This is a genomic window from Nonomuraea solani (assembly GCF_900108335.1).
In the GTDB taxonomy this organism is placed as follows: Bacteria; Actinomycetota; Actinomycetes; order Streptosporangiales; family Streptosporangiaceae; genus Nonomuraea; species Nonomuraea solani.
On record NZ_FNVT01000004.1, the window covers coordinates 277,930 to 722,344 of the forward strand.

General features: G+C 69.4%; 451 protein-coding genes, 9 tRNA genes, 1 other RNA gene, 3 pseudogenes and 1 riboswitch (2 of these 465 running past the window's edge). Of the genes and pseudogenes, 236 read left to right on the forward strand and 228 right to left on the reverse strand.

Annotated features, from left to right (window positions below; translation table 11 throughout):
- From C4V41_RS16860 to C4V41_RS16875, 4 genes are all read right to left on the reverse strand, one after another.
- A protein-coding gene (locus C4V41_RS16860) for a bifunctional glycosyltransferase family 2/GtrA family protein (protein ID WP_103956827.1) crosses the window boundary here: on the reverse strand, positions 1 to 1,171 show its 5' portion. Its footprint begins 92 nt before the window's first position; 1,171 of the gene's 1,263 nt are visible here — the first part of the coding sequence; the start codon lies at positions 1,169 to 1,171; its stop codon lies off the left edge, out of view.
- A complete protein-coding gene (locus C4V41_RS16865) occupies positions 1,168 to 4,374 on the reverse strand; it encodes an efflux RND transporter permease subunit (RefSeq protein ID WP_103956828.1) in 3,207 nt (1,068 codons plus the stop codon). Before C4V41_RS16865 ends, C4V41_RS16860 begins: the two co-directional genes overlap by 4 nt.
- 644 nt (positions 4,375 to 5,018) lie before the next feature.
- Entirely contained in the window at positions 5,019 to 6,215 is a 1,197-nt protein-coding gene (locus C4V41_RS16870; RefSeq protein ID WP_200824035.1) for a sensor histidine kinase, read from the reverse strand.
- Positions 6,216 to 6,452: 237 nt separating this feature from the next.
- On the reverse strand, positions 6,453 to 8,015 hold the full coding sequence (locus tag C4V41_RS16875) for an MDR family MFS transporter (RefSeq protein ID WP_103956830.1): 1,563 nt from the start codon (positions 8,013 to 8,015) through the stop codon (positions 6,453 to 6,455).
- Between the two features lie 107 nt (positions 8,016 to 8,122).
- Between C4V41_RS16875 and C4V41_RS16880 the strand changes: the two genes are divergently transcribed.
- The 4 genes from C4V41_RS16880 to C4V41_RS16895 are packed head-to-tail and all read left to right on the forward strand — an operon-like array spanning position 8,123 to position 12,022.
- Entirely contained in the window at positions 8,123 to 9,334 is a 1,212-nt protein-coding gene (locus C4V41_RS16880) for an acyl-CoA dehydrogenase family protein (protein WP_103956831.1), read from the forward strand.
- 56 nt (positions 9,335 to 9,390) lie between these two features.
- Positions 9,391 to 10,614: an FAD-dependent monooxygenase gene (locus C4V41_RS16885; RefSeq protein ID WP_103956832.1), complete on the forward strand. Its 1,224-nt coding sequence runs from the start codon at positions 9,391 to 9,393 to the stop codon at positions 10,612 to 10,614.
- Entirely contained in the window at positions 10,614 to 11,360 is a 747-nt protein-coding gene (locus C4V41_RS60725; protein ID WP_235030244.1) for a histidine kinase, read from the forward strand. The genes C4V41_RS16885 and C4V41_RS60725 overlap by 1 nt, the downstream gene beginning before the upstream one ends.
- A complete protein-coding gene (locus tag C4V41_RS16895; protein ID WP_103956833.1) occupies positions 11,357 to 12,022 on the forward strand; it encodes a response regulator transcription factor in 666 nt (221 codons plus the stop codon). The genes C4V41_RS60725 and C4V41_RS16895 overlap by 4 nt, the downstream gene beginning before the upstream one ends.
- 332 nt (positions 12,023 to 12,354) lie before the next feature.
- Here the strand turns inward: C4V41_RS16895 and C4V41_RS16905 are convergent, their stop codons facing one another.
- The 4 genes from C4V41_RS16905 to C4V41_RS16920 are packed head-to-tail and all read right to left on the reverse strand — an operon-like array spanning position 12,355 to position 17,385.
- Entirely contained in the window at positions 12,355 to 12,597 is a 243-nt protein-coding gene (locus tag C4V41_RS16905; protein WP_103956834.1) for a formate dehydrogenase subunit delta, read from the reverse strand.
- Complete coding sequence (gene fdhF / locus C4V41_RS16910; protein WP_103956835.1) at positions 12,594 to 15,398, reverse strand: formate dehydrogenase subunit alpha; 2,805 nt, start codon at positions 15,396 to 15,398, stop codon at positions 12,594 to 12,596. The genes C4V41_RS16905 and fdhF overlap by 4 nt, the downstream gene beginning before the upstream one ends.
- Positions 15,395 to 16,918: a formate dehydrogenase beta subunit gene (locus C4V41_RS16915; protein WP_103956836.1), complete on the reverse strand. Its 1,524-nt coding sequence runs from the start codon at positions 16,916 to 16,918 to the stop codon at positions 15,395 to 15,397. Before C4V41_RS16915 ends, fdhF begins: the two co-directional genes overlap by 4 nt.
- Positions 16,915 to 17,385: a formate dehydrogenase subunit gamma gene (locus C4V41_RS16920; protein ID WP_103956837.1), complete on the reverse strand. Its 471-nt coding sequence runs from the start codon at positions 17,383 to 17,385 to the stop codon at positions 16,915 to 16,917. Before C4V41_RS16920 ends, C4V41_RS16915 begins: the two co-directional genes overlap by 4 nt.
- A 286-nt stretch (positions 17,386 to 17,671) precedes the next feature.
- Here C4V41_RS16920 and C4V41_RS16925 point away from each other — a divergent pair, with 286 nt between their 5' ends.
- The 3 genes from C4V41_RS16925 to C4V41_RS64220 all read left to right on the forward strand — a co-directional run bounded on the left by C4V41_RS16925 (position 17,672) and on the right by C4V41_RS64220 (position 20,165).
- On the forward strand, positions 17,672 to 19,657 hold the full coding sequence (locus C4V41_RS16925) for a right-handed parallel beta-helix repeat-containing protein (protein WP_103956838.1): 1,986 nt from the start codon (positions 17,672 to 17,674) through the stop codon (positions 19,655 to 19,657).
- Between the two features lie 110 nt (positions 19,658 to 19,767).
- Positions 19,768 to 20,058 carry an ATP-binding cassette domain-containing protein gene (locus tag C4V41_RS16930; protein WP_103956839.1) on the forward strand — a complete coding sequence of 97 codons (291 nt, stop codon included), beginning with the start codon at positions 19,768 to 19,770 and terminating at the stop codon, positions 20,056 to 20,058.
- Positions 20,055 to 20,165, forward strand: a complete 111-nt coding sequence (locus tag C4V41_RS64220) for a hypothetical protein (protein WP_407669999.1) — start codon at positions 20,055 to 20,057, stop codon at positions 20,163 to 20,165. The genes C4V41_RS16930 and C4V41_RS64220 overlap by 4 nt, the downstream gene beginning before the upstream one ends.
- Here the strand turns inward: C4V41_RS64220 and C4V41_RS16940 are convergent.
- A complete protein-coding gene (locus tag C4V41_RS16940) occupies positions 20,126 to 21,961 on the reverse strand; it encodes an ABC transporter ATP-binding protein (RefSeq protein WP_103956841.1) in 1,836 nt (611 codons plus the stop codon). The genes C4V41_RS64220 and C4V41_RS16940 overlap by 40 nt on opposite strands.
- Before the next feature lie 62 nt (positions 21,962 to 22,023).
- Positions 22,024 to 22,167: a hypothetical protein gene (locus tag C4V41_RS61840; RefSeq protein ID WP_160150303.1), complete on the reverse strand. Its 144-nt coding sequence runs from the start codon at positions 22,165 to 22,167 to the stop codon at positions 22,024 to 22,026.
- Positions 22,168 to 22,288: 121 nt separating this feature from the next.
- On the opposite strand from C4V41_RS61840, the gene C4V41_RS16945 reads away from it, so the two are divergent.
- A complete protein-coding gene (locus tag C4V41_RS16945; RefSeq protein WP_103956842.1) occupies positions 22,289 to 22,480 on the forward strand; it encodes a hypothetical protein in 192 nt (63 codons plus the stop codon).
- A gap of 3 nt (positions 22,481 to 22,483) precedes the next feature.
- Here the strand turns inward: C4V41_RS16945 and C4V41_RS16950 are convergent, their stop codons facing one another.
- Entirely contained in the window at positions 22,484 to 23,680 is a 1,197-nt protein-coding gene (locus C4V41_RS16950; RefSeq protein ID WP_160150304.1) for a lanthionine synthetase C family protein, read from the reverse strand.
- 52 nt (positions 23,681 to 23,732) lie between these two features.
- On the opposite strand from C4V41_RS16950, the gene C4V41_RS16955 reads away from it, so the two are divergent.
- Positions 23,733 to 24,602: an MsnO8 family LLM class oxidoreductase gene (locus tag C4V41_RS16955; protein ID WP_103956844.1), complete on the forward strand. Its 870-nt coding sequence runs from the start codon at positions 23,733 to 23,735 to the stop codon at positions 24,600 to 24,602.
- Here C4V41_RS16955 and C4V41_RS16960 read toward each other — a convergent pair.
- Together C4V41_RS16960 and C4V41_RS16965 are read right to left on the reverse strand one after the other, a co-directional pair.
- On the reverse strand, positions 24,595 to 25,803 hold the full coding sequence (locus tag C4V41_RS16960) for a lanthionine synthetase C family protein (RefSeq protein ID WP_103956845.1): 1,209 nt from the start codon (positions 25,801 to 25,803) through the stop codon (positions 24,595 to 24,597). The genes C4V41_RS16955 and C4V41_RS16960 overlap by 8 nt on opposite strands.
- Positions 25,800 to 28,841 carry a lantibiotic dehydratase gene (locus C4V41_RS16965; RefSeq protein WP_103956846.1) on the reverse strand — a complete coding sequence of 1,014 codons (3,042 nt, stop codon included), beginning with the start codon at positions 28,839 to 28,841 and terminating at the stop codon, positions 25,800 to 25,802. Before C4V41_RS16965 ends, C4V41_RS16960 begins: the two co-directional genes overlap by 4 nt.
- Before the next feature lie 117 nt (positions 28,842 to 28,958).
- Here C4V41_RS16965 and C4V41_RS61845 point away from each other — a divergent pair, with 117 nt between their 5' ends.
- The 7 genes from C4V41_RS61845 (at position 28,959) to C4V41_RS61850 (ending at position 31,720) form a co-directional block, all read left to right on the forward strand.
- Positions 28,959 to 29,156 carry a hypothetical protein gene (locus tag C4V41_RS61845; RefSeq protein WP_160150305.1) on the forward strand — a complete coding sequence of 66 codons (198 nt, stop codon included), beginning with the start codon at positions 28,959 to 28,961 and terminating at the stop codon, positions 29,154 to 29,156.
- A 98-nt stretch (positions 29,157 to 29,254) separates the two neighbouring features.
- Positions 29,255 to 30,010 (forward strand): AfsR/SARP family transcriptional regulator, encoded by a 756-nt coding sequence (locus C4V41_RS16970; protein WP_160150306.1) that lies wholly within the window; start codon positions 29,255 to 29,257, stop codon positions 30,008 to 30,010.
- Positions 30,011 to 30,040: 30 nt separating this feature from the next.
- Positions 30,041 to 30,238, forward strand: a complete 198-nt coding sequence (locus tag C4V41_RS16975; protein ID WP_103956848.1) for a hypothetical protein — start codon at positions 30,041 to 30,043, stop codon at positions 30,236 to 30,238.
- 73 nt (positions 30,239 to 30,311) lie between these two features.
- The gene (locus tag C4V41_RS16980) at positions 30,312 to 30,800 is read left to right on the forward strand and encodes a hypothetical protein (protein ID WP_103956849.1); all 489 of its coding nucleotides are present in this window, start codon (positions 30,312 to 30,314) and stop codon (positions 30,798 to 30,800) included.
- Positions 30,797 to 31,147: a hypothetical protein gene (locus tag C4V41_RS16985; protein WP_103956850.1), complete on the forward strand. Its 351-nt coding sequence runs from the start codon at positions 30,797 to 30,799 to the stop codon at positions 31,145 to 31,147. Before C4V41_RS16980 ends, C4V41_RS16985 begins: the two co-directional genes overlap by 4 nt.
- Before the next feature lie 35 nt (positions 31,148 to 31,182).
- Entirely contained in the window at positions 31,183 to 31,563 is a 381-nt protein-coding gene (locus C4V41_RS16990; RefSeq protein WP_146103683.1) for a hypothetical protein, read from the forward strand.
- Positions 31,564 to 31,567: 4 nt separating this feature from the next.
- Positions 31,568 to 31,720, forward strand: a complete 153-nt coding sequence (locus tag C4V41_RS61850) for a hypothetical protein (protein ID WP_160150307.1) — start codon at positions 31,568 to 31,570, stop codon at positions 31,718 to 31,720.
- Positions 31,721 to 31,764: 44 nt separating this feature from the next.
- On the opposite strand, the gene C4V41_RS16995 is transcribed toward C4V41_RS61850, so the two are convergent.
- Positions 31,765 to 32,217: a DUF4352 domain-containing protein gene (locus C4V41_RS16995; RefSeq protein WP_160150308.1), complete on the reverse strand. Its 453-nt coding sequence runs from the start codon at positions 32,215 to 32,217 to the stop codon at positions 31,765 to 31,767.
- A 293-nt stretch (positions 32,218 to 32,510) separates the two neighbouring features.
- Here C4V41_RS16995 and C4V41_RS17000 point away from each other — a divergent pair, with 293 nt between their 5' ends.
- Complete coding sequence (locus tag C4V41_RS17000; protein ID WP_200824038.1) at positions 32,511 to 35,525, forward strand: GH92 family glycosyl hydrolase; 3,015 nt, start codon at positions 32,511 to 32,513, stop codon at positions 35,523 to 35,525.
- A gap of 62 nt (positions 35,526 to 35,587) precedes the next feature.
- Entirely contained in the window at positions 35,588 to 36,103 is a 516-nt protein-coding gene (locus C4V41_RS17005; RefSeq protein ID WP_103956853.1) for a DinB family protein, read from the forward strand.
- Here C4V41_RS17005 and C4V41_RS17010 read toward each other — a convergent pair.
- Positions 36,100 to 37,212: an ROK family transcriptional regulator gene (locus C4V41_RS17010; protein WP_103956854.1), complete on the reverse strand. Its 1,113-nt coding sequence runs from the start codon at positions 37,210 to 37,212 to the stop codon at positions 36,100 to 36,102. The genes C4V41_RS17005 and C4V41_RS17010 overlap by 4 nt on opposite strands.
- An 88-nt stretch (positions 37,213 to 37,300) precedes the next feature.
- On the opposite strand from C4V41_RS17010, the gene xylA (C4V41_RS17015) reads away from it, so the two are divergent.
- The 7 genes from xylA (C4V41_RS17015) to C4V41_RS17045 all read left to right on the forward strand — a co-directional run bounded on the left by xylA (C4V41_RS17015) (position 37,301) and on the right by C4V41_RS17045 (position 44,294).
- Positions 37,301 to 38,452 (forward strand): xylose isomerase, encoded by a 1,152-nt coding sequence (gene xylA / locus C4V41_RS17015; protein ID WP_103956855.1) that lies wholly within the window; start codon positions 37,301 to 37,303, stop codon positions 38,450 to 38,452.
- A complete protein-coding gene (locus C4V41_RS17020) occupies positions 38,449 to 39,192 on the forward strand; it encodes a sugar phosphate isomerase/epimerase family protein (RefSeq protein WP_103956856.1) in 744 nt (247 codons plus the stop codon). The genes xylA (C4V41_RS17015) and C4V41_RS17020 overlap by 4 nt, the downstream gene beginning before the upstream one ends.
- A complete protein-coding gene (locus C4V41_RS17025) occupies positions 39,189 to 40,289 on the forward strand; it encodes a Gfo/Idh/MocA family protein (RefSeq protein WP_103956857.1) in 1,101 nt (366 codons plus the stop codon). The genes C4V41_RS17020 and C4V41_RS17025 overlap by 4 nt, the downstream gene beginning before the upstream one ends.
- A 93-nt stretch (positions 40,290 to 40,382) precedes the next feature.
- Positions 40,383 to 41,984 carry a lysine--tRNA ligase gene (lysS, locus tag C4V41_RS17030; protein ID WP_103956858.1) on the forward strand — a complete coding sequence of 534 codons (1,602 nt, stop codon included), beginning with the start codon at positions 40,383 to 40,385 and terminating at the stop codon, positions 41,982 to 41,984.
- Complete coding sequence (locus C4V41_RS17035) at positions 41,981 to 42,523, forward strand: AAA family ATPase (protein ID WP_103956859.1); 543 nt, start codon at positions 41,981 to 41,983, stop codon at positions 42,521 to 42,523. The genes lysS and C4V41_RS17035 overlap by 4 nt, the downstream gene beginning before the upstream one ends.
- A gap of 60 nt (positions 42,524 to 42,583) precedes the next feature.
- Complete coding sequence (locus C4V41_RS17040) at positions 42,584 to 43,312, forward strand: glycosyltransferase family 2 protein (protein ID WP_103956860.1); 729 nt, start codon at positions 42,584 to 42,586, stop codon at positions 43,310 to 43,312.
- Between the two features lie 19 nt (positions 43,313 to 43,331).
- The gene (locus tag C4V41_RS17045; RefSeq protein ID WP_103956861.1) at positions 43,332 to 44,294 is read left to right on the forward strand and encodes a ketopantoate reductase family protein; all 963 of its coding nucleotides are present in this window, start codon (positions 43,332 to 43,334) and stop codon (positions 44,292 to 44,294) included.
- Here C4V41_RS17045 and C4V41_RS17050 read toward each other — a convergent pair.
- Positions 44,269 to 44,796 (reverse strand): DUF6886 family protein, encoded by a 528-nt coding sequence (locus C4V41_RS17050; protein WP_103956862.1) that lies wholly within the window; start codon positions 44,794 to 44,796, stop codon positions 44,269 to 44,271. The genes C4V41_RS17045 and C4V41_RS17050 overlap by 26 nt on opposite strands.
- Positions 44,797 to 44,936: 140 nt before the next feature.
- Here C4V41_RS17050 and C4V41_RS17055 point away from each other — a divergent pair, with 140 nt between their 5' ends.
- The gene (locus C4V41_RS17055) at positions 44,937 to 45,293 is read left to right on the forward strand and encodes a hypothetical protein (protein ID WP_146103684.1); all 357 of its coding nucleotides are present in this window, start codon (positions 44,937 to 44,939) and stop codon (positions 45,291 to 45,293) included.
- 4 nt (positions 45,294 to 45,297) lie between these two features.
- Here C4V41_RS17055 and C4V41_RS17060 read toward each other — a convergent pair whose 3' ends face one another.
- A complete protein-coding gene (locus tag C4V41_RS17060) occupies positions 45,298 to 45,726 on the reverse strand; it encodes a hypothetical protein (protein WP_235030173.1) in 429 nt (142 codons plus the stop codon).
- Between the two features lie 62 nt (positions 45,727 to 45,788).
- Here C4V41_RS17060 and C4V41_RS17065 point away from each other — a divergent pair, with 62 nt between their 5' ends.
- Positions 45,789 to 47,690 carry a sensor histidine kinase gene (locus C4V41_RS17065; RefSeq protein ID WP_103956864.1) on the forward strand — a complete coding sequence of 634 codons (1,902 nt, stop codon included), beginning with the start codon at positions 45,789 to 45,791 and terminating at the stop codon, positions 47,688 to 47,690.
- Here C4V41_RS17065 and C4V41_RS17070 read toward each other — a convergent pair.
- Genes C4V41_RS17070 through C4V41_RS62990 form a run of 4 tightly spaced genes read right to left on the reverse strand, consistent with a single transcriptional unit; the run spans position 47,649 to position 49,932 of the window.
- Positions 47,649 to 48,134, reverse strand: a complete 486-nt coding sequence (locus C4V41_RS17070; RefSeq protein WP_160150309.1) for an NUDIX domain-containing protein — start codon at positions 48,132 to 48,134, stop codon at positions 47,649 to 47,651. The two genes, C4V41_RS17065 and C4V41_RS17070, sit on opposite strands and share 42 nt — an antisense overlap.
- A gap of 7 nt (positions 48,135 to 48,141) precedes the next feature.
- Positions 48,142 to 49,020, reverse strand: coding sequence for a TolB family protein (locus tag C4V41_RS17075; protein ID WP_146103685.1), 879 nt, complete (start codon positions 49,018 to 49,020; stop codon positions 48,142 to 48,144).
- A gap of 24 nt (positions 49,021 to 49,044) precedes the next feature.
- The gene (locus C4V41_RS17080; protein ID WP_235030174.1) at positions 49,045 to 49,782 is read right to left on the reverse strand and encodes an MBL fold metallo-hydrolase; all 738 of its coding nucleotides are present in this window, start codon (positions 49,780 to 49,782) and stop codon (positions 49,045 to 49,047) included.
- Positions 49,783 to 49,791: 9 nt separating this feature from the next.
- The gene (locus C4V41_RS62990; protein ID WP_170246695.1) at positions 49,792 to 49,932 is read right to left on the reverse strand and encodes a hypothetical protein; all 141 of its coding nucleotides are present in this window, start codon (positions 49,930 to 49,932) and stop codon (positions 49,792 to 49,794) included.
- Between the two features lie 396 nt (positions 49,933 to 50,328).
- Between C4V41_RS62990 and rho the strand changes: the two genes are divergently transcribed.
- From rho to C4V41_RS17095, 3 genes are all read left to right on the forward strand, one after another.
- Positions 50,329 to 51,432: a transcription termination factor Rho gene (gene rho / locus C4V41_RS17085; RefSeq protein WP_103956867.1), complete on the forward strand. Its 1,104-nt coding sequence runs from the start codon at positions 50,329 to 50,331 to the stop codon at positions 51,430 to 51,432.
- Between the two features lie 84 nt (positions 51,433 to 51,516).
- A complete protein-coding gene (locus C4V41_RS17090) occupies positions 51,517 to 52,524 on the forward strand; it encodes a putative RNA methyltransferase (protein ID WP_200824039.1) in 1,008 nt (335 codons plus the stop codon).
- 162 nt (positions 52,525 to 52,686) lie between these two features.
- Positions 52,687 to 54,456, forward strand: a complete 1,770-nt coding sequence (locus C4V41_RS17095) for a S9 family peptidase (protein ID WP_103956868.1) — start codon at positions 52,687 to 52,689, stop codon at positions 54,454 to 54,456.
- Positions 54,457 to 54,599: 143 nt separating this feature from the next.
- Here C4V41_RS17095 and C4V41_RS17100 read toward each other — a convergent pair whose 3' ends face one another.
- Positions 54,600 to 55,691 (reverse strand): PP2C family protein-serine/threonine phosphatase, encoded by a 1,092-nt coding sequence (locus tag C4V41_RS17100; RefSeq protein ID WP_235030175.1) that lies wholly within the window; start codon positions 55,689 to 55,691, stop codon positions 54,600 to 54,602.
- 135 nt (positions 55,692 to 55,826) lie between these two features.
- On the opposite strand from C4V41_RS17100, the gene C4V41_RS62995 reads away from it, so the two are divergent.
- The 3 genes from C4V41_RS62995 (at position 55,827) to C4V41_RS17110 (ending at position 61,079) form a co-directional block, all read left to right on the forward strand.
- The gene (locus tag C4V41_RS62995; protein ID WP_200824099.1) at positions 55,827 to 56,180 is read left to right on the forward strand and encodes a hypothetical protein; all 354 of its coding nucleotides are present in this window, start codon (positions 55,827 to 55,829) and stop codon (positions 56,178 to 56,180) included.
- An 81-nt stretch (positions 56,181 to 56,261) separates the two neighbouring features.
- Positions 56,262 to 60,446, forward strand: a complete 4,185-nt coding sequence (locus tag C4V41_RS17105; RefSeq protein WP_103956869.1) for a HAMP domain-containing protein — start codon at positions 56,262 to 56,264, stop codon at positions 60,444 to 60,446.
- Positions 60,447 to 60,449: 3 nt separating this feature from the next.
- Positions 60,450 to 61,079 carry a response regulator gene (locus C4V41_RS17110; RefSeq protein ID WP_103956870.1) on the forward strand — a complete coding sequence of 210 codons (630 nt, stop codon included), beginning with the start codon at positions 60,450 to 60,452 and terminating at the stop codon, positions 61,077 to 61,079.
- Positions 61,080 to 61,436: 357 nt separating this feature from the next.
- Here the strand turns inward: C4V41_RS17110 and C4V41_RS17115 are convergent, their stop codons facing one another.
- Together C4V41_RS17115 and C4V41_RS17120 are read right to left on the reverse strand one after the other, a co-directional pair.
- Entirely contained in the window at positions 61,437 to 62,696 is a 1,260-nt protein-coding gene (locus C4V41_RS17115; RefSeq protein WP_103956871.1) for an NYN domain-containing protein, read from the reverse strand.
- A gap of 186 nt (positions 62,697 to 62,882) precedes the next feature.
- Positions 62,883 to 65,225, reverse strand: coding sequence for a sigma-70 family RNA polymerase sigma factor (locus C4V41_RS17120; RefSeq protein WP_103956872.1), 2,343 nt, complete (start codon positions 65,223 to 65,225; stop codon positions 62,883 to 62,885).
- A 99-nt stretch (positions 65,226 to 65,324) separates the two neighbouring features.
- Between C4V41_RS17120 and C4V41_RS17125 the strand changes: the two genes are divergently transcribed.
- The gene (locus tag C4V41_RS17125; protein WP_103956873.1) at positions 65,325 to 66,161 is read left to right on the forward strand and encodes a hypothetical protein; all 837 of its coding nucleotides are present in this window, start codon (positions 65,325 to 65,327) and stop codon (positions 66,159 to 66,161) included.
- Positions 66,158 to 66,691 (forward strand): orotate phosphoribosyltransferase, encoded by a 534-nt coding sequence (gene pyrE / locus C4V41_RS17130; RefSeq protein WP_103956874.1) that lies wholly within the window; start codon positions 66,158 to 66,160, stop codon positions 66,689 to 66,691. The genes C4V41_RS17125 and pyrE overlap by 4 nt, the downstream gene beginning before the upstream one ends.
- Positions 66,692 to 67,111: 420 nt before the next feature.
- Here the strand turns inward: pyrE and C4V41_RS17135 are convergent, their stop codons facing one another.
- Together C4V41_RS17135 and C4V41_RS17140 are read right to left on the reverse strand one after the other, a co-directional pair.
- Complete coding sequence (locus tag C4V41_RS17135) at positions 67,112 to 67,552, reverse strand: hypothetical protein (RefSeq protein WP_146103686.1); 441 nt, start codon at positions 67,550 to 67,552, stop codon at positions 67,112 to 67,114.
- Between the two features lie 86 nt (positions 67,553 to 67,638).
- Positions 67,639 to 68,352, reverse strand: a complete 714-nt coding sequence (locus tag C4V41_RS17140) for a DedA family protein (protein ID WP_103956876.1) — start codon at positions 68,350 to 68,352, stop codon at positions 67,639 to 67,641.
- Positions 68,353 to 68,480: 128 nt separating this feature from the next.
- Between C4V41_RS17140 and fbaA the strand changes: the two genes are divergently transcribed.
- From fbaA to C4V41_RS17155, 3 genes are all read left to right on the forward strand, one after another.
- Entirely contained in the window at positions 68,481 to 69,503 is a 1,023-nt protein-coding gene (fbaA, locus tag C4V41_RS17145; RefSeq protein ID WP_103956877.1) for a class II fructose-bisphosphate aldolase, read from the forward strand.
- Positions 69,504 to 69,537: 34 nt separating this feature from the next.
- Positions 69,538 to 69,948: a DUF3151 domain-containing protein gene (locus C4V41_RS17150; RefSeq protein ID WP_103956878.1), complete on the forward strand. Its 411-nt coding sequence runs from the start codon at positions 69,538 to 69,540 to the stop codon at positions 69,946 to 69,948.
- Positions 69,949 to 70,055: 107 nt separating this feature from the next.
- Entirely contained in the window at positions 70,056 to 71,339 is a 1,284-nt protein-coding gene (locus tag C4V41_RS17155) for an adenylosuccinate synthase (protein WP_103956879.1), read from the forward strand.
- Between the two features lie 2 nt (positions 71,340 to 71,341).
- Here the strand turns inward: C4V41_RS17155 and C4V41_RS17160 are convergent, their stop codons facing one another.
- Positions 71,342 to 71,998, reverse strand: coding sequence for a GNAT family N-acetyltransferase (locus C4V41_RS17160; RefSeq protein ID WP_235030176.1), 657 nt, complete (start codon positions 71,996 to 71,998; stop codon positions 71,342 to 71,344).
- A gap of 109 nt (positions 71,999 to 72,107) precedes the next feature.
- Here C4V41_RS17160 and C4V41_RS17165 point away from each other — a divergent pair, with 109 nt between their 5' ends.
- The gene (locus C4V41_RS17165; RefSeq protein ID WP_103956881.1) at positions 72,108 to 73,013 is read left to right on the forward strand and encodes a glycerophosphodiester phosphodiesterase family protein; all 906 of its coding nucleotides are present in this window, start codon (positions 72,108 to 72,110) and stop codon (positions 73,011 to 73,013) included.
- Here C4V41_RS17165 and corA read toward each other — a convergent pair.
- Positions 73,010 to 74,122: a magnesium/cobalt transporter CorA gene (corA, locus tag C4V41_RS17170; protein WP_103956882.1), complete on the reverse strand. Its 1,113-nt coding sequence runs from the start codon at positions 74,120 to 74,122 to the stop codon at positions 73,010 to 73,012. The two genes, C4V41_RS17165 and corA, sit on opposite strands and share 4 nt — an antisense overlap.
- Before the next feature lie 358 nt (positions 74,123 to 74,480).
- Here corA and purD point away from each other — a divergent pair, with 358 nt between their 5' ends.
- The 4 genes from purD to C4V41_RS17190 all read left to right on the forward strand — a co-directional run bounded on the left by purD (position 74,481) and on the right by C4V41_RS17190 (position 79,363).
- Entirely contained in the window at positions 74,481 to 75,695 is a 1,215-nt protein-coding gene (gene purD, locus C4V41_RS17175; protein WP_103956883.1) for a phosphoribosylamine--glycine ligase, read from the forward strand.
- Positions 75,692 to 76,528, forward strand: coding sequence for a phosphoribosylaminoimidazolesuccinocarboxamide synthase (locus C4V41_RS17180; protein WP_103956884.1), 837 nt, complete (start codon positions 75,692 to 75,694; stop codon positions 76,526 to 76,528). Before purD ends, C4V41_RS17180 begins: the two co-directional genes overlap by 4 nt.
- A gap of 78 nt (positions 76,529 to 76,606) precedes the next feature.
- On the forward strand, positions 76,607 to 77,872 hold the full coding sequence (gene murA / locus C4V41_RS17185; protein ID WP_103956885.1) for a UDP-N-acetylglucosamine 1-carboxyvinyltransferase: 1,266 nt from the start codon (positions 76,607 to 76,609) through the stop codon (positions 77,870 to 77,872).
- A gap of 201 nt (positions 77,873 to 78,073) precedes the next feature.
- On the forward strand, positions 78,074 to 79,363 hold the full coding sequence (locus tag C4V41_RS17190; protein ID WP_103956886.1) for a GTP cyclohydrolase IIa: 1,290 nt from the start codon (positions 78,074 to 78,076) through the stop codon (positions 79,361 to 79,363).
- A 634-nt stretch (positions 79,364 to 79,997) separates the two neighbouring features.
- On the opposite strand, the gene C4V41_RS17195 is transcribed toward C4V41_RS17190, so the two are convergent.
- A complete protein-coding gene (locus C4V41_RS17195; RefSeq protein WP_103956887.1) occupies positions 79,998 to 80,468 on the reverse strand; it encodes a rhodanese-like domain-containing protein in 471 nt (156 codons plus the stop codon).
- 162 nt (positions 80,469 to 80,630) lie between these two features.
- On the opposite strand from C4V41_RS17195, the gene C4V41_RS17200 reads away from it, so the two are divergent.
- Entirely contained in the window at positions 80,631 to 81,572 is a 942-nt protein-coding gene (locus C4V41_RS17200) for an EamA family transporter (RefSeq protein ID WP_103956888.1), read from the forward strand.
- Here C4V41_RS17200 and hisC read toward each other — a convergent pair.
- The 6 genes from hisC to C4V41_RS17230 form a co-directional block, all read right to left on the reverse strand.
- Positions 81,562 to 82,626, reverse strand: a complete 1,065-nt coding sequence (hisC, locus tag C4V41_RS17205) for a histidinol-phosphate transaminase (protein ID WP_103956889.1) — start codon at positions 82,624 to 82,626, stop codon at positions 81,562 to 81,564. The two genes, C4V41_RS17200 and hisC, sit on opposite strands and share 11 nt — an antisense overlap.
- Positions 82,627 to 82,688: 62 nt before the next feature.
- Positions 82,689 to 83,354, reverse strand: a complete 666-nt coding sequence (locus C4V41_RS17210; protein WP_103956890.1) for an NUDIX hydrolase — start codon at positions 83,352 to 83,354, stop codon at positions 82,689 to 82,691.
- A 124-nt stretch (positions 83,355 to 83,478) separates the two neighbouring features.
- Complete coding sequence (locus tag C4V41_RS17215) at positions 83,479 to 85,272, reverse strand: DUF4434 domain-containing protein (RefSeq protein ID WP_103956891.1); 1,794 nt, start codon at positions 85,270 to 85,272, stop codon at positions 83,479 to 83,481.
- Positions 85,273 to 85,299: 27 nt separating this feature from the next.
- The gene (locus C4V41_RS17220; protein WP_103956892.1) at positions 85,300 to 86,388 is read right to left on the reverse strand and encodes a glycosyltransferase; all 1,089 of its coding nucleotides are present in this window, start codon (positions 86,386 to 86,388) and stop codon (positions 85,300 to 85,302) included.
- Positions 86,389 to 86,407: 19 nt separating this feature from the next.
- Positions 86,408 to 87,670 (reverse strand): nucleotide sugar dehydrogenase, encoded by a 1,263-nt coding sequence (locus tag C4V41_RS17225; RefSeq protein ID WP_103956893.1) that lies wholly within the window; start codon positions 87,668 to 87,670, stop codon positions 86,408 to 86,410.
- Between the two features lie 118 nt (positions 87,671 to 87,788).
- Positions 87,789 to 89,471, reverse strand: coding sequence for a glycosyltransferase family 4 protein (locus tag C4V41_RS17230; RefSeq protein ID WP_103956894.1), 1,683 nt, complete (start codon positions 89,469 to 89,471; stop codon positions 87,789 to 87,791).
- Positions 89,472 to 89,527: 56 nt separating this feature from the next.
- Here C4V41_RS17230 and wecB point away from each other — a divergent pair, with 56 nt between their 5' ends.
- From wecB to C4V41_RS17245, 3 genes are all read left to right on the forward strand, one after another.
- The gene (wecB, locus tag C4V41_RS17235) at positions 89,528 to 90,658 is read left to right on the forward strand and encodes a non-hydrolyzing UDP-N-acetylglucosamine 2-epimerase (RefSeq protein WP_103956895.1); all 1,131 of its coding nucleotides are present in this window, start codon (positions 89,528 to 89,530) and stop codon (positions 90,656 to 90,658) included.
- Between the two features lie 134 nt (positions 90,659 to 90,792).
- Positions 90,793 to 92,829 (forward strand): glycosyltransferase family protein, encoded by a 2,037-nt coding sequence (locus C4V41_RS17240; RefSeq protein ID WP_103956896.1) that lies wholly within the window; start codon positions 90,793 to 90,795, stop codon positions 92,827 to 92,829.
- 76 nt (positions 92,830 to 92,905) lie between these two features.
- Positions 92,906 to 93,883: a winged helix-turn-helix domain-containing protein gene (locus C4V41_RS17245; RefSeq protein ID WP_103956897.1), complete on the forward strand. Its 978-nt coding sequence runs from the start codon at positions 92,906 to 92,908 to the stop codon at positions 93,881 to 93,883.
- On the opposite strand, the gene C4V41_RS17250 is transcribed toward C4V41_RS17245, so the two are convergent.
- From C4V41_RS17250 to C4V41_RS17270, 6 genes are all read right to left on the reverse strand, one after another.
- Positions 93,880 to 94,359: a hypothetical protein gene (locus C4V41_RS17250; RefSeq protein ID WP_103956898.1), complete on the reverse strand. Its 480-nt coding sequence runs from the start codon at positions 94,357 to 94,359 to the stop codon at positions 93,880 to 93,882. The two genes, C4V41_RS17245 and C4V41_RS17250, sit on opposite strands and share 4 nt — an antisense overlap.
- Before the next feature lie 97 nt (positions 94,360 to 94,456).
- A complete protein-coding gene (locus tag C4V41_RS17255) occupies positions 94,457 to 95,131 on the reverse strand; it encodes a hypothetical protein (protein WP_146103687.1) in 675 nt (224 codons plus the stop codon).
- Between the two features lie 74 nt (positions 95,132 to 95,205).
- Positions 95,206 to 95,709 carry an SPFH domain-containing protein gene (locus C4V41_RS17260; protein ID WP_327537461.1) on the reverse strand — a complete coding sequence of 168 codons (504 nt, stop codon included), beginning with the start codon at positions 95,707 to 95,709 and terminating at the stop codon, positions 95,206 to 95,208.
- Positions 95,670 to 95,915, reverse strand: a complete 246-nt coding sequence (locus C4V41_RS64225) for a hypothetical protein (protein WP_235030179.1) — start codon at positions 95,913 to 95,915, stop codon at positions 95,670 to 95,672. Before C4V41_RS64225 ends, C4V41_RS17260 begins: the two co-directional genes overlap by 40 nt.
- A 4-nt stretch (positions 95,916 to 95,919) precedes the next feature.
- Complete coding sequence (locus tag C4V41_RS17265) at positions 95,920 to 97,437, reverse strand: flotillin family protein (RefSeq protein ID WP_103956900.1); 1,518 nt, start codon at positions 97,435 to 97,437, stop codon at positions 95,920 to 95,922.
- 10 nt (positions 97,438 to 97,447) lie between these two features.
- On the reverse strand, positions 97,448 to 97,648 hold the full coding sequence (locus C4V41_RS17270) for a hypothetical protein (protein WP_103956901.1): 201 nt from the start codon (positions 97,646 to 97,648) through the stop codon (positions 97,448 to 97,450).
- Between the two features lie 132 nt (positions 97,649 to 97,780).
- Here C4V41_RS17270 and C4V41_RS17275 point away from each other — a divergent pair, with 132 nt between their 5' ends.
- The 6 genes from C4V41_RS17275 (at position 97,781) to C4V41_RS17300 (ending at position 103,815) form a co-directional block, all read left to right on the forward strand.
- On the forward strand, positions 97,781 to 99,358 hold the full coding sequence (locus C4V41_RS17275) for an FAD-dependent oxidoreductase (protein WP_235030180.1): 1,578 nt from the start codon (positions 97,781 to 97,783) through the stop codon (positions 99,356 to 99,358).
- A complete protein-coding gene (locus C4V41_RS17280) occupies positions 99,358 to 100,218 on the forward strand; it encodes a PrsW family intramembrane metalloprotease (protein ID WP_103956902.1) in 861 nt (286 codons plus the stop codon). Before C4V41_RS17275 ends, C4V41_RS17280 begins: the two co-directional genes overlap by 1 nt.
- 167 nt (positions 100,219 to 100,385) lie before the next feature.
- The gene (locus C4V41_RS17285) at positions 100,386 to 102,482 is read left to right on the forward strand and encodes a sensor histidine kinase (protein WP_160150310.1); all 2,097 of its coding nucleotides are present in this window, start codon (positions 100,386 to 100,388) and stop codon (positions 102,480 to 102,482) included.
- A 13-nt stretch (positions 102,483 to 102,495) separates the two neighbouring features.
- Complete coding sequence (locus C4V41_RS17290; RefSeq protein ID WP_103956904.1) at positions 102,496 to 102,903, forward strand: roadblock/LC7 domain-containing protein; 408 nt, start codon at positions 102,496 to 102,498, stop codon at positions 102,901 to 102,903.
- Positions 102,900 to 103,262, forward strand: coding sequence for a DUF742 domain-containing protein (locus tag C4V41_RS17295; protein ID WP_103956905.1), 363 nt, complete (start codon positions 102,900 to 102,902; stop codon positions 103,260 to 103,262). Before C4V41_RS17290 ends, C4V41_RS17295 begins: the two co-directional genes overlap by 4 nt.
- Positions 103,243 to 103,815 carry a GTP-binding protein gene (locus C4V41_RS17300; protein WP_103956906.1) on the forward strand — a complete coding sequence of 191 codons (573 nt, stop codon included), beginning with the start codon at positions 103,243 to 103,245 and terminating at the stop codon, positions 103,813 to 103,815. Before C4V41_RS17295 ends, C4V41_RS17300 begins: the two co-directional genes overlap by 20 nt.
- Before the next feature lie 7 nt (positions 103,816 to 103,822).
- Here C4V41_RS17300 and C4V41_RS17305 read toward each other — a convergent pair whose 3' ends face one another.
- From C4V41_RS17305 to C4V41_RS17335, 7 genes are all read right to left on the reverse strand, one after another.
- A complete protein-coding gene (locus tag C4V41_RS17305) occupies positions 103,823 to 104,197 on the reverse strand; it encodes a DUF742 domain-containing protein (protein ID WP_103956907.1) in 375 nt (124 codons plus the stop codon).
- On the reverse strand, positions 104,194 to 106,608 hold the full coding sequence (locus C4V41_RS17310; protein ID WP_103956908.1) for a sensor histidine kinase: 2,415 nt from the start codon (positions 106,606 to 106,608) through the stop codon (positions 104,194 to 104,196). Before C4V41_RS17310 ends, C4V41_RS17305 begins: the two co-directional genes overlap by 4 nt.
- Positions 106,609 to 106,664: 56 nt before the next feature.
- Entirely contained in the window at positions 106,665 to 107,333 is a 669-nt protein-coding gene (locus C4V41_RS17315) for a DUF998 domain-containing protein (protein WP_103956909.1), read from the reverse strand.
- Positions 107,334 to 107,639: 306 nt separating this feature from the next.
- A complete protein-coding gene (locus tag C4V41_RS17320) occupies positions 107,640 to 109,076 on the reverse strand; it encodes a xylulokinase (protein WP_103956910.1) in 1,437 nt (478 codons plus the stop codon).
- On the reverse strand, positions 109,073 to 110,218 hold the full coding sequence (xylA, locus tag C4V41_RS17325; RefSeq protein WP_103956911.1) for a xylose isomerase: 1,146 nt from the start codon (positions 110,216 to 110,218) through the stop codon (positions 109,073 to 109,075). Before xylA (C4V41_RS17325) ends, C4V41_RS17320 begins: the two co-directional genes overlap by 4 nt.
- 30 nt (positions 110,219 to 110,248) lie before the next feature.
- Complete coding sequence (locus C4V41_RS17330; RefSeq protein ID WP_103956912.1) at positions 110,249 to 110,437, reverse strand: hypothetical protein; 189 nt, start codon at positions 110,435 to 110,437, stop codon at positions 110,249 to 110,251.
- A 65-nt stretch (positions 110,438 to 110,502) separates the two neighbouring features.
- Complete coding sequence (locus C4V41_RS17335) at positions 110,503 to 110,952, reverse strand: MarR family winged helix-turn-helix transcriptional regulator (RefSeq protein WP_200824040.1); 450 nt, start codon at positions 110,950 to 110,952, stop codon at positions 110,503 to 110,505.
- 62 nt (positions 110,953 to 111,014) lie between these two features.
- Here C4V41_RS17335 and C4V41_RS17340 point away from each other — a divergent pair, with 62 nt between their 5' ends.
- Together C4V41_RS17340 and C4V41_RS17345 are read left to right on the forward strand one after the other, a co-directional pair.
- Entirely contained in the window at positions 111,015 to 111,524 is a 510-nt protein-coding gene (locus tag C4V41_RS17340; protein ID WP_103957336.1) for a VOC family protein, read from the forward strand.
- 46 nt (positions 111,525 to 111,570) lie between these two features.
- Positions 111,571 to 111,864 carry a hypothetical protein gene (locus C4V41_RS17345; RefSeq protein ID WP_146103688.1) on the forward strand — a complete coding sequence of 98 codons (294 nt, stop codon included), beginning with the start codon at positions 111,571 to 111,573 and terminating at the stop codon, positions 111,862 to 111,864.
- A 226-nt stretch (positions 111,865 to 112,090) separates the two neighbouring features.
- Here the strand turns inward: C4V41_RS17345 and C4V41_RS17350 are convergent, their stop codons facing one another.
- Positions 112,091 to 113,371, reverse strand: coding sequence for a TIGR04013 family B12-binding domain/radical SAM domain-containing protein (locus C4V41_RS17350; protein WP_235030181.1), 1,281 nt, complete (start codon positions 113,369 to 113,371; stop codon positions 112,091 to 112,093).
- A 49-nt stretch (positions 113,372 to 113,420) separates the two neighbouring features.
- On the opposite strand from C4V41_RS17350, the gene C4V41_RS17355 reads away from it, so the two are divergent.
- Both C4V41_RS17355 and C4V41_RS17360 read left to right on the forward strand, forming a co-directional pair.
- Positions 113,421 to 113,873: a MarR family winged helix-turn-helix transcriptional regulator gene (locus C4V41_RS17355; RefSeq protein WP_200824041.1), complete on the forward strand. Its 453-nt coding sequence runs from the start codon at positions 113,421 to 113,423 to the stop codon at positions 113,871 to 113,873.
- 112 nt (positions 113,874 to 113,985) lie between these two features.
- The gene (locus C4V41_RS17360) at positions 113,986 to 115,119 is read left to right on the forward strand and encodes an MFS transporter (RefSeq protein WP_103956916.1); all 1,134 of its coding nucleotides are present in this window, start codon (positions 113,986 to 113,988) and stop codon (positions 115,117 to 115,119) included.
- A gap of 7 nt (positions 115,120 to 115,126) precedes the next feature.
- Here the strand turns inward: C4V41_RS17360 and C4V41_RS17365 are convergent, their stop codons facing one another.
- Positions 115,127 to 115,588 carry a hypothetical protein gene (locus C4V41_RS17365; RefSeq protein ID WP_146103689.1) on the reverse strand — a complete coding sequence of 154 codons (462 nt, stop codon included), beginning with the start codon at positions 115,586 to 115,588 and terminating at the stop codon, positions 115,127 to 115,129.
- 303 nt (positions 115,589 to 115,891) lie between these two features.
- Here C4V41_RS17365 and C4V41_RS17370 point away from each other — a divergent pair, with 303 nt between their 5' ends.
- The 4 genes from C4V41_RS17370 (at position 115,892) to C4V41_RS17385 (ending at position 119,009) form a co-directional block, all read left to right on the forward strand.
- Complete coding sequence (locus C4V41_RS17370; protein WP_235030182.1) at positions 115,892 to 116,896, forward strand: S1 family peptidase; 1,005 nt, start codon at positions 115,892 to 115,894, stop codon at positions 116,894 to 116,896.
- Between the two features lie 111 nt (positions 116,897 to 117,007).
- Positions 117,008 to 117,385 (forward strand): VOC family protein, encoded by a 378-nt coding sequence (locus C4V41_RS17375; RefSeq protein ID WP_103956919.1) that lies wholly within the window; start codon positions 117,008 to 117,010, stop codon positions 117,383 to 117,385.
- 110 nt (positions 117,386 to 117,495) lie between these two features.
- A complete protein-coding gene (locus tag C4V41_RS17380; protein ID WP_103956920.1) occupies positions 117,496 to 118,362 on the forward strand; it encodes a CPBP family intramembrane glutamic endopeptidase in 867 nt (288 codons plus the stop codon).
- An 11-nt stretch (positions 118,363 to 118,373) separates the two neighbouring features.
- Positions 118,374 to 119,009, forward strand: a complete 636-nt coding sequence (locus C4V41_RS17385; protein WP_200824090.1) for a response regulator — start codon at positions 118,374 to 118,376, stop codon at positions 119,007 to 119,009.
- Here the strand turns inward: C4V41_RS17385 and C4V41_RS17390 are convergent.
- From C4V41_RS17390 to C4V41_RS17415, 7 genes are all read right to left on the reverse strand, one after another.
- Positions 118,947 to 120,335, reverse strand: a complete 1,389-nt coding sequence (locus C4V41_RS17390; RefSeq protein WP_103956922.1) for a sensor histidine kinase — start codon at positions 120,333 to 120,335, stop codon at positions 118,947 to 118,949. The two genes, C4V41_RS17385 and C4V41_RS17390, sit on opposite strands and share 63 nt — an antisense overlap.
- A 53-nt stretch (positions 120,336 to 120,388) precedes the next feature.
- The gene (locus C4V41_RS17395; protein ID WP_103956923.1) at positions 120,389 to 121,441 is read right to left on the reverse strand and encodes an ABC transporter substrate-binding protein; all 1,053 of its coding nucleotides are present in this window, start codon (positions 121,439 to 121,441) and stop codon (positions 120,389 to 120,391) included.
- Positions 121,425 to 121,973, reverse strand: a complete 549-nt coding sequence (locus tag C4V41_RS17400) for a SigE family RNA polymerase sigma factor (protein ID WP_103956924.1) — start codon at positions 121,971 to 121,973, stop codon at positions 121,425 to 121,427. Before C4V41_RS17400 ends, C4V41_RS17395 begins: the two co-directional genes overlap by 17 nt.
- A 137-nt stretch (positions 121,974 to 122,110) precedes the next feature.
- Complete coding sequence (locus C4V41_RS17405; RefSeq protein ID WP_103956925.1) at positions 122,111 to 122,605, reverse strand: hypothetical protein; 495 nt, start codon at positions 122,603 to 122,605, stop codon at positions 122,111 to 122,113.
- A gap of 53 nt (positions 122,606 to 122,658) precedes the next feature.
- On the reverse strand, positions 122,659 to 122,796 hold the full coding sequence (locus C4V41_RS61855; RefSeq protein ID WP_160150311.1) for a hypothetical protein: 138 nt from the start codon (positions 122,794 to 122,796) through the stop codon (positions 122,659 to 122,661).
- Between the two features lie 137 nt (positions 122,797 to 122,933).
- Positions 122,934 to 123,022, reverse strand: a tRNA-Ser gene (locus C4V41_RS17410).
- Positions 123,023 to 123,180: 158 nt separating this feature from the next.
- Positions 123,181 to 123,744, reverse strand: a complete 564-nt coding sequence (locus C4V41_RS17415; RefSeq protein WP_103956926.1) for a YceI family protein — start codon at positions 123,742 to 123,744, stop codon at positions 123,181 to 123,183.
- A 103-nt stretch (positions 123,745 to 123,847) separates the two neighbouring features.
- Between C4V41_RS17415 and C4V41_RS17420 the strand changes: the two genes are divergently transcribed.
- Positions 123,848 to 124,336, forward strand: coding sequence for a MarR family winged helix-turn-helix transcriptional regulator (locus tag C4V41_RS17420; RefSeq protein WP_235030247.1), 489 nt, complete (start codon positions 123,848 to 123,850; stop codon positions 124,334 to 124,336).
- Here the strand turns inward: C4V41_RS17420 and C4V41_RS17425 are convergent.
- The gene (locus C4V41_RS17425; RefSeq protein ID WP_103956928.1) at positions 124,311 to 124,799 is read right to left on the reverse strand and encodes a SigE family RNA polymerase sigma factor; all 489 of its coding nucleotides are present in this window, start codon (positions 124,797 to 124,799) and stop codon (positions 124,311 to 124,313) included. The two genes, C4V41_RS17420 and C4V41_RS17425, sit on opposite strands and share 26 nt — an antisense overlap.
- 217 nt (positions 124,800 to 125,016) lie before the next feature.
- Here C4V41_RS17425 and C4V41_RS17430 point away from each other — a divergent pair, with 217 nt between their 5' ends.
- Positions 125,017 to 125,964 carry a hypothetical protein gene (locus tag C4V41_RS17430; RefSeq protein WP_103956929.1) on the forward strand — a complete coding sequence of 316 codons (948 nt, stop codon included), beginning with the start codon at positions 125,017 to 125,019 and terminating at the stop codon, positions 125,962 to 125,964.
- A gap of 5 nt (positions 125,965 to 125,969) precedes the next feature.
- Positions 125,970 to 126,761: a MauE/DoxX family redox-associated membrane protein gene (locus tag C4V41_RS17435; protein WP_235030183.1), complete on the forward strand. Its 792-nt coding sequence runs from the start codon at positions 125,970 to 125,972 to the stop codon at positions 126,759 to 126,761.
- 103 nt (positions 126,762 to 126,864) lie between these two features.
- Here the strand turns inward: C4V41_RS17435 and C4V41_RS17440 are convergent, their stop codons facing one another.
- Positions 126,865 to 128,037 (reverse strand): AAA family ATPase, encoded by a 1,173-nt coding sequence (locus C4V41_RS17440; RefSeq protein ID WP_456093853.1) that lies wholly within the window; start codon positions 128,035 to 128,037, stop codon positions 126,865 to 126,867.
- Between the two features lie 273 nt (positions 128,038 to 128,310).
- On the opposite strand from C4V41_RS17440, the gene C4V41_RS17445 reads away from it, so the two are divergent.
- From C4V41_RS17445 to C4V41_RS17455, 3 genes are read left to right on the forward strand one after another with little or no spacing between them, the layout of a single operon-like run.
- The gene (locus C4V41_RS17445) at positions 128,311 to 128,769 is read left to right on the forward strand and encodes a MaoC family dehydratase (protein ID WP_103956932.1); all 459 of its coding nucleotides are present in this window, start codon (positions 128,311 to 128,313) and stop codon (positions 128,767 to 128,769) included.
- Positions 128,770 to 128,803: 34 nt separating this feature from the next.
- Positions 128,804 to 129,295 carry a SigE family RNA polymerase sigma factor gene (locus tag C4V41_RS17450; RefSeq protein ID WP_200824042.1) on the forward strand — a complete coding sequence of 164 codons (492 nt, stop codon included), beginning with the start codon at positions 128,804 to 128,806 and terminating at the stop codon, positions 129,293 to 129,295.
- A complete protein-coding gene (locus tag C4V41_RS17455) occupies positions 129,292 to 130,386 on the forward strand; it encodes a hypothetical protein (protein WP_103956933.1) in 1,095 nt (364 codons plus the stop codon). The genes C4V41_RS17450 and C4V41_RS17455 overlap by 4 nt, the downstream gene beginning before the upstream one ends.
- Here the strand turns inward: C4V41_RS17455 and C4V41_RS17460 are convergent.
- The 7 genes from C4V41_RS17460 to C4V41_RS17495 form a co-directional block, all read right to left on the reverse strand.
- The gene (locus C4V41_RS17460) at positions 130,373 to 130,609 is read right to left on the reverse strand and encodes a hypothetical protein (RefSeq protein ID WP_235030184.1); all 237 of its coding nucleotides are present in this window, start codon (positions 130,607 to 130,609) and stop codon (positions 130,373 to 130,375) included. The genes C4V41_RS17455 and C4V41_RS17460 overlap by 14 nt on opposite strands.
- Positions 130,610 to 130,623: 14 nt before the next feature.
- Positions 130,624 to 132,141, reverse strand: coding sequence for a radical SAM protein (locus tag C4V41_RS17465; RefSeq protein ID WP_103956935.1), 1,518 nt, complete (start codon positions 132,139 to 132,141; stop codon positions 130,624 to 130,626).
- Positions 132,138 to 132,869, reverse strand: coding sequence for a prolipoprotein diacylglyceryl transferase (locus C4V41_RS17470; protein WP_103956936.1), 732 nt, complete (start codon positions 132,867 to 132,869; stop codon positions 132,138 to 132,140). Before C4V41_RS17470 ends, C4V41_RS17465 begins: the two co-directional genes overlap by 4 nt.
- A 1-nt stretch (position 132,870) precedes the next feature.
- A complete protein-coding gene (locus C4V41_RS17475; RefSeq protein WP_200824043.1) occupies positions 132,871 to 133,155 on the reverse strand; it encodes a hypothetical protein in 285 nt (94 codons plus the stop codon).
- Between the two features lie 451 nt (positions 133,156 to 133,606).
- Positions 133,607 to 133,921, reverse strand: a complete 315-nt coding sequence (locus C4V41_RS17485) for a hypothetical protein (protein ID WP_146103690.1) — start codon at positions 133,919 to 133,921, stop codon at positions 133,607 to 133,609.
- An 18-nt stretch (positions 133,922 to 133,939) separates the two neighbouring features.
- Positions 133,940 to 134,584: a response regulator gene (locus C4V41_RS17490; RefSeq protein ID WP_103956938.1), complete on the reverse strand. Its 645-nt coding sequence runs from the start codon at positions 134,582 to 134,584 to the stop codon at positions 133,940 to 133,942.
- A gap of 84 nt (positions 134,585 to 134,668) precedes the next feature.
- Complete coding sequence (locus tag C4V41_RS17495) at positions 134,669 to 135,880, reverse strand: sensor histidine kinase (protein ID WP_235030185.1); 1,212 nt, start codon at positions 135,878 to 135,880, stop codon at positions 134,669 to 134,671.
- Positions 135,881 to 136,057: 177 nt separating this feature from the next.
- On the opposite strand from C4V41_RS17495, the gene C4V41_RS17500 reads away from it, so the two are divergent.
- A tRNA-Arg gene (locus tag C4V41_RS17500) sits at positions 136,058 to 136,130 on the forward strand.
- 138 nt (positions 136,131 to 136,268) lie between these two features.
- On the opposite strand, the gene C4V41_RS60735 is transcribed toward C4V41_RS17500, so the two are convergent.
- Together C4V41_RS60735 and C4V41_RS63000 are read right to left on the reverse strand one after the other, a co-directional pair.
- Positions 136,269 to 136,958, reverse strand: coding sequence for a hypothetical protein (locus C4V41_RS60735; RefSeq protein WP_146103691.1), 690 nt, complete (start codon positions 136,956 to 136,958; stop codon positions 136,269 to 136,271).
- A 294-nt stretch (positions 136,959 to 137,252) separates the two neighbouring features.
- The gene (locus C4V41_RS63000; protein ID WP_200824044.1) at positions 137,253 to 137,573 is read right to left on the reverse strand and encodes a tyrosine-type recombinase/integrase; all 321 of its coding nucleotides are present in this window, start codon (positions 137,571 to 137,573) and stop codon (positions 137,253 to 137,255) included.
- 302 nt (positions 137,574 to 137,875) lie between these two features.
- Here C4V41_RS63000 and C4V41_RS17515 point away from each other — a divergent pair, with 302 nt between their 5' ends.
- The 3 genes from C4V41_RS17515 to C4V41_RS17525 all read left to right on the forward strand — a co-directional run bounded on the left by C4V41_RS17515 (position 137,876) and on the right by C4V41_RS17525 (position 141,021).
- Complete coding sequence (locus C4V41_RS17515; RefSeq protein ID WP_235030186.1) at positions 137,876 to 138,478, forward strand: hypothetical protein; 603 nt, start codon at positions 137,876 to 137,878, stop codon at positions 138,476 to 138,478.
- A 374-nt stretch (positions 138,479 to 138,852) separates the two neighbouring features.
- Complete coding sequence (locus tag C4V41_RS17520) at positions 138,853 to 139,812, forward strand: DUF418 domain-containing protein (protein WP_103956941.1); 960 nt, start codon at positions 138,853 to 138,855, stop codon at positions 139,810 to 139,812.
- A 180-nt stretch (positions 139,813 to 139,992) separates the two neighbouring features.
- On the forward strand, positions 139,993 to 141,021 hold the full coding sequence (locus C4V41_RS17525; protein WP_200824045.1) for a cellulose-binding domain-containing protein: 1,029 nt from the start codon (positions 139,993 to 139,995) through the stop codon (positions 141,019 to 141,021).
- Between the two features lie 50 nt (positions 141,022 to 141,071).
- On the opposite strand, the gene C4V41_RS17530 is transcribed toward C4V41_RS17525, so the two are convergent.
- Entirely contained in the window at positions 141,072 to 142,262 is a 1,191-nt protein-coding gene (locus tag C4V41_RS17530) for a right-handed parallel beta-helix repeat-containing protein (RefSeq protein ID WP_103956943.1), read from the reverse strand.
- A 288-nt stretch (positions 142,263 to 142,550) separates the two neighbouring features.
- On the opposite strand from C4V41_RS17530, the gene C4V41_RS17535 reads away from it, so the two are divergent.
- Complete coding sequence (locus C4V41_RS17535) at positions 142,551 to 143,222, forward strand: hypothetical protein (RefSeq protein ID WP_103956944.1); 672 nt, start codon at positions 142,551 to 142,553, stop codon at positions 143,220 to 143,222.
- Here C4V41_RS17535 and C4V41_RS17540 read toward each other — a convergent pair.
- The 3 genes from C4V41_RS17540 to C4V41_RS17550 form a co-directional block, all read right to left on the reverse strand.
- Entirely contained in the window at positions 143,219 to 143,641 is a 423-nt protein-coding gene (locus C4V41_RS17540; protein WP_146103692.1) for a hypothetical protein, read from the reverse strand. The genes C4V41_RS17535 and C4V41_RS17540 overlap by 4 nt on opposite strands.
- A gap of 63 nt (positions 143,642 to 143,704) precedes the next feature.
- The gene (locus tag C4V41_RS17545; RefSeq protein ID WP_103956946.1) at positions 143,705 to 144,955 is read right to left on the reverse strand and encodes a vanadium-dependent haloperoxidase; all 1,251 of its coding nucleotides are present in this window, start codon (positions 144,953 to 144,955) and stop codon (positions 143,705 to 143,707) included.
- 79 nt (positions 144,956 to 145,034) lie between these two features.
- Complete coding sequence (locus tag C4V41_RS17550) at positions 145,035 to 145,253, reverse strand: hypothetical protein (RefSeq protein ID WP_103956947.1); 219 nt, start codon at positions 145,251 to 145,253, stop codon at positions 145,035 to 145,037.
- A 195-nt stretch (positions 145,254 to 145,448) separates the two neighbouring features.
- Here C4V41_RS17550 and C4V41_RS17555 point away from each other — a divergent pair, with 195 nt between their 5' ends.
- Positions 145,449 to 146,171: a LiaF transmembrane domain-containing protein gene (locus C4V41_RS17555; RefSeq protein ID WP_103956948.1), complete on the forward strand. Its 723-nt coding sequence runs from the start codon at positions 145,449 to 145,451 to the stop codon at positions 146,169 to 146,171.
- Here the strand turns inward: C4V41_RS17555 and C4V41_RS17560 are convergent.
- Positions 146,122 to 147,117, reverse strand: coding sequence for a hypothetical protein (locus C4V41_RS17560; protein WP_103956949.1), 996 nt, complete (start codon positions 147,115 to 147,117; stop codon positions 146,122 to 146,124). The two genes, C4V41_RS17555 and C4V41_RS17560, sit on opposite strands and share 50 nt — an antisense overlap.
- A 472-nt stretch (positions 147,118 to 147,589) precedes the next feature.
- Between C4V41_RS17560 and C4V41_RS17565 the strand changes: the two genes are divergently transcribed.
- The 4 genes from C4V41_RS17565 (at position 147,590) to C4V41_RS17580 (ending at position 150,414) form a co-directional block, all read left to right on the forward strand.
- The gene (locus C4V41_RS17565; RefSeq protein WP_103956950.1) at positions 147,590 to 148,366 is read left to right on the forward strand and encodes a PAS domain S-box protein; all 777 of its coding nucleotides are present in this window, start codon (positions 147,590 to 147,592) and stop codon (positions 148,364 to 148,366) included.
- Entirely contained in the window at positions 148,350 to 148,805 is a 456-nt protein-coding gene (locus tag C4V41_RS17570; RefSeq protein WP_146103693.1) for a hypothetical protein, read from the forward strand. The genes C4V41_RS17565 and C4V41_RS17570 overlap by 17 nt, the downstream gene beginning before the upstream one ends.
- 72 nt (positions 148,806 to 148,877) lie before the next feature.
- Positions 148,878 to 149,948 (forward strand): DUF6745 domain-containing protein, encoded by a 1,071-nt coding sequence (locus C4V41_RS17575; RefSeq protein WP_103956952.1) that lies wholly within the window; start codon positions 148,878 to 148,880, stop codon positions 149,946 to 149,948.
- 10 nt (positions 149,949 to 149,958) lie between these two features.
- Positions 149,959 to 150,414 carry a hypothetical protein gene (locus tag C4V41_RS17580; RefSeq protein WP_103956953.1) on the forward strand — a complete coding sequence of 152 codons (456 nt, stop codon included), beginning with the start codon at positions 149,959 to 149,961 and terminating at the stop codon, positions 150,412 to 150,414.
- Here the strand turns inward: C4V41_RS17580 and C4V41_RS17585 are convergent.
- From C4V41_RS17585 to C4V41_RS17595, 3 genes are all read right to left on the reverse strand, one after another.
- Complete coding sequence (locus C4V41_RS17585) at positions 150,411 to 151,394, reverse strand: LLM class flavin-dependent oxidoreductase (RefSeq protein ID WP_103956954.1); 984 nt, start codon at positions 151,392 to 151,394, stop codon at positions 150,411 to 150,413. The genes C4V41_RS17580 and C4V41_RS17585 overlap by 4 nt on opposite strands.
- Positions 151,395 to 151,507: 113 nt before the next feature.
- Positions 151,508 to 152,827 (reverse strand): glycoside hydrolase family 6 protein, encoded by a 1,320-nt coding sequence (locus C4V41_RS17590; RefSeq protein ID WP_235030187.1) that lies wholly within the window; start codon positions 152,825 to 152,827, stop codon positions 151,508 to 151,510.
- Positions 152,828 to 152,966: 139 nt separating this feature from the next.
- Positions 152,967 to 153,527, reverse strand: coding sequence for a TetR/AcrR family transcriptional regulator (locus C4V41_RS17595; protein WP_103956956.1), 561 nt, complete (start codon positions 153,525 to 153,527; stop codon positions 152,967 to 152,969).
- Positions 153,528 to 153,624: 97 nt separating this feature from the next.
- Here C4V41_RS17595 and C4V41_RS17600 point away from each other — a divergent pair, with 97 nt between their 5' ends.
- The 6 genes from C4V41_RS17600 to C4V41_RS17625 are packed head-to-tail and all read left to right on the forward strand — an operon-like array spanning position 153,625 to position 158,218.
- On the forward strand, positions 153,625 to 155,433 hold the full coding sequence (locus C4V41_RS17600) for an MDR family MFS transporter (RefSeq protein ID WP_103956957.1): 1,809 nt from the start codon (positions 153,625 to 153,627) through the stop codon (positions 155,431 to 155,433).
- The gene (locus tag C4V41_RS17605; RefSeq protein WP_103956958.1) at positions 155,430 to 155,864 is read left to right on the forward strand and encodes a hypothetical protein; all 435 of its coding nucleotides are present in this window, start codon (positions 155,430 to 155,432) and stop codon (positions 155,862 to 155,864) included. The genes C4V41_RS17600 and C4V41_RS17605 overlap by 4 nt, the downstream gene beginning before the upstream one ends.
- Positions 155,861 to 156,097, forward strand: a complete 237-nt coding sequence (locus C4V41_RS17610) for a hypothetical protein (protein WP_103956959.1) — start codon at positions 155,861 to 155,863, stop codon at positions 156,095 to 156,097. Before C4V41_RS17605 ends, C4V41_RS17610 begins: the two co-directional genes overlap by 4 nt.
- A 49-nt stretch (positions 156,098 to 156,146) precedes the next feature.
- Entirely contained in the window at positions 156,147 to 156,587 is a 441-nt protein-coding gene (locus C4V41_RS17615; RefSeq protein ID WP_160150312.1) for a universal stress protein, read from the forward strand.
- Between the two features lie 29 nt (positions 156,588 to 156,616).
- Positions 156,617 to 157,363, forward strand: a complete 747-nt coding sequence (locus tag C4V41_RS17620) for a M15 family metallopeptidase (RefSeq protein ID WP_235030189.1) — start codon at positions 156,617 to 156,619, stop codon at positions 157,361 to 157,363.
- Between the two features lie 12 nt (positions 157,364 to 157,375).
- Positions 157,376 to 158,218, forward strand: a complete 843-nt coding sequence (locus C4V41_RS17625) for an NUDIX hydrolase (protein WP_103956962.1) — start codon at positions 157,376 to 157,378, stop codon at positions 158,216 to 158,218.
- 9 nt (positions 158,219 to 158,227) lie between these two features.
- Here C4V41_RS17625 and C4V41_RS17630 read toward each other — a convergent pair whose 3' ends face one another.
- Entirely contained in the window at positions 158,228 to 158,554 is a 327-nt protein-coding gene (locus C4V41_RS17630) for an STAS domain-containing protein (protein ID WP_160150313.1), read from the reverse strand.
- A 51-nt stretch (positions 158,555 to 158,605) separates the two neighbouring features.
- On the opposite strand from C4V41_RS17630, the gene C4V41_RS17635 reads away from it, so the two are divergent.
- A tRNA-Ser gene (locus C4V41_RS17635) sits at positions 158,606 to 158,692 on the forward strand.
- A gap of 1 nt (position 158,693) precedes the next feature.
- Here the strand turns inward: C4V41_RS17635 and C4V41_RS17640 are convergent.
- Entirely contained in the window at positions 158,694 to 160,865 is a 2,172-nt protein-coding gene (locus tag C4V41_RS17640) for a MinD/ParA family ATP-binding protein (protein WP_235030190.1), read from the reverse strand.
- A 114-nt stretch (positions 160,866 to 160,979) separates the two neighbouring features.
- On the opposite strand from C4V41_RS17640, the gene C4V41_RS17645 reads away from it, so the two are divergent.
- Together C4V41_RS17645 and C4V41_RS17650 are read left to right on the forward strand one after the other, a co-directional pair.
- The gene (locus C4V41_RS17645) at positions 160,980 to 161,936 is read left to right on the forward strand and encodes an NAD(P)H-quinone oxidoreductase (protein WP_103956964.1); all 957 of its coding nucleotides are present in this window, start codon (positions 160,980 to 160,982) and stop codon (positions 161,934 to 161,936) included.
- Between the two features lie 5 nt (positions 161,937 to 161,941).
- Positions 161,942 to 162,457 carry a bacterial proteasome activator family protein gene (locus tag C4V41_RS17650; protein WP_103956965.1) on the forward strand — a complete coding sequence of 172 codons (516 nt, stop codon included), beginning with the start codon at positions 161,942 to 161,944 and terminating at the stop codon, positions 162,455 to 162,457.
- Between the two features lie 24 nt (positions 162,458 to 162,481).
- Here the strand turns inward: C4V41_RS17650 and C4V41_RS17655 are convergent, their stop codons facing one another.
- Positions 162,482 to 163,279 carry a Cof-type HAD-IIB family hydrolase gene (locus C4V41_RS17655; protein WP_103956966.1) on the reverse strand — a complete coding sequence of 266 codons (798 nt, stop codon included), beginning with the start codon at positions 163,277 to 163,279 and terminating at the stop codon, positions 162,482 to 162,484.
- A gap of 223 nt (positions 163,280 to 163,502) precedes the next feature.
- On the opposite strand from C4V41_RS17655, the gene C4V41_RS17660 reads away from it, so the two are divergent.
- Together C4V41_RS17660 and C4V41_RS63005 are read left to right on the forward strand one after the other, a co-directional pair.
- Entirely contained in the window at positions 163,503 to 163,706 is a 204-nt protein-coding gene (locus C4V41_RS17660; RefSeq protein WP_043619750.1) for a cold-shock protein, read from the forward strand.
- A gap of 224 nt (positions 163,707 to 163,930) precedes the next feature.
- Positions 163,931 to 165,328 carry a hypothetical protein gene (locus C4V41_RS63005; protein ID WP_200824046.1) on the forward strand — a complete coding sequence of 466 codons (1,398 nt, stop codon included), beginning with the start codon at positions 163,931 to 163,933 and terminating at the stop codon, positions 165,326 to 165,328.
- Here the strand turns inward: C4V41_RS63005 and serS are convergent.
- The 4 genes from serS to C4V41_RS17685 are packed head-to-tail and all read right to left on the reverse strand — an operon-like array spanning position 165,292 to position 169,210.
- The gene (serS, locus tag C4V41_RS17670; RefSeq protein ID WP_103956967.1) at positions 165,292 to 166,554 is read right to left on the reverse strand and encodes a serine--tRNA ligase; all 1,263 of its coding nucleotides are present in this window, start codon (positions 166,552 to 166,554) and stop codon (positions 165,292 to 165,294) included. The two genes, C4V41_RS63005 and serS, sit on opposite strands and share 37 nt — an antisense overlap.
- A 53-nt stretch (positions 166,555 to 166,607) precedes the next feature.
- Entirely contained in the window at positions 166,608 to 167,528 is a 921-nt protein-coding gene (pheA, locus tag C4V41_RS17675) for a prephenate dehydratase (RefSeq protein ID WP_103956968.1), read from the reverse strand.
- Between the two features lie 34 nt (positions 167,529 to 167,562).
- Positions 167,563 to 167,982 (reverse strand): DUF4446 family protein, encoded by a 420-nt coding sequence (locus C4V41_RS17680; protein ID WP_103956969.1) that lies wholly within the window; start codon positions 167,980 to 167,982, stop codon positions 167,563 to 167,565.
- A gap of 22 nt (positions 167,983 to 168,004) precedes the next feature.
- Entirely contained in the window at positions 168,005 to 169,210 is a 1,206-nt protein-coding gene (locus C4V41_RS17685; RefSeq protein ID WP_235030191.1) for a glycosyltransferase 87 family protein, read from the reverse strand.
- Positions 169,211 to 169,268: 58 nt separating this feature from the next.
- Here C4V41_RS17685 and C4V41_RS64230 point away from each other — a divergent pair, with 58 nt between their 5' ends.
- Complete coding sequence (locus C4V41_RS64230; protein ID WP_235030192.1) at positions 169,269 to 171,479, forward strand: hypothetical protein; 2,211 nt, start codon at positions 169,269 to 169,271, stop codon at positions 171,477 to 171,479.
- A 190-nt stretch (positions 171,480 to 171,669) separates the two neighbouring features.
- Here C4V41_RS64230 and mptB read toward each other — a convergent pair.
- The 3 genes and pseudogenes from mptB to C4V41_RS17705 all read right to left on the reverse strand — a co-directional run.
- A pseudogene (gene mptB, locus C4V41_RS64235) lies at positions 171,670 to 172,842 on the reverse strand (polyprenol phosphomannose-dependent alpha 1,6 mannosyltransferase MptB); the annotation flags it as partial.
- A gap of 23 nt (positions 172,843 to 172,865) precedes the next feature.
- Entirely contained in the window at positions 172,866 to 173,609 is a 744-nt protein-coding gene (locus C4V41_RS17700) for a glycosyltransferase family 2 protein (protein ID WP_103956972.1), read from the reverse strand.
- 31 nt (positions 173,610 to 173,640) lie between these two features.
- Entirely contained in the window at positions 173,641 to 173,988 is a 348-nt protein-coding gene (locus tag C4V41_RS17705) for an STAS domain-containing protein (RefSeq protein ID WP_103956973.1), read from the reverse strand.
- Positions 173,989 to 174,295: 307 nt separating this feature from the next.
- Here C4V41_RS17705 and C4V41_RS17710 point away from each other — a divergent pair, with 307 nt between their 5' ends.
- A complete protein-coding gene (locus C4V41_RS17710; protein ID WP_235030193.1) occupies positions 174,296 to 174,583 on the forward strand; it encodes a hypothetical protein in 288 nt (95 codons plus the stop codon).
- An 8-nt stretch (positions 174,584 to 174,591) separates the two neighbouring features.
- On the opposite strand, the gene C4V41_RS17715 is transcribed toward C4V41_RS17710, so the two are convergent.
- The gene (locus C4V41_RS17715) at positions 174,592 to 175,695 is read right to left on the reverse strand and encodes a sensor histidine kinase (RefSeq protein ID WP_103956975.1); all 1,104 of its coding nucleotides are present in this window, start codon (positions 175,693 to 175,695) and stop codon (positions 174,592 to 174,594) included.
- Positions 175,695 to 176,393 carry a response regulator transcription factor gene (locus C4V41_RS17720; protein WP_103956976.1) on the reverse strand — a complete coding sequence of 233 codons (699 nt, stop codon included), beginning with the start codon at positions 176,391 to 176,393 and terminating at the stop codon, positions 175,695 to 175,697. Before C4V41_RS17720 ends, C4V41_RS17715 begins: the two co-directional genes overlap by 1 nt.
- A gap of 95 nt (positions 176,394 to 176,488) precedes the next feature.
- Between C4V41_RS17720 and C4V41_RS61860 the strand changes: the two genes are divergently transcribed.
- The 3 genes from C4V41_RS61860 (at position 176,489) to C4V41_RS17730 (ending at position 177,579) form a co-directional block, all read left to right on the forward strand.
- Positions 176,489 to 176,662, forward strand: coding sequence for a hypothetical protein (locus C4V41_RS61860; RefSeq protein WP_160150314.1), 174 nt, complete (start codon positions 176,489 to 176,491; stop codon positions 176,660 to 176,662).
- Positions 176,659 to 176,859, forward strand: a complete 201-nt coding sequence (locus C4V41_RS17725; protein ID WP_103956977.1) for a DUF6412 domain-containing protein — start codon at positions 176,659 to 176,661, stop codon at positions 176,857 to 176,859. The genes C4V41_RS61860 and C4V41_RS17725 overlap by 4 nt, the downstream gene beginning before the upstream one ends.
- 78 nt (positions 176,860 to 176,937) lie before the next feature.
- Positions 176,938 to 177,579: a YidC/Oxa1 family membrane protein insertase gene (locus tag C4V41_RS17730; protein ID WP_103956978.1), complete on the forward strand. Its 642-nt coding sequence runs from the start codon at positions 176,938 to 176,940 to the stop codon at positions 177,577 to 177,579.
- Here C4V41_RS17730 and C4V41_RS17735 read toward each other — a convergent pair.
- Together C4V41_RS17735 and C4V41_RS17740 are read right to left on the reverse strand one after the other, a co-directional pair.
- Positions 177,563 to 177,994, reverse strand: a complete 432-nt coding sequence (locus C4V41_RS17735; RefSeq protein WP_235030194.1) for an ATP-binding protein — start codon at positions 177,992 to 177,994, stop codon at positions 177,563 to 177,565. The two genes, C4V41_RS17730 and C4V41_RS17735, sit on opposite strands and share 17 nt — an antisense overlap.
- Before the next feature lie 142 nt (positions 177,995 to 178,136).
- On the reverse strand, positions 178,137 to 180,005 hold the full coding sequence (locus C4V41_RS17740) for an ATP-binding protein (RefSeq protein WP_103956980.1): 1,869 nt from the start codon (positions 180,003 to 180,005) through the stop codon (positions 178,137 to 178,139).
- Positions 180,006 to 180,100: 95 nt separating this feature from the next.
- Here C4V41_RS17740 and C4V41_RS17745 point away from each other — a divergent pair, with 95 nt between their 5' ends.
- Entirely contained in the window at positions 180,101 to 180,673 is a 573-nt protein-coding gene (locus C4V41_RS17745; protein WP_103956981.1) for a methylated-DNA--[protein]-cysteine S-methyltransferase, read from the forward strand.
- A 64-nt stretch (positions 180,674 to 180,737) separates the two neighbouring features.
- Here the strand turns inward: C4V41_RS17745 and C4V41_RS17750 are convergent, their stop codons facing one another.
- The 3 genes from C4V41_RS17750 to C4V41_RS17760 all read right to left on the reverse strand — a co-directional run bounded on the left by C4V41_RS17750 (position 180,738) and on the right by C4V41_RS17760 (position 183,020).
- On the reverse strand, positions 180,738 to 182,093 hold the full coding sequence (locus tag C4V41_RS17750) for a purine-cytosine permease family protein (RefSeq protein WP_103956982.1): 1,356 nt from the start codon (positions 182,091 to 182,093) through the stop codon (positions 180,738 to 180,740).
- Positions 182,084 to 182,197, reverse strand: a riboswitch (TPP riboswitch). It overlaps the preceding gene by 10 nt.
- Before the next feature lie 68 nt (positions 182,198 to 182,265).
- Complete coding sequence (locus C4V41_RS17755) at positions 182,266 to 182,589, reverse strand: rhodanese-like domain-containing protein (RefSeq protein ID WP_103956983.1); 324 nt, start codon at positions 182,587 to 182,589, stop codon at positions 182,266 to 182,268.
- Positions 182,586 to 183,020: a winged helix-turn-helix transcriptional regulator gene (locus C4V41_RS17760; RefSeq protein ID WP_103956984.1), complete on the reverse strand. Its 435-nt coding sequence runs from the start codon at positions 183,018 to 183,020 to the stop codon at positions 182,586 to 182,588. Before C4V41_RS17760 ends, C4V41_RS17755 begins: the two co-directional genes overlap by 4 nt.
- Positions 183,021 to 183,069: 49 nt before the next feature.
- On the opposite strand from C4V41_RS17760, the gene C4V41_RS17765 reads away from it, so the two are divergent.
- The gene (locus tag C4V41_RS17765) at positions 183,070 to 184,515 is read left to right on the forward strand and encodes an MFS transporter (RefSeq protein ID WP_103956985.1); all 1,446 of its coding nucleotides are present in this window, start codon (positions 183,070 to 183,072) and stop codon (positions 184,513 to 184,515) included.
- A gap of 288 nt (positions 184,516 to 184,803) precedes the next feature.
- Here the strand turns inward: C4V41_RS17765 and C4V41_RS17770 are convergent, their stop codons facing one another.
- Positions 184,804 to 185,682, reverse strand: a complete 879-nt coding sequence (locus C4V41_RS17770; protein WP_103956986.1) for an Fpg/Nei family DNA glycosylase — start codon at positions 185,680 to 185,682, stop codon at positions 184,804 to 184,806.
- A 51-nt stretch (positions 185,683 to 185,733) separates the two neighbouring features.
- Positions 185,734 to 186,339: a TenA family protein gene (locus C4V41_RS17775; protein ID WP_103956987.1), complete on the reverse strand. Its 606-nt coding sequence runs from the start codon at positions 186,337 to 186,339 to the stop codon at positions 185,734 to 185,736.
- A 23-nt stretch (positions 186,340 to 186,362) separates the two neighbouring features.
- Between C4V41_RS17775 and C4V41_RS17780 the strand changes: the two genes are divergently transcribed.
- A complete protein-coding gene (locus C4V41_RS17780) occupies positions 186,363 to 187,004 on the forward strand; it encodes a GOLPH3/VPS74 family protein (protein WP_103956988.1) in 642 nt (213 codons plus the stop codon).
- A gap of 51 nt (positions 187,005 to 187,055) precedes the next feature.
- Here C4V41_RS17780 and C4V41_RS17785 read toward each other — a convergent pair whose 3' ends face one another.
- A complete protein-coding gene (locus tag C4V41_RS17785; RefSeq protein WP_235030196.1) occupies positions 187,056 to 188,066 on the reverse strand; it encodes an LCP family protein in 1,011 nt (336 codons plus the stop codon).
- Positions 188,067 to 188,573: 507 nt separating this feature from the next.
- Here C4V41_RS17785 and C4V41_RS17790 point away from each other — a divergent pair.
- Both C4V41_RS17790 and C4V41_RS17795 read left to right on the forward strand, forming a co-directional pair.
- Complete coding sequence (locus C4V41_RS17790) at positions 188,574 to 189,920, forward strand: hemolysin family protein (RefSeq protein ID WP_103956989.1); 1,347 nt, start codon at positions 188,574 to 188,576, stop codon at positions 189,918 to 189,920.
- Positions 189,917 to 190,927, forward strand: a complete 1,011-nt coding sequence (locus C4V41_RS17795; protein WP_103956990.1) for a hemolysin family protein — start codon at positions 189,917 to 189,919, stop codon at positions 190,925 to 190,927. The genes C4V41_RS17790 and C4V41_RS17795 overlap by 4 nt, the downstream gene beginning before the upstream one ends.
- A 358-nt stretch (positions 190,928 to 191,285) precedes the next feature.
- Here C4V41_RS17795 and C4V41_RS17800 read toward each other — a convergent pair.
- Positions 191,286 to 191,368, reverse strand: a tRNA-Leu gene (locus tag C4V41_RS17800).
- Positions 191,369 to 191,567: 199 nt separating this feature from the next.
- Here C4V41_RS17800 and C4V41_RS17805 point away from each other — a divergent pair.
- The 7 genes from C4V41_RS17805 to pknB all read left to right on the forward strand — a co-directional run bounded on the left by C4V41_RS17805 (position 191,568) and on the right by pknB (position 200,314).
- The gene (locus C4V41_RS17805; protein ID WP_103956991.1) at positions 191,568 to 192,308 is read left to right on the forward strand and encodes an FhaA domain-containing protein; all 741 of its coding nucleotides are present in this window, start codon (positions 191,568 to 191,570) and stop codon (positions 192,306 to 192,308) included.
- Between the two features lie 17 nt (positions 192,309 to 192,325).
- Positions 192,326 to 192,796: an FHA domain-containing protein FhaB/FipA gene (locus tag C4V41_RS17810; RefSeq protein ID WP_103956992.1), complete on the forward strand. Its 471-nt coding sequence runs from the start codon at positions 192,326 to 192,328 to the stop codon at positions 192,794 to 192,796.
- Positions 192,793 to 194,094: a Stp1/IreP family PP2C-type Ser/Thr phosphatase gene (locus C4V41_RS17815; protein WP_103956993.1), complete on the forward strand. Its 1,302-nt coding sequence runs from the start codon at positions 192,793 to 192,795 to the stop codon at positions 194,092 to 194,094. Before C4V41_RS17810 ends, C4V41_RS17815 begins: the two co-directional genes overlap by 4 nt.
- Positions 194,095 to 195,513 (forward strand): FtsW/RodA/SpoVE family cell cycle protein, encoded by a 1,419-nt coding sequence (locus C4V41_RS17820; protein WP_200824047.1) that lies wholly within the window; start codon positions 194,095 to 194,097, stop codon positions 195,511 to 195,513. It begins immediately after the preceding gene.
- Positions 195,510 to 196,973, forward strand: a complete 1,464-nt coding sequence (locus tag C4V41_RS17825; RefSeq protein WP_103956995.1) for a peptidoglycan D,D-transpeptidase FtsI family protein — start codon at positions 195,510 to 195,512, stop codon at positions 196,971 to 196,973. The genes C4V41_RS17820 and C4V41_RS17825 overlap by 4 nt, the downstream gene beginning before the upstream one ends.
- 36 nt (positions 196,974 to 197,009) lie before the next feature.
- Positions 197,010 to 198,389 carry a serine/threonine-protein kinase gene (locus tag C4V41_RS17830; RefSeq protein WP_103956996.1) on the forward strand — a complete coding sequence of 460 codons (1,380 nt, stop codon included), beginning with the start codon at positions 197,010 to 197,012 and terminating at the stop codon, positions 198,387 to 198,389.
- A gap of 83 nt (positions 198,390 to 198,472) precedes the next feature.
- Positions 198,473 to 200,314, forward strand: coding sequence for a Stk1 family PASTA domain-containing Ser/Thr kinase (gene pknB, locus C4V41_RS17835; protein ID WP_103956997.1), 1,842 nt, complete (start codon positions 198,473 to 198,475; stop codon positions 200,312 to 200,314).
- Between the two features lie 136 nt (positions 200,315 to 200,450).
- Here pknB and C4V41_RS17840 read toward each other — a convergent pair whose 3' ends face one another.
- The 3 genes from C4V41_RS17840 to C4V41_RS17845 are packed head-to-tail and all read right to left on the reverse strand — an operon-like array spanning position 200,451 to position 201,791.
- Positions 200,451 to 201,023, reverse strand: a complete 573-nt coding sequence (locus C4V41_RS17840) for an anthranilate synthase component II (protein WP_103956998.1) — start codon at positions 201,021 to 201,023, stop codon at positions 200,451 to 200,453.
- A complete protein-coding gene (locus C4V41_RS63010) occupies positions 201,020 to 201,178 on the reverse strand; it encodes a hypothetical protein (RefSeq protein WP_200824048.1) in 159 nt (52 codons plus the stop codon). The genes C4V41_RS17840 and C4V41_RS63010 overlap by 4 nt, the downstream gene beginning before the upstream one ends.
- 1 nt (position 201,179) lies before the next feature.
- Positions 201,180 to 201,791, reverse strand: coding sequence for a class E sortase (locus C4V41_RS17845; protein ID WP_103956999.1), 612 nt, complete (start codon positions 201,789 to 201,791; stop codon positions 201,180 to 201,182).
- Positions 201,792 to 201,935: 144 nt separating this feature from the next.
- On the opposite strand from C4V41_RS17845, the gene C4V41_RS17850 reads away from it, so the two are divergent.
- Entirely contained in the window at positions 201,936 to 202,181 is a 246-nt protein-coding gene (locus C4V41_RS17850) for a cell division protein CrgA (protein ID WP_103957000.1), read from the forward strand.
- Positions 202,182 to 202,216: 35 nt separating this feature from the next.
- Here C4V41_RS17850 and C4V41_RS17855 read toward each other — a convergent pair whose 3' ends face one another.
- Together C4V41_RS17855 and C4V41_RS17860 are read right to left on the reverse strand one after the other, a co-directional pair.
- Entirely contained in the window at positions 202,217 to 203,083 is an 867-nt protein-coding gene (locus C4V41_RS17855) for a rhomboid family intramembrane serine protease (protein ID WP_235030197.1), read from the reverse strand.
- Positions 203,084 to 203,144: 61 nt separating this feature from the next.
- Positions 203,145 to 203,681, reverse strand: a complete 537-nt coding sequence (locus C4V41_RS17860) for a peptidylprolyl isomerase (RefSeq protein ID WP_103957002.1) — start codon at positions 203,679 to 203,681, stop codon at positions 203,145 to 203,147.
- Between the two features lie 157 nt (positions 203,682 to 203,838).
- Between C4V41_RS17860 and C4V41_RS17865 the strand changes: the two genes are divergently transcribed.
- Together C4V41_RS17865 and C4V41_RS17870 are read left to right on the forward strand one after the other, a co-directional pair.
- On the forward strand, positions 203,839 to 204,336 hold the full coding sequence (locus C4V41_RS17865; RefSeq protein WP_146103694.1) for a hypothetical protein: 498 nt from the start codon (positions 203,839 to 203,841) through the stop codon (positions 204,334 to 204,336).
- Positions 204,337 to 204,420: 84 nt separating this feature from the next.
- Entirely contained in the window at positions 204,421 to 205,497 is a 1,077-nt protein-coding gene (locus C4V41_RS17870; protein ID WP_103957004.1) for a hypothetical protein, read from the forward strand.
- 2 nt (positions 205,498 to 205,499) lie between these two features.
- Here C4V41_RS17870 and C4V41_RS17875 read toward each other — a convergent pair whose 3' ends face one another.
- Positions 205,500 to 205,928 (reverse strand): hypothetical protein, encoded by a 429-nt coding sequence (locus tag C4V41_RS17875; RefSeq protein WP_103957005.1) that lies wholly within the window; start codon positions 205,926 to 205,928, stop codon positions 205,500 to 205,502.
- Between the two features lie 124 nt (positions 205,929 to 206,052).
- Between C4V41_RS17875 and C4V41_RS17880 the strand changes: the two genes are divergently transcribed.
- Positions 206,053 to 206,724 carry a response regulator transcription factor gene (locus C4V41_RS17880; RefSeq protein ID WP_103957006.1) on the forward strand — a complete coding sequence of 224 codons (672 nt, stop codon included), beginning with the start codon at positions 206,053 to 206,055 and terminating at the stop codon, positions 206,722 to 206,724.
- Positions 206,721 to 208,052, forward strand: a complete 1,332-nt coding sequence (locus C4V41_RS17885; protein WP_103957007.1) for a sensor histidine kinase — start codon at positions 206,721 to 206,723, stop codon at positions 208,050 to 208,052. Before C4V41_RS17880 ends, C4V41_RS17885 begins: the two co-directional genes overlap by 4 nt.
- On the opposite strand, the gene C4V41_RS17890 is transcribed toward C4V41_RS17885, so the two are convergent.
- From C4V41_RS17890 to C4V41_RS17945, 12 genes are all read right to left on the reverse strand, one after another.
- Positions 207,996 to 208,979 (reverse strand): GNAT family N-acetyltransferase, encoded by a 984-nt coding sequence (locus C4V41_RS17890; protein ID WP_146103695.1) that lies wholly within the window; start codon positions 208,977 to 208,979, stop codon positions 207,996 to 207,998. The genes C4V41_RS17885 and C4V41_RS17890 overlap by 57 nt on opposite strands.
- 9 nt (positions 208,980 to 208,988) lie before the next feature.
- Positions 208,989 to 209,327 (reverse strand): hypothetical protein, encoded by a 339-nt coding sequence (locus C4V41_RS17895; protein ID WP_103957009.1) that lies wholly within the window; start codon positions 209,325 to 209,327, stop codon positions 208,989 to 208,991.
- A gap of 7 nt (positions 209,328 to 209,334) precedes the next feature.
- On the reverse strand, positions 209,335 to 209,907 hold the full coding sequence (locus tag C4V41_RS17900) for a PadR family transcriptional regulator (protein WP_103957010.1): 573 nt from the start codon (positions 209,905 to 209,907) through the stop codon (positions 209,335 to 209,337).
- 43 nt (positions 209,908 to 209,950) lie between these two features.
- Positions 209,951 to 210,745 carry an MBL fold metallo-hydrolase gene (locus C4V41_RS17905; protein WP_103957011.1) on the reverse strand — a complete coding sequence of 265 codons (795 nt, stop codon included), beginning with the start codon at positions 210,743 to 210,745 and terminating at the stop codon, positions 209,951 to 209,953.
- A 46-nt stretch (positions 210,746 to 210,791) separates the two neighbouring features.
- A complete protein-coding gene (locus C4V41_RS17910; protein ID WP_103957012.1) occupies positions 210,792 to 211,433 on the reverse strand; it encodes a response regulator in 642 nt (213 codons plus the stop codon).
- Complete coding sequence (locus tag C4V41_RS17915; RefSeq protein ID WP_103957013.1) at positions 211,424 to 212,596, reverse strand: sensor histidine kinase; 1,173 nt, start codon at positions 212,594 to 212,596, stop codon at positions 211,424 to 211,426. Before C4V41_RS17915 ends, C4V41_RS17910 begins: the two co-directional genes overlap by 10 nt.
- Before the next feature lie 56 nt (positions 212,597 to 212,652).
- Positions 212,653 to 213,102 carry a hypothetical protein gene (locus C4V41_RS17920; RefSeq protein ID WP_146103696.1) on the reverse strand — a complete coding sequence of 150 codons (450 nt, stop codon included), beginning with the start codon at positions 213,100 to 213,102 and terminating at the stop codon, positions 212,653 to 212,655.
- Between the two features lie 84 nt (positions 213,103 to 213,186).
- On the reverse strand, positions 213,187 to 213,615 hold the full coding sequence (locus C4V41_RS17925) for an acyl-CoA thioesterase (protein ID WP_235030198.1): 429 nt from the start codon (positions 213,613 to 213,615) through the stop codon (positions 213,187 to 213,189).
- Between the two features lie 3 nt (positions 213,616 to 213,618).
- Complete coding sequence (locus C4V41_RS17930; RefSeq protein ID WP_235030199.1) at positions 213,619 to 214,257, reverse strand: TetR/AcrR family transcriptional regulator; 639 nt, start codon at positions 214,255 to 214,257, stop codon at positions 213,619 to 213,621.
- Positions 214,258 to 214,286: 29 nt separating this feature from the next.
- Positions 214,287 to 214,739 (reverse strand): hypothetical protein, encoded by a 453-nt coding sequence (locus tag C4V41_RS17935; RefSeq protein WP_103957015.1) that lies wholly within the window; start codon positions 214,737 to 214,739, stop codon positions 214,287 to 214,289.
- Positions 214,740 to 214,759: 20 nt separating this feature from the next.
- On the reverse strand, positions 214,760 to 215,302 hold the full coding sequence (locus C4V41_RS17940; RefSeq protein WP_103957016.1) for a hypothetical protein: 543 nt from the start codon (positions 215,300 to 215,302) through the stop codon (positions 214,760 to 214,762).
- Positions 215,299 to 217,101 (reverse strand): flavin-containing monooxygenase, encoded by a 1,803-nt coding sequence (locus C4V41_RS17945; RefSeq protein WP_103957017.1) that lies wholly within the window; start codon positions 217,099 to 217,101, stop codon positions 215,299 to 215,301. The genes C4V41_RS17940 and C4V41_RS17945 overlap by 4 nt, the downstream gene beginning before the upstream one ends.
- A 195-nt stretch (positions 217,102 to 217,296) precedes the next feature.
- Between C4V41_RS17945 and C4V41_RS17950 the strand changes: the two genes are divergently transcribed.
- The 5 genes from C4V41_RS17950 (at position 217,297) to C4V41_RS17970 (ending at position 221,280) form a co-directional block, all read left to right on the forward strand.
- Positions 217,297 to 217,872 carry a DUF6939 family protein gene (locus C4V41_RS17950; protein WP_103957018.1) on the forward strand — a complete coding sequence of 192 codons (576 nt, stop codon included), beginning with the start codon at positions 217,297 to 217,299 and terminating at the stop codon, positions 217,870 to 217,872.
- A gap of 112 nt (positions 217,873 to 217,984) precedes the next feature.
- Positions 217,985 to 219,319 (forward strand): hypothetical protein, encoded by a 1,335-nt coding sequence (locus tag C4V41_RS17955; RefSeq protein WP_103957019.1) that lies wholly within the window; start codon positions 217,985 to 217,987, stop codon positions 219,317 to 219,319.
- A gap of 71 nt (positions 219,320 to 219,390) precedes the next feature.
- Complete coding sequence (locus tag C4V41_RS17960) at positions 219,391 to 219,741, forward strand: ArsR/SmtB family transcription factor (protein ID WP_103957020.1); 351 nt, start codon at positions 219,391 to 219,393, stop codon at positions 219,739 to 219,741.
- A gap of 20 nt (positions 219,742 to 219,761) precedes the next feature.
- Positions 219,762 to 220,007: a hypothetical protein gene (locus tag C4V41_RS17965; protein WP_200824049.1), complete on the forward strand. Its 246-nt coding sequence runs from the start codon at positions 219,762 to 219,764 to the stop codon at positions 220,005 to 220,007.
- Positions 220,008 to 220,116: 109 nt separating this feature from the next.
- Complete coding sequence (locus tag C4V41_RS17970; protein WP_103957021.1) at positions 220,117 to 221,280, forward strand: amidase family protein; 1,164 nt, start codon at positions 220,117 to 220,119, stop codon at positions 221,278 to 221,280.
- On the opposite strand, the gene C4V41_RS17975 is transcribed toward C4V41_RS17970, so the two are convergent.
- The 4 genes from C4V41_RS17975 to C4V41_RS17990 form a co-directional block, all read right to left on the reverse strand.
- Complete coding sequence (locus tag C4V41_RS17975) at positions 221,262 to 221,750, reverse strand: DUF6653 family protein (protein WP_103957022.1); 489 nt, start codon at positions 221,748 to 221,750, stop codon at positions 221,262 to 221,264. The genes C4V41_RS17970 and C4V41_RS17975 overlap by 19 nt on opposite strands.
- Positions 221,747 to 222,343 carry a TetR/AcrR family transcriptional regulator gene (locus tag C4V41_RS17980; protein WP_103957023.1) on the reverse strand — a complete coding sequence of 199 codons (597 nt, stop codon included), beginning with the start codon at positions 222,341 to 222,343 and terminating at the stop codon, positions 221,747 to 221,749. The genes C4V41_RS17975 and C4V41_RS17980 overlap by 4 nt, the downstream gene beginning before the upstream one ends.
- 76 nt (positions 222,344 to 222,419) lie before the next feature.
- Positions 222,420 to 223,184, reverse strand: coding sequence for an SGNH/GDSL hydrolase family protein (locus tag C4V41_RS17985; protein WP_103957024.1), 765 nt, complete (start codon positions 223,182 to 223,184; stop codon positions 222,420 to 222,422).
- A 2-nt stretch (positions 223,185 to 223,186) separates the two neighbouring features.
- Positions 223,187 to 223,807 (reverse strand): NAD(P)-dependent oxidoreductase, encoded by a 621-nt coding sequence (locus tag C4V41_RS17990; protein ID WP_103957025.1) that lies wholly within the window; start codon positions 223,805 to 223,807, stop codon positions 223,187 to 223,189.
- Between the two features lie 87 nt (positions 223,808 to 223,894).
- Here C4V41_RS17990 and C4V41_RS17995 point away from each other — a divergent pair, with 87 nt between their 5' ends.
- Complete coding sequence (locus C4V41_RS17995) at positions 223,895 to 224,467, forward strand: TetR/AcrR family transcriptional regulator (RefSeq protein WP_160150315.1); 573 nt, start codon at positions 223,895 to 223,897, stop codon at positions 224,465 to 224,467.
- A 66-nt stretch (positions 224,468 to 224,533) separates the two neighbouring features.
- Positions 224,534 to 225,115: a DUF6461 domain-containing protein gene (locus C4V41_RS18000; protein ID WP_235030200.1), complete on the forward strand. Its 582-nt coding sequence runs from the start codon at positions 224,534 to 224,536 to the stop codon at positions 225,113 to 225,115.
- On the opposite strand, the gene C4V41_RS18005 is transcribed toward C4V41_RS18000, so the two are convergent.
- Positions 225,112 to 226,131: a LacI family DNA-binding transcriptional regulator gene (locus C4V41_RS18005; protein ID WP_407670000.1), complete on the reverse strand. Its 1,020-nt coding sequence runs from the start codon at positions 226,129 to 226,131 to the stop codon at positions 225,112 to 225,114. The two genes, C4V41_RS18000 and C4V41_RS18005, sit on opposite strands and share 4 nt — an antisense overlap.
- 145 nt (positions 226,132 to 226,276) lie before the next feature.
- On the opposite strand from C4V41_RS18005, the gene C4V41_RS18010 reads away from it, so the two are divergent.
- Together C4V41_RS18010 and C4V41_RS61865 are read left to right on the forward strand one after the other, a co-directional pair.
- Positions 226,277 to 226,924 (forward strand): polysaccharide lyase family 7 protein, encoded by a 648-nt coding sequence (locus tag C4V41_RS18010; RefSeq protein WP_103957027.1) that lies wholly within the window; start codon positions 226,277 to 226,279, stop codon positions 226,922 to 226,924.
- Positions 226,925 to 226,927: 3 nt separating this feature from the next.
- A complete protein-coding gene (locus tag C4V41_RS61865) occupies positions 226,928 to 227,080 on the forward strand; it encodes a hypothetical protein (RefSeq protein ID WP_160150316.1) in 153 nt (50 codons plus the stop codon).
- Here C4V41_RS61865 and C4V41_RS18015 read toward each other — a convergent pair.
- On the reverse strand, positions 227,077 to 227,874 hold the full coding sequence (locus tag C4V41_RS18015; protein WP_103957028.1) for a class I SAM-dependent methyltransferase: 798 nt from the start codon (positions 227,872 to 227,874) through the stop codon (positions 227,077 to 227,079). The genes C4V41_RS61865 and C4V41_RS18015 overlap by 4 nt on opposite strands.
- A gap of 71 nt (positions 227,875 to 227,945) precedes the next feature.
- On the opposite strand from C4V41_RS18015, the gene C4V41_RS18020 reads away from it, so the two are divergent.
- Positions 227,946 to 228,533 carry a TetR/AcrR family transcriptional regulator gene (locus tag C4V41_RS18020; RefSeq protein WP_103957029.1) on the forward strand — a complete coding sequence of 196 codons (588 nt, stop codon included), beginning with the start codon at positions 227,946 to 227,948 and terminating at the stop codon, positions 228,531 to 228,533.
- A gap of 16 nt (positions 228,534 to 228,549) precedes the next feature.
- Here C4V41_RS18020 and C4V41_RS18025 read toward each other — a convergent pair whose 3' ends face one another.
- The 9 genes and pseudogenes from C4V41_RS18025 to C4V41_RS18060 all read right to left on the reverse strand — a co-directional run bounded on the left by C4V41_RS18025 (position 228,550) and on the right by C4V41_RS18060 (position 234,686).
- The gene (locus C4V41_RS18025; protein WP_103957030.1) at positions 228,550 to 229,137 is read right to left on the reverse strand and encodes a GTP-binding protein; all 588 of its coding nucleotides are present in this window, start codon (positions 229,135 to 229,137) and stop codon (positions 228,550 to 228,552) included.
- Positions 229,118 to 229,510 carry a DUF742 domain-containing protein gene (locus tag C4V41_RS18030; protein ID WP_103957031.1) on the reverse strand — a complete coding sequence of 131 codons (393 nt, stop codon included), beginning with the start codon at positions 229,508 to 229,510 and terminating at the stop codon, positions 229,118 to 229,120. The genes C4V41_RS18025 and C4V41_RS18030 overlap by 20 nt, the downstream gene beginning before the upstream one ends.
- Complete coding sequence (locus tag C4V41_RS18035; protein ID WP_407670001.1) at positions 229,507 to 229,941, reverse strand: roadblock/LC7 domain-containing protein; 435 nt, start codon at positions 229,939 to 229,941, stop codon at positions 229,507 to 229,509. The genes C4V41_RS18030 and C4V41_RS18035 overlap by 4 nt, the downstream gene beginning before the upstream one ends.
- A complete protein-coding gene (locus tag C4V41_RS18040; protein ID WP_235030201.1) occupies positions 229,938 to 232,274 on the reverse strand; it encodes a sensor histidine kinase in 2,337 nt (778 codons plus the stop codon). Before C4V41_RS18040 ends, C4V41_RS18035 begins: the two co-directional genes overlap by 4 nt.
- 198 nt (positions 232,275 to 232,472) lie before the next feature.
- Positions 232,473 to 232,595: a hypothetical protein gene (locus tag C4V41_RS65340; protein ID WP_268808615.1), complete on the reverse strand. Its 123-nt coding sequence runs from the start codon at positions 232,593 to 232,595 to the stop codon at positions 232,473 to 232,475.
- A gap of 28 nt (positions 232,596 to 232,623) precedes the next feature.
- Positions 232,624 to 232,722: pseudogene (locus tag C4V41_RS66120) on the reverse strand (phosphotransferase-like protein); the annotation flags it as partial.
- An 8-nt stretch (positions 232,723 to 232,730) separates the two neighbouring features.
- Positions 232,731 to 233,291 (reverse strand): hypothetical protein, encoded by a 561-nt coding sequence (locus C4V41_RS18050; RefSeq protein WP_103957033.1) that lies wholly within the window; start codon positions 233,289 to 233,291, stop codon positions 232,731 to 232,733.
- A gap of 5 nt (positions 233,292 to 233,296) precedes the next feature.
- Positions 233,297 to 234,193, reverse strand: coding sequence for a phosphotransferase family protein (locus tag C4V41_RS18055; RefSeq protein ID WP_103957034.1), 897 nt, complete (start codon positions 234,191 to 234,193; stop codon positions 233,297 to 233,299).
- 43 nt (positions 234,194 to 234,236) lie between these two features.
- Positions 234,237 to 234,686, reverse strand: coding sequence for a carboxymuconolactone decarboxylase family protein (locus C4V41_RS18060; protein WP_103957035.1), 450 nt, complete (start codon positions 234,684 to 234,686; stop codon positions 234,237 to 234,239).
- Between the two features lie 83 nt (positions 234,687 to 234,769).
- Here C4V41_RS18060 and C4V41_RS18065 point away from each other — a divergent pair, with 83 nt between their 5' ends.
- Positions 234,770 to 235,630 carry a sigma-70 family RNA polymerase sigma factor gene (locus C4V41_RS18065; RefSeq protein ID WP_103957036.1) on the forward strand — a complete coding sequence of 287 codons (861 nt, stop codon included), beginning with the start codon at positions 234,770 to 234,772 and terminating at the stop codon, positions 235,628 to 235,630.
- Between the two features lie 6 nt (positions 235,631 to 235,636).
- Here the strand turns inward: C4V41_RS18065 and C4V41_RS18070 are convergent, their stop codons facing one another.
- Positions 235,637 to 236,557, reverse strand: a complete 921-nt coding sequence (locus tag C4V41_RS18070; protein WP_103957037.1) for a TetR/AcrR family transcriptional regulator C-terminal domain-containing protein — start codon at positions 236,555 to 236,557, stop codon at positions 235,637 to 235,639.
- A gap of 97 nt (positions 236,558 to 236,654) precedes the next feature.
- Between C4V41_RS18070 and C4V41_RS18075 the strand changes: the two genes are divergently transcribed.
- Positions 236,655 to 237,677, forward strand: coding sequence for a hypothetical protein (locus C4V41_RS18075; RefSeq protein ID WP_200824051.1), 1,023 nt, complete (start codon positions 236,655 to 236,657; stop codon positions 237,675 to 237,677).
- A gap of 150 nt (positions 237,678 to 237,827) precedes the next feature.
- Positions 237,828 to 238,304: an SRPBCC family protein gene (locus C4V41_RS18080; protein WP_200824052.1), complete on the forward strand. Its 477-nt coding sequence runs from the start codon at positions 237,828 to 237,830 to the stop codon at positions 238,302 to 238,304.
- Positions 238,305 to 238,313: 9 nt separating this feature from the next.
- Here the strand turns inward: C4V41_RS18080 and C4V41_RS18085 are convergent, their stop codons facing one another.
- Positions 238,314 to 238,541 carry a Rossmann-fold NAD(P)-binding domain-containing protein gene (locus C4V41_RS18085; protein ID WP_235030202.1) on the reverse strand — a complete coding sequence of 76 codons (228 nt, stop codon included), beginning with the start codon at positions 238,539 to 238,541 and terminating at the stop codon, positions 238,314 to 238,316.
- A 473-nt stretch (positions 238,542 to 239,014) separates the two neighbouring features.
- On the reverse strand, positions 239,015 to 239,404 hold the full coding sequence (locus C4V41_RS60740) for a hypothetical protein (protein WP_146103698.1): 390 nt from the start codon (positions 239,402 to 239,404) through the stop codon (positions 239,015 to 239,017).
- 172 nt (positions 239,405 to 239,576) lie between these two features.
- On the opposite strand from C4V41_RS60740, the gene C4V41_RS18095 reads away from it, so the two are divergent.
- Positions 239,577 to 240,290: a hypothetical protein gene (locus C4V41_RS18095; protein WP_103957040.1), complete on the forward strand. Its 714-nt coding sequence runs from the start codon at positions 239,577 to 239,579 to the stop codon at positions 240,288 to 240,290.
- Here C4V41_RS18095 and C4V41_RS18100 read toward each other — a convergent pair whose 3' ends face one another.
- Complete coding sequence (locus tag C4V41_RS18100) at positions 240,291 to 240,875, reverse strand: TIGR03086 family metal-binding protein (RefSeq protein ID WP_103957041.1); 585 nt, start codon at positions 240,873 to 240,875, stop codon at positions 240,291 to 240,293.
- Between the two features lie 137 nt (positions 240,876 to 241,012).
- Between C4V41_RS18100 and C4V41_RS18105 the strand changes: the two genes are divergently transcribed.
- Together C4V41_RS18105 and C4V41_RS64240 are read left to right on the forward strand one after the other, a co-directional pair.
- Positions 241,013 to 242,035, forward strand: coding sequence for an ATP-binding cassette domain-containing protein (locus C4V41_RS18105; protein WP_103957042.1), 1,023 nt, complete (start codon positions 241,013 to 241,015; stop codon positions 242,033 to 242,035).
- Positions 242,032 to 242,844 (forward strand): ABC transporter permease, encoded by an 813-nt coding sequence (locus tag C4V41_RS64240; protein ID WP_103957043.1) that lies wholly within the window; start codon positions 242,032 to 242,034, stop codon positions 242,842 to 242,844. Before C4V41_RS18105 ends, C4V41_RS64240 begins: the two co-directional genes overlap by 4 nt.
- Before the next feature lie 1,689 nt (positions 242,845 to 244,533).
- Here the strand turns inward: C4V41_RS64240 and C4V41_RS64245 are convergent.
- The 3 genes and pseudogenes from C4V41_RS64245 to C4V41_RS18125 form a co-directional block, all read right to left on the reverse strand.
- Positions 244,534 to 245,820: pseudogene (locus C4V41_RS64245) on the reverse strand (ATP-binding protein); the annotation flags it as partial.
- 424 nt (positions 245,821 to 246,244) lie between these two features.
- Entirely contained in the window at positions 246,245 to 248,332 is a 2,088-nt protein-coding gene (locus C4V41_RS18120; protein ID WP_160150317.1) for a transglycosylase domain-containing protein, read from the reverse strand.
- 1,019 nt (positions 248,333 to 249,351) lie between these two features.
- Positions 249,352 to 250,587, reverse strand: coding sequence for a helix-turn-helix domain-containing protein (locus C4V41_RS18125; RefSeq protein ID WP_160150318.1), 1,236 nt, complete (start codon positions 250,585 to 250,587; stop codon positions 249,352 to 249,354).
- 209 nt (positions 250,588 to 250,796) lie between these two features.
- Here C4V41_RS18125 and C4V41_RS18130 point away from each other — a divergent pair, with 209 nt between their 5' ends.
- The 7 genes from C4V41_RS18130 (at position 250,797) to C4V41_RS18160 (ending at position 257,476) form a co-directional block, all read left to right on the forward strand.
- Positions 250,797 to 251,126: a hypothetical protein gene (locus tag C4V41_RS18130; protein WP_146103699.1), complete on the forward strand. Its 330-nt coding sequence runs from the start codon at positions 250,797 to 250,799 to the stop codon at positions 251,124 to 251,126.
- 98 nt (positions 251,127 to 251,224) lie between these two features.
- On the forward strand, positions 251,225 to 251,518 hold the full coding sequence (locus C4V41_RS18135; protein ID WP_146103700.1) for a hypothetical protein: 294 nt from the start codon (positions 251,225 to 251,227) through the stop codon (positions 251,516 to 251,518).
- A 197-nt stretch (positions 251,519 to 251,715) separates the two neighbouring features.
- Positions 251,716 to 252,213, forward strand: a complete 498-nt coding sequence (locus C4V41_RS18140; RefSeq protein WP_146103701.1) for a hypothetical protein — start codon at positions 251,716 to 251,718, stop codon at positions 252,211 to 252,213.
- Between the two features lie 441 nt (positions 252,214 to 252,654).
- Entirely contained in the window at positions 252,655 to 254,628 is a 1,974-nt protein-coding gene (locus tag C4V41_RS18145; RefSeq protein WP_160150319.1) for a WD40 repeat domain-containing protein, read from the forward strand.
- Positions 254,629 to 255,766: 1,138 nt separating this feature from the next.
- A complete protein-coding gene (locus C4V41_RS18150) occupies positions 255,767 to 256,180 on the forward strand; it encodes a DUF4279 domain-containing protein (RefSeq protein WP_103957050.1) in 414 nt (137 codons plus the stop codon).
- 258 nt (positions 256,181 to 256,438) lie between these two features.
- Positions 256,439 to 256,753 (forward strand): divalent cation tolerance protein CutA, encoded by a 315-nt coding sequence (gene cutA / locus C4V41_RS66125; protein WP_103957051.1) that lies wholly within the window; start codon positions 256,439 to 256,441, stop codon positions 256,751 to 256,753.
- Between the two features lie 249 nt (positions 256,754 to 257,002).
- On the forward strand, positions 257,003 to 257,476 hold the full coding sequence (locus tag C4V41_RS18160) for a hypothetical protein (protein ID WP_103957052.1): 474 nt from the start codon (positions 257,003 to 257,005) through the stop codon (positions 257,474 to 257,476).
- Positions 257,477 to 258,434: 958 nt separating this feature from the next.
- Here the strand turns inward: C4V41_RS18160 and C4V41_RS61870 are convergent.
- Positions 258,435 to 258,506 (reverse strand) — tRNA-Ala (locus tag C4V41_RS61870).
- Between the two features lie 219 nt (positions 258,507 to 258,725).
- On the opposite strand from C4V41_RS61870, the gene C4V41_RS18165 reads away from it, so the two are divergent.
- Both C4V41_RS18165 and C4V41_RS18170 read left to right on the forward strand, forming a co-directional pair.
- Positions 258,726 to 259,046, forward strand: coding sequence for a type II toxin-antitoxin system Phd/YefM family antitoxin (locus C4V41_RS18165; RefSeq protein WP_103957053.1), 321 nt, complete (start codon positions 258,726 to 258,728; stop codon positions 259,044 to 259,046).
- Positions 259,043 to 259,453, forward strand: a complete 411-nt coding sequence (locus C4V41_RS18170) for a type II toxin-antitoxin system VapC family toxin (RefSeq protein WP_103957054.1) — start codon at positions 259,043 to 259,045, stop codon at positions 259,451 to 259,453. Before C4V41_RS18165 ends, C4V41_RS18170 begins: the two co-directional genes overlap by 4 nt.
- 376 nt (positions 259,454 to 259,829) lie before the next feature.
- Here the strand turns inward: C4V41_RS18170 and C4V41_RS18175 are convergent, their stop codons facing one another.
- The 5 genes from C4V41_RS18175 to C4V41_RS64250 form a co-directional block, all read right to left on the reverse strand.
- Positions 259,830 to 260,147 (reverse strand): helix-turn-helix domain-containing protein, encoded by a 318-nt coding sequence (locus C4V41_RS18175; protein ID WP_103957055.1) that lies wholly within the window; start codon positions 260,145 to 260,147, stop codon positions 259,830 to 259,832.
- The gene (locus C4V41_RS18180) at positions 260,144 to 260,503 is read right to left on the reverse strand and encodes a type II toxin-antitoxin system RelE/ParE family toxin (protein ID WP_103957056.1); all 360 of its coding nucleotides are present in this window, start codon (positions 260,501 to 260,503) and stop codon (positions 260,144 to 260,146) included. The genes C4V41_RS18175 and C4V41_RS18180 overlap by 4 nt, the downstream gene beginning before the upstream one ends.
- 865 nt (positions 260,504 to 261,368) lie before the next feature.
- Positions 261,369 to 261,441, reverse strand: a tRNA-Ala gene (locus tag C4V41_RS18185).
- A 15-nt stretch (positions 261,442 to 261,456) separates the two neighbouring features.
- Complete coding sequence (locus C4V41_RS18190; protein WP_103957057.1) at positions 261,457 to 262,185, reverse strand: HAD-IA family hydrolase; 729 nt, start codon at positions 262,183 to 262,185, stop codon at positions 261,457 to 261,459.
- Between the two features lie 15 nt (positions 262,186 to 262,200).
- Positions 262,201 to 262,320 (reverse strand): DLW-39 family protein, encoded by a 120-nt coding sequence (locus tag C4V41_RS64250; RefSeq protein ID WP_020542320.1) that lies wholly within the window; start codon positions 262,318 to 262,320, stop codon positions 262,201 to 262,203.
- Between the two features lie 206 nt (positions 262,321 to 262,526).
- Here C4V41_RS64250 and C4V41_RS60745 point away from each other — a divergent pair, with 206 nt between their 5' ends.
- Together C4V41_RS60745 and C4V41_RS18195 are read left to right on the forward strand one after the other, a co-directional pair.
- Positions 262,527 to 262,772 (forward strand): hypothetical protein, encoded by a 246-nt coding sequence (locus C4V41_RS60745; protein ID WP_146103702.1) that lies wholly within the window; start codon positions 262,527 to 262,529, stop codon positions 262,770 to 262,772.
- A complete protein-coding gene (locus C4V41_RS18195) occupies positions 262,769 to 263,671 on the forward strand; it encodes a hypothetical protein (RefSeq protein ID WP_103957058.1) in 903 nt (300 codons plus the stop codon). The genes C4V41_RS60745 and C4V41_RS18195 overlap by 4 nt, the downstream gene beginning before the upstream one ends.
- Positions 263,672 to 263,678: 7 nt before the next feature.
- On the opposite strand, the gene C4V41_RS18200 is transcribed toward C4V41_RS18195, so the two are convergent.
- Positions 263,679 to 264,197, reverse strand: a complete 519-nt coding sequence (locus C4V41_RS18200) for a universal stress protein (RefSeq protein WP_103957059.1) — start codon at positions 264,195 to 264,197, stop codon at positions 263,679 to 263,681.
- A 123-nt stretch (positions 264,198 to 264,320) separates the two neighbouring features.
- On the opposite strand from C4V41_RS18200, the gene C4V41_RS18205 reads away from it, so the two are divergent.
- The 3 genes from C4V41_RS18205 (at position 264,321) to C4V41_RS18210 (ending at position 270,328) form a co-directional block, all read left to right on the forward strand.
- A complete protein-coding gene (locus C4V41_RS18205) occupies positions 264,321 to 267,503 on the forward strand; it encodes a BTAD domain-containing putative transcriptional regulator (RefSeq protein WP_103957060.1) in 3,183 nt (1,060 codons plus the stop codon).
- A gap of 35 nt (positions 267,504 to 267,538) precedes the next feature.
- The gene (locus C4V41_RS61875) at positions 267,539 to 267,700 is read left to right on the forward strand and encodes a hypothetical protein (RefSeq protein ID WP_160150320.1); all 162 of its coding nucleotides are present in this window, start codon (positions 267,539 to 267,541) and stop codon (positions 267,698 to 267,700) included.
- A gap of 135 nt (positions 267,701 to 267,835) precedes the next feature.
- A complete protein-coding gene (locus C4V41_RS18210) occupies positions 267,836 to 270,328 on the forward strand; it encodes a LuxR C-terminal-related transcriptional regulator (protein WP_103957061.1) in 2,493 nt (830 codons plus the stop codon).
- On the opposite strand, the gene C4V41_RS18215 is transcribed toward C4V41_RS18210, so the two are convergent.
- Entirely contained in the window at positions 270,325 to 271,011 is a 687-nt protein-coding gene (locus tag C4V41_RS18215; RefSeq protein WP_103957062.1) for a hypothetical protein, read from the reverse strand. The genes C4V41_RS18210 and C4V41_RS18215 overlap by 4 nt on opposite strands.
- Before the next feature lie 132 nt (positions 271,012 to 271,143).
- Here C4V41_RS18215 and C4V41_RS18220 point away from each other — a divergent pair, with 132 nt between their 5' ends.
- The 4 genes from C4V41_RS18220 to C4V41_RS18235 all read left to right on the forward strand — a co-directional run bounded on the left by C4V41_RS18220 (position 271,144) and on the right by C4V41_RS18235 (position 274,752).
- Positions 271,144 to 272,550, forward strand: coding sequence for an MFS transporter (locus tag C4V41_RS18220; protein ID WP_103957063.1), 1,407 nt, complete (start codon positions 271,144 to 271,146; stop codon positions 272,548 to 272,550).
- A 4-nt stretch (positions 272,551 to 272,554) separates the two neighbouring features.
- A complete protein-coding gene (locus C4V41_RS18225; protein WP_103957064.1) occupies positions 272,555 to 273,091 on the forward strand; it encodes an MFS transporter in 537 nt (178 codons plus the stop codon).
- A gap of 75 nt (positions 273,092 to 273,166) precedes the next feature.
- Positions 273,167 to 273,667, forward strand: a complete 501-nt coding sequence (locus tag C4V41_RS18230) for a copper chaperone PCu(A)C (protein WP_103957065.1) — start codon at positions 273,167 to 273,169, stop codon at positions 273,665 to 273,667.
- Positions 273,664 to 274,752, forward strand: a complete 1,089-nt coding sequence (locus tag C4V41_RS18235; RefSeq protein WP_200824055.1) for a Dyp-type peroxidase — start codon at positions 273,664 to 273,666, stop codon at positions 274,750 to 274,752. Before C4V41_RS18230 ends, C4V41_RS18235 begins: the two co-directional genes overlap by 4 nt.
- 343 nt (positions 274,753 to 275,095) lie before the next feature.
- Here the strand turns inward: C4V41_RS18235 and C4V41_RS18240 are convergent, their stop codons facing one another.
- Positions 275,096 to 276,424 (reverse strand): aminotransferase class I/II-fold pyridoxal phosphate-dependent enzyme, encoded by a 1,329-nt coding sequence (locus C4V41_RS18240; RefSeq protein ID WP_200824056.1) that lies wholly within the window; start codon positions 276,422 to 276,424, stop codon positions 275,096 to 275,098.
- 34 nt (positions 276,425 to 276,458) lie between these two features.
- Here C4V41_RS18240 and C4V41_RS18245 point away from each other — a divergent pair, with 34 nt between their 5' ends.
- From C4V41_RS18245 to C4V41_RS18265, 5 genes are all read left to right on the forward strand, one after another.
- Positions 276,459 to 277,088, forward strand: a complete 630-nt coding sequence (locus C4V41_RS18245) for an FMN-binding negative transcriptional regulator (protein WP_103957067.1) — start codon at positions 276,459 to 276,461, stop codon at positions 277,086 to 277,088.
- 18 nt (positions 277,089 to 277,106) lie between these two features.
- On the forward strand, positions 277,107 to 277,550 hold the full coding sequence (locus tag C4V41_RS18250) for a GbsR/MarR family transcriptional regulator (RefSeq protein WP_103957068.1): 444 nt from the start codon (positions 277,107 to 277,109) through the stop codon (positions 277,548 to 277,550).
- Between the two features lie 628 nt (positions 277,551 to 278,178).
- A complete protein-coding gene (locus C4V41_RS18255) occupies positions 278,179 to 279,576 on the forward strand; it encodes a DNA-3-methyladenine glycosylase 2 family protein (protein ID WP_103957069.1) in 1,398 nt (465 codons plus the stop codon).
- Between the two features lie 125 nt (positions 279,577 to 279,701).
- Entirely contained in the window at positions 279,702 to 280,934 is a 1,233-nt protein-coding gene (locus C4V41_RS18260; RefSeq protein WP_103957070.1) for an MFS transporter, read from the forward strand.
- Entirely contained in the window at positions 280,924 to 281,250 is a 327-nt protein-coding gene (locus C4V41_RS18265) for an antibiotic biosynthesis monooxygenase (RefSeq protein WP_103957071.1), read from the forward strand. The genes C4V41_RS18260 and C4V41_RS18265 overlap by 11 nt, the downstream gene beginning before the upstream one ends.
- A 271-nt stretch (positions 281,251 to 281,521) precedes the next feature.
- Here C4V41_RS18265 and C4V41_RS18270 read toward each other — a convergent pair whose 3' ends face one another.
- From C4V41_RS18270 to C4V41_RS18280, 3 genes are all read right to left on the reverse strand, one after another.
- Positions 281,522 to 282,055: a DEAD/DEAH box helicase family protein gene (locus tag C4V41_RS18270; RefSeq protein ID WP_103957072.1), complete on the reverse strand. Its 534-nt coding sequence runs from the start codon at positions 282,053 to 282,055 to the stop codon at positions 281,522 to 281,524.
- 33 nt (positions 282,056 to 282,088) lie between these two features.
- Positions 282,089 to 282,814: a hypothetical protein gene (locus C4V41_RS18275; RefSeq protein WP_200824057.1), complete on the reverse strand. Its 726-nt coding sequence runs from the start codon at positions 282,812 to 282,814 to the stop codon at positions 282,089 to 282,091.
- A 104-nt stretch (positions 282,815 to 282,918) separates the two neighbouring features.
- Entirely contained in the window at positions 282,919 to 283,665 is a 747-nt protein-coding gene (locus C4V41_RS18280; protein ID WP_103957073.1) for an SAM-dependent methyltransferase, read from the reverse strand.
- A gap of 180 nt (positions 283,666 to 283,845) precedes the next feature.
- Here C4V41_RS18280 and C4V41_RS18285 point away from each other — a divergent pair, with 180 nt between their 5' ends.
- Positions 283,846 to 284,670, forward strand: a complete 825-nt coding sequence (locus C4V41_RS18285) for an SPFH domain-containing protein (protein ID WP_235030203.1) — start codon at positions 283,846 to 283,848, stop codon at positions 284,668 to 284,670.
- Positions 284,671 to 284,676: 6 nt separating this feature from the next.
- Here C4V41_RS18285 and C4V41_RS18290 read toward each other — a convergent pair whose 3' ends face one another.
- Positions 284,677 to 285,540, reverse strand: a complete 864-nt coding sequence (locus C4V41_RS18290) for an NAD(P)-dependent oxidoreductase (RefSeq protein ID WP_235030204.1) — start codon at positions 285,538 to 285,540, stop codon at positions 284,677 to 284,679.
- A gap of 79 nt (positions 285,541 to 285,619) precedes the next feature.
- On the opposite strand from C4V41_RS18290, the gene C4V41_RS18295 reads away from it, so the two are divergent.
- Both C4V41_RS18295 and C4V41_RS18300 read left to right on the forward strand, forming a co-directional pair.
- A complete protein-coding gene (locus C4V41_RS18295; protein WP_103957074.1) occupies positions 285,620 to 286,009 on the forward strand; it encodes a MerR family transcriptional regulator in 390 nt (129 codons plus the stop codon).
- Positions 286,010 to 286,113: 104 nt separating this feature from the next.
- Entirely contained in the window at positions 286,114 to 286,650 is a 537-nt protein-coding gene (locus C4V41_RS18300; RefSeq protein WP_103957075.1) for a hypothetical protein, read from the forward strand.
- Between the two features lie 6 nt (positions 286,651 to 286,656).
- Here the strand turns inward: C4V41_RS18300 and C4V41_RS18305 are convergent, their stop codons facing one another.
- Positions 286,657 to 287,244, reverse strand: a complete 588-nt coding sequence (locus C4V41_RS18305; protein ID WP_103957076.1) for a dihydrofolate reductase family protein — start codon at positions 287,242 to 287,244, stop codon at positions 286,657 to 286,659.
- A 145-nt stretch (positions 287,245 to 287,389) separates the two neighbouring features.
- Here C4V41_RS18305 and C4V41_RS18310 point away from each other — a divergent pair, with 145 nt between their 5' ends.
- The 3 genes from C4V41_RS18310 to C4V41_RS66130 all read left to right on the forward strand — a co-directional run bounded on the left by C4V41_RS18310 (position 287,390) and on the right by C4V41_RS66130 (position 290,516).
- Positions 287,390 to 288,847 carry a beta-propeller fold lactonase family protein gene (locus C4V41_RS18310; protein WP_103957077.1) on the forward strand — a complete coding sequence of 486 codons (1,458 nt, stop codon included), beginning with the start codon at positions 287,390 to 287,392 and terminating at the stop codon, positions 288,845 to 288,847.
- A 76-nt stretch (positions 288,848 to 288,923) separates the two neighbouring features.
- Positions 288,924 to 290,018, forward strand: a complete 1,095-nt coding sequence (locus C4V41_RS18315) for a calcium-binding protein (protein ID WP_103957078.1) — start codon at positions 288,924 to 288,926, stop codon at positions 290,016 to 290,018.
- 30 nt (positions 290,019 to 290,048) lie between these two features.
- Positions 290,049 to 290,516, forward strand: a complete 468-nt coding sequence (locus C4V41_RS66130; protein WP_200824058.1) for a transglutaminase domain-containing protein — start codon at positions 290,049 to 290,051, stop codon at positions 290,514 to 290,516.
- Here the strand turns inward: C4V41_RS66130 and C4V41_RS18325 are convergent.
- From C4V41_RS18325 to dnaA, 9 genes are all read right to left on the reverse strand, one after another.
- Positions 290,498 to 290,571: transfer RNA gene (locus tag C4V41_RS18325), tRNA-Ile, on the reverse strand. The genes C4V41_RS66130 and C4V41_RS18325 overlap by 19 nt on opposite strands.
- Positions 290,572 to 290,708: 137 nt before the next feature.
- Positions 290,709 to 291,419 (reverse strand): DUF3566 domain-containing protein, encoded by a 711-nt coding sequence (locus C4V41_RS18330; protein WP_103957079.1) that lies wholly within the window; start codon positions 291,417 to 291,419, stop codon positions 290,709 to 290,711.
- Positions 291,420 to 291,422: 3 nt separating this feature from the next.
- Entirely contained in the window at positions 291,423 to 293,924 is a 2,502-nt protein-coding gene (gene gyrA / locus C4V41_RS18335; protein WP_103957080.1) for a DNA gyrase subunit A, read from the reverse strand.
- Between the two features lie 15 nt (positions 293,925 to 293,939).
- A complete protein-coding gene (gene gyrB / locus C4V41_RS18340; protein WP_103957081.1) occupies positions 293,940 to 295,883 on the reverse strand; it encodes a DNA topoisomerase (ATP-hydrolyzing) subunit B in 1,944 nt (647 codons plus the stop codon).
- A 347-nt stretch (positions 295,884 to 296,230) separates the two neighbouring features.
- On the reverse strand, positions 296,231 to 296,815 hold the full coding sequence (locus C4V41_RS18345) for a DUF721 domain-containing protein (RefSeq protein WP_235030205.1): 585 nt from the start codon (positions 296,813 to 296,815) through the stop codon (positions 296,231 to 296,233).
- A complete protein-coding gene (gene recF, locus C4V41_RS18350) occupies positions 296,805 to 298,049 on the reverse strand; it encodes a DNA replication/repair protein RecF (protein WP_103957082.1) in 1,245 nt (414 codons plus the stop codon). Before recF ends, C4V41_RS18345 begins: the two co-directional genes overlap by 11 nt.
- Positions 298,050 to 298,142: 93 nt before the next feature.
- Positions 298,143 to 299,087 (reverse strand): phosphogluconate dehydrogenase (NAD(+)-dependent, decarboxylating), encoded by a 945-nt coding sequence (gnd, locus tag C4V41_RS18355; protein ID WP_103957083.1) that lies wholly within the window; start codon positions 299,085 to 299,087, stop codon positions 298,143 to 298,145.
- 49 nt (positions 299,088 to 299,136) lie between these two features.
- The gene (dnaN, locus tag C4V41_RS18360) at positions 299,137 to 300,276 is read right to left on the reverse strand and encodes a DNA polymerase III subunit beta (RefSeq protein ID WP_103957084.1); all 1,140 of its coding nucleotides are present in this window, start codon (positions 300,274 to 300,276) and stop codon (positions 299,137 to 299,139) included.
- Positions 300,277 to 300,811: 535 nt separating this feature from the next.
- Entirely contained in the window at positions 300,812 to 302,392 is a 1,581-nt protein-coding gene (gene dnaA / locus C4V41_RS18365; RefSeq protein WP_103957085.1) for a chromosomal replication initiator protein DnaA, read from the reverse strand.
- Positions 302,393 to 302,859: 467 nt separating this feature from the next.
- On the opposite strand from dnaA, the gene rpmH reads away from it, so the two are divergent.
- From rpmH to C4V41_RS18410, 9 genes are all read left to right on the forward strand, one after another.
- Positions 302,860 to 302,997 (forward strand): 50S ribosomal protein L34, encoded by a 138-nt coding sequence (rpmH, locus tag C4V41_RS18370; protein ID WP_043614899.1) that lies wholly within the window; start codon positions 302,860 to 302,862, stop codon positions 302,995 to 302,997.
- A 173-nt stretch (positions 302,998 to 303,170) separates the two neighbouring features.
- Positions 303,171 to 303,512 carry a ribonuclease P protein component gene (gene rnpA, locus C4V41_RS18375; protein WP_235030206.1) on the forward strand — a complete coding sequence of 114 codons (342 nt, stop codon included), beginning with the start codon at positions 303,171 to 303,173 and terminating at the stop codon, positions 303,510 to 303,512.
- Positions 303,509 to 303,790, forward strand: a complete 282-nt coding sequence (gene yidD / locus C4V41_RS18380) for a membrane protein insertion efficiency factor YidD (RefSeq protein WP_103957087.1) — start codon at positions 303,509 to 303,511, stop codon at positions 303,788 to 303,790. The genes rnpA and yidD overlap by 4 nt, the downstream gene beginning before the upstream one ends.
- A gap of 4 nt (positions 303,791 to 303,794) precedes the next feature.
- Positions 303,795 to 304,745 carry a membrane protein insertase YidC gene (yidC, locus tag C4V41_RS18385; protein WP_103957088.1) on the forward strand — a complete coding sequence of 317 codons (951 nt, stop codon included), beginning with the start codon at positions 303,795 to 303,797 and terminating at the stop codon, positions 304,743 to 304,745.
- A 20-nt stretch (positions 304,746 to 304,765) separates the two neighbouring features.
- On the forward strand, positions 304,766 to 304,912 hold the full coding sequence (locus tag C4V41_RS18390) for a hypothetical protein (RefSeq protein ID WP_407670003.1): 147 nt from the start codon (positions 304,766 to 304,768) through the stop codon (positions 304,910 to 304,912).
- Between the two features lie 20 nt (positions 304,913 to 304,932).
- Positions 304,933 to 305,421 carry a Jag family protein gene (locus C4V41_RS18395; RefSeq protein ID WP_103957089.1) on the forward strand — a complete coding sequence of 163 codons (489 nt, stop codon included), beginning with the start codon at positions 304,933 to 304,935 and terminating at the stop codon, positions 305,419 to 305,421.
- 282 nt (positions 305,422 to 305,703) lie between these two features.
- Positions 305,704 to 306,375 (forward strand): 16S rRNA (guanine(527)-N(7))-methyltransferase RsmG, encoded by a 672-nt coding sequence (rsmG, locus tag C4V41_RS18400; RefSeq protein ID WP_103957090.1) that lies wholly within the window; start codon positions 305,704 to 305,706, stop codon positions 306,373 to 306,375.
- A gap of 137 nt (positions 306,376 to 306,512) precedes the next feature.
- Complete coding sequence (locus C4V41_RS18405) at positions 306,513 to 307,448, forward strand: ParA family protein (protein ID WP_200824059.1); 936 nt, start codon at positions 306,513 to 306,515, stop codon at positions 307,446 to 307,448.
- A 1,005-nt stretch (positions 307,449 to 308,453) separates the two neighbouring features.
- Positions 308,454 to 309,413 (forward strand): ParB/RepB/Spo0J family partition protein, encoded by a 960-nt coding sequence (locus C4V41_RS18410; protein WP_103957092.1) that lies wholly within the window; start codon positions 308,454 to 308,456, stop codon positions 309,411 to 309,413.
- A gap of 1,655 nt (positions 309,414 to 311,068) precedes the next feature.
- Here C4V41_RS18410 and C4V41_RS18415 read toward each other — a convergent pair.
- From C4V41_RS18415 to C4V41_RS18425, 3 genes are all read right to left on the reverse strand, one after another.
- Positions 311,069 to 312,124 (reverse strand): threonine aldolase family protein, encoded by a 1,056-nt coding sequence (locus C4V41_RS18415; protein WP_103957093.1) that lies wholly within the window; start codon positions 312,122 to 312,124, stop codon positions 311,069 to 311,071.
- Positions 312,125 to 313,140: 1,016 nt separating this feature from the next.
- Complete coding sequence (locus tag C4V41_RS18420) at positions 313,141 to 314,094, reverse strand: D-alanine--D-alanine ligase family protein (RefSeq protein WP_103957094.1); 954 nt, start codon at positions 314,092 to 314,094, stop codon at positions 313,141 to 313,143.
- Positions 314,095 to 314,367: 273 nt separating this feature from the next.
- Positions 314,368 to 315,693, reverse strand: coding sequence for an aminotransferase-like domain-containing protein (locus C4V41_RS18425; protein WP_407670004.1), 1,326 nt, complete (start codon positions 315,691 to 315,693; stop codon positions 314,368 to 314,370).
- Positions 315,694 to 315,939: 246 nt separating this feature from the next.
- On the opposite strand from C4V41_RS18425, the gene C4V41_RS18430 reads away from it, so the two are divergent.
- Positions 315,940 to 316,488 (forward strand): GNAT family N-acetyltransferase, encoded by a 549-nt coding sequence (locus C4V41_RS18430; protein ID WP_235030207.1) that lies wholly within the window; start codon positions 315,940 to 315,942, stop codon positions 316,486 to 316,488.
- A 171-nt stretch (positions 316,489 to 316,659) separates the two neighbouring features.
- On the opposite strand, the gene trxA is transcribed toward C4V41_RS18430, so the two are convergent.
- From trxA to C4V41_RS18470, 8 genes are all read right to left on the reverse strand, one after another.
- Positions 316,660 to 316,974 (reverse strand): thioredoxin, encoded by a 315-nt coding sequence (trxA, locus tag C4V41_RS18435; protein WP_103957097.1) that lies wholly within the window; start codon positions 316,972 to 316,974, stop codon positions 316,660 to 316,662.
- A 10-nt stretch (positions 316,975 to 316,984) separates the two neighbouring features.
- On the reverse strand, positions 316,985 to 317,917 hold the full coding sequence (trxB, locus tag C4V41_RS18440) for a thioredoxin-disulfide reductase (protein WP_103957098.1): 933 nt from the start codon (positions 317,915 to 317,917) through the stop codon (positions 316,985 to 316,987).
- A 143-nt stretch (positions 317,918 to 318,060) separates the two neighbouring features.
- Positions 318,061 to 318,972, reverse strand: coding sequence for an anti-sigma factor family protein (locus C4V41_RS18445; RefSeq protein WP_103957099.1), 912 nt, complete (start codon positions 318,970 to 318,972; stop codon positions 318,061 to 318,063).
- Complete coding sequence (gene sigM, locus C4V41_RS18450) at positions 318,962 to 319,597, reverse strand: RNA polymerase sigma factor SigM (RefSeq protein ID WP_103957100.1); 636 nt, start codon at positions 319,595 to 319,597, stop codon at positions 318,962 to 318,964. The genes C4V41_RS18445 and sigM overlap by 11 nt, the downstream gene beginning before the upstream one ends.
- 15 nt (positions 319,598 to 319,612) lie before the next feature.
- Complete coding sequence (locus C4V41_RS18455) at positions 319,613 to 321,130, reverse strand: protein kinase family protein (RefSeq protein ID WP_103957101.1); 1,518 nt, start codon at positions 321,128 to 321,130, stop codon at positions 319,613 to 319,615.
- Between the two features lie 166 nt (positions 321,131 to 321,296).
- Positions 321,297 to 322,901, reverse strand: coding sequence for a murein biosynthesis integral membrane protein MurJ (murJ, locus tag C4V41_RS18460; RefSeq protein WP_235030208.1), 1,605 nt, complete (start codon positions 322,899 to 322,901; stop codon positions 321,297 to 321,299).
- Entirely contained in the window at positions 322,898 to 325,018 is a 2,121-nt protein-coding gene (locus C4V41_RS18465) for a DUF6049 family protein (RefSeq protein WP_103957103.1), read from the reverse strand. Before C4V41_RS18465 ends, murJ begins: the two co-directional genes overlap by 4 nt.
- A gap of 50 nt (positions 325,019 to 325,068) precedes the next feature.
- Positions 325,069 to 325,593, reverse strand: coding sequence for an aminoacyl-tRNA deacylase (locus C4V41_RS18470; protein ID WP_103957104.1), 525 nt, complete (start codon positions 325,591 to 325,593; stop codon positions 325,069 to 325,071).
- A 219-nt stretch (positions 325,594 to 325,812) separates the two neighbouring features.
- Here C4V41_RS18470 and C4V41_RS18475 point away from each other — a divergent pair, with 219 nt between their 5' ends.
- Entirely contained in the window at positions 325,813 to 327,213 is a 1,401-nt protein-coding gene (locus tag C4V41_RS18475) for a CCA tRNA nucleotidyltransferase (protein ID WP_103957105.1), read from the forward strand.
- Here C4V41_RS18475 and C4V41_RS18480 read toward each other — a convergent pair.
- Positions 327,193 to 328,479 (reverse strand): MFS transporter, encoded by a 1,287-nt coding sequence (locus C4V41_RS18480; protein WP_103957106.1) that lies wholly within the window; start codon positions 328,477 to 328,479, stop codon positions 327,193 to 327,195. The two genes, C4V41_RS18475 and C4V41_RS18480, sit on opposite strands and share 21 nt — an antisense overlap.
- 107 nt (positions 328,480 to 328,586) lie before the next feature.
- On the opposite strand from C4V41_RS18480, the gene idi reads away from it, so the two are divergent.
- On the forward strand, positions 328,587 to 329,171 hold the full coding sequence (idi, locus tag C4V41_RS18485; protein ID WP_103957107.1) for an isopentenyl-diphosphate Delta-isomerase: 585 nt from the start codon (positions 328,587 to 328,589) through the stop codon (positions 329,169 to 329,171).
- Positions 329,172 to 329,222: 51 nt separating this feature from the next.
- On the opposite strand, the gene C4V41_RS18490 is transcribed toward idi, so the two are convergent.
- Both C4V41_RS18490 and C4V41_RS18495 read right to left on the reverse strand, forming a co-directional pair.
- The gene (locus tag C4V41_RS18490) at positions 329,223 to 330,302 is read right to left on the reverse strand and encodes an inositol-3-phosphate synthase (RefSeq protein WP_103957108.1); all 1,080 of its coding nucleotides are present in this window, start codon (positions 330,300 to 330,302) and stop codon (positions 329,223 to 329,225) included.
- 13 nt (positions 330,303 to 330,315) lie between these two features.
- Positions 330,316 to 330,906 carry a PadR family transcriptional regulator gene (locus C4V41_RS18495; RefSeq protein ID WP_103957109.1) on the reverse strand — a complete coding sequence of 197 codons (591 nt, stop codon included), beginning with the start codon at positions 330,904 to 330,906 and terminating at the stop codon, positions 330,316 to 330,318.
- A 133-nt stretch (positions 330,907 to 331,039) separates the two neighbouring features.
- Between C4V41_RS18495 and C4V41_RS18500 the strand changes: the two genes are divergently transcribed.
- From C4V41_RS18500 to C4V41_RS18515, 4 genes are all read left to right on the forward strand, one after another.
- On the forward strand, positions 331,040 to 331,426 hold the full coding sequence (locus C4V41_RS18500; RefSeq protein WP_103957110.1) for a DUF5318 family protein: 387 nt from the start codon (positions 331,040 to 331,042) through the stop codon (positions 331,424 to 331,426).
- A gap of 359 nt (positions 331,427 to 331,785) precedes the next feature.
- Positions 331,786 to 334,170, forward strand: a complete 2,385-nt coding sequence (locus C4V41_RS18505; RefSeq protein WP_160150321.1) for a transglycosylase domain-containing protein — start codon at positions 331,786 to 331,788, stop codon at positions 334,168 to 334,170.
- Entirely contained in the window at positions 334,167 to 335,492 is a 1,326-nt protein-coding gene (locus C4V41_RS18510) for a glycosyltransferase family 87 protein (RefSeq protein WP_103957112.1), read from the forward strand. Before C4V41_RS18505 ends, C4V41_RS18510 begins: the two co-directional genes overlap by 4 nt.
- Positions 335,489 to 336,553: a mannosyltransferase family protein gene (locus C4V41_RS18515; RefSeq protein ID WP_103957113.1), complete on the forward strand. Its 1,065-nt coding sequence runs from the start codon at positions 335,489 to 335,491 to the stop codon at positions 336,551 to 336,553. Before C4V41_RS18510 ends, C4V41_RS18515 begins: the two co-directional genes overlap by 4 nt.
- A gap of 63 nt (positions 336,554 to 336,616) precedes the next feature.
- Here C4V41_RS18515 and C4V41_RS18520 read toward each other — a convergent pair whose 3' ends face one another.
- Positions 336,617 to 337,360 carry a deoxyribonuclease IV gene (locus C4V41_RS18520; protein WP_103957354.1) on the reverse strand — a complete coding sequence of 248 codons (744 nt, stop codon included), beginning with the start codon at positions 337,358 to 337,360 and terminating at the stop codon, positions 336,617 to 336,619.
- A 75-nt stretch (positions 337,361 to 337,435) separates the two neighbouring features.
- Between C4V41_RS18520 and C4V41_RS63015 the strand changes: the two genes are divergently transcribed.
- Positions 337,436 to 337,612: a hypothetical protein gene (locus C4V41_RS63015; RefSeq protein WP_200824060.1), complete on the forward strand. Its 177-nt coding sequence runs from the start codon at positions 337,436 to 337,438 to the stop codon at positions 337,610 to 337,612.
- A gap of 45 nt (positions 337,613 to 337,657) precedes the next feature.
- Here the strand turns inward: C4V41_RS63015 and C4V41_RS18525 are convergent, their stop codons facing one another.
- Positions 337,658 to 337,972 carry a hypothetical protein gene (locus C4V41_RS18525; RefSeq protein ID WP_235030210.1) on the reverse strand — a complete coding sequence of 105 codons (315 nt, stop codon included), beginning with the start codon at positions 337,970 to 337,972 and terminating at the stop codon, positions 337,658 to 337,660.
- A 191-nt stretch (positions 337,973 to 338,163) separates the two neighbouring features.
- On the opposite strand from C4V41_RS18525, the gene rpsF reads away from it, so the two are divergent.
- The 7 genes from rpsF to C4V41_RS18560 all read left to right on the forward strand — a co-directional run bounded on the left by rpsF (position 338,164) and on the right by C4V41_RS18560 (position 342,518).
- Positions 338,164 to 338,454: a 30S ribosomal protein S6 gene (gene rpsF, locus C4V41_RS18530; protein ID WP_103957115.1), complete on the forward strand. Its 291-nt coding sequence runs from the start codon at positions 338,164 to 338,166 to the stop codon at positions 338,452 to 338,454.
- Between the two features lie 70 nt (positions 338,455 to 338,524).
- Positions 338,525 to 339,103 (forward strand): single-stranded DNA-binding protein, encoded by a 579-nt coding sequence (locus tag C4V41_RS18535; RefSeq protein ID WP_103957116.1) that lies wholly within the window; start codon positions 338,525 to 338,527, stop codon positions 339,101 to 339,103.
- Between the two features lie 63 nt (positions 339,104 to 339,166).
- Positions 339,167 to 339,403: a 30S ribosomal protein S18 gene (gene rpsR / locus C4V41_RS18540; protein ID WP_020543048.1), complete on the forward strand. Its 237-nt coding sequence runs from the start codon at positions 339,167 to 339,169 to the stop codon at positions 339,401 to 339,403.
- Between the two features lie 14 nt (positions 339,404 to 339,417).
- The gene (gene rplI, locus C4V41_RS18545) at positions 339,418 to 339,864 is read left to right on the forward strand and encodes a 50S ribosomal protein L9 (RefSeq protein WP_103957117.1); all 447 of its coding nucleotides are present in this window, start codon (positions 339,418 to 339,420) and stop codon (positions 339,862 to 339,864) included.
- Positions 339,865 to 340,087: 223 nt separating this feature from the next.
- Entirely contained in the window at positions 340,088 to 340,942 is an 855-nt protein-coding gene (locus C4V41_RS18550; RefSeq protein ID WP_103957118.1) for an ABC transporter substrate-binding protein, read from the forward strand.
- The gene (locus tag C4V41_RS18555; RefSeq protein ID WP_103957119.1) at positions 340,939 to 341,778 is read left to right on the forward strand and encodes an amino acid ABC transporter permease; all 840 of its coding nucleotides are present in this window, start codon (positions 340,939 to 340,941) and stop codon (positions 341,776 to 341,778) included. The genes C4V41_RS18550 and C4V41_RS18555 overlap by 4 nt, the downstream gene beginning before the upstream one ends.
- Positions 341,775 to 342,518, forward strand: coding sequence for an amino acid ABC transporter ATP-binding protein (locus tag C4V41_RS18560; RefSeq protein WP_103957120.1), 744 nt, complete (start codon positions 341,775 to 341,777; stop codon positions 342,516 to 342,518). Before C4V41_RS18555 ends, C4V41_RS18560 begins: the two co-directional genes overlap by 4 nt.
- On the opposite strand, the gene C4V41_RS18565 is transcribed toward C4V41_RS18560, so the two are convergent.
- Both C4V41_RS18565 and C4V41_RS18570 read right to left on the reverse strand, forming a co-directional pair.
- A complete protein-coding gene (locus tag C4V41_RS18565; RefSeq protein ID WP_235030211.1) occupies positions 342,515 to 343,987 on the reverse strand; it encodes an APC family permease in 1,473 nt (490 codons plus the stop codon). The two genes, C4V41_RS18560 and C4V41_RS18565, sit on opposite strands and share 4 nt — an antisense overlap.
- A gap of 67 nt (positions 343,988 to 344,054) precedes the next feature.
- A complete protein-coding gene (locus C4V41_RS18570; RefSeq protein ID WP_103957121.1) occupies positions 344,055 to 345,356 on the reverse strand; it encodes an MATE family efflux transporter in 1,302 nt (433 codons plus the stop codon).
- A 280-nt stretch (positions 345,357 to 345,636) separates the two neighbouring features.
- Between C4V41_RS18570 and dnaB the strand changes: the two genes are divergently transcribed.
- Positions 345,637 to 348,411 carry a replicative DNA helicase gene (gene dnaB / locus C4V41_RS18575; RefSeq protein WP_200824061.1) on the forward strand — a complete coding sequence of 925 codons (2,775 nt, stop codon included), beginning with the start codon at positions 345,637 to 345,639 and terminating at the stop codon, positions 348,409 to 348,411.
- An 8-nt stretch (positions 348,412 to 348,419) separates the two neighbouring features.
- Here the strand turns inward: dnaB and C4V41_RS18580 are convergent, their stop codons facing one another.
- A complete protein-coding gene (locus C4V41_RS18580) occupies positions 348,420 to 348,959 on the reverse strand; it encodes a GtrA family protein (RefSeq protein WP_235030212.1) in 540 nt (179 codons plus the stop codon).
- A 29-nt stretch (positions 348,960 to 348,988) separates the two neighbouring features.
- Entirely contained in the window at positions 348,989 to 349,336 is a 348-nt protein-coding gene (locus tag C4V41_RS18585; RefSeq protein ID WP_103957124.1) for a DUF6223 family protein, read from the reverse strand.
- A gap of 333 nt (positions 349,337 to 349,669) precedes the next feature.
- On the opposite strand from C4V41_RS18585, the gene C4V41_RS18590 reads away from it, so the two are divergent.
- From C4V41_RS18590 to C4V41_RS18600, 3 genes are all read left to right on the forward strand, one after another.
- Positions 349,670 to 350,746 carry a sensor histidine kinase gene (locus C4V41_RS18590; RefSeq protein WP_235030213.1) on the forward strand — a complete coding sequence of 359 codons (1,077 nt, stop codon included), beginning with the start codon at positions 349,670 to 349,672 and terminating at the stop codon, positions 350,744 to 350,746.
- Positions 350,743 to 351,396, forward strand: coding sequence for a response regulator (locus tag C4V41_RS18595; protein WP_103957126.1), 654 nt, complete (start codon positions 350,743 to 350,745; stop codon positions 351,394 to 351,396). Before C4V41_RS18590 ends, C4V41_RS18595 begins: the two co-directional genes overlap by 4 nt.
- A gap of 88 nt (positions 351,397 to 351,484) precedes the next feature.
- Positions 351,485 to 351,940 (forward strand): universal stress protein, encoded by a 456-nt coding sequence (locus tag C4V41_RS18600; RefSeq protein WP_103957127.1) that lies wholly within the window; start codon positions 351,485 to 351,487, stop codon positions 351,938 to 351,940.
- On the opposite strand, the gene soxR is transcribed toward C4V41_RS18600, so the two are convergent.
- Together soxR and C4V41_RS18610 are read right to left on the reverse strand one after the other, a co-directional pair.
- Positions 351,927 to 352,415, reverse strand: a complete 489-nt coding sequence (soxR, locus tag C4V41_RS18605) for a redox-sensitive transcriptional activator SoxR (protein WP_103957128.1) — start codon at positions 352,413 to 352,415, stop codon at positions 351,927 to 351,929. The genes C4V41_RS18600 and soxR overlap by 14 nt on opposite strands.
- A 9-nt stretch (positions 352,416 to 352,424) precedes the next feature.
- Positions 352,425 to 352,856 carry an Lrp/AsnC family transcriptional regulator gene (locus C4V41_RS18610; RefSeq protein ID WP_103957129.1) on the reverse strand — a complete coding sequence of 144 codons (432 nt, stop codon included), beginning with the start codon at positions 352,854 to 352,856 and terminating at the stop codon, positions 352,425 to 352,427.
- A 56-nt stretch (positions 352,857 to 352,912) separates the two neighbouring features.
- Between C4V41_RS18610 and C4V41_RS18615 the strand changes: the two genes are divergently transcribed.
- A complete protein-coding gene (locus C4V41_RS18615) occupies positions 352,913 to 353,827 on the forward strand; it encodes an SMP-30/gluconolactonase/LRE family protein (protein WP_103957130.1) in 915 nt (304 codons plus the stop codon).
- A gap of 2 nt (positions 353,828 to 353,829) precedes the next feature.
- Here the strand turns inward: C4V41_RS18615 and C4V41_RS18620 are convergent, their stop codons facing one another.
- Both C4V41_RS18620 and C4V41_RS18625 read right to left on the reverse strand, forming a co-directional pair.
- Positions 353,830 to 354,558: an ABC transporter permease gene (locus tag C4V41_RS18620; RefSeq protein WP_103957131.1), complete on the reverse strand. Its 729-nt coding sequence runs from the start codon at positions 354,556 to 354,558 to the stop codon at positions 353,830 to 353,832.
- Positions 354,555 to 355,460 (reverse strand): ABC transporter ATP-binding protein, encoded by a 906-nt coding sequence (locus C4V41_RS18625; RefSeq protein ID WP_103957132.1) that lies wholly within the window; start codon positions 355,458 to 355,460, stop codon positions 354,555 to 354,557. The genes C4V41_RS18620 and C4V41_RS18625 overlap by 4 nt, the downstream gene beginning before the upstream one ends.
- Before the next feature lie 109 nt (positions 355,461 to 355,569).
- On the opposite strand from C4V41_RS18625, the gene C4V41_RS18630 reads away from it, so the two are divergent.
- The 3 genes from C4V41_RS18630 to dnaN (C4V41_RS18640) all read left to right on the forward strand — a co-directional run bounded on the left by C4V41_RS18630 (position 355,570) and on the right by dnaN (C4V41_RS18640) (position 358,813).
- Positions 355,570 to 357,000, forward strand: coding sequence for a sensor histidine kinase (locus tag C4V41_RS18630; protein WP_103957356.1), 1,431 nt, complete (start codon positions 355,570 to 355,572; stop codon positions 356,998 to 357,000).
- Positions 356,997 to 357,647: a response regulator transcription factor gene (locus C4V41_RS18635; protein WP_200824062.1), complete on the forward strand. Its 651-nt coding sequence runs from the start codon at positions 356,997 to 356,999 to the stop codon at positions 357,645 to 357,647. Before C4V41_RS18630 ends, C4V41_RS18635 begins: the two co-directional genes overlap by 4 nt.
- A 68-nt stretch (positions 357,648 to 357,715) precedes the next feature.
- Positions 357,716 to 358,813 (forward strand): DNA polymerase III subunit beta, encoded by a 1,098-nt coding sequence (dnaN, locus tag C4V41_RS18640; RefSeq protein ID WP_103957134.1) that lies wholly within the window; start codon positions 357,716 to 357,718, stop codon positions 358,811 to 358,813.
- A gap of 236 nt (positions 358,814 to 359,049) precedes the next feature.
- On the opposite strand, the gene C4V41_RS18645 is transcribed toward dnaN (C4V41_RS18640), so the two are convergent.
- Positions 359,050 to 359,499 (reverse strand): MarR family winged helix-turn-helix transcriptional regulator, encoded by a 450-nt coding sequence (locus tag C4V41_RS18645; protein WP_103957135.1) that lies wholly within the window; start codon positions 359,497 to 359,499, stop codon positions 359,050 to 359,052.
- Positions 359,500 to 359,561: 62 nt separating this feature from the next.
- On the opposite strand from C4V41_RS18645, the gene C4V41_RS18650 reads away from it, so the two are divergent.
- The 3 genes from C4V41_RS18650 to C4V41_RS64255 are packed head-to-tail and all read left to right on the forward strand — an operon-like array spanning position 359,562 to position 360,701.
- Entirely contained in the window at positions 359,562 to 359,849 is a 288-nt protein-coding gene (locus C4V41_RS18650) for an antibiotic biosynthesis monooxygenase (RefSeq protein ID WP_103957136.1), read from the forward strand.
- The gene (locus tag C4V41_RS18655) at positions 359,846 to 360,460 is read left to right on the forward strand and encodes an NAD(P)H-binding protein (protein ID WP_235030214.1); all 615 of its coding nucleotides are present in this window, start codon (positions 359,846 to 359,848) and stop codon (positions 360,458 to 360,460) included. The genes C4V41_RS18650 and C4V41_RS18655 overlap by 4 nt, the downstream gene beginning before the upstream one ends.
- Before the next feature lie 10 nt (positions 360,461 to 360,470).
- Positions 360,471 to 360,701 carry a Rossmann-fold NAD(P)-binding domain-containing protein gene (locus C4V41_RS64255; RefSeq protein WP_235030215.1) on the forward strand — a complete coding sequence of 77 codons (231 nt, stop codon included), beginning with the start codon at positions 360,471 to 360,473 and terminating at the stop codon, positions 360,699 to 360,701.
- Positions 360,702 to 360,706: 5 nt separating this feature from the next.
- Here C4V41_RS64255 and C4V41_RS18660 read toward each other — a convergent pair whose 3' ends face one another.
- The 5 genes from C4V41_RS18660 to upp form a co-directional block, all read right to left on the reverse strand.
- On the reverse strand, positions 360,707 to 361,381 hold the full coding sequence (locus C4V41_RS18660; protein ID WP_103957137.1) for a FadR/GntR family transcriptional regulator: 675 nt from the start codon (positions 361,379 to 361,381) through the stop codon (positions 360,707 to 360,709).
- A 100-nt stretch (positions 361,382 to 361,481) separates the two neighbouring features.
- Complete coding sequence (locus C4V41_RS18665; protein ID WP_103957138.1) at positions 361,482 to 362,825, reverse strand: helix-turn-helix domain-containing protein; 1,344 nt, start codon at positions 362,823 to 362,825, stop codon at positions 361,482 to 361,484.
- Positions 362,826 to 362,921: 96 nt separating this feature from the next.
- Complete coding sequence (locus tag C4V41_RS18670) at positions 362,922 to 363,455, reverse strand: PH domain-containing protein (RefSeq protein ID WP_103957139.1); 534 nt, start codon at positions 363,453 to 363,455, stop codon at positions 362,922 to 362,924.
- A gap of 252 nt (positions 363,456 to 363,707) precedes the next feature.
- Positions 363,708 to 363,932, reverse strand: coding sequence for a hypothetical protein (locus tag C4V41_RS18680; protein WP_103957141.1), 225 nt, complete (start codon positions 363,930 to 363,932; stop codon positions 363,708 to 363,710).
- A 131-nt stretch (positions 363,933 to 364,063) separates the two neighbouring features.
- Entirely contained in the window at positions 364,064 to 364,702 is a 639-nt protein-coding gene (upp, locus tag C4V41_RS18685; RefSeq protein WP_103957142.1) for a uracil phosphoribosyltransferase, read from the reverse strand.
- A 142-nt stretch (positions 364,703 to 364,844) separates the two neighbouring features.
- Between upp and C4V41_RS18690 the strand changes: the two genes are divergently transcribed.
- From C4V41_RS18690 to C4V41_RS18705, 4 genes are all read left to right on the forward strand, one after another.
- A complete protein-coding gene (locus C4V41_RS18690; RefSeq protein ID WP_407670005.1) occupies positions 364,845 to 365,360 on the forward strand; it encodes a tRNA adenosine deaminase-associated protein in 516 nt (171 codons plus the stop codon).
- Positions 365,361 to 365,378: 18 nt separating this feature from the next.
- Positions 365,379 to 365,855, forward strand: coding sequence for a tRNA adenosine deaminase-associated protein (locus C4V41_RS18695; RefSeq protein ID WP_103957143.1), 477 nt, complete (start codon positions 365,379 to 365,381; stop codon positions 365,853 to 365,855).
- Between the two features lie 24 nt (positions 365,856 to 365,879).
- The gene (gene tadA, locus C4V41_RS18700; protein WP_268808618.1) at positions 365,880 to 366,335 is read left to right on the forward strand and encodes a tRNA adenosine(34) deaminase TadA; all 456 of its coding nucleotides are present in this window, start codon (positions 365,880 to 365,882) and stop codon (positions 366,333 to 366,335) included.
- Positions 366,336 to 366,345: 10 nt separating this feature from the next.
- A tRNA-Ser gene (locus C4V41_RS18705) sits at positions 366,346 to 366,435 on the forward strand.
- Positions 366,436 to 366,512: 77 nt separating this feature from the next.
- Here C4V41_RS18705 and C4V41_RS18710 read toward each other — a convergent pair.
- From C4V41_RS18710 to ypfJ (C4V41_RS18720), 3 genes are all read right to left on the reverse strand, one after another.
- Entirely contained in the window at positions 366,513 to 366,809 is a 297-nt protein-coding gene (locus tag C4V41_RS18710; protein ID WP_103957144.1) for a type II toxin-antitoxin system VapB family antitoxin, read from the reverse strand.
- A 48-nt stretch (positions 366,810 to 366,857) separates the two neighbouring features.
- On the reverse strand, positions 366,858 to 367,685 hold the full coding sequence (ypfJ, locus tag C4V41_RS18715; protein WP_103957145.1) for a KPN_02809 family neutral zinc metallopeptidase: 828 nt from the start codon (positions 367,683 to 367,685) through the stop codon (positions 366,858 to 366,860).
- 75 nt (positions 367,686 to 367,760) lie between these two features.
- Entirely contained in the window at positions 367,761 to 368,702 is a 942-nt protein-coding gene (ypfJ, locus tag C4V41_RS18720; protein ID WP_103957146.1) for a KPN_02809 family neutral zinc metallopeptidase, read from the reverse strand.
- Positions 368,703 to 368,799: 97 nt separating this feature from the next.
- On the opposite strand from ypfJ (C4V41_RS18720), the gene C4V41_RS18725 reads away from it, so the two are divergent.
- Positions 368,800 to 369,441, forward strand: coding sequence for a LysE family translocator (locus C4V41_RS18725; protein ID WP_103957147.1), 642 nt, complete (start codon positions 368,800 to 368,802; stop codon positions 369,439 to 369,441).
- A 6-nt stretch (positions 369,442 to 369,447) separates the two neighbouring features.
- Here C4V41_RS18725 and C4V41_RS18730 read toward each other — a convergent pair whose 3' ends face one another.
- Entirely contained in the window at positions 369,448 to 369,843 is a 396-nt protein-coding gene (locus C4V41_RS18730; RefSeq protein WP_103957148.1) for a hypothetical protein, read from the reverse strand.
- A gap of 97 nt (positions 369,844 to 369,940) precedes the next feature.
- Here C4V41_RS18730 and C4V41_RS18735 point away from each other — a divergent pair, with 97 nt between their 5' ends.
- Both C4V41_RS18735 and C4V41_RS18740 read left to right on the forward strand, forming a co-directional pair.
- Positions 369,941 to 370,408 (forward strand): NUDIX hydrolase, encoded by a 468-nt coding sequence (locus C4V41_RS18735; RefSeq protein WP_103957149.1) that lies wholly within the window; start codon positions 369,941 to 369,943, stop codon positions 370,406 to 370,408.
- A gap of 46 nt (positions 370,409 to 370,454) precedes the next feature.
- Positions 370,455 to 371,411 (forward strand): hypothetical protein, encoded by a 957-nt coding sequence (locus C4V41_RS18740; protein WP_103957150.1) that lies wholly within the window; start codon positions 370,455 to 370,457, stop codon positions 371,409 to 371,411.
- A 48-nt stretch (positions 371,412 to 371,459) separates the two neighbouring features.
- On the opposite strand, the gene C4V41_RS18745 is transcribed toward C4V41_RS18740, so the two are convergent.
- Positions 371,460 to 371,547, reverse strand: a tRNA-Ser gene (locus C4V41_RS18745).
- Positions 371,548 to 371,644: 97 nt separating this feature from the next.
- On the opposite strand from C4V41_RS18745, the gene ffs reads away from it, so the two are divergent.
- The 3 genes from ffs (at position 371,645) to C4V41_RS18760 (ending at position 375,040) form a co-directional block, all read left to right on the forward strand.
- An RNA gene (gene ffs, locus C4V41_RS18750) (signal recognition particle sRNA small type) lies at positions 371,645 to 371,740 on the forward strand.
- Positions 371,741 to 371,771: 31 nt separating this feature from the next.
- Positions 371,772 to 374,282: a DNA polymerase III subunit gamma and tau gene (locus C4V41_RS18755; RefSeq protein ID WP_103957151.1), complete on the forward strand. Its 2,511-nt coding sequence runs from the start codon at positions 371,772 to 371,774 to the stop codon at positions 374,280 to 374,282.
- A gap of 227 nt (positions 374,283 to 374,509) precedes the next feature.
- Positions 374,510 to 375,040 (forward strand): DinB family protein, encoded by a 531-nt coding sequence (locus tag C4V41_RS18760; protein WP_103957152.1) that lies wholly within the window; start codon positions 374,510 to 374,512, stop codon positions 375,038 to 375,040.
- A gap of 81 nt (positions 375,041 to 375,121) precedes the next feature.
- Here C4V41_RS18760 and C4V41_RS18765 read toward each other — a convergent pair whose 3' ends face one another.
- On the reverse strand, positions 375,122 to 376,555 hold the full coding sequence (locus tag C4V41_RS18765; protein WP_103957153.1) for a helix-turn-helix domain-containing protein: 1,434 nt from the start codon (positions 376,553 to 376,555) through the stop codon (positions 375,122 to 375,124).
- Between the two features lie 434 nt (positions 376,556 to 376,989).
- Here C4V41_RS18765 and C4V41_RS18770 point away from each other — a divergent pair, with 434 nt between their 5' ends.
- From C4V41_RS18770 to C4V41_RS18790, 5 genes are all read left to right on the forward strand, one after another.
- Positions 376,990 to 377,340, forward strand: coding sequence for a YbaB/EbfC family nucleoid-associated protein (locus C4V41_RS18770; RefSeq protein ID WP_103957154.1), 351 nt, complete (start codon positions 376,990 to 376,992; stop codon positions 377,338 to 377,340).
- A 2-nt stretch (positions 377,341 to 377,342) separates the two neighbouring features.
- Positions 377,343 to 377,942 carry a recombination mediator RecR gene (recR, locus tag C4V41_RS18775; RefSeq protein WP_103957155.1) on the forward strand — a complete coding sequence of 200 codons (600 nt, stop codon included), beginning with the start codon at positions 377,343 to 377,345 and terminating at the stop codon, positions 377,940 to 377,942.
- A complete protein-coding gene (locus C4V41_RS18780) occupies positions 377,935 to 378,465 on the forward strand; it encodes a DUF5063 domain-containing protein (protein ID WP_103957156.1) in 531 nt (176 codons plus the stop codon). The genes recR and C4V41_RS18780 overlap by 8 nt, the downstream gene beginning before the upstream one ends.
- Positions 378,466 to 378,553: 88 nt before the next feature.
- Positions 378,554 to 379,828 (forward strand): aspartate kinase, encoded by a 1,275-nt coding sequence (locus C4V41_RS18785; RefSeq protein WP_103957157.1) that lies wholly within the window; start codon positions 378,554 to 378,556, stop codon positions 379,826 to 379,828.
- A complete protein-coding gene (locus C4V41_RS18790) occupies positions 379,825 to 380,883 on the forward strand; it encodes an aspartate-semialdehyde dehydrogenase (protein WP_103957158.1) in 1,059 nt (352 codons plus the stop codon). Before C4V41_RS18785 ends, C4V41_RS18790 begins: the two co-directional genes overlap by 4 nt.
- 75 nt (positions 380,884 to 380,958) lie before the next feature.
- On the opposite strand, the gene C4V41_RS18795 is transcribed toward C4V41_RS18790, so the two are convergent.
- The gene (locus tag C4V41_RS18795) at positions 380,959 to 381,855 is read right to left on the reverse strand and encodes a hypothetical protein (RefSeq protein WP_103957159.1); all 897 of its coding nucleotides are present in this window, start codon (positions 381,853 to 381,855) and stop codon (positions 380,959 to 380,961) included.
- Positions 381,856 to 382,035: 180 nt separating this feature from the next.
- On the opposite strand from C4V41_RS18795, the gene C4V41_RS18800 reads away from it, so the two are divergent.
- From C4V41_RS18800 to C4V41_RS18815, 4 genes are all read left to right on the forward strand, one after another.
- The gene (locus C4V41_RS18800; RefSeq protein ID WP_200824063.1) at positions 382,036 to 382,704 is read left to right on the forward strand and encodes a TetR/AcrR family transcriptional regulator; all 669 of its coding nucleotides are present in this window, start codon (positions 382,036 to 382,038) and stop codon (positions 382,702 to 382,704) included.
- A gap of 76 nt (positions 382,705 to 382,780) precedes the next feature.
- Entirely contained in the window at positions 382,781 to 383,740 is a 960-nt protein-coding gene (locus C4V41_RS18805) for an LLM class F420-dependent oxidoreductase (protein ID WP_103957160.1), read from the forward strand.
- Positions 383,741 to 383,743: 3 nt separating this feature from the next.
- Positions 383,744 to 385,159: an amidase gene (locus C4V41_RS18810; protein WP_103957161.1), complete on the forward strand. Its 1,416-nt coding sequence runs from the start codon at positions 383,744 to 383,746 to the stop codon at positions 385,157 to 385,159.
- Between the two features lie 58 nt (positions 385,160 to 385,217).
- On the forward strand, positions 385,218 to 385,577 hold the full coding sequence (locus C4V41_RS18815; RefSeq protein ID WP_235030217.1) for a YkvA family protein: 360 nt from the start codon (positions 385,218 to 385,220) through the stop codon (positions 385,575 to 385,577).
- A 31-nt stretch (positions 385,578 to 385,608) separates the two neighbouring features.
- Here C4V41_RS18815 and C4V41_RS18820 read toward each other — a convergent pair whose 3' ends face one another.
- From C4V41_RS18820 to C4V41_RS18835, 4 genes are all read right to left on the reverse strand, one after another.
- Positions 385,609 to 386,805 (reverse strand): amidohydrolase family protein, encoded by a 1,197-nt coding sequence (locus C4V41_RS18820; protein WP_103957162.1) that lies wholly within the window; start codon positions 386,803 to 386,805, stop codon positions 385,609 to 385,611.
- A 153-nt stretch (positions 386,806 to 386,958) separates the two neighbouring features.
- The gene (locus C4V41_RS18825; protein ID WP_103957361.1) at positions 386,959 to 387,702 is read right to left on the reverse strand and encodes a tyrosine-protein phosphatase; all 744 of its coding nucleotides are present in this window, start codon (positions 387,700 to 387,702) and stop codon (positions 386,959 to 386,961) included.
- A 10-nt stretch (positions 387,703 to 387,712) separates the two neighbouring features.
- A complete protein-coding gene (locus C4V41_RS18830; RefSeq protein WP_103957163.1) occupies positions 387,713 to 388,513 on the reverse strand; it encodes an SURF1 family cytochrome oxidase biogenesis protein in 801 nt (266 codons plus the stop codon).
- Positions 388,514 to 388,564: 51 nt separating this feature from the next.
- Positions 388,565 to 389,032: a winged helix-turn-helix transcriptional regulator gene (locus tag C4V41_RS18835; RefSeq protein WP_103957164.1), complete on the reverse strand. Its 468-nt coding sequence runs from the start codon at positions 389,030 to 389,032 to the stop codon at positions 388,565 to 388,567.
- Positions 389,033 to 389,090: 58 nt separating this feature from the next.
- Here C4V41_RS18835 and C4V41_RS18840 point away from each other — a divergent pair, with 58 nt between their 5' ends.
- The 3 genes from C4V41_RS18840 (at position 389,091) to C4V41_RS18850 (ending at position 391,212) form a co-directional block, all read left to right on the forward strand.
- Entirely contained in the window at positions 389,091 to 389,606 is a 516-nt protein-coding gene (locus C4V41_RS18840) for a GNAT family N-acetyltransferase (protein WP_103957165.1), read from the forward strand.
- On the forward strand, positions 389,603 to 390,199 hold the full coding sequence (locus C4V41_RS18845) for a TetR/AcrR family transcriptional regulator (protein WP_103957166.1): 597 nt from the start codon (positions 389,603 to 389,605) through the stop codon (positions 390,197 to 390,199). Before C4V41_RS18840 ends, C4V41_RS18845 begins: the two co-directional genes overlap by 4 nt.
- Positions 390,200 to 390,261: 62 nt before the next feature.
- On the forward strand, positions 390,262 to 391,212 hold the full coding sequence (locus tag C4V41_RS18850) for an NAD(P)-dependent oxidoreductase (RefSeq protein ID WP_146103704.1): 951 nt from the start codon (positions 390,262 to 390,264) through the stop codon (positions 391,210 to 391,212).
- Between the two features lie 84 nt (positions 391,213 to 391,296).
- On the opposite strand, the gene C4V41_RS18855 is transcribed toward C4V41_RS18850, so the two are convergent.
- On the reverse strand, positions 391,297 to 391,608 hold the full coding sequence (locus tag C4V41_RS18855; RefSeq protein ID WP_103957168.1) for a hypothetical protein: 312 nt from the start codon (positions 391,606 to 391,608) through the stop codon (positions 391,297 to 391,299).
- A gap of 154 nt (positions 391,609 to 391,762) precedes the next feature.
- On the opposite strand from C4V41_RS18855, the gene C4V41_RS18860 reads away from it, so the two are divergent.
- Positions 391,763 to 393,166: a DUF7059 domain-containing protein gene (locus C4V41_RS18860; protein ID WP_103957169.1), complete on the forward strand. Its 1,404-nt coding sequence runs from the start codon at positions 391,763 to 391,765 to the stop codon at positions 393,164 to 393,166.
- 274 nt (positions 393,167 to 393,440) lie between these two features.
- Here C4V41_RS18860 and C4V41_RS18865 read toward each other — a convergent pair whose 3' ends face one another.
- From C4V41_RS18865 to C4V41_RS18875, 3 genes are all read right to left on the reverse strand, one after another.
- The gene (locus tag C4V41_RS18865) at positions 393,441 to 396,443 is read right to left on the reverse strand and encodes an AfsR/SARP family transcriptional regulator (RefSeq protein WP_103957170.1); all 3,003 of its coding nucleotides are present in this window, start codon (positions 396,441 to 396,443) and stop codon (positions 393,441 to 393,443) included.
- A 256-nt stretch (positions 396,444 to 396,699) separates the two neighbouring features.
- Positions 396,700 to 397,344 carry a GNAT family N-acetyltransferase gene (locus C4V41_RS18870; RefSeq protein WP_103957171.1) on the reverse strand — a complete coding sequence of 215 codons (645 nt, stop codon included), beginning with the start codon at positions 397,342 to 397,344 and terminating at the stop codon, positions 396,700 to 396,702.
- A gap of 141 nt (positions 397,345 to 397,485) precedes the next feature.
- On the reverse strand, positions 397,486 to 398,772 hold the full coding sequence (locus C4V41_RS18875) for a pyridoxal phosphate-dependent aminotransferase (RefSeq protein WP_103957172.1): 1,287 nt from the start codon (positions 398,770 to 398,772) through the stop codon (positions 397,486 to 397,488).
- A gap of 79 nt (positions 398,773 to 398,851) precedes the next feature.
- Between C4V41_RS18875 and C4V41_RS18880 the strand changes: the two genes are divergently transcribed.
- The 3 genes from C4V41_RS18880 to C4V41_RS18890 all read left to right on the forward strand — a co-directional run bounded on the left by C4V41_RS18880 (position 398,852) and on the right by C4V41_RS18890 (position 401,646).
- Entirely contained in the window at positions 398,852 to 399,886 is a 1,035-nt protein-coding gene (locus C4V41_RS18880; RefSeq protein ID WP_235030218.1) for a LysR family transcriptional regulator, read from the forward strand.
- A 97-nt stretch (positions 399,887 to 399,983) separates the two neighbouring features.
- Positions 399,984 to 400,655 (forward strand): ribonuclease HII, encoded by a 672-nt coding sequence (locus C4V41_RS18885; protein WP_103957173.1) that lies wholly within the window; start codon positions 399,984 to 399,986, stop codon positions 400,653 to 400,655.
- A gap of 19 nt (positions 400,656 to 400,674) precedes the next feature.
- Positions 400,675 to 401,646 (forward strand): LLM class flavin-dependent oxidoreductase, encoded by a 972-nt coding sequence (locus C4V41_RS18890; RefSeq protein WP_103957362.1) that lies wholly within the window; start codon positions 400,675 to 400,677, stop codon positions 401,644 to 401,646.
- Between the two features lie 34 nt (positions 401,647 to 401,680).
- Here C4V41_RS18890 and C4V41_RS18895 read toward each other — a convergent pair whose 3' ends face one another.
- Together C4V41_RS18895 and C4V41_RS18900 are read right to left on the reverse strand one after the other, a co-directional pair.
- A complete protein-coding gene (locus C4V41_RS18895; protein WP_103957174.1) occupies positions 401,681 to 402,067 on the reverse strand; it encodes an SCO5389 family protein in 387 nt (128 codons plus the stop codon).
- Between the two features lie 79 nt (positions 402,068 to 402,146).
- Positions 402,147 to 403,076, reverse strand: a complete 930-nt coding sequence (locus C4V41_RS18900) for an ATP-binding protein (RefSeq protein WP_103957175.1) — start codon at positions 403,074 to 403,076, stop codon at positions 402,147 to 402,149.
- Between the two features lie 69 nt (positions 403,077 to 403,145).
- Between C4V41_RS18900 and C4V41_RS18905 the strand changes: the two genes are divergently transcribed.
- Complete coding sequence (locus tag C4V41_RS18905) at positions 403,146 to 403,619, forward strand: tetratricopeptide repeat protein (RefSeq protein ID WP_103957176.1); 474 nt, start codon at positions 403,146 to 403,148, stop codon at positions 403,617 to 403,619.
- Here the strand turns inward: C4V41_RS18905 and C4V41_RS18910 are convergent.
- Positions 403,616 to 404,983, reverse strand: coding sequence for an LCP family glycopolymer transferase (locus C4V41_RS18910; RefSeq protein ID WP_235030219.1), 1,368 nt, complete (start codon positions 404,981 to 404,983; stop codon positions 403,616 to 403,618). The genes C4V41_RS18905 and C4V41_RS18910 overlap by 4 nt on opposite strands.
- Before the next feature lie 127 nt (positions 404,984 to 405,110).
- Between C4V41_RS18910 and C4V41_RS18915 the strand changes: the two genes are divergently transcribed.
- Complete coding sequence (locus tag C4V41_RS18915; protein WP_103957177.1) at positions 405,111 to 405,839, forward strand: class I SAM-dependent methyltransferase; 729 nt, start codon at positions 405,111 to 405,113, stop codon at positions 405,837 to 405,839.
- Positions 405,840 to 405,879: 40 nt separating this feature from the next.
- On the forward strand, positions 405,880 to 407,313 hold the full coding sequence (locus C4V41_RS18920) for an MFS transporter (RefSeq protein WP_103957178.1): 1,434 nt from the start codon (positions 405,880 to 405,882) through the stop codon (positions 407,311 to 407,313).
- A gap of 68 nt (positions 407,314 to 407,381) precedes the next feature.
- Here C4V41_RS18920 and C4V41_RS18925 read toward each other — a convergent pair whose 3' ends face one another.
- Positions 407,382 to 408,335, reverse strand: a complete 954-nt coding sequence (locus tag C4V41_RS18925) for a polyprenyl synthetase family protein (RefSeq protein ID WP_103957179.1) — start codon at positions 408,333 to 408,335, stop codon at positions 407,382 to 407,384.
- Positions 408,336 to 408,441: 106 nt separating this feature from the next.
- Between C4V41_RS18925 and C4V41_RS18930 the strand changes: the two genes are divergently transcribed.
- Both C4V41_RS18930 and C4V41_RS18935 read left to right on the forward strand, forming a co-directional pair.
- The gene (locus tag C4V41_RS18930) at positions 408,442 to 408,960 is read left to right on the forward strand and encodes a flavoprotein (RefSeq protein ID WP_103957180.1); all 519 of its coding nucleotides are present in this window, start codon (positions 408,442 to 408,444) and stop codon (positions 408,958 to 408,960) included.
- 139 nt (positions 408,961 to 409,099) lie between these two features.
- A complete protein-coding gene (locus C4V41_RS18935) occupies positions 409,100 to 410,050 on the forward strand; it encodes a serine hydrolase domain-containing protein (RefSeq protein WP_103957181.1) in 951 nt (316 codons plus the stop codon).
- Here the strand turns inward: C4V41_RS18935 and C4V41_RS18940 are convergent.
- Positions 410,040 to 410,993 (reverse strand): quinone oxidoreductase family protein, encoded by a 954-nt coding sequence (locus tag C4V41_RS18940; RefSeq protein WP_200824064.1) that lies wholly within the window; start codon positions 410,991 to 410,993, stop codon positions 410,040 to 410,042. The two genes, C4V41_RS18935 and C4V41_RS18940, sit on opposite strands and share 11 nt — an antisense overlap.
- An 81-nt stretch (positions 410,994 to 411,074) precedes the next feature.
- Here C4V41_RS18940 and C4V41_RS18945 point away from each other — a divergent pair, with 81 nt between their 5' ends.
- Entirely contained in the window at positions 411,075 to 411,671 is a 597-nt protein-coding gene (locus tag C4V41_RS18945; protein ID WP_235030220.1) for a TetR/AcrR family transcriptional regulator, read from the forward strand.
- On the opposite strand, the gene C4V41_RS18950 is transcribed toward C4V41_RS18945, so the two are convergent.
- Positions 411,652 to 412,521, reverse strand: coding sequence for a LysR family transcriptional regulator (locus C4V41_RS18950; protein WP_103957183.1), 870 nt, complete (start codon positions 412,519 to 412,521; stop codon positions 411,652 to 411,654). The genes C4V41_RS18945 and C4V41_RS18950 overlap by 20 nt on opposite strands.
- A gap of 72 nt (positions 412,522 to 412,593) precedes the next feature.
- On the opposite strand from C4V41_RS18950, the gene C4V41_RS18955 reads away from it, so the two are divergent.
- Complete coding sequence (locus tag C4V41_RS18955) at positions 412,594 to 413,469, forward strand: 4-hydroxy-tetrahydrodipicolinate synthase family protein (protein ID WP_103957184.1); 876 nt, start codon at positions 412,594 to 412,596, stop codon at positions 413,467 to 413,469.
- On the opposite strand, the gene C4V41_RS18960 is transcribed toward C4V41_RS18955, so the two are convergent.
- On the reverse strand, positions 413,431 to 414,576 hold the full coding sequence (locus C4V41_RS18960; protein ID WP_103957185.1) for an FAD-dependent oxidoreductase: 1,146 nt from the start codon (positions 414,574 to 414,576) through the stop codon (positions 413,431 to 413,433). The two genes, C4V41_RS18955 and C4V41_RS18960, sit on opposite strands and share 39 nt — an antisense overlap.
- A gap of 90 nt (positions 414,577 to 414,666) precedes the next feature.
- Here C4V41_RS18960 and C4V41_RS18965 point away from each other — a divergent pair, with 90 nt between their 5' ends.
- The gene (locus tag C4V41_RS18965) at positions 414,667 to 415,098 is read left to right on the forward strand and encodes a MarR family winged helix-turn-helix transcriptional regulator (RefSeq protein WP_235030221.1); all 432 of its coding nucleotides are present in this window, start codon (positions 414,667 to 414,669) and stop codon (positions 415,096 to 415,098) included.
- Between the two features lie 162 nt (positions 415,099 to 415,260).
- On the forward strand, positions 415,261 to 416,844 hold the full coding sequence (locus C4V41_RS18970) for a TlrC/CarA/OleB/SrmB family ABC-F type ribosomal protection protein (protein WP_103957187.1): 1,584 nt from the start codon (positions 415,261 to 415,263) through the stop codon (positions 416,842 to 416,844).
- 27 nt (positions 416,845 to 416,871) lie between these two features.
- Here the strand turns inward: C4V41_RS18970 and C4V41_RS18975 are convergent, their stop codons facing one another.
- The 3 genes from C4V41_RS18975 to C4V41_RS18985 are packed head-to-tail and all read right to left on the reverse strand — an operon-like array spanning position 416,872 to position 424,312.
- A complete protein-coding gene (locus C4V41_RS18975; protein WP_103957188.1) occupies positions 416,872 to 421,671 on the reverse strand; it encodes a DNA repair ATPase in 4,800 nt (1,599 codons plus the stop codon).
- Positions 421,668 to 423,761, reverse strand: coding sequence for a hypothetical protein (locus C4V41_RS18980; protein ID WP_103957189.1), 2,094 nt, complete (start codon positions 423,759 to 423,761; stop codon positions 421,668 to 421,670). The genes C4V41_RS18975 and C4V41_RS18980 overlap by 4 nt, the downstream gene beginning before the upstream one ends.
- Positions 423,761 to 424,312 (reverse strand): OB-fold-containig protein, encoded by a 552-nt coding sequence (locus tag C4V41_RS18985; protein ID WP_103957190.1) that lies wholly within the window; start codon positions 424,310 to 424,312, stop codon positions 423,761 to 423,763. The genes C4V41_RS18980 and C4V41_RS18985 overlap by 1 nt, the downstream gene beginning before the upstream one ends.
- A 135-nt stretch (positions 424,313 to 424,447) precedes the next feature.
- Between C4V41_RS18985 and C4V41_RS18990 the strand changes: the two genes are divergently transcribed.
- Positions 424,448 to 425,371, forward strand: a complete 924-nt coding sequence (locus C4V41_RS18990) for an NADP-dependent oxidoreductase (protein WP_235030222.1) — start codon at positions 424,448 to 424,450, stop codon at positions 425,369 to 425,371.
- Here the strand turns inward: C4V41_RS18990 and C4V41_RS18995 are convergent.
- Entirely contained in the window at positions 425,361 to 426,260 is a 900-nt protein-coding gene (locus C4V41_RS18995; RefSeq protein WP_103957192.1) for an aminoglycoside phosphotransferase family protein, read from the reverse strand. The genes C4V41_RS18990 and C4V41_RS18995 overlap by 11 nt on opposite strands.
- Before the next feature lie 90 nt (positions 426,261 to 426,350).
- Here C4V41_RS18995 and C4V41_RS19000 point away from each other — a divergent pair, with 90 nt between their 5' ends.
- Positions 426,351 to 426,641 (forward strand): hypothetical protein, encoded by a 291-nt coding sequence (locus C4V41_RS19000; protein ID WP_103957193.1) that lies wholly within the window; start codon positions 426,351 to 426,353, stop codon positions 426,639 to 426,641.
- A gap of 120 nt (positions 426,642 to 426,761) precedes the next feature.
- Here C4V41_RS19000 and C4V41_RS19005 read toward each other — a convergent pair whose 3' ends face one another.
- Both C4V41_RS19005 and C4V41_RS19010 read right to left on the reverse strand, forming a co-directional pair.
- A complete protein-coding gene (locus C4V41_RS19005; RefSeq protein ID WP_103957194.1) occupies positions 426,762 to 427,640 on the reverse strand; it encodes a 1,4-dihydroxy-2-naphthoyl-CoA synthase in 879 nt (292 codons plus the stop codon).
- A gap of 28 nt (positions 427,641 to 427,668) precedes the next feature.
- A complete protein-coding gene (locus tag C4V41_RS19010) occupies positions 427,669 to 428,001 on the reverse strand; it encodes an ArsR/SmtB family transcription factor (RefSeq protein WP_103957195.1) in 333 nt (110 codons plus the stop codon).
- Between the two features lie 87 nt (positions 428,002 to 428,088).
- Between C4V41_RS19010 and C4V41_RS65860 the strand changes: the two genes are divergently transcribed.
- Positions 428,089 to 428,259, forward strand: a complete 171-nt coding sequence (locus C4V41_RS65860) for a DUF3073 domain-containing protein (RefSeq protein ID WP_103957196.1) — start codon at positions 428,089 to 428,091, stop codon at positions 428,257 to 428,259.
- On the opposite strand, the gene C4V41_RS19020 is transcribed toward C4V41_RS65860, so the two are convergent.
- Positions 428,222 to 429,535 (reverse strand): cytochrome P450, encoded by a 1,314-nt coding sequence (locus tag C4V41_RS19020; protein ID WP_103957197.1) that lies wholly within the window; start codon positions 429,533 to 429,535, stop codon positions 428,222 to 428,224. The two genes, C4V41_RS65860 and C4V41_RS19020, sit on opposite strands and share 38 nt — an antisense overlap.
- Before the next feature lie 32 nt (positions 429,536 to 429,567).
- Here C4V41_RS19020 and C4V41_RS60750 point away from each other — a divergent pair, with 32 nt between their 5' ends.
- Positions 429,568 to 430,164 (forward strand): TetR/AcrR family transcriptional regulator, encoded by a 597-nt coding sequence (locus C4V41_RS60750; protein ID WP_160150324.1) that lies wholly within the window; start codon positions 429,568 to 429,570, stop codon positions 430,162 to 430,164.
- 141 nt (positions 430,165 to 430,305) lie between these two features.
- Positions 430,306 to 430,872 (forward strand): NADPH-dependent F420 reductase, encoded by a 567-nt coding sequence (locus C4V41_RS19035; protein ID WP_103957198.1) that lies wholly within the window; start codon positions 430,306 to 430,308, stop codon positions 430,870 to 430,872.
- On the opposite strand, the gene C4V41_RS19040 is transcribed toward C4V41_RS19035, so the two are convergent.
- The 6 genes from C4V41_RS19040 to C4V41_RS19065 form a co-directional block, all read right to left on the reverse strand.
- Entirely contained in the window at positions 430,869 to 432,272 is a 1,404-nt protein-coding gene (locus tag C4V41_RS19040; protein WP_103957199.1) for an LCP family protein, read from the reverse strand. The genes C4V41_RS19035 and C4V41_RS19040 overlap by 4 nt on opposite strands.
- Positions 432,273 to 432,363: 91 nt before the next feature.
- Positions 432,364 to 432,630, reverse strand: a complete 267-nt coding sequence (locus C4V41_RS19045; RefSeq protein WP_103957200.1) for a DUF6510 family protein — start codon at positions 432,628 to 432,630, stop codon at positions 432,364 to 432,366.
- 1 nt (position 432,631) lies between these two features.
- On the reverse strand, positions 432,632 to 433,357 hold the full coding sequence (locus C4V41_RS19050) for an FAD-binding oxidoreductase (protein ID WP_103957201.1): 726 nt from the start codon (positions 433,355 to 433,357) through the stop codon (positions 432,632 to 432,634).
- Between the two features lies 1 nt (position 433,358).
- Positions 433,359 to 433,958 carry a sulfite oxidase-like oxidoreductase gene (locus tag C4V41_RS19055; RefSeq protein WP_103957366.1) on the reverse strand — a complete coding sequence of 200 codons (600 nt, stop codon included), beginning with the start codon at positions 433,956 to 433,958 and terminating at the stop codon, positions 433,359 to 433,361.
- Positions 433,959 to 434,001: 43 nt separating this feature from the next.
- Entirely contained in the window at positions 434,002 to 434,664 is a 663-nt protein-coding gene (locus C4V41_RS19060) for a response regulator (protein WP_103957202.1), read from the reverse strand.
- Positions 434,661 to 435,803 (reverse strand): sensor histidine kinase, encoded by a 1,143-nt coding sequence (locus C4V41_RS19065; protein WP_103957203.1) that lies wholly within the window; start codon positions 435,801 to 435,803, stop codon positions 434,661 to 434,663. Before C4V41_RS19065 ends, C4V41_RS19060 begins: the two co-directional genes overlap by 4 nt.
- 186 nt (positions 435,804 to 435,989) lie before the next feature.
- Between C4V41_RS19065 and C4V41_RS19070 the strand changes: the two genes are divergently transcribed.
- Positions 435,990 to 436,385: a hypothetical protein gene (locus C4V41_RS19070; RefSeq protein ID WP_200824066.1), complete on the forward strand. Its 396-nt coding sequence runs from the start codon at positions 435,990 to 435,992 to the stop codon at positions 436,383 to 436,385.
- Positions 436,382 to 437,842: a multicopper oxidase family protein gene (locus tag C4V41_RS19075; protein ID WP_103957204.1), complete on the forward strand. Its 1,461-nt coding sequence runs from the start codon at positions 436,382 to 436,384 to the stop codon at positions 437,840 to 437,842. The genes C4V41_RS19070 and C4V41_RS19075 overlap by 4 nt, the downstream gene beginning before the upstream one ends.
- Here C4V41_RS19075 and C4V41_RS19080 read toward each other — a convergent pair.
- Entirely contained in the window at positions 437,761 to 438,096 is a 336-nt protein-coding gene (locus C4V41_RS19080; RefSeq protein ID WP_235030224.1) for a pyrimidine dimer DNA glycosylase/endonuclease V, read from the reverse strand. The two genes, C4V41_RS19075 and C4V41_RS19080, sit on opposite strands and share 82 nt — an antisense overlap.
- Positions 438,097 to 438,170: 74 nt before the next feature.
- On the opposite strand from C4V41_RS19080, the gene C4V41_RS19085 reads away from it, so the two are divergent.
- Positions 438,171 to 440,477, forward strand: a complete 2,307-nt coding sequence (locus C4V41_RS19085) for a xanthine dehydrogenase family protein molybdopterin-binding subunit (RefSeq protein ID WP_103957205.1) — start codon at positions 438,171 to 438,173, stop codon at positions 440,475 to 440,477.
- A 6-nt stretch (positions 440,478 to 440,483) separates the two neighbouring features.
- On the opposite strand, the gene C4V41_RS61880 is transcribed toward C4V41_RS19085, so the two are convergent.
- A complete protein-coding gene (locus C4V41_RS61880; protein ID WP_160150325.1) occupies positions 440,484 to 440,624 on the reverse strand; it encodes a hypothetical protein in 141 nt (46 codons plus the stop codon).
- A 197-nt stretch (positions 440,625 to 440,821) separates the two neighbouring features.
- Between C4V41_RS61880 and C4V41_RS19090 the strand changes: the two genes are divergently transcribed.
- From C4V41_RS19090 to C4V41_RS19100, 3 genes are all read left to right on the forward strand, one after another.
- Entirely contained in the window at positions 440,822 to 441,289 is a 468-nt protein-coding gene (locus tag C4V41_RS19090) for an ATP-binding protein (RefSeq protein WP_103957206.1), read from the forward strand.
- 118 nt (positions 441,290 to 441,407) lie between these two features.
- Positions 441,408 to 442,748, forward strand: coding sequence for a right-handed parallel beta-helix repeat-containing protein (locus C4V41_RS19095; protein ID WP_103957207.1), 1,341 nt, complete (start codon positions 441,408 to 441,410; stop codon positions 442,746 to 442,748).
- Between the two features lie 73 nt (positions 442,749 to 442,821).
- Positions 442,822 to 444,297, forward strand: a complete 1,476-nt coding sequence (locus C4V41_RS19100; protein WP_103957208.1) for a WGR domain-containing protein — start codon at positions 442,822 to 442,824, stop codon at positions 444,295 to 444,297.
- Here the strand turns inward: C4V41_RS19100 and C4V41_RS19105 are convergent.
- Positions 444,281 to 444,415: the 3' portion of an MFS transporter gene (locus C4V41_RS19105; protein WP_103957209.1), read on the reverse strand. It continues 1,233 nt past the right edge of the window; 135 of the gene's 1,368 nt are visible here — the last part of the coding sequence; its start codon lies off the right edge, out of view — the gene reads right to left on this strand; the stop codon is at positions 444,281 to 444,283. The two genes, C4V41_RS19100 and C4V41_RS19105, sit on opposite strands and share 17 nt — an antisense overlap.

Below are 444,415 nucleotides of genomic sequence, written 5' to 3' on the forward strand. Positions count from 1 at the left end.
CGGCCGCGGCCGACGCCTCGGGCTGACTCTGGCGGAACAGCAGCACGGCGGCGGAGGTGACGACGTACCCGATCAGGAAGAGCGCTCCGGCTCCCAGGTGTGCCCGTCCGGCTCTCGTGCCGGACCAGCGGAAGGTGAGACGGCGGTTGGCCTCGGTGTTGAGCACGGTGAGGACCAGCAGTGACACCAAATTCGCCAGCACGGGCGGCCACCACGCGCGCAGCAACCAGTAGAGCAGCGCCTGACCGGCCGTCGAGAACACACCGATGGCCGCGAAGCAGCCGACCTCCCAGGTGATGCGCGAACGTGCCCTGCTCGGGGCCAGCACGGCGTCGGGATGCTCGGCTGCCGGAGCGGGACGCCCCGGCAACGAGGCCCGCGCGACGCCGGATGCCTTCATGCGGGCCACCCGCCACAATCCGCGCAGATCGTCGGCGGCGGTGCTGACGACGTCGACGCGGGTGTCCACGTCCTCGACCCAGTCGACCGGTACCTCGTGGATGCGCAGCCCGTTGTGCTCGGCGAGCAGCAGCAGCTCGGTGTCGAAGAACCAGGCGTCGTCCTGCGTCCGCTCCAGCAACGGGCCGAGCACGTCCGTGCGAGCGGCCTTGAAGCCGCACTGCGCGTCGCTGAACCGGGCCCCGTGCGTGAGCCGGATGATCGCGTTGTAGCAGCGGGAGATCAGCTCGCGACGCGGTCCGCGTACGGTACGCGCGCCCGGCGCCAGCCGGCTGCCGATGGCGAGATCCGAGTGGCCGCTGGCCAGCGGCGCGATCAGCGGCAACAGCCCGTCCAGGCGCGTGGACAGGTCGACGTCCATGTAGACGACGATGTCGGCCTCGCTCGCGCCCCACACCGTCCGCAGCGCGAGCCCACGCCCCTTCCTGTCCAGGTGGACCACGTCCGTTCCGGGCAGTTCGGCGGCCAGCTCCCGAGCCACCTCCAGCGTCCGGTCGACGCTCGCGTTGTCCGCCACCGTGATCCGCCACGGGAAGGGCATCCGCTCACGCAGGTGCGCGTGCAGGGTGCGCAGGCATCCCGGGAGCGCCCGCTCCTCGTTGTAGACGGGGATGACGATCTCGACCGTGGGACCCGGTGAGCTGAGCAGATCCGGCCTTTGTGAGAGCTGGAAATCGCGGAGGCCGCCCCGGCCGCGGATGTCGTTGGTCATTGATGTCCTTGGGTAACAGATGCCGACTCCAAGGGGATCTCGGCCCTGGGCGGTACGGCGTGACGGTTGACGTGTCCGGGCCGGCTCTTTTCGTTGCGGCTTTCGACCATGGTGTAGAGGGTCGGGACCAGCAGGAGGGTGAGCAGCGTGGAGCTGATCAGACCGCCGATGACCACGATGGCGAGGGGTTTGGAGATGAATCCGCCGCCGCCGGTGATGCCCAAGGCCATCGGCAGCAGAGCGAAGATGGTGGCCAGCGCGGTCATCAGGATGGGCCGCAGCCGGTTGCGCCCGCCTTCCACGACGGCCTCGTGCAGGGGCATGCCCTGACGCCGGTACTGGTTGATCAGGTCGAGCAGCACGATGGCGTTGGTGACGACGATGCCGACGAGCATCAGCAGGCCGATCATCGCGGCGAGTCCGAGTGAGGTGTCGGTGATGCGCAGCAGGCCGATCGCGCCGGTGGCGGCGAACGGGATCGACACCAGGAGCACCAGCGGCTGGATGAGGCTGCGGAAGGTGGCGACCATGACGAAGAACACCAGGGCGATCGCCGCGACCAGGGCGATGCCGAGGCTGCCGAAGGCTTCGCTCTGGTCGGCGCTGGCGCCGCCGACGGAGTAGGTCGCTCCCTCGGGCAGGTTCAGTTTGGCGAGGCGGCTGTCCAGGTCGGCGCTGACCGTGCCGAGGTCGGCTCCGGTGTTCGTGCCGGAGATGCTGACCGTGGCCTGCCCATCGATGCGGGTGACCGATACCGGCCCATCCACCTGCCTGACATCGGCGACGTCGGCGAGCTCCGCGCCTCCAGGCAGGTCCAGCCTGCGCAGCTCGTTGAGCGAGACCGGCGCGTCGCCGGTGCTGACGATGACGTCGGCGGTGGTGTCGTCGAAGGCGAGCTGGGTCACGGTGCTGCCGCGGAACACCTGGGCCACCGCTTGACCGATGGCGACCTCCGACAGGCCGCGCTCGGCGGCCTCCTTGCGGTCGACGCTGACGTCGATGCGCGGGGCGGTGTCGGCCAGCGTGCTGGTCACCTCGGTGACGCCGGAGATCTTCGCCATCTCGTCCTGGACGATGCGCGCCGCGTCACGCAGGGTGTCCTGCTCGGTGGCGTGGACCTGGACTTCGAGCCCGTCGCCGCCGAACCCGCCGCTCTCACCGATGCTGATCTCTCCGACATCGGACAGGCGGCCCAGTTCGTCGCGCAGGGCGCTCTGCACGGCGGCGGTGTCGCTGTCCTCGTGCAGGGTGAGTGAGTAGCTGGCGCGGGCCGTACCGCCGCCGCCACCGCCGCCGAAGGGACCTCCGCCGGACAGGCCGGCGCTGCTCCCGCCTCCCACGGTCACCTGGTAGGAGTCGATCTCGCTGCGCTCGGCCAGGACGTTCTCGACCTGCTTGGCCTTCTTGTCGGCCGAGGTCAGAGAGGTGCCGGCGGGCAAGGTCTGGGTGATGTTGATCGTGTTCTGTCCCGCGTTGTCGATGAAGCTGGTCTTCAGGCCCGGGATCAGGGCGACAGTGCCGATGAGGATCGCGACAGCGCCCGCAAGCGTGACGAGGCGGTACCGTACGGCGAAACGGATGATCGGGACGTAGATGCGCTGGAGGCGGCTACTGCGCTCCAGAGTCTCCGCCTCGTGCCGGTCAGCGTCCTCGGATGGCTTGAGGAACCAGTAGCTCAGTACGGGGACGACGGTCAGCGACACCACCAGGGAGGCGAGCAGCGCCACGGTGACGGTGACGGAGAAGGGGCCGAACAGCTGGCCGACCAGCCCGCCGACGAACGCCATCGGCAGGAACACCGCCACGGTGGTCAGCGTGGATGCGGTGACGGCGCCCGCGACCTCGCGTACGCCGGTCTCGATCGCCTGCCGCTTGCTCTCGCCGTAGGACAGGTGCCGTTTGATGTTCTCCAGCACCACGATCGAGTCGTCGACCACGCGACCGATCGCGATCGTGAGCGCGCCGAGGGTGAGCATGTTGAGGGAGTAGTCCCACACCCAGATCGCGATCAGCGCGATGAGGACGGACAACGGGATGGAGATCGCGGTCACCAGCGTGGAGCGGACCGAAACCAGGAAGACCAGGATGATCAGTACGGCCATGGCCAGGCCCAACAGGCCCTCGGTGGTCAGGCTCTCGATGGACTTCTCCACCTCCGGGGCCTGGTCGTAGACGATGGTGAGCGTGGCCTGCGAGCCGACAGCGGCAACGAGGGCCGGCAGCTCGGCGCGGACCTCCTCGGAGATCGACACGGCGTTGCCGTCGGGCTTCATGGTGACCGAGACACCCAGGCTGGGCTTGCCATCGGTGCGGGTGAGCGTGGTGGAGTCGGCCAGGCCGAGCTTGACGGTGGCCACGTCGCCCAGCCGTACCGGCTTCGGTTTGGCGGCGGAGCGTGCGGCCTGTGGCGCGCCGGGTCGCTGGTTCTGGGCAGGAGTCCCCTGGGCTGTGGACTCTTGCGTGGCGGGTGCGAGGTAGAGGTCCTGGAGATCTTTGATCGAGTCGAACCGGCCGCCGACCTGGACGTTCAGCGTCTCGTCCGAGCGGGTGAGGGTTCCGGCGGGAATCGGCTGGCCCGCGTTCTGGATGGCGGTGCTGATCGCGCTCGCCTCCAGCCCGCGTTCTTTCAGCTCGTCATCGTCGGGAGTGATGGTGATGACCTGGTCCCGGGTACCGGTGACGGAGGCCTCCTTGACCCCCTCGATGCCGGAGAGCACCGGGACCACCTCGTCTTTCAGCTGGTCGGCCAGGCGCTGCTGGGAGTCTTCCGAGGCGGCGGCGAGCTGAATGACCGGGAGGTCGTCGGTGCTGCCCACGACCACCTGCGGCTCCACGCCGTCGGGCAGCTGACCGGACAGCCGGCTGACGGCCTGCTGGATCTTGCTCTGCGCGTCGTCGATGTCGACGCCGTAGTCGAAGGCCACCTGGATCGACGCGCTGGCTTCACGGGAGGTCGAGGTCACCGAGGTGATGTCGGCCACTCCGCGAATCACCTCTTCCAGCGGAACCGTGACCTGGTCCTCGACGATCTGCGGCGCGGCACCGGCGTAGGAGGCCACGACCGATACCTGGGGAAGCGACATCGAGGGCAGGAGCTGCTGCTGCAGTCCCGGGGTGATGTAGACACCGAACGCGACCACCACAACGGTGATGATCGCGACGAGCCCTCGATTGGCGAGGCTCAATCTAGCCAGAAACGACATCTTTCCACTTCTCTTCGAATGGGTGTCAGATCGCACGGTGCGCTGGAAAGCGCCGGATCATCGGCACCGGCACCACGGCCGAAGTGCCGAGCTCGCGACGGCGCCCGCGCCCGCCACCGGTAGCGGTGGCTCGCGGGCGTGCGAGGAGGGCGTGGTCAAAGCACTCAGCGGTTGGACCATGGTGACCGGGCCGCCTCTCAGGGCAGCGCCATGCGCCGGGGACCGGCATTGTTGTGGTCACCACTCAAGCCTCGCGGCGTCGTCCCGGCCGAACGTCCGCCTGGAGGAGGGTTTCTGAGCTGCGACGATCGCAGCAGCGGTGGCTGCCGGCTACCGCGCCCGTGGTCCCGCCGCCGGGGGTATATCGCCACCATCGTGCCCACGCCGTAGCGCAGGGGACGACGCCGCACACAGCAACGGGGCCGGCATCGTCATGGTCACCACTCAAGCCTCGCGGCGTCGCCCCCGGAAAAGGTCCGCCTGGAGGAGGGGCTTTGAGCTGCGGCGATCGCAGTAGGGGCGGGGCGGGTACCACGCTCGTGGTCGCGGCGAATCAGCGGGCCTGGAGACGGACCAGGCCGGTTTCGTAGGCGATGATCACCAGTTGGGCCACCACCCTGATGGCCTCCTGCGCACTTTGACAGTCATCGCCCGCCCTTCCTGGAGATGGGCAGCACGGCGTGCACCCGGAACCCGCCGCTGTCCACGGGCCCGGCGAAGAAGGTGCCGTCGACCGACAGGGCGCGTTCCCGCATGCCGATCAGCCCGTGGCCGATTCCGGAGGAGATCCCGCCCGCACCACTGCGGCCGTCGTCGGCCACGTCGACGATCACCTCGTCGGCGGCGTAGCCGATCCGTACGGTCGCGGCCGCCCGCGGCGCGTGCTTGCTCACGTTGGTCAGCGCCTCCTGGGCGATCCGGAACGCGGCGAGGTCCACCGGAGCGGGCAGCGGCCGCGGGTCGCCGTCGATCTGCCAATCCAGCTTCAGCCCGGCCGCGGTGAAGGAGTCGACCAATTCAGGCAGCCGATCCAGCCCTGGAGCAGGTTCGGTGAGAAACTCGTCGCGGCTGCCCGGACGGCGGAGCAATCCCACCGTGGTCCGCAGCTCCTCCAGCGCCTCCTTACCCGCCTCGCGGACATGGCTCAGCGCCGCGCGGGCCTGCTCGGGTTGGGTCGCCAGCACGTACGCGGCCACCTGCGCCTGCACGTTGATCAGGGCGATGTGGTGAGCGAGCACGTCGTGCAGTTCCCGCGCGATGTGCAGCCGTTCCTCCATCACCCGGCGTTCGGCCTCCTCCTCGCGCGTCTCCTCGGCCCGGCGCGCTCGCTCCTCGACGGCGGCCACATAGGCGCGGCGGCTGCGCAGCGAGTCGCCAACGGCGGTGGCCATGCCGATGAAGGCGATCGGGGCCAGCACATCGGGCGTCAGCCACGCGCCCCCGTCGAACACGCCCCTGGCCACGACGACCACGAGCGCGGCGAGCCCTCCGTAGGCCCACGCGTGCCGGCGCGGGCATCGCGAAGCCACCGTGTACACCGCGATCGCCGGCCCCAGCGTCAGCAGGCTCCGCCCGCCATCGATCACGGCGTAGGCGGCGAACCCGGTGACCGTGACGGCCAGGACGGCGCGGGGCCAGCGCTGCCGGAAGACCAGAGCGCCGCAGACGACCGCGGCCAGCGCGATGTCGTAACCGGTGAGAGGCCGCATTCCGCCGTGCCACTGCGCCCCCGGCTGCGGGGGCGCGCCCGGCGCCAGCAGCGTCATCGCATACACGCACACGGCCAGGATCGTGTCGGCCGCGTAGGGCCGGGAAAGGACTTCCCGCCTCAGCCAGGTCACCGTACGCACCCTTGAAACGTTAGGTCTGACCTGGGCGAGTTCCCTCATCCTGAGGTACCCATCCGCTCTGCTGCAACCGTGGTACAGCCGGGGCGGGGTTGACGAAGGCAGACCATTCGAGTCTGTGAGCACGGTCCCCGGACGGCTGATCAAGGCGCTGAGCGCCCTTCTCGGCCGGGCCGACGAGTACCGCGTACGCGTCAGGGTCGTCGCCCACGACCGTTCGCCTCCAGCGGATCAACCGGCGTCACTGGAGGAGGCCTTGCCGTCGTCGGAGCGCCATTCGTCATTGCCGGCCAGGGGCTTCTCCTTGAGCGTGAAGGCCAGGAGGAGACCGGCTGCGAATACCGGAACGAGGTACAGGAAGATCGGCACGAGCGCGTCGATGTAGGAGGTGACGACGATCTGGCGGAGGTTCTCGGGCAGGGCGCGGACCAGGGCGGGGGTGAGGGAGTGGCTGCTGCCCACGATCTGGAGGGCCTGTTCGGGGAGGCCGGCGGTCAGCCGGTCGGTGAGGCGGCCGGCGAAGACGGCGCCCACGGCGGCGGTGCCCAGGGTGGCGCCGATCTCGCGGAAGAAGTTGTTCGCCGAGGTGACGGTGCCGACCTCGCGGGCGGGGAAGGCGTTCTGGACGGCCAGCACGAGGGTCTGCACCATCAGGCCGACCCCGGCGCCGGCCAGGCCGATGTACACGCACACTTGCCACAGCGGCGTCTCGACGGACAACTGGGACATCAGCGCGGCGGCCACGATGAGCAGGGCGGTGCCGGCGATCGGGAAGAGCTTGTAGCGGCCCGTCCTGCTCATCAACGCGCCCGAGGACATGGCGCTGACGGTGATGCCGGCGACCATGGGGATGAGCAGCAGCCCGGACTCGGTGGCGGTGACGCCGTAGACCATCTGCAGGTAGGTCGGCATGTAGCCGATGATGGCGAACATCCCGACACCGATCACGATCATGCCGAGCAGGGTGGCCACGTTGAAGATCGGGTTGCGGAACAGGTGCAGCGGCACGATCGGCTCGGCGGCGCGCCGCTCGACCAGGATGAACGCGATCCAGGCCGCGACGGCTCCGACGGCCAGGCCGATGATGACCGGGTCGGACCACTCGTACTGGGTGCCGCCCCATGAGGCGAACAGCACGGTGCAGGTGACGGCGGCGGCCATCAGCGCGGTGCCGAGATAGTCGATGCGCACCTGTACGGCGCGGCGGGGCAGGCGTAGTGCCAACAGGGCGACGGCGATGGCCAGCAGGCCGAGCGGCACGTTGATCCAGAACGCCCACCGCCAGGAATGGGAGTCGGTGAACCAGCCTCCGAGGAGCGGCCCGACCACGGAGGACAGGCCGAAGATCGCCCCCATCGGGGCCATGTACTTGGCGCGTTCCCGCGGCGGCACCAGGTCGGCGATGATCGACTGAGAGATGATCATCAGGCCGCCGCCGCCGAGGCCCTGGATGGCTCGACCGACGATCAGGGTGGCCATGTTGCCCGCCAGGCCGGAGACCACCGAACCCGCCAGGAACAGGCCGATGGCCGCGATGAAGATGGGTTTGCGGCCCAGCAGGTCGCCGAGCTTGCCGTAGACGGGCATGCCGATGGTGGCGGCCAGGATGTAGGCGGTGGTGACCCAGGCCATGTGCTCCAGGCCGTGCAACTCGCCGACGATGGTCGGCAGCGCGGTGGAGAAGATGGTCTGATCCAGGGCGCCGAGCAGCATCGCCACCATGAGCGAGGCGAAGATCAGGCCGAAGTGGCGGGGTTTGGCCGTGACGCTTTCGCCGACGGACACGTGAGACATGACAGCTCCAGGGGTTCACCTCGGTAGCGAAACGTTTGCATTTCGCTCAGGTCGAGCCTAGTGTATTCGAAACAAACTTGTTTCGTTTCGCTTGTGAGGTGAGGTCCATGACCGCCGAGACCCTGATCAAGAACGCGGAGGGACTGCGCGAGCTCGTCCGTGACAGCGCGCACGAGGCCGAGAGGCTCGGCCACTACACGACCGAGGTGCACCAGGCGTTCCTGGACGCGGGCCTCTACCACATGCTGACCCCGCGCAAGTACGGCGGGCACGAGGTGGACCTGAAGACCTTCGCCAAGGTGCTCATCGAGATCGGCCGTGGCGACCCGGGCACGGCGTGGTGCCTGAGCCTCGGGCACGGCAACACGCAGAGCACGGTGGCCACCTGGTCAGCCCAGACACAGGACGAGATCTTCAACAACGAGCGCGGCTACTTCCGGGCCTCGCACAGCCTCAACCCCGCCGGATCCGCGCAACGGGTGGAGGGTGGCTGGCTGATCAACGCCAGGTCCCGCTACAACTCGGGAGTCCCCTATGCCACGCACGCCACGGTGGCGGTCCAGGTCGTCGAGGAGGGGCAGGCACCCGACCCGGACGCCCCCGTCTCGCCCCTGACCCAGCTGCAGGTCCTCATCCCGGAGGGACAGTTCACCATCCAGGACGACTGGGGCGGCGACGCCGTCCTGGGCATGCGCGCCAGCGGCTCCAACACCGTCGTGGTCGACAACGTCGTCGTGCCCGAACACTACGGAGTCTTCCTGGGGGCGGACTTCGCCACCTCGCCGGGCGTGCAACTGCACGGCAACCCGATGTATCTGGGCAGCCCCGGGGTCTTCCCGCTCCTGGAGGTGGTCCTGCCCGTGATCGGCGCCGCCCGCGCCGCCCTGGACGAGTACGAGCACCTCGCCCGCACCAAGAAGGCCGCCACGCTCGGCGGCGGCTCGCGCCTGGAAGACCCGTTCTACCAGCGCGATTACGGCCTGGCGACGATGAAGGCCGACAGCGCCGAGGCCATCGTCATGCATATTCTCGGCACCTACGCGGACTTCTGCCGCGACGTGGTCGACGGCGTCCGGCCGTTCAGCTTCGAAACGGAGACGGCGCTCGCCTCCACCCTGCTGCAGGCCGCCGAACTGGCCGGCGAGACGGTCGACATCCTGTGGCGTTCGGCAGGCTCCTCGGCCGCGGCCCGCGGCCAGCGCATGCAGCGCTACCTGCGGGATGTGTCCATGTTCCGCACACACTACGCGGCCCAGCTCAACAGCAACGCACGGATGTTCGGCGCCATGCTCCTCGGCGCCTCGGCGATGCCGTTCTAGCAGCCCCGCACTCACATGATCCGGCGCGAGCCGTATCCCGAAGAAAGGACTCTGTCATGACGAGCACACCCACACGTGGCCGGGCGCTGGTGGTCGGGCTCGGGATCGCGGGGATCGCCACCGCGGTGCGGCTGCGCCAGATCGGATGGGAGCCGGTGCTGGTGGAGCGGGCCCCCACCCGCCGCTCGGGCGGGTACTTCATCATGCTGTTCGGTACCGGCGTCGCCTCCGCCCGGCGGCTGGGCGTGCTGGACTCCATCGGCGACCGCAGCGGCCCGCAAGCCGTCACCTACACGATCAACCGGGCGGGACGGCGGCGTCCCGGCATCAGCCCGGCCGGCATCGGCGGCCCCGCGGCACCCCGCGCGCTGCTGCGGCCCGATGTGGAGCGGGGGTTGTTCGAGGCGTTGCCGGACGATGTGGAGATCCGCTACTCCACCGTCCCCACCCGGATCGTCGAAGACCCCGAGGGTGTGGAGGTGACCCTGAACGACACGGTCACCGAGCGCTTCGACCTGGTCGTCGGTGCCGACGGCATGCGTTCCACCGTGCGTGAGCTGGCCTTCGGGCCGGGGCCATACCTGCACCCGCTGAACTACATGATCGGCGCGACCATCCTGGAGCGGCCGGTCGATGGCTTCGGCCTCTCCGAAGGGCTGACACTGGCCGAACCGGGCCGCTCGGCGTGGGCCTTCCCGTTCACCGATCACGCTCCCAGCCTGCTGTTCTCCTACCGCACCTCCGATATCGACGCCGAGTTCGCCCGTGCGCCGATCGACTCCATTCGCGCCGCCTTCGGCCCTGAGCCCGCGGGTCCCATCCTGGAGAGCCTGTTCACCCGCTACGAACAGGCCTCCGACGCGCTGTTCGACTCGGTGCAGCAGGTCAAGATGCCGTCCTGGCACACGAGGCGGGTGGTGCTGATCGGCGATGCCGCCTGGTGCCTGACGTTGTATTCGGGCATGGGCGCCTCCACCGGCATCGCCGGCGCCGAACTGCTGGGCACCGTACTGCAGCGGCACGACATTCCCGAAGCCCTGGGCGCCTGGGAGGCGCAGATGCGGCCCTTCATCGACACCCACCAGGCCGCCGCGCTGAGCGAACGGTTCATCTTCACGCCGCACAACTTCAAGGAGTATCTGATGCGGGCCGGGATGATGCGCCTGATGAGCTCCCCGATCGTCCGTAAGGCGATGGGCAAGGTCATGGGCGGGTCCGTGGGCGGCGTACCCGGCGGCAAGGGCATGCGGGCCAAGAACATCGACATCGCCGCCGCTTGATGACCTTCAAAGACCTGCTCCTCGCCACAGGTGTGTTCGTGGTGACGCTGCTGGCATCCGAAGGGCCCGGACCGATCGGCGATCACCTCACCACCTACGGCATCACGCTCGCCGCGCTGTACACCATGACCCTGCGATTCCCCCGCCGCACCGCGTGGGTCTACGCGACCCTGGTCGCGCTCATCGTCACCGTCGCCAGCCTCGCCTTCACCGCGAGTGCCTGGCCGGCACCGGCGGTGCCGGCCCTGATCGCCTTCATCGGCATGGCCGTCGCCGTTGGTGACGCGCTGCGCAGCCGCCGCGCCTACGTCGCCGCCGTCGAGGAACGCGCCCGCCGGGCCGAGCGGACGCGCGAGGAGGAGGCCGAGCGCCGGGTGATGGAGGAACGACCGCACATCGCGCGGGAACCGCACGACGTGCTCGCCCACCACATCGCGCCGATCAACGTGCAGGCAGGAGGTGCCGCACACCTGCCGGCGAGCAGGCCCGTGCCGCCCTGGTCCACGTACGACAGGCGGACACGGATGCGCTGGACGAGCTGCGAACCACGGTGGATCAACTACACCGCCGGCGAGGTGATCCTCGACGTGACCGGCACCGGCACGTGCGGCCCACACTCAGGCAACGGGCTGATCGGCATGTGTGAACGTGCCCTGTCACTGGGTGGCGTCTTCCACGCCGGCCCCATGAACGACGGCGGCTTCCGCATGCACGCCGTACTCCCCGCACCAAGGAGGGAACCATGACGATCAAGGTGGTCCTGGCCGACGACCAAGCATTGGTCCGCGCCGGGTTCCGGGTCCTGGTCGACGCCGCGCCCGACCTGGAGGTGGTCGGCGAGGCCGCCGACGGTCGTGAGGCCGTACGACTGGCACGGGAAACCGGAGCCGACGTGGTGCTGATGGACATCCGCATGCCCGGCATGGACGGGCTCGCCGCGACCAGCGAGATCACCTCCACCGTGAGCGGAACGCGGGTGCTGGTCCTGACCACCTTCGAGATCGACGAGTACGTCTTCGCCGCACTGCGCGCAGGCGCCAGCGGCTTCCTCGGCAAAAGCGTGGAAGCGGATGAGCTGCAGGAGGGCATCAGGTTGGTGGCCAGGGGCGACTCCTTGTTGTCCCCTTCGGCGACCAAGAGCGTGATCGCCCGCTTCCTGGCCAGCCGCGGCGCCACGGCCGCACACGTGCCCGAAGACCTGGTCGTGCTCACCGAGCGCGAACGCGAAGTGATGCTCCTGGCTGCCCACGGACGCACCAACGACGAGATCGCCGACCTGCTGGGAATCAGCCGCGTGACCGCCAAAACACACATCAACCGGGCCATGACCAAGCTGAAGGCACACGATCGCGCCCAACTGGTGATCATCGCCTACGAAACCGGCCTGATCCGCCCTCAGACGCAGTGACTCCTACTCGCTTCCGGCGTAGTCGGCGGCCGTCGCGATCGGGGCTCGAACGCCGCCTCCCCTCGGTCCGGTAGCGGGCCACGAGCTGGACACCCAGCCCTTGGACACCCCGTAGGAGCGGGCGACCTCTGCTTGAGAGCGCCCCTCGACGACAACAGCGGTGATGACAACTCTGGCCTTGGACACACCGCCACCCCGACCCGGTTAGACCAGCGGCCTCTTTCACCTCCTGTGAGACCAGCCGTCAGGCGACGCCTCGCTCCATGTCGCCTTGGGAGGCCGGCCGAGGAGGCGCACTTCAAAGGCGCCCCTGGCCGACGTGACCCTCGGCGTCACGCCCGCCTGTGTCCGTCCTCGCGTGCCGGGGGCAGGAGGGCGGCGGCGGCCACGATGAGCGGGTCCAGGCGGCCGTCGGCGGCGGCCGCGTCGGTGAGCAGCATGGCCCGCATCCGGGGGTCCCAGAAGGTGTGGATGTGGGCGGCGATCTGTTCGGCCGCCCAGGCCGGTTCGCGGGTGCGGAACTGCGCCGCGATCTCGTTCGACAGGCGGATGTGCGGAGGCGTTGGCGTCATCATGTCACCGAAGCCGAAGCCGAAGCCGAAGCCGGGGTCGGGGTCGGGTGCGGCAGTGACACCTGGACCGCGGTCACCTTGTACTCGGGGCAGTTGGTCGCCCAGTCGGAATTCTCCGTGGTCACGACGTTCACGCCGGTCACCGGGTGGTGGAAGGTCGTGTAGACCACCCCGACCGGCATCCGCTCCGCGATCTTGACCCGGAGGCTGGTCTCGCCGACCCGGCTGGCCAGCGCCACCGTGTCGCCGTCACGGATGCCGCGCACCTCGGCGTCGTGCGGGTGCATCTCCAGCAGGTCTTCCGGATGCCAGGCGGTGTTTCCGGTACGCCGGGTCTGGGCGCCCACGTTGTACTGCGACAGGATGCGTCCCGTCGTCAGGATCAGCGGGAACTTGCGGGTGCCGCGCTCCTGGGTCGGGACGTAGTCGGTCAGCATGAACCGGCCCCTGCCGCGGACGAACCCGTCGATGTGCATGATGGGCGTGCCCTCGGGCGCCGCGTCGTTGCACGGCCACTGGACGCTGCCGACCTGGTCGAGCTTGGTGAACGACACTCCCGCGAAGGTGGGCGTGGTCATCGCGATCTCGTCCATGATCTGCGCGGAGTCGTCGTACTTCATCGGGTAGCCCATCGCCTGCGCGATCTCGCAGACGATCTCCCACTCGTGCTTGCCGGTCCGCGGCGCCATCACCGGGCGGACCCGGTTGATGCGGCGCTCGGCGTTGGTGAACGTGCCGTTCTTCTCCAGGAACGAGGTGCCGGGCAGGAAGACGTGCGCGTACTTGGAGGTCTCGTTGAGGAACAGGTCCTGCACGACCACCAGGTCCATCGCCGACAGGGCGGCGGTGACGTGCTTGGTGTTCGGGTCCGACTGGACGATGTCCTCACCCTGTACGAACAGGCCCATGAACGTGCCGTCGATCGCGGCGTCGAACATGTTGGGGATGCGCAGGCCCGGTTCTGGGTGCAGCACCCGGCCCCACAGCGTCTCGAAGGTGCCGCGCACCACGTCATCGGAGATGTGCCGGTAGCCGGGCAGTTCGTGCGGGAAGGAGCCCATGTCGCACGATCCCTGTACGTTGTTCTGCCCGCGCAGCGGGTTCACCCCGACACCGTTACGGCCGATGTTGCCGGTGGCCATGGCCAGGTTGGCCATGCCCATCACCATGGTCGAACCCTGGCTGTGCTCGGTGACGCCCAGGCCGTACATGATGGTGGCGTTGCGCGCGCCCGCGTACAGGCGGGTCGCGGCCCGCAGCTCGGCCGCGGGAATGCCGGTGATCGACTCGACCGCCTCGGGGCTGTGCTCGGGGGCGGAGATGAACCGCTCCCACTCGGCGAAGTCCTCGCAGCGCTCGGCGACGAACTCCCGGTCCACCAGGCCCTCGGTCACCACGACGTGGCTCATGGCGTTGATCAGCGCCACGTTGGTGCCGGGCCGCACCGGCAGGTGGTGCTCGGCCTGGACGTGCGGGGAGCGCACCAGGTCGATCTTGCGCGGGTCGGCGACGATGAGCTTGGCGCCCTGGCGCAGGCGGCGCTTGATCCGCGAGCCGAACACCGGGTGGGCGTCGGTCGGGTTCGCCCCGATGATCAGGATGACGTCGGCCTCGTCCACGGACTTGAAGTCCTGGGTGCCGGCCGAAGTGCCGTACGTCTGCTTGAGCCCGTAGCCGGTCGGCGAGTGGCAGACGCGGGCGCAGGTGTCCACGTTGTTGTTGCCGAAGGCGGCGCGCACCATCTTCTGGACGACGTACACCTCCTCGTTGGTGCACCGGGAGGAGCTGATGCCGCCGATCGCGCCGGCGCCGTGCCTGGCCTGGATGTCCAGCATGCGGCTGCCGACGTGGCCGATGGCCTCCTCCCACTCCACCTCGCGCCAGGGGTCGGTGATCCGCTCGCGCACCATCGGCTTGAGCTGACGGTCGGGGTGCGAGGCGTAGCCGAAGGCGAAGCGGCCTTTGACGCAGGAGTGTCCCTCGTTGGCCTTGCCGTCCTTGTACGGCACCATGCGAACGACCTCGTCGCCGCGCAGCTCGGCCTTGAACGAGCAGCCCACGCCACAGTAGGCGCAGGTGGTGAGCACGCTGCGGGCCGGCATGCCGAGCTCGACCACGGACCGCTCCTGCAGCGTGGACGTCGGGCAGGCCTGCACACAGGCGCCGCAGGAGACGCAGTCGGACTCCATGAACGTGCCACCGGCACCGGCGGCGACCTTCGACTCGAACCCGCGGCCCTCGATCGTCAGGGCGAACGTGCCCTGCACCTCACCACAGGCGCGCACGCAGCGCGAGCAGGCGATGCACTTGCTCGCGTCGAAGTCGAAATAGGGGTTGGTGCTGTCGGTCGGCAGGTCGAGATGGTTCTCGCCGTCGAAGCCGTAGCGGACCTGCCGCAGGCCGACCACGCCGGCCATGTCCTGCAGCTCGCAGTCGCCGTTGGCGGGACAGGTCAGGCAGTCCAGCGGGTGGTCGGAGATGTACAGCTCCATGACGCCGCGGCGCAGCTCCGCCAGCTCGGGCGTCTGGGTGCGCACCTTCATTCCCTCGGCCACCGGGGTGGTGCACGACGCCGGGGAGCCCCTGCGGCCGTCGATGTCGACCAGGCACAGGCGGCACGAGCCGAACGGCTCCAGGTTGTCGGTGGCGCACAGTTTCGGGATGTCGATGCCGCACTCGGCCGCGGCCCGCATCACCGAGGTCCCCTCCGGGACCAGCACCGTCGTGCCGTCGATCTCCACGGACACGGTCGCCTCGCCCGGGCGCGCCGGAGTGCCGTAGTCCTGCTCCTTGATCAGGCTCATGGCCGTTCCTCCGTGGTCGCTCCGAAGTCACCGGGGAAGTGGGTGAGAGCGCTGCGCACCGGCATCGGTGTCAGGCCGCCCATCGCGCAGAGGGAACCCTCGGTCATCAGGTGGCACAGGTCGTTCAGCAGCTTGAGGTTGGCGCCCCTGTTCTCGCCCGCGACGATGCGGTCGATGACCTCGACCCCGCGCACCGCGCCGATCCGGCACGGCGTGCACTTGCCGCACGACTCGGCGGCGCAGAACTCCATGGCGAACCTGGCCTGCCCCGCCATGTCCACGGTGTCGTCGAACACCACCACGCCGCCGTGGCCCACCATCGCGCCCGCCGCGGCGAACTCCTCGTAGTCCATGGGCAGGTCGAACCGGGACGTCGGCAGGTAGGCGCCGAGCGGCCCGCCGACCTGCACGGCCCGCACCGGCCGGCCCGACCGGGTGCCGCCGCCGTACCCCTCCACCAGTTCGCCGAGGGTGATGCCGAAGGCGGTCTCGACGATGCCGCCGCGGGCGATGTTGCCGCCGAGCTGGAAGACCTGGGTGCCGCGCGAGTGGCCCACCCCGAGCTCCGCGAACGCCTCCGCTCCGTCGGCCAGGATCATCGGCACCGAGCCCAGGGTCAGCACGTTGTTGACCACGGTGGGCTTGCCGAACAGACCCTCCAGGGCCGGGATCGGCGGTTTGGCGCGCACCATGCCGCGCTTGCCCTCCAGGCTCTCCAGCATGGAGGTCTCCTCGCCGCAGATGTACGCCCCGCCGCCGACGCGTACGAACAGGTCGAAGGCGAAGTCGTGGTCGAGGACCCGCTTGCCGAGCCAGCCCCGCGCATAGGCGGCGTCTATCGCCGCACGTAGCGTGGCCACGGCGTCGGGATACTCGGAGCGGACGTAGATGTAGCCCTCGCTCGCCCCGACCGCCCAGGCGGCTATCGTCATCCCCTCGATGAGGGTGAACGGGTCGCCCTCCATCAGCATCCGGTCGGCGAAGGTGCCGCTGTCGCCCTCGTCGGCGTTGCAGCAGACGAACTTCGGCTCCGACGCGGCGCCGAGCACGGTCTTCCACTTGATGCCCGCGGGGAAGCCCGCGCCGCCCCGGCCGCGCAGCCCGGAGTCGGTGACCTCGGCCACGACCTGCTCGGGGGTGAGGGACAGGGCGCGTCTCAGCCCGGCGAGCCCGCCGTGGGCGGTGTAGTCGGGGGGAGAGACCGGGTCGATGACGCCGACCCGGGCGAAGGTCACCCGCGTCTGGTCGCGCAGCCAGGCGATCTCCTCGGTCGGGCCGAGGCACAGGCGGTGCGGCGCTCCGTCGAGCAGTCCCGAGGCGAGCAGGTCCTCGACGTCGTCCGGGGTCACCGGGCCGTACGCCACCCGTCCGGCCGGCGTCTCCACTTCGACCAGCGGTTCGAGCCACAACATGCCGCGGGAGCCGTTGCGCACGACACGGGTCTCCCTGGCGATTCGCTCAGCGACCTGGTCGGCCCCCACGGACCGGGCGGCGGAGTCGCGCGGGACGTAGACGGTCACGTGGCGCTCTCCAGAAGGCGGTCGAGCTCCTGCGGCCCGACCCGGCCGTGCAGCCGGTCGCCGACCTGTACGGATGGGCCGGTCGCGCAGTTGCCGAGGCAGAAGACCTGTTCCAGGGTGATCGCCCCGTCCGGCGTGGTCTCCCCGAGGCCGATGCCGAGCCGGGTCCTCGCCCGGTCGACCAGTCCGGCCGCGCCCACCGCCTGGCACGCCTCCGCCCGGCAGATCCGGACCGTCGTCCGGCCAGGAGCGGTCTGGCGGAAGTCGTGGTAGAAGGTGACGACGCCGTGCACGTCGGCCCTTGAGAGGTTCAGCTCGTCCGCCAGGATCGGGATCGCCGCCGGGTCGATATGGCCCAGATCCTCCATGAGGCTGTGCAGGATCGGCAGCAGAGGGCCTCGGTCGTCGCGGTGCCGCGCGGCGACCGAACGTACTCGATCTTCAAGAGACTGCGTCGGCGACGTCATGACCAGCCTTTCGATCAGGAGCCTTGCACTTGCAAGGTCACGCATGGCCGGCGGGCATGTCCAATCACTTTCTTCTATTGCCTGAAAGTCGGCGCCTATCAACGCAGGCCGGACGGGGTGCGCCCCTATAGGGGGATATCGCCATCCCTGATCAGCCGGACGGCGGCATGGGCCCCGCAGTACTCTCTCAGCGTTTGATCTTGAAGTAAGGGCGAGCTCTGGCCACAGCAGCGACGGCCGGCGTCAAGCGCGGCCAGGGCCCGTCACAATCGGGAGGAAAACAGGAATGCGAAGAACCTGGCCATTGGCGTTGGCGGCTCTCGCCGCGGCCGTCATGGGCGGCGCGACGCCGGCGAGTGGCGACGCGGTCGAATCGGCAACCCGTTCGACGACGGCAACGGCGGCGGTCTGCGGCAGCTCGTCGCTGAACGGCCCGGCCACACCGCCCACCGGCGCGGTCGTGGTCCCCGCGGGCGACAACAGCGGCGTGGACTTACGCAAGGCGAACACCACCTACTACTTCGAGACCGGCACGCACACGCTGGGCACCGGCGAGTACGCCCAGATCATGCCCGGCGACGGCGCGACGTTCATCGGCGCGCCCGGCGCGGTGCTGAACGGGCAGGGGCTGAACAAGTACGCGTTCACTCAGAAGGCGACCGGCGTCACGATCCGGTACCTGACCATCACCGGGTTCATCGCGCCACACGATGAGGGTGTGGTCAACCACGACTCCGGCGACGGCTGGGTCGTGGAGCACAACACGATCCGCGACAACCGCGGCGCGGGGCTGATGGCCGGGGCCACGAACAAGATCCGTGGCAACTGCCTCAAGGACAACGGGCAGTACGGCCTGAACGCCTACAAGGCCGGCAACACCATCACCGGCCTGGTCGTGGCGGACAACGAGTTCACCGGCAACAACACCGATGACTGGGAGCAGCAGGTCCCCGGGTGCGGGTGCACCGGTGGCATGAAGTTCTGGGCCGTGAACGGCGCCGACGTGACCGGCAACTGGGTCCACGGCAACCACGGGCCTGGGGTCTGGGCCGACACCAACAACAACGACTTCCTCATTGAGAACAACCTCATCGAGGACAACGAGTCGCTCGCGATCTTCTACGAGATCAGCTACAACGTGGTGATCCGGAACAACACCATCCGCGGCAACGCCTGGAAATCAGGCGCCGAGCGGGCGACGAAGGGCGACCCGTTCCCCGAGGCGGCGATCTACCTGTCCGAGGCGGATGGTGAGCCCCGTGTGCGAGCACGGACCAGCAAGATCGAGATCACCGGCAACCGGCTGGAGAACAACTGGGGCGGGATCACCGCCTGGGCGAACGCCGACCGGTTCTGCAACAGCCCGGCCTCGACGACCGGCGACTGCACGCTGATCGTCGGGCCGACCAACACCTCACAGTGCTCGGCTCCCGCCATCGCCGGCGAGCCGCTCTACACCGACTGCCGCTGGTGGACGAAGAACGTCGACATCCACCACAACACGTTCGCCTTCGACCCCAGTGCGGTCAACGGTGGCTGCCCGACGCAGTACTGCGGGCACATGGCCCTGCTGTCCAACTGGGGCACATATCCGGACTGGTCCCCGTACAAGGGTGCCGTGATCCAGCAGAAGATCGTCCACGGGTCGAACAACTCCTGGCACGACAACACCTACACGGGACCGTGGCAGTTCAGGGTCGCCGACATGGGCAGTCGCATCTCGCCCGGACAGTGGGCGGGCCCGCAGTACGGCCAGGACGCCCGCAGCACGTTCGACGGCGGCGCGCCCGTCCCGCCGGCGATCGCCGAGCACGACTTCGAGTCCGGTACGACGACCTCGCCCTACACCCCCTGGTACGGGGCCGGCGTGGCGCGCCAGACAGGCAACGCGCACGGCGGCACGGGCTCGCTGCAGATGACCGGCACCCAGTCCGGTGGCAGCGCGGTGGCGCTCGACAACTTCCCCGGATACAGCGGCGTGGTCGCCGGTACGAGCTACCAGGTATCGCTGTGGTACCGGGAGGCCGTGGCGACCATGCCCGCCGTCACGTGGAATGTGCGGTGGCGCGACGAGTCCGGGACGGTGCTGCGTACCGACGCCATCTCCCTGGCCCAGAAGACCGCCTGGACCGAGGCGGCCGGCACGTTCACCGCGCCCGCGGGCGCGACCCGCGTCGACTGGACCTTCGTCTGGAACGCGAGCACCGCCGGGCCGGCTTTCCAGATCGATGATCTGGCGATCCGTCCAGGACAGGTCACGAAAAAGGCCTGATCGCAGGTGGCAGGGCCGCTTCCGAGCTTCGGAGGCGGCCTTGTCCGTTCCGACGGGCATCCACCGTTCGGTGGATATCGGCGACGGCGTCCGCCGGTGATTCTCAGAGCATGACAGTGATCGAGATCAACGACCTGCGCAAGAGCTACAGAGGCGGCCAGGCGGTCGACGGCGTCTCCCTGACCGTGGAGCAAGGGGAGATCTTCGGAATCGCCGGGCCCAACGGCGCGGGAAAGACCACCACCGTGGAGTGCGCGTCAGGGCTGCGGCGGCGGGACGGCGGCACGCTGCGGGTGCTGGGGCTGGACCCGCAGCGCGATCGGCGCGAGCTGCTGCAGCGCATCGGCGTGCGACCAACCGTGAGGTCGCCGCGAAGTTGTTCGTCACGGAGGCGACCGTGAAGACGCATCTCCTGCACATCTTCGGCAAGCTCGGGGTCAACGACCGGGCCGCCGCGGTCGCGGCAGGCTACGAGACGGGCCTGCTCAAGCCGGCCACCGACGCCTGATCCGGAACGGTCTCGGCCAGGTAGCCGGACGCCTGGAGGTCGAACAGGCGGCTGTAGGTGCCGCCGACCGCCATGAGGTCCGCGTGCCGCCCGCTCTCGGTGATCAGGCCGTCCGCGAGCACGACGATGAGGTCGGCGTCGCGTACGGCGCCGAGCCGGTGGGAGATGAGCAGGCTCGTCCGGCCGGACCGGATCTCCCGCAGCCGGGAGTGCACGTCGTGCTCGGCCTCGGCGTCGAGCCCGGCGCTCGGCTCGTCCAGGATCATCAGGTCGCGGTCGGCCCGCAGGAACGCCCGCGCGATGGCGATCCGCTGCCACTGCCCGCCCGACAGCACCACGCCTGTGCTTTCGTCGTCGCGGTCGGCCAGGCCGAAGAACATCCTGGTCAGCAGGGTGTCGTAGCCCTGCGGGAGATCGCGCAGCGTCTCGTGTACGCCGGCCCGCCGCGCCGCGTCCTCGATCCTGGGCGGGGCCGCGGACAGGTCCCCGACGGCGATGTTGTCGGCGGCACTGAAGTCGTAGTTCATGAAGTCCTGGAACACCGCCCCGATCCGGGTACGCAGCTCCGTCACCGGCACGTCGCGCAGATCGACCCCGTCCCACAGGATCGACCCGCGTACGGGGTCGTAGAGCCGGCAGAGCAGCTTGACCAGCGTGCTCTTGCCGGATCCGTTGAGCCCCACCAGGGCGACGGAGCAGCCGTGCGGGATGAACAGGTCCACGCCGCGCAAAATCCACGGATGCTCGTCGCTGTAGCGGAACCACACGTCGCGCAACTCGATGCCGCGGCGCAGCTCGGGCAGGCGGCGCGGCGCGGCCGGCTGGGCGAGGTCCGGTTCGGCGCGCAGGACGGCCATGTAGTGCCCGAACGTCAGAAGCTGGAAATGCGTGCCCGCCGTGGCGGACACCGCGCCCGCCAGCGCCCCGTGCACACCCGCCAGGGCGCCGATGAGCAGGGCCACGTCCCCGACCGTGCCCTGCCCGCCGGCCACCATGACGATCACCCAGATCAGGCCGAACCCAGACACGACTGCCGACATCACCACCAGGACGCTCTGCATGACGAACTCGCGCCAGTCCATGGCCCGCTGGCCGGCGTTGGCGAGCCGCAGTTCGGCCCGGATCCGCCCGCGAAGGAACCCGCCGAGGCCGAGCAGCCGCACCTCCTTGGCCGCGCTCCCCCCGCCCAGCAGCTCCTGGTAGAAGATCTCCCGCCGCTGGGCGGGACTGATGTCCTGCATCGTCCGCGCCCGCCGCCGCGACAGCCGCAGCTCCACGAGCAGCATCGGCAGGCCCGAGGCGAGGACGACGACGGTGACGAGCGGGCTGATCACGGTCAGCGTGCCGAGCAGGCCGAGCCCCGTCAGGACGTTGCGTCCCACGCCCAGGACGGACTCCAGGATGCCGCCGGGCGCGGCGGCGCTCTGCTGGGCGAGCCGTAACCGGTCCAGAAAGGGCGGATCCTCGAACCGGGCCAGCCCGATCTGGCGTTCCAGGGCGGCGAACAGCTCGTCCTTGGCCGTCAGCGCCATCCTGCGGTTCGACTCGGCCACGAGATAGCGGCTGGCCTGGGGACCGGCCGCGCTGAGCAGGCCGGCCACGGCCAGGCCGACCGCCAGCAGCCACACGTTGTGCCAGGAGCTGGGCGTCGCCAGCTCGTCCACGGTCAGTTTGGTCAGCCATACCGTCACGATCGGCGCGGCGACACTGACCGCCGTCAGCCCGAGATGACCGAGCAGATGGGCGGGGGCCGAACGCCGTGCCAGCGACACCGCCTGTACCAGGCCGGACATCATCGAGGCCGATCCCTTTCCTCAGAGCCGGTGAGGCCCCGCCGGGCGGGGCCTCGGTGGACGGGTTATTCCATCTTGTGGGTCTGGGTGCTGACCGGCGTCTCGCCGCCGTCACCCGCGGCCTGCGCCACGGACGCCGCCGCCACCACGGTGACCGCCGCGATCAGTACGGCTCCGAGGGCCGCGGCCACACCGGTACGTTTGCGCATCACAGTTCTCCTTCTGGATAGCGAACTCCGTCAGCATCACCGACGGCCCTGTCGGCTCCCTGTCGCGCGGACGCTTCCGGCGAAAGAGTGAAGAAAGGGAGGCCGGATAGCGTGCCCGATCATGGAAAACGTCAGGGAAAACGTCTTCGATCTCCAGTTGCGCACCGTTCCGGCGCCCGCCGTCGACGCCGGCACGAGGGCGGACACCGTCCATCTGACCCTGTGCCTGGCCGACGACGGCGTCGGCTGCCCGCAGACCGTCTGGCCGACCTGCTTCGACACCTGCTGCTACCAGGGGTCGAAGGTCTGCTGAGGCTCACACGAGCAGCAGCCGGGCCCAGCCCGGCACGCCCTTCCCCTCCGTCGCCAGCAGCGTCAGGGCCACCCCGGCGGCGCCCTTGAGCAGGCCGGGGTTGTCCACCTGGCGCCCGTCGGCCTCGACGTCGGCGTAGCCGAGCGGCGACCGCGGCCGGAAGCGGCCGAGCAGCTCTGCGGCGTGGCCGTCGGCGGCCGTGCGGAACACCGGGTCGCCGGTGTCTTCCGCGAAGGCCGCCGTGAGCAGCCATCGCCCGGCCAGGCCGTGGCACAGGTTCGGGGACGGCACCGGCACCGGCGTGGCGCACCGCAGGCGCGCCGCGTCCACCGCGAAGTCGCGGATCCATGACAGGTCCAGCGCCTGGCCGGCCAGGTAGAGGGCGCGGGCGACACCGGCGTCCCCGTGGCACCACGAGCCGCCGCCCGAGCGTTTCCCGTCGTCGGGACGGGGATCGAGATCGACGCGGGCCGGCCACATGCCGTCCAGGACGTGCCGCATGAGGAACTCGGCGCCCCACCGGATCGCCGCGGCGGCGTCGGGGTCCGGGGTGCGGCGGTGCAGCAGGGAGAGCGCGGCGAGCACGCCCCCCACGCCGTGCGCCAGGCCGAGATCCACCACGGGCCGGCCCGGCTCCAGGAGGTAACCGAGGTCCGCGATCCCGCGCGGGCTCAGCAGCCGGATCAGCGCGGCGGCGACGGCTGAGCAGACCGCGTCCACGGCGGGCGTACGCTCCCGTACCGTCAGATATCCCACCCAGCCGGAGATCCCGTAGACCACGTCGTAGTAGTGCGGCCCGGGCGGGAGTCGCTCGGCCACGGTCCGCATGAGCGGCAGCATGGCCGCGTCGAGCTCGTCGGTCAGCGCCTGATAGCGGGTGCCGCCCCGGCCGCAGGCCCACACGGCGGCGGCGTACCCGACCCGGCCCGAGAACAACGACAGCGGCCCGTCCGGCGCTCCGGCCACGGCGAGGCCGCCCGCGAGGAACTCGTGGGCCCGCGCGTCCCATCCCTCGCCGGGGCGCGCCTCGTCCAGCGCGGCGCACAGCAGCGCCAGGCCCGCGCCGCCCCGGGACAGGCTCTCAGGGCTCCAGCCAGCGATCTCCGGCTTGAGCGTGGTCCGCACCAGGCGGTCAAGAGCTTCCTCCCGCCGTACGGGGTCCACCACGAGCCGGGCGACCCGGCTGGCCGTGTCCTGCATCGTTCCTCCAGCTGACATCGGATTATTAGCGGCCGTTCCTACGATTCCGCCCATGGTGCGAAGCCCCTTGTCGATTCTTGATCTTGTTCCTCTGGCACCGCCCGGCGGCGCGGCGGCGGCCCTGCGCGCCAGCACGGACCTGGCACGTCTGGCCGAGTCGCGCGGCTTTCGCCGCTACTGGGTGGGAGAGCACCACGGCGTGCCCAATGTCGGCGCCGCCGCGCCCGCCGTGCTGATCGCCCACCTCGCCGCCGCCACGACGTCGATCCGGCTGGGTTCCGGCGGGGTGATGCTGGCCAACCACGCCCCGATGGTCGTCGCCGAGCAGTTCGCGACCCTCGAAGGGCTGCATCCCGGGCGGATCGACCTCGGCGTCGGCAGCGCCGCCGGGGCCACCGCCGAGATCGCGCGGGTGCTGCGCCAGGGTGCCCCGGCGGGATTCGCCGGCAAGCTCGCCGACCTGGCGGCCTTTCTGGACGGCCGTCATCACAGCGGGATCCGGGTGAGCCCGGCGGCCGTGCCGGGGCCGCCGCTCTGGTTGCTCGGCGCCAGTGAGTCGAGCGCGCGGCTCGCCGGGGAGCTCGGGCTGCCGTACGCCTTCGCCCACCATCTGAACGCGGCCGGCGCCGAAGGCGCGCTGGGGACGTACCGCGGCTCGTTCCGGGCCTCGGCGCGGCTGGGTGAGCCGTACTGCCTGGTGAGCGTGGCCGCCATCGCCGCGGACACCGAAGAGGCGGCTTTCCGGCTCTGGCGGGCGGCGGGCGGGCCGGACGGCGTGGCCGTGGGCGACGGGCCCACCGTGCGCGGGGCCCTGGCGGTGCTGTCCGGCAAGCTCGCCGCCGACGAGCTCATGATCGTCACCAACGTGTTCGACGCGGCGGCCCGCAGGCACTCGTACACCTTGCTCGCGCCTCTCAGCTGATCAGCAGGGCGGCGTCCCACCGGCTCGCGGGAACGCCGCCTCTGGCGTAGGCGTACAGGGCCAGCGCCGTGCCACCGGCGCCGTCGAGCAGCCCGGCCCCGTCGGCGGGCGGCTCGGTCGCGGACATCGGGTAGCGGAAGCCGTACGGCAGCGCGGGGTCGAAGTGCGCGACCGTTCGCTCGGCGGCGAGGGCGGCCACCAGGGACGGGGCCTCGTCGGCGCTGTCGGCGGCGATCCGCAGGGCGACCTGCAGCAGCCCGGCCCAGCCGTGGCACAGGCCGGCCGCCGTCAGGTGGAGCTGCTCGACCGGCCGGTCGAGCAGGGAGCGCATGGCGTCGTCGGCGACGCGCAGCCAGTCCGCCCGCCCGAGGGCGAGCCCGGCGAGCTGGATCGCGCGGGCGATGCCCGGGACGCCGTAACACCAGGTGGCGTTGCACACGACCGGCGGCTCCTCGCGGCCGAGCAGTTGGTCGAGGGTGAGCGTGCCGGGCCAGCGCGGGCCGAACGCGTCCGGACGCCGCCAGCGCAGCAGAAACTCCGTGATCCCTTCGATCGCCTGCCGCTGTCCTGGCACCCGGTGGCCGTCCCGCCAGGCGAGGGCGAGCAGCGCGAGCGGGCCGGCGATGCCGTGCGCCAGCCCGAGGTTCGCGTGGCCGTGCGCGTAGCGGGGGTCGTTCAGGCCCTCGATCCACGGCGGTCCCGTGGCCCACCAGCCCGGCACCTCGTGCCCGGCGACCTCGGCGGGCTTCCCGGCGACGGTGACCAGGAAGGACAGCACCTCGGGCAGGTCGCCGGGCGCGGCCATGAGGAGGTAGCGGCCGAGCCCGGTCAGCCCCTGGATGACGTCGTAGCCCGACACGGTGAGGGGCTGCCGGCTCCAGTGCCTCACCTGGACGCGGGCGAGGTCGGCCACGTACGGGTCCAGTTGCGACAGCAGGTGGCGGTAGTCGGCCGGGGTGGCGGCGGTGTTGCGGGCGGCGAACGCCAGGGCGGTCAGGCCGTCGTACAGCGATCCGCCGCCGGGCGGAGGCTCCTGTGCGATGGCCCGCGCCAGCATGGCGTGCGCCCGGTCGCGGGCTCCCAGCTCCGCGTGGAGCAGGGCGGCGGCGGGGAAGCCGGCGGCGAGGGAAAGACCGGGTTCCTGGACGATGTCCGCCAGGCGCTCGCCGACGAGCTTCGCGATCTCCTGCGCGTCGCTCATCCGGCGAACCTCCTGCGCTGGGCGTCGGCGTCGAGAACGCCTCTGAACAGGGCGAACGCGCGTTCCTCGGCCGCCCGGTCGATGCCGAGCAGCCGGTTGGCGTGCATGTGCAGCACGCTCCTGACGATGTCCAGGCGCGTCCGCGGGTCGGTGGACTCCAGCTCGGCGGCGTAGTCGGCGAGCGGCCCCCAGCTTTCGATGAGTCGCGCGCCGCCGGGCTCGGCGGCCAGGGCCGTCCAGCCGCCCGCCGGGTCGATGAGCCGGACGGCGGCCCTGCGGTGCTGCCGGAACGCCACGTGATGGTCCCCCTTGGGAATGTGCTCCAGGTAGTGGGCGGCCCAGTCGTCGCCGCCGAGGCCGCGGGCGATCCGCATGAAGTTCGCCGCCGCCACCAGCTCCGGCTCCAGGGTCAGTACGCCGTCGCGGAGCAGGCCCAGTTGCCGCACCACGGCCTCGCTGTCGGCGTGGAAGAACCGTTCGGCCGCCGGCATCGCCTTCTCGCCGCCGTAACGGACGTACTCGGGCTGGTAGGTGTCCAGGACCATCCGCCGCAGGGATCCCGCGGCGCAGTTGGCCGCCACCCAGTCGTGGAGGGCGGGCAGGACGTGGCCGGACAGCGTCTCCGGGGTGCCGGCGACGCGCAGCCGCAGGTGGGGTTCGGGGTCGCGGTAGCGCAGGAAGTGCCAGTGGTCGATCGCGGGCCGGAGCCGGTCCAGCAGGGCGGGCAGCCGGTCGATGAGCAGCTCGTCCTGGTGCTCACCGATGAGAAAGAGTTTGGCGTAGAGCCATTCCCCGCCGGGGTGGTGGCGGCGCCGGGGCCAGTCGAGGGTGGCTGACGGCGGCGTGGCCGGTGCGGTGCCGGATCGGCCGGTCAGCGGGACGACGATCTCGTTGCCTGAGCCCTCGCACCAGCCCGTTCCCGGGGAACCGCCGCCCGGCGGCTCGGCCAGCACGGCGGTGCGGTCTCTTTCCAGTTCGCGTCTGAGCAGCCGCTGGTGCGGGGGCGCGGTCAGGTCGAGGGGGAGGCGCAGGTCGTGTGAGACGACCTCCACGTGGCCGGGCACCGACCAGCGTTCGCGCCACCCGTGCAGGGCCTCCAGCCACTTCTCCCAGGACAGGTTCGGGTCGCGCAGTTCGGGGGCGGGTAGCCACCGGGCGGTGAACAGCACCGTGCGGCCGTATCGGACTCGGGGCAGGTACGGCAGGTCGGTGAGGCCGTCCCAGGACCAGGCCGAGACGCCGCCGGCGCGGTGGAAGGCGATCTCGCCGAGCAGCCGTGCCACGTTCGGCTGGTTCCGGTACGGATTGAGCATGTTGAAGGGCATCGGGACTATTTCCCGGCCCAGCGACCTGGAATGGACGTAGAGCCGATGGGTGTCGGCCGAGACGACCAGGTCGTCGAGGCCCAGCACGCCGTCCTGGCCGCGGTCGGCGTACATGCCGACGGCCACCCGGTGCGGCAGGATCGGCGGCACCTGGATGACGTTGCCGGAGCGTGACTCGTTCGGCTGGTAGAAGAGCTGGGCGGGCACCGCCTCCTGCTCCTGTGGCGACACGATCTGCCTGATCTGGTCCGCCAGGCCGTCGAACATCGCGGTGAACCGGCCGAAGAACGACCCGGGGCCGATCGAGCCCAGGCCCGCCGCCAGGACCAGGCGGAACTCGCCGCGCTCGATCTCCGCCATGGAGTCCGCCAGCAGGGTCACGCACACGTCCAGGTCGGGGGCCGGTCTGGAGGTGCCGTCGTGGCGTACGAGGGCGGCGATCGACGCCTCGTCGAGGACGACCTCCTCGCCGGTCATGGCCAGCTCCGCCAGCCGCCGTCGCCTTGCGGTGTCCGGTCGCGGCGGCCGGTGGATGAGCTGCCGGGAACTGGCCGGCAGCACGTACGTGGCCGGCGCGTCCAGGCCGCGGGCGGGGTCCAGCAGCTCGCCGAGCGGAACGGCGCAGCCGAGGCCGTAGCGTTCGACGAACGCCTGGTGGTATTCGGCGTAGTGGTCGGGAAGCTCGTCGGAGGTCATGCGCCACAGCAGGTCGACCGCGGTTTCGAGCTCGCGCAGCACCACGTCGGGCAGGTTCGCCTCGACTCCGGCGCGCAGGTCGACCTGCAGCGGCCGTTCGCCCGCGTGCAGCCGGGACATCGACGACACCAGTTCCCGCAGGTCGGCGGTGCCCTCGCCCGGCGGGGTGGCCGCGTACGCGCCGATCGCCGTCCTGATCTCGCGCAGCGCCCCGGTACGCGGGTGGTCCGCCTCCAGGCGGTCGATCACGTGCCCCAGCGGGTCGGCGCAGTCCGGTGGCGGCGGCAGCTCGCTGACCAGGAACTCCTGCTCGACGAGCGAGTCGATCAGGCCCGCCGCGGTCTCCTCGGTCACGCCGGGGAACGACTCGCACAGCTCGGCCAGCAGCTCCGCGTGGGACACGGGCCGGTCGGCGGCGTCCATGCAGACGCGGACCGCCTCGGTGTCGCGTACCGACACCTCGAAGTCGGTCACCTTGCCGCCCGCGGCCCGGACGTACGGCAGGACGAGCCGGTCGCCACGCGACGTCGCCAGGTCGTTGCGGACCAGCAGGAGCCGCCGCCGCACGTCGGGCAGGCGCTCCCACTCGTGTACGGCGGCCAGCAGCCAGTCCATGGCCGGCCGCACGGCTTTCACGGGCGGCAACCCGGCCAGAAAACCCACCGGCGCACCGAACCGCGCGACCGCCACACCGGCCGCGAGCCCGAACGGAGTCGGCCGGTGCGACATGCGCAGCACATATTTGGTGACGGCATAAGCGACGCGCCGCAGTTTGGAAAAGGCGATTTCCCGGCCGTCGTCGATTTTGGCGAGGTCGCGGGCCAGGGAACCGCTCGACACCTCGATGGCTTCACGGACGAAAGGGTCGGCGACGATCTGCCTGATGTACGCCCGGATCCGGCCGGACTCGGCTGGGTCGTCGAAGTCGGGGCCGGTCAGGGTGCTCGCGGCGGCCCCGGGCCGCAGGGCGGGAACCCGTAACAGCCCGAACGAGGCGCCGCCGAAATTCATGGGCATGAACCGACGCTAACGCCGGCCACTAACATTCCCCTGATATTCCGGTGAATTGCTCAACGCCATTGACGGCGGCCGCGCGAAAATGTCAGGCTCCGGCAGGAAGGAAAGGAGGAAAAAATGGCTTGGAACAATGGCGCATTCGATTTGCAGTTGCGTTCTGTGCCCGCGCGGAAATGGGTGGAGAACACCCACCAGATGACCGTGCCGACGGCGATCACCTGCAATGAATGTGTGTCCATCGTGGGCTCCAACACCTGTTGGAACACCTGCAAGGACACCTGCTGCCCGGTTCAGACGCAGACCAAGGTCTGCTGAGGGCGCTCCCGGCGGCCAGTGCGGTATCGGCCGGCGCGCCGGCCGCCGGGACAGGTGGCCGACAGGCAGGCGAAAGCACGTCCGGTTTTCCTGGGGTGGTGGTCGTTACCTCAGAAAAGCCCCGAACCCGCCGATTCAGCCTGCTCGGCACCCTGCGTCTGGACATCGGCAGCCGTCAGGTCGCCGTCACCGCCGGAAAGATGAAGGTGGTGCTCGCGGCGCTGCTGCTCAACGAGAACGAGCCGGTGACCAGTGACCGGCTGATCGAGTACATGTGGGAGAGACCTCCCGCCTCCGCGCGCACGCTGCTGCATTCGGTCATTCTGCGGCTGCGCCGGATCACCGCCGACCGCGAATTCATCCGTACCAGGGGGTCCAATTACGTCCTGGGGGTACAGCCGGGCGAGCTCGACCTGCACGATCTTTCCGCGCTGCTGAACAGGGCGGACAACGCCCGTGCCCATTCGGACGTCGCCACCGAGCACGATTGCCTCAGCCGGGCCATCGAACTGTGGCGTGGGCCGACGCTGGCCGACGTGCCCTCGCCGGCCCTGCGGATGGGGGTCGCGGCGCGGTTCGACGAGATGAGACTGCAGGCTCTCGACCGGCAGAACGACCTGGATCTCGCGCTGGGGCGGTGCGCGGAGGTCGTCAGCCGGTTGCGTGAGGTGACGCGCGAACATCCGTACAAGGAGCGTTTCTGGAAGCAGTTGATGACCGCGCTGTACCGATGCGGCCGCCAGGGCGAAGCACTGGGCGCCTATCACGAGCTGCGCCGCATGCTCGGCCGGGAGCTCGGCATCGAGCCGGGCCCGGACGTCAAGGCCGTCTACCAGTCCATTCTGCGGCCGTGATCGGCACGACACGACATGAAGGAGAGTTCCATGACCATCGGAAACCTGGCTGACCGCGTGCTCAGCCTCTTCGTCCCCAATGTCAGCGCCCGGGCGGGCGACTGCGGGTATGAATACTGGTGCGATCGCGACCAGTTCGGCTCGGTCCTGTACCGCCGCACCTGCTGCCAGACCAGCGCGGGCTATCTCTGCGGCAACTGGGTGGCGGAGTGCATCCAGTGCTGCTGACCCACGCGTGACGGGGCAGCCGCGCTGCCGCCTGAAGGGGAACCTCCGAGCCGGCGGCGGCATCCAACAACCCATGAACGTACGCCGGCTCCTCCCCTGCACCGCTCTGGCGGCCACGGCCCTGTACGCCGCGGTCAACCTGATCGCCCTCCAGGTGATCGCCCAACCGACGGGACGGCTCGACCCCTGGTTCGAAGAGCCCTGGAGCGACTGGACGCTGGGGCGGCTGAACGAGGGGGTCACGAATGCGCGAAATGTGACGCTCTGCCTCACCCTGATCCTGACCGCCGCGGCGACCCTGCCCATCGCGCTCGACCGCGGCTCACTCATCAGGTCCGCCGTGCCGACCGGCGTCTCGTTCATCATGTACGAGCTGGCTCTGGTCGTGAGTGTGCTGGCCGCTCCCACGTCCCGGTTCTGGCTGCTCAACGACGACAACGGTCTGGAGACGATAACCCCCGAGTGGTATTTCCCCGCGCTGATCACCGTCTGCGTCCTGGCCTTCATCGGCATGCTCGCCTGGATGACCGTCCCGGGTCCGCGCGGGCCATCACCCATGTGATCCCCTGGGAACGGGTCTTCCGGCAGACCTGGTTCGACACCCATCGGACGGCCTTCGCCGACTTCGCGCGCACGGCCGACGACCTTCCCGAAGATTATTCGGCGCTGCCGGACCGATACCGCGACCTCGCACTCGGCCAGGGCGCGGTGGAGAGATCGGAAAACGTGCTGTTCCTCGCGGTCGCGGAGATGAAGCCCGAGCGCATCGGTTTCACGCGAACGCTGGGCAAGAAAGCCGGCACCGATCCGTGCACCCATCTCAACGAAGACGACTATGAGCAGTTCACCTGCGCGCCTCTCGGCGACGGCTGGTGGTGGACGGGCGACAATTGGCCGATCGAGAAATAGTTGACGGCCCTTTTCCGGCGGTGTTCTCTGAACGCGTGGCCGATCGCGAAGACGCCGCACCCCGAGGCGCCGCCGGCCGGAGCCTGCGGTGGCTCCCGCGCGTCATCCTCCCCCCTGTCGCCGTGCTGATCACGATCGGGATGTACGACAGGCGGGGCGTCGTCATGGCCATCGTCGCCGCGATCACGTACGGAACCCTCGCCGCCCTGAGCTGGCTACCGGCAGAACGGCTGACGCGCTGGTCGCGGGAGCACCCCATGATCGACGGGCTCTTCTTCGCGCCATTGCTCTTCGCCGGCCTGGCCTACCTCACGTCGCTCTCGCTGCTGATCTGCCTGGTGATCGCCGCGATCGGCACCGTGCTCCTGCTGGGCGTCATCTGGTGGCGGCGGAGACCCGTCACGCGTTCGGAGTGACGGCTTGAACAGCGCCAGCGCCGCGGGCAGCCCGATCGCGCCCGTTCTCGGCCACAGGCCCTGGATGCCCGCCGCGGCGGCCACGGCCGCGGCCACCATGCCGAGCAGTTCGATCAACAGGACGTCGTACGGGTGGGTGGTGCCCGTCACGGTATGACGGCAGGAGAGGGGACGGACACCGAGTGTCACTAAGGGAAATCCCTAGCGGAGGGCCACCCTGACGCCGGTCGAGTCCGGGTCGGTGTGCAGTTCGATGGTGTCGGGCGTCACGTTCCGCGCCAGGTCGAAGGGCACCATCACGACGAGGCTGTCGCCGGGGTCGATCACCTTCTCGTTGGAGTCGTACAGCAACGCCGCCGCCTTGGCCGCCACCGGATACTCGCGGCCGCCCGCGAACAACTTCTGGGCCGAGGCGCGATACGTCTCCGGCTCCTCCCCCGTGTTCAGCACCATCACGTGCACGAGGAGGAACCGCCCCTCCGCGACGGCGACGCCCTGCTTGGTGTTGCCCGCCTGCCGGCTCCACTGGAGTTTCACCACGGAGAACTGCAGCCCGCCGTCCTCCGACGCGATGCCGATGCCCACCTCCCTGGGAGCCGCCTGCGGGGCCGCACCGCCCCACGGGTACAGCAGGGCCGCGGCGGCGATGAGCATGGCGCCGGCCACGACGGTGGAAACAAGAATGATCGTCTTTTTTCGACCGCTGGACGCGACCGGTAAGAGCGAATTGGGCGGGGAGCCGGGGTGCGCCATCGGGTCTCCGATCGACGGGGGAAGACCAGAGCGTAGCCCCTGGATACGCCTGATATCAGGGGGGTTGGCGGGATTGATGCATTCCCGCGCGATTACAAACGGTTGCCGCGCAAAACGGGGCCAAAACGAAAGATTTTTTCCGCACTTACTGGGGCGTTCATGGTCCGGTTAATGTGGAGCAGTGTGATCACGAGGTGCACTCTCCCCGTTCCTGGCTCGCCGTCGCGACGTTAGGCGCCCTTCTCGGCACCTTCGTCGCGGTCCCGCCAGCCGCCGCCTCTCCCGTGACCCCGGACCGCCCGCCGGTCAAGGACGTCAATCCCGTACGCCACGTCGATCCGCTGATCGGCTCGGCCAACGGGGGCAACACCTATCCGGGCGCCGTCATGCCGTTCGGAATGATCTCCTGGAGCCCGACCAACACCGCCGGCGACCAGACCAACGCCGCCGGGTCGAACGGCTACTCCTACAACACCCCGCGCGTACGCGGCTTCGCGCTGACGCACGTCAACGGCGCTGGCTGCCACCCGGGAGCGGCCGGAGACGTGCCGATCATGCCGTTCGCCGGTGAGGTCACCTCGTCCCCGACGGCCGACACCACCGACAGGATCTACGCCGGCGACTTCACCCACGACGAGGAGAAGGCCGAGCCCGGCCGCTACACGGTCACGCTCGGCTCCGGCGTCAAGACCGACCTGGCGGTCACCACCCGCGCGGGCACGGGTGAGTTCACCTTCCCCAAGGGCTCCAAGGCCAACCTGCTGTTCCGGGTGTCCAACTCGCTCAACGGCAGCGAGGACGCCGAGATCACCATCGACCCCGCCACCCGTACCGTCACCGGATCGGTGCTGACGGGCGCGTTCTGCGGCCGCCGCGCCAACGGCGGCGTGAACAACCGCAAGACCTACTACCGCCTGCACTTCGCCGCCACGTTCGACCGCGCCTTCTCCGGCACCGGCACGTGGGTCGATGACGAGCTGCGCCCCGGCGGCACGACGGCGCGCGGCGGCGAGGGGTACGCCACCGGCGCCGACCGCGCGGGCCGCGGCTCCGGCGGGTACGTCAGCTTCGACACCTCCGCGGACGCCGACGTGAGCATGCGGGTCGGCATCTCCTACACCAGCCTGGCGGCGGCCAAGGAGAACCTGGCCCGCGAGCTGACTCCCCGCGACACCGTCGCCTCCGTCGCGGCCAGGGCGCGCACCGCCTGGAACGACCGGCTGCGCTCGGTCGAGGTGGCCGGCGGCTCGGCCGACCTGCTGACGACGTTCTACAGCGCGATGTACCACGCCTACCTCCAGCCCAACGTCACCAGCGACGTGGCGGGCACCTACCTCGGCAGCGACCAGAAGGTGCACCGGCTGGCGAGCGGCCAGCGGGAGCAGTACGGCAACTTCTCCGGCTGGGACCAGTACCGCGCGCACACCCAGCTCCTCGCCCTGCTGGAGCCCGAGGTCGCGGGCGACTACGCCCAGTCGCTGTACAACCTGGCCGGGCAGAACGGCGGCGTCTGGGACCGCTGGGTGCACGTCAACGGCCCCACCCACGTGATGACCGGCGACCCGTCCGCCCCGGCCCTGGCCGGCTTCTACTCCCTCGGGGTGCGGAACTTCGACGTGCGCGGCGCGTTCGAGTCGCTGGTGAGGCAGGCCACGGTGCCGCACCCGTCGGGTCTGTCCGACAAGGGCTGCCCGGGCCAGTGCGAGGGCCAGCGCCCGAACCTGGCCGAGTACATGCGGCTCGGATACGCGCCCCAGGACACCTGCCACTGCTGGGGCGGCGCGGCGGAGACGCTGGAGGACGCGGCGGCCGACTACGCGCTCGCCGACTGGGCCGACCGGCTCGGCCGCGACGCGGAGCGCGACACGCTGCTGCCGCGGGCGAGCTGGTGGCGCAACACGTTCAACCCGTCGGCCGGCAAGGAGGGCGGCTACCAGCAGGCCCGTAAGGCGGACGGCACCTGGCTGTGGCCGTTCTCGGCGACCTCGGACGCCGGTTTCGCCCAGGGCACGAGCGCGACCTACACCTGGATGGTCCAGCACGACGTGTCCGGCCTCGCCGCCGCGATGGGCGGCGAGCAGCAGGCCGCCGAGCGGCTCGACGCCTTCTTCCACCGCACCGACGGCTCCTGGGCGACCGGCGGCGACGGCTTCCGCTACGACCCGACGAACGAGCCGGGCATCCACGTCCCGTGGCTGTACAACGCGCTCGGGCAGCCGTGGAAGACCCAGGAGACGGTACGCGCGATGGCCTCCCTGGTCTACAAGACCGGCCCCGGCGGCCTGCCCGGCAACGACGACCTCGGCACCATGTCCGCCTGGTACGTCTTCGCCGCCCTCGGCCTCTACCCCCAGACGCCGAGCCGCGCCGAGACACTCCTGTCCAGCCCGATGTTCCCGAAGGCGTGGATCAACCGCGGCAACGGCAAGACGATCACCGTGACGGCTCCGCAGGCCGCCCAGAACGCGGTCTATGTCCAGGACGTCCGGGTGAACGGCAAGCCGCACACCCGCTCCTGGCTGCCGGAGTCCGTGCTCAACGAGGGCGGCGACGTCGTCGTCAACGTGGGCACGACGGCGAACAAGTCGTGGGCCACGGAACCGGCCGACCTGCCGGTCGACCATGTGCCCACCGCCGCCACACCGATCCCGAACCTGCCCGGCGCGTGCACGCCGGCCGGCACCTCCTGCGCCCAGAGCCTGCAGTACGACGTGGACGGCGTGGCCACCGCCGACGCGAAGGCGCAGGGCAACCTGGACGGCAAGGGCTGGAGCTTCCCCGCCGAGCAACTCCCCGCCCCCGGCCCGCGTGACGGCCACCTGATCCCCGACACCAAGGGCACGGCGGGCAACTTCCACAGCCTCAGGGGCCAGCGCACCTACCTCACGCCGGGCCGCTACCAGGCCCTCGACCTGCTGGCCACGGCAGTGAACGGGGACCAGCAGACCGAGCTCACGATCACCTACGCGGACGGCACCACCTCGTCCGCCCCGCTGAAGGTGACCGACTGGGCGAGCACGTCACCCCACTTCGGTGAGCGATCCGCGTTCACCACCGACACCCGCTACAACGTCAACGGCACCGCGGACGGCCGCAAGGTCACCATCTGGCAGGTCTCCATCCCGGCCGACCCGGCCCGCGAGGCGGTCTCGTTCACCACGGGCGCCGTGCCCAACCTCAAGGTGTTCGCTCTGAGTTCCCGCCGATAGAAGATCGTGGGCGCCGAAAACGCCGTGCGCTGTGGCGGGCGGCTGAAGTACCGTCGGCGCCCATGACTTTCCCCCGTGTACGCCCTCCTTTCGTGGCCGACGAACCCACCCAGCTCATCGGCTGGCTCGACATGCAGCGCGCGATCATCCAGTGGAAATGCGAAGGGCTGTCGGACGAGGACGCCTACCGGCCGGTCCTGCCCACCTCACCCCTCATGACCGTGGCGGGCCTGGTCTCGCACCTGCGCTGGACCGAGCACTGCTGGTTCGAGATCATCTTCAAGGGCCGCGACTTCTCCGAGAACCCGCAGTTCGACGAGTCGGTCGAGGACGCCGAGATGCGCATCCAGGGCATTCCGCTCGCGAAGCTCCTCGACGACTACGAGCGCCAGTGCCGGATCTCCAACGAGATCGTCGCCGCCCACTCGCTGGACGACGTGGGCAAGCACCCCGACATCGGCTCCGCCGAGGCGAGCCTGCGCTGGATGGTGATCCACATGGTCGAGGAGACCGCCAGGCACGCCGGCCAACTGGACACGATCAGGGAGTTGCTCGACGGGCAGAAGGGCTATTACTAGAGACCGAGCATCTGGACGGGCTCGGCCAGGATCTGCTGGATGATCAGCCCGGCCGCGCCGAGCACGGCCGCGTCGGCGCCGGTCCCCGAGACCACGAGGGCGGGCGGCGCGCCGCGCATCTGCCCCAGCCGGGCTCCTAACCCGTCCGACACCGGCCCCTCCAGCCACGGGAAGAGCGGCGCGAAGATCCCGCCGAGCACGATCCTGCCGGGATCCAGCAGGTGCACGGCAGAGGTGAGTGCCACGCCGAGCGCGTGCCCGGCCCGCTCGCAGGCCTCCGCCGCCCGCCGGTCGCCGGACTCCAGCCGGGCCACCAGGCCGGGCACCGAGGGCAGGTCGCCGAGCAGGGCGTCCTGGCCGGCGTACACCTCCAGGCAGCCCCGGCCGCCGCACCGGCAGAGCGGTCCGTCGGGCACGACGACCACGTGGCCCAGCTCGCCGGCCAGCCCGAACGTGCCCTTGAACACGGTCCCGCCGACCACGAGCCCGGCACCGATGCCGATCTCGCCGGACACGTACAGGAAGTCCATCTCCCGCGAGCCGAACCACAGCTCGCCGAGCGCCGCCAGGTTCGCCTCGTTGTCGATCGCGAAGGGCAGGTCGACCAGGCCGGACACGCGTACGTCCCGCCAGCCGAGATGTGGCGCGCTGCGCAGCACCTCGCCCTCGACGGTGCCCGGCACGGCGAGCGCGGCGCCGATGATCCGCAGCCCGGCGTCCTCGCTCGCGGCGGTGATCTCCTTCACCAGGTCGCGCAGCGCCGCGAGGATGCGGGCGGGGTCGGAATTGCGGTTGTCGGCCGGGATCGTCCGCCGCAGCCGCACCGTACGGGTGAGGTCCACCACGCACGCCGCCAGGTAGTCGATGTTGATCTCCAGCCCCAGCGTGGCCACCCGGTCACCGCTCAGGCTCACCGCCACCCCCGGCCGCCCCCGCTCGCCGCCACGGACGGCGCCGCCCTCGGTCACCACGCCCGCGTCGAGCAGGTCGGCGACCAGGCTGGACACGGTGGTCTTGGTCAGCCCGGTCAGCTCGGCGAGCGCGGCGCGCGTGTGCGGTCCTGAGCGGTGGATGGTCGCCAGCACCACGGCCAGATTACGGGCGCGCATGGAATCATGCCGGACCCCTCTTGACGACACCCCACCCACCTCCTCAGGATTATGTACAGATTATGGACTAAAGGGCAGGAACTCCGAAATGACCGCATTCACTCCCACTCCCGACGACCGCTTCACCTTCGGCCTCTGGACCATCGGCTGGCAGGCCCGCGACCCGTTCGGCGACGCCTCCCGCCCGGCGCTCGACCCGGTGGAGAGCGTGCACCGCCTGGCCGAGCTGGGCGCCCACGGCGTCACCTTCCACGACGACGACCTGCTCGCCGTCGAGCCCGACCGGGAGAAGGCCATCGCGGCGTTCAGGAAGGCGCTCGACGAGACCGGCATGAAGGTCCCGATGGCCACCACGAACCTGTTCACCCACCCGGTGTTCAAGGACGGCGCCTTCACCAGCAACGACCGCGACGTCCGCCGCTACGCGCTGCGCAAGGTCATCCGCAACATCGACCTGGCCGCCTCGCTGGGCGCCAAGACCTACGTGTGCTGGGGCGGCCGCGAGGGCTCGGAGTCGGACGCGGCCAAGGACGTCCAGGCCGCGATGGCCCGCTACAAGGAGGGCCTGGACCTCCTGTGCCAGTACGTCATCGACCGCGGCTACGACATGCGCTTCGCCCTGGAGCCCAAGCCCAACGAGCCGCGCGGCGACATCCTGCTGCCCACGATCGGCCACGCCCTGGCGCTGATCGGCGAGCTGGAGCACCCCGAGATGGTGGGCCTCAACCCCGAGGTCGGCCACGAGCAGATGGCCGGGCTCAACTTCGTGCACGGCATCGCCCAGGCCCTGTGGCACGGCAAGCTGTTCCACATCGACCTCAACGGCCAGCACGGGCCCAAATACGACCAGGACCTGATCTTCGGCCACGGCGACCTCAAGAGCGCCTTCTTCCTGGTCGACCTGCTGGAGAACGGCGGCTACGACGGCCCCCGCCACTTCGACTACAAGCCGCTGCGCACCGAGGACCCCGAGGACGTGTGGGTCTCCGCCGCGGCGAACATGCGCACGTACCTCATCCTGAAGGAGAAGTCGCGCGCCTTCCGCGCCGACCCCGAGGTGCAGGAGGCCCTGCGCGCCTCCCGCGTGGACGAGCTGGCCCAGCCCACGCTGGCGGCCGGCGAGAGCTGGGCCGACCTGGCCAAGGACGAGTTCGACGTCGAGCGGGCGGCCGCCCGCGGCTTCCACTTCACCCACCTCAACCAGCTCGCCCTTGAGCACCTCATGGGGGTACGCGGATGACCGAACCCATCAGCGTCCAGCTCTACACCGTCAGGGACGCGCTGGCCGCCGACCGCGACACCACGCTGCGGCGGCTGGCGGAGGTCGGCTACCGGTCCGTCGAGCCCTTCGACCCCACGACCGACCCCGAGGGGTTTCGCCAGGTCGCCGACGATCTGGGGCTGAGCGTTTCTGGTACGCACGCGTACGCGCTGCTCAGCAAGGAGCCCGCGGAGGTCTTCGACGCGATCGCGACGGTCGGGACCGACCTGGTGATCATCCCCGGCGGCATCGCGCACGAGGAGTTCACCACCCCCGACGGCCTCGCGCGCACGGCCGACCTGCTGAACGGCCTGGCCGAGCAGGCGGCGGGGCACGGGATGCGGATCGGCTACCACAACCACTGGTGGGAGATCGAGCCCGAGATCGACGGCCGGCACGCCATCGAGGCGCTGGCCGATCTGCTCGCCCCCGGCGTCTTCCTGGAGATCGACACCTACTGGGCGGCCGTGGGCGGCGCCGACGTGCCCGCCCTGCTCGGCCGGCTGGGCGAGCGGGTGCTCGCGCTGCACGTCAAGGACGGCCCGGTGGTCAAGGGCGAGCCGCACACGGCGGTGGGAGCGGGCGTCATGCCCGTGTCCGAGATCCTCGCCGCCGCCCCCGCGGCCCGGCGCGTCGTCGAGCTCGACGAGTGCGCCACCGACGTCTTCGCCGCGCTCGCGGAGAGTCACGCCTACCTCACCTCCCTGGAGGGCTCTTGAGCAACGGCCCCGTCGGCGTCGCCCTGGTCGGCGCCGGCGTGATCAGTGGCCAGTACCTCACCAACCTCAACGCCTTCCCCGACGTGCGCGTGGTCGCCGTCGCGGACATCGACACCGGCCGGGCCGCGGCCGTGGCCCGCGAATACGACGTCAAGAGGTCCGGCACCCTCGGCGCGGTGCTCGCGCTGCCCGAGGTCGAGATCGTGGTCAACCTCACGATCCCGTCCGCGCACGCGGCCGTCGCGCTGGAGTCCCTGCGCGCCGGTAAGCACGTGTACGGCGAGAAGCCGTTCGCGATGGACCTGGACGAGGCGGCCAAGGTCACGGCCGAGGCCGCCGACCGGGGGCTGCGGCTGGGCGGCGCCCCCGACACGTTCCTGGGCGCCGGGCTGCAGTCCGCGCTGCACGCCCTGCGCTCCGGTCTCATCGGGGAGCCGGTCGCGGTCACGGCGGCCACGCAGAGCCTGGGCCCCGAGTCCTGGCACCCCAACCCCGAGTTCTTCTACCAGCCGGGCGGGGGCCCGCTGTTCGACCTGGGCCCCTACTACCTGACCGCCCTGGTGTCCCTGCTCGGCCCGGTCGCCCGGGTGGCGGCCGGCACGCGCAGGGCCCGTGACGAGCGGGTCGTCGGCTCGGGGCCGAAGGCGGGCACCGTCTTCCCCGTGGACGTGCCGACCCACGTCAACGCCCTGCTGGACTTCCCCGGCGCGGCCACGGCGTCGGCCACGTTCAGCTTCGACTCGGCGATCAACCGCCGCATGATCGAGATCATCGGCACGGAAGGCGCCCTGTCGCTGCCCGACCCCAACACGTTCGACGGCCCGCTGCTGGCCCGCGGCCTGCACGACGTCGACTGGCGGGAACTGCCGCTGTCCGGCACCACGGCCGGGCGCGGCATCGGCGTCCTGGACCTGGCCAGATCGATCAGGGCCGGCACGCCGCACCGGGCGTCGGGCGAGCTGGCCTATCACGTGCTGGAGCTCATGTCCGCCATCGCGGAGTCGGGCGAGCGGGCGTCGTTCCAGCCCGTCGCCTCCACCCTGACCGCGCCGGAGCCGCTGCCGGCCGGCTGGGACCCGTACGCCGCCACCCTGTGAGAACGCTCGGGCGGCGGGGCGGCCCGCCGTCCGAAGTTCACGTGATCGGGGAACGCGTTGGCTTGAACCCGGCGGACCCGCGACAATGGCGCGATGGCTGACAACGCCGAGACCGACTGGGTCTCAAGGTTCGCGGACGAGGTGATCTCCGAGGCGGAGAGACGCGCCCCGGGCAAAGCGATCGTCTGCGCGTCCGGGCTGAGCCCGTCGGGCCCGATTCACCTGGGCAACCTGCGTGAGGTCATGACCCCTCATCTGGTCGCCGACGAGATCAGGCGGCGCGGCCTGGAGTGCGTCCACCTGCTCTCCTGGGACGACTACGACCGCTTCCGTCGCGTGCCGGCGGGCATCGACCCGTCGTGGGCCGAGCACATCGGCAAGCCGCTGACCTCCGTGCCCGCCCCGCCCGGCAGCCCTTACTCCAACTGGGCCGAGCACTTCAAGGCGCCCATGGTCGCGGCGATGGCCGAGCTCGGCATCGAGGTCCGGGGCATCAGCCAGACGCAGCAGTACACGGCGGGGGCCTACCGGGAGCAGATCCTGGTGGCGGTGCGCGAGCGGGCCAGGATCGACGCCGTGCTGTCGCGCTACCGGTCCAAGCAGGTCGAGGACTACTTCCCGTACAAGCCTTATTGCGACCTGTGCGAGCGCGACCTGACGACGGTCACCGCCTATGACGACGAGACCACCGAGCTGGCCTACACCTGCGAGTGCGGGTTCGGCGAGACCGTCCGGCTGGCCGAGCACGACCGCGGCAAGCTGGTGTGGAAGGTCGACTGGCCGATGCGCTGGGCCCACGAGGGCGTGATCTTCGAGCCGTCCGGCGTCGACCACCACTCGCCCGGCTCGGCGTGGATCGTCGGCGGCCAGATCGTCGGCGACGTCTTCGGCGGCGCGCAGCCGATCGGCCCCATGTACGCGTTCGTCGGCATCACCGGCATGGCCAAGATGAGCAGCTCCAAGGGCGACGTGCCGACCGCGGCCGACGCGCTGGAGATCATGGAGGCGCCGGTCCTGCGCTGGCTGTACGCCCGCCGCAAGCCGGCCCAGTCCTTCAAGATCGCCTTCGACCAGGAGATCCAGCGCCTCTACGACGAATGGGACGCCCTGGGCCGCAAGGTCGCGGGCGAGCAGGCGCAGCCCGCCGAGCTGGCCGCCTACCGGCGGGCGGTGGGCACGGCGACCGGCTGGCTGCCCGGCACCCCGCACGCCGTCCCCTACCGGACCCTGGCCTCCGTCGTGGACATCACGACCGGGCACGCCGACCAGACCCTGCGCATCCTGCGCGACCTCGACGGGGTCGAGGACCTCGGCGAGGTCCGCCCGCGCCTGGACCGGGCGCAGCGCTGGGTCGACGACCACCTGCCCGCCGACCAGCGCACGCGCGTGCGCGAGTCGCCCGACCAGGAGCTGCTCGACTCGCTCGGGCGCGAGGAGCTGGAGTCGCTGCGGCTGCTGGCCGACGGGCTGGACGACTGGTCGCTGGAGGGCCTGACCACGCTGGTCTACGGCGTGCCCAAGCTCCAGGCCGGGCTGGCCGCCGACGCCAAGGCGACGCCGGAGCTGAAGGCGGCGCAGCGGGCCTTCTTCGCCCTGCTCTACAAGCTGCTCGTCGGCCGCGACACCGGCCCGAGGCTGCCCACGCTGCTGATGGCCGTCGGCGCCGACCGGGTCCGCAAACTGGTCGGCGCGTGAACGGAATCGTTTTGATCACCGGCGTCTCGGCCGCCGGCAAGTCCACCGTCGCGCAGGCGCTCGCCGAGCGCCTGCCGCGCGCGGCGCACGTCCGGGGCGACACGTTCCGGCGCATGGTGGTCAGCGGCCGGGCGGAGATGACGCCGGAGATGAGCGACGAGGCGGTCCGCCAGCTTCATCTGCGCTACCGAATCGCCGCGAATGCGGCGGACTCGTATTTCGAAGCGGGCTTCACGGCAATTGTCCAGGACGTCATTCTCGGCCAGGACTTGGAACGGTTTACGAAGTTGATCCGTAACCGTCCCTTGCACGTGATCGTTCTCGCACCCGACCCGGCCGAAGTCGATCATCGTGAACGATCTCGCGACAAGATCGGCTATGGCGGCGGATGGACGATCGCCCAGCTAGACGGCTCGCTGCGGGAAGAAACTCCGCGCATTGGGCTATGGCTGGACACCTCCCGGCAAACAGTCGATGAGACCGTTAAAGAGATCATTTCGCGGGCCGCCGAAGCCAGAATTCACGAAGGTCCTGAATAAGCCCGATCTATGCAAGGCACTGTCAAGTGGGCTGCATGCATGCCGGTGCACCTTAACGCCATGAACAAGCAGCCTTTCGCCGCCAGCGTCAGCGTCATCGTCCCCGCGATGAACGAGGCCGAGAACCTTCCTCACGTCTTCGCCACGCTGCCCGAATGGGTCGACGAGGTGATCCTGGTCGATGGGAACTCCATCGACGACACCGTCGCCGTCGCGCGCAGGCTGCGCCCTGACCTCCGGGTCGTCGTGCAGAGCCGGCGCGGCAAGGGCAACGCCCTCATCGAGGGCTTCCAGGCCGCCCGGGGCGACATCATCGTCATGATCGACGCCGACGGGTCCACCGACGGCAGGGAGATCCGCTCGTTCGTCGCGACGCTCGTCAACGGCGCCGACTTCGCCAAGGGCTCCAGGTACGCCCCTGGTGGCGGCTCGGACGACCTCAGTCCGATCCGCTCGCTCGGCAACAAGGTCCTCACCGGGCTCACCAACCTTCTCTACGGCACCCGCTACACCGACCTCTGCTACGGCTACAACGCCTTCTGGGCCCGCCACCTCGACATCCTCGACCTCGACTGCGACGGCTTCGAGATCGAGACCCTGATGAACGTCCGCGCCGCCCAGGCCGGCCTCATCATCCGCGAGGTCCCCAGCCACGAGCGCTCCCGCATCCACGGCGTGAGCAACCTGCACGCGGTGCGCGACGGCTGGCGCGTGCTCAAGACGATCATGCGGGAGCGCACCCGCGGCACCGCCGTGGCGGCACAGGCCCAGGTGGCGCTCGCGAAGTAAGGAGTGGGATTATCCGACAATGCGCTACATAGTGGTCGGAGCAGGAGCAGTCGGAGGAACCATCGGAGCCCGCCTCCACCAGGGCGGGCACGATGTCCTCCTCATCGCGAGAGGCGCCCATTACGAGGCGCTCAAGCGAGACGGCCTCCGCCTGATCACCCCGGAATCCTCAGAAACCCTGCGAATCCCCGCCGCCGACGGCCCCGTGCCCACGCGCGATGACGACGTGCTCATCCTGGCGACCAAGTCCCAGGACACGATCGCCGCGCTCGCACCCTGGCCGTCCCATCTGCCCGTGGTCTGCGCCCAGAACGGCGTCGCCAACGAGCGCATGGTCCTGCGGCGGTTCGAGCACGTCTACGGCATGTGCGTCTGGCTGCCCGCCCAGCACCTGGAGCCCGGCGTCGTCGCGGCCCACGGTTACCCCTACTCGGGCATGCTGCACGTCGGCCGCTATCCCCAGGGTGTGGACGACCTCTCCGCGCAGATCGTCACCGACCTCGGCAAACGCGGTCTCGTGGGCCGCGCGGCCGCCGACGTCATGCGCTGGAAGTACGGCAAGCTGCTCGGCAACCTGGCCAACGCCGTGGAGGCGCTGGCCGGCCGCACAAGCGACAACGGCGCCGTGGCCGAGCGGGCCAGGGCCGAGGCCAGGACCGTGCTGGAGCGCGCCGGGATCGCCTACTCCACCCCCTCCGAGGAAGCCGAGATACGCGGCCACCAGGTGGACGTCCGCCCCATCGAGGGCGTCGAGCGCGGCGGCGGCTCGTCGTGGCAGAGCCTGGCCAGGAGCAGCGGCTCGATCGAGGCCGACTACCTCAACGGCGAGATCGTCCTGCTCGGCCGCCTGCACGGTGTGCCCACGCCGGTCAACGAGGTGCTGCGGCGCGAAGCCGACCGGTTCGCCCGCGAGAAGCAGCCGCCCGGCTCGATGCCGCTGGAGACGCTGGTGGCGCTCATCGACGAGCGTTGCGCAGCCTGATCCCACTGAACTCCAGACTGCTGGCCGTCACCTCGTTCCAGAACGGCCACAGGTTGCTCAGCACCCTGAGCTGGATGCCCGCCTCCTCGTGCAGCTCGAACAGGTCGCCCACCGGCTCGGGCGGGCCCAGCGGGAACACCGGGGCCTTGGAGACGACGGCGTGCGGCGGGTTCCCGATGGGCGCGAAGTCGGCGGCGGGCAGGCGGTAGGCGTACAGCCGGACGTCCATCAGCGCCTGCAGCCAGGCGTACTCGATGGCGTGCACCCGCCGGCCGCAGCCCGAGCCGATGATCCGGGCCGCGTCCTCCTCGGAGGTGTCCGGCCCGACCCACGCCATCGCGCGCGGGCAGGCACGGGGAAACCAGTAGTCGGGGCACCGGTCGTGGCCGACCGCCCACACGTACGGTTCGCTGAGTCTGCTGGTCACCGCCACGTGCGGCACGAACCGCTCGATGCTCGGGTCCTCGGAGAAGTGCAGGACCTGCCCTGGCTCGGGTCTCATGCCGCAATCATCGCGCATACCCCGCGGATCTCTGGGAAGTGGAAACGCGCTCTCGGATGGATCCGCAGCGAAGCGAGGACCTCCATCAGAGCACGCCGAGCGAAAGCTCGGCCAAATAGACGTGACAAGGGGTGAGTTGGATGATTCTGCTTGGACTCCTCATGGTCCTGCTGGCCGGCGGCGCGGTCGCACTGGTGCTCACTGAGGAGAGCGCCAGGTACATCCTGTTCGGGTACACCTTCGAGCTCAATCATGTCGAGATGTTCCTCGCGGGCGCGGCCACGGCCGCGGTCCTCCTGCTCGGCCTCTGGCTGCTGGGCTCGGGCTCGCGCAGGACGGCAAGGGAACGCCGCCGGATGCGCGCCGCCAAGGCCGAGACCTCCGACCGGGTGGCCCGGCTGGAGAACGAGAAGCGCGACCTCGAACGGAAGCTGGAGCGTGAGCACGCGACCGACGGCGACCAGCTCGTCGCCCGCGGCACCCACGAGCGTCACTGATCGATCAGGTCGTCGGCGCATCCTGGCGCGAGGGCAGCAGCTTGCCCTCGCGCCAGAGCGCGAATCCGGTGATCACCGCCCCCAGCCCTTCCCAGAGCCCGACGCCGAAGAACTCGCCGGGCGCCGCCCCGGTCAGCACCAGCGTGGAGAAGACGACGAACGTCACGAGCCGGAACGGCACGGTCCAGCGGAAGAACGGCGTGTAGTCGGCCGACGCGGCGAACATGTAATAGACGCCCATGTTCACGGCGGCCATCGACGAGGCCGCCATATAGACCAGCGTGTAGTCCCCGGCGGGCCGTACATCGAGGACCTCGAAACCCAGCATGGCCAGCAGGGTCGCCGGGGAGATGAGCCCGAGCAGACCGAGCGCGAAGGCCAGGATGCCGAAGACCGCGATGGTCCAGCCGGAGAAAGAACGCGGAAGACGCACAGAAATCCTTCCAATGGGGGGTGTACTCTGCGAGGCGATCTCATCATGCACCCGGAGGTCGCATGCCCCCCACGCGTGGCCGCCCCATCGCGCTGAAACTGCTCATCCTCCTGCTGGTCCCCCTGCTGTCCCTCGTGGGCCTGTGGGCGTTCGCCGCGGGCCTGACCGGTGGCGACGGCGTGCGCCTGCTCGCCATCAACGACCTGGCCACCAACTTCGCCACCCCGTCCGAGCGGGTCAACATCGCGCTCCAGAACGAGCGGCTGGCCTCGGTGGAGTTCCTGGTCACCGGCCAGGACGCCGCCGCGATGGCGAAGCTGCGGGGCACGACCGACCGGACCGTGGCGGAGTTCCGCAAGCTGGCGAAGGACCAGCGCGACCTTTCGCCCGAGATGACCGCCCAGCTCACCGTGCTGTACGGCAAGCTCGACGGCCTCACCGACGTCCGCCGCGAGGTCGACGGCCGCTCGGTCGCGCCACTCGACGTCATCGACGGCTACAGCCAGATCGTCGACGCCTCCTTCCGCATGTACGACGCCATGGTCCTGGTCCCCGACATGTCCCTCTACCGCCAGGCCAAGTCGGTGACCATGCTGGGCGAGGCCAAGGACGTGCTGTCCAGAGAGCGGGCACTGATCGCGATCGTGCTGGCCAAGGGCAGGGTGGACCCCCGTGAGCGGGAGGCGTTCACGGGCATGGTGGCCACCAGGCGGCTGCTGTACACGCAGGCGCTGTCCCACCTGGACGGGAGCCTGCGCGGGCCGTACGCGCGCCTGGCGGCCTCGCCGGTCTACCGGGAGTTCCTGGAGGCGGAAGACGCCATCAAGGGTCAGGCGGCCACCACCGGCCTGCCCGCCACCGCCGCCACCTGGCCCATCGACGGCGAGAACCTGTGGGCGGCCGTCGAGCGCAACCAGGCCGCGGCCGTGACGGGCATCACGCAGCGGGTGATGCCGACGGCCATCGGCATGCTCATCAAGATCGGCGTGGCGGGCGGCGTCGGCCTGATCGCCGTCATCGCCTCGATCCTGCTCTCGCTGCGCTTCCGCAGGCGCCTCGTGCGCGAGCTCGACGGGCTGCGCGACGCCGCCACCGAGCTGGCCGAGGTGCGGCTGGCCGGGCTGATCAAGCGGCTGCGCAAGAGCGCGGTCCCGCCCACGGCCACCGAAGTGGCGCCGATCGAGGTCAAGGCACACACGTCCGAGGTGAGCGACATCGTGCGGGCGTTCAACGACGTGCAGTCCACCGCCGTCGCGGCCGCCGTCAGCCAGGCCAGGCTGCGCCACGGCGTCAGCCAGGTCTTCGTGAACCTGGCCCGGCGCAACCAGTCGCTGCTGCACCGGCAACTGCTCCAGCTCGACAGCATGGAGCGGGCCACCGAGGAACCCGAGGTCCTGGCCGACCTGTTCAAGCTCGACCACCTCACCACCCGCATGCGGCGGCACGCCGAGAGCCTCATCATCCTGTCCGACCAGGCTCCGGGGCGCGGCTGGCGCAACCCGGTGCCGATGCTCGACGTGCTGCGCGCGGCGGTCGCGGAGGTGGAGGAGTACGAGCGAGTCGAGGTGCTCCAGCCGCCACAGGTCGCGCTGACCGGCTCGGCGGTCACCGACGTGGCCCACCTGATGGCCGAGCTGATCGAGAACGCCACCCTCTTCTCGCCGCCCCAGACCAAGGTCGACGTGCGCAGCGCCCTCACCCAGCACGGCCTCATGGTCGAGGTGGAGGACCGCGGGCTGGGCCTGCCCCGCGTCGAGCTCGACGAGCTCAACGAGCGCCTGGTGACGGCGCCCGAGTTCGACCTGGCGCAGAGCGACCGGCTCGGCCTGTTCGTGGTCTCCCGGCTGGCGGCCAGGCACGACATCAAGGTGACCCTGACGGCCTCGCCGTATGGCGGGCTGACCGCGATGGTCGCCCTGCCCTCAGCCCTGCTGGCCGACCAGCCCGTGGCCGCCGGGCGGTAGATACCGCAGCGCACCCGTGTCACGGGCGGCCGCGCAGGCCAGCAGCCGCTCGTGCACGAAGTCCGCCAGCAGTTCCTTGGCCTCCTCCACGGTGAAGAAGCCGTAGTCGTCGAGCTCCGACGCCTGCAGCGTGATCGGCGTGTCCGACGGCACCTCGCCGCAGTCGAACACGAAGTTGACCAGCGGATAGGGGATGTTCGGCAGCCCGTCCAGCCAGCTCACGGTCAGCAGCGGGCCGACCTCGACCGTGAGCCCGACCTCCTCCATGACCTCCCTGGCGCACGCCTGCGCGGGGTGCTCACCGGCGTCGATGATGCCGCCGGGCATCGACCAGTGGTCGCGGTAGTTCGGATCGACCAGGAGCACCCGGCCCCGCTCGTCGGTGATGTACGCGGCCGCCCCCGTGACCACCCGGTTGACCGTGCTCCAGAAGTCATCGCTCACACAGGCACTATGGCAGAACCTGCAGCAGCGCCTGCTTCTTCGCCTTGACCGGTTCGGCGATCCGCTGCAGCTCCCGGCCGGCGCCGTCGAGCACCACCAGCGTGTTGTGCCGGGCACCGCTCACCCGTACGACGAGACGCCCGTCGACCAGGTAGAGCGCCCCGAGCAGCCTGCCCTTGACCGCGATCGGCACCTTCTTGCCCGTCACCATGTCCAGGACGACCGGCTTGTAGAAGGTCGGCCAGCTCCCGTCACCGAGGGTGCCGGCGTCGCGCGGGAACTCCACGACGGCGGTGCGGCCGTTCGGCGACAGGCTCTGCAGGTGGGTGACGAACTTGACGCCCTTGGCCTTGACCGCCTTGCCGGTCGTGACGTCGAGCCGGTAGAGGGCGTCGGCCTCGCCGGTGTAGCCCGCGACATAGCGGTTGTTCGCCGACCAGGCCAGGTGGCAGACGCCCGGCGAGCGGCCCAGCCGGCGCGGGGCGCCGGTGGCGTCGGCCTTGACGGCCATGATCGCGCCCTGGTGCGTGTAGGCCACCTGCGCCGAGTCGGCGGACCAGACGGGGGTGAGGCACGGGGTGCCGCCCTGCAGGCCGCTGACCATGGTGATGGTCTTGCCGCCCTGCCGGATCCGCAGCCTGCCGTCCTGCGTCACCCAGGCCGCCTTCCTGCCGTCGGGCGAGGCGGCGAACTGCGGCATGTCGCCGGGCTTGGCGAGCGTGCTCCACGCGCCGTCGTCGTACCGGCTGAGCTGGTTGCCGGTGCCGGCGTAGACGGCGGCACCGGACAGCTCAGGCGCGGCGGGCGACTCCAGCGCCGCGGACGCGGCGGTGGGCGCCGTCAGCACAGCGCAGAGCGCGACACTTGCCGCGATGTGGGTCTTCATGAGAGAACATGCTGCCCGACCAGGTCACAGACGTACGAAAGGCTCGCTGAAGTGGGCGGTGGCCAAAATCGCCCGCTCGGCCTTGAGCGCGGCCAGCACCTCGGCCCGGGTGCGCGCGGCCGTCTCCTGGTCGTCGTCGTAGAGGTAGCGCACGCTCGGATCGGCCAGTTGCACGGGGTGCAGGACCAGGTCGCCGGTGATCGCCACGTCGCCGACCCTGGCGATCTGGTGGCCGGGCGTGTGCCCGGGCGCGAAACGGACGTGCACGCCGGGCGCCACCTCGGCGTCGCCCTCGACGGCGTGGAGCTGTGACTTGAGGCAGGAGACGATCTCCCGCATCGGGCCCTCGGCGGCATCTGCCTCGGCCTGCTGCAGCACGTAGCGGGCGTTCTCGAACACCGGCCTGCCGTCCGCGACCGCGCCCGAGGCGTGGTCACTGTGCAGGTGGGTGAGGATGACGGTGCCGATCTCCGCGGGAGTGACGCCCGCGGCGGCCAGCTCACCGGCCAATGTGCCGGGAACCGGCGCCCAGCTCGCGGCCGGGGAGTCCGCGCCGCCGATGCCGGTGTCGACGAGCGTCAGCCGGCCGGCGGCGTCACGGAGCAGATAGCAGTGGAAGTGCAGGACCCACGGCTCCTCCTGGAGCACGGAACCGGCGAACATCTCCGCCAGCGGGCGGCGGATCGCCGCTCCCATGGGGCCCACGGCGTCGCAGAGGGGCGTCACCTCGACGCCGGACACGATTATCGATGGATGCGGCACCCGACCAGGTTAGGCGGCGACGGGCTGCGCCGGAACATACTCGTTCTCCAGATCGGCGGCGTAGACGGCGCGGCAGCAGTGCGCGCACCGGTACATGATCGGGCCCTCGTCGAGCTCGTGGTGACACCGTGGGCAGTTGACGGTCTTCATGGTGCTCCCCCAAGGAGTGTTGGTCGGTTGTTCCTATGGAACCCTCATCGAGTTGCAGGGACCCTGCATGACACTTGACACGATGACGCCGTGCCGCTAAGGGTTCTGTGCTGTTCGATACACCGGGGTGCGGTAATTTTCCTCGCAGCACGGTGCTGAGAAGAACATTGTCACGCGCCATGTCCCGCGTTCGCGGGCGAAGACACGAGAACCGCCCGGGAATAGCCCAAGAGGGCTAGGCGTTACATGGGTCGGATCGTGTGGTACTTTGCCACCAAGCGTTGAGCGTCAAGCTCCGCGGATCTTCACGGCCCAGCCCCCTTCTTCGAGGGCCCGGCCTCCTTTCATCACCCGCGCGGCCTCCTGGTCCGGCGCATTTCCCCAAGGGGCTTCACCATGTCTTCACCCACCATTCCAGAGCAGCGTGCCTCGACTCCGGTCCGGCAGGTCAGTGGCTTTGTGGATGTACGCGACAAGTCCGCGTTCATCCGGATGGTCCACCTGCCCAGCCCGGACGACGTAAAACTGCCGCCCGACAGAGTGCGGCAGTACGACCTGCGTCCCGGCGACCACGTGATCGCGTCCGTCGCCGGGAACAGGCTGGTCGGCGTCGAGTCGGTCAACGGCTCCGCCCACTGGCGCGGCCGTCCCGCGTTCGCCGACCTGACCCCCATCCATCCGACCGAGCGCCTCACCATCGAGACCGAGTCGCTCAGCACCCGCGTCATCGACCTGTTCGCGCCCATCGGCAAGGGCCAGCGCGGCCTCATCGTGGCGCCGCCCAAAGCCGGCAAGACCATGGTCCTGCAGGCGCTGGCCGCCGGGATCGCCCGTAACCACCCCGAGGTGCACCTCATGGTCGTCCTGGTGGGCGAGCGGCCCGAAGAGGTCACCGACATTCGTGCCACTGTCGACGGCGAGATCTTCTCCTCGACCTTCGACCACCCCGACCGCGACCACGCCGCGATCGCCGAGCTGGCCATCGAGCGGGCCAAGCGGCTCGTCGAGGCCGGGCGCGACGTGGTGATCCTGCTCGACTCGCTGACGCGTCTGGGGCGGGCCTACAACAACCTCGCGCCCGGCGGCGGGAAGGTGCTCACGGGCGGCATCGACGCCCGCGCCCTCTACCCGCCGAAGCGCTTCTTCGGCGCCGCCCGCAATGTGGAGGACGGCGGCTCGCTGACCATCCTCGCCACCGCGCTGGTCGACACCGGCTCGCGGATGGACAACAGCCTGTACGAGGAGTTCAAGGGCACGGGCAACATGGAGGTGCACCTGACCCGCGAACTGGCGGAGCGGCGGCTCTTCCCGGCCGTCGACCTCGACGCCTCGGGCACGCGGCGGGAGGAGATCCTGCTGCACGCCGACGAGCGGCAGATCGTCTGGCGGCTGCGGCGCATGCTCACGGGGCTGGAGAAGCAGCAGGGCCTTGAGCTCCTCGTCGACAAACTCCGCTCCACCCCCTCCAACGCCGCCTTCCTTCTTGAGGCCGCCGCCTGAGCGTTCGCCCTTGAGGCCGCCGCCCGAGCGGTCGCCTGGGCCCGGCCGCCTGAGCGGTCGCCTGAGCCCGCGAGAATGGGCCTCATGCTGGCCGACATCGTCGAATTCCTGATCTGCCCCGTGTGCCGAGCCGATCTGCGGCTGGACGAGGGCGCGCTCCGATGCGCCGACGGGCACGCGTTCGACGTCGCCAAGCAGGGATACGTCAGCCTGCTCACCGGTTCCAGGCCGCCCGGCACCGCCGACAGTGCCGCCATGGTGGCCGCCAGGGCCGAGTTCCTGGACAAAGGGCACTACGCCCCGCTGGCCGACGCGCTGGCCGAGACGGTGGCGGAGAACGTTCCAGGAAAACATGAGTCCGCTACTGAAACGAATGACGGCGCGGAGTTGAGGGCGTACCGTGGGGCGGGAGTGGAGGCCGGTTACGGCGCGAGACCCACAGGTCCCGCGCGGGAGCCGGAAAACGTCGAGGATCGTCACGCGGCGGGCAGGGCCGCACCGGTGATCGTCGACGCCGGCGCGGGCACCGGGCACTACCTGGCGGCCGCGCTCAACGCGGTCAACGATGGCATCGGGATGGCGTTCGATGTGTCGAAGCACGCTGTACGCCGGGCGGCGCGGGTGCATCCCAGGGCAGGGGCGTTCGTGGCCGACGTGTGGCGCCCGCTTCCGATCAGGAGCGGGGTGGCCGATGTGGTGATCGACGTCTTCGCGCCCAGAAACGGGCCCGAGTTCGGCAGGATCCTGCGACCCGGCGGGGTCGCGGTGGTCGTCACCCCGGCGCCCGACCATCTGAGCCCGCTCGTCGAGGAGCTGGGCCTGCTCTCCGTCGACGCGGAGAAGGAGCGCAGGGTGGCCCGCAGCCTCGACGGATTCGTGGAGTCGGATCGGCGCTCGATCGAGTTCGAGATGGAGCTGGGGCATGCTGACATCGCCCAGGTGGTCGGGATGGGCCCGAGTGCGTGGCATAGCGATGCGAACACGCTTGATGCGCGAATCGCGGCATTTGTCATGCAGAATGTCGCGAATAGACAACAAAAAGTAGGAGCGCGTGCGGCCTTTCACCTGTCTATCTTCGAGCCCTCACCCTGATCAAGGCGTGTTCCTTGACGGACATGTGTGACAGGTGTTACTGATGGGGCATTTAGTCCGAAATTCCCCCACATTCTCCGAGAATTTCCCCGGCACAGGCGCAATACTGGACGGCATCCCGCGCCGGGAGGCGTGGGACATCACAGGGAGGGGGCGCGCCGGATGAAGGCGGAGGAACGCTGGCAGGCCAGGTTCCGGGCGTCGCGCATGACGCTGCCGTCCTGGGCGCGCCAGGCCCCGAACCGCTCCATCTACCGCTCCAACGCCACCGGAACGTGGGAGGTCTACGCCTGGGACCGCGTGACCGGCGCCACCCGCCAGGTCACCGAGCGGCCCAAGGGCACCGCGTACGCCGCGATCGACCCCACCGGCCAGTGGATCTACTGGTTCGCCGACGCCGACGGCGACGAATACGGCGAGTGGTGGCGCCAGCCGTTCGTCGGCGGCCCCGACGAACCGATCGCCCCAGACCTGCCGCCGGGCCAGCCCGGCGGCATCGCCATGTCCACGACCGGCGACGTGGCGATCAGCATGGCGAGCGAGGGCGCGTTCCGCATCCACCTCGTACGCCCCGGCCAGCCTGCCAGACTCCTGTACGAGCACGGCGACGCCGCCTGGGTGGCCGACATGTCGCTCGACGGCTCCCTCATCGCCATCAACCACGGCGAATACGGCGACTTCCGCCACCCCGCCCTCCGCGTCGTCCGCCAGAACGGCGACACGGTGGGCGAGCTCTACGACGGCACCGGCAAGGGCGTGACCGGCCTGCGCTTCGCCCCGGTCATCGGCGACCGCCGCCTGCTCGCCCTGCACGAGCGCCGCCAGCGCCACGAGCCCCTGGTCTGGGACCCGGCGACCGGCGAGCAGCGCGAGATCTGGCTGCGCGACTCGGGCGACCTGACGGCCGAGTGGTACGACGACGGCCGCGGCCTGCTCATCCTGCGCGACAACCGGGCCCGCAGCTACCTGCACCGCTACGACCTCGGCGGCGGTGGCCTGACCCTCATCGAGACGCCGCACGGCGTGATCGACGCGGCGGCTCCCCGGCCGGGCGGCCACGTCGAATACTCGTGGTCGAGCGCCTCGCGCCCGCCGATCATCCGCTCCAGCACCGGCCAGGTCGTCGTGGTCAACGCCGGCGGCCCGTCAGCCCCGCCGAGCGTCCCCGTCGAGGACGTGGACGTCGAGGGCGAGGGCGGCCGCATCCACGCGCTGGTCTCCAAGCCGGAGGTGGGCAACGCGCCCTTCCCGGCGGTCTTCCTGCTGCACGGCGGCCCGACCTCGCACGACCGCGACGCGTTCTCGCCGGAGGCCGCGGCCTGGGTGGACGCGGGGTTCGCCGTGGTCCGGGTCAACTACCGGGGCTCGACCGGCTACGGCTCGGCCTGGCGCGACGCGCTGCGCGGCGACGTCGGGCACATCGAGCTGGCCGACGTGGCGGCCGTCCGCCAGTGGGTGGCCGACCAGGGCATCGCCGACCCGAACCGGATGATCCTGGCGGGCTCGGCGTGGGGCGGCTACCTCACGCTGCTCGGCCTCGGCACCCAGCCCGACCTGTGGGCGGCCGGCATCGCGGCGGTGCCGATCGCCTGCCACCAGACCTCGTACGAGGACGAGGCGGAGAGCCTGCGCGCCTACCACCGCGCGCTGCTCGGCGGCTCACCCGACGAGCGGCCCGAGCAATATGCGGCCAGCTCCCCCATCACCTACGTCGACCAGGTGAAGAGCCCGCTGCTGATCCTCGCGGGCGAGAACGACACCCGCTGCCCGCTGCGCCAGATCGAGAAATACGTGGCCCAGCTCGCCGAGCACGGCCGCGAGCACGAGGTCTACACCTACGACGCCATCCGCGGCTCCCTCGTGGTCTCCGAGCGCATCGCCCAGATCGCGCTCCAACTGGAGTTCGCCCGCAAGCATGTCACCACACACTGACAGAGTGTAAGAATTCTCCTGACAGACGACCTTGATCGTCAGCCAGGAGACCTGTCACCATCGCGCCCAGCCGCACCCCGTCGGCCCGTGGAACGGAAGGCGCCCCCTTGAGCACCTACGCCTTGAGGACCCGCGCCGCTGGACTAGCGGGCGCGCAGGACCACGATCGCCAGGTCGTCGGCGCTCGGCTCGGAGGCGAACTCCGCCGCGCCCCTGCGAATGCGCTCGGCCACGGCCCTGGCCGACAGCCCCGCACACTCGGCCAGCAGCTTGGCCAGGCCGCCGTCGTCGTCGAGCAGCCGCCCGCCGGAGCGCCGCTCGGTCACCCCGTCGGTCACGGCCAGGAGCACGTCGCCGTGGTCGAGATGGATGGTGTCGGCCTCGAACAGCACCTCGTGGAAGACCCCCAGCAGCGACTGCGGGGTGGTCACCGCCTCCACCTTGCCGCTGGGCTTGAGCCGCAGCGCCTCGGGATGGCCGGCGGACACCAGGCGCACCTCCAGGCCGCTCTCCACGGGCGTGATGTCGCCGTGCAGCAGCGTCAGAAACCTGGCCCGCTCGCCCTCCTCCAGGATCGCCTGGTTGAGCCGGCCGAGCACGGCCGCCACGCCGTAGCCCTCGCGGGCGAGCAGCCGCAGCGTGTGGCGCGCCAGGCCGGTCACGGCGGCGGCCTCGGGCCCGGTGCCGCAGACGTCGCCGATCGCGAACCGCCACGAGTCGTCGCCCGCCTTGAACAGGTCGTAGAAGTCGCCGCCGACCTCGTTGACCTCGCCCGCGGGCTCGTAGATCACGCCGTAGTCGAGGCCGGGCACCTCGGGCTCGTTGGGCGGCAGCAGGCTGCGCTGGAGCGCCCGGTTGGCGGCGGCCTGCTGGGCGTAGAGCCGGGCGTTGTCCATGGCCAGCGCGGCGCGCCTGCTGATGTCCTCGGCGAACTGGATGACATCGTCGGGGAAGCGGTCGGAGCGGCCCAGGCACATCATGCCGAGGCTGCGGCCGCGCGCGGTGAGCGGCACGGCCAGCACCTGCGACTCGGCCAGGTGGACCGTGGAGGTGACCCGGGTGTCGGCGGCGGCGACGTCCATGTCGTCGAGCTGCACGCGCAGGCCGTCGATCCGGGCCTCGTCGGCGTGCCAGAGATAGACCAGCCGCAGCGGGCCGGAGTTGTCGGAAGTGTAGACGGCACACCAGCTCGCCAGCCGCGGCACCACGACCTGGGCGATGATCGCGGGTACCATGTCCGGGTCTAGCGTGCCCGCGAGCAGGTCGCTCGCGTCGGCGAGAAATCCCAGCCAGTGGGGGCCCCTGGCGCTCTCCTCCAGCCATTCGGCGGCAACTCTGTCGACGGAGCCAGGTAGCGTGAGCCTTGCCCAATGGACACGGGAATCGCCCGCAAAGGTGACTCCCCACTCTTCGACGTTCACGGAAGGAGCCTTTGGATCACTCTGGGAAAGGTTGCGCTGGCGCAGTTCCACCTGCACGGCGTCCCCGAAATGCTTCCAAATCACCTCAAAAGGCTCGTCAGCGACCTGTTCCGCGAGGTCTCCCGCAGCCTGCTCGGCGGTGTGGAGCACGCCGCCGGTGGCCCACGCGGTCATCACCTCACGCGTGAACCTCATCGCAGCCGTCACAGCGGTCTCGCCTGGCGCGAACGTCGCCGCGAGCACCGCATGGGGAGAAGCAGTCATCCCAACGTGCCTACCACACTTCCCGCTGACTTGGGGTAAATCCAAGGACAGGACTACGAGCTACTCATCGTGACAGACTTGAATCACTCGCCGGAGCCGGCAGCGAGTGAAGGAGGCCCAATGACCACGGCCAAGGCCGCGCCAAGCCCAGAGGAGAGGACTTACACCGAATCGGATCTCGTGCCCATCCTGGAGACTCTCTTCTCTTGGCGTGACGGCGACTTCCGGCGTCGGGTCCCTCATGCGCCTCCTGGAATCCTCAGTGAGGTGCGGCTGCTGCTGAACGAAGTGGCCGATCGTCGCGAACATCTGGCCAACGAGCTGGTACGCGTACGTAAAGAAGTAGTCAAGGAAGGGCGGTTCGGTGAGCGCCTGACCCCGGGGCCCGGTGTGGGCGCCTGGGCGGAGAGCGTCGAGTCGGTCAACATGCTGATCGACGCCCTGGTTAGCCCGGTGAGCGGCGCCGCCGACGTGATCGACGCGGTCGCGAAGGGCGACCTGTCCCGGCGCATCGACCTCGACAGGTCGGCCCGCGGCGAGGTGCGCCGGCTCGGCAAGGCCATCAACGGCATGGTCGACCAGCTCGCGCTGTTCAACTCCGAGGTCACGAGGGTGGCCCGCGAGGCGGGCACCGAGGGCCGGCTGGGCGGCAGCGCCAACCTGCGGGGCATGTCGGGAAGCTGGCGCGACCTCACCGAGGCCGTCAACACGATGTCCTCCCGCGTGGCGGCGCAGGTGCGCGACATCGCCGTGGTGACCACCGCGGTGGCCAAGGGCGACCTGAGCCGCAAGGTGACGGTCGACGCCGTGGGCGAGATGTTCGAGCTGAAGAACACCGTCAACACGATGGTCGACCAGCTCTCGGGCTTCGCCGAAGAGGTCACCCGAGTGGCCCGCGAGGTGGGCACCGAGGGCCAGCTCGGCGGCCAGGCACAGGTGACCGGCGTGTCCGGCGTCTGGAAGGACCTCACCGACAACGTCAACTTCATGGCCAACAACCTGACGTCGCAGGTGCGCAGCATCGCGACCGTGGCGACGGCCGTGGCCCAGGGCAACCTGTCCAAGAAGATCACCGTCGACGCGCAGGGCGAGATCCTGCAGCTCAAAGACACCCTCAACACGATGGTGGACCAGCTGTCCTCCTTCGCCGACGAGGTCACCCGAGTCGCCCGTGAGGTGGGCACCGAGGGCAAGCTCGGCGGGCGCGCCGAGGTCAAGGGCGTGTCGGGCGTCTGGAAGGACCTCACCGACAACGTCAACTCCATGGCCAACAACCTGACCTACCAGGTCCGCAACATCGCCGAGGTCACCACCGCCGTGGCCAACGGCGACCTCACCCGCAAGATCGACGTCAACGCCCAGGGCGAGATCCTCGCCCTCAAGTCGACCATGAACACGATGGTCGACCAGCTCTCGTCGTTCGCCTCCGAAGTCACCCGAGTCGCCCGCGAGGTGGGCACCGAAGGCCAGCTCGGCGGCCAGGCGCAGGTGCGCGGCGTGTCCGGGGTCTGGAAGGACCTGACCGACAACGTCAACTCGATGGCCAACAACCTCACCTCGCAGGTACGCCAGATCGCGGCGGTGTCGTCCGCGGTGGCGCAGGGCAACCTGTCCAAGAAGATCACCGTCGACGCACAGGGCGAGATCCTGCAGCTCAAGGACACCCTCAACACGATGGTGGACCAGTTGTCCTCCTTCGCCGACGAGGTGACCCGAGTGGCCCGTGAGGTGGGCACCGAAGGTCAGCTCGGCGGGCAGGCGCGGGTGAAGGGCGTGTCGGGCGTCTGGAAGGACCTCACCGACAACGTCAACTCCATGGCCAACAACCTGACCTACCAGGTCCGCAACATCGCCGAGGTCACCACCGCGGTCGCCAACGGCGACCTCACCCGCAAGATCGACGTCAACGCCCAGGGCGAGATCCTGGCTCTGAAGACCACCGTCAACCGCATGGTCGACCAGCTCTCGTCGTTCGCCTCCGAGGTCACCCGAGTCGCCCGCGAGGTGGGCACCGAGGGCCAGCTCGGCGGCCAGGCGCGGGTGGAGGGCGTCGAGGGCACCTGGAAGCGGCTCACCGAGAGCGTCAACGAGCTGGCGGGCAGCCTCACCACGCAGATCCGCGCCATCGCCACCGTGACCAGCGCCGTCGCGCGCGGCGACCTGACCCGCTCGATCGCCATCGAGGCGCAGGGCGAGCTGGCGGAGCTGAAGGACAACATCAACTCGATGGTGGGCAGCCTCCGTGAGACCACGCAGGCCAACCAGGAGCAAGACTGGCTCAAGTCCAACCTGGCCCGCATCTCCCGGCTCATGCAGGGCCACCGCGACCTGCTCGAAGTGGCCAAGCTGACGATGAGCGAGCTGACTCCGCTGGTGTCGGCCCGCTACGGCGCCTTCTACAGCATCGAGCCCGAGCACGAGCGCAACCTGATCCTCATCGGCGGCTACGGCGTACGCCCCGACCGGGGGCCGCGCCAGCGCTTCGAGTTCGGCCAGGGCATCGTCGGGCAGGCCGCGAGCGAGGGCCGGCACATCGTGCTGGACGACGTGCCGCCGCAGTTCATCACCATCGACAGCGGGCTCAGCCGCTCCACGCCGGCACAGATCGTGGTGCTGCCGATCCTGTTCGAGAACCGCGTGCTCGGCGTGCTGGAGCTGGCCTCCTTCACGCCGTTCGGGGAGGTGCACCTCGACTTCCTGACGCAGCTCGTCGAGACCATCGGCGTCACGATGAACACGATCATCGCCAACTCGCGTACCGAAGACCTGCTGACCGAGTCGCAGCGGCTCACCCGTGAGCTGCAGGAGCGCTCCGACGAGCTGCAGCGCCAGCAGGAGGAGCTGCGCAGGTCCAACGCCGAACTGGAGGACAAGGCGGCGCTGCTGGCCAAGCAGAACCGCGCGATCGAGATCCAGAACTTCCAGATCGAGCAGGCCCGACGCACGCTGGAGGAGCGCGCGGAGCAACTCGCGGTGTCCTCGCGCTACAAGTCCGAGTTCCTCGCGAACATGTCGCACGAGCTCCGCACCCCGCTCAACAGCCTGCTGGTGCTGGCCAAGCTGCTCACCGAGAACGCCGAGGGCAACCTGACCTCGCAGCAGGTCGAGTTCGCCAAGACGATCCACAGCGCGGGCTCGGCGCTGCTCCAGCTCATCAACGACATGCTCGACCTGTCCAAGGTCGAGGCGGGCCGGATGGACATCCATCCGATCCAGGTGTCGCTGCCGAAGATGGTCGATCTGCTGGAGGCCGCGTTCGCGCCGCTGGCGCAGGACAAGGGCCTGTCGCTGACCGTCGACATCGAGGCCGACGTGCCCCACGAGCTGCGCGCCGACGAGCAGCGCCTGCAGCAGGTGCTGCGCAACCTGCTGTCCAACGCGGTCAAGTTCACCCCGAGGGGCGAGGTCAAGCTGCGCATCTCGCAGGCGCCGGTCGGGGTCGACTACGACGACGACACCCTGCACGACGCCGACGACCTGCTGGCCTTCCAGGTGATCGACACCGGCATCGGCATCGCGCCCGACAAGCGGCACGTCATCTTCGAGGCGTTCAGGCAGGCCGACGGCACCACGAGCCGCAAATACGGCGGCACGGGCCTGGGCCTGGCGATCTGCCGCGACATCGCCCGGCTGTTGGGCGGCGAGATCCACGTGGACAGCGAGCTGGGCAAGGGCAGCACGTTCACGCTCTACCTGCCCGCCTCCTACGTCGGCCCGCTGGCCGCGACGGACGGTGGGGCGGCCAACCGCCGCCAGCTCATGTCGCCGCCGTCGGAGGAGCCGGCCGGCGCTCCCGAGCCGCCGCTGCCGCTCGACCTGCCGATGCCCGAACTCGTCGAGGCGCCGGTCGAGACGCCCAGCCAGTGGCAGGGCGACGATCCGCTCAACGGCGCCAAGATCCTCATCGTCGACGACGACATCCGTAACGTGTTCGCGCTGACCAGCGTGCTGGAGCGACATGGTTCCACGGTCGTCTACGCTGAAAACGGCCGGGAGGGGATCGAGCAGCTCGAACGGAACGAGGACGTCGCGCTCGTGCTGATGGACATCATGATGCCGGAGATGGACGGCTGGGCCACGACCTCGGCCATCCGCCGCATGCCCCAGTTCGCTGACCTGCCGATCATCGCGCTGACCGCCAAGGTCATGCGGGGCGACCGGGAGAAGAGCATCGCGTCGGGCGCTTCCGACTACGTCCCCAAGCCGGTCGACGTCGATCGACTGCTCGAACGCCTGCGCGGCTGGCTCAGCCGCGGGCGCGGTGCCGCGTCCGACTCATCAGACTCATCAGCCGAAGGGTCGTGATCGATGCCGGATCGTGCCAAGATCCTCCTCGTCGATGATCGCGAGGAGAACCTGATCGCGCTCGAAGCCATCCTCAGCTCACTCGACCTGGTGCCCATCCGGGCCAGGTCGGGCGAGGAGGCGCTCAAAGCGCTGCTCAACACGGAGTTCGCACTGATCCTGCTGGATGTGCGGATGCCCGGGATGGATGGGTTCGAGACGGCCGCGCACATCAAGCGGCGGGAGCGGACCAGGAACATCCCGATCATCTTCCTGACCGTGGTGGACAGCGCACCCGACTACGCCTTCCGCGGCTACGCGGCGGGCGCGGTGGACTATCTGACCAAGCCGTTCGACCCGTGGGTGCTGCGGGCCAAGGTGTCGGTGTTCACCGAGCTGTACAACATGAACAAGCGCCTGGCCGAGCAGGCGTCACTGCTCCGCGACCGTGTGAGCGGCGAGCTGCCGCCGGGGGCCGGTGATCAGGCGTCGGTGCTGCCCGAGCTGTCGCGGCGGCTGACGGCTGTGGAGGACGAGCTGGCCAGGGTGAGGGAGCAGGCCCGCAAGTCGCAGGATCCGGCGCTGGCCGGGCCGCTGTCCGACCTGACGGATCGGGTGACGCACCTGCGCGCCGGCTTCGACGCCCTCTCCTGACCCGCCACCCTTTCGCCCCCGGGACCCGCTGCTGCGCCCGGGGGCGTGATTGTGCCTGGGGGGCAGTGGTCGGGGGTGTGATCGTGCGCGGCATCGTCGGCCGGGAGTGTGATCGCGGGCACCGGCGGTCGGCGACGTGATCGCGCGGCCTCGGTGGCCGGAGACGTGATCGCTTCGGCCTCAGTGACCGGGAGCGTGATCGCTTCGGCCTCGATGGTCGGGAGCGTGATCGCTTCGGCCTCGGTGACCGAGCGGGGGGATAGGCGAGCCCGATCGGGCCGGCCCGTGGAGCGGCCGCTGGAGGGGCCTGGGGAGGGCTGTGGTGGCGGTGGAGGGGCCGGTGGTGCGGATGGGTCGTCAGTGACGGGCGCGTTCCAACGCGTCCCAGAAGCCGCGTCTGAGGGCGTGCCGTACTTCGTCGTGCAGTAGGAAGTCGATCGGTAGCGACGATCCCTGCAGCAGCCTGGCCTCCAGGTCGGAGGGCATGCGGGGCTTGCGGGCCAGCACTGCCTCCAGCCACAGCGCCGGCGCGTCGCGCGCCACCGACTCGCCGAAGTCGTGGCCCTCCCGATGGGCGGCCTTGACGGCGTCGGACAGCGTGGTGGCGCCCGCCGTGGCGGCCGAGGAGGTGACAGGGGCGGGCTGCGGACCGGTGTAGGGCCCGAGCGCCGACGGCTGGTAGGTGCCGCTGGACGGGCTGGCGAACTGACCGGTGCTGGGCGAGGCGGACTGCGCCTGGATGGGGCCCGTGACCGGGGCCGCGGGCGGCGGCTGGGCGGGCGGCTGCTCCTGCTGGTAGCTCGCGTACGTCGGCAGCGCCGGCGGCGTGGCCTGCCCGCGCCCGGACGACGGCCCGTTCTGCGAGGGCCCGTTGGCGGAGGGCTGACTCGGCGAGACGGCCGCGTGGCTGCCCGTCGTCGTGTGGCTGCCATGACCGGAATGGCCCGCGGAGTGGCTGCCGGTGGACGACGGCGCGGGCGGCAGCGAGCTCTGTGGCAGGGCGGGTGGCGCGGGCGGCAGCGCGTGGCCCGCGTGCCCGTTGCCGAGCGGCTGGTGGTGCCCGTTTGACGACTCGGACATGCCCGTCACGACACTGACGTACGGCCGCAGATGGACCGCCCCCAGCTCCACCAGGTCGTCGCACTCCTGCCGCAGCGACCGGGAGACGGCCCAGCCGCCGTCGGCCGCGATGTGGATGACGCTGACCCTGATGCCGAGGTCCTGCGCGTCGCACACGACCTGCGCCAGGTCCTCGTCGCCGCTGACCACGACCGCGTCGCAGATGGCGTTGTTGCGGGCGAGTGTCATCAGGTCACGATGAACCTGGGCATCGACGCCTTCGCGCCGGCCCGGCCGGATGCGTGACAGTCTGAGCTTGAGGCCCGGTATGTCGGCCAATGCGTCGTGCTCCGGTGTGCGCCGGCCTTCGACCGTCGCCTCGTACCAGTAGCACCGCAGCAGCGGCAGGCCGGTGCGCTCGCGCGACAGGCCGGTCATCAGCTGGAGCAGCCCTGGGTAGTCCCAGGCGACCGCTTCGCGATGGCGCGTGCCGTGTACGGCCATCGCGCCATCGGCCAGCAGATAGCCAGCGTCCACGAACAGCGCACAGCGATCCACTGACACCGCCCCTTTCCTGGAGGTCCGACCTTGCTGGCTCTGCACCGTCAGAGACCGGACTTGGCGGCCCTCTCTCAGGGTAATGAAAGCAGGTGATCGCGCGAGGGTTAATCCTGACGATTCGACCCCCGCCCACCGTCCCGCCAGACCAATTAGGCAGACCGTACCAGTTTGTCCCGTTCACGGTCACGATCGCGCACGCACGCTCAGGGCGGCCACTCCGAACAGGACCACGTCCTTGTCCGTGACGATCGTCAGCCCGGGATCCACCCCGAGCTCAGCGCTGACCGTATCGACGTCGGCACCGAACGTCATCTCCGCCACGCCGCTCGACGACCCGTCGAAGACGTTCGCGGCCTCGCGCCCGCCGCCCGCGGGGGTGAGCGCGCCGGACCCGAGCGAGACCTTGTCGCCCTTCAGATCGGCGTCTCCCTCCCAGGTCACGAGCTCGACGCGGGCGGGAGAGGCGGCCGGGCTCAGGCCCCCCAAAGGGATACGAATCCGACGCGAGTCGCCGCCGACCACCGTGGCCGTGTCGAGAACCACGGCCTGACTGTACGGTTCCGCCGGATCCGTGACGATCAGCACCAGACTCCACCCCGCATGACGTGACACCCCCTCCTCCATCGGCGCGTCCGCCGCCCACCACGTGCCGTTTCTGCGCACATCGCCCGCCAAATCGCTCACATCCGCGAACGCCTGATAGACGGGCCCGAGAGGCAGCTCCCTGGTCGTCACATGAGTGGGACGTATCGTCAGGTATTTGTTCCGTCCCGGTGGCCTGATCTTGATCGGCCCGGCCTCCTCGCCCGTGGCCGACCAGTAGAGCCCGGCCCACACGACCTCGCTGCCCTTCGGCAGTGACAGCGCCGCCGCGCTGGACGCGGCGGTGTCGGAGCGTCCGTCCTGGTCGAGCACGGACATCGGCCACAGGTCGTTGTCGCGCTGGGCGCCACCGCGCCGCCTGGCCTCCAGGCAGCCGGCCCGCTCCGCCGGGCAGCTCAGCAGCGCGTTGCCGATCGCCCTGACGACCACCTTCCCGTCGGTGGCGAACCTGGCGGGCGCTCCCGTCGTGCGTACGCCCTCCTCGGCCCGCGCACTGACCCGCAGCGAGCCCGCCGCGACACTGACTGCGGGCCCCGGGCCCTGCGGCGCCTTCTCCGCCACCAGCACCCGCAGGAACACCGCCGTGCCCTGCCCGGCCTCCAGCGGCTCCCTGGCGCACCGTGCGCCGCCGCCCGCCGGGCGGCAGGCCCAGCCGTCCACCGTGCCCACGGGGTCGAGCAGCGCGACGCCGTGGCCGCGCCGCGCGGGCGGGACGAGCGTCACGCCGGACGGCAGGCGCACCTGCGCCGACAGCTCCTCGCTGGGCCCCTCACCGTAGTTGCGCAGGCGGAGGCCGACGATGCCGGGCCGGGCCCGGACGAGGGCGCCGAGCGCGTCGATCGTGGCGCGCAGCCGCGCCTTGCCCGGCTTGTCCCTGATGACCGGCGCCGGCACCCGGGTCGGCTCCTCACTCGGCAACGGCAGCGGCACGGGCACTGGCCGCACCGACACGGGCGGCTGGGCGACGGGCGCCGGCTCAGGTGGCCTGGCCGCCGTGCGCCTGTCGGCGACCAGCGTCAGCGTGACCGCCACGGCCACCGCGACCACGGTGACGCCGGCCAGCGCCGCCTGCTGCTGCTTGGGCGCCCGGCGCACCCATCCGAACAGCCGCAGCAGCCCGCCCGCCCCACCGCCCATCGCCGCGGTCTTGGCCAGCGCCGCCGCGTAGCCGCCGAACAGCGGCCCGGCGATCAGCGGCCCGACCATGACGCGCAGCCCGCGGTTGACGTCGGTCAGCTCCAGCAGGACCCCGTGGCACTCCTCGCAGCCGCTCACGTGCTCGTCGATCACCTTGGAGTCGCGCCTGGCCAGCCCGCCCCTGACATAGGCGCCCATCTTGCCCAGCACGGGACGGCAGTCGTGCGGCGGCGGCGAGCCCAGATGCATCTGCAGGTACGCCTGCCGCAGCCCCTCTCTGGCCCGGTACGCCAGCGCGGCCACGCCGTTGGCCGACAGCCCCAGCAGCGGCGCCACCTCCGCCGGCTTGGCCCGCTCGACCTCGGTGTGCCACAGCACAGCCCTCCACCGCTCGGGCAGCGAGAGATAGGCCCTGGCGATCAGCGACTTCTCCAGCCCGACCAGCGCGGGATCGACGAACGGCACCCCCGGGTCGTAGAGCTCGATCTCTCCCGTGGTCACCTGACGGCTCTCGATCCGCGAACGGTCGTAGACCGTGCGCCGCACCGCCGTCAGCAGGTAGGTGCGGAACCCCGACTCGGGCCCGCCGCCCCTGCCCACCATTTCGAGGATCTTCGTGAACGACTCGGCGACCACGTCCTCGACCTCGGCCCGCCTGGCGAGCTGCCTGGCCAGCGCGCGGGCAGCACCGACGTGGCGCTCGTAGAGCTCGCCGTAAGCAGCGGCATTGCCCTCTCTGACCGCCTGCAGTAGATCTGCATCGCTTTGTGGCGATTCGACACCCATAGTGACCTCACGATTACGCGGGGTTGCCCCGCGCAATCATTCCGCATTCCCCGTCATGACCAAACCCGTCCTGCGTCTTTACTCCGTGGGAGGAACCTGATGGAGGAGAACGTGCTGTCGCGCTGGCGCGGCAGGAGCATCGCGGCGGGCTGGTCGCTCGCCGACGACTGGTGGACGCCGGAGGTGGAACTCGCGCTCAAGGCCGTACGCAGAGGCTGCGACCTTTCCGGCGCGTGCTGGGCGCTGGGGGCGGCGCGGGCGAGCGCCGGGGTGGGCATCGCCGAGGGCCTGGACGACCTGGCGGCGCTCTTCGAGGTGTCCGCGGTGGGCGAAACACCGTTCGCGGCGCTGCGCTCGTTCGCGTCGGGGTGGGCGGAGAAGAGCTTCGCGCCGATCGGGGAACTGCAGTGCGAGGACCCGCTGACGGGGCTGGCCACGGTGGCGTACGTACGGACCCGGCTGGCGCAGCTGTACCGGGGGTCGGTGGCGGGAACGTGCCTGGTGGTAGCCGAGCCGCCGACGGAGGCCCTGTCGGCGGGAGCGGGAGCGGGATCGGCGAAGGCCAGGCCGGCGGGAACCGCGTCTACGGAAACCCCATCCACGGGGTCGCCATCGACGGGGTCCCTATCGACGGGGTCCGCATCGGCAGGGGCCACTTCCGCAGGGGCCGGGGAGTTGGCCGAGCGATTGGCCGCGGCGCTCAACCTGGCCACCGCGTTGCGGACCGCCTTTCCCGGGGACGAGACGCTGGCGCTGTTCGCGTCCGCCCGCGTGGGGGCGATCACCAGGCAGGACGAGCGGCTGGCCGGCCGGGTGGCGCGGCTGCGGGCCGCCGACATCCTGTACGGCCACGGCCCTCTGGTCAGGGTGCGGCCGTTGCCGAGGGCGTACGGGCAGGCTCTGGCACTGATCAGGACCCTAAGCTTGGAGCCATGACAGATCGCGACAACCTGCTGGCCGAGATCAAGAGCAAGGCCGTCGTCCACGGCAAGGTCACCCTCTCCTCCGGTCTGGAGGCCGACTTCTACCTCGACCTGCGGCGGATCACGCTCGATGGCGTGGCCGCGCCCCTCGTCGGCAAGGTGATGCTCGACCTGACCGCCGACCTCGACTACGACGCGGTGGGCGGGCTCACGATGGGCGCCGACCCGGTGGCGGGCGCGATGCTGCACGCGGCGGCGGCCCGGGGACGGGCGCTGGACGCCTTCGTGGTGCGCAAGGCACAGAAGGCGCACGGCATGCAGCGGCGCATCGAGGGCCCGGAGGTCAAGGGACGCCGGGTGCTGGCCGTCGAGGACACCTCCACGACCGGCGGCTCCCCGCTGACGGCAGTCGAGGCACTGCGCGAGGCGGGGGCCGAGGTCGTGGCCGTGGCGACGATCGTGGACCGGGGGGCGCGGGAGCGGGTGGAGGCCGAGGGCCTGGAGTACCGCACGGCGTACACGCTGAAGGACCTGGGCCTCTAACGACGAGTGCCCATGACGGCGGGACCTTACGGGCGCCGACCCCGCCCCCATGCCGGCCTTCCCCATCACACTCCGGCGGGGGTCCTTTAGAAGAAGGGGAAGGCGGACCCTGCAGAAGGACGAAGTCGGGGCCCTTCAGGACGGGCGGGGGTCCTTTGGAAGAAGCGGCTCACCTGCGACGGGACGTAATTGCGACGCGGCGCGGTCGGGCGGCGCAGCACGTCGCGCGGTTCGGCTACAGCAGGCGAAGCGGTTCGCCTTCGGGGACGTAGCGCGCTCGAGCGGTCCGCGCGGCGGCGTGGCGCAGGCGGCGGGGTTCACCTCCGGCGGCGCATAGCCGGGGGTCACGTCCACGGACGCGACCCGACGGCGGGCGGGCGCGTGGTTTGGCCGTGGTGATGCGGTGTGCCGGGGGCGGGGTTAGTTCGGGGTGCGGATGGTGAAGGAGTCGCGGGTGCCTTGTTTGCCTTGGTCGCGGGGCTTGCCGTTCTCCGTGACGCGGACCGTGCCCGCGTCGCTCAGCACCACGGCCAGTTCCGGTTCGAAGTAGCTGACCTCCTCGCCCCGGCTCATCTCGCGGTACTGCAGCACGTCACCACCGGGCACCCGGACCGTGACAAGGGGGCAGGTTTCGGCCAGGCACTCGATGCGGACCGTCGGCACCTGGCCGGTGGCCTGCAAAGTCGTGGCGGCTGGGCCGGTCGCGAGGGCGGAGGCGCGCTCGCGCTCGGGCAGCGGCGCGCCCGAGGAGGCGAGCAGCGCGCGGCCGCCGATGACCAGGAGCGTCACCACGGCCCCCGCCGCCACGACGGCGAGCGCTAATCGGGCGAGGCCCATCGGATCTGACCTGTGGCGTCCCACAGTGGGCAGCGTACCCCGGTGATGATCCGCTGTGGATCTCCGTCAGAACCGAACCGTCAGAGAACCGAACCGCCGGAACCGATCCGTCAGAACTGAGTGTCGGTGCTCGACGGCACGCGGTGGTGCTTGCCGTTGGGCGAGGGCAGGCTCTTGGCCTCCCTGCGGTGCTTGATCGCCTCGACGATGATCGGGATCAGCGAGATGAAGACGATCAGGAAGACGCCGGGCAGGATGTAGCGGTCGATCTTCTTCGGGTCGACCGCGCCGCCGAGGAAGTGGCCGACCAGGAGCAGGCTCTCGACCCAGATGAAGCCGCCGACGACGTTCCAGATGAAGAACCGCTTCGAGGACATCTCCAGGACGCCCGCGACGGGATTCATGAACGTGCGGACGATCGGGACAAACCTGGCCAAAATCACTGCCTTGGCGGGACCGAACTTCTCGAAGAACACCTCGGCCCTGAGCACGTGCTCCTTCTTGAACAACCGGGATTCCGGTTTGTCGAAGAGTTTCCGCCCGAATCGTGCCCCGAGGAAATGACCGAGCTGGGCGCCCGCGATGGCGCACAGCGGTGTGCCGATCAGCAGCACGGGGAAGGAGAGCGGTTCGATGCCCATTCCCTTGGCGACCGACGCCGAGCTGAAAAGTCCCGCCGCCACCAGCAGTGAGTCGCCGGGCAGGAAGAACCCGAGCAGCAGACCCGTTTCGGCGAAGATGATCGCGAGAACGCCGATGGTGGCGAAAGCACCAAGAATGGTGAGCCACCAAGTCGGGTCGAGGAGATTCCAAAGCCAGTCCACCCGGAGAGCCTACCCGTAGCGGGGATGCGCGACATGACCACCAAGGACGCGTTGTCTCTACCACAAGGGGTAGTGAGGCTGGATACTGGGCCCTGGCGCGAAGCCGTAACTTCTCAGGGAGATGAATCATGCCTATTGCGACTCCAGAGACCTACGCTGAGATGCTCGACCGGGCCAAGGCCGGCGGATTCGCCTACCCGGCGATCAACGTGACCTCCTCGCAGACGCTGAACGCCGCCCTGCGCGGCTTCGCCGAGGCCGAGAGCGACGGCATCGTGCAGATCTCGACGGGAGGCGCCGAGTTCCTCTCGGGGAGCACGGTCAAGGACATGGTGACGGGCGCCACGGCGCTGGCGGAGTTCGCGAGGGTGGTGGCCGACAAGTATCCCGTCACGGTGGCGCTGCACACCGACCACTGCCCGAAGGACAAGCTCGACGGCTTCATGCGGCCGTTGATCGACATCTCCCTGGAGCGGGTCGCCAAGGGCCTCGACCCGCTCTTCCAGTCGCACATGTGGGACGGCTCCGCCGTACTGCTGGAGGAGAATCTGGAGATCGCCAAGGAGCTCCTCGACAAGTGCGCCCGCGCGCGGATCATCATGGAGATGGAGATCGGCGTGGTCGGCGGCGAGGAGGACGGCGTCGTCGGCGAGATCAACGAGAAGCTCTACACGACGTCCGAGGACGCCCTGGCCACCGCTGAGGCCGTGGGCCTCGGCGAGAAGGGCCGCTACATGCTGGCCGCCACGTTCGGCAACGTGCACGGCGTCTACAAGCCGGGCCACGTCAAGCTGCGGCCGGGCGTGCTGAAGGAGATCCAGGAGGCGGTCGGCGCCAAATACGGCAAGGAGAAGCCGTTCGACCTGGTCTTCCACGGCGGCTCCGGCTCGGCGATGGAGGAGATTCACGAGGCCATCTCGTACGGCGTCGTCAAGATGAACGTCGACACCGACACGCAGTACGCCTTCACCCGCCCGGTCGCCGACCACATGTTCCGCAACTACGACGGCGTGCTCAAGGTCGACGGCGACGTCGGCAACAAGAAGGCCTACGACCCCCGCTCCTACGGAAAGGCCGCAGAGGCCGGGATGGCCGCCCGCATCGTCGAGGCATGTCAGCACCTCAAGAGCGCTGGGACGAAGATCTCCTAGCCACTGGTGCGGCTCGGCGGGTATGACTTGTCCTATGGATAACCTTCTCGCCGGGCCGCCCCCGACTCACCTGCCGGACCTGCCCGAGGCCAGGGAGGCGCTCGAGTCCGGGGTCAAGCCCTCTGACGTGGCCGCCCGGTTCCCCGCCTACCCGGCGGCGTGGGCCGCGCTCGCGGAGGAATACTTCGCCCAGGGGCACGCCGTCACCTCCTACGCCTTCGCCCGTACGGGCTACCACCGCGGCCTCGACCAGTTGCGCCGCAGTGGCTGGAAGGGCCATGGGCCCATCCCGTGGGAGCACGAGCCGAACCGGGGTTTCCTGCGCTGCCTCTACGCGCTGTCCAGGGCGGCCCAGTCGATCGGCGAGAAGGACGAGGCCGAGCGGTGCGCGCAGTTCCTGAGGGACAGCTCGGAGGAAGGTTACGAGGCGCTGACCAAGGGATAGGCCCAGGTCCCTTGGGACGAATGGGCACGTTCGGGTAGTCTCTCTACGCAAGAGCCCCTGTCGCGCTTGCGCCAGGGGTTTTCGTTTTTTGCTCGGGAGACTGAACCATGCCGGCTGCCGTTCTCGTTGGTGCCCAGTGGGGCGATGAGGGCAAGGGCAAGGCCACCGACCTGCTCGGTGGCGACGTCGATTACGTCGTCCGCTATCAGGGTGGCAACAACGCGGGACACACCGTGGTCATCGGTGATCAGAAATACGCGCTCCACCTGCTCCCCACGGGGATCCTGTCGCCGGAGGTCGTTCCGGTGATCGGCAACGGCGTGGTGATCGACCCAGGGGTGCTGCTGAGCGAGATCGACGGGCTGGCCGAGCGGGGCATCTCCGCCGAGCGCCTGCTGATCTCCGCCAACGCGCACCTGATCATGCCGCACCACAAGGCCCTGGACAAAGTGACCGAGCGCTATCTCGGCAAGGCCAAGATCGGCACCACCGGGCGCGGCATCGGCCCCGCCTATGGTGACAAGATCTACCGCATGGGCGTACGGGTCCAGGACCTGCTCGACCCGGGCATCCTGGCCAAGAAGATCGAGGTCGCGCTGACCGAGAAGAACCAGGTCCTGACCAAGGTCTACAACCGGCGCGGGATCGAGCCGGAGGCGGTGCTGGAGGAGTACCTCGCCTACGCGGAGCGCCTCAAGCCGCACATCGCGGACACCTCGCTGGTGCTGTCCAAGGCGCTGGACGAGGGCAAGTTCGTGCTGCTGGAGGGCGGGCAGGGGACGCTGCTCGACATCGACCACGGCACGTACCCGTTCGTCACGTCGTCGTCGCCCACGGCGGGCGGCGCGTGCGCCGGGGCCGGCATCCCGCCGAACCGGCTCACCAAGATCATCGGCATCCTCAAGGCGTACACCACCCGCGTCGGCTCCGGCCCCTTCCCCACCGAGCTCACGGACGAGATGGGCGAGTGGCTGCGCCAGACCGGCGGCGAGTACGGCGTCACGACCGGCCGCAACCGCCGCTGCGGCTGGTTCGACGCGGTCATCGCCCGCTACGCCACCCGCATCAACGGCGTCACCGACTACTTCCTCACCAAGCTCGACGTGCTGTCCGGGCTTGAGCGGATTCCGGTGTGCGTGGCCTACGAGGTCGACGGGGTGCGGCACGACGAGATCCCGATGACGCAGACCGACTTCCACCACGCCAAGCCGATCTACGAGGAGTTCCCCGGCTGGCAGGAGGACATCACCAGCGCCAAGGCGTTCGAGGACCTGCCCCCGAACGCGCAGTCGTACGTGCGCACGCTGGAGGAGATGAGCGGGGCGCCGATCTCGGCCATCGGGGTCGGTCCCGGGCGCGACCAGACCATCGTGGTCCGCTCGCTCGTCTGAACCTAACTCTCAGGAAAGGTCAGAACCGCCGCCGTCATGGGAGTGCGGAGGGTCCAGCCGAGCGTCTCGTAGAGCGCCTGGCCCTCCGCGGTGGCCACCAGGACGCCCGTGCGCGCCCCCATCGAGGCGGCCACCGAGCCGATCGTCCGCATGACGACCGTGCCCAGGCCGCGACGGCGATGGTTGCCCGCCGTCTCCACCTGGTCCACCACGGCCGTCGTGCCCGCGATGGCGAACTGCCCCCGCGCCGCGACCTCGCCCGCCGCCGTCAGGAGGCGGGCGACCGTGACGCCCGCCCTGGTGGTGACGGCCAGCGTGTAACCGGTGGGCGCCGCCACGGCGTCGTGGGCCAGCGGGGCGGTCATCATGAACTCCGGGTCCTGGGCGGACCAGCGCTCGGGCAGCAGCGGGGCGATCGTCTCACGAGCCGCGCAAAGCTTCAGCCAGGTGCCCGGGGTGGTGAGCGTCGCGGTCAGGTGGCGGACGATCTCGGGGCTCGGCTTGACCACGATGTGGCGGGCGACGTGACCGGGCAGGCCCACGTCCACCCGGAGGCCCCATCGCTCCTGTACGGGCCGGGGTGCGTTGCGGGACACGACCCAGCCGTCGACCCACGCCTGGACTGTCGTGGAATGGGCCGTTTTGAGAACCTCCGTCATAGAGAACAGCCTATTGTCTGCCCAGAATCACACGACCGGGCGTAGCAGGATAAAAAGGACACGGCGTGGCACTGCCCTGACCTGCCCCGCGCCAGGTAGGGTCCCGCTTGTGCACGTTGAGATACATGGTCATCGGGGGGCTCGTGGCCTCTGGCCGGAGAACACCCTGCCCGGTATGAGCCGCACGATGGAGCTCGGCGTGCACGCGCTCGAGTTCGACGTCGCGCTCACCGCCGACCGGCGCCTCGTGCTCACGCACGATCTCACGGTCTCCGCCGTGACCAGCGCCGACCGGCGGCCGGTCCGGCCCGCTGACCCGCTCTTCCCGTACGTCGGCAAGCCCATCAACGCGCTCACCCTGGCGCAGCTCCACACGCTCGACGTGGGCGTACGGCTGCCCCGCCACCCCGACGACCCCTTCGCGCTGACGCAGGTCGCCATGCCCGAGACCAGGATGCCGACGTTCGGCGCGGTGCTGGGGCTGGTGAGCGCCTACGAGGCGGAGGGCGTACGGCTGCATGTGGAGCTGAAGTCCGACCCGACGCGGCCGCACCTGACGCCCGACCCCGAGCTCTTCACCGAGCTCGTCATCGAGGAGCTCGACCGGCACGGCCGGCTCGGCAACGTGGCCATCCTCAGCTTCGACTGGCGCATCATCACGCACGCGGCCGAGATCGCCCCGGACACGCGGCGCTTCGCGCTCATCGAGCGGGACACCCTGCACTGGAACGAGGGCGTCGGCGACGACGTGCCGGCCGCGGCCCGCGCGGCCGGGGCCACCACGCTCTCGCCCGAGCACATCATGGTGGACGAGAAGCTGATGGCGCAGGCGGCGGCCGCCGGGCTGGACGTGGCGGTGTGGACCGTCAACGAGCCCGGGCTGGCGGCCAGGATGCTGGACCTGGGGGCGGCCGGGATCGTCACCGACTACCCCGACCGGATGCGGGAGCTGTGGCGGGAGCGGGGGCACGCGCTGCCCGAGCCCGTGGGCCCGCTCAAGCCGGTGGGCGTCTAGAGCCAGCCGTTGCGGCGGAAACCGCGGTGCAGCAGCACGCAGGCCGTGATCATCAGGGCCAGCACCGCCGGATAGCCCCAGACCTGCTTGGTCTCCGGCATGAAGTCGAAGTTCATGCCGTAGATGCCGGCGATCATCGTGGGCACGGCCAGGATGGCCACCCACGAGGAGATCTTGCGCATGTCCTCGTTGGCGAGGGCGTTCGAGCGGGCGAGCGCGGCCTGCAGGATCGAGCTGCACAGCTCGTTCGAGGACTCCACCTGCTCGCACACCCGGGACAGGTGGTCGCCGACGTCGCGGAAGTATTCGCGCATCTCCGAGGGGATGACGCGGCGCTGCGGCAGCGCGGCCAGCGGGGCCATGAGCGGGGTGACGGCCCGCTTCATCTCCAGCATCTCGCGCTTGAGCTGGTAGATCCGGTTGATGTCGCGGGAGCTGACGTCGGCGAACACGGTCGCCTCGACCTCTTCGAGTTCTAGCTGCATGAGGTCGGCCACCTGCAGGTACTGGTCGACCACATGGTCCGCGATGGCGTGCAGGACGCCGGCCGGGCCCCGGTTCATCAGCTTGGGCTTGTCTTCGAGGCGCTCGCGGACCCCGGTAAGGGGACAGTGCCGGCCGTGCCGCACCGTCACCACGAAGTCGGGGCCGAGGAACACCATGATCTCGCCGGTGGCGATGATCTCGCTGGTGGCGGTCAGCTCGTCGTGGTCGAGGTAGGCGACGGTCTTGAGCACCATGAACAGCGACTCGGCGTAGCGCTCGACCTTGGGGCGCTGGTGGGCCTTGACGGCGTCCTCGACGGCCAGCGGGTGCAGGCCGAACACCTCGGACAGCCACTCCACCTCGGGCGCCTCGGGCTCGTGCAGCCCGACCCAGACGAACGCCTTGGCGCCGTCGTTGGCCTTGTTGTGCTCGCGTACGAGGTCGAGCGCCTCGACGATGCCGGACGCGGCGACCTTCTTGCCCTGGAGGTAGGCCCCGAACTCCACTATCGACTCGACGGGAGGTACGCAGATGTCACGCGCGACCGGCTTGTGGAGCTGGTGCGCGGCGCGCGGCTGAACGGGATGACGGTTGATGCGACGGAAAAGCGTGGACGAGCGCATGGCAGTCCCTTTCCGCCCGACGCGGCACGCTCCACGCGCGATGAATTGTCACCTCAATCAACGAAGGTGCGTGGAGGCACGATCAGGCTGCCGGATTGGAGTGGTCGGGGGTATTCAGACCGAACGTGTGAAAGCTCGTATCGCTGGGATCACCAGGATTCATCCCGGACCACCTCCAATCACAAGAGACGCCGCAAAGCCGCCTCAACCTACCACAGGCGGGTGAACCCAACTGACGATACTCGCCCTGAGGGCCGCGGCTCAGGTAGAACTCCACAAAGATTGACGGCTATTCCGGCATTTGGTGTGCAGGACACCAGAGCGTGCGCCAGGCGGCGGGCCTGCGACAATAGAGCGCGTGCGCGTTCTAGTCATTGGTTCCGGAGGGCGTGAGCACGCCCTGTGTCGTTCACTCAAGCTCGATCCCCAGGTCACCGAGCTCCACTGTGCCCCGGGCAATCCCGGCATCGAGGAGGTCGCCGCCGTCCATCCCGTCGATCCACTCGACCCCGGCCAGGTGGCCGCGCTGGCCGGGCGGCTGCGAGTCGATCTCGTGGTGGTGGGGCCCGAGGCGCCGCTCGTGGCGGGCGTCAGCGACGCGGTGCGCGAGGCGGGCTTCGCCTGCTTCGGGCCTTCCAGCGAAGCCGCCATGATCGAGGGCTCCAAGGCGTTCGCCAAGGAGATCATGAGTGCCGCCGACGTGCCCACCGCCCGGGCCAGGGTGTGCGTCACCGAGGCCGAGGCGGCCGCGGCGCTCGACGAGTTCGGGGCGCCCTACGTGGTCAAGGACGACGGGCTGGCCGCCGGCAAGGGCGTCGTCGTCACCGACGACCGAGAGCTGGCGCTGGCCCACGCGCGGGCGTGCGACCGGGTGGTGATCGAGGAGTTCCTCGACGGGCCGGAGATCTCGCTGTTCGCATTGTGCGACGGGAGCACGGCCGTGCCGTTGCAGCTCGCGCAGGACTTCAAGCGGGCCTACGACGGCGGCCAGGGCCCCAACACCGGCGGCATGGGGGCCTACACGCCGCTGCCGTGGGCGCCCGACGGGCTCACCGAGCAGGTGATGCGGGAGGTCGTGCATCCGACGATCGGCGAGCTGGCGCGGCGCGGGCTGCCGTACCAGGGGGTGCTCTACGTGGGGCTGGCCCTGACCTCCAAAGGGCCGAAGGTGATCGAGTTCAACGCGCGCTTCGGCGACCCCGAGGCGCAGGTGCTGCTCGACCGGCTGGAGACGCCGCTCGGCGGGCTGCTGATGGCGTCCGCGACCGGCGAGCTGGGGCTCGACCCGGTGTTCAAGGGCGGCTCCGCCGTGATCGTGGTGGTCGCCTCGGAGAACTATCCGGAGGCGCCGGTCAAGGGAGACGTGATCAAGGGGCTGCGGGAGACCGAGCACGCCTACGTGATCCACGCCGGCACCAAACGGTCGGGCGACGAGGTGGTCTCCGACGGCGGGCGGGTGCTCGGCGTGGTGGGCAGCGGGCCCGACCAGGAGAGCGCCCGCCAGGCCGCCTACGACCTGGTCGGCCGGATCGAGCTGCGCGGTTCGCACCACAGAACGGACATCGCCCGATGAAGCTTGTGCACTCCGGCAAAGTACGCGACCTCTACGAGACCGACGACGGCCTGCTGCTGATGGTCGCCTCCGACCGCCTGTCGGCCTTCGACTACGTGCTGGAGCCCGCGATCCCCGACAAGGGGGCCGTTCTCACGCAGATGTCGTTGTGGTGGTTCGACCAGCTCAAGGAGGTCGTGCCCGACCACGTCGTGGGGCCGGGCGACGACGCGCGCAGCGTGCTGTGCAGGCCACTGCGGATGGTCCAGGTCGAGTGCGTGGCCAGGGGTTATCTGACGGGCGGCGGGCTGGCCGAATACCGCGCCGGCGGCACGGTGTCCGGGGTGCGGCTGCCGGCGGGGCTGGAGGACGGGTCGCGGCTGCCCGAGCCGATCTTCACGCCGTCCACCAAGGCGCCGATGGGGCAGCACGACGAGCCGATCTCGTACGAGCGGGTCGTGGCGGAGGTGGGCGCGGAGACCGCCGAGGAGCTCAGGCGGATCACGCTGGCCGTCTACGAGCGCGGGGCGGAGATCGCCGCCGAGCGCGGCATCATCGTGGCCGACACCAAGATCGAACTGGGCTGGGACGAAGACGGCGTGCTCACGCTGGGTGACGAGGTATTGACACCCGACTCTTCGCGATTCTGGCCGGCCGAGGAATGGAAACCAGGCCGTTCTCAGCCTTCTTTTGACAAGCAATATGTACGCGATTGGCTACTCTCGCCCGAATCAGGATGGGACAAAGCCTCCGGAAACCCCCCACCTCGACTTCCCGACCATGTGGTCGAGAGCACTCGGCAGCGATACCTAGAAGCGTATGAGCGCGTCACGGGGGTTCCCTTTAGCGGATGATTCGGCAGGGTCATGTGGTGTGAGCGACTACTGTTGGCCCGATCGAGCCTCACCGCCGAAATTCAAGGAGCCGCACGAATGGTCCGTTACCGCGTGCGCGGTGGCAACGCACTGCGTGGAACCGCGTTCATCCAGGGCGCGAAGAACGCCGTGCTCCCCATGATCGGTGCGGCTCTGCTCGCCCCCAAGGGTCGCACCGTTCTGCGCAACGTGCCGATCATCGAGGACGTCCGCCGCGCGGTCGAGCTGGCCGAGGCGATCGGCGCGTACGTCGAGCTGCACGAGTCCGAGCGCACGCTGGTCATCGACGCCTCCAGGGTGCAGAGCCCCGTGCTGCCCGCCGAGATCGCGAGGCGTTTCCGCGGCTCGGTGCTGTTCACGCCCGCGCTGCTGCACCGGCTCGGCGAGGCGATCGTGGAAGGGGTCGGCGGCTGCAATCTCGGCAGCCGCAACCTCGACTTCCACTACCTGGGCTACAAACGGCTGGGCGCGATCGTCGACGAGGGCGAGACCGTCATCCACGTCAAGGCGTCCGGCCTGACCGGTGCGACCCTCTACCTCGACACCCCGTCCCACACCGGCACCGAAAACCTCATCATGGCCGCGGCCCTGGCCAGGGGCACGACGGTGATCGAGAACGCGGCGCTGGAGCCCGAGGTGCTCGACGTCATCGACATGCTCACCAAGATGGGCGCGCGGATCAGCGGCGGCGGCACGGGGTTCATCACCGTGGAGGGCGTCGACGAGCTGCACGCCGTCGAGCACACGGTGATGCCCGACCGGCTCGACGCGGGCGTGTTCGCGATGGCGGCGGCGATCACCGGCGGCGAGGTCAGCCTCGTGGGCACAGGGCTCGACCTGGGCGTCGTCCGCTACAAGCTGGAGCAGATGGGCGTCGAGTTCCACCGGCAGGGCGCGGTGCTGCACGTGGGCTGCGAGGGCCCGCTGCGGCCGATCAACATCATCACCGACACCTATCCCGGGTTCGCGACCGACCTGCAGTCGCCGATGATGACCGTCGCGGCGCTCGCCGACGGCACCAGCTACATTCACGAGCGCATCTTCGACGGCCGGTTCGCGCTGGCCGGCGAGCTCAACAAAATGGGCGCGAACGTGGAGGTCGACGGCAGCCGAGCCGTCGTACGCGGCCGCACGCCGCTCACCGGCACCCAGGTGACGGCCCACGACCTGCGTTCTGGAATCGCCCTCGTGCTCGCCGGGCTGGCCGCGGAAGGCGAGACCCTGATCGACTCGGGATACCTGATCGATCGCGGTCACGCACATCTCGCCGCTCGAATGCGCGCGCTCGGCGCGGACATTACACGAGAGATTTCCGAGCGTTGAAAATGCCGAGAAAAACCTCGTTGAGCTGCTAGGACATCTTGTCGGGCGGTCAACCAGAACGGCTTTCCGGAAAAGTCGGGCGTGACATTACGGCCCCCGCGAGCGATCGTTCCAAAAGAGAGCACTGCAACGGACGGCAGGATGGGACGAACATTGGTCGAGAGGGCCGAAGAAACTCCCCGAGTGTCACGCCCGGGCGCTATGACACCGGACCTCACCATCGGCGTGGTCGGACCCCACGACTTGGTCGAGCGAGTCATGCTGATGGGTCACGCCGCGGCACCTTTGCCGTGTCGCCTGGTCGCGGCCGCGTACCGCGACGAACAGGAGGCGCCCGACAAGGTGACGCGACTCGGTCCCGGTGTCGACGCATGTCTGTTCGCCAGCCCGGTCCCTTATGACCTGGCCAGGCGTTCCGGCGTGCTGACGATGCCCGCGACGTACGTGCAACTCGGCGGAGCCGCATTGGTGGCGGCGTTGGCCAAGGCCGCGCTGGACACCCGGATGGACCCCCAGAGGGTCAGCATCGACGTGGTGAGCAGGGCCGATGTCGAGGAGGCTTACACCGACCTCGGCATCCCCGCCACGGACGTGCACAGCCGCGACGAACCCGGAGCCACCGGGACGATCGCGGCCTACCACGAACGTCTCGCCCGTCAAGGGGCCACCACGGGGGCGCTGACGTGCCTGCCCGCGGTGGCCGAACGCCTGCACGCGGCGGGCGTACCGGTCATCAGGATCAGGCCGACCTCGGCGGCGGTCCGTACGGCGCTGCACACCGCGGCGCTGCTCGGGGCGCACCACCGGCTGGAGGAGTCACAGCTCACCGTCGTGCTGGTGGAGGTGCCGACGCTGCGCGAGCCCGTGCGGCGCGCGGCGCCCCGCTACTGGCGCGACGAGCTGCGGCTGTCTCTGCACCGGCTGCTGGTCCAGGAGGCGAACCGGATCAACGCCACCGTCTGGCCCATCGACGATCACAGCTATCTGGTCACCGCGACCAGGGGCTCGATCGCGGCGGCGACAGACGGGTTCAGGGTGTTGCCGTTCGCGGCCAGGATCAGGGACGAGCTGGGGCTGGCGGTCGAGGTCGGCGTGGGAATGGGACGCACGACGCACGACGCGGAGTCGCACGCCAGGGCCGCGCTGGCTCGCACGCAGGCGGGCAAGCAGGCACAGGGGTTCGCGGTGGACCGCGAGGGCCGGGCACTCATCCCGGCGCCGCGGATGCCGCCTACCGGATCCACCGCCCTCAAACCGAAGGGGGTGGAGGTGCTGGCCAGGCTGGCGGCCAAGCTCGAAGGCGGCGACACGGTGGTCGACGCGGAGGGGGCGGGCAAGATGCTCGGGGTGACCCCTCGTACTGCTCGGCGATTGTTGCGCACGTTGGTTGACGAGGGACTCGCGTGGCCGCTTCCGCCGAACCGTACGCCGCAACCCGGGCGACCGCGGCAGCTTTACCGGCTGATCGTGGAGAAACTGGGTCCGCGCTGATCGCAGATCCGCGCTGAACGTTCCGGGCTCGCCGCGCTCCTTGCGGCGGGCCTGGGGCGATCTCTGTGTGTGCCGGTCATGCTGCCATGCCCGCGGTTCTTCGCCGTTCGGGGTTCTCTTCCGACCCATCCAGTACGGCTGCGCCAAGCCGGCGCCAACCGCCGTACGGCCCTCAGGGCCTCCAGGGAGACGCTCTCTGACCCGCACGGGGCTGGGCGCCGTTACGGCGTTCTGTGGGCCTTCTGAGGGGTTCTGCGTGACCTGGGGAGGGCGTTGGGGTTGACCAAAGATGTCAGCTTTGCGAACGGGTGTGTTGACTCTTGTGAACTTATTGGTTGGCCCGTGTAGATACGGGTATGTTCTCCCACGCCCCCGATCGACGGGATTCGGACGGGGGCACCAAATTTTTCTGGTGAAGACCCCCCGCCTACCGTCTGTCCTGAGTTGAGCGCTCATCGTGCTCGTTTCCGGCCAAGACCGTGCGGCTTTGGGCACCAAGATCGCCCCCTGGTAGGAATCCGACGGGTTTAGGGCCGGCCCCCGGCACCGTTGCGGCTCCATGAGGTTTGAAAGGGCTCTGCGCGGGGCTGTGGGGGCGCTGGGAGCGCTTCCAGGGCAGCGGTGGGAGTCCGAGTCAGCAGGCGCACGCGATTCCTGACACCGGTGCCGTCAGCGCGTCCACCGGCCGGCGGTCGACGCCCGACGCGGTCTCCACGGGGAAACCCTCTCTCGCCCAGTACTCGAAGCCGCCGATCATCTCCTTGACGCGGTAGCCGAGCTTGGCGAACTCCAGGGCGGCCCGGGTGGCGCCGTTGCAGCCGGGGCCCCAGCAGTACGTCACCACCATCGCGTCCGCCGGAATCAGGCCGGCGGCCTTGGTCGCGATCTCGGCCGTCGGCAGGTGCGTCGCGCCCTCGACGTGGCCCTGGTCCCAGCTCTCCTGGCTGCGCGAGTCGACGACGACCAGGCCGGGGACCGAGGCGGCCAGGTCGGCGGCCACGTCCGACACGTCGGTCTCGACGGACAGCCGGGCGGCGAAGTGCGCGATCGCGGCGGCGTTGGCGGCGGCGGGGACAGCCGCCACGGCGGAGAACTGAGCGGGCATGAGACAGGTTCCCTTCGAGGTAGGTGGATGTCTTGGATCCTGTCAGGGCGTGGCCGGAGGGTGACAGTGGCGTGATAGCCGCCTACCGCTAATATCCCGCCATAGTCCGAAGTCTGATACCCGCGAGCATTTTGTCGGCACTCACCTGTACAGTCATGAGCCATGAGTTCAAACGCTACTGACAATCGTTCTCCACTCCTTGTCTGGAGTGCTCTGGCGATCGTCTATGTGGTGTGGGGCTCGACATACCTCGGCATCAAGGTCGCCATCGAGACCCTGCCGCCGCTGTCGCAGGGCGCGATCCGCTTCGTCACGGCCGCCCTGCTGCTGGCCGCCTTCCTGGTGATCAGGAAGGGGCGGGAGCCGTTCCGGATGTCGCGGCGTCAGTTCGGCGGCGCCGCGCTGGTCGGCCTGCTGCTGCTGACCGGCGGCAACGGCATGGTCGCCGTGGCCGAGCAGCATATCTCCAGCGGCCTGGCCGCGCTGCTCGTGGCCGCCGTGCCGCTGTGGCTGGTGGTGCTCAGGATCGCGTTCAGAGACCGGCCGGCGATGCTGACGCTGGCGGGCGTGCTGGTCGGGTTCGGCGGGGTCGCGGCCCTGTCGCTGAACGGCGGCGGCGGGACGGCCGACACGACGGGCATCGTGGTGATCCTGCTGGCGTCGCTGTCGTGGTCGATCGGCTCGTTCCTGTCGGGGCGGATCCCGATGCCGTCCAACGTGTGGGCGGCCAGCACGGTGGAGATGCTGGTCGGCGGCGCGGGGCTGGCCGTGGTCGGCGTGTCTTTCGGGGAGCGGCTCGACCTGGCCACCGTTTCCGGGCGGTCGTGGGCGGCGCTGGCATACCTGATTCTGGTGGGGTCGCTGGTCGGGTTCACCGCGTACACGTGGCTGCTGGGCAACGCGCCGATCTCGCTGGTGTCCACGTACGCGTACGTCAACCCGGTCGTCGCCGTGCTGCTCGGCGTGCTGGTCGTGAACGAGCACGTGACCGTGCAGATGGTGCTCGGCGGCCTGGTGATCCTGGTCGGCGTCGCCCTGGTGGTGTCGACCGAGCGACGCGCGAAGGCCAGACCACTCGTCGTCGAAGAAGAGGTCAGGGTCTAGCGAGGAACTCCTGGGCGGCGGCCAGGAACACGTCGTTGGACTCGGGCGAGCCGATGGACACGCGCGCGCCCTCCCCCGGGAACGGCCGTACCGCCACGCCCTCCAGACCGCAGGACGAGGCGAAGTCCATCGTGCGCTCGCCAAGCCGGAGCCAGACGAAGTTCGCCTCGGTGGGCGGCACCGTCCAGCCCTGCGCGATGAGCGCCTCGCGGACCCGGGTGCGCTCCTTGACCACCCGCTCGACCCGCTCCAGCAACTCGTCCTCGGCCTGGAGCGAGGCGAGGGCGGCGACCTGGGCGAGGTGGTTGACCGCGAACGGGATGATCGTCTTGCGCACGGCCGACGCCACGGGCTCCTGCCCGATCAGGTAGCCGACGCGCAGGCCGGCCAGCCCGTAGGCCTTGGAGAAGGTGCGCAGCACGCAGACGTTCGGCCGGTCGCGGTAGAGGGTGAGGCCGTCGGGGACGTCCTCGTCGCGCACGTACTCGCGGTAGGCCTCGTCCAGCACCACCAGCACCCGCTCGGGCACCCGGTCGAGGAACGCCTCCAGCGCCCCGCGCCGGATGGAGGTGCCCGTCGGGTTGTTCGGGTTGCACACGAACACCATGCGCGTCCTGTCGTTGATCGCCTCCGCCATGGCGTCCAGGTCGTGGTCCTCGCCCGCCAGCGGAACCCGCACCGAGGTCACACCGGCCAGGTCGGCGAGCAGCGGGTACGCCTCGAACGACCGCCACGCGTACACGACCTCGGCACCCGGCTCCCCCACCGTCTCGAACAACTGCTGCGCCACGGTGACCGACCCGGCGCCGAGCGCGATGTGGTCGGCCGGCACACCGAACCGCCCCGCGATGGCCTCGGTCAGCTCGACACAGCCCGGGTCGGGGTAGCGGTTGATCTGCCGCGCCCCCTCGGCGATCGCCTCGACCACGGACGGCAGCGGGTCGTAGGGGGATTCGTTGGAGGAGAGCTTGTACGACCGGCCGTCGGGGGCCACTACGGCCTTGCCCGGCTTGTAGCCGGCCATGGTGTCCAGAATCTGGCGGAAACGAGGCATGACCTAACTTTAAGGCAGCTTCCAAAGGCGCTCCTGGTCCCACCCATTCCTGGGAGCCGGCGCTACTCCTTGAGGCTGCGGAGCATGGGAGGGTGGAGGAGCTCGGCGGGGCCTCGGCGGTAGAGCTTGGCGGGGCGGCCTCCGTCTCTCGTCGTGGTGGCGCCCGCCTCCAGCAGGAAGCCCTCCGCTTTGGTGACCTTGCGGTGGAAGTTGCGGGGGTCGAGGGAGCGGTCCCAGACGATTTCGTAGACGCGGCGCAGATCAGCGACCGTGAACTCCGGTGGGCAGAAGGCGGCGCTCAGCGAGGTGTACTCCAGTTTGGCCCGCGCACGTTCCACGCCGTCCAGCATGATGCGGCGGTGGTCGAAGGCCATGACGGTCAGGGAGCTCACCGGTTGCCAGCTCATGTGGGCCTTCTCCGACGCCGGGAGGTCGGGGGCCAGGCCCAGGTAGGCGACGCTCAGGACGCGCTGGCGGGGGTCGCGGTCGGGGTAGCCGTAGGTCTGGAGTTGCTCCAGGTGCACCGGGGCGCCGGGGAGGCCGGCTCGTTCGGCGAGGATGCGGTGGGCGGCCGCCGGTAGGTCCTCGTCGAGCTGGATGAAGCCGCCGGGCAGCGACCAGCGGCGCAGGAACGGGGGGTTGTCGCGGCGCCAGACCAGGGCGCTCAGCGCTTGATTACGCACCGTGAGCACGACCAGGTCGACGCTGACCGGGACGCTCGGGACCATGCAGGGCACGTTACACGCAGTCGTAGGCGAGCAGCGAACCGTGCGGTGATAGGCCGGTTGACGCCCTCACGCGGCCGAACGGAGGGGATTCACGCAGAGTGAAGGCCGCACCATGATGCGGGGGCTACGTGACGATCCGTACGTGTAGCGGTTCCGACGTCGTCTGGCCCGACGGTAGTTTCACGCCGATCCTGACCCACTGCCCGGCCGGCACCTGGCTCCAGTCGAACGGCACCCACGCCGTGGCCATCCCGTCCGGCAGTTCCTCCTCGATCGGGTCCTCGTCCAGCGAGCCCACGGACGCCACGACCATCTCGCTCGTCCCGCCCGGCCACTGCACGGTGACGGTGCCGTCCTTGAGGTTGTAGCCGCGTACCTCAAGCCCGTCCCGGCCGTCGCGCGGCCGCCTGATCGCGTCCACCGCGATCGGCCGCTGCCAGTCCTTGGTGATCTCCTCCTCGAGCGAGGGGTTCCCGCAGGTCATGAAGTCGCTCCACATGTAGGAGACGATCTTCTGGACGTAACGCCCGGCCATCGTCACGGCCTTGTCGAGGCGCTCCTTGTCGGTCTTGCCGCGGGTGCCCTGGGGCGCGCACGGCTCCTTGCCCGACGGTTCGAACGCCTCCACGTTCGCCCAGAGCTGCACCTGGTGGCCGGAGTCCAGCATCTCCTGGCGGGCCGCCGCCATCTCGCGGTAGTAGTCGCGCGTGGACCCGTGGTACGCCGTCGCGTACGTCGACTCCCCCACCATCGACCGCAGCCGCTCGTCCACCTCGCTGTCGCGCTCGTCCGGCCAGTACAGCCCCACCTTGCCTGTCCCCCGGCTGTCCTGCGGCGCGATGATCCCGACCCCGGTCTTCACCAGGGCCTTGAAGCCCTCGGCCACCTGCTTGGGCGTCTGCCCGAACGGCACCCGCTGGCGTGCGTCCATGTAGGGGCTGATCAGGATGGGTTTACCGGGTAGCTCCTGTTCCACGATCGTGTGCTGGTCGGCGTACACCTCCAGCGTCGGGTTCGTCGCCAGCGTGGACGCCATCTGGACCTCGAACGGCTGGTAGACGCCGCCCAGCGACTCCCGGTCGGCGAAGCGCACGCCGTAGTCCTGCAGGATGCGCCGGGTCAGCGTGGTCAGCGTGCCCAGATGCCGCTTCTCGGCCCTGATCCGCATCTTCGAGTCGCGCGGCGCGAGCGGCAGCGCCGGGAAGACCCGCATGCCGAACTGGTCGGCCAGGTCGAGCAACTGGGTCAGGCTGTCGGTCGGCGACCCGGTCACCAGGATCAGGTCGTACGATCTGGCCTTGCTGCTGAAGTCGCAGGTGGCGTCGTCGGAGCCGTCGGCCTGGGTGATGAGCCGGAAGTAGGTGCGCTTGCCGGCCTCGATGGTCTGCTCAAGCTGCGGGCAGCGGAACAGGTCCTTGCCGAACGACTCGTCGGTCCGGTAGACGTACGTGCGGCCGATGCGGTTGTCGGGGTTGGCCTCCTTGAGGTCCCGCTCGGCCGCGTCGTGGCAGCTCAGGCCGTCCTGTTCGCACGCCTTGTAGAGCGAGTCGGGCGTGCCGTCCCTGTCGAGGATCTCGCCGGAGCCCGAGACGTTGCGGAACTGCAGGCCGTACCCGATCCTGATGATCGTGTCGCCGCCGACGCGGTGGATCTCCTGCAACTGCTTGCGCCAGGTGCAGGGGTTCGACTTGGGGGTGATCCAGTAGCCGGTGACGGCGTAGGGGGCCTTCTCACCGGTGTCGAACGTTCCACACGGGTCGGTGAACTCGCTCACCGCGGGGGTGGGCTCGGTCTTCGTCGGCGTGGCGACCGCCGCGGGCGACGGCGCGGCCGCCTTGTCGGACGGCGGCAGGACGATGATCACGGTCGCGACCACGGCCAGGATGGCTGCGCCCACGACCAGGAAGAGCCAGCGCACGTTCAGGAACCTACCCGCCCTCGAGAATTACGGCTTGACGCCGGCCCAGGACTCCAGCTGGGAGACGAACCGCTTGGCCGAGTTGGGCCAGTGGTGGTTCGCACGCGCCGCCGCGTAACCGCGCGCGCCCTGCGCCCGCCGCTCCCGTACGTCGTCCCGCAGCGTCAGTACGGCCTGCGCGACCGCCTTGGGGTCCTCCCAGGGCACCACGACACCACTGTCGTAGCGCTCGACCAGTTCGACCGCGCGCGGCGACGGGGTCGTGATGACCGGAATGCCGTGCGCCATGTATTCGACGATCTTGGTCGGCATCGAGTGCCGGTAGTTCGGCTCGTCGTGCAGCAGCGACAGCCCGGCCAGCGCCCCGTCGAGCCGCTTGAGCGCCTCGTCGTTGGGCATGAAGTCGCGCCATTCGAGCACGCCGTCGGTGACCGCCTGGTTGAGCATGGGGCGGCTCTGCGGGTCGGCGTAACCGATCAGCTCCACCGCCACCCGGTACGGCTGCAGCAGCCGGGCCACCTCGACCGCCTCCGTCACGCCCCGGGCCCTGGACAGCCACCCGAGGTAGACCACCCGGTCGTCGCCGGGCGGCGTCACGGAGTCGGGCACCCAGGTCTCGTTGGGCACGATCAGGTGGGCGTGCTTGAACCGGCCCGCGTAGGCCGTCTCGGCCAGCAGCAGGTGCATGCGCCGCTCGGCCGTGCCCTCCAGCATGCGGGCCAGGAAGCGCGCCGGCGGCCGCAGCAGCGACGGCAGCCACGGTTTGAGCGAGAGCGTGGCGGGGGTGTCCTCGTGCACGTCCCACACCACCGGCGGGGCGTTGCGGACGCCCCACACCGCGAAGAGCAGTTCGGGGTCGTGGATGAGGACGAGGTCGACCTTGTCGCGCATCCGCTTGAACAGCCGGCGCGCGGCCCACACGGCGGAGATCCGCTTGCGCTGGGCGGCCCTGGGGAGATCGACTCCGGTGACCCACGGCCTGGGGACGACGCCGTGCGCGGTGTACGAGGCGGCATACGTGACCTCATGACCGGCATCCACAAGGGCACGAATCTGCCGATGCAGAATTCTCGCGTCCTCGGGGTTATGCACCACCGTCATGACGAGCACGTGCACTGCGCGCAGCCCTCCGTCGCTACAGCCGCTCGACGCGTTCACCCTCGGCGAGAACGCCTCGGGTGTCGAGCACGAGCTTGGCCTTGGCCTCGACCATGTCGAGGTCGAACGCGGCGTGCTGCTGCAGGAGCAGCGTCACGTCCGCGTGGATCACGGCCTCGGCCAGATCCTCCTCACGCGGCACCGGGGTGCCGTCCACCGACCACTCCTTGACGTACGGGTCCGCGAACGTGAGCTCTGCCCCCAGCTCCAGCAGCGCACGCGCCACCGGTAGGGCCGGAGTCTCCCGCTCGTCGGCGATATCCGGTTTGTAGGTGACGCCGAGCATAACGACTTTGGCGCCGTTCACGGGCTTCTTATACCGGTTGAGCAAACGCTGGACGCGGGCCACCACGTAGGACGGCATCCGCTCGTTGATCTCCTGCGCCAGCTCGACGAACCGGAAGGGGTAGCCCAGCTTGCGCACGGTGTACGAGAGGTATGAGGGATCGACGGGGATGCAGTGCCCGCCGACGCCCGGCCCCGGGAGGAACTTGTGGAAGCCGAACGGCTTGGTGGCCGCGGCCTCGATGGACTCCCAGAGGTCGATCCCGAGCTCGTCGCAGAAGATCGCCATCTCGTTGACGAGGGCGATGTTGACGTGCCGGTAGGTGTTCTCCAGCAGCTTGGCCATCTCGGCCTCGCGGGTGCCGCTGACCGGCACCACCTGCTCGATGAACTGCCCGTAGAACGCCGTCGCCCGGTCGCGGCAGGTCGGCGTGTAGCCGCCCACGACCTTCGGGGTGTTCCGCAGGCCGAACTTGGGGTTGCCCGGGTCGATGCGCTCGGGCGAGAAGGCCAGGTGGAAGTCGTCCCCTGCGGTGAGCCCGGAGCTCTCTAGCAGCGGCCTGGCCACCTCGTCGGTGGTGCCGGGCCAGGTGGTGGACTCGAGAACGACGAGCGTGCCCTTGCTCAGGTTGCGCGCCACGGTCTTGGTGGCGCCCTCCACGGCGGACAGGTCCGGCCGGTGGTCCTCATCGAGCGGGGTGGGCACGCATATGACGATGGTGTTGCTTCGGGCGAGCACGGCCTCGTCGAGCGTCGCGCTGAACCCACTGGCCAGCATGTGCTCGAGGTCGGCATCGGTCAGGTCATCGATGTAGGACTGCCCGGCGTTGAGCGCGTCGACCTTGCGAGGGTCGACGTCCAGGCCGACGACCCGCAGGCCCGCGGCCACCGCCTCCTTCGCGAGAGGCATGCCGACGTAGCCCAGGCCGATGACAGCCAAGTCGATTTCTGTCACAGCTGTGCCTTTGGGAGCCGGAAACAACACTTCATGGTCGCAAAGGTTATCTCAAGTCCACCTAGCTCACGCCTAATGCGACGGAACCCGTCACAAGAGACAGGCAACTCGAAGGTCATCATTCTGCAATCGACCGGTATAGAGCTTGATAAGTCTCGGCAACGCGGCTCCAGGTCCGCTTCGCCGCGACCTCGGCCCGGCCGGCCTCACCCATCTCCGCGCGCCTGGCCGGGTCTTCGCGCAGCCCGGCGATCGCCTTGGCCAGCTCGCCCGGATCGCCCGCGGGCACCAGGAGTCCGGCGCCGTCGGAGCCGACCAGCTCCGACAGGGCGGGCAGATCGCTGAGCACGACGGGCTTGCCGAGCGCCATGGCCTCGACGGGTTTCAATGGGGTAACAAGTCGGCATACGCGCAGGTCTTCGCGCGGGCAGGCGAAGATGTCGATGGCGTCCTGCGCCTGCAGCGCCTCGTCGGGACCCACTCGTCCCGGCAGGATGGCGTCGCCGAGACCCAGCTCCTCGACGAGTTCGAGGAGGTTCTCGCGCTCGGTGCCGTCGCCCACGATGAGCACGCGTACGGGCGTCTTCTCGTCACGCAGCAGCGCGGCGGCCCGCAGCAGGGTGGCGAAGCCCTCGTAGGCCACGATGCTGGACACCGACCCGACGACGATCTCGCCGTCGGCGATGCCGTATTCGCGCCGGAACGAGGCCCCGTCGTAGTGGGCGCTCAGCAGCGTGTCGTCGACGGCGTTGGGCGCCAGGTGGATCTTCTCCCTGGGCACGCCGCGCTCGACGATCTCGGTGGCCATGGTCTCGGCCAGCGTGACGACCGCGTCCGCCTCGCGCATCAGGAACGCCTCGCGCTCGCGCTGGAGCAGGTGGCGCTGGCTGCCGACCCGGATCGGGTCGCGCGAGGCCCACGTCTCCTCCAGGAAGCCGCGTACCTCGTAGACGAAGGGCGTGCCGGTCCTGTCGCGCACGGCGTGGGCGATCGAGCCGTTGCGGTGGTCGGTGGCGGCGTGCAGAAGCTGGGGCTTCAGCTCGGCGACGAGCCGGGTGACCCGGTCGGCGCCCTTGATGATGCGCCCCCGCGTCTCGAACGGCATCTCGCCGTGCCCGTCCGGCAGCAGCCGGTGGTAGGGGATGCCGTCGAGCTCTTCGAACGGCGTCGCGTCCGCGTGCCCCTGCAGCATCGGCCAGCCCCAGCTCGTCACCACGTGCGGGTCGATGCCCGCGACCTTCTGCGCGGTGACGATGCGGTGGGTGCGGACGGTGTAGCCGGCCTGCGTGTACGGCAGCGCGTTCGTGACCACGTGCAGGACCCGGTTCTGTACCCGGTCCAGGATGGCCACCTTGGGCCCCGGCGGGATGGGGTCGGGACTGATCGCGGCCAGCTCGCCCCGGTAGTAGGCGGCCCTGCGCTTCACGAACGGGTATTTGGTGTGGGCCTCGAGCACGGCGGCGGCGTCGCTGACCCGGCCGGCGTCCCAGTGCTCCTTGGCTTCGTTCCACGGGCCCTTGACCACGCGCATGCCGAACTTGCGCACCGCACGCCTGGCACGCCTGGCGGCCGGCCAGGCGACGCTTCCCACGAGGGGACGCAGCCGGGGTGGGAGCGTGTCGGCGGCCGCCTGGGCCACACGGACGGGGTCGGATTTGACCTTCGTCATGACCACGCGGGAAACGATGATCGGATGCTGGACGAAGCCCTTGAGAAGTCCACCGACGCCGGCACGGGCGGACTTCGCGGAGACCCCGTCGGATTTACGGGAGGAGTCTTGACGACTGGCGTCGGATGCCACGCAGGGACCGTACCATAGGCAGCGTTTTTTCCCTTCCGCTATGAAAGGCGAGGTCAATGAGGGAGAACCCCCTGGTCCTGCACGTTCTGGGCGCCCGTCCCAATTTCGTGAAAGCGGCCCCGGTGGTGCGAGCACTCGGTGAACTCGGCGTGCGGCAGGGCATCATCCACACTGGTCAACACTATGACGCGCTGATGTCGGACGTGTTCTTCGCCGACCTGGGGCTGCCCGAGCCGGTGGCGAACCTGGCGGTCGGTTCCGGGACCCACGCCAAGCAGACCGCGGCGCTGCTCGTCGGCCTGGAGGAGGTCGTCCAGGAGCAGGAGCCCGACCTGGTGGTGGTCTACGGCGACGTGAACTCCACGCTGGCCGCGATCCTGGTGTGCGCCAAGCTGGGTGTGAAGACGGCGCACGTCGAGGCGGGGCTGCGCTCGTACGACCGGGGCATGCCCGAAGAGGTCAACCGGGTGGTCACCGACGCGCTGGCCGACCTGCTCTTCGCCACCTCGCCCGAGGCGCTGTCCTACCTGGCGACCGAGGGCGTGCCCGCGTCCAAGGTGCACCTGGTGGGCAACCCGATGATCGACAGTCTCTACTCGGCGCTGCCGGCGCTGGACCCGGCGCCCGTGGTGGCGCGGCTGGGCCTGTCGGCCCGTTACGCCGTGGCCACGCTGCACCGGCCGGCGAACGTGGACACCGCCGAGGCCGCGAAGGAGCTGGTCGACGCGGTGCTGGAGGTCTCGCGGCAGATCCCGCTCGTGGTGCCGATCCACCCGCGCGGCAAGGCGCGGCTGGCGGCGGCGGGGCTGGTCGACGGTGAGTCGATCAAGGTCGTGGAGCCGCTGGGTTATGTGGACTTCCTCTCACTCGTACGAGGTGCCTCGCTGGTCGTCACCGACTCGGGCGGGGTCCAGGAGGAGACGACCATGCTGGGCGTCCCCTGCCTGACCGTCCGGCCCAACACCGAGCGGCCGATCACGATCACGCACGGCACGAACCGCCTGGTCACGCCCGCGCTGCTGCCCGCCGCCGCGGAGAAGGCGCTGGCCGACGGGGCCGCCACGCCGGCCGGTGAGCTGCCGGTGCTGTGGGACGGCAAGGCCGGGCCGCGGATCGCCACGGTGATCGCCGCCTGGCTCAAGGGCGACAACCTCGCCCCTGCCTCTCAGGGCAAACGCCCCGAATAACGACAAAATCCGCCGTAGCATGACGCCGATGAGAAATCCGCCGATCGGATCGCCGCCACGTGCCTCAACCAATGGGGCGGCGATCCCATTGAGCAGGTCTCTCATCGGTCTCCCCGAGCGATAGGCACCCCACCATGGCCGAAACCCCAGAAGAGCCCACGTTCCAGCGACTCGGCCCCGTCAACTGGCTGCCCGAAGAGCGCAAGCTCGTCGAGCGGTACGAGTCGGAGCTGCGGGAGCTGCGCAGGCGGCTGGAGATCGCCGAGGCGAAGGCCGCGTACGCGGGCTGGAAGCTGGAGGCCACGCAGGCCAAGCGGACGTTCAAGCTGGGCGAGGCCCTGGGCTCGAAGAGCCCGGGGAAGATCGTCGAGGCGGTCCGCTCGAAGGAGCGGGCGCCGAAGCCGCCGATCCCGGTCGCGGAGGCCATCGAGGCGGCCGCCCACCGGCCGCCGCTGGTCGAGGTGCCGGCCGTGAAGTGGCCCAAGGGCCCGGTCAACCGGCCGGACCTGAAGGTCGCGGTGATCCTCGACGACTTCTCCAGGGCCGCCTTCCGCTACGAGTGGGACCAGATCGAGTTCGGGCTCAAGGACTGGCCGGAGATCTTCGCGGAGAAGCGGCCCGACCTGCTGTTCTGCGAGTCGGCCTGGCACGGCAACCAGGGCCGCTGGCGCTACCAGATGACCGGCACCAACGCCCCCAAGGAGCCGTTGCGCGAGCTGGTGGCCTGGTGCAGGCAGGAGGGCATCCCGACGGTCTTCTGGAACAAGGAGGACCCGCCGAACTTCGACTTCTTCATCGACACGGCCAAGCTGTTCGACTACGTGTTCACCTGCGACGGTGACATGCTCCCGAAATATCGGGAAATTTTGGGACACGACCGGGTGGACGTGCTGCAGTTCGCCGCCCAGCCCCGCGTGCACAACCCGATCCAGCAGAACAAGGGCCGCCTGCACGACGTCGTCTTCGCCGGCATGTACTTCCGCAACAAGCATCCCGAGCGCGCCGAGCAGATGGAGACCGTGCTCGACCCGGTCAGGGAGCTGGGCCTGCACATCTTCGCGCGCAACGGCGAGGTGGACGAGAAGTACGCGTGGCCGGACAAGTACCGGCCGCACATCGTGGGCGAGCTGCCCTATGACCAGATGCTGGCCGCGTACCGGATGTACAAGGTCTTCCTCAACGTCAACTCCGTGCTCGACTCGCCGACCATGTGCGCCAGGCGCGTCTTCGAGCTGTCGGCCTGCTCGACCCCCGTCGTGACGGGGTGGTCGCGGGCGATCGAGGAGACGTTCGGGGAGCTCATTCCCATCGCGCGTGAGCCGATCGAGTCGTACAACCAGGTCCTGCACCTGATCAACAGCCCCGAGCTGCGGGCCAGGATGGGCCACCTGGCGATGCGCGAGGTGTTCGACAAGCACCTGTTCTCGCACCGCGTGGACCAGATCCTGCAGGACCTCGGGCACCACGTGACGCCCAGGACGCGCTCGATCTCGGTCGTGCTGCCCACCAACCGCGCCTCCCAGATCGAGCACGCGATCTCGTCGGTCGCCAAGCAGCTGCACCGGCCGCTGCAGCTCGTCATGGTGCTGCACGGCCTGGACATCGACCCGGTCGTGGTGGCCGACAAGGCGCGCATGGCGGGCATCTCGGACGTCGTGGTGCTGCCCGCCGACGCCTCGTTGTCGCTCGGGGCGTGCATGAACCTGGGCATCGCCGCCGCCGAGGGCGAGCTGATCGCCAAGATGGACGACGACAACCTGTACGGCGAGCACTACCTGTCGGACCTGGTCCGCGCGTTCGACTACTCGGACGCGGAGATGGTCGGCAAGGGCGCCCACTACGCCTACTTCGAGGGCGGCAACACCACGATGCTCCGCCTGCCGGGCCTGGAGCACCGCTACTCGTGGCTGGTCCAGGGGGGCACGTTCCTCGGCAAGGCCGGCCTGTTCCGCTCGTACGGCTTCCCCGACCTCACCCGGGGCGAGGACACCCACCTCGTACGCCGCCTGCGGGAAGACTCCGTCAAGATCTACTCGGCCGACCGCTTCAACTTCGTCTACTGGCGCAGCGCCGACACCTCGATGCACACCTGGCAGGCCGACCACATCAAGCTGACGAGGAACGCCCAGTTCTCCTTCGTCGGCCGCCCGGACGACCACGTGCTCATCTGATCACACACCGCCACCCCTGCCATGGATATGGTGTCCTGGTACCAAAGTGGCGCAAATGGTGTAGGGGCCGGCGAGAATGCACACGAGCCTGGTCATCGAGCGGCTTGATCGCGTTCCGGTGTCGGTGACGCTGACGCCGGGCCTGTCGATGCTCGCGCTGATCACGGACGCGCTGTCGGGGCGGACCCGGGGTGCTCCCGAGGCGTGGCGGCGACTGGTGCGCTCGGCCGCCGGCGTGCCCGACGAGATGGTGCTGCGCTCGCTGGCGACGCCCGGGTTCAGCGTGCTGCCCGACCTGGTGCTGCCCGGCGAGTTCACACAGGACCTGGACGTGCCGACGCAGTTGGAGATGCTGCGCGACCTGCCCCCCGACGCGCTACTCTCCGAGGTCGAGACGATCACCGACGGGCGGCCGCCGCCCCACTGGCATCCCGCCATGAAGCACCCGAACCGCTGGCTGCACGGCTACGCCGACCTCGTCGACGAGGCGTGGAAGGCGATGCGCCCGGTGTGGGAGCGGGCCCGCCCGCTGCTCGACCGCGAGGTGGAGCGGGTGGCGGTGGCCGCCGCCCGCAGGTCGCTCGACGTGGTGCTCAACGGCCTGCACAACGGCTGCGTCTTCGAGGACGGCACGCTCAGCTTCCCCGACTTCGAGCCCGACCGGTTCAGCATCGGCTCGCGCGGGCTGGTCCTGATGCCGATGTTGTCGGGTCCGAACGCGCTCATCACCCGGCTCGACGGCCCGGACGCCGTCTGGATCGGCTACCCGCTGCCCGGCCTGATCGACGGCGCGCCGCCCGCCCCCGTGACGGACGGCGACGATCGTCTCGGCTTCCTCGTCGGGGACGTGCGCTCGGCCATCCTGACGAGCCTGGAGCGGCCCCTGACGATGGGCGCGCTGGCCAGGCGCGTCAAGTACGCCCCCAACGTGGTGACCTACCACTGCAACCGCCTGGAGTCGGCGGGGCTCATCTCACGGCGGCGCGAAGGCCGGGAGATCTACGTCCACCGCACCGATCGCGCCGCCGTCTTGGTGAGCCTGTTCGCCTTCTAGCCCAGGACGTAACCCATCCGGCCCTCGGCCGTCACCTTGGTGGTGGCGGTGTTCTCGCAGTCGGCCCTGATCGAGTAGAAGTGGCTCTGCGCCTTCGCCCAGTAGCAGCGGTAGATCGGCCGGGTGAAGCGGCCCGTGGGGTTGGCGTACAGGTAGCCCTCCAGCTTGATGAAGGTGTTCTGCGCGCCCTCACAGTTGCGGTGCAGGCTGATGTACTGGTCGTTCTTGGCCCCACCGGCCATGCAGCCGTAAATGGGGATGGTGCCGGGCCCGGGCTGGGCGGAGATCGTCACCGCGCCCTCCCTCTTGTAGCCCCCGGGCACCTGGCCGGTGGTGCTGTAGTGCTTGGAGGCGGGCGAGTTGTAGTAGCGCACCAGGTCGACCGTGGCCTGGGCCGTGGTGGCCTGGGCGGGGACGGCCAGCGCGAGGCTCGCGGCGCAGCCCGCAAGGAGGGCGGCGGCTCGGCGAATGATCATGGTTCCCCCTGTTAGTAGGTGATCAACGGATCAGGACGCTAACAAGGGATGCGGAGGCCGCCCCCACACTTCAAAAGAAACCGAACCGATCTCCCCGTTACGCCTTCACCCGTGCCAGGTTCTGGTCGGCGAGGCGGGCCAGCTCGTACAGGCCCTGGGGCTTGACCTGCTGCCCGACCACGAGCATCGACATGATCAGGGTGCCCCGCCTGATCATGACCGAGCCGATCTCCGCGTTTCGCTTGTTGCCCGACGCCGAGGTCAGGTAGGCCCGCGACTGGTCGCCCTTGGTCGGCATCTTCAGCATGCGCGTCTTGTAGGTGACCTTCGTGCCGGCGACATCGGCCGTGTACGCGGTGCACTGCTGGGGCAGCGGCGCCGGGAAGGCCTGCGACGGCATCTCGACCACCGCCTGGGTGATCGAGCCGCGCTCCGCCGAGAAGGCGATCACCGCGGCGGGCGACTGGGCGACCTCGGGCTTGGCGGCGTCGAGCTGGGCGGCCCCGGCGCACTCGGGACGCTGCAGCTTCGCCTGGCGGACGGCCTCCAGGCCCTGCTGGGTGGACTTGAGCGTGCCGAACGCCCCCATTTCCGGCCCGTACGCGACGGTCATGCCCTGCGGCACCGGCAGCAGGGCCTCCCGCAGTTTGGCCGACTCGGCGGCCGACGCCGACGCGGGCGAGGACGCGACGGGCTTCGGAGCCTCTGCGCCCGACGAGCAGCCCGCGACGGCCACCATGCTGAGGAATACCCCCGAAATTGCCTTTAGCATGGATTCTCCAATTCACTCTGGCGACATTGTTCAAACGCTAGAGGAAAAGGAGACCGAGGAGCCGGGTAACGTCGCTATTCACGCAATTCAGGGGCTTCAGGAATGATTTCCGATTCGGTGGTCTTCGATGGTGTTTCGCCGTTGAGCAGTGCCTTGGCCAGGCCCGGTCCGGCGCCGCCGAGCGTGAGTGCCTTGGCCAGCATTTCCTCCACGCCCTGGGCGCCGTTCAGCACCACCATGTGATCCACATTGCCGAACGCCTTCGCGCCGGCCTCGACGATTTCCGGCCAGCGCTCGGCGAGCTGCTGGGCAACGACCGCTTCCTGCTCGGCGGCGTTGGCCTCCTGGTCGCGCTGGGCCTCGGCGATCCTGGCCAGCGCGGCGACGGCGGCGGCGTGCGGGCGGCCCAGGTTGGTGATGTAGCCGGTGGCGTCCTCGATCTCCTGGATCTGCAGGGAGTCGACGTTCAGGCCGAGCTTGCTCATCTCGTCGGCCGACGACGTGCGGATCTCGTTGGTGAGGGCGTCGCGGTTGATGATCAGGTCCTCGACCGTGAGGTTGCCGATGATCGAGCGCAGGGCATGCGGCGGGCGGTCTGGAAGAAGGGCACGACGAGCGCGCCCTTGCCGGTCACGATCTTGAAGCCGAGCGTCTCCCTGCCCCGTGCGCCGAGACCGGAGATGAGGATCGCCTCGTTGGGCTCGGCGACCCGCCAGACGAGCTTGAACAGGACGATGGAGACGAGCGCCATCGCGGCGATGATCCCGGCGAGCAGCAGGTCCATGCGATCACTTGCCCGGCATGTCGCGATCGGTCCCAGCGGTGCCCCCGTCTGGGGCGGCCGCCCCGTTGGAGGTCACGCTTCCGTTGGGCGTCGCGCCGTTCAGCAGGGCCCGGGCCAGGCCCATGCCGGCGCCGCCGAGTGTGAGCGCCTTGGCCAGCAGTTCCTCGACGCCCTGGGCGCCGTTGAGCACGACCATGTGGTCCACGTTGCCGAACGCCTTCGCGCCCGCTTCGACGACCTCGGGCCAGCGCTCGGCGAGCTGCTGGGCGATGACCGCCTCCTGGTTCTCCTTGAGCGCCTCGGCCCTGGCCCTGATCGCCTGCGCCTCCGCCAGGCCCTTGGCCTGCGACGCCGCCGCCTCGGCCAGGCCCAGTGCCTTGGCCGCCTCGGCGTGGGCCAGCCCACGGGCCTGGGCGGCCTGGGCGTCGGCCTCGCCGGCGATCTTCGTGGCGGTGCCGGCGGCCTCGCCGCGCAGGCGTACGGACTCGGCGTCCGCGGCGGCGGCCAGCTTGACCTGGGACGCCTGCGCGGCCGCGCGCAGCTCGGTCTCCCTGGCCTCGGCCTCCGCCTGGGCGATGCGGGCGTCGCGCTCGGCCTGGGAGAGCGTGACGGTCTCGTACGCCTTGGCGTCGGCGGGCTTGCGTACCTGCGACTGGAGCCGCTGCTCGGAGAGCTGGGCCTCCAGCTCGGCGGCCCTGGTCTCCTGGACCACCACCTCCTGGCGGGCGGTCGCGTCCGACAGCGGCCCCGCCTGGCGGGCGGTGGCCTGGGCCCGGTCGATCTCGGCCTGGTAGGAGGCCTCTTTGATGCGGGAGTCGCGGCGGGCGGCGGCCATGTTCGCCACGGCGATCTGCTCGGCCTCGGTGGCCTCCTGGTCGCGCTGGGCCTGGGCGATGCGGGCGGTGGCGGCGACCCGGGCGGCGTGCGGCTTGCCCAGGTTGACGATGTAGCCGGTCTCGTCGTCGATCTCCTGGATCTGCAGCGAGTCCACGATGAGGCCCAGCTTGCTCATCTCGTCGGCGGCCGAGGCCCTGGTCTCGCTGGTGAGGCGCTCGCGGTTGAGTATGAGGTCCTCGATGGTGAGGTTGCCGATGATCGAGCGCAGGTGGCCGGTGAACAGCTCGTGGATCGCGCTCGTCATGAAGTCCTGCTGGTCGAGGAAGCGGCGGGCGGCGTTGGCGATCGAGGCGAGGTCGTCGCCCACCTTGTAGATCACCACGCCGCGGATGTGCACCGGGATGCCCTGCTGGGTGACGCAGGAGACCTTGAGGTTGGCCGCCCTGGTGTCCAGCCGCAGCCGCCTGGCCGTCTGGAAGCCCGGCAGCACCGCCGCGCCCTTGCCTGTGATGATCTTGAAGCCGAGACTGTCGGAGCCGCCCTCGCCGCGCCGGCGGGCGCCGAGACCGGAGATGATGAGGGCCTCGTTGGGCTCCGCGACCCGCCAGACGGCCTTGAACAGCAGGATGAGCACGACGACCGCGACGACCACGCCGCCGGCCAGGATGTAGAACTGGGGCGACATCGGGGCCTCCCTAGACGAGTGCTGCTGCCACGTAGACGGTGCGAGGGGGGAAATACTCGACGACGACCACGATGGAGCCGAGGGGGAACTCCTCGCCGGTCACGCTGGGATGGGCGTAGAACGCCTCCACACCGCCCCTGACAGGGATCATGACCTCGCCGACGAGCCCTGGGCCGATCTTCCCCGTGACCCTGCCCTGCTTGCCGACCACCGGACTCCCCCCGTCGTGATATTCCGGACGCTACTCCAAAGGGGCATTCGCGGTAATAGGCCGCGCAAAATGTTTCTCGAAGCGCTGCGCGTCACTGCGCGGCCTTTCCGCGGGCCTGCTGATGATCGCGCCATGAGCCTGACTCCGCACGATCTGGGGATGCACCGGCCGATTTCCCGCAGGGACCTTTTCGACGGCGTCGCGGTGAGCGCTTTGAGCGGCTTCGTGGCGGGCGGGGCGGCTGAGACGCTCCAGGACACCGCCGCGCCGCCCCGGCCCTTCACACTGCGCGGAGATACGAGTGAGGCGCTCAGCGTGCCGCACGCGCTGCGGGACGGCCGCTTCTGGGAGTACGCGGGCCCGCCCGAGCCCACCGGGGAGTCCTACGACCTCGTGGTGGTCGGGGCCGGGCGCGGCGGGATGAGCGCGGCGCGGGAGTGGCTGCGGCGCGATCCGCATGCGCGCGTGCTGGTGCTCGACAGCCACGACGAGGTCGGGGGTCCGAAGAGCTTCGGGAGACAGGGCGGGGCCGAGGGTGTCGTGGTGGGGGACACGCTCGTCCGGCTCTCCGCGCCCGGCTGGATCGACCGGCTGCCGATCGCCAGGTCCGCCCGGCGGGACCTGCGCATGCTGCACCACGATCCGCCCGACTGGTTCCCGGCGCTCTCGCCGGCGGGCAAGCAGGAGCGGCTGGCGGAGCTGACCTACTCGCAGTTCCTGCGGGAGGTGTGCGGGGTCCATCCCGACGCCGAACGGTTCTGCCGGACGATGTCGTGCCGGGAGTGGGCCTACGACACCCGGGCGTTCGGCGCGATCGACGCCTGGGGCACCGGGTATCCGGGGTTCGGCGGGCTCGGGCTCGATCGGGCGGAGCCGTCCCGGTTCAACTCGCCCACCGTGCGACGCCGGTGGCACGGCGGCGATCCGCCCCAGCCCGCCCCCTCCCTGGACGGGCGGGCGCGGTTGCGGTTGTCGAGTCCGGTGGTGTCCGTACGGGACGGGGCGGGGGCGGCCACCGTGGGGTACTTCGACGGGCATCGGGTGCTCACCGTCGAGGCGGGGGCGGTGATCCTGGCGTGCTGGAGCGCGATGGTGCCGTACCTGGTGCCCGACCTGCCGGCCGAGCGGCGGCGGGCGCTGCGCCGGGCCGTACGGGTGCCGCTGCTGCACGCCACCGTGCGCGTACGCGACCCGCGCGCCTGGCACCGGCTCGGCGTGGACCGGGTGCGCTGGACCGACGCCTACTGGTCCGCTGCCGAGCTGGCGCCCCCGGCCGAGGTGCACCTGCTGGCCACGCCGTGCCGTTCCGAGCTGGGACCCGACGCGGGCTCGGCGGCGGGCCGGCGTGAACTGCTCAGGACGCCGTACGGCGTGCTCGAAAGGACCGTGCGCGACCAGCTCGCCCGGCTGCTCGGCCCGATGGGCTTCGACCCGGCCGGCGACATCGAGGCGATCACCGTCAACCGGTGGGGCCACGCCGTCGCGCCCGAGTACTGTCGGCCCTGGCACGCGTTCTACCCCGACGGGCCGTTCCCCGCCGACGCGGCGCGCGGCCGGTTCGGCAGGATCGCGATCGCCGGCTCCGACTCCATGCCCGCCGCGCGCGCCGACGCCGCGGGCCCGGCCGCCGTCCGGGCCGTTGCGGAGCTGACGTCCGTCCGAGCCGTGGAGGAGCCGACGTCCGTTCGAGCCGTGGAGGAGCCGACGTGATGAAGAGACTGTGGCTGCGGGTCTTCCTGACCGGGCTCGTGCTGTGGCTGGCCACCGTCGTGGTCACGGCGGTGACCGGGAACTCCAACCTGGTGCCGACCGTGGTGCTGTTCGGCAGCTTCCTGGTGCCGGTGACGTTCGTGATCTGGGCCTACGGGCGCGGCCGCTCGCCGGAGGTGACGGTCGAGCTGCTGTTCGCCGCGTTCCTCGTGGGCGGCGTGCTGGGCGTGCTCGGCGCCTCGCTGCTGGAGAGCTGGCTGCTGCGGCCGTCGATCACCATGTACGTCCTGGTCGGCCTGATCGAGGAGGGCGTCAAGCTCGCCGCCCTGATGTTCGTCACCCGCCGCATGACCAGGCGCTCGACCAGGGACGGCCTGGTGCTGGGCGCGACCGTCGGCTTCGGCTTCGCCGCCTTCGAGAGCGCCGGCTACGCCTTCAACGCCCTGTTCACCTCCGACGGCCTGTCGCTGACCCAGCTCGTCGAGACCGAGGTGCTGCGCGGCATCCTGACCCCGGTCGGGCACGGCCTGTGGACCGCGATCGCGGGTGGCGCGCTGTTCGCCGCGGGCGGGCGGCTCACGGGCCGCGTCGTGCTGAGCTACCTGGGCGTCTCGCTGCTGCACGCGCTGTGGGACTCGATGAGCGGCATCGCCATCGCCATCACCCTCGTGCTGACCGGACGTCCGTGGCAGTTCGAGCAGCTTCGGATCGGCCTGGTGCCCGATGTGACCGAGCGGCAGGTGCACCTTTACACGGCGCTGAACTGGGCGGGACTCGTGGTGATCTCGCTGGTCGCGCTGGCTTGGCTGCGGAGGATGGACGATGCGGCCCGCCGGGATCGGGAGATCTTGTCCCAATAATCACGGTAATGAACGTGTTCCTCCCACTGCGCCGGAAGCATAAACGGTGCTAGTCTCCTGTGCGATCTTCCGGAGGTGTATTTACACAAGGTGTGGAAATGCCCCCGACTCGAGGTTGGGACATGGGCTCGCGAAACCGGTCAATTCGGTTCAAGATCTTCTTATTGTTGCTGCTACCCCTCCTGTCTCTGAGCGCGCTCTGGGGTTTCGTCCTCAACCTGACCATGGGCGACGCGCAGTCACTACTCCGGGCCAACACGCTCTATCAGACCATCGGCGTCACCTCCACCGACCTGGGCTTACAGTTGCAGGCCGAAAGAGTGCGCTCCGCGGAGGCGCTCACTACGCGTGAGCTCACCGAGGTGCTCGGTGGCCAGCGGGCCCGCACCGACAGGGCGGTCGCCGACTTCAAGCGGGCCGTGACCGAGGCCGGCGACTCCGTCGGCGACGACCTCCGCCTGTCGGTGCAGACCCTGAACGCCGCGCTCGACCGGCTCGGCTCGATCAGGTCGGACATCGACGGCGGGATCAGCTCCCGGCTGGCCGGGCTCAACGAGTACAACCGCATCCTCGACGGGATCTTCGCGCTCTACGACCACATGGTCTCGGTCTCCGACCTGGCGATCTTCCAGCAGGCTTCGTCGCTGCAGGGCATGGGCATGGCCAGGGAGTACATCGCCAGGGAGCACGCCCTCGTCATCGGCGCGCTGGCCGACAAGCGGCTCACCGAGCCGGAGACGGCGGCCTTCACCGAGTACGCGGCCTCCAGGAAGTTCCTGCACGCGCGCGGCCTCGCGGGGCTCGACGTGTCGTTGCGCAGGCCGTACGAGCAGGTCTTCGCCACCGAGCCGTTCCTGACCTTCGCCACCATGGAAGCGCGGATCATCAAGACCGGCACGCCGCCCCCCGCCGCCGCGGCCTGGCACGACGCCGTGGAGAAGCTCACCGCCCGCCTCGACAAGATCGGCCTCACCGCCTCCGACACCCTCGCCTCCCGCACCTCCGAGGCCGCCACGGCCACCGTCATCAAGATCGTCCTCGCGGGCGGTCTCGGCTTGATCGCGGTGCTCGCGTCGATCATCATCTCTGTACGCTTCGGTCGTCGTCTGGCCGGAGAGCTGGCCGGGCTGCGTGCCGCCGCCGTCGAGCTGTCTCAGCGAAGGCTGCCCGACATCGTGGCGCGGCTGCGCAACGGCGAGGACGTCGACGTACGGAAGGAGGCCAAGCCCATCAAGGTGAGCGGTTCCGCGGAGATCACCGACGTGGCCAGGGCCTTCGGTTCCGTGCAGCGCACCGCCGTGCGCGCGGCGGTCGGCCAGGCCGCGCTGCGGCAGGGCGTCGGCCAGGTCTTCCTCAACCTCGCCCGGCGCAAGCAGGGCCTGCTGCACCGCCAGCTCGCGCTGCTGGACGGCATGCAGCGGCGTACGCATGACCCGGACCGGCTGGAGGAGCTCTTCCGCCTCGACCACCTGACCACGCGCATGCGGCGGCACGCCGAGAGCCTCATGGTCCTGTCCGGCGCCGCGCCGGGACGGGCCTGGCGCAAGCCGGTGCCGGTGATCGACATCGTCCGGGCCGCCGTCGCCGAGGTCGAGGACTACACCAGGGTCTCGGTCGGGGCGATGCCGGTCAGCGCGTTCGACGGGACCGCCGCGGCCGACCTCACCCACCTCGTCGCCGAGCTGGTCGAGAACGCCACCATCTACTCGCCGCCGGACACCGGCGTCCAGGTGCGCGGCGACCTGGTGAGCAACGGCTACGCCATCGAGGTGGAGGACAGGGGCCTCGGGCTGACGCCCGAGGAGTACGCGCGGCTCAACGCGCTGCTGACCAACCCTCCCGAGTTCGACCTGGCCGACAGCGACCAGCTCGGCCTGTTCGTGGTCGCCAGGCTCGCCGAGCGGTACGGGATCAAGGTCCTGCTGCGCCGCTCGCCGTTCGGCGGCACGACGGCCATCGTGCTGGTGCCGCGCTCGATGGTGACCGAGCAGACGGCGCTGGAGGCGGGTGGCGGCGACGGCAAGGCCGACCTGCCGAGCCGTACGAGAAAGAAGGCGCTCGCGGTCGTGACCTCGGGCACCCACGCCGGGTTGCCGAGAAGGGTACGCCAGAGCAATCTGGCGCCTCAGCTCCAGGAATCACCGCCTGATCCTGAGCCGGAGCCGCCGGCCGAACGCTCTCCCGACGAGGTACGCGACCTGTTCTCCGCGTTCCAGAGGGGAACCCAACGCGCCCGAGAAGAAGCCTCTGAGGAGGGGCCATGAGTAAGGGGGATGCATGAGTGTGCCGACCACCAACACCGGTGAACTGAACTGGCTGCTGGACGACCTGGCGACCAGGGTCGCGGCAGTGCGCCAGGCGGTCATCCTGTCGACCGACGGCCTGGCCGTCGGATACTCGAAGGAGCTGACCCGCGAGGACGCCGAGCATCTGTCGGCGGTGGCGGCCGGGTTCCAGAGCCTGGCTCGCGGCACCGGACGTCATTTCGGCGGCGGCGACGTGCGCCAGACCATCGTGGAGATGGAGTCGGCGTTCCTGTTCGTGACCGCGGCGGGCCAGGGAACGTGCCTGGCCGTGATCGCCGACGCGAACGTGGACGTGGGCCATATCGCTTACGAAATGGCGATGCTGGTCAAGCGGGTGGGCCAGCACATCACCACGAACCCGCGCGCTGGAGCGTCATGAGCGATAGCCCGCAGTGGTTCGATGAGGAGGCGGGACCCATTGTCCGGCCTTATGCTCTCATCCGCGGACGGACGCGCTCCTCTGGAGACGCGTTCGATCTCGTGGCGACCGTGCGTGCCATCGGCGACCCGCCTGGTGAGCTCGGTCCTGAACAGCAACTCATCCTGCGGGCGGCTCGCGCTCCGATCTCGCTGGCCGACCTGGCCGTCGAGCTCGATCTGCCCGTAGGCGTCATGCGGGTATTACTCGGTGACATGCGTGACAACGGCCTCATTTCGGTGACGTCGCCCTCGGCTGGAGGGTCGCGCTCGAATGAGCGCATTCTCAAGGAAGTGATCAATGGACTCCGTGCTCTCTGAGGACCCCGTCGCGCTCAAGATCTTGATCGCAGGGGGGTTCGGCGTCGGCAAGACCACCTTGGTCGGGTCGATCAGTGAGATCAAGCCACTGCGCACGGAAGAGGTGCTCTCCGACCGCGGCATCGGCATCGACGACCTCGACGGTGTCGAGACCAAGAACACCACGACCGTGGCGATGGACTTCGGTCGTATCACGATCCGCGAAGGGCTGGTCGTGTACCTGTTCGGGACTCCCGGGCAGGAGCGCTTCTGGTTCATGTGGGATGAACTGTCCTACGGCGCGCTGGGCGCGGTCGTGATCGCCGACACCCGGCGGCTCACCGACTGCTTCCCGTCCATCGACTACTTCGAGCAGCGCGGCACGCCGTTCGTGGTGGCCGTCAACTGCTTCGACGGTGCCGACCAGCACAGCATCGACGACGTGCGCATCGCGCTCGACCTCGACGAGGACGTCCCGATCATGCTCTGCGACGTACGCCGGCGGACCTCGGCCAAGGAGGTCATGGTCGCGCTGGTCGAGCACTCTCTGAGGACGCTCGCCTCAGCCAACTAGAGCGGGGCTAAAGCGCCCGGAGACCGTTGATCACCTCGCGGAGCAGGCTCTCCGACGGGGTGGCGGCCTTGTCGCGGGGCGGGCGCACCGTGACCAGGCCGTACTGGAGCAGGTCTCCCAGCAGCACGCGCACGACGCCGACAGGCAGGCCCAGATCCGAGGCGATCTCGACGACGGGCCTGTTCTGTCCCGCCACGCAGGTCATCAGCCGGCGGTGCTGAGCGCTGAGCTCGGCGTTGGCCGGGGCGGGCGAGCCCGTCGCGACGACGGACGCCAGCAGGTCGACCTCCGAGGAGGCCGACCTGGTGCGACCACGCGCGACCGCGTACGGCCGCACGACGGGCCCAGCCTCCTCGTCAACCCACTCGTGCTCGCGACTCACGATTCAGATCCCCCATCCTGGTCGCATTCCTGCCGTCCGCGCTGCCAGCCGGACTGGAGCGAGGAGAGCAGGGCCCTGGCCTCCTCAGGCGAACGCTCCTCGGGCTCCGGCATGGGCGCGGGCGCCTCCCTGAGCCGCTGCGGCAGGCTGGTCTGCCGCTCCCGCCGCGGCAGCCCCGCGCCGCCGCCGGACCGGTCGCGCTGCGGAAGTCCGGTGACCGGCTGCTCCCCCGTGGGCTGCCGCTCGCGTTGCGGCAGCCCTGTGGTCCGGTCGCGCTGCGGCAGCTCCGTGGGCGGCCTCTCACGCTGCGGCAGGCCCGCCGAGCGGTCGCGCTGCGGCAGGCCGGTGGGGCGCTCGCGGCGGAGCGGCTCGACCTCGTCCTGCGCCTGCAGCGGCGGCACCTGCTGCGGCAGCTCGGCGCCGTTGGTGGCCCGCCTGCTGGTACGGACCCGGCGCGGCAGCTCACCCGGCCCCGTGGTCTCCGGCCGGACGACCGACACGGAGACGGACTCGAACTCGATCGGCTGCACCGTCGTGGGCGCCATGGGCTCGACCAGCGCGGCCGGCACGAGCACGATGGCGGTGGTGCCCCCGTACGGGGAGGGCTTGAGCGTCACCTTGACGCCGTGCCTGGCCGCGAGCATGCCGACCACCGCGAACCCGAGCCGCTCCGTCTGCGACGGGTCGAACTCCGGCGGGCTGGCCAGGCGCTCGTTGATGGTCCTGCGGGTCGCCTCGTCCATGCCGAGCCCGCGGTCCTCGATCTCGACGGCGAAGCCCCTGCCGACGCCCTCGCCGCGCACGGAGACCTCGTTGCTGGGCGAGGAGAAGGCGGTGGCGTTCTCGATCAGCTCGGCGAACAGGTGCATGAGGTCGGCCACGGACGAGCCGGACAGGCCGGCCTCGGGCATCGGGTAGACCCGGACCCGCGTGTACTCCTCGACCTGGGCGGCCGCGCCGCTCAGCACGTCCTCCATCGGGATGACGCCGCGCCACCTGCGGCCCGCCGCGCCGCCCGAGAGCAGCACCAGGCCCTCAGCGTGGCGTCGCATGCGGGTGGTCAGGTGGTCGAGCTTGAACAGGCGCTCCAGCGCCTCCGGCTCCTCCGTCTGACGCTGCATCTCGTCGAGCAGCCTGAGCTGGCGCTGCAGCAGCGACTGGCTCCTCCTGGCCAGGTTGCGCAGCGCCTCGGAGACGCCCTCGCGCAGTCTGGCCTGCTCGACGGCGGCGTCCACGGCCGTGCTCTGCACGCTGTCGAACGCGGTGGCCAGGTCGGCGACCTCGCTGGTCGGGTGGCGCCCCACGTCGATCGGTGGCGCCTCCGTCGCGATGTCGACGATCTCGCCCTTGCGCAGCTTGGACACGACGTCGGGCAGCCTGATCTCGGCCAGGTGCAGCGCGGTGCGGCGCAGCGAGCCCAGCTCGCGGGTGAGCCGGCGGCCGACCTTGATCGAGATGAAGATGGAGAACACGACCGCGATCAGGCCCAGCAGGCCGGCCACGGCGGCCCGCACCACGATGGTGATGCCCGCGGGCTCCATCCTGGCCAGCAGCTTGTCGCCGGTGCGCCAGACGGCCTCGCGAAGCTCCTTCTGCACCTGGTCGGCGATGCTGCGCCAGAGGTCCAGGTCGAGCGGCTGGCCGTTGACGTAGTTTTCGAGCAGGTTCTCCATGGTGACGTACCGGGGCGAGAAGTACAGCTTCTCGAACGGCGTCCGCAGCTCGGTGTCGAGGTTGGCCAGGGCCTTGGGGAAGAGGTAGGACCTGGTGTTGTCGATGCCGGCGAGCAGGTTGATGTCCTGCGTGCTCGCCCGGCCGTTCGAGGCGATGATCAGGGCGTGCTCGCGGGCCAGCAGCTCGCGTACCTCACTGGCGGCGATGACGCCCTGAGCCTGGAGCGCCAGCTCCAGGTCGGTACTCACCGTCAGGCGGGAGTACAGGAGGTGGATCTCGTCGGAGATCTTGGCGTACTCGGTGACGAGGCCGCCCGGGGTGAGCCGCCGCTCGTTCACCTTCTGCCTGATGTCCGGCAGCCGGTCGATGATCGCGAAGACGGTCTGGAGCTGGGTCTTCATGTCCTGCGTGAGCACGGACTGGACGTCTTCCGAGGCCGCCCGCGCACGCAGGGTCTTGTTGTTGTTGTCGACCTTGGCCCGAGCCTTGGCGAGCGCGTCGGTGTCCCGCGTCGTGCCCGCGATCAGCTCGGCCGAGGCCAGCCGCTCGGTCTGCAGGTTCCCCACCAGGCCGTCGGCGTTGTTGATGACGCCCGTCCAGATGGTCTCGACCTTGAGCAGGTTGAGGGCCTCTCCCGACGTGGTACTCGCGGCGAAGCCCCAGAGCGCGATCAGGGAGACCAAGGGGATGACCAGCAGCGTCGAGATCTTGAATCTGATGGATCTGCCCGATGCCATGACACCTGCTCCCGGATAGAAGATCGCGGGAGAGAATAGCACCCTTACGGGTTGTTTTAAGATCGACTTGCGATAAATCTGTGATATGTCGGGAAATCTAGGGCCTTCGCGCCCTCCCGACGCCAGGTCAGGCGCACCAGCCACGCCGCCAGTACGGCCAGCAAGGCCACCTCGGCGCCGAGCAGCAACCGCTCCACGAGCCCGATGAGCACCCCGTCGCCCGGCATGGCCACGTAGGTGATCGCCAGCAGCCCGAACCCCCCGGCCAGGGCCACCCACTCCACCACCCGCGCGACAGGCTTCCAGGCGGCGTCTGAGGCCAGTCTGGGGACCATCAGAGCGCCGGCGGCCGGGAGGCTCACGAAGGCGGCGACGGAGACGTACCGGTGAATCTGGGCCGCGAGGTCGAGGTCGTGGCCCATGGGGGTGGTCGGGATGATCGCCGCCACCAGGAGTGCGCCTGACCAGACCAGCAGCAACCGCTCGGGCATGCCCTTGATCGGTGCCCCCGCCGATCGCAGGCCCGCCAGCAGCGCCAGCGAACCGAGCCCGAGGACGGCCATCGCGATCTCCGTGACGCCCCCGTGGTCGGACACGGCGTACTCGCTGATGGTCACGTTCAGGGGGTCGAGGCCGGGGTCGAACTGCCCGGCGAGTACGGCGACCACCGAGAACAGGATCGAGGCACAGGCGGCGAGGGGGATGAGCCTCTTGGCTGCGGTCATGGGACAACTGTCCCGCCGCGGCCCTCTCCCTCACATCCGGCGCCTACCCCGAGGCACCCCTGACCCGTCCCTGACCCGGCTTCCCCGCGAACCCCTCGCCCGGCTTCTCCCAGAATCCTGTACGGCTGCGCCCGCCCATCCTGTACGGCTCCGCCCACTTGCCCCCGCCCATCCTGTACGGCTCCGCCCACCTGCCCCCACCCACCGACGCGGGTGACCGGCCCTCCAGGGGCACGCTCACCCGCCTCACCGGCGCACCGCCGCTACGACCCACGGGCACCGGCGTCTTCGGTCGGGGGACCCCCGTCAGTCCAGGATGTGCCGGGTCGCCCGCGCGTAGCGGGTGCGGATCTCGGGGACCGCTTCGCCGTCGTAGGACCGGGTGTCCTCCGCGTGCCAGTCCGGGGTCGTCACCAGGGTGGCGGCCTGGTAGGCGGCGCCGTTGGCGACGTATTCGGCCGGCGGCGGCACCGTGATCGGCACCCCGAAGATCGTCGGGGCGATCCTGCGTACCGCCTCCGAGCGGGCCGCGCCGCCGATCAGCAGCACCCGCTCCGGCCGCAGCGCCAGCGCGTCGAGCGCGTCCGCGAGGCCGCACAGCATGCCCTCGATGGCCGCCCGCGCCAGGTGGGCCGGGGTCGCGGTGGCCAGGGTGAGGCCGTGGATCGAGCCCGTCGCCGTCGGGCGGTTGGGGGTGCGCTCGCCCTCCAAATAGGGGACCAGCGTGAGCCCGCCCGAGCCCGCGGGGGCCTGGAGGGCCAGGTCGCTCAGCTCGTCGAGGCCGACCCCGGCGATGCGGGCGGCGGCGTCCATGACCCGGGCGGCGTTGAGGGTGCACACCAGGGGCAGGAAGCGGCCCGTCGCGTCGGCGAACCCCGCGACGGCGCCCGTGGGGTCGGCGCTGGGCGACTCGGCGACCGCGAACACGGTGCCTGACGTCCCGAGGGAGACCACGACGTCGCCGGAGCGGGCGCCCACGCCGAGCGCGGCGGCCATGTTGTCACCCGTGCCCGGCGCGATCAGCACCTGGCCGGAGGCGCCCGCGTGCCCTCCAATGGGTCCCGTGTGCTCGGCCGGACCCAGGACTCTGGGCAGCAGCGGGACCGCGCCGAAGGCGGCCTTGAGCAGGTCGGTACGGTAGGCGCCGGTCGCCGGCGACCAGTAGCCCGTGCCCGAGGCGTCGCCCCGGTCGGTGGCGAGCCGGTCGAGGGGCGGCGGGGGCGCATCCTGCCAGGCCGCCGCGTCGAACGGCCCCGTGGCCAGCGCGCCCGCCAGCCGCCACGACAGCCAGTCGTGCGGCAGGCACACCGCCGCCGTGCGCCGCGCGTTGTCCGGCTCGTGCTCGGCCAGCCAGCGCAGCTTGGTCACCGTGAACGAGGCGACCGGCACCGAGCCGACGGCGTCGGCCCACGCCTGGGGCCCGCCCAGTTCGGTGGTCAGGTCGAGGGCGGCCTGGGCGGAACGGGTGTCGTTCCAGAGCAGCGCCTCACGTACGACATTTCCGGACTCGTCCAGGCAGACCATGCCGTGCTGCTGCCCGCCCACACTGATGGCGGCCACGTCGTCCAGCCCGCCGGCCTCCTCGATGGCGCGCAGCAACGCGCTCCACCAGTGCGACGGATGCACCTCAGTGCCATCGGGGTGCGGTGCGCGGCCCTGCCGCACCAGCGCGCCCGTCTCCGCGTCTCGAATGACGACCTTGCAACTCTGCGTGGAGGAATCGACCCCAGCGACCAGCGTCACCCACGAACTCCTAACAAGTGTTCCAGCGCAAGCTGGTTCAGATGGGTGAAATGGTATCCGCGCGCGGCCGCCGCCTCCGGGTCGAAGTCGTCGCCCGCGAGATCGGCCAGCGTCTCGCCCCGGTTGAGCGTCGGCAGCCCCAGCTCGTCGACGCGGGACGAACGCAGCGCCTCGCGTACGTCAGGGTCGTCGCGGAAGTTCCGGGCGCGCTCCCGGAGGATCAGGTATGTCCGCATGTTGGCGGCGGCCGAAACCCAGACGTCCGACGGGTCCTCGGTGCGCGACGGCTTGTAGTCGAAGTGGCGGGGGCCGTCGTAGCCGCCGCGCTCCAGCAGGTCGACCAGGAAGAACGCGCTCATCACGTCGCCGTGCCCGAAGACCAGGTCCTGGTCGAAGCGGGGCCCGTGCTGGCCGTTGAGATCGATGTGGAACAACTTGCCGTGCCAGAGCGCCTGCGCGATGCCGTGCACGAAGTTGAGCCCGGCCATCTGCTCGTGACCGACCTCGGGGTTGAGCCCCACCATCTCGGGGTGCTCCAGCTCGCCGATGAACGCCAGCGCGTGGCCGATCGTGGGCAGCAGGATGTCGCCGCGCGGCTCGTTGGGCTTGGGCTCCAGGGCGAAGCGGATCCCGTAGTCGCGCTCGCGAACGTAGCCACAGAGCAGGTCGATGGCCTCTTTGTAGCGGCCGAGCGCCGAGCGTACGTCCTTGGCCGCGTCGGACTCGGCCCCCTCGCGGCCGCCCCAGCACACATAGGTGGTGGCGCCCAGCGAGGCGGCCAGGTCGAGGTTGCGCATGACCTTGCGCAGCGCGTAGCGGCGGACGTCGCGGTCGTTGCTGGTGAAGGCGCCGTCGCGGAAAACGGGGTGGGTGAACAGGTTGGTGGTGGCCATGGGCACTTTCAGCCCGGTCTCGGCGAGCGCCTTCCGAAAGGCCGCGATCGCCCGGTCACGATCGGGTTCGACGGCGAGCAGGTCGTCGTCGTGGAAAGTGACGCCGTAGGCCCCCAGCTCGGCCAGTCGATGCACGCTCTCAACGGGGTCGAGGGGCGCCCGAGCGGCGTCCCCGAACGGATCGCGCGCCTGCCAGCCGACCGTCCACAGACCGAATGTGAATCGATCATCAGGGGTTGGCTCGTACATGCCCTCGATGCTCCCCTGGTGATCAGTTGTTCACAAGCCCGAGGGATCACGCCCCACGCTGATCTCCTCGGCGATCTTCCTGATCTCCGTCACCTCGAGGCCGGGAGCCTTGGGCAGGTGGCGCAGCAGCGCCTCCATCACCACGGGCACGGGCTGACCGGCGAACCGCCTCGCTATGCCGTGGACCGTCCGGAACAGCGCCTCTTCGGTGTCGCGCATCGGCAATCTCTCCTTGGTTCGGGTACCCGGAGAACGCTACGGCCTCCGCACGACACTTCGCTCGCTTAGCCCTCCAGCGTGTTCCTGACGGCCGAGCAAATCTCGTCGAGACTGCGTACCTGTTCTGGAGTGAGCACGTCGAACAGACTGCGGCGAACCTCCTCGACGTGGCCGGGCGCGGCGGCGGCGATGGCGGCGTACCCCTCGTCGGTGAGCACCGCGAAGTAGCTGCGGCGGTCGGCGGGGCAGCGTTCGCGGCGCACCCACCCGCGCTCCTCCAGGCGCGCCACGGCGTGCGACAGGCGGCTCTGGGAGCTCTGGGCCCTGGCGGCCAGCTCGCTCATCCGCATCGAGCGTCCTGGCGCCTCGGAGAGCGCCACGAGGATCATGTAGTACGTGTGCGGCATGCTCGCGTCCCGCTGCAGTTGCCGGTCGAGCGCCTCGTTGATGAGTTGGGTCGCGGACAGGAAGTTCCGCCAGGCGCGCTGTTCGTCCTCATCCAGCCATCGGGTCACCCTCCCAATTTACTTGAACTCTCATATACTTGGCTCAGAACTCTGTCGAAAGGGGCGAGATCATGCCGGTCCAGCGGCTCAACCACGCGGTCCTTTACGTCCGTGACGTGGAACGCAGCGTCGCCTTCTACCGGGAGGCCCTCGGCTTCGAGGTCGTCATGGGCATGCGGGGGGCCGCCTTCCTGCAGGCCGCCGGCTCGTCCAACGACCACGACCTGGGCCTGTTCGAGATCGGCGACCAGGCGGCCCCCTCACCGGCCGGCCGCACCTCCGTCGGCCTCTACCACCTGGCGTGGGAGGTGGACACTCTGGAGGAGCTCGAACGGGTCGAGGCCAAGCTGATCGAGCTGGGGGCGCTGGTGGGCGCCTCCGACCACAGCACGACCAAGGCTCTTTACGCGAAGGACCCCGACGGGCTGGAGTTCGAGGTGTCCTGGCTGGTGCCGGCCGCGCTGCTGACCGAGGAGATCCTCGCCGGGCGCAGCAACATCCGGCGGCTCGACCTGCCTGCGGAAAAGGAGCGATTCGGGGCACAGACCAGGGGCGGTGTGGGCGTGTCCGTCCCGGTCTGAAGTACCGTGGGCATATCGACCCCTCCTACTTCCCCGGAGAACGGTCATGCCTAGTGACCCCGATCACGTGCTCGACGCCATCGACGGCGTCGTCGACGAGTGGGAGACGCTGAGCGCCGACGCCATGCGCTGGGCGCCTCCCGAGACCAAGAGTCCCGACCTCATGACCGAGGCTACCGAGATCTTCGGTCCGCTGGTCAACGCGGTCTCGCAGCTTTTCCGGCCGGTGGGGGACGCGTTCGAGCGGGTCATGAACTCCCTCGACCAGACCTTCGACCACTCCTCGGACTTCGACGTCGATTCCGACATCGACTCCGACGAAGACGACCGCCGCCCCTGACCCACCTCTTGGAAGAGAAGGTGGGTCGGAGGTACAGGTCCCTTTGGAACAAAAGCGCGCTCGGGCGGTCCCCTCGCGAACGGAACGAGGGCGCCGTACGGCGACACGGGCCCGCAGGGCAGCAACGCGCCGCCCTTCCAAGGGACCTCAGCCGGAGGACAGCCGGTCAGCCAACGCGGCGGCGACGCGCCGCCCTTCCAAGGGACCTCAGCCGGAGTACGGCTGGTCAGCCGGTGCGGCGGCGGGGGGTTCGGCGGGGGTAGGCCTTGGCCGTTTCCGCCAGCCGTACGGCGTGCTCCGCCTGCTTGCGCCAGTGCCCATAGGCGTCCCCGCGCTGCGCCAGCCGATCGAGCTCGCTCATGGTCGCCAGCGGAATGAACGCCGGCTCGGCATCGCGCCACGGCGTGCCAGGCAGGGGCATGAACGTGTGCGTGTGAATACGGGCCCCCAGGTCGGCCAGGTCGGCGGCGAGCCGGAGCGACTGTGACTGGTCCTCCGCGCTCTCCCCCGGCATCCCGAAGATGAAGTCGACATTAGGCCGGAAACCATGCTCGACCGCGATCCTGACCGCGTCGCGCACCGGTGAGGTGTCGTGGCCGCGCCCCGAGGCGGCCAGCACCCGGTCGGACCCCGACTGGGCGCCGATGATCAGGTTGTCGTTGGCCACGTACCGCTTGAGCAGCCGCATCGCCTCAGGCGAGACGTGCTCGGGACGCACCTCGGAAGGAAAACTGCCGAAGAACACCCGCCCGTGCGGCGGCAGCTCCTCCTTGACCCCGGCCAGCAGCTCCTCCACGGCGCCCAGGTCGGGATCGGGCCCGGGGGAGCCGTACGAGAGCGAGGTCGGCGTGATGAACCGCACGTCGCGCAGCCCCCTGGCGACCATGCCGCGCACGTGCTCGCGCACGCTGGCGACCGACCGGTGCCGGAACTGGCCGCCGAACATGAACGGCGTCTGACAGAAGCGGCACGTGTAACGGCACCCACGGGTGATCTCGATCGGCCCGTTCCTGCCGACGAACGAGGGAAAGGCGTCGAGCGGCAGTTGCGGCGCCGCCGGGGTGCGCAGCGCGACGCCGTCGGCGTCCTTGATCGCCAGCCCAGGCACCGAGGTGAGCGGCTGGTCCTCCCGCAGCGCCCGGACCAGCGAGATGATCGTGGTCTCGCCCTCGCCGATCCCGGCCAGGTCCCAGCCCGCGTCGAGGACCTGCTGGGGCTCGGCCGTGGCGTGTACGCCGCCCGCGATGTGCAGCCCGCGCCCGCCGCTCAGCGACCTGACCGTGGCCAGCTCGGCGGCCATGGCCTCGGCGTCGGGGGAGTAGAACGACCACAGCACGAGCACGCGGTCGGCCGGGCTGGCCACGATGTGCTCGGCGGTCTCCTCAGGGGTGGTGCCGAGCCGCAGGTCGTGCTCGACACCGGCGGTCTCCAGGGCGGCGAGCAGCGCGTGCACGCCGTACGTCACCGCCTTGCGATAGCGGACCACCACACTCACTGCCAGCGCCACGTCCCGCAGCGTAGCCCAGAGGAACCAACAGCACTGTTATTTTGATGCCATGACCGCGCTGGGAACGTTGATGCGGCACGTTCACGAACTCATGGACGGCGCCATCGCCGGCATTTACGCGGACTTCGGGCTGCCCGAATACCGCCCCCGCTACTCCCCCGTGGTGCGCACCCTCCGGGAGCAGGGCCCGATGGCCATCCGCGACCTGGCCAAGGCGATCGGCGTGACCCATTCGGCGGCCAGCCAGACCGTGGTCCAGATGCAGCGTGGCGAGTTCGTCACCCTGGAGAAGGGCACCGACGCCCGCCACCGCATCGTGCACCTGTCCGCCAAGGCCCGCGCCGCGCTCCCGCTCATCGAGGCCGAATGGGAGGCGACCCGCCGGGCGATGCGCGAGCTGGACGAAGAGCTGCCCGTACCGCTGGAGGAGTTGCTGCTGGCCATCCTGGCGGCCCTGGAACGGCGCGATTTTCGCGAGCGCATCGGGGACATCTCGCTCTAGACTGTCCGCATGACCTGGCGACATTAATTCCTAGACAGGGGCCGGCGCGGGGCGCGCGGGCCTCCGAGGCGACGAGCACTCGGAGTCCCTACTCGTCCCCCTGGAAGGCCCCATGCTCGTCATATCGCTCTACATCTATGCCTTTCTCAGCGAATTCCTGCTGATCTACCCGGTCTACACGCTGCTGTTCACCGACACCGGGATCACGGTCGCCGAGACCTCCTCGCTGTTCGTCATCTGGTCGCTGACCGGCATGCTGCTGGAGATCCCGTCCGGCGCCTGGGCCGACACGGTGTCCCGGCGGCTGCTCCTGGTCCTGGGCCCGCTGCTGGCCGGGCTGGGCTTCGCGGCGTGGATCGTGTTCCCCTCCTACTGGGCGTTCGCGCTGGGGTTCGTCCTCTGGGGCGCGTACGAGGCGCTGGTCTCCGGCGCGTACGAGGCCCTCGCCTATGAGGAGCTGGAGCGGCGCGGTCAGGCGCACCGCTACGCGACCGTCATGGGCCGGGCCACCTCGGTAAGCCTCGTCGCCACCGCGTCCGCCATCGGCCTGGCCGTGCCCGTCTTCGCGGCGGGCGGCTACCCGGCCATCGGCGTGGCCACGGTGCTGGCCTGCGTGCTGTGCGCGGTCACGGCCATGACGCTCCCCGAGCACCGCGCACGCGGCGCGGCCGGTGAAGGACGTTACCTGGCGATCCTGCGGGAGGGGATCGCCCAGACGCGCGCGGATCGTGGCGTGCTGCGCGCGGTGCTGGTGGTCGCGTTCGTGACGGCGATCTGGGGTGCTCTGGAGGAGTACGTGCCGTTCCTGGCGGCGGAGGCGGGCGTGGCCCAGACCACGATTCCGCTGCTGATCCTGCTGGTCTGGGTCGGCGCCACGGCGGGCGGCCTGCTGGCGGGGCCCGCCGAGCGCCTGCCCGCCCGCGCGTACGCCGTGCTGATCGCCCTGGCGGCGGTGGCCATGGGGGCGGGGGCGGTCAGTGGGCACGTGGCCGGGTTCGTACCGATCGCGGTGGCCTTCGGAGCGTTCCAGCTCGCGGGGGTGCTGGCCGACGTACGGCTGCAGGGGCGGATCACCGGCCCGGCGCGGGCCACCGTGACCTCGGTCGCCGGGCTCGGCACGAACGTGGTCACGCTGGCCGTCTACACCGCCTATGGGGCGGCTTCGCCGTACGCGTCGCATGGGGTGACGTTCGCGCTCCTGCTGCTGCCGTACGTGCTGGTCACCCTGCTGATCGCGACGACCTAGCCCACGGTCAGTAGCGGGACGGGATCCGCTTCGGCAGCGGCGGCGGCGCGGGCGCCTCCTCCTCTTCCTCCCGCACCGGCGACGGCGGTTCAGCACGGACCGCCGCACGCCAGCGCGAGGGGAAGAGCGAGGCGGCGAGCAGCAGGCACCCCATGGGCAGCGCCCAGGTCCCGAGCAGCGTGAGATACGACTCCACGTACGCGCGCGGCAGCAGGACCGGCACCAGCGAGGGCATGCCCGCCTGCGCGGCCGCGCCGAGCCCGGTGAAGACCAGGCCGGGCAGCGCGGACGCGAGCGGCGAGATCCGCGAGCCCGCCAGCACACCGGCGAAGGCCATGGTCGCGGCGAGTGTGCCGAGCGCGAGCCATTCCGGGGCGAGATGCGCGTGTCCCAGGAAACCCGCCGCGATCAATGGCGTGGCCGCCAGTCCCGCGCCGGCGCCGAGTAAATGACGAACACCATTACGCACAGAGAACACCTCCAGCAACGGGACCTTACCGACCCGCCAGGGCGTCCACCTTAAAGGCGGGAAATTCTCCATTCGGACCCACGACCAAAACCCACCCATAACACCGAAATAGTTCCCGTTTGGTATCTAAGCAGGAAACGTAGCAACCGTTAGCTTGACAGCACCCCCACCCGAGGAGTGCACATGTTGAGTAAGCGCTGTGCGGTGGTAGGCGGCGTCATCCTCGCCGTCTGCCTGGCCACCCCTCTCAGCCCGGCAGCAGCTGACCAAGCATCTCAATCCGCCTCCCCCGCACCCCCCACCATGATCGACGCGCTCGAGCGCGACCTCGGCCTGTCCGAGGCCCAGGTCGTCACCCGGCTGGCCAACGAAGAGCGGGCCATGTCCGTCGAGGCGAACCTGACCACCGCACTGGGCGCCTCCTTCGGCGGCGCCTGGCTGAACGCCGACGCCTCCAAGCTCATGGTCGCCACCACGGACGCGGCGGCGTCCGCGACCATCCAGGCGCAGGGCGCGCAGCCCGTCGTCGTCCCGCGTTCGATGGCCCAGCTCAACGGCGTCATGGCGCAACTGGACCAGGCGCCGCGGCGCGCCCAGGCCAGGGCCGCCCTGTGGTTCGTGGACGTGACCACCAACACCGTCTCCATCCAGGCGTCGACGGTCGAGGCCGCCGAGGCTCTCGCCAGCGCGGCGGGCGTGGACCGGAGCGCGGTGACCGTGGCGGCGACCGCCGAGCAGCCGACGACGTTCATCAACATCATCGGCGGCGCGGCCTACTACATCGGCGGCAGCCGCTGCAGCGTCGGCTTCCCCGTCACCAGGGGCAGCACCCCCGGCTTCACCACCGCGGGGCACTGCGGCCGGGCCGGCGCCAGCACCACCCAGCCGACGGGCACCTTCCAGGGCTCGTCGTTCCCGGGCAACGACTACGCGTGGGTCGCCGCTCCCGGCAACACCGCCACGCCGTACGTGCGCGGCTCCGGTGGCGCCAACGTGACCGTCCGCGGTTCGACGCAGGCCTCCGTCGGCTCGTCCATCTGCCGTTCCGGCTCGACCACCGGCTGGCGCTGCGGCACCATCCAGCAGCACAACGCCACCGTCCGGTACGCCCAGGGCACCGTCACCGGCCTGACCCGCACCAGCGCGTGCGCCCAGCCCGGCGACTCCGGCGGCTCGTTCATCTCGGGCAGCCAGGCCCAGGGCATGACCTCCGGCGGCTCGGGCAACTGCAGCATCGGCGGGACGACGTACCACCAGCCCGTCAACGAAGCCTTGAGCGTGTACGGACTCACGCTCAGAGTCGGCTGACCTCTCCCTGAGAACGCGCGGCGTGCTCCATCCCCCGGGCACGCCGCGCGTTCTGCCGCGATGAGTTTCGGGCGGCCGTCAGGTCGGCACATCGAGAGAAAGGATTTCGCGATGAGACGACCTGTCCTGGGCAGCCTGCTGCTCTCCAGCACCGACCCCGACCGACTGCGCTCCTGGTACGCCGCCGCCCTCGACCCCGAGGACAACACGGACGTCAACGGGTACCGGCTGCTCAAGTTCGGCGAGTTCTTCTTGTTCATCGACACCCGCGCGGACGTGGCCGACAAGAACCCGGAGCCCGGCAGGGTGATCCTGAACTTCGACGTGGCGGACGCCCGGGCCATCGTGGCGAACATGGAGCGGGCCGGCGTGCAGTGGCTGGCCGAACTGGAGGACCGCGACGGCAGCCTGTTCGCCACCGCGATCGACCCGGACGGCAACTACGTACAGATCATCCAGATCAGCGAGGAGCATCGAAAGGGAATGTGACCCCGCACTCCGGAGGCTCAGGGTTATCCCGCAAGGAAAATCCGGATCTTGTACGGCGGAACGCGCGCGCCGGATCATGAGCCGAGCCCCCCAACCTCCGGAGTTCGGTCATGCGCAAAGTCCTGAGCCATCCGCTGACGCAGGCGTTCGCCCTGCTCATCGGCGTGCTGGCCATCTTCTTCACTCTCCAGGCGGCCGTGGCCGCCGCCCTCGGCATCGGCCCCGCCAACCTCACCCCGCTGAACGCGCTGCTGCTCGCCCTGACGGGAGCGGCGGCTGCGCTGATCTCCGTTCCGCTGGCCCGCCGCTGGGAGGGCGGCTCCGCGGCGAGTCTCGGCCTGCCCGCCAAGCCCGCGGCACGCCACCTCCTGGCCGGGATCGCGGCGGGCGGGGCGGTTCAGGCGGTGACGTTCGGCATCATGACCGCGGTGGGCTGGTACACGGTCTCGGCGGTCACGGTCGATCTCGGCTCGCTCACCCTCATGGCGCTGACCGCCCTGTGCGTGGGCTTCTGGGAGGAATGGGCCTTCCGCGGCGTCGCACTGCGGCTGCCGGAGAAGGCCGTGGGCACCTGGTGGGCGCTGGCGATCAGCTCCGTGCTCTTCGGCCTCCTCCACGCCCCCAACGCCAACGCCACCCCCATGACCCTGGTCGGGATCACCGTGGCGGGCGGGCTCGTGCTCGGCGGGAGCTTCCTGGTGACCCGTACGCTGTGGATGCCCATCGGCCTGCACCTCGGCTGGAACTTCTTCCAGAACTCGGTGTTCGGAACCAGTTCGTCGGGCGCCGGCGCCATCCAGGAGATCCCGCTGCTGCGGGGCCACATCAGCGGCCCCGAACTGTGGGTGGGCCGGCCGGGCGACCTGGAGTCCGGGCTCATCCTCATCCTGGTCGGCACGGTGACCGGTTTGATCATGCTCGCCCTGGCCGTGCGGGCCGGGCACATCCGGCGGTCCCGGCAGAAGGCTACCGTTTGACCGTGCGCGTGATGATCGCCGACGACTCCGGGCTCTTCCGTGAGGGCCTGGCGGTCCTGCTGGAGCGCTCGGGCTTCGACGTCACGGGGCTGGCGGGCGACGGTCAGACCCTGGCGCGGCTGGTCGCGGCCGACCCGCCGGAAGCGGTCATCGTGGACATCCGCATGCCGCCGACCCACACCGTGGAGGGCCTCGACCTCGCCGTACGGCTCCGCCGCGAGCATCCCTCCGTGGCGGTGCTCCTGCTGTCCAACCATGTCGAGACCCACCACGCCCTCGATCTGTTCGGCCAGACGTCCGGCGGGATCGGCTACCTGCTCAAAGACCGGGTCGGGGCCGCCGAGGAGCTGGCCGACGCGCTGCGCCGCATCGTTTCCGGCCAGATCGTGCTCGACCCCGCCGTGGTCTCCCTGCTGGTCTCCCGGCCCCGTTCGCCGGGCCCGCTGACCCGGCTCAGCCCGCGCGAACGCGAGGTGCTCGCGCTCGTCGCGGAGGGCCGCTCCAACCAGGGCGTCGCCGGCCGGCTCGGGCTCACGCCCAAGACCGTGGAGACGCATGTACGCGGGATCTTCGGCAAACTCGGCCTACCCGACGACGTCGCCGACAACCGGCGGGTCCTGGCCGTGCTGCGGTATCTCCGCGGGTAACAGGGCCCGCACCGTCGTACCGCCGCCGGGCGGGCTGTCCAGCATGAGATCGCCCCCGCAGGCCGCCACCCGGTCGGCCAGCCCCCGCAGGCCGCCCGCCGGAACGGCGCCGCCGCACCCGTCGTCGGCGACCTCCACGATCAGCCGGCCTCTGTCCAGCCGGGCGTCGATCCGTACGAGCGAGGCGGAGGCGTGCCGCCCGGCATTGGCCAGCGCCTCCGCGGCCACGAAGTACGCCGTCCGCTCGACCTGCGGCATCGGCCGTACCGGCAGCTCGATCCGCAACCGGACGGGCAGGGCGGCCCGCTCGGCCAGGGAGCGCAGCGCGGCTCCCAGCCCTGCCTCGGTCAGCACCGCCGGGAAGGCGCCCCGCGCCAGGCCGCGCAACTCCTCCAGGGCCACGCCGAGTTCGGTGATGGCCTGGTCGAGGCGGACCGGTTCGTCGCGGGCCAGCCCCAGCAGCAGCCGTACGTTGACGAGCCGCTGCTGGGCGCCGTCGTGGAGGTCGCGTTCGATGCGGCGTCTGGCCTCGTCGCCGGCGTCGATGAACGCGGCCATCCGGCGCGCGGTCTCCCTGCGGCCGAGCGCGACGCGATAGCCGAGCGGCCAGGCGATGAAGCCGAGCACGACCAGGCTGTCCAGCAGCCCGCCCTGGAAGTAGGCCGCGATGCCGCCGGACTGGAGCAGGTTGCTCACTTCGTGCCCGATGATCAGCAGCATGAGCAGCAGCCCGGAGAACGTGACGGCCGAGTCCCGCTCCTGTCGCGGCAGCCTGGCCCATCGCGAGCACACCGCCACCACGAGCGCGACGGCATAGCCGGCGACGAGCGCCAGTGCGAGCAGCGACACCGGCACCCGGCCCCCGCCCCATCCGAGCGCCTGACCCAGGCAGGGGCAGCCATCGCCCGGCACCCCGCCGTACACGATCCAGGCCACACCCGACGACAGCGGCACCGCGTACGCGAGCGCCACCACCCGGCGAACGGCGGGCGTGTCCGCACGTTCGTGCGGGAGCACGAGCATCACATGCCCGAGCAGCCCGATCTGGACGGCTGACGCCATGGCGGCCACCACGAACGACGCCGCCGTCGTGTAGTAGGCGATGCCGGTCGCCAGGAACATCACGCCGCTCCAGGCCAGCAACGTCCCGACCGCGCTGTCCGGCCACCGCGCCCTGGCCCAGAGGCCGGTCGCGACCGCCGACGCTCCGACCGCGTAGCCCATGAGCAGCAACGGCACCTTCGTCACCACGAACTCCGCGTCCAGCATCGCCACCGTGCCCACGAGGGCGAGGGTGGCCGCCAGGATCGTGATCGGCGCGCGCACGAGTACATTGTGCTGGCCCGAGCGAACGAGGCGTGCCGTCTCACAGGTCTCGGCTATCTGATGACGCTTCGCACATCGAGGCGCTTCTTCAGCACCGAGTACCGCAGCGCCAGATCGGCCAGCCGCTGCAGCCCCCGCAGGTCGAGCTCGGCGGGAAACGCCCCGAGCGCGAGCCTGTTGAGGTCGCGCCAGGCGACCTTCATGTCGGGCGGAATCACCTGCACGGCCCGCACGGCCTGCGCGAGGTCGCCCGCGATCAGGCGCTGCGCCTTGGCGAGCGCGCGCCGGAAGGCCGCCAGCGTTCGGGGATTGGCCTTGATCCAGTCGTCGGCGGCCATCCAACCGGCGGTGGGCAGCCTGTCGAACTCCCGGGCCAGCGCCTCTCGCAGCACCCGCGTACGCCCCTGCCGCACACTCACGACGACGTACGGCTCGGCCAGGAGAGCCGCCGCGAAGCGCCCACCGCTCAGCCCGTCGACCATCGCGGTGTAGGGGGTCTCGACGAACTCGACGTCGTCGTTCCGCAGCCCCATCGCCCTGATGGACAGCGTCCCCAGCCCCCGCAGGTACGGGACCGCGATCTTCTTACCCTTCAGGTCGGCCACGGTTCGGATCCCCGATCCGGCCTTGACCACGAGAGCCAGGGTCCCGGTGTGGGCTCGGTGCAGGCCGCCGACGATTTTGACGCCCCTGTTCTGCTGGTTCGCGACGAACGACACGACATAGTCGGTCTGGGCGATATCCAGCTCGCCCCTTTCCATCGCGCTCACGGCCGCGGCGGCATGGACGACGGCAGGCCGCACGGTCAGCCCCTCGGCGGCGAAGTATCCCTTGCTCAGGGCCACGTACAGGGGAGCGGCCTCGGCGGTGCCCGCCACACCGACGTCGATAACGGTCCGCTCGGGCGGTGCCACCGGGCGGGCGGCCTTCGGCGTGAGCTTGATCGCGGCCGTGCCGCCCAGCACGACGACCACCACCAGGGCGGCCGCGGCCAGCGCGATGAGGTTGCGCCGCCGGCGGTGGTAGACCTCGATCGCCCGTACGGCCAGGTCCCGCTGAGGCATGTCGTCCGCGATGCGGCCGAGCTCGTCACCTAGCCACGTCATCAGGATCCTCCACGGCCTCGTCCAGGGTGGGGAGGTTGGGCGCCAGCTCGGGTGCCAGGGCGCGCAGGCGGGCCAGGGCGTGGTGGGTCTGGCTCTTCACGGTGCCGACCGAGCAGCCCAGCAGGTCGGCGACGTCCCGTTCGGTGCGGTCCTCGTAGAAGCGCAGGACGAGCACCGCGCGCTGCTTGGGCGTCAGCCGCATGAGCGCCTGATGCAGAACGAGCCGCAGGACGGTGGAGTCCTCGGGGGAGTCTTCGGGGGAACAGGCCCGCTCGGGTGGATCCGCGATGGACACTTCATTTGCGCCGCGCCGGCGCCGCCACGAGATGTACTGGTTCACCATGGTCCTGCGGGCGTACGCCTCCGGCCTGTCGACGTGACGCAATTTCGGCCACCGACCGTACATCCGGACCAGCACGCTCTGTAACAGGTCCTCACCGAGGTGGACGTCGCCGGTCAGCAGGTACGCCAGGCGCAGCAGCCGGTGCTGATGCGCATCGGCGAATGCCTGGAAGCTGACATTGCGATCCAACGTCTCTCCTCGTGTCAGTAACCTCCAGACGCTGTGAGCGCGCCGGAAGGTTGGCACTCGGAGACGGCCCGTTCCGGGCCGGGTGAGCCCTTCTCAGTGCGCTGCCGCTGAGGGCTCGAATCGAGCACGGGAGATCCTTAGACAGCCATCCAGCAATAGATCAGCTGATCTTCCCTCTGCGCCCGCTGAGCAAGACCACGCAGCTCTGTGACGACCTCCAGAAGACGTCCCGCGGCGGACGGAATGTCGGGGTCATCGTCGATCTGTGCCCACAGCTCAGCGAACTCGCCCCGCCTGTCGTCCGGGATCCCAGCGAGCGTGTCGCGCACGTCCGCGGGGAGCTCTTCGATTACCGCCCCTTCCTTCTCATATAGCGAGTCATCCGGAAGAGCCTCCCACTCCTCGGGCGGCGGATGGACGGTGACCGTCCGCACCAAGTCCGGGCTGTACGGAATCCCCCTGACGAGCGCTATGAGCTGCCCGAGAGTCACGTCAGGATCGATCCCCTTGGCGTCCACCGCATCAAAAGCCGGCATGCCCCGCATGGGCTTCTCGACGGCACGGGGATCTTCGGGCTTCTCCGCGGCGGCCTGCCTGCTCGCCGCGTGGTAGTAGTCGTAGAAGACCCCCATCTGGACCCTCCGGTATCGCTCGCCCGGTTTCTATGTTCGCGACAGACTAGGCGCTATCTGCGGCGGCGCGGCATCGTCATGGCAAGCCAGATGACGGTGGGCAGGAGAAGCAGCGCCCAGATGCCGACCACGACGGCGAGCTCGGCATCGCTCCACAGCCAGATCAAGGAATCGTCGTCGTTATCCGCCATGTCCCGGCAGCCGCTTGATCTTGAGACGCCGAAGTCCACATACCCCTGTTGATAAGTCAGCGACCGGTATGGATCCGGCGGCCCCCCGAAATCAAAAAAGGCCCCCTATCGAAGATCGATAGAGGGCCTTTCACCTGCGGAGGATCGGGGATTTGAACCCCGGATGGTGTTGCCACCAAACCGCATTAGCAGTGCGGCGCCATAGACCTGACTAGGCGAATCCTCCTGGAAGCCACCGCGGCTCAGCACAGCGTACCGGCCTTCTGGCGAGGCGGCAAAGTGATTGGCCGCCCGGCTTCACCAAGAGTTATCAACAGCCTGTGGGTAACCACCTGTGGATGAAGCCCGCCCAGAGCTAGGACGGGCTTCAGGGCTGTGGATAACCTACGCGGCGGGGTTGGCTTCGCCCTCGATTTCGATCTTGACCTTCTTGCCCACGAGCACGCCACCGGTCTCCAGCGCCTGGTTCCAGGTCAGGCCGAAGTCCTCGCGGTCGAACTCCGTGGTGATCGAGTAGCCCCAGAGCGAGCCGCCCCACGGGGTCGTGCCGGCGCCACCGTACTCGACCGTGAGCTCGACCTCCTTGGTGACGTCGCGGATGGTCAGGTCGCCCACGACGGTGAACTCGTCGCCTGAATGGCCGGTGACGCGGGTGCTCTTGAAGGTGAGCTCGGGGAACTTCTCGACGGCCAGGAAGTCGTCGCTGCGCAGGTGGCCGTCGCGGTCGCCGGCGCCCGTGTTGATGCTGGCCGCCTGGATCGTGAGCTCGGCCGAGGACTCCAGCGGGTTCTCGGCGATCGTGACCGAGCCGCTGAAGGTCTCGAAGTGGCCGCGGACCTTGCTGACCATCATGTGCTTGACGACGAAGCCGATGCGCGTGTGGGCGGCGTCGAGGGTGTAGCTGCCGGCGGCCGGGATGGTCAGGGACTCCCAGGTGCGGGTACTCATTGGGGTTCTCCTCAGAAGGTTGCGGTGCGGATGTCTGCGGCAACAAATGTCTACAGCAGGAATATTCCGCGCGTCAACTATCGTCGTCTAAGCTATGAGCGTGATGAACTTTGACGACCCTCGGCTGACGGCCATCGGACTGCTGGCCGAGGTGCACGCCGGGCTCATGAGCAGGTTCCAGCCGGTGCTGGGTGCGGCGGGACTGTCGGAGATCGACTTCGAGACCCTCATCCGGCTGGCCCGTTCGCCCCACCAGAGCCTGCGGATGAGTGACCTCGCCGCTCAGACCGGACTGTCCACCAGCGGGATGACCAGGGTGGTCGACCGGCTCGAACGCGAGGGGCTGGTGAAGCGGGAGGCGTGTGCCAGCGACCGGCGGGCCTCGTACGCCGCGCTCACCGACACCGGCCGCGAACGGCTCTCATGCGTGCTCCCGCAGCACCTGCGGGACATCGAGGACTCCTTCACCGGACTGCTGGACGAAGAGGAGCTGGAGACGTTCCTGGACACCCTGCGCAAGATCAGAGACGTCGTACGCCCCTGCGCCACCGCCGGCGCCCACGGCTTCAGGGAAGCCCCAGCGCGTTCCTGAGCTTGGCCATCCCCCGCGACACCGTGCTCTTGACCGTGCCGACGCTGATCCCCAGCGTCCTGGCGATCTCCGGTTCGGTCATGTCCTCGTAGTAGCGCAGGACGATCGCGGCCCGCATGCGTTCGGGCAGCTCCTGCAGGGCCTGTTCGAGAGCCGCGTGCACGTCGGAGCACAGCTCGTGCGGTTCGTGCGCCTCGGGCAGCTCATCTGACGGGTACTCCTCCAGCTTGCGCCGCCGCCACTGCGAGATGTTGATGTTGACCATCGCCCGCCGTACGTACCCGTCCAGCGCTTTGCGATCTTCGATGCGGTCCCAGGCGAAGTACGTCTTGGTCAGCGCGTTCTGCAGCAGATCCTCCGCGTCCAGCGGATGCCCCGTGAGCTGGTGGGCCGCGCGCAGCAGTGCGGGACCGCGCGCCATCACGTACTCGCGGAACTCGTCTTCCCACCCGGTGGTGTGCATCGTGGCCAGAATCGCAGCCTGACGCCCCTTTAAGCCCGCTCCGTAATTCAGGTTTCGGCCCGCCGACGATAAAGGTCGGTCAAGGTCGGTGGCGGTTTGTACGCCGCCGGAGGTGAACACCCTTCCCCAGGGATGCGTATTTTGCTCCCTTCTAGCCCGCTAAGGTGTGGCTCACCCTCAAGTCGTGTGAATCTAGTACCCGACGAGGGAGGGGCGGATGGGACATCCGAGCGTCGAGCGCCGCCGAGTGCTCGCGGCGGCCGCGCTCGGCCGCGAATCCGGCGTTCCCGGCCCCGATCCGGGCGACGGCGAACCCTTCCGTGCGATCGCCGGCGAGATCCGTGACGTGAGCCCGCACCTGATCATCATCGACACCCCCGAGGGCACCGAGGAACGCCTCGTGATCGCCCCGTGGGCCACCGCCTGGCACGGCGCGGAGACCACCCCCGCCGATCTGCCCATCGGCGCCATGGTGATCATGCGGGCGCTGCGCGACGGGCGCGTGATCGAACGCATCTGGGCCGACACCACCCGCATCACCGGGACGATCCTGTCGATCGAGGGCCGCAGGGACCTGACGGTCGAGCTCGACTGCGGCCCCCACCGGGGCCACCGCACGATCGTCATCCCGTATCGGGCGACGGGCCGCTTACAGGTGCGCCATCCCAAGTTCGAACCCGGCTACCTCTTCGACGCGATCGGCATCAGGCGCGACGGCGCCGGCCAGGCGCTGCTGCCCGCGACCTCGCAACCTCCCCACCCGGCCCGCGCCGTGCCGGCCCCGCCCGCGGCGTACGCGGCCGTGCAGTCGCGCATCTCGGGCACCGCCACCTGGTCGGACACCTTCGACGAGGAAGAGCGGGGCGCCGCCTATCCGATGCTGGAACGGGCCGACACCGGCTGCACCCAGACGGGGGTCTCGTGCGCGGGCCTGCCGTACCTCGCCGTCGGATCCCTCCTCCAGATCAAGAATCTGTGCACCGACCGCTCCGCCAACGTCCCGGTGGTGGCCTGCGGCTGCGTGGCCGGGCGATTCTGCGACCGCTGCGTCGAGTGCGACACCTCGCCGCGCGGGCGGATCGCCGAGTTATCGCCGTTCTCGTACGTGGAACTCGGCGGCGACCTGGTCAAAGGGTGTTTCAACGCTCAGATCGGATTGGGGTGACGCTCGTGCTGGAATCGCAGCTCCCGAACCTGATCGTGCTGCTCCTCCTCGGTACGGCGGCCAAGGTGACCACCGTCAGATCCGGCGGCGAGCCCAGGTCGTTGTCCAGGCTGGGACCCGCGGTACTGGTACCGAAACGCGTCCAGGCTCCGGCGCTCCTGGTCTGCGCCGTCTGTGAGCTGATGCTGGCGGCGGGGCTGCTGGTCAGCACGCATCCCTTCTTCCGATGGGGCACGGTGGCCTTCTTCGCGCTGTCCACGTACGTGCTGCTGGAGCTGCGCAGGCGGCGGCCCGACGCGGGCTGTGGCTGCTTCGGTGAGGTGAGCTCGGCCCCGGTCGGGCTGCGTTCGGTCGGCAGGACGGTGGCGCTGACCGCGATGGCCGGAATGTCGCTGTGGGCGCCGGTGCCGGGCTGGCTCGCCGTGCTCCACCCCACCTGGCACACCGCCGCCGGAGTGGCGGTGCTGGCCCTGCTGTCGCCGGAGATCGAGGAGCTGATCGACCGCCTGCGCTTCCGTGCGCCCTGCGAGCAGCGGCGCGGCCCCGCCGAGTCGGCCACGCTGTCCAGGCTCAGGTCGAGCGGCACCTGGCGGGCCCATCACGGCGAACTGGCCTCGGCGGAGCCGTACGACACCTGGCGCGAGCTGTGCTGGCGCTTCTTCGCCTTCCGCAACCAGAGCGGAGACGACGTCGTCTTCGCCGTCTACCTGACCGGGCGGCGCCCGGCGGTGCGGATGGCGGTGGTCAGCGCGGAGGACAGCGAGTCTCTGCCGGAATATACGCCAGTATCGGCCTGACACTAGAGAGCGCTAGATTCCGCTCGATAGGCACGACGATATGGCTCTATTGGGCTGTCTAGCTTCCCCACTAGACAGCCCAATAGAGGTCTAGGGGCGCCGCTCAGATCGGTTGTGCGCGCAGGAATCTGCCGAAATGCGGCACCGTGAACGCGATCAGGCCACGTTCGGCGCTGTAGATGAGCCCTTTCTTGATGAGACTGTCGCGGGCGGGAGAGAGGCTGGACGGCTTTCGCCCGAGGGCGTCGGCCACCTCGGCGGTCGCGACCGGCTCGTCGCCGATCTGCGCCATGGCGTGCATGTAGTCGCGCTCGGCCGGGGTGGCCCGCTCGTAGCGGCTGCCGAAGAACCCGACCGCGAGCTCTTCCTCGGCCTCCGGCGCGGAGACCTTGACGTCTTCGATGGTGATCGGGCTGCGCGGCGCGAGATCCCAGGCGACCTTGCCGTAGGCCTGCACGAAGTAGGGGTAGCCGTCGGCCGCCTCGTAGAGGGCGTCGAGCGCCTCCTGGGTGAACTCCACCTCTTCCTCGCGCGCCGGCAGGATCAGCGCGAGATCGGCCGCGTCGCGGTCGAGCTTGTCGATGCGCGCGTAGCGGAAGAGCCGTTCGGAATAGCTCTTGCTGGCCGACAGCACGCTGGGCAGGTGGGGCAGCCCGGCGCCCACCACGATCAGCGGCCCGCCCGACTGCGACAGCTCGTGGCAGGCGGCGCACAGCGCGGAGACGTCGGCGGCCTGCACGTCCTGCATCTCGTCGATGAACAGCGCGATGCCCACGCCCAGGTCGGTGGCCACGCTCGCGGCGTCGACGAACAGCTCGGTGAGGTCGATCTCCAGGTCGCCCGAGTCGGCGCGCCCGCGGCTGGCCGGCACCTCGATCCCGGGCGACCAGTGCGAGGTGCCCTTGGCCGCGGCCGGATCGCGCATGGCGAACGCCTTGAGCACCCCGAGGAACTCCTCGATGCGCTCGGGCGCGCGGTGGCGCGGGGCCAGCTCGCGGATGGCCATGTGCAGCGCGGCCGCCACGGGCCGCCTGATCGACTGGTCGGGCCGGGCCTCGATCTTGCCCGTGCCCCACAGCCGCTGCATGGCCATGGATTTGAACGTGTTGAGCAGGACGGTCTTGCCGACGCCGCGCAGCCCGGTGACGACCATGCTGCGCTCGGGACGGCCACGGGCCACCCGCTCCAGCACGACCTCGAACTGCCGCAGCTCACGATCGCGCCCGGCCAGCTCCGGCGGACGCTGCCCGGCGCCGGGGGCATAGGGATTGCGCACAGGGTCCACGCTCTCGGACTCTATTGCCGGATATAGCGGCCGTCGTAGATTTGGGAAGAAAGTGCTACGGCGTGTCCGAGCAGGGGCGGTCGCCAGCATCGTCACCGGACACACCCCCTCTCACCAGGCCGAACCCTTGTTCGATTCCGACACCCACGACTGTAGCGCGGACTCGAACACCCATGCGATGGTTTCGAGTAAAGATCTTCGCAACAGCTGGAGCCCCACCGCGAACTTGGCAGCCGTCCCGCGCGCGCAATAGCGTTCGGGACCATGCGGACCTTCGCGAATGTTCAGGAGCTCAAGGCGGCCGTCGGCGAGACGTTCGGCCCGACCGAGTGGCGCACGGTCACTCAGGACCAGGTCAATCTCTTCGCCGACGCCACCGACGACCATCAGTGGATCCACGTCGACGTGGAGCGGGCCAAGGACGGGCCGTTCGGCGGCACGATCGCGCACGGCTACCTGACGCTGTCGCTACTGCCGTCGTTCATGTTCTCGCTGATCTCGGTGGAGGGCATCGCGATGGGCGTCAACTTCGGGCTCAACAAGGTCCGCTTCCCGAGGCCGGTGCCGGTCGGCGCGCGGATCAGGGCCGTGGGCGAGCTCACCGACGTCAAGGGCACCCCCGCCGGCCACCTGTCCAACCTCAAGGTGACGATCGAGATCGAGGGCGAGCGGCGGCCGGCCTGCGTCGCCGAGACGCTCAGCCTCTACGTCCCCGCCGAATAAATCCCGCTTCGCGTGCAACAGTAGCCATCGCTCAGTGATCCCTGGGTTCGTGGAGGATTTCGACGAGCTCGTCCGAACCCGGGGCGACGCGCTTCTCCGGTACGGCTACGTCCTGGCGGGCAACGCGGAAGACGCGGCCGACCTCGTACAGGAGGCGCTGGCCCGCCTGGGTGACGCCTGGCCGCGCGTGCGCAAGAAACACGACCCCGAGGGTTACGTGCGCACGACCATGGCCAGGCTGCACATCAGGTCGTGGCGCCGGCGACGCAGGGAAGACCTGGTCGCCGAGGTTCCCGAGCGCGGCGAATCCGACCGGTACGGCGACGCCGACCTGTGGGCCGAACTCCAGCAGCTCCCCCGCAAGCAGCGGGCCGTCCTCGTGCTGCGCTACTACGAAGACCTGCCCGACCAGGACATCGCCGACATTCTCGGCATCTCCCGGGGGACCGTGCGCAGTCAGGCGGCCCGTGCCTTGGACAAGCTCCGGATCAAGCGAGCGGCACCTGTGCTGCGGGAGGCACGATGAGAAGCGAAGAAGACCTGCTCAGGACCATGCGGGCGGCCTCGGAGCAGGCCGGGCACCCGGATCTCGCGCGGGGGGTGGCGGGGCGGCGGCGCGCCCGGCGTATCAGGCGGCGGGCGGGGATGGCGCTCGCGGCCGCGGCGGTGGTGGTCGCGGGCGGCATGACGGTGACCCTGCCGGACGAAGAGCCGGTCGTCGCGGCCTCCCCGCAGATCAGACCCGTCGCCGACGTGTGGCCGCGGGCCGTCGTCAAGGTCTGGGGCCGGGACCTGCACCCGGTGACCGCCCTGAGCGCGACCGAGGTGCTGCTGATCACGGGCAAGCGGCGCCTTGAGGTGTACGACTCCGCGACGGGCCGAACGCGCGCACTCGGCGACCTTCCGTACCCGAAGAAGGACTACCACCCGCAGCGCCTCGACGTGGGCGCCAAGTACATCGCCTGGTTCGGCCAGACGTCCCGCGAGGATTGGGCCGATTTCTGGATCATGCCCCGCGAAGGCGGCAAGGCCGAGCGCGTGGGCGAGGTCGCCGCCGACGTCGAGCAGATCGGCCTCACGGACGACGCGATCGTCTGGTCGGTCATGGGCGGCGGCGTCTACCGGATGCCGCTGACCGGCGGCACACCCGAGCGGCTGCCCGGCACCGACGGCCTCCACCTCACCACCTGGCCCTGGGCGCAGCGGCACGACGGCCCGGGCACGAACGCGACCAGGATCGTCAACCTCGAAACCGGCCGCGCCACGGACGTGGCGGTGCCCGCCGGAGCCGAGATGCTGCAGTGTCACGTGCAGTGGTGCACCGGCCTGCTGGGCAGCCACGTGTTCGCCCAGCGGGCGGACGGCTCAGAACGCAGGCAACTGCCCGGCCCGCTGCTGCAGGACGGCTTCTGGTGGCTCCTCGGCGACCGGTACGCGCGGTTCCGCGTCAACGCTCCCGGTCAGAACGTCGTTCTGTACGACCTGTCCACCGGAACGATGGCCGAACTCGGCGACGCGGTGTCGAGCATGGTCACCACCGCTCCGCCCTCGACGGTCTACTGGAAGGAGGGCGACGAGTACACGATCGTCAACCTGATGGCCGTCACCACCAGATGATCGCCGCGAGCGCCGCCAGGCCGATGAGCCCGAGGTAGGCCAGCACGAGCCGGGTGTCCCTGAGCAGGCACTTGCTCCGGGTCAGCCCGGCTCGCCGCGCCTTCCAGTAACCGGCGAACCCCAGCGCCGCGAATCCCAGCACCGCCCACGGGCCGAGCAGCCAGGCGAGCAGCGCGACGGTCGCGTACACGCACAACTTCAGCGGATCGTACGGCTCCTTCACCTGACCACCACCTTTCATCTGGCCACCACCGACAGTCGTTGTCTCGACAACTGCGGCCACGCCTGCACGGCACAGAACGGCGCGCACTGGTCCTGCTCGGCGCGCGTCCCGACGTGCACGCAGCACTGCGTGAGCCGCTCCTCGATCATGGTCGAGATGTCCATGAACGGCTTGATCGTGAGGCGCTTCACCCGCTCCCCCAGCATCCGGCGCAGCTTCCTGCGCCGGCCAGGCAGCGCCGACGAGGCGAGGGTGAGCAGGGTGGAGATGCCGAGATCGCAGTTCTCGCAGATGTCGCGCCAGAGGTCGCCGATCTGCGGATGCGACAGCGACGACTGCTCGGACAGCAGCCCGAGCAGGGACTCCTGTACGGCCTGACGCAGCTCGCGCGGGATCTCCGAGTCGGCGATGCGGTTGGCGACCAGGCCCAGGTTCTCCTTCAGCCGGTCGTGGCCGATCAGCCGCGTGAGCGAGCGCCACTGCCCCGCGTCGTCGCGGATGAGGTAGCCGACCGAGCAGCAGTGGGGGTGCGAGCAGGGCAGGGCGGTCAGGTCGCGCCAGGTCACCAGGTCGCCGGTCTGCGGGCCGAGGCGCTTGAGCACGCCGGTGTGGGTGAGCCGGTCGGCCGGGTCGATGGTGCCCGACCTGCCCGAGCCGAACTGGGGCTGCAGGGACACGCCGCCGATGTACGGGGTGTCGAGGGCGAGGCGTACGACGTCGCCGATCTCCCCGTCGTTCACGCCCAGGGCGGCCGTCATGACGAGGGTGGTGAAGATCTCGCGTTCGGACAGCCGCCGTACGGCCTGCGCCTTCGTCCGGGTGAGGTCGCCGCCCCGGTGGTGGCGGGAGGCGGCGGCCGAGCTGCCGTCGTACTGGAGGTAGACCTCGACGCGCTCCCTGTGCTCGGTGAGGAGGTCGAGGAGGGCGTCGTCCCTGGCGATGAGGACGCCGTTGGTGTTGATCAGGATGCGGGTGATCGGGCGGTCGGAGAGTTCGGCGAGGAGGGTTTTGAGCTCGGGGTGGAGGGTGGGCTCGCCGCCGCTCAGCATGAGGACGTCGAGTTTGCCGTTCTCGCGTTGGAGGCGCTGGTCGACGTTGGCCAGGATGTCGGGGATGGGGACGATGCCCGTGAGGTCGGGGGAGCTGTCGGCGAAGCAGGTGGGGCATCGCAGGTTGCAGGCTTCGGCGATGTCTTCGAGGAGAATGCAGGTGTGCTGGGTCTGCGTCTCGGGGAGACCGCGGAGGTAGGCGGCCGGGATGGGATCGAAGTTGCCCGAAATATCCGGCATATGGACTTTTGTTGGGGCGGTCCATTCTTCGAGATATTTGAGGATTTCTGGGTCTTCGTCGTACAACGTGGTGATTCGACCGTGTTCGCGGCAGCCGCGCTCCAGCCAGACCTTGCCGTCGCGTTCGGCCAGATAGCCGCTCAGGCGCTCGACCTCGTGGAGGTCGCGGCCGTGGCACCTGGGGCAGAACGCGTTGACGTATCTGAGGATGCGGTCGCCCCGCAGACCCATCCCTGCACTCATGTCATGACCTTCCGCTCGAAAAGGGCATCGTAGTAGCCGCGTCGCCAGCCGTACCCGAGCCTGATGGCCAGCAGGAGCACGCCCGGGATCAGGAACCACTGGGGTCTGGTCAGCTCGAGCCAGACCGTTTCGTTGGCCCTGGTGAACTCGACGAGGAAGCGGAAGGCGGCGTACGCGGCGAGGTAGAGCGTGAAGAGCTCGCCCGGCCTGGTCAGCCGCTTGCGGGCCCAGAGGAGTGCGGCGAAGGCGGCGAGCTGGAAGATGATCTCGTAGATGAACGACGGATGCATGGCCTGGCCCGTGAGGCAGCCGGGGCATTCGGGGATCGTCGGCGGGGCGTGCACGCCCCACGGCAGGTCGGTGGGCCGGCCCGGGGCCTCTGTCAGGTGGCAGCCGATCCTTCCCACCGCCATGCCGAGTGCCACGGCCGGGGCGAACAGGTCGCCGGTGCGTTCCTTGTAGCCGATGATCCGCTTGGCCAGGAGCACGCCGACGTACGCGCCGGTGAGGCCGCCGAGGATGCTGCGGGAGCCGTACAGCCAGAGGTCGCGCATGTCGAGCGTCTCCAGCCAGCCTGCCAGCCGCATCCCGATCGCGCCTCCGACCAGGGCGCCGGCGACCGCGATCAGGGACTGCTCGTTGAGGGCTCCCCGGCTTCTGGCCTCCCGTACGAAGACGACGGCGGCCACCAGGACGCCCAGGCCGACGAATATCTCGTGGTAGGGCATGTCAGCCGTACAGGGCCGGGTTGAGACCGGTGCAGAGTCCGGCGGACAGAATCGACCACAGCGCCCAGCCCATCATGAGGCCCAGCCCGAGCCCTCTGGCCCACGGCTGTTTGACGAAGAGCAGGCCGATGCCGGCGCCCAGGCCGATGAGGGCGAGGAGCGCGGTGCCGACGATGACGAACGGGGTGGTGTTGCCGGTCTGGCCCGTGGCGGCGACGAAGGTGAAGAAGCCGATCACGGTGTTGAGCACGCTGTAGAGGGCGATGCCGGCGAAGAGCAGGCCCACGAAGACGCCTGTGGAGTTGCCCGATGAGGGCCGCGGCGGCGGCGCGAACGCCGGCGGCCCGTACCCAGGTGGCGGCGGCCCGTACGACGGAGGCCCATACGTCGGGGGCCCGTGCGGCGGGGATCCGTACGACGGCGGCATCCCCGATGGGGACGGCCCTGATGACTGACCCGGCCCTGGTTGCGAGGACGGCCCTGGTTGCGAGGACGGCCCTGGGTGCTGGCCCGGCCCTGATTGCGGCGGCGGCAGAAACTCCGGCCTCCCGGCCTGTCCGGGCTCCTCAGACCCCCCGGCCGGCGGCGGCGGTGGCGTGCTCATCGACTCGATCTACTCCCTGATCACCTTGATAGCCCCTGATAGCCCTGATCGCCATCGTCGCCAAACTAGGCCCAAGCAGTTGATATCCAATCAATACCGCCACCCGCATTCGGCGTCGCCGCCCACACTCCGCCTACGTGTACATCGCCGGATTGAGCCCGGTGCAGTAGCCCGCCGAGACGATCGACGCGAGCCCCCACCCGATCATCAGCCCCAGCCCCACCCCCATGGACCATGGCTTCCGCAGCCCCGCGAGCACCAGCCCGGCCCCGATGCCCGCGACCGCCAGCACCCCGGCCGCCACCCCGATCGCCGCCGAGGACTCCATGCTCAGCGCGATGAACCCGACGATCACGTTGAAGGTGAAATATCCAAAGATGCCGACGAACGCCATCGCGACGACCACCCCGGTCTGACGAGGCGGTTCAGGAGAGGATGGACTGCTCACGGCGCAAACACTACGGCCCTATGCCCCCTCCGAGTAGTGATCGGCGTAGTAAATCGCCGCCTGCACCCGGCTCTTCAACCCCAGTTTGTTCAGCACCCGGCTCACGTGCGTCTTCGTCGTGGCCTCCGCCATGTCGAGCTCCCTGGCGATGTCGGCATTGGACAGCCCGCGCCCGATACAGGCGAGCACTTCCCGTTCCCGAGGCGTCAGCCCGCCCGAGTCGCCGGCCCCGTCCTTCCTGACCGGCGCCTGCTCGGCGAAAGCCGCGATCAACCGCCGCGTGACCCCCGGTGAGATGAGCCCATCCCCCCGGGCCACCAGCCGAACGGCCTCGACCAACGCCTCCGCGTCCGTGTTCTTCAGCAAGAATCCGGCCGCCCCAGCCCGCAACGCCCCGAACACGTACTCGTCAACGTCGAACGTCGTCAGAATCAGCACGTCGCAGACCCCCGCCAGCTCCCTGGTCGCCGAAATGCCGTCGAGCCTGGGCATCCGCACGTCCATCAGCACCACGTCGGGCCGCAGTTCCCGAGCCATGGCCACGGCCTGCTCGCCATCCCCGGCCTCACCCACGACCTCGATGTCATCGGCCCCGCCAAGGATCAGCACGATCCCGGCCCGGACCGCCGCGTGATCGTCGGCCACCAGCACTTTGACACTCACCAGCCCACGCCCTCTCCACGACGCAGCATCACCGTCGATCACCCCTCACCACCGGATTCGATCACCCCTCGCCACCGAAGCCGATCACCCCTCGCCACCGGAGAAGAACCCGGGCCGCTTCACATCCACGAAAGGCACCAGCCCCGACCGCCCCTCCTCCGCATCCGTCGGAAGCACGGCCGCGACCCGCCACCCGCCCCCATCCGCACGGGGCCCGGCCTCAAAGGACCCGCCGACCAGCAGGGCCCGCTCCCGCATACCGATCAGCCCGGCCCCCGCCCCCGGCAACCGGGCCCCGCGTCCGCCAAGAGCGTTCTCAACGGTCACCAGGACCCGCTCGTCCTCATAGGCGATGACCACCGACACCGGCGACTCCCCATGCTTGAGCGCGTTGGTGAGCGCCTCCTGCAAGATCCGGTATCCCGCGAGATCCACGGACGCCGGCACCTCCCGGGCCTCGCCCTCGACCCGCGTCTCAACCCGCAACCCAGCCCGCACCACCCGCTCGACCAGGGTCTCCCCATCGGCCAACCGAGGCCGGGTGGCACCGCCCTCGCCCTCTCCCTCATCCCCTTCCTGCCGCAACAGCCCGATCATGGCCCGCATCTCGGCCATCCCCTTGACGCTGTTCTCCCGTACGGACTCCATGATCTTCCGGACCGCCTCCCGATCAAGATCCTTACGGGACAGCGCGGCGGTGGACTGAATGGCGATGGCGCTGAAGTGATTGGCGATCATGTCATGCAGCTCACGGGCCATCCGCGTACGCTCACCGGTGACGGCCGCCTGCCGATCGAGCTCCGCGAGCCGCGCCACCTGCTCGGCCCGCCCCCGCTCGGCCGCGGCCCGATCCCGATGCTCCCGCAACACCAGCGCGGTGGTGACCGGCGTGACGAGCACCAGGGCCGCCTGCACCCCCATGACCGCCAGCACCCTCCAGTCCGCGGCCACGAACCCGGCGATCGCCCCACCGACGACCGCCAGCACGGCCGTGATCCCCAGCAGCAACCGGGCGAACCGAGCAGGCCCGTAGAGCGCGGCGGCGTACAGGTTGTCCGTGAACACCAGCACCGTCCCCAAGGACGGCCCCACGAACCCGTCCAGCACGATCCCCACCATCCCCAGCCCCAGGGAGGCCAGCGGAGCCCGCTGCCGCACCAGAACCCCCGCGCAGGTCAGGACCAGCGGCACCCCCACCACCCACACGGGCACACCACGATCGGCATAGGCCCTGCCCGCGATCAGCACCACCCCCATCGCGAAGGCCAGCACCGCCCCCAGCACCACCCGCGTCATGCCCCCATCCCACCACCTCCCGCCCCCGTTTCCCTCCTGCGCAAGTCCGCCTGTGGATACACCCTTCGATGTATCCACAGGCCCCCGATCCCCGCCCCAGCCGAGCCGCCGCAACCAAGATTGCGTTAACTGGTTCGAGGTACTCCCGAGAACCCGCTATGCTTGTTCTCGCAGCGAGCGGCCGTAGCTCAATGGATAGAGCATCTGACTACGGATCAGAAGGTTGGGGTTTCGAGTACCTCCGGCCGCGCAGCAGGTGAAGGGCCCTCCGAGATCATCCCGGAGGGCCCTTTTCCGTGGCCGTACAGCAGCGTTGTACAGCAACGCCCCCTACACAGCCGTTCCCTCACGCATGCAGCTCACGTCTACGGGACGCCGGCTGCTCTACTCAGGCACCGCCGAGACCTTCTCGCAGGCGGTGGACCCAGCCCGCGGGGAAGACTTGCTCAAGCCGCTCCCTGCTGGTCTCCAGCATCCCCTCCTTCGCCAAGGGGAGAAGGGCACCGTCCTGGACGGCCTTATGATCCTCGGGGGCCGGGCAGATCAGGATGGCGAGGATCCGGCACGTTCGTTGAAGCTCCTCGATCCCGATCGTGTGGATCATGCTCTTGATGGGCTCCCAGGCTGTCCGTACCGCAAGGCCCACCAGAGCATCGAGGAGAACGCTGCGACCCTCGGCCTTCCGGGACTGCACGATGAACGTCGTCACGTACTCCGGGATCCGGTCCATGGCTTTCGAGAATTTTTCGATGGCCTCGGCCATGGCGACGAGGAGATCGCACCAGAAATGATTGGTAAATTGCCTTCTGGCCTCTCGCGGCTTGCTCCCGCCGAACCTCTTATCGAGCTCCTGGATTACGGGGCCAGCAAGGATGTCCCCGATTTCCTGGATGCGGTCGATGGTGTCCGGGTTTTCGGATAGCCAGTCGACGAGGTCGGCTGTGGCGCTATCGGTGGCTGCTGCCTTTCTCTCCTTGGATGGCTTTCGCCGCCCTACGGGAGGTCGAGTTGCGGCCCAGGCGACGTCGCTGCGATCTCTAGCCTCTTGACGAGCTACGGGAGAAGGATCTCGGGCCAACAAGAGACCGTTGGTCCAGCCATGCTGCGCCCCACCGCACGCGGAGCATCCGCAGTAATGCCCCTTGGCCCGCTCGCAGATCACAGGGTGTGTCATTCGCCCTCCGCTACATCTGGCAGGAAGTGAACTGGCGCCTCACCACAAGCCCCATTCCTTTGAACCACAAGCAGCGAGAAGTGAAATGGCCACCGAAGCCAGTCCGGCGTATCTCTTCGGCCAGGACAAGATCCTGTGCACACAAATAGGTCCTCTGGGATATCCCCAGAGGACCTATTTATGGCACCGAACGATTAGTTATGCCTCGCTTGAACGGTCGAGGCTCTGGTTAAGCCGATCAAGCGCCTTACGGGTTTCAGGACTGGGGATCTGGGTGTAGACGTCCACGGTCATCGAAATCTGCGAGTGGCGCAGAATGCGCATCGCCACACGCGGATGTACGTCGAGGGCAGCCAGGAGCGAGGCACAGGTGTGCCGCGTGTCGTGCACACGAATACGCGGAACACCCGCTCGACGACAGTGGCTCTCGAAGGCCCGGTTGAAGTTGCGCGGCTCAATCGGCGTACCGGTGCGGGTCGTGAACGCCAGGTCCGAGGCCTTCCATCCGTCCCCGGCCATCTTGCGTGCCTCATCCTGGGCGCGCTGACGGTGCCTGAGAGCCGAAGCACACAGGCCGAAGAGCGGCAGCGAGGCAGACGGTGGCGTCGGAGGAATTGCACGACTGACCCAACCTGCGCAGGAAAGTTGGCCGACGTCATCGGCTGTCCGCCACCGGACGGGCAATGAGGCCTTTTGGTGCTGGCGGCACGGAGGCATGTAGGGAGATGTCGCTGGTATCCGATTGGATGAGGCTCATGACTGCTCACGATGTGGCCCGTCTGCTGCCCGATATCTCGCAGCTCCGTGGTCTGTGTCGGTCTATGGCGGTGCTGGAGGCCATCCTGAGCCCGGAATGGTCCAGCCGCTACCACTCTTTCGCGGCGGGCTGGGGCCCTGGGGAGGAGATGGCCTCGATGAGCAACGGCTCGGGAGACGAATACTCCATCGTCTTCTCTGTCGCGGGTGCGTACATCCGTGGCTTCGCTCACGAGGCGGTGATGAGCCCGTACGGCAACGACGGGCCGTGGCCGGGGGTGCTCGACTCCGTCCCGCAGGTCTTCCGCCACTGTGTGGAGGAGCCCGCATTCTGCGACGAGGATGGTATGCCGATCGTGACCGCGTGCCTGTGGCGTGCTGCCAATGATCAGCGGTGGTGGGTGGGTGAGATTGACTACCCGGACGGCGTGAGCGATCCCGATGGAGCGGCGTACCTGTTCGCACGGCTCGTCGATCCGGCTCCGGAGGCGTTCCAGCGGTTCGCGGAGGACTACTACGAGGTACCCGTGGATCTCGATGCGGTGCGGCACGTCTACGCCCTCCGGCCGCTGACGCAGGCGGTGGTCGCCACGCTGAACGCTGATCCTTCCTTGGAGGACCTCGCCGACGACCTTGCGGCAGCCCGATATCCGTCCGTTGTCAGGTGAGAGCTGGAGGGCCAGCGTGACTCTTCTCCAGCGCGAGCTGGGTGGCAGCAGCGCTGAGGCGCGTTGGTGGAGTGCTGTACAGCAGCGCGTACAGCAACATCGCCTGACGCGATCTCATGGCATCGACCCATGTCCACCGCCTCAGCAGGTGAGCAGCGCGCGGACGCAGCACCTGCCGTTCCCTACGGATCAGAAGGTTGGGGTTTCGAGTACCTCCGGCCGCACACAGCTCGACCAGGGAGTCCCTTGACACAAGGGGCTCCCTGAGTCGTTTCCGGGGGTGCGCCGAACCAGCCGAAAGTACCGTCACGGACCGGGCGAGCCGAAACTTGTGGTCGATGTCCGCACCGGGCCGTGTCCGCAGGATGAAGCCCATGCCCTACGAAGACCGCACTTTGACACCGGACACCGCCCGACCACGGATCGACGCGCTCGACGTCCTGCGCGGGTTCACGCTGTGCGAGATCCTGCTCGCCAACATCCAGCTGATCGCCAACGACAGCAGTGCGCTCGTGGCGCAGCCCATGGGCGCCTGGGATCCCTGGCTCGGGCTGCCGATCTTCTCCCTGCTGTTCGGCATCGGGTTCTCACTGCTGCTCGACTCCGCCGGAAAGCGCGCCCCGCGCCCATGGCTGGTGCTGCTGCGGCGGCTTCTGGCGCTGCTCGTGGTCGGTCTCGTGCACAAGCTGCTGTGGCCGGGCGAGATCCTGACCACTTACGCCATCGTCGGCATCCTGGTGCTGCTGCCTTCGAGCTGGCTGCCGAGGTGGGCCGTGGCCGGTCTGTCCGCCGCGCTCCTGACGGTGGCGGTGATCAGCGGGGGCGGGCCGCTGCTGATCGCCGGGCTGTTCCTGCTGGGCTCGGCGCTGGTCAGGTTCGGGGTGGTGGAGAAGATCGAGACGTCCACCCGAGGACCGGTCCTGCTGGGTCTGGTCTTCGCGGCTGGGCTGGCCGGCCTGCGGGTCGTGGGGCCGTCTTCCGTGTCTACCCTGGCCGATCTGCTGCTCGCCGGCGTGTACGTATGCGCCCTGCTGATCCTGCTCAGAACGCCGCTGCGACCGGTGCTGCGGTATGTCTTCGCGCCCCTGGGCCGAATGGCACTGACGAATTATCTGACCGCCACACTCCTCGTTCTGGCGGCCACGCACATTCTCGGCCTGCCGATCGGCCGATATTTGACGACGGCGTACGTCACCGCGGGAGTCATCCTCGCGGCCCAGTGGCTTTTCGCCGCCCTCTGGCTGCGCCGCTACCGCCAAGGCCCCCTTGAGTGGCTCTGGCGCTGGGCCACCTGGGCCCGCCGCTCAACCCTGCGCGTCTCTACGACAGCATGAAACTTTCGCATTCTTCAGAGCGTTTTCCCACGCCCGCGAAGGCTTCCATTCGCGCTTGTTGACATGGGTGCGCCGGTTGGGAACTCTCCTCTCTGTTAGCGCTACCATTTTCGAGTTCCCCTGCCATCGGAGGAACAGATGCACCAACGAGGATTACGCGGGGGCCTTGTCGCCTGGGCCTTGGCCGTCTGTCTGGCCGCCGCCGCGGTGACGACCACGGTCACGGCGCATGCCGCCGCGGTCGGCTGCCAGGTCACCTATACCGTCAGCAGTCAGTGGACCAGCGGCTTCGGCGCCAATGTCGCGATCAAGAACCTTGGTGACCCGATCACTGGCTGGACCCTGCGCTGGACCTTCGGCGCCGGGCAGACGATCAGCCAGGCCTGGAACGCCGGCGTGACGCAGAGCGGCGGCGCGGTGACCGCCACCAACGCCGGCTACAACGGTTCCCTGGCCACGAACGGCAGCACCTCGTTCGGATTCAACGGCACCTGGAACAACTCCACCAATCCCGTACCGACCGCCTTCACCCTCAACGGCGTCACCTGCACGGGCAGCGTGACCCCGACTCCGACACCCACCGTGACTCCGACCGTGACCCCGACCCCGACGTCGGGCCCCCCGCCGTCGCGTACGGTGCGGGTCTACTGGCTCAAACCGTCGGACGTGGCGTACGACCAGCGCTACCCGGACGGCATAGCCAAGGTCATGCAGGAGGCGCAGCGCTTCTTCAAGCAGCAGTTCGGCAAGACGTTCACGCTGAACAACCCGATCGTCGAGGTCGTCAACGGCGACAGGCCGCGAACCTGGTACGAGAACACGCCGAACTGCGGTGAGAAGTACTGGTGGTCGGTGTGCAACATGCAGGCCGAACTACGTCGCAAGCTGGGCCTCGGCGCACCGGACAGCCGTTGGATCAACGTCGGCGAGATCAGCGCCGAAGGCGAGGGCGCCGGTGGTGGCGGCGGCAACGGATGGGTGATCCTCAGCGGCCACGACGCTGACGGCGCCGCGGGCATCAACGGCCCGATGAATCGCTGGTACGGCGGCATGGTGCACGAACTGGGGCACGCGTTCGGGCTGCCCGACTCCACGTCCACCGATGGCACGTGCATGTCGGCCTCCTTCTACAGCTACCCGAACTGCACCTTCAGCCAGGCGCAGAAAGACGGCATCCTGCGCGGCGCGTACGGCAGTTTCCTCTCCTGAAACACGGGCGGCGTGACGGACCGTCACGCCGCCCCCCGAATGGAGATCTCTCAGCTCGTCTGCGGCGGCCGGCGGAAGCTCATCCACTGCCGGTTGTTGTAGACGAACGAGGGAGCCGTGTTGTCGCTGACCAGGATGTCGCCGATGGGGGCGGCCCGGGTGTACGCGGCGAGCCCGACCCCCCATCTGACCTTGCCTTGGTCGTTCGGGCGGAGCGGGCCCACGGAGTTGCCGGTGATCTCCACGGTGGTCAGCGGGTTGACCTCGGAGTTGGCGGCCCGGACGTACACGCCGCCGTGGCAGTTGGTGATCTGGTTGCCCCGGATGTACACGGCCTCTGTGTTGAACGGCGTGATCGCGTCCCAGATGGCGTTGGTGACCACATTGTTCTCGATCCAGACCTGGGAGTGCCGGACATCGGGAACAGCCGTGTGCGATCCGGCCAGAGTGCCCCAGGAGCCCTGCGATCCCGACTTGTCGCACGTGTTCTCAACGATGCGGATGTCGGTGCAGGGCGTGTTGTCCTTCGCGCCGGCCCAGGTGTTGGTGCTGCCGGCTAGGTCGAGCTGGATGGCCTCGCCGTGCCAGAGCTTCTCCTCGAATCCCGGAGGCACGATCCAGCCGTAGAGGTTGCAGCCTCGTACGGTGGCATCGCGTACGGCGTTGAGCTCGATGGCGTGCCACCACTTGACGTTATAGATCGTGAGGCCGGTCAGCTCGACGTCGGACGTGTGCTGCATCGTGATGACGTTCATCGCGGGCGCCGTGGTGCCGTCCTGGACGGACTGCCAGATCGGATCCCAGGAGCCACCGGTGATCTTGATGGTACACGGCGCGTCGTATCCGCCGGTCGTCGCGCTGGGGACGTGGTTGAGCACCATCGTCTTGTGGGTGCCCGACGAGACGAAGTCGGCGACGAACCGGGCATTCGTCGCGTCGAGATGGGTGTTGCCCGGGACGATCAGGTTGGCCCTTAAGACGTGACGATGGCCCGCCACGGCGCGGACGATGATCCGCCCCTGGTCGTCGCGCCCGGCCGGCCCGGCGATGCCGTTGGCGGCGTCGTCCAGCGCACGGCGCAGGGCGACGATGGTGCCGTCCTCGCCCGCGGGATAGGGATTCACCGGCCCCACCGCCCGCCGGGCCGCGTACGCGGGAACCGCCTGGGTGACGCCGGCGCCCAGCAATGCGGCACCTCCGGCGATTCCGAGCCTGAAGGCATCTCGGCGACCGAACTCCATGCCGTATCTCCGTTCCTCGAGTCAATGTCATCTAGCATCGCGGATCACACCGCTTTCGGTTTCTCCCTTCATGACCATTCCAATCAACGCGCGGCCAAGGTGACACAGCAAAGCAGCCCGATCGAATTCCGGGGATGATAGACGAGCGCGTCGTATTGCTCCGAGTACGCATCCGCGGCCGCGCCGAACTCCTCAATGGAATCGAAATCGGCCTCTTCGATCTTCGCCGCAGTGGGCGGGCAAGAACAAGACTTTTTCTCGGCCCGCAATCTTGTGAAACTGCCAGGCATGACCAATCTGGACCGGCCCGGCCCCGTCGATCTCGCACACGTCCGCTGGATAGCCGGAGGCACCGGTGCCGGCAAGAGCACCCTCACCCGCGCCCTGGCCGACCGGTACGACGTGCTCGTGTACGACGGTGACCTGGCCGAACGCGGCTACGTCGAGCGGTGCACCCCCGAGGGGCAGCCCTATTTCTGGGCCTTGCTGCAGACCTCCCGGGAACACCGGGCAACGGAGCGCACCCCGGAAGAGATCTTCCAGGCCATGCCCAGCCTGCACGGCGAGACCTTCGGGTTCGTCATCGAGGACCTGCTCGCCCTCCCCACCGACCGCCCCGTGCTCGTGGACGACTTCCGCACCCTGCCCGCGGAAGTCGCACCCTTGCTGACCCGCCCCGAACAGGCCGCCTTTCTACTGCCCACGCCCGAATTCCGCCACCAGGCATTGAGCACCCGATTCGCCGACCCCGCCCGAGCGCGGGCCAACTGGGGAGACAGCGACCACGCCAAGGCGCTGTCCAGGCGACTGGCCCGTGACGAACTGTGGGACGAAGAGGTACGCCGCCAAGCCCTCGAACTCGACCTGCCGATCCTGGAAGTCGACGGTTCCCAAGACATCACCCGACTGGCCGACGACCTGGCCGCGAGGTTTCTGCTGGACGTGAAACGGCCCGGTTAAGGAAAGAGTCGTTCTTGGATCAGGCGCCGGTGTTCCGTGGACGGAGGACGGGCGTTCATCGCTCTGTTCAGCAGATCGGCGTCGAAACCATGTGTCCCCATGTGGGTGAGCAGAGGTTCGTATCGATCAGGCCGATCCCGCCGAACTTCGTTGTAATTGGTGAAGTACTGCGACGCTTCCGGCAGCCACGAGGCGGCGTATAGGCAGGGAAAGGGCGAGAGGGCGGCGGCGAAGGTGTCCACGTCCTCTCGTCGGGTCACCAGAAGGTCGATGTCCCCGACGGGGAGGTGGACACCCTGCAGGAGAGCGGCGCTCGTGCCGACCACGCGATATTCGAAATCGGCGGCCATCGCAGTCAGCGTGGTGTTCAATGCCGCAACGACGTCCGCCAGACGCAGAACCGGTTCACGACCGCCCATGAATTCAGCGTACCGATCAAGCCACCACAGGTCGGTAAGCGTCAGCCCTGTCTCGCGGCTGAGTTACCGCTTCGGCTTGAAGTAGTGCGCGATCATGTAGGCGGTCACCTGCCTGCCGATCTTCGCGCCCTGCTCGTCGGCCGTACGCGTGTGGATTCCGCCCCAGACCCGGGCCTCGATCACCTCGGCCACCGCCTGCGAGAAACTCCGGAAATGCCGGGTGGTGCCCGAATCGACGCTGGACCCGCTGAAGGAGATGTCGTCGCGGCCGAAGAAGTGCCGCAGCGCCGACATGCTCGCGCCGGTGAAGCAGGCGTGCCCGGAGGTGTAGTCGGGGTGCGGCGGCGTGACGAGGAGGGGCATCCAGGCGGGATCGGCCGTCGTCTTCGGGTTGCCGTCGGTGTCGGCCAGTTGGATCGCGGTGACCGGGCGCCAGAAGTTCCACGCCGCCTTCTCGTTGAAGCAGGCGGTCGTGGCATCGGCCTCGGCCAGGTCCACCATCGCGAACATCCGTGCCGTCTGAAGCGGGTTCAGCCGCTGCGTCGTCGCCAACCGGCGCTTGATCTCCCATTCGGCCAGGTGCCGGTCGTGCCACCAGATCGCGGCCTGCGTCTGGTCGGCCGTCCTGACCGTGCTGGTCGCCGAGCCGATGGCCTTCACCTCGTTGATGTCCCGGGCGTACCGGTCGCTGGTCAGAGCGGGCGGGCCCGAGGTGCGGAACATGGACGCGCTGGGGAGGAGGAACGGTTTGAGGCGGCCGACCCACGCCGTGTCGTTGGCGAACGTGGGCGGCGCCGGCCGCCACTGGCCGGGCTGGGTGCCCACGGGCCAGGCCGGATCTCCGAAGGCCCCGTCGTCGCGCCGCGCGGCGATCATCGCGGCGGCCGTCCGAGCGCCCACGGAGATCCCGCGCCGCTTCGCGTCACCGTCGGGGATCGCGGCCAGCGCCTCGTCGTACTGCGTCCGCAGCCTCGCCTGCTGATCCGGGAACAGCGCGCTCAGCACCCGGAAACCGGCGGTCGCGACGGCCGCGCCGGTCGACTCGGTCCCCTTGGCGGCCGGCGCGACGAGGTACGGCTGATAGGGGGTGCCGGCGATGGCGTTCACCGCGTCGTAGATGGCACCGTGCACCATGGCGAAACTGCGCGCCTGCACCTGTGGCTGCTGACGGGCTACGTCCCAGATCGCCGTCTGGGCGTTCTGGTCCCAGACGATGACGACATTGGGCGGCGAATCGGACGCGTACGCGACCGGCGACCCGCCGACGACTCCCACGGCGGCCAGCCACACGACCATGCGTCGTAAGCCCATCATGGAAGCAAATTACTATCCCAGCCACATCCGCTACAGCCGTCGACCAGCCGAGGCACCGATAACGACCTGGCCGAAAACGCTATGACATGGCCGCCACCCGCTCCTGGTCCTGGAGGAGGTCCACGACGGTGGCGGCGTCGTTCGCGCTCACCGTCTGGTGCAGGCCCTTGTGGATCTCGGCGTCCTGCAGGCGGACGCCACGCCGGGTGGCGTAGAGGACTCCCTCATCGCTGTAGAAGAACGACCATTCGGGGTACGCGGTACGCAGCTCGTCGACATCGTAACTCGCTGTAGTCATACGGTTACTCTAACGAGCCGCTCTGTGACCGGTCCAGACCGGGCCGCCACCATTAACGAAACCCGCCGACAAATAACTGGAATCACAACAAAGGCCCTGTCGCCGAAAATATTGCGCATCGTACGCATATAAACGGCGATAGCCCCATAATCGTGGACGGTGCGCTTCGGCAGGACGAGCGGGGAGTATGGTGCCGTGAAGGGTCAGCTCGGCGTGTTGTTGGCGGTCGTGGCGGTCATCGCGGGGGTCGTGGTGCTCGTCGATCGGCTCGCGCCGTCGGCGGCCCTCTACGACAAGCTGGCGACCTGGTGGCCGGTCGGCATCATCACGATCGGTGTCGGCGGCCTGCTCCGGCTACTCGCCGAACGCGCCATCTTCCGCGGCCCACTGATCATCATCGCCATCGGGGTGATAGCCCTGCTGTTCACCCTCGACCCACTGCCCGGCCCGTGGCGACCTTACGTGCTGCCGGTCCTGCTGCTATCGGTGGGCACGGCTTTTCTGGCGGGCCGGGCCATGGCCGGCCGCTCGGCGCGGAAGGCGCGGGCCGTCGAGCGAATGTTCCTCATCGGCAGGTCAGGCACGCTGAACTGGCCGGAAGGCCCTTTCACCATCGGCATGGTGACCGCCGTGACTTCGGGCTGCGTGATCGATCTGACGAAGGCCACACCCATGCCGTTGATCAAGGGAAAAGCCAACCTGGAGGCCCGGCTCGACATCACCGCGATCGCCAGCGGCATCGACCTGCGGGTGCCGGACGGGTGGCGGGTGGAGCTGGACGAGCACACCATGCTCGCACGCCGGCCGAAGAAGCCCACGATGTCCGACGACGAAACCAAGCCACTGCTCCGCGTCTACGGCCTCTTTCTCATGTCCGCGTTCGACGTTCATTTCGTCGATCCCGCACTAGGTGGATGAACAAGCCGTAGTCCTTGTCGGTAGTCGTGTAGCGGAGGTCGGGCACCTCGTCCACGTCGATGTCGCGGTGCCACATCCTCGACAGGGTCTCGTTGAGCTCGCACTCCTTCCGCAGAGTCCGTGGCAGTTCCAGGCGCATTTCCTGCATGAGTTTGAGCCGATGGACGTCGACCGCCGCCGTATAAGCCGTGGCGTAGACGGCGGCGGCGGCCAGGGCGGCACGATAGGACATCCATGAGAGCAGGAAAAGCGCCAAGGGAAGGGGAAGCCACAGTACGTACCGGAACAGCAGAGCGGCCGAGACGACCCCCGAGAGGGCGAAGGCGATACAGAGCCTTGCGGCCGTGTCGAGCTGGTTGCGATATTCGTTGACCGTCTCCAGCACGCTTTTCGGCAGAACCAGATGCAGCCGCGGCCAGAGCAGAACGAAGTCCATCCCGTATGGCTCCCCGGCCTGTTCCTCACCGCAGCGCAGCCGGTTTCCCAGTGACGTCGGCAGCAGGTCCCCGGACGGTGGAAAGGCGAGCAACCGCCCCTTCTCCTCTGCCGCCAACGTTGATTGAGGACCGAGGTTGTCCTTGTTCTTGACGACCCATCCCGCTCGAGTCGCCCTCCGCGCCTGCAGCCAGATGCCCAACGCACGGATACGGCCGATGGGCCCGCGGGCAGGCCCATATCCTTCGAGGAAACGGATGGTCGCCAGTTCCAGCGGCTGCAGCATGAGCGCGAGGATGAGAATGGCCGACGCCAGCACCAGCGAGCCCGGTAGCCCATAATCATCCCATTTGCTCTCCAAGACCTTCGGCTTGGGCGCCTGGGCCGGCGCGCCGCTCAGCAGCAGCAACGCGACAATACCGATCAGCACGCCCGAGGGGATGAGATTGACCAGCTTGAGGCGCGGCGAGAACTCGGCGTCGCCGAATCCCAGCGATGCGAGTTTGCTCATGGCCAACCTTTGTGATCATTGCACAGCAATGGCCTTGGAGGCATCCGGCGATAGTAGGCGACTTTGATCACGTGGCGGCATCCGGGATACTTGCACCAGAGCTCGATTTCCGTATCAAATTCCACTGGATGACAGAATTCGATCGGGTGATCATCACACTTCTCATCGTTGCTCGGCCGAGTGATATAGTCCCCCCAGAAACATCCTTCACGGAGACACCGATACAATTTTCTGCCCTGAGATCCGGGCTGTACGACCGTTCCGATGAGCAAACGTACAAAAGTCGCGACCGCGACCAGTCGGAGCCCAAGTATCATCATGGCGACGCCCCACGCGGAAGGGTCATTTGAGGGTAAACCCGTACACCCGGCCTGTCTCCATCCATGGCCACATGCGGACAAACCCCAGTTCACCCCACCCTCGCTTTTAAATAACACCCCCCAAAGTGACTATATGCATTAATCTTGCGACCGTGAGTAACGGCCGTATCATCACACACCTCCTTCACCGCATCGGCCGCCGAGGCGCCTCCCTGGCATTCATCGGGCTCTTGTGCCTGGTCATCGCCGCCTCCCTGGAGTTCGCTCCGGCCGCCCAGCGAGCCACCCCCGGTTACGCCACGCTCGCCGCCATCGCCCCGTTATCCGTCTGGGCGGTGGCCTGGTGCGCCACGGGCGCCCTGTGCCTGGTGCAGATGTTCGTGCGCTCCGACCGGATCGCCTTCGCCGTCGCCACGGCACTGCTCCTGCTGTACGGCCTGGTCTACCTGCTGTCCACCTTCAGCGGCGAGAACCCGCGCGGATGGGTCGGCGGGGCGGTCTGGCTGGCGTTCGGCGGCTGGATCGCCCTGATCGCCACCTGGCCGGAGGCCGTCTCGGTCGATCGCCTGCCGAGCGCCCCGCCCACGGACACGACGGCCGTGGTGGTCGCCGACGCCGCCGGCGTCATCCAGTCCTGGAACCCCCAGGCCGCCACGCTGTTCGGCTGGAGCACCGAGGAGGCGGTCGGGCGTCCCCTGACCATGCTGATGCCGCAGCGCTTCCGCGATCCGCACTCCGACGGGCTGGACAGGGTGCGCTCCACCGGCCACTCGACCCTGGCCGGGCGGATCATCCCGCTGGTCGGCCTGCACCGCGACGGCAGCGAGTTCCCCATGGCGCTGACCGTCAACGCCTGGCACAGCGACGACGGGATCGCCTATACCGGGGTGATCCGGGCCGTGGGAGGCAGCGATGTCGACCCTGAATGAGATCCTCGTCCAGATCGGGACCGGTATCGTCCCCCTCGGCGTGGCCTATCTCGCGTTCCGATCCGCCACCGACGCCAACAAGAAGACGCAGCAGACCGCGCTGCGCCAGGCCGAGCGGCAGGCGGAAGTGGAGCGCTCCAAAGTCGACGCGGAGGCGTTCCTCCGGGCAAAGACGATCTACGAGGACGCGCTGAGCCAGATGGAGAAACAGCTCACCCGGATGCAGGGCCAGGCCGCGCAGGTGGGCGCCGACCTGGCCAGCGAGCAGAGCGCGTCCACCGAGATGCGTGACCAGATCCGCCGCCTCCAGGCCCAGATCCGCGCCCTGGAGCGAACGGTGATCAGCTTGCGCACCCAGCTCGTCACGGCGGGCCTGGCCCCGATCCCCGCCTCCGAGACCACCGGCCCCTACCAGCTCAGGCACCCGCCACGCGAGTAGTGGACATCGGCGGCTTCCCTCTGTCACTATTTCTCACATGATCGTGAGAAAGGACCACGCCACCCTCGTCCGGTGAGCGTTCTCGTGCAGCGGGAAGCTGCCGCAATCCGCGAACAATGGCTGGGCCGGGCGTTGTCGACGCAGCCCACCGACCGACCGGCCGCAGAGGCCGCGATCTCCGCGCTCTACCGCCTGATCGGGCTGCCCCCACCCCGTTTCCACTGGGTGTCGTCACCGCTCATGGCCCTGGCGACCGTGCCACCAGGGGCGCGGCAGAGCGCCGAGAACATCGACGACTGGCCGCTGCCGGCCGAGTTCACCTCGCTCAAGCACCGGCTGTCCAGAGAGCTGGACTGCCAGGTCGGGTGGGTGCACCGGCCCAACGAGCAACTCCTCCGCCAACAGGTGCTGTCCTCGCTCAACAGCTCGTTCAACAGCGCGTTCCTCCCGCCGCTGCTCCAGGCGCACAGCGGCGTCTCCTGGCGTTACCGCACCTGGTACGACACCCCTTACGTCGCCTGGCTCGCCCACTACGACGCCCTGCACCGGGCCGCCGGCGTACCCTTCAGCGCCGGCCAGCATCGGCGGCTCGCCCTGTGGACGGCCGTGGCCTCGGCGTGCCACTGGTGGTGGCCGGGCGAGCAGGTGTGCGTCGTCTCCGAGCGGCCCGTCGCCGTGCACACCGAGGTGTGGGGCGACGACGGCGAGGTACGCCTGCACCACGCCGACGGCCCGGCCCTGCGGTACGGCGATGGCTGGGACCTGTACGCCTGGCACGGCACCCAGGTGCCCCCCTGGGTGCTCGAGGACCCGGCGATAGACCGCATCGCGAACGAGCCCAACGTCGAGGTCAGACGGTGCGCGATCGAGCGCCTCGGCTGGGGCCCCTACATCGAACAGGCCGGGCTGCGACTCGTCGCCACCGCCCCCGACCCCGGTAATCCAGGCTTCGAGCTGCGGCTCTACGACATGCGCAGGGACACCAAGGTGCTCCTCGCGATCAACGGCTCCGTCGAGCGCGACGGGCACCGTCGCCGCTACGGCCTGACCGTGCCGGGCTTCCTCAAAGACCCGGTCGACGCCGCCGGCTGGACCTACGGGCTGTCCGCCGAGCAGTACTCCCTACTCCAGCGCAGAACCTGAGGTGATCCCCATGACTGTGACCCCCGTAACCCCCGTGACCCTCGCCGGCCTTTCCCGTCAGACCGGGCTCGCCGTGCTCGACCACCTTGAGCAGTCGATGCAAATCCCGGTCATCGACGGCCTCCAGGCCCAGGGCGACCTCATCGTCGTCCCGCACTCCTTCGTCGCCGACTCCGTCATGACCTGGCACGAGGCCCGCTGGCAGTGGGTGCCCCCCGAGGGCGTCGAGCTGCTGCGCGGCGCGGCCGGGGGCAACCCGCACGCGCTGGTCGCCGAGCCGCGTACCTGCCGCTGGACCACGCAGGTGTCGGACGCGAGCGGCCTGACCATCGGCATGTTCACCGCCACGGAGCCCGTCTACCTGCTGCATCCCGAACACGGAGGCTCGGGATGCGCACCGGGCACGTACGTGGTCCGCCGGCAGCGCGAACAGGACGGGCGCCGCGCGCGACTCGTCGCCGACTAACCCAGACCGTGCGCCTCGGCCAGGAGTTCGGCCGAGCGCAGCCACGCCTTCCTGTCGGTCGCCGAGAACGCCACGATCAGCTCATCGGCCTGGGCGTGCTCGGCGAACCGATCGACATAGGCCTTGACCTCGGCCGGGTCGCCGACGGCCGAGTATTTGGCCATCTGGACGATCTGCTGCCCGGCCGGGGATTCGAGGATCATGTCGGCCTCTTCCTGCGTGAACGTACGTCCCCGCCCGAGGAACCTGCTCACCCTGAGCCGCTTCGAGGCCAGGAACTGCTCCTCCGCCTCCTCCGTCGTCTCCGCCGCGATCACGTTGAGCGCGGCGATGACGTGCGGCCGGTCGAGCTGCTCAGACGGCTTGAACTCGCGCCGGTAGACCGCCACGGCCTCCTCCAGCGCGGTGGGCGCGAAGTGCGAGGCGAACGCGTACGGCAGCCCGAGCATGGCGGCGAGCTGGGCCCCGAACAGGGAGGACCCGAGGATGTACAGCGGCACGTGCGTGCCCTTGCCCGGCGTGGCGTCCACGCCGGGGATCCGGGACTCGCCCGCCAGGTAGCCCTGCAGCTCCAGCACGTCCTGCGGGAACGCGTCCGCGGACGACGGCGTACGGCGCAGCGCCCGCATCGTCTGCTGGTCGCTGCCGGGCGCCCGGCCAAGGCCGAGGTCGATGCGTCCCGGGTGCAGGGTCTCCAGCGTGCCGAACTGCTCGGCGATGGTCAGTGGAGCGTGGTTCGGCAGCATGACGCCGCCCGCCCCGAGGCGAATCGTCCGGGTATGGGCGGCCACGTGGGCGATGAGCACGCTGGTGGCCGACGAGGCGATGCTCGGCATGTTGTGGTGCTCGGCGTACCAGACCCGCTGGTATCCCAGCTCCTCGGCCCGCTGGGCCAGGGCGACGCTGGCGGCGAAACTGTCGGCCGCCGTCTCGCCCTCGCCGATGTGCGCCAGATCCAGGATGGACAGCGGCAGAGCCATGGGTACGCGCCTTTCGCAGAGCGGTTGGACCTGACTGTCGGTAACAGCCGCGAATGCGCCGTTATTTCATGACCGAGCCCCCGCGGGCCGGGACGCGGGGGCTCGTGGAGGGGTCAGGAAGCCGTACAGGTGAACGTGGCCGGGGTGCCGTTCTGGCCGGTGTGATTGGCGAGGAAGCCGAACGTCGCCGTCGCGCCCGCCGCCAGATCGCCGTTCCAGTTGAGGTTCGTGACGGTGATCGCGCCGCCGCCGGCGGACAGGGTGCCGTTCCAGAGCTGGGAGATCGTCTGCCCGCTCGGGAACGTCCAGCCGACCTTCCAGCCGCGGATCGGGGCCGAGCCGGTGTTCTTGACGGTGACCTCACTCTGGAAACCGTTCTGCCACTGACTGGTCACCTTGTACGTCGCGCCGCACCCGGAAGGACCGGCCGTAGGGGTTACGGTCGGCGTCACCGTGGGGGTTACGGTCGGCTGCGGGGCGGCGACGGCCAGGTCGTACGCCCGCTGCGGCACGAACTGTCCCGCTCCCGCGATGCAGCCGTCCGCCTCGCCCGGCGGCTTGACCCAGAGGTAGGCGTCGATGGCCGAATCGCCCGTGTTCGTGGTGCTCCAGATGCCGGTGGCCCGGCCCGCCGGGTCGCACCACTCGCTGCCGGCCGGCCCGTTGCCGTTGCGACTGGTGTCGATGACCGCCTTCAGCCGGGACACGCCGGTCGCCGCGATGATGCTCTTCGCGTACGACACCAGCCCCGGCGTCGCCCGGTAGTTGGAGGTGTTGACCGCGATCCCGTCGGCGCTGTTGGCCACGTCCGCCCCGGTCAGCCGGGAGGCCGCCTCGGAGGCCGACAGCCAGCCGTCGTGCCCGATGTCGAAGTACACCTTGACCTGCGACGACGTACCCCTGAACCTCTTGCCCGCGTACGCCATCGACGCCTTGACCTCGGCCTGCTCCGCGGCGTTCATGCAGTTCGTCATGATCGCCAGCGCGTCCGGTTCGAGGACGATGGAGGCCGGCCGCCCACCGAGCCCGGCGGCGATCTGGTCGATCCAGGCGCGGTAGGAGGCGTGGTCGGGCGCCCCGCCCGCGCTCGCGCCGCCGCAGTCGCGGTTCGGCATCGCGTACACGGCCATGATCGGGATCTTGCCCGCCGCCGCGGCGGCGCCGACGTACGCGTCGACCTGGCTCCGCACCAGCGCAGGGTTGTACGTCGCGAACCACCGCCCCTGCGGCACGGCGGCGACCCGGTCCCTGATCACCGCGGTACGGCTGTCGTTCGGGTTGGCCGCCACCCACTTGGCGGCGTTGGTCTGGGGATCCACGTAGAAAGCGGAGTCGGCGGCCTGGGCGGTGGACGAGGACAGGACGACCGCCCCCGCCGCGGCCGTGGCGGCCGCCGCGAGGAGCACCGCCAACATGGGCCTTCTGCGAGACATGAAAGTAGCTCCATCCGTTGTGTGGGAGCGCTCCCACCGGCACCCCGGATGGTAGGGAGGCGTTACCGCCACCTCAAAGACATCGGATCGATCTGCAGGACGTCACCGCAGGCCAGAGCCCACGTGACAGGTGAAAGTTTCACTCGGCCAGGCACGCCTCGAAGATCGCGGTCAGCCGGTCGACGTCGGCGGGAGTGGGCCGCTCGGGGCCGACGCGGCGGCGCATGGCGCCGACGCCGAGGAACATCGCCGTGGCCATCCGGGCCCTCGCGTGCGCGTCCGGCCCGGTGAGATGGGCCTCCAGCGGCTGGAGCACCGCGGTCAGCAGGCGCTCGCGGGCCACGGCCTCCACCTCGGGATGGCGGGCCGAGCGTTCGAGCGCGCGCAGGATCGGGCTCTCCGGCGGGTGCTCCATGCGCTCGGCCGCGTATTCGGCCAGCCGCCGCGGCAGGCCCGCGGGGTCGCCGTCGAACAGGGCGCTGAAGGTCGGCTCACCCTGCAGGACCGCCCCGAACAGGCCGGCCTTGGATCCGAAATAGCGCCCCACCAGGGCGATGTTGGCCTCCGCCGCCGACGCGATCATGCGTACGGTCACCTGCTCGTAGCCGTGCTCGCCGAACAGCCGGCGCGCGGCCTGCAGGATCCGCTCCCGCGTGGCCTCGCGGGAGCGTGGCCGGGCCTCAGTCACCTGGAGACTCATGCCCGCACTCTACTGAAAGTACCCCCACTTACCGCGCGGCTAGTAAACATGCGTATACTCAAATCGGTTCAAAGCTGTATGAAGGGGATGTGGTGTCTTGGTAGCCCAAGCGCAGGCCGCTCCTCCCGCGAATCGGCACTACACCCACCGCGAAATCCTCGAGGTCATGTCCGGGCTCATGCTCGCGATGCTCACGTCGATGATCTCGACCTCTGTGGTGGGCACCGCGCTGCCGACGATCGTGGGAGAGCTCGGCGGGCAGGATCAGTACTCGTGGGTCGCGAGCGCGACCATGCTGACGATGACGGTGTCGACCCCGCTCTGGGGCAAGCTGTCCGACCTATTCGGGCGCAAGCTGCTCTTCCAGACCGCTCTGGGGTTGTTCGTCGCGGCGTCGCTGGTGGCCGGGCTCTCCCAGGACATGGGGCAGCTCATCGCGGCTCGTGCCGTACAGGGCCTGGGTGTGGGTGGTCTGTCCGCTCTCGCGCAGGTGATCCTGGGCGACATCGTGTCGCCCCGCGAGCGCGGCCGCTACTCCGGCTACATGGGCGCCGTCTTCGGCATCTCGACGGTCGCGGGGCCGCTGCTGGGCGGGTTCATCGTGGACGCCGACTGGCTCGGCTGGCGCTGGTGCTTCTACGTGGTCGTGCCCTTCGCGCTGGTGTCCTTCATCGTGATCCAGAAGGTGCTCAAGCTGCCGAAGGTCAAGCGGAGCACCTCCATCGACATCTGGGGCGCGACGACGATCACGGCCAGCGCGAGCGCGCTCATGCTGCTGCTGACGTTCGGCGGCAACCAGTTCGAGTGGAACTCGGTCTGGACTTACTTCCTGGCCGCGATCAGCCTGCTCATGCTGGCCCTCGCGGTGCTGTCCGAGCGGACCGCGCGCAACCCGATCCTGCCGCCGCGGTTGTTCCGCAACCGGACGTTCGTGCTCACCAGCCTCGCCTCGCTGTTCGTCGGCATGGCGATGTTCGGCGCGATGATCTACCTGCCGCAGTATCTGCAGATCGTCAAAGGGCTCAGCCCGACCAACTCCGGGCTCATGACGCTGCCCATGGTGGTGGCGCTGTTCCTGGGCGGTGTGATCTCCGGGAAGATCGTCACCAACACCGGCAAGTGGAAGATCTTCCCCGTCGCGGGCCTGCTGATCGTGGCGGTCGGGCTGTTCCTGCTGTCCCAGTTGCACGTCGACTCCAGCAACTGGCTCATCGGCTTCGACGTGGCGGTGCTGGGCACCGGGCTCGGCCTGTGCATGCAGATGCTCATCCTGGCCGCCCAGAACGGCTCCGAGCAGCGCGACATGGCGTCCACGACCTCGGGGGTCTCGTTCTTCCGCTCGCTGGGCGGCGCCGTCGGCGTGGCCGCGTTCGGCGCGATCCTGACCAACCGGCTCATGAGCGAGCTGACCGAGCAGGCCACGGCCGCGGGCATCAAGCTGCCCGGCGGCGGGGGCTTCAAGCTCGGCAGCCCCGACGCCATCCAGCACCTCCCCGGACCGATCAAGGCCATCGTGCTGGAGTCGTTCACGCGGGGCCTGGAGACCGTGTTCATGGTGGGCGTGCCCATCGCGCTGCTGGGCTTCGTGGCCACGCTCTTCCTCAAGGAGCTGCCGCTGCGCGGTTCGAGCGCGCCCGCCGTACCCGCGGCCAAGCCGCTCGGCAAGGACGACCTGGTCCTGGCCGGGCTGCTGCTCGAACTGGTCGCCCAGCGCGTCGAGCGGGTGAACGGCGAAGGCTCGGCCCTGCTCACTGCGGTGGCCAAGATGGCGCCGCCGGACGGCCGCTCCGAGCGCGAACGGGCCAGGTCGGTCGCGCACGACGTGCTGCGGCCCACCTCACGGGCCCTGATCGCGCAGGCCACGCCACCCCGGAAGGACCTCGTCACAGGAGGAATCGCACAATGATTCGCAAGTTCGTGGGCACCGTCGCGGCGTCCCTGGCGGCGCTGGCCGGATTGTGGCTGATGATCGCGCCCTTCGCCCTCGGCACCCAGCCCGAGGGCTCCGACTGGACGAACGCCACCCAGTCCGAGTTCTTCACGGGCCTCGGCGTGGCCGTCGTGGGGCTCGCGGGCGCGGTCTCCTTCGCGCTGGCCATCCACGAGGAGCTGGTGGTACGCGGTCTGGTCGTCCCCAAGCCGCGCAGGACCGAGCCGGAGCCCGAGCCCGTACCGGCCGCCGCAGCGCCCCAGGCGTCCTCCGCCGAGCTGGCCACCCTGCTGGCCCCGCTGGTCGAGGCACTGCGCGAGGACCTGAACGACCGCGACCTGAACAACACCGGGGAGCACCGCCGCAACGGCAAGGCCACCCTGGTCGGAATGGAGGAGACCCGATGAAGGCCAAGCTGGGCGTGTCCGCCCTCGTGCTGCTGTTCCTCGGCGGCCTGTGGCTGGTCGCCGCGCCTTTCGCGGTCGGCTACCAGCCGCGCGGCGCGGCCTACGTGGACGCGACGGTCAACGACCTGTGGCTCGGCGGCTCGATCGCCGTGCTCTCGTTCGTGTCCCTCGTGATCTACGCGGCCGACGCCCTGCGCGACCTGGCCCGCCGCGGCAAGCACGCCGACCTCTGACGCGAGACATGCCGTGTTCGGCAGTGGTACGGATCCGCGCTGGGAGCCCGTGGCGGGCCGGCTCCCCGCGGGGGAATTCGAGATCGGCAAAGACGGCGCCGGCCTGCTCGTCGTCGGCTTCGACGGCACCGACCCGAGCCGCAACGCCCTGGCGTACGCGGCCGGGCTCGCCCGCCGGGACAACGCCGGCCTGCTCATCGCCTTCGTGGAGTCGCTCAACTCCGCCGCGCTGTGGTTCTTCGCCGGGTCGCCGATCATCCCCGACTCGGCTGCCGACCTGACCGAGGACCTCTGGGACGAGCTGCGGGGCGCCGGGGTGCCGTGGCGGTTCGTCAGCGTGCGCGGTGACACGGCGCGTGAGCTGGAGACGCTGGCCAGCGCGTACATGGCGGATACCATCGTGGTGGGCCGCGCGCGGTCCCGGTGGCGGGGGTCGGTGGCGGCCGGGCTGGCGAAACGCGCTCGCCGTACCGTGTTGATAGTCCCGTGACCTCGCGGGACGTCGCATATGGTGGCCAGATGAAACGTGCTGCCGCCATGGCGTTCGTGGTGCTCGCGTCCGTTTCGTGCGGCTCGGGTGAGCCGGTGGCCTCGCCCGCGCCCGCGACGTCCGAGCCCGTCCTGAACACCTCTGATTCGCCCGCCCCAGTGCCCGCCACCGGCACCGCCACCGCCGCGCCGGGCAAGACGGCCCCGCCCGCGTTCGCCGCCAAGGTGACGAAGGTGTCGCGCGACCGGCTGCCGTACTCGTGGCGCTCCGGTTGTCCCGTCCACTTCCGGGATCTGCGGCTGATCACGATGACGTACTGGGGCTTCGACGGCAAACCGCACACCGGCGGCGAGCTGGTCGTGCGCAAGACGGTGACCGACGACATCGTGACGGTCATGAAGAAGCTGTACGACTGGCGCTGGCCCATCAAGCAGATGAAGCTGGTGGACGCTTACAAGGGCGATGACTTCGACTCCATCGACGCGGACAACACCTCGGCCTTCAACTGCCGCCCTGCGACCGGGTCGAGTAATTGGTCAAACCACGCGTATGGGGAAGCAATAGACATCAACCCCCGCGAAAACCCATATGTCACCGCAAGTGGCAGCACCGCCCACCAAAACGCCAAAAAGTTCACCAAGCGCCCACTTAAGGGTAAAGGCGTGGTTAATCCCCGTGACCGGGTCGTCAAGGCCTTCGCGCAGGTCGGCTGGGAGTGGGGCGGCTACTGGTCGGGCACCAAGGACTACCAGCATTTCTCCAAAGGCGGAGGCTGACACAATCGGCTCATGGCGGCTAAGGACGGCGACGGCTGGGCCGAGTGCTCGCAAGGTCATCGGCACTGGGGCATCCACGGCGCTTCGGGGCTCCTCGTCGTACACCATGACGAGCTGGGCATCCCCTACGTGCTCATGCAGAAACGCTCCTGGTGGAGCCACCACGGCAACACGTGGGGGCTGCCCGGCGGGGCGCGCGACAGCCACGAGGACGCCGTCGCCAGCGCGCTGCGCGAGGCCCGCGAGGAGGCGGCCCTCGCCGGCGAGGAGCTGCGCGTGCAGGGCGTCTACCTCGACGACCACGGCGGCTGGGCGTTCGAGACGGTGATCGCCGAGTCGCCGCTGCTGCTGCCCGCCGTGCCGGCCAACCGGGAGAGCGTCGAGCTGCGCTGGCTGGCGCTGCCCGACGTGCCGGCCCGCAAGCTGCATCCCGGCTTCGCCGCCACCTGGGACCAGGTGCAGGGCGAGATCAGGCCGGAGAGCGTCGTGCTCGACATGGCCAACATCGTCGGCGCGCAGGCCGAGCACGGCTGGTGGCGCGACCGGCTCGGGGCGGCGACCCGGCTGCTACAGGCTCTTTCCGGGGTCAGGCTGTCGCATCCGGTGCTGTCGCAGTGGTTCCCGAGGGTGGTGGCGGTCGTGGAGGGCGCGGCCAGGAGCGCGCCCGACGTGCCCGGGATCCAGGTGGTGGCCGCGACGGGCAGCGGCGACGACGCGATCGTCGATGTGGTGCGCCGGGCCAAGCCGTGGGAGCGGGTGCTGGTCGTCACGGCGGACCGCGGCCTGAAGGAACGAGTCAGCGAACTGGGCGCGGAAACCGTGGGCCCGAAATGGCTGCTGTCGCAGCTCAAGTAGGGGCTTTTGTCAGAGCTCCGCCGGGATCACGTGGTCGAAGGCCGCCTTCAGGCCCGTCACGTCGAGAACGCGCTGCAACACGCCGTGCACCCCGACGATGCCTAACGAGCCCGACTCCGCGGCGACCTTGCGCTGGTGCTCGACCAGCACCCACAGCCCGCTGGAGTCGCAGAACTCCAGCTCGGCCGCGTCGATGACGATCTGCACGCGCGCCTCGGCCAGCAGCTTGACCAGGGCCTCCTTGAGCAGTGGCGCGGTCAGCTTGTCGAGGTCGCCGACAAGGCGTACGAGCGCGCCACGATCATCGCGCTCCACCTCGACGCTGAGATCCGCCACCTCCTGAACGTACACCCCTGCCACCACAGCCGCTATCGTGGACTCCGCACGGGAGGGTTCGCATAGTGGACGAGTGCAGCCGCCTTGAAAGCGGCCAGGTCAGCGATGGCCTCGTGGGTTCGAATCCCACACCCTCCGCTCACTCACGGATGCCCGCGAAACCCTCGCCCACACAAGCGGCGAGCTGCAAGTAGGCGTCTCTGGTGTGCTCCTGGAGCCGGTCGAGGTCGATCTCCGCGCCCTCCTCCAGATGCGGGTCGTAGGGCACCTGGATCACCGCGCGGCACCGGGCGGCGAAATGGGCCTCCAGCTTCTTGATGTCCACCGCCGACTTCGACCGCGGCCGGACGCTGCACAGCACCACGGTCGCGTTCTTGACCAGATCGGCGTAGTGGTGGGCCTCCAGCCAGTCGAGCGTCGCGGAGGCCGCCCTGGCACCGTCGACGGACGGCGAGCTGACCAGCACGATCTGGTCGGCCAGCCCGAGCACGCCGCCCATGGCCGAGTGGAGCAGGCCGGTGCCACAGTCGGTGATGCAGATCGAGTAGAAGTTCTCCAGCACCTGGGACACGGCCTGATAGTCCGCGGCGCTGAACGCCTCGGAGACCGAGGGGTCGCGGTCGGAGGCGAGAATCTCCAGCCGCGACGGCGCCTGCGAGGTGAACGCCCTGATGTCCACGTAGCGCTTGACCTGGTCGCGCTCGTTGAGCAGGTCACGCACGGTGGCCGAGGTCTCCAGGACGAGCTTGTCGGACAGGGTGCCCCTGTCGGGGTTGGCGTCGACGGCGATGACGCGGTCGCCGCGCATCGCGGCCAGGGTGGCGCCGAGGCCGACCGTGGTCGTGGTCTTGCCCACGCCGCCCTTGAGGCTCAGCACGGCCACGCGGTGGTGTCCCGCGGTGACCGGGGTGCGGGCCCTGGCCATGAGCTCGCGGCGGCGGCGGACCTCCGGGGGCTCGCCGGGCTTGATCCAGCCGCCGGACGCCTTGTAGACCAGGCGGCGCCAGCCCTTGGAGGGCGCGTTACGCCGTCCGCGAAGCAGGGACTCCGGGTCGAGGCTGTCGGCGGTCGGCCGGCCCGTGGCGGGCGGCCTGGGCGGCGCGGTGAAGACGGGGATGGGGGCCGGGCGGCGGCGCGGCCGCACCGGCGGGATCTCCCGCTCGGCGGGCCGCCACTCGTGCTGCTCGGTCCACTGCGGGCGCTCCGGCTGCTCCGCCCACTCGGAACGCTCGGGTTGCTCCCGCCGCTCGGACCGGTCGGCCCAGGGGGAACGTTCCTGCTGCTGGTCCGGCTCGTGGGCGCTCGACTCCGGCTCGTTCCACTGCGGACGCTCGTTGCGCGGGGAGGAGTCCGCCCACATCGGACGCTCGTCCTGCGAAGAGGAGTCGGCCCACTGCGGACGCTCGTTCCGGGGAGAGGAGTCCGCCCACGCCGGACGCTCGTTGCGCGGAGACGACTCGGACTGATTCCGCGAAGACGACTCGGACGGCTGGTTCCGCAGGGCCGACTCGGACGGGTTCTTCGGGGACGAGTCGGACGGTTCCGACCACTGCGGGCGCTCGCCGCGCGGCATGGTCTCCGACGACTCCGCCCATGGCGGGATCTCGTCCTTGGGCGGGCTCTTCTCAGGGCTCTTCTCAGGGCTCTTCTCAGGGCTCTTCTCAGGGCTCTGCTCGGCCCACGACGGACGCTCGTTGCGCGGCTGGGTGTCGGCCCAGGCGGACCGTTCCCCGCGCTTGGGCGCCTCCTCCGCGGGCTCCTCGTCCTGGCGGGAGGCGGCCGGCGCGTCCTCTGCCGGCTCGTCATCCGACTCGGTGGCCGGTTCGGAGGCGGGCTCGATGGTGCGCGACCAGTCGGCCGACAGCCACGGCTTGTCGTCCGTCTCCTCCGGCTTGTCGTTCCGCCCCGGCGGGGTGAACGACAGCGCGTAGGTGTCGGTGTCGTCCGGGCGCGGCAACGGCTTCAGCGGCGCGAGGAACGGATCGTCCGGGCGCGGCGCCGGCGCGGGAGACTCCTCCTTGACGCCGGTCTCGCCGAGCCACTCGGCCGCCTCGCTCTCGCCGCCGGGGAGGTCCTCCGCGGCCTCGGCGCCGTACACGGAGTCGACCGCCGCGCGGAACAACGGCGGCGTCGGCGTCTCGTGCTGCTGCGGCACCAGTGACCAGGGGTCCTTGGGGTACGGCGAAGCGACCGGCTCATCGGCCGCGGCGGCCGAGGCGCTGACAGGGACGGGGGCGTCGTCCGTCTCCTTGATCGCGTCGAGCCAGGCCAGCTGTTCCTCGAGAGATTCCTCTCGATCGTGTCTTGCCACCGTGTTCCCCCTCGGGTGGGTCTAAAGGGGCAGCAAATACATTGCAGATTAACGCCATGCGTTCCCGCGCAGCCCGGCAACCCACAACTTCTTTGCCCGGCTACCGTGGTTCGCATGCGAGCCATTGAGATCGCCGAGCCGGGCGGACCAGAGGTGCTGGAGTGGCGCGAGGTGCCCGAGCCGCGGGTCGAACGGGGCGAAGTGCTCATCGACGTCGCGGCCGCGGGAGTCAATCGTGCCGACGTCCTGCAACGGCAAGGATTCTACGACCCTCCTCCGGGATCGATCCCGTACCCGGGTCTGGAGGTCTCCGGTGTGGTGGCCGAGGTCGGCGCCGACGTGGAGCAGTTCAAGGCCGGCGACGAGGTGTGCGCGCTGCTGGCGGGCGGCGGTTACGCCGAGCGCGTAGCCGTACCGTGGCAGCAGGTCATGCCGAAGCCCGGCGGGGTGTCGCTGCGCGAGGCGGCCGCGCTGCCCGAGGTGGCGTGCACGGTCTGGTCCAACGTGTTCATGATCGGCCGGCTGCGCAGAGGCGAGACGCTGCTCGTGCACGGTGGCGCCAGCGGGATCGGCACGTTCGCGGTGCAACTGGCCAAGACGCTCGGCTCGAACGTCATCACGACCGTCGGATCGGCGGCCAAGGGCGAGCGGGTCAAGGAGCTGGGCGCGGACGAGATCATCAACTACCGCGAAGAAGATTTTGCGGAAAAGGTACGCGCCGACGTCATCCTGGACATCATGGGCGCGAAGTACCTGGCGGGCAACGTCAAGGCGCTGCGCACCGGCGGGCGGCTGGTGATCATCGGGCTCCAGGGCGGCCGCAAGGCCGAGATCGACCTGGGCGCCCTGCTCGTCAAGCGCGCCACGGTGCACGCCACGGCGCTGCGCTCGCGCCCCGTCGACGACAAGGGCGTGATCGTGCGCAGTGTCGTGGACAACGTCTGGCCCCTGGTCGAGGCCGGGGCCGTGCGCCCGGTCGTGTACGCCGAGGTTCCCCTGTCGGACGCCGCCGAGGCTCATCGAATGATGGATTCCGGAGAGCACGTCGGCAAGATCCTGCTAGTACGGTGAGTGTTATGAATGCTGAGGACAACAACACCCCCCACATCGTGGTGGTGGGCCCCGACTTCCAAGGTCAGGGCGATAGCGGCGAAGATGATCGATCGGTCACCAACCTGGTCGAGCAGCCCGCCAAGGTGATGCGCATCGGCAGCATGATCAGGCAGCTGCTCGAGGAGGTCCGCGCGGCTCCCCTCGACGAGGCCAGCCGCAAGCGGTTGAAGGAGATCCACGAGTCCTCCATCAAGGAGCTCGAGGACGGCCTGGCGCCGGAGCTGGTCGACGAGCTGGAGCGGCTGTCGCTCCCGTTCACCGACGAGAACGGCACCCCGCCGAGCGAGGCCGAGCTGCGCATAGCGCACGCCCAGTTGGTCGGCTGGCTCGAAGGGTTGTTCCACGGCATCCAGACCACGCTGTTCGCGCAGCAGATGGCCGCCAGGGCCCAGCTGGAGCAGATGCGCAGGGCGCTGCCCGGCGTGCCGGGCGACGACCCCCAGCACCGGCCGCACGGCGGCTCGGGGCCCTACCTGTAAACCCCCGGCTTTACCGGTCATGCCCTATTCGTAGAGCCCCTCGATCACCCGCGCGACACCGTCGTCGTCGTTGGTCGCGGTCACGTGATCGACCGCCGCCAGCACGTCCGGATGCGCGTTGGCGACCGCGTACGACGTGCCTGCCCAGCTCAGCATGGGCAGGTCGTTCGGCATGTCACCGAAGGCGACCACCTGCGAGCGGTTGATGTCGTGCCGCCCGGCCAGCGCCGCCAGGGCCGTCGCCTTCGTCACCCCCTGTGCGCTCATCTCGATGAGGCCCCTGCGGCTGGAGTGCGTGGCGGTCACCAGATGCCCCACCAGCCCGTGCACGGCGGCCTGTAGCTCCTCGGCGTTCATCGCGGGATGCAGGGCCAGCAGCTTGGCGCACGGGCGGGCCGTCACGGAGTCGACGCGGGGCGCTCCCGTGGCTCTGTCCAGGCCGCCGAGCAGGAAATCGGACTCATGCGCAAAACCGGCTTCATACTCGACCGAAAATACGAGATCGGACACGTTCGCTCTTAGCTGAGCGACGACTTCCTCGAGTACCTCGACGGTGATCAGGTGAGATTCCACTATCCGTTCGGTATGGAGATCGTAGATCAGCGCCCCGTTTGCACAGATTGCGAGCCCATGGTGACGTACGGCACCCGCGACTCCGCCCATCCACCGGGGCGGACGGCCCGTAACGAAGACGAGCACAGCTCCGGATTCCTCGACTTTGCCGAAGGCGGCGACCGTGCGCGGAGACACGGTTCCGTCGGTGCGCAACGCGGTACCGTCGAGGTCAGTGGCCACTAGACGCGGTGCGGGAAGGCTCTGCATAACAGGTTCCAGTTTGCCCGCTGATGCCACCTGACAGAAATCTTCCTAGCGACGGGAACACCAACGCTCCAGAATGGTGTTAGATGTGATGGCGTTGTATTAGCTGATCCCGTAGTGAAAACCAGCATGACTTTGTCTGAGCCACCCCGGGTGCTTGCTGTACGACACACCGGGACCCACGAGGTGTGGGTCCCATAGATTCACATCCTGAGGGAGAGCTTTTATGGCTCAGGGAACCGTCAAGTGGTTCAACGCCGAGAAGGGCTTCGGCTTCATCGCCCCGGACGGCGGTGCGCCGGACGTGTTCGTGCACTTCTCCGAGATCGTCGGCAACGGCTACCGCAGCCTTGAAGACGGCCAGCGGGTCGAGTTCGAGATCACGCAGGGCCAGAAGGGGCCACAGGCCTCTCAGGTCCGAGCCATCTGACCTGTAGCAGCGAGACAGACCGGAGTTCGCTTCCAGCGGGCTCCGGTCTTTTGCCGTCCAGGGAAGGCGGATAGATCGCGGGCGCCGGCGAGGTCGCGGTCGCTGATGTCGGAAAGGTCACGGCTGTGACTCGACTCACATCCGCCTTGAACCTGGAGCCCCTTCCTTCCATCGATCTTTGTATGAAGTCCGCGTGGTTGTGTCACCCCGTGACCGTTGCCGGGGTGCTGGTGCTCTTGGTCAACGACCACCTACTCAAACAGGCATGGCCGGGGTTCGTGACCGGCAAGCTGAGCGACGTCGCCGGGCTCGTCGTGGCACCGGCCCTGCTGGCAATGCTGTTCTGGCGCCGGGCCGACCTGGCGGCGACCGTACTGACGGGATTGCTCTTCACGCTCGTGAAAAGCACGGAGACGGGCGCGGAGCTCGCTTCCCAAGCCTGGACCCTCGTGGCGGGCCCGTCGCGCGTCCTGGCCGATTCCACGGACCTCCTCGCCCTACCGGCGCTCGCCCTGGCCTGGTGGGTACGCCACCGCAGCCTCCAGGGCCCTGGCTCGGCCCGCTGGCGCGTCCTCGTGACCATGCCCCTGGCCGTCCTGGCGGTCGCCGCCACCTCGGCCGCACAAGTTCCCACCGCCCACTCCGTCGAGGTGGACGACGATGACCGGATCATCGTGCGTGTGTCGAGCGCGTCCTCGCGGGTCTCGGAGGACGGCGGCGTCACGTGGTCGGAGCTGAGCTACGACAGCACCGACAAGGTGAGACCAGGGCAGAGCGCCGCCTGCGTCCCCAAGCAGGCGACCCGGTGCTATCGGGTCGTGGCGAACCGGATGGCCGTCGAGCAGTCGGACGACGGCGGAAGGACATGGGGCCCGTCGTGGGCGATGAGTGAGAACGACGTCGAGCGGCTGGAGCGCACCTACTCCGGCCTGAAGGGCCGGACCTCGATGGGCCTGGCCGTGCTGCCCCGGCCGGAGGGGCACGTCGTGGTCGTCGCGAACGGCCTGGACGGCATCCTGGTCCGCGACGTGCGGGGAACGTGGCAGCGCCTGGGCTGGCCCGGCGCGTCTGACGAGGAGGCCGCGGAGGCCGAGTTCGCGGCCCTGGACCTCTCTTCGGAGCGGAACGTGGCGCTCTTCCTGGGCGCCTGCATGCTGTTCGGCGGCATCGGGGCGGGTCTGCGCCGGCTGCAGCGGGTGTTCACCGGGTTCAGCGTGGCCACCTGCCTGGGCCTCTTCCTCGCGCTCACCGGCTCGACCGCCGCCGGGTCCTTCGGCGGGCATTCCTGGCTTCTCGCCGACCTGGACACCTACACGCAGGTGGCCGCGATCCTGGTCAGCGCGACGGTGGCCATAGTCGGCGCCTTGACCTGCCTCGTGCTGGTCTTCGCGGGCCGGGCACGGCCGGCGACGGTGGCGGTCAGCGCCGGGGCGGCACCGCTCGTCTACGCGAGCGTCTACTTCCCCTTCTCCGGCTGGGCGGCGGGCTTCCCCGATGCCTACGGGGTCGCCGTCGCCGTGGCCGTGCTGCTGACCGCCCTGGTGATCCTGACGAGCGTCGCCCTCCTCAAGATCGTCGCTCCGCCCTACTTGGACGGCTCCAGCACGTCGAGGCCCACGTAGGGCCGAAGCGCCTTGGGAACCACCACCGAGCCGTCGGCCTGCTGGTGGTTCTCCAGGATGGCCACGATCCAGCGGGTCGTGGCCAGCGTGCCGTTGAGCGTGGCCAGGTGCTGCGGCTTGCCGTCCTTGTCGCGGTAGCGGACGGCGAGCCTGCGGGCCTGGAACTCCGTGCAGTTGGAGGTCGAGGTCAGCTCCCGGTAGCGGCCCTGGGTGGGGATCCACGCCTCGCAGTCGAACTTGCGGGCGGCCGACATGCCGAGGTCGCCCGCGGCCGTGTCGATGATCCGGTAGGGCACCTCGATCTTGTCGAGCATCTCCCGCTCCCAGGCGAGCAGCCGCCGGTGCTCCTCCTGGGCGTCCTCGGGGCGCACGTAGGAGAACATCTCGACCTTGTCGAACTGGTGCACCCGGATGATGCCCCTGGTGTCCTTGCCGTAGGAGCCCGCCTCGCGGCGGAAGCACGAGGACCAGCCCGCGTAGCGCAGCGGCAGCTCGGCGCCGTTGATGATCTCCTGGGCGTGGTAGCCGGCCATCGAGACCTCCGACGTGCCGACCAGGTAGAGGTCGTCTTCAGGGAGCCGGTAGATCTCCTTGTCGTGGGCCACGTGGAAGCCCGTGCCCTGCATGGTCTCCGGCTTGACGAGCACCGGCGTGATCATGGGGATGAACCCGGCCTCGATGGCCTGCTGCATAGCCATGTTGAGCAGGCCGAGCTGCAGCCGCGCGCCGACGCCCCTGAGGAAGAAGAAGCGCGAGCCGGACACCTTGGCGCCCCGCTCCATGTCGATGGCGCCGAGCGCCTCGCCCAGCTCCAGGTGGTCCTTGGGCTCGAAGTCGAACGCCCGCGGCTCACCGTGCGTCTCCAGGACCACGTAGTCGTCCTCGCCGCCGGCCGGCGCGCCCTCCTCGACGAGGTTGGGCACCGCCTGCAGGACCGCGTCGAGCTCCGCCCCGAGCTTCTCCGCCTCGGACTCGGCCGTCTTGACCTGGCCGGCGAGGTCCTTGGCGCGCTGGAGCAGCGCGGCCTTCTCCTCGCCCTGCGCCTTGGAGACCGACTTGCCCATGCTCTTCTGCTCGGCGCGCAGAGACTCGAACGAGGTCAGCGCGGAGCGGCGCCGCTCATCGAGGTCGAGCAGCGTGTCGACGACGGAGTCGTCCTCACCGCGGGCACGCTGCGACGCCCGTAGCCGGTCGGGATCCTCACGAAGGGTACGCAGGTCAATCACAAGGAAAGGCTACCGGCGTACGGAGGCGCCCCGCCCCTCTATTACACCGGCCGTCAGACCCGGCCCGCGCGGATCCGCGCCAGCCAGTCGCCCGCCTCCGCGAACTCCGGATCGGACGTCCCCCGCTTGATCTGCGGCGCCAGCCCGTCGGCCCGCGGATAGCTGCCCAGGAATCGCACCTCGCCGCAGATGCGGTGCAGCCCGGCGATGGCCTCACCGACCCGGGCGTCGGCGACGTGCCCCTCGAAGTCGAAGTGGAAGAAGTAGCGCCCGATGCCGTCGCCGGTCGGCCGCGACTCGATGCGCGTCAGGTTGACCCCGCGCACGGAGAACTCGGTCAGCATCTCCAGCAGCGCGCCCGGGTGGTCGTCGGCCAGGAAGACCACCAACGTGGTGCGGTCGGAGCCGGTCACCTCCGGCAGCGGCCCTGGGCGGCTCACCTTGACGAACCTGGTCACGGTGTCGGATCTGTCGCCGATGTCGGGGGCCAGCTCCACCAGCCCGTAGTGCTCGCCGGCGATGCGCGCGGCGATGGCGGCGTCGTAGGGCGAGCCGGGCAGCGAGACCTCCTGGGCCGCGGCCGCCGTCGAGGGCGCGGACACCACGACGGTGTCGGGCAGCTCGCGGGCGATGAAGGAGCGGCACTGGGTGATGGCCGCCGGATGGGTGTAGACGCGCTTGATGTGCGGGATCTCGACGCCGGGCCGGGCCAGCAGCGAGAACTGCACGGGCAGCAGCAGCTCGGCGTTGATCACCAGCGGCTCGCCCCAGGCGAACTCGTCGAGCGTCGTGGTGATCGCGCCCTCGATGGAGTTTTCCAGGGGCACCACGGCGCCGTCGGCGTCGCCACCGCGGGCCGCGTTGAGCGCCGCGCTCACGGTGGCGCAGGGCACCCGCTCGGCAGTGGGGTCGAGGAGCCGCAGGGCCTCTTCGGTGAAGGTCCCCTCAGGGCCGAGATAGGCGAGTCTGGGCATGCCTCCAGCGTATCCACAGCTCGGCGGAATCCCTTCACAACGTCCCGGAGGCCCTGGACGGGATCAGCGGCCCGAGACCCAGCCTGGCCCCCCGCACCGCCTCTTCCTCCTCGGGCGAGAGCTGCTGCTGCCCCTTGCCGCCGACCACGGGCCGCACGTACGTACGGGTCTCGCTCCGGCCGTTGATGGAGGTCAGCACGATCCCGTCGCCCAGCCCGTTGATCATCGCGACCGAGAACGACAGCCGCCCCGTCATCTCCGAGAGCGCGTCGTAGCGGCACACGGCCACGTCTCTGATGGCCTTGAGATCGTTGCTGCCCTCGCTGCTCTGCCGGGCGAGCAGACGCTGGCAATCCTCTACGGCGGCTTTGGCCTGACGCAGTGCCAGATGTCCGATCAATACGCCACTGACCCCGGCCACGACACCAACGATGACCCATGTGGTAATGAGCACGGCACAGAGGGTAACGGCTAAGTCAGGCGATCTCCCTGCGTTTGGGCAACCAGGACACCAACAACCACACGAGAGCCAGTGCCCCGAGCCCGAAACCGTTCTGAACGATCTTCCCCAGCACCACGCTGACCACCGGGATGTCGGCCGCCTTCAGGGAAACCCCCCACCAGGGGACCGGCACCACGTAGTAGAGCCACACCCCGGCCGCCACCCGCAGCCTGACCGGGTCGCGCCCGTCGCCGACGATCGCGCCGAGCACCACGACCACCCAGGCCAGGTGGTGGATCCAGGCCACCGGCGAGAGCAGCACGGCCATCAGCCCGACGAGCGCGACCGCGGTGATCGCGTCACCCCGCCGGTACGCCTCCCGCGCCCCCCGGAACCCGTACCAGCCGACCGCGGCCACGATCACCGCCCAGATCACGGTCGTGAGCGCGTCGGGCATGTACAGCCGGATCAGCATCCCGCGGATCGACTGGTTGGTGGTGGCCGCGTTCGAGCCGAGGCGTTCGGGGTCGAGCAGCGCCGAGAACCAGAAGTCGGCCGCGTCCTGCGGGATCACCGCGAACGGCAGCAACGTCAGCACCGCCGCCGCGAACACCGCCATGAAGAACGTCCGCCACTGCTTGGTGATCAGCAGGTGGATGAGGAACACCCCGGGGGTCAGCTTGACCGCCGTCGCCAGCCCGATCAGGAACCCGCGCGGCCACCAGGGCCGCTTGGCCACGCAGTCGGCCAGGCAGAGCGCGACCAGCAGGATGTCCACCTGCCCGAACCGCACCTGGTCCCTGATCGGCATCAGGTACGCGCACGCCACCATGAGCAGCCCGAACGCCCACGGCACGTATTTCCGCAGACTCTCCCGCCCCAGCACCTGCCGGAACGAGAACCCCACGGTGACGGCCAGCGCGACATAGATCCCGGCCGTCCACACCCACTGCGCCGTCTCCCACGACATCCCGGCCAGCGCCACGGCCAGCATCGCCGCCACCGGCGGATACGTGAACGGCAGCAACTGCGGCGCGGGCGTGAAGTAGTCGTACACCGGCCGCCCCTCAAGGAGCATCTGCCCCCCGGTGCGGTAAACGTCCAGGTCGACCAGCCGTTGGTCGTCGGGATTGGTGAGCCACCCGTGCACCAGTGGCGCCACCGCCGCCGCGACGGCGAGCGCCACGACCGCCCACGCCCACCACTGCCGCCGGTTGACCCGCACCTCGCCACTTGTCACGGTGTGGCACGTTACCGTGGCTGTTGATTGTCGAGGGGCAGACACTGGGGGTCCGTACATGCCGAACGCCACACCGCACCCGCCCCAGGGCCGGTACGGCGCGCTCCGCCATGCCCTGCGCGCCCTCGTCGTCATCCTGCTCCTGGCCATGACCACGTCGGTGTTCCCGGCGGAGGCGAGCGCCGCGGGCCGGGTGGCCCTGATCGGCGTCCCCGGGCTGCAGTGGAGCGACCTCGGCCAGCAGGCCACGCCCAACCTGTGGCGCCTGGTCGGCGAGGGCGCCTCGGCGTCCCTGTCCACCAGGGCCGTGCCGCCTCCTGACCGCGGCATCACCTGCCCCATGGCCGGCTGGCTGACGATCTCGGCGGGCCAGCGGGCGGGCACTCCCGTCAGGGGCTGCCCCGCGCCGCCCGCTCCCCAGGGTGGCACCGTGCCGGGCTGGGGCATGCTGGCCGCGTACCAGGCGGAGACCGGCTACGACGCCCAATTGGGCACCCTCGGTCAGTTGGTCGTGGACAGCGGTGGCAAGGTGGCGGCGGTCGGGCCGGGCGCGGCACTGGCCGCAGCCGACAGGTCCGGAAATATCGCCAATTACGCCCCCACGCTGGACGCCCTCGGCGACCCCGCCGCCTACAACCTGATCGTCTTCGAGGCCGCCGCTCTCGCCGGCACCTGGACCCGCCGGCCCCCCGACGAGTTCGGCGTCCCCACTCCCATGCCAACGGCAGACCGCCGCGCGGCCGTGGCGGAGGCGGACCGGCAGATCGGCGCCCTGACCGCCAAGCTCCCGGCCGGCACCACCGTCCTGGTGGCGGGCGTCTCCGACGTGACCCCGAACGCCCATCTGCACGTGGCGATCGCGGCCGGCGAGCCCTACCCGCACGGCTTCCTGACCAGCACCTCCACCCGCCAGGACGCCCTGGTCGCGATCACCGACCTCACCGCCACGACCGTCCAGCTCCTGGGCCTGCCCGCCTCGCGGGCGATCGTCGGCCGGCCCCTTCAGGCCGGGGCCCCGGCGCCCGCGACCCCGGCCGGCACGGTGACCGAGCTGGCGGACGCCGACCTGGCCAGCCAGGTGCTGCGTGACGTACGCGGCCCGTTCTTCACGGTCCTGGTGTCGGTCCAGCTCCTGTTCTACGCCCTGGCCGCCCTCGCGCTCAGACGCCGCCGCACGGACACCGAACGGCACGCGAGCACCTCCAAGATCCTCGTGGCCGTCCAGATCGTCGCGGTGGTCAGCGGCGCCATCGCCGTCTCCACCTTCCTGGCCCAGCTCGTGCCCTGGTGGACGCTGCCGGTGCCGATGCTGTCGGTGATCGTCACGATCCTCGGCATCGCCGGCCTGATCACCGCCGCCGCCTTCGCCGGCCCCTGGCGCGCCCACGTGGCGGGCCCGCTCACCGTGGTGGCCGCCCTCACCTCGGTCGCCCTGCTCCTCGACGTCATGACCGGCTCCACGCTCCAGGTGAACGCCGTGACCGGCTACGAGCCCGTGACCGGCGGACGTTTCTACGGCTTCAGCAACATCGCCTTCGCCGTCTACGCCACGGGCACGATCCTCGGCCTCGCCGGGGTGGCCCAGTGGCTGTTCGGCAAGAACGTGTCCAAAGTCGTGGTCGTCACGGTGTGCGCGCTCTACGGCGGGTTCGCGATCTTCGCCGACGGCTGGCCGGCGTGGGGCGCGGACTTCGGCGGTGTCCCGGCCTTCGTGATCGGCCTGGCCGTCTTCCTCATCCTGCTCTCGGGCCGGCGCGTGTCCCTGCTGCGACTGCTGCTCGTCGGCCTGGCGGGCGCCGGGCTCGTGGGGGCACTGTCCGTGTTCGACTGGCTGCGCCCGGACGACCAGCGGACCCACCTGGGCAACTTCGTCCAGCAGATCATCGACGGCCAGGCGCTGACCGTCATCGCCCGCAAGTTCGGCGCCATGATCGGCGTGACCGTCGGCAACTGGTCGCTGACCCTCCTGTCGCTGGTCGCGCTGGCCTTCCTGTTCCTCGTGCTGGCCCGCCCCTCGCGCTGGGGCGCCCCGGCGCTCGGCCAGGCCTACAAGCTGGCCCCGACGCTCAGAGCGGGCCTGACGGGCGCGCTCACGTGCGCCTTCGTCGGTTTCCTGATGAACGACTCGGGCATCGCCATCCCCGCTATGGCACTGACAGTGGCCGTTCCGCTGACCCTCGCGGCCTGTGTGCGCGCCCTGCAGCTCGCCACGCCCACACCAGCAGGCCCAGAGTCAGAGCCATCAGCACCCACGCGAGCCGAGGCCTGACGACCGTGCTGAGCCACGCGAGGTCCTCGGGCTGCCCTTCCACCCTGGCGGGCAAGTACGCGAGCGACAGCACCAGCAGGTGCGCCACCACGAACCCGTCCAGCGCCGACGCGCCCACCAGCACCAGCATCCCGAGCGCCAGCCCGTCATACCAGGGCAGGATGTACGGCGTCGCGAACACGTAGGCCACCACCAGCGCCGCCGACACGACAGGCGCCTCAAGCCGCTCCGCGCGCCGGAGCAGCGCCCACGCGATGAGGCCGAGCAGCAGCAGCGAGCCGATCTGGATCTGCCCCCGGTAGGCGCTGCCGGTGCCCACGACCGCCTGCAGCCAGCCCTGGACCGGTTTCCAGGGCGAGGCGTGGGAGATCGACTTGCTCGTCCTGGTCATCGGCTCGATCGCCTCGGTGCCGGCGATCGCGTACCCCACGATCACCACCGCCACCGCGCAGCCCGCCACGAGCGCCAGCCGCGCGGGCCTGCGCCGCAGCTCCCAGGCCGGTCCGAGGGCCACGAGGCCCGCGTTGACCTTGACCGCCACCCCCAGCCCCAGCAGCACGCCGGAGCCGACCGGCCGGCCTCTGGCGAGGAGCGCGGCGACCATGCAGGCGATCGCGAGCGTGTCGACGTGCATGCCCGCGACGAGGTGGTAGAGCAGCAGCGGATTGGCCGTCCACAGCAGCGCCGCCCGCAGCCGTCTGGCCGGGTCGTCCCTGGTGAAGCGGTCGACGAGCAGGCCCGTCGCGATGAACGCGGCGGCGTTGACCAGGGCCAGCACGAAGATCGTCAGCCGTACCGAGTCACCGCCGGCCCAGCTCGCCACCGCCTGCACGGCCGTCGCCACCGGCCCGTAGACGCTCGGCTCCTCGCGCCACGGCTCCTCCACGGCGTCCGCGATCGGATCGCCCGGCAGGTCGACGGCCCCATGCGTGTACGGGCTCAGCCCGAGCGTCACCATCCGGCCGTACGCCGCGTAGTTGAGGTGGTCGGCGGAGCCCGAGGGCGGCAGGAACGCGAGCAGACCGGCGGCCGCGCAACCGGCGATCACCAGGACCCGCGCGCTCGGCAGACGCGCGCCGACCCGACCCGAACAAGCCAGAGCGGCCAGCAACCCGAGCCCGCCAAGGACGAGCGCGACCGCCGCGAGAGCGATCACCAGGTGGGAGCCGGGCTCGGCACCCAGAGAGTACGGAGGCTGCCAGGCCGGCCCGCTCAGGGCAGGCACCATCGACGACGGGCCCAGGAGCCCGATGGTGATCGTCAGCAGGATCGAGGCGCCGATCGCCACCATGGCGGGCCCGGCGAGCCACCGTCGTGCCTTTTCCAGCCGCGTCTCCGAAGTCACCGGGAAATTCCAGCACATTCGCGTGACGCCCTAGGCGGCGCTCACCGTTTGGGCCGCAGCTTGCCGAGGTTGACGGCGACGACGGGCTCCCGGGCGGCCAGCGCCCGCGCGACGTCGCGCAGTTGCCTGGCCCGGTGCAGTTGGGCCCGCCAGTCGGTGCCCGTGGCCCGGTGCGCCATCTCCACCTCGACCTCGGTGATCCGATAGCCCCTGCGCAGCAGGTCGATGGTCAGCGCCGTCTCGACGCCGAACCCGTGCGCCAGCGGCCGAGCCGCCTCGAAGGCCGCCCTCGTCAGGCAGCGCTGCCCGTTGAGCGGCTGGGCGGGCGACCAGCCGGTGGCCCGGCGGATGCCCTCCTTCGACAGCCGGACGACTAACCCGTGCCCGCCGAGTTTCACCCTGGTCGAGAACACCGCGATCGTCATGTCGGCCGTGCCCGCGCGTACCGGCTCGATGAGGGGCGCCGCGGCCTGGGCCGTGGCGCCCAGGTCGGCGTCGAGGAAGAGGAGGTGGCGCGGGACCGCGCCCTCATCCTCCTCGTCCCTGTCGAGGAGGCGCACGGCCTCGGCGCCCGTCTCCATCGCGGCGGCCTTGCCGCGGTTGCGGCTGTGCCGCACCACCCGGGCTCCGGCCGCGCGCGCCACTCTGCCGGTCTGGTCAGCCGAGCCGTCGTCCACGACCACGACGAGGTCCACACCGGGCAGCGCGGCGGCGGCCTTGACCGTCGCGGCGATGCGGTCGGCCTCGTTCGCGGCCGGGATGACGACCGCCGTGTCGCCGCTCACCGGCGATTACCTCCGAAGGGGTCGAATCCCGTCATGATCCCTCGGCGATGAGGAACTCCTGCGGCACCTCATCATGCACGGTGAACACCGAATCGAGCCCCGTGACCTGCAGAATCTTGCGGACGGCCGGACGCGGGGCGGCCACGTCGAGCGCTCCGCCCTGCTCTTTCATGCGTTTGAGTGCCGACAGCAGCACGTTCATCCCCGTGGAGTCGCAGAAATCCACGGCGGACATGTCGATGACCACCCGGCTAGGCCCGTCCTGCAGGAGCCGAGTGAACTCGGACTGCAGCTGGGGCGCCGTGTAGAGGTCGATTTCGCCGGCGATGGCGACGAGCGCGCACCCGGCATGTGATCGAGTCGAGACCTTGAGCTCCACATGGGCAGGCTAGCGGCGCGAGCGCTTCCGGTCACGTTGTCACGCCGATAGGGGAACCACAGGTTTTTGTCCTCCGTTTGGGCTCCATGAAAACGGAGAGTACGCGAAGCTTGACAGCGTGACACCGGAACCGGCACCGCTTCATGGAGGAGGGGCTGGGGCACGACTGGCGGGCCCCGCATCGATGAAAGCAGACAAACCCGAAGATCCGCAGCGCCAAGGACTCCGAGAACGCCTGGAATCCATCCTCATCCGCACAGAGAAGGCGACTTCATGGCATGACCAAGCGGGACGCCTGCGCGGCCTGGTGAACCACGAAGGCTACGTCCCCATCCGCACCCGGCTCGCCGTCGAGGACCTGGAGTTTCTCGCCGCCGCGCGCGCCGAACTGCTCAGGTTCTCGGAGCTCGGGCTCAGGTTGCTCGATCTCCACCAGCCGCGCGACGCGGGGGGCATCACGAGTGACACCGCCCACCCGATACTGCGGTGCCGGAGCTGCATGTGGCGCTGGCCATGCCCGACATTTCGGGCCATGTCCGAGTCGTTCGGCGCACCTCGGGAGCTGCCCGACACGGCTCTGCCCGAAAGCGCATAGGGCGGGCGTCAGCCGCTGACCATCGGGAGCCGGATCTCGAACCGGCACCCGGGCCCGTCGTTGACGACCTCGATCACCCCGTCGTGCGCCTCCACGATGCCCTGCGCGATGGCCAGCCCGAGCCCGGCCCCACCATCCGCGGCAGGAGTACGAGCGGTCTCCCCCCGGAAAGCCACCTCGAACACCCGCGGCAGGTCCTCCTCGGGAATCCCCCCGCAGCCGTCGGCGACCGACAGGCAGGCCATCCCCTCCGCGTCCACCCCGGCCCGCAGCACCACGGCCCGGTCGGACGGCGTGTGCCTGATGGCGTTGATCACCAGGTTGCCCAAGGCCCGCCCCAGGGCGCCGGCGTCCGCCTCCACCGGCAGTGTCGCGGCCGCCTCGGCCGTGAGAACCACGCCCTTGGCCCGGGCGAGCGGCTCCGCGCCGGCCAGTGTGTCGGCGACCAGGTCGGCCAGCCCGATCCGCGCCCGCGACAGCCGCAGGGCCCCGGCGTGGATCCGCGACAGCTCGAACAGGTCGTCCACCATCGCCGACAGCCGCTCCACCTCCAGCTTGATCTGCCCGTGGTAGCGCGCGACCGTCTCAGGATCGGCGACCACGCCGTCCTCCAGGGCCTCGGCCATGGCGCGCATCCCGGCCAGCGGCGTGCGCAGGTCGTGGCTCACCCACGCCACCAGCTCACGTCTGGCCCCTTCCAGGGCCCGTTCGCGCGCGTACGCCTCCTCCAGGGTGTTCGCGATCGTCTGCAGCTCGGCCGGCAGCCCCTGGGGCGCGACGAACGGCGACTCGCGTACGGCCGCCACCAGCCGCCTGCTCTCGCCCACCACGCGCTTGGACAGCACGAACGCCACCCCCAGTCCCACCAGCCCGCCCACGGCCACCACGCTGAGCACGAAGTCCTTGATGGGCCCTTCGAGCAGCATCTTCATGATGATCGCCACGACCCCGGCGAGCGTGGCCGCCACCGCGACCACCACGACCACGGCCAGCATCACCCCGATGGACCTGGTACGCAGCAGCCACATCACCCCGATGCCCGCCAGCGCCACCAGCAGTCCGAGCGCGGCCGCGACCGCCATCACCATGGGCAGATCGCCGGCCTCGGGCATCAGGAATCGCCCTCCAACGGCTCGTACCGGTAGCCGACCCCCCACACCGTGACGATCCTGCGCGGCTCGGTCGGATCCGGCTCGATCTTCTCCCGCAGCCGCCGCACGTGCACGGTCACGGTGGAGGAGTCGCCGAACGACCATCCCCACACCTGATTGAGCAGCGCGGATCGGCTGAACGCCTGGCGCGGATTGCGCATGAGGTAGGCCAGCAGGTCGAACTCCCTGGCCGTCAGCAGCACCTCGTCGCCCTTGAGGCGTACCTCGTGGGCCCCCACGTCCACCACCAGATCCCCGTCGCGCAGCACCCCGGTGCCGCCGGTGACGGAGGCGCCGCGCGCCCGCCGCAGCACCGACTGCACCCGCAGCGCCAGCTCGCGCGGGCTGAACGGCTTGGTGACGTAGTCGTCGGCCCCGGTCTCCAGCCCGACCACCCGGTCGATCTCCTCGCCGAGCGCGGTCAGCATGATCACCGGAACCGGCCAGCGCTCCCTGAGCTTCCTGCAGACCTGCAGTCCGTCGATCTTCGGCAGCATCAGGTCGAGCACCATGAGGTCGGGCGGATGCGCCAGCGCCCTGCGCAGCGCCTCGACGCCGTCGCCCACGCACTCGACCTCGTGCCCGTCACGCTCCAGATATCGCGCCACGACCTCGGACACGGTCGGGTCGTCGTCGACCACCAGGATGCGGGTGTTCACCGTTTCACGGTACGGCCGTGCCGCCCAGAAGTGACATCCACGTCATTGCTTCGTAAGCATCGCGGATCAACCCACGAGGACGTACGGTTGGCGTCATGAGTAGAGTCGTTATGCTCGTTCTGGGGACCTTGCTGGGTCTCTTTGTGCTGTTCAACTTCATCCTGCCGATGCTGGTAGGACTGATCAAGATCGCCTTGATCATCGGCGTGGTCGCTCTGCTCGTCTTCGTCGCGGTCACCGTGATGAGCAAGTCCTCGCGCTCACATTGACGCAACTGCTGTTCGACCCGTGGCTGGCCGGGATCACCCTGGTGGCGATCCTGCTGCTGGCCACGTGGGCGGCCACGTTGCCGCCCCTCCTCAGCGGTGAGGCGCCGAGCTTCCCGCTGACCTACGCGCGCCGCACGGCCTTCCAGCGCCAGCGCGATCCCGACGCGGCGGGTCGTCCGCGTTCACGAGCCCCATAGGCAAGCCCCGCTTCCAGTCAAGCGGGGCTCCCTCTCGGTGGGCGAGCCCTCGATTCACCTCACGAGGAAACAGGGCTCATGATCGATTCGCTTGTCACGTTCGTCATCGGCATGTCCGGGGGCAGTGCCGCCCTCGGCATCGTGCTGTTCACGCTGGCCGTACGGTTGCTGCTGCTGCCGCTCAACGTCCGCCAGGCCCGTAGCGCGAAGATCCGCGAGAAGCTGGCTCCCAGGCTGCGCGAGTTGCAGAAGCGCTGGGGGCGCAATCCGGAGCGGCTGTCCAAGGAGTTGTCCGCGCTCTACGCCGAGGAAGGCACCTCGCCGTTCGCGGGGTTCATGCCGATGCTGGCGCAGTTGCCGTTCATGTGGCTGATGTACCGGGTGGCCACGCACCCGACGGCACTGGTCGGTCACGATCTGTTCGGGGCTCCGCTGGGTCAGCAGGTGGCCGGGGTGGTGGCCAATTACGGTCTGGTCAGCGGGCCATTTTTGGTCTTTGTATTGGTCATTGCGCTGGTCGCGGCCGTGGCATGGTTCTCCACCCGTCAGATCAAGGTTTCCGAGGAGCAGCCGGAGCTGATGAGGAAGCTCATGCCGCTGATGCCGTACGGCTCGGTGCTGGCCGCGCTCTTCCTCCCGCTGGCAGGTGGGCTCTATCTGCTCGTCTCCACGGCGTGGGCCGTGAGCGAGCGGGCCGTGCTCGCTAGCCGGCCTCTCTGAGCGCCGCCACCTGCCCGTTCACCGATTTGTTGGGGGCGGGCAGGATGGCCCACACCGTCGTCGTGTCCCCGTCGTGCCTGACCCCCCAGCTCTCGGCCACGTATTCCACGATGCCAAGCCCCCGGCCCCCGAGCGAGGACAGGGTCGGGCGGCCCGCCCGCGGCTCCGTGGCCGCACCCCCGTCGCTCACCGCCACCTCGATGTGATCGTCGCTGCGCAGCCAGGCGACGCGCACCATGCCCGAGGGCAGCGGGTGCGCGTGCCGGAGCGCGTTGCTCAGCAACTCGCTCACCACGAGCACGGCATCGTCGATCGCGGCGGTAAAGACCCCACTGTCCTGCAGATCAGTGCTCAGACGCTGGCGGGCGACGGCGACGCTGGACGGCGCGTACGGCAGCAGCACCACGCTTGACACACCCACCTCCCCGTTCCCTGTGCCCCCCGCGGGAACACTCCCCGGTACGACCGAAATGCCCCGTTACTCAATCCCAGAAACCGCATCTCGATCACAGCTTGTACACATTGGACGATAGATCAGCTCAACCGTGACCACCTCGTTACCGCATCGGTGTGTCGGATCCGATAGTGGAAGCACACCTGAGCACGAGTCGCATTCTGGTGCCGCCTCCAGGTCTCGGATGAGCGCTCACATCTCCTCCCTGTGCCCTGGCGAGACTGCGGACGATGTAGAGACCGAGCCCCACTCCACCAAACCGTCTCCGGTCGCCGCTGTCCACCTGGACGAAACGTTCAAAGATCCGCTCTCGGTCAGGCGGGGCGATACCGACTCCCTCGTCATCGACCACCACGACCACGTTGTCGTCTTCCGGCCAGGCGTCGACGCTGATCAGCCCACCCTTGGGGGAGTATTTGAAGGCGTTCTCCAGGAGCTGGCCCAGCACGATGTCGGTGGCGAGCGCGTCGCCGAGCACGTTGGGCAGCCCTTCCGACACCGTCACCTCGACCCGGTGCCGGTCCGAGAGCGCCGGCAGGCCGAGCGTGGCCGCCTGGATCCGCTCGGTCAGGTCGAACTCCTCGATGCGCACCTTGAGCTCGTCAGCGCCCGCTCTGGCGCCCAGCAGGAGGTGGTCCATGAGCTCGCCCAGCGACCTCGACCGCTCGGCGATCGTGTGCACGGCGGCGCGGCGCTCGGGGTCGCCCATCTTGTCCCAGCGCGAGTCCAGCGTGCTGGCGAAGCCCCGCACGATCGTGATCGGTGTGCGCAGCTCGTGACTGGTCGTGGCCAGGAACAGATCCTTGGCCTCCTCCAGTTCCTTGGCCGAGGTCACGTCGCGGAAGTCCACGACCACCTCGCCCGTCTCCTCGATCTGCGCACTCACGACGTCGAGCCAGCGCCCGTTCTCCATCTGGAACGTGACCTTCTCGCCGTCCTGCGGCAGCGGAAAGGGCGGCGGCCCGCCGATGACCGAGTCGGCGGGCAGCGCGGTCAGCCCGGCGGCGGCCGGGTTCCACCGCACGACGCGGCCGACGTGGTCGAGCACGGCGATGCCGTCGGCGCTCGCGTCGAACACGGCCCGCTCGTGCGCCCGCTGACGCACCGCCTCCTGGTAGGCCACCGCGTTGCCGACGGCGATGCCCGCGTGCCCGGCCAGCAGCTCCAGCAGCTCCAGCTCCAGATGCCCGGGCGTGCTGCGGGAGAACAGCGCGTAGAGCGCGCCGTACGGCCGCCCGCCCACGGCGGCCAGGCCCAGCGCGATCGTGTGCAGGCCCTTCAAACGCGCCCACACCAAATCGTCGAGCCCGTTCGACTCGAGCATGACGGTCTTGCCGGTGCGTAAAAGTTTGTCCACCAGGCTCGTCCGCAGCTCGGTGGTGGTGCCTCTGATGGCCTCCGGCAGTTGGTACGTGCTGACCAGCCGCAGCCGATCGCCCTCGATCAGCACGAACCCGCCCGCGTCCGCCCCGGTGAGCTCCGTGAGGCTGGCCGAGATCCGGTCGAGCACGGCCGACAGCTCCAGCTCGGAGTTGATGTCGCCCACCACGTCGGTGAGCCGGCGCACCAGCCTGGCACGGCGCGCCATACGATTTCTGGCCATCTCGTCGGCCTGGGCCGGGTGGTGCACGCAGACGTAGCCCGCCACGGCGCTGCCCAGGCGCAGCGCGCTGATGTCGACCCGCACGTCGAGGGTGACCCCGTCGCGGTGCAGACGCTTGGTGCGCAGCGACACGGGGGCGCCGGTGCGTACGCGCTCCAGCACGGCGTTGTGCTCGGCGCCCAGCTCAGCGGGCACGATCGGCGCCCGCCGCCCGAGCATCTCCTCCGCCGTCCACCCGAACATCCGCTCGGCCGCCTCGTTCCAGACCAGCACGGTCTGGTCTCGGTCGAGTGCCACGACGGCGTTGGGTGCGCCGGCGAGCACAGCGCGAGCGATCTCATCGTCACTACCGGCCCATTCGTCCCCCACACCTCCATAGTGCACGTGGCGCGGTGGGTGCGTCGGGAGATCTGTCCGATACGCTGCGGGCACGGTGATTCCTGACGGGTGGGAGGGGTGAGGGGATGTCGAGCAACGATCTCGATGCCCTGCTGCGGGTGACCTCCAGCACGTACCGGGGTGATACGTCGCCGGACATCGCCTTCGGCACGTACGACGGTGCCGTTGGCCGGCTGGTGCTCGCCGTGACCGGCAAGGGTGTGGCCGCCTGCAGTTTCGAGGCCGAGAACGACGTGTTCGAGCTGATCAACCGGCATGTGGGCCGATACATCGGGCCCGACCCCGGCCGGCTCGACCCGGTGCGCAGAGAGCTCGACGCCTACTTCTCCGGCCGGCTGCGCGCCTTCGCCACGCCGGTCGACCTGGTGCTGGCGACCTCCTTCGCGCGGACGGTGCTGCAGAAGACCATGGCGGTCCCCTACGGCACCACCACGTCGCTGGAGCAGATCGGCGAGAGCATCGGCAGGCCGCGCGCGCTGCGGGCGATCGGCAACGCGCTGGCCTCCAACCCGCTCTGCGTGATCGTGCCCTGCCACCGGGTGGTGCGCGAGGACGGCCAGCTCGGCGACTACGCGGGCGGCGCCGCCGCCAAGCAGCACCTCCTCAACGTCGAACGCCGCGCCTCAGCGGCACGCTAAGGGCCTCAGCGACACGCTCAGCGCTTCAGCGGCACGCTGAGGGCTGAAAACGGACCGCCGCGCCTCAGCGAGCCGCTGAGTCCTGGTTCTGGCGGTTTTGGCGGCTTCGGAGCAGGCCGACGGCCATCGTCACGAGGGCCGCCACCACCGCCGCGCCCAGCGCGCCGTTCATCCACGGCTGCCGGGTGAAGCCGATCAGCTCGCGCACCGACGCCCAGTAGCCGTCCCACGCCGCGACGGTGGGCGTGGAGGTGGTCAGCCAGTAGGCGGCGAAGCCGAGCGCCCACGGCAGCAGCATCGACCAGCGCGAGGGCGCGTCCTCGGCGGTGTTCCAGTTACGCGAGCCGCCGAACACGAAATAGTCCACGGCCAGCACCGCGAACATCGGCACGAACACGGCCCCGATCACGCCCAGGAACGCGCCGTACGAGGTGACATCCACGACGAGGGCGATCGCGATGGTCAGCACGCCGATGGCGACCGAGAAGATCCGCCGGTCCACCCGGGGCATCAGGTTCTGCAGCGAGACCGTGGTGGAGTAGACGTTGGCGAAGGACTGGTCGGTCTCGCGCAGCGCCAGGATGCCGAAGAACAGCGCGCCCAGCGGCACCGCCACGAACGGGCCGAACACCGCCGTGGAGTCGGCGGTCACGGCGGCCGCGCCGGCGATCGCCACCGCGTACACGCCCAGCCCCAGGCAGGCCACCTGCGCCAGCGTGTAGCCGCCGACCACGCCGGTGAACGCGGCCCTGCTCGACCTGGAGTGCCGGGCGAAGTCGGCCGCCACCGGCACCCACGACACCGACAGCGCGATCACGTAGTCGACGGCCGGGGCGAACGCGGTCCACGACCCGCCCGTGTGCGCGGGGGCCTCGGACACCAGGAACCAGGTGAACCAGATCATGGAGATGATGACGCCGATGGTGACGTAGCGGCGCAGGATCCGGACCGAGCCGAGCGGCCAGATCGTGAGCGCGGTGGTGAGCAGCCCCGCCGCGACCACCCACACCTGGTACGGCACGTCGCCGAAGATCGCGGTCGCGGCCTTGGCGATCACCCAGAGCTCGAACGCGCCCCAGCCGAGCATCTGCACGATGTTCAGCGCCGTGGGCACGTACGACATCCTGGCCCCGAACAGCCCCCGGAGCAGCACCATCGCGGGCTGCCCCGTCTGCGTGCCGGGAATGGCCGACAGGCCCACCATCGCCGTGCCGATCAGGCTGCCCACCACGGTCGCCACCAGCGCGGCGACCAGGCTGAGCGGGGCGTTGCCGAGCGGGTTGAGCAGGAACAACGCCCCGGAGAAGCCCAGGAGGCTGACACCGAGGTTGGCCCAGAGCGCGCCCTGGTCGAGCACGCCCAGGGTCTTCGGTGGCCTGCCTTCGAGAGTCAGCGGAACTTCGTCGACGGCATGCGACATCGCACACTCCCTACGCCGGCATTACCCGGACAGGTTCAGGCGGTCGGCAGCGGATCAGTAGCTGCCCTCTCAGCCCGGCACCCCGAGCTCCCGCGACGATCTGTAGTTGGCGCCCTCATCATGCCCCAATGCCGGAAAATCCGCCACAGGGGCCGGCCACGAAGGGCGACCGTCAGGCCACGAAGGGCGGCTGCCCGCTCTCGCTGACCATCGGCCGGCGCGCGTATTCCCATGACTGCATGCCGCCGCTGACGTTGACCGCGTCGCGCCCGAGCTGGTTGAGCCAGGCCGCGACCTGCAAGGACCGGCCGCCCACCCGGCAGACGACGTAGATCCGCTGGTCGCTCGGCACCTCCTCCACCCGGCCCTGGATCTGGGTCATGGGGATGTGCACGGCGTCGGGAGCGTGGCCGGCCAGCCACTCGTCCTGCTCGCGGACGTCGAGCAGGTAGGCGTCGGCGGGGACGGCGCCGGCCTCGATCTCAGGAACGGTCATGACTCCATCATCTCGCGCCTCGCGTCGTACGCGGCACGCGCGGCGGCGATCTCCTGCTGGTGCTGCTCGGTCCATGTGACCAGGCTCTTGATGGTCTCGTGGAGCGTGCGGCCGAGCGGCGTCAGCGCGTAGTCCACGCGCGGCGGCACGACGGCGTGGACCGTGCGGCTGACCAGGCCGTCGCGCTCCAACTGGCGCAGGGTCACGCTGAGCATGCGCTGGCTGACGCCGTCGATCTCGCGGCGGAGCTGGGTGAAGCGCAGGCTCTGGCAGTCGAGCAGGGCGATGACCAGCAGCGACCACTTGTCCGCGACGCGGTCGAGGATCTGGCGGACCTCGCAGTCTTCCCTGACGTCCCACTGCCGTACGTCGTAGTCGTCGTCCACGGTGCCTTCGCAGTAACCGAGTGATTTAGAAGTGCCGTCTTCCATGACATTTCATGATGGCCAATGATGTGGATGGTTACAAGAGATAACCGACATGCCAAGAAGTAACCGGGGGTTTGTTGTGTCTGTCCCCGCCCGTTCCTGGGGCGTACTGATCGTTCTTTGTGGCGCCATCTTTCTTGAGGGCATCGACGTCGCCATGCTCAACGTCGCCCTCCCGTCGATCCGGGCCGACCTGGGGCTGTCCACGGGCATGCTGAGCGGGGTCGTGAGCGCGTACGTGCTCGGCTACGGCGGTTTCATGCTGCTCGGCGGCCGGGCGGCCGATCTGCTGGGGCGGCGGCGGATGTTCCTGTTCTGGCTGGTGGTGTTCCTGGCCTTCTCCGGGCTGGGCGGCTTCGCCACCGAGGGCTGGATGTTGCTGCTGGCCAGGTTCGTCACCGGGGTGGCCGCCGCGTTCATGACACCGGCCGGCCTGTCGCTGATCACCACGACCTTTCCCGAGGGCCGACAGCGCAACCGCGCCCTGCTCATCTACGCCGGCACGGCGGCGGGCGGGTTCGCGCTCGGGCTGGTGATCGGCGGCCTGCTGACCGGCTTCGGCTGGCGCTGGGTCTTCTTCGCGCCTGTCCTGCTGTCGCTGGTCATCCTGCTCGCCGCGATCCCCCTGCTCAAGGAGCCGGCCGGCGGCCGTCCTCCCGTCCAGGGCTTCGACGTGGCGGGCGCCTTGAGCATCACGGGCGCGATGATGCTGCTGGCCTATGGCGTGGTACGCCTGGAGCACCCGGCCGACGGCTGGCCCCTGACCGTCGCGGCCTTCGCCGGCGGCCTGGCGCTGGTGGCCGTCTTCGTGGCCATCGAACGCCGCTCCGCCAGCCCCCTGGTCCGCCTCGGGCTCTTCAGGTCGGCTCCACTCGTCCGGGCGAACCTGATGGCCGCCCTGCTCACGGCCTCGTTCTTCGGCTTCCAGTTCCTGATCACGCTCTACCTGCAGGAGCTGCGCGGCTGGTCCACCATCCAGACGGGCCTCGCCCTGCTCGCGGCCGCCGCCGACGTGGTGCTCGCCCCCACTCTCACGCCGTGGCTGGTCAACCGATTCGGCAACGCCAAGGTGGTGCTCGGGGGGCTGCTGTCAGGTCTGCTGGCGTACGCGCTGTTCCTGGGGGTGGGCCTGGACTGGGCGTACGCGGCCATGCTGCCGTCGATGCTGCTGATCGGCCTGATGTTCGCCTTCGTCTACGGCCCGCTCACGATCGTCGCCACGGACGGGATCGCCGAACACGAACAGGGTTTGGCCGGCGGCCTCATCAACTCCTCATTCCAGTTCGGCGCGGCCCTGGGCCTGTCAATGGTGACCGCCGTGAACGTGGCCGCCCTGGGCACCGCGACAGGCGCCGCGGCGGGCCTCGAAGCCATGCGCACGGCCCTGGCGGTCCCCGTCGCGGCAACGCTCCTGGCGGCGATCATCTCCATCACGGGCCTCCTACGCACCCGCGCAACCACCCAGCCGTCTGAGGACCGAGTCCCCCTCAACGCCTGACCACCACCGGCCTCGGCCCTGGAGCGCCCGAGGACCACCACCCCGGGGCACGCCAGCGGCCGAGCACCACAGATCGCCCTCCGCCACCTGCGCACCCGCGCCGGGCGCTCCGGCAACCGCGCACCGCCAAGCCCCTGCACTCCGCCACCTGCGCACCATGAGCCGAGCGTCAGTCGCGCCGAGCACCATCGCCTCCGCCCCTCCCTCACCCTTCTTCGAAAGGACCCCGCCGAAGTGCGGTGGGAGAGGACGGGAAGGGAAGTCAGGGTGACGAGCGGAAAAGAAGGGCTACTTCAGCAGCTTGGACATCCGCCGATCGGCCAGCGGTTTGCCGCCGGTCTGGCAAGTGGGGCAGTACTGCAACGACGAGTCGGCGAACGACACCTCCCTGATCGTGTCGCCGCAAACGTCGCAGGGCTGCCCCGCCCGGTTGTGCACGCGCAGCCCCGACTTCTTCTCCGCCTTGAGGTCCTTGGCCGCCAGCCCATGGGCGCGCTCGACCGCGTCGGCCAGCGTCGTCACGATGGCCTCGTGCAGGTCGGCGATCTGCGCGTCGGTGAGCGTGGCCGCGATCTTGAACGGGGACATCTTGGCCGCGTGCAGCACCTCGTCCGAGTAGGCGTTCCCGATGCCCGCGATGACCTTCTGGTCGCGCAGGAGCCCCTTGATCTGGGTGCGGTTGCCGCCCACGATGCGCTTGAGGGCGGCGACGGTGAAGGACTCGTGGAGGGGGTCGGGGCCGAGGGCGGCGACGCCGGGGACATCGTCCGGATTTTTCGTGACATAGACGGCCAGCCGCTTCTGCGTCCCCGCCTCCGTCAGCTCGAACCCGGGCGCCAGCCCCTCATCGTCGGGCGCCAGCCGGACGCGCACCGCGAGAGGCCCCTTGCCGGGCCGCACGGGCTTGGCCCCAGAAAGGTCGTCGCGCCAGCGCAGCCACCCCGCGCGAGCCAGGTGGATGACCAGGTGCAGGCCGTCGCAGTCGAGGTCGAGGAACTTGCCGTGCCTCGTCACCCCGGTGATCGTCAGGCCGCCGAGCGAGGTGACCGGCGGATCGAAGGTCTTGAGCGCCTGGAAGCCGACCACGTCGACGCCCAGGACCGTACGGCCCACCGCCCGCTCGCGCAGGAAGTGGGTGAGCGACTCCACTTCGGGAAGTTCCGGCATGCCCTCAGCGTACGGCGCGCCACCGACTGTCCACAGCCTGGGGAAACCGAGCTACGGCACGTCCCAGAAGGCCAGCTCATGGGCCATGCCCTCGGCGAACAGCGCCTCGGCCCGCGCGGGGTCGGGCGCGGCCTCGTCGATCATCTGCCCGATGCGCACGGTGAGCGCCGCGAACCCCGGATCCGCGTACGTGTCCACCCAAGCCCGATATCTCGGCTCAGCGGGCGGATTCTCCGCCAATATCCGCCCGAGGTTCGAATATCCCCACATACACGGATAAAGCGCTGCCAACCCTTCCCCATACGACGCCGCCGACTCCAGCAGGAAGGCCGTGTACGCCGCACACGCCGGCCCCTTCACAGCCCCCTCCAGATCGGCCCCGAACTCGGCCGACATCGACCGATGAAGGCTCAGCTCGTCGTGAAAGGTGGTGTGCGCCAGGTCCACCAGGTCGCCCAGGTGCGCGTCCGGCGCCTGCCAGCCCAGCCGCGCGAACACCCGTACATAGTCCAGCAGGAACAGGTAGTCCTGCTCCAGCCACGACCTGAACACCGGCTCCGGCAGATCCCCGCGCCCGATCCCGGCGACCGTGGGGTGCTCAAGCTGGGCCTTGAGCAGCGGACGGCCGATCGCGTGCAACTTTTCGGCAATGGTCATGGCTGGGAGGTTAGTGTCGAAGTATGCGTGTGACGATCGCCGAAGAGCTCCTCCTCCTCGCCCACAACGAGAAGGAGGGCCGGCAACTGATCAACTCCATCCAGCTCGACCCGGCGCTGGCCGGTGCGATCCTGGCCGAGCTGGCCGTCAACGGCCGGGTGGAGCTGACCGAGAAGAAGCTCACGGTCAAGGATCCGACCCCGCTGGGCGACGCCGAGCTGGACGCCACGCTGGCGCGCATCGTGGCCGACGGCAAGGACAGGACCCCCTCCTGGTGGGTCCAGCGGCTGCAGTCGCACAAGCTGCGCCACCGCCTGCTCGAACGGCTCGCGGACGCGGGCGTGCTCACCGAGGAGCGCGGCAAGGTGCTCGGCATCTTCCCCACCAGGCGCTGGCCTGAGGCGCAGCCCGGCGTGGAGGCCGACATCAGGGAGCGGATCTCCGCCGTCCTGGCGGGCGCGGAGCCCGACCCCCGCACAGGCGTCCTGATCGCCATCACGAAGGTCGTCGGCCTCACCCGCAAGATCTTCCCCAACGCGAGCAAGGAGCGCGTCAAGGAGATCACCGAGGGCGCCTGGGCCGCCGAAGCGGTCGCCAAGACCATCGCCGCCATCAACGCGGGAGTGGTCATCACCACCACGGTCACCGTGGTCGCGATCAGCTGAAAAGGAGGGCGGGCACCCGGCAGGGCGCCCGCCCGAGGAAGTCAACCTGTGTCAGTTGGCGTCGAGGATCTCCTTCGGCACCGGCTTGTCCTCCTTCAGCGCGTTGAACAGCACCAGCGCCTTCGCCCGATCCCACTTGACCGCCGTTCCGCCACCCGGGATGACCTCGTTACCGCCGAACGGCACCACCGTCGTCACCGGGCTGTCGCCCATGGCCAGCCCCAGCGACAACATGTTGAACACCCCGGTGCCCGAGTCGACCTGGACCGCGTCCGTGGCGCTCATCGCCAGCGGGATCGAGGTGAACGGGTTGATCAGCACCCCGGGGCTCGCGGCCTTCTTCACGACCGCGCCCAGGAACTGCCGCTGCCGCTTGGTCCGCTCGAAGTCGGGCAGCGCGCCGCCCTTGCGGGTGCGCACGTAGCCCAGGGCCTGGGAACCGGTGAGCACCTGGGTGCCCTTCTTCAGCTTGAGGCCGGCCTTGGGGTCGTTGACGGCCGCCCGTACGTTGATCTCGACCCCGCCGACGGCGTCCACGATGTCCACGAAGCCGGCGAAGCCGATCTCCATGTAGTTGTCGATGTGTACCCCGGTGACCGTCTCCACGGTCTGGACCAGCAGTTTGCCGCCGCCGATCGCGTACGCGGAGTTGAGCTTGTCGCGCCCCTTGCCCGGAATCGTGACCGCGGAGTCGCGCGGCAGGCTCACCAGGGTCGGCTTGTCGCCACCGTCCGGCAGGTGCAGCAGCATCATCGAGTCCGTACGCCGCCCGACCGCCTTACCCGTCGCCAGCTTCTTGCGCTCGGCGGCGGTCAGGCCCTCGCGGCTGTCCGAGCCGACGAGCAGCCAGTTGGTGCCCGGAGTGTCGGCGACACGGCCCTCGTAGTCGTCCAGCACGCCGTCGATGCCCGACAGCCGCGAGTCGATCCAGAAGAACATGCCCACGGCGGCCACCAGCAGGGCCACCAGCACGCCGGCGACGATCACTGAGATCGTCTTCCACGAAGGCAGCCTGCGCGGCCCTCTGGGCGGCTTGTCGGACGGCTCGCGCCGCGCCCGCATTGGCTTGACGGGGCTGTTACCGGATCGTTCCCGGCCATAGACCCGCGAACTCGACCTCGGCGGCTCGCTCCCTGAAGTCACGCTCGGTGGCGGCTCGGGAACCTGGGAGGCGGCGGGAAGCTTGTGCGTCGGCGCACCCGGCCCTCCTGCCGGGACCCGGTGAGCAGGTGCTCCGCCAGAGCGCTGGCCGTCACCTGGCCGCGGTGGCAGCGGTCGGCCATCGCCTGGTGAGCGCATCGCCCGCGTCCGGTCGTCCTCAGACACTTCGCCTTCTTCCCTTCGGTTGTCATAGACGCTACGTCGAACCCCATGGCAGTGAAGACGATCCTCCAAGGTTTTCCCACGGAAAAGTACTCGGAACCAGCGGAGAGTCACTGCGGAAACATTGATGCCACCAGCGTCGTTACGGTTATGGACGACCTCTATCGAAGGGAAGATCGTGTCCGCTCCGGACCCGTGGAGTCTTCGCCCGTGCTATGGCACGGGTTCCTCTGAAGGCTCACTGCGGTGAGTGCTTATCTCGGGCTACTGGCCCTCATCCTCCTTACTGCGGCGACCGGCTACTTCGTCGCCCAGGAATTCGCCTTTGTCGCCGCCGACCGCGCTCTTCTGCGCGAGCAGGCCGCCGCGGGTGACGCGGCCGCCGAGAAGGCGCTCAAAGTCACCTCGCGCCTGTCCTTCATGCTCTCCGGCGCTCAGCTCGGCATCACGGTGACGGCACTGCTGGTCGGATTTCTGGCAGAGCCCGCGATCGCCGCGCTGGTCCGCCCCTGGCTCACCGAGCAGGGCCTGTCGGCCGCCATGGTGACGGGTGTCTCCGTGGCCATCGGCGTGTTCGTGGCCACCGTCGTGCAGATGGTGCTCGGCGAGCTGGCCCCGAAGAACCTGGGCATCGCCAAGCCCGAGCCGGTGGCCAAGTTCCTGGCCGGCTCGACGCTGGTCTATCTGGCGGTCGTCGGCCCGGTCGTGCGGCTGTTCGACTCGGCCGCCACGGGGCTGCTCAGGCGCGTCGGCATCGAGCCCGTGGAGGAGGTGGAACACGGCGCGACCCCCGAGGAGCTCTCCCGCATCATCGCGGAGTCGACCCGGGCGGGCGAGCTGCCGCCGAGACTGTCGGAGCTGCTCGAACGGGCCCTGGAGTTCGGCGACCGCACGGCGGAGGAGATCATGGTCCCCCGCCCCCGCGTGGTCACCCTGCGGGCCGCACAGCCCATCTCAGACCTGCTCGAGGTCATGCGCCAGTGCGGGCATTCCCGCTATCCGGTCCTCAGCGACGAGGGCGACGTGACAGGAGTGACGGGCGTACGCGAGCTGCTCTCCTCCGGCAAGGAGGAGGGCTCCATCGCGGAGATCACCCGCCCCGCCCTGCTGGTGCCTGACTCGGTGCCGGTGCCGGCCGTCCTGGACCGGATGCGCGTCGCCAAGGACGACATCGCCTGCGTCATCGACGAGTACGGCGGCCTGGCCGGCGTCATCACGGTCGAAGACCTGGCCGAGGAGCTGGTCGGCGAACTGGTCGACGAGAACGACCCCGAGCCCGCCGGCGCCGTCGAGCAGCCCGGCGGCGTCTGGGAGGTCCCCGGCCGCCTCAGGCTGGACGAGGTCGAGCGCGCGACCGGTGTCTCACTCCCGGAGAGCGACGACTACGACACCCTCGCGGGCCTGGTACTCGCCGAGCTCGGCAGAATGCCCAACCCCGGCGACACGGTGACGGTCAGGACGACCCCGGACTCCGACCCGTTCACCTACGACGAGCGAGAGCACCTGGCCGAACTCACGGTCATGTCACTGAACCGCCGCGTCCCCGAGTGGGTCCGCCTGGCACCGGTCCAGCACGCGGAGGCCACCCGATGACCATGATCCTTCTGAGCATGGCCCTCCTGGCCTTCAACGCCCTCTTCGTGGCGGCGGAGTTCGCCTTCGTCTCCTCAAGAAGACACCGCCTAGAAGAAATGGCGTCGAACGGCAACAGAGTGGTCAGATTGGCAGCCAAGTCAGCGGTGGGAGGCAGCCGCCAGCTGTCCCTCATGCTCGCCGGCGCCCAACTGGGCATCACCCTCTGCACACTAGGCCTGGGCCAGGTAACAGAGCCGGCGATCGAGCACTACCTGGAGCCGGTCTTCGCAGCGGTGGGCATCCCGGAGGCCCTACGCCTCCCGATAGCACTGACCTTCGCCCTGGCGTTGGTGACCTTCCTCCACATGGTCGTGGGCGAAATGGCCCCCAAATCCTGGGCCCTGACCCACCCGGAGAGGGCCGCGCTGATCCTGACCTTGCCGTTCAGAGCCTTCACGATGCTGATGCGCCCCCTGCTCTCCACGCTCAACGGCATGACCAACGTGATCCTCCGCCTCTTCGGCGTACAGCCGAAGAACGAGCTGGCGACAACCAGAACCCCCCGCCAACTGGCACTCCTGGTAGGCGAGTCAGGCCGAATGGGTTTGCTGGACAGAGAGGAACACGACCTCCTGACGAGGGCCCTGAGACTCAACAGCCAAGGCATAGAACGCCTGATGGTCCCCATAGACCAGGCGATCACGGTCCCGCCCACGGCGACCGCGGAAGAGATCAAGGAAGCCGCGGCGAAGAGCGGCCACCTGAGACTCCTGGTGAAGGCGGAAGACGCGGTGGAAGGCGCCCTGCACGCCAGAGACGCGCTGCTGAAGCCCACCATGACGGCAGCAGACCTCACCAAACCCCTGCCGAGACTGGCCTGCACGACCCAGGTCCCAGAAGCGGTCACAGCCCTCCAGGAAGCAAGATCACACCTGTCCCTGGTGACAGATCAAGAGGGAAAGGTCATAGGAATGGTGAGCCTGACCGACCTCTTGAACGAACTACTGGACACCAGAGCAGCATGATTGTGACCTAAAACACATAGGCCCGGGAGGCCGCAAGCCACCAGAAAGGACCTTGCAACCACCCGGGCCTACAGTCCGAAGGCGGCCACAGCCGCGACCAAAAAGAAAGACAGGACCTCTTGCGATCCGCCAAGGACTTCGCCAATGTGGGTCTGCCAAAGAGGAAAAGACCAGCAACACAGCAGGACGGAAGCAAGGAGCCTGGTTGTGATGGGGGTCGAGGGGGCAAAGCCCTCCGGGAAGCGCCGGCGACCAAGACCGCCGGGGGTTCCGGGGGTCATCCCCCGGGCAGACATGACGAGGGGACCCGAGGGAGCAAACCTGAAAGGTTTGCGACCAGGGATCCCCAGTCACCGAGTGGGCGAGGAGGGATTTGAACCCTCACGTCCTTTCGGACACACGGACCTGAACCGTGCGCGTCTGCCGTTCCGCCACCCGCCCTTGTGGGTGCGGAAAGAACATTAGCACGGAACAGCCACTGGTACTGAACCCGGATACGATCGCATAAGACACGGGAGCGGAGGAGCTGGGCGCGACAGCCGACGAGCGCCAGGGACGCCGTGACGTGGAACGAGCGGGAACCGGGCGCCGGAAGCGTCTGGGGGCCGCGATCATATGCACGGAGGAAGGGAGGTACCCGGTGGGAGTCCTTCAGCGCTTCGAGCGAAGGCTCGAAGGCTTGGTTGAGGGGGCCTTTGCGCGGGCGTTCAAATCTGACCTTCAGCCGGTCGAGGTCGCCAGCGCGGTTCAGCGTGAGATGGATGAGCGTGCGGCGATCGTCGCTCAAGGTCGCACGCTCGTACCGAACGACTTCGTGGTGGAGTTGTCCACGACCGACGCCGAACGGCTTGAGGTCTACGCGGACAGCATCAGCCACGAGCTGGCCAACCTCGCCAGGGAGTACGCCAAGGAACAGGGCTACTCCTTCGTGGGACCGGTCCGGGTCCGCTTCGAGACCGCCGGTGACCTGGCTGTGGGCTTGTTCCGCATCCGGTCCGGCGTCATTCGCGGCGCGACGGTCGAGCAGGACGAGATCCGCCAGCCGGCGAGCGACCTGCCTCCGTCAAGGCCTCATGCTTTCAACGGGCGGCCCCGGCTGCTCGTCTCCACTCAGGACGACCCGCAGGGCGACCGCTCCTACGAGCTCACCACTCCGGTGACCTTGCTCGGCAGGGGCACCGACTGCGATCTTCGTCTCGTCGATCCGGGAGTTTCGCGGCATCATGCGGAGCTGCGCGTCGAGGGCCAACTGGTGGCTCTGGTCGATCTCGGATCAACGAACGGTACTTTCGTCAACGGCCAGCCGGTACGCAGGATCGAGCTCCAGAACGGCACGCGAGTGACGCTGGGTCGCACGACTCTGGTTTTCCGGCGCGATTAGAGGTAAACAGACGGTCCATGTCCGAGCTCACGCTGCTGCTGATCCGGCTAGCCTTCCTGGCGGTGCTGTGGTTTTTCGTCATTGCCGCAGTCGGCGTGATCCGGACTGACTTGTTCGGTTCACGCACGGCGACCGCGGGTGCACTCAAGGCCGCGAAACCCGCCAAACCCGTGGCCAAGCCCAAGAGTAAAAAGGGCGAGCCACGCCAGCTCATCGTCACCGGTGGCCCTCTCCAAGGCACCACCATCAACCTCACGGAGACGCCCATCACGATTGGCCGGGCCAATGACGCCACGCTGGTAGTCACCGACGACTACGCTTCCAGCCGGCATGCCCGGCTCTTCCCTCAGGACGGTCAATGGATCGTGGAAGATCTTGGGTCCACCAACGGCACGTATCTCGACCGCTCGAAAGTCACCCGCCCGACCCCGGTGCCGCTCGGAGTTCCGATCCGCGTCGGCAAGACAGTCATTGAATTGCGCAAATGACCATCGCACTCCGCTACGCCGCCCGCTCGGACGTCGGCCTCCTCCGCGAAGGAAACGAGGACTCGGCGTACGCTAGCGGCCGCCTGCTCGCCGTCGCCGACGGCATGGGCGGGCACGCACACGGCGAGGTGGCGAGTTCAGTCGCCATCGCCGCCATGGCCTCTCTGGAAGAGGCCCAACAGGGGGGCGACCTGCTCAACGCCATCGAGGCAGCGGTACGCGACGCCAATCGCAAGCTGCACGAGATGGTGGGGCGGGATCCCAGCCTCAAAGGCATGGGCACGACTCTCACGGCCATGCTCTGGCACGGCACCCAGGTCGCCCTGGTGCACGTGGGCGACTCGCGCGCCTACCTGCTCAGGCGCGGGGAGCTCTACCAGATCACGCATGACCACACGCTGGTGCAGCAGCTCGTCGATGACGGGCGCATCACGCCGGAAGAGGCGGCCACGCATCCGCAGCGATCGATCCTGCTGCGCGCGCTCGACGGCAGTGGCGAGGTCGATCCCGACCTCACGCTCCGCGAGGCGCAGGTGGGCGATCGCTATCTGCTGTGTTCGGACGGCCTGTCCGGTGTGGTGAGCGCGGAGACGCTGCACGCCACGCTCACCAACATCGACGACCCGGAAGAGGTCGTCCGCCAGCTCATCGATCTGGCGAACAGAGGGGGCGGGCCCGACAACATCACCTGCGTGCTGGCCGACGTGCTGGAGATCACCGATGGGCAGCAGGTGCCCGTGGAAGCCGCCGTGGTCGGCGCCGCGGGCATGACCCGCCTGCACGGGAATCCGACGGACACCTCGCCGGGGCGAGCCGGCGCGGTGACCGCGCCGCAGCCGGTGCTCACCGATGACGAGTTCGAGGAGCCGGTCGCCCAGGCGTCCCGGCGCTCGGGCAAGCGTCGTCGCGTGTGGCCGGTGCTGGTCACCGTGCTGGGCGTGGGCGGCGTGATCGCCGCCGGCGGCTACTTTGGATACCAGTGGACTCAGGAACAGTTCTTCATCGGCGCCAGGGGCGGCGAAGTGGTCGTGTTCCAGGGGATTCAGAAGGAGCTGGGGCCCTTCCCGCTCTTCCACGTCTCCAAGCCCACGGGCAGGCAGCTCGCCCAGCTGTCCGAGGCGGACCAGGCACTGATCAAGAGCGGCATTCCCGTGGCCACCGTCGCCGAAGGGGTGACCAAGATCAACGGCTTGACGTTCTCGCAGGACCCGAAGGACGACGGCGAGACTCCCACGGAGGCGTCCGCGTCTCCCAGCCCGTCGGCGTCCGCCTCCTCCACCAAGACGAAACAGCAGTAGATGAGCGAAGCCGCCGTAACCCCCGTTCCGATGACCGCCAAGCGGCGTGTGGCGCAGTTGGTCATGCTCGCCCTGGCGGTGGTGATCATCATGGGCGCGTACGCCAATGTGGGCCTGGCCGTCGACGGTCAGGTTCCCGCCGGCATGCTGGCGTACGGGCTCGGGCTCGGCGGTCTGATGCTGGCCGCCTATCTGGTGCTGGCCAAGTTCGCCCCCTGGGCCGACCCGCTGATCCTGCCGCTGGTGACCCTGATCAACGGCCTTGGCCTGGTGATGATCTACCGGCTCGAGGCCGCCGACATGGGCGGCGCCTCGACGAACAGCCAGATCATGTGGACCGGGCTCGGGGTCGTCATGTTCTCGATCACGCTGATCGTGGTGCGCGACCATCGCATGCTGCAGCGCCTGACCTACACGGCGGGCGCCGTCGGCCTGGTCCTGCTGGCGATTCCCGCGGTGCTGCCCGGCAGCCTCAGCGAGGTGCAGGGCGCGAAGATCTGGATCAGGATCGGCGGGTTCTCCATCCAGCCGGGCGAGTTCGCCAAGCTGGCACTGGTGGTCTTCTTCGCCGGTTACCTGGTGGCCAAGCGCGACGTGCTGGCGCTGGCCGGGCGGCGGCTGCTCTTCATCGACCTGCCGCGCGCCAGAGACCTCGGGCCTGTCCTCGCCACCTGGGCGCTCAGCCTGCTGGTCCTGGTCTTCGAGAAGGACCTGGGCACCTCGCTGCTGCTGTTCGGCACGTTCATCGCGATGCTCTACATCGCCACCCAGCGCACTTCGTGGGTTTTGATCGGCATCCTGCTGTTCGTCGGCGGCGCCTTCCTGGCCGGGCAGCTCTTCGACCACGTGGGCGCCCGCTTCGACGCCTGGCTCGACCCGACCAACCCGATCTACTACGGCAACGCCCCCGTCTGCCTGACGGACCCGCCGGGCGACGCGATGTGCAGCAAGAGCTTCCAGATCATGCAGGGGCTGTTCGGGTTCGGCGCGGGCGGCATTCTCGGCACCGGGCTCGGTCAGGGGCACCCCGAGCTGATCCCGCTGAGCTTCTCCGACTTCATCTTCGCCGCGACCGGCGAGGAGCTGGGCCTGACCGGCCTGATGGCCCTGCTCATGCTCTACGCGCTGCTGGTGCAGCGCGGCCTGCGCACCTCGCTCGCGGCCCGCGACCCGTTCTCGAAGCTGCTGGCGGGCGGCCTGTCGTTCATCCTGGCCTGGCAGGTGTTCATCATCGTCGGCGGTGTGACGAACCTCATCCCCCTGACCGGCCTCGTCACCCCGTTCATGTCACAGGGTGGCTCGGCGTTGCTGGCTAACTGGATCCTTATCGCGCTCCTGGTACGCATGTCAGACGCGGCGCGCAGGCCCCCGCCCCAGGCAATCCAGAACGAAGGACTCACCCAGGTGTTCCAGCGATGAACAGCACTCTGAAACGTGCGGCCGTGGCCTGCCTGGCCATGTTCGCGCTCCTGATGCTCAACGTGAACTACCTGCAGGCGGTCAATGCCGAGAAGCTGCGTGGCGACCCTCGCAACACGCGCAACTACTACGAGCGCTATGCCATCGAGCGCGGCCGGATCACCGCCGGCGGCAAGGTGATCGCCCAGTCCGTCGAGACCGACAGTGACAAGTTCAAGTTCATCAGGCAATACCCGGAGGCCAAGCTCTACGCGCACGTCACCGGCTTCTTCTCGCCCGAGAGCGCGAGCGCGATCGAGCAGAGCGAGAACAAGCTGCTCGACGGCTCCAGCGCCGACCTGCTGCTGCGCCGGAGCATCGACCTGTTCACCGGTGAGCCGACCCGGGGCGCCAGCGTCGACCTCACGATCGACCCGAAGGCGCAGAAGGCGGCCTACGACGCGCTGCGGCAGAGCGGCAGGCGGGGTGCCGTGGTGGCGCTCGACCCGAAGACCGGGGGCATCCTGGCGATGGTCTCGCTGCCCACGTACGACCCGACCGAGCTGTCGGGCACCGACAAGGGCAAGGTGTTCTCGCGTTACGACGAGCTGGCCAAGCAGAAGGACCAGCCGCTGCTCAACCGCACCATCGCCCAGACCTACCCGCCGGGCTCCACCTTCAAGGTGGTGACGATGGCGGCCTACCTGGAGGAAGACCCCTCGCGCGGGCCGCAGAGCACCATCGAGGCGCCGCAGCGGCTGCCGCTGCCCAACACGAACATCAGCCTGCCCAACTACGGTGGCTCGGCCTGCGGCAGCGGCCAGGTCACGCTGGTCTTCGCGCTGGAGAAGTCCTGCAACACGCCGTTCGGCAAGATGGGCCTCGACCTCGGCTACGAAGCCATGAAGGAGCAGACCGAGAAGTTCGGCATGGGCAAGCCGGTCGCCGTGCCGATGTCGGTGGCGGAGAGCAACTTCGGCCCCAAGGAAGACCAGGCGGCCGTGGCGATGGCCTCGATCGGGCAGCGCAGCAACCGGATGACGCCACTGCAGATGGCCATGATCGCCGCGGGCATCGCCAACGACGGGACGGTGATGAAGCCGTACCTCGTGAAGAAGATCACTGACGCCAAGGGCGACGCGGTCGACGAGGCCGACCCCGACGAGCTGGTGACCGACGCGGTCAGCTCCGAGACGGCGGCCAAGCTGCGCGAGATGATGGTCAGCGTCGTGAGCAACGGCACGGCCAACCTGGCGCAGGTCCCGGGCGTCCAAGTAGCGGGTAAGACAGGCACCGCGGAGACCTCCGACGGGGCGCCGCCGCACGCGTGGTTCATCTCCTTCGCGCCGGCCGACGACCCGAAGGTGGCCCTGGCGGTCATCGTCGAATCCGGCGCGGCCAAGGTCGGCGCTGAGGCGACCGGCGGTCACACCGCCGCGCCGATCGCGCAGGCCGTGCTGAAGGCGGTGCTGGACAAGTGAGTCCTGGACGAGTGAGTGACGGTACTCTGCTAGATCATGCGGCTCCGTAACCGCTATCTCCTGCTCTCCCGCATCGCCACAGGCGGTATGGGAGAGGTGTGGCGTGCCCGCGACGAGCTGCTCGGGCGCGAGGTGGCGGTCAAGATTTTGCGCAGCCACATCTACGCCGACCCCACGTTCCGCGAGCGCTTCCGCAACGAGGCCCGGCTCACGGCGGCGCTGGCCGACCCCGGGGTGGCACAGATCTTCGACTACGGCGAGCAGAGCGAGCTGGCCTTCCTCGTGATGGAGCTGGTGCACGGCGAGCCGCTGTCGGCCATCCTGGCGCGTAACGGCGCCCTGGGGCCCGAGGTGGCGCTCGACGTGGTGCACCAGACCGCCAAGGCGCTGCACGCGGCCCACTCCGCCGGGATCATCCACCGCGACATCAAGCCGGGCAACCTGCTGGTCACGCCCGAGGGCACCATCAAGGTGACCGACTTCGGCATCGCGCGGGCCCTGGAGGCGGCGCCGGTGACGCAGACCGGCACCGTGCTCGGCACGGCCCAGTACGTCAGTCCGGAGCAGGCGCAGGGTTTCCCGCTCACGCCCTCGACCGACCTCTACTCGCTGGGCGTGGTGGCATACGAGTGCCTGGCGGGGCGCACGCCGTTCCGCGCGGACAGCCAGGTGGCGATCGCGCTGCTGCACCTCAACGAGCAGCCGCCGCCGCTCGGCGTGGACGTTCCGGCCGTCGTGCGGGAGCTGGTCATGTCGCTGCTGGCCAAGGAGCCGGCGCAGCGCCCGGCGACGGCGCTGGAGGTGGCCGACCGGGCCTACGTGCTGCGTGAGTCGCTGATGGGCGCCGAGCAGGGTGCCGGGGGCGCCGAGCTGAGCATGCTCACCGACCCCGGTGGCTTCCGCGTACGCGAGCCGTCCCCCGAGGACGAGCTCGCGACCGACAACCTCAACCCGGCCACCGCGCCCCAGGAGCCGGCCCCGCCGATCCGGCGGCGCCGCAAGGGTGCCAGAACGCTGGCCCTGGTGGCCACGGCCGGCTGTGTGGCGGCGGTAGGGCTGGCGGCCGTCACTTTCGCCAGCCGGCAGAACGAGTCGTACACGCCTGACGTGGCGGAACCGTCCGCACCATCGGCGACGGCGACGGCGACGCCGTCGCGGCCCCGGCCGAAGAAGACCAAGACGCCCACGCGCCGCCCCACGGCGGTTCCGGTGAAGTCGCAGAGGCCGATACCCTCGCCGTCGGCTACGGTAAGCAAGTCGGCTACTCCTACCAAGAAGCCGACACCGAAACCGACCCGGACCACGCGGACCCCTACACCCACCCCGACCCCAACGCCCACCATGACACCGACCACTCCGACACCCACCGCCTCGCCGGACCCGGGTGATACAAACCCGCCCAAGGAGGAGACGTGATGCGCTATGGGGTCGATGATGGACACCGGCGGCCCCCCGAGCATGCCGGTACCCAAGATGAACGGTAAGGGACAGTGCAGGAAATGACTCAGCCTCGGCGACTCGGAGGTCGTTACGAGCTCGACGGTGTCGTCGGGCGCGGCGGCATGGCCGAGGTCTATCGCGCCCGAGACATCCGGCTGGACCGCATAGTCGCGATCAAGACCCTCCGGGCCGACCTGGCGCGCGACCACACCTTCCAGGCCCGGTTCCGCCGTGAGGCGCAGTCCGCGGCCTCGCTGAACCACCCGGCCGTCGTCGCGGTCTACGACACTGGTGAAGACGTCACCGACGGCACTCCTGTGCCGTACATCGTGATGGAGTTCGTCGACGGCAGGACGCTGCGCGACCTGCTGCGCCAGGACCGGCGGCTGCTGCCCGAGCGCGCCGCGGAGCTGGTCGACGGCATCCTCCGGGCGCTCGACTACAGCCACCGCGGCGGCATCGTGCACCGCGACATCAAGCCGGCCAACGTGATGATCACGCGCGCGGGCGACGTCAAGGTGATGGACTTCGGCATCGCGCGCGCGATGGCCGACTCCGCGGCCACGATGACGCAGACGGCGCAGGTGATAGGCACCGCCCAATACCTGTCGCCCGAGCAGGCGCGGGGCGAGCGGGTCGACGCGCGCAGCGACATCTACTCCACCGGCTGCGTGCTCTACGAGCTGCTGACCGGCCAGCCGCCGTTCACCGGCGACTCCCCCGTCGCGATCGCCTACCAGCACGTGCGCGAGGAGCCGATCCCGCCGTCGCAGATCGACCCCGAGATCCCGCAGTGGGCCGACGCCATCGTGCTCAAGGCCATGGCCAAGGACCCCGCCCACCGCTACCAGAACGCGGGCGAGATGCGGGCCGACATCCAGCGGGCGATGTCCGGCATGCCGGTCGACGCCCAGACGATGGCGATCTCCGGCGGAAACTACGCCCAGGGCACCCGCATGATGACGGCGACCCAGGCGGCCCAGGGCCCGGCCACGCAGCGCGGCCAGATCCCCCCTTACGAATACGAGGGCGAGGGCGGCCGCGGCGGGCGGCGCAGAGCGTCGGGCGGCGGCGGTAACGCCGTCAAGACCGCGCTGTGGATCATCATCCCGCTGCTCATCATCGGCGCCTTCATCACGGTCGGCTACGTGGTGTTCAGTGGCAAGGACACCCCGGCCGACACGACGGTCACCATCCCGTCCCTCGCCTCGCAGCAGCGCGGCGCCGCCGAAGACCAGCTCAAGGCGCTCGGGCTCAAGATCCAGCTCGTGCAGGAGTTCAGCTCCGACGTCGAGAAGGGCGCCGTCATCAAGACGGAGCCCGACGAGAACGCGAAGGTGCCGAAGGAGTCGACGGTCAAGCTCTTCGTCTCCAAGGGCGAGGAGAAGGTCAAGGTGCCCGACGGCCTCATCGGGCTGCCGCAGGCCGAGGCCATGCAGGTGCTCAAGGACGCGGGGCTGCTGGGCAGCGTCAAGACCAGGGCGTCCAGCCGGAAGCAGGGCACGGTCATCAGCACCTCGCCCAAGGCCGGCGAGGAGCTGGAGAAGGGCGGCACGGTCACCATCTTCGTGCCCAAGGAGCTGGGTGAGGTGCCCAGCGTGATCGGGCTCACCGAGGAGGAGGCGACCGCCCAGCTCAAGGCCGCGGGCTTCCAGGTCAGTGTCACGGAGCAGGCCAACGAGCAGGTCGCGGGCACGGTCATCCAGCAGAACCCGGGTGAGGGCGCCAAGGTCCTGCCGAAGACGACGATCTCGATCGTGGTGTCCACCGGCCCCGAGGAATCGGCGCCGCCGCCCACCGAGGTCCCGACGGATTCGCAGCCGACGGACGACCAGACGGAAATCCCGGAGGAGGAGCCGACGGAGGAGAACCCGCTCGGCGACGACGGCCTCGGCGGCTGACGTTCCGGCGAAAGGGCCGCCCTTCCCTGTGAGCGGGGAGGGCGGCCCTTCGTCTTGCCGCACACAAGAACGCCCCCGCCGCTCGGGGGCAACGGCGGGGACGCTCACCTGTACGTCGCTCTGTGCGAGACGTTTGTTACACGATTCCGCGCAGCCAATTCTGGAGCAATCGGTGACCATGCTCTGAAAGCACGGACTCGGGGTGAAACTGGATGCCCTCGATGGGCGCCGTACGGTGGCGCAGGCCCATGATGACGCCGTCCTCCGTGCGGGCGGTCACGTCGAGCACCTCGGGCACCGTGGCGGGCAGCACGGCCAGCGAGTGGTAGCGGGTCATCGTGACCGGCGAGGGCAGGGTCTCGAACACGCCCCGGCCGTCGTGGGAGATGGCGCTCGTCCTGCCGTGGAACAGCTCGGGGGCGCGGGTCACGGTGGCGCCGTAGGCGAGGGCGATGGCCTGGTGGCCGAGGCAGACGCCGAGCAGCGGCCGGTGGCTCTCGGCCGCGTGCCGCACCAGGGGGACGCTCACGCCTGCCGCCTCGGGCGTGCCGGGGCCCGGGCTGATCAGGACGCCGTCGAAGCCGTCGGCGTCGCTCACGCGCACCTCGTCGCGCGGCCGGACGTCGCAGTCGGCACCCAGCTCGCGCAGATATTGGACGATGGTGTGGACGAAGCTGTCGTGGTTGTCCACGACCAGCACACGGCTCATTTCTCTACGGTCACCTCGTCAACCGTCACCACGGGCTCCAGGAGCGGGAACACGGCATACCAGAGTACGGCCACCACCGCCGCGGCCAGCACGGCGGCCGTCAGGGCGCGGGTGCGCGGGCGGCCGGGCAGCTTGCGCCAGATCCAGGCGTACATGTCACTCCTCGCGGGGTTCGCTCTCCTTGAGCACGCCGTAGACGATGAGCCGCTCGGCGGCCGAGTATTCGGGATGGCAGGTGGACAGCGTGATGACGGCCCGGATGGGGCGGATGTCGGGCTTGCCGGGCACGGGGGCCAGCACGTCGATCTCCTCGGGCGCTACGACGTCCTGTGAGGTGACGCGGTAGGTGTAGCGGGCCTCGCGGGCCTCCACGATGATCTCGTCGTCGCGTTCGAGCTCGTCGATCTCGTTGAACGGCGCCGCGTACGTCGTGCGGTGCCCCGACAGCACGAAGTTGCCGATCTGGCCCGGCATGGCGCTGTCGGGGTAGTGTCCCGGGCCCTTCTTCAGGTGCTCGGCGCCGACGCCCTCGACGACGGCGTAGCGGTAGTCGCGGCCGAGCCTGGGGATGCGCAGGAGCGCCAGCGCGGTGCCGAGCCGGATCCGGTCGAGGCGGCCGTCCTGTTCGGCCGCCAGCTCGCTCTGGAGCAGCCGCTGCTGGCGCTGGGTGTAGGCGCCGGTGCCCCAGAGCAGGTAGGCGCAGAAGAGCATGAGGATCAGGCCCGCGGTGACGCACGTCTCTCCCACGGCCCGCAGCGTGGCCCGCATGAGATCAGCGTATTAGGACACGATGCGGCCACTGGGGATCGCCATGTCGTACGCGTGGCGACTATCCTGGACCACGCTTCAACTAGGCTTAACGAAGAGCCTGTGGACGATCCGGATGCCCAGGCCCTCAGCAGGAGTTACCCAGTGCCCAAGTCCAATGCTCGCAAGAAGGCGGTCTACACCCCGCCGCAGAGATCGCAGCAGGTCAAGGTCAGCCCCCGCTGGCTGGCACCGACGATGGTCGCCGCCTGGATCATCGGCATCCTGTGGATCGCCATCTACTATGTCGCACCGCAGGCGCCCTTGTTCAGCGACCTCCAGAACTGGAATCTGCTGATCGGGTTTGTTTTCATCATCTTCGGTGTGGTGCTTTCCACCCGCTGGCGTTAGTTCTTTCCACAGTCTTTTCCACAGCCTGGGGAAGCTCAGGCCGCGCCGATGATGGCCGACGTTCTGACCATCACGAGCACGGCCAGCAAGGCCAGCGCTCCCGCGATCGCCAGCACCTGCCAGAGGGTCCTGTTGCTCTTGGGAGCGTAGGCCAGCGCGCCCGCCAGCACCGATCCGGTGACCAGCCCGCCGATGTGCCCGGTCCAGCTGATGCCGGAGACCAGGAAGGTGATTCCCAGGTTGAGCGCGATGAGCACGGCGATGCCGCGCACGTCGAGGTTGAGCTTGCGGCCCACCACGAACACGGCGCCGAACAGGCCGAAGATGGCGCCCGACGCACCGACCGTGGGCTGGGTGATCGGGTCCAGCCAGAGGCTGAGCACCGAGCCGCCGAGTGCGCTGACCAGGTAGAGGGCCACGTAGCGGACGTGGCCGAAGGCCTGCTCCAGATAGGGGCCGACCGCGTAGAGCGCCCAGCAGTTGAACAGGATGTGGAAGATCCCGCCGTGCACGAAGGCGGCGGTGATCAGGCGGTAGTACTGGTCGCCCAGGGCCACGCCGGCGGGCCACATGAAGAGCTCTGAGGTGATCCGGTCGCCGGTGAGATATTGGGCGCCGAAGATCAGCACGTTGATGACCAGCAGGGTGTACGTCACGAACGGCGTGCGCACCACGCCGCCGCCGAAGGTGCTCTTGGCCTGGCGGATGCCCTTGTTGCCCTCGGCCACGCACTCCGGGCACTGGAAGCCGACCGCGGCGTCACGCATGCAGTCGGGGCAGATCGGACGCTCGCAGCGCTGGCAGCGGACCCACGTTTCCTTGTCGGGGTGCCGGTAACACGTGGGCACCGCCTCAGCGGGCTGCTCGGGCGGAGGGGGCGGGCTGGGCGGCTGGCTGGTCATGACCGAAGCCTAAGGCTTGCCGGGATGTGCCGCGTGGGCCCCCAGCCCGAGCCCCTCGGGGTCAGCCCTTCTGCCGCTCGATGGTGACCGACTCCAGGATGACGTCCTTCTCGGGACGGTCACGGCGGTCGGTCTTGGTCTTGCCGATGGCGTCCACGACGTCCTGGCCGTCGATCACCTCACCGAAGATGGTGTGCTTGCCGTTGAGGTGCGGCGTCGGGACGAGCGTGATGAAGAACTGCGAGCCGTTGGTGCCCTTGCCGAACTGGATGCCGGCGTTGGCCATGGCCAGCAGGCCAGGGCGGTTGAACCAGAGCTCCGGGTGGATCTCGTCGTCGAACTCGTAGCCAGGGCCGCCGATGCCCTGACCGAGCGGGTCACCGCCCTGAATCATGAAACCGGAGATGACCCGGTGGAAGATCGTGCCGTCGTAGTAACGGTCGGTGCTCTTCTCTCCGGTGCCCGGGTGGGTCCACTCGCGGGTGCCTTCTGCCAGCTCCACGAAGTTTCGCACCGTTTTCGGGGCGCGGAGAGGAAAGAGTTCGACCTTGATGGTGCCGTGGTTCGTCTGCAGGTTTGCGATCAGCTTCTCAGCCACGAGACAGCTGCCCCCTCTATGCACAGGGTTGGTTTTGTGATGTTTTGAGGACTATGGCCGTTGGGCCTCGTGACCCATCCTCCCATGACCGGCCATGATTGAGCCGCCTTGTCCTGGGAAGCAGAGGTCCGGGGCCCCAACGACAGGGGAGGTTGTCGTGTCCCTGACACTGAGAAGACGCCGCGTGGTCATAGAGGTTCCCGCCACGTGGATGGGCCGAATGAAGGCCCAGGCTGTGCGAACCGGTCACCGCATGGCGCCGATGGCCGACCACGCCAAGGTGGTCGCCGCACAGCGCATCGAGGATGCCCGATACTGGGCGGCGCCGCGGCTGGAATCCGCGGCACACGGGTTCGAGGATCAGGTCGCTCCCAAGGTCAGCTCGATGCTGACCGCGGCGGCCCGGAAAATCGATCCCAAACCGTCACGATCGCGGCGATGGCCGATGCTCGTTCTGCTGAGTGGTCTGGCGGTGGGAACGATCGGCTACCTGTTCTACCGCCGCAATGCCCAGCAGTGGACCGAGCACATGAAGGACTCCGCCTCGGACGCATCACGATGGGTCAACGAGAAGGCGGAAAAGACCTCGGACACCACCGACCGGATGGCGGCCGACGTGTCGCACAAGGCGGATGAGGCATCGAGAAAGATGTAGCGATTTCGCCGGAAAGCGCGTCCCCGATGGCCGGGGGCGCGCTTTCCTGTTGACGTAGGACCAAGCGCTTGCTACAAACCCGGCATGGCGCTGTCACCCCTCGACGACTACCCCGTGCACCAGACCCCGCAGGTCATGCGGCACGTGGCCACCAGCGACCGCAACTTCTACGACCGCTACTACTTCAACTGCCACGCCAGGACCGATGAGCAGATGCTGATCATCGGGCTCGGGCAGTATCCCAACCTGGGCGTCACCGACGCGTTCGCCTGCGTACGCACCCGCGACGCGCACCGCGTCGTCCGGGCCTCCCGCGAGCTGGGCACGGACCGGATGGACACCCGGGTCGGCCCCTTCCGCGTCGAGGTCGTCGAAGGGCTCAAGCGGCTCAGGGTGATCCTGGAGCCGAACGAGCACGGCCTGTCCTTCGACCTCCTGTGGGAGGGCACGATCCCGGCCACGCTGGAGCCCCGGCACTTCCTGCGGTGGCAGGAGCGGGTCATGTTCGACTCGGTACGGCTGGCGCAGACCGGCCAATGGTCCGGAAATATCAGGATCGGTGATGAGGACATCCCGGTCACCCCCGACCGCTGGATGGGCACCCGGGACCGCTCCTGGGGCATCAGGCCGGTCGGCGAATCGGAGCCGCCCGGCATCCAGGCCAAGAACGCCGGCACGTTCTACTGGCTCTACGCGCCGATGCGGTTCGACGACCACGCCATCCTCTGCATCATCCAGGAGGACGAGCGGGGCCGCCGGATGCTGGAGGAGGCCGTACGCGTGTGGTCGGACGGGCGGGAAGAGGAATATCTCGGCAGACCGGACTACCGCCCGGTCTACGCCCCCGGCACCCGTGACGTCGTCGAGGCCACGATCACCTTCTCCCCGCCCGGCGGCAAGCCGATCGACGTGCGCTGCACTCCGCTGCTTCCCGTCCACCTGATGGCCGGCACCGGCTACGGGCTGGAGCCGGAGTGGCGGCACGGGATGTACCAGGGTGCGGAGCCCGTCGTGCAGGGCGTGACGTACCGGCTGCCCGACGACGCCGCCAGAATGTGGGGCATGGTGGACGCCGTCGGGCGTTTCGAGTACGACGGGCTCGTCGGCCATGGCCTCTTCGAGTATTGGGCGCTCGGGCCGCACCCGTCGTTCGCGGGGTGAGGCTACTCGGGCTTCTCGCAGATGATGCGGACGGTCTTGGCCGGGTCGCCCTTGACCGGGGCGTCGAGGGTGGGCAGTTCGACGGTCTCACCCGGCTTCGCGGGCAGGGCGGGCACCGACTCCACGGACTCGGCGTCCGCCGGGAGCGGCTTGGTCGTCTTGTGCCACTCGCCCTCCATCTCACCCGCCGGGATGGCCGTGACCTCCACCCCGTCGGCGGTCTTCCGCACCGCGATCCCCGCGCCGGGGACGGGCTCGCCCTTCCTGGCCGGGAGGGCCTCGGCGATCTCGATGGTCTTGCCGTCGCTGGTCGTACACGTGACCTTCGTCCCGGCGGGGGCGGGGGTCTGGTCGGCCATGGCGGAGCCGGCCAGACCGGTGATGGCGAGCACGGCGGCCGCGCCGAGCACCGCGAGACGACGCTTGAACATGAATTCTCCTCACAGAGGTCGGTTGTACGCATCGCAGCCTGCTCGCCCGTACCTGAAGAGATCCTGAAGAGGACCTAAATCATCTTCAGGTTGGCTTTAGGTGACCTGAGGCACTCTGTACGGCGTGCGAGTGTTATTGGTGGAGGACGAGGAGCGGCTGGCCGACCTGGTCAAGGGCGGGCTGGCGGGCGAGGGCTTCGCGGTGGACGTGGCCCACGACGGGCGCGACGGGCTGTGGATGGCCACCGAGAACACCTACGACGTGATCGTGCTGGACGTGATGCTGCCCCGGCTGAACGGGTACGCGGTCTGCGCGAAGCTGCGCGAGGCCGGCGACTGGACGCCGATCATGATGCTCACGGCCAAGGACGGCATCTACGACGAGGCCGAGGCGCTGGACAACGGGGCCGACGACTACCTGGCCAAGCCGTTCTCCTACGTGGTGCTGCTGGCCAGGCTGCGCGCGCTGGTACGGCGGGGCGGCACCGAGCGGCCCGTGTCGATCACCGTCGGCGACCTGGTGATCGACCCCGCCGGACTGCGCTGCCGCAGGGGCGAGGCGGCGATCGGGCTGACGCCGAAGGAGTTCGCGGTGCTGCACGCGCTCGCGCGCCGGCCCGGCGAGGTGGTCTCCAAGAGCGAGCTGCTGGCCCAGGCCTGGGACTTCTCCTACGACGGTGACCCGAACATCGTCGAGGTCTACATCAGCGCCCTGCGCCGCAAGATCGACCTGCCCTTCGGCAAGACGACCCTCATGACGGTCCGCGGGGCCGGGTACCGGCTGGAGGCGGCGTGAAAGCACTCTCTTCCGTGCGGCTGAAGGCCACCGCGGCGGCGACGCTCGTGGTGGCCGTCGCGCTGGGGCTGGCCGCCCTGGTGCTGGTGCTGGCGCTGCGCGGCACGCTGGTGAGCAGCGCCGACGACGCGGCGGTCAGGAAGGCCGTGGCGGCGGCGCCGTACGCGGAGACCCTGAGACTCTCGCGCACCGAACCGGCGGAGACCGTGGTGGGAGGACCCGTCACGCAGCCGGCGACGCCCCTGCCGGGCGTGAAGGTCCAGGCGGGCGAGGTGCAGTTGCGGGACGGCGCGGCGGCGGGCATCGCCGACCCCGACATCCTGCTGACCAAGGCCGAGCCCGCCGCGGCCACCACCGACTGGGCGAGGTCCGGGCAGTACGCCGTGGCCCAGATCAAGGTGGCCACCCAGAGCGGTCCCGCGACGGTGTGGTCCAGGGTATCCCTGGAGAGCGCCGAGAAGGCGCTGGAGACGCTGAACAGCGCGCTGCTGCCCGGGATTCCGGCCGTGCTGCTGGTGGTGGCGGGGATGACGTGGTTCTCGGTCGGCCGCGCGCTCAACCCGGTGGCCGCGATCAGGGCCAAGGTCGCCGACATCACCGCCAGCGACCTGCACCAGCGGGTTCCCGTACCCGGGTCGAAGGACGAGATCGCCGCGCTGGCCACCACCGTCAACGGCACCCTCGACCGCCTGGAGACGGCCGTGGACCAGCACAAACGGTTCGTCGCGGACGCCGCGCACGAGCTGCGCAGCCCCATCGCGACCCTGCGGGCCCGGCTGGAGCTGGCTGAGCGGAGCGAGCTGACCGTGGAGGCGCTGGCCGACGTCGAACGCCTGCAGGCCCTGGCCGCCGACCTGCTCATGCTGGCCAAGCTGGACGCGGGCGAGCCGCTGCGGACCGGCGAGCTGGACCTCGGTCAGGTGGCGGCGGAGGCGTCGCTGCGGGCCAGGCGGCGGCCCGAGGTGCGGGTGGAGCTGGACATCGAGCCGGACGTGGTCATGTCGGGATCGAGCGCGCATCTCGACCGCCTGGTGACGAACCTGGCCGACAACGCCGTCCGGCACGCCGCCTCGACCGTACGGGTGCGGGTGGGCGCCGAGGACGGCGAGGCCGTGCTGGAGGTGATCGACGACGGCCCTGGCATCCCGCCCGAGCAGCGGGAGGCGGTGTTCGACCGCTTCACCCGCCTGGACGAGGCGCGGGCCAGGGACGCGGGCGGCGCCGGGCTGGGGCTGCCGATCGCCCGCGACATCGCGCGCCTGCACAAGGGATCACTCGTGTACGCCGGCTCCGGATTCGTCGCGCGCTTCCCGCTGGGGGAGATATAGGGCGTACGTCCGGCTGCGCCTGCTGATCGCGAACCCCGCCCGCGTGTACACGCTGACAGCCCCCGTCGGGTTCTCGGTGTCGACCCCGAGCCCGGCGCTCTCGTAGCCCTGCTCCTTGAAGGCGGCCAGGGCGTGCGCGACCAGCGCGCCGGCCACCCCCCTGCCGCGCCACTCCTTCAGCGTGCCGATGACCTGGATCCACGCCTGGCGCAGGCCCGGCGTGCCGAAGTCGTGCGTGATCAGCACGCCCACCGCCTGGTCGCCGGCCAGGGCCACGAACGAGGACTCCGGCCGGAAGTTGTGCGAGTCGATCAGGTGGTCGCGCCAGCTCTCGCGCGTGTGCGGCACGCTGCCCCAGTGGTCGCGGAAGGACTCGTTGCGCACATGACGGGCCCCGTCGTCCAGCTCCGGCGTCCACGTGGCGATCTCCAGGCCCTCGGGCGGTCTCAGCGTGGGCGGCTCGCCCGCCAGGCCGCGCTCCATGCGCGCGAACGTGCGGACGGCGGTCATCCCTGACGACTCCGCCAGCACGGCGAGGCCCGGGTTGCCGTCGGAGACGTGCAGGTGGAGCTCCAGCGGAACGCCGGGAAACGCCCGCTCGCTCAGCCCAGGCGCCGTCCGGATCGCCCAGTCCACGACGCGCCGCCCGTGGCCGCGCCTGCGGTGGGCGGGGTGCACGCCGCCCCACAGGCGCATCGTGTGCGTCTCGTCGGCCGCCTGCCGGGCCGGCAGGTAGCCGAGGGCCACGATCCGGTCGCCTTCCCAGGCCGCGAGCGTGCCCGTGGCCAGGTCGATGCGGGGGTGGGCGAGCTGTTCTGTCACGTCGTCGAGGCTGTGGACCTCGCCGGTGCGGTCTTCGGCCTCCAGCGCGGCCCAGAAGTCGGCCAGCGGCCTGGCGTCCTCGCGCGTCACCGGTCCCCACCTCATGGGGGCAGCCTAGGTGAGCCTGCTGGAGCTCCCCAAGTGGCCGGCGACGCGGGCCAGGCCATCGGCGAAGCCCGTACGGGTCTGTGCGGCGAAGCCGATGAAGAACCGGTTCGCCAGGGGCACCATCCAGCGCAGCCACTCGGCCACGTTGTAGACGCGGTGGACCACCCGCGTGCCGTCCGGATCAGGGAGGACCGACCACTCGCCGCGATACCACCAGCCGCCCTGGTAGGCGAGGACGTGGTCGCCGGGCTCCCAGGTGGGGAGCTCTTTCCGCAGGGCCTCCCAGACCTGTTCGACGGGCGCCGTGATCACGCCGGAGACCTCGGTGATGAGCTTCTTCTTCATTTGGCTCCTACATCTCTATGGACACCGCCCAGTCGAGCTCTCCCTTGTCCAGGCGGTCGAGCAACTCTTTGATCCAGTCGAGTTCGGCGGCATGGAGCGCCCGTTCGAGCTCGACCTCTAGCGTGAGGATCGCCGGCAGGCCGCTGTCGGCGGCGGCCCGCAGGTGAGCGTTCATCCCTGTCAGGAGGCCCTCGATGGTGGCCGCGCGGGCGCGTAGCGCGCCCTGCGCCTCGGACAGCGGCAGGCAGCCGACGAGCGAGACGGCCGCGACGAACGCCCGCCGGTCGGGCTGGGGCTTCTCCAGCAGTTGCCGCAGCCGGCTGCGCAGCTCTTCGCGGCCCTCCTCGGTGATTTCGTAGACCGTGCGCTCGGGCCTGCGGCCCTCACGGTCCGTCCCCGTGGGCACGACCAGCTCGTCTTTGGCCAGCCGCTCGACCGCGTGGTAGAGGCTGCGCGGCAGGCCGGTGATGTAGTCCTTGTGCGTGTCGACGATGAACCGGTGCAGCTCGTAGGGATGACTGGCTCGTACGCTGAGCAGGGCCAGCACGGTCAGGCCGACCAGGTCGTGGCCTCGCGCCATGGATCCTCCTCATAGTGCAGTTTGCAATATAGCGAATTGAAGCTCACGCGTCGAGCTGCAGGAAGGCGCGGTCGATCGCCTGCCTGGCCACGTCCTCCGGATAGGGGAAACGCTTGATCAGGTCGCGCAGCCCTTCGACGTGGGCCTGCTTGGCGAGATCGGCCACCAGGGTCAACTCGGCCTGCTGCGCCAGCGCGAACGCCCGGTCGACGACCGCGCCGTGCCCCGGGACGATCACCTGCTCGGGCATCTCCGCCAGCATCGCCGCCGTGGTGGCGGGCCAGTCGAGCGGGTACGAGTCGCTGAACGCCGGCGGCGCCCCCTCCTCCACCAGGTCACCGGCGAACACCACGCCCGCGTCCGGCACGTGCACGACCACGTCGTTGCTGCTGTGCCCGAGCCCGAAGTGCCGCAGGTGCACGATGCGGCCGCCGATGTCGAGACTGGCCGCGGTCGTGAACGTGTGGTCGGGCGGCACGATCGTGACCTCCTCCAGCTCCTCGCGGCGCTCGGGCAGGCTCTTGATGACGTTGGCGAGCTGCTCCTCGCCGAACTGGTCGATCTCCTCGGCGCACCGGGAGTGTGCCCAGATCTCGGCGCCGCGGAAGAGCGCGTTGCCGAAGTAGTGGTCGAAGTGGGAATGGCTGTTGACGACCGTCCAGGGGTAGGCGGTGATCTTCCTGATCGCCTCGATCAGGTCCGCCGCCTCTCTGTGCGAGGTGCGCGTGTCGAGCACCAGGCAGTGCCCGTCGCCCACGATCAGACCGACGTTCATGTCGAACGACTGGTGGCGCCGGACGTATACCCGGTCGCCGACTTCTCTCCACTGCTCGTTCATGCCAACGAACCCTACTTTTAGCCTCGGTTCATGGCATCTCCTCAGATCAACTACGCAGGTACGCCAGCACCGCCAGCACCCTCCTGTGCCCGTCGGCGGCCGGTGGGAGGTCGAGCTTGGCGAAGATGTTCGCGATGTGCTTGGCCACGGCCGCCTCGGTGACGACGAGCTCCCGCGCGATCGACGCGTTCGTCCGGCCCTCGGCGATCAGGCCGAGCACCTCCTGCTCGCGCGGGGTGAGCCGGGACAGCGGGTCGCGGCGCCGGCTCAGGAGCTGGCGCACCACCTCGGGGTCCACGACCGTGCCACCGGCGGCCACCCGGCCGAGCGCGTCGACGAACTCGCGTACGTCGCCGATCCGGTCCTTGAGCAGATAGCCGACACCCGCGCCCGCGCCCGATTCGAGCAGTTCGGCCGCGTACGTCTGCTCCACGTACTGGCTGAGCACCAGCACCGCGAGTTCGGGCCTGCGCGCGCGCAGTTCGAGCGCGGCCCGCAGGCCCTCGTCGGAGAAGCCCGGCGGCATCCGCACATCGGTCACCACGGCGTCGGGGTGGTGCTCGGACACGGCGGCGACCAGCGCGGGCGCGTCACCGACGGCGGCGAGCACGGTGTGGCCGAACCGTTCGAGCAGCCCGACGAGGCCCTCCCTGAGCAGGACGGCGTCCTCGGCGATCACTACGCGCACGCGCTCTCCTCGTTCGCTGAGCAGGGGATCTCCATCCGGACGAGCGTAGGACCACCGGGCGGGCTCGACACCGACAGCCTGCCGCTCACCACGGCCAGCCGGTCGGCCAGCCCGGTCAGTCCGGTCCCCTGGGCGGGGTCGGCCCCGCCCACGCCGTCGTCGCGTACCTCGACGACCAGCGTGTCGCGCTCGACCCGGCCGGTGACCGAGCCCCTGGCCGCCCGGCTGTGCTTGGCCAGGTTCGCCAGGGCCTCGCTGACGACGTAGTACGCGGTGACCTCCACCGCGGCGGGCAGCCGGCCGCTCACCTCGATGTCCACGTCCACCGGCACCGGCGACCGCCCCGCCACGTCGTGCACGGCCGCGCCCAGGCCGCGGTCGGTGAGCACCTGCGAGTGCACGCCCCTGATCAGCTCGCGCAGCTCGCCCAGCGCGTGTTTGGCCTCGTCGTGAGCCTGCGCGAGCAGCCGGGCGGCGGGCGCGTCGTCGGGCAGGTCGAGCCGGGCCAGGCCCAGCGTCATCGACAGGGCCACCAGCCGCTGCTGGGCGCCGTCGTGCAGGTCCCGCTCGATCCTGCGGCGCTCCATCTCGAACGCGTCCACCAGCCGGGCGCGCGACCGCAGCACCTCGTTGAGCTCGGAGCTCTGGGGCGCGAGCACGGCGCGCACCATGGCCCCTCTGGCGCCGCCCCAGGCGGTGATCGTGTACGCGGCCACCGGCAGCAGCATCACTCCCGCGAGACTCGCCAGAGTCGCGCCGAGCATTTCCACCTCGGGCTGGAGGACCGGCGACAGGATCAGCACGACCGGCCCGCCGATCGTGAACAGCACCATGACCAGGTCGATCCACCACAGCGCGAGCAGGGTCATGGCCGCCAGCCCCGCCTCCCGCCCGCGTGCCTCGCCGGCGCTCCGGGGGAGCGGCACGGTGTCGACCAGGCGCAGGCGGAGGCGTTCGAAGCGGGCGACGAGCGGGATGCACAGCGCCAGGACGGCCACGCCCAGCGGAATGACGACGAGCCCGCCCACGAGCACGGCCGTGACCACTCCGGCGCCCGGGACGGCACTGGCCACGAGGTAGGCCGCGCAGCGCCACGGCCACGCCGAGCCCAGGAACGGCAACGGGCGCCGGGTGAGCGCTTCCAGCGCGGTCCTGATGAGCATCCTGCGACCGTAGCCGCTGGTGGGAGGGGTGGTCAGTAGTGCTGGGACTAGCCTTTTCAGGCGTACGGCTCCTTGGCCAGGGGATCGTGCCCGTTGACCTTCCTGGTGTGGGGCAGAACGCCTATCTGGAAGTCGTCCTCGTAGATGATCGTGCCGGGGTCGGCCGAGCGGACGACGTCGTACGGGACGCGGTAGCGGTGCAGGAGATCCTGCAGGGGCGCCACGGCGGCGATGAGCGTGGTCGCGTTCGGCTTGAACCAGGGGACGGCGCGGACGGTGTTTCCGTCGGCATAAAAAGGCGGATATGGCAACCGCGTGATAAACCAGTTGTCGACCTCCGTGAACAGATTATCGTCGGCCGGGCTGAGGCGGCCGGCGCGGCGGAGGTGGTGACAGGCGGCGAAGATTCCCACCTGGACGCCGAGCCGTCCGTAATAGCGGACCTGGAACCGTACATAAAGGCGGTCGTCGCCTTGACGCAGGGGCTTTCCGCTTTCATTTGTCACATGACTGGTTTTACCCTGTCGGAATGCCCGGCGCACGAAACGCATACCCTCTGGACATGCTTGTCGAACGCCTTGGTCAGGCTTTCAGGCGGTCGTCACGGGCAGCAGGAGGGGCTCGGCCGCGGCACGGAGTTCGGAGCTGAACGGCGCCGGGCGGAATGTGGCGGGGTCGAGGTTGACGTTCACGCGATAGCCCTCGGCGTGCACGATCGAGCGGTCAGGGGAGAGCACGCGGAAACCGTAGACGCCGCTGGTGCGGCCCATCCGATCCATCCAGAAGTCCACCAGCACCTCACCCGCGCCGACGATGGGAGCGTTGTAGGTGATTTTGAACTCGCGGACCGCCAGATAGACGTCCTTGAAGCGGGAGATCGCCGGGTCGAAATTCCAGCCCTGCTCCGCCCAGAAGGCCGAAATGGCGCGCTCGACGAGCAGGGCGTAACGCGAGTTGTGCAGCAGGCCCATGGCGTCGAGGTCGTCGAAATGGACCTGGGCGGGACGGGTTTCCGGCAACGTTCAGTCCTCCGGGAGAAGTGCGGGGTCGGTGGTCAGGGCGCGCAGCCGGTGCAGGACGGCGCGGCGGGCCCGGTCATAGGCGATGTCGCCCAGCAGGCCCGCGTGGGTGATCGAGGCCTCTCCGAGCGCGTCGATCTCGTACGCGAGCTGGGCGGCGTCGGTGTCGTCAGCCAGCTCGCCCAGGTCCATCGCCTCGCGCACCACCCGCTCGACCAGGCCGAGCCAGTCGGCCAGCGCCTTGGCGACGCGCTCGCGTACGGGCCCTGGGCGGTCGTCGAACTCGACCTGGGCCACGAAGAAGAAGCACCCTCCCGGCAGGACCTTCGCCTCGTAGAAGCGCAGGCGGGCCTCGTGCAGGGCCAGGACGCGGCGTACGCCGGGGGGTGTCTGGTGCGCGGGCTTGACGATCTCGTCGATCCATTGGCGGGCGGCCCAGTCGATGGCGTCGAGCTGGAGTTGCTCCTTATCGCGCCAATGAGCGAAAAATCCGGACTTGCTTACTCCGGCGGCGGTCGCCAGCCTGCCCAGGGTGAGCCCGTCGAGCCCGTCCACCGAGGCCAGCGACACCGCCTTTTCGAGGATCGCCTCCCGGCTGCGCCGGCCGCGCTCCAGGCGGCCGTCCTCCTTGCTGTCCTTCACATGTTCAGCGTACATGAACGACCGATCGTTCACATAGTTGAGCCCACGCTCCCCCGCCGCCCGAACCGGTCCGCCACCGCGTCGAACATCGCCACCGCCCGCCCCGGATCCGTCACCTCGGCCACCGGCCGGCCGAGCTGCGGGTCGTACCCCTCGAACCCGGACACGCGCTCGACCAGGGCCGCCACCTCGTACAGCAGCCCGACCACCCGGCGCGCCTCCTCACCGTGGGTCCAGTAGGGGGCGCTCATCTCCCAGCCGCCCTCCCAGTGGTTCACCGAGATGCCGGTGGTCTCGTGGTCCATCTCCCAGTTCGGCGGGTAGGCGACGATGCGTATGTCACCCTCGCCGAGCAGCTCTTTCGCCTGGGCGACGACGTTGTCCCAGGCGACGGGGTCGGGCGGGAGCGGCTCGGTCCTGTCCAGCGCCTCGTCCCAGCTCTGGCCGGGCTCGCGGCGGGCGAAATAGAGGTCATAACTCATGCTGGACGAAAATACCGGCTCTACGGATCTTGGCGCAGGTCCCGGAAGGTGTGGGGCATGGGCTTGTCCGTGCACCACTCGCCGTGCAGGTCTCCGACGGATTCGATCGAGGACGAGATCGCCGCGTGCGGCGGGAAGTAGGCCGGGTCGAGCTCGAAGCTCACCCGGGTGCCGGCGATCGCCGAGGCCGACCTCTCCGGCGGGCCGGTGGGCGTGGTCCCGGCCAGTTCCTGGCGATGTTCGCCGACTTCGACCACCGTGCGCACGCTCAGGGCGGCGGCCGCGGCCTGCACCCAGCGGTGGCGGTCCAGGAGGCCGGCGCCGGGTTCGGAGGGCTGGTCGTCCCAGACGGTGAAGCTCAGGTCGCCCGTGATCTCGGCGCCGGCCTGGGCGTGGTCGCCGCCCATCAGGTGGAGGGCGTCCGACAGGACGGCGCGGAGGATCTCCGTCGGGAGGGCCGGGTCCTCGCGGGCGACGCGGAAGTACATGGCGGGGCGCTCGCGTACCGAGTCCTCCATGCTCAGGACCTTGATGTCCGCGGCCGTGTAGATCTGACGTCTCACTTTTTCCGGAACTCCAGGCCCTCGAAGGTGCTCGACGTGCGCCATTGATCGATGTAGGCGAAATACGCCATGGCCCCGTGCGGGTGGCCGACGTTGAGGCGGCCCTTGCGGCCGAGGTCCCGGCCCTCGTTGTTGTAGTAGCCGGGCGTGCAGTCCGGGGAGCTCAGGAGCGGGCCCGGGCCCGAGAGCAGCAGCTCCACCCAGTCGTCCTCGGCCTGCCGGGTGGCCTCGACCTCGGTGTAGCCGTGGTCCAGGGCGTGTCTGACGGTGACGGCGATGGTCGCGCCCGCCTCTGTCAGGTTGTGGGGGATGTTGGAGATGAGGTTGGCGGCCTGGGTCGGCTGGACGAGGAAGGCGTTCGGGAAGCCGTGCACGTGGATGCCGTGCAGCGTGCGCATGCCCTCCGCCCAGTGGTCCGACAACCTGACCCCGTCGCGGCCCACCAGGTCGTAGTTGGCGCGGCGGGTGTAGTCGGTGCCGACCTCGAAGCCCGAGGCGTAGATCACGCAGTCGACCTCGTACTCCCTGCCGCCCGCCACCACGCCCTTCGCGGTGACGCGGTCCACGCCCTGGCCGCCGGTGTCGACGAGGTGGGTGCCGGGGACGTTGAAGGCCTGCAGGTATTCGTCGTGGAAGCAGGGACGCTTGCAGAGCTGGCGGTACCACGCCTTCAGGTTCTGGGCGGTCTCCCGGTCCTCGACGATGGCGTCGACGCGGGCGCGGATCTCCTCCATCTTCTCGAAGTCGGAGTCCTCGAACGCGGCCAGCATGTTCGGCTGGGTGAACTCCTCCGGCGGCAGGGCCATGATCCTGGCGCGTACGCGGCGGGCCAGGTCGGTCCAGCCGTCCATGACCAGGTCCTCGTCGGTCAGGGCGCCGGTCTGGTTGGCGGTGAAGTTCTCCAGCCAGCGCCGCTGCCAGCCGGGCGTCGCGATGGTGGCGAACCAGCCGGGGTCGGTCGGGCGGTTGTCCCGTACGTCGACCGAGGAGGGGGTGCGCTGGAAGACGTACAGCTCCGCGCACGCCGGCGCCAGCCTTGGCACGCACTGTACGGCCGTCGCGCCCGTGCCGATGATCGCCACCCGCTTGTCGGACAGCCGGTCCATGGGCGCGCCGGAGGGGTCGCCGCCGGTGTAGGCGTAGTCCCAGCGGCTCGTGTGGAACGAGTGCCCCGCGAAGTCGTCGATCCCCTGGATGCCGGGCAGTTTCGGCACGTGCAGCGGGCCGATGCCCAGGGCGACGAACTGGGCGGTGAACGCGTCGCCCCGGCTGGTACGGATCAGCCAGCGGCCGCCGAGCCATTCGAGGGCCACGACCTCGGTGTGGAAGAGGGCGTTGTCGTACAGGCCGTAGTGCTTGCCGATGCGGCGGCAGTGTTCGAGGATCTCGGGCGCGTGGGCGTACTTCTCGGTGGGCATGTGGCCGGTCTCTTCGAGCAGCGGCATGTACACGAACGAGGCCGTGTCGCACTGGGCGCCCGGGTAGCGGTTCCAGTACCAGGTGCCGCCGAAGTCGCCCGCCTTGTCGATGATCCGGACGTCCTCGACACCCGCCTCCTTGAGCCGCGCGCCGGTGACGAGCCCGGCGAAGCCACCGCCGACGAACGCGACCGTCACGTGGTCGGTCTTGGGCGCGCGTTCGGTCAGGGGTGTGTACGGGTCTTCGAGGTAGTGCGCGAAGCGGCCGGTGAGGCGGAGGTACTGGTCGTTGCCGTCGGGGCGCAGCCGCTTGTCACGCTCTTCACGATATTTCCGGCGCAGGGCCTCTTTGTCGATGCTGGGACGGTCGGCGACGGTCATGCATCCCTCCCGAGGCGGGGGCGTGAATTCCAGAATGTCATTCGGTAATGACATCCGGCAAGCCTCCGGGGCCGCTGCCGGCGGCGCCCCCCGTGGTGCTGCCGGTGGTGCCCGCCCGGGGATTCTGTCGGCGCCGCCCGCCGTGATTCTGTCGGTGCCGCCCGCCATCCTGGATCCCGTCGGAAGGATCCCCCCGTGCCCATCCAGATAGCCAGTCGGCGGCGCTCCGCGGCCTCACTCGCCAAGGCGTTCCCCGCGGCACACCTCATCGACGTGACGTCCAGGGCGGAGGAGCCCTGGGTGCGGCTGAGCCCGTTCTATCCGCATGGGGGCATTCCGGTGCCCGAGACGCCGGGGGTCACCGGTCAGTCGGTCGAGGGGATCTGGCAGGCGCTCAAGGTCTTCGAGACCGAGGACGTCGATCCCGCCAGGCTCCGGATCACCACGATGACCGGGCTCAAGCGCACGGTCAGAAAGCACGGGCCCGTCTTGGGCCACCGCGACGGGCTCCATGGAGAGCGGCTGCTGCCGTACGAGAGCGCCAGGCGCCGCATCTACCTGCCCGCCTACCGGTGGGTCCTTGAGCACGAGGTCGCCGACCTGGTCGAGCGGCTACGCGAGCTGGCCGCCGAAGAGGACGTCGTATTACTCGACTACACGACCAACGGCGACGTCACCGACCTGACGACGCCACTCTCCCACGCCGCGCTCATCCGCCTCCAGGCCCTGAACGAGTGGCCGGCCTGCCCGGTGAACTGGCCTGGGGAGTGAGCCGGCCCGGTCGGCGGGCCGGGCGGCGTTGGTGCGCTGGGCGGCGTCGGCGAGGCGGGCGATGGAGTGCCACTATTGTGGGGATCTGGACACACGAGGAAGCTGATTCGTCTTGGCCCATCGCGCACTGGTCATCGCCATGTTGCCCGCGATCGGGCTGCGAGTGCTCGCGGTGCTCGGCTTCCCCCCGTCGATCCTCTTCTACGGCGACTCCTTCGCCTTCCTGCGTGAGGAGCTGACCCCCGGAACCACCCGGCCCTCCGGCTACTCCCTGTTCCTGGCGCTGCTGCGTCCGGCGCACAGCCTCACGCTGGTGACGGTGCTGCAGCACCTGCTCGGGCTGGCGCTCGCGGTGGCCGTCTACGCGCTGCTGCGCCGCCGTGGCCTGCCTGGCTGGGGGGCGACGCTGCTGGTCACCCCGCTGCTGTACGACGAGTTCCTGGTGCTGCTGGAGCACATGATCATGGCGGACGCCATCTTCATCGTGCTGATCACGGCCGCCATCGCGCTCCTCGTCTGGCGGGTCACCCCGGCCACGGCCGCCGTGGGCGGGGCCCTGCTGGGGCTGGCCGGGATCACCAGGACGGTCGGTCTGCCGCTGCTGATCCTGACGGCCGGATATCTGCTGATCAGGCGCTACGGCTGGCGACCGCTGGTGGCGCTGCTGGTGGCCGGGGCGATTCCGCTGGGCGCGTACGCCACGTGGATGAAGGTCGAGAAGGGCAAGTTCGGGCTCACCGAGGCCGACGGGAACTTCCTGTGGTCCAGGACCATGAGCTTCGCCGACTGCGGGGTGATCAAACCGCCCGAGCGGCTGGCCGTGCTCTGCCCGAACATGCCGGTTGAGCAGCGCCCCTACCCTCCCTACTGGCTGTGGGAGAGCTTTTCGCCGCTGCTCAAGGTGCCGGGCGCGGCCAATCGCAACCAGCTCGCAGGGGAGTTCGCCAGGCAGGCCATCCTCGCCCAGCCCGTCGACTATCTGGGCGCGGTCGCGACCGACCTCACGCAGTTGCTGCGCTGGGAGCGTACCGGGGCGGAGGAGAAGACCCCGTACAAGCTGCCCACCTCGGAGCGGCCGCTGAGCGAGTCGGTGCGGGGGGTCGCCGAATCGTACGAATCTGGTCCGGCCGCCACGCGGGTGGTGGAGCCGTTCGCCGGGTGGCTGCGGGCGTACCAGCGGTTCGGGTATGTGCCGTTCCCGCTGCTCATGCTGGCCCTGGGCGGGGCGCTCGTGGCCGCGCTGGTCAGGCGGCGCTGGGACGCGCTGCTGCCGGGGCTGGCCGCGCTCGCGCTGGTCGCCTCGCCACCGTTCCTGGCCGCCTTCGACGTGCGGTACGTGATTCCGGCGATCCCGCTGATCTGCCTGGCGGTCGGGCTGACGCTGGGTGGCTCGCGTGAAGGCGATCAGGCCGCGAAGAGGGAGCGGGAGACGCTCAACGTGGCCTAGGCTCCATTGCCGACGGGCGAGGGCTAATGTTACGGTTTCAGGTGTAACAACAATCTTACAGGTGGACGTTTATGACGGAGGCCGGGCCGACGGGTGACGACCTGGTCGAGATGCTGGCGGCCCTGGCCAACCCGCTGCGGCTGCGCATCGTCGCGGAGCTGGCCGGCGGTCGCGACTACGTGAGCCACCTGGCTCGGGTGATCGGCATCAGCCGCCCTCTGCTCCACATGCACCTGCGCAAGCTGGAGTCCGCCGGGCTGATCGCCGGCAGCCTGGAGCTGTCGGACGATGGCAAGGCCATGAAGTACTACGAGGTCACCGACTTCAGCCTGCACCTGACCGCGCCGGCTGTTGCAGCGGCGGCCAAGACCCTCACCCGGCCGGACCCGGAGCAGGGTCCCGGATCCAAGGAGCGCTCCTGATGGCAATGTCCTGACCTGAGGTGATCTTCTACCTGGGCGTGCTGATCCTGGTCACGTTCCGGATCAGCGTGGTCGTCGTGGGCATGTTCGACAATCGCAAGACCAAACTGCAGGCCGACCAGGCCGATGACCTGCGTCAGCTCGTACGGCGGTTCGAGCAGCTCGCCGAGAACACCATGGACGCCCAGCAGCGCACGGCCGCCGACCTGGCGGAGCTGCGCTCCCGCGCCACAGCGATCGAGCAGATCCTCAGAACGGTCGAGTAGCCGGGTGGACGGCTGTCCGTGTCCGGCTGATCGGTGGGTGATGCGGGCCGTGCGACCATGGCGGTGACTCGCCTGAGGAGGGCCTGAGGAGGGCCTGAGGAGGGATCGTATGTCGGCCGATTCCCTGCGGTGCTGGGTTCCGGGCTCCTTCGCGATGCCGGCGGCCGAGGCTGGGCCGTTGCGGCATCGGTCTGTGGCGGTCAAGGATCTGTTCGCGGTCAGGGGGCACGTGTCGTCTTTTGGGCATCCGCGCTGGCGGGAGACCCATGCCCCGGCGACCGAGACGGCTCCCGTGGTCGAGCGGCTCATCGGGGCCGGGGCGTCCGTCCGGGGGATGGCCAAGCTGGATCAGTTGGCCTATTCGCTGACCGGCAGCATGGGTGAGGGTGAGCAGCCGATCAATCCGGTCAACCCGGGCAGGTTCACCGGCGGATCGTCGTCAGGGTCGGCGTCCGCCGTCGCGGGTGGTGAGGCGGATCTTGGGCTCGGCACCGATACGGCGGGATCCATCAGGGTGCCGGCGGCCGCGTGCGGGCTGTTCGGCTATCGGCCCACGCATGGGCTGGTCGACTCTCGCGGGGTGCTGCCGCTGGCGCCGTCGTTCGATGTCGTCGGACTCATGGCCAGGGACGCCGAGCTGCTGCTCATCGCCGCGAGGGTGCTGGCGGAGGTCGCGGCTCCCCCGGTCGGTGAGGTGCGGGTGCTCGATGATGCGCCCGTTGAGCCGTTCGTCGCCCGGGCGGTGGAAGGGGTGGCGGCGGCGCTCGGCGGGCGGGTCGTGCGAGGGCTGGGCGGGCTGGTGAGTCAGGAGGTGGCCGAGCTGTTCTCGCGGCTGCAGGGGCGGGAGGTCTGGGCGGCGCACGGGGACTGGGTCTCGGCCAACGAAGGGTTTCTGGCGGAGGACGTACGGAGGCGGCTCGCGCGGGCGAAGGCGTTCGGTGAAGGGACGGGCCAGGCCGATGAGAGTGCTTGGGCGGAATATCGGGAATTGTTCGCCACGGTGCTGAGGCCCGGGTCCATCGCGGTCATGCCCGTGCTGGCCGATCTTCCCCCGCTGCGTACGGCGGCCGAGGAGGAGTTGGTGGCGTTTCGGCGGCAGGCCCTGCTGTTCAACGCGCCGGCCGGCCTGGCGGGGGCGCCCGTGGTGGTGGTCCCCGTACGGGCCGGTGGTTCGGTCACCGGGGTCGGGCTGATGGGCCGGCCGGGCTCCGACGGTACGCTGCTGGAGGCCGCGCGAGCCCTGTCAGCCGGTGATCAGCTCGTCGTCGTGTGACCCGTACTCTCCAGATAGAGCAGGCCGAGGCGGTCGATGCGCCAGAGCTGGCCCAGCGTGATCAGAGTGGCGCCGAACACCGTCGGCCACGGCTCCAGCGCGACCAGCCCCCACCCGAGCAGCGCGAACCCAGCCGACCCCACCCCGATGAGCAACCGCTGCACGTTGCGATGATCGTCGCTGATCAGGGACCGGTCGCGAAGCCACATCTTCTCCCCGTAGATGCCCCGGGCCGTCCAGCTCTCCGGCCGCTCGATCGGCGGGAAGACGTGCGGGTTGAGCGCCAGCCAGACGACGACCAGCGCCACCGGGACCAGCGCCCACCAGCCGAGCCATTCCCTGCTCCAGATCGCCCCGATCATCAGCGGGATGGCGGCGAACCGAGTCCAGACGCTCCACGGGTTGGCGTGCCGCTTCCACGCCTCGTCGGTCATGCCCACGGCGCGCGCGTACCGCTTCGGCACGTTCATGCGATCAGCCCTCTCGCCAGCGCGTTGATGGTGGCCTCGACCACCTGCTCGTGGTCGGGCCCGAACCTGTCGCGGTTGAGCACCAGCAGCCCCGCCGTACGCAGGACGCCGACCAGCACCTCCGGCGCGACGTCCGCGACGATCACCCCGTCGGCCTGCCCCCGGGCGAGGTAGTCGATCAGCGGCGTGAGGAGGTGCGGCGTGACGCGGGCGACCTCCTCGGCCCCGACCCGGCGGGCCACCGCCTCCAGTTCGTCGGGGCGGGTGATCAGCCGGCGGTAGAACGGGTCGGTGGTGAGCACCTCGATCATGCTCCGCATCAGCGCCACCAGCGCCTCCGCGCTCGGCGGCCGGTCGAGCGCGGCGGCCAGCAGCTTGCCCATCAGGGGCGCCCTGCGGATCATGACCTCTTTGTAGAGCTCCTCCTTGGAGTCGTAGAACGCGTAGAAGCTGCCCTTGGCGATGCCGGCGGGGGCGACCAGTTCGTCGAGCGAGGTCTTCTTCAGGCCCTGGGTGGCGAAGAGCTCTTCCGCGGTGTCGAGCAGCGACGCGGCGATGCGGGCTTTGTCCTGTGCCGTGAACGCGACGGCCATGCTCTGCCCCTATGACTTGTTTGGATTTTCAGTCACAGCCTAGCAGGAGCGCCCTGTTCCGGTGAGAGGTGTTTCCTCAAAGGCCATGGAGCCAGTCTGTGGTGAGATCGGCGACGATGGCGCCACCCCGGTCGGCCAGGTGGACGTGGTCGACGAGCAGTTCGCGGCCGCCGGAGCGGGCGATCTCGTCCCAGCCGCGCTGGAACAGGTAGTGCTGGGCCGCGGCCTCGAAGGCCAGCGGGAAGCTGAAGTCGTACGCCGTTCTGGGGCCTTCGCGCAGGATCTCGGCCATGCGCTCGTGCAGGGGCAGGTAGTCGGCGTTCGCCTGGGTCGCGATCTCCTTGATGGCGGCGTTGTAGCCGGTCAGTTTGCGGTTGATGTCGGTGTTCAGGTCCTCGCCCAGTGGTGGGAGGGACATGAGGGCGACGCGGGCGCCGGTCTGAGCTTTGACGCGCTCGATCGTGCCGCGGAGATTGTTCCGGTACTGGTCGAGGGGGACGTCGTCGCGTACGTCGTTGGTGCCGATCAGCAGGGTGACCGCGGCCGGACGGCACGCCACGATGTCGCTGTCGACGCGTCGCAGCAGGTCGGCCGAGGTGTTGCCGTTGATGCCGGCGTTGACGAACTCGTACGCGGGATGTTTGGCGCGCAGCGCGGCCAACCAGTTCGCCCCGAGCGAGCCCTGCGTCAGGCTGTCGCCGGCGGCCACCACGCGGGGCCGGGTGGGTTCCGCGGTGCAGGCGGCGGGCGGGTTGTCGGGCGGGCGGAGAAAGGTCAGATATCCGACCAGACCTGCGGCGGCGACGAGCAGGCAGAGAGAGATCACGATCAGTCGCTTCATCGTCAGTAGCCCACGGAGACGGTGTGGCCGATCGTGGCCTCGTCGTCGAGCGTGGCCAGGATGGCGTCGGCGAGGTCGGCGCGGGCGATGGTGATGCCGCGCCGGACGTTCTCGTCGACGGCGGTCCGGTAGGGGCGGCGTTCGCCGTCGGTGAGACGCGGCGGCCGCATGATCGTCCAGTCGAGGCCGCTGGCGCGGACGGCCTCCTCGGTACGGGCGAAGTCGGCGAACCCCTCCCGCAGGAACAGCCCGAGCAGCGGCTTGACCACGGCCCGATTGAGCGGCCCGTCACCGGCGTCCACGACGTGCCCGCTGGCCGTGACGACGACCAGGCGGCGCAGCCCTGTCTCGCGCATCGCGGTGATGATCGACCGGGCCCCGTCGGCGCACACGGAGCCGGCGCCACGGCCGCGCGGGCCCAGGGCGGAAACGGCGGCGTCCCGGCCGGTCAGGGCCTCCTCGATCGCGCGGGGGTCCATCACGTCCGCGACCACCTGATCGAGCCCAGGAACGTCAGGCAGGCGGCGGCGTACCACCGCGGTGACGTGATGCCCGGCGGCGAGCGCCTGCTCCACCACGTGCCGCCCGGTCCCGCGGGTCGCGCCGAAGACGGTGATCTCCACTACGCTCCTCCTTGGTTAGTAAACACTCACTCACAAGACCGAGAGGTTAGTGAGTGTTTACTCACCCGTCAAGACGAAGGAGGAGAAATGGGCACCAGGGACGTGATCCTCGACGCGGCGGCCAAGGTGGTGGCCGAGCAGGGCCTGGTCAACGCGACCACCCGCCAGATCGCGCGGGCCGCCGGATTCACCGAGGCGGCCCTGTACAAACACTTCACCAACAAGGCCGACCTGCTGCTGGCGGTGGTCCGGGAGCGCTCGCCCGGCTTCACGGAGTTCGCCCGGGCTCTGCGCGGCGGAGGCGAGCTCGTGGACGACCTCACCGCCGTGGCGCGGGCGGCGATCGACTTCTACCGGTCCGGGTTCCCGATGCTGGCCTCGATGTTCGCCGACCCGGACACCCTGACCGCGTACAAGGAGGAGCTACGCAAGCATGGCGTCGGCCCGCACAAGGTCAACGAGGCGGTCGCCGGCTATCTGCGTGCCCAGCGGGAGGCGGGCCGGGTGCGCCCGGACGCCGACGTGTACGCCGCCGCCGGACTGCTCCTCGGCGCCTGTTTCCAGCACGCGTTCCTGCATCACATGTCCGCACCGGGGCAGCGCGACGACGAGGAGGCGGCGTCGGGCTTCGCCCGTACAGTGCTCGAATCGCTCGCATGACCGGTCCCGAGGCCGGATAGCTTGATGCTGCTGCACCCCCCGAGCCCGAACGGATTGGATCGCCACATGATGATCGACGACTACGCCTGGTTCTCGTGCGAGCGCTACCCCGACCTGGCGGACGCCTATTGCTTCACCTACGTCCGCGGCCTGACCCCCGAGCAACTGGTGACCCGGCTCGGCGGCCGGACGGAGGACTTCTCCCTCATGACGCTCGGGGAGCTGGTCGACGCGGCCTACTCGCGGCCCGACAGTGACGGCATGTTGTTCGGGGCCACGGCGGTGGGCGACTGGGTGTTCATGGTCGAGCCCAACGGCCTGCTCGGCATCACGGAGGAGACCATCATGCCGTTGTCGGCGGGCACCCGGCTCGTCTCCCATTTCTTGAACATCGAGGGTGATGACTACTTCTACTGGGCCGAAGACGGAGAAATCCGGTTCGCCTTCCTGTCGCAGGAAGGCTATTCACCGCAGACCCCGGGCGAGCTCGTGGAGACCATGCGCCGGATCACCTCCGACCACGGCCACACCTACCCCCACAACGGGCCCGCGTTCCTGCTGGCCGAGCAGCTCACGGGGATCCGGCTGACCCCGCAACTGCTGGAGGAGTCGATCTACCTGTCCGGAGCCGTCCCCGAGCCGAGCTAGGCCCTGACGGGGGCCGTGCTCTCGCGGACGACCAGGCTGGTGGCCAGCTCGACGCGCAGCGTCTCGGGCGTCTGCCCGTTGATGAGCTGCACCAGCATGCGGGCGGCCATCGCCGCCATGCTGGCCAGCGGCTGCCGCACCGTGGTGAGCGTGGGGGCGATCCACTGGGCGAAGGCCAGGTCGTCGAACCCGACCACGCTGACGTCGTCGGGCACGTGCAGCCCGAGCTGCCGGGCCGCCCGGTATGTCGCCAGCGCCTGCAGATCGTTGCCCGCGAACACGGCCGTGGGCCGGTCGGGCAGGCTCAGGAGTTCGAGGGCGTGCCGGTAGGCCGGCTCGTGGCTGTAGTCGCCGTGCCGGATCAGGGCCGGATCGGCCTCCATGCCGACCTGGTCGAGGGCCGCGCGGAAGCCGTCGAGCCGGGCCCGCGAGGTCAGCCGGTGGGCCGGCCCGGTGATCGCCGCGATCCGCCGGTGACCCAGCTCGATCAGGTGCTTGGTGGCGACGAAACCGCCGTTCCAGCTCGTCGAGCCGACCGACGGCACGTCGGGGCCCTCGTCCACGGACGGCTGCACCACCACGAAGGGAATGCCCATCCGGTCGAGCTCGCGCTGCTGGCCGGCCGAGAGCTCGGAGATGACCAGGATCGCGCCCAGCGAACCGCGCGTGGCGAGGTCGTCGAGCCACTGGCGGGCCACGCTGCTGCGCTTGTGCACGGCCGAGACGACCAGGCCCATGCCCTCGGCCTGCAACGCCTCCTCGGCGCCGTGGATCAGCTCCACCGCCCACGGGTTGTCGAGCTCGTTGATGACGAACTCGATCAGGCCGCCGGGCTGCTCGTAGCGGCCGGGCAGCGTGTAGCCGTGCTGCCCGAGCAGCCGCTGCACCTTGCCGCGCGTCTTCGCGGAGACATCCGACCTTCCGTGAAGCACCTTGGACACGGTCGAGACCGAGACCCCGGCTTTCGCCGCGATGTCGGCCATCGTGCTGCGCCGATCCGTCGTGATGTCGTCCACTGTGCACGTCCTCCTGCTCCCTAGTCTGCCGTGCTGGGAGGCTCTTGACGACATCCGATGTCTAGCCTACGTTTTCCGCAGGCCAATGTTTCGCAAAGTTTCGCAAATTCTGACTCTACGCCCCCCCGGAGAACAGGAGCGATCCATGGACAGAAGAGCCTTCCTCACCGCCGCCGGCACGGGTCTGGGACTCGTGGCCCTGCCCCGGCCTGCCGCCGCTGCCGCCGGGCCGATCGGCTCCGGCTGGACGGAGATCTCCCCCGGCTACTCCGTGCACCAGCCGCCGGACCGCACCCGGCACACGCTCAACACGGCCACCGGTGAGCACCATTTCTGGCTGTACGACACCGACCCCAGCACCTTCCCCGGCCAGGACTCGGGGCCGCGCAGCGAACTGCGTTTCCACAACGACTACACCTCTGGCCAGGCGCAGTTCGAGTGCGACATGAAGATCAAGGCCGGGGCGCACCGGGTCTGCGTCATGCAGGTCTTCGGCGGCGCCACGGCCGCGACCGCCTTCATGACGCTGGCCATGAACACCAACAGCATCAACTACTACGACTCCACGACGCGGATCTTCAGCCCGGTGTACGACACCTACATCAGGCTGAACGTCGTCCACGAAACGGCCATCGGCAAGGTGCACGTCTTCGTCAACCGCCAGTACCAGGCCAGCTTCAACGACCGCGGCGACGCCACCCACTACTTCAAGTGCGGCCTGTACGGCAGGTCGGCGATGTCGGCCAGGAGCGACGCCTACCTCAAGAACATCCACATCTACCGAAAGCCCTAGTCCTTGATCCGCTTCATCGTGAGCCTGGCCGGGCGTCGTGTCCACGGCGCCGGCGCTGTGGCGGTCGGGCCGCACCTGAAGACGCGCGACGCGGTGGTCAGTGTGCTGGGCGCGACCGCCGTACACGTGGTGTTGCCGGCCTTCTGGCAGGTCTAGATCCGGACGGCGGTGACCGCCACCGTCGCGTATTCCATCGTGAACGCGCCTCCCACCGCGTCGATCGCGGCCCCGATGCCCGCGAGCAGTTCCGCCTGTTGCTCCGGCGCGAACCGGCTGTGGCCGCCGTGCGTGGGAACCTGGTCCAGCCACTCGTCCCGGGTGTAGGTCCGCTCCCAGTCGTAGCGCGTCTGATCCGGCTCGCCGAACGCCTTCTCCGCCCGCATCCCGTCGGCCGCGTTGGTGAACATCACCGCGTACCCCTCCAACGGCGTCATCGTCGCCTTGGAGATCGGTAGTTCGGGCAGCACCCGCGCATAGACCTCGGCGAAGGTGGCGGAGACCTCGGGTGGGGGCTGGGCCACGTTCCAGAACACCGAGAGCCGGCCGCCGGGCCGCAGCACCTGCGCCGCCTTGGCCGCTCCCGCGACCGGGTCCACCCAGTGCCAGGTCTGCCCGGCGATGACGGTGTCGAAGGTCCGGCCGGCGGGTTCCCAGGCTTCGAACGCGGCCACCTCGACCTCCACCCCGCTACGCCGGGCCACGTCGGCCATCCGCGCGTCGACGTCGATGCCCAGCACCTTGCAGCCGGCCGCCTGGAACTGGCGGCTGGAGATGCCGGTGCCGCAGCCGACGTCGAGGACGTCCGGGCCGGGGCTGTCGGCGGCGATCGCGGCCACCATGGCACCGGGATAGCTGGGACGGGCCCGGTCATAGCGTTCGGGATCCGCGCCGAACGATTCCGCTACCTGTCTTAGCTGATGGGGCTGCTGCCCCGAAGGTATAGTGGGCATGCGCCCACGGTAGTGGGCAAGTGCCCACTCGTCAACGAGCGGGCTTCCCGAGTTCGAAGGAATGCGCGTACATGCCGACAGGGGTGGCCATCCGTGACGTGCGCGAGCAACTGTTCGACGCCGCCGAGCGCATTTTGCTCAGAGACGGGCCGAGTGAGCTGACCAGCCGGGCCGTGACCACGGAGGCGGGCTGCGCCAAAGGCGTCCTGCACCGGCATTTCACCGACTTCGACGGCTTTCTCGCCGAGTTCGTCCTCGACCGCGTCGATCGGATGGACGCCCGGGCCGCCGCCCTGCGCGAGTCAGCCGGCAGCGGCAGCGTCGCCGGCAACCTCGCCGACGCGCTGAAGGCCCTGTTCGAGTCGGTCGCCGTGGCGATCGTCGCCCTCGTCACCTTCCGGGACGAACTGCGCGCCCGGCTCCGTCAGACCTGGCCGGCCGGTGTTCCGGTCCTGACGGAGGCCATGGGGATGATCGAGTCCTACCTGGCCGCCGAACGGGACCTGGGCCGCCTCAGGGCGGACGCCGTGCCGGGCATGCTCGCGCCGACGCTGGTCGGCACCGCGCATCTGCTGTTCGCCGACCGGACGGGGCCGGCGCCGCGGGCCGAGGACGTACACCGGATGGTGAGCACGGTCATCTCCGGCGCCCTGCCCTAACCTGCCCTAGCCTGCCTTAGGCGACGGAGTGCGCCGCGGCGGCCAGCAGATGGTCGATGAGCGCCAGCAGCACGTCGCGGCCGGCCTTGCGGTCGCGGGCGTCGCAGAGCACCAGCGGCACCTGCGGGTCCAGGTCGAGCGCCTTGCGGATCTCGTCCTGGGTGCGTTCCCTGACGCCGTGGAAGCAGTTGACGCCGACGACGAAGGGGATGCCCCGGCTCTCGAAGAAGTCGATCGAGGCGAAGCTCACGTCCAGCCGCCGGGTGTCGACCAGGACGACCGCGCCCATCGCCCCGTTGACCAGGTCGTTCCACATGAACCAGAACCGTTCCTGGCCGGGGGTGCCGAACAGGTAGAGCACGATCTCGCTGTTGATCGTGATGCGGCCGAAGTCGAGCGCGACGGTGGTGGTGGTCTTGCCGCTCACGCCCTCCAGGTCGTCGACGCCGACGCTGGCGTGGGTGAGATATTCCTCGGTACGCAGCGGGGCGACCTCGCTCACCGCGCCGACCAGGGTCGTCTTCCCCACGCCGAACCCACCGGCGATGAGGATCTTCACTGCCAGGGGAGCGCTGTCCGCCGGGTCAGAGCTTGCGTAGGCCATCCCGTACCGCCTCGAGAATCGTCATATCGGGGAAACCGCCCGCCTGCGCGAAGGCCAGAGGCGGCCGGGCCCGTACCTGACCGGCGTCGATCAGATCGCCGATGAGAATCTTGGTCACCGACACCGGCAGCTTCAGCCCGGAGGCGACCTCGGCCACCGCCAGGGGCCGCTTGCACAGCGCGAGGATGCTGCGGTGCTCAGGCTGCAGCTTCCGCCGGGCGCTCTCCGGAGAGACGTCGGAGAGCGCCGTCACCAGGGTGATCAGCGTGAGGTCGTCCCGCTCTGAGGTGGTACGTCCGCCGGTGATCGTGTAAGGACGGACAAGGGACTCGTCGGCGTCATCGTCGTCGAACCTCTCCGTCCAGTGCTTCATCCGTGTCTCCCCGCGTCATCGATCTGCGGGGGCCGCGTGTCGGTGCCCAGCTTCTGTCCGACCTGCTGGATCAGGGTGTGCATCGCGACGCTCATCAGCTCGGCGTCGACCTCCTGGGAGGCGACCACGGCCAGATGGGTGCCGCGGCCCGCCGCGGTGATGAACAACCACAGATCGGCCATCTCGATGATGACCTGGTGCACCGGGCCGCCGCTGAAGAGGTGCCCGACCCCGCGGGCCAGGCTCTGCTGGCCGGTGGCGATCGCGGCGAGGCGTTCGGCGTCCGCGCGCTCGATGCTCCGGGAACGACTGATCACCAGGCCGTCGTCGGACAGCACAATGGCGTGCCGGGTGCCCGCGACCTGAGCGACCAGGCCGTCCAGGAGCCAGTCCAGGTCCGCGTTGGTGGCGGTGGTTCGCTGCGTCATCATCGATCTTCCGTAGTAGGTGTTCCGTTGGGACCGGGGGCGTCGTCGTCGCTGGTACGGCGCCGGCGGGACTGCCTCTGGAACGCGCCGATCGTGGCACTGGAGCGCCTGGGCTGGTCCCGTACGGCCTCGGGCTGCTCTTCCCGGTCCGCCGCGCCCTTCAGCTCGGTGACCAGGCTGGCCTGGCGCACCCGCTGGGGCAGCGGCGGGAGATCGGACGACGGGGGTGGGTCGTCCCGATCCGGTGATGCTGCTGTCACATTCGCCATCGCACGTCCTCTGGAGCGAGTCGGCAACCGCGCATCCTCGTGGGGCGGGCGGCCTTCCTGCGGAGTGGTGTCCTGGGGGGTTTCCGGTTCCGGTGCCGCGCGGGGGCGGTCCACGACCAGCGTTTCCGGGAGTAGCACGATGACCCGGGTGCCGCCGAAGGCCGAGGACCGCATCTCCACCTGGAGACCCAGGCCGGCGGAGAGGCGGGCGACCACGTACAGGCCGAGGCGCACGTCGTCGGCGTGGGTCATCACGTCGAGCTGCGGCGGTGACCGCATCAGGTCGTTGGCGGCGGCGTACTGCTCGGGCTCCATGCCGAGGCCGCGGTCCTCGATCTCCACCGCGATGCCCCGGCTGACCTGCGCGGCCCGTACCTCGACGGGGGTCTGCGGCTTGGAGAAGGTGGTGGCGTTCTCCATGAGCTCGGCCAGCACGTGGACCAGCGGTCCGACCGCGCGCTCAGCCACCCAGGACTCGCCCTCGACGTCGATCGAGATCCGCCGGTAGTCCTGGACCTCGCCCTGCGCGGCGCGCAGGACGTCGAGCAGTTGTACGGGCTTGCGCCAGCGGCGCTGCGGCTGACCGCCGCCGAGGATCACCAGGTTCTCCTCGTAGCGGCGCAGCCGGGCGGTGAGGTGGTCGAGGTCGAACAGGCCCTCCAGCACCTCGGGATCCTCGTGCTTGCGCTCCAGCTCGTCCAGCTTCTTGAGCTGCAGGCCGATGAGGATCTGGGTACGGCGGGCGATGCGCTGCAGCATGCGCTGGAAGCCGCGGTGCTGCTCGGCCTGCCGGACGGCGGTGGCGACGGCGCTGCGGCTGGCCGCGTTGAGCGCCTGCCCCAGCTCGCCGAGCTCGTCGGGGGTGGGCTCGACCAGGTGGACCTCCGCGTCCACGTCGACGTCCTCGCCGCGCTCCAGCCGGGCGACCACCTTGGGCAGCCGCTCCTGGAGCTCGTGGGCCTCTCCGCGAAGGTGGAGGATGCGCCGGCGGAGAATGGAGGTGAGGCGCCAGCTCGTGAAGATCACCAGGCCCACGGCGAGCAGGCCCACGCTCGTGACGCTGATGAAGATGACGAACAACATGTTGGCGTGGCTGTAGCCGCTCTCGGCGACGTTGGCGAGCCGGAGGCCGAGAAGGTCCCGCACCTGCTCCGACACCGCGTCCACCGCTTCGCGCCACTTGGCGGCGTCGCCGCGGATCGTCACGCGGTTGCTGTCGGCGCTGATCCCGGAGGTGACCAGCCGCCGTTCCAGCGTGCTCATGGTGTCCCAGGCGTTGCTGGTCGTCAGCGTTCTGTGCGGGGTCTCGTTGCCGGTCAGGCTGGGGACCACGCGGGAGCGCAGGAGGTGCCGTTTGGTGCCGATGGCGCCGGCGACCAGGTCGTACTGGTCTCGCGTCAGGCGGCCCGTCTTCCAGCCCGCGGCCAGGATGGCGTCCTCGCGGCCGATCATGTCGACGACCCAGAAGAGGTCGACCAGCGTCTGCGCCTGGCTGTTCACCTCGCCCTCGTCGGTGTTGCTGAGGGCGGTCAGCACGCCGAGGTCCGATTCGAGGACCTCGCTGTAGTAGTTGAACGCCTGCTGCGAGCTGGACCAGCCGCTGTCCACCGCGCCGCGCTGCTGGGTGAGGAGGTCGAGGTCGCGGCCGGTCTTGGCGATGGCGTCGGTGAGCCCCGCCTGCGCGCGGCGGTCGTTCACGGCCGACACGGGACGGAAGGCGCTCACGGCCCGGTCGGTCTCCGCGCGCTGCTTGGCGAGCTTGTCGCGGTTGGTGCTACTCGGGTCGGCCTGCATCTCGGCGGTACGCAGCCGCTCCCGGTCCAGGCTGAAGAACAGGTCGGCCGCGGGGGCGCCGACGGTGGTGGTCGCCAGGTCCATCTGGACCTTCTCCGCCTGCCACTGCGAGGACAGCTGGTACATGCCGGAGGCCAGCAGCGGAGTGAAGGTAACGCTCGGCACGAACACGACGATGAGCAGCACGGTACGCAGTGGCAGCCGGCGGACCCCGGCCAGCCGCCGAGGCTCCTTCTTCGTTCGTCGTCGCCCGACCCTGCCTAATCCAGCCACGTGCAGGACACTCTCCTCACCGATTCGGTGCGACTATGACGAAATCGCCGTGGTAGGCGATTGGTGCCTGATAGTAGCCATCCGGCAGGTGAGTCGAAAGCCCTGGCTGCTGCGCCCTGGGGCACTCGGGCCATTTGTGACCTTACATCGAGTGTGGGGCATATGCATGATCTCCAGGTAACCGGCGGCAAGAGCGCTTCAGGTCGCCGGCTGGAGGGCCTGCCACGCGCCGACGCCGACGGGCCCGACGAAGCCCTCAACGGCATGGACGGAGGTGTCCACCTCCACGTCGTAGCAAGCCGTGCGCGTGGACCGGCTCATCGAGCGGCGGCACCGAGTTCCGGTCGGTTCGTTCCCGTTCGCGCCGTGCCACTTCCTCCGGGGGGCATGTGATTCCGACGAACAGGACCGGGATTTCCTCGAACAGAGTGTCCGGGTGAAATTGTATGGCTCACGTTATCGGAGGCCCGATGCCACCTCGATGTGCCGGATGAGCAGCACGAGGTCCCACGAATTCAGGCGTTGCTCGAGTTCGCTCAGGCGGGTGCGCTGGGCTTCCCTGGAGTCCAGGTATTCGGTGACGCAGTGGCTGAGCTCCAGGAGAACCGGGTCCGTGGCAGGCGCCAGGCGAGGGAGGTGCCGGGAGCGCCAGAACCGCAGGGCGTGCAACGCGGCTTCCTTGGGAGCGCCGTACCAGTACCAGTGCCGTTGTTCGTACGGATTCGTCTCCCCGGAGCGGGGCGATCGCCGGCCCTGCCTTTTGGCCTCGCGGCGCCTTGTCGCGTACGCCTGGAACTCGGCCCGCCGGACGGTGCGGCTGGCCTCGACGAATTCCAGGGCCCGGAGCAGGGCCGCCTCGTCGCGCTGGTATCTCCCGGCCTGCGACTCGACGAAACTCAGCGTCGCCTCCATTCCGAGCGGCCTGTACAACTGCACGCACGAACGGAACGACGACACCCGCCACCGGCACGGCAGGGCAGGGTCGCGGACCCTGCGGGCGTAGGTGCTGAAGCTCATTCAGCTCACACCAGGTCGGCCCAGGGGGCCGGTGGGGTTGAGGTGAAGAAGCGGAGGAGGCCCAGGAGGCGGCTGGCGGGTGGGGCGGTCCAGTGGCGTTCGCCTGGGTGCGGGGCCGGGTTCGTCAGGCGGCCGAGGGCCCAGGTGAGGTGGTGCCAGAGCACGCGAGCCTCCCAGGCCGGTGTGCCGGCCTCCTGGCGGTAGCCGTCGAGGATGGCCGGGATGGCGGTCAGGGGCATCTTGGCGAAATCGACGGCGGGGTCGGCCCATTGGGCATCGCCCCAGTCCACGATGCCGCTGAGCCGGCCCGTCTCAGGGGCGACGAGGAGGTTCTGTGGGGCGATGTCGCCGTGCACCAGGACCAGGGGCGGGTCCGCTGGGAGGTGCGCCGAGAGGCGGTCGAACCAGCCGGTGAGCCAGCGGGCGGCCTCGGCGTCGATCCAGCCTGCCGTGAGGAGGTGGTCGGTGAGTGCCCATGGGTCCGCGTTCCCGTCCTCCACGGGGACGGTGGACAGGCCCGGTACGGTCGCCGGGGACAGCCGGTGCAGCTTGGCCAACTCCCGCCCCACCTGCTGGAAGACGCCGTCCGGCGGTTCGAGGCGGGCGAGATCTTCTCCCCGCGCCCGGGCGAGCACCATGTAAGGCACGTCCACCACCGAGTCGAAGGCGACGACCTCCGGCGTACGGACGCCCGCGTGCCGGGCAGCCGGGATGACCTCGGCCTCCTTGACCAGGTCCTGGAGATACCGCTTGGACCGCGGGATCCGCAGGACCAGGTCGTCCCCGAGGAGGAAGACGTGGTTCGCCACCCCCCGGGGAAGAGGACGTACCCGGTCAAAGGTGACGCCGTGCCGGCCGGCGATGGTGGCCAGGGTCTCGTCGCTCGTCTCGTACTCCCCCATGATCGAGCATGTTGACACGACCGGCCGGCACCCGTCGTCTCGATTACCAGGTCTTGCCGGCCTGCTCCCGTACCGTGTGGTTGATCCGGTTGAAGAAGTTGGTCAGCGCGATGTTCAGGATGATCGCGCCCAGTTGTTTCTCGTCGAAGTGGTCGGTGGCGGTGTTCCAGATCTCGTCGGTCACCCCCGTCGCGCCGTCCTGGATGCGGGTGGCGGCCTCGGCCAGCGCGAGCGCGGCCCGCTCCGCGTCGGTGAACAAAGACGTCTCACGCCACGCGACCACGCTGTGCAGCCGCTCGTCCGTCTCGCCGTGCTTCTTGGCCGAAGCGACCCCGCCGTACACGCACGGGCTGCAGCCGTTGATCTGGCTGGCCCGCAGGTGGACCAGTTCGAGGACGAGCGGGTCGACGCCGCCGGCGCTCATCGCCTTGAAGAGGTGCTGGATCGCGGTCGTGACGTCGGCGTTCGGCGCGCTCTTCAAACGTGCTTCCATCGGTCGTGCTCCTTCGTCGGTTACGTGTGCCCGTCCGGGCTCGTCATGACCCATGACGGAGCAGAACCGAGGAAGGTAACGACATGTCGACGGACCCGCTGACCGAGGCGTTCGAGGCCCAGCGCGAACGGCTGCGCGCGGTGGCGTACCGCATGCTCGGATCGCACGCCGATGCCGAGGACGTGGTCCAGGAGGCCTGGCTGCGCCTCTCCCGCCAGGACGCGGCGAGCATCAACAACGTCGCCGGCTGGCTGACCACCGTGGTCGGCCGGATCAGTCTCGACGTCCTGCGATCGCGCCGGGCCCACCCCGAGCTGTCCTACGACGACCTCGTGGTGACGGTCGACGACGGCCCCGAGCCGGAGGACGACGCGGTGCTCGCCGACTCGGTCGGGCTCGCGCTGCTCGTCGTCCTCGATTCGCTCGGGCCGGGCGAGCGGCTGGCGTACGTGCTGCACGACATGTTCGCGGTGCCGTTCGACGAGATCGGCAAGATCCTCGGCAGGTCCACCGACGCCGCCAAGATGCTCGCCAGCCGGGCCCGGAAGAAGGTGCAGGGGACCGAACGGCCGGCGGGCACCGTACGGGAGCAGCGAGAGGTGGTGCGGGCCTTCATGGCGGCGACCCGCCGCGGCGACTTCGAGGGGCTGCTGCGCGTGCTCGACCCCGACGTGCGGCTGACCGTCGACACCCCTGGCGGCGTGGTCGTCACCATCGGCGCCACCGAGGTCGCCGGGCGATCGAGCCGGGCCCCCGGCACGGCCGCGGCCGCGATGTTCCGGGAGGTGCTCGTCAACGGTCTGCCCGGGTTCGTCTCCTGGCGCGCGGACCGCACGCCGATCTCGGTCCTCGCGTTCACCGTCGTCGGGGACCGGATCGCCGGCATCGATCTCCTGACCGACCCGGGCAAACTGGCGGCGATGGACCTGCCCGACCCGGCGTGAGCCGTCCTACCTCTCCACCAAAGCGGCGAAACCGTCGAGGTGGCGGGCCAGGCTGTACTCGAACAGCCGGTCCAGATCCGGCGCCGTCTCCTCGGCGATCGCGGCCAGCAGGGGGAATCGTCCGCTGCCGAGGACCTCGCCGGCCCGTTCGCGCCGCGCGAGCCACCATCGGGTGAGCGTGACCCCGGTCGCCTGCTCCGCCTCGACCTCGTCGGCCATGGACAGCGCGGCCGTGATGACCAGGGCGTGCAGGGTGATCGCCTCCTGCATCCGTACGTCCATGGCCAGCCCGAGGCCGTCGAGCGCGCGCAGGGTCCACTCGGTGTGAGCCATCATGTTGGGTACGAGCAGCGGCCGCGTGAACGAGATGGCCCTGGGCAGCCAGAGGTGCCGCCGCCCCAGCTCCCACTGCAGGCGGGCGATCAGTTCGAGCTTGGCCCGCCAGCCCTCCGGCCCGGGGTCGGGCAGCTCCGGTTCGCCGAAGATCTGGTCGACCATCTGCGTGACCAGCTCGTCCTTGTTGGCCACGTGCCGGTACAACGACATCGGACCGGCGCCGAGCTCGGCCGCGAGCCGCCGCATGGACACGGCGTCGAGCCCCTCGCCGTCGGCGATCGCGATGGCGGTGCGCAGGACCTGCCCGCGGTTCAGCGCCTGCTTGGCGCCTCCGGCCTGCCGCGGCCTCGGTGACGTGGCCGGTTGCCGGTGACCGGCCTGTGCGCTGACCACCGTGCCGGAGCCGACCTTCGCCTCGACCAGCCCTTCGTCGCGCAGGGCCGCCACCACTTTGGTCGCGGTCGCGACCGCGACACCCCATCGCTGGGCGATCTGCCGGATGGAGGGCATCCGGTCGCCGGCCCGCAGGTCGCCGGTGAGGATCCGGGTGCGGAACTCCGCGGTGATCCGTCGGTAGGGCGGGTCCGGCATGACAGCTCCTCAATGTACTAGTTCACTTTCCGTCGTACTAGTGCACTTTATCAGGCCATTTAGGGCTATTTCGCGGCGCCCTGGCTACGCTGTACGCATGACATTAGATACACCGTACGCAACCGTCCTGCGTTCGTGGCACCGGCCGTTGATGATCATGGTGGCGGCGATGTCCGCGCTCGTCGTCGTTGCGGGCGTCGGCCTCTTCGTCGACGGCCGCGAGCTGATGCACCAGTCGATCTGGGCGAAACCGTTGAAGTTCGGGGTCTCGTTCGTCATGTACGGCGCCACGCTCGCCTGGCTGTTGCCGCAGCTTCGTAAGGCGAGGCGCACGATGTGGGCCCTCGGAACCGCCTTCGCCGTCGCCGGGTTCATCGACGTCGGCTTCATCGTGGTGCAGGCCGCCCGCGGCACGTACAGCCACTTCAACACCAACACCGACACGTTCAACCAGATCGGGCAGGTGATCTTCCAGTCAGGCGTGGTCGGCTTGTTCGGGGCTAGCCTGCTCATCGCCGTCATGCTGCTGTTCCAGCGGGTCGGCGACGCCCCGCTCACCTGGGCCCTGCGCGCCGGGATCGGGCTGGCCGTCCTCGGCATGGCGCTGGCGTCCTTCTGGGTCGGGTGGACGTCGGCGACCGCCCCCCGCACGGTCGAGGACGCCTACGGGAACCCGGTGTCGCTGCTGGGACAGCACGGGGTGGGGGCGCCGGACGGCGGCGGCATGCCGATCACGAACTGGAGCACCACGGGCGGCGACCTGCGCGTCCCGCACTTCATCGGCCTGCACTCCATCCAGGTGTTCGTGCTCGCGGTGCTCCTTCTCACCGTTCTCGCGACCCGAGTCCGCTGGCTGCGCGGCGAGCGCGTGCGCGCGCGGTTGGTCGGGGCCGTCATTCTGGGGTACGCCGGGCTGTTCGCGATCACGGCCTGGCAGGCGTTGCGCGGCCAGTCACTGGTCCAGCCCGACGCGGCCACGTGGGCGGCGGTCGCGGTGACGGTCTCGGTGACCGCGCTACCGGCGGCATCGACCATCGTGGCGGCCCGCCGCAGAGAGCGCCTCCTGTACCTGCCCGGCGCGCTGCCGACCCGTGGGCCCGTCGACTTCATGGGCCGTTGAGCCTAGGAACCACCACCCACCCGGCGCGAGCGGATCGTGGCCACCAGCGCGCGCCGGTTTTGCCCGTACGACCGATGAGTTTCGCTTTGCCGGGTCGTCTGCATGGTGAGAACGTCCCCTTCCGCGCCCGAGATGAGGAGTGTGCACACCATGGACCAGGAGAACGTGAGCGCCACCCTGACCGTCGCCGTGCCCGCCGAGAAGGTGTTCGCGGTGCTGGCGGATCCGACGACCCATTCTGCGATCGATGGCACCGGCTGGGTTCAGGAAGCCGTCAACCAGGTGCCACTGACCGAGGTGGGGCAGGTTTTCCGGATGGACATGTATCACGCCAACCATCCGGACGGTGACTATCGGGTGGTCAACAAGGTTGAGGTGCTCGACCCGCCGCGCGTCATCGGCTGGATGACAGGGGAGGAGAAGAGCGACGGCCAAATGGAGTTCGGCGGGTGGATCTGGCGTTATGACCTGGCGCCGATCGGTTCGTCCGAGACCGAGGTCATGCTCACCTACGACTGGTCGGCGGTGCCGCCGTTCATTCGGGAATACATTCAGTTTCCGCCGTTCGGTCCTGAGCATCTTTCCAACTCGCTGCGGCACCTGGCCGAGCTTGTCTCCGGTAGGTAATTGCGATGGTCACCAGGGGATGATGCCGTCGTCCTCGAAGAATGAGCCGGTCGGGCCGCCATCAGGCAGCGTGGCGAGCCGGATCGCGGTGGCGGCGCCCTGCTGGGGAGTGCGGGGGGCCTGGAAGCCGGTGAAGTCGGTCGCGACCAGGCCCGGGCAGGCAGCGTTGATCAGGATGTTCGTGCCGGTGAACCGCCCGGGCGGATAGGTGCCGGTCCGCACGGTCGTGGAGACCAACGTCCTCGGTGTCTGGTTTCGTCGTCGAGTATCTGAACGCCGCCAACGAAGGGCTCAGCACGCCGGGCGGGTGGCGGGTGCCTCGGTGGACGGCACTGCCACGTTTGTTGTCCGGCTTTCTCCGTACGCTGCCTGCCGAGACGTCCGCGATCGGGAGGAGCGTGGGCGTCACCGCGTTCGCGGGGACTCGCGCGGTTCTCGCCGTTCATTCCGCCGAGCGGTTGACCGTCAAGGGCTGGTTCAAGCACTTCTCGCCGGGTGAGGGGCTGGGCTGGTCGCGGAGTGTCGAACGGACCGTGCGGTCGTGGACATTAGACGCCGGAGGTCCTGGTGAGGTGGATGGGGATTGGCTGGCCCGGCACCTTGTGGAGGTTCTCAGGGCGGAGAAGGTGTCCTCGGTAGCGAGGGTGGGAAAACATGTCCATGGTCCGGACAACGCCCATACGGTGCTCCTTGGGCCGGGGTTCTAGCGATCAATGCGGCGTGTCGGGGTGAGCGAGCCGATCGTCCTCGCGTGCTGCCTGACGCTCGTGTGCCGCCTGCCGTCGGTGCTGTGACACGTCCCCGATCTCGTCCTGAGCGGCCTGCTCGTGCATGGCGGCGTTCTGGCGATGCGCCTGGGCGGCGCGCCGATGACCGGTGCGGGCTTCGGCCTCAGCCTGCGCCGCCTCCTGGTGTGCCTGGTCGGCCCGCTCAGCCGCCTGCCGCACCCGCGGCGAGGTGGCACCGGAGGCCGGCTCCTTCAGCTCTTCGGCCCGTTCGCGTGCCTGCTCAGCGCGTTGCCCGGCGCGCCGCCCACGCTCGTGAGCCTGCTGCGCGCGCTCTCGTGACTCCTCGTTGCGATCTGTCGCCTTGTCGCCCATCCTGGTGCCCTGCCCAGCGACGGCTTGATCGATCGGGGTACGGACGAGCGGGCGCGTCAGGTCTGCTGGGCATCCGAGAGTCCATCGGCTTCCTGGACGTTGGGCGGTTGTGACGTCTCGGCGCCGGGGGCCTAGTGTTGATAACGGCTCTCCCAGTTGGGGAGGTACGAAGATGCTTGATGAGCAGGAGATGTCGGCGCTTGCGGCGCTGTTGTGGGAGCTGGCCGACCGGGTCGGGGATGAGCGGCTGAGCGACGAGGCCCGGCTGATGGCCGGAATGTTGCGTGAGCGCCTCGACGATGCCGGCCGGGGTGGTGTGGTGCCCGGTGAAAGTGCCGAAACCCGCCAGGGCCGGGCGGCTGACCGGGATCACGCGGCCGAGCAGCGTGACCGTGCTGCTCAGCGGCGCGATGAAGCGGCCGAACGGCACGACAGGGCCGCTGTTGAGCGGGGCCACGAAGCGCGGCGGGGCCGGTTGGCGGGCGATGCCGCCGACCGGGCCTTCCATGATGCGCTGTGGCAGGCCGAGCAGCGTGCTCAGGCCATCGACCAGCGGGACGAAGCCGACGGTCCGGATGACGGCCGCGATCTCGCCACGCTGCGGCAGGAATGGCAGGACGCTCGCGAGCACGACCGTACGGATCGCGCGGCGTTGCGCGAGAGATGGGATTCGGTACGCCAGGAGCGGGCGGCGAGGCTGGCCGACGAGGAGGCCGGACGGCGGGATCGGCGGCGGGCGCGAGACGACCGCCAGATGGCCGGGGCGGATCGGGCCGAGGCCGCGCACGATCGGGAGGCTAGCCTGGCCGATTGGGAACAGGCCGAGATCGAGCGCCAGCAGGGGTGGCCGCCATCGCCGGATACGGACGACAACGGCGACGGCTGACTATGGTTGGCGCCCCAGGTAGGCGGCCAGCCGGGTGTAGACGTCGGCGTCGTCGGACACCGGTACGGCCGGGCCGAACGGGCCCTTCTCGCCGCGGGCCTCTGGCGGCGCGAACTTCGAGAATGCCTCGAATGCCTGCGCGGCAAGGTCGGGGTCGAGGTCGGCGAGCCGCCGGGTGGCATGTGCGATGTCCCAGGAGTGAGCCGTGAACTCGTGGGTGTAGGCCTCAAGAGCAACTCGGCCGGGCAGCGTGGCCCACGGTAGCTCGACCATGCGATTGAGGAGGTCGTCGTCGGCCCACACCCGCTCGACCTCGCTACGGGCCTGGACGAACGCGCTTGCCCAGCCGTCATCGGCGATGCCGTCGATGACATCGGGGACGTCGCGCGCATCGCCTCCGGTGGCGACACGGGTGAGCTTGCGCAGCACCGCGACCACGTGCCCGAGCAGCGCGCGAACGTCGTAATCGGCACAGGGAGTGCGGTTGCTCAGCTCATCGGGACTTACCGCCGCGACCTGCCGCCCGGCCTGATCGAGTGCCCGGGCGAAGGTCGGACGTGGGTCGTGGGCCGGCTCTGATGTCATGTTCGGGAGCTTACGAGGCCGCGCCGACAGAACAACGGGCCTGCCGGGGTGGGATCCCGTCAGGCGACCACGTGATCGGGCAACGGGTGAAACCTGGGCGAGGGTGCCGTGAAACCGGGGGCGCCGACAGTTGAGCCATGAGCATCACAGAACTCGGACGTACCGGGGGCGGCCCGGCCCTCGATGGGGGCAGCGAACTGGCCGTACGTGCGGAAGGGCTGGTGAAAACGTTCGGCGAGCACCGTGCCGTCGACGGGATCGACCTGAACGTGCGTCCCGGTGAGATCTTCGGCGTCCTCGGACCGAACGGCGCCGGCAAGACCACCACCCTGCGCATGCTGGCCACCCTGTTGAAGATCGACGCGGGTCGTGCCGAGATCTTCGGGGTCGACGTGGCGGGCAACCCGCACATGATCCGGCAACTGGTCGGCGTCACCGGACAGTACGCGTCGGTCGATGAGAACCTGACGGCCCGCGAGAATCTCCGGCTGTTCAGCCGCCTGCAGGGCATCGCCGCCCCGCGCGCCCGGCGGGTCGCCATCGAGCTGCTGGGTCAGTTCGGCCTGGAGGAGGCCGCCGACAAGCCGATCGCGCAGTTCTCCGGCGGCATGCGCCGGCGCCTCGACCTGGCGGCCAGCCTGATCACCAGGCCACCGTTGATCTTCCTGGATGAGCCGACCACCGGTCTCGATCCGCGTACGCGCGGCCAGATGTGGGACACCATCCGCGGCCTGGTGGCCGACGGCTGCACGGTGCTGCTGACCACTCAATACCTGGACGAAGCCGACCAGCTCGCCGACCGCGTCGCCGTCATCGACCACGGCCACAAGGTCGCCGAGGGCACCCCCGACGAGTTGAAGACCGCGGTGGGCGACTCCACCCTCCAGTTGCTGCTGGCCGAGCCGGGCGAGGTGCCCACCGCCGTACAGGTCGTGCGTCGTGTCCTCGGCTCCGACCCGGTGCTCAGCCCGGAGAAGGGGCGTCTCAACGTCGCCCTCGACCAGGCCGACCTGGCCGCGGACGTACTGATCGCGCTGCGTACCGCCGGAGTGTCGATCTCCTCGGTGAGCGTGGCCAAGCCCAGCCTGGACGAGGTGTTCCTCGCCCTCACCGGCCACGGGACGGACGACAAGAACGGCATGGAGGAGAACAACCGATGAGCACCATGATCGCCGCCGACCGCGTGGCGGCCGCCCGGCGGCGCGTCTCGCTGGGAGAGACGTTCAGCCAGACCATGACGATGGCGTGGCGGGCGCTCATGAAGATGCGCCGCAACCCGGAGCAGTTCTTCGATGTGGCGCTGCAGCCCATCCTGTTCACCGCGATGTTCGCCTTCATCTTCGGCGGCGCCGTCAGCGGTGACGTGGAGAGCTATCTGCCCATGATGGTTCCGGGCATTCTCGCTCAGACCGTACTGACGACGTGCATGGCCACGGGCACGCAGCTCCGCGAGGACATGGAGAAGGGCGTCTTCGACCGGTTCAAGTCGTTGCCGATCGCCAGGATCGCGCCGCTCGCCGGCCCGATGGTGGCCGACCTGCTGCGCTACACGATCGCGGCCACGCTGACCTTCGGCATGGGCCTGGTGCTGGGTTACCGCCCGGGCGGCGGCGCCGTCGGCCTGTTCGCCGCGATCCTGCTGGCGATCATCACGGGCTGGTCGCTGGCGTGGGTGTTCACCTGGGTCGGTACGATCGCGCGGAGCGCCCAGGCCGTACAGGGCATCTCCATGATGATCTTGTTTCCGCTGACGTTCCTGTCGAACGCGTTCGTCCCCGTCGACACCCTGCCCGGCTGGCTGGCCGCGTTCGTACGGGTCAATCCGGTTTCACATCTGGTCACAGCCGCCCGCGACCTCGCCAACAGTGCCGTCGTCAGCGGGGAGGTGGCCTGGACGCTCCTGGCGTGCGTGATCGTCATCGCGATCTTCGCCCCGCTGTCGGTACGCAGCTACAAGCGGCACATGTGACCCTCGCCCATCACGACCGGAGACCTGCTCGACCAGGACACACGCCTCGTCGAGCAGGTCAGAGCCGCGTCGGTCGCCATATTCGGCCCGCACGGCGGCGATCATCCCGGGCGCGGCGCGCTCCGCGTACGGCTCGATCTGCTCGAAGCTCATGCTGGGCATGGCGCAGTTGTACGCGAACCGCTCGGCCAGCACCAGCAGCCCGATCGCGTCGCGCGGAGCCATGGCCTCCCGCAGCAGCCCCCAGGCGCCGAGCGCGAAGAGCATCGCGCCGCACAGCGGATAGTCGAGGACGGGGTTCTTCACGGACAGCAGGTCGAAGCCCCGGACGTCGGAGTACAGCTTCTCCCCGAACCGGACGTCTTCCGGCCCGGCGTAGTACGCGTACGCCGTCAGGGCGACCGACTCCGCCATCATCGTCCACGGCATGGACGCCGGGGTCGGCATGCCAGGCAGGCGCAGGTCACGGGCCCGTTCGACGGCCAGGCGATATTCCGCGAGCGCGGTGGCCGTCTCGCCACGGGCGAGGGCGACCTCGGCCGCGCACAACGAGACCATCGCCACTCCGCCGAGCACCGCCTCGGTGTCCTTGATCCGCCTGATTTCGGCGAGCTCGGCCTCCGCGGTGTCGAGATCACCGTCGGCGAGCGCGGAGGTCAGGAGCACCGCGCGGAGCTGGATCTCGTCGTCGGTGGCGCCGATCCGGCTGAGCACCGGGATGGCGGCCCGCGCGTGGACGACCGCCCGCCGGCGATCGCCGAGCTGCATGACCAGTTGGGCCAGCTCGACACGCATGATCGCGATGGACCACGGCCCTTCCTCGCCACTGAGCATCGTCAAAGTCCGCTCGGCGGCCTCGATCGCCCCGGCGACGTCTCCCGCGTTCTCCAGCGCGTGGGCGCTCATCTGCGTAGCCGCCAAGGCCACGTCACGGTCGGAGCTCCGGCTCAGCTCCGCCAGCACGCGGGCCAGGTCGGCGCCGACGAACTCGCTGGACGCCAGCGCCACCGTGGCGATCGCCGCCACGCGGGGATCGGTGGCGTCGCTGGTGGGCAGCCTGCGGAGGAGGTCGTGCACCGGCCCGCCACCGGCGTCGGTCACGACCATGGTGTTCATGAGTGTGATCAACATGGCGGCCCTGGTCATCTCGACGAGATGCGGCGGCGGCATCCAGCCGGTGATCACCTGCGTGAGCGCGCGCTGGTGCATGAAGACCCGGGAGTGATCGCCGCGAATCGACCACAGCGCGCCGATGCCGGCCAGCAACTGGACCGTCGTCACGGGATCGTGTCGGCCCAGAGCCTGCCGGAGCAGATCGGCGAGGTTGCTCTCCTCTGCGTGCAACGCGTCGGCCGCCGCGAACTGCGCCGGGCTGAACAGCTCGGAGGCGTACCGGAGGGCGTAGGCCGTCGCCCACGCCCGCTGCGCCTCCTGGGCGGGCTCCTCCTCGCCGGCCTCCTTCAGCCGCATCCGCCCGAACTCCCTGACGGTCTCCAGCATGCGGTAGCGGAAGCCGTGCGTCGTCTCGCGGACGCTCAGCATCGACTGCTCGGTCAGCGCGTCGACGGTGCGCAGGGCGTCCGGGCCGACTACGTCCTCGGCCGCGGCCAGCGTGAACCCGTCGCCGAACAGCGACAACCACCGCAACGCCCGCCGCTGCGGCTCGTCCAGCAGGTTCCACGACCAGTCGATGACCGCGAGCAACGTCTGGTGCCGGTCGGGAGCCGTACGATTGCCACCGCGCAGCAGCACGAACCGGTCAGCCAGGCGCCGCGCGATCTCCTCCACCGACATCATCCGTACCTTCGCCGCGGCCAGCTCGATCGCCAGCGGCAGCCCGTCGAGGCGGGCGACGACCTCCTCGACCAGCCCTTCGTCGATCCGCACCCCCGGGCGGGCGGCCGTGGCCCGCTGCCGGAACAACTCCACCGCGTCGCCCGCCGGCAGCTCGCCGAGCGAGTAGACGCGTTCGGCGGGGATCGACAAGGGCGCGCGCGAGGTGGTGAGCACCCGCAGGTCGCGGGTGGTCACGGTCAGGAACGCCACCAGGTCGGCGACGGCCTCGATCACGTGCTCGCAGTTGTCCAGGATGAGCAGCGCCGGGGCCTGGTCGAGGTGCTGCGCGATCCGGGCGCGTACGTCGGCGCGCTGGTCAGCCGTCAGCGTACGCCGCCCGCTGACCGAATCGCGCACCCCGAGCGCCGACCCCACCTCCCCCACCACGCCCTCCGGCGACGAGACACCGACGAGCTCGACGAAGTGCGCGACGGGCTGCGTGGCGTTCCTGCCGACGACATGAGCCAGCCGCGTCTTACCCAGCCCACCAGGGCCGATGATGGAAACCACCCGGTTCGTCTGCAACAGGGCGTGCACCGCGCGAATGTCACCGTCGCGCCCGAGCAACGAGGACCCGTCGAACAGGATCCCCTCACGCACCGGCCGATCCGCCACGAGCAGCTCGGCGTACACACGGGCCAGCTCAGGCCCCGGTTCGGTGCCGAGCCGCTCGACCAGATTCTCGCGATACCGCGCGTACCGCTCCAGAGCGGCGGCCGCACCGCGCACGGCGGCCTCGCTGCGCAGCAGGCAGGCCAGCAGTTCCTCGTCGTACGGCCGCTCGGCCGCGACCGCCTCCAGCAGCGGCAGCGCGCCTTCGTGAGCACCACTCCGGCCACGCGCGATCGCCGCCACCCGCCGCGCCTCGGCCACCCACTTCGCCGCCGCACCCCGCAACTCGGCGACCGCCCCCGTGGCCCCGTCCGACCCGCCACCCATTCCCTCTTCGGCCGGGCCACCCACGAGCCCCATGCCCTCTCCGGCCGGGCCGCCTACGAGCGCCATGCCCTCTTCAGCCCGCCGACGCGCGAGCGTCATGTCGTCCGCACCCAGCGCGGTCTGCGCCTCCTCCACCAGTTTCGCCAGCAGCAGGGCGTCCACCTGGTCGGCGGGCAGGCCCAGCCGGTAGCCACGCGGCATCCGCACCACGGCCTCGGCACCGGTCGCCGCCCTGGTCCGCGACACGACCACCTGCAGCGCCTTCGTCGGATTGGCCGGCGCCTCGTCGGGCCACAGCTCCTCGACCAGGCGCTCGTCGCTCACCCCGGTACGGCCGTGGAGGGCGAGCACGGCCAGCAGGGTCTGCGCGCGATCACCGACCACGCGCACGCCCTGCCAGCGGACGCCGTCGAGCAGTATCAGTGTGGGAGACACGGTCTCAGCTTACGGAGGAGTCGCGAGCATCTCGATGTTCGTGCTTCAACGAGGGAGCCGCTCCAACGCGCTCACGAGCTCGTCGGGGAATTCTCGGTCAGATCGAAGCCGTCCGGTTGTTCGCTCAGCTGTACGGCGTCGCCGGACGGGTTTCACCGGTAGCCGATGGTTCGCCATCTGGCAGGCCCGGCTATCCGGTTCCGTCGCCGACGGGCTGGGTGTCGTCGGCGATGACGGTGTCGCCGGGGTCGCTCGGGTCGCCGCTGTCGTCCGGCGTCGTCTCATCTCCGGCGTCCGGGCTGCCACAGGTGGGGTCGGTGGAGCACAACGGGTCGTCGTCGCCCTCGGACGGGTCCTGCGTCGGCTTGGGCGTCGGCTTCCGCACCAGGTCGTGCGTCTGGCCGCCGAACGCGGGCGCCGGGAACGGCTCGACCGCCTTGTCGGCCATCGCGATCGTCATGAAGTCACGCCAGATCTTGGTGGGCGTACCGGCGCCCTGGATGTTCCCGAGCGAGACCTCCTTCTTCAAGGCATAGCCGTTGGCGTCCTTGATGACCTTCTTGGTCTTCGGGTTGATCTGCGGGACCTCCTTGTACATCCCGACCGCCGTCGAGAGCTGCGGGGTGTAGCCGACGAACCAGGCCTCCTTGTTCTCGTTGTTGGTGCCGGTCTTGCCGGCGATCGGCCGGCCGCCGGGCAGCGAGGTGCCTCTGGCGGTGCCGTACTTGACCACCTGCTGCATCGCGTACGTGACGTCGGCGGCGGTATCGGCAGTGATGACCGTCTTGGGCGGGACGGCATCCTTCATGATGGTCTTCCCCTTGGACGTCTTGACCAGGAGGATCACGTGCGCGTCGTGGTGGACGCCGCCGTTGGCGAAGATGCCGTACCCGGCGGCCTGCTCGACCGGCGTGACCAGGCCGGCACCGATGGACATGCCGTACGCGTGGTCCTTGATCGCCTGTTCCAGGTCGTTCTTGTCGATCCCGGCGCCCTCGGCGATCCGCTCCACTTCCTTCAGACCGACCTCCTGCGCCATCGTGGCGAAGGCCGTGTTCACGGACTCGGCGGTGGCCCGGTCGATCTGTACGGCCGCGCCCACGTCGTGCGAGTTGCCGATCGGCTTGGTGCCCGGCAGCGTGACCGGTCCCTTGCCGGACACGTAGCTCTTGAGGCTGTAGCCGTTCTCGAGCCAGGCGGCCAGCACGTACGGCTTGAACGCCGAAGCGGCCTGCTTGTTGGCGTCGAAGGCGTTGTTGGTGAAGCTCTTCAGGTAGTCGTGGCCGCTGTAGAACGCGATCACCTGGCCGTTGCGCGGGTCAACGGCGGCCATGTTCGCCTGGATGCGCTTGTCGTTGACGACGGCGAGGTTGCCCTCCACCGCCTTCTTCGCGGCCAGCATCAGCTTCTTGTCGAACGTCGTGGTGACCCGGTAGCCCTCGCTGCGCAGGCTTTGCCTGGAGATCCCCCGCTTCTCCAGCTCACGCTGGACGATGTCCACCATGTAGCCGTTGATGCCTTTGAGGGTCTCCTTCTTGTCCATCCGGGCGAGCTTGGGGAACTTCGCCGTTTTGGGCAGTGACCCGTACTTCGCCGGGTCGACGATCGCCATGCCGTTGATGACATAGTCGAACCGCTCCCGGGTCGGTGCCCAGTTCTTCTTCGACTCCGCCAGGTCGAACGCGTCGGGGATCTGGATCCGGCCCGCCAGGTACGCGCCCTGGGCGGGGGTCAGCTCGTCCACGTCCCTGTCGAAGTAGGCCTGAGCCGCCGCCTGGATCCCGTCCGCGCCCCGGCCGAAATAGATGGTGTTGAGATAGTTGGCCAGGATCTGATCCTTCGACATCTCCTTACCGGCACGGATCGCCACGAAGATCTCCTTGACCTTCCGCTGAAGCGTCCGCTCCTGGCTGAGGCCGTCGTAGTAGCCCCGCGCCATCTCCTGCGTGATCGTCGACCCGCCCTGGACCTGCCGGCCGGTCGCCGTACTCCACACCGCCCGCATGATGCCCGACACCGAGATGCCCGGATCAGTGCGGAACGTGCGATTCTCGGCGGCGATGAAAGCATCCTGAACATGTCGCGGGATCCTGGAGATCGGGACGATCTCACGCTTGGTGCCGAGCCGCGCGATCTCGGTCTTGCCGTCCCGGTAATAGATGATGCTGCCCTGCTCGACGGCCTGCCGCTGGGTCTGCAGGGGTAGCGGGGTGTAGGCGTACGCCACCATGATCATGCCAAAGAGACCCGCCGCCAGCACCGTGACGCCGACGACCACGATCTTCCAACTGGGAACAAAACGCTTCCAGCCGGTACGACGAGGCCGGCCATCTCCCTCATCGGACCGCCCACGCCCGCCACCGGGCCCATCACCGCCCGGTCCACCCATCCCTCCGCGACCGCCTTGGCCGCCTTGACCACCTTGCCCTCGGTCGCCGGAGCGCCGCGACCTGGCGCGTCCTCCCGCACCTTCTACGCTTCTCCGCCGACTAGGACGTGGCTGCGAACTCTGGGCACCCTCGAAAGACGCGGCACGATGCCGCCCACCCTCCGGCCCTAAAGGGCTCGGCTGAACTCGCGCCGACCGGTCGGCCGCCGGGTTCTCATCGTGGCTGGGCGTACTTCTCTGGGACGAGCGATGCCGCCTCCCCGACCGAGCCGACGCGCCAGACCTCCCCTCGGCGTCGTAGGGGCGGCCGGTCGGCTCTGGATCATGGCTGCTGTTACTCACGGGTCCTTGTTCACTCGTCCGGCAACATGGTCTACGACGTCATCGACAGACATAGAGCGCACCCCGCCGACGCTGGGGCTCGTCCGCCATGACATGTCAACGCGTAGTCCTTGCGCTATGGCGATCATGGCTCCGACCTGGGCTCATCGACTCGCCCAGCGGGCCGCAACTCTGCCGTGGCCGGGCACGCAGGTGGTACGCGTGTGACGATTCCTTGAGGATCATCACCAACACCTCCACCCCCTAACGGTTAGCCAATAGATAGCGGTTAGCCAGAAGAGGTGTCAAACACCGCACGTCAGGCGACCAAACGACCTCTCCGCCGCCAGCGCCAAGCCGTCTCCCGCGCCGAGTTCACCGCCGCGTCCCGTGACATGCCCCGACTGGGCGACCGTAGATATCGGGAAGACATGAACCGCCATGAGTCGTGATCAACGTGTGTAAATCACGAGACGGCCGAACCAGATGCTTGTGGCGTGGATATCTCCAACGCGAGTAGATCGACTGATGGAGCCGACCGCCAAGAGCAGTGGCGTACCGGGCGAGAGGACCTTCTCACCGCTGGTTCACAGCGTCACAGACATGCGCCGTGCCAACGCCCGCAACCCCGACAGGTTGCTGTGCGGGTCACGGTGCAGCAAGTCCTCGATGACCCGGCGTGGTCCCGCCCGCCTCATCTCCGTGGGGGCGATCTTCTCGGCTATGAGCAGGGCACGGACAGCGCGGTCCGTCTTCCCCCACAGCGTGTACGCCTCGGCGATGCCCGTGAAATAGCTGGCCCGCCGCTCCACGGTCGGGATCTCCTCGGGGACGATGCGCCGCGCGTGGTCGATGGCCGTGCCCGCGTCCCCCAGAATGATGGACACGCCGATCCGGTACGTGACCACGTGGCCGGCGGACAACACCAGCTTGGGTGAGCGATGGGATGCCTCGTCCGCTTCGCCGAGCATGCTGAGGGCGGTGTGCCGATCCTCAAGCCGGGCCGCGGCGATGGCCCCGGTGGACATGAGCGTGCCGTACGCGCCCCATGCCGAAGGACTTGCTTTCGGCAGCGCGGGACGCAGGATGTCCGCCGCCTTCGCGGTGAGGTCGCGTGCCTTGCCGTAGCCGGCGGCCCGGTGGAAGAGACTCACCATGTCGCGGCGAGCTTCCGCGATCGCACGAAGATCACCGCTCGCTCGAGCTGCCTGCTCGGCCTGGTGGGCGGCCACCCATGCGTACGGCGGTGCGGACAGCTTGATGAGCGTCCGGGCCGCGAGATGGTAGACCTGTGCGGCGAGCGCGATCCCGGCCGGGTCGGTGGCGGCGCGGGCAACAGGTACGAGGTCGGCGAGATCGTCCGCCAGGCCGGCGTAACGAGCCGCGGTGAAGTCCCTTCGCGCTCGAGTCACGGCACGTCCGAACGCCGGCAGGGATATGTCCTCCGCCTTGGTGGGCGAGTCGGGAACGAGAGCGTCCCGAAGCCGCGCGACCGCGTCAACGTGCGGGTTGGGCTCTGCCAGCCCCGGCACTACCACTGCGGTGCTCGCGCTCTTGAGGAACGTGCGCCTTTTCGTTGCCTCACCTCCTGCGCTTGGCCCAAGCATAGGCTCGGGACCGAACTCCATCACCCAAGCCCCGACGAGCTTTCCATCGGCGCCCAAGGTGTCGTCGGCGAGCTCGGCGAGCAGCCTCTCCGGTTTGCGTTGCCGTCGTTCAACCCGGCTGAGGTAGCCCTTGGAGTAGTGCGTTGCCTGCGCGAGCCCCGACAGAGACACCTTGCGCCGTTCGCGCCAGTGTCGCAGTTGTTCACCGAAGCCCACGGTTGCCTCTTCCCGTTGCCTGTTGCCCCGTCCAGGCAACGCATCGTGTGACGCGGGTCACCGGAACATGCTTCACGGTAGCCGCCCAACCGCAGCCAGCGACAGGTGACCGTACGGTCTTCGGAGGTGTAGCCCGTGGAACATCGATGTGCTTCTCGGCATAGATCACAAATCGCCCCACGCACTTCGGGCTTTGGACGGTGATCGGCATGGACCTGACCGATGCCGAGCTGGACGCGCTCCTCGAAACGGCCCACCACGACCTGCTCCGAGTGGTGTCGCAAACGGGAGATGCCGAGGACTGGACACTCCATCAGCTCTCCGTCCTGTGCACCACGTACCCGCTGTGGTGGATCCAGCGCGGGTCCGACGCGACGGGACAGATGTGGTGGGCGGCCCGCCTCCGCTACGAGGTCAGCCCGGCCATGGCGGCGACCGGAGTCTCGCAGGAGGTCAAGGAGGCGGACGCCATCGCCCTCGCGGCCGTGCTCGCCTGGCAGACCTACCTGTTCAACTGCTGGCGGGCCCGCACTGGCTAGCCATGGAACTCCCCTGGCGCGCCTCTCCGCCCGAACCCCGAGCAGGCGCGCCAGCAATCCCCATCATTCCTGTCATCGCGCCGCCGGAAGTGATCACCGTGTACATCTGGGAATCGCACAGCCCGCAAAGGCTGCGACACGTCAAGGAAGCCTCCTGCTGTGAGGCGTACATCCTGTGCTCCGAGGGCGCCCAGTACTACGTTCTGCGCCGTACCGACTTCGCCAGGTTCGAGGAGACAGCCCGAGGCACCTACGAGCACGCCGCCGCAGTTTGGCTCAACCTCGCCGAGCGGCACAAGCAACAGGCTCACCGGGCGGGCGTCCGACACGCAAAGCCATCACCCGGCCCGATCATCTCCGGCGCCGGAGTCGACCGCGTCCCGATGGAATGAAAATTTCACCCGTCGCGCTGGCATTACGGCTCTGCGGGTCCAATCTCCGACCTGGCGACACGCCTCGCCTATTCTCGCGCGAGCCGCCCTGCCACAAGTTAACGCCGGGCCGAATCAGTGACTCTCCATCGTCTCTCTGGACGCCTGAAGGCCCCGACAATAGTCTCCGTGCGCGCTCCGCCGACATCATGAAAGAGATGAGGTTGGAATTGACACGTTCCAAAGCGCGTCGTGCGGCCGGCTCTGTCGCCATCGTCATCGCAACGCTCGCGGCGATCCTGATGCCCGTCACCCCCGCGCACGCCACCTACGGTCCAGACCTGCCCGTGTCCCTCACGGTGAACTCGAACGCCGGCCCGTCAATCATGCTCGCCCAGCTCACCGGCACGCTGGCGTTCGACGACGGGAACACAAAGTTCAGGTACGCGCTCCGGCTGTGCTGGGGAAGCGGGTCCTACCCCATGCCGAACTTCTACGTCTCCGTCAATGGCAGCACCGTCTTCTATCCGGGCCAGACGGGCACGGCACCTGCTCCCTCCGGCTGCCAGTTGCACCTATTCCTCTACAACGGTGAATACACCCACTCCACGACCATCACGAACATCACCTTGTACGTGACGGGCGGCTGGTTCTATCCAGGCAACACCTACAACAGCCGCACCAGATCCGTCACCTACGACAACCCTTATAACTGAGCTGTCCGAACACCGCCGTCCGGCGTACGCAAGTGTGACACCGCCCGCACAGGTCAGGCGCCTCTTTTACGCTGGACCACTTCGTGACAGGCACCGTGCAGCCTGTCACACAGGCGATGAGTCTCTACTACGGCACTGCAGCAAGGTCATCCACGTCAGCCCTCATAAGAACGTTCGAGCGGAGCGAATGCCTATGCGGGTCGAGACTGGGCCCGACTGGAAGCAATGGCTGAGCCGGCTGGTGCGAAGCGCTCAAAGTGATGACCTTGCACGCCGGAGGCACGCCCTAGGAAGACAGCCCGAGCGAAGCGAGGTGGGATCCCGCCGGCCCACCCGGCAACCGGGCAAGGAATGGGTTGCACCGCCAAGACCACCTACCCCCAAACGACCATCCCGGACTTCTTGAGACGCGTCCCGGTGCCGGCAACTACTATGCGCGGCATGTCGTCACTGTCCCGTCATAAGAACCCGGATATTCGTCCTGCTGCCTGGCGGGTGCAGCAGGCTTGGACCAGTCTGTTGCCGAAGGGCGTGACGTCATGCCCGCCGTTGGGCAGCACCGACGGTCACACCAATTGGGTGGCGTCGGTGACGACCACGGTCATCGACGGCCGTGCCGTGGCGATCACCGGAGGCGGCGACCGCACCGTAAGAGTCTGGGATCTGGCGACCGGCGAGCAGGTCGGCTCCTCATGGACCGGTCACACGAACGCGGTGCGGGCGCTGGCGATGTCCGTTCTGGACGGTCGCCCTGTTGTGATCAGCGGTGGTGACGACAACACCGTACGGGTGTGGGAACTCACGTCCGGCAAGCCGGTGGGTGACCCGTTCGACCTTCAGGCTGACAGCGTGGAAGCCCTCGCGATCGCGGAACGCCATGGCCGCCCGGTGGTGGTCGCCGGTTGCTACGACACGACGGTACGCGTATGGGATCTGGAAACGCGGCAGGAGGTGATGGCACCGCTCCGCGGCCACACCGGCCCGGTGTACGCGGTGGCGACCACGGTGCTGGACGGCCGCTGGGTGGCTGTCACAGGCGGCGGCCCAGTGGTCCGCGTATGGGACCTGGATACCGGTGACCCCGTGGGCAGCCCGTTCACCGGGCACACTGGATACGTGAGCGCGCTTGCGGTCGCGGAGCTGACCGCCGGCCATCAGGTGGTCATCTCTGGCGGCTACCAGACGACCACCCGCTTGTCGGACCTGGCCACCGGACTGCCGGTCAGTGACCTCCCCCGATCCGAGAACCTGGAGGCCGTGACGACCACGGTCATGCACGGCCGACTGGTGGCGATCATCTGCGACTCCAACGAGCCGACCATCCAAGTGTGGGACCTGAAAACGTTTAAGCCGACCGGTGAGCTGTTCCCGCAGCATCCTCGCACCGTGCATGCGGTGGCGACGGCGGTGGTGGACGGCCGGCAGGTGGTGGTGTCGAGTTGCGACGGCGGGTCGGTACGGGTATCCGATCTGGTCGTCAGTGAACCAGCCGGCAAACCAGTTCGTCACGACGCCGCGATCACGGCGGTGGCCACCACATCAGTGGCCGGCCGACCGGTGGCGGTCACCGGCGGCGATGACGAAACCGTACGAGTATGGGATCTGGACACCGGCGACCAGGTGTGCCGGCCACTCACGGACACCACCGGCTCCGTCACTGCGGTGGCCGCGACCCAAGTGGACGATCGCGCGGTGGCGATCATCGGAGGCAAGGACGGCAATGTCCACTTCTGGGACCTCACACTGGGCAAAGCGGCCAGACCACCGTTGACCGCCCACCACCTCCCAATAACCGCCATCGCGGCCGACAACACGGGCGACCCACCCCGGGCCATCACCGCCGGCGACGACAAGACCATCCGGGTATGGGATCTCCGCACCGGCGAAGAGACCGGCAACCCCCGCAAGAGCGACCATCGATGGGTACACGACCTCGCCACCACCACGCTCGACGACCAGCCCATCGCCTTACTCGGACGGTGGGGCGGCGGCTTCCGGGTCCGCGACCTCGCCAGTAACCGCGACACCGGACTCCAGACCACCGGAAACAACGGCAAACCGGTACGCCTCGTGGCCGCCACCGTCGTGGACGGACGACCCATCGCCATCACCACGAACGATGACTGGCGCGACCGGCCGATGAAGGTATGGGACGTCATCACCGCTCAGCAGATCGGCCAACTTCCCACGGGAGCCGTGAGCGCCCTCGCCGCCACCACCGTCGACGGCCACCCCATCGCGGTTGCCGCCAGCCACAGAACGGTAGCGGCATGGAGCCTCACCACCTTCAGCAAGATCAGTCCCGGCATCGAATTCCCCGACTTGGTCAATGCCGTGGCCGCCACCCCACAAGGCCACATCATCGTCTGCTTCGACCGTGACATCGCCGTACTCACCGCAACCCGATCAAGCTGACCACGGCATGGTTCGACAGAACCGGGGTTAGGAAACCCCCGGATCTTCGATCACCTCCGGCTACAAACGTCTTCGCGAAGTGAAGCCCTTCAGGGGTCGGGGCTCCGGCCCGACTGGAAGCAACGGCTGACCCTCCTCGCGCGAAGCGCCCACCGTGATGACCTCGCGTACCGAAGACGCACCTGAGAAAGGACTTCCAAGCGAAACGAAGTCCGCTCCGGATGGGATCCCACTACGCAGCCCGCCCGGTAACCGGGCAAGGGCGGGTTTGCTCTAGGAAGGACAGCCCGTGGTTGACCGCCCTTAGTGGCGCGTGATCAAGCGGCTGACCTCTTCCTCATCAACACGAACAATGGCCTTGTCGTACGGCTCCCGCCACGGAGTGCGCCGGTGTACCCGGCTGAGTTGATCTGGGTTCGTTCGGAACCGTTACCGTCAGGCGTCTCCCTTGTCGCGCTGCTCGAAGATGGCAAGAGCGACGGCACCGACCATGAACCCGATGCCATTGCAAGATCAGCCTGGATCAGTTCTCCTTATTCGGGCTCCACGGTCGCGGAGCCGCTCTGGAGACCGGCCCTACGAAGCTCCTCGACCAACGGCCACAATGGACTGTCCTTCTGGTCGAAGTCAGCGATATCGATATGCTGTTCCTTATTGATGATCTTGAAATTCGATGTGTCGCCGGGTCCGGCCGGCGAAGGGATTGATCGACCAGCCCTCTCTGGTTCGTCGATATTAGGCAGATGGACTCCGACCAAGAGAACCAGAGCAACGCCCGCAAGAGACATCAGCCTGACCCAACCGCGCCCGAACCGCGGGGGACATCTCTCAATCACCTGTCTCCTCCGATAAGCACCTCTCGCCCCTCACTCCGCACAGGTTTGATTGTCACGGATCCAGGGCGATGTCCGGTAGACAGGAGCGACGGGTATGCGTAGGTCGTGGATCGAATCCGTGCTTCCCGGGACTGTCAGGATCTTGAGGACGTAGTCCCAGGTCGACGGTGATCAGGATAGTCAGGCCCCACGAGCGACCGTGATCAACCGCCACAACGATCAAAGTCTTGAGCAGTGGAAGCGACTGCCCCTGCCCCGGTCTCGCAAGCGCCGGCCAACCTTTTAACCGCTACCGTGTTCACGTGATCGTCGAGCAGCGGGTCTACTTTATGATCAAGTCCGACGAACTGGATCCCGGACAGATCACCCAGTACGTGGGCGTGGAGCCGACTCGATCGGAGGCGAAGGAGTCACGCCTCGGCAGGAAGAGTGGACGCCTGATACCGCCACGACACGAATGGGCGCTCGACTCCGGCCTTGCGGAGACCACCTCGCTCGATGAACAGGTGGAAGCCGTGATGAATCAGTTGGCCGGCGTCTGGGATCGAATCGGAGAGCTGACCGCTGGTGGCGCAGAGGCCACGTTGGTCATGTTCCGGTCGTTCGAACCGGGAGAGGGTCCCAGGCCGCGAGGGCTCTATCTTGACGAAGAAGCCATCAGTTGCCTTAACAGAGCTGGAGCCGATCTATGGATCGACGAGTACGGCTTTTCGTAGGCCTGGCGATGGGAGCGCTCGCACGTAACGGGCAGGGTCTCGGGATGCACGAACTGAGCGCCGAACCTCATCGCCATCCACCATCTACAAGGTGATCAGCCACATTGTCCGGTAAGCCGGGGCATATCGCTGTGAGTGCGGCGGGGCCAGACCGTGAAGTTTGTGCCCGTCGCGGCCCGAGTGGCGGGCGCGCGCGAGAACGGCCCCCAGGCCGCACGCGATACGTACCCATGAGAACAATTCGGCAGTGTGAGAGGCATGGCTGAATGTGTTGAGGTTCGCGTGGCTGTCGGCAACCGCGATGGGGCCCATGCGATCTGTCGCGCCATCGTTGAGCGGCGCTTGGCCGCTGGTGGGCAGGTGATCGGGCCGATCGCATCGACATACTGGTGGAAAGGGCAGGTCGAAAAGGCCCATGTCACGCCTCCGCTACTGCATGACCCAACCAGCCATGATTACTTAGCGCATGCAGTCAATGCGCTAAGTACGCGACCCGGGGCGCCGGCGCGTGCGCGTCAGGAAAAGCGGCTCTGTGATAAGACCGGCTCAAGTTCGGCACAATTTGACGGTTGACACGGCGGAGAAGGAGTATTAATCAACATCCGGTGCGACCGGAATTTCGTGTTCCGCCGTTGCCGCCGCCTTCAAGCCAATGATCAAACCTCCAGAAATCGCGCCGATCGTGACTTTGTAGATTTCTTTGCGGGTTCGCGGTGGTGGCCAGCGGTCGCGTAATCGTCTATCTTCTAAGGGGCAAGGGCAGACTCTCGGGTGAAATAGCCACGTGGACACCAGATGCCAGCCGAATGGCGGGAGGAAGCCATGAACCTCGAAAATCCCCTGAATCTGCCCACCATTCATGTCACCGGTAAGGTGCTGCTGAAGGCATGGGACCACGAGTGGGGTCCCATATGGGATCAGACCAAGAGAGACCCCGAGGTCGGCTACGAGAAGGCGGCGAGCGAGGTCTCGGTCGACCTCCACCTCATCGCCGGAATCCCGGTGCAGCAATACTACGAAATCCGGGCCGGCGGTGAGGTCCGACTCGAAGTCACGGCTACTTACCTGTGGCGCAAGGATTCTGACAACCTGGAGGTCCGGGGAGTCGCCAAGCTGTTCGAGGGGACCAGCGACAGCAGTTGGGACCTCGACGGGCAAAAAGACTTCAAGGGATGGGTCCGGCGCGGCCAGGGAGTGGGATCCCAATCGAACCTCAATCCGTTCGCGGGGGTGCATAACACCGACGAATCCACGAGCGGCGACTACGCGGAGGCCTACTTCGACCTCACGTTCTAGGCGTGCGCGGCTACTACCACCTGCACGAGCTGACAAAGCCCTGGAAACCCTTGGCCTCGACCTGGCAGCTCTACACGAGCCGGACGCCGAGACGAACGCCGGCAACGCGCAGTTGATCTTCCCCGACACGCGCAGAGGCTGCGGCACAAATGGCTTGCGTACCATTCCACCTGGCGAGGCTCGCGAAGGACGGGCCCGAGGGAAGCGGCGAGCCCGGAAGTCGGCTATGGCCCGTGCACGATAGGACAGCTCCAGGGGCAAGGTGCGCTTCGGGGAATCCCCAATCTGTTCTCTTCTCCAGGGCTTGCAGCGATTTGGAGCTTCACCCTGCGGACGATGCTTAGTCGCACCTCTATCACTGTCCCACTAGCGAGGGCTACATAGAAACTCCTGCAAGCTCTCACGAGAAAAGGGAACGGGATGACGTTGATTACAGTCATCCGATTCATGGTCTAGATCGACAATGGCAGTCCCGAAAATTCTGATCACGATGGTTGGGATCCGTGCCCTCCTTCTGCGGAGTGCGTGCGCTCACCGCGAAGGCGCTGGAAGGCGAGATCATCAAATACCGCATCACAATTCGTCTCATCGGTCTCGACACCCGTTGGAGTGGCGAGCTCGTCAACGTCGCCGCCCATACCGATAGCCGAAGCCCTTCAGGGGTCGGGGCTCCGGCCCGACTGGAAGCAAGGGCTGAGCCCTCCCTGCGCGAAGCGCCCACCGCGATGACCTTGCGCGCCGAAGGCGCGCTCCAAGAAAACAGTCCGAGCGGAGCGAGGCCCGCTCCGGGTGGGATCCCGCCAGCCCACCCGGCAACCGGGCAACGGGGTTGGGTTGCTTTTGGGAAGGGCAGCCCGAGCGATTAGCGAGGACCTTCGGGGTGGGATCCCGTCAGGCAACCTAGTAATCGGGCAACGGGTGGGTGGCACGAGGGCCACCTACCCGGCCCCTTCGGGGGTGGAGCCTAGGAGATTCGAACTCCTGATTTCCTGCTTGCAAACGGGAGCCGGTCACGACCCGGAGAGGCTTCGGCCCTGTTCAGGCATGTGCTGGAGGGGCGTCAGGGTGAGCCACAGTGTAGCCCCGTTGCTGTACTTCTCTGCTGTACAGCAACCTCTATGTCGGCCGGGGAAGTGATCTCGCCCCCGCATCCGGTCGCTCCCCACTCACTACTGCCCCTTCGGGCTCAATAAGTGTCCAGGAGTGCTACTCGGTAGCACCGAATGGCACATCGCAGTAGACTTCAGATATGAGCACTCCTGAGCCTGACCGCTCCCATGAGATATCTCAACGCGACCTGCGTAACCGGTCAGCGGAGATCATGGATGGCCTGGAACGTGGAGAGCGGTACGCCGTTACCCGTAATGGCCATCACATCGGTGATCTGGTCCCTCTCCGCCGCCGACGCCGGGCGGTTTCGCGTGCCGAGTTCGCCGCCGTGTCGCGTGGCATGCCCCGGCTGGACGACCGTAAATACCGCGAGGACATGGACCGCCACGTCAACGATGATCTCTACGATCCTTACGATCGTGCATACGGCAGACGCGAATTCGCTGAGGACGAGGGATGACCCACGCCCTAGGGCTGCTCGACACCAACATCCTCATCCTGCGCGCCGACATCGATCCCGACGAGCTCCCCGATGAGATGATGATCAGTGCCATCACCACCGCGGAGCTCTCGGTCGGCGTCTTGGTGGCGACAGGGCCGCAGGAACTCGCCCAGCGAATGAAGATCCTGCAGACCGCCGAAGCCGAATTCGATCCACTTCCCTTCGACGACACTGCAGCCCGCGAGTACGGCCAGTTGTGGACGGCCGTCATCGCCTCAGGGCGCAAACCACGCCCCCGCACTGCAGATCTGATGATTGCCTGTGTGGCAATCGCGAACCGGCTCCCTCTGTACACCTGTAATCCCAAGGATTTCAAAGGTCTGGACCACCTGATTGCGGTAGTTCCGGTCACTCGCCCCCAGTGAATGCCGCAGAGGGGCCTTGTGGCAGCTGTGCAAGATCGCAAAGGCCACTTCCCGATTAAGGGTAGTGGCCTTTGACCTGGAGTGGAGCCTAGGAGATTCGAACTCCTGACTTCCTGCTTGCAAACGGGAACCGGTTGCCCCGAAGGAAGGTTCTTGACCTGGTCAGACAGCAGGTGTGAGCTGATGACGTGTGATCACGTAAGGCGGTGTTGCTGTACTTGCTGCTGTACACGGCACCCCAGCCAACTTCGCATTATCCCGACGGCTCAAGAGGGGAAAGGCCAAGAACAGCGGGACGCGTACGGTGGCCTGCTCAGCCACAAGGGCGACCCCACCGTGGCCAAGACACCGTACAAGACGCCCTCTCGCCCTCACGTCAAGCGATGGCGGCAATGTCACCATCGTCGAAGTAGATCGACTGATGAAGCCGACCACCAAGAGCAGTGGCGTACCGGGCAAGCACGTCCTGCCCAGAGATCTTGCCTTGCTCGATCTGCGAAATGCGGCCCTTGGTGACCCCCATACGCTGTGCGAGGGCTTGTTGGGTCAGTCCTCGACTACGGCGGATCTCAGCAAGTCGGTGTCCTTGCACCTTGGCGAGGAGTTCCTGCTTGCCCGCTTCAACAGCCTCCTCACCGCCGGCACGTTCGACATGCTCAGCACGAATGTCCTGCCAGCGCACATATCCCGTCATGATCTGCCCTCCTCCGCTTGTCGTTCCTTCATGTAGATCTCGTAGCGCTGCTCGGCGAGCGGGATGGCGTGGTCATACCAGGCATTCCACCGTCCAGCCTTGTCACCCGCGACCAGCAGGATGCTGGACCGCCATGGATCGAAGGCGAACAAGATCCGCACAGTCCCCGGCCGAAGCTCCTTCAAGTTCTGCAGACGCGAAGCGGTAATCGTATCGACCAGCGGCCGCCCCAGACCTGGTCCTCCTTCGGCAAGCGCGTCGATCGCTTGCACAACGCGCCTGTGCGTCGCGTCGTCAAGTTGCTCGATCCACTCGCGCACCTCGTCAACGATGTAGACGTCCCATTCGTCTGCCACATACGGCAGTATAGCGAACGGTATACCTCCGCCGAGTCCCGTATCAATGCACTGGATTCAGTCAGAGATGTGAGCCTTGCCGACTTCAAGGCGCTCATGCAGCAACCTGGGGGCGACGCCCAAGCCCGCCTGCGAATGCAGCGTCGGCCTGGACGAGAGCCAGACCCGGTGCCGCAAGTACTGGGGCTCGGGATCGCTGGATCAAGAAGCAGGCGGCCGAGCGCCGGAAAGGTGTGCGGCTCGGCGAAACTTGCCGTCCTCGCGTGGCCGCGCCGTACGGCCATGGCGGGTGACTTGGGCGTGATCACGCTCATCACCGCCAGACCGCTCAGCACCGCCTTGCCGGCCGGCTACATCGCGGTCCCGGTCGCATCCGGAGCAAGGGCAAAGCAGTGAACCAGCGGCACCGCCCGGACAGAGCCTCGGCCGTGTCAGCCTAGAAGGCTACCGGCTGCTGCGTCCGAACCGGAGATCCCCTGGACGTTGCCAGCGCCCAGTCGCACCGATAGAAGCGCAGGCGCAGCCGGCGCCTCCCATGGAAAAACATCTGAGCGGAGCGAAGACCTGCAGGGGGTCGAAGCTCTGGCTCGACTGGAGGAAACAGCCGAGCCCTCCGTGCGCGAAGCGCCCACCGCGATGACCTTGGGCGCCGAAGGCGCGCCCCAGGAGAACAGCCCGAGCGAAGCGAGGTCCACTCCGGGTGGGATCCCGCCAGCCCACCCGGTAACCGGGCAAGGGGTGGGTGGCTTTGGGAAGGACAGCCCGAGCGATCAGCGAGGACCTTCGGGGCGGGGTCCCGTCAGGCAACCTGGTAATAGGGCAACGGGTGGGTGGCCGAGGACCACCTACCCCGCCCCTTCGACGGTGGAGCCTAGGAGATTCGAACTCCTGACTTCCTGCTTGCAAAGCAGGCGCTCTGCCAACTGAGCTAAGGCCCCTTCGACGAAGATAGCTTACCGGGCCGAGGAAGCTACCTGCGTCGCACCAAGGTCGTCGCTCAGGATCAAGCCCGGGAAGTCCGCGATCGAGTCCAGGATGTGCGTGGCGCCGCCCTTCAGGAGGCGCTCCCTGCTGTGCACTCCCGTCATCACCCCAGCCACGATCGATGCGCCGGCGCGGCGGCCGCACAGCATGTCGCTTTCCGAGTCGCCGATGACGGCCACCTGGCGTACGTCCTCCACCCCCGTTCGGAGCACCGCGTGCAGGACCATGTCCGGCCAGGGGCGGCCGCGGCCGCCGGCGTCTTCGGGGGAGATGGCGAGGTCGATCTTGTCGTGCCAGCCCAGCACGCTCAGGACGCGGCCCAGGGTGGCGCGGCTGAAGCCCGTGATCAGGGCGAGCTTGATGCCGGTGCCCCTGAGCTTGTCGAGGACCTCCAGGACTCCGGGCATGGGTACGAGACCCGCCCGCTCCAACGCCCCCTCGTAGGAGCGTTCGAACGTCAGGTTCGCCGCCTGGGCCTGCGCCTCGTTGCCGGGAAAGATCCCCCGGAAGACATCGATCTTGGGGCAGCCCCGGGACCGGTGCACGTGAACCATGGCACGCGCGTAAGCTCCGGTCCCGGGCACTATGCCCTGGGTCGCGATCGCCTCGGCGAAGGCGCGCTCGACCATGGCGATGTCACCGACTGTGGTGCCTGCCAGGTCCAGGCACGCCAGCTTGATGGGGACGACGTCACTCATCGCCTCGCCGGTCGGTTAGTTCTCGCTGCCGGTCGCCTCGGTCCAAAGATCGAGCTCTGCGCGGTCGGCCTGCACCTTACGCCAGATCAGCAGCCCCCCAAGGGCGATCAGCGCCAGAACGAGCAGCTTCTTCACGGTGTGACCCCACTTCTTCGACGGCCTCACCTGCCGGGGTGAGACCCAACGGTTGCAAAGCAGCCTAGCAAGGGATGGCTGCGCTCCCTGTGTTGCGCACGGACCAGATGTGCGGAATGTGCGAAGGACGGGCGTACAACCCCTGGTGGGGCCGCTATGCCCGTCCCATCTTGGACAACATCCCAGACATCGTTCCAGGTGTCATCTTGGACAACAGCTCGATCATGCCAAATATCCCGCCCGGACGCGCACAGGCGTCAGTGTTCATCACCTGCGGGTTCCGGGCCGCGATCGCGGGCGCCGTGGTGGCCGTGATATTCACAGGCGCCCCGATGCGCCGCGCATCCGTACAACGCCGCGCATCCGTACAACATGGAGAGAGCTTGAACGCAGATGAGGAGACAACGATGACCACCGTCAAGGCCGATGGCGAACCGGCGGGCCGGTCATGAACACGGCCGCCAAGCTGAGCACGTACGCCCTGGGGCTGGCCGTCGTCTTCGGTGGCGCCCTGGGCGTGGGCAAGATGGTGGGCCCCACGGCCACCCCACCGGAAACAACCGCGGGGCACAGCGACACGCACAGCGACGCGCACGCCGCCCCACCCGCCGCCAAGAGCGACACCCCCGGCGGCCTCCAGGTCTCCCAGGACGGCTACACGCTCAACCCGATCACCTCGATCGCCACCGGCCCACCCGCGGACTTCAGGTTCACCGTCATCGGCCCCGACGGCAAGCCGGTCACCGCCTACCAGGTCGAACACGACAAGAAGATGCACCTCATCGTCGCCTCCCGCGACCTGACGAGCTTCCAGCACGTGCACCCGGAGATGGCCCCCGACGGCACCTGGTCGGTCAAGCTGGCGGTGCCGAAGGCGGGCTCGTACCGCGCGTTCGCCGACTTCGTCACCAACGAAAAGCTCACGCTCGGCGCGGACCTGCAGGCCGCGGGCGACTACCGGCCCGAGCCCCTGCCGCACGTCAGCCGCGTCTCGGCCGTCGACGACTACACGGTCAACCTCGCCGGAAACATCGTCCCCGGTCAGCAGAGCAAGCTCACACTGACCGTCAACAAGGGCGGCGAGCCGATCACCGACCTGGAGCCCTACCTCGGCGCGTACGGTCACCTCGTCGCCCTCCGCGCCGGCGATATGGCCTATCTCCACGTACATCCCGAAAAAGGCGACAAGGCGGGGCCGGAGATTACGTTCTATGCCGAAGCGCCCAGCCGCGGCGACTACCGGTTGTTCCTGGACTTCAAGCACGACGGCAAGGTCCGTACGGCGAGCTTCACCGCCACGGCCGTCCTCTCGGACGGACACGCCCCCTCTGCCACCCACGACCACCACTGAAAGGTGATCAGGGATGTCGCCGGCTCCAGAACCGGCGGCCGCGCTCACCCGACAGCTCCGGGTCGTCGGGCGGCGACGGCTGCTGCACGATCACCACCGTCGTCCGCGCGTGCCGCGCGCAGTACATGCTGGTCGAGGGCAGGAAGATGCGGCTGAGCACACCCCGCCGCCCGCGCCCCAGCACCAGCAGGTCGCCCTCGCGGGCCAGGTCGACCAGGTGGTAGCCCGGATCGCCCACCCTGCCGACCACGATCGTCGTGAGATCCTCCGGCACCCCGCCCGCCACGTCGTCGAACGCGGCGGCGATCACCTCGGTGCAGCGCGCCTCCTCACCCATCCTGACCGCGTGCTGCACGGGCAGCGCCTCGGGGAACGGATGGACGGGCGCGCGGCTGACGTGCACGGCCACGAGGACCATCCGGTGCAGCCTGGCCGCGCCGATGGCCCACGCCAGTGCCCAGCGTGCGGCCGGGGATTCGTCCACACCGACGATCAGCCGCGGACCGCCGGGCAGCTCCTGTTCCACGGTGCCTCCTGTCGAAGTACGACCATAGTGCGCCTTCCCGCTGGTTACCGGGAGGTGGCACTTTGCGAACTCTGGAGTCGCTCACGAACCGGGGCGTAGCATGCGGTGGTGGAACGAGGGTGGGTGCAACCGCGTCCCGCCCTCGACCGGCGGCTCGACGGCGCACTGACACACAGGCTCACCTCGCTCGTGGCGACCACAGGCTACGGGAAGTCGACCGCGCTGGCCGGTTGGAGCCAGGCCGTGGGAGCGGTGTTGCACCGGCTCGGGCCCGAAGACCGCGACCTCCCGACGCTGGCGGGAGCGGTGGCCTCGGCGCTGTCGGAGCGCGCGCCTGAGCTGCCCGCCGACCTGGTGACCGCCGCGGGAGCCCCGCTCGGCCCCGACGCCGACGAGCTGACCAGGGCGGCGGCGCTGGCGGGCGCGCTGGCCGAGGCGCTGGCCCGGCGGCCGCGGCGCGGCCTGGTCCTCATTTTCGACGGCATCGAGGCGATCGCGGGCGCGCCAGGTGCGGTGCGTTACGTGGAGACACTGGTACGCGCCGCGCCCCGCCACCTGCACCTGGTCACCGCGTCGCGGGCCCCACTGCCGTTCCCGACCGCGCGGCTGCGCCAGGACCTCGAAGTGCTCGACCTCGACGCCACCGACCTCGCCCTCACCGCGGACGAGACCGCCACCTGGGTACGCTCCCGGCTGGGCGACGCGGGCACGGCCATCGCCGGCACCCTCCACAGGATGTGCGGCGGCTGGCCGGCCGCCGTACAGGCCGCGCTCGACGCCCTGGCCCGCGGCGAGCCCGCCACCTGGCCCGGCACCGTCGCGAGCCTGACCGCCGGCTCGGCCACGCTCGAACGCCTCACGCTGGCCGCGTTCAAGGACCTGCCCGACGCCATGCGCGAGCTGCTGCGCGCCGCCACGGTCCTGCCGGTGCTGACCACCGAGCTGGCCGCCACGCTGGGCGCGCCGCCCGGCACGCTCGACTCGCTGACCAGCCGCGGCCTGTTCCTGGAGACCGGCGACGACGGCTACCGGCTGACCGCCGCCAGCGGGCACGTGCTGGCCAGGCACGCCCCCTTGGACCCGCACGAGGCCCACGACGTGGCGGCGGTGGCCGCCCGCTGGTACGTCGAGCACGACCAGCCCGAGCCGGCCCTGCGCGCTGCGGTCGCGACAGGGCACGCCGACCTGGCCATCGCCCTGCTCGACGCCCACGGCCTGCGCCTGGCCGAGCGCGGAGACGTGCTCGCCGCGCTGGAGCTGCTGCCCGAGCCCGCCAGGCGCGCTCCCCCGCTGCTCAAGCTGGCCGGCGTCGCCGAGCAGAACCGCGGCAACTGGGCCCGCGCCCGCGAGCTGCTCGCCCAGGCGGCGGACGGGCCCGCGTTCGACGCGTTCCTGGCCTGGCGGCTGGGCTTCATCGACTACATGCGCGGCGACCTCGACCAGGCCATGGCCACGTACGAGCGGGGCCACGCGTACGGCCTCCCGTCCGCCGACGCCGTCAGGTGCGCCGCGTCCATGGCCACCGTTCTGTGGATGAGGGGCGACAGGGCGGGCTGCGCCGAGCTGGCCGACAAGGCGCTCGAACAGGCCAGGCTCGTGGGTGAGCCGGGCGCCCTGGCGATGGCCCACACGGCGCTGGCGATGCTGGCCTCCCTCGACGGCGACCGCCGCGCCAACGACGCCCACTACCTGCGCGCCCTGGAATACGCCGAGCGGGCGGGCGACCTGATCCAGCTCATCCGCATCCACGCCAACCGGGCCTCCCGCCACCTCGACGAGGCCGCCTACGCCGACGCCCTGGCCGAGACGGAGGTCGCCGGCCGGCTGGTCGACATGGTGCCGTTCGCCCCTTATGCCGCCCTCAACGTGGCCAACCGCGCCAAGGCCCTGATCGGCCTGGGCCGCCTGGAGGAGGCGGCCGGCGAGGCCGCCGACGCGGCCGCCCGGTGGGAGGCGATGGGCTCCAGGCTGACCGGCGCGGGCCTGAACCGGCTGGCCGCCATCCACGCCCTGCGCGGCGACCGCGAGAAGGCGGCCGCGCTCTACCGGCGGGTCATCGCGGACGCGACGCCGTCGGGTGAGGTGCAGTCGCTCTCGTACGCGCTCAACGGCCTCGCCGAACTCCTGGCCGACGTCGACCCCGACGAGGCCACCCGCGTCGCCGCCCAGGCCCTCGAACATGCCCAGGGCATCGCCGGGGTGACGGCCATGGTCGCCGCCGCCCGCGTCGCCCTGGCCGCCGGACGCCGGGACGACGCCGGGGCGCTGCTCGACGAGACCGAGCCCGTCGCGGTGAGCCGCCGCGACCACGCCGCCCAGGCCGCCATCGCCGAGTTGCGGGCCGAGCTCAACGGCGACCCTTCGGCGGCCGACGAGGCGGTGACTCGGTGGGCGCGGCTCGGCGACCCGATCGGGCAGGCCAGGGCCGAGCTGGTCAGGGCCGCCTTGGCCGACCCCGAGGCGGGTGGCGAGGTGGCCGCGAGTGTGCGCGAGCGCATGCACGCCATCGGCTGCCGGGCCCTCGACGACCGCATCGACGCGCTGGTCGCCCGCGCGGCTCCCCCGCCGGGCGCGAAGGTGGTCGTCGAGACGATGGGCACGTTCAGGGTGCTGCGCGGCGCGGTGCCCATCCCGCGTACGGCCTGGCAGTCGCGCAAGGCGCGTGACCTGCTGAAGATTCTGGTCAGCCGCAGGGGGAGCGGCATCGGCAGGGAGCGCCTGGTCGAGATCCTCTGGCCGGAGCAGGAGGACGAGGCGGTCGGACTGCGGCGGCTGAACGTCATGGTGTCCACGCTGCGCGCGGTGCTCGACCCGGGGCACGAGTGGCCCGCCGACGCGTTCGTGGTCTCCGACGAGGGGGCGCTGCGGCTGGAGCTGGACAACGTCGGGGTCGACGTGGAGGAGTTCCTGGGGCTGGTGGCTCAGGCCGTACGGCTCGATCAGGCGGGCAGGACTGCGGAGGCGCTGGAGCGGTGGGCGGCGGCCGAGCGCTCGTACGGCGGGGAGTTCTGTGAGGAGGACCCGTACGCGGACTGGGCCGTGGGGCTGCGCGAGCAGGCCAGGCTGGCGTACGTGCAGGCGGCGGCCAGGCTCGCCAGGGCGCGGGCCGGCGAACGGCGCTACGACGAGGCCGCCCGCTACTGGCTGCGGCTGCTGGAACGCGACCGCTACGACGAGCGCGCCCACCTCGGTCTGGTACGCGTACTCGACCTGGCCGGCCGCCGCGGCGACGCCCGCAGGCGCTACCAGCTCTACGCGGAGCTGATGCGCGAGCTGGAGGTCGAGCCCGCTCCACACCCCACCTGAACCAGACCTGAACCGCGCGGGGAGATCGTGCTCAGATGAGAACGGTGATCGTCCGCCTGGTAGAACCCGAGCAGTCCGACGGCAGGCTCCGTGGGCTGATCGAGGTGGTGGGGTGCGAGCCTGTGCCGTTCAGCGGCGCGGAGGCCGTACTCGACCTGTTACTGACCGCCGCCGGGCTGAAGCGGGATCCGGCCTGAACCTCGCGCGAACCTCCCTCGCCACCATGGGTGGTGAAAGGAGGCACGATGGGCGAGCAGGGGAGAAATTGGCCGTTCGTCGGGCGAGGGGGGCCGCTCACTGCCGTGCGAGAAGCGCTGCGGTCAGGAGCCGGCATGCTGATCGCGGGTTCGGCGGGTGTGGGTAAGAGCAGGCTGGCGGCGCAGGCACTGGCCGGGCAGCCGGAGTACGCGGTCGTGCGCGCGCTGGGCACGGAGACCGCCTCGATGATTCCGTTCGGCGCGTTCGCGCACGTACTGACGGGGCCGCCGCGCGGCGGCGAGAACCTGCTGCGCTGGGCGGCGCGGCACCTGCGCGAGCGGGCACGGGACAGCGAGCTGCTGGTGAGCGTGGACGACGCGCACCGGCTCGACCCGGCGTCGGCGGCGCTGGTGCACTACCTGGCGGAGAGCGGTGACGCGCGGCTGCTGGTGACGATCAGGTCGGGGGAGCCGCAGCCCGATCCGGTGACCGCGCTGTGGAAGGACGAGCTGCTCGAACGGATCGAGCTGCCGTCGCTGACCGTGGCCGAGGTCGGCGAGGTGCTCGCGGGTGCGCTCGGCGGCGAGGTGGCGGGGGAGACCGTACGGCACCTGGCCAGGGTCAGCGAGGGCAACCTGCTGTACCTGCGCGAGATCGTGCACGCCGGACGCACCTCCGGCTGCCTGGCCGAGCGGGACGGCCGGTGGCACTGGCGGGGCGAGCTGTCCATGACCACCAGGCTGCGCGAGCTGGTGGGCGACCGGATCGGCCACCTCGACCAGGACGAACGCGAGGCGCTGGAGCTGGTGGCCTTCGGGGAGCCGCTGGGCACCGAGCTACTCGCGGCGCTGACCTCGGTCCACGCGGTCGAGCGCATGGAGGCCCGCGGCCTCGTCCTGACCGTGGACGACGGCCGCCGGGAGCACCTGCGGCTCGGGCATCCGCTCTACGGCGAGGTGGTACGCCGCGACTGCGGCACGCTGCGGGCACGCCGGAGGCTGCGGATGCTGGCCGAGGCGCTGGAGGCCACCGGGCTGCGGCGGCGCGAGGACGAGTTGCGGGCGGCCGTGTGGCGGCTGGACAGCGGCTCAGTCACCGATCCCGCGATGCTCACCTCGGCCGCCAAGCTGGCCTGGGGCCGTCAGGACCCCCGGCTGGCCGCGCGGCTGGCCAGGGCCGCGATCGACGCGGGCGCGGGCGTGACGGCGGTCGCGGTGCTCGGTGAGGTGCTCATGGTGATGGGCGACGCGGACTCGGCGCTGACCGCGCTGCGGCAGGCGACCATGGACACGGCCACCGAGAGCGAGCGCGCCCAGCACGCCTACAGCCTGGGGGTCAACCTGGCCTGGGCGGGCGCGGACGCCGAGGCGTGCCACGTGCTCGACCTGGCCGTGCGGACGCTGACCGATCCGGTCTGGAGGCAGGAGGCGTACGTGTACCGAGCCGTGACGGACTGCTTCGCCGGACGGCTGAGCGGGGCGGCGAAGGCGCTGGCCAGCGCGCGGGCGTGCGAGCCGATGACCTCGCGGGGCGCGGCGCACGCGGCGTCCCTGGGGGCGTGGGTGGACGCGTACGCCGGGCGTACCGAGCGCAGCCTCGCCGTCGCCGCGGCGACCCTCGCGACCGTGGACGACTGGCAGCACGAGGCGCCGCACGCGCTGCCGACCTTCCTGGACGCGCTCTGCGCCGCGCAGGTGTTCTCCGGCCGGCTGGAGGAGGCGGCGCGGAGCGCGGAGCGCGGCATGGGGCTGCCCGCCGCCGAGCTGTCGGTGACCGGGTTCGGGGCGTACCGGGCGATGGTGGACAGGTTGCGGGGGGACGCCGTCGCGGCGGTGCGCTGGTGCCGGGACGACATGGCCAGGTTGCCGGCGGGGGAGCCGTATGTGGGGCGTTGCCTGGCCGAGCACGCGCACGCGCTGGCGCTGCTGGGCCGGCCGTCCGAGGCTGAGGAGTCGCTGGCCGAGGCGGTGGAGCTGACCGCCAGGTGGGCGTTCACCCGCCAGCACGTGCTGCACGCCGCGGTCTGGGTGGCGGCGGCGGGCGGCGACCTGGACGAGGCCGTACGCCTGTGCCTGACGGCGGCGGAGCACGCGGAGCGGCACGAGATGCGCGGCAGTCTCATGTTCGCGCTGCACGACCTCGTGCGGCTCGGGGCTCCGTCCGAGCGGCTCGCCGCGCTGGCCGGGCAGATGGAGGGGCCGCTGGTGACGCTGCTCGCCCGGCACGAACGGGCCGCGGGGGATCCGGGCGAGCTGCGGGCGGTGGCGGCCGAGTTCGAGCGGCTGGGCATGCTGCTGTACGCGGCCGAGGCCACCGCCCAGGAGGCGGCCGCGCACCGGGACGCGGGCCGGGGCACCCTGGCGAGGGGGGCGCGGACCAGGGCGTGGGCGCTGGCCAAGCGCTGTCCTGGCATCACGACGCCGGCGCTGGTCGAGCTGGCCACGCCGGAGCTCACGCCGCGGCAGCGGGAGATCGTCCAGTTGGCGGCGGCGGGGCTCACGAACCGGCAGATCGCCAACCGGCTCACGCTGTCGACCCGGACGGCGGCCAACCATCTGCAGGCCGCCTACGACAAGCTAGGCGTGAACGACCGCACGCAGGTGGGCCGTTTGCTGGCGGCGCTTTAGATCAGTTTCATCAGGCCGTCGTACAGGGTCTCCCGCTCCCCCGCGGTCAGGACCCGGTACGGCGCCGCCGCCCGCCGGTCGGTCTCCGCCTCGATCCTGGCGCGGAGGGGCTTGTCCGTCAGGCCGACGATCTCGGCCGCGGACAGCCCTTCCGCCTGCCAGGCCACCGCGTGCGCGTCGGCGCGGTGGTAGCGGAGCACCGCGAGCCGGTTGAACAGCAGCAGCCCGGGCGTCGCCCCCTCCGGCTCGTACGGCGGCGCCACCAGCTCCAGCGCGCCACCCGGCACGCGCTCGGCCGCGTCGAGCACCCGGCCCGTCAGCGCGGCCAGCCCCGGCAGGTCGCCGCCCGCCCAGACGCGCTCGATGGCGGCGGCGTGCAGGTCGTACAGCCGGTGCACGAACTCCAGCCCCTTGCCGGTCAGCCGCAGTGTCCCGTCGTCCTCCGTCAGGGTGCCCTCACGCAGGTGCTCCTGGAGGCCGGGAGGCTCGCCGTACCGGTAGATGATGGACAGCGCGGCGCGCGTCAGCGGGAACGCGAACCGCAGGTCGACCAGGAGCCCCAGGGTCACCCCCGACGTCTCGGCCAGCTCGGCGACGGCTCTGGCGGCTGCCGCGTGCACGTTGACGTGGGCGGCGTTGATGACCGGTGCGATGGCTGCGGCATAGTCCTGAAATTTCGGCATCAGCCTCGATTATGCGGTGATCCGTAGCGGATCCGCAGGGGATCGAAACGGCCCGGCTCCAAGGTGAGGTCAACCGCCCGGCGTCCGGCGGTGTTCTCCCACCGCCCGTCCCCCGCCTTCCTTGGAGCCCTCATGACTGCCCGCTGGGCGGCCCTGCCCGTACTGCTGGTCGCGGTCTTCGTGACCACGCTCGACTTCTACGTCGCGAACCTGGCCGTCCCCTCGATCCGCGCCGGCCTGCGGGCGAGCGACGCCGACGTCCAGTTCGTGATCGCCGGGTACGGGCTCGCCTACGCCGCCGGCCTGATCGTCTCGGGACGGCTGGGTGACCTCTTCGGGCACCGGCGGGTGTTCGCCGCCGGGCTGGCGCTGTTCACGCTGGCCTCGGCGGCGTGCGGGCTGGCGGACTCCCCCGGCATGCTCGTGACGGCCAGGGTCGCGCAGGGCGTGGCGGCCGCGCTGCTGGCGCCGCAGGTCCTCACCCTGCTCGGCCTGCTCTACCAGGGCGCCGACCGGGCCAGGGCCTTCGGCTGGTACGGCACCGCCGTCGGCCTGGCCGGTGTGAGCGGCCAGGTGCTCGGCGGGCTGCTGGTGGCCGCCGATCCCTTAGGACTGGGCTGGCGGGCCTGCTTCCTGGTCAACGTACCCGTCGGCGTGGCGGCGCTGGCGGTGCTCGGGCGGCTGCTCCCCCGCGGCGGCGGGACCTCGGGCCGGGATCTCGACCTGGCCGGCGCGGGGCTCGTCGCGGCCGGGCTCGTGGCCGTCGTGCTGCCGCTGGTGGAGGGGCGCGAACAGGGCTGGCCCTGGTGGACGTGGTGCTGCCTGGCCGCCGCCGCGCCGATCCTGGGCGCCTTCGTACGACGTCAGCGGCGCCTGGCCGCCACCGGCCGCGTACCGCTGCTCGACCTGGACGTGTTCAGGGACAGGGCGTTCACCTGGGGGCTGGTGGCGGTGGGGCTGCTGTTCGGCACGTCGGCGGGGCTGTCGTTCGTGCTCGCCCTCTACCTGCAGGAAGGGCTCGGCCTCGGCCCGCTCGCCGCCGGTGTCGTGTGCACCGCGCTGAACGCCGGCTTCCTCGTGGCCTCCCTGCGTCCCCATCGCTCCGGGGCGCTGGTGCTGGTGCTCGGGCTTGCGCTGCTCTGTCACGTGGTCGCGGGCGCGGCCACGCCGTCGCGGGTGGCGCTGGCGCTGCTGGTGACGGGGGCCGGGATGGGGCTGGTGATGTCGCCGCTGCTCTCCTCGGTCCTGTCCGGGGTACGGCCGGAGCGGACGGGGGCGGCGGCCGGGGTGCTCGGAACCGTACAGGAGGCCGGGGGAGTGCTCGGCGGGTCGATCACCGGGGCGATGTTCTTCGGGACGCTGGACGGCTTCGGGACGATGGACGGCGGCTGGCGGGCGGCGACGCTGGCCGGGCTGTCGGTACTGGTCGTGGCGGCACTGGGCGTGCTGGCCCACGCGGCGCGCGGAACCCCCGTACCGGCAAGGTTTCACGTGAAGCAGGATTGCCGCCCGGACCGCCCGGATGGCGTGGAATGCTAGGCGGATGGCGTCGTCGTTCCGTCTTGCCCGCACCACGGTCTTCGCCGTGGTGTGTCTGGGGCTGGGCGTTGCGGCGCACATGCTGGGAGGCGCCTCCGTACCGGCTCCGGCCATGCTGGGGGCGCTCGGGCTGGCGTTCGGGGCCGCGTACCCGCTGGCCGGGCGCGAGCGGTCGATCGCGGTCATCCTGCCGCTGCTCGCCGGGCTGCAGGTGGTCCTGCACCTGCTGTTCTCGCTCTCCCACGCCGCCTCGCCCGCCCAGATGGCCGGCCACCTCCATTCGGGGCTCGTGCCCGGCCTGGGCATGCTCATCACGCACGCGTGGGCGGTCGGGCTGACCGCGCTGTGGCTGACGCGCGGTGAGGCCGCGTTCTGGGCGCTGCTGCGCCGTCTGGCCGTGCGGCTGCTGGTCATCTGGCTGCCGCTGCTCACGACTCCTTTCTCCACACCCCTGTGGACGGCCGAGCCGCGCGTGCCGCGCTCGGCCGTGTTGCGGCACGTCGTCAGCAGGAGGGGCCCGCCGCGGGCCGTCGTCACCTGACGTTCTCCCTCTTCTGACGACCCCCGCCGCCCGGCAGGGACCTTTTGGCATGCCGGGTGGAAGAAAGGCATTCCCATGTTCTCTCGTCATGCCCTCGTGCTCGCGGCCGCCGTCGTGGCCCTGACCGGCTGCGGCACCGCCGCCCCTGCGGTCGCCCCTTCGCCGTCCGTTTCCGCTTCTGTCGCTCTCACCATCACCGACCCCTGGGTGAAGACCACCAAGGAGGGGATGACCGCCGCGTTCGGCACGCTGGTCAACAACGGTGACGCTCCGATCACGATCGTGTCCGGCAGCACGCCCCTGTCCTCCGTCGTCGAACTGCACGAGGTGGTCGAGTCCGGCGGCAAGATGGTCATGCGGCCCAAGAAGGGCGGTTTCGTCGTTCCCGCGCGCGGCACCCACCAGCTCCAGCCGGGCGGTGACCACATCATGCTGATGAAGGTCACGGAGAAGGTGCAGCCGGGGGCCAGGATCCCGTTCACGCTGCAGGTCCAGGGTGGCGAGCCACTGGAGTTCACCGCCGTCGGCAAGGACTTCGCCGGTGGCGAGGAGGACTACCAGCCGGGGCACAAGTGATCAGCCGTAGAGGGCTGATCACCGGGGGCGCCGCCGCCGCGGCCGGCGCCCTCGCGCGCCGCGAGACCCCGCCGGTCGAGCCTTTTCACGGTACGCACCAGGCCGGGGTGGCCACCGCACTGCAGGCGCACGCGGTCTTTCTCGGCTTCGACCTGCGACGAGGTACGCGTAAGGAGGCGATCGTCCGGCTGCTCCAGCTCCTGACGGACGACGCGGCCCGGCTCACCCAGGGGCGGCCCGCGCTGGCCGACACCGAGCCCGAGCTGGCCGCGACGCCGGCCCGGCTCACGGTCACGTTCGGGTTCGGGCCCGGGCTGTTCGAGGCGGCCGGGGTGGACTCGCCGGTCGCCCCGCTGCCCGCGTTCCGTACCGACCGGCTGGAGCAGCGGTGGAGCGGGGGTGACCTGCTCGTCCAGGTGTGCGCCGACGACGCGCTGACCGTGGCGCACGCCGTACGGATGATCGTGAAGGACACGCGGTCCTTCGCCCGGGTGCGGTGGACGCAGCGCGGGTTCCACAGTGGCAACCGGCGCAACCTGATGGGGCAGCTCGAAGGCACGGTCAACCCTGTCGACCTGGACCGAGCCGTGTGGATCGGCCAGGGCGCGCTGCGCGGCGGCACCACGATGGTGCTGCGCCGGATCCGGATGCGGCTGGAGACCTGGGACGCCGCCGACCGGGTGGCCAGGGAGTTCACCATCGGCCGCCGGCTGGACACGGGCGCACCGCTCACGGGTACGGCCGAGCGCGACACACCCGACTACGAGAGGAAGAACCGGCTCGGTTTTCCGGTCATTTCGGAGTTCGCCCACATCAGGCGCGCTCACGTGGCCGACCCCGGACAGCGCATCCTGCGGCGGCCCTACAACTACGACGAGGGCCTCACGGCGGACGGGGAGTCGGACTCCGGCCTGCTGTTCGCCTCCTACCAGGCGGACATCGCCCGGCAGTTCGTCCCCATCCAGCGGTTGCTGGCCGAGGGCGACCTGCTCAACGAGTGGATCACCGCAATCGGCTCAGCCGTCTTCGCCATCCCACCAGGCTGCGCCCCCGGCGGCTGGATCGGCGAAACCCTGCTGACCTGACCGCACCCGGCCCCACGTGCCGAACAACCACGGCGAACCGGCCGATCCGCCTGCCGTGCAAGGCGGTCCGGCCGGTTCACCTGCCCCTCACGCGGCAGGCGAACCGGCCGCACAACCCCCGCCCCACGCCGCAGACGAACCGGCCGAACCACCTCCACCCGCTCTCCTCCACACGGGGCAGGCGAGCCAGGCGCACGACCTCCCCTCACACCGCAGGCCAACCAGCCGGACCGCCTCCGCCTCACGCGGCGGACACACCGCCTCCCCCTCTTCCTCTTCGAAAGGACCGCGCCGAAGTGCGGCGGGATAGGACGAGAAGGAAAGTCATGTACGGAATTGAGGGCTATCCGTACCGACCACCAGCCGCCGGCCGGAGGGCTTCGGCGACGTCGCCGGCGAGCAGGTCGATCTCCTCCCGACCCAAGGAGGAGATCGTCAGCCGCAGCGCCGGCGACGTGCCGATGCGGTTGCGGGCACCAGGCGCGCAGGCCCAGCCACGGGCCAGCAGCCGGGTGATGGCGGTGCTCTCGTCCGCAACGGGAATCCACACGTTCAGCCCGCTACGGCCATGGGCCAGAACGCCCCGCCCGGCCAACGCCGTGACCAGGCCATCCCGGCGCTCCCCGTACGCCGCCGCCACCGCCGCCGTATCCACCGCCCCCGTCCCCCACAGGTGGGCCACGGCACGCTGCAGCAGGTGGCTCACCCACCCGGCGGCCAGCCGCTGCCGTCCGCGCAACCGGCCCAGCGTGACCGGATCCCCGGTGATCAGAGCCAGCCGCAGGTCAGGCCCGAACGCCTTGGCCGTGGAACGGGTGAGTATCCACCGCTTCGTGACCTCCGCCAACGGATGCAGCGGCAGGTCCACGAACCCCGACCCATGATCGTCCTCGATCAGCAGCACCTCCGGATACACCTCCAGCACCGCCCTCAGCGCCTCCGCCCGCTCACCGGAAACGGCCGCACCAGTGGGGTTCTGGGCCCGAGCGGTGATCACCACGGCCCGAACACCGATCCGCAGGGCCCGCGCGAGCTCGTCCGGCAGCGGCCCCTCATCGTCGAGCCGCATCGGCACGGGCCGCAGCCCGAGAACGGCGACCAGGTCGAGCAGCGCGGTCCAGCCCGGATCCTCCACGGCGATGGCGTCACCGGGACGCAGGTAGGTGGTCAACACGCGCTCGACCGCGTCAAGGGTGCCCGAAGTGATCGCCAACGGCGCGGCCGGTACGCCATCGGCCCGCAGCCGCTCCCCGGCCAGAGCGAGCAGCTCCTCATCATCACCGGTGCCGTACATGGCGGGCCGCTCCTCATGCGCCCGCGCCGCCGCGGCCAGGGCCTCGTGCAGGGGCGGCAGCAGGCGGGGGTCGGGGTTGCCCTTGGACAGGTCACGCACCCCCGGCGGCACCTCGATGCGAATCTCCTCCCTGAACGTGCTGGCAGGCCGGGGCCTGACGCGGGTGCCCCGCCGCCCGGCGGTCTCCACCACCCCACGTTCACGAAGCAGCCGGTACGCCGCCGCCGCCGTGGTCGGGCTCACCCCCGTCCGGGCGGCCACCTCGCGCACCGGGGGCAGCATCGTCCCTGGTGACAGCCGCCCCTCCGACACGGCGACCTCGACACCGGCCGCTATCTCACTGGCCGTCACGCCGGTGACCATGTATGTTTCTTGCACAATACACATTATGTACTAATACAAAGAGGTTTGTGTGCTTATTAACCCATGGGATGCGGCCCGGGACGAGGACGAGTGGCGGAGCTGGCTGCGTACGCGTGACTTCGGCCAGATCGCGGTCAACGGCGTGGACGGCGCCGCGCCGGTGGTGGTGCCGACGCATTTCCTGTTCGAAGGGGAGGAGATCGTGCTGCACCTGGCCAGGCCGAACCCGATCTGGACGGCGCTGGACGCCAACCCCGTGGCCGTCGTGAGCGTGCACGACGACTACGCCTACATTCCCAGCGGCTGGCGCGCGACCGGCGTACCGACCAGCTACTACGCCTCCGTGCAGCTCATCTGCCGGGCCGAGATCGTGGACTCCCGGGAGGGCAAGGCCGACATCCTGCGCCGCCAGCTCGCCCATCACCAGCCCGATGGCGACCATGGACTGATGGCCGCCGACGAGGGGCCGTACCACAAGATGTTGTCGGCCATCCGGGGGCTGCGGTTGTCCGTGGTGGACGTGCGGGCCAAGTTCAAGTACGACGATCAGCGGCCGGTCGAGTTCCGCGACCGCGTGGCCGCCGGGCTCGCCTCACGCGACCTGCCCAGGGACGCGGGGGCTCTGGAGCAGCAACGCAGGCGCATTCTTGCCGATGCCAATGGTTTCAGTTTGGAATGAAACGGTCACGTTGACCGCATGAGTCCCGAGCCAGAGCAGGTACGTGCCTGGGTCGAGCGGGTGGCGACGTTCGTCTCGGACGAGTGGGGCCTGGCCCCGATCCCCGGTCGTGTCCTGGGCTGGCTCATGGTCTGCGACCCGCCGGAACAGACCGCCGGCGAGATAGCGCAGGCCATCGGCGCCAGCCGCGCGTCCCTGACGACGAACCTGCATCTGCTGATGTCCATCAAGCTCATCCACCGGATCCGCAAGGCCGGGGAGCGGAACGTCTACTACCGGATCGAGGACGACGCCTGGTCGAAGGTCATCCGGCAGCAACTCGCCGCGTTCACCGCCTTCGACGAGCTGGCAGCGGAAGGGCTACGACTCGACTGGGCCGACGAAACCCAGACCAGGCGCATCCGCTCCGCCAGAACCTCCATCGCCGCCCTAGCCGAAGTCCTCACTCTCCGACTCGACTAGCCCCCCACCCCAAACACCCAGCTCTTAGCGACTCCTTCCCACCCCAAACACCCCAGCCCTTCGCAGCCCTCTCCCACGAGGAACGCCCCAAATTCCGCGACCCCTCCCACCACGAACGACCTCTCGCCCCTCGCGAGCGCGTTCCCTCACGAACGGGTCGCACCCCCTCACCGGCACCTTCCCCTCACGGACCACCCCCGGCCCTCGCGGGCGCCTTCCCTCATGGACCGCCCCCGACCCTCTCAGGCAGCCCTCCACAGACGATCCCTACCTGTCACGGACTCGCGGACCCGTCCCCATGACGGGCCAGCCCAACCCCCTCCCAGCACCACGACACTGACCACCCCGACCCCCCACAAGCGCATCAACCCACGCACCGTCCGGGCTCCTCGCGCGCACCTCACCACGGACCGCCCTTCGCTCCCCTCGCAGGCGTCCCTACCGCGGACGACCCCTGGCCTTCCACAGGCGCCCCACCACCGGCCGCCCCTGCCTCTCACGAGCACCCCCACCACCGACTGCTCCCGGATTTCCCTTCCTGTCTCCGAGCTCGAGCCAGCCGCAAAGACTCACTTGATGGCCGATCGTCACTAGTGACCGCGCTGGGAGAGCCGGAAGAGTAGGCGGCATGCTCGCAGACGAAGACACCTACGCCGTGCTCAGAAGCCGGGACGGCCGCTTCGACGGCCGGTTCTTCGTCGCCGTCGTGACCACCGGCGTCTACTGCCGCCCAAGCTGCCCGGCCGCCCTGCCCAAGCGGGAGAACGTGCGCTTCTACCGATCCTCGGCAGCGGCCCTGGAAGCGGGGTTCCGCGCCTGTAAGCGTTGCCGCCCCGACACCACCCCCGGCTCCCCCGAATGGAACGTCCGAGCCGACGTCACCGGCCGCGCGATGCAGCTGATCGCCGACGGCCTGGTGGACCGCGAGGGCGTCGGCGGCCTGGCAGCCAAGCTCGGCTACAGCGAACGCCAGCTCCGCCGCCAGCTCACCACCGACCTGGGCGCGGGCCCGCAGGCCCTGGCCCGCGCCCAACGGGCCGCCAACGCCAGAACGCTCCTGGAGACCACGGATCTCCCGGCGAGCGAGATAGCGTTCGCAGCCGGTTTCTCCACGATTCGCCAGTTCAACGACACCCTCCGCAAGGTGTACGGCACGACGCCCACCGCCCTGCGTGGCTCCCGCCCCGCGAACCACCCTCCCGGCGTGCTCCACCTGCGCCTGGCCTACCGACCGCCAATCGATCTGACCTACCTGTTCGCCTACCTGGCCGAACGCGCCATCCCCGGCCTGGAGGAGGCCACGACCACCTCCTACCGCCGCGCCCTGACCCTCCCGCACGGCCTGGGCCTCGTCACCCTCCGCCCGGCAAAGGCGTACGTCTCCTGCGAACTGCGGCTGGACGACTACAAAGACCTCGCCGCCGCCGTACGCCGCTGCCGCCGCCTCCTCGACCTGGACGCCGACCCCCGGGACATCGCCGACCACCTCACCCAAGACCCCCACCTGGCCGACTCGGTCATGGCCACCCCCGGCAGACGCGTCCCCGGCACCGTCGACCCGGCCGAAATGGCGATACGAGCGATCGCCAACGAGGAGACCCCCGCCGGCAAAACCCTCCTGACCCACCTGATCCACACCTACGGCACCCCCGTACACGGCATCCACGCCTTCCCGCTCATGCACACCCTGACCGATCCGGACCTGCCACCCCCGATCACCGCCATGGCCACGGCGTTGACCACCGGCACCGTCAACCTGGGCCCAGAGGCCGACCGCGACCAGGCCGAACGCGACCTCCGCACCTTGCCGGGCATCCAAGAGGACACCATCGCCAGGATCCGCATGAGAGCCTTCGGCGACCCCGACGTCTTCCTGCCCGCCGACCCTGCCGTCCAGGAAGGACTCCACCGCCTGGGACTCACGGCGCAGCAGGCACACCGCTGGCGCCCGTGGCGCTCCTACGCGATGCACCACCTGATCACACCCGGACCGCCGCACTGCCCCAACGTCCGAGGGCTCCTCTGACCCGCACTGCCTCGACCCAGAGTTGCCCCACCCAGAGTTGCCCCGAGCCCGCACACGCGGAACCCACCTGCCCTCATCGCCCCCCAACGCGCACCCATCCATCCACCCCTCAAGGACCCGATCCCGTGTCGACCTACCTGTCCCTTCTCAAGTCCAGGCGAGACTTCCGCCACCTCTGGCTGGGTTCGTCCATCTCCGTGATGGGCGACAGCATGACGTTCATCGCCCTGTCCTGGCTCGTCCTGGCCCAGCCCGACGGCACCGCGCGCCTCGGTCTGCTGGCCATCTGCTACACCGCCCCCGTCCTGATCGGCGGCCTGGCCGCGGGCCCGCTCCTCGACCGTTTCGACAAGCGGACAGCACTGATCGCCGACAGCGTCCTGCGCGGCCTGGCAGTGGCCTCCATCCCGTTCGCGGCCGTGGTGGCAACCGTCCCGACCTGGCTCCCCTTCCTCGTCGCGGCCCTGTACGGCCTGCTGAAAATGATCCCGATGGCCGCCGTCCCCGCCGCCATCCCCGACCTCGTAACCCCCGGGGAACGCGACGCCGCCAACGCCCTGGAATCCGTGAGCTACTCCTTGTCGGGCATCATCGGCTTCACCGCGGCGGCCCCCCTCCTGCACGCCCTCGGCCCAGAGGCCATCCTGGCCCTGGACGCCGCCACGTACGCCTGCTTCGCCATCACCGTCCGCCTCATTCGCAAGCCCATGCGCCACCGGCCACACCCGTCGACCCCGCCCAAGAGCCCCACCCCCGTCTTCCGCGACAAGATCCTCATCGGCACGACGCTCGCCTTCATGGCGTTCAACATCGCCGAAGGCGCGATGACCATGGTCGTCGCCCCCTGGCTGGCCAAGGAGCACCTCCCGGGAAACGGCGCCACCCTGTCGCTCCTCATGGCCGCCCTGTCGGCCGGCGAACTCCTCGGCGGTTTCGCGGCCGGAGCCTGGCGCCCCAGAATCGGCAGGCTGACAGCGATCGCCCTGGTCGAGCTGGTGGCGGCCGCAGGCTTCCTCGCCGTCCTCGCCACCCCGGAAGTGCTCCCGGTGGCTGCGGGCTTCCTGATCATCGGCACGTTCAGCGCGCCCATGACCGTCTGGGCCCAGTCGCTGCGCATGGAACGCATCCCGCCCTCCCAGCGCGGCCGCGTCTTCAGCGTCTTCCGTACGATGATGCAGGCGACCCCGCCCATCGGCGCCGCCCTGATCACTCCCCTGCTGGTAACCGGCGACCTGACAGGCGCCGTGATCCTGATGACGACCCTGGCCGCCCTCCCCGCCCTCCTCCTGCTGCTCCTGCGCGAGACCCCCGAGCCCGCGATCCACCAGACCCCCGAAGGAGCCCAGCATGATCGCTAGAATCTGGCACGCCACCGCCACCCCGTCGGGTGCCGACGCCTACCGGCGGCACTTCACGGAAGCGGTCCTCCCCGAGCTCCAGAAGATCACCGGCCACCAAGGCGCGTATCTCCTCCAACACCCCGCCGCCGAACAGGTCGACATCCAGGTCATCACCTTCTGGGCATCTCTCGACGCCATCAGGAGCTTCGCCGGCGAAGACCTCGACACGGCCGTCGTCGAACCGGACGCCCAAGCCGCCCTCCTGACCTACAGCGCCACCGTCGTCCACCACGACGTCATCATCGCGGCTCCGCAGCCGTCCACCGCCCCCTGATTCCACAACTGTGGATAACTCCCCCACCCTGTGGATAACTTCTTGGGATAACCCCTGCGGCCACCCGCTCCAGAGCCCGCGAACGACGCCCGCGAAGACCCGTCGGCCCGATCCCTGAGCCACCCCGCCCCATCCGAACGTTTCCCCAGCTCAGGACCACTAACAAGGAGGCCATCCCCGCCGCCAATACCACACTCCGACACCCTCGGAACCCCATCCCCCGGCAATGCCGAACCCCGCCTTACCACACAGCCGCGAGCGGCGGGCCCTGTTACCCACACCCTGTGGATGAAGGACGGATAACGAGGCCCGCGATGTGGCGGGCCACCTCCTCCGGCAGCAGGCCGGTCGTGTCCACGACCTCGCCCTCCCGGCTCAACCAGGCGAAAGCCTCCTGGTACGCCGCCAGGTGCTCCAGCCGCCAATTGCCGACCGCCTCAGCGTCCGGCTCGATGCGCCGGACGAGCGTGTCCTGATCGGTGTGCAGCACGAAGAGCCGTACGGGAATGCCCGCACTCTCCAGCCCGTCGCGGATCTCCCGCCAGTACTCCTCGAACAGGACGGTCTGCGGCATCACCAGCACCCCGCCCACATAGTCGAGGAGCTGCGCCGCGGTCTCCACGACGAGGTGGCGCCACGGCTTCCAGTGCTGGAAGTTCCCGAGCCGCGGCAGGTTGGACACGGTCGTCAGCATGTAGCCGACCTGCTCGGGATCGAAGTAGCGAGCATCTGGAACGAGCGGGACGAGCTCTTTGGCGGTGCTCGTCTTGCCCGCCCCGAACGTACCGTTCAGCCAGATGACCATGACGATCAGCGTAACCGGAGGGTTACGCGAAGATCACCAGTTCCAGTACGACTTCGCCTCAGACTTCCACTCCTTCGGGAAGTACTGGTGGATCTTGAAAGCCATCCCCTTGCCCCGCGCGATGTACTGGTCGCGTTCGAGCTTCCTGGCGATCGGCTTGCCCGGACTGCCGTTGTTGTCCCACCAGGATTCCCACTGCTTGATGCAGGTCTGACCACCGAGGTAGCGGTTGGAGCAGGGCGCGGGCGGCGACCAGATCTGGGTGTGCCCGAAGTCGACGACCTTCCCGGAGGACTGCTCAGTGATCGTCCCCCACGCCTTCAGGCAGTACCCCGTCGAAGGAATGTCCCACTTCACGTAGTGCTGAGGCCCGGAGGTGGCGAAAGTCCGCAAATTTCCGCACTTGGCGTCGCCGATCTGCTCCTTCGTGACCCGAACGGTGTAGTACGTGCCGTTGTCCCGCCACCCGTCCAGCGTGAGCCAGTCACCACTGTGGACGAACTTCTCGGCGTACGACGGCGGCCACGTCTTCGGGTCGCCCCAGCTGATCTCCGAGGACGTGGACGACAACGGCTTCCACGTCCACTGCCCCGCCGCCTGGCCATCGGCCCAGTGCTGGCCCGCGCTGCGCTCGCCGAACCGCGAGTACTCGCCGTAGTTCTCGGCCGCCTGCGCGGGCCCGGGCATCCCCGCGAGCGCCGCGACCACCGCCGCCCCCACGACGACGGCCGGCCGCGTACACCCTCGTCTCACTCTCACGGGTCAGCACGATATCGACGCTCCCACGGGGCGGCGCGACACATCAAAATTCCTCGAATGGTGCGCGCGCCCCGGCCCACCAGGGCCGGGACGCGCACTCAGCGTCAGCGCCTCATGAGGGCGAAGACGCCCCAACCGAGATACTCGCGCTGATACCTGGCATGCCGCACCGGCGCCGCCGTCAGCTCGGCACGCAGTTCCCCGGCGAGCTCGTCGTCGGGGTTCGCGTCGAGCCAGCGCCGCAGGTTCAGCCACTGGGCGGCCGCGTATCTGTCCCAGCTGTCCTGATCGGCCAGGACCATCTCCACGACGTCCCAGCCGAGCTCCCCGAACGACTCGAGCAGCCCCGGCAGGGACCGCAGCTCGTCCTTGGCGCTCATGTGGCAACCTTCGACAGTGGCCTGGTCGGGCGGGTCGAGGCGCCAGAAGGGCTCCCCGACCAGCGCCGTCCCGCCCGGCCGGAGGCTGCGCCCGAGCAGGTCGAGGGTGCCGGCTACGCTGCCGCCGATCCAGGTCGCGCCCACACACGACGCGACGTCGACCGGCTCGCCGGACACGTACGCCGACGCGTCGCCGTGCACGAACGTGACCCGATCACCGACGCCCAGCTCCGCGGCCCGTTCCCGCGCCGCCGCGGTGAACACGGTGCTGACGTCGACACCGACGCCCGTCACCTGATGGTCGCGCGCCCAGGTGCACAACATCTCGCCCTTGCCGCAGGCGAGGTCGAGCATCCGGGTGCCGGGCGGCAGCGCCAGCGCGCGGCCGAGGGTGGCGAGCTTGCCGGTGGTGAAGGGGTTGAGAACGCGGTGACTGCTCTCGCGAATGGTGAAGCTACGTGGAAGATCCACTTCTGAAGTTCCTTATGGTCGAAGACGCGGTACGTACGGATCGCGGCCGGACAGAACCGACCACACGCGCCAGGACCGTCATACAATGCACCTCTTCACGTGGCTGAAACGTATGCCCGCGCGAGGCTAGACCGCCCCCATCAGCTACGTCCACTCATTTACCAGCGAAAGAGCCCCCCTGTGAAGCGCATCGCCCTGCCCGCCTGCCTGCTCGCCGCCACCATGGCCACCGGCTGTTCGATCACCACCCCGCAGCCCGACCAGAAGGGCATCGTCTACGACGCGGGCATGTTCTCCGACACCACGTTCCAGAACTGCATCGACCCCGGCTCCCGCGACGTGTCCGGGCCTGGCGACCAGGGCTTCGTCTACCCGAACGGGCAGCGTACGTTCGAGTTCGCCAACAAGGACTCCGCCGAGTCCAAGCCGCTCACCGTCGTCACCAAGGACAACCTGGAGATGACCGTCTCCGGCGTCGCCACCTTCAGCCTGACCACGGACTGCGGGACGCTGCGCAAGTTCCACGAGCAGATCGGGCTGAAGTTCAAGGCGTACGAGGACGAGGGCTGGAACCGGCTGCTCGGCGTCTACATCGGCCAGCCGCTGGACCGGGCGATGGACGCGGCGGCGAAGGCGTACGGCTGGAAGGACCTGTTCTCCAATCCCACGATCAAGCAGGAGTGGGAGAAGTCGGTGGCCACGTACGCGGCGCAGTTCATCAAGGAGCAGGGCGGCGAGGGCTTCTTCGGCGGCTTCTCCGTCACCCTGCAGCAGCCGCAGCCGCCGCAGGGCGTACGCGACGCGCTCGCCTCAGCCCAGCAGGCGGTCGAGGAGAACACGGCGCAGAAGGCGAAGAACGAGAAGGCCCGCACCGAGATGGAGGCCATCAAGGCGCTGGTCGAGGTGCTCGGCCCCGAGGGCGCGGTGATGTGGCAGGCGGTCAAGGACGGCCGGGTGTCCTTCGTCGTCTCCGACGGCGGCGTCTCGGTCGCGCCGAAGCGGTAGCCGTCCTCACACCTTGCGGAACTGCTCGATCAGGGCCGCGTAGCCATCCCCGCCGCGCCCGTCCGCGACGGCCCGATCGGCCAGCGCCTTGACGAACTTCGGCAGTTCGGCGTTGACACCGAGCATCTCGCTCTCGTGGATGAGGTGCCGCATCGCGCCCAGATGAGTATCGAGAGTGGAGTCAATGGCCGGATACGCGCCATCGTCGATCTGCCGCGCGTAGTCGGCCACCCACCCCGCCACGGTCCCGATCCCCGTCTTCGCGATCGGCGCGAACGTGGCGGCGTCCACACCGGCCGTGCCGAGCAGGGCGGCCCCCTGGAGGAAACCGTTCAGAATGCTCCACATCAGCCCCAGCATGGCCACGTCGTACAGCGACGCCAGGCCGTGGTCGGCGCCGAGGTAGGTTCCCGTGCCTAGGCTCCGCAGCGCCGGCACGAAAGCGGACTCCGGCCCGCTGTAGATGATCGACGCTTCCGCCGTGCCGATGGCCGCGGGGACCGCCAGAATCGCCCCATCAAGGTACGAAGCCCCCAGCCGCGCCGCCCACTCGCCGCTCTCCCTGGCCTCCTGCGACGTACCCGAGGTCAGGTTGACCAGCACCCGGCCGTCGAGCGCCGTACCGACCGGATCGAGCAACGCGCGCACGGCCACGTAGTCCGACACGCACACGACCACGAGCGAGCCGGCCTCGACGGCCTCCTCGACGGAGCCGGCGAGCCGCGCACCCTGGGCGACCAGCTCGCCGGCCTTCTCCGGCGTCCGGTTCCACACGGTCGTGGGATGCCCGTCGCGCAGGAACGCCCCGGCCAGCGCCTGCCCCATCAGACCCAGCCCGATGACCGTCACGGATGTGTTGTTCTGCATCATGTGCCCCCTAGAGGCGATTTGGTGGTGATGGCAGAATCATGAACGTTCACACCAATATGAAGGTCAAGGAGAACGCAGCGTGCTGATCGGAGAACTGAGCCGCCGCACCGGTGTCCACACGCACCAGCTGCGCTACTACGAGTCCCAGGGCCTGCTCGAACCGGCCCGCGGCAACAACGGCTACCGCGAGTACGGCAGCGACGCCATCCTGACCGTCACCCAGATCAGAAGGCTGCTCGAAGCCGGCCTGTCGACGGCGGAGATCGGCTTCATCCTCCCCTGCGCCACCGGCTCAGGCCCCGACCTCGAACCCTGCCCCGACCTCCTCGACACCCTGCGCGCCCGCCTGCACGGCCTGGACGACCACATCGACACGCTCGTCCGCTCCCGCCAGGCCCTTAACGACTACATCCACACCACCGAACGACGCGTCTCCACGCTCTACCCGGCGTGCGACGCGACACCCTGAAAGTTTCAGGCACTCACCTGCGGAAACGGGTGCGCTGCTGGTGCTCTCCGCGCGGCCGGTCCTATGGTGACGATCCCTGCCACCGGCCGTGAAGAGGGACCCCCATGGCACTCCGCCCCCGCCTCATCCGTCCTGTCCTCGCGTTATGCACCGCTCTGGCGGCCACCGCGACCGTGCTCACACCGGCCGCGCACGCCGACACCTATCGCACCGCGACGTCGAGCGGCTGGGGCCCGAACTGGTCGGCCGGCGCGGCGAACGCGGAGGCCAACGCCCGCGCCGAGCTGAACCGGCAGGCCGCCCAGGCGGGCGAGGTATGTCCGAACGTGACCACGTCGTCCACCCACGTCTACACGGCTCCGGACGGCTCGGCGTACGTCTTCCAGGGCACCGCCTCGGGCACCTGCGTCCCGCAACCGCCGGCGCCGACGTACCCGGTGCCGCGCACGGAGACCCGCCAGGCCGGTGGGGCGACCTCCAGCGCGGCCATCCAGGCCGGTCACCAGGCGGCCCGCGCGGCGATCCTGGCCGTGGGCGTGTCCTGCACGGGCTGGACCACGACGTCGAACCTCGTCTGGGCGGCGCCCGGCAGCGTCTGGTACATCTACGACGTCACGGTCTCGGCGAACTGCACCAACTGACCGAAATCAGCGGCGGACCCGGTAGCGAATATGGGTCGCCTCCGGCGTGTCGATGACCCGCACGATGTCCAGCTCGACCCGGAACGGCAGCACGTCGAACAGCCGGCGCCCGCCACCGAACAACACCGGGACCTGGTGGATCTGCAGCTCGTCCAGCACCCCTGCCTCAAGCGCCCGCTGAGCCGTGTACGCGCCGTGCACCATCACGTCCCGATCCCCGGCGGCCGCCTTGGCCTGCGCCATCGCGCTCTCGATCCCCTCGGCCACGTAGGTGACCAGCGGATAGTTCGCGACCGACGGGCCGGGCGGCCGGTGGCTGAGCACGAAGATCGGCGCCTTGCGGCCGTGGTGCTCGCCGCCCCAGTGATCGACCTGCTCCGCGGTCCGCCGCCCCACCACGATCGCGCCGGTCGCATGGTATTCGTCGGCGAACCGCCCGGCCGCCCCGTCCGTCCGGTGCTTCTCCTTGTCGGGCGTCAGACCCCACTCGTGCAGCCGTACGAAGCCGTCGCCGCCGGGATTGTCCGGCCCGTCGTTAGGGGCCGCGATGTACCCGTCGAGAGACATCGACATGTAGAGCACCGATGAGGACATAAGTCAGCTCCTTACCTTCAACAGGCACCTTTCCCTCCACGCGCAGGCATCGCAAGTGGTACGGACAGGACATTTGGCGGACATCAGGGAACGCGATGGAACGCCTATGTGGTGGAGTCCCGCCGACTGAAGAAGAGGACAGAAGTTGAGACATCATCAAGGCCTCCGTCTGCTGTCCGTCACCGCGCTGCTGGTCGCGGGGACGCTGACTCAGCCGGAACCGGCACCCGCGGGCGAGCGCGCCGTGTACGTGACCAACAGCGAAAGCTCCGACATCTCCAGGTTCGTCGTCGACGCGGCCACCGGACGCCCGATCCTGACCGGCGACCGCGTGACCGCGGGCCCGGGAGTCCGTCAGATGGCGTTGACCCCGGACGCCCGTCTGGCCTACGCGTCCAACGCGGGAAACGGCACGATCTCGGCCTACAAGATAGGGCCGCAGGGCCGGCTGATCCCGCAGGCCACCGTCCCGACCGGCGGAGACACCCCGTTGGGCATCGTCGTGACACCGGGCGGGCGCTTCCTGTACGTCGCCCATGTCTTCAGCAGGTCGGTGGCCGGTTTCGCGATCGCTCCCGGCGGCCGGCTCAGCCCGCTCAGCGGCTCTCCCACCCAGACCAGCGTGGCCAATCCGCGAGGAGTGGCGGTGACACCCGACGGCCGGTTCCTGTACGTCGGTCACGGCGATCCCGGCCCCGATCGGCTCAACTCGATCGGCGCGATCAGCACCTTCGCCATCAAGACCGACGGCACCCTCACCGAGATCGAAACGCCGATCCGGCTGGGCCGCTTCTGCGGAGCCATGACCATCGTGCCCGACGGCAGCCGCCTCTATCTGACGTGCAGCGACACCTCTGAAATTCACGGTTTCGCGATCGGCGCCGACGGCGCGCTGACCGCCCTGCCCCACTCGCCGTACGCCGTGCCGACCTTCCCCGAGGGCATCATCGCCTCACCCGACGGACGTTTCGTCTACGTGGCCAGCCCGGCCCCGGGAACCGGCGGCACCCCGCCCGGCGACGGCGCGGTGTCAGGCTTCGCCGTCGGCGCCGACGGCGCACTCACGCCAGTGCGGAGATCACCGCTCCCGGCCGGCATCGGCCCGGTCGGGATCACCATCTTGCCGGACGGACGCTTCCTCTACGCCTCCACCGGCGACCCCCGCGACGACGGATTGGACGGCGCGCTCAGCGCGTTCGGCCTCGACGCCGCAGGAACCATGCGGCCCCTGCCCGGCTCGCCCTTCCCCACCGGCGGCGTGGGCCCCGCCTACGGCTCGGCCGCGGTCCTGCCCGACCAGGGCCCGGTCGCGAGCTTCACGCCCCGCGTCGTCGCCGGCCGTACGGTGACCTTCGACGCGTCGGCGTCCACCGACCCGGACGGACAGGTGGCGCGCCATCACTGGACCTTCGGCGACGGCACCTCCCTGACCACCGCCGGCCCCCGGGCCACCCACACCTACCCACGAGCCGGCACGTTCCGGGTGACCCTGACCGTCACCGACAACGAAGGCTGCTCAACGGCCCTCATCTCCACCGGGCAGGCCGTGCTGTGCAACGGCACCCCAGCCGCGACCACCGCACGCGACATCCTCATCCGATAGACGGAAGAAAAACGGAAGAGCGGCCCCATAACATCCGCCTACCTCGGCCGCTTATTCCTGAACAACCGGAGCCTTTATGAATCCCATCGTCCCCACAGCAAAGCGCGGAATCGGCGCGGCGGCACTGGCGGCGGGAATGGTGTTAGCCTCGCCGATCACCGCCGGTGCCGCCGCGGCTCCGCCCGCGACCTATGCCAGCGTGGTCGGGGACACGCTGAATGTCGACGGAAATTACGAAAGCAACCACATCACCATTACCCCGGCCGCCTACGGCCGGGTGCGCATCGCCGATGCGAACAACCCGACGCTGCCGGGCGGCGACTGCATCGACATCACCGACCACGAGGTCGAATGCGGGCTGAGCGGCACCCCCACAGGTCTGGACGTCGACGGCCACGAAGGCGCCGACACGATCATCAACCTGCTGCCCACGAGCAATAAGACGCAAGCCCGCCTTCACGGCGGCTCCGGAAACGACGTCATCTACGGCGGCCCCGGAGTGCAGTGGCTCAATGGCGGTCTCAGCCCCGACGACCTGGCCGCGAACCAAGGAAGGCCGGACACCGGCAACGACAAGCTCTTCGGCGGTTGCGCGCAGGAATGCGCCGACAGCGGCGACCTGCTGGAAGGCTCGGACGGCAACGACGGCCTGACCGGAGGCCCGGGCAACGACGACCTGCGAGGCGGGATCGGCGTCGACACCTACGCCGGCGGCAGCGGCCGGGACGTGGTGAGCTACGCGGACAAGGGGGTGCGGGTGCAGGCCTCCCTGAACAACGTCGCCGACGACGGCATCGCCGGCGAACAGGAGAACCTCCCGAACGACGTGGAAGACATTTACGGCGGACGCTCCGCCGACGTCCTCACCGGCAACGACGCGGACAATACCCTGAATGGCGGCCCCGGCGGCGGCGACGCCCTCTACGGCAACGGCGGCAGCGACACGCTGTACGGCGGCTCAGGCGTGGACAAACTCTACGGCGACTACAAAGACAGCGCCATGACCTATGGCAACGACTATTTGTACGGCGGAGCGGACGGCGACCTGCTCGTCGGCGGCTGGGGCATCGACCACAGCCGCGAATACGACTACGACACGGGCACGGATACCTGCCAGTCGGTGGAATCCGAAGACCACGACAAATGCGAAGCCGTGCTCCCCTGGCCATAAACAGAATTTCTGAACAATGAGCGGCAGATTTTGACACCTATCTCGCGGCCGGAAGAAGCCACCTTCTGCGGACCATCATCGGCCGAGACCCCGCACCGCGACTTCGCGCTCCTGTACTGCTCGTTCCTCCGTCACGCGGGCATTCCCGCCCGCGTGCGGATCGGCTTCGCCGACCACTTCGGCCCCGACGGCGACCACGCGGTGACGGATCGACTTCGACTCCCTGGCTGCGGGCAAGGCATGGCAGGCGATCCGGTCAGGCGGGGCGGACCCGACGACGTCCGGTCTCCATCCCCCGGAAGAGGGACCGATGTACGGGGAGTGGTTCGTGGCACACCCGGGTCGACCTGGCCGCGCCGAACAAGCTCGAAACGCTGCTGTGGGACATCTGGGGAGCGGGCGGCTCCGCCGGCAACCGACCTGATGCCGGGCAAAGCAAAAGGCCGCCCTCCGATTTCCGGAAAACAGCCTCTGAAGTGTGGGGCTACCAGGACTTGAACCTGGGACCTCTTCCTTATCAGGGAAGCGCTCTAACCGTCTGAGCTATAGCCCCGCGCACACCGAACGGTATCGCATCCGCAGAACGGAGGCGAACCGGTTGTTCGGACAGAGAAAAGCTTACCGCCTCCAGCAGGCTGCTCGCGCCGTACCCACATCTCAGTACGGCGCGAGCACCCGTCCGCGAAACGGCTACTCCGCCTCGCTGAACGTCACCTCAACGCCCCCGACCAGGTCAGAGGCGATGTTGTAAATGACCGCCCCCAACGTGGCGAGAGCCGTGATCAGGACCACGTTCACCGCCCCGATCAGCGCGGTGTAGCCAAGGATCCGCACCGGCTCGAACCACGAGGCGATGTCGATCGGGATAGAGCTCTGCCCCTGCTCACCCTGGCCGAGCTGGTTGACCAGGTCGACGACCGAGTCGAACACTCCCAAAGCCGACAACACGCCATAGAGCACGGCCACGGCCACGAACAGCACCACGAAGCAGACCAGGGACACCACGAAGCTGAACTTCATGGCCGACCACGGCTCGACGCGGCGCAGGACGAGATGGGCCTTGCGCGGCAACCGGCCGCCGCCCCCGCCGTTCGGCTTCTTCTTGTTGTTGTTGGTCAGTTCGAGGGCCGGCGGCGGAGCCTCCGTGGCCAGGGACGGGCGGAGGCGAACCGTCTCGTTGCCCTCCGGCGGCTTGCCACCAGGAGGCGGCGGTGACGACGGAGGAGGGGGCGGCGGCGGGGAAGGCTTGGGGTCCTCCTTGGCGGGAAGGGGCCTGCCCTGCGCGGGCGAGGTCTCCTTACCCTCCTCGACCGCGTCGAAGATCTCGGGTTTCGCCGGCTTCGGCTGCTGTCCGTTACCCGAAGCCGCCTTTGTTCTGGCGGGGCCACCCTGGGCACTCATGAACTACTCTCCTCCCCCGTCTTCTTCGATCTCCACCGAAGTCTCCAACGACTCCGCATTCCGGGCGAGGGCCACCACACTGTCGCCTTCGGCGAGATTCATCAATCGCACTCCCATGGTCTGGCGGCCGGACTGCTTGATTTCACCGGCACTCGTCCGGATCACCCCGCCCGCGGACGTGATCGCGAAGACCTCGTCCTCTGGGTTGACCATGACGGCTCCGACCAGCTTGCCACGGGAAGATACGATTTTCGCAGTTAGCACGCCTCTACCGCCACGTCCTTGAACTGGATACTGCTCCACTGGCGTCCGCTTTGCGTACCCAGCCTTCGTGGCGATAAGCACATCTTGACCGTCGGCGATCCGATTCATGGCGAGAAGTTCGTCACCTTCGAGGAACCTCATGCCGATGACGCCGCTGGTCGCCCGCCCCATGGGACGAAGCGCCTCGTCAGAAGCGGTGAACCGGATCGACTGCGCGCCCTTGGAGACGAGCAGCAGGTCATCTTCTTCGGAGACCAGGCGGGCTCCGATGACTTCGTCGTCGTCCCGCAGGTTGATCGCGATGAGACCGCCGGACCTGGGGGAGTCGTACTCGGACAGGCGCGTCTTCTTGACCAGCCCGCTCCGGGTGGCGAGGACGAGATAGGGAGCGACTTCGTAGTCGCGTAGGTCGAGAACCTCCATGACTGTTTCGTCGGGCTGCATGGCAAGAAGGTTCGCCAAATGCATGCCTCTTGCGTCACGACCCGCGTCGGGCAGCTCGTACGCCTTCACCCGGTAGACCCGGCCCTTGTTCGTGAAGAACAGCAGCCAGTGATGCGTCGTGGTGACGAAGAAGTGGTCGACGATGTCGTCCTGCCGCAGCTGAGCACCGCGTACGCCCTTGCCACCGCGCTTCTGCGCCCGGTAGAGGTCGGTACGGGTCCGCTTGGCGTAACCACCCCGGGTGATCGTGACGACGATCTCTTCCTCGGCGATGAGGTCCTCGATCGACATGTCACCGTCGTAGGCGACGATCTCGGTCTTACGCTCGTCGCCGAACCGGCCGACGACCTCGGCCAGCTCGTCGTTGATGATCTCTCGCTGACGGGCTTCGCTGGCCAGGATCGCGTTGTACTCGGCGATCTGCGTCATCAGCGAGTCGTACTCGTCCTGGATGGCCTGCCGCTCCAGAGCGGCCAGCTTGCGCAGCTGCATGTCGAGGATGGCCTGAGCCTGCACCTCGTCGATCTCCAGCAGCGCCATGAGGCCCTGCTGGGCGTGCGAGGCCGAGTCGGAGGCCCGGATCAGCGCGATGACCTCGTCGAGCCGCTCAAGGGCCTTCAGCAGCCCGCGCAGGATGTGGGCGCGCTCCTCGGCCTTGCGCAGCAGGTAGCGCGTCCTGCGGACGATGACCTCGACCTGGTGCGCCACGTAGTGCCGGATGAACTGGTCGAGCCGCAGCGTCCGCGGCACGCCGTCCACCAGCGCCAGCATGTTGGCGCCGAAGGTGTCCTGGAGCTGGGTGTGCTTGTACAGGTTGTTGAGCACGACCTTGGCGACCGCGTCCCGCTTCAGGACGATCACCAGGCGCTGCCCGACCCGCGAGGAGCTCTCGTCGCGGACGTCGGCGATGCCGGTCAGCTTGCCCTCGCGCACCAGCTCGGCGATCTTCAGCGCCAGGTTGTCAGGATTGACCTGGTACGGCAGCTCGGTGACGACCAGCGCCTGCCGCCCCTTCTCCTCCTCGACCTCGACCACCGCGCGCATGGTGATCGAGCCGCGGCCCGTGCGGTAGGCGTCCTCGATGCCCCGCCGGCCCACGATCAGCGCCTTGGTCGGGAAGTCGGGGCCCTTGACCAGCCGCATCGAGGCTTCGAGCAGCTCCTCGTCGTCGGCCTCCGGGTTCTCCAGATACCACTTGACCGCCGAGGCGACCTCGCGCAGGTTGTGCGGCGGGATGTTGGTGGCCATGCCGACGGCGATGCCGCCGGAGCCGTTGACCAGCAACTGCGGGAAGCGCGCCGGCAGGACGTCCGGCTCCTGCGACTTGCCGTCGTAGTTGGGGCGGAAGTCGACGGTCTCCTTGTCGATGTCGCGCAGCATCTCCATGGCGATGGGCGCGAGCTTGCACTCGGTGTAGCGCATCGCCGCCGCCGGGTCGTTGCCCGGCGAGCCGAAGTTGCCCTGCCCGTCGACCAGCGGGTATCGCAGCGACCACGGCTGCGCCAGGCGGACCAGCGCGTCGTAGATCGAGGTGTCGCCGTGCGGGTGGTAGGTGCCCATCACGTCACCGACGACGCGGGCGCACTTGAAGTAGCCGCGGTCGGGGCGGTAGCCGCCGTCGTACATCGCGTAGAGCACCCGCCGGTGCACCGGCTTGAGGCCGTCGCGCACGTCCGGCAGCGCCCTGGACACGATGACGGACATCGCGTAGTCCATGTAACTGCGCTGCATCTCGGACTGGATGTCCACGGGCTCGATGCGCTCAGCCGGGGGAGGAGTGGTGTTCACGTCCGTCACAGGTGTAGATCCTTCTTAAACGTCGAGGAAGCGAACATCGCGCGCGTTGCGAATGATGAAGTCGCGACGCGCCTCGACGTCCTCGCCCATCAGCACACTGAACAGGTCGTCGGCCTGGGCCGCGTCATCGAGCGTGACCAGGCGCAGCAGCCGGGTCTCCGGGTTCATCGTGGTCTCCCAGAGCTGGCCCGCGTTCATCTCGCCCAGACCCTTGAAGCGCTGTACGTTGTCACGCGGCCGCGGGTCCGGCTTGCCGTTGGCGATGCCCTCGGCGATGACCGCGTCGCGCTCGGGGTCGGAGTAGGCGTAGGACGCGTCCTCGCCCTTGCGGTCCCACTTGATCTTGTAGAGCGGCGGGCACGACAGGTAGACGTGACCGGCCTCGATCAGCGGCCGCATGAACCTGAACAGCAACGTCAGCAGCAGCGTGTTGATGTGCTGGCCGTCGACGTCGGCGTCGGCCATGAGGATGACCTTGTGGTAGCGCAGCTTGGCGATGTCGAACTCGTCGTGCACGCCGGTGCCCAGAGCGGTGATGAGGGCCTGGACCTCGTTGTTCTTGAGAACCTTGTCGATCCGCGCCTTCTCCACGTTAAGGATCTTGCCGCGGATGGGCAGGATGGCCTGGAACCGCGAGTCGCGGCCGCCCTTGGCCGAGCCACCGGCCGAGTCGCCCTCGACGATGAACAGCTCGCACTTCTCCGGGTCGTTCCACTGGCAGTCGGCCAGCTTGCCCGGGAGCCCGCTGCCGGCCTCCAGCAGCGACTTGCGCCTGGTCAGGTCGCGGGCCTGACGGGCGGCCAGGCGGGCGCGCGAAGCCTGCAGGGACTTGTTGATGATGTCCTTGGCCTCGCCGGGGTTGCGCTCGAACCAGTCGCGCAGGTGGTCGTTGCAGGCCTTCTGCACGAACGACTTCGCCTCGGTGTTGCCGAGCTTGGTCTTGGTCTGGCCCTCGAACTGCGGGTCGGAGAGCTTGACCGAGATGATCGCGGTCAGCCCCTCGCGGACGTCCTCACCGGAGAGGTTGTCGTCCTTGCCCTCCTTGAGGAACTTCTGCTCGCGCGCATAGCGGTTGACGATCGAGGTCAGCGCCGCGCGGAAGCCCTCCTCGTGGGTGCCGCCCTCGGCCGTGTTGATCGTGTTGGCGAAGGTGTAGACCGACTCCGAGTAGGAGTTGTTCCACTGCATGGCGATCTCGACCGCGATGCCCTCGCCCTCTTCCTCGAAGGCGACGATCGACGCGTGCGCCGGCTCCTTCTTGGCGTTGAGGTGCTGGACGAAGTCGGCCAGGCCGCCCTCGTAGCAGTAGTTGACCCTGCGCGTCTCGCCGTTGATGTGGTCGGGGCGCTCGTCGGTGAGCGTGATCGTCAGGCCCTTGTTGAGGAAGGCCATCTCCTGGAAGCGGCGCGAGAGCGTCTCGAAGTTCCAGGTGGTGGTCTCGAAGACCGTCGGGTCGGGCCAGAACGTGATCGTGGTGCCGGTCTCGTCGGTGCCCTCGCCCTTGGCCAGCGGGGCCGTGGGCTTGGACATCTCGTAGCGCTGGCGCCAGTAGTAACCGTTCTGCTTGACCTCGACGTCGAGGGCGGTGGACAGCGCGTTGACGACGGCCGAGCCGACGCCGTGCAGACCACCCGAGACCGCGTAGGACTGGCTGTCGAACTTGCCACCCGCGTGCAGCGTGGTCAGGACGACCTCGACGGCGGAGCGCTTCTCCACAGGGTGGATGCCCGTGGGGATGCCGCGCCCGTTGTCGACCACGCGCACGCCGTTGTCGGCGAGCAGCGTGACGTCGATCAAGCTGGCGTAACCGGCCAGGGCCTCGTCCACCGCGTTGTCCACGATCTCCTGGACTAGGTGGTGGAGGCCGCGCTCGCCGGTGGAACCGATATACATACCCGGGCGCTTGCGAACCGCCTCAAGCCCCTCGAGTACGGTGATTGAGCTAGCGTCGTAGGACAACTGCGAAATCCTCCTGCCGCGGACACGCGGCGGGGGAGGCGATCACTTGCAATAGCTGCCCCTGCCGTGCCCGTCACCGTCGTGAGTGCCCCGATGCGCGGTCACCCAGGGGAGTCGGCTTGCTGCCGGGGTGACACGCAAGCGGACGTGTCCGGAATCCTTTTTCATTCTACCGCCTCTGGAGGCCGGAGGTGGCAATGAACGCGCCTGTGATGCCCGCTAGCTCGTTTTGCCCCCCGTCAAGCATCCCCCCTCCGGAAAGGGGGCTTATCGCGTCTCCGGCTGTCTGATCGCCCCGAACGCCCAACCGCCGCAAGGTAACCGCCGCCGTCGAGCGTCAGCCGCGGCTATCCGTAGGTGTCACCTGGCCCACGACTTCCGGTCACCCGCAAACCCCCTGCTGGACGCGGTGCGTTCTGCGGGCCCCTGACCTTGACCTTCGTCACCGTGCCGTCGCCGAGCTCCTCGTTCAGCCTGCGTACGAGGGTGCGCGCGAGCAGCCGGACCTGCGTCGCCCACGCCGTCGAGTCGGCCACCACCAGCACCTCGCCGTCGTCGAACGACTCGGGCTTGGTGTGCGCGGCCAGGTCGGGACCCACGATGTCGATCCAGCGCCCGAACACCGCGCCGACCGCCGCCGACCGCTCCCAGCCGCGGTCGGCCAGGAGATCGGCGATGGCGCGTCCGAAAAGCTGTGGATCGCTGGGGTCTCTGCGCGCGCCGCCCCCCTTGCGCCGCGGCTCACGGCGCGGCAACTGACCGCGCTTGGCGGCGTCGGCCTTGGCCTGGGCGAGCTTCTCCCTGGCCATGGCCACACCCTTGGCCGTCGCATTCTCGCCACCGGCCGGACGGGCGTTCTTCTCGCCACCGGTCTTCTCCCCACCGGCCGGACGCGCCCCTTGTGGACGCGCGTCCTTGTCGTCACCGGACACGGGTCACGCCTCCCTCCGCGACGTCGTATCTGCCGCCCGCCAATTCCCGCGGCACGTCGTCAGGCACCGCCGCGGTGATGAGCACCTGCTCGGCCGGCGCCACGATCTCGGCCAGCCGCCGCCTGCGCTGGCTGTCGAGCTCGGCGAACACGTCGTCGAGGATCAGCACGGGGTCACCGCCGTCGGCCCGCAGCAGGTCGTACGCGGCCAGCCGCAGCGCCAGCGCGAACGACCACGACTCGCCATGGCTGGCGTAACCCCGGGCGGGCAGGTCGCCGAGCCCCATGATCAGGTCGTCGCGATGCGGCCCGACGAGCGTCACGCCCCGTTCGAGCTCCGCCGGGCGGACCTCCAATAGCCGCTCTCGCAGACGTTCTTCAAGGGTTTTCCCCAAGTCTGTGGATAACGTCTGTGTATCGAAAGATCCCCGCTCACCGGGGACTTCGCCCTCCGATTCACCCTCACCCGGATCCCCACCTGTGGACAACGTGCTGCGGTAGGCCAGGGTCGCCGGAGCGCTCGACGGCGCCAGCGCGGCGTAGGCGCCGGCCACCAGCGGCCGCAGCGCCTCGATGAGTTCGAGCCGCGCCCGCAACAGCTCGGCACCGTGCCTGGCGAGGTGGGCGTCCCAGACCTCCAGAGTGCTCAGCACGTCGCCCGCGCCCGCCGAGGTGAACCCGCTGTCACTCTCCTGCCGCCGGGCGCTCCTGGAGCCTCTCCGGGCCTGCGCGGCCGTGCGCAGCAGGGCGCCGCGCTGCTTCAGCACCCGGTCGTAGTCGGCGCGGACACCGGCGAACCTGGGCGCCCTGGCCACCAGCAGCTCGTCGAGGAACCGGCGGCGCTCCGACGGGTCGCCCTTGGACAGCGACAGGTCCTCGGGGGCGAACAGCACCGTGCGCAGCAGGCCCACGACGTCGCGGGCCCTGGACACGGGGGAGCGGTTGAGCCGGGCGCGGTTGGCCCGCCCCGGGTTGATCTCCAGCTCGACCAGCGCCCGCCGGTCGTCTCTGTGGACGGCGCAGCGCACGATCGCCCGGGCGGCCCCCTGCCGCACCAGTGGCGCGTCGCCGGCCACCCGGTGGCTGGAGTGCGTCGCGACGTAACCGAGGGCCTCGACCAGGTTGGTCTTGCCCTGGCCGTTGGGCCCCACGAACGCCGTGACGCCCGGCTCCAGGCCGAGCTCCACGGAGGCGTAGGACCGGAAGTCGGTCAGCGAGAGGTGGGCGACATGCACCCCACGAAGGTTAGTGGGACGCGCGGGCCACTGGGGTCACCGGCATGCGTTCCTGTGGAAAACCCTGCCGGAGACCACAGCGCTGTGGACACCTCAGCGGTCGACCTCGCGCGGCGGTGTCACGTCCGCGCCCGGCGAGTCGGCGCCCTTCTCGGTGCTGCCCTCGACCGCGGTGATCGCGTGCCCGCCGAACTGGTTGCGCAGCGCCGCCACGACCTTCATGGCGGGGGAGTCGTCCTGCCGCGAGGCGAACCTGGCGTAGAGCGCCGCGGTGATGACCGGCAGCGGGACCGCGTGGTCCACCGCGGCCTGAACCGTCCACCGGCCCTCGCCGGAGTCCTGTGCGTAACCGCGGAGCTGGGTGAGGTGCTCGTCGTCGTCCATCGCCCGCACCATGAGGTCGAGCAGCCAGGAGCGGATCACGGTGCCGGTGCGCCAGCTCTGGAACGACCCCTTGACGTCCTTGACGACGTCGGAGGCCTCCAGCAGCTCCCAGCCCTCCGCGAACGCCTGCATCATGCCGTACTCGATGCCGTTGTGGACCATCTTCGCGAAGTGCCCGGCGCCGACGTCGCCGGCGTGCACGAAGCCGTCCTCGCCCTCGGGCTTGAGCGTCTCGAAGATCGGCATCAGCCGCTCGACGTTGGCGGCGTCGCCGCCGCACATGAGCGCGTAGCCGTTCTCCAGCCCCCACACGCCGCCGCTGACTCCGCAGTCGACGAAGCCGATGCCCTTCTCCAGGAGCTCGGCGGCGTGCTTCTGGTCATCCACATAGTGGGAGTTTCCGCCGTCAACGACGATGTCGCCCTCGTCGAGCAGCTCGCCGAGATCGTCGACGGTGGTCTGGGTGGCCTTGCCCGCGGGGACCATCACCCAGATCGCGCGTGGTTTGTTCAGGCGTTCGGCCAGCTCCTTCAAGCTGGCGACATCGCTGATCTCCGGATCGCGGTCGTAGCCGACGACCTCGTGACCGCCGCGGCGCAGCCTTTCGGCCATGTTGCCGCCCATTTTGCCCAGTCCTACCATGCCGATCTGCATGACTGTCCTCTACCCCCTCGTCAGGCTTCCATCATCCCCGATGACAGGTTCAGCCTGACAGGCGGATGGGCATGATCAGATAACGGTAGTCCGTGGTGGCCCCGTCCTTGACCGGCTTGCCTCCGGTGAGGATAGCGGGCTTCGTCGATGTGGTCATCTGCAACCGCGCGACGTCCGAGTCGATGGCGCCCAGGCCCTCCAGCAAGAACTGGTGGTTGAAGGCGATGTTCATCTCGTCGCCCTCGTAGTCGACCGGGAGCGCCTCGACGGCCTGCGCCTCGTCGCCGCTGCCCGCCTCCAGCACGACCTCGCCGCTCTTGAACGCCAGTCGCACCGGAGTGTTGCGCTCGGCGACCAGGGCCACGCGCTTGACCGCCTCGACGAACGGGCCTGTGGACAGGTCGGCGCGGGCGGAGAACTCGGTCGGCAGCAGCGAGCGGTACTTCGGGAACTCGGGATCGAGCAGCCGCGTCGTCGTGCGACGTCCGGCGCTGGAGAAGCCGATCATGCCCTCGCCGGTGCCGCCGGCGGAGCTGAGCGCGATCTCCACCTCGGCGCCGGTCGCCCCGAGGGCCTTGGCGGTGTCGGCCAGCGTCTTGCCCGGGATCATCGCGATGGCGGAGAAGTCGGGCTGGCCCGGCTGCCACTTCAGCTCGCGTACGGCCAGGCGGTAGCGGTCGGTCGCGGCGAGGGTGACCGTCTCGCCCTCGATCTCCATGCGTACGCCCGTGAGCATCGGCAGCGTGTCGTCCCGTCCGGCGGCGACGGCGACCTGGCCGACGGCGGAGGCGAACACGTCGCTGCCCACCCGGCCGGCGGCCGGCGGCATGGCCGGCAGCGACGGGTAGTCCTCCACAGGCATGGTGAGGAGGGTGAACCGCGCGCTGCCGCACGTGACGACCGCCTTGGCGCCGTCGACCACGAAGTCCACAGGCTGTGCGGGAAGCGCGCGGGTGATCTCGGCCAGCAGCTTGCCGGAGACCAGGACGACGCCCGGCTCACCGGTGTGCAGTTCGAGTGTCACCTCGGCGGAGACCTCGTAGTCGAAGCCGGAGAGCTTGAGCCGCTGCTCGCTCGTGACCTCCAGGCGCATGCCCGCGAGAACGGGCACCGACGGACGCGCCGGGAGACTGCGTGCCGTCCATGCCACCGCCTCAGCGAGGACGTCTCGCTCGATTCGGAACATCACGGTGATCAGCCTCCTGGGTTCGTCGTTGATTCAAGGATCCACTCTCCCGCACTCGCGATCCGGGAGGAGCCCAACTATGGGTCTTTGAGTTTCTTAGTAAGAGAGATAGGAGGTCATCACACTAGGGGCTGTGGAAACTGTGGACAACCAGTGTCTTGGCTGCTCAGCGGCCCTATTTTCATCCACTGCCCCTGTGGGTGACGCCTGGGGAGAACTCTCGCGCCTGGGGATGGAGATTTCTTACCCACAGGCCGTCCCCAGATCATGGTGCCTTCATCCACGGACTTCGGCGGGTTATCCACGGGGTTTCCACAGGTTATCCACGGGGTAAACGGGCCCCTTCTGGAGCCCCAGATCGACTGTTCACAGTCTGTCCACACGTTATCCACGTGTAGTCCCCAGGTTCTCCCCAGGATATCCCCAGCTCTGTCCCCAACCATTGTGGACGGATTTTTCCCGGCATTGTGGGGCGAACGGCCGCCGCGTTTTTGCGTTTTGGCTGGTCCACAGTGTTATCCACAGGCTGTGCATGACTTCAGGCCCCGCGCTGTGTCTGTTTGATCCGCATAGTTAGCTCGTTGACCTGGTTGTACATCGACCTGCGCTCGGCGATGAGCGACCGGATCTTGCGCTCGGCGTGCATCACGGTCGTGTGGTCGCGGCCGCCGAACTGCTGGCCGATCTTCGGCAGTGACAGCTCGGTCAGCTCGCGGGCGAGGTACATGGCGATCTGCCGGGCGTTGACGAGCGCCCGGCTGCGCGAGGTGCCGCACAGGTCGTCGATGCTGATGCCGAAGTATTGGGCGGTCTCGCTCATGATGGCCGCGATGGTGATCTCGGTGTCGGACTCCGAGGTGATGAGGTCCTTCAGCACCACCTCGGCGAGCTGCAGGTCCACACCCTGCCGGTTGAGGCTGGCGAACGCCGTGACCCTGATCAGCGCGCCCTCGAGCTCGCGGATGTTGGTGGAGATGCGGCTGGCGATGTATTCGAGCACCTCGGGCGGCGCGGCCAGGCCCTCCTGGATGGCCTTCTTCCGCAGGATCGCGATGCGGGTCTCCAGCTCGGGCGGCTGGACGTCGGTGATCAGGCCCCACTCGAACCGGTTGCGCAGCCGGTCCTCCAGCGTGATGAGCTGCTTGGGCGCCCGGTCGCTGGAGATGACGATCTGCTTGTTGGCGTTGTGCAGCGTATTGAAGGTGTGGAAGAACTCCTCCTGCGTCTGCTCCTTGCCCTCCAGGAACTGGATGTCGTCCACGAGCAGGATGTCGATCGCCCGGTAACGGCCGCGGAACCCGTCGGCCTTGTGGTCGCGGATGCTGTTGATGAAGTCGTTGGTGAACTCCTCGGAGCTCACGTATCTGACCCGCGCGCCGTCGTACAGGCTCTGGGCGTAATGCCCGATCGCGTGCAGCAGGTGCGTCTTCCCCAGCCCGGAGTCCCCATAAATGAAGAGCGGGTTGTACGCCTTCGCGGGGGATTCGGCCACCGCCACGGCCGCCGCGTGCGCGAACCGGTTGCTGGCGCCGATGACGAATGTCTCAAATGTGTACTTCTGGTTCAAACGCGCCGGTTCGCTGGGCTTGTTGCTCTTGGCTTCCCAGCGATTCGGGGCCGGATCCGGCGCTTTTTCCACAGGCGGTGTGTACGGCTGCGCCTGTTCAAAAGAGAAGCCGGCCTGTGGATATTCGGTGGATATCTGGGGCGGCTCAGGCTGTGGAGAATAGAACTGCGGCGGCTCAGAAGCGGGGTTGTGCTGCGGTTGCACGGGTTGTGCATAACGCAGCTGACTCTCCACACCCTGGGGATAACCCTGAGTCACAGCCTGTTGATGAGTGTCCACCATCGGCTGCTCGGGGGCCGTCGTGTCGATCATCACGGCCAGCCGCATCGTCCGGCCGAGCTCCTGCGACAGCGCGTGCGCCACCAGCGGGCGCAGTTTGCCCTCAATGAGGTCTTTGAGAAAGTCGTTGGGGACGCCGAGCACGATCGTGTCGTTCGCCAGCGCGATCGGACGCACCATCGACAGCCAGGTTCGCTGCTGTATCGGCACGTTCTCGTTGAGGAAGTTGCTCAGGGCCCTCGCCCATACCGTGCCGAGGTCGACACCTGTCATGGTGCGGCTCCCCCTCCTCCCTCTCGCGGCCCCCCGCGATCGTTTATCCACATGGCGTGGCCGCCGGAATCGATCGGCGACGCTTCGTCCACAGCGCGGCGGCCGTGCTCCTTGCCCGGGATCTCCACAGGACATCCACAGGTTGTACACAGGTTGTACACAGCGTGTGAACGGCGTTTGGGCGGGTCCGAAGCGCCGACAGTATCTGTGTGCACAGTTGTGTTCAAGGCGTTGTCCACAGACTAGTGGCACCTGAGTGCACATACTGTGGACGTGGGGCCGACGGTGGAAAAGTGGCCTGTGGATACGTGGATAACCGCTCCGGTTTGACCTGGGCGGTCCTTGGCCCGTAACGTACGACGGTCGGCTTGTCACGCGACGGCTATTTCGCGTGCCCTCGCTTCCCTGGCAGGCCATCCATGTGTGTTAGGCGCCCTCGTGCGCATCATCAAGCCTGGAGCCCACCCGTGAGCAAGCGTACTTTCCAGCCGAACAACCGTCGTCGTGCGAAGACCCACGGCTTCCGGCTGCGTATGCGCACCCGGGCCGGTCGTGCCATCCTCGCCGCTCGCCGCCGTAAGGGCCGCGAAAAGCTGTCGGCCTGATCGCCCCGTCCCACTGATGAGAAGACTGCCAAGTGGCTGGCCGCTTCGGCCTTGACCCGGCACTACAGCAGGGAGGCAGTCCAACGAGCAGAACTCTTGTCAGGCTAATCGGCCCGCCGGTGGATCACGCCGGCGGGCGATAGGCGTATAAGGTGCTGTCCCGTCAATCCCGCATGCGACGCGGGGACGAATTCGAAGCGGCGGTCCGGCGTGGCAAGCGCGCGGGCCGTCCAACCCTGGTGGTGCATTTCACTACTTCTGGGGAAGAGCCACCTCTGGTGGGTTTCGTGGTGAGTAAGGCCGTCGGTGGCGCCGTGACCCGGAACAAGGTCAAACGGCGGCTCCGACACCTCATGCGGGACCGTCTTGACCGGCTGCCGCGAGGTAGCCTGCTTGTGGTACGCGCCAATCCACCGGCCGCGTCCGCGCGATTCGAGCACCTGGCCGCCGAGCTCGATTCCGCACTGGATCGATTGCTCGGGCGGCGCGAGTCCTCGACGGGCGGACAAAGATGACGGAGCAGCCGCAAGGGGTGGTGCCGAGCCTTGCCGCTCAGGCGCTGATCCTCCCCATCCGGTTCTATCGGGCGTTCATCGGCCCGATGCTCGGTCCGCGCTGCCGGTTCTACCCGTCGTGTAGTGCATACGGACTCGAGGCGATTGCCGTACATGGAGCATTGCGCGGCACATGGCTGACTGTCCGGCGCATCGGGCGGTGCCACCCATTCCATCCCGGAGGTATAGACCCGGTGCCCCCACGCCCGGTCCGGTCCCACGAAACGCAAGGGAGATAGCTCGGTGGAGCTGTCCTGGCTGAGCTGGCTGTACCAAGCCGTAGCCCAAGTCATCATCTGGATCCATACTGCATACAGCACGGTCCTCAACCCGGACAGCGGGCTGACCTGGGCGTTGACGATCATCACGCTGACCGTGTTCATGCGGGTCCTGATTTTCCCGCTCTTCCTCAAGCAGATGCGCTCATCGCGGAAGATGCAGGAACTCGCCCCCAAGGTTCAAGAACTGCGCAAGCGTTATAAGAACGACAAGCAGCGCATGAACCAGGAGGTCATGGCGCTCTACCAGGGCGCGGGAGCCAACCCGCTCGGCGGCTGCCTTCCCGTCGTCGCGCAGTTCCCGATCTTCATCTCCATGTTCACCGTGCTGCAGAACATGGCGAACGGTCACGCCAAGTACGGCATGACCAAGGAACTGGTCGAGAGCGCCCGGAGCGCGCACATCTTCGGCGCTCCGCTGCCCGCGAACTTCTTCATGTCCTCGCAGGACATCGCCAGCTTCGACGCGGGGGTCGTACAGACCAAGGTGGTCCTCGCGATCTTCGTGGCGGTCAGCTCGCTGACCACGTTCCTCACCGTCCGGCAGAGCGTCACCCGCTCCATCGCCCAGATGCCGGACAACCCCATGGCGCAGCAGCAGAAGATCTTGATGTACATCTCTCCGCTGTTCGCCTTCTTCAGCCTGAACTTCCCGCTCGGTCTGATCCTCTACTGGGTCACCACCAACGTGTGGACGCTCGCTCAGCAGCACTGGTTCTACAGCCGGCATCCGATGCCCCAGTACGACGCCAAGGGCAACGTGATCCCGGTCGCTCCCAAGCAGGGCCTGATCGCCAAGATTCGCAAGACCCCTCCGGAGGAGGCCGCCCCGCCGCCCCCGCCGGAGCCTAAGATCATTAGGCAGCAGCCGAGCAGGCAGTCCCGCAGTAAGCGCACCGGCAGCAAGAAGTCTTGAACACGAAGGAGAGGCCGGCCATGACCGAGGCCGAGCAGGAGAAGGCTCCTGATCTCAACGCGCTCGAGCAGGAGGGCGAGATCGCTGCCGACTACGTCGAGGGGCTTCTCGACATCGCCGACATCGACGGTGACATCGACAAGCGCACCGGCAGCAAGAAGTCTTGAACACGAAGGAGAGGCCGGCCATGACCGAGGCCGAGCAGGAGAAGGCTCCTGATCTCAACGCGCTCGAGCAGGAGGGCGAGATCGCTGCCGACTACGTCGAGGGGCTTCTCGACATCGCCGACATCGACGGTGACATCGACATGGACGTCGAGGGCGACCGCGCCATGGTCTCTGTCGTGGGGCTCAAGGGCACGGAGCTGGTGGGTCCCGGGGGAGAGGTCCTGGAGGCGCTGCAGGAGCTGACCCGGCTGGCCGTGCACCGGCAGACGGGCGAGCGCTCGCGGCTGATGCTCGACGTGGCCGGCTACCGGGAGCGACGCCGGGCCGAGCTGACCAAGCTCGGCACCGAGATCGCCAACCAGGTCAAGGACCGCAACGAGCCGAAGTCGCTGCAGCCGATGACGCCGTTCGAACGCAAGATCGTCCACGACGCGGTGGCCGCCGCCGGGCTCCGCAGTGAGTCCGAGGGCGAGGAGCCGCTGCGTTACGTCGTGGTCATGCCCGCCTGAGGCGTTCGGCGCCAGCCGATCCGGCCGTCTGCCCGCCGTAGCGCGCGGTAGACGGCCGTTTTCGCTTTTTTGTGCCTGTACGTACTGAGCAAGGGATGTATGTCTCTTTGGCCGGTGTAGTGGCGGCGGAGACGGCGTGCTCGAAGGCCGCCTTAAGCCCGGCCCGCTAGTCTTCCCTTGTGATCTCACCCTTAGCCTTGGGGGAGAGCCACGCATCCGGACTCCAGACCATGCCGTTCTTTCCAGACATGGGCCAGCAAGCCCAGAAAGGGCCACCAACCAGTGAGCGATGAGCTTCCGGAGCCGCCGGACATAGCGCGGGACGTCTTCGCCGGGGAGTCCTGGGAGCGCGCCAACGCGTTCGCCGGGCTGCTGGCGGGTCCTGGTGTCGTCCGGGGGCTGCTGGGCCCGCGGGAGGTGCCGCGGATCTGGGATCGTCACCTGCTCAACTGCGCGGTGGTGGCCGAGGCGGTGCCGCCGGACGTACGCCTGGTGGACATCGGCTCCGGAGCCGGCCTGCCCGGGCTCGTGCTGGCGATCGTCCGGCCGGACATCACGGTCACGCTGCTGGAGCCGCTGCTGCGCCGTACCGTGTTCCTGGAGGAATGCGTCGAGGCGCTCAAGCTCGACAACGTCGAGGTGCTGCGCGGCCGGGCGGAGGAGTTGGCGGGCAAGCGCGAGTTCGATGTCGCCAGCGCCCGCGCGGTGGCGCCGCTCGACCGGCTTCTCACGTGGGCGATGCCGCTGCTGCGCGAGGGTGGCGAGCTGATCGCCATGAAGGGGGAGCGGGCCGCCGGCGAACTCGCGGAGGCGGAGGCCCAATTGCAGGCGAGTGGAGCCCGAACGGCCGAGCTTGTGACCGTCGGGCGCGGTAAGGTCGAGCCGCCTGCAACATTGGTTCGGGTGGTAGCGGGTCGCGCGCCGGAGCGAGCTAGGCGGCGACGAAGGAGGTGACGGTTGTGCCAGTCGCGTCAAGTGGTCTTGGCTGGCCGGACAGCCGTCGGTCTGAGAGTCCAGCCGGGGTCGGCTGGCCCGAAATGGGCGTGTCGCGACAGCGAATTCCCGGCACCGGCACACCACTGGTTGAAAGGATGGCCATCGTGACCCAGACCCCCCTGAACCCCGGTGATTCGCCGTTGGTACGAGAGGCGCTCAGCTCAGTGGTTTCACGTGAAACATCTGCAACCCCGGCCGCCGCCCAGGCCGGCGAGACCCCAGGCGACGGCGACGGCACGTGGCCGCGTCCGGCGAAATGCAGGGTGATCGCGGTGGCCAACCAGAAGGGCGGCGTGGGCAAGACGACCACGTCGGTCAACATTGCCGCCGCCCTCTCGATGCACGGCCAGCGCGTCCTCGTGGTGGACCTCGACCCGCAGGGCAACGCCTCCACCGCCTTGGCCACGGAGCATCGTGGCGATGTGCCGGATGTCTACCAGGTCCTTGTTGACGACCTCCCTATGGCGGACATCGTCAAGCAGGTGCCCGAGATGCCGAACCTCTATTGCGCTCCGGCGACCATCGACTTGGCGGGTGCGGAGATCGAGCTGGTCTCCTTGGTGGCCAGGGAGGCGCGGCTGCGGCGGGCGCTGGCGGCGTACGAGGGGGTCGAGTTCGACTACATCATCATCGACTGCCCGCCGTCGCTTGGTCTGCTGACGGTCAACGCTCTGGTGTGCGCAGACGAGGTGATGATCCCGATCCAGTGCGAGTACTACGCCCTGGAGGGCCTCGGGCAGCTCCTGCGGAACGTGGACCTGATCCGGGCCCACCTGAACCCGACGCTGCAGCTTTCGACGATCGTGCTGACGATGTACGACGGGCGTACCCGCCTGGCGTCGCAGGTGGCTGAGGAGGTGCGCTCGCACTTCGGGGAGACGGTGCTCAACACGGTCATCCCGCGCAGCGTCCGGCTGTCGGAGGCGCCCAGTTATGGGCAGTCGGTGATGACGTACGATCCGGGGTCGAGCGGGGCGATGGCGTACATGGACGCGGCCCGCGAAATCGCCCACCGCGCCGTCGTCACCTGACCCGCCTTCCCGGGACCACTCCACCACCCTTCGGAACCGATCACCAGGGCCACCCTCCGCGATCGCGTAGGGTCGTGCCCCGATCCCGAGGGGCCCTTTCGCGTACTCGGTAGAGCGGGACTGGGGACTCCGGTGGAGATCAGGCCCACGACCCCGCCAGAGCACTACTGTGGGCCGCCGCAAAGCAGTACTGTGACGGCCGCAGAGCAGGCATGTTCCGTCGGCAGCGGAAGCGCAGTGCACGGCTCCGGCAGAGCAGCGCCCGCGACCTTGGTAGAGCGAGACCAAGACTCCAGCAGCCCTGAACCGCGTGGATGAGCCTCAGCGAGACGTGTGACGGACACCTGGACACGCGCGGGGCGGGCGGGCGACCCGGGCGGGGGTCTGGCGTCCTCCTCAGCAGGGCTGGGCCTGGGCCGCCTTGCCGAGTCACTTTGTGCGCCGCATGCGCTTCGGTCTGCCCGGCCCCGCCTTCACCCCGGCCCCGCCTCCACCCCGGCCCCGCTCCCGCTTCGGCCTTGCTCCCGCTTCGGTCTGCCCTGGCCCCTCCTTCGCCTCCGGTCTTCTCTCCCCACCCCGGCCCCCGCTCCCCGGGCTCACCCAGGGCCCGGCTCTGCTCTCAGCCCCCGGCTCTCGGCTCCCACTCCCGGCTCCGCTCCCAGCCTCCGTTCCCCGCTCCCACCCTGGGCCCGGCCTGCTCTCAGCCCTCGCTGCCACTCTGGCCCAGGCTGCCACCCCGACCCCGCTTCCGCGCTCACTCCCACTCCCAGCCCTCCTCTCCCTCCCTCTTCTCCCACTCTCCGGCTCCCTCTCCAGTTGCCTTGAGGGCGCTCTCTGGGGGACGGGGACGCCCACATCCATCACTCAGTCACGAGTTGGGCAGATTTGTGACCGTGTCGGTGTAAATACAACGGGACCGTGTGTGGCGAGGGGACACCCCGTCGGGCCCACGACGGTAACCTCTCCTGGAGTGACCGGAATCGACCGGGTGGATGAGGAGACGCAGTGAGTCAGCAGCGGCGGGGATTGGGGAAGGGGCTCGGGGCGCTCATCCCGACCGGTCCCATCGTTGACGGCACGGGGGCGACCGACCCCGTGAACGGTTCAACGGGGGAGACCGGCCCCAAGCCGATTGCCGGAGCGTACTTCAAGGAGGTCGCCCTCTCGGCGATCGTCCCCAACCCGCGTCAGCCTCGTGAGATCTTCGCAGAGGAGCCCCTCGAAGAACTGGCGGCCTCCATCCGTGAGGTCGGTCTTCTGCAGCCGATCGTGGTCCGGTCGGTGGGCGGTGGCCAGTATGAGTTGATCATGGGGGAGCGGCGCTGGCGGGCGTGCCAGCGAGTGGGCTTGGATCCGGTTCCCGCGATCGTGCGCAACACTCAGGACAACGATCTCCTGCGGGACGCGCTCATCGAGAACCTTCAGCGCGAGCAGCTGAACGCCCTCGAAGAGGCGGCCGCCTACCAGCAACTCATTGACGACTTCCAGGCCACCCACGAACAACTGGCCGTCAAGGTCGGTCGCTCCCGCCCTCACATCACCAACACCCTGCGCCTGCTGAACCTCCCACCCGAAGTCCAGCGCACGGTGGCGGCCGGCGTCATCAGCGCCGGCCACGCCCGCGCCCTCCTCGGCCTCAACAGCCCTGAGGAGCAGATGAAGCTCGCCAAGCGGATCGTGGCGGAGCTCCTCTCGGTACGGGCGGTGGAGGAGATCGTCGCGATGGGCAGCGCCAAGGCCGCCCAGAAACCCACCCGCGAACGCCAGGTCGCCAAGCCGACCGCACCCGGCCTGACTCACCTCGCAGACCGCCTCTCCGATCATTTCGAAACGAAGGTCAAGGTCGACCTCGGGCGACGGAAGGGCCGGATCGTGGTGGAGTTCGCCACGATCGATGACCTCGAGCGCATCATCGGCACCATGGCCCCCGAAGCCGTCCGCGCCATGCGAGAAGCCGAAGACTGACCCTGTTTCACGTGAAACACCCTTGAACGAGGGGGCGCCCAGGAATGGGGGCGGGGCGCCCAGACGGCGGGGCACCCCTCTCCCATTCCGTCGCTGCTCTCCTTGGGCCCTCCGTTTCACGTGAAACATGCGCCCTTCCGCCTCCATCGCCCTGGGCCACGAAAGACATGCCCTCCCCTGGTACGCCGCAGCCGTCAGCACCACACGCGCCCAAACGACGCTCTCGGCCGCCACGTCACCGCTGCGACGTCACCGCCGCCACGACGCGGCTGCCACGACGCCGCAGCCGCAGCCGCAGCCGCAGCCGCAGCCGCCGACACCGCACTCACCCGCTCCGCGCCGTTGGCGCGCACCCACGGTGCGGCAGTTGCCCGAGCGGTGCCGTCAACGCAGGGTTTGCCGACGCCACGCCCCACCGCACGGTCGGCACCGATGTCACCCGACCCGCAGTGTCGGCGTCGTTCCACGGCTCCGCACCACAGTCCCCACGCCAGCGCCGTACCCGCCCCAATCGCGTCGTCGGCACCGTCTCCACGACACCGTCTCCACGGCACCGCATGGCTGGGCGTTCACCCCCGCTCCGCGCCGTTGGCGCGCACCCACGGTGCGGCAGTTGCCCGAGCGGTGCCGTCAACGCAGGGTTTGCCGACGCCACGCCCCACCGCACCGTCGGCGCGGGAGTCACCCGATCCGCAGTGTCGGCGTCGCTCCACGGCTACGCACCGCCGCACCGCAGCTGCCAGAGCCGCACCCGCCCTAATCGCGCCGTCGGCACCGTCTCCACGGCACCACATCGCCGGGCGCTCACCCCCGCTCCGCGCCACCACCACCGCACCACCACCGCAGCTGCCAGAGTCGCACCCGCCCCAACCGCGCCATCGTCGGTGGCGCCTCCATGGCACCGCCTCCACGACGCCGCCCCACGGCCGGGCGTTCACTCCCGCTTCGCGCCGTCAACCCGGACCCGTCGACGCCACGCTCGCCGCCCCGTCGGTGCCGCCCTCATGGCGCCGCAGGCACTCGCGCTGGGCGGTCAACGTCGGGCTTGCCGCACCGTCGGCGCCGCAGTCTCCAACCGTGCCGGCGGCACGGCTACCACGACGCCGCCCTCACGGCCCGGCTGTTCGCCCCGCGTTGCGCCGTCAACGCCGGGCCCGCCGACGCCGCGCCCACTACACCGGACCGTTGGCGCTGTGGTCACTCGCGCTGCTCTGTCGGGGGCGTCGTCACCCGCGCCGTCGGTGCGTACCCATGGCGCCGCAGTCACCCGCGCTGGGCGGTCACCGTCGGGCCCGCTGTGTCTTGGCCACCGCACTGCACCGTTGGCGCTGTGGTCACCTGCGCTGCGCTTTCGGCGCCGTTGTCCCTCGCGGCGGGCCGTTGACGTCGGGCCCGCTGACGCCGCGTCACCGTACCGCAGTTGCCGGGTCGCCAGCGCCGCACTCGGGGTGCCGGGAGTCATCGCGTTGCGCTGTGGGGGCCGCAGTACGGTGCCGCAAGACCGTACTGCCGTCGTCGGCATCGCGGCCGTCGGCATCAACGCGTGCGCGCTATCTGCAACGCATCCACTGAAGGCGCCGCCACCGCCGCCCTCGTTTCACGTGAAACATGGGTCGGTCGGTGGGCTGGCTTGTGTCTCTCCCTGGCTTCGCTACTCAGTTGACCGCGGCGGTGGCGAGTTTGCGGATGTCGTCTAGGAAGTCATCCACATGCTCCGGTGTCGTATCGAAGGCGGTCATCCACCGGACCGTGCCGGCCGCCTCGTCCCAGTAATGGAACAGGTAACGGCGGCGAAGTTCCTCCGCGATCGTCTGCGGAAGGGTGGCGAAGACCGCATTGGATTGGACCGGCTGCGCCAGGGAGATGCCGGAAATCCCCGCCAGCCCATCGGCTAGGCGCGCGGCCATTTGGTTGGCATGGTCGGCGTTCCGCGCCCAGAGGTCGTCTGTCAGAAGCGCGGAAAGCTGTGCTGAGATGAACCGCATCTTTGAGGCGAGCTGGAGGGACTGACGACGCAGGAAGGGCACCTCCCGCACGAGCGACGGGTCGAGAACCACAACGGCTTCAGCCGCCAGCGCGCCGTTTTTGGTTCCGCCGAAGCTGAACACATCCACTCCGGCGTCGGTGGTGATGGCCTTCAGGTCGCAGCCGAGATGGGCGGCGGCATTGGCCAGCCTGGCGCCGTCCACGTGAAGCCGTAGCCCTGCCTGATGCGCCGCGTCGGCGAGGGCGGTGATCTCGGTGGGGGAGTAGCACGTACCGAATTCTGTGGCCTGTGAGATGGAGACGACCGTCGGCTGCGATTCATGTGGATTGCCGATCCCGCCCAGTCGCGCCTCGATGTCCTCGGGACGAAGCTTCCCGTCCTCGGTCGGAACCGTCATCAACTTCACTCCCAGCAGTCGCTCCGCCGCGCCCGCTTCGTGGGTGGCGATGTGGGCGCTGTCGGCACAGATGATGGCGTCGTAGCGGCCGAGCATGAGCGCCAGACCGACCATGTTGGCGCCCGCTCCATTGATCACCGCGAACCCGTGCGCGCCCGCGCCGAACACTTCCCGGGCCTTCTCCTCGAACGCCGCCGTCCACCGGTCGTCGCCGTAGGCGGGAGCGTCCCCGTGGTTGGCGGCGGTGATCGCTTCAAGCACGGCTGGATGCACGCCTGCGTGGTTGTCGCTGGCGAAACTCTTTGGGTACATCGATTCGATCAGCACACCGCAAGGCTACTTACCACCGCGCCCGCAATCCTCCCGTCGCCGCCTCGCCGCCATACTGCATGAGCCTGGGCTCGCCCGCCGCACGCACGCCACCCGGCATCCAAGCCGCTGGCAGCAAACGCGAAATGGGGAAGGGGTAAGGAGCAGAGGGAGAGGCGCAGGCATGTAAGCCTTGTCGCACCGTGGCAAGCACGGCGTGTGTCGGCCTGTACGTCTCCGGACGAGTCCCTCGGGCGCATCCCTCAGGCCCCTCCCTCGGGTCCATCCGTCGGGTCCATCCGTCGGGCGGGCGCATTGGGTGGCCGCGTATCGGGTTGAGCACATGGGTCGGGATCATCGGGCGGCGTGCAGAGGGCAGGCCTACCGGGTTGAGTACGTCGGGTCGAGCGCATCGAGGCCCGCCGGGTGGGGCGGATCGAGTGGTTCCGTTGGCGGGAACATCGGGTTGCGTGCATCGGATCGTGCGTGCCGAAGTCGCGCCGTCCCGCGCTTCCGGACAGCGCGGGACCATGCGACGGGATGCCAGGTGCGTGGTGAGAGCCGGTGGTGTGAAGTCACAGAGGAGAAGGGCGAGCAGTCATTGTGGACGCGTCTGGCGGGTGCGTGATGCGATCTCTGTGGAGCGGCGTTCTGCCATTCTTGGCGTCGACTGCGGGCGCCGTTGCGGTGTGTTTCACAGGCGCGCGGTAAGCCTACGAGGCGCTCGCGGCCGTACTCGCGCAGCGGGCGCATCGTCACCCAGCCGCCTCATGGGTCGCGTGGTGCACGCACCCGGCCGGCCTCCTGTGTCAGCGCCGTCCCTCCGACTGCTCTCCCCGCATTACCCGTGTCGCACTCCGCCGGTCCTGTAGTTCCGCGTTGCAGCACCGTGCTGGTTGCGTCGTATGAGGCCGCCATTAGCGGTTCTGCCCCGCAGTCAGTAGCCCGCGTCCCAATCAGGGTCACGTTGCGTCCCGACAGTCGCGTGGCGCACTGCTGGTCGCGTTGAATTCCGGCTTCCGCTCTGCCGTGAGTTAGGGGGTGCGGGTGGCGGCGGTTTGGAGGAGGGTGCGGCAGAGGTCGCCCAGGTCCTTGCCGGCGGCTTCGGCGGCCATGGGCAGGAGGGAGGTCTCCGTCATTCCGGGGGCCACGTTGACCTCCAGGAAGTGGGGGACGCCGTCTGCGTCGACGATCAGGTCGGTGCGGGAGATGTCGCGTAGGCCCAGCGCGGTGTGGGCTGTTACCGCCGTTTCGGCGCAGGCCGCGGCTGCTTGTGCTGAGAGGCGGGCGGGGGCGAAGAATTCGGTGTGGCCGGCGGTGTAGCGGGCCGCGTAGTCGTAGACGCCCTCGTCGGGGACAATTTCCACGGCCGGCAGGGCTTCGGGGCCGTTGCCCAGGTCTACGACGGAGACGGCCACCTCTACGCCTTCCACGTACCGCTCGATCAGGGCGGTGTCGCCGTAGGCGAAGCAGCCGACCATGGCGGCGGGGAGTTCTTCGGCGGTGCGGACGAACGAGGCGCCCAGCGCCGAGCCGCCTCGTGCCGGCTTGACGAACAGGGGGAGGCCGAGGTGTTCGACGATGCGGCCCAGGACCACCGTGGCGCCGAGGTCGTGGAAGGTCTCCTTCGGCAGCGTGACCGACTCCGGAGTGCGGAGGCCGACCGAGCGTACGACGGCCTTGGCGGTGGGCTTGTCGAAAGCCACCCGGCAGGCGTCAGGGTCGGCGCCGACGTAAGGGACGTTGAGGAGCTCCAGGACGGAACGGATCGCGCCGTCCTCGCCCGCGCCACCATGGAGGGTGACGAAGACGGCGTCCGGCGGATCGGCGAGGATCGAGGGCACGAGGGAGGCGTCGGTGTCTCGGGCCTCCACATCGATGCCGGCCGCCCGCAGCACTTCGCTGACTCGGCGACCCGAGCGCAGAGAGACCTCTCGCTCGTAGGAGAGCCCTCCGGCCAGCACGAGCACGTGGCCCAGATCGCCCATTACAACTCCTTCGCTGATCGCACGCTGTCCAACCGTACCGGCGCTGGGGATGAAGGGTGTACGGGAGGTGGTTTCTCCGGCGATCCCATGCCAGATCCCCATGCTGGATTCCTCAGGCGGGTTCCTCATATTGGGTCGGGAGCCGGAGGGGGCTGAGGCTGCTGGCGGTAAGTGGCCCATGCTCGGTGGGGAGCCGCTTGGAGAGTGAAAGGGCCGGCGTCTTGGTCCCTGGAGTGTGGTGATCCGAGGGTGACGCCGGCCCCGATGCACGAGCTAGGCCAGGTCCGGCCCCGGAGTGTCCACGCCCTGGTGATCGCGGGCGGAGGCCGTACCGAAGGTGTCGCGCAGTTGGATTTCCTGGTCGATCACCCCGGCCAGCCGGCGCACGCCTTCGCGGATGCGGTCCGGCTCGGGATAGCAGTACGACAGCCGCATGTGCCGGGCCCCGCTCCCGTCCGAGAAGAACCCGGTCCCGGGGACGAACGCCACCCGCTCCGCAACCGCCCGCGGCAGGATCGCCTTCGAGTCGAGGCCCTCGGGGAGGGTCGCCCAGACGAAGAAGCCGCCCGCCGGGCGGGTCCACGTGACCTCCGGCGGCATGAGCGATTCGAGAGCGTCCAGGAGAGCGTCCCTGCGCTCCCGATAGAGCTCCCTGAAGGTCTTGATCTGCTCACGCCACGGCTGCGTGGTGAGGTACTGGCCCACGGCGAGCTGCGTGAACGAGGAGTGCGACAGCACGGCCGACTCCATCGCCAGCACGAGCTTGTCGCGGATGGCGTGCGGCGCCAGCGCCCAGCCGACGCGGAAGCCCGGGGCCAGGGTCTTGGAGAACGAGCCCAGGTAGACCACGCCGTCGGGGTTGTCGGCCCGCAGGGCGCGCATGGGCTCCCCGTCGAAGCCGAGCAGCCCGTACGGGTTGTCCTCGATGATGAGGATCCCGGCCCGCTGGCAGATGTCGAGCACCTGCTGCCGGCGGGCGATGTTCAGCGTGACGCCGCCGGGGTTGTGGAAGGTCGGGATCGTGTAGAGGAACTTGATGGGTGCCCCGGCCGTCTCCAGCGCGTAAATGGTCTGGGCCAGCGATTCGGGCACGATGCCCTGATCGTCCATGGCGATGTGGACCACTTTGGCCTGGTAGGCGGCGAAGGTGCCTAGCGCTCCCACGTACGAGGGGCCCTCCGCGAGCACCACGTCGCCCGGGTCGATGAAGATCCGGGTGATCAGGTCGAGAGCTTGTTGCGATCCGACGGTGACGACGACGTCGTTCGCCCCGGCGTGAATCCCCTCCAGCCGCATGACGTCGCAGATCTGCTCGCGCAGATGCGGATCACCCTGGCCGGAACCATATTGCAGCGCGACGGGGCCGCGCCTGGTGACGAGGTCGGAGACCAGCTCGCCGACCATGTCGAGGGGAAGAGCCGTGACGTACGGCATGCCGCCGGCGAGCGAGACCACCTCGGGCCTCGACGCGACGGCGAAAAGAGCTCGGATCTCGGAGGCGACCATCCCGGTAGCTCGCGCGGCGTACCGATCGACGTATGCGTCGATGCGCGACCCTTGAGTCGCGGGCGTCTGACCGTGATCCAGCTCTTCTGTCACGGCCCACCTCCTAGGTGTCATATCGGACCGAAATACCAGATTACGCCAGACGGACATGTCGTACGTGACCGGGGCTCGCCCGTCGTGGTGTCCGGTGGCGTCATCTTCACTGGGCTACGATGCCACCTGTGGACGCGGTTTTCGCGCGCTTTTCCGGGTCAACGATAGGGGCGGTAGTTGTCGCGCCGGCTGGTCAACATAACCCTGGACAATCTTGAAGATCTTCCGCGCCGCTGTCGTCGGTGCGTGTTCTGGGAGCTCGACCCCGTCAGCGGGGATCGTGCGGTGGAGTCGGGCGACCCGGGGCTGGAGAAGGAAGCCTGGATCTCCGGCACGCTGCTCGAATGGGGGAGCTGCGGGAAGATCGCCTATGTCGACGGGGTGCCCGCGGGGTTCGTGCTCTACAGCCCGCCGCTCTACACCCCACGTTCCGTGGCCTTTCCCACCTCGCCGGTCAGCGCCGACGCGGTGCTGTTGATGACGGCGCACATCATTCCCGAGTTCTCCGGCGGCGGGCTGGGGCGGATGCTCATCCAGGGAGTGGCCAAAGACCTGACACGCCGCGGGGTGAAAGCCATCGAGGCATTCGGGGATTTGAAGTGGGAAGAGCCTAGTTGCGTGGTTCCGGCGGAATACTTGCTTTCTGTGGGTTTTAAGACGGTTCGCCCGCATTTGAGGTTCCCGCGGCTTCGGCTGGAACTCAAGAGCGCCGTCTCGTGGCGTGAGGACGTCGAGGTGGCCTTGGAGCGGCTCCTTGGCTCCATGAGCCCGGAACGCGCGCTACGTCCCGTCTGACGGCTTCTCAGGGCTGTCCAGGCGAGAAGCGTCCGGGACAGGCCAACGCCCCGACGGTCCCGAGGGCCCCGACGGCTCCGCGCATGCGAAGCCGACGCCCCGACCGCTCCGCGCATGCGAAAGCCCCCCGCAGACCGCGAGGGGCTTTCGAAGCGCACCGTCAGGGGTGACCTAGATGATGCCCTCGAGCTCGCGCAGCAGCATGGCCTTCGGCTTGGCGCCGATGATCTGCTTCACGACCTCGCCACCCTTGTAGACGTTCATCGTCGGAATCTGGAGCACGCCGTACTGGCGCGGGATCTCCGGGTTCTCGTCGATGTTCAGCTTGACGATCTCCAGCTTGTCGCCGTGCTCCTTGGCGATCTCCTGGAGGATGGGCGCGACCTGACGGCACGGACCGCACCATTCGGCCCAGAAATCGACCAGCACGGGCTTGTCGCTCTTGAGAACCTCGGCCTCGAAATTGGCGTCGGTGACAGCCTTCACGGTGCGCTCCTTACTTCTCGTTGTTGGCCAGCCAGCGCTCGGAATCGAGCGAGGCCGCACAGCCGGTGCCGGCCGCGGTGATGGCCTGGCGGTAGGTGTGGTCGACGACGTCACCGGCGGCGAACACGCCGTCGATGTTGGTCGCCGTGGTCGGGGAGGCCACCTTGACGTAGCCGTCGTCGTCGAGGTCGATCTGGCCCTTGACCAGGTCGGTACGGGGGTCGTGACCGATCGCCAGGAACAGCGCGTCGGTCGCCAGCTCGCACTCCTCGCCGCTCTTGACGTTGCGCAGCTTCACGGCCTCGACCCTGCTGTCACCCAGGACGTCGACGACCTCGGAGTCCCAGATGAAGCGGATCTTGTCGTTCGCCAGGGCCCGCTCCTGCATGATCTTGCTGGCCCGCAGCGAGTCGCGGCGGTGCACCACCGTCACCATGCGGCCGAACCTGGTCAGGAACGTGGCCTCCTCCATCGCGGTGTCGCCGCCGCCGACGACCACGATGTCCTTGTTGCGGAAGAAGAACCCGTCACAGGTGGCACACCAGGACACGCCGCGGCCGGACAGCCGCTTCTCGTTCTCCAGGCCGAGCTCGCGGTAACCGGAGCCCATCGCCAGGATGACCGACTTGGCGTAGTAGGTGTCGGTGTAGGTCTTGACGACCTTGGGGTTGGCCTCGAGGTCGACCTCGATCACGTCGTCGGCCACCAGCTCGGCGCCGAACCGCTCGGCCTGCTTGCGCAGGTTGTCCATGAGGTCGGGGCCCATGATGCCGTCGGGGAACCCCGGAAAGTTCTCCACGTCGGTGGTGTTCATGAGCGCGCCACCGGCGGTGACGGAGCCCTCGAAGACCAGCGGCTTCAATTCGGCGCGTGCGGAGTAGACGGCCGCCGTGTAGCCGGCTGGTCCGGATCCAATAATGATCACGTTACGAACGTCGCTCAACGCTCCCACGCCTTCCTTGTCATCTGTTGCCACCGGCGTCAACAGATCCTAGGCCGCCGTGATTCCCGCCCTACCCAACAACGCTCAACGCAAGGCCCTGGACAACCGAAAGAGCCCGCCGAAGCGGGCTCCAAGGCTTGCGACTACCAGAGGCCCAGCGAGGGCCGGCGCAGGTTCTTGCAGTTGAACGGGTCGACGATGTCGATGCGCACCTTCTTGGCGGTCCGGTGCTTCCACGAGGTCACGATGAGGGCTTCCTGGCCGTTGTACTGGCCCTGGTCGACCGCGAAGACGTCGAGGTTGCTCCGGTCGGAGATCGTGCTGACGCACTTGGCGACCTGGTCGGCGTCTTCGGAGTCGCCCTTCAGGGCGGGAGCCGGGCCGAGGAACTTGCCCAGCCGCATCCGCAGCTCGCTGTCGCTGTAGTTGTGGCCGCTGTCGGTCAGCGCGTACGCCCTGGCCGTCTGCCTGTCCTTCTCCCGCTCCGCGGGAGCCGACTGGGACGGCTGGGCCACCGGTGGCGGCGCCACACTGCCACCGCTGTCACCGCCACTGGCCATCAGCAGGCTGGTGGAGGCCACGGCCGTGCCGACCACGACGGCCGCCGCGGCCGCCGCGACCGCGGGCATCGCCCAGCGGCGTCGCCGCGCGGTCCTGCTCCTGGCCGGGACGATGGTGCCATCGTCGGAGACGACGCCCAGGCGTACCGGCTCGGGGGCCTCCGCGAAGGCAGGCGCCTCGATCGGCCGCTCCCACGGCGCGTCCCGCATGAGCTCATCCCAGTCCGGTGTTTCCGCGAGGCCGACACCTCCTCCGCGCCTTGTCTCCGCCTCGGCGGCCAGGGCCTTGTCGATGCGCAGTGCGACACCCATCGGCATGGCCGGTGTAGGGGTCGCCGCGAGCACCTCGCGAACCGCCGCCAGGTCCGCCAGCAACTCCCCGCAGGGGTCGCAGACCGCGAGATGCTCGCGGACCTGGCGTGCCGTGCCGACGTCTAGGAGACCCTCGGCCAGCTCGGCCAGGGTTTCCAGATCGTAGTGCGTATCACCCGTCACGAAGTTCTGCTCCCTTCGCGGATGAGACGCGATTGAGGTCCGTTCGGTTCCGCAGATGCGAAAGAATTGGGGCAAGTTTCGCGCGCCCTCGCGCACACCGGCTCTTCACGGTGCCACTGGGCACCTGAAGCACCTGAGCTGCGTCTTCGACCGAATAGCCCATCATGTCGACCAGCACCAGCGCCGCTCGCTGGTCGTTGGGCAACATCTTGAGAGCGGCCGAAACCTCCATCGACACCTCGCGCTCGACCGTCTGGTCGGGCAGCGGGGTCTCGCGCTCGGCGGCCTCGATGAGCTCGTCGTCGGCCACCGGCCGGACCGACTTGCGGCGCATCCTGTCGAGGCAGGCGTTGACCACGATGCGATGCAGCCAGGTGGTGACGGCCGCTTCGCCGCGAAACGTGGCGGCCTTGCGATATGCGGAAACGAAGGCGTCCTGCACGGCGTCGGCGGCCTCGTCGGGGTCACCGAGCGTGCGCAGGGCGACCGCCCACATGCGGTCGCGGTGCCTTTTGACGATTTCGCTGAAGGCGTGTGGATCCCCGTTGATATGCGCGGTCAGCAGCTCGGCGTCTGTGACCGCCGGCCGCTCCGCTGCTGAGGGTGTCTCGGGTGGGGAGTTCACAAGAGAGATTCCTGATTATGCAGTTCCGGGAGAGTGCACCACTACCTCATAGATGGTGCCATGAAAAGTGCCCGCATCCATCGGAACACGCGTAAACCAGATCAAAACGTACTGCCCGGTGACCGGCTGTTCGGGCGCGAGAGTGGTTTTACCTGCGGCGTTCTTCTTGGTCACCACGGTCTTCAGCGAGTTGAGTTCGGGGGAGTCGCCCACCTTCAGCTCGACGTTCGCGCCCGACGCCTCCGACAGCGTAGCCACCACGTCGCTGATCTGCACGGACTTGCCCATGTCGAGCAGCAGGCCCACGCCGTCTTTGAGTCTGCCCAGGTCAGTGCTGGTATAGGTCTCGGTCTTCCACAACGTGCTGGGCTTGCCGTCGATGGCCAGCTTGGCGATGTTGGACTTCTCGTCGCCGCCGCCGAGCGGATCGAAGCCGCTGGCCTTGTCGGGCTTGACCGTCTGGACCTCCGCGGAGGCCGAGGCCGAGGAGGTGGGGCTGGCGCTGGCCGTCTGGGAGGCGGTCGGGCTGCCGAGGCTGCGGCCGATCGTCCAGGCGCCGACGCCGACGGCGGCGATGACGAGCAGCACCACGAGCGTCATCAGCACCCGGTTGAGCGTGCTGCCGCCGCCGGAGTTCGAGGGGCGCCGCGGCACGGGCGGCAGCGGCGGCGGGGTGTGCTGCTGGCGGTGCGCGATGTCCAGGCCCTCGGTGTGCGAGGCGGAGGCCACCGCGGGCGTCGAGGGGTAGGTGATCGGAATCGGCATGGGCCTGGCCACGTCGGCCAGCGCCTCGGCGACCGCGGCCGGGCTCGTCAGCGCGCCCTGGCCCCTGCGGGACTCCGGCAGGCACGCCCGCACGGTGACCGTGTCGAGGTAGCTGGGCACGCCGGCGGTGACCTGACGGGGCGAGCAGAAGTGGCCGTCGATCATGGGGGCCGCGGGCAGGCCGCCCTCTTCCTCGTCGCCCGGCCAGTGACCGGTCAGCCCGGCGTAGAGCAGCCGGCCCAGCCCTTCGGCGTCGTCGAGGGCGGGCTGGTCGGTGGTCAGCCCGTACATCGCCGCGTCGACGGCCACGCCGAGCACCTTGACCGTGCTGCCGGACGTCCACACCAGATGGGACGGCTGCAGGCACAGGTGGTAGAGCTGCGCCTCGTGGGCGTGCGCGAGGGCCTCGGCGGCCTCGGCCACCAGGCCGGCCGCGCGGTCGGGCTCCAGCGGCCCCGAGGCCAGCAGATCGGTCAGCGACTCGCCGGTGACCCACTCACTGACGACGTAGGAGGCCTTGTCGTCCTCGGCGGCGTCGAAGACCTGCGTCAGGCGCGGGTCGGTCAGCCGGCTCGCCGCGCGGGCGGCCGTGACCACCTCGTGGATCCGGGGGAAGCTCGCGTCGAAGGTGTGGACGGCCACGGGGCGGGCGAGGATCTCGTCGATGGCCTTCCACAACGTGGCGCCCTCGGACTCGCTGACGCGGTCTTCGAGCCGGAAGCGCTCGGCCAGACGGGTGCCGGGCTCGACGGCCGACGTGCTGCTCACTGGCTCACTCCGCTAGGCCGATCGGACGTGCTCATGACTCGACTCACCTGCGTGGGGGTGTCCCACGAAGGCACGCTATGCCGGGTGGATCCGCCCACGCCCCTCCTGCTTCCATTCGCGCGTGTCGGGCTCCATGGTAGTGCCGAGCCGATTCCACCCGCGTTCTTTACCGACCTACCCGCCTCGCGACCATCCCAACGATCGAGTTGACCTCCGGGATGCGCATTCTGTGGGCCACGCCGAGATACAACAACATGCCCAGCCCGCCACCGACGGCGAGAACGATCAGCGAGTTCAGGAACCCTAGCCCCCCGAACACCCCGGTGACCACCCAGACCGCGGCCAGGGCGAGCACGGCTGTGGGCATGGCCGCCAGATACATCCTGGTCAACGCCATGCCGACGGCCCATCCGCCCAATCCTCGCGCCCGCCGGCCGGCCAGCCACCAGGCCAGGACCGCGCCCAGCCCGTACGCGATCGCGTACGCCAGCGCCAGCCCCATCACCGCGTAACGAGCCGGCAGCAGCGTGAAGAAAACGACCATGAACAGCGCGTTGACCGCCGTCGTGCCCGCGCCGATGAACACCGGCGTACGCGTGTCGCCGAAACTGTAGAAGACCCGCAGCAGGAGCTGGAACACCGCGAACGGCACCAGCGCCAGCCCGTAGACCTGCAGCACGTTGCCGATGTAGACGGCGTCGGCGACGCTGTTGGCGCCGTGGCCGTAGATGGGCACGGTGATCGCCGGCCCGAGCACCATGAGCAGCAACGACACCGGTACCATCAGCGAGCAGACGAGCCGCACACTCGACCCGAACTCGGAGCGCACGTCGTCCATCCGCCCGTCGGAGACGGCCCGGCTCATCCGGGGCAGCATGGCGGTGATCACCGAGACGCCGATGACGCCGTACGGAAGCTGGAAAAGCTGGAACGCCAGCGTGTACGCGCTGATGCCGTGCCCCTCGACCACGTTGCTCGCCGAGCTGGCCAGGTTGGTCGTCAGCATGAAGCCGAGCTGGGTGACCACCACGTAGCCGATCGTCCAGGAGCCGGCCTTGGTCATCTCGCCCAGGCGGGCGTTGCGCACGTCGAAGCGGGGCACGAAGCTGAACCCGACCCGCCGCAGCGCCACGATCAGCACCGCCGCCTGGGCCACGATGCCGGCCGTGGTGCCGAGGCCGAGCAGTGCCAGGTCGCCGGTGGTGACCGCCTGGATCTCGTCGCCGGAGCCGACCACGACGTAGAGCAGGAACACGCAGATGACGACGAGGTTGTTGAGCACGGGGGCCCACATGGGGGCGCCGTAGCGGTCGCGGGTGTTGAGGATGGCCCCGGCCACCGCGCCCACGCCGAAGAAGGCGAGCTGCGGCAGGATGAAGCGGGCCAGCATGACCGCGACCTCATATTTCGTGCTGCCCGCGTCCCAGTCGGTGTAGAGGTCGATCAGCAGCGGCGCGGCCAGCGTGCCGGCGGCCGCCACCACGATCAGTACGACGGTGGTGATCGTCAGCAGCCGCTGCTCGTAGGCGCGGCCGCCGTCGGGGTCGTGCTGCTGGGCCCGGACGATCATCGGCACGATGACGCTGCTCAGCACGCCCAGGAGCAGCAGGTCGAGAATGCTGTAGGGGATCGCGTAGGCCGCGTTGTAGGAGTCGCCCAGCGCGCTCGTGCCGATGGCGTAGGCGAGGACCATCGTCCGCACGAAGCCCGTGACCCTGGACACCATCGTGCCCGCCGCCATGATGGCGCTGGCCCGCATCATGCGGCTCATACGGTCTCACTTTCCCGGGATTTGGCGGCGCGTGCGAGCTTCCGCTCCGACCTGCGCCGCAGCACCCGCAGCACCACGGCGGCCAGCATCACGGTCAGGGCCGCGCCCACGATCACGAGGGCGATCCCGGTGTAGCCGGTGGTGCGGATCGTCAGCCGCTGCGGCTTGCCGTACGGCCGGCCGTCGGAGGTCTTGAGCTGTACGGTCACCGTCGCGTCGCCGCTCACGTCGGGGGCGGCGTTCATCGGCACCCGGACCGTGCCGATCTGCTTGCCGCCGATCTTCAGCGGCTCATCCTGACGGTAGGTGACCTGCAGCAGCTCGGGGTTGTTCGACTTGACGTCGATGTAGAGCGCGATGGGCGTGCTCAGCGAGTTTTTCACGCTGATGGGCACCACGCCGTTGCTGCCCGCCAGCGTACGGGGCCGGTCGGGGCCGGAACCGGTGATCAGGATCTCGTTGGTCCTGGCCGAGACGGCCTCGCCGACCGTCTTCGTCACCGAGCGCCCCGCGCGGGTGCCGTTGCGCCAGCCGGAGGAGGTCAGCCGCAGCACCGCGGCGTCGAAGCTCGACTCCGTCCGCCCGGTGATCAGGGCGGTCAGTTGCGCCTCCGACCAGGCGTTCTTGACCGGTTCGAGGTATTTGCCGCTCAGTTCCTCTTTGCGGTCCTGCTCGGTGTAGGTCAGACCCGCCCGCGGTACCGACGCCTTGCTCGGCTTGATCGACTCCAGCGGGGTGAGGCGCAGCCACGGCAGCCGGTTGGCGGCCTTCAGCAGCGCGGCGACGAGCGTCGGGTTGGGGTCCCATCGCCGCGAGGGCGCGATGACCAGCGACCTCGGCAGGATCTGTCCGGGCTCGGCGGAGATCATCGCGGTCTCGGCGATGAAGCGCTGCGTGCTGAGCAGCGTCGAAGTGCCGGCCTGCGGCTCGAACAACCGGCTCAGCTCGGCGTCGGCGGTCAGCGCGGTGACCGGCCCGTTGACCGAGTCGAGCGTCGAGGCGGCGTCGGGCGTGGCCGTGGCGGGCGTCTGCGGCGGCAGGTTGGTGGAGTTGAGCAGGACCCGGTCGACCTTGCTGACCGAGAGCAGGTCGAGCGCGTCGGCGTCGAGCACGCCGGCGGCCGGCCAGTAGACGTTCGTCTTCGCGTTGCGGCTGATCAGCGACCTGGCCGTCTGCCCGCCCAGATCGATCGCCCGCCTGGTCTGGGAGTCCAGCCCCTGGTGCGCGAGCGCGGCCACGTCGGGATCCGCGTAGGGCGTCGCGACCACCGGGGCGGAGGCCAGCGCGGTGCGCATGTTCGTCAGCCACTGGCCGGCCTCGGCGCTGGCCGGTTTGACCTGCTTGTCGTCCTTGACCTGGACCGTGTACTTGCCCGCGGACATCTTCTGCAGGTCTTCGAGCAGCGACGGCTCCATCACCCAGGTGACGCTGCTGGGCGCGGACTGCGCGAGGTTGGCGAGGTCGGCCAGCCGGCCCTTGCCGGTGAGCGCCTGGCTCAGCTTGTCGTCGACGAACGTGTCGTCGGTCGCCCGGTGCGGCTGGTCGATGACGGGCAGCGCGACGGCCAGCTTGTTGACCGGCCGCTTCGGCACCGTGGGCGGCGCGTACGTCAGGTAGGTGCGCTGCGTGAACAGCGAGATGGCGTTGTTGGGCGCCACCTCGACCGCGACCGGATAGACCCCGAACGTGCGATAACCGAGCTGCGGGGGCGTCGCGATGAACTCCCAGCGCACCGAGGAGCCGGCGGGCACGGACGGAATGATCATCGACGACTTCGACGAGACGTTGCGCGGGAGCGTCGCCTGGTTCTGGTCGGCCTGGTAGGCGGCCATGGTGACGCGGTCGGTGAACGGCTGGGCGTCGTAGCGCAGCCGGATGTAGACGTTGGACAGCGGCGTGCCCGTGTCGTTGCGGACCGTCCCGCTGAACTTGATCTGGTCGGTCACGCTCTTCGGCACGTCGGGCGTGATCGAGGAGATCGACAGGGAGACGCTCTGCCGGCCCGTCACGGCGGCGGCCGCACCCTGCTTCGCGGCAGCCGGGCTCGGCGCCGCCGCCACCAGTGGGGCGAGCAGCGCGGCGGACAGCGCGGCGAGCAGCGTGGCCTTACGGATCACGCGAATGCCCGGGCTGGACTACGACGACGCACGCCCGCAATGGTACGGGCTCAGTGCCGTCGCGCGACCGCCGCACGAGATCCTTCCGGGCGTGATCCACGTAGGTCCACCATCTTGCCTGGCAGGAGAGTCAGCAGGTCGAGAGCACGTAGGGAGAGGGCCGTGTGGCGTTCGCCGGTGGCCGTGAAGATCGGTTCAGGACCGGAGAACACGCGGTCGTCGATGTACATCGTCAGCGAGTCGGGCAGCAGCAGCGGGCACACCAGCCCGTCGGCGTAGTCGGTGGTCGAGTTGACCACGTGCGCGGGCGCGGGGCGTACCTGGCGCGCGCCGATCACCCCGCCGATCGTTCCTGGTCGCGGTGGGGCGGAGACGGGGGAGGTGACGGCGATGACAGCCTCACGGCCGACCCTGGTCGTGACCTCGAGCACGGTGACCATGAGGCACCGGTCAGGCGCCGCGGAGACCGTCTCGGGCAGCTCTTCCGCGCATGTCATGGGACGCGGAAGGCGTACGATCTCATGATGGACCTGGTGTGCGAGGAGCCAGCGGTGGAGCGCGAGGGCGTCCTTCATATAGTCCTCCTTGCCTCGTTCCATGGCCCCCGACGGTCTCTTGACCGACGGTAACCCGGACCTGGTGTGGCTCGGGGGATATGTTCGGCAACCAGCATCCACTCAGGCGACCAGCATCCACGTAGTGCGACGACCATCCACTCAGCGCGACCAGCGTCCAGCCAGAAGGACCGACCCAGCTTGTCCGACTCAACTCTGACCGAAAGCCAGCAGCGGGCCATGAACGACCTGTTCCGCAAGATCGCTCCGGTGGCCGACGAGCTCGGCCGCCTGTTCGCCGCGCAGGGCCACGAGCTGGCCCTCGTCGGCGGTCCCGTGCGCGACCTCCTGCTCGGCCGCGTCGGCAACGACCTCGACCTGACCACCGACGCCCACCCCGAGCGGGTGCTCGCCATCGTCAGAGACTGGGCCGACTCCGTGTGGACGATCGGCATCGACTTCGGCACGGTCGGGCTGCGCAAGGGCAGCTGGCTGATCGAGATCACGACGTACCGGAGCGAGTCCTACGACCCCAAGTCGCGCAAACCTGAGGTCATGTACGGCGAGACGCTCGAAGCCGACCTGGAGCGGCGCGACTTCGCGGTCAACGCGATGGCGGTCCGCCTGCCCGGCCACGAGTTCGTGGACCCGTACGGCGGCATGAGCGACCTGAAGGCCAGGCTGCTGCGCACGCCGGGCACCCCCGAGCAGTCCTTCGACGACGACCCGCTGCGCATGCTGCGGGCGGCCAGGTTCGCCTCGCAGCTCGGGTTCGCCGTGGACGCGCGGGCGCTGGCGGCGATGACCGCGATGGCCGACCGCATCGAGATCGTCTCGGCCGAGCGGATCCGCGACGAGCTCGACAAGCTCATCTGCGGCGCCGGCCCGCGCGAGGGGCTGCGGCTGCTGGTCGAGACGGGCCTGGCCGGGCATGTGCTGCCCGAGCTGCCCAAGCTGCGGCTGGAGATCGACGAGCACCACCGGCACAAGGACGTCTACGAGCACACGCTGACCGTGCTCGACCAGGCCATCGCGCAGGAGGAGGACGGCAAGCCCGACCGGATCCTGCGCTGGGCGGCGCTGCTGCACGACATCGGCAAGCCGAAGACGCGCCGCCACGAGGCCGGCGGGCGGGTGTCGTTCCACCACCACGAGGTGGTCGGCGCCCAGATGACCAAGAAGCGCATGACGGAGCTGAAGTTCCCCAAGGACGTGGTGGCCGACGTCTCGCAGCTGGTGGAGCTGCACCTGCGCTTCCACGGCTACGGCACGGGGGAGTGGACCGACAGCGCGGTGCGCCGCTACGTGCGCGACGCCGGGCACCTGCTCGACCGCCTGCACAAGCTGACCAGGGCCGACTGCACCACGCGCAACAAGCGCAAGGCGGCGGCGCTGTCGCGGACCTACGACCAGTTGGAGGAGCGCATCGCCAGGCTCGCCGAGGAGGAAGAGCTGGCCAAGATCCGTCCCGAGCTCGACGGCAACGAGATCCAGCGCGTGCTCGGGGTCGGGCCAGGGCCGGTGGTGGGGCAGGCGTACAAGTTCCTGCTGGAGCTCAGGCTCGACAAGGGCGTGATCGGCAAGGACGCGGCGACCGCGGCGCTGCTGGAGTGGGCGCGGTCAAACGACCTTGGCGCGTGACGACGCGGTGATCATCCGGTAGGCGAGCGCCGCCACGGGGTAGCCGACCGCGATGATCACGACCGCGAGGTAGGACTTGCCGTTCGCGGGCAGGATGGCCGCCGACAGGGCCGCGGCGAGCACGTACATGCCGTTGAAGAGCATGTCGTAGATCGAGAACGCCCGGCCCAGATAGATGTCCTGAACGTCGCGCTGGACGGTGGTGTCGGCGCAGATCTTGACGCTCTGCCCGGCCACGCCCAGCACGAACCCGGCCGCCGGCAGCCCCCACTCCTGGAACGGCAGCACCAGCGCCCCCGTCAGCACGCCGGCCGTGGACAGCGCGATCGGCACCCACCGCTCGACCGTGAACCGCTCGGTCGCGTAGGGGGTGATGATCACCGCGAGGCCGAAGCCGACGGCGGAGGTGGCCACCACCAGGCCGATCCCCTCCAGCGCGGCCTCGGAGTCGCCGTTGGTGAAGTAGTAGCGGTAGAGGATGATGCCGAGCGCCGTCGCCATGCCGTAGAAGAAGCGGTGGGCGGCCATCGCGCCCATGGTGGCGGCGGCCATGCGGTGGTGCACCAGATGTCTGGCGCCGTCGGCCAGGCCGGTGACGACGTTGCGCAGGGCCTGGCGCGCCTGCGGCCTGTCGGGGTCGGGCCACGGGCCGAGCAACTGCCGGTCTATCGTCCGCGCGACCAGCGCGCTCAGCCCGAACACCACGCCGGAGGTGACGAGGAGCAGCGCGACGCCGCCGTCGTCGGCGCCGTAGATGTGGCGCAGCAGATATCCCAGGCCGACGCCCACGAACGTCACCAGGGTCCCCGACGTGGGCGTGACCGCGTTGGCCGCCATCAGCCGCTCGGTGGGCACCACGTGCGGCAGAGAGGCGCTGAGCGAGGCCAGGAAGAACCGGTTGACCCCCAGCACGGCGAGCGCCGCCGCGTAGAACGCCGGATCGGGCACGTCGGCGGCGACCAGCCCCGCGGCCACCAGCAGCAGCACGCCGCGCACCATGGGCGCCACCACGAGGATCTGCCGCCGCGACCAGCGGTCGATGAACACCCCGACGAAGGGCCCGAGCAGGCTGTACGGCAACAGCAGCACGGCCAGGCCGGCGGCGACTTCGAGGGCGGTCGTCTGCTTCTCGGGGCTGAAGAAGGCGAATCCGGCCACCCCGAACTGGAAGATCCCATCGGAGAACTGGGAGACCAGCCGGGTGCCGAACAGCCGCTGGAAGTCCCGCCCGCGCAAGACCACTCGGAGGTCGGCGACAAAAGACACGCCGCCAGCCTAGCCCCGCGTCCGTCCTCTAGGATGCGTCAGAGGTTGGCGCAGCAGGTGGGCAACCGGGTTCCGAGCGGTCATCGTCATCTCGTACGCTTCATAGCGTGACCACTGAGGAACACGTTGTGCTGGTCGACGACGACGGCCGCGCGCTCGGCACCGCACCGAAGACGCTGGTGCACGGCCGTGAGACCCCTCTACATCTGGCGTTCTCCAGCTACGTCTTCGATCAAGAAGGCCGCGTGCTGCTCACCAAACGGGCAGACCACAAGATCACCTGGCCCGGGGTGTGGACCAACAGTTGTTGTGGCCACCCGCTGCCGGAGGAGCCGCTCGACCGGGCGGTCGTGCGGCGGCTCTCCTACGAGCTCGGGCTCACGGCGGAGAGCGTCGACCTCATGCTCCCCACCTTCGCCTACCGCGCCGTCATGGCCAACGGGATCGTCGAGCACGAGCTCTGCCCGGTCTACCGGGTCATGGTCGACTCACCCGTCGCGCCCAACCCCGACGAGGTGGGGGAGACGTGCTGGATGCCGTGGAAAGAGTTCGCCGAGGGCGCCCAGAACGGGCTGCTGGCGATCTCGCCGTGGTGCAGGGAGCAGGTGCCCCTGCTGACGGAGCTCGGCTGCGACCCGCTGACCTGGCAGCCGGCCGCCTTCTCCGACCTGCCCCCGGCGGCGCGTCTGTAGGACCCGCCGGGAGCCGGTCGGCGGCTCAGCGCTCGACCTCAGCGCTCGATCTCAGCGCTCGACCTCGCCGCGGATGAACTTCTCGACGTAGTCGCGCGCCTCGTCGTCGGAATACTGCTCCGGCGGCGACTTCATGAAGTACGACGACGCCGACAGGATCGGCCCCCCGATGCCCCGGTCGAGAGCGATCTTGGCGGCCCGCACCGCGTCGATGATGATGCCCGCCGAGTTGGGAGAGTCCCAAACCTCGAGCTTGTACTCGAGGTTCAGCGGAGTGTCACCGAACGAGCGCCCCTCCAGCCGCACGTAGGCCCACTTGCGGTCGTCCAGCCACGGCACGTGGTCCGACGGGCCGATGTGCACGTCGGCCTTGCCCATCTCGTGCGGGATCTGCGAGGTCACCGACTGCGTCTTCGAGATCTTCTTCGACTGGAGCCTCTTGCGCTCCAGCATGTTCATGAAGTCCATGTTGCCGCCGAAGTTGAGCTGGTACGTGCGCAGCAGCTCCACCCCGCGGTCCTCGAACAACTTGGCCAGCACCCGGTGCGTGATCGTGGCACCGACCTGCGACTTGATGTCGTCACCGACGATCGGGACCCCGGCCTCGGTGAACTTCTCGGCCCACTCGGGGTCGGAGGCGATGAAGACCGGCAGCGCGTTCACGAAGGCGACCTTGGCGTCCAGCGCGCACTGCGCGTAGAAGCGGTCGGCCTCCTCGGAACCCACGGGCAGGTACGACACCAGGACGTCGACCTGGTTGTCACGGAGCACCTGGACCACATCGACGGGCGCCTCGTCGGACTCCTCGATGATCTCACTGTAGAACTCGCCCAGCCCGTCGAAGGTGTGGCCACGCTGGACCGTCACCCCCGTCGGGGGCACGTCGCAGATCTTGATGGTGTTGTTCTCACTGGCGACGATCGCCTCGGACAGATCGCGGCCGACCTTCTTGGCGTCCACGTCGAAGGCCGCGGCGAACTCGACGTCGCCGACGTGGTATTCGCCGAACTTCACGTGCATCAGGCCAGGCACCCGTGTGTCCGGGTCGGCGTCCTTGTAATAGTGGACGCCCTGAACCAGCGACGACGCGCAGTTGCCGACACCGACAATGGCCACGCGAACCGAACCCATCGCACTCGCTCCCTTACTCATCAGTTGACGTGGTATCTCTTTCGGGCCTCTCCTCTGACGAGGCCCGACGCTCCGTTGCGATCAGCTCGTTCAGCCAGCGCACCTCGCGCTCGACGGACTCGAGCCCGTGTCTTTGCAGCTCGAGCGTGTAGCTGTCGAGACGCTCCCGGGTGCGGGCCAATGCGGTGCGCACCGCGTCGAGCCGCTCTTCCAGCCGGCTGCGGCGGCCTTCGAGAATGCGCAGGCGCACCTCGGCCTCGGTGTGACGGAAGAAGGCGAAGTGCACGCCGAAGCTCTCGTCCTCCCAGGCGGAGGGGCCGGCCTGCGTCAGCATGTCCTGCAGTCGTTCTTTGCCTTCGGCGGTCAGCTTGTAGACGATCTTCGATCGGCCGCCCACGATCGCGGCGGGAGCGGGCTGCTCCTCCGCGATGAGGCCCTGGGTCAGGAGTGATCGAAGACAGGGGTACAGCGACCCGTAGGAGAACGCGCGGAACATCCCCAGCAGAGCGTTGAGCCGTTTGCGCAGCTCATAGCCGTGTAGCGGCGTCTCGTGCAGCGACCCGAGCACGGCCAGCTCCAGGACCCTGGCTTGTCCGCCGGCCATGGAAACCGCCCCCTCTCGCGTCGATGTATCGAGCCGATACATCCCGAGGATACGTCGGGCCGCTATATGACTGCAATCGACGAATCTGCCAAGCCGTTGGGATGAACCCGCAAAACGCCGTAGTCTGGCGCCCATGTGGTCACAGCGAAGGGTGGTGGATTACGGCCTCGCGAAAAAGGCGGTGGTCCGATCCTTGCGCGCCGGGCGTTCCGCGCGCGGCGACGTCTGTGACGCACAGCCCTACCTCCTTCGCGCGGCACGCCACTTCGGCGAGCCGACCGAACGCCTCTGCCCGGTCTGCGAAAGGGAGAACGTCACCAATGTGACCTATGTCTACGGCGACGCCCTCGGGCGGCAGGCCGGTCAGGCGAAGGTCGTGTCAGAGCTCGTCGCCATGGCTCATGATTACGATGAGTTCCGGGTGTACGTTGTCGAGGTCTGCCAAGGTTGTTCCTGGAATCACCTGACGGTTTCGTACGTCCTCGGGAACGGACCGCCTGACCTCGTCGGCCAAGCGTAAAGACCAGAGGGCGGCGGGAAACCTCACGCCCAACCGCCGTTTTGTATCCGACGACGTTGCGAGGACGTGTGAGTAACAGCATGAATGAGGGGACGGCTCGCCCGGGAAGGCGCCGTCGTTCCAGCTCATCCCGTTCTGTGCCCCAAGGTTCTCCTCCCCAAACCGACGAGCCGGGCTGGGGTGCGGCGCCGCCGCAGCGTCGTGCGGAAGCGGCCTACGAGCAGACCGGCGCCATGTCGGCGCAGCCGTACGACGATCCTCCCAGACGCGGAGAGCAGCCGTCCAGACGCGGTGGGCAACCTCCTGCCCAAAGTGAGCCGATGGGGCCGCGTTCGCGCGCCCGACAGGACACGCGGTCGGTGAGCAACCAGGAGACCATGGTCAGCGACGCGCCGCCGCGGCGCTCGCGCAGGCGCAACCAGGGTGGCGAGCCGCCCGAGCCGCCGGGCCCGCCGACGAAGAAGGACGGCGGTGGCCGGGGCGGCTGGCGCAGGTTCGTGCCGAGCTGGAAGATCGTCGTGGCGGGCGCCGTGGTGCTCGCGGCCGGCCTCTTCGGCATGGTCATGGTCGCCTACGCCAACACGCCGGTGCCGACGTCCGCCCAGGACGAGGCGCTGGCCCAGCAGAGCACCATCTACTTCCGCGACGGCAAGAAGATCGCTCAGCTCGGTTTCAAGCGCGAGATCGTCCCGATCGAGGCCATGTCCCAGAACGTCAGGGACGCCGCGGTGGCCATCGAGAACAAGACGTTCTACGAAGACTCCGGCATCTCCATCTCCGGCATGTTCCGCTCGGTGTGGATGACCGCGTCCGGGCAGCAGATCCAGGGCGCCTCGACGATCACCCAGCAGATGGCCCGTAACTACTACGACGGCCTCAGCCAGGAAGTGTCCATCAAGCGCAAGGTCATGGAGATCTTCGTCGCGGTCAAGCTCGACGACGAGCTGACCAAGGACCAGATCCTGGCCAACTACCTCAACACCATCAACTTCGGCCGTGCCTTCGGTGTGCAGGCGGCCGCGAAGGCGTACTTCGGGTCCAAGGTCAACGCCAAGAACCTGACCCCCGAGCAGGGCGCCTACCTCGCCGCGCGCATCCAGCAGCCGAACTGGGACCACGACTCGCCCGAGCTGCAGGCCCGTTTCAAGACCGTCGTCCAGTACATGGCCGAGCAGTGGCCCGACCGCTACGGCTCGCTGCCGCAGACCGCCAAGTTCCCCAAGACGCGCAAGACCATCGGCCCCAACGAGATGTCCGGCATCAAGGGCTACATGGTCAAGGAGGTGCTGAACGAGCTGGCCGCCCGCGGCCTGACCGAGGAGAAGATCAGGAGCGGCGGCTACCACATCACCTCGACTTTCGACTACAAGCTCATGAAGGCCGCCCAGAAGGCGGTCAAGGAGACGCGCGCGGCGTACAACATGTCCACCGAGTTCCACGCGGGCCTGGCCGCGGTGGATCCGAAACGCGGGCGTGTCCTGGCCTTCTACGGCGGTGACGACTACGTGACCGACCCGTGGAACGAGCCCTTCCAGTCGACGAAGCAGGCCGCGTCCGCCTTCAAGCCGTACGTGCTGGCGGCCTGGCTGCAGGCCGGCTACTCGCTCAAGAGCTTCGTGCCCGGCAACCAGACGGTTCCGAAGGAGCTGCCGGGTCAGCAGGAGGGCGGCATCACCAACAGCCACAACGTCGGTGCGGCCGTGGACGTGGTGAAGGCCACCGCGCAGTCGGTCAACACGGCGTACGTCTCGATGGCGTACGCGCTGCCGAACAAGCTCGACGACGTCAAGAACCTCGTCGAGGCGGCCGGCTTCAACCAGAAGCGCATGGAAGACGACGTCAGGGATCACCACTACCAGTTCGCCATCGGCAGCGCCCTGGTGACGCCCGTGGAGCAGGCCGCCGGCTACGCCATCTTCGCCAACGGCGGAAAATACACCAAGTACCACGTCGTCAAGCAGGTCAAGCTCAAGAACCAGGTCGTCTACGGCGAGCAGCTCAGCTCCAAGAACGTCATCGACCCGGGTGTGGCCGCCGACGCCACCGTCGCCATGGAGGCGGTGCTGACCAACGGCACCGCACAGGGCAAGGGCCTGGGCAACCGGCGGGCGGCCGGCAAGACCGGGACGAACAACAACGAGAAGGAAGCCTGGTTCGTCGGTTACACGCCGCAGATCTCCACGGCGGTCGGGTTCTACCGCGAGCAGTGCGCGACCAAGACGGGCAAGATCATTCCGCCCGAGCACTCCAACTGCCCCGTCTACAAGAAGGGCAGCAAGAAGTTCGGCCCGAACAACCCGTACACCACGGTCAAGGAAATGCCCCTGGGCTTCGAGGGTGCCGGTCCGCCCACGATCGCCTGGCAGAAGTTCATGCAGATGGCGCACGAGGGGCTGCCGGTCGAGGAGTTCCCGGACCGGGCCGAGGTCGGCATCGCCGAGAACATCGTCCCGAGCCCGACGCCCACTCCCACGCCGACGCCGGACGCGGGGGAGAACCCCTTCGACGACCAGAACCCGATCGACGACCCGAACGCCAACGAAGACTGCCTCATCGGCTGTGGCGGTGAGGAGACCACGCCCGACGACGACGGCGTGACGATCGACGACGGTGAGGGCGACGCCCCGCAGACCGCCGACGACTCGGGTGTCGCGGGCGGTTCCGGCGGGTCGGGCGGCGGTTCGATGCCCGAGTCGAGATTCGGCCGGCCCGACTCGATGACCACCAGGCCAGAGGACCGATGACCGGCACGGAGGTGCGCCCGCCGCTGGCGATGCGCGCCGTGCCGTTTCTTCCCCTGGGGCTGCTCGCGGCCCTGGGGGCGACCCTCGCGTACGTGGTGCGGCTGCCCTGCCGCACCGGAGGCTGGAACGACCAGGTCTCGACCTACACCAACTTCTGCTACACCGACATCTACCCTCTCTACTTCGACAGAGGGCTGAGCGAGCACAACCCCTACTTCGCCTTCGACCTGCCGTTCGACAAGCAGGTCGAATACCCGGTGGTGCTGGGCGAGGTCATGCAGGTGATCAGCTGGATCGCCCGGGCGCTGGAGCGGGAGGTGGCCGCGCAGGCGGTCCGCTTCTACGACCTCACGGTGCTCCTGCTCGGCGTCTGCCTGGTGCTGGGCGTGCTGCTGATGGCCGCGGTGGCGGGGCGCTCCCGGCCGTGGGACGCGCTCTGGTACGCCATCTCGCCCGCCGTGATCCTGGCCGCCTACATCAACTGGGACCTGGTGGCGGGCGTGCTCTGCATGGGCATGCTGCTGGCCTGGAAGTGGCGCTGGACGATCCCGGCCGGGATCCTGCTGGGGCTGGCGATCGCGACCAAGTTCTATCCGCTGATGTTCGTGGGCGCGTTGTTCCTGCTCACGTTGCGTACCGCGAAATGGCGCACGTTCTTCGTCACGATGGCCTCGGCGGTGGGCGCCTGGCTCGTGGTCAACCTGCCGTTCATGATCTTCGCGTGGGACGGCTGGCGCCGGTTCTACGTCTTCTCCCAGGAGCGCGGGGTCGACTGGGGCTCGCCGTGGCTGTTCTTCCAGCGCAAGGAATGGCCGGTCCTCGGCGAGGTCGACGTCAGCACGCTGGGCATGGTGACGCTGGCCCTCGCGTGCCTGGGCATCGCGGTGCTCACGCTGACCGCGCCGCGCCGGCCCCGGCTGGCGCAGATCTGCTTCCTGGCGCTGGCCGCCTTCATGATGACGAACAAGGTGTGGTCGCCGCAGTTCGTGCTCTGGCTGGTGCCGTTCGCCGTGCTGGCCAGGCCCAACTGGAAGCCGCTCGTGCTGTGGCAGCTCGCCGAGGTCTGGTACTTCATCGCGATCTGGCTCTATCTGCTCTCCCAGCCGCCGCTGGAGCGGGAGGACCTGGGCATCGGTGACGACACCTACTTCACCGCCGTCTGGGGCCGCGTCATCACCATCGGGATCATGATGGCCTTCGTGGTGCGCGACATCCTGCGCCCGGAGAAGGACGTGATCCGGCAGGCCGGCAACGACGACCGTGGGGGCGGCGTGTTCGACGGCGCGCCCGACCGGTTCGCGCTTTCCTCGCTGACCAAATGATCACACGCTCGGCCGGGCGGGACGCGCTGCTGCTCTGGTTCGGCTCGCGGGCCGGGCTGCTGATCGCGACCCTGCTCGGCGTCGCGCTGGGCGAATATCTCAACAAGTGGCACAAGTGGGACGCCACGCTGTTCGTCACGATCGCCCAGTACGGCTACGACGGCGAGCCCGGCAAGGACCCGGACGAGGGGCTGCCGGCGTTCTTCCCCGGGTTCCCGTCGATCCTGCGCTTGGTGCACTTCGTCATCCCGGACTGGACGGCGGCCGGGATGCTGATCTCGCTGGTCGCCGGGGCGGTGGCCATGGTGGCGCTGGCCCGGCTGGCCGAGCTCGAAGGCGTCAACGGCTGGATGGCCGTGCTGGCGCTGCTGCTCTTCCCGACGGCGGTGTTCCTGTCGGCGGGCTACAGCGAGTCGCTCTTCCTGGCCTTCGCGATCCCGGCGTGGCTGGCGGCCCGGCGGGGGCAGTGGGCGGCGGCGGTGTTCCTGGCCGCGGGGGCGTCCTGCGTGCGGATCACGGGGTTGTTCCTGGCGATCGCGCTGGTGGTGGAGTTTTTCGCCGGTAGGGAGTCGTGGCGGCAGGCGGGGTGGCTGGTGGTGCCGTTCGTGCCGCTGGTCGCGTACTCGTACTACCACTACAGCAGGTCGGGCGACTGGCTGGCGTGGAAGCACGCGCAGGAGGCCGGCTGGGGGCGTGACTTCGCGTGGCCGTGGGAGGCGTGGGGGACCACCTGGAGCCAGGCCATGGGCTCCGGCGACTTCGCGGTGGCCTTCCGGATGGAGATCGTCGGGGCCGTGGTGGCCGTGGCCGTGCTGGGGTGGCTGCTCGCGCTGCGCAGGTGGAGCGAGGCCGTCTACACGGGTACGCAGGCGGCGGCGCTCATGACCTCGGCCTACTACCTGTCGATCCCGCGCATGCTGCTGCTGTGGTTTCCGCTGTGGATCCTCATCGCCAGGGTCGCGACCAGGAGGGCGTGGGTGTTCGCCCTCTACGGGCTGATCTCCGGGCCGCTCATGCTGGGCAACGCCGGGCGGTTCCTCAGCGGAGCGTGGGCGGGCTGATCTCTCTACCCGTTTTCTCGTCTCGGTAATCCAGAAAAGTTATCCACAGGCTGTGTGTATTCTCTAGAGGTTCTTCCTCAGGAACGCGATGTCGTCGGCCTGACCCGCGGCGGGCGTCTCCACCACGATCGGCGCGCCGGCCGCGCGGCAGACCGCCAGGATCAGCTCGGGGTCGATCTTTCCCTGGCCCAGGTTGGCGTGGCGGTCGGCGCCGGAGTCGAAGTCGTCGCGCGAGTCGTTGCAGTGGACGAGGTCGATGCGGCCGGTGATGGCCTTGACCCGCTCGACCAGGTCGACCAGCTCCTCGCCGCCCGCGTGGGCGTGGCAGGTGTCGAGGCAGAAGCCCACGTCGAACCCGTCGAGGGCGTCCCAGAGGCGGGCGATGCGCTCCAGCTTGCGGGCCATCGCGTTGCCGCCGCCCGCGGTGTTCTCGATCAGCACGGGGATGGGGCACTCCATGCGCTCGAACACCTTGCGCCAGTTGTCGAACCCGGCCTGGGGATCGTCGTTCTTGTTCACGTGGCCGCCGTGCACGATCAGGCCCTTGGCGCCGAGCCCGGCGGCCGCCTTCAAATGCTGTTCGAGCAGCTTGCGGCTGGGGATCCTGATGCGGTTGTTGGGGGTCGCCACGTTGATCAGGTAGGGGGCGTGGATGTAGACGTCGACGCCTTCGACCGGCTTGGCGGGCAGCACGGGCTTGTCGTAACCCTGGGGATCACCGAGGAAGAACTGCACCACCTCGGCGCCCACCTCCTCGGCGTGGGCGGCGGGGTCGTCCTGGTCGACATGGGCTCCGATGCGCGGCATGTGCACGAGCCTATCCGTTTGGCGGAGGCGTACCAGGGCAGTCGGGAGACACCCCCTACCCGAGGAGAGAACGCTATGAGCCGCTGGCGCTTACGAGCGCTCATCGTCTTGATCTACGTCATCGTGGGCATCTACGTCGCCTGGCTGTACGACTACATCACTCCAGGGCTGCTGAAGGATCTGGCCGAGGCGCTGCTGGCCGTCTTCCTGTGGTTCCTGGTCCTGCTCGGCATCGACCTGAACATCGGGTGATCCACATATCGAACGGCCCCGGGAGCGCACCGGGGCCGTTTTACGTTAGTTCGGCATGAAACCGCCGTGGGCGATGCCGAGCGCGGCCCCGACGAACGAGCCCACGAGCCCGATGATGTTGAGCGAACGCTGCGGCGTGGTCGCCGAGACGTACTGAGAGTAGAGGCCGATGCCGAAGCCCAGGGTGCCGACCCACGCGGAGATCGCGTGCGCGACCAGCCAGAACGTGGAAATGAAGGCGATCACGCCCAGCGTGATCGTGACGACGGACAGGACGTTTTCCACCGGGTGCGGACGTCCGTCCGTGTTGAGCGTGAGCCTGAACCGCTCCCTTTCGGAGGGTTGAAGCACATGTGGCACAGCCACCACCCCCTTGGTTTCCTACAGGCCTTCCCACCTACCAGCGGCTGGTAACCTGGGCACGCTGCGTTGTGATGGGTGATCCATCAACCCGGGGCGCCGAAATGGGCCGCCCAGGGCAAGACGTCAGCGTCCTCCTGTCACGGCAGAGTGTCGTGACCGCAAGAGTCCAGAGGAGGTTGGAGTCCCGCATGCGTCGTTACGAAGTAATGGTCATTCTGGACCCTTCGCTCGATGAGCGCACTGTCGCGCCGTCCCTCGACCAGTTCCTCACCGTGGTCCGCACTGACGGCGGCACCGTGGAGAAGGTCGACGTCTGGGGCCGTCGCCGTCTCGCCTACGACATCGACAAGAAGTCGGAAGGCATCTACGCCGTCATCGACCTGTCCGCGGAGCCCGCGACGGTCAAGGAGCTCGACCGCCAGATGAACCTCAACGAGGGCATTCTGCGCACCAAGGTCCTGCGTCCGGACGTGCACTAATTCTGTCGGGGTCTCCCCGTACATTGAGCCGTAACCCAAGCGAAGGCGTGCAGGAAGGCGAGCGCTAGCCATGGCAGCAGGCGACACCGTAATCACCATCGTCGGCAACCTGGTCGACGACCCGGAGCTGCGCTTCACCCCAACGGGGCAAGCGGTGGCTCGATTCCGCATCGCGTCCACTCCGCGGTTCATGGATCGCCAGACCAACGAGTGGAAGGATGGCGAGAGCCTCTTTCTGACCTGCAACGTGTGGCGGCAGGCGGCGGAGAACGCCGCCGAGAGCCTCCAGCGCGGCATGCGGGTCATCGTGCAGGGGCGGCTCAAGCAGAGGTCTTACGAGACCAAGGAAGGCGAGAAGCGCACGGTCTATGAGGTCGAGGTCGACGAGGTCGGCCCGTCTCTGCGCAACGCCACGGCCAAGGTCAACCGCACCTCCCGTCAGGGTGGCGGCGGTGGGGGCGGCGGCTTCGGCGGCGGCCCGGCCGACGACCCGTGGGCGTCCGCGACGCCGGCTCCGTCCCAGGGCGGCGGCGGCTTCCAGGGCGGCGGCGGTGGCGGCGGCTACGGCGGCGGCGGTGGTGGCCAGCAGCAGGGCGGCGGCGGCTTCGGCGGCGGCGGCAACGACTTCAGCGACGAACCGCCTTTCTAAATCCAGTCCACAAGCCCGAGTCCATTCCCGCTCTGACGGCGGGGCTCTGAAAGGAGCACCACGATGGCAAAGCCGGCACTGCGCAAGCCCAAGAAGAAGGTTTGCCTGTTCTGCCACGACAAGATCTCCTACGTCGACTACAAGGACACGGCGCTGCTGCGGAAGTTCATTTCCGACCGCGGCAAGATCCGTGCTCGCCGGGTGACGGGCAACTGCACCCAGCACCAGCGCGACGTGGCGACCGCGATCAAGAACGCCCGTGAGGTGGCTCTGCTGCCTTACACGAGCACCGCGCGCTAAGGAGGCCTGCCGATATGAAGCTCATCCTCACCAACGAGGTCTCCGGCCTCGGCGCCCCTGGCGACGTCGTCGAGGTCAAGGACGGCTACGGCCGCAACTACCTCATCCCGCGCGGCTTCGCCATGCGGTGGACGCGCGGCGCCGAGAAGCAGATCGAGACCATTCGCAAGTCTCGTGACGCTCGCGAGATCCGCGACCTGGGCACCGCGAAGGAGGTCGCCGGCCAGCTCGGCGCCCTGCGCGTGCGCCTGTCGACCCGCGCGGGCGACTCCGGCCGCCTGTTCGGCTCGATCACCACGGGCGACATCGCCGACGCCGTCAAGGCGGCCGGTGGCCCGGTGCTCGACCGTCGTCGCATCGAGATCGTCAACCCGATCAAGAGCGTCGGCTCCCACAAGGTCAAGGTCAAGCTCCACCCCGAGGTGTCGGCCGCGGTCGACGTCGAGGTCGTTGCTGGTTGATCCGCCTTCGGTGAAAGACCTCCCCCTGTTCGGGGGGAGGTTTTTTGCTTTTTACGCGAGCCGTGACCGGCCACTCGCCGCACTCCGGCCGGGGGCCCTCCAGGAAACGGCCTCTGACCCTTCACCGCCTGATCGCCGTAACGCGAGCCGGGGACGGGATTCCCTATTCGGTCGGCGTAGAATGCCTTCGTTTCTCTGGCACGTTCCCCCTGGAGGCTTGGCCATGGCCCGTCCCCTGATGCTGCTCGCGCTCGCGGTGGCGGTCGTCGGTTGTGCGCCGGTCGACAATACGGCGAGCACCACGGCCGCCCCCACGTCGTCCACCGCCTGTGCCAAGGAGCAGCTCAAGCTCCGCACGCCGGGCAAACTGACCATCGGCACCGACAAGCCCGCCTTCGAGCCCTGGTTCAAGGACGACGACCCGGCCAACGGGCAGGGGTTCGAGAGCGCGGTGGCGTTCGCTGTGGCGGGGGAGCTCGGTTTCGACCGCAGCGAGGTGCAGTGGAGCACGGTGAAGTTCGACTCCGCGTTCGCGCCCGGTGAGAAGCAGTTCGACTTCGACATCAACCAGGTCTCGATCACGCCGGCCCGGGCGAAGGCGGTCGACTTCAGCAAGGGCTACTACACGGTCAAGCAGGCGATCGTGGCGGTCGAGGGGAGCAAGTTCGCCGGGGCGAAGAGCCTGGCCGAGCTGAAGGACGCGAAGATCGGCGTACAGGTCGGGACGACGTCGCTCGCCGCGGTCAAGGACGTCATCAAGCCCGCCGACGACCCCAACGTCTACAACGAGCAGATCGACGCCGTGAACGCGCTGAAGAACGAGCAGGTGGACGCGCTGGTCGTGGACCTGCCGACGGCCTTCTACGTGACGGCGGCCCAGGTCGAGAAGTCCAAGATCGTGGGCCAGTTCAGCTCGACGGGTGGCGCGCCGGAGGAGTTCGGGCTGGTCATGGAGAAGGGCAGCGCGCTCAAGCCGTGCGTCGACAAGGCCGTGGACGCGCTGAAGTCCAAGGGTGACCTGGCCAAGATCGAGCAGGAGTGGCTCAGCTCGGCCGCGGGCGCACCCGAGCTCCAATGAGCGAATGGGTCAAGTCGGAGCGGCAGGCCGAGCGGGAGCGGATCCGCAGGTCCCGTGCCCGCCGCTCGACCTCGATCGCGACGGGCTCGACGATCGTCTTCATCGTCCTGGCGATCTGGATCGTCACCAACTCGCCCGGCTGGCCGCGGGTGCGGGCGACGTTCTTCTCCTGGGACCACTTCACCAAGGCGTTTCCCGACGTGCTGAGCGGGTTCATGCTCAACGTCAAGATCTTCCTGATTGCCGAGGTGCTGATCCTCGTCGTCGGCCTGCTGGTGGCGCTGGCCAGGGGCATCAAGACGCCGGCGTTCTTCCCGATCCGCGCGCTGGCCACGCTGTACACCGACATCTTCCGTGGCGTGCCGACGCTGCTGGTGATCTATCTGGTCGGGTTCGGGCTGCCCGCGCTCAGGCTGCAGGGCATTCCGTCCGACCTGGTGACGCTGGGCATCATCGCGCTGACGCTGTCTTATGGCGCGTACGTGGCCGAGGTGTTCCGGTCCGGCATCGAGTCCATCCACCCCAGCCAGGTGGCGGCGGCCCGCTCCCTCGGGCTGAGCCACCTCAAGACCACGCGGTTCGTGGTGTTGCCGCAGGCCACCCGCAGGGTCGTGCCGCCACTGCTGAACGAATTCGTCTCGCTGCAGAAGGACACCGCGCTGGTGGCCACCCTCGGGCCGCTGGAGGCGCTCAGGCAGGCGCAGATCTACGCGGCCGGCAATTTCAACTTCACTCCCTACCTGGCCTCGGCGTTGCTGTTCATCCTGCTCACCATCCCCATGGCCCGGTTCACCGACCACCTGGCCGCCCGGACGCGCAGGAGGCGCGGCGCATGAGTCTGCTGACAGTTGAAGGGGTGTGGAAGAACTTCGGCGACCACAGCGTGCTGCGCGGCATCGACCTGGAGGTGCGCCCGCACGAGGTGGTGAGCCTGATCGGCGCTTCCGGCTCGGGCAAGTCCACGCTCCTGCGCTGCGTCAACCTGCTGGAGACGGTCGACGACGGCACCATCCACCTGGACGGCGAGGAGATCACCGACCCGCGTGTGAAGGTCGACGACGTGCGCAAGCGGCTGGGCATCGTGTTCCAGGCGTTCAACCTGTTCCCGCACATGACCGTGCTGGACAACATCACGCTGGCGCCCCGCCAGGTGCACGGGGCAGGCCGGGCGCAGGCGGAGGAGCAGGCGTTCGGGCTGCTGGCCAGGTTCGGGCTGGGGGACAAGGCGCGGGCCTACCCCGACCAGCTTTCGGGCGGGCAGCAGCAGCGGGTGGCCATCGTCCGGGCCATGGCCACGCAGCCCAGGTTGCTGCTGCTCGACGAGGTCACCTCGGCGCTCGACCCCGAGCTGGTGGTCGAGGTGCTGGGGGTGATCAGGGAGCTCAAGGGGTCGGGCATGACGATGATCCTCACGACGCACGAGATGAGCTTCTGCCGCGACATCTCGGACACCGTCTGCTTTCTCGACGGCGGCGTGCTCCTGGAGAAGGGGCCGCCAGAGAAGATCTTCACCGAGCCGGAGCACACGCGTACCCAGGAGTTCCTGCGCAGCGTGCTGGAGTCGGGGCGGTTCTAGCGGCGGTGCCGCCCGTGGGGTTTGTCGGGGGTGGGGCGTGGGCGGGCCAGGAGGCTGTGGCGGCGGCCGTACAGGAGGTAGACCAGCAGGCCGAAGGCCATCCACAGGGCGAACCAGGCCCAGGTCAGCACGCGCAGGTTGACCATGAGCCAGAGCGTGGCGACCATCGACAGCCCTGGCAGCAGCGGCGAGAGCGGCACCCGGAATCCCCGCTCCAGGTAGGGCATGCGCCGTCGCATCACGATCACCCCGGCCGCCACGAACGCGAACGCGAACAGCGTCCCGATCACCACGAGCTCCTGCATCGTGAGCACCGGCACGAACTCGGCCAGCACGATCGCCGCGAACCCGATCACCAGCGTCACCCGCGTGGGCGTGTGGTAGCGCCGGCTGACCGCGGCCAGGCGGCGGGGGATGAGCCCGTCGCGGGCCATCGAGAACAGCACCCGCGTCTGCCCCACGATCAGCACCAGGATCACGGTCGTCAGCCCGAGCACCGCGCCCGCGTCGATGACGTGCACCATCCAGTCCGCGCCGACCGCCCGGAACGCGCTGGACAGCGGCGCTTCCAGAGAGATCTTCGTGTACGACACCATGCCCACCATGACCACCGCCACCGCGATGTAGATGACCGTGGCGATCACCAGGCTGCGGATCATGCCCTTGGGGACGGCCTTGGGCGCGTTCACGGTCTCCTCGGCGGAGGTGGCCACGATGTCGAACCCGATGTACGCGAACGCGATGGCCGAGGCCGCCGCGAAGATGCCGAACCACCCGAACGCCTGGCTCTCCCCGAACACGACCTCCAGCACGGTCTGCGGCGCGACCGACAGCGTCACGGGCCGGACGTAGAAGTCGCCGAAGTTGGCCACGTCGATGTGCGCGAGCCCGACGACGATGACCGCGCCGATGGCCAGCAGCTTGGCCGACACCATGATCCACAGTGCCCGCAGCCCGATCCGCGCGCCCAGGGCGACGATGCCGGTGAGCACGACCACGATGACGAAGACGAGCAGGTCGCTGACCAGACCCCGGTTCGGCACGGTGACACCGAAGTTGGCGATGGCCCCGACCGCGATCTCACCCCAGGCCCTGGCCACCACCGCGGCGGCGAGCTGGAGCTCCAGAATAAGCGCCCACCCGATGATCCAGGCCCAGACCTCGCCGAAGATGACGTAGGTAAAGGTGTAGGCGCTGCCGGAGGTCGGCATCGTCGAGGACAGTTCGGCATAACACAGGCAGGCCAGCAGGCAGGCGATGCCGGCGATCATGAAGGAGAGGATCACGCCGGGGCCGGCCGTACTGGCGGCCTGCCGGCCGGCGATGCTGAAGATGCCGGCGCCGATCATCACACCGAGCCCGAGCACCACCAGATCGGCCGGACGGTAGAGCTCGGCCAGGCTGTGCCGGGCGCCGGTACGCAGGCCGGTCGCCTCGGATGGCGGCAGTCGTCGCAGAATCGTGGACAAGGAACACCCCGCTCAGGGAACTCGCCCACAATGTCTCACCACTTGGACAACAACAAGCACGAGACGATTACACGCCGGTTACCAGCCATGCAGTACCGGCCGCCCGGCGGGTCAGCGTGATCAAACGTGCGAGCATCCACACGCCCAGCGCGCACCAAAGTGCAACGACTCCGAAATCGGCCGCGAGGAGCGCGGCGGGCAGGTAGGCGAGCGTCGTCCACACCGACTGCCACGCCAGGTAACGCTGATCGCCCGCCCCGATCAGCACGCCGTCGAGCACGAACACGATCCCGCACACGGGCTGGAACAACGCCACCGGCCACAACAGGTCCAGCAGCAGCCCGGCGACGTGCGGGTCCGCGTTGAACAGCCCGGGCAGCACGGGGCGGGACACGACGACGAGCAGGCCCAGCACGACGCCCGACCACAGGCCCCACCGCACCATCCGCCTGGTGGCGTCCCTGGTGGCGGCCACGTCCCCGGCGCCGAGCGAGCGGCCGGTGATGGCCTGGCCGGCGATGGCGATGGCGTCCAGGGCGAAGACGAGCAGCGTCCACACCTGGGTGGCCAGCGCGTACGCGGCCAGCTCCGCCTCGCCCATCCTGGCCGCGATCACGGTGGCCACCACGATCACGACCCGCATGCTGGCGGTACGGACCAACAGCGCGATCCCGGCCGTACCCGCCTGCCTGATGCCCTCCAGGCTGGGCGTGAGCGGCGTGCCGAGCCGTAACGCCCCCCGCGCCACCACGACGAGATAGACCGCCGCCCCGGCCGTCTGGGCGAGCACCGTGCCCCACGCCGACCCCGCGATGCCCCACCCGAGCCCCAGGACGAACCAGGCGTTCAGCGCCGCGTTCAGCGCGAACGACCCCACGGCCACCACCAGCGGCGTCATCGTGTCCCGCAGCCCGCGCAGCACCCCCGTACCGGCCAGCACGACCAGCATCCCGGGTGCGCCCAGCAGGCTGATCCGCAGGTACGTCACCGCCTGCCCGGTCTGCTCGCCCACGGTGCCGAACATCTCGACGATGGCCGGCGCCAGCGGCCAGCCGGCCACGATGAGGACCAGCCCGATGGCCAGCGCCAGCCAGATCCCGTCCACACCGCTGCGGATGGCCCGCGTGTGGTGGCCCGCGCCCGACTGACGCGCCACGGACGCCGTGGTGCCGTAGGCGAGGAAGACGCACAGGTTCATCAGCGTGGCCAGTACGGTGCCCGCCACGCCCAGAGCGCCGACCGCCGTGGTCCCGAGGCCGTGTCCCACGATGGCGTAGTCGGCGAGCAGGAAGAGCGGCTCGGCCACCAACGCCCCGAAAGCGGGCACGGCCAGCCGCAGGATCTCCCTGTCTCTAGCGGTAATGGGCATTCGTCCATTATGGCCCTTACACGGCGTGTCGGACCAACTTTCTTTCCTCCACAGCCGGTGGATACTGTTCGCCCAGGTCGATGCCCGTTCGGTGGATATCCGAAAGAGTTATCCCCAGGCTCGTCCACAGGCCATTCACACCCTTGGCGCGCTCGTACACAGCTTGACCACAGCGTTGTCCACAGGCCACGTTGCCGACGGCCCGAGACTCCGCGAAACTGTCAGACCGGTCGACTACAAGTGGGGGTGGTGCGACCGCCTGCAAGTTCGAGGGGGCGCGGTGAGCATTGACGAAGAGGCCGGCGGAGGCCCAGGTTTCGAACGCACACCACCCAACAACATCGAGGCGGAGCAGTCGGTGCTCGGCGGCATGCTCCTGTCCAAGGACGCCATCGCCGACGTCGTGGAGATTCTGCGCTCCGACGACTTCTACCGCCCGGCCCACCAGATGGTCTACGAGGTCATCACCGACCTCTACGGCCGCGGCGAACCCGCCGACGCGGTAACGGTCTTCGACGAACTGCAGAAGCGCGGCGAGATGGCCAGGGTGGGCGGCGCGGCCTACCTCCACACCCTCACGGCCGTCGTCCCCACCGCCGCCAACGCGGGCTACTACGCCAAGATCGTCCGCGAGCAGGCCATCCTCCGCCGCCTCATCGAGGCCGGCACCCGCATCGTCTCCTTCGGCTACGGCGGCCAGAACGAAGAGGTCGACGACCTCGTCGACCGCGCCCAGGCCGAGATCTACAAGGTCACCGAGCGCCGCACCTCCGAGGACTACGCGCCGCTGGCCGACATCATGCCCGGCGCCCTCGACGAACTGGAGGCCATCGGCAGCCGCGGCGGCCAGATGGTCGGCGTACCGACCGGCTTCCAGGACCTCGACCAGCTCACCAACGGCCTCCACCCGGGCCAGATGATCGTCGTGGCCGCCCGTCCGGCCATCGGCAAGGCCCTGGCACTCGAAACGCCGCTGCCCACGCCTGCCGGTTGGACGACCATGGGGGAGGTCAAGGTCGGCGACGAGCTCCTGGGTGCCGACGGGCGGCCGACGAGAGTGGTCGCGGCGACCGAGGTCATGCACGGCCGGCCGTGCTACGAGGTGGAATTCAGCGACGGGACGGTGATCGTCGCCGATGCCCAGCACCAGTGGCGTACGACCACGCGCGCGCCCAGAAGGGCCGGTCGAGCCGGATTCTCATGGACGCCCGAGGCGGCACGGCGGGTCGGGAAGGCTCAGGCAGTCACCCATCAAGAGACGCAGGGCTTCCGCCACGTTCTTCACACGAGCGGCTCCAGCGCCAAGGTTCCGGTCCTCGCGGGCGGCCCGATCCGTGGCGAACATGCGCGCCGGGTGGCGGCCTATCCCGCCGGAGAGCTGTTCGGCGGGCTCTACTCGCGGGTCAGCACACCGGCGAACGCCGCGACAACGGCGGCGCACAAGAGCGTGCTGACCACGGAAGAGATCGCCGCCTCGCTACGCCGCCCGGCGGACGGCCGGCCGAACCACGCGGTGTCCGTGGCCGCACCCTTCGACCTGGCCGAGCGGGACCTGCCGTTGCCACCGTACGCACTCGGCGTATGGCTCGGTGACGGCACCAGCGCGACGGCCCGAATCAGCACGGCAGATTCGGAGATCGTCGCGAACCTGGAGGCCGAAGGACTGCGCATGACGCAAATCGGCTCCACGATCAGTTACCACATGGCCATGCCCGAGCCGGTGAGCCCACGCACGTGCGAGGTGTGCGGCACGGCCCTCACGTCGCGGATCTCTCACGTCCGCACGTGCGGGAGGGTAAGCGCACTTTCCGGGCCCGTGGCAGCACCCACGTGCCCCGACTGTGGAAAGCCCTCAGGCGGGCTGCGGCGCTGTCAGACGTGCCATCGTGCCCATGGCACGGTCCAGGGCATCCTGCGCACTTTGGGAGTCCTGCACCACAAGCACATTCCGGCGGCCTACCTGCGTGCGTCGGAGCGGCAACGGCGTGACCTGCTGGCGGGCCTGCTCGATACGGACGGATACGTCGGCGTCGGCGGACAGATCCGGTTCGCGGTGACGAACCAGCGGCTGGCACACGATGCGATGGAACTCGTCCTGAGCCTCGGATACAAGGCCACCATGCGCACCCAGCCGGTCAAGGGTCGTCAGCCGGAATCGTCCGTCCGCTACGTGATCGACTTCACCGCGTCCGACGGGCTCTTCCGCCTGCGGCGCAAGGCCTCCAGGCAGGTCGACACCGCTCACCCGGCCACCAGGGTCCGCCATATCGTCGACGTACGCCCGATCTCGTCGCGCCCGGTCCGCTGCGTCGAGGTGGACAACGCCGACCACATGTACCTGGCGAGCAGAGCGTGCATCCCCACCCACAACAGCACGCTGGGGTTGGATTTCGCGCGTTCCGCGGCGATCAAGAATGGTATGACCACGGTCATCTTCTCCCTGGAGATGTCCCGCAACGAGATCACCATGCGTCTGCTCTCCGCCGAGGCCCGCGTGGCCCTGCACGCCATGCGCTCGGGCATGATGGGCGACGACGACTGGACCCGGCTGGCCCGCCGGATGAGCGAGGTGGCCGAGGCGCCGCTGTTCATCGACGACTCGCCCAACATGTCGATGATGGAGATCCGGGCCAAGTGCCGACGGCTCAAACAGCGCAACGACCTGCGGTTCGTGGTCATCGACTATCTGCAGCTGATGAGCTCGCCGAAGAAGACCGAGAGCCGCCAGAACGAGGTCTCGGAGATCTCCCGTGCCATCAAGCTGCTGGCCAAGGAGCTCGAGGTGCCGGTCATCGCGATCTCGCAGCTCAACCGTGGTCCTGAGCAACGTACCGACAAGCGTCCCGCGGTGAGCGACCTTCGCGAATCTGGATCGATCGAGCAGGACGCGGACATGGTCATCCTGCTGCACCGGGAGGACGCCTACGAGCGGGAGTCACCGCGGGCGGGTGAGGCCGACCTGATCGTGGCCAAGCACCGTAACGGTCCTACCGCGACGGTGACGGTGGCGTTCCAGGGTCACTACAGCCGTTTCGTGGACATGGCCCAGCACTGAGGCCGCCGTCAAGCCGCCTTGTCCGTGGAATCGGGGGCCAGTCGCAGGTGGGCGGGGTGGGCCTTCTCGTCGGGGAAGACCCACTTTCGCAACGCCCAGAAGCGGAAGACCATGGCGATCAGCGTGCCGATGATCTGCGCGCTCACGAAGTCGGCGATCTCCTGGGTCACCAGGCTCACGTCCGGGGTCTCCAGGCGAAATACGTACCGCGAGATCCATAGCGGTGCGGAGCTGAGCACCAGGCCGATGCCGCTGACCAGGAAGAACAGCGCGGCCTCGTGGCGGCGTTCGCGGCCGCCCCTGGCCCGGAACGACCATTCGCGGTTCAGCACGTAGGACACGATCGTCGCCACGAGCACCGCGATGATCTTCGCGGTCACCGGCTTCGGTTCCAGAACGGTGAGCTTCAGCCCATAGAACACCGTGTTGTCCACCAAGAACGCTGTTCCGCCCACCACCGCGAACTTCAGCAGTTCACGGTGCTTCAGCACGAGTGCGTGCAGTGGCTTGGGCAGTTTCGCGAGTACCGCGTTCGCTGTTCGGAGCACCCCCGATCTTCTCACCAGTGCGCGGCAAGTTACGGCTGGGACCGGGAGCGGGTCAGGGCCAGGCCGCCGAGGGCCAGGGCGATCAGCCCCACCGCCAGGGCCATGTAGCCCCCGACTATGCCGTAGCCGGTGCCGGGGCCGCCTTTGGCGGCGGTCACGACCAGGCCGCCGATGACCGCGCCGGTCAGGCCCGTCGCCAGGGCGGCGATGGCTCTCTTTCTGCCGGTGCGGGCCAGGGCCAGGCCGCCGATGACCGTGCCGGTCAGGCCCAGGAGCATGGCCACCACGGACCAGGCGCGGCCGGTGGTCAGGGCGTAGGCGCTGACGGGGTCCGGCTGGGACAGGACATGTGCGGTGAGAAGCCGACGAACTGACATGAGGTCCTCCAACCACTGGATGTCGTCTGAGCATGGCCGCCGGGGTGGGTGCCGGGCGTCCGGCGGGAGCAGGCAATTCGGGCTGCCGCCGGTGCCGCAGCCGGCTACCGCCGGTGCCGCAGGATCGGGGGAGGTACCGCCGCTGCGGTAGCCGGGCCATCGTCCGTGCGCAGGAGTCGTCCTGGTGGACATCCGGGCTAAGGTGCGCGCATGGGGACCACAACAGGACGGGCCGGGGTGAGAGCCGGGCTGAAGACCGAGGTGATAGCCGGCGTAACGGACGCGGTGAGAGCCGGTGCGAGGGCCGCTGTGAGGGCTGGGGTCATCGACTGGGTGATCGCCATTGCTGTGGCGGGGACGCTGGTGGTCACCGGGTTGTCCGGGCGGAGCGTTGTCACGAACCTCGACCTGGTCGGCTGCGCGCTGCTGGCGGTCGGCGGTCTGGTGCTGGTCGCGCGTCGCCGTGCCCCCGTGCCCGTGCTGGCCGTCACCGGGCTGTGCGCGGTGGGTTACCAGGCGGCCGGTTTCGACGTGCCGGCCATCGCGTACCTGTTCGCCGTGTACGCCGCTGTACGGGCGGGACACCGTACCGTCACGGTGGTGGCGAGTGTGATCGTGCTGGCCGCGCTGCCCCTCGCGGCCCTGGCCTCGGGGCTGCACGACACCGGTGAGGCGTTCGCGCAGGCCCGCGGCGCCCTGGAGCTGGCCTGGCTGATCGCGGCCGGCGCCGCGGGGGAGGCGCTGCGGCAGGCCGAGCGGCGGGCGGACGAAGCGGAGCGTACCCGGGAGGAGACCGCGCGGCGGCGCGCCGACGAGGAGCGGCTGCACATCGCCAGGGAACTGCACGATTCGCTCACCCACCAGATCTCGATCATCAAGGTGCAGGCCGAGGTCGCCGTGCACGTGGCCCGCAGGCGCGGCGAGCCGGTGCCTGAGGCGCTGCTGGTGATCCAGGAGGCCGGCAGGGAGGCGACCAGGGAGTTGCGCGCGACCCTGGAGGCGCTGCGCGACGACGACACGGCCACGTCGCGAGGGCTCGACCACGTCGCCGAGCTGGTGGAACAGGCCCGGACGACCGGCCTGGACGCGACACTGACGATCGAGGGAGAACGACGGGACGTGCCACCGGAGGTGGGCAGGACCGTCTACCGGATCGTCCAGGAGTCGCTGACCAACATCGCCCGGCATGCCGCCGCCACCACGGCCTCCGTACGGATCGACCACAGTCCTGACGTCCTCGCGGTCCGCGTCGACGATGACGGCAAGGCGGCACCGGGGACGGTGCCCGGGGTCGGGCTGCTCGGGATGCGCGAACGCGTCACGGCCCTCGGCGGCCGGCTGCGCGCGGAGCCGCGCGGCAAGGGCGGCTTCACCGTCGAGGCCGAGATCCCCATGAAGCGGACGCCGTGATCCGGGTCCTGCTGGTCGACGACCAGCCGCTCCTGCGCAGTGGGTTTCGGGCGCTGCTCGACCTGGAGGACGACATCGAGGTGGTGGCGGAGGCGAGCGACGGGCTGGAGGGCCTGGCGCTGGCCCGGCGGCATCTGCCCGACATCGCCCTCATCGACATCCAGATGCCGGTCGTCGACGGCATCGAGGCGACCCGGCGGATCGCCGCCGACCCGGCCCTGGCCGGGGTGCACGTCGTCATCCTGACCAACTACGGCCTGGACGAGTACGTCTTCAACGCCCTGCGCGCCGGCGCGGCCGGGTTCCTCGTCAAGGACATCCTGCCCGAGGACTTCCTGCACGCCGTCCGGGTCGCGGCCCGCGGTGACGCGCTGCTCGCGCCGTCGATCACCCGCAAGCTCATCAACAGGTACGTCGCCCAGCCGCCCGCCACCGGCAAAGGGCTGAAGGAACTGACCAACCGCGAACGCGAGGCCGTCACCCTGGTCGCCCGGGGCCTGTCCAACGACCAGATCGCGGACCACATGGTGATCAGCTCGCTGACCGCGAAGACCCACGTCAACCGGGCCATGGCCAAGCTCCACGCCCGCGACCGCGCCCAGCTCGTGATCCTGGCCTACGAGTCCGGTCTGGTGACCCCCCGAGCGTGACGTGTGACCAAGCAGACATCGGCCCCAGGAATGGCACCTGATCGCTTCAGTGCTCTACCGGACAGAGCCCAGCGAAGGGAAGAACGCCATGACCATCCTCGTCGCCTACGACGGCTCGGCCGACGCCCACGCCGCGATCGAGTTCGCGGCCAAGCACCTCGCCGCGCAGCCCACGCTCATCCTCACGGTGTGGGAGCCACTGCTGCTACAGATCAGGAAATATCCCCTTGCCGCCGGCGCGATCGACCCGGGCACCGAGGACGAGGCGCAGGCCCAGGCCGAGCAGCACGCCCAGGAGGGCGCCGAGCGGGCGATCGCCGCCGGCCTGAGCGAGGTCACCTACCGGGCGGTGGCCGACAACGAGTCGATCTGGAAGACGATCGTGGACGTGGCGGACGAGATCGACGCCTCGCTGATCGTCACCGGCTCGCGCGGCCTGGCCGGCGTCAGGTCGGTGCTGCTCGGCAGCGTCTCCAACCACGTGCTGCACCACGCTGGCCGCCCGACCCTCATCGTCCCGCCCACCAAACTCAAGAAGACGTGACGCAGCAGGTCTGAGGCGGGGACAGCCGGGTGTCGATGCGCCGCGCGCCCGGCCCCTCATCGCCCAGCCGGTCGTGCGGGTTGGCCACCGGGCACCGGTCCAGCGACAGACAGCCGCATCCGATGCACTCGGTGAGGTCGTCGCGCAGCCGCTGGAGCTGCTCGATCCGGTCGTTGAGCTCGCCGCGCCAGGCGGCCGACAGCCTGGCCCAGTCGCCGCGGGTGGGTGTGCGCTCGTCGGGCAGCTCGGCCAGGGCGTCCTTGATGGTCTTCAGCGGGATGCCGATGCGCTGGGCCAGGCGGATGAACGCGACCCTGCGCAGGCTGTCCCGGCTGTAACGGCGCTGGTTGCCGGCCGTACGACGGCTGGCGATGAGGCCCTTGGCCTCGTAGAAGTGCAGGGCGGAGACGGCCACACCGCTGCGTTCGGCGAGCTGGCCGACCGTGAGTTCCTTGGTGTTCCAGGCGACGGTCATACCTGAAGCTTACTTGAGGATCCGCTCGAAGAACGTCTCCAGGACGACGACCGTCCGCGTACCCGTCACGCCGTTCACCTCGAAGACCCGGCGCAGCACGTCCTGCAGGTCGCGGGTGCCGGCCGTACGGACCTTCAGCAGCACCGACGCGGGCCCCGCGATGACGTGCGCCTCCTCGACCTCCGGGATGGCCGCCAGCCCGGCCGCGCTCTCGCCCATCCACGCCCCGCCGTCGACCAGCACGTACGCCGTCACCGCCCGCCCGAGCGCCTCATGGTCCACCTCGATCGTGGTCCGCCTGATCACCCCACGCTCGCGCAACTTGCGCACCCGCTCGTGCGCGGCCCCGCTGGACAGCCCCACCGCCTTGCCGAGCACCGCGTACGACCGCGTCGCGTCCTCTTGCAGCAGGCCGATCAGCATCCTGTCGATTTCATCCACGACCAGATGCTATCCCGTGATATGCCATGGTTGCCGAACAGCGTATGGTGAGCGGTATGACGGACACGATCCCCACAGAGTTCGAGGTGCTGGACGAGCGGTTCGCCGGGATCGGCGGTGATGACCGGATCGAGATCCTGCATCGGGGCACCCGCTGGGCGGAGGGCCCGGTCTATTTCCCCGCCGGCCGGTTCCTGGTCTGGAGCGACATCCCCAACGAGCGCATGTTGCGCTGGGACGAGATGACCGGCGCGGTCGGCGAGTTCCGCCGGCCGTCGGGCTACACCAACGGCAACACGCTCGACCGCGAGGGCCGGTTGATCTCGTGTGAGCAGGGCAAACGGCGCGTCACCCGTACCGAGCACGACGGCTCGATCACGGTGGTCGCCGATCGCTGGGAGGGCAAGCGGTTCAACAGCCCCAACGACGTGGTGGTGCGCTCCGACGGCTCCATCTGGTTCACCGACCCGCCCTACGGCCTGCTCAGCAACTACGAGGGCATCGCCGCCGACCAGGAGATCGACGGCTGCCACGTCTACCGCGCCGACCCGGTGACGGGCGAGGTGCGCGTCGTGGCCGACGACTTCTCCCGGCCCAACGGCCTGGCCTTCTCGCTCGACGAGCGGCAGCTCTACGTGGCCGACACGAAGGCCAGGCACCTGCGGGTGTTCGACGTGGGGGAGGACGGCGTGCTGTCGGGCGGCAAGGTCTTCGCCGAGGGCGGCGATCAGGACAGCTACGACGGCCTGCGGCTCGACGAGACCGGCCGCGTCTGGACCGCGGCCGGTAAGGGACTGCTCTGCTACGACCCCGACGGCACGCTGATCGGCCGGCTCAAGCTGCCGGAGGCGACGGCCAACCTGGTGTTCGGCGGGCTCAAGCGCAACCAGCTCTTCATCACGGCCTCGACCTCGCTCTACACCCTGCTGACCAACGTCACCGGCGCGCGCCCGGTCTGGGCCGGGCGCTGACCTCACTCCCACCGGAACAACCGCACGGCCAGCCCGCCGAAGACGACCAGCCCGGCGGCGACCACGGCCAGGTGCATGAGCTGCGGCGCGTGGCCCGCCCAGGTGTCCCTGAGCGCCTGGGCGAAGGGCCCGGCCACGGAGAAGTCGCTGACCAGGCGCAGCCCGTCCGGCATGGTCTCGCGCGGCGTCCACATGCCCGCCACGTACATCAGCGGGAACATCACCGCCGACCCGATCCCGGGAGCGACCTTGCCGTTCGGCGCCAGGGCGGCGATCACGAGCCCGATCGCCAGCAGCGCGGCGGTGCCGAGCAGGAACACCAGGACGAACCCCGCCCACTGCTTGGGCGCCGACGAGCCGAACACCACCATCCCGGCCACGGTCAGCAGCACCGTGGACACCGCCCCGATGGCCAGGTTGATCACGAGCTGCGCGCCCAGCACCCGCCCGGGGTGCACGGGCGTGGTGGACATCCGCCTGAGGACCCCTTGCTCCCGGTACGTGGTCAGCACCGCCGGCACGACGTTGCAGGCCAGCATCAGCAGCGTGAGGAGCGTCATCATGCTGGGCATGTGGGTGTCCACCACCCGTTCGCCCGAAGCCTGGACCTCGGTCATCCCCGGGATGCCGTATCCCAGCGCGATCAGCAGCAAGGTCGGCAGCCCGAGGGTGAACAGCAGGAACGGCCATTCCCGCAGGTGCAGCTTGGTCTCGACGAGGAACAACTTCATGACAGCTTCCTTCCGGTGAGCGCGAGGAACGCGTCGTCGAGCGTGGCCTGCTCGATCCGCAGGTCTCCGGGGACGATCTGGTGCCGGGCCAGGGCGAGGGTGACGGCGGGCGCGAGGTTGCCGGTGCCGCTCACCACGACCTGGGCGCCGCTCCTGGCGACCTCCCGCACCTCGGGCAGGGCCAGCAGCAGGGCGTCGTCGAAGGGGGCCGACGGCCGGAACCGTACCCGCTGCTCCTCGTTCACCTGCGCGATCAGCCCGGACGGCGAGTCGGTGGCGACCACCTTGCCCGCGTCGATGAGCGCGAGCCGGTCGCAGAGCCGCTCGGCCTCCTCCATGAAGTGGGTGACGAGCACGACCGTCACGCCCGAGTCGCGAATCTGCTCGACCAGCTCCCAGGTGTCCCTGCGGGCCTGCGGGTCGAGACCGGTGGTCAGCTCGTCGAGCACCGCCACGCGCGGCCGTCCGACCAGCGCGAGCGCCACGGACAGCCGCTGCCGCTGGCCGCCGGAGAGCTGCTTGAACATGGTGTTCCGCTTGTCGGTGAGGCCGACCCGCTCCAGCAGTTCGGGCCAGTTCGCGGGGTCGGGGTAGAAGGAGGCGTACAGGTCCAGCGCCTCCCAGACCTTGATCTTCTCCGGCAGCGCCGCGGCCTGGAGCTGCATGCCGAGCACCTCGCGCAGCTTCGCGCGATCGCGCCGCGGGTCCAGCCCGGCCACCCGTACGGTCCCGCCGTCGGGCTCCCGCAGGCCGGCCACGCACTCCACGGTGGTGGTCTTGCCGGCGCCGTTGGGGCCGAGGATGCCGAAGATCTCGCCCTCGGCCACCTCGAATGACACATCGTCTACCGCGAGGTGGTTCGGATACTGCTTGCGCAGGTTTCCGACTTCGATGATTTTCATGGCACAGACGCTAGAAATCCCGGCTGGAACGGGGAATCTCGGTAGATGCCCGGCAAGGGTGTATCTAGGTGCAGTGACCCCGGCCGCCCCGATGGCGGACACTGTGGGCATGCTGCAGAGGTTCGGTCAGGTCCTGGTGCTGTTCGCGCTCATCCTCGTCCAGGTGCCCGCGATCATTCTGACGGTCGTCATGTTGTTGCTGTCCGTGGCGCTGGGCATGGTCTTCCTGTTCCCTCCTCAGACGATCATGGTCAGGGAGCTCGCCGAGCTCAACCGCCGGCTGGTACGCCAGTGGACCGGCATGGAGATCGACCCCCCGTACCTGCCGGCACCCCCGCCCCCGGTGCCGCAGGCGGACGGGATGTACCGCTCGGAGCGCACGCTCTACAAGTCGCCCTGGATCCCCGCCTGGAACAGCCGGTGGAAGTGGCTGATGAGCGATCCGGCGACCTGGCGCGACGAGGTCTGGCTGCTGTTCGACCCGGTCGTGAAGGTGGCGCTGATCCCGCTCTTCCTCCTGCTCCCGGCCCGGGGCCTGCGCGTGTACGCCCTGTGGTGCGACCTCCTGCTGGGCGCGACCGCCGCCAGCCGCCTGGCCGGTCAGGTGAGCCACCTGCGGCGCACCCGCAATTTGGCCGCCGACTCCCAGGCGGCCGAGATGCGCAGGATCGAGCGTGACCTGCACGACGGCACGCAGGCCAGGCTCGTGGCGATCGGCATGACGCTGGGCGCGGTCGAGCAGCTCGTCGACGACAATCCGAGCGCGGCCAAGGCGCTGCTGGCCAAGGCCAGGGACGCCTCCGCCGAGACGCTCACGGAGCTGCGCAGGGTCGTCCGCGGCATCCACCCTCCCGTGCTGGCGGAACGCGGTCTCGCCGACGCCGTACGCGCGCTGGCCATCGACAGCCCGCTGCAGGTCACCGTGGACGTCGAGCTGGCGCACCGGCCGGAGGCGCCGGTGGAGGCGGCGGTGTACTTCGCGGTCAGCGAACTGCTGTCCAACGCCGCCCGGCACGGCGAAGCCCGTACGGCGACGGTGGACGTCAGCACCAAAGGCCCCGACCTGCGCGTCACGGTCACCGACGACGGAATGGGCGGAGCCGACCCGGCCAAGGGCAGCGGCCTGATCGGCATCGAACGCCGGCTGGCCGCCTTCGACGGCGTGCTCGCCCTGCACAGCCCGCCCGGCGGCCCCACCACGGTCACGATGGACCTGCCCCGCGTGCTGCCCGACCACTGGGCCGGCAACCTGGTCAAGATGCCGCGCTGGAAGTCGGCCGTGGTCGTCCTCCTCTGGGCCACGGCCTGGTGCCCCACCTTTCCTCAGGGGGTCGTGGCGGCGATCTTCAAGATCTTCGGGATCGAGGAGAAGGCCTGGTTCCTGGCCCTGCACCTGCCGGAGGTCTGGCAGTGGCCGGTGATTTTCGGGATGATCACACTTGGTGTCATCATGCACATCCTGGCCATCCGCATCCCCGCCAACCATGACCGCGAACGCTGGCTGGTGGAGGCGACCCCGACCAAACCGTGGTGCCCGTGAATCGCGTACTCATCGCCGAAGACCTCTACCTGCTCAGAGACGGGCTCGTCCATCTCCTCCAGGCCCACGGCTTCGAGGTCGTGGGGGCCGTGGAGAGCGGGCCCGAGCTGCTGAAAGGGCTGCTGGAGCTGCGCCCCGACGTCTCGATCGTGGACGTGCGCCTGCCGCCCACGTTCACCGACGAGGGCCTTCAGGCGGCGCTCGCGGCCAGGAAACAGGTGCCAGGGCTGCCCATTCTCGTGCTGTCCCAGCACGTCGAGCAGCTCTACGCCCGTGAGCTGCTCGCCGACGGCTCGGGCGCGATCGGCTATCTGCTCAAGGACCGGGTCTTCAACGCCGAGCAGTTCATCGACGCCGTACGCCGGGTCGCCGCCGGCGGCACGGCCATGGACCCCGAGGTGATCGCCAAGCTGCTGGCCAGCAACGCCCGGCTCGAACCGCTGGCCGCGCTCACGCCCCGCGAGCGCGAGGTGCTGGAGGCGATGGCCGAGGGACGGTCGAACGCGGCCATCTCCCAGCGGCTCTATCTCAGCGAAAGTGCCGTGGCCAAACACACCGCCTCGATCTTCGCAAAGCTCGGCCTGGCACCGTCTGACGACGACAACCGCCGCGTGCTGGCCGTGCTCGCCTACCTCAACAGCCGCTGACCGCCGTTAGTTGTCGGTCACACCGGCTATTTTCATAGAGGCACGGCGCGACGAAGGGGTGGTAACAGGTGAAAATCCGGGTTAACCGCGATGTTCTGGCAGATGCGGTGGCGTGGGCTGCCCGAGTCCTGCCCAGCCGCCCCGTGGTGCCCGTCCTGTCCGGGCTGCTGCTGGAGGCGGGCGAAGAGCTGAGCCTGTCCGCGTTCGACTACGACGTCTCCGCGCGGGCCGAGGTCGACGCCGACGTGGCCGAGGAGGGCCGGGTGCTGATTCCCGGCCGGCTGCTGGCCGAGATCAGCCGCAGTCTGCCCGCCGAGGACGTGGAGATCGTCACCGAAGGCCCCGAGGCGGTGCTGACCTGCGGGAGTGCCGAGTTCGGGCTGATCACGATGCCGGTCGAAGACTTCCCGACCATGCCGACGATGCCGCAGAGCATCGGCGCGATCGGCGGCGGCGTGTTCGCCTCCGCCGTCGGGCAGGTCGCGCCGGCGGCCAGCCGCGACGACACGCTGCCCATGCTCACCGGCATCAGGGTCGACATCGAGGGCGAAACCGTGGCGATGGCGGCGACCGACCGCTACCGCATCGCCGCCCGCGACTTCACCTGGCGCCCGGTCAGCCCCGACGTGGCCGTCTCCGCGATGGTCCCGGCGCGGGTGCTGGTCGAGGTGGCCAAGTCGCTGCGCGGTGGCGAGGTGTCGGTCGCGATGGGCGACGGGGTGGCCGGGTTCGAGAGCGTGGGGCGCAGCACGACCGTGCGCCTGCTCGACGAGCAGTTCATCGACTACCGCGCCAGGCTCACCTCGGACTGGTCGATCAGGGCCGACGTGCCGGTGGCTTCGTTCGTCAACGCGATCAAGCGGGTGGCCCTGGTGGCCGAGCGCAACACCGCGATCCGGCTGTCGTTCAGCCAGGGGCAGGTGCTGATCCAGGCCGGCGGCGGCGACATCGGGCGCGGCACGGAGGTGGTGCCGTGCGAGCTGCGCGGCGACGACATCCAGATCGCCTTCCAGTCCCAGTTCCTGCTCGACGGGCTGGGCGGGATCGAGAGCGAGCTGGCCCGCATCAACCTGGAGTCACCGACCAGACCCGCCCTCATCCAAGACGTCCCCGGCGACGGCCAGCCCGCCTTCCGCTACCTGGTCATGTCCCTCCGCCAAAGCTAACGCCCCCCACCGGGCGAACCGGCCACATCGTCCGCCCTCCTCACGGGCGGGCGAACCGACAGCACGGCCTCTGCGCGCCGCTGCTCACGGGCAGGCGAACCCGGGGGCGCCGCCCCCGCTGGCCCCTCTCCTCGCGGCCGGGGAACCGGCGGCGCCGCCCCTCCTCTTCTCCAAAAGGACCGCACCGAAGTGCGGCGGGGCAGGACGAGAAGGGAAGTCGTGATGACGCGCGAGAATCAACGCCCGCTGTGGCGGTCGGCGACCAGCCTGAACACCCTCTTGAACTCCGCGTACGCCTCCTCGCCCACAGCCCGCGCATGCTCGGCCTCCATCCCGGCGAGGATGGCATCCGACTTGGCCATGTGATCAAGCCCCTTGTCCGTGGGCACGATCAGCTTGGCCCGCCGATCGGCCGGGTCCGGCTGCCGCCGCACGTACCCGAGCTCGACCAGCTCGTCCACCAGCGTCCCGATCACCTGCTTGTGCTGCCCTGACTGAGCGGCCAGATCGGTGGCCCTGCTGCCCTCCTCATCCAGGTACGCCAGCACGGCACCGTGCCGGGGCCGTACGTCGGGATGCCCCACCTCGCCCAGCCGCGTGAACAGCTCCCGCTGCAGGCCGAAAAGCGTCCGGCCGGCCAGGACACCGAGGTCGGGCTCCTCCTGCTTGCGCTGGCTCCTGCGCACGGCACACCCTCCATTAAGTCACTAATCTTGATAGTCACTAATTCATACTATATTGTCGTGCCATGACGACGACGGTGGAACTCACCCGGTTCCGGGTGTCGCCCGAGCGTGCCGGCGACCTGTTGGCGGCCCGGGCGGGAATGATCGCTGATTTCCAGGCCGGCCGGGCCGGATTCCTGGGCGCCAAGCTGGTCCGCGTGTCCGCCGACGAGTGGCTGGACATCGTGGAGTGGCGATCGAGCGGCGACTTCGCCGACTCACGCGCCAGAGGCGCCGATTCGCCCGGCATCCGGGCCTTCTTCGACCTGATCGACGAGCTTGTCTCCATGGAAGAGGGGACCCTCCGATGACCATCCTGATCACTGGAGCCACGGGCACCGTCTCCGGTGCTGTGCTGAAGTCGCTGGCCGGGACGGCCGACGTACGGGTTCTGGTGCGCGACGCGGCCAAGGCGCCCTCAGGGGTCGAGGTGGCGGTCGGCGACCTGGACGACCCCGCCACGCTCGGCCAGGCGTTCAAGGGCGTGGACACGCTGTGGCTGCTGACGGCGATGGGCCCGCAGGCCCCGCACGCGAGCATGAACGCCGTCTGGGCGGCGCGGCAGGCCGGAGTGGGCCATGTGGTGCGTATGTCGGCCATCGGCGCCGCACACGACGCTCCGACGCGCAACGGCCGCCTGCACGCCCTGTCCGACGTGGAGCCGGCGGCCTCGGGCCTCGGCTGGACCATCCTCCGCCCGGCCTTCTTCATGCGGAACCTTCTCGGCTCGGTCAACGGCGACACCCTGTACGGCGGGACGGGCGAGGGCCGAATCGGCATGATCGACGTGCGCGACATCGGCGACGTCGCCGCCGCGGTCCTGCGCGATCCCGCCCGGCACCAGGGATCCCGCCCGGCACCAGGGCAGCACCTACACTCTCACGGGCTCCGCCAGCATCTCACTGCGGGAGGCGGCGGGTGAGCTGGAGCAGGTGTACGGGACGCCGATCGCGTACGAGCCGGTGAGCCCCGACGACGCCTACCGCGCGATGCGGGAGGCGGGGCTGTCGGAGTGGATGGCCTCGGTCAACCGGGAGTATCTGACGGCGTACGCGGCGGGCTGGGGTGATTACACGACCACGGCCGTGGCGGACCTGCTGGGCCGCCCCGCCCGCTCGTTCGCCACCTTCGCCCGCGACCACGCCGCGAGCCTGCGCTCCTGAGAGGGTCAGGAGTCGGTGAGCGCGATGAGGATGTGCTCCATGCAGGCGTGCCCGGCCCGCTCCGCCGCCGCCGCGTCGCCGGCCGCGATGGCCCGCGCGATCGCGTCGTGGGGGATGTAGCTCTTGTTGAGCGAGGTCCCCGCGGCCGTGATGCTGGCCCGCAGCGCCGCCGAGAAGTCCTCGTACAGGTCGATCAGGACCAGGTTGTGGGTCGCGTGCGCGACGGCCATGTGGAAGGCCAGGTCGGCCTCGACGAAGAAGTCGGGGTCGTCCAGCTCCCACGCCCGGTCCCGCTCGGCCAGCGCGGCCTCGATGCGCCGGATGTCCTCGTCGTTGCGCCGGGTGGCGGCCAGCCGGGCGGACTCGACCTCGAGCGCACGGCGTACTTCGAGGATTTCGAGCTGCTCGGCCTGCCGCAACCGGCGCAGCATCGCGCCGGACAGCTCGCTCGTCGCGCGGACGTAAGTGCCGTCCCCCTGACGGCACTCGAGCAGCCCGGCGTGCGTGAGCGCGCGTACGGCCTCACGAACGGTGTTGCGTCCCACACCGAGCTGCTCGGCGAGCACGGTCTCGGTCGGGATCTTGCCGTTCATCGGCCACGACCCTGAGGTGATCTGCTCCTTGAGCTGATCGATCACCTGGTCGACGAGCGAAGCCCGCTGCGCCGTACGCAGACTCACAGTCCGCCTCCTCCGGGGAAACCAATCATCCTATGAGTCAATGACTGGTAGACCCTAATTATTCCAGACTCAAAACGCCAAATCTGGAGCTCCCGGAGGTTCAGCGAGTAACCGTGGCGTCTACCGTCACCCCCGCCATCGCGGAGCGAACCCCGGCAGCTTCGAGGGCCTTACGATATGCGGCCGTCTGCTGTGCCCTGGACTCGACCCTGCCGTAGAGATCGCCCAGCTCCCGCCAGCAGCGCGCCGCCTGCCGGTCGGAGCCGAACACCGGCCGGTCGAGCGTGTCGAGCAACTGGTGAGCGCTGCGCAGGTGCTCGGCGGCGTCCACGTCCTGGTCGAGCGCGACGGTGGCCAGCACGAGGTAGGCCTCGGCCGGAGTCGTGCCGGAACGGTCGTGTGACAGGCCCAGCGCCGACACGGCCAGCTCGCCCGCGCGCACCGGGTCGCCGGCCCGCAGCCGGACCCGCGCGTGGACGATGAGGCTCTCACCGTGCTCGCGCAGGGTGCCGGGGAACACCGCGAACGCCTTGGAGGCGGCCGTGATGAGCCTCTCGGCCTCGCCGATCGGTGCCGTGGGCAGCCGGGACCAGTGCATGGCGGCCCTGGCCAGCTGCAGCGACAGCCGGGCCGGGCGGCCCGCCATGATCGCGTCGTCGGCCAGCCGCACCGCCAGCGCGGAGTCCTCGCCCGCGGCAGCGGCGGCACTCGCGTGCCACAGGGCCTGGATCTCTCCGGAACGGTCCACAACTTCAGGAGAGTCGGTCATGTCCAGCACCCGCTTGACGTAGTCGAGCGCGGGTGAGTCGCTCTCGCGCTCACTGCGCGCCTCGACCAGCGCGGCGGCCAGGTCGACGGCGATCTCGCCCTGCGTGATGGACAGCCGGTCGGCTTGTGCCAAGGCCGTGGCGGCCAGGTCACGAGCCCGCAGGCGATCACCCGCCCGCTGGTAACAGCGGCTCAGTGCGATGGTGAGCGGAAGGTCGGCCAGCCGCTCGGGATGAGCCGCGGCCTCCCTGCGCAGGCGTTCGAACGCCTCCACGGCCTGGCCGAGCCGACCCTGGGCTTCGAGCGCACGCGCCCTGCCGAACCGCGCGTGCGCGGTCAGCATGGCGTTCTCCTCGTCGGCCGCCTTCACGATCTCCGTGAAGCGGTCGGCGGCTACGGACGGGTCTCCGTGCTGCAGTTCGAGCTCGGCGTGTCGCAGGCCGAGCTCGGTGTCGATGCGCTGCCGAGGCTCGATCCCGTGAAGGAGGAACTCGGTCGTGCACCCCAACCGCTCGGCCAGCAACCGGGCCACCACTGGAGTCGGCGTGCGCTTGCCCGACTCAATGAGCGAGACATAACTGTCAGACAGGTCGGGTCCGGCCAGTTGGGCCTGAGACATCCGCCTGTTCAGCCGCAATCCTCGGACGCGGTCACCGATGGTTCCCTGACTCGGCATCTCATCTCTCAAGGCGGGGAAGGGTCAACAACACGCAATGATTGCATGAAGTAGCCGAATCTGGTATCCCCGCGTGAAGAATTTGCCACGCGGAGATTAATCGTCGCTGTCGTCCTTGCTGGGGAAAAGCATCTGACAGACCTCGAGGTACAGGGTCTCCGGATACGGAATGTACTCCACGGTCGAGAGTGCCTGGTCCTGACCGGCCGACTCGAGGATGAACTCACCGTAACCGAGCATGCGCCCAAGGAGAGATCTTTGGAAGGACATGTCGGTGACCTTGCCCAAGGGCATCATCGCGACCTTGCGCGTGATGAGTCCCGTGGTGAGGAGCATTCGCTTGGAAGTCACCACAAAGTAATCAACTGACCACTCCGCGACTTTCCACACGAAACGGATCAGAAGCAGGAGCCACAGCCACCACACGACGACGAGCGCCGTCCCGCCCGCGTCGCCGCCGCCGAAGAACTTGCTGAGCAGACCGGCGATGATCAGGCCGCCGAGGACCTCGGCGACCGGACGCAGCAGGATGGCAGGGTGCCGCCGCACCATGATGACCTGTTGTTCGTGGGGGAGGAGGTAGCGGTTGACCGACGATGGAGCGGAGTCCCCGTGGGTCACAAGTCTCATGAGAGGCTGTTCACAAATTGAGCCAGAGAGTCGGCCGCGTTGAACACCGTGTCGAACGCTCCTCTCACCGCGTCCGCGGCGTCAGATGGTCGCGCGAACAGGTAGTACGCAACAAATGCGATACCACCGTATGTGAGGACCTTTTTGACCTGCACCGTCGCCTCCGTGCCACTTACCCACTCCACCCGTCGTATACATTACCCACCCGGATGCCCGGGTAAAGGTAAGTCGGCGGGTTAGTTTGGATCTTGGTTAGCCTCGCTCGCTGGCCACCAGAGCCAGCACGTGAAGGTGCTTACGCGCGATGCGCTCGACGAGGCTCGGATGGGCGTAGCCGGTGACCTCCAGCGCGCCGTAGTGCGCCGCTTCGACGCAACGCGTTACGGTGGTCGCGGAGTGTATGCCTGCGAACTCGTCGCACAGCACCGTCTCGACGTCCGCGTACGGAGTCGGGTCCGCCTCGGTGTGATCGCTCATCGTGCTCCCCCACGCGCATGCGGAAGTTGCCTTCCTATCTCTTCGTACCCACCCAACCACAGTATGTAACGAAGAGATGACTGCGCGTGACGGAACAGGGGCTTTTCAGATGTCCGCAGAAAAAGCGGATTTCAGACGACGCCGTACAGGCGGTCGCCGGCGTCGCCGAGGCCCGGCACGATGTAGCCGTTCTCGTTGAGCCGCTCGTCGAGCGCGGCCGTGACGACCCGGATCGGCTTGCCGGAGTTGGCGAACACCTTGTCCATGTGGGCCAGCCCCTCGGGGGCGGCCAGCAGGCACAGGGCCGTGACGTCAACGGCGCCCCGGTCGAAGAGGAACTGCACGGCCGCCGCCAGCGTGCCGCCGGTGGCGAGCATCGGGTCGACCACATAACACTGCCGCCCCGACAGGTCGTCGGGCAGCCGGGTGGCGTACGTCTCCGCCTGGAGCGTCGACTCGTTGCGGATCATGCCGAGGAACCCGACCTCCGCCGTGGGCAGCAACCTGGTCATGCCGTCGAGCATGCCGAGCCCGGCGCGCAGGATCGGCACCACCAAGGGGTAGGGCTTGGCGAGGCGGACGCCGTTGGCGGTGGAGACGGGCGACTCGACGGTCACCTCGGTGACGCGTACGTCGCGCGTGGCCTCGTACGCGAGCAGCGTCACCAGCTCGTCCGCGAGCCTGCGGAAAGTGGGCGAGTCGGTGCGGACATCGCGCAGCGTGGTGAGCTTGTGCGCCACGAGCGGATGATCGACGACGAGGGTCTCCATAAGGGACAACGCTATCTTGTGAGGAACGTACCGGCACCTCACGACCTTGGTTTTGATCACAATTTGGTCGGAGAGGCACACGGCCAGTGGCCGGTTCTGGAACGATTGGGTGCTGGTGATCGTGTCACAGGGTCGGGTGGGGATGGCGATGACAGACGAGGACGCTCTTGACTTCGCCATAGTGGTTTATCGAGAGGACGGCTGCTGGGACGCCGAGCTGCTGCCCGTAACGCTCACGTCCGATCTGCAGGGGCTCATCCACGCCCTGAAGCAGCAGCCGAGCGAGAGCGGCACGATCGGCCTGGTCGCCGTCGGCGACGAGTTCTTCGTGGCGCTGCGCGTCCTGGGCGACCGGGTCGACGTGTTCCTGTCCGACATCGCCGCCTCCTGGGACTTCCCGCTGGCCCGGCAGGTCCTCCACTATCTCGACGTCCCCGTACCCGATGAGGAGGAGCTCGACGAGATCCTCCAGGACGAGGAGACCGTGCTCCCGGCCGGAGATCTGTCGATCTTCGCTGATCTCGGGTTGGACGAGATGGAGCTGGGCATCCTCTCCGGCGACATCGATCTGCTACCCGAAGATGTGCTGTCCAGCATCGCCGCGCGGCTCGGCTTCTCCGAGCCGTTCGAGCGTGCCATCGAATCGGTCTTCGGCTGACCCCCCAGGAGCGCGGACATGGCGTCCAACACCTTCTCTGCGGCCTTTGTCCGAACCTCTGATGGCTGGAGCGGCGCCGAGGTGGACCTCGCGAACGCCGAGATCGTCGACGACCTCGGCGACGCCGTCATGGAGGCGCTGGGGCTCTCGGGTGACGAGCTGGCGCTGCTCTGCGTCGAGGTCGAGGACGAATGGTTCGCCATCGCCCGTTACCGGGGCGAGGAGGAGCCGCGGGTGTTCCTCTCCGACGCGCACGCGATCGTGACCAACAGCCTGGGCGAGCTGTTCGCCGAGTTCGCCGGTGTGGCGCCCGACAAGGAGAACAACGGTCTCGGCGTACGCCCGGCCGGCGACTTCGAGCTGCTCGGCGACCTGGGCGTCAGCTCCGAGGAGTTGCTGGAGCTGAGCATGGAGGAGGGCATGCTGCCCGCCGACATCCTGTCCGTGATCGCCGAGCGGCTGTCGTTCGCCGACGAGCTCGACCGGCTGAGGTGACCCGCTCACAGTGACTCGGTCGCGGTGACCCACGAGGACGCCATGCGCCTGGCTCTGGCGGAGGCCGCGGCGGCCGGCGCCAGGGGAGAGATCCCCGTGGGCGCGGTGGTGCTCGACCCGCTCGGCGAGGTCCTGTCCATGGCGGGCAACGACCGTGAGTCCGCCGCCGACCCGACCGCCCACGCCGAGGTGCTCGCGCTGCGCCGGGCCGCCGCGCTGCGCGGGCAGTGGCGGCTCGGCGGCTGCACGCTCGTGGTGACGCTGGAGCCCTGCACGATGTGCGCGGGCGCCGCCGTACTGGCCCGGGTGGACCGGATCGTCTACGGCGCCACGGATGAGAAGGGCGGGGCCGTGGGCTCGCTCTGGGACGTCGTACGCGACCGCAGGCTCAACCATCGGCCCGAGGTCGTCATGGGCGTGCTCGCCGAAGAGTGCGGTGAGGTCCTAAAGCGGTTCTTCGCTACTCGCAGGATCCGGTAAGCTCGTGCGCGGTGGTGTCGCCTAGTGGCCGAGGGCGCACGCCTCGAAAGCGTGTGATGGGGCAACTCATCCGTGGGTTCAAATCCCACCACCACCGCCAACGCCGAAGGGCCCCCGAGATCTCGGGGGCCCTTCGGCATGAGAAAAAGGGAGCCGCGATTCGCGACTCCCTTTTTCTCAGGTGGGCAGTTCCAGGACCCTGGCGTGCAGGATCGATCGTTGGTGCAGGGCCGCGCGCAGCGCGCGGTGCAGGCCGTCCTCCAGATAGAGCTCGCCCTCCCACTGCACGACATGCGGGAAAAGGTCTCCATAGAACGTGGAGTCGGCGGCGAGCAGTGAGTGCAGGTCCAGCATGGCCTTCGTAGTGATCAACGAGTCGAGCCGGACCTGCCGTGGAGGGATCTGCGCCCACTCGCGGTGCGTCAGACCGTGTTCGGGATAAGGGCGTCCGTCGCCGACAAGCTTAAAGATCACCCCCCTGATTTTAGGAGAGATTCTGATTCCTCGCGCTATCTGGCGAGATCAGCCCAGCTCAGCCGGTGCGCAATCGGCTTGCCTGCCGTTTTTGTAGCCGCGTTGGAAGGCGTTGACGCGTTGCTCCGAGCTGCCGTGCGTGAACGATTCAGGATCGATTCTGCCGGTGGTGCGTTGCTGGATTCTGTCATCGCCGACCGCGGCCGCGGCATCGAGGGCTTCGGAGATTTCCGTCTCGGTGAAGGGCTGGTCGTAAAAGCCGGTCTTGAACGCGTTCTGGGCCCAAACCCCGGCGTAGCAGTCGGCCTGGAGTTCGGTGCCGACCGAACTGCCCGACTCCAGGGCGCCTTCCAGGTTCTGTACGTGGTGGCCGTACTCGTGGGCGATCACGTACGCCTGCGCGAACGGGCCGCCCTTGGCGCCGAACTGGCTGTGGAGCTGGTCGAAGAAGCTCAGGTCCAGGTAGACGCGCTGGTCGGCGGGGCAGTAGAACGGGCCGACGGAGGAGTCGGCGCCACCGCAGGCGGTGCGGACGTTGCCGGTGTACAGGACGGTCTTGGCCACGCGATAAGTGGAAATTTCCTGCTTCCAGTGGTTCTGGATGCTGTTGACCACGCCGACCACCTGGCACTTCTCGGACTGGTCGGCATCCTTGCCCGTCTGGCACTGCTCCGAGAGCTTGGACGGGGGTTCCTGCTGGGCGGGCTCGGTGCCGCCGCCCACGTTGTTCAGGACGAACACCACCACCAGCACGATCAGGCTGACGATCCCGCCGCCGCCGACGACCATGCCCCCGGGGAAACCGCGTCCGCCGCCGCCCCCGCCGGCCTCCTCCACCTGCGAGCTGTCGAGCTCGACCTGGTCCTTGAAGTCCATGCTGACGTCCCTTCCGGATGCTGCCCGCAGGACAACTGCCCCAAAGAACGCCCGGCTACCGGTAAAGCGCGACCTTCAGATACCGGTGGAGAAGGTGTCGCATCGCTTGGGATCGCCGCTGTCGTACCCCACGCCGAACCACCGCTTGCGCTGCTCCGAGGTGCCGTGGGTGAACGCGTCGGGCGTCACCCGGCGCTGCGACCGCCGCTGGATGCTGTCGTCCCCGACCGCCGCGGCCGCGCTGAGCGCCTGGTCGATGTCGGTCTGGGAGAACGGTTCGTCGTAGAAGCCGGTCTTGACCGCGTTGTGGGCCCAAACCCCGGCGTAGCAGTCGGCCTGGAGCTCGAGGCGGACGGAGGGGCTGCCGGCTCCGGGGCGGTTGTCGCGGCCGAGCCTGTTCATGGTGCCGAGCAGGTTCTGTACGTGGTGGCCGTACTCGTGGGCGATCACGTACGCCTGCGCGAACGGCCCGCCCTCGGCCCCGAAGTCGCGCTGGAGCGTGTCGAAGAACGCCAGGTCCAGGTAGACCTTGCGATCGGCCGGGCAGTAGAACGGCCCGACGGCGGAGTCGGCCGTGCCGCAGCCGGTGCTGACCGCCTGGGAGAACAGCACGGTCTTGGCCGGCGTGTAGACCTTGCGCCCGCGCTCGGCGAACACCTGCCGCCAGTACGACTGGATGCTGTTGACCGTGCCGACGATGCGGCAGTCCTCCGACTGGTCGGCGTCGGCGCCGGTCTTGCAGCGCTCGGCCAGGCCACCGGTGGCGGTGGGCGGGGCGCTCGGCTGCTGTCCGCCGCCCTGCTGCCCGCCCTCCTCACCGCTGAACGGCGTGGGCACCAGCCCGAACAGGAACAGCCCGGCCACCGCCAGGACCAGCAGCAGGCAGCCGCCGCCCCGGCCGCCGATCGGCAGCATGCAGCCGCCCGGCATCCCGCCGCGGCGACCAGGTTGCGGGCCGGAGGCCCGGACGTCCTCGACCTGCGACGGGTCGAGCCGTGCGTCATCGTCGAACTGCATGTTCCCCCCGCAGCGGAACCTTCCCTGTGATGGGTCGATTACGCACAGCAATTTGCATATGCATGATTTTCAGGGATATGTCAGATAATGTGCCCATATGACAGGTGGCTTGATCGGGATCGCGCTGGTGTCCCTGGGCATGGTTCTGACGCCGGGGCCCAACATGATCTATCTGGTTTCACGCTCGATCACGCAGGGCCGCCGGTCCGGGCTGATCTCCCTGACGGGGGTCTTCCTGGGGTTCACCGTCTATCTGGCCGCTACCTGCCTGGGGCTGACGGCCGTGTTCGCCTACGTGCCGGCCGCGTACACGGGGCTCAAGCTGGCCGGGGCCGCGTACCTGCTCTGGCTGGCCTGGAACGCCGTCAAGCCCGGCGGCGCCTCCGCCTTCGAGCCGCGCGAGCTGCCCGAGGAGCGTCCCGGCAAGCTGTTCTCGATGGGCCTGCTGACCTGCCTGCTCAACCCCAAGATCGCGATCCTGTACCTGTCGCTGCTCCCGCAGTTCATCGACCCGTCGATGGGCCACGTGCTGCTGCAGAGCCTCGCACTCGGTTCCGTCCAGATCGCCGTTGGTACGCTGGTCAACGCCCTGATCGTGGTCACGGCGGGCAGTCTGGCGGCGTTCCTGGCCCGGCGCCCGATCTGGGTACGCGTCCAGCGCTACGTCACCGGCACGGTGCTCGGCGGGTTCGCGATCAGCATGGCGACCGACCGTTCCAAGGCCGTCGTCGCCTCCTGACCCCCATCACCGGTCGAACCACCGCGCGGACGAGGCCCGGCACAACTGCGCGAACGCCAGGGCGGCCAGCAGCACGCCCAGCACGTTGCCGAAGCTGACCCCGTTCACGACCCGCCAGATCCCCAGCAGGACGAGCAGCAGTTCGACGACCAGACCGCAGACGCGCACCCAGCCGCGCCGGGAGATGAGCCGCGCCGCCAGGAACCCGATCAGCACGATCGTCACCAGCGGCACGGCCAGCGCGAACAGCAAGGCACCCCGCACCGTCCCGACCGGCACGCTCCCCAGCAGAATGAGCAGCAGGAGCAGGCCGACCATCCCCAGGACCGCCTGGATCCACATGCAGACCCTGGCCACGTACACGGACGGGGGCATCGCCTCGCTGCCATAAGGCTCGGACATGCGAGCCTCCCATTCAGGGGGCGGCGATTGACGCGCCGAGCATAGGACCGCCTCGCATGGTCATGTACGGGAACGCCCGGCTCGTAGGGTTCTGGGCATGATCAGCTCAGTTTGCTTCACTCAGGCGGGACGGCCGGCCTTCGTCGTGAACGTCGAGGTCCTGCTGCGACGGAACGGCCGCTTTCTGCTCATCCGGCGGGGCGCCCAGGAGGCCCACGCTCCGGGGATGCTCGCCGGGGTCGGCGGAAAGGTCGAGGCCGACGGGACCGGGCTCGACGTCCTGGAGGAGACGGCGCGCCGGGAGGTGGCCGAGGAGATCGGCGTCGACCTGAGCGGAGTCGAGCTCGGCTACGTGGAGAGCGGCTTCTTCGTCACCGACGACGGCGATCCGGTGATCAATGTGGTGTTCCAGGGCGAGTTGCCGGCCTCCGCAGAACCGGTGGCCGTCTCGGCGGAGGAGGTGGCCGGTTTCGTCTGGCTCACTCCCGACGAGGCCGGCGCGGACTGCCCACCGTGGCTCTCGCGGAGCCTGCGCCGCGCGGACATCGGCACAAAGGAGGGGTGATGTGAATCGACACGATGCCTCCCGGCAGCGAACCACAGTCACCGGCATGCCACTCTCACGCCTGGACCTGGTCACCACCATCGACGTGCCCGGCCTGGTGGGTGCGTCTGCGAACACTTTCACAGTCGGTGGTGCGGAGGTCGCCATCGGCCCCACCGGCGCGGTGATCGTCACGGACGCCGTGGACGATCCGGCGGCCGGCGGAGTGTGGAGCAGCACCGAATTCAAGCTGATCGGGCCGATGCCGGGGATCCTGGCCGAACGGTTTCTGGGAGTGAAGGAAGACTTCGACTGGCTTTCCTGGGAGCGGCCACAGCGGCCCTGGCCGATCCATCTGTTCGTCCGGCTGGAGGGAGGGTCGCTCTATCTCGGTCCGGTCGATCGCGTGCAGAGCGAGCGGACGGATGATCCCGGTCCCCTCGTCCTCGGCAAGTGCGTCCTGCGCATCGACCCGCCGCTGAGCTTCGACGTGCTCGACCGAGTGCGCCCGCCAAGCCCTGTCACCGCCCTGCCAGGGCTGGAGTGGCTCGACCATGTCAACGGCGATCGTGCGACCGCGCTGCGGCTGTTCATCGAAAGCCGGTATCCGCTCTCCCACCCCGCCGCGCCACCCGCGACGCCTTCGGTCCCCGTCTGGTCCCTCGACCCCTCCGAGGACGATCCGACCGTGTGGACGATCGTGGATGACGAACACCGCCACGCCGAACGTGAACGCCTCAGCGGCTTCCTGCTCCAGTTCTCGTTGCACGAGGCCATGATCAACGCTCCCTACCAGGCGTGGAGCCGTACGCTGCCGACACCGATCGTCGACGAGCTGACCGGCACGCTGCGCCGGGTGCCGCTCAAGACCTGGAGGTACGGGTCTTTCTACGTGGCGCCCGGTCTCATCGCCTGCGTCACCGGCGACGAGGAGGAAGAGGAGTGCCGGGTCTGGTTCGGCGCGACACACCGAAGCCTGTTACGTCCGCTCCGTGGCATCGAGTGGTTTCTCTTCGATGGCTGACCAAAGCGAGAAGGGGTGTGCCGTGATCACGGCACACCCCTTCTGAGCTGGCGGAGGATGGGGGATTTGAACCCCCGAAAGGTTGCCCTTTACACGCTTTCCAAGCGTGCGCCCTCGGCCACTAGGCGAATCCTCCGTCGTCGAGCTTACCGGACTTCGGGAGGTGTGCCGACCATGTTTTGCCGAGCCGCTTGAGGGTGACGCGAGCACTGCGGCATGTGGCTAGACTGTGTTGGGACCCCTCGCGCGGCGTCATCCTGTGAACCTCCCCAGGGCCGGAAGGCAGCAAGGATAAGCGGGCTCTGGCGGGTGTGCGGGGGGTCTCTTCGTTGAGAGCCCCCTCGCAGGCGGGATGGTCGCATGAGCCTTGCGCTTTACCGCAAGTACCGGCCCGGGACCTTCGCCGAGGTCAAGGGACAGGAACACGTCACCGACCCCCTGCGGCAGGCGTTGCGTACAAAACGCATCAACCACGCTTATCTGTTCAGCGGCCCTCGCGGATGTGGCAAGACCTCCAGCGCCCGCATTCTGGCGCGCTCTCTCAACTGTGAGCAGGGCCCGACGCCCGACCCCTGTGGCGTCTGCGAGTCCTGTGTCGCGCTCGCCCCCACCGGCCCCGGCCACCTCGACGTCATCGAGATCGACGCCGCCTCGCACGGTGGTGTCGACGACGCGCGTGACCTGCGCGAGCGGGCCTTCTTCGCCCCCGTCTCCGCGCGCTACAAGATCTACATCATCGACGAGGCGCACATGGTGACCCGCGAGGGTTTCAACGCGCTGCTCAAGCTCGTCGAGGAGCCCCCGCCGCACCTGAAGTTCATCTTCGCGACGACCGAGCCGGAAAAGGTCATCGGCACCATCAAGTCGCGTACGCACCACTACCCGTTCCGGCTGATGCCGCCCGCGACGCTGAAGGCGCTGCTGGAGGAGATCCTCACTTCAGAGGACGTGCCCTTCGAGCCCAACGCGCTGCCCCTGGTGGTGCGGGCCGGCGCCGGGTCCGCGCGTGACTCGCTGTCCATCCTCGACCAGCTCCTCGCCGGGGCGGAGGAAGACGGCATCACCTACGCCAAGGCCGTCTCCCTGCTCGGTTACACCGACGGTGACCTGCTCGACGAGGTCGTCAACGCGTTCGCGGCCCGTGACGGCGGGCTGGTGTTCCACACGGTCAACCGGGTGATCGAGGGCGGCCACGACCCCCGCCGCTTCGCCTCCGACCTGCTCGAACGCTTCCGCGACCTGGTGATCCTGGCCAACGTCCCCGAGGCTGCCTCCAGTGGCCTGCTCGACCGCCCGGCCGACGAGCTGGAGCGCCTGGTTCAGCAGGCGGCCTCCATGGGGCCCGCCGAGCTCACCCGCGCCGCCGAGCTCTTCAACGCCGGCCTCACCGAGATGCGCGGGGCCACCGCGCCGCGCCTGCTGCTGGAACTGATGTGCGCCCGCGTGCTGCTTCCTGGCGCCGCCCAGGGCGAGGAGGCCCTGCTCGCCCGCCTGGAACGTTTGGAGCGCGGCGGCGCCGTCGCCCAAATGGCCGCCCGCACCTCGGCCCCGGCGCCTGCCCACACCCAGCCCGCCCATGGCACTCCCGCTCAGCCCGCTCACGGTCATGCCGGTCCGGGCGTGGACCAAGGCGCTCATGGCATGCCCGGCCAGGCGCCGGCGGCCCATGGGGCGGCTGGTCAGCAGGGGCAACCTGGTTCGGCTGGTCAGTCCGGTGCGCAGGTCGGTGCTGCGGCGCAATCCGGTACGGCCTCGGGGGCTGATGACTGGCCTGAGACGACGCGGCCTGGTTCGGCGGCTGGATCCGCCCCCTCAGCGGGCGCGGCTTCTGGCGGTGGGCATGCGCCGGCGGCTGGTGGAGCTGCTGCGCCAAGCGGAGCCCATGCCCCCAGCGGTGGGGCCGCTGCGCCAGGTTCTTCGGCTGGTGGGGCGGGTGCTGTTCACACGCAGTGGAACGCCGTGCTGGCCGCGCTCAAGCAGCGCAGCATCGTCGTATGGGCCAACGTGAGCACCAACGCTCAGCTGGTCGGCGTCGAGGGCAACCTGGTCACGCTCGGGTTCAGCCAGGTCGGCGCCATGAAGAACTTCACCGGCGGTGGCAAGGACGCCGTGGTGGCCAGTGCGCTGGGCGATGTGCTCGGTGGCAATTGGCGGGTCGAGGCGGTCGTCGGCGGCTCTCCGGCGCCGAACCCCTCCCGTGGCCCAGCCCGTCCGCCCGCGCCCGCCCCCGCGCCGGCCGGCCAGGCGCCGGCCGGTCCTCAGGGCGGGGCGGGGCAGCACACCGCAGGTCCGCAAGGGCGTACGGCCTCACACGGCGGCTCCCAGGACGACCAGGGCGGCGGCCAGGAACCGCCTGGACAGCCACCGGCCGGTCCATCGGCCCCGTCTCCCGGTCATCAAGCCGCGCCATCGGGTGGGCACCAGGCCACGTCATCCGCCGGTCCTCAGGGCGCCTCATCCGCCGGCCATCAGGCCTCCTCGGCTCCTGGGCGTCAGACGACGGACGAGTCCTGGCCCGACGCTCCTGACGACCACAGCCCCGGCTCGCCGCCGTCCCCTGATCCCATGAGGACCGTGGCGGCCGCCCAGCCCGCCGCCGCGCCCTCGGCGGCCATGGGTTCGGGCATGGCCGCCGCCAAGTCCGCGGCGCAGGCGGCCGCCCAGGCGGGCCCGCGTGCCCCGGCGGCCCGCAACGGCAACGCGGCCGCGGCCTGGCCGGACGCGATCCCGAGCCGCACGAAGACCGCCGTGGTCGACGACGTGGACCCACTGAACGACGCCGACGCAGACGACGTGGACGCGATCTCCGGCATGGCACTCCTGGAACGGGAACTGGGCGCCCGCGTGATCGGCGAAATCGACCACGCCTGACGAGGTTGCCGTAGGGCGCCAGCCACCGCCGGGTGCTGGGGCACCGCGGGTGCTTCGGCATCGCCGGGCTGGCCGTGCCGTCGGGTTGAGCGATGCCGTCATTCGGCCAGGTGGAACCACTCGGCCGGGCAACAGAGCGACGTCACGGTCCCGACCCAGGAAGCTGAGAAGCGCCCAGTACTACGGCATCGTCCCATGATCCCGCCGGAGCCTGTCAGCATGTCCTGATGAACGAATCTAGATGCGATTTGCTGCGCTGGCAGTTCGACTTCACCTGGTCGTTGTTCGACTACCACCTGGAACGCCTGCAACCCGCGGACTTCCTGTGGGAACCCGCCACACTTTGCTGGACCGTGCGCCCCGACGCCACGGGAACATGGGTGCCCGACTGGGCGGAGACCGAGCCCGATCCGGTCCCGGTTCCCACCATCGGCTGGTTGAGCTGGCATATCGGCTGGTGGTGGAGCGTGACCATCGATCACGCCCAGGGACGCGAGCCCCGGGACAGGACCGAGGTCACCTGGCCGGGAGATGGAGCGAGCGCCGTCGAGTGGTTGCGTGACCTCCGCAGCACGTGGCTGACCGTGCTGGACGGCCTCACCGACGCCGACCTGGACGCCCCGGCGCCCCCCTTCCCCTGGCCAAAGGACTCCGAGCACACCGTCGCCCACGTGGTCGCCTGGGTCAACTCCGAGCTGATGAAGAACGTCACCGAAATAGGCCAGCTCCGCATGCTGCGAGCCGCGTCCTCGGAATGAGCTCAGCTCAAGATCGGTGTGGCACGTACGCGCCAGAAGTGCCCTCCCCGGCACCGCCGTAAAAGCCAACCGCCGTAAAAGCTAAGCGAGCCGGGAACGGGCGGCGGCCGAGCGGCGGTCGGTGGGAGGAAGGGCGGCGAGGCGCTCCAGCACCTCGTAGTCGTCGCGGCCGCTGCTCGTCTGCGCGTACGTCCACAGATCCTCCGGCGACCCCCGCCGCAGCAGACAAGCCCGCACCTGGGCCTCCAGCTCGTCACGTTCGCGACGGATCTCCGGCGACTCCGAGCGCAGCAGCAGCGGCCCCGGGTAAGCCCGTACCAGCGCCACCGGGTCGTTGGCGGCGAGGAGGGTGCGTACCCGCAGGAAGTCCGCCGAGATGGGGCAGACCAGCCGGTACGGCTTGGCCGCGATCGCGTCCCCGAGCTGGGCCCGCAGCCGGTGGATCTCGGCCCGGATGGTCACCGGGTTGCCGTCGTCCCCGTACAGGTGGAACGAGAGCTGTTCGGCCGTCAGGCCGTGCGGGTGCAGGGCCAGCAGGGCGAGGATCTCCGCGTGCCGCAGCGACAGCGGCCGGTCGTGGTCGCCGAACGTGGCCGACGGCGGGCTCTCCCCGAGGAACGACAGCGACAGGGCCGGGGGCTCGGCCGCCGGTGAGGGCCGCAGGAGGAAGCCGTCGGCGAAGGGTTCGAGCAGGGCACTGGTGCCGTCGCGCAGGATGAGGCGCTGGCCGGAGAAGTGAGCGTGCTCGCCCAGATGGACGCGCGGCCCCAGGCCCCCCGACGGGTCGCCCGAGATGACGCGGCCGGTGGACGACAGCAGGATGCCGGGACGGCCGCGCAGGGACTCGTGCCGTCGCCTGAGGCGCTGGTCGCGTTCGTGCATGCGCAGGGCGAGCTGCGTCTCGGCCAGCTTGGCCGTGGCGGAGACCAGGGCGACGGTGGCGGGGTGCAGGCTACGGGCGGTGCCGCTCACGTCGACGCAGCCGATGACGCGCCCCGAGTCGGGGTCGGTGATCGGGGCGGCGCTGCACGACCAGATGTGCAGCACCCGCATGAGGTGCTCCTCCGAATAGACGTGCACGGGCCGGCCCGTCGCGAGCGCGGTGCCGATGCCGTTGGTGCCGACGCTCTCTTCGCTCCACTGGTGCCCGGCGGCCAGGCCGACCTGATCGGCGCGGCGCATGACCGAATGGTTGCCTTCGCGCCAGAGGACACGTCCGTCACCGTCTGTCACGATCATGACGTGTCCGGTGTCGCAGGCCAGCCCGGAGAGCGTCTCGGCGAGCAGGGGCAGCAGCGGCAGCAGGGGATGGGTCTTGCGGATGTCCCTGATGCGGGAGAGATCGTAGACGAGTGGGGCACTCTTGCCTTCCGGGTCGATACCGGCGCTCAGGGACCGGTGCCAGGAGGCTTTGATCAGATGGCGGGGGGAATCCGGCCAGGCCCGGCCGGAAGCCGCGGCTTCGTGCGCTCCGCGTAGAAGGCGGGAGTACGCGTCGAGATGGGCGTAACTCATCGGTCACTCCAAGTAGTCATTTAGAGCATCCGTCTTGCGCGCGCTCGGCGCAACCCGTTCAGGGGGATTGCAGAGGGTGATTGAATGAACGCAACGTGTGTGCAACGTTCCGCGTTCTAGCTTCTTGCTCAGCGCGTCGGCGTGGTGCGGCCGCTCCGCCGACGTGGTGGCCGGGTCTCGGACGCTGGAGGGGGGCCGAGACCCGGCCAAAACACGTCAGACGCCGACTCTCCTGCGGAAACGGAACTCGATCACGACAGGAGAGCCAGGCCATGACAACCGTTCCGAACCGGAAAGGCGCGCGCGGAATCGGGGCGGGCGTCCCGGACGGTGAGCCCGTGTACGAAACGTGGGGACACCGCAGTACATGACGCCGCCCAAACACCGTAGGCTCGTGGCAGTCAAGAACGCGGAGCCACGAGGAGCGCACGACGGTGAACCCAGGGGATGTCAACCTGCAGCAGCTGCTGGAGCAGGCCCAGCTCATGCAGCAGCAGCTTGTGAGCGCCCAGCAGGAGCTCAACGACGCGCAGATCGAGGGCTCATCAGGCGGTGGCCTGGTCACGGCCGTCGTCAACGGCTCGGGCGAGCTGCTGGAGCTGAAGATCAACCCGAGCGTGATCGACGCCGGCGACGCGCAGGACACCGCCGACACGATCGCCGACCTGGTGATCGCGGCCGTCCGCGATGCCGTGCGAGCGGCCGCCGACCTGCAGCAGGAGAAACTCGGCCCGCTCGCCCAGGGTCTGGGTGGCGGCGGCCTCGGACAGTTGCCAGGGTTCTAGGCATGTACGAGGGGGTCGTCCAGAATCTGATCGACGAGCTGGGCCTGCTGCCCGGCGTCGGTCCCAAGAGCGCGCAGCGGATCGCGTTCCACCTGCTGGCGGCCGATCCAGCCGACGTCAAACGGCTGGCGCACGCGCTGCTCGAGGTCAAGGAGAAGGTCCGCTTCTGCCGGGTCTGCGGAAACGTGGCCTCCGAGGAGGAGTGCCGCATTTGCCGCGACCCGCGCCGCGACACGCACGTCATCTGCGTGGTCGAGGAGTCGAAGGACGTCGTGGCGATCGAGAAGACGCGCGAGTTCCGTGGCACGTACCACGTGCTCGGCGGCGCGATCAGCCCGATCGACGGCGTCGGCCCCGACGACCTGCGCATCCGCGAGCTCATGACCCGGCTGGCCGACGGCCGCGTCACCGAGCTCATCCTCGCCACCGACCCCAACCTCGAGGGTGAGGCGACGGCTACCTACCTGGCCCGTCTGGTCAAGCCGATGGGCATCAAAGTGACACGACTGGCCAGCGGTCTGCCTGTGGGCGGTGACCTCGAATACGCCGACGAGGTGACCTTGGGCCGCGCGTTCGAAGGACGGAGGCTGCTGGATGTCTGACCAGTGGAGCACGCTGGCGGAAGAGATCTCCGGGCACGCACAGAACTACGTGGACGGCCTGACCAGGGTCGCGGGCGGCGAGGGCGGCGACGCCCTGCTGTCCCTGCTGCTGGTGGAGGTCGCCCAGGTGAGCCTGGCGGGCGCCAAGCTCGGTGCGAACGTGGACGTCATCCTCGCCGGCAACTACGAGCCGCCGATGAGCGAAGATCCCGACATCGACGGCGTGCGCACGGCGCTGGCCGAACGACTTGAGGCCGTCGACGACTACGCCGAGGTCTTCGACCCGTACAAGGACACCGCCGTCACCCCCTACCGCCTCTCCGACGACCTGACCGCGGTCGCCGCCGACCTCATCCACGGGCTGCGGCACTATCACGCGGGCCGGCCCCACGAGGCGCTGTGGTGGTGGCAATACTCCTACTTCAACACGTGGGGCAACCACGCGGGCGCGGCGATGCGCGCGCTGCAGGCCCTGGCGGCGCACTCGCGCCTCGACGTGGCGGAGGAGACCACCGCCGTCTGATCGTCCGTCCACATAGTGGTACGAACCATCTGGCCCATGAGAGGCCCCCAGTAGACTGGCAGCTCACAGTCCAAACCGGGAGACTCTCGTGGCGCTCGTTGTGCAAAAGTACGGTGGTTCGTCCGTCGCCGACGCGTCCTGCATCAAGCGGGTCGCGCAGCGGATCGTCGCGACGAAAAAAGCCGGCAACGACGTGGTCGTGATCGTCTCCGCCATGGGCGACACGACAGATGAGCTGCTCGACCTGGCCGAGCAGGTGTCGCCGCTGCCTCCGGGCCGCGAGCTCGACATGCTGCTGACCTCGGGCGAGCGCATCTCGATGGCCCTGCTGGCGATGGCGATCGCCAACCTGGGCCACGAGGCCCGCTCGTTCACCGGCTCGCAGGCAGGTGTGATCACCGACTCCACGCACGGCAAGGCGCGCATCATCGACGTGACGCCCAGCCGCATCCGTGAGGCGGTCGACCAGGGCAGCATCGCGATCGTGGCGGGCTTCCAGGGTGTCTCGCAGGACACCAAGGACATCACCACGCTGGGCCGCGGTGGGTCCGACACCACGGCGGTGGCGCTGGCGGCGGCCCTGGAGGCCGACGTCTGCGAGATCTACACCGACGTCGACGGCATCTTCACCGCCGACCCCCGCATCGTGCACGCGGCCCGCAAGATCCCCAGGATCTCCTACGACGAGATGATGGAGATGGCGGCCTGCGGCGCGAAGATCCTGCATCTGCGCTGTGTCGAGTATGCTCGCCGGTTCGACCTGCCGATCCACGTACGCAGCTCGTTCAGCACCAAGGAAGGCACGTGGGTCGTCTCCGACCCCTACACCGAAGGAACCGAGATGGAGCAGCCGATCATCTCCGGCGTCGCGCACGACACGAGCGAGGCCAAGATCACTGTTGTCGGGGTGCCCGACAAGGTCGGTGAGGCTGCCTCGATCTTCAAAACGCTGGCCGACGCCGAGATCAACATTGACATGATCGTGCAGAACGTCTCGGCCGCGGCCACCGGGCGCACGGACATCTCGTTCACGCTGCCCACGGCCGACTCCCAGACGGCGCTGACGTCGCTGAAGAAGATCCAGGCCCAGATCGGTTACGAGTCGCTGCTGTTCGACGACCAGATCGGGAAGGTGTCGCTGATCGGCGCGGGCATGCGCTCGCACCCCGGCGTCACCGCGACGTTCTTCGCGGCCCTCGCCGACGCGGGGGTCAACATCGAGATGATCTCCACCTCGGAGATCCGCATCTCAGTGATCGTCGGGCAGGACGGTGTCGACGCGGCCGTGGCGGCCGCCCACCGTGCCTTCGATCTCGACGCCGACCAGGTCGAAGCCGTGGTGTATGGAGGTAGTGGACGATGAGCAGGCCCAATCTCGCCCTGATCGGGGCCACCGGTGCCGTGGGCACCGTCATGCGCGACATCGTGTCGACGCGCGCGGACATCTGGGGCGAGATCCGTCTCGTCGCCTCGCCGCGCTCGGCCGGCAAGGTGCTCCAGGTGCGCGGCGAGGACATCGTCGTGCAGGCCCTGGCGCCCGAGGTGTTCGACGGCATCGACGTGGCCATCTTCGACGTGCCCGACGAGGTGTCGGCCGTGTGGGTGCCGATCGCGGCCGAGCGCGGCGCCATCGCGATCGACAAGTCGGGGACGTTCCGCATGGAGCCGGACGTGCCGCTGGTCGTGCCCGAGGTCAACCCCCTCGACGCGCGCAGCAGGCCGCGCAACATCATCTCGACCCCCAACTGCACGACGCTGTCGATGATGGCGGCCATGGGGGCGCTGCACGCCGAATACACCCTCACCGAGCTGGTCGTCGCCTCCTACCAGGCGGTCTCCGGCGCGGGTGTGGCGGGCTCGGCGCGGCTCTACGACGAGATCGAGGCGCTGGCCGGTGACCGCACGGTCGGGCAGGCCGCCGGTGACGTACGCAAGGTGCTGGCCAACAGGCTGCCCGAGGAGTCGCCGTTCCCCGCGCCCATCGCGTTCAACGTGGTGCCGTGGGCGGGGTCGTACAAGGACGGTGGCTGGGCCTCCGAGGAGCTCAAGCTCCGCAACGAGTCCCGCAAGATCCTGGGCATCCCCGACCTGAAGGTCTCCGCGACCTGTGTCCGCGTACCGGTCATCACGACGCACTCGCTGGCCGTGCACGCGCGGTTCGAGCGCGAGATCACGGTCGCCGACGCGCACCGCGTCCTGGGGGCGGCGCCGACGGTGGTCCTGATGGACGACCCGGGCAACGGGATCTACCCGACGCCTCTCGACGTGGTGGGCACCGACCCGACCTACGTGGGCCGTATCCGCCAGGCGATCGACTTCCCGAACACGCTCGATCTGTTCGTGTGCGGTGACAACCTGCGCAAGGGTGCGGCGCTCAACGCGGCGGAGATCGCCGAGCTGGTCGCTGCCGAGTTCTGATCCGAGAAGAGTCCGTGTGACGCCGTGCGTGATGTGCGGCGTCACACCCTTTTCCGGGGTGGCGCCGTGGCGCTGTCACCGGAAGAGAATGTCCCAGTGGTCGCTCTCGTCGGCGAAGGTCGTGCCCCCGGCTGACTTGTAGAGCGGGGATCCGTCGCTGCGTATCCCGGCCTTGTGGTGATTTTTCTCGATGTGCCGGTCGATGCAGGCGTTGTGGGAGATGTCGAGCTTGTAGCCGTTCCCGTGGCTGAACTGCCCGGGAGCGTGGCCCCGCTCCGTGCCGCCCGTCACCATGATCGGGCAGCGGCTCTCCCGCTTCAGCTCGATGACCTTGGCGATCGTCCCGGTCCGCACCGAGTCGAGCGACGTGCAGTGGTGCATGTTCTTGCTCGCGCAGTTGCCGGTCGACTTCGTCCGTACGCCGCCGGTCTTCAGCCAGCCGTTGGCGGTGCGGTGGGACATGTGGACGGCCTGCCTGGGCATGGCCCGCGTCAGATCGACGTGAGCGCGCCTGTGAGCGATGTGGGGCCGCGCCCTGGGCATCTTGGCCACTCCGGCGCGTACGGGGCTCCGCAGCGGCTTCGCGGCCTCCGTACGGGGCTCGGCTTTGAAGACCGCGTGGTGCTCTTCGGCGGCGGGCCGTTCGTGGATCACGTGCGGCCGGCCTTCGTAGGCCGGCCAGCGCTCGTCGGTCATCGGCCAGTCGCGCATGGCCAGGAGCCGCTCGCGGGCCTCCCTCAGCCCCTCGAACGCCCAGGCACCGGCGACCTTCGGCCCGACCTCGTACGCGTCGGACAGCGCCGCGGCCATGGCCGCCCGCTCCCAGTACGCCGGGCCGTCCTCCCAGCCGTTCTGTCCGGCCTCGTACAGGCTGCCCTGAACCGGCGACCCTTCGGGGTGGGTGGCGGCGGAGGCGGCCGAGGCCAGCGCGATTATGGTGATCTCAATGCCGAGGAGCGCGATGATGACCAACCGCAGTGTTCCACGTATCCACATGTCGATGCCTTTTCGCGGAAATAGCCCTTCCGCCTGAATCGACAATCCCACCTTTCACAGGAGATAACTCATGCCGCGGGGGCAACTTTGCCTTGTGTCGGTGATCACCGTGCGGCTTCATGACCTAACCTCGCTCGACGACGTAAAGTGACGGACGTGGCCGAACCCCGAAACCGAGGAGCGGAGAGCACCCGAGAGGTCATCGTCGAGACGGCCTTGCGACTGTTCAGGGAGCGCGGCTTCGACGCGACCACGATGCGCGCCATCGCGGCCGAGGCCGGGGTGTCAGTGGGCAACGCCTACTACTACTTCGAAGGCAAGGAGGCCTTGATCCAGGCCTACTACGACCGTGCTCAAGCCGAGCACGAGGCGGCCTGCAGAGAGTTCCTGGCGACGGAGGAGTCGTTCGCGGCCAGGCTGAGCGGGGTGTTGCGCGAGTGGGTGCGCGTTTCCGAGCCCTACCACGAGTTCGCCGTGAAGTTCTTCAAGCACGCGGCCGAGCCGACCAATCCGCTGAGCCCGTTCAGCGAGCAGTCGTCGCCGGCGCGTGAGGCGTCCATCGACATCTACCGCCAGGTCGTCGAGGGCTCGCGCGACCGCATGAACGCCGAGTTGCGCGAGGAGCTGCCCGAGCTGCTCTGGCTGCTGTCGATGGGCATGGTCCTGTTCTGGGTGCACGACACCTCGCCGGGGTGCCAGCGCACCTACCGGCTCATCGACGTCACCGTGCCGCTCGTCGACCGGCTGGTCGGGCTGTCGCATCTGCCCGGCCTGCGGGGGATCACGAAGGATTTCATCGCGGCTGTCCACGAGTTGCGCGCCTAGGACAACATACCGAGCGGTTGGTACGGTGGGGCGCGTGTGGTGGCCTACCCCAGGTCGCCGGTGCCGGAGGCCGTGAATGACACAGAACTGGGGCATGACGATCCCCTTCCACGACCGCCCGCTGTCGAAGGCGCGGGAGCTCATCGAGGAGTTGCCAGGCCTCGGATACACCGATGTGTGGTCCGCCGAGGTCAACGGCGCCGACGGCTTCGTGCCGCTGGCCATGGCCGCCCAGTGGGCCCCGGGGGTCAGGCTGGGCAGCGCCATCGTGCCCGTCTCGACGCGCGGCCCCGGGCTGCTGGCCATGTCCGCGGCCACGCTGGCCGACCTGGCGCCCGGCCGGTTCGTGCTGGGCATCGGCGCGTCCTCGCCGGCGATCGTGGAGCGGTGGAACGCGGGCACGTTCGGCAAACCTTATGCGCGCACCCGCGACACCCTGCGCTTCCTGAAGCGGGCGCTGGCCGGGGAGAAGGTCTCGGAGGCGTACGAGACGTTCGAGATCAAGGGCTTCAAGCTCGAACGTGCGCCCGAGACGCCGCCCAAGATCGTGCTGGCCGCGCTGCGCCCCCGGATGCTGCGCCTGGCCGCCGAGGAGGCCGACGGGGCCATCACGAACTGGCTCTCGCCCGATGATGTGCGGAAGGTGCGCGCGGAGATCGGCTCAGGCACCGAGCTGATCGCCCGCCTGTTCGTCTGCGTCAGCGAGGACACCGAGCGCGTACGCGAGATGGCCCGATGGATGCTGGCGAGCTACCTGACCGTCCCGGTGTACGCCGCCTTCCACGACTGGCTGGGCCGCGGCGAGGTGCTGCGCCCCATGCACGAGGCGTGGGCCGCCGGCGACCGGCAGGCGGCGCTCAAGTCGATCCCCGACGAGGTGGTGGACGCCCTGGTCGTGCACGGCGACGCGGCCACCTGCCGGGCCAGGATCAGGGAATACGTGGCGAGCGGCCTCGACACCCCCGTGCTCGCCCCCATCCCCGGCGGCGAGATCTCCATCGACCAGGCAGTGCGGGATCTGGCGCCGAAGGGATAGGTCATGGACGTGCTGAAGCTGGACGCGGTCGGGCAGGCCCAGGCGGTCAGGGACGGCCGGGTGTCGGCCCGTGAGCTGGCCGAGGCCGCGATCGCGCACATCGAGGCCCACGACGGCGACCTGAACGCGGTCGTCCACCGCCGCTTCGAGCGGGCGCTGGCCGAGATCGACGCCATCCCGCCGGACGCGCCCTTCCGCGGGGTGCCGATCCTGCTCAAGGATCTCGGGTGGCGGCAGGCGGGGGAGCCGTACAGCGGGGGCTCGCTGGTCCAGGACGGGGTCGAGAACGCGGTGGACGGCTACGGGGTCGTCCGGCTGCGGGAGGCCGGGTTCGTGCTGCTCGGGCGGACCAACACGCCCGAGTTCGGCAGCACGATCACGACGGAGCCGGTGGCGTTCGGGGCCACGCGCAACCCTTACGACGAGGCGTACTCTGCGGGCGGTTCGAGCGGCGGGTCCGCGGCGGCGGTGGCGGCCGGGATGGTGGCGCTGGCCACCGCGAGCGACGGCGGCGGCTCGATCCGCATCCCCGCGTCCCTGTGCGGCCTGGTGGGGCTCAAGCCGACGCGCGGGCGGGTGAGCCTGGGGCCGTCGATGGGCGAGGGCTGGAGCGGGTTCTCGTGCGCGGGGTTCGTCAGCAGGACCGTACGGGACACGGCGGCGGCGCTCGACGTCGTCTCCGGGACATATCCGGGCGATCCATACGCCGCCCCCGCCCTGCCGGGCCCGCTGGCCGGCGAGGTGGGCCGGGATCCGGGCCGGCTGCGCGTCGGTTTCCTCACCGCGCATCCCCGGGGCGACGTGCCGGAGGTGCCCGAGCTGACCGAGGCCGTCACCGCGGCCGCCGCGCTGCTGGAGTCGCTCGGCCACGACGTCGCGCCCGGCGGCCCCGAGGCGCTCGGCGAAACGGCCTTCACCGAGCACTTCGGCGCCATCGTGGCCGACAACCTGGCCGCCCACGTGGCGGGCCTGGGCGAGCTGCGCGGCAAGCCGGTGGAGCTCGACGAGCTGGAGCCGCGCAACGCCGCCATGGTCAATGCGGCCCGCCGGCGCGGCGCGGCCGACCACATCCTGGCCACGCAGTGGGTGGACGGCTTCCGCCGCCGCATGGCCGCCTGGTGGAGCGCGGGCCACGACCTGCTGCTGATGCCGTCGCTGGGCGTCGCGCCGTTCCCGCTGGGCTGGATCCCGCCGGGCGACCTGAGCATCGCCTTCGGCAGAACCTCGCACGCCGTGGCCTACACCTCGCCGGTCAACGCGACGGGGCAGCCCGCCATATCGCTGCCCTTGCACAGAAATCCGGCGGGATTGCCGGTGGGCGTGCAGCTCGTCGCGGCGGCCGGGCGGGAGGACCTGCTGGTCAGGGTGGCGGCTCAGGTCGAGGCGGCCAGGCCGTTCGAGCATGCCGCGCTGCGCTAGGAACTCGTGACCTTCCCGACGCGTTATGTCGTGAGAAGCCGGGGGTAGGGGAGATCGCATGATGGGAAAGCCAGCACGGGCAGCGGCGGCGTACCGTACGTACCGCGAGGTGACCAAGCCGGGCTCGCCCGGCCTGATGACCAGGGTCCGGGCGATTCCGCGCATGGTGGGCGCGGTCATGCGCGGACGCTATGACGGCATGGGCAAGAGCAGGCTCGCCCTGGTCGGACTCGGCGTGGTCTACATCCTGTCGCCGATCGACGTTCTGCCCGACTTCCTCATGCTGATCGGCGTGGCCGACGACTTCGGCGTGTTCCTGTGGCTGATGGCGTCGCTGCTCGGCGAGAGCGGCCGCTTCGTCGAACACGAGCGCAGCATCATCCAGGGCCACGCACAGCCCGTGCGGGACGAAGGCTAGGTCTCCTCCCGCCGACGGTGCGGGAAGAGCGCTAGATCTCCTCCATCCGGAGCCAGGCGCGTGACGGGAGCGGATGCCCGAACAGGCGGGCCGCGTTGCCGTAGGCGACCCTGGCGATGTCGGCGGGCGGCAGCGTGCCGAGGTTGCGGGCCACGGACTTCTGCGTGTCGGGCCAGGTCGAGTCGGAGTGCGGGTAGCCGCTCTCCTGCAGCACGTGATCGAGCCCGACCGCGAGCCGCACCCCCGACAGCGCGTGGTCGTCGAGCGTGCCGAAGAAGAAGTTGCGGCGCAGCACCTCGCTGGGCTTGAGCCCGCCCTCCCACGCCGCCTCTCCGGCGACCGGGTGGTCGAGGGCGTAGTCGGCGCGCTCGGCCAGCATCGGCAGCCAGCCCACGCCGCCCTCGACGATGAGGACACGCAGCGAGGGGAAGCGGAGCGGCAGCCCGGACCAGAGCCAGTCGGCGCAGGCGAACATCGCGCTCGTCGGCATCAGCGTGGTGATGGCCTCGATGGGCGTGTCGGGCGAGGGCACGGGCGACCAGGAGGAGTCGCCGGTGTGCAGGCAGACGACGGTGCCGGTCTCCTCGCAGGCCGCGAAGAAGGGGTCCCAGTGGCCCGAGTGGATCGACGGCAGCCGCAGCCGCGTCGGGAACTCGGGGAAGACGACGGCCTTGAAGCCTCGGGCGGCGTTGGCGCGGATCTCCTTGGCGGCCACGTCGGGATCGGGCAGCCACGGCAGTTGCAGGCCGATGATCCGCTCGGGGTAGGTGCCCGCCCAGACGTCGATGTGCCAGTCGTTCCACGCCTTGACCAGGGCCAGGCCCAGCTCCTGGTCGCGGGTCCTGGCGAACGGCATGCCCGACTGGCCGGCCAGCATGCCGGGGAAGCAGAGCGCGGCCCAGATGCCCGCGACGTCCATGTCCTCGATGCGCGCCTCGATGTCATGGCAGCCGGGGCGCATCTGCTCGAACCTCACCGGGTCGAGCGTCCACTGCTCTCTCGGCAGCCCGGCGCCCACGTCGATGCCGGCGCACGGGTAGGTGGCGCCGCCGTAGCGCCACACCTGATGACCCGCCTCCGTCTCCACGACCTTGGGCGCGACCTCGGCGTATTTCTCCGGCAACCGATCTTCGAACAGGTCGGGAGGCTCGATCAGGTGATCGTCGGCTGAGATGATCACATAGTCGCGCCGCCTGGGCTCAGGGTCGGGAAGCAGCGGCGTAGTCACGCACGTAACCGTACGACGCCTGCATAACGTCGAACAAGCTGCGACGTATCCGTTGGGTATCCGAGACTTTCTGACCCGGGACCGCCGGGAGGGGGATGGCTGGCGATCCCGGGACGGCGGGCCCGCTCGCGCAGGTGCGGACCCTGGCCCCCTCTACCCTTCTGAGATCTCTTCAGTCAGCAAATGGGTGCGAAGTTCGGCGATGGTCTCCGGGGAGATCTGGAGGATCTTTGTGACGTACGTCTCGGGCGAGCCGTGCCGCGCCGTGAGGTCGGTCAGGAAGTGGCGCATGGCCTCGGCGGGCGCCAGCCCGAAGCCCGGCCACAGCGGCGCGCCCGGATGCCTCCTGGTCCAGTCGGCGACGAAGCGCTCGGTCGCCAGCCCGGTGAGCGCGTAGTCCGCCACGATGTCGTCCTCGCCCACCCCCGCCAGCGACAGGACCAGCGCGGTCAGCACGCCGGTACGGTCCTTGCCGGCGGCGCAATGGACGACCACGGGCGCGTTGTCGGCTCGCGCGATCGTCTCCAGGGCGATCCTGAGGTTGTCGACGCCGTCCTCGGTCGTCTCCAGGTAGCGGTCGGCGAGGTAGCGGCCGACGCCGGCCTCCTCGACGTAGGCGGCGACGTCCCAGCGGCGGCCCTCGATGGGCAGGTTCTGGTAGTTCTGGCCCTCGGTCTCCGGGACTCGCCCCGACCTCTCGACCTCGAACGGGTGCCGCAGGTCGATGACATTGCGCACGCGCAGGGCCCGGAAAGCCGTCAGATCGTCTCCGGCCAGCCAGCCGAGGGAGTCGGCCCGGTAGAGCCGCTGCCACCTGACGGTGCGCCCGTCTTTGGTGGCATATCCACCCACGTCGCGGAAGTTGCAGAGGCTGGTGAACTCAATGTGGCGGATCACCCTCCACACCTTAATTGCCCGAGGTCGGGGCATCTTGGGCGGTAGAGGCGCTTGAGGGCTCCTGAGCCCTCCGTTCCGCGAGCTCCCGCCTGATCAGCAGGATCCACCCGCCGATCGCGATGCCGATGAACGCCCACCACTGGACCCCGTAGGCCAGGTTGAGCCCGCCGCCCGCGCCGACGTCGGGCGCGGGCACCGGCTCCGGCGCGGCAGCGGGCTTGGGCTGCTGCTCCGTCAGCTCCACGTAACCGCCCAGCAGCCGGTACGGGAGCCCCTTCCCGATCTCGCCGGGGTTGATCAGCAGGACCTGGCCGGCCGGCAGCCCGGAGCGGTTCCTGATCCCGCTGGACTCCTCGGTCTCGCTCGTCCGTAGCCGCCCAGTGACATTTACCTGGCCGGTCGGCGGAGCGGGCACCTCGGGCGCGGCGTCTGCGGTGGCGCCCGCGCGGACCCAGCCCCGGTTCACGATCACCGCCGTGCCGTCGCCGGTGACGAGCGGGGTCAGGACGTAGTAGCCGTTGTGGCCGTCTTGGGGGCGGCGGCGTACGAGGAGGGCGTGGGCCGGATCGTACGTGCCCGCGACCGTGACCCTCCTGAACCGGTCGTCCTCGCCGACCCGCTGCCCGGCGGCCACGATCCGATCCAGCGGCACGGGCGCGGCCTCGATGTTGGCGGTCACCCGCTCGCTGTTGGCCGACCGCTCCTCGAACCGCCCGAACTGCCACTGCCCGAGGAACACGAAGGCGGGAATGACCAGCAGCACCACCACGTGGAGCGAGAGCCATCGAGGCGTCAGCAGGAACCGGTACACGCCTTCAAGAGTAGGCACCGGCACCGGTGCCCCTCCACGCGACCGGCCTGCTCAGGCGCTCCTGAGCTCCGCGCCGTCGCCCGGCAGCGGCGTCACCTCGCGCGGACCGGCCACCTCGTGCCCCTCCGCACAACGGAAATGCTGCTCGATGGGGGCGCCGCAGTCGCGGTGGGTGAGCAGCACGGGCGGGCCGTCGTCGCCTGTCAGATATTTGTCGCCCCAGTGCATCAGCGCGACGAGCAGCGGATAGAGGTCACGGCCCTTCTCGGTGAGCCGGTATTCGTCGCGCTGCCGCTGCCCGGGCTCGCGATAGGGCTCCTTGCGCAGCAGGCCCTCGTCGACCAGCCGGGCCAGGCGGGCGCTGAGCACCTGGCGGGGAGCGCCGGTGCTCGCCTGCATGTCGGCGAACCTCCGTACGCCGGTGAACGCCTCGCGCAGCACCAGGAAGGTCCACTTCTCCCCGACGATGTCCAGGGTGCGCTCGATCGAGCAGTTGGTCACCCGGAAGGGAACGTTCATTTTTGCATTATACCTAAGTTCGATTGACAGACTCAGGTCGTCGGTGCAAGCTGAGTCTATGCAGGGAACTCAGATCCGCCCGGTCCGTCCCGGCGACGAGGAACGGATCCGACGCTTCCTGGCCGGGCTGTCGCTGCACACCCAGACGCTCCGGTTCTTCACCGGCGTCTCCCGGCCGGCCGCCGGTCTCGTGCGCGTGCTGCTGACCCTCGACGACCGCCGCGACGCGCTGGTGGCGACCACGGAGACGGGGGAGATCGTCGGGCACGCCATGAGCTACCAGGGTGGCTGCACCGACGTCGAGATCGCCGTGGTCGTGACCGACGAGTGGCAGGGCCGCGGGCTCGGCCCCAGGCTCGTGGACACCCTGCTGCTCCGGGCTTCGGTGCGCGGCGCGAAGACCGTGGGCATGGACATCCTGGGCGAGAATCGGCGCGTGCTGAGGCTCGTCCGCAGGCTCTGGCCCGACGCCGAGATGAAGGTCGATTCGGGGTCGGTGGCGGTGACCGCTATGATCGATCAGGCTGGCCTATTTGCGGAACAACGTTCTGGTACCACACCATTGACAGCGTGAAGAGTGTCAAGAACGGACGCGACGGCCGGACCCGCATCATCGAGGGCGCCCTCCGCCGGTTCAGCCAGGACGGAGTGTCGGCCACCACACTGGCCAGCCTCCGTGAGGAAAGCGGCGTCAGCGTCGGCAGCTTCTACCACCACTTCGCCAGCAAAGAGCACGTCTTCGGCGTGCTTTACGGGGAGATCCTCACCGCCTACCAGGGTGCCTTCCTCGCCGAGCTGGTCCGCCACGACGAGGCCCGCGACGGCATCGAGGCCGTGGTGGCCTTCCACATGCGGTGGGCCGGGGAGCACCCCGAGCGGGCCAGGCTGCTGATCAGCGAGCGCCCGCCGCGCAAGCAGGAGCCGGGCGGCGCGGAGGTGGCCGAGCAGCGGCGCACGTTCTTCCGCCAGGTCTCCGACTGGTGGCGGCCGCACATGAAGAACGGCCAGCTCCAGCCCGTGCACGCGACCATGTGCTACGTGCTGTGGCTCGGGCCGGCGCAGGAGATGTGCCGGCTGTGGTTCGCCGGCGCGCACACGCCCACGGACGAGGAGATCAAGGGGCTCAGCGAGGCGGCCTGGCAGAGCCTGCGCCAGCCTCCCCAGTGAGCCGTCCCCGCCTGCGCGGGGAGCGATGATCTGGGCACCGTCTGTGGTGTTATTGTCCAAATGTGAGACGACCTCGGGCGCTGGTACTGCCCGCCTTGCCGGAGAGCGCGCTCGCGCGCCTGGGCGAGGTCGCCGACCTGACCGAGGCTCCCGCCCGACCGAGCCTCGGCTTCACCGACGAGCAACTGGCCGACCTGGTCATCGAGACCGGCGCGACCGTGCTCATCACCGACGGCGACCAGGTGCGCACGTCGGTCCTCGGCCTGCAACTGGACGTAGTGGCCAGCATGGGCCCGCCCACCAGCGTGGACCTGCCGCTGGCCGCCGAGCGCGGGGTGACGGTCCTGCACGCGGCCGACCGCGACCCTGAGTCGGTCGCGGAGCTGACGCTCGCGCTGATGTTCGCGGTCAGCAGGAACATCGTCACCGCCGACAGGGAAGTACGCAGAGGGCGCGTCTACCACGGCAGGGTGCCACCGGCACAGCGTCACCGCGGCCGCCGGCTGACCGGCAGGACGTTCGGCATCGTGGGTCTCGGCCGCGTCGGCAGGGCCATGCGCTGGCGCTGTGAGGGCCTGGGCATGCGGGTGATCGTCTGCGACCCGTTCGTCCCCGAGGCCACCCACACCCTCCCGGCGCTGCTGGCCGAGGCCGACGTGGTGTCGCTGCACGTGCCGCTGACCGAGAGCACGAGGGGCCTGTTCGGCTACACGGAGTTCGGCGCGATGCGGCCGGGCTCGATCTACCTCAACACCTCGCGCGGCGCGCTGCACGACCTCAAGGCGCTGGTGGACGCGCTGCGCTGGGGCCAGGTGGGCGGCGCGGGGCTCGACCACTTCGAGGGCGAGTGGCTCGACCGGGCCCATCCCCTGACCAGGCTGCCGAACGTGGTGCTCACGCCACGGCTGGGCGAGGCGACGGGGGAGAGCCGGGAGGAGCTGGCGGAGACGCTGGTGGAGGACATCGCCCGGCTGCTGCGCGGCGAGGCCCCGGCCCACGGGTACGCACTTTAGGCGAGCTGTCGTACACGCGCCTGCGCTTTGGGCGAGCTGTCGCACGCGTGCCTATGCGCTTTAGGCGAGCTGTCGCGCCCGCGCCTAGGCGCTTTTGGCGAGCTGCCGCACGCGCGTCGGCACGCGCCAGATCGCCCGGTCGAGCGAGATGTCGAGCCGCAGGTCACCGCGGTGCCTGCGCAGCCCCGGCACCCGGACACGGTCGTGCACGTCGAACCGGCCGCGGGACGGGTAGCCGAACCCGAGCTCGCCGGGCAGCACCCGCAGATCGTCGCGGTTGCCGCAGCGCGGGCACGTCCACGACACCAGGTCCATGCCACGGTTGTAGTCGGAGCAGGCGCTGAAGTATTCGTCGGGCCCGAATCGGGACTCGCAGGCCAAGCAAGGGATCAGCATGGGTCCGCTCCTCGGGGAGGACGTGGTGTGACCTCCTAAGAGATACCGCGCGTGACTTGTCCGCCGCTTGCAGTTTGCTTGGGTGCTTAAGTAACAGTATGAGCACTGTGGGTATCGGATCATGTGGGCGAGCCCGCGGTGAAAGGATGCTCTTGTGGAACGACTGCGCCATCACCTCCTCGAATCCGGATACTCGATCGACGGCGTCCGCGAGCGCCTGGGCAGCATGGCCGCCTCGGCCCTGGCCCGCGAAGAACTGGTCCCGGCCCTGCGCGCGACCGCCGACGCCGACCCGCTGGCCACGTTGATCAGGTTGTGGTGGCTCGGCGTCCCGGTCCCGGCCAAAGACGTCCCCACCGCCGTACTCGACTCCGGGCTGGTCGAGACCGACGGCGACCAGGTCCGCGCGACCGTGCACCTGCAGCCCTGGGAGACCGGCGGCTACCTGGTCTCCGACAGGAAGGTCCGCCCCGGCGACCCCGCGCTGCGGCCCGACCACGTCGTCGGGGCCGGTGGCGCCTCGGCCAACCTGGCCCAGCTCGTCAGCCGCCGGCCGGTCCAGCGCGCGCTCGACCTGGGCACCGGGTGCGGGGTGCAGGTGCTGCACCTGGCCGGGCGGGCCGGGCACATCACGGCCACCGACCTCAACCCGCGCGCCCTGGAGCTGGCCAGGCTGAGCTGGGAGCTGTCCGGCGTCGAGGGCGTGGAGGCGCGTGCGGGGTCGATGTTCGAGCCGGTCGAGGACGAGCTGTTCGACCTCGTCGTGAGCAACCCGCCGTTCGTCATCGCGCCGGCGCGGGAGGGGCGGCTGACCTACCGCGAGTCGGGCGGGGACGGTGACGCCTTCTGCCGCGACCTCGTACGCCAGGCGCCCCGCCACCTCAACCCCGGCGGCCAGGCCCACTTCCTGGCCAACTGGCTGCACGTCGAGGGCGAGGACTGGCACGACCGCGTGGGCGGCTGGCTGCGCGAGACCGGCTGCGACGCCTGGGTGGCGCAGCGCGACGTTCAGGACCCGGCCGAATACGTGGAGCTCTGGCTCAAGGACGCGGCCGAGCAGGGCACCGAGCGCTACACCGAGCACTACGACCGCTGGCTGGCCTGGTTCGACGAGCACAAGGTCGAGGGCGTCGGGTTCGGCTGGATCACCATGCGCAACTCGGGCACGCTCGATCCGGTCGTCCGCGTCGAGCATCTCGCGCACCAGGTCTCGCTGCCGGTCGGCGACTACGTGGACGACGTGATCGACTCCATCGCCGCCGCGCACCGGGCGCAGGCGCTGGACACGGCGCTGCTGCGTACCACGGAAGGGCTGCTGGACGAGCGGGTCGGCCTGCCGGGCGCGGAAGACCCCATCCGCATCGTGCTGCGCCAGACGCAGGGGCTGCGCCGCACGCGGGAGGTCGGCACGGTGGAGGCCGCGCTGGCCGGCGTGTGCGACGGCGAACTGGCGCTCGGACCGCTGCTCAACGTGATCGCCGAGCTGGTCGGCGACGGGGAGATCGCCGACTCCGACAAGGTCAGGCCCCTCATCGCCGAGGGATACTTCCTGCTTTAATCCGCCGTTGATTCGACGTTGACCCCTCAGGAGGAGGCTCTCAGTCAAGACACGGACCTGGGGGGTTCGAGGGCCGTGTCAGGTCCGGCCGGTCGTCTGTGTGAGGCGGCTAGCCACCACGCGGAGCATCCGGATAACCGGGCCCCCTAGCGACGCGTGGCGGCAAAGGATGGCCGGCCGGGCTGAACACCATTGATCACGAGCAATTCGTGACTCCCTAAGGACAGCCTTGATCAACCATGTGTGGATGACACGTCTGGACGACGAGCTGTACTCAGGACTCGACGACGGACTCAGCGACGGCGTCGATAACGGCGACGGGAATGCCGTCGAGCAGGACCTTGAGGTCGCCCGCCTCGGGAGCGCCGAGCCGGGAGAAGATCTCGAAAGCCTGCCGTAGGCAGTCGACGCTCCTCGTCACGCTGCCGAGCCCGTGCAGCGCCTTGCCGAGGACCGTGAGCGACAGCGCCTCGCCATAGGGGTGGCCGATCTCGCGCGAGACCACCAGAGCCTGCTCCGCGTGCCGGACGGCGTCGGGGTAGCGCCCGGCGGCGATGAACGTCTCGGCCAGCCTGGAGCACACCCGCTGCTCCCAGACCCGCTGCTTGCTGGCCCGGAAGAAGGCCAGGCACTCGGCGTGGTGGTGGACGGCCTCGGTCAGGCGGCCGACCCGGGACAGCACGATGCCCAGGTGGTAGCGGGCGCGGGCGGTGCCGGCGCCGCTGCCGATCTCGGTGAACATGGCCAGGCCCTTCTCGGCCGCCGCGATGGCGTCTTCAGGCCGGCCCAGGCCCAGGTGGTCACGGGCCGAGTAGCTCAGGACCAGGGCCTCGCCGGCCGGTACGCCGTTCTCGCGGTACCAGCGCATGGCCTCGTCGAACAGGCCGAGCGCCTCGGTGTGGCGGCGCTGGCGGCCCACGACGACGGCCAGGGCGTTGAGCACCTCGCCGGTGACGATCTTCTCCGCCCGGGCCACCGACAGCTCGTGCACGACCCTGAACTGCTCCTCGGCCTCCCTCAGCCGGTTGCCCGCGAACAGCACCCGGCCCAGCACGTAGCGGGAGCGCAGCTCGCCGGCCTGGTCGCCGATGCTCAGCGCGGCGGCCAGCACGGCCCGCGTGCCCTGGTCGAACTCGCGCGTGTGCGTGCCCGACTCCAGCAGCGGCTCCATCGCCACCAGCAGGTCGGCGGCGGGCAGCAACTGCCCGGCCTCCGCGGTCGCGGCGGCCTGGTTGATGGCCGCGAACAGCGAGTCGCCCTCGGCGATCAGCCAGGCCACGGCCTCGTCGACGCTCGTGAAGGTACGGCCGCTGCAGACGACCACCAGGTTGGCCGGGATCATGCTGCCCTCGTAGGCCAGCCGGTGCGCCGACTGCGTCGAGGCCAGGTAGAAGCCGAGCAGCCGGCGCAGCGCCAGCGTCCGGTCCTGCGGGCTTTCGGCCCGGTCGAGGGCCCGCCTGGCGAACAGTTTGAGCAGGTCGTGGAAGCGGTAGCGGCCCGGCGCGGGGGCTTCGAGCAGGCTGGCGTCCACCAGCGACTCCAGCACCTCCTCGGCCTCGAACGCGCTCATCCCCAGCACGGCGGCCGCGGCCCCCGAGGAGATGTCGGGGCCGTTGGGCAGCGACAGCAGCCGGAACGCGCGGGCCTGGGCCGCTTCGAGCTGCCCATACCCCAGTGCGAACGTGGCCTCGACGGCCAGGTTGCCCACGCGCATCTCGTCGAGGCGGCGCTGCTCGTCGGCCAGTCTGGGCACCAGGGAGGCGACGGTCCAGGAGGGGCGGGCGGCCAGCCTGGCGGCCACGATGCGCACCGCGAGCGGCAGGAACCCGCAGGCGGCGACGACGTCCATGGCGGCGCCGTGCTCGGCCGACACCCGCTCGGCCCCGGCCACCGACGAGAACAGCGACAGCGCCTCGTCCGGCTCCATCACGTCGAGGTCGATGAGCTTGGCGGAGGGCAGGTCGGCCAGCTTGCCGCGGCTGGTCACGATGGCCGCGCATCCCGGCGTGCCCGGCAGCAGCGGGGCGACCTGCGCGGCGTCGCGGGCGTTGTCGAGCAGCACGAGGATGCGGCGCTCGGCCAGGATCGAGCGGTAGAGCGCGGAGCGCTCGGCCGGCTGGTCGGGGATGACGTCGGGCGGGATGCCGAGCGCGCGCAGGAAGCCGCCGAGCGCCGACTCGGGGGCGGTGACCTCGTCGGTGTAGCCGCGCAGGTCGGCGTAGAGCTGGCCGTCGGGGAACACCTCGTCGACCAGGTGGGCGACGTGTACCGCGAGCGTGGTCTTGCCGACGCCGCCGATGCCGGAGATGGCCGCCACCGGGACGCCCTCCGAGGACGACTGGGCGGACAGCATCGAGCGCAGGCGTACCGCGACCTCCTTGCGGCCGGTGAAGTCGCTGACGGCGGCGGGAAGTTGCGCGGGCCGCGGCAGCTCGACCGCCGGGGGATGCTCCTCCTCTTCCGCGGGCTCCTCCGGGGGCGTCTCGGCGACGGCGAGGGTGGGGTCGGCGGCCAGGATGCGCTGGTGCAGCGCGGTCAGCTCGGGGCCGGGCTCGATGCCGAGCTCGTCGATGAGCGCCTCGCGCGTCTCGGTGAACACGTTGAGCGCGTCGCCCTGCCGCCCGCAGCGGTAGTAGGCCAGCATGAGCTGGGCGCGCAGCCGCTCGCGCAGCGGGTGGTCGGCGGTCAGCGCGATCAGCTCGGACACGACGCGGGCGTGGTCGCCCAGCTCCAGGTCGACGTCCATCAGCGTCTCGATGACGCTGATGCGGCGCTCGATCAGCCGGTCGCGCTGGTGCTCGGAGTAGGGGCCGACGGTCCCGGCCAGCGGCTCGCCCTCGAACAGCGACAGCGCGGCGCGCAGGGCCGCGGCGGCCTCGGTGAGCCGGCCCGCCTTGCGGGCGGTCTCGGCCGTGTGCGTGCCGCGCTCGAAGCGGACGAGGTCGAGCGCGTCTTCCGGCAGCCGGAGCGCGTAGCCCCGGCCGATGGAGGTGAGCAGCTCGGGACGGGAGCGCGCGGGCCTGTCCGGCTCCAGCACGGTGCGGAGCCTGGAGACGTAGGTGCGCAGCGCGCCCAGGGCCCGCGGCGGCGCCTCCTCGCCCCATACCGCGTCGATCATCTCGTTCGGGGTGACCGCGCGGCCTTCCCGCAGGAGCAGCATGCCGAGAATGGACCGCTGGAGCGGGGTGCCCAGATCGAGTTCCAGGCCATCGCGCCACGCGCGGACAGGACCGAGCACGGCGAACCGCAGCTCGCTCTCAATGCTCTGACCAGCCATGCCGTCTGTCTCCAAGCCAATGGAACGATTTGTTACCAAATGATAGATCCATCATTGCTCGTCACCTAGATGTGGGTTGATCGTTTACCGAGCCGTTGATCCGCCTTCAATCGGGTGTTGAGCGGGCCCCTGGATGCTGATGGTCGGCTACGCGTGACACGCATCGCGGGGGCGTGTGTCATGTAGAGCGAAGGTAGGCGGGAAAAAATACAGGCCCCGCCCTGAAGTTCGGGCGGGGCCATCGGTGAACGGGTTGTCAGGCTGCCTCGACCAGGCCCAATCGCATGATCAGCCGCTCGCGTACGGCCGGCCATTCGGAGTGCAGGATCGAGTAGAACGCGGTATCTCGGACCGTATTGTCGGCGCCTCGGCTTTCCGCTCGCCGCACCCCGTCGAAGTGTGCGCCGAGGGCCTCGATGGCGGCCCGGGATCTGGTGTTGCGTACATCTGCCTTGAGGGTGATGCGGTGGACGTTCCACGTCTCGAAGGCGTGTGAGAGCAGCAGGAACTTGCTCTCCCGGTTGACCCCCGTGCCCTGGGCGCAGGCGCCCAGCCAGGTGTAACCGATGTCGGCCACGGACGGAGTATCGCCCACCGCGCCACGTGTACCCGGAGGCCAGGGCATGGGGCCCTGCCAATACTCCAGGTGCATGAGACGGGTGGCACCGACCACGCGGTCGGTGTTCAGCCACCGGATGGCGAAGGGCATCGTGCGGCCCTCCGCCTGCTCAGCCAGAGCGGCCTCCACGTAGGAGACCATCTCGTCCCGGCCATTCGGGACGCGGGTGAAGGCGTATGTAGAACGGTCTTCACCCGCCGCGGCGACGAGGTCATCGACCGCCGCGAGGCTGAGAGGTTCCAGGCGCACGGAGCGCCCGGACAGGGTGACAAGAGCGGGCATGTGCACATGATGGAGGGAAGCGAGGGCGCACGTAACCAGGCAGTTAGGAAGATCTTTTACCGCAATCTACGGACTAGGTGTTTCCGCAGGTCAGAGGCCCCTTTTGGGGGACGGTAAACCGGTTCTTGGGCAAAGATTCGCCTAACCGTGACATGGCGCGGGGACGAGCGCGGGATGCCGTTCGAGCACCGCGCCGTGCCGGACCAAAGACAGCTCCTTCAGACCCATCGACAGATAGTTCAAATTGTCCGCGATCCATGGCAATTGGAGGGGGTCGGAGCTGGTCAGCGCGGCCAGTCGTTCCTCGGTGGTGTCGCCGTAGAGCAGGCTCACCGCGACCCTTACCCTGGCGGCCGCGTGATCGTCGCCGAAGGCGTGTCCCGGCAGGACTCCGATGCCGTGTTCCTCCAAAAGGATCTTGGTGATGTCGGCCGACCCGCCGAGTCGCAGATGGCTCAGGTCGGGATAGAGATAGAAGCCGCCCTGCGGCATGGGCACGTCGGCGCCGATCTCCACGAACCGGTCGCGTACGGCCCGCGCGACCGTGCCGTGCAGCAACCGGCTGCGCGCGATGCGCTCGGTCAGCTCGGACGGATCGCCGAAGGCGTAGGCCGCGGCCTCCTGCACCGGCGCCGCGGGCGCCGACCAGATCTCGCTGGCCACGGCGAGCAGCTTCCTGCGCAGCGCGTGGCCGCCCTCGGGCAGCCTGGCCACGCCGATCCGCCAGCCGCCCAGCGCCAGGCTCTTGCTCAGCCCGGTGGTGATGATCGTGCGCTCGGGCGCGAGATCGGCCGGCGAGGTGTACGGCAAGGCGGCGTCGTGCATGAGATCGCGGTAGATCTCGTCCGAGATGATCATCAAGTCGAGCTCGCGGGCGAGCCGGACCAGCCGGCCGATCGTCTCGGGCGTGGCGAGCCGCCCGGTCGGATTGTCCGGCAGGGTCACCAGCACGGAGCTGACGGTCCTGCCCTGGGCCCTGGCGCGGCGAACCTCGGCGGCGACCAGATCCGGGTCGGGCACTCCACCCTCTCCTGGCGGTGCGGGCACCAGGATGGGGCGGGAGCCGACGAGGTCGGCCTGCGCGGCGTAGCTGACCCAGCTGGGCATGGGCAGGACGACGTCTCCGCCGATCGCCAGGAGCAGGGCGTACAGCAGCGACTTGCTGCCCGGCCCGCTGACGACCAGGTCGGGGTCGGTGGGGAGCCCCCGTCGTGTCCAGTAGCCCGCCGCCGCCGTCCGCAGTCCGGCCGCCCCCGCGACCGGCCCGTAGCCGTTGCGCTCCGATGCGGCGGCCAGCTTGTCGCGCAGCGCCGGGTGGACGGGCAGACCTGCTTCTCCGAAGGCCAGGTGCAGCACGCGCTCCCCGGCGCGTCGTCTTCGTTCGATGTCCTCGTTCGCCGCCAGAGTGGCGGACAAAGTAACGCTCATGTTTGTCACGTTCCCAGCGTGGTTGGATGAAGGCATCACCACAAGCGAGGCTTTTCGTGGGTAGGCATAAGGAAGTCTGATGCTCGAATTGCGACGATTGGTGCTGATCTGCGAATTCGCGAGAAAGGGCAGCATCGCAGCGACGGCTGAGGCGCTCGGATACAGCCCTTCCGCCGTCTCGCAACAGCTCGTGGCGCTCGAACGCGAAACCGGCACGGCCCTGATCGACAGGACGGCGCGCAGCGCCGAGCTGACCGACGCGGGCCGGCGGCTGGTGCTGCACGCCGAGCGCATCCTGTCGATGGTGGAGGAGGCCGAGTCCGACCTGTCCGCCCACGCGGGCAAGCCCTCCGGGCGGGTGGTGGTCACCGCGTTCCCAACGGCGGCGGTGGCCTTCGCGCCCGCGCTGGCGCGCTCGCTGCGGCGCCACACGGAGCTGACGCTCCGGCTCGGGCAGAGCAGGTCGGGGCGCGGCATGCGCGAGGTGCAGTCGGGGGAGGTGGACATCGCGCTCGTGGACGACTGGTACGGGCGGGTGCGCGACAGCGAGAGCCTGCGCGTGTTCCCGCTGCTGAGCGATCCGATGGTGCTGGTGGTGCCGCGCAAGCACCGCCTCGCCGATCCCGAGGTGCCACTCGACCTGCGGGAGCTGCGCGACGAGCCGTGGATGGCGACGCCCGACGGCGAGCCCTCGCGGCTGGCTGTGGACCGGCTGCTGGTGGACGTGGGCGGCACCCGGCCGACGCCGTGGGAGTTCGAGGGGCTGGGGACCATTCTGTCGCTGGTGGCCAAGGGCATCGGCATCGCCGCCGTCCCGGCGCTCGCGCTGGCCGCAGGGGTGCGGGGGCTGGCCGTGCGGCAGTTTCCCGGCAATCCGGTGGGCCGGGAGGTGCACGCGGTGGCCCGCGGCTCCAGCGTGCACCGGCCGTCGGTGTCCGTGACGCTGCGCGCGATCCACGTGGCCGCGCGCTACATCGCGGCCGACCTCGATCCGGTACGCCCTTCGGAGCGGCCACGGGAGGGCTCGCGCGGCGAGGACGACCCCCTGGACGGCTGGCCCGGCAGGGCGGCCCGGTCGGCGAGCGACGTGGTGGGCCGATCGTTCGGCGAATAGTGAAGTACGGCGGATAGTGAAGTTCGGTGAATGGTGGAAGCTCGGTGAATGGTGGAAGTTCGGTGGATGGGGGAAGGAGGCGATAACGTCTGCGGCTATGGCGCCGACGTACGACATCGAGCACCTCCTGCTCTCCCAGCCGAGCGTCCGCACGGTCGCGGGCGTGGACGAGGTGGGCCGGGGCGCCTGGGCGGGGCCGGTCACGGTCTGTGCCGTCGTCACCGACCTGTCCGAGCCGCCCGCCGGCCTGACGGACTCCAAGCAGGTGTCGGCCGCCAAGCGCCCGCCGCTCGCCGCCGAGCTGGCCGTCTGGGCGGCCGGCGTCGGGTTCGGCGAGGCCACGCACACCGAGATCGACGCGCTCGGCATGACCGAGGCCCTGCGCCGGGCCGCCCGCCGGGCGCTGGAGTCGCTGCCGGTGCGTCCCGACGCGGTGATCCTCGACGGCAAGCACGACTACATCGGCGCGCCCTGGCCGGTGCGGCTGGAGGTCAAGGGCGACGGGGCGAGCATCTCGGTGGCGGCCGCGTCCGTGCTGGCCAAGGTGCGGCGGGACGCGTACATGGGGACGATCGGCTGCGACGACTACGGCTTCGCCGAGAACGCCGGCTACCCCTCGCCCCTCCACCAGGAGACCCTGGCCGAACGAGGACCGACCGCGCACCACCGGCTCTCCTGGTCCTACCTGGACGACCTGCCGAAGTGGCGCCACCTGAAGCAGCACCGTGACCCGCTCGCCGGCGAGGGACAGGCCACCCTTTTCAGCTGAAAGGAGCCATCATCGGGTGGTGCGGATCGGGGTCTTCATCGTCGCGGCGCAGTTTCCCGGCCAGGAGCCGGGCCGGGTGCTCGCGAACGCCGTCGAGCTGATCGTCGCCGCCGAGGAGGCGGGGTTCGACGACGCGTGGATCGCCGAGCACCACTTCATGTCCTACGGCGTGTGCCCGTCGGCCACCACGCTGGCGGCGGCCGCCATCGGCCGGACCACCAGGATCGGGCTCGGCACGGCCGTCAGCGTGCTGTCGACGCGGCATCCCGTGGCGCTGGCCGAGCAGGCGGCCATGCTGCACCACCTGTCCGGCGGGCGGTTCACGCTGGGCGTGGGCAGGGGCGGGCCGTGGGTGGATCTGGAGGTGTTCGGGACCGGGGTCGAACGGTACGAGCGCGGCTTCGGTGAGTCGCTCGACCTGCTGCTCGCCGCGCTTTCGCAAGGCCGGGTGGCGGCCGACGGGGAGTTCTTCCGGTTCAGGGAGGTCGCCATGGTGCCGGAGGCGCGGCTGCGGCCGGTGGTCGCGTGCACCTCGCAGGCGACCGTGGAGCTGGCGGCGGCGCGCGGGCTGCCGATGTTGCTGGGGATGCACATCGGCGACGCGGAGAAGGCGGCGATGGTCACGGGCTATGGCGGGACGGCGAAGGGGCACGTGGCAGCGGGGGTCGCCTATGTGGCCGACTCGACCGCCGAGGCGGTACGGGAGCTGAAGCGGTCGATGCCGCGCTGGCTGGCGCCGGGCCTGGCCGGATATGTGCCGGTGGACGGCAGGCGGCGGGCGTCACGGGACGTATCGGCCTATGTGGACCTGCTGACGAGCATCCACCCGGTGGGCTCGGCCCGGCACTGCGCCGAGACCCTGCGTCGCACCTCGGAGGTCACCGGCATCGAGCACTTCATCGTGATGGTGGAGGGGCTGGGCGAGCACCGGCGGACCCTGGAGAACATCCGGCGGTTCGGGGCCGAGGTGCTGCCGCTGCTGACCGGCTGAACCGGCGGGCCCTGGAAGGCCCGCCGGACACGGGTCAGCAGTCCACCAGCTCCGGTTTCTGGTTGAGGATCTGAGCCCGCGGAGTGACGAAGTCGGCCAGGGCCCGCGTCGCCGCCGGGTCGAAGACCGCCACCCGGTGACAGTTCTGGAAGGCCAGGCGCACACCGTAGTGACGCTCCAGCGCGCCGCGCATCGAGTCGCTCGCCAGGCAGCGCAGGAGTTGCCCCCTGGCCTCCTCGGACGGCGGTGGCACCTCGTTGTCGGCGAACTCGGCCCCGGTGTGCTCACGCTGCTTGACCAGCTCGCTGATCAGCGACCACGCGTAGGGCAGTGAGTCGCGGACGCACGCGAGGAACGCGGCGTCGTCCACGTCACCGGATCTGGCCTGGTCGAGCAGATCGTTCGGAACGGTCAGCGACATGCTGTCTCCTCTCCAAGGGGGGATTGAAACTGACGCTAGGTAAATAACGGGGGACACTCCAGACGCCTGGAGGTGTGGTTCATGGGCCGTAGACGAAGTCCGGATCGATCTGCCCGGACAGGTCGGCACCGGTCCGGTCGTTGGCCCACGCCCGGGCGTTGCGCAGGTGGAACTCCACGGTCTGGCGGCCGAAGCGGGCCCAGTCCTTGTCCTGTTCGTCGAGCCGCTTGCGGAGCACGGCCAGGGCGTCGGCGTTGGCCGGCTCCAGGTCGTCGAGGGTGAAGTGGCGGCCCTGCTCCATGGCGCGGACGGCGGCCGAGTGCTCCATCCAGGTAAGAAGATCGTCACCTACGTGCTCGCGCAGGAAGTCGACGTCGGCCTGACCGTGGACCTTGTTGCCGATCACGGCGAGCGCGACGTCGTACTTGGCGGCGTAGTCGCGGTACTGGTGGTAGACGCTCACGCCCTGCCGGGTCGGCTCGGCGACGAGGAAGGTCAGGTCGAAGCGGGTGAACAGGCCGGAGGCGAAGGAGTCGGCGCCGGCGGTCATGTCCACCACGACGTATTCGCCGGGGCCGTCGACCAGGTGGTTGAGCAGCAGTTCCACCGCGCCGACCTTCGAGTGGTAGCAGGCGACGCCCAGGTCGTCCTCGCTGAAGGGGCCGGTCGCGAGCAGGCGCAGGCCGTCGGGGGTGGTCAGGCCGTAAGGGTCGGCGGCCAGGTCGTCGAAGCTCAGCAGCGTCGAGCCGCGGCCCGGCGGGGTCGTCTTGACCATGACATCGGCGGACGGGACGCGCGGGTTCGTGCCGCGCAGCCGGTCCTTGATCTCGGTGAGGTGGGCGCCCAGCGGCTCCGGCTGCCGGTCGAGGCCGAGCACGAGGGCCAGGTGCTGGTTGATGTCGGCGTCGATGGCGACCACGGGGCCGCCCTGACTCGCCATGTGCCTGGCGAACAGCGCCGACATCGTCGTCTTGCCGCTGCCGCCCTTTCCGACGAACGCCACTCTCACTGGCTACTCCTGGTGGGCATGAAAATCGTTTCCGTTCGGGACGATCGTCATCATGCCACACTCGGACGTATGCGTGACGAAGATTTGGCCCGTGCCGTGCGGCTGCGCGAGGAGGGTTCCCATGAGGAGGCCAGGAAGCTGCTCGTCGAGCTGGCCTGGCAACACCCGGACGACGGCGAGGTCAACTACCAGGCGGCCTGGGTGCACGACGTGCTCGGGCTGGAGGCCGAGGCGGCGCCCTACTACGAGCGGGCGCTCGCCGGTGACGGGCTGAGCGATCGGCTGGGGGCCTTCACGGGCTACGGGAGCACGTTGCGGGTGCTCGGGCGCTACGAGGAGTCCGTCGAGACGTTCCTGCGGGCGCTCAAGGAGTTTCCCGGGGACGCGGGGCTGCGCACGTTCATGGCCATGGCGCTGCACAACCTGGGGCGCTCGGACGAGGCGGTCTCCACCTTGCTCAAGGTGGTCGCCGAGTCCGACAAGGCCGGTGGTTACGGGCGGGCCATCGCCTATTACGCCGACAACCTGGATGAAACGGTCTAACCGCAGGCGGCGTCGAGGCTGATCGGGGCGTCGGGGCTGGGCGCCGGGGTGTGCGCGGCGGTCTTGGTCGTGGGCCGCTCGTCCTCCAGGACCTCCGAGACCTTGCGGCGGATCAGGTACCAGTCGGGGTCCGCCGTGGTGATCAGCGGCGGCACGAAGCTGAGGCTGCGCATCTTGGCCCCCTTGACCTTCTGCGACAGGTCCACGACGGCGGGGAGGAGATTCTGGGGCAGGTCGGTGGAGATGGCCCGCTTCGTGGCCGCGGCCAGGCGCTCGAAGCTGTTGAGCACGGTCAGCGGGTCGGCCTGCTTGGCGACGGCGTTGAGCAGGCACTTCTGGCGGCCCATGCGGACGTAGTCGTCGCTGTCGGTGCGTGAGCGGCCGTACCAGAGGGCCTCCTGGCCGGACAGCTTGCGGGTGCCGGCGGCGAGCAGGCCCTCGCGGCGCTTGCCGTAGACGATGGGCTCCTTGATGGTCACCTCGACGCCGCCCATGGCGTCGATGATCTCGGCGAAACCCTTCATGTCGACCATGGCGTAGTAGTTCACGTCGATGCCGAGAATGTCGCTGACCGTCTGCTTGAGCAGGGTGGGGCCGCGATGGCCCTTCTCCACGCCCGGCACCAGGGCCGGGTGGTCCTCGGCGAACTGGAAGACCTCGTTGAGCAGGCCGGGGGTGTCACGTCCGCCGCCGGTGAAGCCCGAGGGGAAGCGCGCCCTGGCCGGGCCCTCGGGGAGCGGCACCCGCTGGAGGTTGCGCGGCAGGCCGAACAGGGTGGTCGTGCCGGATTCGAGGTCCACGCTGGCGACGGTCATGCTGTCGGTACGCACCCCGGGCCTGCCGGGCGCCGAGTCGCCGCCGAGCAGCAGGAAGTTGACCCGGTCGGCGCCGTTCCACGGGTCCTGTGCCACCACGGGCGCGGCGTTGCCCGGCTTGAACAGGGTGTTGACGACGTCGCGCGACAGGTAGGCGAGCCGGGTGGCGTACGCGGTGGGGGCCAGGACGAGGGCGCAGAGGGCGATGGCCAGGGTCGTGGTCAGGAAGCGGCCGACGGTGTCGGAGGGCGCGGGGCGTACCAGGAGGAAGGACCAGACGATCACGGCCGTCCAGGCGAGGGCGATCACGACCAGCGCGACGGTGAGCACGGTGAGCCAGCGGGGCTGGACGGCCAGCGACAGCAGGTCGATGCTGAACGCGGTGAACACGATCAGCACGCCGGCCAGCATCAGCACGTAGGCCGCCATGAGGGCCAGGCCGGTCTTGCGGCGTTCGGCGGCCAGATGTGCCACCCCCCACAGCACCGTCGAGGCCAGCGTCAGTGCGAGGCTCGCGCCCAGGCCAAAATTCCGCTCTTTTGCTGTCATGCCTGGTCAAACCCCCATTGCGTGCCCATCCAAGCCACCTTAGTAATGCGCTGTGCGTGATAGACGGGACGAAGGGGAAGGGTTTGGTCAATTCCCCGTCAAGACCACATTGAGATATAACGTGAATGTGCGCAAGCGACACGGCAGGTACGGATTCGACGCCCCTTGGGCGCTGGCCGGTCTGCTCTTCGGAGCGATCGTGCTGCTGGCCCTGGCGACGGCCTCGTTCACCCTCGACATCCTCCCCGCGGGCCTGGCCTTCCTCTTCGGCGCCCTCTACACGCTGGCCAGCGCGGCCAGCTACCTCTACACGACGCGGCGCGGCAAGTTCGCCGTCTGGGCCGAGGAGCTCGGGCGGCTGGAGGGCGGCGAACGGCTGCTCGACCTGGGCTGCGGCCGGGGCGCGGTGCTGCTGCTCGCGGCCCAGCGGCTGGAGAAGGGCCGGGCTGCCGGCGTCGACCTGTGGCGCTCGCGCGACCAGTCGGGCAACAACGCGCCGGTGACCCGGGCGAACGCCGCGGCAGAAGGCGTCTCCGAGCGGGTGGACCTGGTGACGGGCGACCTGCGCGACCTGCCGTTCGGCGACGACGCGTTCGACGTGGTCGTCTCCAGCCTGGCCGTGCACAACATCGCCGCCGCCGAGGGTCGCGAGCGGGCCGTGCGCGAGGCGCACCGGGTGCTGCGACCCGGCGGGCTGATGCTGATCGCCGACTTCCAGCACACCCCCGCGTACGAGAGCACGCTGCGCGAACTGGGCGTCGTCGACGTACGGCGGCGCGACGCCGGCTGGCGCTTCTGGTACGGCGGCCCGTGGTTCCGCACGGAGATCGTGGAGGCCAGAAAGCCTGCCTCGTAGGCACGTTTGCCACCCGCTCGCCGGGTATCCAGTTGACCTTATGAGCGACGTGGAAACCGGTACCATCAGCACGAAAGTGCCCGCACGGCTGGACCGGCTGCCGTGGTCACGGTGGCACTGGATGATCGTCATCGGTCTCGGCACCGTCTGGATCCTCGACGGTCTAGAGGTCACCATCGTCGGCAACCTGTCCGCCCAACTGGCCAAGCCGGGCAGCGGCCTCGACATCACCCAGGCGCAGGTCGCGGGCCTGGCCGCCGCGCTCTACGTGGCCGGAGCCTGCTCCGGCGCCCTCTTCTTCGGCTGGCTGACCGACAGGTTCGGCAGGAAGAAGCTGTTCATCATCACGCTGGTCGTCTACCTGGTGGCGACGCTGATGACCGCCTTCTCCTTCAGCGCGTGGTGGTTCTTCCTGTTCAGGTTCCTGACCGGGTTCGGGATCGGCGGCGAGTACGCGGCCATCAACTCCGCCATCGACGAGCTCATCCCCAGCCGGCACCGCGGCCGCATCGACATCATCATCAACGGCAGCTACTGGCTCGGTGCCGCCGGTGGCGCGCTGCTGACCGTGCCGCTGCTGAACGACCTGCCGGTCAACATCGGCTGGCGCGTCGCCTTCGGCCTGGGCGTGGTGCTGGGCCTGGCCATCCTGCTCGTCCGCCGTAACGTGCCGGAGAGCCCCCGCTGGCTGTTCATCCACGGCCGGGGCGAGGAGGCCGAGCGGATCGTCGACGACGTCGAGAACCGGATCGGCAAGGACGACCTGCCGGAGCCCGAGCGGTCGATGACCATCCACCAGCGCAAGTCGATCGGGTTCGTGCAGATCGCGCACACGATGGTCGCCCGCTACCCCAAGCGCACGGTGCTGGGGCTGTCGCTCTTCATCGGGCAGGCGTTCCTCTACAACGCGATCACCTTCGGGTACGCGCAGATCCTGTCCACGTTCTACGGCATCGACACGCACACCGGTTACTACTTCGCGGTCATCGCGGTCGGCAACTTCCTCGGGCCGCTGCTGCTCGGTCATCTCTTCGACACCGTGGGCCGGGTGCCGATGATCTCGGCCACGTACATCGTCTCCGGGGTGCTGCTGCTCGGCACGGCGTATCTGTTCAACCAGGGCGCGCTGGACGCGGTCACGCTGACGGCCTGCTGGTCGGTGGTGCTGTTCGTGGCCTCGGCCGGGGCGAGTTCCGCGTACCTGACGGTCAGCGAGATCTTCCCCATGGAGACCAGGGCGATGGCCATCGCGTTCTTCTTCGCGGTCGGAACGGCCGTCGGCGGCATCGCCGGCCCCCTCATCTTCGCCTCGCTGGTCGAGAGCGGCCGGCCGTCGGACACCGCGCTCGCGTTCGCCGTCGGCGCGCTGGTGATGATCGCGGCCGGGCTCGTCGAGCTGTTCCTGGGGGTCAAGGCCGAACGCAGGGGGCTGGAGGACATCGCGGAGCCGCTCACGTCCGCGAAGGCCACATGACCCGCATCGGGCCGGGGTCCAGATTGTGGGGTAGCCGGCGCACCGTTTCAGGAAATTGGCGGATTTGTTCAACTCACGGTGGTCAGTCGGGTCAGCCGCTCCACCCGGTCGATGTACGCGCTGGGCAGCCCATAGAGCAGGCCCGCCATTTCCCGGTCGTGGATCACCGGCAGCGCGGCCAGCGCGTCCGCGGCCAGGCCCCGGCAATACTCGATCGTGTCGTCCACCATCCGGCTCGCCCGCAGTCTGGCCAGCACCTCGTCCACCGGTCCCGTCACGTCGATCTCCGCCAGCAGCACGGGCAGGGTGTAGACGCCCTGCCGCAGGTCGTGCCCGGCCGGCTTGCCGAGCTGCTCGCTGGTGGCGGTCAGGTCCAGCAGGTCGTCGAGGATCTGGAAGATCAGCCCGAACCTCTCCCCGTACGTCGCCATCCGCGCCCTGTCCTCCGCCGAGGCGTGCGCGCACACGGCCGCCACCAGGCAACCGGCCCTGAAGAGTGCGGCGGTCTTGCCGGTGATCGACCGCAGCGCGCTCTCCTTGGTACGGGCGGCGTTGAACAGGTCGGTCGTCTCCAGATACTGCCCCTCGGCCAGCTCCACCACGGTCGCCGCCAGCACCTCGGCCACCGGCCTGGACACCGCCGTGATCGCCGCCAGCCCGGCCCTGGCCAGCATGAAGTCCCCGATCACCAGCGCCTTGCCGTCGCCCAGCTCGGCGTTGAGCGTCCTGGCGCCACGGCGCTCGGTGGCCCGGTCCATGAGGTCGTCGTGCACGAGGGACCCGGCGTGGATGAGCTCGACGCAGGCCGCGGCCGTGATCACCCGGCGGTCGGGGGTCTTGCCGAGGGCGAGGGAGGCGGCCAGCGTCATGGCGGGCCGCAGCCGCTTGCCGCCCGCCGAGACGATGCGCCCGGCGCCGGCGTTGATGCCGGGCAGCGCGGACGACCCGCTCAGGCGCCGGATCCTGGCTTCGACCTTGGTCAGCCCCGCGGCGATGGCCGGGCTGCGCAGCAGTTCATCCATGCCGTCCAGCCTGCGTCCCGGCCGCTGTGCCGGGCCTGAGAAACCCTGAGGGGCCTCTCAGCCCATCCTTGTCGTAGGCAGACCATCGACTACGGGAGTGCATCGCGTGACCGAATCACCGGGAGAGGTCCTCTATCTCGTCGTCTGTGCCGCGGGCGCGGCGGCCGACGTCGGGCGGCTCGTCGTGATGGCGCAGGACCAGGGCTGGATCGTGCAGATCGTGGCCACTCCGTCGGCGCTGGACTTCATCGACGTGCCCGGCCTGGAGCGGCGGACGGGGCGGCCGGTACGCAGCCGGTACCGCAAGCCGCACGAGCCGAAGCCGCCCCGGGCCGACGCGATCATCGTGGCGCCGGCGACGTACAACACGATCAACAAGTTCGCCCGGGGGATCGCGGACACGTACGCGCTGGGCGTGTTGGCGGAGGCGCCGGGGCTGGGCATCCCGGTCGTGGTGCTGCCGTTCGTCAACGCCGCGCTGGCCGCGCGCACGCCGTACCGGCGCAGTCTTGAGGATTTGCGCGCCGACGGCGTCCGCGTCGTCCTGAACGCCGGCCACGCGGAGCCCTACCCCTGGGAAAGCGCCCTGACCGAGCTGGGCACCAGGCCCGCCACGTCGCGATGAGGTCCTCCGGCCGCCAGAGGGCGATCGGGAGCCCGGGCTCCACCAGCCCGAGCTGCTCTTCGAGGAGCCGGAGATGGCGATTGAGTCTGACACTGTGTGAGGCGGTATGCCTGGGGGTGCCGGAATCGAGGAGGTAGGCATGGAGATGGGTGCGCGGGTCGATGAGGTCCTGCGGTCGGGTAAGGCGCCTGGGTTTCATGGGCTCGTGGTGATGCGGGGCGGGGACGTGGTGCTGGAGCGGTACGGCGCCGGGGTCGATCATCGGCTGGGGGACTCGCTCGGGCATGTGGAGTTCGGGCGGGACACCCTGCACGACCTGCGGTCCGTGTCCAAGAGCGTGGTGGGGTTGCTGTACGGGATCGCGCTGGGGCAGGGGCTGGTGCCGGAGCCGGGGGCGAAGTTGGTGGGGCTGTTCCCGGAATATGAGGATTTGGTGGGTGATCCTGAGAGGGCGCATCTCACCGTCGAGCATGCGCTGACCATGACCCTGGGGCTTGAGTGGGACGAGAGCGCGCCCTACACCAGCCCGGCCAACAGCGAGATCGCCATGGAGCTGGCTCCGGACCGGTACCGGTTCGTGCTGGAGCGGCCGGTCGTCGAGGCGGCGGGCGAGCGGTGGCACTACTGCGGCGGGGCCACGGCCGTCATCGGGGGGATCATCGCCCGTGGGGCGGGGCGGCCGCTGGAGGAGTATGCCGCCGAGGTGCTGTTCCGGCCGCTCGGCATCGAGGCGTTCGAGTGGACCAAGGGCGGCCACGGGCTGGTGAGCGCGGCGGCGGGGCTGCGGCTGCGGCCGGTCGATCTGGCCGCCATCGGGCAACTCGTGCTCGACGGCGGCCGGGACGTCGTGGCCGGTGAGTGGCTCCAGGAGATGCTGCGGCCTCGGGTGCGCGTTCGCGACGGGCTCGACTACGGCTACCAGTGGTACGTGGGGTCCGGGGAGCGCGACTCCGTCCAGGGGATGGGGAACGGTGGGCAGGTGCTGTGCGTGGTGCCGGGCGCCGAGCTGGTCGTGGCGGTGAACGCCGGGGACTATGACGGGGACGCGAGTGGCTCCTGGGCCGTGCTGGACGCCGTGCTCATGGGGTGAGGAGGACGCGGCCCATGACGGCGCGGGTCTCCAGGAGGCGGTGGGCTTCGGCGGCCTGCTCCAGGGGGAGCGTGCGGGCGATGTCCGCTTGGCTGCGGCCTGTGGCCAGTCTGGACAGCAGTTCGGGGTAGTGCGTGCCGAAGACCTCGCCCGCCCAGGCCGGGCCGCTGCAGGCGGTGATCGTCACACCGCGTTCCATGAGGTCGGCGGCGGTGACGGCGGCGGGGGTGCCGCTGAGCAGGCCGTAATAGAGCATGCGGCCGGCGCCGGGGGTGAGGCGGTCGAGGACCTGTCTGGCCGACGGGCCGCCGATGGACTCGAAGACCACGTCCACGTCCGGTAGGCCGGCGGGCCAGCCGTCGGTCGTGTGGTCCAGTACGGTGTCCGCGCCCAGCTCCGCGGCTCGTTCGCGCTTGGCGGGCGAGCCCGCGGTGGCGATCACCCGGCCGGCGCCGAACTCCTTGGCGTGCCGGAGGAGCTGGCTGCCGACCGAGCTGGTGCCGGCCTCCACCAGGACCGTTTCGCCGTCGCGCAGGTTCGCGCGGTGCAGGAGGGCCAGGGCCAGCGCGCCGGGGGCCGCCGCCGCGAGGGCCTGGGCAGGGGTCACGCCGTCCGGGACCGGGGCGGTCAGGGCGGCGGGGATGGCCACGTACTCGGCGTAGGCGCCGAGCCCGCCGGTCACGCCGACCAGCGTGGCGCCCAGGAGCTTGTCGTCGACTCCCGGGCCCACTTCGATCACCTCGCCGGCCGCCTCGGCGCCGAGCACGGTGGGCAGGGGGAGCGGGAAGGGCAGGCTGCCGGCCCGGATCTGGGTCTCCGCGTAGCTGACCCCGATCACCTGGGCTCGGATGAGCACCTGGCCTTCCGCGGGCGCCGGGCGGGGCAGGTCCGTGAGCTGGAGCAGGTCCGGGGTGCCGGTTCGCGGCAGGACGATCGCGCGCATGCAGGTCTCCTTTAACTGAACCTTTGGTCCAGTTAATATATGGACCGCTGGTCAATTTTGTCCATGGGCAAGAATGACCGGGTGGAACGTCGAGAGCGGGCCGACGCCGCGCGCAACAGGCAGGCGATCCTGCGGGCGGCCGAGGAGCTGCTGCGGCGGCATCCGCCCGAGCAGGTCTCCGTCGAGCGGGTCGCGACCGCCGCCGGGGTGGGCAAGGGGACGGTCTTTCATCGGTTCGGCAGCCGTACGGGGCTGATGCTGGAGCTGATGTCCGAGCGGGCGCGCGAGCTGGAGCAGGCCGTGACCGACGGGCCGCCGCCGCTCGGGCCCGGGGCGGAGCCGGTGGAGCGGCTGGTCGCCTTCCTCGCGGAGGTGGCCGCGCTGGGGGCGCGCAACGGCAACCTCATGGCGGCGCACGAGCACGCCATGGTCACCAGGAAGGCCGCCGCCGAGCAGCCCAGGGAGGCCAACCCGATCTACGTGTTCTGGCACCGGCACGTGTCGGCGCTGATCGCCGAGGGGCGGCCCGACGTGGACGCCGGGCAGATCGCGCACATGCTGCTCGGCACCCTGCACATGGAGCCGATCGCGAGCCAGTTGCGGGCCGGGGAGCACGAGCGGCTGGCGGCCGGGTTCGCCGAGCTGGTCAGAGGGTTGTTCAGAGGGGGAGTCGGCTGATCGTCACGCGGAAGGCGGCGATGGCCGCCTCGATGGCCGGGTGGCGGCCGTTGCCCCTTCTGAAGGCGGCCAGTGTGCGGCGGCTCAGCGGCAGGCGGGTGAGCTTGACGCCCGGCGGCGGGTTGGTGGCCGCCAGACGGGGGACGAGCGCGACGCCCTGACCGGCGGCGGTGAAGGCCAGGACGGTGTCGAAGTCGTCGATGTGGTGCCGGACGAGAGGTTCGAAGCCGGCCGCCTGGCAGGCCCGGATCGCCATGGTGTGGCAGAGGGTGCCGGGCTTGTTCGTGATCCACGCGTCGTCGCGGGCGGCGGCCACGGAGGGGCGGTCGGTCAGGTACATCGGCTCGCTGAACAGCGGCTCGGTCTCGATGGAGGTGTCGGTGACCGGCGGGACGAAGTCGTACTCGTGGACGAGGGCCACGTCCAGCTCACCGGCCCGCAGCGCGGCCGAGACGTCGGCGGGGTCGATCTCGGAGACCATCGGCGTCAGCCCGGGGTGCGCGCCGGCCAGCTCGGCGAGCGCGGGCGGCAGCAGCACGCGGGTGGCCGTGGGGAACGCGCCGATCCGCAGCGGCCCCGAAGGCCCGCCCCGCGCGGCGGCGAGGGCGGCCGACGCGCGTTCGAGCTGCTCCAGTACGGCCTGCGCGTGCTCGACCAGCACGTGCCCGGCCGGGGTCAGCGCCACCGTGCGCCCCGTGCGTTCGAGCAGCGGCACCCCGGCCTCCCGTTCCAGGGCGCTGAGCTGCTGGGAGACCGCCGACGGCGTGAACGTCACCGCCTCCGCCACGGCGGCGATCGTGCCGCGCCTGGCGAGTTCGCGGAGCAGGTGGAGCTTGCGGGGATCGAGCATAAGTTCAGCTTAAGCTCGGGCGTAGAAATCCGCGCTGGACCTAACGGGTCTGGGTGGGCCAGGCTCGAAAGCATGAGAGGAATCCACGTACCGCTGGTCACGCCGTTCGACTCGTCGGGCGCGGTGGCCGTGGACGCGATCGAGAAGCTCGCCCACCAGGTGCTCGACGACGGCGCGGCAGGCCTGGTCGCGCTGGGCACCACCGGTGAGGTGGCCGCGCTGGAGCCCGCCGAGCGGGCCCGCGTGATCGAGGTGTGCGCGCGGATCTGCGCCGAACGGAACGCGCTGCTGACGGTGGGACTGACCGGGAACGACACCCGCTCGACCAGCCGGGCGCTGCGCGACCTGCCCGAGGGGGTCGGGGCCGCGCTGGTGACGGTGCCGTACTTCCTGCGGCCCGGCGAGCGCGGGGTCATCGCGCACTTCGAGGCGCTGGCGGAGGAGACTCCGGTGCCGCTGGTGATCTACCAGATTCCCTACCGGACCGGGCAGGCCGTGAGCGCCGCCACGCTGCGGCATCTCGGCGCGCACCCGATGGTCGCGGCGGTGAAGTACGCCGCCGGCGGGATCGACCAGGACGCGGTGGACCTGCTGGGAGACCTGCCCGAGGGGTTCGAGGTGCTGGGCGGCGACGACCTCTTCATCTCGCCGCTGCTCGCCCTGGGCGCCGCGGGCGGGATCCTCGCCTCGGCGCATCTGCGGACCAGGGCCTTCGTGGAACTGGCCGACGCCTGGCACGCGGGCGACGTCGAGCGGGCCAGAGGGCTCGGGCACCGGTTGGCCAGGCTCTCCGCGACGCTGTTCGCCGAGCCCAACCCCACCGTGATCAAGGGCGTCCTGCATGCCCAGGGCCTGATCCCGACCCCGGACGTACGGTTGCCGCTGGTGCCCGCCGGCCCCGAGGCGGTGTCACAGGCTCGCCTGGTAGCGGTACATCCAGGCGAGTGACTCCTGGCTCGCGCTCTTCTTGAGGAAGATCGGCATCATCAGGTCGCGGAACACCCGGGCGACCGGCCCCGCGGCCTTGCTGTTGCTGATGGTCCTGGAGTAGGCCACCACCCGCTCCACCCTGGGCCGCCGCTCGGCCTCGTAGCGCGCGAACGCCTCCGCGTGCCCCGCACTGTCGCGCAGGCACCTGGCCAGCACGATCGCGTCCTCGATGGCCAGCGACGCGCCCTGGCCGGCGCTCGGTGAGGTCGCGTGCGCGGCGTCGCCGGTCAGCAGGGCCCGGCCCCGGTGCCAGACGGGCACCGGCGGGAGGTCGTGGATCGGCAGCGCCAGGTCGACGTCGCTGCGGCGGATGAGCTCGGCGGAGAAGTTCGCGTCGCCCTCGAACGCCTCGATCAGCACGGGCTTCCAGTCGTGGGGCACGTCGCCGAGCCGCCGGGGCAGGTTCGCGAACCACCAGGTGTCGCCCGATTCGGTCACCGTGTAGCCGAAGAACGCGCGCTTGCCGAAGACCATGTTGTACACGCCGGGCTCGCCGGTGAACCCCGCGTCCCTGACGATCCCGCCGAAGCTGTAGAGGCCGCTGTAGCGCGGGCCGGGGGCCTGCGGGTCGAGGATCGCGCGGGTGCGCGACTGCACGCCGTCGCACGCGATCAGCAGGTCGCCGGTGGCCTGGGTGCCGTCCTCGAAGGTGGCCGTCACGCCGCCGGGGCCGTCCTCGTACGAGACCAGGCGCTTGCCGTACGAGGTGCGAATCCCCCGCCGCCCGGCCTCGTCGCGCACGGTGCGGTAGAGGTCGGAGCGCAGGACGGTGTGGCTCACGGTGCCGTCGTCGAGCCGCAGGCCGTTGGCCACCTCCCCGAGCCGCTTGCCGGAGCCGCTCCACATGACCATGTGCGGCGTCGGGACGGCCGACTCCAGCACCATCTTGTGCGCGCCGAGCACGCGCAGGGCGGCCAGGCCGTTGGAGGCCACGTTCAGGAACGAGCCCACGTTCTCGGCACTCTGCGGGTAAGCCTCGTAGATCTCCGCCTCGATGCCCACCTCGCGCAGGGCCATCGCGGTGGCCGGTCCGCCGACGCCGCAGCCTATGATCAGAGCCTTCATGGTGATAACCTTTCGTTCGGTCGAACGAAATATAACTAGAGGCGGGCGGCGATGTCGACAGGTATTTCGGAGAGACGAAATAATTTGCTGGTGGCACTCGGCGTGGCGGGGCGCGAGAGCAGCAACGCCGCCGTGATGTACCACAGCGCCATGGGCGCCCGGCTGGGCCTGGGCATGACCGAGGAGAAGACGCTCGACCTGCTGCAACGTCTCGGCCCGCTGACGGCGGGGGAGATCGCGCAGCACGCGGGGCTGGCTCCGGCCACGGTCAGCGGGCTGATCGACCGGCTGGAGGCCAAGTGGCTGGTCCGGCGCGTCCGCGACACCAAAGACCGCCGGCGGGTCATCGTCGAGATCAACTACGAGCGGCTGGCCGGCTTCGGTGAGCTGTTCGAGCCGTTCGTGGTGGCGCTGTCACAACTCTACGAGCGCTACACCGACGACGAGCTGGAGCTGATCCTCGACTTCCTCAACCGGTCCACGGCCCTGCAGCGGGCGGCCACCGAGGGGCTGACCGAGTAAATAAGGGCTGGACAAGAAGCCGGATTACCGGCTAACTTCTCCGCCTATATGGGAACTCTGTGATCCGCGCCCCGAGGCCGCGCACGCGTTGAGCTGACAGCTCCGCCTGCGCCGCCTCGTTCTGGTCGATTCCGTGCCGATCACAGGAGGTGGGGCCCCCTTATGCGTACTGCTGCCCAACTTGCACTTACCGACATCACCAAGCGTTACGACACCCGTGTCGTCCTGGACCGCGTGTCCTTCACCGTCAGGCCCGGCGAGAAGATCGGGGTGATCGGCGACAACGGGTCGGGCAAGTCCACGCTGCTCAGGCTCATGGCGGGCGTCGAGCGGCCGGACAACGGCGAGCTCACGGTCGTCGCGCCCGGCGGCGTCGGTTACCTGCCGCAGTCGCTGGAGCTGCCGCCGCACGCGACTGTGGCCGACGCGATCGACCTGGCGCTCGCCGAGCTGCGCGACCTGGAGTCCCGGATGCGGGCCGCGCTCGCCGAAGAGGCCATGGACGTCTACGCCCGGCTGGTGACCGAGTTCGAGGCCAGGGACGGTTACGAGGCCGACGCGCGGGTGGACGCCGCGCTGCACGGGCTCGGGCTGCCGGGGCTCGACCGGGCGCGTCCCGTCGGCACGCTGTCCGGCGGCGAGCGCTCTCGGCTCGCCCTGGCCGCCACCCTGGCGGCCGGGCCGGAGCTGCTGCTGCTCGACGAGCCGACCAACGACCTGGACGACGAGGCCGTGGCCTGGCTCGAACGGCACCTGCGCGGCCACCGTGGCACCGTCGTGGCGATCACCCACGACCGGGTGTTCCTGGAACGAGTGACCTCGACCATCCTTGAGGTCGGCGAGGGCCGGGTACGCCGGTACGGCGACGGCTACGCCGGCTACCTCGTGGCCAAGGCCGCCGAACGGGCGGCGCAGGCGCGGGCGCACGAGGACTGGAAGGAGGAGCTGGCCCGGCACTCCGAGCTGGTCACCGCCAACGCGGCCAGGCTGGCCGCCGTGCCGCGCAAGATGGCCAAGGCGGGCATGGGGACCGGGGCGTGGCGGGCGCGGTCGCGGGCGCACGGCGCGGCCGGGCGCGTCCGGCAGTCGCAGCAGCGGATGCGGTGGCTCACGGACCACCCGGCGCCGCCGCCGCCCGAGCCGCTGCGCTTCACCGCCTCCGTCAGGGCCGCCCTGGTGGACGGGGTGGTGGCCGCCCTCGACGGGGTGCGCGTCGAGGGCCGTCTGTGCCTCGACGCCCTCACCGTACGGGCCGGCGAACGCCTGCTCGTCACCGGTCCGAACGGCGCCGGCAAGACCACGCTCATGCGTGTGCTGGCCGGCGAACTGCGGCCGGACGCGGGCACCGTGCGGCGGGCGGGCCGGATCGGCTACCTCAGACAGGACGAGCCGGCCGGGCCGCCCCACCGCACGGTGCTGCGGGCCTACGCCCACGGACGGCCGGGCACCCTCGACGAGCACGCGGACACGCTGCTCGCCCTGGGCCTGTTCCGGCCGTCGGAGCTGGGGCTGCGGATGGCGGAGCTCTCGTACGGACAGCGCCGCCGGGTCGAGCTGGCCCGCCTGGTCAGCGAGCCGGTGGACCTGCTGCTGCTCGACGAGCCGACCAACCACCTGTCGCCGATGCTGGTGGAGCAGTTGGAGGAGGCGCTGGCCTCGTACGCGGGCGCCCTGGTGGTCGTCACCCACGACCGCCGCACACGAGCCGCCTTCACCGGCTCCCACCTGGCGCTGGCAGCGGCCTGACCTGCACCTTGGCGTGGGCGGCGCGCCTCAACGGGCGGAGTCCTTGATCGCGGAGCGGACCTCACCCACCCGGTCGGCCAGCAGGCCGATCGCGCCGACCGCCCGGGCCATCGGGTCGTCCTCCGTGCCCCCAAGAGCCTTGGCCTTGAGGTAGGCCGACTTGACCGCCGCCCAGCGCTCCGCCTGGGCGGGGGTCAGGCGGCCGCGCAGCTCGGCCAGCTTGAGCAGGTTGGCCTCGGCGTCCGTGGTCAGCGTCTGCGCCTCGCCCAGGTAGTGATCGTCGATCACCGCCTCCAGCTCCTCGTCGTTCATGGCGGGGACGATGCGCTCGGCCAGCTTGTTCATGTTCCGGTACGACCCCTGCAGCCGGTACGGAGGCTCGGTCCTGGCGGCGTCGGACTGGGCGGCCGAGGCGATGTACGCCTGGTTGTTGGCCAGCACCACCTCCTGCACGCGGACCAGCTTGGCCAGCACGCTGAGGATCTGGTCCAGCTCCGGCTTGGTGTAGGGGTGCTCGAGCTGGTCGGGCCGGACGGCGGGATCGCCCTTGGCCAGGCGTACCAGCAGCTCCACGTCCCCCCGGTCGCGCCCGGACAGAGGCGCGAGCACCGGGTTCGAGGTCAGAGCGTTGTCCACATAGCTCAGCGCGAACAGCTCGTCCCGGCCCGACAGTACGTCGCCCAGGTTCCACACGTCGGCCCGGTTGGCCAGCATGTCGGGGATGCGGAAGCGCTGCCCCGACTCGGTGTACGGGTTGCCCGCCATGCACACCGCGAACCGCTTGCCCCGCAGGTCATAAGTCCGGGTACGCCCGTTCCACACCCCCTCGATCCGCCGCTGGGCGTCACAGAGCGAGATGAACTTCTGCAGCAGCTCCGGCGAGGTGTGCTGGATGTCGTCCAGGTAGAGCAGGGTGTTGTTGCCCGTCTCCAGCGCGAACGAGATCTTCTCCACCTCCTGCCTGGCCGTCGCGTCGGGCGCGTCCGCCGGGTCCAGCGAGGTGACCTCGTGGCCTAGCGCCGGGCCGTTGACCTTGACGAACACCAGGCCGAGCCGGCTGGCCACGTACTCCATCAGGGTCGTCTTGCCGTAGCCGGGCGGGGAGATGAGCAGGAGCAGGCCCATCTGGTCGGTGCGCTTGTCCGCGCCCGCCGCGCCGAGCTGCTTGGCCAGGTTGTCACCGATCAGCGGCAGATACACCTCGTCCAGCAGGCGGTTGCGGACGAAGGCGCTCATGACCTTGGGCTTGTACTCCTCCAGCCGCAACCGTCGCCGCTCGGCCTCGACCAGCTCGTTCCTGCGCCGCTGGTAGGCCCGGTAGGCCGGCACCCGCTCCGCCCCGAAGCGGCGGGTCCTGGTGAGCAGCTCGTCCAGGCGGATCTCCAGCTTGCGGTCCTGGACGCGCGGGTGGGTGCCGAGCAGGCCGGTCACCGTCTCGGTCGTGGCGGCGCTGGAGTCGTGCCTGGGCAGGTCGCACAGCAGCACGGCGATGGCCTCCGGCACCTCCGGGCCCTGGTGGTAGGCGGTCAGCCACGCCTGGGCGAGCTGCAGGCGCTCGGCGAGCGGGACCGCCTTGAGCTCCTCCTCGAACTCGCGCGTCTTGGCCGGTCCGAGCGCGTGCCGGAAGCCGTCGAGCAGGTCGCGGGCGGCCTTGCCGGTGACGAAGCCGGCTGGGGTGGTGCCCAGCTCCTCGACCAGGTATTCGCCGGCGAGCCCGGCCGCCGCGTCCGTGCGCAGCCCCTTCAGGAAGCCGCCGATCAGGCCGGTCAGCTCGTCGGCCAGCGAGCCCAGCGCCGGGGTGAGACCGAAGATCGTCCGTGCGCGCACCAGCGACACGGCCCTGGTGGTGAATGTTTTACGTGAAACCTCGTCCACGCCGTACGCCCAGAACAACTGGGCCACCGCCCGGACCTCCGGCGCGTACCGCAGCAGCCCGGCCCCCTCCCGCAACCGCACCAGCGTGTCGAGGATGGCCGTGGCGTCGTGGTCGTGCACCCCGCGCTCGTAGCCCTCGTCGTAGCGCGCCTCCGCCGCCTGCCGGACCAGGTCCTCCAGCGGCGCGCCTGGCGTGGCCGAGTCGAGCAGGGAGGCGGCCAGGTGTTCGCCCCGGTAGACCTCGGCGGTCTCCGAGACCAGGAGCTGGTCCCAGAAGGGCCGGGTGTCGGCGAAGGAGCCGGGCACCGGCGCGCGGTAGTCGGTGCCGGTGATCGCGAAGTTCATGGAGCCGTCGTGCGGCACCAGCGTCAGGTCGATCGGCTGGGTGTTCACGGCGAAGCGGTGGCGGCCGAGCCGCAGGGTCTCGCCGCCGTCGGAGAACAGGTCGAGGCGGTCGCGCAGCGCCCGGCCCGCCTCCTGCTGCGCCGCCTTGACGCGCCCGTCCAGCTCCTCGGCCCGTACGGCGTCCCCGAGCGCCCGCAGCTCCCCGGCCGCCGAACGCACCTTGGCCACCATCGGGTCGGTCGCGAAGTAGGTGTTGACCTCGTCCGGCGACCCCAGCGAGCCCAGACGGCGGGTGACGCCGCCCAGGATGCGCTCGGCCGAGGCGAACACGCGGTCGGCGCGCCGGGCCAGGTCGTCGAGCTGGGTCTGCTTGCGGGCCGAGAACGCCTCGTAGACGTCGTCCCGCTTGGCGGCGAGCTGCGTCGCGAAGTCGTCGAACTCGCCGAAGCGGGACTCCAGGTTCTCGACCTGGAGCAGCAGCCGGCCGAGCTGCTCGTCGCATTTGGCCGGGGTGTCGGCCATCGCCAGCGCGCCCGTGATCGCCTGCCCGAGCAGGGCGAACTCGGCCGCGAACGCCGCCCGGCCCTCCGCGCCCAGCAGCTCGCGGCGGCGGCCGTCGAGCACGGCCCTGGCCCGGTTCACGCCGCCGAGCACCTCGGCGATCCGGCCCAGGATGGAGGTGCGCACGGTGGCGTCGGCGATGTCCAGTGACCCGACGACCTCCGTGACCACCTCCAGGCCCTCCGCCTGCTCGGCCAGCCGGTCGGTGACGGGCGCGGTCTCGGCCACGGTGGCGATCGCGGCCGCCTCGGCGGCCAGCTTCTCGACGGCCGCGTGGTAGCCGGTGAACGCGTCCTGGCCGGACAGGAACTCGACGGCCCGGCGGCCGGCCGAGTCCAGCTCCTCGGCCACCGAGGCGGACAGGCCGTCGAGGGCCGCGAGGTCGATGTGGCGGACCTCGCGCAGGGTCACCAGGTGACCCTGGGCGCGGCGCAGCGTGGCCAGCAGGGTGACCCAGGCGTCGGCGGTGACGGGGGTGTCGGCGCGTGCCTGGCGTACCAGGTGGGTGGTCTGTTCGGTGGTCTCGGCGAGGGTCTGGGCGGCCTGGCGGGTGAGCTGCTCGACGTTCTCGTACTCGTCGAGGACCTGCTCGGCGGTGGCGCGTACGTCGGCGAGCGGCGCGACCAGGCCGTGCTCGCCGAGCCAGTGGTAGGAGTCGAACGCGCGCGTGCAGGCCGCGATCAGGCCCTCGAAGGTGCCGGCCGACGGCGCCATCTCCTCGACCATGCGGGAGACCGACAGGCAGTCGGAGATGCCGCGTACCAGCTCGGCGTTGCCGATGCGCTCCAGCGGGCCGGTGCCGGTGGGCTGGGCGGCGGCGTAGGTGTCCGACACGTACGGCGTCTGCCACACCTGCATCGGGTGCACCCGGGTCGGCTCCTCGGAGGTGGCGCGGAAGACCACCATCGTGCCGTCGTCGAACAGCGAGTAGCCGTGACAGACGATGGGGTTGGCCACCTCCTTCCTGATCACGTTGTACGGCAGCAGCAGCGAACGCCCGTCACCCCTGGCGTGGAAGACGTACAGCACGTCCTCGCCGTTGGGCGAGCGCACCACCCGCTCGAACTCCAGGTCCGACACGTCCGTGTCGAACGTCTTGCTGACCCCGGTGGCCAGGTAGTAGCCGCCCGGGAAGATCAGCCCCTGGTCCTCGGGCAGGCGCTGGCAGGCCTGCCCGATGCCGTCGAGCCGTACGACCGCCTTGGTCCGGGTGTTGAAGACCAGGTGGCGCCGGTCGGTCTCCTTGTACGGCCGGATCCGCATGAGGATCAGCGGCCCCACCCGCGCGTACTCGACCTCGGCGTCCGCCAGGCTCTGCAGCGGCTCGGCCACCGGCTCCGCGTAGATGCCGGCGCCGGTCTCCGTGTTGTCCTCGACCTTGATGGTGAGGTCGCCGCCGACGGTCTCGACGAACACCTCGCCGCCGATGGAGATGTGCGGGTGCCGGCCGAGCACGTGGTCGTCGCGGGTGGTCGGCGTCCATGCGAAGTCGTGGGACGGGGGAAAGACGTGATCCCGCTCCCCCCTGTTGTCCTGATATTTCGGGACTCCGCCGGGGCTGAGCGTCCAGCGCAGCACCCGCGTGTCCGCCGGCCCCGTCTGGAAAACGGCCAGCAGCCGCCCCTCGATCCGCCGCAACTGCTGGAGCCGGGTCTCCTTGTAATAGCGGTAGAGCTCGGCGAAGTCCTTCCTGAACCCCGGATCGTCCAGCGCCTCCAGCCGGTCGGTGTCGAACCTGAAGGCGTCGCCGTCCCTGGAGAACCGGTGCACCGCGAACACGTCCGCCACCGTCGTCTCCGGCTTGAGCCCGATGAAGACGTTGTAGCCGAACAACATCACGTCACCCAGGGAGACGATGTCCCTGGGGACGCAGTTGTTCTCGGTCCGGATCCGCTCGGTGCCCAGCAGGCGCAGCTCTGCCCCGCCGAAGACGCGCAGTCGCTCCTGGTTGACCGCCTCGGCCGCCGCCGCGAGGGCCCTGGCCTGAGCCTGGAGCCGGTTCCTGAGGACTTCGTAGGTTCCGGCCGCCAGCTCGACCGTGCTCACTTGGCGCCGGCCAGCGCCGCCACCGGGGAGTCGGCCACGCCGAGCCGGCGGGCGGTCTCCAGCAGCTCACCGAGCGCCGACGACTGCGGGCCGCCGTCCTGGATGAGCCGCATGAGGAGGGCGGACACGGTCAGGTTCTTGAGGTCCTCGGTGCTCACGCCGCCGACCACCCGGGCGAGGTCGGCCGCCAGGTGCGCGGAGCCGTTGACGTACGGCTCGACGAGCGCGCCCGCGACCTGCGAGTGGCCCACGAACCCGTCCACGACCTTGCCCGCGGTGATCGAGCCGACCACCTTGTCGAAGAACATCGTGTCGCCGCCGACGATGTCGATGTTGGCCTTGGCCAGCCCGGCGGCCAACACGCTGGCCTGCGACTCGGCCACCTGCCGCGACACGTCGATGTGCTTGAGGCGGATCTCCTTGTCGGCCTCAAGGCGCAGGCGGTACTCCTCGTGCGCCCTGCTGGCCTCGTCCAGCGCCGCCATCGCGGCCGCCTTCTGCGTGAGACCCTCGGCCTCGGCCTTCAGCTTCTCGCCCACCGCCGCGGCGCCGGCCAGGGCCATCGCCTGCTCGCCCGCGGCCCGCGCCTTGAGCCGGTCGCCCTCGACCAGCGCCATGGCCTTGGCGCCGCCGGCCTCGGCGGCCAGCTTCTCCGCCAGCACCAGCGCCTCCGCGCGGCCGACCTTCTCGATCGCCTCGGCGTCGCGCTCCCTGACCTGGACCTGCGCCAGCCCGGAGGCGGCCGTCTCGGCCTGGATGCCCTCGGCCAGACGGATCTTGGCGCGCGCGTCCAGCTCGGCGGCCTGCTGCCTGGCCTCGGCGAGCACGAGCTCCTCGCGGGCCCTGAACTTGGAGGCGGCCTCCGCGGCCTCGGCCGCCTTGATGTCCTTGACCAGGTTCTCCTGGGCCTCGGCCTCGGCGGCGATGATCACCTGCTGGCGGGTGCGCTCGGCCTCCTCGACCACGCGCAGCCGCTTGATCGACTCCTCCTGCTCGGCCACGGTCTTGTCGACCGCGATGCGCTCGCGGATGACCTCGGCGATCGTGCGCTTCTCGGTCTCGACCTCGCGGTCCTTGGCGATGCGCGACAGCTCGGTCTCCCGCTCGCGGGCGATGACCTCCAGCAGGCGGTCCTTCTCGATGCGCTCGGACTCGATGGCGATCACGCGCTCGCGGTTCTTCTCGGCGACCGCGATCTCACGGGCCCGGTTCTCGTTCTGTACGCCGAGCGCCTCGTCGGTCTTCATGTGCGCGGCCTGGGCGCGCAGCCGCTCCTCGGCCTGTACGCGGGCGACCTCCGCCTCCTCGCGCGCCTTGACGGTCTCGATCTCCCGCCGCTGCTTCAGCTCGGCGTCGGCCTGGCGGCGCTCCAGTTCGAGGATGGCCTCGCGGGCGTCCACGTTCTGGCGGGTGATCTCCTTCTCCTCGTTGCGCTGGAACTCGTTCGTCCGCACGTGCTCGATGGCCGTCAGCTCGGTGATCTTGCGGATGCCCTGCGCGTCCAGGATGTTGCTCTTGTCGAGCTGGGCCAGCGAGGTCTGCTCCAGGTAGTCGATGGCGGCGTCTTCGAGGCTGTAGCCGTTGAGGTCGGTGCCGATGATCCGGACGATCTCGTCACGGAACTCGTCCCGCTTGGTGTACAGATCGACGAAGTCGAGGTGCTTGCCGGCCGTCTTCAGCGCCTCGGAGAACTTCGCGTTGAACAGCTCCTGCAGCGTCGTCTCGTCGCTGGCCCTGGCGGTGCCGATGGCCTGGGCGACCTTGATGACGTCTTCGGCGGTCTTGTTCACGCGGACGAAGAACGTGATCTTGATGTCGGCCCTGATGTTGTCGCGGCAGATCAGGCCCTCACGGCCGGTCCGCTCGATCTCGATGGTCTTGACCGAGATGTCCATGATCTCGGCCTTGTGGACGACCGGCAGGACCACGGCGCCGGTGAACGTCACGTCGACCTTGTTGACCTTCGAGACGATGAGTGCCTTGCCCTGTTCCACCTTGCGGAAAAGGCGGCCGATGAGAACGACCAGGCCAATCACGATCACGAGGATGATGGCCAGGAAAACGCCGAAACCGGTGGAGATGACGTCCATCAGTGCTCACTTTCGTACGGCATGACCCAGAAGAATTCGCCGTCTTTGTCGTATTCGAAGATGAGTGCGTTATCGCCGCGCGCGAGACGGTCCTGACCGGTCGTGCGCACCTGCACGACCGCGGACGAGCCGTCGGCGGCGGTGACCTCGGCCTGGCCGAAGTCGGGTGTGGCCGCGCCGGTGCGGATCACGCACATCTGGCCGACGAAGTCCCCGCGCGAGTGCCGATCCCCCTCAGGGAGCAGCCGGCGCAGCGGAACCCGCAGGCCACGGGTGGTGAGCCAGGCTCCGGCCAGTGCGGCGAAGGGGACGGCGATCAGCGCGCCGCCGCTCGCCACCTGGCTGCCGATCAGGCAGAGCAGCCAGGCCAGCGCGATCAGCAGCGAGAGCGCGATTCCGGCGGGAACTCCCCCGAGTCCCAGCCACGCGGCGTCGTCCTCCAACTCGAACAGGCCGGCGATGACGACCAGCCAATAAGCGACGACCACTACGAGAAGAAAGGTGAAAACGACAGTTGGAAAACTTAATGCGATGTGTAAGAACTCGCCCATCCCGCCCCAGTGTGCCCCGTCCCCCTGTGCTGTCCTGTCGGACTATATCTACATAAAGAGCGGCTAAAGGAAAAAGTTCCCGAACCGGTATGCCGACTTGACCTCAAGTGCGGTTGAGGGAGCAGGCTCACTCCCATGACTGAAGTGATGAGGGCCGCGGCGTTCACGGAACCGGGCGGACCCGAGGTGTTGAAGGTGATGGAACTGCCCGCGCCGCAGGCGGGTCCTGGACAGGTGAGAGTGCGGGTGCGGGCGGCCGGGGTGCAGCCGTTCGACACGGCCGTGCGCCAGGGATGGCTGCCGGCGTACCTGTCGGATCCCGGCTTCCCGCGCATTCCGGGCAACGAGTTCGCGGGCGTCGTGGACCAGGTGGGCACCGGCGTGACCGGGCTGGCCGTGGGCGACCAGGTGCTCGGGTTCTCGGCGCTGTTCGCCTACGCCGAGTACATCGTGGTGCCGGCCACCGACGTGGCCGCCAAGCCCGCGGGCGTGCCGTGGGAGGTGGCCGGCGGGCTGACCTCGGGCGTGCAGACGGCCGAACTGGCCATCGACGCGATGGGCCTGGCCGACGGCGAGACGCTGCTCGTACACGGCGCGGCCGGGTCGGTGGGCACGGCGGCCGTGCAGATCGCCAGGAGGCGCGGGGCCACCGTGATCGGCACGGGGCGCGAGGTCAACCACGACTACCTGCGGTCCCTGGGTGCCGTCCCGGTCGCCTACGGGGAGGGGCTGGCCGACCGGGTGCGCGCGCTGGCGCCCGGCGGGATCGACGCGGCGCTCGACGGGGCCGGCGGGCACGCGCTGGAGGTCTCGCTCGAACTGGTCGAGGACCGCGGGCGCATCGTCACGCTGGTCGAGCACGAGAAGGCGGCCGGGCTGGGCGTCCGCCTGGTGCAGGGGGTGCGGACGGCGGAGCGGCTCGGGCGCTACGCCGCGCTGTACGCGCAGGGGGCGTTCACGTTCGCGGTGCGGAGGGCGTATCCGCTGGCGGAGGCGGCGGAGGCGCACCGGGAGAGCGAGACCGGCCACGGCCAGGGCAAGATCGTTCTCACACTCTAGCGCGTACGGCCTGCGCGACCTGGACCTGCACCTCGTTCAGCTCGCCGGCGCCGGCCTGCACGTCCCACAGGCAGTTCTGCAGCACGCGGCCGAGCGTCCAGCCGGCCGCCCGCTGCCGGTCGAGGCCGAGCCCGTCGACCATGAAGTCGAAGCGCCGCAGCACGTCGCCGGGCCCGTCGATCTCCTCCCACCGGTTGTGGATGGCGGGCAGCAGCTCGAACGCCGGGTCGCCGGCCAGCGGCTTGGGGTCGATGGCCAGCCACGGCTCCCGGTCGGCGGCCAGCACGTTGTCGTAGTGCAGGTCCCAGTGCAGCAGCCGGTCGCCGGGCTCGGAGACGAGCTCGGCGACCGCCGAGGCGCACCACCGCACCAGGCGGCGCTCCTCCTCGCGCGCCAGCTTGCCGAGCGCGTCGTCCACGTCGTCCAGCATGCCCTGGGCGATGTCGCCCAGGCGGCGGACGTCCTCGGGCGCGGGATGGGCGACCAGGCGGCGCAGCAGGCCCGTCAGGAGGCCGAGGGCCTTCATCACGTCGGGCACGTCGGCCAGGGACCGGTCTTCGAGCCGTTCGAGCAGCATGGTGCCGGTCTCGGGGTCCTCGTCGAGCAGCAGCACCGACCCTGAACCAGCCCAGACGCGCAGGCCCAGGCCCTCGTGGACGGTCTCCTCGTCGAGGGGCTGGAGCTTGAGCACGGCCTTGGTGCCGTCGGTACGGACGACGGGCAGCACCAGGGCCACCGCCCCATGGCGGACCTCACCGTCGAGCCGCAGGTCCCACTCGTCGAGATAGCGCTCGGCCAGCGCCGGCAGCCCGGCGGCCCAGAGGCGCCCGGCCTCCCCTTCCCACTTCACGTGTGACGCGGTCAGCGCCGCGGGGACCTCGATCACCATCTCCCCAGTCTGCCAGGGGAGACAGGTCTAGGGCTTCCCCTTATACGCACCCTGGGGCGCCCCGGGACGCCCGTGCCTACGCTGACAGCCATGACGACGATCGTGTTCATTCACGGACGAGGTCAGGAGGGCAAGGACCCCAAGGTGCTGCTGGGGGAGTGGTGTAACGCGCTGTGCGCCGGGCTCGGCGTCACAGGGCTGGGCAGCGAGGCCGTGCTGCCGTACTACGGCAACGTCCTGCACCGGGCCACGGCGGCGGCCGCCAAGCGCGCCGACCCCGCCGATCAGATGCCCGCGGACGGCGCCGAGGAGGTGCCCTTCCATCAGGACTACCTCCGCCACCGCACGGTCGCCACCCCCATTGACCGAGCCTGCCACTAACCCCCCGTACTCCGGCTGAGGTCCTTCGGGGGAAGGTGGAGGTGGTGTGGCCGCCTCACGTCAGGCGATTCGGCAAAGGGACCTGTGCCGGAGTGCGGTGGGTGCCTTCAGCGGCCTCGGTCAGTAGTGCCAGGGGAAGGGGGACCAGTCGGGTTCGCGCTTCTCCAGGAACGAGTCGCGCCCTTCGGCCGCCTCGTCCGTCATGTACGCCAGCCGAGTGGCCTCCCCCGCGAACACCTGCTGCCCCACCAGCCCGTCGTCGATCGCGTTGAAGGCGAACTTGAGCATCCGCTGCGCCGTCGGCGACTTGCCGTTGACCTTGCGGGCCCACTCCAGGGCCGTGGCCTCCAGCTCGGCGTGCGGCACCACGGCGTTGACCATGCCCATCCGGTGGGCGTCGGCCGCCGAATAGGTGTCACCCAGGAAGAAGATCTCGCGGGCGAACTTCTGCCCGACCTGCCGCGCCAGGTACGCCGACCCGAACCCGCCGTCGAAGCTGGCCACGTCGGCGTCGGTCTGCTTGAAGCGGGCGTGCTCCGCGCTGGCCAGTGTGAGATCGGCCACCACGTGCAGGCTGTGACCGCCGCCCGCGGCCCAGCCCGGCACCACGCAGATCACGATCTTGGGCATGAACCGGATCAGGCGCTGCACCTCCAGGATGTGCAGGCGCCCGGTGGCCGCGGAGCCGTCGGCGTACTGGTAGCCGTCCTTGCCTCTGATGCGCTGGTCGCCGCCCGAGCAGAAGGCCCAGCCGCCGTCCTTGGGCGAGGGGCCGTTGCCGGTCAGCAGCACGCAGCCGACGTCGGGGGTCTGCCGGGCGTGGTCGAGTGCGCGGTAGAGCTCGTCGACCGTCTGCGGGCGGAAGGCGTTGCGCACCTCAGGGCGGTTGAACGCGACTCGAACCGTGCCCTGGTCGACCGCGCGGTGGTAGGTGATGTCGGCGAAGTCGAATCCTTCGACCGGCTGCCACGCCTTGGGATCGAACAGCTCGGAGACCATGGGCGAGAGCCTAACGTCTGGCCGCTTGCTAGGTGACCTCCGCCCTCAGCTCGGCGAGCAGCTCACCCTGGTCGGCGAGCATGTCGGTGAGGATGCGCCGGGCGGCGACCAGCAGGTCGGCCAGCTCGGGGGTGGCCAGGGTGTAGACCACGGTGCTGCCCTCGCGGATCGCGCTCACGATCCCCGCCCTGCGCAGGACGGCCAGTTGCTGGGACAGACTTGAGGGCTCGATGTCGATCTGGGCCAGCAGTTCCCTGACGGGCAGCGGCCCTTCCTGGAGCAGCTCCAACACTCGGATGCGAGCGGGGTGGCCGAGAGTTCGGAAGAAGTCGGCCTTGGCCTGGTGGACCTCCACGTGCATATAGCCCAGACTAATCCAGCGCAGTTGCATAATTCTTCAAGTCGTAACGTTGTTGGATAGCATGACAGCGGGGACTAGGGAGTAGCCATGGGCCGAGGAAGAGCCAAGGCGAAGCAGACGAAGGTCGCTCGCCAGCTTAAGTACACCAACCACAACATCGACTACGACCGGCTTCGCGAGGAGCTGGGCACGGACACGCGAAGTGAGGAGATCCACCCACCTATGTCGTCCGAGCAGGAGTCCGAGCGCGGGCGGTGACACGGGTCAGCTTCGCGGGGGCGAGGGTGACGTTCTTCAGCCGCCTGCCCTCAGGCGCCTGATCGGGCGCCGTCAGTTCCAGGCGACTCAGCACCTCGCGAATGATGACGCGCATCTCGAGGAGCGCCAGTTGTGCTCCTACGCAGAAGCGCCGCCCGCCGCCGAACGGCATCCAGGCCCTGCTCTGGTGCCCTTCCAGGAAGCGCTCGGGACGAAACTCCCCGGGCGCTGGGAAGGCGGCGGGGTCACGGTGCACGAGTGGGATGTACGGCCCGGCGTACCAGCCGGCCGGGATCTCGTACTCGCCCAGCCGGAGCGGGGCGTCGAGCAGTCTCGGCGCCTCATACACGACGGGCCGGACTCTGAGCACCTCCTTGACCACCGCGTCGAGGTAGGGCTCGTCGTCCGGCAGTCGCCGCAGGATGTCGGGCATGCGCAGCAGTCGCTCGAAGGCCCAGGCAAGACCGGTGGCGGTCGTCTCGTGCCCGGCGATCAGCATGGTGATCAGCTCGTCGCGGATCTCCTGGTCGCCGAGCTCGGTCTCCAGCAGGCGGCCGAGCACGTCGGTGCCACCCGGTGCGGCACGCCGGCGGCGGATCTCGTCGAACAGCAGCGCGTCCACCTCGGCGCGCAGCCGCAGGAAGCGCCCGTACGGCAGGAACGGCACCCGTCCCAGCGGGCCGCGTAGCCGCTCGGGCAGCATCGCCACCTGCATGGATCCGCCGGTCTCGATCAGCCCGGGCAGCAGCTCGCGCAGCCGGTCGACGCGCCCCGCGTCCGTGACGCCGAAGATCAGCCGGATGATGATCTCCAGCGTGATCTCCTGCATGCGGTCGCGCAGCGGGAACGGCCGGTCCAGCGGCCAGGTGGCGATCTTCTCCGCCGCGATCGCGGCGATGTCGTCGTGGTAGCCGGCGACCTGTTTCGCGCGTAGCGGCGGGTTCAGCGTCTTGCGGTGCCGCCACCAGGGGTCGCCGTCCAGAGTCAGTACGGAGTGCGCGCCCACCATGTGCTCCAGGAAGTCGCGCCGCGCCGCCCCGGCGTGCCCGCCGCCCTGGTCGGTACGGAAAACCTGCTCGGCCAGCTCGGCCGTGGTCACGTAGACCTCGGGCGGGAAGCCGGAGTAGCGCACGGTGAAGATCGGCCCGTATTTGCGGTGGTAGCTCTCGAACGCCCCTGGCGCGTCCGCCATGAACCATGTCGTCTGCAGCGAAGCGGGAAGTTTCGGTCCCGGGGGAAGCATCGTTCCGTCCCTTCGTAGATATACGTACGTCATACACGTTTGTATACATCTGTAGCATGGATCGCGTGGCACCAAAAGAGGCCGGTGGATACCGGGACAGACTGCTGGCAGGCGCGGTGGCCTGCCTGCAGGAGAAGGGCTATGCCCGCACGACCGCACGAGACCTGGTCACCGCCTCCGGCACCAACCTGGCCTCCATCGGCTACCACTTCGGTGGCAAGGACGCGCTGCTCAACGAGGCCATCGCGGCCGTCTTCGAGCAGTGGACGGCACGGGTGGAGCACTCGATGTTCGACTCGCGGCCGGCCACTCCCCGGGAGATGCTCGAACGGGCCATGACCGCGCTGGTCGACGTGTTCGAAGACCTGGGGCCGCAGCTCGTGCTCTGCGTCGAGGGCTACCCGGCGGCGCTGCGCGAGCCCGTGCTGCGGCAGAAGCTGGCCGAGGCCTATGCCCGGGGCCGCGCGGCCGGCACCGACATGATCCGCCGGGCGGCCGACCAGCTCGGGGTCGAGCTGCCGATGGCGCCGGAGGTGCTGGTGTCGGTGCTGATCGCGATCTCCGACGGGCTGATGCTGCAGTGGCTGCTCGATCCGGCCGCCACTCCCGACGCCCGTCAGGTCGTGGACACCCTCGCCACCCTGTCCGCCTTCATCGCCTGAAGCCGTCTGAGCCAGGAAAGCCGTCTGAGTCCCGCCTGAGCCGGGGAACCCGTCTGAGCCGCGCTTTCCTGGCAAAAGGTCTGTCCAGTGAGGAATGTCACTCGTGGGGCTGGGCATCTCCCCGGTGACAAGGAGCGAGACATGCGCGTAGCAATCGTGGGTTCCGGAAGGCTCGGCGCGCCGCTCGGCCGCCTGCTCGCGATGGCGGGCCACGACGTGTTCTTCAGCGACGCCGAGCCCGACCGCGTGACGGCCGCGGCGGGCGCGGCCGAGGGCGAGACCCGGGGCGGCTCACCGCTGGAGGCCGCGCGGTTCGGCGAGGTCGTCGTGCTGGCGGTGGGCTGGGAGGCGTTCCCCGACGTGGTGGCCGAGCTCGGCACCGCCCTCGGCGGCAAGATCGTCATCGATCCCAGCAACCCGATCGCCGAACGCGACGGGGCGGCGGTCGTGGTGGCCGTTCCCGGCGGGCTGACCAGCCCGCAGTATCAGCAGCACGTGCTCGGCGCGGGCGTGCGCGTGGTGCGCACGTTCAACACCAAATACCCCAACGAACTGCTGGAGCTGGGCATCGCGGGCCAGCGCGGCGGGGCGCGGGCCGACATGCCCTACTGGGGCGACGACGACGAGGCCAAGAAGGCCGTGGTGCCGCTCATCGAGGACGCCGGGTTCACCGCCATCGACGGGGGCGGGCTCTCCGAAGCCCTCTAGGTGGCGCAGGTGTCGTGGGTGGCGTCGAAGCCCTTGATCGACTCCGTGTCGTCCGTACGCAGTGCCTTCAGGCCCTTCCAGTCGTCCCCGATGACCAGGACGAGCCGGTTCGTCTTCGCCGCGGGAAGCTCGCGGGGCGCGCCCCCGAGCAGGTCGGCGGTGAGTGTGGGCACGCGGGTCTCGCCGGCCGGCCCGTAGAGGATCGTGGTCTTCGCCTGCGGCTTGCGCGCCGTGTCGCCGATCTTGGTGATGTGATAGCCGCGCTGCTCCAGGAAGGCGGCCACCTGGGTGCCCAGCCCGGAGCGCCAGGTGCCGTTGCGCAGCTCGATCTGGATCTTCGAGCGGCCCACCTTGGCCTGGCCGCCCTTGACGCCCTGGAGGTTCTGGTCCTTGGCGACGATCTGGAACAGCCGGCCCGCCTGCGGCTGCACCCACTCGACCCGGCCGGGCTGGGTGAGCGAGTAGTGCCACGGCGTGGTGATGAAGCGGATCTGCCCGGCGTCGAGCCCCTGCAGGCTGGTCGCCAGATCCTTCATGACGCCGAAGGACAGGCCGCGGTCGGTGGTGACCGCCTTGGTGCCGGCGTCGAGGATGCCGACGAGCTTGGCGGGGTCGCTGAGCGTCTCACCGCTCATGATCTTCTTGACCATCGAGGCGATGAACATCTGCTGCCGCTGGATGCGCCCGATGTCCGAGCCGTCACCCATGCTGTAGCGGGCGCGTACGTAGCCGAGCGCCTGCTCGCCGTTGAGCGTCTGCTTGCCGGCGGGCAGGTGCAGCAGCGCCTTCTTGTCGTTGACCGCCTCGGGCAGGCAGACGTCGACGCCGCCCACCGCGTTCACGATGCCCTTGAAGCCGGTGAAGTCGACCTTCACGAAGTGGTCGATGCGGATGTGGGTGAGCGACTCGATCGTCTTCCAGGTGCAGCCGATGCCGCCGGAGTTGAACGACTCGTTGATCATACCGAGGTGGGCCTGCTGCCCCGGCAGGGCGGCGGTGGCGCGGCAGGCGGGGAGCTGGACGAGCGAGTCGCGCGGGAAGCTGACGACCATCGCGTTGTCCCGCTTGGACGACACGTGCACCAGCATGATCGTGTCGGTACGCTCGCCCGCGACCCGCCCGTACTTGGCGTTCTTGCCGTTGCGCTGGTCGGAGCCGACGACCAGGACGTTCATCGCGGTGCCCGCGACCTTCGGCGGGCGGGTGGCCCCGAGGTCGTCGGCGGTGACGTCTTCGTGCTTGACGTTGCCGGTCAGCTTGGCCACGACGCCCACGGCCACGCCGACCACCAGCAGGACGACGGTCACCGTGACCGCGATCACCCACCGCAGCCAGGGACGGCGACGCCGGGGTGGCGCGCTCGGCCCGGAAGGCGGCGCGTCGACAAGCCCGCTGCTCACATGACTCCAACAGGACGGGGCCGAGGGCCGCCGCCCGTGGCCAAGAGCCTTGCCGTAACAGATCTCGGCCGGTTGAACCTGCCCGAGTGTACTAGTCGGGGACGTTCATCCGGAGCGAGACCGTGCCACGCAGGTCCAGCCAGGCCGTTCCCGGGCCGCGGACCAGCCTGAGCACCACCTCTTCGCAGCCGGGGCAGCGGGCGACCAGGCCGGGGTCGGGGCCGTACACGCGGAGTGAGGCGACCGGCCCGGCCAGGCCGCAGCTCGCGCAGCGGCCGGTCGCGGCGGTCACGTCCACGGCGAAGATCTCGCCCAGCGGGCCCGCCAGCGCGTTGCCGTCCAGATGTTCTGCGGTCATGTCAGCCTCCGGTCGGACCGAATCGTTCGGTTCTGATGCGTTCGGGCGCGTGACCGAGCGCGAGCAGCAGGTCGGCCGCCGCCTCCACGAACCCGGTCGGCCCGCACACGTAGCAGTCGGGCTCGAACCCGGCGGGCCAGCCGCCCTCCGCCAGGTCGTCCAGCATGATCCGGCCGGCCGCCCGGGACGCCCCTTCGGGCGCGAGCCGGGTGTAGAGGTAGGAGATGTCGAGCCCGGGGTCCGGGCGGCGCAGCTCACCGGCGTAGTAGCGGCGGGTGGGGTCGCGCAGGGAATAGAGGAGACGGAACGGCACCCGGCTGCCCGCCCGCCGACGCGCCCTGACCATGGCCATCAGCGGCACGATCCCGGACCCGCCGCCGACCAGCAGCACCGGAGCCTTGCTTTCCGGTTTCCAGACGAACCAGCCGCCCACCGGGCCGCGCAGCTCGACCTGGTCGCCGGCCTCGATCACCTCGGTCAGGTAGGGCGACACCTCGCCGTCGGGCACGGTCTCCACGGTCAGCTCGACCAGGTCACCGTCGGCGGGCGCGGCCAGCGAGTAGCTGCGCTGCGCCGTGTAGCCGTCTTCGGCCGTCAGCCGCACGTCCACGTGCTGGCCCGCCACGTGCCCCGGCCAGCCGGGCACCCGGAACCGCAAGGTACGGGCGGTGGCGGTCTCGGCGGCCGTATGGACCAGCTCGGCCGCCCGCCAGGTCAGGCGGCGCACCCTAGTCGCCCTCGTAGCGCTGCTCGCGCCACGGGTCGCCGTAGTTGTGGTAGCCGGCGGTCTCCCAGAAGCCGGGCCAGTCGTCGTTCAGCAGCCGGATGCCGCGGACCCACTTGGCCGATTTCCAGAAGTACAGGTGCGGCACGATCAGCCGGGCCGGACCGCCGTGCCGGGGCTCCAGCTCCTCGCCGTCGAAGCGGTGCACGAGCCACGCCTTGCCGTCGAGCAGGTCCTCCAGCGGCAGGTTCGTGGTGTAGCCGCCGTAGGAGTAGATCAGCGCGTATTCGGCGGAGCTCTCCACGTCCTCGAAGAGCACGTCCAGCGAGACGCCCTCCCAGGTGGTGTCCAGCTTGGACCACTTGGTGACGCAGTGGATGTCCACCGTGGGCGTCTCGGTGGGCAGGGCCTGGAACTCCTCCCACGTCCAGCGGTGGGTCTGCTCCGCCTCGGTGTCGATGGCGAACTCCCACCGGTCGAGCGGCACCCGGGGCGTCGGCCCCGCCGACAGCACCGGGAAGTCCTCGGCCAGGTATTGGCCGGGTGGCAGCCGGTCGCCGTCGTCTCTGCGCTTCCCACGAAAACCGCGCGAAATGATGCTCACGAGCCCTCCCAGGTCCCAGAGTGCCATTCCACCACGAAGGGGATCAGTGGCGCGCCCTCGGGGTGACCAGGCCCGACTCGTAGGCGAAGACGACGAGCTGCGCGCGGTCGCGGGCCCGCAGCTTGGTCATCGCCCTGCTGACGTGGGTCTTGGCGGTGGTCGGGCTGATCACCATGTGGGCGGCGATCTCGTCGTTGGACAGGCCGCGGGCGACCAGGGCGGTCACCTCGCGTTCGCGGTTGGTGAGCACGTCCATGCCGTCGGGTCGCGGCTCGGGGCGGCGGGCGACGTACTCGCCGATGAGGCGGCGGGTGATCGCGGGCGAGAGCAGGGCGTCGCCGCGGGCCGCCACCCTGACGCCCTGCAGCAGGTCGGCGGGCTCGGTGTCCTTGACCAGGAAGCCGCCGGCGCCGGCCCGCAGGGCGTTGTAGACGTACTCGTCGAGGCCGTAGTTGGTGAGGATCACCACGTGGACGCCGCTCAGGCGTTCGTCGGCGGCGATGCGCCTGGTGGCCTCGATGCCGTCCATCACGGGCATCTGCACGTCGACGAGGGCCACGTCCGGCAGGTGTTCGAGGGCGAGCGCGACGGCCTGCTCGCCGTTCACGGCCTCGGCCACCACCTCGATGTCGTCCTCGGCCTCCAGCAGCGCGCGGAAGCCGCCGCGGATGAGTGCCTGGTCGTCCACGAGCAGCACGCGGATCACGATGGTTCTCCCAGGGGAAGTTCGGCACGTACGGTGAAACCGCCCTCGGGGCGGGGCTCGGCCCGCAGCCGGCCGCCGAGCGCCGTGACGCGCTCGCGCATGCCGATCAGGCCCACTCCCGGCACGCACGGCGTGCCGGTGCCGGCCGCGCCGTCGTCGTCGACCTGCACGACCAGCGCGTCGCCGCCGTAGTCGATGCGCACGGTGGCGGCGGCCCCGCCCGCGTGCCTGGAGACGTTGGTGAGCGCCTCCTGCACGATCCGGTACGCGGCCCGGTCCACCTCGGCGGGCAACTCCCGCCGTTCGCCCAGGACGGTCACCGTGGCGGGCAGGCCCGTCGACCGGGCCCGGTCCACCAGGTCGTCGAGCCGCCCGAGCCCACTGGGCGCGTCCTCCGGCCCGTCCTGGTCGCGCAGGATCTCCAGGGTGGCGCGCAGCTCGCGCATGGCGTCGCCGCTGGCGTCCTGGATGGCGAGGAGCGCGGCCGGGACCTCGTCGCCGCGTTTGCGGGCCAGGTGGACGGCCACCCCGGCCTGCACCTTGATGATCGAGATGCTGTGGGTGAGCGAGTCGTGCAGCTCCCTGGCGATCCGCAGCCGCTCCTCGCCCGCCCGGCGGCGGGCGGTCTCGTCGCGGGTCCGCTCGGCCTCGACGGCGCGCTGCTCGACCTGCTCCAGGTACGCCTGCCGGGTCCTCGCCACCGTCCCCGCCACCCCGGCCGCCACGAACCAGCCGAGCAGCAGCGTCGTGTGCTGGACGATCGTCTGCGGCTCCCGGCCGGCGGCCGCGGCCAGGTTCGCCGCCAGGCTGGAGCCAAGGAACGCCATCGCGGCCAGCGCCGGCAGCAGCCGGTGCCCGGCCCGTACCGAGCTGAAGACCGCCACCAGCACGGGGAAGGCGGCCGGCGGGCCCGGCTGGGCGTGCACCGCGTAGACGAGCATGCAGATCGTGCTGATCAGCAGCGGCACCAGGGGCGCGCGCCGCCAGAACACCAGGGCGGCCGAGCCGATCAGGGCCGCGACCAGGTCGAGGGCTCCCGCGGCGGGGGTCGCCAGAACGGTGACCGACAGCATGGCGGCCACCACGGCGGCGATGGCGCCGTCCATGGCCCACGGGCGCCATCCGTGCAGAGAGCTCATTCCTGCACATTAGAGCCTGCAACGGGCAGGTTCCTCAGCGCCAGGGCGTAATTCGGCGCTACTTCCGGGGAAGTACGCGCGCCGATCCTGCTGCCCCCGTGGTAGCCGCAGAAGTCTTCCCCGGCGGGACGACCGGCGGCGGGTCGCGGCAGCACGATGGCGCTCATCATCTCTTGGGAGGCTTTCATGACCGCGACCCTCGCCGACCGCACCGTGCGTGCCGGGTGGCCCCTGCAGGCGCTGAAGGCCGTGGTGGTCCTGCACGTCGCCGCGCTGCTGTTCCAGGCGGTGACGGCGGGCATGCTGCTGTCCTTGCCCGGTGGCCGGGCGCTGCACTCCACCTCGGGCATCGTCCTGGCCCTCATCGGGCTCGCCCACCTCGTCCTCGCGATCCTGGTCTGGCGGCCGGGTGGCGGGTCCGCCAAATACGTCGCGCCGGCGGCGCTGCTGCTGGTGTTCACGGTCGTGGCGGCGCTGCTCGGCATGGCGCATGTGAAGACCGTTCACCTGCCGCTGGGGGTGGCGCTGTTCGGGGGCGGCGTCGCCCAGCTCGCCAGGGTCATGTCCCGGCCGCGGGCATGACCCCGAGCAGACGGGACGCGCTGCGGCTGCTGGGGCTCGGCGCGGTGGTGGCGGCCGGTTCGTCCGGGTGCTCGCTGATCGCCGGCACCCCGCAGCCACAGCTCCTGACCAGCGCGGCGCCGCTGCCGAAGCCGTACGCGGTGCCGCTGCAGGTCCCCGAGGTGGCCAAGCCCGTCCGGAGCGTGGGCGGCGTCGACTACTACGAGCTGACCGAGCGGGCGGCCGAGGCGGAGCTGCTGCCGGGGCTGCGCACGCCGATCTGGGGGTACGGCGGCACGTTCCCCGGCCCCACGCTGCAGGCGAGCCGGGGCCGGCGCACGGTCGTGAAGCTGGTCAACCAGCTCGGCGAGCCGACGGTCCTGCACCTGCACGGTGGCCACACCCCGCCGGAGTCCGACGGCTTCCCGACGGACCTGGTGGCGCCCGGCGCGTCGCGTGAGTACGTGTTCCCGCTGGAGCAGCGGGCCGCCACCCTCTGGTACCACGACCACCGTATGGACTTCACGGGACCGCAGGTCTGGCGCGGCCTGGCCGGGATGTTCCTGGTCAGGGACCCGGAGGAGGAGGCGCTGCCGCTGCCGTCGGGGGAGCGCGACCTGCCGCTGCTGATCTGCGACCGGTCGTTCGGGGCGGACGGCGCGATGCTGTACCCGGGGCTGGAGGCGCGGCCGGGGGTGCGGGAGGCGTACATGGGGGGCGTGCTCGGTGACGTGATCCTGGTGAACGGGGCGCCGTGGCCGGAGCTGCGGGTGGCCAGGGCCCGGTATCGGCTGCGGCTCTGCAACGCCTCCAACGCTCGCGCGTACGAGCTGGCCACCGGCGGCCCGATGATCCAGATCGCCGGCGACGGCGGGCTGCTGGCCGCGCCGAGGACCGTGCGGCAGCTCAGGCTGGCGCCGGGGGAGCGGGCCGAGGTGGTCGTGGACTTCGGCGCGTACAAGATCGGGCAGCGGGTCGAGCTGCGCAACCTGGCGGGGGAGGGCGCGCAGGCCAGGGTGATGCGGTTCGCGGTCGATCGGGACGAGGCCGACGACTCGGCCGTGCCGGGGCGGCTGTCCACGGTCGAGGCGCTCGATCCGGCCAGGGCGACGGTGACGCGGGACTTCGAGTTCAGCGGCGGCGGCATGCACGGCGGCATGGGCTGGCTGATCAACGGCAGGCCGTTCGACGCCCGGCGCATGGAGGCCAGGCCGAAGCTCGGCGACATCGAGGTCTGGCGTCTGACCAGCGACGTCGCGCATCCGGTACACCTGCACCTCGACCACTTCCAGGTGCTGTCGGTCAACGGCGAGCGCCCGGCCGGGCCGCCGGAGTGGAAGGACACCGTCGAGCTGCGCGACGCCCAGACCGTCGAAATCGTCACCCGGTTCACCGACTACCGCGGCCGGTACGTCCTGCACTGCCACAACCTGGAGCACGAGGACATGGCGATGATGGCCGCCTTCGAAGTGGTGTGATCACACGGGCAGGCGGTCCGAGCGTGGCCAGACGTAGGCCAGGTCGTCATCGTGGCCGCGCAGGTGTCGGGCCTGCCCAGGGAGCACCAGTGACCGCACATCTCCAGGCCGTAGCGCACGAGCGCCTCCTCGTAGCCGGGGACGGTCAGGGCGCGCAGCACCTGCAGGGCCTCGACGCGCTGCCTGCCGCGCCGCAGCGGGTCGAGCACCGTGGCCGAGGCGGCGAAATCTGGATATGGCAGGAAAGTTTGCATCAGTACCCCCACTGACGTGCTCTTCCTCGCCGGATCGTATAGACCGCCGGGCGGACGGCGCTCACAATCAGGCCATGGGCGATGGATATGTCGGCGGGTATGTCGGCGCGCGGACGCCGCGACGGGAAGATGCCAGGCTGCTGACCGGAAAGGGCAGGTGGGTCGGCGCGGTCCGGCTGCCGGGAACGGTTCACGCGCACGTGGTGCGCAGCCCGATCGCGCACGGCGCGTTCACCGGCTGCGACACCAAGGCGGCCTGGACGGTCGAGGGCGTGCTGGACATCATCACCCCGGGCGACGCGGCCGGCCTCCGCCTGCCGTGCGTCAGCGTGTCGCCGGGCCAGCGGCTCACCTCCTACCGGGTGCTGGACGAGGCGATCAGGTACGCGGGACAGCCGCTCGCCGTGGTCGTCGCCCGTACGCCGGAGGCCGCCAGGGACGCCGCCGACCTGCTCGACCTGGAGCTGGACGAGCTGCCCGCCGTGGTCGGGGCCGAACGGGCGCTGGCGGAGGGGGCGCCGCTGCTCTACCCGGAGCTGGGCACCAACCTGATCACCGAATACGTGATGGGCGACGACGACTGCCTGGCCGCCATCGAGAGGGCCGAGCACGTCGTCGAGATGACGTTCCGGCTGGGCCGGGTCTCGCCGTACCCGATGGAGCCGCGCGGCGTGGTGGCTCACTACGCCGACGACGAGCTGACCGTGTACATCTCCTCCCAGGCGCCGCACCACGTGCGCGAGCACCTGGCGGAGGCGTTCGGGCTCGCGCACGACCGGGTACGCGTCATCAGCCGCGACACCGGCGGCGGCTTCGGCGCCAAGGAGCACGTCTACCCGGACGAGGCGCTCGTCTGCCTGGCCGCGATGCGTACCGGACGCCCGGTGAGCTGGTCGGAGTCGCCGGGCGACCGGTTGTTCGCCACGCTGCCCGCCCGGCAGGCCGTGCACCGCGCGCGCCTGGCGCTCGACGGGGACGGGCGGTTCGTGGCGATGTACGCCGACGTGCTCGGCGACCTCGGCGCGCACCCGTCGAACACGGGCGGCTCGACCCACGCGGTCACGGCCACGCTGCTCCCGGGCCCCTACCGGTTCGATCGGTTCGCGGTACGCGTGCGCGGCGTCGTTACCACGACCACCCCGATCGGCTCCTACCGCGGTTTCGGCCAGCCAGAGGGCACCCTGACCAGGGAGCGGCTGATCGACGAGGCGGCGCGCCGGCTCGGGATCGACCGGATCGAGCTGCGCCTGCGCAACATGCTGCGGCCTGAGGAGCTGCCGTACACGACCCGCGTCTACCAGACCTACGACTCCGGCGACTATCCGCGCGCCCTGCGCACGGTGCGGGAGATGGTGCGGCCGGTGACCAAGGACGACGGGCGCAGGCGCGGCGTGGGCTACTCCTGCCACGTGGAGAGCACCGGCCTGGGGCCGTCGATGGACATGAAGGCCATCGGGATGGAGGGCGGCGGCTACGAGACGGCGGTCCTGCGCATGGACCAGGACGCGTCCGTGGTGGTGTCCTCGGGGGTGGCCGGGATCGGGCAGGGCATCGAGACGGCGCTGGCCCAGCTCGCGGCCGACCGGGTGGGGGTGCCCATCGAGCGGGTGCGGGTGGTGCTGGGGGACACGGCGATGACGCCGTACTCGTCGATGGGGTCGATCGCCAGCCGTTCGCTGGCGGTGGGCGGCGGGGCGCTCACGCGGGCGGCCGAACGGCTGCGCGACAAGCTGATCGCCATTGCCGCGCACCAGCTTGAGGCGGCCGCCGCCGACCTGGAGATCGCCGACGGCGCCGTGCGCGTGAAGGGCGACCCGCAGGCGGCCCGCACGCTGCGGGAGCTGGCCACGTCGGCCTGGCGCGGCTGGGACCTGCCGGAAGGCGTCACGCCCGGGCTTGAGGAGCGGGTCAGCTACGACCCGCCCGGCTACACCTTCGGCTACGGCGCCCACGCGGCGGCCGTGGCCGTCGACCCGGAGACCGGGGCCGTCGAGGTGGAGGGCTACTGGGCGGTCAACGACGCCGGTGTGCTGGTCAACCCGGCCTCCGTGGAGGGTCAGATTCGCGGCGGCGTGGCGCAGGGCCTCGGCCAGGCGCTGACCGAGGAGATCGTCTACACCGACGACGGCCAGCCGATCGTCGACTACATGCTGCCGACCACGCGCGAGGTGCCGGACATCCACGTCGTGCTGCTGGAGACGCCGTCGCCGGTGACGCCGGGCGGCATGAAGGGCGCCGGGGAGGCCGGCACGATCGGCCCGCCCGCCGCCATCGTCAACGCGGTCGCCGCCGCGCTGCCGGAGATCGCGGACGAGCTCACCGACGTGCCGCTGACGCCGGCGGTGCTGTGGTCGCTGCTGGAGCGCCGCCGGGGCCGCTGACGTCTGTTACCGGGTGAGGTCTTCGAGATCCTTGCCCGCCTCCGACAGGGCCCGCTCCAGCGCGTGGCGTCCGGCGGGTTTCGGTTCGGCGGGTCGTTCGTCGTGCGTGGTTTCGGTCTTGGGTGCGTTCTGGTCAGGACTGCTCATGGGAGTGTCCGTACCCCGGTTCACGCGCGCCGTTACGAAGGCGCGGCAAAAAGAATCGTGATTTCTCGCCGAAGATTCGACCCAAGGTGCGTTTTCATACGTACAAGTTTCGACAGACGTGTACGTCAACCCTGAGGCAGGTTCTCTTGTTAAGCGAAACGCGCATCCGTTGCCCCTCCGCGCCGGAAAGGGACGTCATGACCAGGCTGCGATCAGCTCATCGGAGCAAGATCCAGTTCGTATGGCCGCTGCGGGAGGACGCACGGACGGTTGGTCATGCACGGACGATCATACGCACAGAATTGTCGGCTCTCTCCCTTTCCGCGGAACTCGTGGACGACGCCGTTCTGATGGTGAGCGAATTGATCACAAATGCCCTCATGTACGGCGATGATCCGTACGAACTCGTGCTCCACGTGGACGCCAAAGAGATCATGTGCGTGGTGGTGGACGGCAGCTCCCTGCTGCCCGAGACCGCGCCCTACGACCTGGCGGCCGAGCACGGGCGTGGGCTGCGCATCATCGCCAGGCTCTCCGACGGCTTCTACGGGTGCCATCCCCAGCGCTACGTCACCCATCCTGACCTGGTCGGAAAGGCCACCTGGTTCGCGCTGCCGCGCCAGGGCGCGCACAACAACGTGGTGCCGATCCGGGCCGGAAGGTAACAGATTCGGACAACCAATGAAAGTCAGGAATTTCTACCGAAATGGGGTTAAGGTGACGACCGCAAGCCGGGGATGATCTTCGTCGGCACGACGGAGCCCCGGCCGTTCAGGAGGCTGAATGTCAGGCTGGAACGTGCGGACCGGCACATTGGCCGCGGTGCTCGCGCTCGCGGCCACCCCGCTCGCGACGGGCACCGCTTCGGCGGCGGAGATCAAGACCATCTACGTCGACTCCGTCAACGGCAACGACTCGGCGGCGGGCACCAACGAGGCCACCGCCTGGAAGACCCTCACGAAGGTGTCCGCGACCGAACTGACCGCCGGTTCCAAGGTGTTCCTGCGCCGCGGCTCCCAGTGGGTGGGCCAGCAGCTCGCGATCACCGATGCGGGCACCGACGCGGCCCCGATCCGCGTCGACGCCTACGGCCCCGGCACCGCCAGGCCGGTGATCACCGGGGACGGCGAAGCCTGTGTGAGCCTCGAAGGCGAGCACATCGAGGTCATGAACATCCAGGTCGGCCTGGCCGTGGACGGCAAGCGCTGCACGTGGGCCGGCATCAAGGTGACGGGCGACAACAACGTCATCGAGCGCAACTACATCACCGGCGCGGCGGCCGGCGTCTACATCGAGCCCGAGGCGCGGTACACCGCGGTGACGGCCAACGATTTCGTCGACAACAACTTCATGAGCAAGAACACCGAGGAGCCCGACAACGACGACTCGGGCGCGTTCGCGCTCCTCGTCCAGGGCGACGACTCGAACATCGGCTGGAACGAGATCCGCGGCTCGGTCGCCCAGAGTCACGACTACGGCATGGACGGCGCCGCCGTGGAGATCTTCCTCGGCTCCCGCAACCTGATCCACCACAACATCGCGGTGGACAACGAGACCTTCACCGAATTAGGCACCAGCAAGGAGACGAAGCCGAACGGCCAGCCCGCCGACCCGGACGGGACCTCGGACAACGTCTTCGAGTACAACGTCATCACCGGTCCGGCGACCGGCGCGGCCCTGGTGACCAGGGGCGTCCAGGAGCCGGGCGAGGACCCGGACCCGAACGGCCCCGTGCTCCGCACCGTATTCCGCAACAACAGCGTGCGCCTGACCCAGGACGGCTCCCAGGGCGTCGTCTGCGACGCGGGCTGCACCAACGCCCACCTGTCGATGTCCCAGAACATCATCGATGTCACCTTCAAGACGGCCTACGGCCCCGGGGTCACCGACAGCCACCACAACGTCTTCTTTAACGCCGAGCAGCACCAGATGGGCGGCACGAACAACATCGAGGCCGACCCGCTGTTCGACCTGACCGACACGGCGTACCCGCTGAGGGTGCGCGCCGGCAGCCCGGCCATCAACCTCGGTGTGACCAGGTTCAGCGACAGCGACGTGACCGGCCGCGCGATCGACGGCAGTGACGGCGCGGTCGACGCGGGAGCCTACGAATTCGACCAATAGCCCGGTTCTGTCGCCGCCGTCCTCTACGCTCCCCAGCAACGATCAAGCCCGGCAATTCTGGAGAAGCGCGGACATGACCTACCTGGAGCTGTCTGAGGACGGCGGCGGATCGCACAAGTTCTACGAGGTGACCGTGGCGGGCACGCAGGTCACGATCACCTACGGGCGCATTGGCGAGGCCGGCCAGACTAAGGTCTCCTCCTTCCCGACCGCGGCCAAGGCCCAGGAGGCGGCCGACAAGAAGGTCGGGGAGAAGACGCGCAAGGGGTACACCCCGGCCGTACGCGGCGGGCGCGCGCGCCGGACCGTCACCCGCCGGTCGATCCCCAGCAGGCCGAGCACCCCCAGCCCGTCCAGCACCTCCACCACGTCCCGTTCTGTGCCGCGGCAGCCGCCCGAGCAGCTCGCGCCCGTGTTGTGGCGCTTCAACAGCGGGTCGGCGGCCTTCGGCATCTTCGTGGACGAGGAGCGCTGCTGGGTCGGCAACCAGGACGGCGACGTCTACACCGTCAGCCACGGCGGCACCGTGAACGGCCGCTTCCGGCTGCCCGACGGCGTCAAGTGCATCGTGGCCGACGACTTCTGGATCTACGCCGGATGCGACGACGGCCGCGTGTACGACCTCAGCGGCAAGGTCCCGAGGTCCGCGTACGAGATCGCCGCCGACGTGGACATCTACTGGCTGGACATCCACGACGGCGTGCTCGGCGTCTCCGACCGGGCCGGGCGGGTCACCGCGATCGACTACGAGGACGAGGCCCAGTGGTCCCGCTCCGGCACCGGCGACTCCGCCTGGATGGTCCGGTGCGACCAGGACGCCGTCTACCACGGGCACTCACGCGGCGTCGCCGCCCACGACCTGCTGGACGGCGCGCTGCTCTGGCAGCACGACCTTCACGAGCAGGTGCTGTTCGGCTGGCAGGAGGAGCACTCCGTCTACGCGGGCACGGCGCGCGGCGCCCGCGGCAGCGTGCACCGCCTGGCCAAGCGGGACGGCCGGACCGAGGCCGTCTACCATTGCGACGGCGCCGTCTACTCCTGCGCCACCTCGCCCGGCGGCCGCCACGTCTTCGCCGGTGACGACCGCGGCTCGGTCTACTGCTTCGACGCCTCGGGCGCGCGGCTGTGGAAGCTGAGCACCGGCTGCGGATCGGCCTTCTCGATGCAGTTCCTCAACGACCGCCTCTACATCGTCACCACCAACGGCGCGCTGGCCTGCATCGACGCCGGCGAGGCGGCCATCGCCGCGGCCCGGGCCGGGAACGTGCCCCAGCCGCTCGACGTGAAGGCCGCGGCGTCGCTGCGGGTCGTGGAGCCGTCGGTGGTGCTGGAGACGACGAGCGACGTGGGGAACGGCGTCGTCGTGGAGTGCGTCAAGGAGGGCGAGCGGCTGCGGGTGCGCGTGGTCAGCCCCGGCTACGAGACGTGGAACGTGCAGTTCCCCAAGGACATTCGCGAGGCGGGCGCCCGCTACCTGGTGGACGGCCTGCGCTCGGCCGGGCGCGGCGGGTTCTACCGCGCGTACGGGGAGATCAAGCGCCTGCTCTGACAGGACGGCCGACGGTGGCCAGGACCAGGAGGCCCGCCGCCACACCGGTGATCGCGCTGGCGTGGTAGACGTCGTTCAGGGCGAGGTGGGCGGGGGCGCCGCTCTGGTACAGGATGCC

Bases quoted from the DNA above. Each gene is read 5' to 3' on its own strand.
- C4V41_RS16865 (WP_103956828.1), bottom strand. From the start codon at position 4,374: ATGTCGTTTCTGGCTAGATTGAGCCTCGCCAATCGAGGGCTCGTCGCG.
- C4V41_RS16875 (WP_103956830.1), bottom strand. From the start codon at position 8,015: ATGTCTCACGTGTCCGTCGGCGAAAGCGTCACGGCCAAACCCCGCCAC.
- C4V41_RS16880 (WP_103956831.1), top strand. From the start codon at position 8,123: ATGACCGCCGAGACCCTGATCAAGAACGCGGAGGGACTGCGCGAGCTC.
- C4V41_RS16885 (WP_103956832.1), top strand. From the start codon at position 9,391: ATGACGAGCACACCCACACGTGGCCGGGCGCTGGTGGTCGGGCTCGGG.
- C4V41_RS60725 (WP_235030244.1), top strand. From the start codon at position 10,614: ATGACCTTCAAAGACCTGCTCCTCGCCACAGGTGTGTTCGTGGTGACG.
- C4V41_RS16895 (WP_103956833.1), top strand. From the start codon at position 11,357: ATGACGATCAAGGTGGTCCTGGCCGACGACCAAGCATTGGTCCGCGCC.
- C4V41_RS16905 (WP_103956834.1), bottom strand. From the start codon at position 12,597: ATGATGACGCCAACGCCTCCGCACATCCGCCTGTCGAACGAGATCGCG.
- fdhF (WP_103956835.1), bottom strand. From the start codon at position 15,398: ATGAGCCTGATCAAGGAGCAGGACTACGGCACTCCGGCGCGCCCGGGC.
- C4V41_RS16920 (WP_103956837.1), bottom strand. From the start codon at position 17,385: ATGACGTCGCCGACGCAGTCTCTTGAAGATCGAGTACGTTCGGTCGCC.
- C4V41_RS16925 (WP_103956838.1), top strand. From the start codon at position 17,672: ATGCGAAGAACCTGGCCATTGGCGTTGGCGGCTCTCGCCGCGGCCGTC.
- C4V41_RS16930 (WP_103956839.1), top strand. From the start codon at position 19,768: ATGACAGTGATCGAGATCAACGACCTGCGCAAGAGCTACAGAGGCGGC.
- C4V41_RS16940 (WP_103956841.1), bottom strand. From the start codon at position 21,961: ATGATGTCCGGCCTGGTACAGGCGGTGTCGCTGGCACGGCGTTCGGCC.
- C4V41_RS61840 (WP_160150303.1), bottom strand. From the start codon at position 22,167: ATGCGCAAACGTACCGGTGTGGCCGCGGCCCTCGGAGCCGTACTGATC.
- C4V41_RS16945 (WP_103956842.1), top strand. From the start codon at position 22,289: ATGGAAAACGTCAGGGAAAACGTCTTCGATCTCCAGTTGCGCACCGTT.
- C4V41_RS16950 (WP_160150304.1), bottom strand. From the start codon at position 23,680: ATGCAGGACACGGCCAGCCGGGTCGCCCGGCTCGTGGTGGACCCCGTA.
- C4V41_RS16955 (WP_103956844.1), top strand. From the start codon at position 23,733: ATGGTGCGAAGCCCCTTGTCGATTCTTGATCTTGTTCCTCTGGCACCG.
- C4V41_RS16960 (WP_103956845.1), bottom strand. From the start codon at position 25,803: ATGAGCGACGCGCAGGAGATCGCGAAGCTCGTCGGCGAGCGCCTGGCG.
- C4V41_RS16965 (WP_103956846.1), bottom strand. From the start codon at position 28,841: ATGCCCATGAATTTCGGCGGCGCCTCGTTCGGGCTGTTACGGGTTCCC.
- C4V41_RS61845 (WP_160150305.1), top strand. From the start codon at position 28,959: ATGGCTTGGAACAATGGCGCATTCGATTTGCAGTTGCGTTCTGTGCCC.
- C4V41_RS16975 (WP_103956848.1), top strand. From the start codon at position 30,041: ATGACCATCGGAAACCTGGCTGACCGCGTGCTCAGCCTCTTCGTCCCC.
- C4V41_RS16980 (WP_103956849.1), top strand. From the start codon at position 30,312: ATGAACGTACGCCGGCTCCTCCCCTGCACCGCTCTGGCGGCCACGGCC.
- C4V41_RS16995 (WP_160150308.1), bottom strand. From the start codon at position 32,217: ATGCTCATCGCCGCCGCGGCCCTGCTGTACCCGTGGGGCGGTGCGGCC.
- C4V41_RS17005 (WP_103956853.1), top strand. From the start codon at position 35,588: ATGACTTTCCCCCGTGTACGCCCTCCTTTCGTGGCCGACGAACCCACC.
- C4V41_RS17010 (WP_103956854.1), bottom strand. From the start codon at position 37,212: ATGCGCGCCCGTAATCTGGCCGTGGTGCTGGCGACCATCCACCGCTCA.
- xylA (WP_103956855.1), top strand. From the start codon at position 37,301: ATGACCGCATTCACTCCCACTCCCGACGACCGCTTCACCTTCGGCCTC.
- C4V41_RS17020 (WP_103956856.1), top strand. From the start codon at position 38,449: ATGACCGAACCCATCAGCGTCCAGCTCTACACCGTCAGGGACGCGCTG.
- lysS (WP_103956858.1), top strand. From the start codon at position 40,383: ATGGCTGACAACGCCGAGACCGACTGGGTCTCAAGGTTCGCGGACGAG.
- C4V41_RS17040 (WP_103956860.1), top strand. From the start codon at position 42,584: ATGAACAAGCAGCCTTTCGCCGCCAGCGTCAGCGTCATCGTCCCCGCG.
- C4V41_RS17045 (WP_103956861.1), top strand. From the start codon at position 43,332: ATGCGCTACATAGTGGTCGGAGCAGGAGCAGTCGGAGGAACCATCGGA.
- C4V41_RS17050 (WP_103956862.1), bottom strand. From the start codon at position 44,796: ATGAGACCCGAGCCAGGGCAGGTCCTGCACTTCTCCGAGGACCCGAGC.
- C4V41_RS17055 (WP_146103684.1), top strand. From the start codon at position 44,937: ATGATTCTGCTTGGACTCCTCATGGTCCTGCTGGCCGGCGGCGCGGTC.
- C4V41_RS17065 (WP_103956864.1), top strand. From the start codon at position 45,789: ATGCCCCCCACGCGTGGCCGCCCCATCGCGCTGAAACTGCTCATCCTC.
- C4V41_RS17075 (WP_146103685.1), bottom strand. From the start codon at position 49,020: ATGAAGACCCACATCGCGGCAAGTGTCGCGCTCTGCGCTGTGCTGACG.
- C4V41_RS62990 (WP_170246695.1), bottom strand. From the start codon at position 49,932: ATGAAGACCGTCAACTGCCCACGGTGTCACCACGAGCTCGACGAGGGC.
- rho (WP_103956867.1), top strand. From the start codon at position 50,329: ATGTCTTCACCCACCATTCCAGAGCAGCGTGCCTCGACTCCGGTCCGG.
- C4V41_RS17090 (WP_200824039.1), top strand. From the start codon at position 51,517: ATGCTGGCCGACATCGTCGAATTCCTGATCTGCCCCGTGTGCCGAGCC.
- C4V41_RS17095 (WP_103956868.1), top strand. From the start codon at position 52,687: ATGAAGGCGGAGGAACGCTGGCAGGCCAGGTTCCGGGCGTCGCGCATG.
- C4V41_RS17100 (WP_235030175.1), bottom strand. From the start codon at position 55,691: ATGGTACCCGCGATCATCGCCCAGGTCGTGGTGCCGCGGCTGGCGAGC.
- C4V41_RS62995 (WP_200824099.1), top strand. From the start codon at position 55,827: ATGGACACGGGAATCGCCCGCAAAGGTGACTCCCCACTCTTCGACGTT.
- C4V41_RS17105 (WP_103956869.1), top strand. From the start codon at position 56,262: ATGACCACGGCCAAGGCCGCGCCAAGCCCAGAGGAGAGGACTTACACC.
- C4V41_RS17110 (WP_103956870.1), top strand. From the start codon at position 60,450: ATGCCGGATCGTGCCAAGATCCTCCTCGTCGATGATCGCGAGGAGAAC.
- C4V41_RS17120 (WP_103956872.1), bottom strand. From the start codon at position 65,225: ATGGGTGTCGAATCGCCACAAAGCGATGCAGATCTACTGCAGGCGGTC.
- C4V41_RS17125 (WP_103956873.1), top strand. From the start codon at position 65,325: ATGGAGGAGAACGTGCTGTCGCGCTGGCGCGGCAGGAGCATCGCGGCG.
- pyrE (WP_103956874.1), top strand. From the start codon at position 66,158: ATGACAGATCGCGACAACCTGCTGGCCGAGATCAAGAGCAAGGCCGTC.
- fbaA (WP_103956877.1), top strand. From the start codon at position 68,481: ATGCCTATTGCGACTCCAGAGACCTACGCTGAGATGCTCGACCGGGCC.
- C4V41_RS17150 (WP_103956878.1), top strand. From the start codon at position 69,538: ATGGATAACCTTCTCGCCGGGCCGCCCCCGACTCACCTGCCGGACCTG.
- C4V41_RS17155 (WP_103956879.1), top strand. From the start codon at position 70,056: ATGCCGGCTGCCGTTCTCGTTGGTGCCCAGTGGGGCGATGAGGGCAAG.
- C4V41_RS17160 (WP_235030176.1), bottom strand. From the start codon at position 71,998: ATGACGGAGGTTCTCAAAACGGCCCATTCCACGACAGTCCAGGCGTGG.
- corA (WP_103956882.1), bottom strand. From the start codon at position 74,122: ATGCGCTCGTCCACGCTTTTCCGTCGCATCAACCGTCATCCCGTTCAG.
- C4V41_RS17180 (WP_103956884.1), top strand. From the start codon at position 75,692: ATGAAGCTTGTGCACTCCGGCAAAGTACGCGACCTCTACGAGACCGAC.
- murA (WP_103956885.1), top strand. From the start codon at position 76,607: ATGGTCCGTTACCGCGTGCGCGGTGGCAACGCACTGCGTGGAACCGCG.
- C4V41_RS17190 (WP_103956886.1), top strand. From the start codon at position 78,074: ATGACACCGGACCTCACCATCGGCGTGGTCGGACCCCACGACTTGGTC.
- C4V41_RS17195 (WP_103956887.1), bottom strand. From the start codon at position 80,468: ATGCCCGCTCAGTTCTCCGCCGTGGCGGCTGTCCCCGCCGCCGCCAAC.
- C4V41_RS17200 (WP_103956888.1), top strand. From the start codon at position 80,631: ATGAGTTCAAACGCTACTGACAATCGTTCTCCACTCCTTGTCTGGAGT.
- hisC (WP_103956889.1), bottom strand. From the start codon at position 82,626: ATGCCTCGTTTCCGCCAGATTCTGGACACCATGGCCGGCTACAAGCCG.
- C4V41_RS17210 (WP_103956890.1), bottom strand. From the start codon at position 83,354: ATGGTCCCGAGCGTCCCGGTCAGCGTCGACCTGGTCGTGCTCACGGTG.
- wecB (WP_103956895.1), top strand. From the start codon at position 89,528: ATGAGGGAGAACCCCCTGGTCCTGCACGTTCTGGGCGCCCGTCCCAAT.
- C4V41_RS17240 (WP_103956896.1), top strand. From the start codon at position 90,793: ATGGCCGAAACCCCAGAAGAGCCCACGTTCCAGCGACTCGGCCCCGTC.
- C4V41_RS17245 (WP_103956897.1), top strand. From the start codon at position 92,906: ATGCACACGAGCCTGGTCATCGAGCGGCTTGATCGCGTTCCGGTGTCG.
- C4V41_RS17250 (WP_103956898.1), bottom strand. From the start codon at position 94,359: ATGATCATTCGCCGAGCCGCCGCCCTCCTTGCGGGCTGCGCCGCGAGC.
- C4V41_RS17255 (WP_146103687.1), bottom strand. From the start codon at position 95,131: ATGCTAAAGGCAATTTCGGGGGTATTCCTCAGCATGGTGGCCGTCGCG.
- C4V41_RS64225 (WP_235030179.1), bottom strand. From the start codon at position 95,915: ATGGACCTGCTGCTCGCCGGGATCATCGCCGCGATGGCGCTCGTCTCC.
- C4V41_RS17265 (WP_103956900.1), bottom strand. From the start codon at position 97,437: ATGTCGCCCCAGTTCTACATCCTGGCCGGCGGCGTGGTCGTCGCGGTC.
- C4V41_RS17275 (WP_235030180.1), top strand. From the start codon at position 97,781: ATGAGCCTGACTCCGCACGATCTGGGGATGCACCGGCCGATTTCCCGC.
- C4V41_RS17280 (WP_103956902.1), top strand. From the start codon at position 99,358: ATGAAGAGACTGTGGCTGCGGGTCTTCCTGACCGGGCTCGTGCTGTGG.
- C4V41_RS17290 (WP_103956904.1), top strand. From the start codon at position 102,496: ATGAGTGTGCCGACCACCAACACCGGTGAACTGAACTGGCTGCTGGAC.
- C4V41_RS17295 (WP_103956905.1), top strand. From the start codon at position 102,900: ATGAGCGATAGCCCGCAGTGGTTCGATGAGGAGGCGGGACCCATTGTC.
- C4V41_RS17300 (WP_103956906.1), top strand. From the start codon at position 103,243: ATGGACTCCGTGCTCTCTGAGGACCCCGTCGCGCTCAAGATCTTGATC.
- C4V41_RS17310 (WP_103956908.1), bottom strand. From the start codon at position 106,608: ATGGCATCGGGCAGATCCATCAGATTCAAGATCTCGACGCTGCTGGTC.
- C4V41_RS17315 (WP_103956909.1), bottom strand. From the start codon at position 107,333: ATGACCGCAGCCAAGAGGCTCATCCCCCTCGCCGCCTGTGCCTCGATC.
- xylA (WP_103956911.1), bottom strand. From the start codon at position 110,218: ATGTACGAGCCAACCCCTGATGATCGATTCACATTCGGTCTGTGGACG.
- C4V41_RS17330 (WP_103956912.1), bottom strand. From the start codon at position 110,437: ATGCGCGACACCGAAGAGGCGCTGTTCCGGACGGTCCACGGCATAGCG.
- C4V41_RS17340 (WP_103957336.1), top strand. From the start codon at position 111,015: ATGCCGGTCCAGCGGCTCAACCACGCGGTCCTTTACGTCCGTGACGTG.
- C4V41_RS17345 (WP_146103688.1), top strand. From the start codon at position 111,571: ATGCCTAGTGACCCCGATCACGTGCTCGACGCCATCGACGGCGTCGTC.
- C4V41_RS17355 (WP_200824041.1), top strand. From the start codon at position 113,421: ATGACCGCGCTGGGAACGTTGATGCGGCACGTTCACGAACTCATGGAC.
- C4V41_RS17360 (WP_103956916.1), top strand. From the start codon at position 113,986: ATGCTCGTCATATCGCTCTACATCTATGCCTTTCTCAGCGAATTCCTG.
- C4V41_RS17370 (WP_235030182.1), top strand. From the start codon at position 115,892: ATGATCGACGCGCTCGAGCGCGACCTCGGCCTGTCCGAGGCCCAGGTC.
- C4V41_RS17375 (WP_103956919.1), top strand. From the start codon at position 117,008: ATGAGACGACCTGTCCTGGGCAGCCTGCTGCTCTCCAGCACCGACCCC.
- C4V41_RS17380 (WP_103956920.1), top strand. From the start codon at position 117,496: ATGCGCAAAGTCCTGAGCCATCCGCTGACGCAGGCGTTCGCCCTGCTC.
- C4V41_RS17385 (WP_200824090.1), top strand. From the start codon at position 118,374: ATGATCGCCGACGACTCCGGGCTCTTCCGTGAGGGCCTGGCGGTCCTG.
- C4V41_RS17395 (WP_103956923.1), bottom strand. From the start codon at position 121,441: ATGACGTGGCTAGGTGACGAGCTCGGCCGCATCGCGGACGACATGCCT.
- C4V41_RS17405 (WP_103956925.1), bottom strand. From the start codon at position 122,605: ATGGGGGTCTTCTACGACTACTACCACGCGGCGAGCAGGCAGGCCGCC.
- C4V41_RS61855 (WP_160150311.1), bottom strand. From the start codon at position 122,796: ATGGCGGATAACGACGACGATTCCTTGATCTGGCTGTGGAGCGATGCC.
- C4V41_RS17415 (WP_103956926.1), bottom strand. From the start codon at position 123,744: ATGAGTACCCGCACCTGGGAGTCCCTGACCATCCCGGCCGCCGGCAGC.
- C4V41_RS17420 (WP_235030247.1), top strand. From the start codon at position 123,848: ATGAACTTTGACGACCCTCGGCTGACGGCCATCGGACTGCTGGCCGAG.
- C4V41_RS17425 (WP_103956928.1), bottom strand. From the start codon at position 124,799: ATGCACACCACCGGGTGGGAAGACGAGTTCCGCGAGTACGTGATGGCG.
- C4V41_RS17430 (WP_103956929.1), top strand. From the start codon at position 125,017: ATGGGACATCCGAGCGTCGAGCGCCGCCGAGTGCTCGCGGCGGCCGCG.
- C4V41_RS17445 (WP_103956932.1), top strand. From the start codon at position 128,311: ATGCGGACCTTCGCGAATGTTCAGGAGCTCAAGGCGGCCGTCGGCGAG.
- C4V41_RS17455 (WP_103956933.1), top strand. From the start codon at position 129,292: ATGAGAAGCGAAGAAGACCTGCTCAGGACCATGCGGGCGGCCTCGGAG.
- C4V41_RS17465 (WP_103956935.1), bottom strand. From the start codon at position 132,141: ATGAGTGCAGGGATGGGTCTGCGGGGCGACCGCATCCTCAGATACGTC.
- C4V41_RS17470 (WP_103956936.1), bottom strand. From the start codon at position 132,869: ATGCCCTACCACGAGATATTCGTCGGCCTGGGCGTCCTGGTGGCCGCC.
- C4V41_RS17495 (WP_235030185.1), bottom strand. From the start codon at position 135,880: ATGACGCGGGTGGTGCTGGGGGCGGTGCTGGCCTTCGCGATGGGGGTG.
- C4V41_RS63000 (WP_200824044.1), bottom strand. From the start codon at position 137,573: ATGGCCGGGGACGGATGGAAGGCCTCGGACCTGGCGTTCACGACCCGC.
- C4V41_RS17515 (WP_235030186.1), top strand. From the start codon at position 137,876: ATGGCGGTGCTGGAGGCCATCCTGAGCCCGGAATGGTCCAGCCGCTAC.
- C4V41_RS17520 (WP_103956941.1), top strand. From the start codon at position 138,853: ATGCCCTACGAAGACCGCACTTTGACACCGGACACCGCCCGACCACGG.
- C4V41_RS17530 (WP_103956943.1), bottom strand. From the start codon at position 142,262: ATGGAGTTCGGTCGCCGAGATGCCTTCAGGCTCGGAATCGCCGGAGGT.
- C4V41_RS17535 (WP_103956944.1), top strand. From the start codon at position 142,551: ATGACCAATCTGGACCGGCCCGGCCCCGTCGATCTCGCACACGTCCGC.
- C4V41_RS17540 (WP_146103692.1), bottom strand. From the start codon at position 143,641: ATGGGCGGTCGTGAACCGGTTCTGCGTCTGGCGGACGTCGTTGCGGCA.
- C4V41_RS17545 (WP_103956946.1), bottom strand. From the start codon at position 144,955: ATGATGGGCTTACGACGCATGGTCGTGTGGCTGGCCGCCGTGGGAGTC.
- C4V41_RS17550 (WP_103956947.1), bottom strand. From the start codon at position 145,253: ATGACTACAGCGAGTTACGATGTCGACGAGCTGCGTACCGCGTACCCC.
- C4V41_RS17560 (WP_103956949.1), bottom strand. From the start codon at position 147,117: ATGAGCAAACTCGCATCGCTGGGATTCGGCGACGCCGAGTTCTCGCCG.
- C4V41_RS17570 (WP_146103693.1), top strand. From the start codon at position 148,350: ATGTCGACCCTGAATGAGATCCTCGTCCAGATCGGGACCGGTATCGTC.
- C4V41_RS17580 (WP_103956953.1), top strand. From the start codon at position 149,959: ATGACTGTGACCCCCGTAACCCCCGTGACCCTCGCCGGCCTTTCCCGT.
- C4V41_RS17585 (WP_103956954.1), bottom strand. From the start codon at position 151,394: ATGGCTCTGCCGCTGTCCATCCTGGATCTGGCGCACATCGGCGAGGGC.
- C4V41_RS17590 (WP_235030187.1), bottom strand. From the start codon at position 152,827: ATGTCTCGCAGAAGGCCCATGTTGGCGGTGCTCCTCGCGGCGGCCGCC.
- C4V41_RS17595 (WP_103956956.1), bottom strand. From the start codon at position 153,527: ATGAGTCTCCAGGTGACTGAGGCCCGGCCACGCTCCCGCGAGGCCACG.
- C4V41_RS17605 (WP_103956958.1), top strand. From the start codon at position 155,430: ATGATTCGCAAGTTCGTGGGCACCGTCGCGGCGTCCCTGGCGGCGCTG.
- C4V41_RS17610 (WP_103956959.1), top strand. From the start codon at position 155,861: ATGAAGGCCAAGCTGGGCGTGTCCGCCCTCGTGCTGCTGTTCCTCGGC.
- C4V41_RS17620 (WP_235030189.1), top strand. From the start codon at position 156,617: ATGAAACGTGCTGCCGCCATGGCGTTCGTGGTGCTCGCGTCCGTTTCG.
- C4V41_RS17625 (WP_103956962.1), top strand. From the start codon at position 157,376: ATGGCGGCTAAGGACGGCGACGGCTGGGCCGAGTGCTCGCAAGGTCAT.
- C4V41_RS17645 (WP_103956964.1), top strand. From the start codon at position 160,980: ATGCGAGCCATTGAGATCGCCGAGCCGGGCGGACCAGAGGTGCTGGAG.
- C4V41_RS17650 (WP_103956965.1), top strand. From the start codon at position 161,942: ATGAATGCTGAGGACAACAACACCCCCCACATCGTGGTGGTGGGCCCC.
- C4V41_RS17655 (WP_103956966.1), bottom strand. From the start codon at position 163,279: ATGCAGAGCCTTCCCGCACCGCGTCTAGTGGCCACTGACCTCGACGGT.
- C4V41_RS17660 (WP_043619750.1), top strand. From the start codon at position 163,503: ATGGCTCAGGGAACCGTCAAGTGGTTCAACGCCGAGAAGGGCTTCGGC.
- pheA (WP_103956968.1), bottom strand. From the start codon at position 167,528: ATGCCCAGACTCGCCTATCTCGGCCCTGAGGGGACCTTCACCGAAGAG.
- C4V41_RS64230 (WP_235030192.1), top strand. From the start codon at position 169,269: ATGCCGAACGCCACACCGCACCCGCCCCAGGGCCGGTACGGCGCGCTC.
- C4V41_RS17715 (WP_103956975.1), bottom strand. From the start codon at position 175,695: ATGCCCGAGGCCGGCGATCTGCCCATGGTGATGGCGGTCGCGGCCGCG.
- C4V41_RS61860 (WP_160150314.1), top strand. From the start codon at position 176,489: ATGAGTAGAGTCGTTATGCTCGTTCTGGGGACCTTGCTGGGTCTCTTT.
- C4V41_RS17730 (WP_103956978.1), top strand. From the start codon at position 176,938: ATGATCGATTCGCTTGTCACGTTCGTCATCGGCATGTCCGGGGGCAGT.
- C4V41_RS17745 (WP_103956981.1), top strand. From the start codon at position 180,101: ATGTCGAGCAACGATCTCGATGCCCTGCTGCGGGTGACCTCCAGCACG.
- C4V41_RS17750 (WP_103956982.1), bottom strand. From the start codon at position 182,093: ATGTCGCATGCCGTCGACGAAGTTCCGCTGACTCTCGAAGGCAGGCCA.
- C4V41_RS17755 (WP_103956983.1), bottom strand. From the start codon at position 182,589: ATGACCGTTCCTGAGATCGAGGCCGGCGCCGTCCCCGCCGACGCCTAC.
- C4V41_RS17760 (WP_103956984.1), bottom strand. From the start codon at position 183,020: ATGGAAGACGGCACTTCTAAATCACTCGGTTACTGCGAAGGCACCGTG.
- C4V41_RS17765 (WP_103956985.1), top strand. From the start codon at position 183,070: ATGCCAAGAAGTAACCGGGGGTTTGTTGTGTCTGTCCCCGCCCGTTCC.
- C4V41_RS17770 (WP_103956986.1), bottom strand. From the start codon at position 185,682: ATGCCGGAACTTCCCGAAGTGGAGTCGCTCACCCACTTCCTGCGCGAG.
- C4V41_RS17775 (WP_103956987.1), bottom strand. From the start codon at position 186,339: ATGACCATTGCCGAAAAGTTGCACGCGATCGGCCGTCCGCTGCTCAAG.
- C4V41_RS17780 (WP_103956988.1), top strand. From the start codon at position 186,363: ATGCGTGTGACGATCGCCGAAGAGCTCCTCCTCCTCGCCCACAACGAG.
- C4V41_RS17785 (WP_235030196.1), bottom strand. From the start codon at position 188,066: ATGCGGGCGCGGCGCGAGCCGTCCGACAAGCCGCCCAGAGGGCCGCGC.
- C4V41_RS17795 (WP_103956990.1), top strand. From the start codon at position 189,917: ATGACCATGATCCTTCTGAGCATGGCCCTCCTGGCCTTCAACGCCCTC.
- C4V41_RS17810 (WP_103956992.1), top strand. From the start codon at position 192,326: ATGTCCGAGCTCACGCTGCTGCTGATCCGGCTAGCCTTCCTGGCGGTG.
- C4V41_RS17815 (WP_103956993.1), top strand. From the start codon at position 192,793: ATGACCATCGCACTCCGCTACGCCGCCCGCTCGGACGTCGGCCTCCTC.
- C4V41_RS17820 (WP_200824047.1), top strand. From the start codon at position 194,095: ATGAGCGAAGCCGCCGTAACCCCCGTTCCGATGACCGCCAAGCGGCGT.
- C4V41_RS17825 (WP_103956995.1), top strand. From the start codon at position 195,510: ATGAACAGCACTCTGAAACGTGCGGCCGTGGCCTGCCTGGCCATGTTC.
- C4V41_RS17830 (WP_103956996.1), top strand. From the start codon at position 197,010: ATGCGGCTCCGTAACCGCTATCTCCTGCTCTCCCGCATCGCCACAGGC.
- pknB (WP_103956997.1), top strand. From the start codon at position 198,473: ATGACTCAGCCTCGGCGACTCGGAGGTCGTTACGAGCTCGACGGTGTC.
- C4V41_RS17840 (WP_103956998.1), bottom strand. From the start codon at position 201,023: ATGAGCCGTGTGCTGGTCGTGGACAACCACGACAGCTTCGTCCACACC.
- C4V41_RS63010 (WP_200824048.1), bottom strand. From the start codon at position 201,178: ATGTACGCCTGGATCTGGCGCAAGCTGCCCGGCCGCCCGCGCACCCGC.
- C4V41_RS17845 (WP_103956999.1), bottom strand. From the start codon at position 201,791: ATGCGGGCCACGCTGCGGGCCGTGGGAGAGACGTGCGTCACCGCGGGC.
- C4V41_RS17855 (WP_235030197.1), bottom strand. From the start codon at position 203,083: ATGACCAGCCAGCCGCCCAGCCCGCCCCCTCCGCCCGAGCAGCCCGCT.
- C4V41_RS17870 (WP_103957004.1), top strand. From the start codon at position 204,421: ATGGCGCTGTCACCCCTCGACGACTACCCCGTGCACCAGACCCCGCAG.
- C4V41_RS17875 (WP_103957005.1), bottom strand. From the start codon at position 205,928: ATGTTCAAGCGTCGTCTCGCGGTGCTCGGCGCGGCCGCCGTGCTCGCC.
- C4V41_RS17890 (WP_146103695.1), bottom strand. From the start codon at position 208,979: ATGAGGTGGGGACCGGTGACGCGCGAGGACGCCAGGCCGCTGGCCGAC.
- C4V41_RS17895 (WP_103957009.1), bottom strand. From the start codon at position 209,327: ATGAAGAAGAAGCTCATCACCGAGGTCTCCGGCGTGATCACGGCGCCC.
- C4V41_RS17900 (WP_103957010.1), bottom strand. From the start codon at position 209,907: ATGGCGCGAGGCCACGACCTGGTCGGCCTGACCGTGCTGGCCCTGCTC.
- C4V41_RS17905 (WP_103957011.1), bottom strand. From the start codon at position 210,745: ATGAACGAGCAGTGGAGAGAAGTCGGCGACCGGGTATACGTCCGGCGC.
- C4V41_RS17915 (WP_103957013.1), bottom strand. From the start codon at position 212,596: ATGCTCATCAGGACCGCGCTGGAAGCGCTCACCCGGCGCCCGTTGCCG.
- C4V41_RS17935 (WP_103957015.1), bottom strand. From the start codon at position 214,739: ATGAGTTATGACCTCTATTTCGCCCGCCGCGAGCCCGGCCAGAGCTGG.
- C4V41_RS17945 (WP_103957017.1), bottom strand. From the start codon at position 217,101: ATGACCGTCGCCGACCGTCCCAGCATCGACAAAGAGGCCCTGCGCCGG.
- C4V41_RS17960 (WP_103957020.1), top strand. From the start codon at position 219,391: ATGACGGAGGCCGGGCCGACGGGTGACGACCTGGTCGAGATGCTGGCG.
- C4V41_RS17970 (WP_103957021.1), top strand. From the start codon at position 220,117: ATGTCGGCCGATTCCCTGCGGTGCTGGGTTCCGGGCTCCTTCGCGATG.
- C4V41_RS17975 (WP_103957022.1), bottom strand. From the start codon at position 221,750: ATGAACGTGCCGAAGCGGTACGCGCGCGCCGTGGGCATGACCGACGAG.
- C4V41_RS17980 (WP_103957023.1), bottom strand. From the start codon at position 222,343: ATGGCCGTCGCGTTCACGGCACAGGACAAAGCCCGCATCGCCGCGTCG.
- C4V41_RS17985 (WP_103957024.1), bottom strand. From the start codon at position 223,184: ATGAAGCGACTGATCGTGATCTCTCTCTGCCTGCTCGTCGCCGCCGCA.
- C4V41_RS17995 (WP_160150315.1), top strand. From the start codon at position 223,895: ATGGGCACCAGGGACGTGATCCTCGACGCGGCGGCCAAGGTGGTGGCC.
- C4V41_RS18000 (WP_235030200.1), top strand. From the start codon at position 224,534: ATGATGATCGACGACTACGCCTGGTTCTCGTGCGAGCGCTACCCCGAC.
- C4V41_RS18010 (WP_103957027.1), top strand. From the start codon at position 226,277: ATGGACAGAAGAGCCTTCCTCACCGCCGCCGGCACGGGTCTGGGACTC.
- C4V41_RS18015 (WP_103957028.1), bottom strand. From the start codon at position 227,874: ATGCCCACTATACCTTCGGGGCAGCAGCCCCATCAGCTAAGACAGGTA.
- C4V41_RS18020 (WP_103957029.1), top strand. From the start codon at position 227,946: ATGCCGACAGGGGTGGCCATCCGTGACGTGCGCGAGCAACTGTTCGAC.
- C4V41_RS18025 (WP_103957030.1), bottom strand. From the start codon at position 229,137: ATGGCCTACGCAAGCTCTGACCCGGCGGACAGCGCTCCCCTGGCAGTG.
- C4V41_RS18030 (WP_103957031.1), bottom strand. From the start codon at position 229,510: ATGAAGCACTGGACGGAGAGGTTCGACGACGATGACGCCGACGAGTCC.
- C4V41_RS18035 (WP_407670001.1), bottom strand. From the start codon at position 229,941: ATGATGACGCAGCGAACCACCGCCACCAACGCGGACCTGGACTGGCTC.
- C4V41_RS65340 (WP_268808615.1), bottom strand. From the start codon at position 232,595: ATGAGCCGGTCCACGCGCACGGCTTGCTACGACGTGGAGGTGGACACC.
- C4V41_RS18050 (WP_103957033.1), bottom strand. From the start codon at position 233,291: ATGAGCTTCAGCACCTACGCCCGCAGGGTCCGCGACCCTGCCCTGCCG.
- C4V41_RS18055 (WP_103957034.1), bottom strand. From the start codon at position 234,193: ATGGGGGAGTACGAGACGAGCGACGAGACCCTGGCCACCATCGCCGGC.
- C4V41_RS18060 (WP_103957035.1), bottom strand. From the start codon at position 234,686: ATGGAAGCACGTTTGAAGAGCGCGCCGAACGCCGACGTCACGACCGCG.
- C4V41_RS18065 (WP_103957036.1), top strand. From the start codon at position 234,770: ATGTCGACGGACCCGCTGACCGAGGCGTTCGAGGCCCAGCGCGAACGG.
- C4V41_RS18070 (WP_103957037.1), bottom strand. From the start codon at position 236,557: ATGCCGGACCCGCCCTACCGACGGATCACCGCGGAGTTCCGCACCCGG.
- C4V41_RS18075 (WP_200824051.1), top strand. From the start codon at position 236,655: ATGACATTAGATACACCGTACGCAACCGTCCTGCGTTCGTGGCACCGG.
- C4V41_RS18080 (WP_200824052.1), top strand. From the start codon at position 237,828: ATGGACCAGGAGAACGTGAGCGCCACCCTGACCGTCGCCGTGCCCGCC.
- C4V41_RS60740 (WP_146103698.1), bottom strand. From the start codon at position 239,404: ATGGGCGACAAGGCGACAGATCGCAACGAGGAGTCACGAGAGCGCGCG.
- C4V41_RS18095 (WP_103957040.1), top strand. From the start codon at position 239,577: ATGCTTGATGAGCAGGAGATGTCGGCGCTTGCGGCGCTGTTGTGGGAG.
- C4V41_RS18100 (WP_103957041.1), bottom strand. From the start codon at position 240,875: ATGACATCAGAGCCGGCCCACGACCCACGTCCGACCTTCGCCCGGGCA.
- C4V41_RS18105 (WP_103957042.1), top strand. From the start codon at position 241,013: ATGAGCATCACAGAACTCGGACGTACCGGGGGCGGCCCGGCCCTCGAT.
- C4V41_RS64240 (WP_103957043.1), top strand. From the start codon at position 242,032: ATGAGCACCATGATCGCCGCCGACCGCGTGGCGGCCGCCCGGCGGCGC.
- C4V41_RS18130 (WP_146103699.1), top strand. From the start codon at position 250,797: ATGGACCTGACCGATGCCGAGCTGGACGCGCTCCTCGAAACGGCCCAC.
- C4V41_RS18140 (WP_146103701.1), top strand. From the start codon at position 251,716: ATGAGGTTGGAATTGACACGTTCCAAAGCGCGTCGTGCGGCCGGCTCT.
- C4V41_RS18145 (WP_160150319.1), top strand. From the start codon at position 252,655: ATGTCGTCACTGTCCCGTCATAAGAACCCGGATATTCGTCCTGCTGCC.
- cutA (WP_103957051.1), top strand. From the start codon at position 256,439: ATGGCTGAATGTGTTGAGGTTCGCGTGGCTGTCGGCAACCGCGATGGG.
- C4V41_RS18160 (WP_103957052.1), top strand. From the start codon at position 257,003: ATGAACCTCGAAAATCCCCTGAATCTGCCCACCATTCATGTCACCGGT.
- C4V41_RS18165 (WP_103957053.1), top strand. From the start codon at position 258,726: ATGAGCACTCCTGAGCCTGACCGCTCCCATGAGATATCTCAACGCGAC.
- C4V41_RS18170 (WP_103957054.1), top strand. From the start codon at position 259,043: ATGACCCACGCCCTAGGGCTGCTCGACACCAACATCCTCATCCTGCGC.
- C4V41_RS18175 (WP_103957055.1), bottom strand. From the start codon at position 260,147: ATGACGGGATATGTGCGCTGGCAGGACATTCGTGCTGAGCATGTCGAA.
- C4V41_RS18190 (WP_103957057.1), bottom strand. From the start codon at position 262,185: ATGAGTGACGTCGTCCCCATCAAGCTGGCGTGCCTGGACCTGGCAGGC.
- C4V41_RS18195 (WP_103957058.1), top strand. From the start codon at position 262,769: ATGAACACGGCCGCCAAGCTGAGCACGTACGCCCTGGGGCTGGCCGTC.
- C4V41_RS61875 (WP_160150320.1), top strand. From the start codon at position 267,539: ATGAGAACGGTGATCGTCCGCCTGGTAGAACCCGAGCAGTCCGACGGC.
- C4V41_RS18210 (WP_103957061.1), top strand. From the start codon at position 267,836: ATGCTGATCGCGGGTTCGGCGGGTGTGGGTAAGAGCAGGCTGGCGGCG.
- C4V41_RS18215 (WP_103957062.1), bottom strand. From the start codon at position 271,011: ATGCCGAAATTTCAGGACTATGCCGCAGCCATCGCACCGGTCATCAAC.
- C4V41_RS18220 (WP_103957063.1), top strand. From the start codon at position 271,144: ATGACTGCCCGCTGGGCGGCCCTGCCCGTACTGCTGGTCGCGGTCTTC.
- C4V41_RS18225 (WP_103957064.1), top strand. From the start codon at position 272,555: ATGGCGTCGTCGTTCCGTCTTGCCCGCACCACGGTCTTCGCCGTGGTG.
- C4V41_RS18230 (WP_103957065.1), top strand. From the start codon at position 273,167: ATGTTCTCTCGTCATGCCCTCGTGCTCGCGGCCGCCGTCGTGGCCCTG.
- C4V41_RS18250 (WP_103957068.1), top strand. From the start codon at position 277,107: ATGAGTCCCGAGCCAGAGCAGGTACGTGCCTGGGTCGAGCGGGTGGCG.
- C4V41_RS18255 (WP_103957069.1), top strand. From the start codon at position 278,179: ATGCTCGCAGACGAAGACACCTACGCCGTGCTCAGAAGCCGGGACGGC.
- C4V41_RS18265 (WP_103957071.1), top strand. From the start codon at position 280,924: ATGATCGCTAGAATCTGGCACGCCACCGCCACCCCGTCGGGTGCCGAC.
- C4V41_RS18270 (WP_103957072.1), bottom strand. From the start codon at position 282,055: ATGGTCATCTGGCTGAACGGTACGTTCGGGGCGGGCAAGACGAGCACC.
- C4V41_RS18290 (WP_235030204.1), bottom strand. From the start codon at position 285,540: ATGATGCAGAACAACACATCCGTGACGGTCATCGGGCTGGGTCTGATG.
- C4V41_RS18300 (WP_103957075.1), top strand. From the start codon at position 286,114: ATGGCACTCCGCCCCCGCCTCATCCGTCCTGTCCTCGCGTTATGCACC.
- C4V41_RS18305 (WP_103957076.1), bottom strand. From the start codon at position 287,244: ATGTCCTCATCGGTGCTCTACATGTCGATGTCTCTCGACGGGTACATC.
- C4V41_RS18315 (WP_103957078.1), top strand. From the start codon at position 288,924: ATGAATCCCATCGTCCCCACAGCAAAGCGCGGAATCGGCGCGGCGGCA.
- C4V41_RS18330 (WP_103957079.1), bottom strand. From the start codon at position 291,419: ATGAGTGCCCAGGGTGGCCCCGCCAGAACAAAGGCGGCTTCGGGTAAC.
- gnd (WP_103957083.1), bottom strand. From the start codon at position 299,087: ATGCAGATCGGCATGGTAGGACTGGGCAAAATGGGCGGCAACATGGCC.
- dnaA (WP_103957085.1), bottom strand. From the start codon at position 302,392: ATGACAGGTGTCGACCTCGGCACGGTATGGGCGAGGGCCCTGAGCAAC.
- rnpA (WP_235030206.1), top strand. From the start codon at position 303,171: ATGCGACGCGGGGACGAATTCGAAGCGGCGGTCCGGCGTGGCAAGCGC.
- yidD (WP_103957087.1), top strand. From the start codon at position 303,509: ATGACGGAGCAGCCGCAAGGGGTGGTGCCGAGCCTTGCCGCTCAGGCG.
- C4V41_RS18390 (WP_407670003.1), top strand. From the start codon at position 304,766: ATGACCGAGGCCGAGCAGGAGAAGGCTCCTGATCTCAACGCGCTCGAG.
- C4V41_RS18395 (WP_103957089.1), top strand. From the start codon at position 304,933: ATGACCGAGGCCGAGCAGGAGAAGGCTCCTGATCTCAACGCGCTCGAG.
- C4V41_RS18405 (WP_200824059.1), top strand. From the start codon at position 306,513: ATGGCCATCGTGACCCAGACCCCCCTGAACCCCGGTGATTCGCCGTTG.
- C4V41_RS18420 (WP_103957094.1), bottom strand. From the start codon at position 314,094: ATGGGCGATCTGGGCCACGTGCTCGTGCTGGCCGGAGGGCTCTCCTAC.
- murJ (WP_235030208.1), bottom strand. From the start codon at position 322,901: ATGAGCCGCATGATGCGGGCCAGCGCCATCATGGCGGCGGGCACGATG.
- C4V41_RS18470 (WP_103957104.1), bottom strand. From the start codon at position 325,593: ATGAAGGACGCCCTCGCGCTCCACCGCTGGCTCCTCGCACACCAGGTC.
- C4V41_RS18475 (WP_103957105.1), top strand. From the start codon at position 325,813: ATGAACGACCTGTTCCGCAAGATCGCTCCGGTGGCCGACGAGCTCGGC.
- C4V41_RS18490 (WP_103957108.1), bottom strand. From the start codon at position 330,302: ATGGGTTCGGTTCGCGTGGCCATTGTCGGTGTCGGCAACTGCGCGTCG.
- C4V41_RS18495 (WP_103957109.1), bottom strand. From the start codon at position 330,906: ATGGCCGGCGGACAAGCCAGGGTCCTGGAGCTGGCCGTGCTCGGGTCG.
- C4V41_RS18500 (WP_103957110.1), top strand. From the start codon at position 331,040: ATGTGGTCACAGCGAAGGGTGGTGGATTACGGCCTCGCGAAAAAGGCG.
- C4V41_RS18510 (WP_103957112.1), top strand. From the start codon at position 334,167: ATGACCGGCACGGAGGTGCGCCCGCCGCTGGCGATGCGCGCCGTGCCG.
- C4V41_RS18515 (WP_103957113.1), top strand. From the start codon at position 335,489: ATGATCACACGCTCGGCCGGGCGGGACGCGCTGCTGCTCTGGTTCGGC.
- C4V41_RS18520 (WP_103957354.1), bottom strand. From the start codon at position 337,360: ATGCCGCGCATCGGAGCCCATGTCGACCAGGACGACCCCGCCGCCCAC.
- C4V41_RS63015 (WP_200824060.1), top strand. From the start codon at position 337,436: ATGAGCCGCTGGCGCTTACGAGCGCTCATCGTCTTGATCTACGTCATC.
- rpsF (WP_103957115.1), top strand. From the start codon at position 338,164: ATGCGTCGTTACGAAGTAATGGTCATTCTGGACCCTTCGCTCGATGAG.
- C4V41_RS18535 (WP_103957116.1), top strand. From the start codon at position 338,525: ATGGCAGCAGGCGACACCGTAATCACCATCGTCGGCAACCTGGTCGAC.
- rpsR (WP_020543048.1), top strand. From the start codon at position 339,167: ATGGCAAAGCCGGCACTGCGCAAGCCCAAGAAGAAGGTTTGCCTGTTC.
- rplI (WP_103957117.1), top strand. From the start codon at position 339,418: ATGAAGCTCATCCTCACCAACGAGGTCTCCGGCCTCGGCGCCCCTGGC.
- C4V41_RS18550 (WP_103957118.1), top strand. From the start codon at position 340,088: ATGGCCCGTCCCCTGATGCTGCTCGCGCTCGCGGTGGCGGTCGTCGGT.
- C4V41_RS18555 (WP_103957119.1), top strand. From the start codon at position 340,939: ATGAGCGAATGGGTCAAGTCGGAGCGGCAGGCCGAGCGGGAGCGGATC.
- C4V41_RS18560 (WP_103957120.1), top strand. From the start codon at position 341,775: ATGAGTCTGCTGACAGTTGAAGGGGTGTGGAAGAACTTCGGCGACCAC.
- C4V41_RS18570 (WP_103957121.1), bottom strand. From the start codon at position 345,356: ATGCCCATTACCGCTAGAGACAGGGAGATCCTGCGGCTGGCCGTGCCC.
- C4V41_RS18585 (WP_103957124.1), bottom strand. From the start codon at position 349,336: ATGTCAGTTCGTCGGCTTCTCACCGCACATGTCCTGTCCCAGCCGGAC.
- C4V41_RS18600 (WP_103957127.1), top strand. From the start codon at position 351,485: ATGACCATCCTCGTCGCCTACGACGGCTCGGCCGACGCCCACGCCGCG.
- soxR (WP_103957128.1), bottom strand. From the start codon at position 352,415: ATGACCGTCGCCTGGAACACCAAGGAACTCACGGTCGGCCAGCTCGCC.
- C4V41_RS18615 (WP_103957130.1), top strand. From the start codon at position 352,913: ATGACGGACACGATCCCCACAGAGTTCGAGGTGCTGGACGAGCGGTTC.
- C4V41_RS18620 (WP_103957131.1), bottom strand. From the start codon at position 354,558: ATGAAGTTGTTCCTCGTCGAGACCAAGCTGCACCTGCGGGAATGGCCG.
- C4V41_RS18625 (WP_103957132.1), bottom strand. From the start codon at position 355,460: ATGAAAATCATCGAAGTCGGAAACCTGCGCAAGCAGTATCCGAACCAC.
- C4V41_RS18630 (WP_103957356.1), top strand. From the start codon at position 355,570: ATGCTGCAGAGGTTCGGTCAGGTCCTGGTGCTGTTCGCGCTCATCCTC.
- C4V41_RS18650 (WP_103957136.1), top strand. From the start codon at position 359,562: ATGACGACGACGGTGGAACTCACCCGGTTCCGGGTGTCGCCCGAGCGT.
- C4V41_RS18655 (WP_235030214.1), top strand. From the start codon at position 359,846: ATGACCATCCTGATCACTGGAGCCACGGGCACCGTCTCCGGTGCTGTG.
- C4V41_RS18665 (WP_103957138.1), bottom strand. From the start codon at position 362,825: ATGCCGAGTCAGGGAACCATCGGTGACCGCGTCCGAGGATTGCGGCTG.
- C4V41_RS18670 (WP_103957139.1), bottom strand. From the start codon at position 363,455: ATGAGACTTGTGACCCACGGGGACTCCGCTCCATCGTCGGTCAACCGC.
- C4V41_RS18680 (WP_103957141.1), bottom strand. From the start codon at position 363,932: ATGAGCGATCACACCGAGGCGGACCCGACTCCGTACGCGGACGTCGAG.
- upp (WP_103957142.1), bottom strand. From the start codon at position 364,702: ATGGAGACCCTCGTCGTCGATCATCCGCTCGTGGCGCACAAGCTCACC.
- C4V41_RS18690 (WP_407670005.1), top strand. From the start codon at position 364,845: ATGGCGATGACAGACGAGGACGCTCTTGACTTCGCCATAGTGGTTTAT.
- C4V41_RS18695 (WP_103957143.1), top strand. From the start codon at position 365,379: ATGGCGTCCAACACCTTCTCTGCGGCCTTTGTCCGAACCTCTGATGGC.
- ypfJ (WP_103957145.1), bottom strand. From the start codon at position 367,685: ATGGACTTCAAGGACCAGGTCGAGCTCGACAGCTCGCAGGTGGAGGAG.
- ypfJ (WP_103957146.1), bottom strand. From the start codon at position 368,702: ATGCAGTTCGACGATGACGCACGGCTCGACCCGTCGCAGGTCGAGGAC.
- C4V41_RS18725 (WP_103957147.1), top strand. From the start codon at position 368,800: ATGACAGGTGGCTTGATCGGGATCGCGCTGGTGTCCCTGGGCATGGTT.
- C4V41_RS18730 (WP_103957148.1), bottom strand. From the start codon at position 369,843: ATGTCCGAGCCTTATGGCAGCGAGGCGATGCCCCCGTCCGTGTACGTG.
- C4V41_RS18735 (WP_103957149.1), top strand. From the start codon at position 369,941: ATGATCAGCTCAGTTTGCTTCACTCAGGCGGGACGGCCGGCCTTCGTC.
- C4V41_RS18740 (WP_103957150.1), top strand. From the start codon at position 370,455: ATGCCACTCTCACGCCTGGACCTGGTCACCACCATCGACGTGCCCGGC.
- C4V41_RS18755 (WP_103957151.1), top strand. From the start codon at position 371,772: ATGAGCCTTGCGCTTTACCGCAAGTACCGGCCCGGGACCTTCGCCGAG.
- C4V41_RS18760 (WP_103957152.1), top strand. From the start codon at position 374,510: ATGAACGAATCTAGATGCGATTTGCTGCGCTGGCAGTTCGACTTCACC.
- C4V41_RS18765 (WP_103957153.1), bottom strand. From the start codon at position 376,555: ATGAGTTACGCCCATCTCGACGCGTACTCCCGCCTTCTACGCGGAGCG.
- recR (WP_103957155.1), top strand. From the start codon at position 377,343: ATGTACGAGGGGGTCGTCCAGAATCTGATCGACGAGCTGGGCCTGCTG.
- C4V41_RS18780 (WP_103957156.1), top strand. From the start codon at position 377,935: ATGTCTGACCAGTGGAGCACGCTGGCGGAAGAGATCTCCGGGCACGCA.
- C4V41_RS18790 (WP_103957158.1), top strand. From the start codon at position 379,825: ATGAGCAGGCCCAATCTCGCCCTGATCGGGGCCACCGGTGCCGTGGGC.
- C4V41_RS18805 (WP_103957160.1), top strand. From the start codon at position 382,781: ATGACACAGAACTGGGGCATGACGATCCCCTTCCACGACCGCCCGCTG.
- C4V41_RS18810 (WP_103957161.1), top strand. From the start codon at position 383,744: ATGGACGTGCTGAAGCTGGACGCGGTCGGGCAGGCCCAGGCGGTCAGG.
- C4V41_RS18815 (WP_235030217.1), top strand. From the start codon at position 385,218: ATGATGGGAAAGCCAGCACGGGCAGCGGCGGCGTACCGTACGTACCGC.
- C4V41_RS18835 (WP_103957164.1), bottom strand. From the start codon at position 389,032: ATGAACGTTCCCTTCCGGGTGACCAACTGCTCGATCGAGCGCACCCTG.
- C4V41_RS18840 (WP_103957165.1), top strand. From the start codon at position 389,091: ATGCAGGGAACTCAGATCCGCCCGGTCCGTCCCGGCGACGAGGAACGG.
- C4V41_RS18855 (WP_103957168.1), bottom strand. From the start codon at position 391,608: ATGCTGATCCCTTGCTTGGCCTGCGAGTCCCGATTCGGGCCCGACGAA.
- C4V41_RS18865 (WP_103957170.1), bottom strand. From the start codon at position 396,443: ATGGCTGGTCAGAGCATTGAGAGCGAGCTGCGGTTCGCCGTGCTCGGT.
- C4V41_RS18870 (WP_103957171.1), bottom strand. From the start codon at position 397,344: ATGCCCGCTCTTGTCACCCTGTCCGGGCGCTCCGTGCGCCTGGAACCT.
- C4V41_RS18875 (WP_103957172.1), bottom strand. From the start codon at position 398,772: ATGAGCGTTACTTTGTCCGCCACTCTGGCGGCGAACGAGGACATCGAA.
- C4V41_RS18880 (WP_235030218.1), top strand. From the start codon at position 398,852: ATGCTCGAATTGCGACGATTGGTGCTGATCTGCGAATTCGCGAGAAAG.
- C4V41_RS18885 (WP_103957173.1), top strand. From the start codon at position 399,984: ATGGCGCCGACGTACGACATCGAGCACCTCCTGCTCTCCCAGCCGAGC.
- C4V41_RS18895 (WP_103957174.1), bottom strand. From the start codon at position 402,067: ATGTCGCTGACCGTTCCGAACGATCTGCTCGACCAGGCCAGATCCGGT.
- C4V41_RS18905 (WP_103957176.1), top strand. From the start codon at position 403,146: ATGCGTGACGAAGATTTGGCCCGTGCCGTGCGGCTGCGCGAGGAGGGT.
- C4V41_RS18910 (WP_235030219.1), bottom strand. From the start codon at position 404,983: ATGACAGCAAAAGAGCGGAATTTTGGCCTGGGCGCGAGCCTCGCACTG.
- C4V41_RS18920 (WP_103957178.1), top strand. From the start codon at position 405,880: ATGAGCGACGTGGAAACCGGTACCATCAGCACGAAAGTGCCCGCACGG.
- C4V41_RS18925 (WP_103957179.1), bottom strand. From the start codon at position 408,335: ATGGATGAACTGCTGCGCAGCCCGGCCATCGCCGCGGGGCTGACCAAG.
- C4V41_RS18935 (WP_103957181.1), top strand. From the start codon at position 409,100: ATGGAGATGGGTGCGCGGGTCGATGAGGTCCTGCGGTCGGGTAAGGCG.
- C4V41_RS18940 (WP_200824064.1), bottom strand. From the start codon at position 410,993: ATGCGCGCGATCGTCCTGCCGCGAACCGGCACCCCGGACCTGCTCCAG.
- C4V41_RS18950 (WP_103957183.1), bottom strand. From the start codon at position 412,521: ATGCTCGATCCCCGCAAGCTCCACCTGCTCCGCGAACTCGCCAGGCGC.
- C4V41_RS18955 (WP_103957184.1), top strand. From the start codon at position 412,594: ATGAGAGGAATCCACGTACCGCTGGTCACGCCGTTCGACTCGTCGGGC.
- C4V41_RS18960 (WP_103957185.1), bottom strand. From the start codon at position 414,576: ATGAAGGCTCTGATCATAGGCTGCGGCGTCGGCGGACCGGCCACCGCG.
- C4V41_RS18970 (WP_103957187.1), top strand. From the start codon at position 415,261: ATGCGTACTGCTGCCCAACTTGCACTTACCGACATCACCAAGCGTTAC.
- C4V41_RS18980 (WP_103957189.1), bottom strand. From the start codon at position 423,761: ATGGACGTCATCTCCACCGGTTTCGGCGTTTTCCTGGCCATCATCCTC.
- C4V41_RS18985 (WP_103957190.1), bottom strand. From the start codon at position 424,312: ATGGGCGAGTTCTTACACATCGCATTAAGTTTTCCAACTGTCGTTTTC.
- C4V41_RS18990 (WP_235030222.1), top strand. From the start codon at position 424,448: ATGACTGAAGTGATGAGGGCCGCGGCGTTCACGGAACCGGGCGGACCC.
- C4V41_RS18995 (WP_103957192.1), bottom strand. From the start codon at position 426,260: ATGGTGATCGAGGTCCCCGCGGCGCTGACCGCGTCACACGTGAAGTGG.
- C4V41_RS19000 (WP_103957193.1), top strand. From the start codon at position 426,351: ATGACGACGATCGTGTTCATTCACGGACGAGGTCAGGAGGGCAAGGAC.
- C4V41_RS19005 (WP_103957194.1), bottom strand. From the start codon at position 427,640: ATGGTCTCCGAGCTGTTCGATCCCAAGGCGTGGCAGCCGGTCGAAGGA.
- C4V41_RS19010 (WP_103957195.1), bottom strand. From the start codon at position 428,001: ATGCACGTGGAGGTCCACCAGGCCAAGGCCGACTTCTTCCGAACTCTC.
- C4V41_RS65860 (WP_103957196.1), top strand. From the start codon at position 428,089: ATGGGCCGAGGAAGAGCCAAGGCGAAGCAGACGAAGGTCGCTCGCCAG.
- C4V41_RS19020 (WP_103957197.1), bottom strand. From the start codon at position 429,535: ATGACGTACGTATATCTACGAAGGGACGGAACGATGCTTCCCCCGGGA.
- C4V41_RS19035 (WP_103957198.1), top strand. From the start codon at position 430,306: ATGCGCGTAGCAATCGTGGGTTCCGGAAGGCTCGGCGCGCCGCTCGGC.
- C4V41_RS19045 (WP_103957200.1), bottom strand. From the start codon at position 432,630: ATGACCGCAGAACATCTGGACGGCAACGCGCTGGCGGGCCCGCTGGGC.
- C4V41_RS19065 (WP_103957203.1), bottom strand. From the start codon at position 435,803: ATGAGCTCTCTGCACGGATGGCGCCCGTGGGCCATGGACGGCGCCATC.
- C4V41_RS19070 (WP_200824066.1), top strand. From the start codon at position 435,990: ATGACCGCGACCCTCGCCGACCGCACCGTGCGTGCCGGGTGGCCCCTG.
- C4V41_RS19075 (WP_103957204.1), top strand. From the start codon at position 436,382: ATGACCCCGAGCAGACGGGACGCGCTGCGGCTGCTGGGGCTCGGCGCG.
- C4V41_RS19080 (WP_235030224.1), bottom strand. From the start codon at position 438,096: ATGCAAACTTTCCTGCCATATCCAGATTTCGCCGCCTCGGCCACGGTG.
- C4V41_RS19085 (WP_103957205.1), top strand. From the start codon at position 438,171: ATGGGCGATGGATATGTCGGCGGGTATGTCGGCGCGCGGACGCCGCGA.
- C4V41_RS61880 (WP_160150325.1), bottom strand. From the start codon at position 440,624: ATGAGCAGTCCTGACCAGAACGCACCCAAGACCGAAACCACGCACGAC.
- C4V41_RS19090 (WP_103957206.1), top strand. From the start codon at position 440,822: ATGACCAGGCTGCGATCAGCTCATCGGAGCAAGATCCAGTTCGTATGG.
- C4V41_RS19095 (WP_103957207.1), top strand. From the start codon at position 441,408: ATGTCAGGCTGGAACGTGCGGACCGGCACATTGGCCGCGGTGCTCGCG.
- C4V41_RS19100 (WP_103957208.1), top strand. From the start codon at position 442,822: ATGACCTACCTGGAGCTGTCTGAGGACGGCGGCGGATCGCACAAGTTC.